Below are 370165 nucleotides of genomic sequence, written 5' to 3' on the forward strand. Positions count from 1 at the left end.
AGATCGGCGCGTCGTCAGCGATGCGCTTGACTTGCCAGCCGGTCTTGGCCTTGGCCGGTGCGCCGGATTCTTGCGCGGCAGCCGGTTGTGCGCCATAGCCGGTCGTGTCGGCAGCGGCAACGTTCTGTTGCGGGTTCAGGCGGGCTTCAGCGGCCTGAATGCTTTCCGGGTAGTTCGTACGGTCGCTGCCCAGCTTGTAGCCGGCCTGCTGGACGGCGACCAGATCGGCCTTCACCTGTGCACGGGTGACGGGCGCATTCTGTTGGGCGAACGAGACGGCGGGAACGGCGAGAACGGCAGCTGCGGCGAACGTTGCGATCAGCGATTTCATGATTACCTCCGGGATTTTTTTGCTCCGCCGCACACACCATGTCTGCAGCGATGGAACAGAGTTTAGTCCCGGGAACACCTAGGGAAAACCATGAAAGAACGAAAACACTGTTTCCCGGGAGCCAACAATGTCGGCATCCGGGATAGAAAAACCCTATTCAAAGAATAGATTTTCGCAACAATGCCGCCCCCTGCCAGCCGGTCAGGACCAGTTCGCGTGGAAGCTGCCCGGCTTGTCGGTACGCTCGAACGTGTGCGCGCCGAAGAAGTCTCGCTGCGCCTGCACGAGGTTCGCCGGCAGCCGCTCGGAACGATAGCTGTCGAAGTACGCGACGGCCGACGCGAACGCCGGGACCGGCACGCCGGCCTTCACCGCGGCCACCACGACGTCGCGCAGCGCGGTCTGATAGTTCGCGGCGATGTCCTTGAAGTACGGGTCGAGCAGCAGGTTCGCGAGCGCCGGATCCTTCGCATACGCGTCCGTGATCTTCTGCAGGAAGCGCGCGCGGATGATGCAGCCCGCGCGGAAGATCTTCGCGATCGTCCCGAGATCGAGGTTCCAGCCGTACTCTTCGGATGCCGTGCGCAGTTGCGCGAAGCCCTGCGCGTACGAGATCACCTTGCTCAGGTACAGCGCGCGGCGCACCGCTTCGACGAACGCGGCGCGATCGCCGTCGAACGGCGCGGCGGCCGGGCCCGACAGGATCTTGCTGGCCGCGACACGCTCGGTCTTCAGCGACGACAGCACGCGCGCGAACACCGACTCGGTGATGAGCGGCAGCGGCACGCCGAGATCCAGCGCGTTCTGGCTCGTCCACTTGCCGGTGCCCTTCTGCGCGGCGCGATCGAGGATCACGTCGACGAGGTGCTTGCCGGTCTCTTCGTCCTTCTTGCCGAAGATCTTCGACGTGATCTCGATCAGGTAGCTGTCGAGTTCGCCCTGGTTCCATTCGGTGTACACCGCGCCGAGTTCGTCGTTGGTCAGGCCCGCGACGTCCTTCAGCACCGAGTAGCTTTCGGCGATCAGTTGCATGTCGCCGTATTCGATGCCGTTGTGAACCATCTTCACGTAATGGCCCGCACCGTCCGGGCCCATGTAGGCGACGCACGGCTCGCCGTCCGACGGCGCCTTCGCGGCGATCTGCTTGAGGATCGGCTCGACGAGATCGTACGCGTCACGCTGGCCGCCAGGCATGATCGACGGGCCGCGCAGCGCGCCCTCTTCGCCGCCCGACACGCCGGTGCCGATGAAATGCAGGCCCGATTGCGCGAGCTCCTGGTTGCGGCGGATCGTGTCGGTGAAATGCGTGTTGCCGCCGTCGATCAGCACATCGCCCTTCTCGAGCAGCGGCTTGAGCGATGCGATCGTCGCATCGGTCGCTTCGCCGGCCTTCACCATCATCAGGATCCGGCGCGGCGTTTCGAGCGACGCGACGAATTCCTCGAGCGTATAGGTCGGCACCAGGTTGCGGCCGGGGAATTCGGCGATCAGTTCGTCGGTTTTCTCGCGGCTGCGGTTGTACACAGACACCGCGTAACCGCGGCTCTCGATATTGAGTGCGAGATTGCGGCCCATCACCGCGAGCCCGATCACACCGATTGCTTGTTTGCCCATTAGTCAATTCTCCGGAAAAAACGGGGCGCGACCCGAACCGGGTCGCGCGCACAGGCGAAAGGATAGTGGAAACCCGGCGGCGATGCGCGCTTGCGTGTCACTGCTCCGCGTGCGGCAGCCGCCGGAACACGACGCTCAGGTTGTTCGCCGGCATCTCGACCACCTCGATGCAGTCGAGCACGCGATCGAGGCCGAGCGCGACGACGGTTTCGAGATCGCGCACGCCCCACGACGGGTCGCGGCTGCGCAGCTGCAGGTCGAATGCCTCGTTCGACGGCGCCGTGTGCCGGCCCTCGCGGCGATACGGCCCGTACAGGAACAGCACGCCGCCCGGCCGCAGCAGGCGCGACGCGCCCGCGAACAGCGCGTCGGTGCAGGCCCAGGGCGAGATATGGATCATGTTGATGCAGACGATCGCGTCGAGCGCGTCGACCGGCCACGACGCGTCGCGCACGTCGAACGCCAGCGGCCCGGCAACGTTCGCGAGGCCCGCATGGGCAACCCACGCGGCGATCGAGCGGCGCGCCTGCGCATCGGGATCGCTCGGTTGCCAGTGCAGGCCCGGCAGCGCCTGTGCGAAGTGGACGACGTGCTGGCCCGTGCCGCTCGCGATTTCGAGCACGCGGCCGCTCGCCGGCAACACGCGGCGCAAGACGTCGAGGATCGGCCCGCGATTGCGTTCGGCTGCCGGCGCCGACAGCCGCGCGGACGGATTGGGCGAAGCGGTCGAATCGGTCACGATGCGTGCTCCGGTGCGTGGCCCGCGAGGCCCAGCCGCGCGGTGAGCGCATCGAGCGCGGGTGCGCAGCGCGCCTCGACCTTCAGCGTCAGGATCGGATCGGCGCGCGTATGGCCGAGATTGAGCGCGGCGACCGGCTTGTGCTGCGCCTGCGCCCACACGCAGAAGCGGTAGCCGGAATACACCATCAGCGACGAGCCGACGACGAGCAGCGCATCGGCCGCATCGAGCGCCTGCGACGCGAGCGCCACGCGCTCGCGCGGCACGTTTTCGCCGAAGAACACGACTGCCGGCTTCAGCAGCCCGCCGCACGCGGGGCACGCCGGGATGCGGAACGTGTCGAGCGCCGCCCATTCGAGATGCGCGTCGCCGTCCGCGGCAGGCTCGGCCTGCGCGCCCAGCAGCTCGGGATTGTCGGCCTCGAGCATGACCTGGATCGTCGCGCGCGCATGATGCGCGCCGCAATCGAGACACGTGACGCCGTCGATGCCGCCGTGCAGCTCGATCACGTCGCCGCTGCCCGCGCGCTGGTGCAAACCGTCGACGTTCTGCGTGACGAGACGCTCGATCCGCCCCGCGCTGCCGAGCCGCGCGAGCGCGACGTGCGACCCGTTCGGCTGGGCGCGGCCGACGACGGGCCAGCCGATCATGCTGCGCGCCCAGTAACGCCGCCGCGCGGCATCGGAGCCGAGGAATTCATGGAGCTGAATCGGCGGCGAGCGCATCCACTGGCCGTTGCGGTCGCGATAGCCGGGAATGCCGGAGTCGGTACTGATGCCCGCGCCGGTCAGTACCAGCAGGCGCGGATGACGTTCGACGAACGTCTGCAGCGCATCGAGTGCGGCCGGATCGATGCCGGCGGTTGAGGGGTCGTGCAGGGCTGTGTCGTTCATGTTGGCAACGCGTGATCGGGTGCGCCGGCAAGCCGTGCGCCCGCACGGGCAGCCAGGCACGCCAGCACATGATACAGAACGCCGCGCGATCGGGCCGATGGCCCGCGTCGCAAACCGGCGCACAAAAAAAGACGCCCATCCGCCACTCGGCGATGGGCGCTTCAACAATTGATCCATCGGGGTAGTGGATCAACTGACAGCACAATTTCGCGGCGCCCGCCATGCCGCGGCCGGCGAACGCTTCCCCTGGACTGCATGTATTCCGCGGTGCCGGACACATCGATGCACTGCCTGCTTTCCGGTGCGACCCGGTGCGTTCCGGTTCGGGCCCGTCGCGCCGACGCGATACGCGGCGCACGAACACCTGCGCCGCGCGACGACTCGCGTTGCGCGCGCCAGCATGACGATCCGGGTTCCGGGCCGGGCCATCCACGGATATTCGAAGTTCGTCCCCGACGGCCGACCGGCACCAGTCGGCCTCGTGCGTCACACCTGCACGTCGTCGTTCAGAACAAACCCGATTGCTCGGATGGAACGGAAAGCCGCGCGCTCACGTCGCCTCGATCAACGGCGAAGCGAATACCCAGGCAGGTCGGCGATTCATGTTTGCAACACGGCATGTTGCGATTCGGTCTGTTTTCATTCTCTTGTCCCCGTCTCCGATACGTCCGACCCACTGAAGCGATCGCCGGACCGACTGCGTCCGCGACCGCGCTCACGGCACGTACAGATATGCAAGGAGCGCACCATGCTTCATGCCGCAAGGCCGCGCGGGCCGGAGCGGGGCCATCGCGGCGAATCGCGCACCGGCAAGCAGCGCGAACGTTTCGAAACTGAAACGCGTGCCGGATCGGCGACCGTCGGCCGGGCATGCCGCGATGTCGTCATGCCGCGCCGGCACGGTCCGCGCCGATGCCGCGTCGTTGCATCCGCGCCGGCACGGTCCGCGCCGATGCCGCGTCGTTGCATCCGCGCGCGATTGCCGACCGGCTTACAATCGCCCCACAGTGCCGCATACGCACGAACGGACGCGCGGGCCCGCCCCGGCCTGCTTCGCGCAACCCGCCGCCACCTGACGGGAGCCACCTGCCCGACCTATGCCTGACACACACGACTGGCTGGATATCGACTACCGGACGCTGTTCCGGCTGCATCCGGATCGCCGGATCGAACGCGAGAACGATCCCGACTGCTCGCCCGGGCCCCGCTTCTGGCTCGGCAGAGGCGCAAAACGCAACCTGGCGGGCGTACGCGCCGACGTGCCCGTTCCTGTCGCAGAAAAACTGGCGCGCCTGGCCGACAGCGAAACGCCGTCGGCGGACTGCACCCAGCCCGCGCATCTCGAACGCTATCTGTCGCTGCTCGCCCCCGTTCCGCACTGGAACATCGGCCTCGTCTACGCGCTGCCGCACGCACTCGGTTTCGACGCCGACGCACACGTCGAGCTGATCGACGGCGACAGCGACGCGGGCCGGCATCTGCTGCACGCGCTGTCGACGCGCGGGATGCCCGAAGGCCTGTTCTCGATGGGGTTTCAAGGCGCCGCCGATCTGTGGGCGCCGTGGTGCGCGGCCGTCGTCGACGGAGAAGTCGCCTCGGTCGCATTCGCCGCGCGGCTATCCGAAGTCGGTGCCGAACTCGGTCTCGCGACGGCCCCTGCATTCCGGGGGCGCGGCCTCGCGGCAGCCGTGACCGCCGCGTGGTCGCGGCTGCCGTCGCTTCGAACCCGCACGCTGTTCTACAGCACCGATAGCGACAACCGCGCGTCACAACGCGTGGCGGCGCGCCTCGGCCTCACGCTGCGCGGCACGACGCTGCGCGTGGCATAGCGCCGGGGCCTGCGCGACACCTCAACGAAAGACCTCGATGACCTTGACACGACGCTCGGTCTCGCCGACGAAGCAACTGTCAACCTCCACGAGCCCGAGCGTACCGCCTGCATCGGGCTGCCGCGATTCGGCGCAGGCAGCATCCCGCGCCTTGAGCCAGCGGCGCTCGTCGTCGCGCAACCTCGCCTTGCCCTGTGCATCCAGGCTCGCCATCTTCGTCTTGTAGACGGCATTCAACCGTCGGTCGGCCTCGTCGTATTCCAGCCGCAGGCAATTGCGGATGTCCGCCGTGTAGCCCGTTTCCTCGGCGGTCTTGCAGATAGCGGTACGCTGCGCATCGTCCGCGCGCGCGTCGGACGCAACCGTGAAAAGCATCGCGCTCGCCGCCAGACCGATCACCGCGTGTAGAAGCGCATTCATCCGGATTCGCTGTTCTCGATGATTGAAGGCACCGATTATGCCCGGCCCGCTGCCCGCATGGCTCCCGTTACCTCGACGTCACCGGTCACGCCCGATCGGGCGCTGCGCATGCCGTGCCGCGCAGCCGGCGCACAAACACGCTAGCATTCGGACACGCAACGTCGCGCGCCCGCTTTGCCCCGCCTCCAAGGACCCGACATGACCACGCCCGCCCCTGCCCGTCCCGACGTCGCGCATCGCGTCTTTTCGGCCGGGCAGCTGTCGATCGGCCTCACGTTGCCGCTGCTTCGCACCGGCCATGTCGTCGCCGACTTCGACGAGCAACTCGAACTCGCGGCGCTGGCCGACACGCTCGGCTTTCGCGCGCTGTGGATTCGCGACGTGCCGCTGAACAGCGCCGACTATCCCGACCCGGTCGGCCACCTCGACCCGTGGGTCCTGCTCGGCGCACTGGCGTCACGCACGCGCCGGATTGCACTCGCCAGCGGCGCGATCGTGCTGCCGCTGCGTCATCCGCTGCATATCGCGAAAGGCGCGCTGTCGGTCGCGACGCTGTCGGGCGGACGCTTCATCCTCGGGCTCGGCTCCGGCGACCGGCCGCCCGAATATGCGGCGTTCGGCGTCGACGCGGAAACGCGCCGCGACCGGTACCGCGCGCACTGGGACGTCGTCGCGGCCGCGCTCGGCGTGCCATCGCGCGTGCTGCCCGACGAAGCGCCGCCCGATGCGCCCGACTTCACGCTGCTGCCTCGCGGCGCCGACGCGGTGCCGATGCTGGCGGTCGGCTCGGGCGGTCAAAGCGTCGACTGGATCGCGCGTCACTCGATCGGCTGGATGACGTACCACCGCGATCCGGACATGCAGCGCGCACGGTATTCGATGTGGCGCGCGGCGGTTGAAAGGCTCGCGTCGCCGGCCTTTCGCGCGTTCGGCGTGTCGATGCGACTCGACCTCGTCGCGGATCCCGATGCGCCGGCCACCGCATTGCCGCTCGGCTATGCAACCGGACGCCGCGCATTGATCGACATCCTGCGGAACATGCGCGCGGCAGGCACGCATCACGTCACGCTGAATCCGGGCTCGGACCGGCCCGTGCGCGACGTCATCGAAGAAATCGCGGAACACGTCCTGCCGGTTTTTCACGACGGGGAAGCGTGATTTGGCAGGATTCCGGATGAATTCGGCGCGATGCGCGCGGCGCTCGCCGTTGCCCGCAAGCGGGCATTACGCGAGCCTTACACGCCGGCAATCGAGTCGCCTCCCCCCCTGCGTCAGCCACATGACCGCGGAAACGCGCCGCAAACGGCCGCGCCGCGTCGTGCATGCCCGATTCGAATGATCGTCGACGGAACTATTCGGTTCCGGGCGCGATCATGTTAACTTCCCGTCCATCGTTCAGCCCGGCGGGCCGCGCGCCGATGCGCGCCCGCATGCCCACTCCATGCGACATATCCTCCTCGGCTGGCTGCTTGCCGCCGTCGTCACGGCCGCTCACGCGGCCGCTCCCGCCCCGGCCGCCGCGTCGGCCGCTTCCGGCACCGCGCCCGCGCTGACGCCGCAACAGGCTCAGCAGGCACTCAACGTGCTCGAAAATCCACGCGATCGCGCGCAGGTCGAAACGACGCTGCGTGCGATCGCGGCCGTCGGCGCGCTGAGCGCACCCGCGGTCGTTGCCAGCGATGCGGCGGCGGCCAGCGGCGCTTCGGCGGCCGCGGCCCCGGGCGCGCTCACGTCGAACGGGCTCGCGTCGATGCTCGTCCGGCAGGGATCGCGCTGGGCCACCGAAATCGGCAGCGCGCTGAAGGAGTCGCTGCACTCGCTGCTCGATGTCGGCTCGGTCGGAAGCTGGTGGCACGACAGGCTGGTGCGAGCCGACGAGCGCGCGGATCTCGCGCACGCATTCTGGATCATCGTCGCCGTGCTCGTGCCCGCGCTCTTCGTCGAATGGTTGGCAAAGCGGTTGTTGCGACGCGCGCTGGCCGCAGTGGCCGCACGGCGTGCCGACACGTCGCCCCGCACCGCGCCGGACTCCGCCTCGCCCGATGACGACGACGCGCCGCCGGACACCCTCGCCAAACCCGACGCCGCCGATCCCGCCGATGCCCCTGACACCGCCCCCGCATCGTCACAAGGCCGAGGCCACGCGCGCCGCCACACCACGCTGCTGCACCGGATGCCGCGCGCGCTCGTCAGCCTCGCGTTGCGGGCCGTGCCGCTGCTCGTGTTCGTCGGTGTCGCGAGCCTGACGATGTCGGCGATCGGAGAGACGGGTACCCCGGTCGAATCCGCGCTCGAAGCGCTGATCGACATCTACGTGATCTGCCGGCTCGTCACGATCGTCAGCCGGCTGTTCTTCCAGCCCGATGCGCGGCAATTGCGGTTGCTGCACATCAGCGATGCGTGGGCCGATTTCGCGCAACGCTCGATCGCGCGGATCGTGATCGTGGTCGGCGCCTGCACGGCCGCTGTCGAGATCGCCGCGAGCTTCGGGCTCAGCGAGGCCGGTCATGTCGCCCTGCTGAAAGCCGTCGCGCTCGTCGGGCACCTGATGGTGTCGGCGCTGATCCTGCGGAGCCGCCAGCCGGTCGCCGCGCGGATCCGCGCGGCCGGCGACGACCGTGCGTCCTTCGAGATGGTCGCGAATGCGCTCGCGGACGCGTGGGCTCCCGTGTCGGTATTCATCGTGATGGCGCTGTGGTTCGTGTGGGCGCTCGACGTCCACAACGGCTATCGCGTGCTGATCACGCTCGGCGGCCGCTCGATCGCCGTGATGATCGGCATGCGGATGGTCTCGATCGTCGTGTTCGGCGCGCTCGCGCGGCTGTTCCAGGGCCGCGACGAAGACCGCACGCTCGTCCACCTGCACGCGTACCGCTACTACCCGCTGCTGCGCCAGATCGTGTCGGGCGCGATCGGCATCGTGACCGTCGTGTTGCTGCTGCAGATCTGGGGGGTGCCGATCTTCCGCGCGTTCGAAACCGGCACCATCGGCCACCGGCTCGCGTCGGCATTGGTGACGATCGCGATCGCGGCCATCGTCGCGCTCCTCGTGTGGGAAGCCGCGAACATCGCGATCGAGCGCCGCCTGCAGCGGTGGACGCGCGAAGGCAATCTCGTGCGCGCGGCGCGACTGCGCACGTTGCTGCCGATGTTGCGCTCGCTGCTGTTCGTGATGATCGCGCTCGTCGTCGTGCTGACGGGCCTCAGCCAGCTCGGCGTGAACGTCGGCCCGCTGCTTGCCGGCGCGAGCATCTTCGGTGTCGCGCTCGGCTTCGGCTCGCAGAAGCTCGTGCAGGATTTCATCACCGGGATCTTCCTGCTGATGGAAAACGCGATGCAGGTCGGCGACTGGGTCACGCTCGCCGGCGTGTCGGGTACGGTCGAGTACCTGTCGATCCGCACCGTGCGACTGCGCGCAGGCGACGGGTCGCTGTACACGATCCCGTTCAGCTCGGTGACGACCGTCAACAACACGAACCGCGGGCTCGGCAACGCCGCCGTCAAGATCAGTATTGCCTACGGCGAGGATATCGATCGCGCGATCGCGACGCTGAAGGAGATCGGCGCGGCGTTGCGCGACGATCCGAAATACCGCGACGGTATCCTGTCGGACTTCAGCTACTGGGGGATCGACCAGGTCGACGGCGCGGCACTCGCGCTGGCCGGGCAGATGCAATGCACGGACGCGACGCGCTGGAGCGTGCAGCGTGAATTCAACCGGCGGATCGCGGAGACGTTCCGCGAACGCGGCATCCGGATCGCCAATCCGCAGCGCAGCGTCGTCGCCTATGCGGACGGATCGCGGCCTGTCGTCGAAGGCGAAAACGGCGGCAATGGCAGCGACGGTGGCAACAGCGGCAACGACCATGCTGCAGAACCGGCGGCCCGGCCGCCGTCGCCCGCCGAACCGGAGCGCAAGCCGGGTTGACCGGCCGGGGGCGATGCCGCGCCGCGCTCAACGCGCGGCGGGCTTGTTCACGCGCCGCGTGCTTTTCGCGCCGGGCGCCGATGCCCCCGCCTTCGCCTTGACCGCACGTTTCGCCGCCGCGCCCTGCCCGCGCTTCGCGCCGGCTTCCGGATCGGCAGCCGATGCGTCGTGCTGCGCATGCCATTGCTCGAGCAGCAGGCGTGTCTGGTCGGCGATCGTGTCGACCAGCAATGCCGCGCGCTCGCCCTCGAACGCCTCCCATTCGAGCAACTGCAGCGCCGAACGCTGCGCGATGTGGAACACCGTGATCTGCCCGAACAGGCTCAGCGCACGCAATCGGGTGACGGGATCGTTGGCCGGCCGGCCCGAGATACGGCCGATCAGTTCGGCGCTCACGTCGTTGAGCGGCTTGCGCATGCGCTTCATCAGGATCTCGCTCGCGCTCGCCGGCTCCTGGCCGCCTTGCTCGCGTGCAAAGAACATCCGCTGGTTCATCGTCTTCGGCGCGGTGAACATCCGGTCCGACAGCGCGCGCAGCAGCCCGATGAACGCGTCGATCAGCACGTCGACGTCCGCGTCCGCATCGAGCATCGCCCTCGCATGGCCGACCGACGGTGCGAACACTTCCCTGCCATTCTCCGCGATCGCCTCGACGCACGCGCGGTACACGCCCTCCTTGTTCTCGAAGTAGTACTGGAGCGCCGGCGCGTTCACGCCGGCCATCGCGGCGATCTCGCGTGTCGATGCACCCGCGAACCCGCGCTCGCCGAACAGTTCGATCGCCGCCTCGATGATCCGCTGGCGCGTTTCGTCGCCGCGGGCGTAGCCGCCCGCCGACGTCCGGCGCAGCTTCTTCGCTTCGTTCATGCCTTCCCCGTCATTCGATCGATCGATATTCTACTTGACACAATTCTATCAACTGGAATAATTCTTCCACTTGGAATAAATTGGACACCGGAATGTCGACGCCGCAAGACCCTCCACAGCAAGCAGATCGTCAGGAAAACGGAACAACACCGCGAAACGGAAGCAAATCCGGAAACGGATCGAAACGGCGCATCCTGCTCGTCGTCGCCGTGCTCGCGGCGATCGGCGGTGCCGTCTGGCTCGGCCGCTGGTGGACGGTCGGCCGTTTCATCGAAAGTACCAACGACGCGTACCTGCAGGCGGACAGCATGACTGCCGCGCCGAAGGTCGCCGGCTACGTGACCGATGTGTATGTCCGCGACAACCAGGCCGTGAAGGCCGGCGATCCGCTCGTGCGACTCGACGTCCGCCAGTACCAGGTTGCGCTCGCGCAATCGCTTGCGACCGTCGATGCACGCCGCGCGGATATCGCACGCGCCGAGGCCGACATCAGCCAGCAGCGTGCGAATCTCGAACAGGCCGACGCGCAGGCGAAGGTGTCGCGGATCAATGCGCAGCACGCCGGCGACGAATACGCGCGTTATGCGCCGCTCGCGGCGACCGGTGCGGAGACGCACGAACGCGTGGCAGACCTGAAGAGCACGCGCGATCAGGCGGTCGCGACGCTCGCCGCGAACAATGCGTCGATCGCGGCCGCACGCACGCAGATCGCGTCGTTCACCGCCCAGCTCCAGCAGGCGCGCGCGCAGCTCGAAGCCGCGCAGGCCAGTGCCGCGCAGGCGCAGCTCGACCTCGACAACACGATCGTGCGCAGCACCCTCGCCGGCCGCGTCGGCGATCGCACGGTGCGCGTCGGTCAATACGTGCAGCCCGGCACGCGCCTGCTGACCGTGGTGCCCGTCGATTCGATCTACCTCGTCGCGAACTTCAAGGAAACGCAGATCGGCAACATGCGAATCGGCCAGCCGGTCGAACTGCATGTCGACGCCTTGCCGGACGGTGCGCTGTCCGGCGTCGTCGACAGCTTCGCACCCGGCACCGGCGCGCAGTTCGCCCTCCTGCCGCCCGAGAATGCGACCGGCAACTTCACGAAGATCGTCCAGCGCGTGCCGGTGCGCATCCGCCTCGCCGCGAACGCCCGCGCGCAGCGCATGCTGCTGCCGGGGCTGTCGGTGACGGTCGACGTCGATACGCGCTCGGCCCGCGACGAGACGCATCATGGCTGAACCGTCCGCCACGATGCCCGTGCCGCCGCACGAAGGCCGCGCGAGCGTGACCGACTGGATCGCGGTCGCGGCCGGCGCGCTCGGCGCGCTGATGGCGACGCTCGACATCTCGATCACGAATTCCGCGCTGCCGCAGATCCAGGGTGAAATCGGCGCGACCGGCACCGAAGGCACGTGGATCTCGACCGGCTACCTGATGTCGGAGATCGTGATGATCCCGCTCGCCGCGTGGCTCACGCGCGTGTTCGGGCTGCGCAATTTCCTGCTGACGAACTCCGCGCTGTTCATCGCGTTCTCGATGATGTGCGGCTGGTCGCATTCGCTGCCGATGATGATCGCCGGCCGGATCGGCCAGGGCTTCACCGGCGGCGCGCTGATCCCGACCGCGCAGACCATCATCCGCACGCGGCTGCCGCTGTCTCAGTTGCCGGTCGGCATGACGCTGTTCGGCCTGATCGTGCTGCTCGGGCCGCTGTTCGGCCCGGTGCTCGGCGGCTGGCTCGCGGAAAACGTGAACTGGAGCTGGTGCTTTTTCCTGAACCTGCCGGTGTGCCTGCTGTTGATGGGGCTGCTGTGGTTCGGGCTGCCGTCCGACCGTCCGCAATGGAGCACGTTCTTCAACGCGGACTGGCTCGGGATCGCCGGCCTCGCGATCGGGCTGAGCTCGCTCACCGTCGTGCTCGAGGAAGGCCAGCGCGAACGCTGGTTCGAATCGCAAATGATCGTCACATTGAGCCTGGTGTCGCTCGCCGGGATGATCCTGATCGCGCTGTCGCAACGCTTCGCGAAGCGGCCGATCGTGCGGCTGTCGCTGATGCGCAATCCGCGCTACGCGAGCGTGATCGTGATCGTGTCCGCGGTCGGTGCCGGCCTGTACGGCGTGTCCTACCTGCTGCCGCAGTTCCTCGCGATCGTCGCCGGCTACAACGCGGAACAGGCGGGCGCAATCATGCTGCTGTCGGGGCTGCCGGCCTTTCTCGTGATGCCGATCCTGCCGCGCCTGCTCGGCAAGGTCGATTTCCGCATCCTCGTGATCTCCGGGCTGCTGCTGTTCTGCCTGAGCTGCATGCTCGACATCAGCCTGACCGCGCAGAGCGTCGGCCACGACTTCGTCTGGTCGCAACTGATTCGCGGCGTCGCGCAGATGCTCGCGATGATGCCGCTCAACCAGGCATCGATGGCGGCCGTCGCACGCGAAGACTCCGGCGATGCAGCCGGGCTCTACAACATGGCACGCAACCTCGGCGGCTCGATCGGGCTCGCGATCATCGGCACCGTGATCGACCGGCGCACGACCTTCCACACGGCCGCGCTGCGCGAATCGGTGACGGCGAACTCGCTGATCGGGCAGGACCGGCTGTCGGCCTACGCGGCCAACTGGTTCGCACACACCGGCGATCTCGCGTATTCGAACATGCGCGCGCTCGGACAGCTGGCGCAGCAGATCCAGGTCCAGGCCGTCGTGATGACCTATTCCGAAACCTTCTATCTGCTGGGCCTTGCACTGCTCGCCTGCGTGCCGCTCGCGCTGCTGCTGAGAACGCCGCGCGGGCCGCAGCCGATCTCGTCCGGCCACTGAACCGTCTTACGCGATGAAACCCTTCTCCCTGCCCCGCCGCCCCGTGCTCACGCTGTGTGCGGCCGCGAGCCTGCTCGCCGGCTGCACGGTCGGCCCCGACTACCGCGGCGCGCCCGCAGCACCGGATGCGCCGGTCTTCGTGCGCGCGCCGGCCTCCGGTGTCGACACCGCCGCACCCGCGCCAAGCGCGTGGTGGCACGCGCTCGACGATCGCCAGCTCGACGACCTGATCACTGCGGCGCTCGCGTACAACCCCGATCTGCACGCTGCGCAGGCACGCTTGCGCGCATCGCGCGCGCAGCTCTCGCAACAGCGCGCGGCGCAGTTGCCGAAATCGTCCGCCACCGTCGCCGCCATCCGCATGCGCGAGCCGGACGTCAGCGCGCTCGGTTCGCTGCTGCCGTCGAACGGCTCGAACCAGTCGGGCGGTGCATCGCCGTCGCTGGGCGGCTCGGGTCCGCTGCAGCTCTATTCGGCAGGCTTCGACGCAACCTGGGAAATCGACCTGTTCGGCGGCACGCGCCGGGCGGTCGAAGCCGCGTCCGCTCAAGCGGAAGCAGTCGACGCCGATCTCGCCGACACGCAGGTGTCGATCGCGGCAGAAGTCGCGAACGCGTATGTCGACCTCCGCGACCAGCAGCAGCGGCTTGCGCTGTCGCGACGCACCGCCGAGTTGCAGCAGAAGATGCTTGAACTCACGCAGCAGCGCCGCGCGCGCGGCGTCGCGGCCGATGCCGACATCGAACGCCTGACGACACAGGTCGAGAACACGCGAGCCTCGCTGATCCCGCTCGACGCGCAGGTGACGGAATCGCTCGACCGGCTCGCGATCCTGACGGGGCGCGCGCCGGGTGCGCTCGACGCGACGCTGACGACACCGGCCGCGCCGCTGCCGACGCTGCCCGGCAGCGTCGCGATCGGCGATCCGGCCACGCTGCTGAAACAGCGCCCCGACATTCGCGCGGCCGAGCGCCGGCTCGCATCGAGCAATGCGCAGATCGGCGAGCATGTCGCCGATTACTTCCCGAAGGTGACGCTGCTCGGCGATCTCGGCTTCAGCGCGGCGGACCCGGGCCACCTGCTCCGCAAGCAGAACTTCACGTGGGTCGGCGCGCCGTATCTGCAATGGAACATTCTCGACTTCGGGCGCACGCGTGGCGCGGTGCGCGCGGCCGAAGCATCGCGCGACGAAGCGGAAGCGAACTATCAGAAGGCGGTGCTCGGTGCGTTGCAGGACGCCAACACGGCATTGCAGCGCTACGGACACCAGCGCGAGCACGTCGTTGCGCTCACCAAGGTTCAAACCTCCGCCGTGCATTCGCGATCGCTGATGGATGAACGCTATCGCGCGGGCGTCGCATCGATGATCGACCTGCTCGATACGCAACGCGAAGCACTTTCCGCACAGCAGAACGTGATCGCCGGGCAGGCCGAACTGATCAAGGACTACGTGTCGGTGCAGAAGAGCCTCGGGCTCGGGTGGCAGGCGGGTGCGGGTTGACGGTGAGTCGAGCGATGCCGTGCGGCCGGGTTCGTCGCGGCTGCAACGCATCGACAACAGCAATGCGCGGGACAGAAAAACGTTTCGCGCGCCGCCCGTGACCACCCGATAAATCAGAAAAACTCGTCGAGCAACCGGTAGAAAGCGATCCGGCCCGGATCGGGCTGCTCGATTCCGTACCGGTCGAAGAAAGGCGCGACCCATTCACTGACGAGATCGGCTTCGATATCTCGCACCGGCGATTCGAGTCGCGCCTCGAACACGATCGGGCAGTCGCGCCAATTACGCATCGAACCGGAAACGATCGGCGAACCGCATTCAGCATTACTTTCTTCGTTGGCGTCGAATATTACAAATTACTGCCAATATTTTCAAAAACATTGCATTTATTCGCTTTAAATTTGTTTCATATAACCAAAAAAAGTTTGACACCCCGCTTTCGTTCTTGATACCGTCCGATGCAAGCAATCTGACAAATTGCTCACTGCGCAATCGCTTCCGCTCCACGTTTTTTTCGCTTCCGCCGCACCGAAGTGCCAGCCGCCGGCCGTATCGTTCGCGCGCCGGCCATGCAACATCCCGATGCATTTCATTGGACGACTGCCATCCGGCAGCGGGCCGAAGGATCGAATCAAATGAGCAGGACAACGAAACTGTTGCTCTAGCAATCCCGCCCGCGCCCAGTTCGCGCGACTGCGCCGTATCGCGACGCAGCCCTCTCGCTACCGCATTTTCAGAATTTCGCCCCCGGAGAAAAAACACCTGTCCGGATCGGGCGAAAGGCCCTGTCGCGTCCGCGCCATCCGCACGCATGCGACAGAAATCGGCGGTGCACGATCCGCACCGCTGTTGACCGTTGTTGTTCGTGCCGTTCGATGTTCAACCGGAGGGGTAATTCAAATGAATCAGGTTGCAGACAAGAATCAAAAGCACAATCGCTTCATCAAGCTCGCCTTCGCCGCCGCGGCAGCCGCATCGTTCGGCATCGCGACCGTCCACGCCGCGCCCGCGGCCGGCTGGACGGAAACGCGCACCAAGGGCTTCCTGCCGCTCGTGCAGCAGAACGAAGCCGGTACGGCCGGCGCGCCTGCCGCAAGCACGGCCGCCGCTGCCACGGCAGCCATCGAGATGGCACCCGGCGAATCGGTAGACATCGTGCTCGGGCTGAACCTGCGCAACGAAGCACAGCTCGACCAATACCTGCACGACCTGCATACGCCCGGCTCGCCGCACTACCGGCAATTCCTCACGCCGGCGCAGTTCGCCGCGCAATATGCGCCGACCGACCAGCAGGTCGCCTCGGTCGTCGCACACCTGCGCAAGGAAGGCTTCGTGAACATCGTGGTCGCACCGAACCGCCTGCTGGTATCCGCGTCCGGCACCGCGGCGACCATCAAGTCCGCGTTCCGCACGACGCTCAAGCGCTTCACGCGCAACGGCCGCAGCGTCTATGCGAATACCGACGCCGCGCAAGTGCCGAACGCGATCGGCGGCGTCGTGGGCGCGGTGCTGGGCCTGCAGAACGTCGAACTGATGCACACGGGCGCGGGCAGCAAGCCGCAAGGCAACACCAGCAACCTGACGATTCCGGCCGGCGCATCGGCGGTGCCGCACAACCCGACCGAGTTCTCGTCGATCTACGGCGGCAACGGTACGCCGACGGCCTCGCAGACCACCGTCGGCATCATCTCCGAAGGCGACCTGTCGCAGACGGTGAGCGACCTCAACACGTTCGCCGCAAACAACAGCCTCGGCACGATCAGCAGCAGCATCGTGAAGACGGGCCCGTCCGGCAGCTCGTACACCGACACCGACGGCACCGTCGAATGGAACCTCGACAGCCAGTCGATCGTCGGCGCGGCCGGCGGCAGCGTGAAGCAGGTCGTGTTCTACGTCGCACCGTCGATGACGCTCACGGCGATCACCGCCGCATACAACAAGGCCGTGACCGACAACGTCGCGAAGGTAATCAACGTGTCGCTCGGCGTGTGCGAATCGTCCGCGAACAGCACCGGCTCGCAGGCAACCGACGACACCATCTTCAAGCAGGCGATCGCGCAGGGGCAAACCTTCTCGGTATCCGCCGGCGACCACGGTGCATACGAATGCGCGGGTGGCACGCCGTCGCGCTCGACCTACACGGTGAGCGAGCCGGCAACGTCGCCGTACGTGATCGCAGTGGGCGGCACGACGCTGTTCACCAATACGTCGACCAATGCTTACAACAGCGAGATCGTCTGGAACGATCCGAGCTGGCAGCCGGGCACCGTGTGGTCGACGGGCGGCGGGTACAGCAAGTACGAAGCCGCGCCGTCGTGGCAATCGTCGAGCCTCACGGGATCGACCAAGCGCGCACTGCCCGACGTCGGCTTCGATGCCGACCTGCGCACCGGCGCGATTCTCGTCGTGAATGGCCAGACGTCCGACACGCTGTGGGGCTCGGGCTACCTGAACAACGAAGGCGGCACGAGCCTCGCCGCGCCGATCTTCACGGGCATCTGGGCGCGGCTGCAGTCCGCGAACAACAATGCGCTCGGGTTCCCCGCGTCGAGCCTCTACAAGTACTTCCCGAGCAACGCGGCGCTGCTGCACGATGTCACGTCCGGCAACAACGGCAGCGGCACCTACGGCTACAAGGCGAAGGCCGGCTGGGACGCGACGACGGGCTTCGGCAGCGTGAACATCTCGAAGCTGAACGCGTTCATCCAGAGCACGCCGGATTTCGCACGCTGATGGACCGATGACTGCGCCGGTTCCGCGTGTGCTCCGAGGCGCACGCAGGGAACCGGATGCGGTCGTTCAAATCACCCGAGATAACCGCCAGGCCGTCGCGGGTTTTTTTGCGTTCCGCGCAATCTCGCGGGGCAGCAGCCGGTGCGACGACGCACCCGGCGGCCTTTCAATCGTTGCGCAAGCGACTTTAACGTCCAATACCCGGGCACGAACATCGCACCGAGTGAAACGCACCCCGTCACGGCAGCGCGGTATTCGCGCTGCCTGCCGACGAAACGCGCGTCGTGCCGCCATGCGGCGCGAGCACGCCCCAAACGTCGTACCCCGCCGTCTTCCGCGAAGCCGCGCGGCCTTGCCGCACAACTCACTCGGCCCAGTTCCGGACGTAGTCCGGCACCGGCATGTTGCCGTCGGCATGAACCGGTGCGCCACGCGTCGTCTTCAGCGGCAGGATCCCCGTCCAGACAGCAAGCGCAAGATCTTCATCCTTGTCGGAAGGCAGCGAATCGCTGACTTTCACCGCCGCTTCCGCAAGGGCAATCCGCAGCACGCTGGTCGCATTGATTTCCTTCTCGTTGCCGGGCCGCGCGTCATGCTTGCGACCGGGTGCGATCTTGTCCATCAACGCATCCAGCGCCGCCAGCTTGTCGTCACGGCCCTCCACGACGTCGAACCGCCCGTAGATCACCGCGGATCGATAATTCATCGAATGGTTGAAGGCCGACCTGGCCAGCACGAGCCCGTCCAGCAACGTAATCGCGACGGAGGCCGGCGCGCCCGCCGACAGCGCCTTGATCATCCGGCTACCGTTGGACCCGTGAATATAGAGGTCATCGCCCCGTCTCCAGTGCGCGGTCGGGATACAGTGCGTGTTCTCGCCTGCAGCGAACGCGATGTGGCAGACGTACGCTTCGTCCACGATGCGATGAAGCATCGTGCGATCGCGATTCGCCAATTCCGGCAGGCGGCGAATGGTGGTGCGGGGTGTGGAAGCGATGACGGTCTGGTCTTTCATGTTTCGTTTTCCTGTTCGCGCGCCCTTGCGCACATCGAGCGACCCGCGTTCCGGCAGGGCTCAATGATCCGCCCGGAATATATTTGTACTGCGAATTTAATCGAATTGAATACGTGCGACTTCCACGCCTGAACGACCGATCGATCGCCCCATCGACAGCCGCGCTTCAAATCGATCAAAATATGCGCGTGCCGCAATCGGGGACGATCGCCGGAAGGCCCCGCGCACCGGCCGGCACCGCGAGAACTGAACGATACGATGCGCGCCGAATCTTCAAAAGAACCAGCTCACCGAAAAATTCTGGAACCAGCCCATGGATCTCGCGCTGCTCATCTCGTCGCTTTCCAGACAGGAGGGCACGACACGCCACAGCCAGCAGGAGGCCCTCTACCGGAGCCTGCGCAACATGCTGCTGGACGGGCGCATCCCGTCCGGCACACGGCTCGTGTCGACCCGCGTGCTCGCGGCGGAATTGGGCATCGCGCGCAATTCGGCCGTCTATGCGTACGAGCGACTTGCCGAGGAAGGCTTCGTGGCGGCCACGCGCAACGGTACGATCACGCGCTGGGACGGATGCGGCCGTTCGAGCACCGGGCTCGAGAGCGGGCCGGCCACGGTTCGCTTGTCCGAGCGCGTGCACGGGCTGGAGAACGCCGATCCCGAACCCGAACGCATGCTGCCGTTCGTCCCCGGTCTTCCGTCGCTCGATGAATTCCCGGTTGCCCAATGGCGCCGTTGCATCGAGCGCGCATGGAAAGTCATCAAGCCCGCGCAGCTCGCATACGGTCCGGTCGAAGGGCTGCCCGAATTGCGGCGTGCCGTGGCGGCCTACATCCGCGTCTCGCGAGGCGTGCGCTGCGAAACAGGCCAGGTATTCATCACCGACGGCACGCAAGGCAGCCTCGAACTGTGCGCGCGCATGCTGGCGAATCCCGGCGAACCCGGCTGGCTCGAGAACCCCTGCTACAACGGCGCCCGTACCGCATTCCGCTCGACCGGCCTCGATATCGTGCCAATCGAGGTCGACCGCGAAGGAATGGCGCCCACCGACGAACAGTGGCGCTCCCGGCCACCCCGGCTGATCTATACGACGCCATCGCATCAATACCCGCTCGGCGCGCTGATGAGCCCCCGGCGGCGAGCGGCGCTCGTCGAGCACGCACGTGCGTGCGGCGCGTGGATCATCGAGGACGACTACGACAGCGAGTTCCGCCACGACGGCGAGCCGCTGCCCGCGATCCAGGGCCTGCATGCCGACGCACCGGTCTGCTATCTCGGCACCTTCAGCAAGACGATGTTTCCCGCCCTTCGGCTCGGCTTCATGGTGGTTCCGCCGGTTCTGGTCGAACGCTTCACCCGAACGCTGCGCGAACTCGTTCATCGCGGCCACTCGGCCGATCAACTCGCGATGGCCCAGTTCATCGACACCGGCCTCTTTGCGCGGCACCTGCGCAGGATGAGGACGCTGTATGCCGAGCGGCGGAACAACCTGGAAACGGCACTCGCCCGCCACCTCGGCACAGCGCTGAGCGTTCGGGAAAGCCCGGGCGGCATGCATCTGTCGGCGGACCTCGCGCTCCCGCTGCGCGATACCGACGTCGCCCGCGCCGCAGCCGCGCGTGGCCTGCTGCTTCAGCCGCTGAGCAGCTACCGGGTCGGCGACGGCCGGCCGTACAACGGCTTCGTGCTGGGATACTCCGGGCTGAGCGATGCGACGATCGAGACCGCGACGATGCAGCTCGCGGCGGTCATCGACGCGCAGGGCCGCACGCGCGGCTGAGCGTCACACGCGGCATCGTCGCTTACAGTTGCGACTCCAGCGGAAACAGCCCGAGAAACCAGACTTCCATCCGCCGCCCGGCCGACACTTCCGGTTCGTGATCGAGCTCGGTGACCTTCCCGTTCGAATCGGTCTGAATCCACTTGAGCTGCCCCTTGCCCGCCGCATCGGTCCTCGGCTCGACGCGCCACGCGATTAGATCGAGCCGCGCTTCCAGATCGTTCGCCACCTGCGACGCAATCGCCGGGCTCTCGCAGTAAACGCCGATCTCCGTATTGAGGTTCAGCGAACGCGGATCGAGATTCATCGATCCGATGAAAATGCTCTTGTGGTCGAACACGTAGGTCTTCGCATGCAGCGACGCACGCGACGATCCGATGATGACCTGCTTCGAGATGCTCTTGTCGCCTGACGGCCGCCGTTCGTAAAGCCGCACGCCGGCTGCCACGAGATCGCTCCGGTAATGCCGGTAGCCCGCATGCACGGCCGCCACGTCGGTCGACGCGAGCGAGTTGGTCAGCACCGTGACGCGCACGCCGCGCGCCGTGAGCGCGCGCAGCCGCTCGACGACATCCTTGCCCGGCACGAAATACGGCGACACGATCAGCAGGTCATGTTCGGGCTGCAACGCGAGCGCCCGCAATTGCGGCATCAAATGCCCGTCGCTGTCCTTCGGCGCGTGCGCGATCTTCGACGGATCGTCGTACAGCACCGTTGCGCGGCCCCACGACAGTTCCGTGCCCTGCCCGTGAACGATCCGGTCGAGTCGCTGCCTGGCCTCGAGCACGTACGGATTGTCCTCCATGGCCCTCAGGTAGTCCCGCAACCGTTCACGCTCGCGGTCCAGCCCGCCCGGTGCCGCCTCGTGCCCGACCAGCGCGCTGATCGGATACGCGTACGGGGAATTCCAGAACGTGTCGAATTCGGTCGAGATGTCCTTCACGACCGGGCCGTGGACGACGACATCGAGATCGCCGAACTCCAGCATCGACGATGCGCCGAAATACTCGTCGCCGATATTGCGGCCGCCGATGATCGCCGCCTGATTGTCCGCGATCATCGCCTTGTTGTGCATGCGCCGGTTGACGCGCGCGAACTCGAACACCGTGCCGATCTTCTTGAACCGCCGCGTGGCGACCGGATTGAACAGCCGGATCTCGATGTTCGGGTGCGAACTGATCTCGAGCAGCTTGCGGTCGTCCGCGTTCGTGCCGAGATCGTCGAGCAGCGCACGGACGCGGACGCCGCGATCCGCCGCGCGAATGATTGCGTCGGCGAGTTCGTGGCCGGTCAGGTCGTCGTGCCAGATGTAGTACTGAAGGTCCAGCGAGCGATCGGCGCGGTCGGCGAGCAACACGCGCGCATCCAGCGCGTCGACCGGATCGGTCAGCAGGTGAAACGCGTCCTGCCCGGGATGGGCGCTGGCTTGCTGCCGGAACGCCACGCCCAGCCGCGTGTTGTCCGTATCGGTGTACGCGTGCGTCGGCGCGCGATCGGCCTGCGGCGGCAGGCTCGCGCATGCGACGAGCGCCAGCAACGAAAGAATCGCACCCCACGAACGCAGCATGGTCATGATTGCCGTCCCGCTCCCGGCCGAAGTCTGTTTGTTCTCGCCGCCGGATGGATCGCGGGGCTGCCTGGTTTTCGTTCGGCCGTACCCGGTGTCGCGTGTGGAACGGCCGCGCTACAGCATACTTCGATTGACAGCGGCGCGGCACCCTCTCGGTACTTTCCTGATCGCGGCACGCGTCCATACAAAGAAAAACCCGCGATGCATGAAGCCATCGCGGGTTCTCGGCATGCGGCGCGAGCGCGCGCATGAAATCTGGTGGGCCCGGCGGGGTTCGAACCCGCGACCAATCGATTATGAGTCGACTGCTCTAACCGCTGAGCTACAAGCCCTGAAAAGAATCGAAGCGTGTCACACGCTGCCCCGGCAAAGAAGCCGGGCCGGCATTGTAACAACAAAGGAGACAAACGCCACCGGCATCACGCGGATACCGGCGGCGTTCGCAGGAGAGACGCTGGAAATCAGTTCCCTTCGAGGAACGACTTCAGCTTGTCGGAACGGCTCGGGTGACGCAGCTTGCGCAGCGCCTTGGCCTCGATCTGACGGATCCGTTCACGCGTGACGTCGAACTGCTTGCCGACTTCCTCGAGCGTGTGATCGGTGCTCATCTCGATACCGAAGCGCATCCGCAGCACCTTCGCCTCGCGCGGCGTCAGCGAATCGAGCACGTCCTTCACGACGTCGCGCATGCTCGCATGCAGCGCGGCATCGGCCGGCGCGACCGTGTTGGTGTCCTCGATGAAGTCGCCGAGATGGGAATCGTCGTCGTCACCGATCGGCGTTTCCATCGAGATCGGCTCCTTCGCGATCTTCATGATCTTGCGGATCTTGTCTTCCGGCATCTCCATCTTCTCGGCGAGCGTTGCCGGATCCGGCTCGAGACCGGTTTCCTGCAGGATCTGCCGCGAGATGCGGTTCATCTTGTTGATCGTCTCGATCATGTGAACCGGAATACGGATCGTGCGCGCCTGGTCCGCGATCGAGCGCGTGATAGCCTGGCGGATCCACCACGTCGCATAGGTCGAGAACTTGTAGCCGCGACGGTATTCGAACTTGTCCACCGCCTTCATCAGGCCGATGTTGCCTTCCTGGATCAGGTCGAGGAACTGCAGGCCGCGGTTCGTGTACTTCTTCGCGATCGAGATCACGAGACGCAGGTTGGCCTCGGTCATTTCACGCTTCGCCTGGCGCGCCTTCAGTTCGCCGGCCGCCATCTGGCGGTTGGTTTCCTTCAGGTCCTTCAGCGGCAGCACGACACGCGCCTGCAGGTCGAGCAGGCGCTGCTGCTGTTCGCGGATCGCCGGAACGTTACGCGACAGCACCGCGCTGTACGAATGGCCTTCGGCCATGATCTTCTCGGCCCAGTCGAGGTCGGTTTCGCTGCCCGGGAAGCGCGCGATGAATTCCGAACGCGGCATGCCGCACTTGTCGACGACGATGTGCAGGATCTGGCGTTCGACCTGACGCACTTCGTCCACCTGCGCACGCAGCGTGTCGCACAGGCGTTCAACGGTACGCGCGGTGAAGCGGATCGTCATCAGTTCGGTCTGGATCGTTTCCTGCGCCTTCAGGTAGGCCTTCGACTTGTAGCCTTCCTTTTCGAACGCGCGGCGCATCTTGTCGAACCACTCGCTGATCTGCGAGAACTTCTCGAGCGACGCACGCTTGAGGGCTTCGAGCTGGGCGGCGTTGGCCGATGCCTGTGCGGCACCGTCGTCTTCCTCCTCTTCCTCTTCTTCCTCTTCCTCTTCGGCTTCCTCGTCCTCGTTCTCGATGGCCTCCGCTTCCTTCGCGGAGAAGCCGTCGGTATCGGCGGAGTCCGAAGCATTCGGATCGAGCAGGCCGTCGACGAGCTCGTCGACGCGGATCTCTTCGTTCGCGACGCGTTCGGCCATCGCGAGGATGTCGGCGATCGTCGTCGGGCACGCGGAGATGGCCATCACCATGTGGCGCAGGCCGTCCTCGATCCGCTTCGCGATCTCGATTTCGCCTTCACGCGTGAGCAGCTCGACCGTGCCCATTTCGCGCATGTACATCCGGACCGGATCGGTCGTGCGGCCGAATTCCGAATCGACGGTGGACAGCGCGACTTCCGCTTCCTCTTCGACTTCATCGTCCGACGACGCGGCGGGCGCGTTGTCGTTCAGGAGCAGCGTTTCCGCGTCCGGCGCCTGCTCGTAGACCGCCACGCCCATGTCGTTGAACGTGCCGATGATGCCTTCGAGGGCTTCGGTCTCGGTGAAGTTGTCCGGCAGGTGGTCGTTGATTTCGGCGTACGTGAGGAAGCCGCGCTCCTTGCCGAGCTTGATCAGCGCGCGCAGCTTCACGCGGCGCTCTTCGAGCTCCTCGGCCGTACCCGGCGTGCTCGTCGCGAACGCTTCCTTCAGCAGCGCCTTTTCCTTGGCGCGACGGTCGCGCACCTTGGATTTGCCCGGTGCAGCCGCTGCTGCTGCTGCGGGCTGCTCGTCGCTCTGATTTGCGTCGTCTTCGACGGATACTTCGTTCAGCTTTTTGGTCATGGAGTTCGCCGTACCGGCTATATCGACTCGCGGCTGCTGGACGACAGCCGGTTGAACCGTGGGTGCATGAGTAGTACGTACTGCCGTTTCGTCCGCAGCGGCAGTCGTGTCCCTTGCGCTTTTCGCACTTGCCCGCTTCGCCGCCGGCTTGGCCGGCCCGGAGTCGGGTCTGGCGGCAGCCCGTGTTCTGGCTGCCGGCGCCGGCGCAGCCTGAGCAGTGCCGGCCGCGGTTTTTTTCCCTGCTGGGGCTGACGTGGCTGAAGACGTTGTCCTGGTGGAAGAAGCAGACTTGGCCGCTGTGACCTTCTTGGTCGGCTCCGTCGAGCCCTTGCCTGCTGCTTTCTTTCCGCCTGTCGTCTTTGCCATCGCGATTCTCGCCTCTGCTTAGAAAACAAACCGCTGGAAACCTTATATTATAGCACGCTGGGGAACCCTCTCTAAGCTCCCCGGCCGCCTACAGCCCGAGCCGACGCTTCATGTCGGTTCGCTGCTGGTTCAATTCCGTCAATTCGGCCAATTCCTCGGGTGTGAAGGTGGATTGCCGCGCCAGCCTGTCAAGCCGGTCGCAGCAAGCGTCGTAACGCATCTTGAGCACCGCGGCCTGCAACTCCTCCCCCGCGATCCGTTCCTGCTCACGCTGCCGCTCGGGCACCGTCTCGTCTTCCGGATTCTGTAACAGCAAATCGCGGACGTTTTCATCATAGTCCAGAATTTCGCGGAAGATTTCCTCGTAAGTCGCTCCATTCGAGGACGTCCGCAGGACATCGGAAAGCAGCCGGAACTCCGCGCCATCGCCCAGCGCGCGGGCATGATCGACGACCTCCGCGAACAGTTCGCCGATGCGCGGCAACGCACGCAGGGTCGCAAGCTGTTCATCGTCGAGCTCCGACGCGATGCGCGGATGCATCACCAGCGTGCGCAACGCACGCTTTTCGCTGTCCGTCACGCGGCGCCGCTCGCTGCGTGCAGGCGCCTGGCGCGGCGGTGCCGCGATCCGCGTATCGACATCGGACAGCCCCGCAACCTCCTCGAACGGGATATCGAGGCGGTCGGCGAACATGTGCATGATCTGCGCGCGCAACGCGTTCGCGGGCAGCGCCTGCAACATCGGCTTCGCATCGAACAGCGCCTTCGCACGGCCTTCCGGCTGATCGAGCGCCTTGCCGGCAATTGCTTCGTTCAGCAAAAATTGCGACAGCGGCATCGCGCGCTCAACCTGTTCGGAGAACGCATCCGCGCCGAATTCGCGCACGTAGCTGTCCGGATCGTGCTCGGCCGGCAAAAATAGGAACCGGATCGTACGGTTGTCGCCGGCATGCGGCAGGCATGCCTCGAGCGCGCGCCGGGCCGCCCGCCGTCCTGCCGAATCGCCGTCGAAACTGAAAATGACCGTATCGGTCTGGCGCAGCAGCTTCTGCACGTGAATCGGCGTACACGCTGTGCCGAGTGTCGCGACCGCGTTCGGGAACCCGAGCTGCGCGAGCGCGACGACGTCCATGTAGCCTTCGACGACCAGCACGTACTTGCGCTCGCGAATCGCGAGCCGCGCCTCGAACAGGCCGTACAACTCGCTCCCTTTGTTGAACAACGGGGTTTCAGGCGAGTTCAGGTACTTCGGCTCGCCGCTGCCGAGCACGCGGCCGCCGAAGCCGATCACCTGCCCCTTCACATTGCGGATCGGGAACATGATCCGCTCGCGGAACCGGTCGTAGCGGCGCGCGACGCCCTGCGCATCGGTCTTCTCGCTGACGATCACGAGCCCCGACTCGACGAGCGACTCGTCGCGATAGTCGGGGAACGCAGCTTCGAGGTTCTGCCAGCCGTCCGGCGCATAGCCGAGCCCGAAGCGCGCGGCGATCTCGCCGGTCAGGCCCCGGTTTTTCAGGTACTGGATCGCGACGGTCGCGCCACGCAACTGCTTGCGGTAGTAGTCGCACGCGGCGGTCATTGCATCGGACAGCGCGGTCGCAACCGATTTCGACACCGGCGCCGGATAGTCGCCGCCACCGCCTCCACCCCCACCGCCGCCACGCATCGACGGCTCGTGCGGCACGGTCAGGCCGACCGACTGCGCGAGTTCCTGCACGGCTTCCGGGAACGTGAGCCCCGCGTGTTCCATCAGGAAGCCGATCGCCGTGCCGTGGGCGCCGCAGCCGAAGCAGTGATAGAACTGCTTGGTCGGGCTGACCGTAAACGACGGGCTTTTCTCGTTATGGAACGGGCACAGCCCCATGAAGTTGGCGCCGCCCTTCTTGAGCTGCACGTACCGGCCCACCACGTCGACGATATCGACGCGGTTCAGCAAATCCTGCAGGAACGAATGCGGAATCACCGTGGGATCGAGCGAAAAAAGACAATACGACACCCCGGCGCACGCACCGCGCGCACCGGGGAAACGGGTGTTACTTCGAGAGCGCGGCCTTGACCAGTGCGGAAATGGCCGTCATGTCGGCACGGCCGGCGAGCTTGCCCTTCAGGACGCCCATCACCTTGCCCATGTCCTGCGGGCCCGCGGCGCCCGTCTGCGCGACCGCGGCCTGGACTTCGGCGGCCACCTCGGCCTCCGACAGCTGCTCGGGCATGTAGCCGCTCAGCACGACCAGCTCCGCCTGCTCCTTCGCGACGAGGTCGTCACGGCCGGCGGCCTGGAACTGGCTGATCGAATCCTTGCGCTGCTTGATCATCTTGTCGATCACGGCCGTGATGCCCGCGTCGTCGAGGGTGATCTGATCGTCGACTTCGCGCTGCTTGATCGCGGCCATCAGCAAGCGAATCGTTGCCAGGCGCTCGCTTTCCTTCGCGCGCATCGCGGCCTTCATGTCTTCGCTGATCTGCTCTTTCAAACTCATCTTTCACCCGGGAAGGAAACGTGAATCCGACGCCCGCCATACGGGCGTCAACACAAAAACCCGCTTGGGACTGTGTCTCAAGCGGGTTGCTCGAATCCGGCATCGGCGGCTCGCCTGATCGGTCGCACGATCATGCTCGATCTTCCGCGATCGCCCGATCGCACGGAGTCGCCGGTGCGCCGCTCAGCGAACCGCGCGGCGCCCAATCGTTCAGTACAGCTTCTTCGGCAGCGTCTGGCTGCGGATACGCTTGTAATGACGCTTCACCGCTGCCGCCTTCTTGCGCTTGCGCTCCGCGGTCGGCTTCTCGTAAAACTCGCGCGCGCGAAGTTCGGTCAACAGCCCGTTCTTCTCGATCGTGCGCTTGAAGCGACGCATTGCAACTTCGAACGGCTCGTTCTCTTTAACGCGAATGATCGTCATGATCCGACACGAATAAAGGTTTGCAGGGAAAGACTACCGAGTATAGCAGAGCGATTGCCCAAAGGCACGGGGCCTGGTCCCGCCAAAACGGCGTCGGCCCGGCATGTCAGGCGCCACGCGAATACTCCGCGGCAGCCTGCCCGGCTGCCGTGCCGGACGCCCACGCCCACTGGAAGTTGTAGCCGCCGAGCCAGCCCGTCACGTCCACCGCCTCGCCGACGAAGAACAGCCCCGGCACACGCGTGCTCATCATCGTCGCCGACGACAGGTCGCGCGTATCGACCCCGCCCTTCGTCACTTCGGCTTTCTTGTAGCCCTCGGTGCCGTTCGGCGTCAGCGTCCAGCCGGACAGCGCGTCGCCGATCTGGCGCAGTGTCTTGTCGGGCAGGTCCGCGAGCCGCGCGTCGGCTGCAACGCGATGCGTGTCGAGCCACGCATGCGCGAGGCGCGACGGCACCCAGTCCGCGAGCAGCGAACCGATCTGGCGCTTCGACGTGCGCTTCGCGTCGAGCAGGTCGGCTACCGTATCGCGTTGCGGCAACAGGTCGACGCGGATCGGGTCGCCCGGCTGCCAGTAACTCGAAATCTGCAGGATCCCTGGCCCGGACAGGCCGCGATGGGTCAGCAACAGGTCCTCGACGAATTCTCCGCCGCGCTTCTTGTCGCCGGTCGATACGCGCACTTCGAGCGATACACCGGACAACGCCGCGAACGGCTCCCAGTCCTGCTGCGCGAACGTCAGCGGCACGAGCGCGGGCCGCGTGTCGATCAGCTTGTGGCCGAACTGCTTGGCGAGCCGGTAACCGAAGTCGGTCGCGCCGATTTTCGGAATCGACAGGCCGCCGGTCGCGATGATCAGTGCACGCGCGCCGATCGTCCCCGCCTGCTGCGTGTCGAGCGCGAAGCCGTCGGCCGGCGCGTGGCGCACCGTGTCGACGACGACGGGCCTGCGCCACGCGATGCCGCCCGCGTCGCACTCGTGCTTCAGCACGTCGATGATCGCGTCGCTGCCGTGGTCGCAAAAGAGCTGGCCCTTGTGCTTTTCGTGCCAGGTCACATGATGGCGCTTGAGCAGCCCGAGGAAGTCGCGCGGCGTATAGCGCGCCAGCGCCGAGCGCGCGAAATGCGGATTCGCCGACAGATAGTTGTCGGGGCCTGCGTAAAGATTCGTGAAGTTGCAGCGGCCGCCGCCCGAGATGCGGATCTTCTCGGCGAGCCGCGGCGCGTGGTCGATCAGCACGACGCGGCGGCCGAGCTGCCCGGCAACCGCGGCGCTCATCATCCCGGCGGCGCCCGCGCCGATCACGGCGATGTCATAGGTTTCCATGGCGCGGATTGTACCCGCCCGGCCTCCGGCCCGGGCTGCCTGCGGCGGCGACCTGCCCCCGCCTGCTATAATTTCCGGTTACGTTGACCTTCCCGCGGCGCGCTCGATACGGCGCGCCCTGCCCGCACCCATGCTCGTTCTCGGCATCGAAAGCTCCTGTGACGAAACCGGCCTCGCGCTCTACGACACGCAGCGCGGCCTGCTCGCGCATGCGCTCCATTCGCAGATCGCGATGCACCGCGAGTACGGCGGCGTCGTGCCCGAACTCGCGTCACGCGACCACATCCGCCGTGCGCTGCCGCTACTCGAGGAAGTGATGGCGCAAAGCGGCACGCGCCGCGACGACATCGACGCGATCGCGTTCACCCAGGGCCCCGGCCTCGCCGGCGCGCTGCTGGTCGGCGCGAGCATCGCGAATGCGCTCGCGCTTGCATGGAACAAGCCGACCGTCGGCATCCATCACCTCGAAGGCCACCTGCTGTCGCCGCTGCTCGTCGACGAGCCGCCGCCGTTCCCGTTCGTCGCACTGCTGGTGTCCGGCGGCCACACGCAACTGATGCGCGTGACCGACGTCGGCGTGTACGAGACGCTCGGCGAAACGCTCGACGACGCGGCCGGCGAAGCATTCGACAAGACGGCCAAGCTGATCGGCCTCGGCTACCCGGGCGGCCCGGAAGTCTCGAAGCTCGCCGAAACCGGCACGCCGGGTGCGGTCGTGCTGCCGCGCCCGATGCTGCATTCGGGCGATCTCGACTTCAGTTTCAGCGGCCTGAAGACGGCCGTGCTCACGCAGATGAAGAAATTCGAAGCGGCGAAACTGGAGGGCGAAGCGCTCGAACGCGCGAAGGCCGACCTCGCGCGCGGCTTCGTCGACGCGGCCGTCGACGTGCTCGTCGCGAAGTCGCTCGCCGCGCTGAAGAAGACGAAGCTCAAGCGCCTCGTGGTCGCGGGCGGCGTCGGCGCGAACCGCCAGTTGCGCGCCGCGCTGTCGGCCGCCGCGACCAAGCGCGGTTTCGACGTGCATTACCCCGACCTCGCGCTCTGCACCGACAACGGCGCGATGATCGCGCTCGCGGGCGCCTTGCGGCTCGACCGCTGGCCCGAGCAGGCGAATGCCGACTATGCCTTCACGGTGAAGCCACGCTGGGATCTCGCGTCGCTCGCACGCTGAGCGACGCCCCGCGACACAACGCCACACCGACAAACGAAAAGGCCGCTCATACGAGCGGCCTTTTTCATCGGCGCGGCAAAACGACGCAGCGTTATGCAGCCTGCCGCTTGTCGCGTTCGATCAATGCATACGCGCTGTGATTGTGGATCGACTCGAAGTTCTCGGCTTCGAGCACATACGCGACCACGCGCTCGTCCGCGTCGAGACGCTGCGCGACGTCGCGCACGAGATCCTCGACGAACTTCGGGTTCTCGTATGCGCGCTCGGTGACGAACTTCTCGTCCGGACGCTTCAACAGGCCCCACAGCTCGCACGACGCCTCTTCCTCCGCGATGCGGATCAGCGCCTCGACCGGCAGGTCGGCCGCGAGCTCCGCGTCGATCGTCACGTGCGAGCGCTGGTTGTGCGCGCCGTATTGCGAGATCTTCTTCGAGCACGGGCACAGGCTCGTCACCGGCACGAGCACCTTGAGGAATAGGCGCGTGTCGCCGTTGCGGCTTTCGCCCGCGAGCGTCACTTCATAGTCGAGCAGGCTCTGCACACCCGACACCGGCGCCGTCTTGTTCACGAAGTACGGGAACGTGACCTCGATGCGGCCTGCCTCGGCTTCCAGCTTCTCGAGCATCGACGCGAGCATCGCGCGAAAACGCTCGACCGTCAGCGGCGCACGGTTCTCTTCGAGCAGCGCGACGAAGCGCGACATGTGCGTACCCTTCTGGTCGGCCGGCAGGCGGACGTCGAGATTCCAGACGCCGACGGTCGGCTGCACGTCGCCGCCTTCGGTACACACCGTCAACGGATGCCGGACCGCCTTCACGCCCACGCGCTGAATCGGAATCTGGCGGGTATCCACCGTGCTCTGCACGTCGGGCATCACGAAGGCGGGATTCATCTGGTTCATCTTGTTCAATCCTTGTAAGCCGCGCGTTCGATGACGCGCACGCCGCGTCATGCGGCAGCCGGAAAAGCAACATGGGCCCGCAGGCCCATGTTTTCCGCATCAATGAAGACCGGTCGCGCCAGTCGCACCGGCACCGCCCGCGGGCGGCGCCAGCTTATGCGACGCGCTTCGCCTGACCGGCGACATCGGCCGCCGGATTCAGAAAGCGTTCGCGAATCGATTTCGCGATACCCGCGCCGTCGAGGCCGCATTGCGACAGCAGCTTCGCGGGGTCGCCGTGATCGATGAACAGGTCAGGGAGGCCCAATTGTAGTACGGGTCGGATAACCCCACTCTCCATCAGGGCTTCCACGCAGGCCGAGCCCGCGCCGCCCATCACACAACCTTCCTCGACCGTGACGAGGTAGTCGTGCGTCTCGGCGAGTTCACGCACGAGCGCAGCGTCGACCGGCTTCACGAAACGCATGTTCGCGACGGTTGCATCGAGTTCCTCGGCGGCGGCAAGCGACGGTGCGACCATCGTGCCGAACGCAAGGATCGCGACGCGCTTGCCTTCCGGCTGCGACGTGTGGCGACGCACTTCACCCTTGCCGAGCGGGATCTCGGTGAACTCCTTCACCGTCGCCACGCCCGTACCCGCGCCGCGCGGATAACGCACCGCGGTCGGGTTCGGCTGTTGCAGCGCCGTGTGCAGCATCTGGCGGCATTCGTTCTCGTCGGATGCAGCCATGATCGTCATGTTCGGAATGCAGCGCATGAACGCGAGATCGTACGCGCCCGCATGCGTCGCGCCGTCCGCGCCGACGAGGCCCGCGCGGTCGATCGCGAACACGACCGGCAGGTTCTGCAGCGCAACGTCGTGGATCAGCTGATCGTACGCACGTTGCAGGAACGTCGAGTAGATCGCGACGACCGGCTTGAGCCCTTCGGTCGCGAGGCCGCCCGCGAACGTCACCGCGTGCTGCTCGGCGATGCCGACGTCGTAGTAGCGATCCTTGAAGCGCTTCTCGAATTCGACCATGCCCGAGCCTTCGCGCATCGCCGGCGTGATGCCGACCACGCGCGTGTCGCGCTCGGCTTCATCGCACAGCCACTCGCCGAACACTTGCGTGTACGTCTTCTTCGCGGGCGTGGCGGACGGCTTGATGCCTTCGGCCGGATTGAACTTGCCCGGGCCGTGGTAGAGCACGGGATCGGCTTCGGCGAGCTTGTAGCCCTGGCCCTTCTTCGTCACCACGTGGAGGAACTGCGGGCCGCGCAGTTCGCGGATGTTCTGCAGCGTCGGGATCAGCGAATCGAGATCGTGACCGTCGATCGGGCCGATGTAGTTGAAGCCGAACTCTTCGAACAGCGTGGCCGGCACGACCATGCCCTTCGCGTGCTCCTCGAGCTTGCGTGCGAGTTCGAGCACCGGCGGTGCAACGCTCAGCACGCGCTCGACGCCCGCGCGCGCAGCCGCATAGAAACGGCCCGACATCAGGCGTGCGAGATGGCGATTCAGCGCACCGACCGGCGGCGAGATCGACATGTCGTTGTCGTTGAGGATCACGAGCACTTTCGCGTCTTCCGACACGCCCGCGTTGTTCATCGCCTCGAACGCCATGCCGGCCGTCATCGCGCCGTCGCCGATCACGGCGATCGAGAAGCGGTCGTCGCCGTTCAGCTGGCTGCCGATCGCCATGCCGAGCGCGGCCGAGATCGACGTGCTCGAGTGCGCGGTGCCGAACGTGTCGTATTCCGACTCCGAACGGCGCGGGAAACCCGAGATGCCGTCCTGCTGACGCAGCGAATGCATCTGGTCGCGACGCCCCGTCAGGATCTTGTGCGGGTAGGTCTGGTGCCCCACGTCCCAGACGATGCGATCGTTCGGCGTGTTGAACACGTAGTGCAACGCGATCGTCAGCTCGACCGTCCCGAGATTGGACGACAAATGGCCGCCCGTCTTCGACACACTGTCGAGCACGAACGCGCGCAGTTCATCCGCGAGCGGTTGAAGTTGGCGACGATCGAGGCGGCGCAAGTCCGCCGGGTCGTCGATGGTTTTCAGCAAGTCGTACATCGTCGTTCCATTGTAGGAAATCAAACGCGCCCGCATTCTGTTGCACGCACCGTAGCATGTGCGCGGCGGCGGGCTTTCGCGTCAGCTGACCCGGTTCACTACCAGGTCGGCAAGTTCGGCGAGACGCTGAGCGCGTGCGCCGAACGGTTTCAGCGCGTCGTGCGCTTCGGCGCGCAGTTGTGCTGCGAGCTCGCGCGACGCCTCGAGGCCGAGGATCGATACATAGGTCGGCTTGTCGTTCGCCGCATCCTTGCCGGCCGTCTTGCCGAGCGTCGCCGAATCGGTCGTGACGTCGAGAATGTCGTCGACGACCTGGAAGGCCAGACCCACGGCCCCTGCGTACACATCGAGCGCCGCCATCGTTTCCGCCGACGGCGTCTCGCCGGCCAGCGCACCCATCCGCACGGCCGCGCGCAACAGTGCGCCCGTCTTCATCCGGTGCATCGTCTCGAGCTGCTCGCGCGTCAGCTTGAGGCCGACGCTCGCCAGGTCGATCGCCTGCCCGCCGGCCATGCCGATCGAGCCGCTCGCCAGCGCCAGCTCGCGCACGAGCGCGGCCTGCTGCACCGGCGACAGCGCAGCGGCGTCGGTCAGCGCAACGAACGCCTGCGACTGCAGCGCGTCGCCGACCAGCAGTGCCGTCGGCTCGTCGTACTGCACGTGCACGGTCGGCTTGCCGCGACGCAATGCATCGTCGTCCATGCACGGCATGTCGTCGTGCACGAGCGAGTAGACATGGATCATCTCCAGTGCCGCCGCCGCCGCATTGCGCGCCGCTTCCGTCGCGCCGGTCAGTTCGCCTGCTGCATGGCACAGCAGCGGGCGAACGCGTTTGCCGCCGCCGAGGACCGCGTAGCGCATCGCCTCGTGGAGTTTCGCCGGCACCGCGGTTTCAGCGGGCAAATAGTGGCCGAGTGCGTCCTCGACACGGTCAAGCACGGACCGCATCCATTGTTCGAATGTCATAGATCGTCGTCTTCGCCGTCCGTGGCGGCCGTTCCGGACAAAAGCGGCTTCAGCGTCGCGCCGTCGAGCACGCGAACCTGCTGTTCCACTTTCTCAAGCTGCTGTTGGCAAAACGCAACGAGGGTCGCACCGCGGCGATACGCCGTCAGCGAATCCTCGAGGCTCAACGCGCCGCCTTCCATCCGGGCAACCAGCGTCTCGAGCTCCGCGAGCGCCGTCTCGTAATTGTCCGGCAACGGTTCGGTGCCATTGCCGGGCGGCGTGGCGCCTGGGGATGCGGTTTTCGCCATGGACGAGGGTGTCAAATTTCAAAACAAGTCGGACATTCTACGGCAAAAGAGAATTTTCCGACCTGCCGTCTTGGGCACCCGGCTACATATTCCGGCCCCACCTTCGACGCACATTGTGCGCCTTCCGATTCCCGCCCGACAAAAAATTGACACAAATCAGGCACTTAATCCTGGCCTTGCGAGGCGAACCGGGTATAATTCCGCGTTTCCCTAAATCGATTTTTCGATGGTTGGGTTGTTCACTGCTTTCACGCTAACACCGGGAGTGGGAATGTCCAATCTGAGCGATGCGCTTCAGTTGAAGTCGGCCCACAGCCAGCTTCCAGTCACTGCATACTTCGATGAGGCGCTACTCGAGCGCGAGATCGAAACCCTCTTCAAGAAAGGACCTCGTTACGTCGGGCACGAGTTGATGGTGCCCGAGGCGGGGGATTATTTTGCGCTGCCGTCCGAGAAGGAAGGTCGCGTGCTGGTCCGCAACCCCGCGAACCAGATCGAACTGCTGTCGAACGTCTGCCGTCACCGGCAGGCGATCATGCTCAACGGGCGCGGCCACACGCAGAACATCGTGTGCCCGCTGCACCGCTGGACGTACGACCTGGACGGCCAGTTGCTCGGCGCGCCGCACTTCCCCGACAAGCCGTGCCTGAACCTCGGCAAGAGCCCGCTGCAGAACTGGCAGGGGCTGCTGTTCGAAGCCGAAGGCCGGAACGTCGCGCGCGATCTCGCCCATCTCGGCACGAAGCATCACTTCGACTTCTCCGAATACCACTTCGATCACGTCGAAGTGCACGAGTGCGATTACAACTGGAAGACGTTCATCGAGGTCTACCTCGAGGATTACCATGTCGTCCCGTTCCACCCGGGCCTCGGCAGCTTCGTGTCGTGCGACGACCTCAAGTGGGAGTTCGGCGACTGGTACAGCGTGCAGACGGTCGGCGTGCACAACGCCCTCGCGAAACCGGGTAGCGCGACTTACCAGAAATGGCACGAGCAGGTGCTCAAGTTCCGCAACGGCGTGCCGCCGGAGTTCGGCGCGATCTGGATGGTCTACTACCCGGGCCTGATGATCGAGTGGTATCCGCACGTGCTCGTCGTGTCGTGGCTGATCCCGCGCGGCCCGCAAAAGACGACCAACATCGTCGAGTTCTATTACCCCGAGGAAATCGCGCTGTTCGAACGCGAATTCGTCGAGGCGGAACGCGCCGCCTATATGGAAACGGCCGTCGAGGACGACGAAATCGCGATGCGGATGGACGCAGGTCGCCGTGCGCTGATGGCACGCGGCGAGTCGCAGGTCGGCCCGTACCAGAGCCCGATGGAAGACGGCATGCAGCACTTCCACGAGTTCCTGCGCCGCCACCTCGGCGACATCTGAAAGCCGGTGCGGCGCTTTGACGCCGCACGGCATCCGGCAGACGAAAAGACGGGCTTCGGCCCGTCTTTTTTTGTTTAGACTTGGAGTGTCAGGCCATTCGCACTCCAGGGAGCCGTCATGCCACACACCCACTACACCACACTCATTTCCGCCGCCAATCTCGCCGAGCGCCTGGCGGCGGCGCCCGGCAGCGTCGCACTGTTCGATTGTCGCTTCGATCTCGTCGATCCCGCCGCCGGCGAAGCCGCGTATGCGGCCGGTCACATCCCCGGCGCACAGTATCTTCATCTCGACCGCGACCTGTCCGGCCGCAAGACGGGCACCAACGGCCGCCATCCGCTGCCGACCCGCGACGCACTCGCCACGCTGCTCGCGAGCCGAGGCCTCAAGCAGGGCCAGCAAGTCGTCGCGTACGACGCACAGGGCGGCGCCTATGCGGCTCGCCTGTGGTGGCTGCTGCGCTGGCTCGGCCACGATTCGGTCGCCGTGCTCGACGGCGGCCTGCAGGCCTGGGAAGCAGCCGGCCAGCCTCTGGCGACCGACGTGCCGCACCCGGCCGCCGGCGATTTCCGCGCGGCTGCGCCGCTCGAATCGACGGTCGACGCGGCAGCCGTGCTCGCCAACGTGAGCACACCCACGCGCGTCGTGATCGATGCACGCGCACCCGACCGCTACCGCGGCGAAAACGAAACGATCGATCGTGTGGGCGGCCACATCCCCGGCGCGCGCAACCGCTTCTTCAAGGACAATCTCGCCGCGGACGGCCGCTTCAAGACCGGCCATGAACTGCGCGAAGCGTTTTCCGCGGTGCTGGCGGGCACCGAGCCGAACCGCGTGATCCTGCAATGCGGCTCCGGCGTCACCGCCTGCCACAATGCGCTTGCACTGGAGGTGGCGGGCCTGCACGGCGCGTCGCTGTATCCGGGCTCGTGGAGCGAATGGAGCGCCGATCCGTCGCGACCGATCGCAACCGGCCCGACACCGTAAGCGCGGTCGCAACGCAGCGGCGGCATGTGCCGCCGCTTGCCGGTTACATCACGCCGTACTTGTGGAACCACGCGATCGCGCGCTTCCAACTCTCCTCCGCATCGGCCTTCACATAGCTCGGCCGGTAATCGGCAAAGAACGCGTGGCCGGCATCCGGATACACGACGATCTCCGATTCGCGCGCGAGCTTCGAATCGCTCGCCTGGATCGCCTTGCGCATGTCGGCGAGCGATGCCTGCGTGATGTTCGCGTCCTTCTCGCCGTAGAGCCCGAGCACGGGCACCTTCAGCAACGATGCATGATCGACCGGGTTGAACGGCGTCATCTCGTCGGTCTTGCCTTCGACGAACCCGTACCATGCAACGGCCGCACGCACGTGCGGGTTGTGCTCGGCATACAGCCAGCTCTGACGGCCGCCCCAGCAGAACCCGACCACGCCGAGACGCGACAGGTCGCCGCCGTTCTTGCCGGCCCACGTGACGGTCGCATCGAGATCCTCGGTCACCTGCCGGTCAGGCACCTTGCTGATGATGTGCTCGGACAGGTCCTTGATCGTCGGATACTTCGCCGCATTGCCCTGCCGTACGAACAGGTCGGGCGCGATGGCGAGATAACCGAGCTTCGCGAAGCGGCGGCAGACGTCGGCGATGTGCGCGTGCACGCCGAAGATCTCGTGAATCACGATGACGACCGGCAGGTTCGTCTTGTCCTTCGGCTGCGCGCGATACGCGGGCACGCTCGCGTCTCCCGAGCGGATCTCGACGGTGTCGACGTCCAGCCCTTCGCTGTCGGTCGTGACCGTCTGCGCCGACACGGGCAGCACCGCCGCTGCGAAGGCACCGCCCAGCGCGGCCTGCATGAACTTGCGGCGCGAGAACGGAACGTGGGGGACCAGGCTGTCGACTTCGGGTTTCAACATGAATGCACTCCTCGATTGGGCGCCGCCGTCACGATCGCGGATACGGCATGACGTGGCATCGCGCCGGTATGCGGCGCGGATGTCGCGGCGGTTGGCACCCCGCCGCAAACGGAAACCCGGACAAGATGCCCAATAATCCGTTGTCACGTCAACTGTCGGATATGTAAGACTCGATTACGGCGTGTTGCTTCGACACGCCGATCGCCGCGCAAAAACCGCAGGCGCCCCATCGAATCGCGATGCAACAAGCCGCATGTCGATCGCCGTCGAGCGATCGGATGCTGGCGAATTGAAACGAAAAACACGCGGTCGATGTTGCCCGTCACACGCCGGCACGGCAGCCCGCAAAGAACGACGGGCAGGGACTACGCACGACGTGCGCTCCCCGCCCGCTTCCCGCGCGAACTCGCGCTCAGTGCAACTTGACGCGCGGCAGCGTCGTGCGCCGCAGCCAGTGCGCAACCGTGTCGAGCATCATGCGCGGATAGCCGTGCAGCGCGGCGATGTGCATCCGGTACAGCGACATGTACATGAAGCGCGCGAATAGCCCTTCGATCAGCATGTTGCCGCCGATCAGCCCGCCCATCAGGTTGCCGACCGCGCTGAAATGGCCGAGCGACACGAGCGAGCCGAGGTCGCGATAGGTGAATTCGGGCAGCGGGCGCCCGTCGAGCCGACAGCCGATTGCCTTCAGCAGGAAGCTCGCCTGCTGGTGCGCAGCCTGCGCGCGCGGCGGCACGTTGCGCTCGTTGCCGGGCCATGCGCATGCCGCACAATCGCCTAGCGCGAACACGTTGTCGTCGGTAAAGGTCTGCAGCGTGCGGCGCACGTCAAGCTGGCCGAGCTTGTTGACCTGGAGGCCATCGAGATTGGCGAGCACGGACGGCGCCTTGATGCCTGCGGCCCAGACCGTCAGGTCGGCACGCACCGTCTTGCCGCTCGCCGTATGAACGGCCCCGGGCGCCACCTCGGTCACGCGCTCGGCAAGCATCAGCCGCACGCCGATCTTTTCGAGCAGTTCGGCCGTCGCCGACGACACGCGCTCCGGCAACGCCGGGAGAATTCGCGGCCCCGATTCGATCAGCACGATGCCGACGTCGTGCCGCGGGTCGAGCTTGTGCAGCCCGTAGGCCGACAACACCTGCGCGGTGTTGCGCAACTCGGCGGACAACTCGACGCCCGTCGCGCCGCCACCGACGATCACGACCTGGATGCGCGGCTCGGCCGCCTCGCCCGGCGCGGTCGGCGCCGGCGCCTGATGTTCCGCACGCATGCACGCGGCGATCAGCCGCTTGCGGAAACGCTCGGCCTCGCCGACCGTATCGAGCGCGATCGCGTTTTCCGATGCGCCCTGCACGCCGAAGAAGTGGGTCGTGCTGCCGATCGCGATCACGAGCGTGTCGTATTCCAGCTCGCGCGCCGGCAGCAGTTCCTCGCCGTCGCTGTCGTTGATGGGCGACAGCGTCAAGCGTTTCGCCGCACGGTCGAGCCCGGTCAGTTCGCCCTGCTGGAATTCGAAGCCATGCCAGCGCGCCTGCGCCGCATATTCGAGCTCCTGCGTGAACGGATCCATGCTGCCGGCCGCGACCTCATGCAGCAGCGGTTTCCAGATGTGGGTCGGATTGCGGTCGACGAGCGTGACAAGCGCACGCGCGGGACGATTGCCGCGCGCGCCGTAACGGTCGCCGAGCCGCGTCGCCAGTTCCAGGCCGCCCGCGCCTCCGCCTACGATGATGATCCGATGCATCTGTTCCCCCTTTGCGATTCGAAACTGCTGCCGCCGGACAGTGCGAACGCGATGCATTCGCGCCACCCGTTGGATTAACCGGTTCGGACATCATCGATGTGCAGTTCGAAGCACTTCGATGCGACCGCCCCGGGAACGCGGGGCGCGCAAGCCCCCGTGTCCATGACATGCATTGTCCGGGAGCTTGCGCGTTGACCACAAGCAAACCATCTCGATATTCAGCATCCCTGCAACAATATGCCGCAGGAATCGGGAACCGCGTGGCGGTGCGTCAGTGTGCCTCTTCCCAGTTCGCGCCGGCACCCACTTCGGCGACGAGCGGCACCTTGAGCTTCGCCACGCCGCACATCATTTCCGGCAGTTTCTCGCGCACCAGCGACAGCTCGCCGTCGGGTACCTCGAGCACCAGTTCATCGTGCACCTGCATGATCATCCGCGACGCAAGCTTGTCGCGCGTGAGCCAGTCGTCCACCGCGATCATCGACAGCTTGATCAGGTCGGCCGCCGTGCCCTGCATCGGCGCATTGATCGCCGCGCGTTCGGCTGCCTGGCGGCGCGGCCCGTTGCCGCCGTTGATCTCGGGCAGCCACAGGCGGCGACCGAAAACGGTTTCGACGTAGCCCTTCTCCTTCGCCACCGAGCGCGTGTCTTCCATGTACTGCGCGACGCCCGGATAACGGGCGAAATACCGGTCGATATAGAGCTTCGCCGCATCACGCGTAATGCCGAGGTTCGACGCGAGCCCGAACGCGCTCATCCCGTAGATGAGCCCGAAGTTGATCACCTTCGCGATCCGGCGCTGGTCGGAATTGACCTCCAGCGGCGTCACGCCGAACACCTCGGCGGCCGTTGCACGGTGAATGTCCTCGCCCTGCGAGAACGCGCGCAGCAGCGACGCATCGCCCGAAATATGCGCCATGATCCGCAGTTCGATCTGCGAATAATCGGCCGACACGATCCGGTGGCCCGGCGAGGCGATGAACGCCTCGCGGATCCGCCGGCCCTCGGCCGTGCGCACCGGAATGTTCTGAAGATTGGGATCGTTCGACGCGAGACGGCCCGTGACCGCGACGGCCTGCGCGTAATTCGTGTGCACGCGGCCCGTGGACGGGTTCACCATGCGCGGCAGCTTGTCGGTATAGGTCGACTTCAGCTTCGACAGCCCGCGATGCTCGAGCAGCAGCTTCGGCAGCGGGTAGTCCTCGGCCAGTTTCTGCAGCACTTCCTCGTCGGTCGACGGCGCGCCGCTCGGCGTCTTTTTCACGACCGGCAGTTGCAGCTTCTCGAAGAAGATCTGCCCGATCTGTTTCGGCGAGCCGAGATTGAATTCGCCGCCGGCCAGTTCGTACGCCTGCCCTTCGAGCTCGATCAGGCGCGTTGCGATTTCGGTGCTCTGCGCCTGCAGGCGCGCATCGTCGATCAGCACGCCCGTGCGTTCCATCTTGCGCAGCACGAGCGACACGGGCATTTCGATCTCGCGATACACGCGCTCGAGGCCCGGTTCGCGTGCAACCTGCGGATACAGCGCGTGATGCAGCTGCAGCGTGATGTCCGCATCTTCGGCCGCGTATGCGGCGGCCTCCGCAAGCGCCACTTCGTCGAAACCGATCTGCTTCGCGCCCTTGCCGGCCACGTCTTCGTACTTGATCGTCTTGACGCCCAGATGACGCAGCGCGAGGCTGTCCATGTCGTGCGTGCGGTGCGATTCGACGACGTACGATTCGAGCAGCGTGTCGTGCTCGATGCCGTTCAGTTCGATGTCGTAGTTCGCGAGTACCTGCGCGTCGTATTTCAGGTGCTGGCCGACCTTCTTGCGATCGGCCGATTCGAGCCACGGCTTCAGGCGCGCGAGCACTTCGTCGAGCGGAAGCTGTTCGGGCATGTCGGGGCCGCGGTGCGCAACCGGCAGGTATGCCGCCTTGCCCGGCTCGATCGAGAACGACAGGCCGACGAGCCGCGCGAGCATCGGGTCGAGCGAAGTCGTCTCGGTGTCGAACGCGGTCAGCGCAGCCGTGTCGATCTTGGCGAACCACGCGTCGAACTGCTCCCAGGTCTGGATCGTGTCGTATTCGCGGACGATGTCGGCTGCCACCACTGGCGCCGGCTCGCCTTCCGGCGCATCGGCGCCGCCGCCTTCGGCCGGCGCGCTGTCGACTTCGCGCAGCCAGGTCTTGAAGCCGTAACGCGCGAAGATGTCGCGCATCATGTCGCGGGCTTCGCCGTCCGTCTTCAACGACGCCTCGATCGATTCGAGGTGCGGCGCGAGATCGCAGGCCGTCTCGACGGTCACGAGCTTGCGGCCGAGCGGCAGGAAGTCGAGCGCGCGACGCAGGTTGTCGCCGACCACGCCCTTGATGTCGCCCGCATGCTCGATCACGCCGTCGAGGCTGTCGTATTGGGCCAGCCATTTCACGGCCGTCTTCGGCCCGCACTTCTCGACGCCCGGCACGTTGTCGACGGTGTCGCCGATCAGCGCGAGGTAATCGATGATGCGCTCGGGCGGCACGCCGAACTTCGCGATCACGCCGTCGCGATCGAGCGTCTCGTTGGTCATCGTGTTGACGAGCGTGACGCGGTCGGTCACGAGCTGTGCGAGATCCTTGTCGCCCGTCGACACGATCACGTTCATCCCGTGCCGCTCGGCTTCGCGCGCGAGCGTGCCGATCACGTCGTCGGCCTCGACGCCTTCGACCATCAGCAGCGGCCAGCCGAGCGCACGCACGGCGCCGTGGATCGGCTCGACCTGCAACGCAAGATCGGGCGGCATCGACGGACGGTTTGCCTTATAGTCGGCATAAAGGTCGTCACGGAACGTCTTGCCCTTTGCATCGAACACGCAAGCGCTATACTCTGCACTGACTTCCTTGCGCATACGGCGCAGCATGTTGATGATTCCGTAGAGCGCTCCGGTCGGCTCCCCGCCAGGGCCACGCAAATCAGGCATCGCATGGTAAGCCCGATACAGATAGCTCGAACCGTCAACCAATAGCAGGGTCTTACCTTCCAGATTTCGTTCTTCAGGCATTATGAACAAGAGAAAAGTGATTCCGAGTCTGCGTTCGCTCGCAGATCAAGAACGCGCGACGGCCAAGAAGGCGCGCGCATCGTGGCAGATGTTCACGATTATGGCAGAGTTTATCGAGGCGACCGAGTACCTGTCGGAGATCCGCCCGGCCGTCAGCATCTACGGTTCTGCCCGCCTCAAGCCCGACACGCCGCACTACAAGCTCGCCGTGCAGATCGCACGCAAGCTGTCCGACGCCGGCTTCGCCGTGATCTCCGGCGGCGGCCCCGGCATCATGGAGGCCGCGAACAAGGGCGCGCACGCCGGCAAGGCGCCGTCGGTCGGCCTGAACATCGAGCTGCCGCACGAACAGGCCGGCAACCACTACCAGGACATCTCGCTGCGCTTCCGCCACTTCTTCACGCGCAAGGTCACGTTCGTGAAGAATTCGGATGCGGTGATCGTGATGCCGGGCGGCTTCGGCACGCTCGACGAGCTGTCGGAAGTGCTCACGCTGATCCAGACGAAGAAGTCGCGCCTCGTGCCGATCATCCTCGTCGGCAGCGAGTTCTGGAAGGGGCTGCTGCAATGGTTCCGCGACCAGTTGATCCCGATGGGCCTCATCAATCCGGAAGACATGAACCTGATGCAGGTGATCGACGATCCCGACCAGGTGCTCGACGCCGTGCTCGCGTTCTACGAGGACAGCGGCGAGGAAGAAGGTTCGGACGACGATGGCCATCCGCCGCGCCCCGAAGAAGACCGGATGTTCTACCTGTAACCGGTCGATGAAGACCGCCGGCCCGAGGGCCGGCTTCCCGCTTTCTGCGCGGCAGGCGTGGCGATCCCGCCACCTGCCGTGTGTCACTTTGTAACGCGCCATTAATCGCGCCTGGCGTGCCATACGCCGTCGAATGTCAAATTCGCAAGGCCGGTGCCGTGCGACGCGCGCAATCATCCGCAAACGCGGGCCGCCATTGTCAAATGACGCGACCCGACGCCCGTACCCTGCGCCTGCCGGCCGCCAATCCGCCGTAACAAACCCGCCTCGCGTTTTCCGTCGCGCACCAGCACACTGCATGTGTCGGTGCGGCGTTTCCCCCGGTGGAACGATCCCCCCTCGCTTCCATCGCGTCGCGCCGGCCTTTTACAACGACATCACGGAAAAGAACATGCAACGCTCGCTGATCGCCCTTGCCTTCGCCGGCCTCGGCCTTTCGCTGTCCGGCCTCGCCCACGCCGTCAACGTCGACGTCAACATCGGCACGCCCGCACCGGTCGTCGTCGCGCCCGCGCCCGTCGTGGTCGCCCCGGCGCCCGCGGTCATCGTCGGCTGGCACGGCGACCGCTACTGGGACGGCCACCGCTACTGGGAACGCCGCGAATGGGAAGATCACCAGCGTTATCGCGGCCGCGAACATGGCCCGGATCGCCGCGGCTATCACTGCCCGCCGGGGCACGCGAAGAAGGGCGAGTGCTGAGCGACAGCGCAATCGCCTGACCGGCAAGGCCGCCCGTGCGCTTCAGCGCCGGGCGGCCTTGTCGCTTTCAGCGGCGCGCTCCGCGCCATCCCTGCTCCCCACCGGCGATGCGAGCGGCAAGCCCGACTGCCGCGCACGCCGCGGGCCGGTGCAGCGCGTGCCTGCAACCGCCCGCACGACCGTGGGAACCAATGGTAGGATCGGCCCTGTCCATGGCCATTCCCGCCACCCATGCCACTCATCCGGATCTGGGCTGTCGACCATGCCCTTGCGTCTGGCATCGCCGCGCCGACCGACATCTTCACGGCAGCCAATCATCTCGCCCCGTCATTGCGTATCGGCCGGCCGCAAGCCCCGTTTCGCTGGCGCATCGAATCGATCGACGGCAAGCCGGTACGCACGGCTTCCGGCCAGGCCGCCGCGGTCGACGGCACGATCGACGGTCACGGCACCGCCGATGCGATCTGGCTCACCGCTCCGTTCGTCGCCGATCTCGAGCGGCTGCTCGCCCGGCCGGCGTCACTCGCGCCGCTGTTCGACGCGCTGCGCCGGCAACATGCGCGCGGCACACTGATCGCGACATACTGCACGGGCGCGTTCCTGCTCGCGGAAGCCGGGCTGCTCGACGGCCGCGTCGCCACGACGCACTGGTCGAAAGCATCGAGCTTCCGCGTACGCTATCCGGACGTGGCATTGCGCGCGTCGGACGTCCTGACCGAACAGGACGGCATATTGTGCGGCGGCGCCGTCACGTCGTATCAGAATCTCGCGTTGCGGGTCGTCGACAAACTGGCGAACGCGCGCCTTGCCGCGGCCGTCGCCAAGGTCATGCTGATCGACGTGAACCGCGTGTCGCAGGATTCATTCATCGATCTCGGCCGGATGGGGCATGACGGGCACGACGATGCGGCCATCGCACGCGCCCAACGCTGGATGGAAAAGCACCTGCGCGAGCCGTTCAGCCTCGCCCGGCTGAGCGATCACGTCGCGATGAGCGAACGCACGCTCCATCGCCGCTTCAGGGACGCCGTGGGCGCGCCGCCGCTCAGGTATCTGCAGACGCTCCGGATCGAAGTCGCGAAGCGGCTGCTCGCGGAAACGACGCTCGCGATCGACACCGTCTGCGAACGCGTCGGCTATGCGGACATCAGCGGCTTCCGGCAACTGTTCAAGCGCGAGACCGGCATTTCCCCCGGCGAGTATCGCCGTCGCTTCACGCGATAAGCGCGCGCAACCGTCGTCGGCTGCAGTGTCGGAAATGGCATCGTCGAATGGCAGTTTCGCCACTCCGCGTGGCGGCATGCGGTTCGTACACTGGATTCACGTCGCCCGGCATCGGAGCGACGCCATCCTCACCGAACCAGGACACCATCATGCCGATGATCGACGTCTACATTCCCGAAGGTGCGCTCGCACCGCAGGCCGAAGCCCAACTGATGGAAGAACTGACCGGAACGCTGATCCGTCACGAGGGACTCGATCCCGACGATCCGCGCACGCGGGACGTGACCTGGATCTTCGTCCATCGGCCGGCAGCCGTGTATCGCGCAGGGGCTGTCGCGCCTGCGCCGATCTACCGGATCGTGCCGACCGTGCCGGAAGGTCAGTACACGGATGCCGCGCGTGCCGGGCTGATCGCGGACGTGACCGCTGCCGTCGCGCGCGCGGAGGGCCTGCCGGTCGATGCCGTCGCGACGCGCGTGTGGGTCTTTCCAACGGAAATCGACGACGGCTGCTGGGGTAGCCGCGGCGTCGTGCGCCGCCTGCCGGACATCATGGAATATTTCGGTGGTGCCGAACTGCGGGCGCTCGGGGAATGGCGGCTGGCGATCAAGCGACAGGCGGATGCGGGTCGGGTCGTCGATGCGGTGCGAGATTCGATGTTGGAAACGGCTCGGAGTGGATCGCACGAACCGGCCGCCAAAGCCGCGCGCTGACCCCGGCGCGCAGCTGCTTGTCCGACACGCACAGCAGCGTGCCGGACGGCACGAAAAAGCAATACGCGGACGAGATGCGCCCAAGGGCGAGCGCACCTGTTCAATCGCTTATTCGGTCAATAGCACGGACACTTTTTGACAGGGCCGGGACCAATCACCGCGACGGGTTTGCAGGGGTTGGACGGACCGATTACTGCGACGGGTGCACAAGGATTGGACGGGCCGATCACCGCGGTTGCGGCCATTGCCGACAGAGATGTGGTGAACATCAGGGAAGCCAGCAAGAGATTGATTTTCATCAGGTATGCCCTCTTTCATTTTGATAGGAATCGATCGGATCGACTGTTCGCCGTTCCTTCGTACGGGCGTCGAATAACGCCGCGCAGGAGAGCATATTCTCGATGACAGGGGCAACCAATAGGACAACTTCCAAATTGCAGAAAATGATCGAGTTCCAGTACTAAGGCCGCGACGCGCGCCACCGCGAGTGGCTACGCACGGCCAGACGGAGCGGTACAAGTGCACGCCTGCCGCCTTGAAGCCCGTCATGCCCCGGGTCGCGATTGCGCCTGACATCGCGACGCACACCGCACCCGGGGCCGCCGTTCACATCACTGGAACGCCACTTCCGCAAAGCTCCGCAGCTTCCGGCTATGCAGCTTGTCGAGCCCGTTCGTGCGCAGGATCTCCATCGCCTTCACGCCGATCTGCAGATGCTGGTCGACCTGCCCGCGATAGAACGTATCGGCCATGCCCGGCAACTTGAGCTCGCCGTGCAGCGGCTTGTCCGACACGCAGAGCAGCGTGCCGTACGGCACGCGGAAGCGGAAGCCGTTCGCGGCGATCGTCGCGCTTTCCATGTCGAGCGCGATCGCGCGGCTCTGCGACAGGCGCTGCACGGGTTCGCGATGATCGCGCAGCTCCCAGTTGCGGTTGTCGACGCTCGCGACGGTGCCCGTGCGCATCACGCGCTTCAGTTCGACGCCATCGAGCCGCGTGACGTCGGCCACCCCGCGCTCGAGCGCGAGCTGCACTTCGGCGAGCGCCGGAATCGGCACCCACAGCGGCAGGTCGGCATCCAGCACGTGATCCTCGCGCACGTAGCCGTGTGCGAGCACGTAGTCGCCGAGACGCTGCGTATTGCGCAGCCCCGCGCAGTGACCGAGCATCACCCATGCGTGCGGACGCAGCACCGCGATGTGATCGGTGATCGTCTTCGCGTTCGACGGACCGACGCCGATGTTGACCATCGTGATCCCGCTGCCGTCCGCGCGCTTCAGGTGATACGCGGGCATCTGCGGCAGGCGCGGCGGCGCAGCGCCCTCGGCCGGCTCGCTGCCGAGGTTCGCGTTGTAAGTCACGACATCGCCCGGCTCGACGAACGAGCTGTACTGGCTGCGATATGCGCGCACCTCGGGATCGTCGCTCTCCGTCATCACCGTGCGGCCCAGCTTCACGAACTCGTCGATGTAGAACTGGTAGTTCGTGTAGAGCACGTAGTTCTGGAAATGCGTGGGCGACGTCGCCGTGTAGTGGCGCAACCGGTGCAGCGAGAAGTCGACGCGCGCGGCCGTGAACAGCGCGAGCGGATGCGGCTCGCCCGGCGCCGGCTCGAACGTGCCGTTGACGATGCGATCGTCGAGATACGACAGGTCGGGCGTATCGAAGATGTCGCGCATCGCGAGCAGGCGGTCGCGGTCGAGCTCGCCCTCGAGATGGATGCCTTCGGGAAACGCGAAATGGATCGGAATCGGCTGCGACGACACGCCGATCTCGATCTTTACATGGTGGTTCTTCGCCAGCAGGCGCAGTTGCTCGCGATAGTAGTTCGCGAAGAGGTCGGGGCGCGTGACCGTCGTCTCGAACACGCCGGGGCCCGCGACGAAACCGTACGAGCGGCGCGAATCGACGTGCGTGTTGACATCGGTGCGGATCCGCACGAACGGGTAGCATGCTCGCACGTGCTCGGTGATCGGTTCGTGGCGGCGATAGCGCGCGAACGCGTCACGCAGGAAACCCGTGTTCGTGTCGTAAATGGCGGACAGCCGCGCGACGGCGGCGACCGGATCGTCGAAAGCCTCGACCGACGGGCTCTCGGGCGTCAGCACACGGTGCCGGCGGCTCAAATCGTTCTTCATTTTCATCACCTCGTCTGATCCGACGACATTACCACGGAACCCGGTCGCCCTTGTGGCTGCCCCCACGCACGCGAGGGCCGGATGGTGCGCAGTATTTGCTAAAATCGGTGGGTTCACTGGAGACTCATCATGAAGCCGCTCATTCTCGTCGTCGCTGCCGCCGCGTTTGCCGCCGCCAGCGCCGCTTACGCCGCCGGCGGCACGCCTGACGCCGACGCGCAGGCACGGGCCGAGGCCAACGAGGCCGCCGGCCTGCCCGATCTCCGCAAGATCAACCGGCCGGGCGCCGAAGTCACGTCGAAAGTCGACTTCGCCGACATCCGCCGCACGCCGAGCTTCCACGAAAAGAGCAAGAACGGCACCGAAGTCACCGAGTACCGCGATCGCGGCAAGCCGGTCGAGATCGACGTGAAGTCGAACTTCGGCACGCGCTACCAGATGAGCTCGACGCCCGACACGTCGCCGAAGCCGCACGACGCGGGCATCCCGATCACGCGCCTGCCGTCGCTGAACCTGCGCTACTGATTCCGTGGCGCGCCGCACCGAACGCCGCGCGCCGCTTCCCTTCACCTGCTGTCGCGACGCACGCCGCCCGCGTGCCGACACCCTGACCTGACGCATCCCGCATGGCCGTTTTCACAGCTGTTTCCGACTCCGATCTCGCGCAATGGATGCGCCACTACGAACTGGGCGACGTGCTTGCGTTCCGCGGCATTCCGTCCGGTATCGAAAACAGCAATTTCTTCCTGACGACGACGCGCGGCGAATACGTCCTCACGATCTTCGAAAACCTGACGGCGCAGCAACTGCCGTTCTACCTCGACCTGATGCGCCATCTGGCCGGCCACGGCGTACCGGTGCCGGATCCGATCCCGCGTGACGACGGCGCGCTGTTCGGCGAGCTGCACGGCAAGCCGGCCGCGATCGTCACGAAGCTCGACGGCTCCGCCGAACTCGCGCCGGGGGTCGAACACTGTATCGAGGTCGGGCAGATGCTCGCGCGCATGCACCTCGCCGGCCGCGACTATCCGCGCAACCAGCCGAACCTGCGCAGCCTGCCGTGGTGGCAGGAGAACGCACCGGCGATCTCCCCGTTCATCACCGACGCGCAGCGCGCGCTGCTGGAAAGCGAACTCGCGCATCAGGCCAGCTTCTTCGCGTCGGACGATTACGCGGCGCTGCCGGCCGGACCGTGCCATTGCGACCTGTTCCGCGACAACGTGCTGTTCGCGCACGCGGCGCCCGGCACCGGCCATGACGTGCGGCTCGGCGGCTTCTTCGACTTCTATTTCGCGGGCTGCGACAAGTGGCTGTTCGACGTCGCGGTCACGGTCAACGACTGGTGCGTCGACCTCGCGACCGGCGTGCTCGACGTCGCGCGCGCCGATGCGCTGCTGCGCGCGTACCAGACCGTGCGGCCGTTCACGGCCGAGGAGCGCCGCCACTGGAGCGACATGCTGCGCGCGGGTGCGTACCGCTTCTGGGTATCGCGCCTGTACGACTTCTACCTGCCGCGCGCGGCCGAGATGCTCAAGCCGCACGACCCCGGCCATTTCGAACGCATCCTGCGCGAGCGTATCGCGCATACGCCCGCGCTTCCCGAGATCCAAACCGCATGCAACTGATCGAAGTGCCCGCGAAAACGGGCTATGTCTGGTTCCGCCAAGGCATCTGGCTGTTCCGCCGGAACCCGCTCGCGTTCATCACGCTGTTCTTCACATACCTGCTGGCGATCACGCTGGTGTCGCAGGTGCCCGTGATCGGCTCCGCGCTGCCGCTGGTGTTCATTCCCGGCATCGCGGTCGGCTTCATGGCCGCATGCCGCGACACGGTGGCCGGGAAGCCCGTGATGCCGACGATCCTCATCGACGGCTTCCGCTCGTACGGCACCGTCGCGACCCAGCGGCTGCTCGTGCTCGGCGTGATCTACGTCGCGTCGATGGTGCTCGTGTTCGCTGCCTCGTCGTTCGTGGACGGCGGCGCGCTGTTCCACGTGATGATGGGCGCGGCCGACGAAGCGAGCGCGACGCCGGAAACGCTCGCCGCGCAAGGCACGTTCGGCGCGCTGATGTTCGCGACGCTGCTCTACCTGCCGGTCGCGATGCTGTTCTGGTTCGCGCCGGTGCTGGTCGCGTGGCATGACGTGCCGCCCGCCAAGGCGCTGTTCTTCAGCGTCGTCAGCTGCTGGCGCAATCGCGGCGCGTTCGTCGTGTACGGCGCGCTGTGGTTCGGCGTCGCGCTCGGCACGTCGCTCGCCCTGTCGCTGCTGCTGCAGGCGCTCGGCGCCGGCGCCTATGCGCTGACGATCATGATGCCGGTGACGATCGTCATCGTCACGATGCTGTACTGCTCGTTCTACGCGACCTATCGCGGCTGCTTCGGCATCCAGGAGCCGGGCGCGACGACCACCACGTCGGGTCGCTGAAATCTCCCCGGCCGGCGCGTGTCGCCGGCCCGCCGCGCTCGCGCCGGGTTACCGCCCGGCGCCTCCTCCGTTCCCCCGCCTCCGCCGGCCACCGCCCCGCGCCGGCCGCCCCCTGTTCATCCCGATCTTTTGCGCGCAAAATGATTTGCGTACAAATTGTTCGCGCGTTCGACGCGCCGCCCGAATGATGGACCGCCCGCCCCCGCTGCCCCAGACGCTCGACGAGCAACTCTGCTTCGCCCTCTACTCGACTTCGCACGCGATGACGAAGGCGTACAAGCCGCTGCTCGACAAGCTGTCGCTGACCTATCCCCAATATCTCGCGATGCTCGTTCTGTGGGAGCGCGACGACATCGCCGTGAAGGACATCGCCGCGCGGCTAGACCTCGACCCGGCCACGGTCACGCCACTGCTGAAGCGGCTGGAAGCGCTCGGTTACGTCGAGCGCGTGCGCAGCGCAGCCGATGAACGCGTCGTGAACGTGCGCGTGACACAGGAAGGCCGTGCACTGAAGGAGCGCGCGCGCTCGGTACCCGCCGATCTGTTCTGCGCGATGCAGCAGTCCCCCGAGTTCCTGGTCAGGCTGCGCGCCGATCTCCACCAGTTGCGCGACGCGCTGTCGGCCGCCAACGAACGCTGACGGGAAAAGCATCGACGAACCGGCCCGGCACCGTCGGGCCTTTTCTTCAAAATTTCATTTGCACACTAATCATTTGTGTTCTATATTTTTCTCGTGGCCGGCGACACCCCGTTCGACCGGGCCGCTTTTCCTCCCTTTTCCCGACAGGAGCTGCACGATGAACATTCTGTACAAGACCAGTGCCACGAGCACGGGCGGCCGCGACGGCCGCGCGGTATCCGCCGACAACAAGCTGGAAGTGAAGCTGGCCGCGCCGCGCGAACTCGGCGGCACGGGCGCGGAAGGCACGAATCCGGAGCAGCTGTTTGCCGCAGGTTACTCGGCCTGTTTCCTGAGCGCGATGAAATTCGTCGCCGGCCAGGACAAGAAGGCGCTGCCGGCGGACACGCAGGTCACGGCGGAAGTGGGCATCGGGCCGAACGACGCAGGCGGCTTCGGGCTCGACATCGAGCTGCGCGTGTCGCTACCGGGGCTCGACAAGGCCGACGCGCAAGCGCTGGTCGAAAAGGCGCACCACGTGTGCCCGTATTCGAACGCGACGCGCAACAACGTATCGGTGCGCCTGACGGTCATCTGACGCGACGCACCGCCACGCATGCAAAAAGGGCGCGTGCGGCATGTAGCCGCACGCGCCCTTTTCTGCTGCGTGACTCGCCGGAATGGCGGACCGGCCGGCCCGCCCTGCGCTGCTTAGCGCGCGCCGAACGAATACGGGCGGTTCATCGCCGATTCGCGATCGATCTTGCGCATGCGGAATTCGAGATCGTAGATATCGGTGGCTTCGGACAGGTACGCCTCGGCGCGCTCTTTACGGGCCGTTTCAGCGTTCTTGGTCAGCATCAGGAAGAGGTGGCTCAGCAGGTACATGGTCGATCTCGCAATCCAAGGGTTCTTTGACTAGGGTTTTCCCGGATTATAGGGAAAACCCTAGTTCTTGGCCAGCGTCGATCAGACGATGCGTCGTTCGGTCGCCACAGTGCGCCGCTGTGCCTCGAAAAAGGCCCAGATCATCGCGCTCGCATCGGGGCCGACCGCCGCATGAAACGGCACGGCTTCATCGCCGCCGGCCCACGCATGATCGAGCCCTTTCACATGACAGAGCCGCACGACAGGCTGGCCGTCGCGGCAGACATCGGTGATCTGCGCGCCCGCGTCGCGCGTCTCGACCCGCTCGCCGCCGCGCAGTGCGCCGCGGCTGTCGGCAAGCCCGTTCAAGCGCATGAATTGAACCGTCAGCTGGTCGGCATTCTTCGGGGCGACCACGTGGTCGCCGTCGCCCTGGACGATCAGCGCGGGCATGCCCGGATACGCGGCGGCATCGACCAGCGCATCGACGGCTGCAGCCGGGTTTTGCCGCACGCCGCGCCGCATCACATCCATCGCGGTAATGCCGGAATTCGCCTCGCCGAGCGCGGGGCCCGAGTGCAGCGCCACCGCCGCGAAGCGGTCGGGATGATGCAGTGCAAGAAGCGACGCAAGGCCCGCGCCGGCCGACAGTCCCGCGACATAGACACGCGATGCGTCGAAACCGTGTTCGTCGACGAGCGCGTCGACGAGCGACGCCACCGCGTTCGCCTCGCCGCGGCCCGCGCGGTCGGTATCTTCATACCAGTGCCAGCAGCCATGTGCATGCGCGCGCAGCGACTGCTCCGGATACAGCACCGCGAAACCATGCTTGTCGGCCAGCAGGTTCATCCGCGTGCCTTGCGCGAATTCGTCGACGGACTGCTGGCAGCCGTGCAGCATCACGACGAGCGGCATCGCGCCGCGCCGGCGGCCGGGCGGCACGTAGAGCCCGTAAGCGAGATGCTGGACGAGGCGCCCGAGCGCGGGTGCCATCGGATGTTCGCCACGCGTCCATTCGCCTGCCGCCCATGCGGCCGCGCGCGGGCGCACGCGCGATTCGCGCGGCGGGGACAGATCGGATACGGCGGGAGACGCCGCTGCCTCGAGTGCGTCGCGTGTGATGCGCTGCGCATCGCGCGCCGCGCGTTTGGCGGCCGGAGACAGCATGCGTTTCATGCCGCCCAGCCACACCTTGGTCAGACTTTTGGTCATCGATCGGGCTCGCAGTCAGGAAAAATAGGGGCACCACAGCGGATGCAGCGTTCGACTTTGTGCAATGCACCATAACATTGTTTCCGGGATTTTTCCTGCACGCGGATATTTCCCGGCCGCGCAAAAAACGGGGCTCGGGCGCACGCGGCGCTATACTGGGGCTTCGCCGCTTGTATCCGTTGTAGTCGTTCTTTCCGGCTCGCGCGTTGATTTAAGCATCTTCCCCGCCTTCGTTCGTCCCCTTCCCGATGTTCGACCTGTCGTCTCACCTGTGGATCATGATCACCGCGTTCGGCGGCGCCGGCCTGACCTTGCCGCTCGCGATCACGATCGCCGTCTGGCTCGCGCTCGGCTACTCGTGGCAGCGCGCGGCCGCATGGCTCGGCGTGCTCGCGGCCGCGATCGGCGTGGTCGCGCTGACGAAGATCGCGTTCCTCGGCTGGGGCATCGGCATCCGCAAGTGGGATTTCACCGGGTTCAGCGGCCATGCGATGCTGTCGACGTCGGTTTATCCGGTCGCGATTTTCCTGGCGCTGATCCGCACACGCACGCCGATGCGGCTCGCCGGCATCGCGCTCGGGCTCGCCGCCGGCGTCGCGGTCGGCGTGTCGCGCGTCGCGCTCGACGCGCATTCGCCGTCCGAATCGATCACCGGCTGTATCGTCGGCGCGATCGCCGCGCTCGCGTTCATCGCGGGTTCGTGGCGCGCGGTGCCGCACCGCTGGTCGGTGCCCGCGGTCGTCGCGAGCCTCGCGCTCGTCACCGTGGCGCTGCACGGCATCACGGTGCCGTCGCATCGCTGGGTCACCAAGGTGGCGCTGCAGTTGTCGGGCCACGAGCGCCCGTTCGTCCGCGCGCGCTGGAAGGCCAACCCGAACTACCGCCCCGCATCGCAGCCGTCGTCGCTGCAGCGCACCCAGTCGTCGTCGCAGACGCTCCGTACGTGACCGGCCACCCGGCCGGCCCTCCTTTTCACGTCTGACCATTACATGCGCGCCGTCGCATGTGCGGTATGTCGAGCGTTATAACCCGCCCTATATTACGATTACGGTTTCCACCCATTTGAACGAACTCGCCATGCGCTCAACCGTCCGTCCGCTTCGTCGCACCCTGCTTCGCCTGCTGCCGATCGCCACGCTTGCCGCCGGAGTCGCGTTCAGCGCGCCCGCTTCCGCCGCCGATGAACTCGTCGTGTCGGCCGCCGCCAGCCTGACGAACGCGTTCAAGGCCGTCGGCGATGCGTACGAGAAGCAGCATCCGGATACCAAGGTGCTGTTCAACTTCGGCGCGTCGGACGTGCTGATGCAGCAGATCGCCAAGGGCGCGCCGGCCGACGTGTTCGCGTCGGCCGACCAGAAGGCGATGGATCGTGCGGCCAACGAAAAGGTGATCGTGCCCGGCACGCGTCGCGATTTCGCGGCGAACTCGCTCGTGCTGATCGTGCCGGCGGACAGCCACGCGGCCGCGCCGACGTCGCTGAACGACCTGACCACCCCCGGCGTGAAGCGCATCGCGTACGGCGACCCGGCGTCGGTGCCGGTCGGCCGCTACACCGAAGGCGCGCTGCGCGCGGCCGGTGTGTGGGACGCCGTCAGCGCGAAGGGCGTGCTGGCCGCCAACGTGCGCCAGAGCCTCGATTACGTCGCACGCGGCGAAGTCGACGCAGGCTTCGTGTTCGGCACCGACGCGGCAATCATGCCGGGCCGCGTGAAGGTCGCACTGACGGTGCCGACCAAGACCGCCATCACCTACCCGATCGCCGTGGTCAAGGACAGCCGCCACGCCACGCAGGCGCAGTCGTTCATCGACTTCGTCGCGTCGCCGCAAGGTCAGGCCGTGCTGTCGACGTTCGGCTTCAAGCCCGCGAGCAAGTGAGCGTAACGCGATGCAAGACGCCTGGGTCCCGCTGCTGCTGTCACTGAAGGTTGCCGGCTGGGCGACCGCGCTCGACATCGTGCTCGGCGTCGCAGCCGCGTTCATGCTCGCGCGCTGGCGCTCGCCGCTGCGCGACGTCGTCGATTCCGTGCTGACGCTGCCGCTCGTGCTGCCGCCGACGGTGCTCGGGTATTACCTGCTCGTGCTGCTCGGCCGGCGCGGCGTGTTCGGCGCATGGCTCGACAGGCTCGGCATCGAGCTCGTCTTCACGTGGCAAGGCGCGGTGATCGCGTCGATGGTCGTCGCGTTTCCGTTGATCCTGAAATCGGCGCGGGCGGCGTTCGAAGGCGTCGATCCGCATCTCGAACGCGCCGCGCGCACGCTCGGGCTCGGCGAAGCGGCGGTGTTCTTCCGCGTGACGCTGCCGCTCGCCACGCGCGGCATTCTCGCGGGCGCGCTGCTCGCGTTCGCACGCGCGCTCGGCGAGTTCGGCGCGACGCTGATGATCGCGGGCAACCTGCCCGGCCGCACGCAGACGCTGTCGGTCGCGATCTACGCGGCCGTGCAGGCCGGCGACGACAGCACGGCCAACTTCCTCGTGCTGGTGACGTCGATCACCTGCGTGCTCGTACTGCTCGCGACCGGCTGGCTCGTGCCGTCGCGTGCCCGGCGGAGCCAGCTGACATGACGCGCCTGCCTCGCCCATCGTCTTGCGTGGCCGGCCGGCTTCCGCGGAGGCCCGCATGAGCCTCGTCGTCGACATCCGCAAGACCTACGCGAATGCCGAGCGCCGCTTCACGCTCGACATGTCGTTCACCGCGACGATGCAGCGCGTCGTGCTGTTCGGGCCGTCCGGCGCGGGCAAGAGCATGACGCTGCAGGCGATCGCCGGCCTGTTGTCGCCCGACGAAGGCACGATCGTGCTGAACGGCGAACCGCTGTTCGACGCCGCGCGCCGCATCGACGTGCCGACCCGCGAACGCCGCGTCGCATACCTGTTCCAGGACTACGCGCTGTTTCCGCATCTGAACGTGCGCCAGAACATCGCGTTCGGGCTCACGCCGGGGCTGCGCAACCCGCGCGCAAAAGCAGTGCCGCCGGAAGTCGCGTACTGGCTCCAAGCGTTCGATCTCGAGGCGCTCGCAGGGCAGTATCCGTCTCAGCTGTCCGGCGGACAGAAACAGCGCGTCGCCCTCGCGCGCGCACTGGTCGCGCAGCCGCGAATCCTGCTGCTCGACGAACCGTTCGCCGCACTGGACGGCGCGATGCGCCAGCGCATGCGTCACGAGCTCGCCGAGCTGCAGGCGCGGCTCGACATCCCGATGGTGCTGATCTCGCACGATCCCGACGACGTCGCCGCGTTCGGCGACCAGGTCGTGCAGTTGAGCGAAGGACGCGTGCAGGCGGCGACGCCGCACGCCGAGTGGCCGACGCGCGTCGCTTGAGCACGCGAGGCCGTGGCCATGGTCGTCGTGGCAAGCACGTTGGAGCCTGAGAGAAGCCGCCAGCAGCGGCACAAGCGGAAAGCGGAAACGAAGCCGGCGCCGTACGGATACAGCGGCGACGCCGGCTTCGCTCCGTCCGTCACACGGCAGCCGAAGCGCGCCGGTACGCCGCCGCTCAGCCCGTCACCGCAAGAATCACGCTCGACGCCTTGAACAGCGCGATCGCGCGCCGGCCGGCACCGAGCTGCAGCGCATCGACGCTGTCGTTGGTCACGACGGCCGTCAGCGTCCCGCCGCCGTCGAGCGCCAGTGTCACCTCGCTGTTCACCGCGCCCGCTGCGACGGTTTCCACGTGGCCGCGCAGCTGGTTCCGCGCGGACACCTTCAACGCGTGCTCGCCATCGTCGGCCGCGAGCACGACCCAGGACGCCTTCACGAGCGCGCAGGCATCCGCGCCAACCTGCAGGCCGAGCGCATCGGCGCTCTCGTGCGTCAGCACGGCAACGACCGGCTGTCCGCCGGGCAGCGTGAGCGTGACCTCGTCGTTGACGGTGCCGCGCACGATCGCCGCGACCTTGCCGAACAACTGGTTGCGCGCGCTGGTCTTCATCCCGATCCTGCCGAGCAGCGCCCAGTCGACGTCGAACCCGGCCACGGCCGCGCTCGCGGCCTCGATGAACCGGCGATGCTCGCGCTCGATCGTGCGGAACGCGGCGATCAGCGACGTCGCGCGCGGCGTCAGCGTCGTGCCGCCGCCGCCCTTGCCGCCCGTCGAACGCGCGACGAGCGGTTCGCCCGCGAGATTGTTCATCGTATCGACGGCATCCCACGCAGCCTTGTAGCTGAGGCCGACGGCCTTCGCCGCGCGCGTGATCGACCCGGTGTCGCCGATCGCCGCGAGCAGCGCGATGCGCGTGGCGCCGCCGAGCGTCTGCTCGCCGGCGCGCAGCCACAGCTCGCCGCCCAGTTCGAGCGGTTCGGCGGACGGGGAAGAATGCGGTGCGTCGGTCATCGGGATACGTGCGGGAATTGGACCGGAGCCGGAATCGGGCCGGAATCAGGCGGCCATTATAGTCGGCGCGTGCCGCTCAACCCGGCTTGCCGTCGAGCTTCGGCGGCCGCAGGCTGGCAAGCAGCGTCTCGGCGTCGCGCGCCGCGCGCTGCTCGAGCGCCGCGCCGTAGCCGCGCACGAAACCGAGCTGATACGGCGGCGCCGCCAGTTTCTCGAGATGATGCAGCGCGACTATCGTGTCGTTGGCTTCGCCGAGCACGCTCTGCACGCGCGCGAGCGTCTTGACCGTCTCGGTGCGCGTGCGGCGCGACGCCAGCGACGCGAAGAACTCGAGCGCATAGCGCAGCCGCTTCGCATCGATCCGCACCTGGTGGCGCGCAGCCGTGTCGAGCGACGTGAGCGATGGCGACGCGTACAGATGGCCGAACAGCCGCCGCACGCGCTTCGTCGCGTGGCGCCGCAGCGAGGGTGCGTCGCCGTCTTCGGCGTGCGGCAGCGCAAGCGAGCCCAGCCATTCGAGCCAGCCGAGCGTCAGCCGCGCGTAGCGGGCCGAATGCAGCGCCTGCCGCAGCTCGCCCCGTGCCGCGACACACTGCGCGCGCGCGGCGTCGAGCGTGCCGTTCCATTCGCCGTCGCCGCCGTCGGCTGCGATCAGCGCGGGCAGGCTCTCGGTCGCGAACACGTCCCAGTCGCGCACCGTGCCGAGCAGCGCGGCAAGCCAGTGCATGTCCACGCCGAGCGTGTCCCGCCACTGGCGGTCGGCAAAGCGCGGGAAGAAGCGCATCAGCGTACGCAGGCGGCGCAGCGCGACCCGCATCTGGTGCACGAATTCGGGATCGTCGTACTCGAGCACGCCGCCCTCGTTGCCGAGCCATTGCGCGGTGATGTCGCCGGACAACGCGAACAGCGCAGCGCGCTGCGTGCGCACGCCGGTCAGGTCGACGGGCTGCGCCTTGACGGGCCCGCTGGCGGCCGGCTCGTCCGCACATGCGCGATCGATCACGCTCGTCAGCTGGACGAATGCGGGCCACGCGCCGCTCAGTTCGCGCGCCGCGGCAAACAACGCGTGCAGCGCGGCCGTGCGCGCGGCCCGGGTTTCCCAGTCCGGCGCGGCAAGACGCAGTTCGACATAGCGGCGCGGCGGCTCGCCGCCGCGATGCAACGTGACGTCGTCGAGCGTCATCTCGACCACGACGCCGCTGTCGTCGGCCCACCGCCCGCGCCGCCGCTCGCTGACGAGGCGCAGCGCCGACGATTCCGGCTGCATGCCGGCCTCTGCGCGCCCGGTCGTATCCGGCGCGACGCCGTCGACTTCGCCTGCCGCCTCGGGTACAGGCAACGGCATCGCGACGACGATGCCCGCATGCTCCGCGTCGAATAGTTCGCGCGTCGTGACCCCCGGCGCAAACACCTTCGTGCGCGACGCGACGACCCGCCTTCCATGCGCATTCGACTCGACCCACGTCCACCAGCTTGCGCCGGGGCTCGGCTCGGCCTCCTCGATCTGGCACGGCTCGATCGTCACGCGCTCATGGCCGCGGCGCATCCGGACCTGCGGGCAGATCCGCCACGCGCGCACGAGTTCGGCACCGAAATCACGCTGCGTGCCGCGGGCGCGACCCGCAGCCTTGGCCGGCCACCCTTCCAGCGACAGCGACAACACGATTTCCAGCACACGCGACATGGAGGCTCCTGCACATGAAGAAGCGCCGGCGGGTCTTCCGATCGCGCCGGCGTCGTCCGTGAAGCTGCTTCCATAGTACACGCCGCAAAAACGGGCAGGCAACGATCTGGCCCTGTCGCCCTGTCACAGGTCAAACGGCGTACTGCGCGAGGCCGTTGCCGAACGACCAGTTCTCCTTCAGCACCTCGACGAGACTGATGAAGACGTCCTGCTGCCGCACGCCGGGCTGCTGCGCGAGGTTGTCCGCGATCGCCCGGTACAGCGCGCGCTTCTGCTCGAGCGTGCGCGTGTTGTTCGCGGTGATCTGGATCATCACGAGATCGTCGCTGCGTTCGATGTCGAGGTAGTGGCGGCCGTACACGAAGTTCTCGGCCGCATGCTCGGTGACGACCATGAAGATGTCGTCCTCGGGCACGTTGAACGTGTGCATCAGCGCGCGATGCACGCCGTCGACGAGCGCCGCGCGGTACGCGGCCGGTTTGCCTTCGCGGACTGCGATACGGGTGAATGGCATGATCCTGCTCCTGTCGGTGAAGTTGACGTTGACGAACGGAAACACAGCGTCAGGTTAGGCGTGCCGAACTATAATGAACAGTCATTGATGAATATTTCATCCATTTACATCGAAAATGAAAGTCCTCGACCTCGATGCCGTACGCGCGTTCGTGCTGGTCGCCGATCTCGCCAGCTTCACGCGCGCCGCCGATGCGCTCGGCACCACGCAGTCGGCCGTGAGCCTGAAGCTGAAACGGCTGGAAGCGCACCTCGGCAAGCCGCTGCTCGCGCGCACGCCGCGCGTGGTCAAGCTGGCCGCCGACGGCGAGAATTTCCTGCCGGCCGCCCGTGCGCTGCTCGACGCGCACGACCACGCGCTCGGCGCGATCTCGGCCGGCACGCACCGGCTCGCGCTCGGCGTCAGCGAGCATGTCGCCGTGCCCGACCTGCCGGCCGTGCTCACGAGCCTGCATCGGCAGGACCCGGGGCTGTCGCTCGAAATGCATCTCGGAACGTCGACGAACCTGCTCGCGCAATACGACGAACGCCGGTTCGATGCGGTGATCGTGCGGCACGAGCCGGGCGAGGACCCGCCGCGCGAAGACGGCACGTTGCTGTTTTCCGAGCCGCTGGCCTGGCTCGCCGCGCCGGACTGGGCACCGCGTGCAGGCGAGCCGCTGCCGCTCGCGGTGCTGGCCGGCCCGTGCGGCGTGCGTGCGGCCGCGCTGCGCGCCCTCGATCACGCGGGGCAGCCGTGGCGAGAACGCTTTACGGGAGGGGGTGTCGCGGCGGTCACGGCCGCCGCTGCCGCGGGGCTTGCCGTCTGCCCGCTCGCGCGGCGTGTCGCGCCGCGCACGCTGGTCGACGTCGGTGCGAAATTCGGGCTGCCGCCGCTGCCGCTGTCGCAGGTCGTGCTCTACTCGCGCGTGCGCGACCCACGCGCGGCCGCCGCGCTGCGCAGGTTTGCCGACAGCCTTGCAATCTCGGCGTAAACTGACGGGTTTCGCCGCCAGCAATCTTCAGAAGAATTCCAATGAAGCCCGAAGCCCGCAAGCACCTCCGTGCCAACCTGCTGATGCTCGCCGCCGCCGCGATCTGGGGTTCGGCTTTCGTCGCGCAACGCCTGAGCCTCGACGTGATCGGGCCGTTCCTGTTCACGGGGCTGCGCTTCCTGCTCGGCGCGCTGGTGCTGGTGCCGCTGCTGACGCTGAACACGGCGTCGCGCGCGCAGTTCGCGGCGATCCGCCGTGCGCCGGCGCTGCTGCTGCCGGGCCTCGCGCTCGGCGGGCTGCTGGCGGTATCGATATCGCTGCAGCAGATCGGCCTGCAGTACACGCGCATCGCCAACGCGGGGTTCATCAGCTCGCTGTACGTCGTGATCGTGCCGCTGATGGGCGTGTTCGCCCGTCACCGGATCGGCGCGGGCACGTGGTTCGGCGCGCTGCTCGCGGCGATCGGCCTGTATTTCCTCAGTATCGACGAGCACTTCTCGGTGCTGTACGGCGACTGGTTCCAGCTCGCCGGCGCCGTGATCATCGCCGCGCACGTGATGGCCGTCGGCCATTTCGCCCGGCGCCACGATCCGCTCGTGCTCGCGTTCCTGCAATTCCTCGTGTGCGGCGTGGCGTGTCTCGCGGTCGGTCTCGCCGTCGAGCCGGTCAGCGGCGCCGTGCTGCGCGGCGCACTGCCGACGCTGCTGTACGGCGGCCTGTTGTCGGTGGGCGTCGGCTATACGCTGCAGGTCGTCGCGCAACGCGACGCCGCGCCCGCGCATGCAGCCGTGATCTTCAGCATGGAAGGCGTGTTCGCGGCGCTCGCCGGCTGGGCCGCGCTCGGCGAAACGCTGACGCTGCGCGCGCTCGTCGGCTGCGCGCTGATGCTGGCCGGCCTGCTCGCGTGCCAGTTGCTGCCGACCGGCGACGCCCGGAAAAAGGACGAGGACGCACTGCCGGCGTGACACGCACCGTCCCTATAATGGCGGTTCGCGTGATAACCACGCCAACCGCTTCCGACAGGCCCGCTCCGTGACGTCCACTTCCGTCGATCCCGCCGCCGACCTGCTGCGCGAACGCGCAGCGCACTACGCCACCCAGGCGGCGCTGTTCCTGCGCGACCAGGCGCTCTCCACCGCGTCGCACGACCTGCGCAGCCCGCTGAATGCCATGCATAGCTGGGCATACGTGCTCGAGCGCCAGCTCGCCAACGCCGATCCGAACCTGCAGCGCGCGCTCGCGGGCATCCGCACCGGGATCGACCAGCAGGTCGCGCTGATCGACGACGTGCTCGATGCGCCGCGCGCGGAAACACGCACGCTCGCACTCGCGCCGCAGCCGTTCGCGCTGCGCGCGCTGCTCGACGACACGCTCGCACTCGTCCGTTTCGCGCTCGCCGACGCACGACAGGTCACGCTCGACGCGACGCTGCCGGACGGCGAACCGTCGCTGACCGCCGACCGCGAACGCATCGCACAGGCGCTCTGGACGATGCTGACGGTCGCGGTCGAAGCCAGCGCCGCCGGCGGCCGCGTGACGTTCGCGTGCGCGCGCGACGGCGTGCAGTTCACCGCGCGCGCCACATGCACCGTCAACGCCGACACGCTCGCCGATCCCGCGCAGCCGCACGCGTTCGAATCGTTCGCACGACGCGAGCTGCTGCGCGAGCGCGACGCGAAGCGCGTCGCGTGGGCGCTTGCGCTCTGCCAACGCGTCGCGCTCGCACACGGCGGCACGTTCTCGCACGACGCGTTCGCCGATGGCGCAACCGCCACCGTCACGTTCTCCGTCCCCGGCGAGGCGCCGGTGTAAGCCAGCGACCGCCCGATACATTACGAATTCCTTTCTGGCTCTATACTGACGAGCCTGTCATAACCGGAGTGATTCTTTGTTACAGATCTTCGCGCTCATCGGCGCGTTGTTCCTGGTGGCCCTGAACGGGTTCTTCGTCGCGGCCGAATTCGGCCTGGTCAAACTGCGCGCCACGCGCGTCAAGACACTGGCCCGCAAGCACGGCCTGCGCGGCCGCATCCTCGGCATCGTGCACGGCCGGCTCGACGCGTATCTTTCCGCGTGCCAGCTCGGCATCACGCTCGCGTCGCTCGGCCTCGGCTGGGTCGGCGAACCGGCGTTCGCGCAACTGCTCACCCCGCTGCTCGACCTGATCGGCGTGCAGTCGGAGCGCGTCGTGCACCTGATCTCGCTGGTGTTCGCGTTCTCGCTGATCTCGTTCCTGCACATCGTCGTCGGCGAACTGGCGCCGAAGTCGATGGCGATCCGCCAGTCGGAGAAGGTCGGCCTGTGGGTCGCGCTGCCGCTCTATGCGTTCTACTGGGCGATGTACCCGGCAATCTGGGTGCTCAACAACAGCGCCAACGCGGTGCTGCGGCTCGCCGGGCTGTCGGCCGACCATGGCGGCGACGCGCACTACTCGACCGACGAATTGAAGCTGATCCTGCGCAGCCGGCGCAGCACGGCCGGCAACACCGCGCAGCCGGCGCGCGGCACGTACAGCGACGACGAGTGGAACACGCTCGCGCATTCGCTCGATTTTTCGTCGATGACCGTATCGGACCTGATGCGGCCGGCCCATGAAATGATCGGCCTGCGCCGCGACCTGCCGCTGCCCGACAACATGGAGATCGTCGCGCGGCACCGCTTCAGCCGCTATCCGCTGTTCGAGGATGCGTCGCGTGAACAGGTGAGCGGGCTGATCCACCTGAAGGACCTGCTGCTCGCGCGTCACGCGGGCGCCGCGCTCGAAGACCTGTCCGACTACGTGCGCCCCGTGCAGTACGTGAAGCCCGACACGCCGGCCCTCGACCTGTTCCGCCGTTTCCGCAAGGGCGCACCGCACTTCGCGCTGGTCGGCAACAAGGGCGAGAAGCCGATCGGCTTCCTGACGCTCGACAACCTGCTCGGCGCGCTGGTCGGCCAGATCCACGACGAGTTCCGCCAGGGCGACGCCGACTGGAGCCGCCTCGACGACGGCACGCTGATGGGCAAGGGCAGCCTGCCCGTCGTGTCGCTCGAACAGGCGCTCGGCATCGACATCGACGAAGGCCGCGCGGAATCGGTCGGCGGCCTCGTGATCCAGGCGCTCAGCGACCTGCCGACCGAAGGGCAGCGCGTGTCGTTCGACCGCTTCGACGTCGTCGTGAAGAAGATGAACGGGCCGCGCATCGTGCTCGTGCGCGTCTACCCGAAGATAGCGAAAGAGGCCGACGAATGACGGCCGCGCGTGGCTGCCGCCGGCGCACGCGATGAACGCGACGCTGCCGCGCTGCTGCGTGATCACGCCCGAGCCGGCGTCCGCGTCGGCCGCCGATTGCGCGGCGTTTCTCGACCGGCTGTCGGCCGTGCTCGCGCGCGGCGAGACGCTCGTGCAACTGCGCGTGAAATCGCTCGACGCAGCCGCGTTTGCGCGGCTCGCCGCCGCGGCGCTCGCACGCTGCGACGCGGCCGGCGCACACCTGATGCTGAACGGCCCGATCGATGCGGCCGGCGTGATGCGCCTCGACGGCGCCGGCTGGCATCTCGACGGCCCCGCGTTGCGCGCCGCCACGCAGCGGCCGTTGCCGGCCGGAAGATGGGTGTCCGCGGCCTGCCACACGCGTGACGACCTGCTGCTGGCCGCGCGCGCCGGCGCGGATTTCGTCACGCTGTCGCCCGTGTTGCCGACGCTCAGCCATCCCGGTGCGCCGACGCTCGGCTGGACGCAGTTCGGCGCGCTGGCCGCCGAGGCCGCGATGCCCGTCTTCGCGCTCGGCGGCATGAAACGCTCCCACCTCGACGATGCACGCCGCCACGGCGCGCACGGCATCGCGGGCATTCGCGGGTTCTGGTAGTCCGGGGATTTCCTGCAACGCAACCGGGCGCAGATGCGCCCGGCCGTTCAGACATTACCGCCTCACGTCGTCATGCGTTCAGGTTCGGGCGCCTTCCGCGCCACGCGCCGTCGTCGATGCGACGCGCATCGTGCGTGAGCGCATACCGGTTGACGTCACCCGTCAGCCACGCGACGAGCGAGTACGGCGGCAACTCCCCTTCATCGACCCGGTCGCGCGCACGCGCCGGCGTCTCGAACACGACCCGCCCTCTCGGCGCATCGAACGGCACCGTCTCGGGCGACAGGTTCAACGCGATCGTCAACGTTTCGTCGTCGGCGAGCCGCCATGACGCAAGCAGCGCGTCGGCATCGCCGTCGCCGTCCGACTTCAGCGCACGCGCATCCTGCGGCCGGCAATCGGACAACCTCGGTGCAATCAGCTTCGCGCGCACCGCCAGCGCCGACTGCACGAAATGCGCGCGATCGGCGTCGCGCGCGGTTTCGTCGAAGATCAACGGGATCTGCGGCGTGAGCAGCGACAGCGCAAGCGCGGCCAGACCGGCCTCCTGCCCGTGGTCGCCCTGCCCGCTGTCGCGCCACGCGCCGTCGGACAGCACCAGCGACGTCAACGACAGCCCGCTGTCAGCAGCCATGCCCTCGCCCGACCCGGCCGGCTGGAATGCGGCCCCGGCCGCGGTCAGCGCGCGGGCGAGCGTGTGGATCGACTGATGCGCGGAAATGCCTTCATGAGCCGACGTGTCGCGGCCCGTCAGCCGGTGCAGCGCGCGTTCGCCGCACCCGTTCCACTGCGCATCGAAATGGGTATCGGCAAGATGCGCGGGATGCCGCTCGCTGCCGAGTACGAGATGGATGAGCCGGTCGGCCGGCACCGCCGCGCGCACGCGGTCCGCGATCTCGCGCAGCCATGACACGCCGATCCGGTCGGCTTCGCGCAGGCGCAGACCGTCGCAACGGTACTCGTCGATCCAGTACAGCGCGTTGTCGCAGAAGAAATCGCAGACTTCCGGATGATCGAGCGCGAGCGGCGACGCCTGCAGCGGATCGTCGCGCGTATGGAAGAACGGCGCCGCGTAGTGGCGCAGCGCATCGGTGCCGCTGCCGAAGCGCGCGTAGTCGAGTTCCAGCAGCACCGCGAGACCGTAGCCGTGCGCATCGTCGATCAGCGCCTTCAGCGCGTCGGGGCCGCCTTCGGCCGCGAGCGGCGCGAACGGCAGGCTGTCGTGCGGCGACGCGAGCAGCTCCAGCGCGGTCACACCCAGGCGCGCGAGTTGCGGCAAGCGCCGGCGCACGCCGCCGAAGCCGCCCACCGCGTGCGGGCGAATCGCATAGAGCGAGATGTCTTCCCATGCGCGCCCGCGCCAGAACGTGTTGCGCCACGTGAACGCGCGCGGATCGACGACCTCGCTCGGGCCGTTGAGCCCCTCGGGTTGCGAGCGCGATGCGGGATCGGGAATCGATACCGTATCGTCGAGGCGATAGCGGTAAAGCGCACCCGCGCCGCAATCGGCAAAGACTTCGAACCAGTGCGTGCCGGCGGCCGTCATCGGAACGAGCAACGGGCCGAAACCGGTATCGAGTTCGAGCTGGACCTGCGTGCTGCCCGGTGCCCACACGCGAAAATGCGTGCGCGGCGTCGCGCAGAGCGCGCCACAGGGCTGTGCGCCGAACGGCAGGCAGTGAATGTAGTGCTGCGCATACGGGTCGTGCGGACAATCGGACATCATGCGCTCCTCGTGCGTACCGAGCGGCATGGCCGCGCCAGCGGCGCGGCACATCGGGGCCCGGCATGCGACGGCCAGGCGGGGGGAGAAACGAGTATGCGCCGGATTCGCCATCGCGATGCAACGTCCCCGGACATTATTAAATGCGAATCGACCCCTGGAAAACCCGCGGTCCGGCAAGCGCCGGCGAGGCAGGTAGCCCGCATACCGGAATGCCTGGTCGCCTTGTTGCACCGGCCGTGCACGCTTACGCTCTGCGCGATGCTCGTGGACACACCGTCCGCGCCCGACCCGAGGAACCCGTCATGTCGCTTCCCGCCAGCGCCGCCAAATTCGATCCGGCACGCGCACACGAATACGCCGAGCAATCCCGCATCGCACTCGCCGGCTACGATGCCTGCCACGAACTCACCGCGTGCATGCTCGCGTCGGCAATCGCCGCACCCGATGCACGGATCCTCGTCGCGGGCGCGGGCGGCACGGGGCAGGAAATCTGCGTGGCGGCCGCGCTCGAGCCGGGCTGGCGGTTCACGGCCGTCGACCCGTCCGGGCCGATGCTCGCGCTCGCGCGCTCGAACGTCGAGGCCGCGGGCTGCGGCGCGCGCACGGCGTTCGTCGAGGACGGTGTCGATGCGTTACCCGACACGCCCGCGTTCGACGGCGCGACGCTGATCGGCGTGCTGCATCACGTCCCGAGCGACGAAGCGAAGGCGGCGCTGCTGCAGGCGATCGCGCAACGCCTGAAACCCGGCGCGCCGCTCGTGCTCGCCGGCAATCATCGCCGCTACGCGGACCACCCTCGCCTGCTCGACGCATGGCAGCAACGCTGGCGCATGAAAGGCGCGACGCCCGACGCGGTGCGCGCGCAACTCGCGAAGATCCTGCAGGGCGCCGATCCGCCCGCGTCCGAGGAAGCCGTGTTCGCCCTGCTGCGCGATGCGGGCTTCGATGCACCGCTGCGCTTTTTCTCGAGCCTGTTCTGGGGCGCGTGGATCGCCGTCCGGCGCGCGTGATGGATCGGGGCGGTCGGCCAGACGCGGTCGGCCAGACGCGTCGCGCCACGTCGCGCGACGCGTTTCGCTTGTGCGCCACCCGCGCTGGGTATGATGTCGTTCCCGCCCCCACTTCCGGCGTCGACATGCTCACCGTCCATCACCTGAACAACTCGCGCTCGCAGCGCGTGCTCTGGCTGCTCGAAGAACTGGAGGTGCCGTACGAGATCGTGCGCTACGCGCGCGACCCGAAGACGATGCTCGCACCGCCCGCGTTGCGCGCAATCCATCCGCTCGGCAAGTCGCCGGTCGTCACCGACGAGGGCCGCACGTACGCCGAATCGGGCGCGATCATCGAATACCTGGTCGAACGCTACGGCAACGGGCGCCTGGCGCCGCCGCCCGGCACGCCCGAGCGGCACGACTACACGTACTGGCTGCACTACGCGGAAGGATCTGCGATGCCGCCGCTGCTGCTCAAGCTCGTCGCGCTGCGGATCGCGCACGCGCCGATGCCGTTCTTCGCGCGACCGATCGCGCGCAAGATCGCCGAGACGCTGCAGTCGGGCTTCGTCGATCCGCAGATCGCGCTGCATCTCGGCCATGTCGACGGTGTGCTGCAGCGCACCGGCTGGTTCGTCGGCGACAGCTTCAGCGCGGCCGACATCCAGATGAGCTTTCCGCTCGAGGCCGCGACCGCGCGCGGCGGAGACGGCCGGCATCCCGCGATCGCGCGCTTTCTCGACGCGATCCACGCGCGGCCGGCATACCGGCGCGCGCTGGAGCGCGGCGGCCCGTACGAGCTGCTCAAATGACGCGGCGCACGACCGCGGCCCGCGTCAGCTCAGCAGGCCGGCTGCCACGTTGATCGACAGCCCGAGCACGGCCATGTTGAAGTAGAACGACAGGATCGACTGCGCGAGCACCGAGCGCCGCGCGGAGCGGCTTGCCAGCGACACGTCGGCCGTCTGCGACGCGACCGCGAGCGTGAACGCGAAATACAGGAAATCCCAGTAATCGGGTTCGGGATTGCGGTCGGGGAAGCGCAGCGCGCGGTCGTTGGATGGCGAGCCGTAATAGAGGCGCGCATAGTGCAGCGTGAAGATCGTCGGGATCAGGAACCACGCGCCGAACAGCGTCGCGCCCGTAATCGCGTAGTGGCTGAGCCCCGCGCTGAAGCCCACGCTCTTGGCGGTCGCGAGTTCGATCGCGATCGCAGCCACGCTCGCCACGGTCGCGAAGCACACGACGGTCAGCACGGTCGTCGCGTTTTCGTCTTCGCGGATCGCGACTTCGCGCACCTTGTGATGATGCGCGGTGACCATGCGCACCCACATCAGCACGAGATACAGCCAGACCGCGCAATCCCAGCCGATCAGCGCCCGCGCGGCCGGACGCAGCGGAAACGGCAGCAGCACCGCGCACAGCACGCCGGCGATGAACGCCGCGACCATGCGCGGCCGGTTGCGTAATACCTGGGGATAGAACGTCATCGTGTGATTCCGAAAGCAGATGGAAAGGGTTCGGCCGACGCGCGGGACGCCCCGCCGCGCCGCACCGGCGGGTAGCGCCCCGATTATCGTCATTCCGTCGTGACGTGGCGATGGGCGCGAGCGCCTAAGATAATGGGATGACTGCCACCGCCCCCCTCTGCCACCATCCCGCGAATACGGCCGGCCGTGACTTCGTCGTCGGCGACCTGCACGGCTGCGTGGATGTGCTGCGCGCGCTGTTGCACGACATCCGCTTCGATCCGGCTCGCGACCGCCTGTTCTCGGTCGGCGACCTCGTCGACCGCGGCCCTGCATCCGAAACCACGCTCGACCTGCTCGACCGCCCGTGGTGCCACGTCGTGCGCGGCAATCACGAGGAAGTGTTGAGCCTCGTGGCGCGCGGCAAGCTGTCGCCCGACGCGTGGCGCGGAATCGGCGGCGACTGGGGCGCCGACCTGCCGGCGGAACGGCTGCACGCGCACGCGGCGCGCGTCGACGCGCTGCCGCTGGTGCGCGTGATCGGCGACGGCCCCGGGCGCTTCAACGTGCTGCATGCGGAATTCTTCGGCTCGGACGCCGATCTCGACACGGGCAACTATTCGCACGACGTGCGCGAACGGCTGATCTGGGGCCGCGATCTCGTCCAGGGGCTCGCCGATCCGGCGCGGCAGGCCGGGCTGTCGCTGACCTGCACCGGGCACACGCCGGTGCGCACACCGCAGCGGATCGGCGCGCAGTGGTTCATCGACACCGGTGCGTTCGCACCGGCCGGGCGGCTCACGCTCGTCGAGCCGCGCACCGGGCGCACCTGGTCGATGACGCAGGCCGAGGCGCGCGAACGCCACGCGTGCGACTGGCCGCTGCCCTGATGCCCGCGAGCGCCCACTAGCCGACCTGGTTCAGTTCGAACACCGCATCGACGGCCGAGCCGTTCCAGTTGTATTCGAGGTAGGCCGCGTGATGGCAATCGCGCAGCAGCGCGGTGCGGAACGCCGCCAGGCACTCGCCGCGCGGGTCGCGCACCGACGGATAGACGATCCCCGCACCGCCGGCATTGCGCACCGCGCGGCCGAGCGCCTGCCCGGCGCTGTAATCGAGCGGGTGCAGCAACGCCGGATCGCGTTTCGGCCACATGCGCACGTCAGCCACGTCGCCTTGCGCGATCACCGTATAGAGCCGCATCTGCTGGCGCATCGGCGGCTCCTTCGTCGCCGCCAGGAACAGCGCGCTGTGATAACGCGTTTCGGCGATCGCCGTATCGCGCGAGCGCGCGCAGTAGAACACGCCGTAGCTGCCATCGGAAAAACGGCTGCCCTGCGGATTCAGGTGCGTGAACGCGGCCATGATCGGCCCCCAGCCCTGCCCGTAGCGACGTTCGGCGGGCGGGACGAGGTCGAGCGTGCCGACTTCGTTGCGAATGCGGTCGTTGGTCAGCGATTCGAGCGCGTACAGCGCGTCGAAATCGTCCGCCGACGCAACGCGGTCGAACAGGTTGATTGCCGGAAAACGGGTGGGAATCACGCGATAGGCAGGCGCCCAGTCGACCGCGGTCGTGGGCCATTGTTGTGCTTGGATCGGCATCGTCACGCCCAGCCACCTCGCATCGCGTCGAGATATTGGCGGACGGCGACCAGATCGCCGACGTTGCCGGCGAGCATCCGGTCGAGTGCGCGCTTGCCGCCAAACGGCGCCGCGTCGTTGGGCCGCTTGACCCACGCATCGGCTGCGGCCGGCTGCGGCAGCAGGATCTGCAACGCCTTGTAGATGCCGAGCAGCAGCGATAGCCGCTCGAGCGTATCGCGCGGCAGCCGCGCCGATTCCGGCGTGGCCTTCCACTTGAAGAACGTCGAACGGCCGGGCGACCCGAGCAGCACGATCTGTTCGTCGATCGTCAGCTCCCAGTCGCGCGCGATGTTGAAAAACGCACGCAGGCCGGCCGCCGACATCTGCGCGACCGAGGCCTGCGGCGGGGAGGAATGCGATTCGTAGGCGGGTTGTGACATGATCGTTAGTCTCGAAACGAATTTACTAACAAGATTAGTCCATTTTCGTATTTTTGCAAGGGTCGGCACCCGGCGACCGATTCACGCATCCGGCAAAACGATATTTTTTGTCCATTCTGGACTCTGATTTTATTTTCTGCGTTAATGGCCGTGCGGACACCGCGCGCAGATGCGGCTCGGGTCCGTGAAACCGTGTCGCACAGAACCGGAAGCACCCCGCCAAGGAACGCACCATGAAGAGACTGATTGCCGCTGTTTCGATCGCCCTGCTCGCGGTATCCGCAGGCCCCGCCGTCGCGAAGGACTGGACCACCATCCGCTTCGGCACCGACGCCAGCTACGCGCCGTTCGAGTCGAAGGCGCCCGACGGCAAGCTCGTCGGCTTCGACATCGACCTCGGCAACGAGATCTGCGCGCGCCTGAAGGCGAAGTGCGTGTGGCTCGAGAACGATTTCGACGGGATGATTCCGGCGCTGAAGGCGAAGAAGTTCGACGCGGTGCTGTCGTCGATGTCGATCACGCCGCAGCGTGCGCAGCAGATCGGCTTCACGACGAAGATCTACAACCAGCCGACGCGGCTCGTCGTGAAGAAGGGCTCGCCGCTGCAGCCGACGGCCGAATCGCTGAAGGGCAAATCGATCGGCGTCGAGCAGGGCACGACGCAGGAAACGTACGCAAAGGCGTACTGGGGCAAGCAAGGCGCGAACGTCGTGTCGTACCAGAACCAGGACGGCGTGTACGCGGACCTGACCTCGGGCCGCCTCGACGCGGCGCTGCAGGATGAAGTACAGGCCGCGATCGGCTTCCTGAAATCGTCGCGCGGCGCGAACTACACGTTCGTCGGCCCGGAGCTCGTCGACGAGAAGGTGCTCGGCATCGGCGCCGGCATCGGGCTGCGCAAGGAAGACACCGACCTGAAGGCGAAGATCGACGGCGCAATCCTCGACATGGTCAAGGACGGCACCTACAAGCGGCTCGCGTCGAAGTACTTCGACTTCGACATCTACGGCGGCTGAAACGGCGTCGCGCGCGTACGGGCGCCACTCCCGTCGCGCGCGTCCGACCGCCCCTCCCCTCACCACCGGACGGCAACGGCGTGACGCCGTTTGCCGTCGCATCGAATGCATCATCCGTCGCGCGCGCGGCAAGACCCTCGCGCCTCATTCGGATTGCAGATCAATCGTTCGCGGCGACGATGCCCGGCGCGAACGGATATCGTGCGGCTTCGGTCAATAGGCGAAGACCGGGCGTCGAGGTACCGGCGCCCGAGCGCACATGCCCTTGCGAATCGGGTTCGCGTGCAGGAAAGTACCGACCCGGCGCGGATGACCGGCAATCAGCCGGATCCGCCTCGCACCGGGCGCGGAGAGATGGCCTGTCGATGCATGCCGGCCGGCCGAGAGAACGACATGCGACCGGCGATGCTCCGCATCACTGCGATCGCGGCCTGCCGGCCGCGGCGTGTGGCGATCGATCATTTTTCTACCCCGTATCAGTCTGATGGTTGTTCCGGCAACCGGACGAGGCCGGTGCCCCGACGATCAGGCGACGACGCTCCGTGCTCGCCGGAACGCGGCTGTTGCGCCGCGCTCCGCCGCCGCATCCCCGCGGACCGTGTCCTGGCCGGTACTGACAGGGTTCGCTGCCGAACCGGACGGACCGTGCATCGTCGACCTTCGCACGCCCACTTTCGCAAGGAGCGGGCCAGCTTCGCGCGAGCCTGTCCGGACAAGGGGCCAGCCGGGCAGCGTGGCGGCCGGAACGGGTGCCGAATGCGGGAAGTTACGAAACTGAAACACGCGGCGCGCGGCACGCGCGGACCACGTGGCGGCCCTGGCTTGCCGGATAAGGCTGAACAATGAAGCACGGCATTTTTACCGATGGACGGCCGGCCGTTCACGCCGATTCACCACGCAAATTCGCATGGCCGCCGACGCGAAATGTTTCATGCGCTTTACATGCCGCAGGCAGCACGCGGGCCGCGGGTTGCCCGCGCGATCCATCCGCCGGGCCGGGCCGGGCCGGCCGGGCGCACGGCTATACTGCGAAACCGGCGTGCGTCGTGTTCGCATCGGCGCCTCCGGCCGGCGGATGCCGTACCGCACGACGCCGCCACACACGCCGCCCCACCGCCCGAACGATCGCCCCGCCGATGATCCGTACCCTCTATATCGCCGAACGCGCCAGACTGATTCGCTTCGGTGTGTCGGGCCTCGGTTCGACCGCGCTGCATGCGTTGATCGCGGCCGCGATGTTCGCGCTGTTCGACGCGACGCCCGTGACCGCGAACGCGGTCGCGTTCGCCTGCTCGACCGCGTTCTCGTATCTCGCCAACACGCTGTGGAGTTTTTCGTCGCCCGTGACGTGGGGCAACTTCATGCGCTTTCTCGCCGTCGCGATGGTCGGCCTCGCCGTGACGATGCTGCTTGCGCACGGCGCCGTGACGCTCGGGCTGGCACGCGCATGGAGCGTCGCCGCGGTCGTGCTGTGCGTGCCGCCCGTCACGTTCGTGCTGCACCGGCTCTGGACCTATCGCTGAACCGGCTCACGCGTTACGCGTGCGCCGGTTCAGCCGACCCGCTGATGCCCCGCGTCGCCCGACGGCGCGCCGTCGTGCCCGCCGTTGTCGCCGTTGTTGTCGTGGTCGTTCAGCCCGTGCTCGATCATCATCCGGTAGAGCGTCACCCGCGAAATGCCGAGTTCGGCAGCGGCCTTGTTGATGCGGTGATCGTTGCGCAGCAGCGCATTCTCGATCGCGGTGCGCTCGGCGAGCGCCCGCGCCTGTTCGAGCGTCACGGGTTCGGTTTCGCCCGGCGTATCGAGCCCGAGATCGTGCGGCGTCAGCAGCCGGCTCTCGGCCATCACGATCGCGCGCCGCACGCGGTTGATCAGCTCGCGCACGTTGCCGGGCCACTCGTAGCGCCGCATCGCATCGAGCGCGGCCGACGTGAAGCCGCTGATCTTGCGGCCGCTATCGGCCTTGTACTTCTGCAGCACGTAGTGCGCGAGGATGTCGATGTCCTTGCCGCGCGCGCGCAGCGGCGGCTCGTGGATGCGCAGCACGCACAGGCGGTGATACAGGTCGGCGCGAAAGCGCCCGGCCTCGACCGCGCCGTCGAGATCCACGTGGGTGGCCGAGATGATCCGTACGTCGACCGGAATCGATTCCTGCCCGCCGAGCCGCTCGATCTTCCCTTCCTGCAGGAAGCGCAGCAGGCTCGCCTGGCTTTCGACCGGCATGTCGCCGATTTCGTCGAGAAACAGCGTGCCGCCGTTCGCCGATTCGATCCGGCCCGCGCGACGCTGGTTCGCGCCGGTGAACGCGCCGCGCTCGTAGCCGAACAGTTCCGACTGCAGCAGGTGATGCGGAATCGCGCCGCAATTGATCGCGATGAACGGCCCCTTGCCGCGGCCGGAACGCTCGTGAATCGCGAGCGCCGTCAGCTCCTTGCCGGTGCCCGACTCGCCCGAGATGAACACGCTCGCGTCCGTCTTCGCGACCTTGCGGATCGTGCTGAACAGCTGCTGCATCGCCTCGCAGTTGCCGATCATCCCGTGTTCGCCGATCGACGCCGCGTAGGCCGCGCCATCGACGCGATCGAGCGCGGCCATCCCGCGCGCGTGGCCGAGCACGTGCGAAATCCACTCGTACGGTAACGGAAGGGTCACGTAGTCGAAGCAGTAGCTGCGGATCAGCTCGCGCACGGCCGGGCCGATCGTGACACCGGCCTGGGCGATGGAAATCCAGCCGATCGACGGCTGGCTCAGGCACGCCTTCAGCGCGGGATACTCGCGCGACGTGAACCCGGAGAAATCGACCAGCCCGGCAGCGACGCTCACGCCGGACGTCATGTTCTGCGCGGCGCCGGCTGTCTTCGCGACGGAGACTTCCCAGCCCAGCCCGCGCAGTTGCGCAAGCAACGGCTCGTCGGGCGAACGCATGATCACGAACAGCTTGCGTCCATCCTCGGGCGCGGTGACGGACACATGCGTCATCTCGGGCACCGTGTGCCCGTTTGCGTCAGGTGACCTAGCAACCATCGTTGTTCCCCGCTTGGCATTGGTATCGCGCGCCCGGCTCGCCGCCGCGTGCGACGAACCTCGATCGAACCGACATATTGGCCGCATTTCCGTCCGAATAAAATCCCCCCGTGCATGAATCGCGCGTGAGGTGGACAGCGTCATCAACGGTATATCGATGTGGCCGGCGCGCGACTAGATGGGTGTTATCCCGGTGGCGTGCGCGGCGCGGGCGGTCCACGGGTGGCCGCGCGACGCGCAAAGCCGCGCCGGTGCTGGCGCACGGAGTTCGCGGGCGATGCGGCACCGACAGGATCGGCCCGGCCGCGCATGCGTGCGCGGCCGGTCGACCGGCCGCCGGGATGCCCGCCCGGCCGGTTCGAATTGATTTCGGTCAATCGTCAGAGGAAGCCGGCTGATGCAGGAACGCAACATGCTCGGCCCGATGCCGCGCACGTCGGCGCAGCGGAGGGGTCAACGGCCCGATGCGAGCGGCGCAGGCGCGTTCGCACGGCCACGGCCGGCCGGGGTGCCGCCGTGTTCGCCGTAGGCGGCGGCAAGCGCGTCGACGCGCGCGAGATGGTGATGATTGTCGTGATCCCACGGATGGAAGCCCGGCCGGAAGAAACTCAGCCATTCGCCCGCGATGCGCGGGAACAGCCCGCGGCGCGGCCCGTACAGGAACGCGATCATCCGCAGCATGCCGCGCACGTGATGGCCGGCGCCGCGATCGCGCCACAGCAGCGTCGCGTGCATCAGGAACACGGTCGGCCAGAACGTCAGCGTCGTCAGCAGATACACGCCGATGCGGATCAGGTAACGACGCAGCCCCGGCGCCATCACGGTGTTCCACACGTCGAACGACACGGCCTTGTGCTCGGTTTCCTCGAGCGCGTGCCAGATCCACATCTGACGGTAGCCCTCGACCGAGCCTTCCAGGCGCGTCGGGTCGCGCAGCAGCCAGTCGGCAAGCATTGCCGTGTAGTGCTCCGCCGCGACCGTGTGCGCGAGCTGCACCGAATGCGGCAGCTTGCGCTTCATGTAGCCGAGCACCGCCCACACGCGCTTGTCGAGCTTGCGCGCGGGCAGGTGGTTCGCCTGCATCAGCTCGTTGTACTCGACGTGCTCGCGCGTGTGCATCGCCTCCTGGCCGATGAAGCCGAGCACCTGCTGCTTCAGTACGGGATCGTCGATCCGGTCGCGATAGTTGCGCACCGAATCCATGAAGAAGCGCTCGCCGGCCGGGAACAGCAGCGACAGCGCGTTGAAGAAATGGGTCACGTGCGACCCGAGGCCATGCCAGTCCTTCGCGCGTTCGACCGGCAGGTCGAAGCGCAGGTCGCGGCGCACCGGCATGATCCCGGCTGCGGTGGCGGAAGCGGCTGACTTCATGTTCATCGTTCTCCTGGTTCCGGAGCGGCCCGGCGCGTCGTCCGACGCGGCCGGCGCGGGCCCGGGCGGCGCATCGCGCACCGCCAAAATCTTGACATCGACAGCTGTAAAGATAGGCCGCCCGCGGCGGCGCGCGCAAGCCGCGCGGTAGATGCGCGCTTCCAAACAGGGCACGGTCGAAAAGGCGGAAAAAACGGCGTTCGAACGGCGTCCGGACACGGCGGGATTCGAACGCACGTGACCGCACGCGAGCCATTCGCGGCAGTCGGCACCGCATCGCAGCGGTGGCCCGGAAGCCCCGCGTGGCGGGCATTTCACGGAATCCGGCAACCCGGCGCGGCATGCGGCCGAGCACCCCGGTAGCACCGATTCATACGCGCGTCGCACTCGCGCGGTGCAACCTCGGTCGCGGGGCGGGCCGGAAATTCAAACGCGCGTTCCATTTGCGTTCCGCGCGATCGCGGCCGCGACGGCCCGCCGCCGTCCGCGATACGCGTGCGACCGGCCGAAAGCCACGAGCGGCGGCCCGCAGCGCGCTCGCCTACAATAGCGGTTTTACCCATCCTTTTTCAGGAGAAGTCATGTCTGTCATCACGACCGAATCGGGCCTCAAATACGAAGACCTGACCGAAGGCACCGGCGATGTAGCGCAAGCCGGCCAGACCGTCAGCGTCCACTACACGGGCTGGCTGACCGACGGTCAGAAATTCGATTCGAGCAAGGATCGCAACGACCCGTTCGCGTTCGTGCTCGGCGGCGGCATGGTCATCAAGGGCTGGGACGAAGGCGTGCAGGGCATGAAGGTCGGCGGCGTGCGTCGCCTGACGATCCCGCCGCAACTCGGTTACGGCCCGCGCGGCGCAGGCGGCGTGATTCCGCCGAATGCGACGCTCGTGTTCGAAGTCGAACTGCTCGCCATCTGACACGGCACACGCCCCCCCGGCTGACGCCCCGCCCCATGGCACACCTTCCGTCCCCCACCGTCGAGCTGCAACGCTACGACGCGCTCGAAGCGTCGGACGTGCACGACTTTCACCAGATCGTGCTCGGCATCGACGGCGCGATGGTGATGGCGGTGAACGGCGTCAGCCAGCGCCTCGACCGGCACCGCGCCTGGCTGGTTCCAGCCGGCGCGCGCCACGATTACGCGGGCCTCGGCGAGAATCGCCAGCTCGTGCTCAATCTTCCCCTCGCGTCACTCGCGGTGCCGCAGCGGCTGTTCGACAGCGCGCGCGCCGTGGCAATCGATCCGGCCCTGACGTCGCTGGTCGCGCAGATCGCGGCGGCGGCCTCGCAATTCGAAGCGCCTGCCACCGACGCGCCGCACGCGGCCGCACACCGTTTCCAGTGGCAGGCCGCCGCCCGGCTGTGCGGCGCACTGCTCGACGAACGCGACATCGCCGCGCCCGCATCGGGTCTCGATTTCGCGCGCATCGACCGCTGGCTGCGCGCGCGGCTCGCCGAGCCGCTGCGCATCGCCGATCTCGCCGCGCACTGCGGCTACGGGATGCGCCGCTTTCATCAACTGTTCGTCGATGCGTTCGGCGAAACGCCGCATCGCTACCTGCAGCGGCTCAGGCTCGACGCGGCCGTGATCCTGCTCGCGGATGGCCGGTATCCGCTCGTCGATATCGCCGGGATGGTCGGCTTCGCGGATCAAAGCACGTTTACGCATGCGTTCACGAAGCGCTTCGGCGTTGCGCCGGGTCGCTGGCGCGGCGAGCGCCATTGAGCGCAACCAAGGTTCCGCGCTGAGCGCGCGTCGACACGGGTCGTAGCGGCACGGTCGGGCACACGGCGCTCGCGTCGGCCCGCGCGCAGCATTCTTCGCTCCTGCTTCGTCCCCGCTTCGTCCCGCTCGCCGCCCGGCTCCTTCGTCCCCGGCGCTTCGACGCTTCACGTCCCGCTGAAACATCGCCGGCCGGCCGCGCCCTACGATTGGCGCATGGACACGACCATCCCCTCCTCCGCCTTCCCGCCCGCGCTCGCCCGCGTCGTCGCGACCGTCAGCACCGGTTTCGTCGTCACGCAGCTCGACGTGACGATCGTCAACATCGCGCTCGCGCATCTCGCCGGCGACCTGCGCTTGCCCGTCGCCGGCCTGCAGTGGGTCGTCGATGCGTACACGCTCGCGTTCGCGGTACTGATGCTGTCGGGCGGCGCGCTCGGCGACCGCTTCGGCCCGCGCCGCCTGTACATCGCCGGCCTCGTGCTGTTCGCGCTTGCGTCGCTCGCGTGCGGCGCCGCGAGCGCGCCCGCGATGCTGATCGCGGCGCGCGCACTGCAAGGCGTCGGCGCCGCGGCGATGCTGCCCAATTCGCTTGCGCTGCTCAACGACGCGTGCCGGCACGACCCGCACCTGCGCGCGCGGGCCGTCGGCTGGTGGACGGCAGCCGGGTCGATTTCGATCGCGGCCGGCCCGGTCGTCGGTGGCCTGCTGATCGCGGCGTGGGGCTGGCGCGGCATCTTCCTCGTGAACCTGCCGCTGTGTGCGGCCGGGCTGGCGGCCGCCTTTGCATGGATACCTGCGTGCCGTGCGGCGGCAACGCCGGCCGCGCCATCCCGCTCCGTCCGCGCACTCGACCTGCGCGGCCAGTTCATCGCGATCGCGATGCTGACCGCGTTGACCGGCGCCGTGATCGAATGGCGTCCGCTCGGCTTCACGCATCCGGTCGTCGCCGGCGGTTTCGCGCTGGCGGCGCTCGCCGCGCTCGCATTCGTCGCAGTGGAAACGCGGACGGCCACGCCGATGCTGCCGCTGTCGTTGTTCCGCCATCGCACGTTCAGCGCGGCCGTGCTGTTCGGGATCTGCGTGAACCTCACGTACTACGGCACCGTGTTCGTGCTCGCGCTGTACCTGCAGCGCGCACGCGGCGAATCGGCGTTGCAGGCCGGCCTCGCGTTCCTGCCGCTGACGGGCGGCTTCCTGCTGTCGAACCTCGCGAGCGGCCGCGTCGTGGCGCGTCACGGCCCGCGCGCGCCGATGCTGGCGGGCGCGCTTGTCGCCGCGCTCGGCTACGGATCGCTGCACTTCATCGACGCGTCGACGCCGCTGGCCGTCCTGCTCGTGCCGTTCCTGCTGATTCCGTCGGGCATGGGTTTCGCGGTGCCGGCGATGACGACCGCCGTGCTCGCGTCGGTCGCGCCCGAACGGGCCGGCATCGCGTCGGCCGTGCTGAATACCGCGCGGCAGGCCGGCGGCGCGATGGGCGTGGCCGCGTTCGGCGCACTCGCCGGCGGCGGCGGCGCGGCGCAGGTCGTGGACGGGTTGCGGATCGAAACGGCCGTGTCGGTCGCGCTGCTGGTCGCCGCCGCGCTGCTCGCGACGCTGGTGCGGCCCGATGCGCATCGCGGCGCATCGTCCGTGCGTCAGGCCGTGCCGGCGGCCGATTGAACGGATGCGGTCATGCGTCGCCGGGGTCCCGCTGGATCAGGTGACACCACGGAAACACGTTGTCCTTGAAGTGACTCACGTAACCGCCGCTGCCGGCCTGGATCACCATGAACGACAGCCGCGGATGCAGCGCCTGCAGCGCTTCGAGCGCTTCCCGGTCGAGACAGGTGTTTCTCAGCGTCAGCGTGCGGAGCCGCTGGCCGGCGCGACTCTTCAGCAGGCGCTCGTAGGCGTCGAACGACGTCACGCTGCCGGCGGCGCGCTCGCGTTTCCACGTCGAATGCAAGGCGGTCGACTCGGAGAAATCGAGCCAGCCGAGCGACGGCAGGTTGTCGCAGTCCGCCAGATGGTCGATGAACTGCTGCGTGTCGTCTCCGCCGCCGATGCGCAGCCGCTCGAGATGCGCAAGCGGCACATCGAAGAAGCGCGCATCGGGCGCGTTCGGCACCGTCAGCTCGGCGAGAAACGGCGCCTTCGCGGCAAAGCGGGCAATCTCGCCGCCCTCCTGCATGATCAGGTCGCGACGCACGATCATCGACTGGTTGTGATCGGCCGGCTCGGTCGGCCGCACGTACAGCGAGCGCAGCATCGGGAAGCGCGCGTCCGAATCGAGCAGCGGCCCGAAATCCCATTCGCGCGTGCCGTTCGCCCCTTCGTCGATGCCGCTGAACGCGAGGTCGGTCACGAGATCCGCGACGTCCCGCAACGCCAGACACTGCAGCGTCCAGTCGAACGGTTCCTCCCAGGCGCCACCGAAGTACCGGACGTGCAGCCCCGCCCGCATCGGCGCGACGGTGACATGGTTGAAATCGGTCTGCCACAGCGGCTCCGCGGGATCGGCATGGTCGCGCCCGTACTCGGCGCCCTCGCGCTCGCAGAAGTCGTGAATGCGCCGCTGCAGGTCGAGCAACAGCCGATAAGCGGCGGAATCCAGCGGATGGGACATGGCGATGCAGTTCCGGTCGGCAACGATCGCGACAGTCTATCCGACCGTGCAGCCGTCGCGCACGACGCTCATCGCCGCCGTGCGCCCGTTTCGTCGCCGACCTTCTTCACGACCGTCTCGCCCGCCTTCACCGGCCGGCCGTCGTCGTGGCGCAGCGCGAGCTTGCGGATCGCGCGCCCGGTCTGGCGGTCGACCAGCACCGAATGCGGCTCGCCTCGCGCGAACAGGTTCGCCTCGCCCCACTGCCGCAGCATCACGATCACCGGGAACAGCCCTTCGCCCTTCCTGGTCAGCACGTACTCCTGATACGCGCTGCCGTCCGACGCCGGCACGACGTCGAACACGCCCGCATCCACGAGCATCCTGAGCCGGTCGGACAGGATATTGCTCGCGACGCCGAGGCTCGCGCGGAAATCGCCGAACCGGCGCACCCCGTCGAACGCATCGCGCACGATCAACAATGCCCAGCGATCGCCGACGATATCGGTCGCCCGTGCCACCGGGCACGGCGAATCCGCAAGACTTTTCTGCCTGGCCATGTGCCTCTCCGCAATCGTGCCGGCCGCCTTCGCGGCAACGCCGGCCATCCGTGCACGGACGTCTCGCCCGCCGCACAACAGGTTGCATTTTAAAACCACTTTTCCTACACTCACATCAGTTTCAATTTGCAACTACTTTGCGCGAGGAAATCCATGGCGTCTTCCTGTCGTTCCGGCACCGTTGCACCGAACGCATCCGCGCCCGCCGCGCATCCGGCCGCAGTCGGCACCCTGTCCACGGCGCGCGTCGCGACGTTGGCCGTCTGCTGCTCGGCCAGCGTCGCGAATGTCTACTACGCGCAGCCGCTGCTCGATTCGATCGCGCAGGATTTCGGCGTGTCGCAGGCGGCCGTCGGCGGCGTCATCACCGCGACGCAGCTCGGTTGTGCGCTCGCGCTGCTGTTCGTCGTGCCCCTCGGCGACCTGCTGAACCGCAAGCGCCTGATCGCCGTGCAGCTTCTGCTGCTGACGGCGGCCTGCATCGGCGTCGCCGCATCGTCGACGCGCATCGCGCTGCTGGCAGGGATGGTCGCGGTCGGGCTGCTCGGCACCGCGATGACACAAGGGCTGATCGCCTGCTCGGCCGCGCTCGCGGGCGCCGGCGAACGCGGGCGCGTGGTGGGTGCCGCGCAAGGCGGTGTCGTGGTCGGGCTGCTGGCCGCACGCTCGCTGGCCGGCGTCGTCACCGACATCGCGGGCTGGCGGGCCGTCTATCTGGTATCCGGCGCGCTCGCGATCGCCATGCTCGTCGTGCTGTCGCGACTGTTGCCGGACGAGAACGGGCCGCGCGAGCGCATCGGCTACGCGGCGCTGCTGCGATCGATGGTGTCGCTGCTGCGCGACGAACGCGTGCTGCGCGTGCGCGGCGCGATCGCGCTGCTGATGTTCGCGGCATTCAGCATCTTCTGGAGCGCACTGGTGCTGCCGCTGAGCGCACCGCCGCACGCGATGTCGCATACGCAGATCGGCGCCTTCGGCCTCGTCGGCGCACTGGGCGCGGCGGCCGCCGCCCGCGCGGGCCGGCTCGCGGATCGCGGGCGCGGCGAAGCGACGACCGGCGCCGCGCTCGCGCTGCTCACGTGCTCGTGGCTGCCGCTCGCGTTCGGCGATTCGTCGATTGCATGGCTGATCGTCGGCATCGTGCTGCTCGACGTCGGCGGGCAGGCCGTCCACGTCGTCAACCAGAGCATGATCCTCGGCACGCGGCCCGATGCGCACGCGCGCCTCGTCGGCTGCTACATGCTGTTCTATTCGGCCGGCAGCGGGCTCGGCGCGATTGCATCGACGATGATGTATGCGCGCGCCGGATGGGCGGGCGTCTGCGTGCTCGGCGCGGTCGTGAGCATGGCGGCGCTCGGCGTCTGGGCCGCGACGCTCAGGCGCGCCGCGTGAGACGTGCCGGCGTCGCGCATCGGATGGGGGGATCAGCCGGCCCTGCGCAGGCGGCCGGCACGCGAACCGGCCGCGCATGCGCACCGGTTCGGCTTCCCGTTCGGCGCGCAGATCGCGCGCCACGGGCGCTCAACCTGCCGCCCGGATCGCCTCTTCGTACACGCCGGCCACGCGCCGCGCGATCACCGCGTTGTCGAAATGATCGCGTGCATAGCGCTTGCACGCGGCCTCGTCGGGCAGCGTGATCGCGCCCGACAGCGCGGCACCGAGCCCTTCCGCGATCGCGTCCGCGCCGGTGGACGGCAGCACGAGATCGTCGGACAGCCCGGCCACCGCCTCCGGCAGCCCGCCGACCGGCGTGACCAGCACGGGCGTGCCGGACGCAAGCGATTCGACGGTGATCAGCCCGAAGCCTTCGAGCGCGACCGTCGGCACGACGCTGACCGTCGCCGCGCGGTACAGCGCGGCGAGATGGTTGTCCGGCACGAAGCCGAGCAGCTTCACGTTGTCCTGCAGGCCTGCCGCATCGATGCGCTGCTGCAGTTCCTCGCCGATCTTGCCCTTGCCGGCGATCAGCAGCAGCACGTCCGGGTGACGGTGCTTGAGGAGGCCGATCGCGTCGATCAGGTCCTCCAGCCCCATGCGCCGCACGAGCCGGCGCACGGCCAGCACGATCGGCCGGTCCTGCGGCAGTTGCAGCTTGTGCCGCGCCTCGGCGGGCGTCAGCGGCGTGTCGAACTGCGCGGTGTCGACGCAACCGGGAATCACGCGCACACGCGACGGATCGATCCCGTAGCGGTTCGTCAGGATCTGGCCGAACGCCTGCGACAGCACGATCAGCCGCGACGAACGCGTATAGACGGCCTGCTCGAGATAACGCTTCGCGCGCTGGCCGAGCGACGCGGCGCCCTCGACCTGGCTTTCGTCGGCCCACGGCCCCTGGAAGTGCGACACCTGCGGAATCCCGCGCGTGACGTCGAGGCCCGGAAACGTGTACAGCGCGAAGTGCGACGAGATCACGTCCGGCCGCTCGCTGCGGATCTCCTCGCGCAGCGCGCGCCGCGCGGCGAGCATGCGGCGCGCGAGCGGCTCCGATGCGGGGCCGAAGCCCTGGATCGCGCCGCCCGTGTCGTCGGCGACCTTCTGCGAGCCGGCGACGAGCCCGCGCACCTCGACGCCCGCGCCCGGCAGCGCGCCGACGAGCGAGTAGTACATCCGGTCGAGGCCGCCCGCGCGTTCGGGGAACCAGTGCATGCCGATCTGCAACGATTTGATCGGCCGGGAAGAGTGGGACATTACGATTGCTCCTGCGTCACTGCATGCTCGACCCGCTCGAAGGCGGACGGCTGCGTGGGTTGGCCGATGCGCCGGTAGAGCGCGACATACTGGGCGCCCATGTGCGCCCAGCCGAAACGGGTCATCAATTCGCGTGCCGCGTCGCCCATCGCGCGGCACGTGTCGCGCGACGCCGCGAGCGAGCCGATCGCCTGCGCGAGCGCGGCCGGATCGTCCGGGTCCTCCAGCACGATCCCGCATTCGCGCGTGATGATTTCGGCGCCGCCCGCCGTACGCGCGGTGACGACCGGCAGCCCGGCCGCCATCGCCTCCAGCAGCGACAGGCTCATCGCTTCGTAGCGCGACGGGAATACGTAGGCGTCGACCGAGCGCATCAGCGTCGGCATGTTTTTCACGAGGCCGAGGAAATGCACGCGCGCATCGATGCCGAGCGCGCGCGCCTCTTCCGGATACGGGCTGCCGGGCAGATAACCGGCCACCGCCAGGTGCACGTTCGCGGGCAGCTTCGTCAGCGCCTTCAGCACCGTGCCGAGGTTCTTGCGCGGCGTGCGCAGGTCGCCGACGAACAGCAGCAGGAACGCGTCGTCCGGCAGCTTGAACGCCGCGCGGTCGGCCTGCGCACCGGCGAACGCGCTGCCGTCGACGCCGTTGTAGATCACGCTGATCTTGCGGCTGTCGATGCCGAGCCCGGCGATCTCGTCGGCCACCTTCTGCGACACGGCGGTGATCGCGCGCGACCGCTTGTACGCCCAGCGCTCGAGCGTGGTGTTCACGCGCGTATAGACGTACTGATAGGCCGACCACAGCCCCTTCGTCGGCCCGAACGGATAGTACGGACTCTTGAACCAGCCGCCGTGCACGAAGTGCGCGGTATTCACGTCGGCCTTGATCCACGAGATGAAGCCGTTCACGTGCAGCACGTCGTATTCGCTGCGGTGCGCGCGCAGCCAGGCCGCGCTCTTCAGCGCGAACACCTGCTGCTTGACGAGATTCGACGGCCAGAAGCCGCCGACCTTCACCGGCACCCAGCGCACGCGCGGGTCGGCCAGCAGCTCGGGCGCGACGTGCGACGCGACCAGCGTGACCTCGTAGTTCTCGGCCAGCGCCGCGCGCGCGATTTCGTAATTGACGCGGCCCTGGCCGTCGTTATGTCGCACGACGTGCGTGACGATCGCGATTCTCAATGGTCGCCTCCCCGTGAATGCGCGGCGGCCAGCAGGCGTTGTGCCTTTTGCCAGTGCGCCGCGGCTAGTATCGAAAAAATGGCTGTGAACATCAGCAGGCCGCCCGTGCCGATCAGCGAATTCGTGAACACGAGCATCGCGAAGGTCGACAGGCACAGGCTCAGGCACGCGCCGACGAACTTGTCGTTGCGCAGCTTGAATGCCGCACGCAGCGTGCGGCCGAACAGCATCACGACGCCCGAGAGATACAGCAGCGTGCCGGGCCAGCCGAGCACGAACGGCACGTTCATCACGCCGCTGTCGAAGCTGCCGTACTTGCCGAGCTCGCCGCTGTCGCTCGACAGCTTCGTGGATGCCCCCGTCGCGCCCATCCCCTCGCCGGCGACGTCGGTGAACGCCGTCTGCGCGAAGGTGGCGTAGAACTTGTTGCGGTCGTCGTAGCTGCGGTCGTCCTTCAGGTTCGTGATCGACTGCAGACGCGCGCCGAGACGGTCGGCCACCGGCCCGACGGTCAGGAGCGGCACGCACAGCCCGACCAGCACGACGCCGCTGATCAGGATCCGCATCCGCACGCGGTTGCTCGACTGCACGAGCTGGATCGCGAGCGCGATCACCCAGCCGCCCCAGGTCGAGCGCACGAGACACAGCGCGAACGACACGAAGCCGGCCGCGCCCGCGAACCAGCGGATCTTCTGCGGCGCGGCGAACACGAACACCAGCGCGCCCATGATCGCGAACGCGAACGGCCCCGACGAGTTCATCGTGCTGAACACGCGCACGCCGTACGGCACCGGCTCGCCCTGCGAACCCATGTCGGAGCCGATCATCCACAGCACGTCCCACTGCGGCATCACGAAGTACTGCACGACGCCGTACAGGCCCATCACGAGCATGCCCCACATGAACGTGGACAGCAGCACGTCGCGGTATTCGGGATAGTCGCGGGCGTTGACCATGATGTGAAAGCCGATCAGCACCGGGTACACCCAGTTCGCGAGGTCGTAGGTCGCGGCCATCACGCCGCTCGATACGATCCCGACGAGGTACGCGTACGCGAGCCCGAACAGCATCAGCAGGATCGGGATTCCGCGCCGCTGCGCGAGCACGCGGTAATGCCGGATCAAACCCAGGCCGGCGATCATCGTCACCGCGAGCGGCGCGACCTGGATCAGGCTCGTCGGCGTGAACGCGCCCTTCGACCAGTCGGCGAGACGCCGCACTTCCGGGCTCAGGAACCACACCCACCACATGAAGCCGACGTAGCGCGCCGGACTCTTGAAATACAGCCAGATGCCGACCGCGATGGCCAGCACCGGAAACGCGAGCGTCAGCACCTTGCCCTGGTGAATGGCGATCAGCGCGGCGGTGAAGGACCACAGCCCGGCCTGCCCGACCCAGTGCTTCCGCTCGGGCAGCCAGTTGCGGCGGCGCGACGGTGCGCGTTCGGCGGCAATCGTACTCATCGATCCGCTCTCACCGCGACGACGGGCGCGAATCCGCGAGCGGCATCGCCAGGCCCGCCGCCGCCGGCGTCCGGCGCCGGCGCAGCATGTCGCGCGTGATCCGCACGTGCTGCTCGGCGAACGCCTGCGTGGTCAGGTCGCGCTCGCGCAGGCACGCGGCGGCGGCCCGCGCGCAGCCCAGCGCCGCGACCGGATCGGCCGCGAAGCGATCGGCGGCCTGGCGCATCGCCTGTGCGTCGAAGGCCGGCACGTAGGCGGCCGTATCGTGCGGGAAGTAGTCGCTGAGCCCGCCGACGTCGGACACGATCATCGGCTTGCCGACCGCGGCCGCCTCGAGCATCACGGTGATGCCCGACGCGTGGAAATTCGGCCGCAGCGGCACGACGATCACGTCGGCCCATGCGTACAGTTCGTGCTGCTTCGCGAGCCCCGACGCCGAGCCGATCTTCACGTTCGGCGCATGCCACTCGCGCGGCACGCGGCGCCGGGTCGCCAGCCGCACGTCGTAGCGCGCGTCGCCGCCGAACGCGGCGAGGAACGTGCGCCAGTCGCGGTCGCGGTCGTTGCCGATCGCCGCGATCCGCAGCGGCCGGTTCGGTTGCCATTGCTGCGGCTCGACGATCGGGAAATCCTGCGTGTTCAGCCCGTAGTAGACGAACTCGGCTTCGCGGCCGAGATAACGGCGGCACAGGTCGGCGTTGTCGCGGGCCAGCGTGGTCAGCGCGTCGGCGCGCGCGATCAGCTTGCGGTACAGCCAGCGGCGCGGGCCGCCGAAGCTGCCCCACTTGTCGAACAGCCACACGCTCTGCGCGAGCAGCAGCGGACGTTTGCCCTGCTCGCCGGCCAGCTTCAGGATCAGCGACGCCGCAAGGTGCTCCTGCTCCGTGTGCGTCCAGATCACGTCGGTGTTCAGCAGCGCGGCACGGTTGCGCCATGCATGCACGACGTCGAAGCCGAGCGCCGCCTTCAGCGCGCGGCGCACGAGGCTGGCGACGCGGCTCTCGCCGCCGTCCTGCGAATAGGTCAGCCGGAATTCGTCGGATTCGGCGTGGTGATAGCCGTACAGGCAGCCGATGTTCTCGCCTTTCCGGTAGGTACGCGGATCGGCGCCGTGGAACAGATGGACATGGACCTTGGTTGCAGTCATTCGAGCCCTTCTCCGGGTTCGGCCGCGCGGCGTTGCGCGCGCGGCTCGTTCAAGACGTCACCGGCGGCATCGCCGCACGGTGGGGGGCAAGGTTCGCGCGGCGGGCATCGCGCGCGCCGCGGCGCACCGCGCGCCAGTGCTCGCGGATCCGCTCGCGCTTCGCCGTATGCAGCGACAGCAGCACGTGCGCGAGGCCCGGGTAGACGCGCGTACCGACCAGCGTCCACCACCACCACGCGATTTCGCGCCGCACGGGCGGCAGGTGCTCACGCAGGATCAGGTGCAGGTTGTATGCGCCGTTGCTGATCGCATTCAGCGACGCGGCATCGCGCCGGTCGTCGTCGAAGCGTTCCGCCGGAAAATGATCGACCGCGATCGCCGGGTCGTAGACGAGCTTCCAGCCGTTGCGCTGCACGTGCATGCTGAAACCCATGTCGTTGTGCACCTGCGCACCGGCGCCGCGCAGCCGCGTGTCGAAGCGCAGCCGCTCGATCGCGGCACGGCGGTAGCTCATGTTCGCGCCTTTCAGCATGTCGACTTCGCGCATGCCGCCGACGCCCAGGTGATGGTTGCCGACGATCTTGCCGGACAGCGTGAGCTGGCCGACGAGCTCGCGCGATTCGTCGAGCACGCGGCCCTTCTCGTGCACCCAGTCGCGGCCGCCGACCGCGCCCACGCGCGGGTCGGCCTCGAACGCCGACTCGACGCGGGCGAGCCAGTCGGGATGCGGCGCCGCGTCGTCGTCGGTGATCGCGACGATGTCGCCGTTCGCCGAGTCGAGCCCCTTGTTCAGCGCGGCGACCTGGCCCGGCACATCGACCGGCACGATGCGCAGCGGCAGCGCGCCGCCGACCGCCGGATCGGCGAGCCGTTCGTGCGTGGCATCGTCCTCCGGGCGCGCGACGACGACCACCTCGTCGGGCAGCCGCTGCTGCCGCTGCAGCGCCAGCAGGCAGCGCGCGAGGTCGGCGGGGCGCCGATAGGTCGGAACGAGCACGGAAATTTTCATCGTTGGTTCTCCTGTCGGCCGGGCAGGCGGCACGCGCGGCCCGCCCGGTTACGTGCGATTCGGATCAGGCGCTCAGGTATTCATGCACGGCCGCATAACCGCGGCCGTAGCCGCGCGCCTTCGGCGGCACGCCGTTGAAGATCCCGCCTTCCAGATCGACGCCCGCGGTACGCAGGCGCTTGATCGCGTCGGCGATCTCGCCTTCGGTATGCATGCCCGAGCGCAGCACGAGGAACGTCGAGCCGGCCATGCGGCCGATGATGGTCGCGTCGGTCACCGCCAGCACCGGCGGCGAATCGATCAGCACGACGTCGTAGCGCTTGCCGAGCCCCTCGAGGTATTGCGGCAGGCGCGTCGACATCAGCAGCTCCGACGGGTTCGGCGGGCGCGTGCCGGCCGAGATGAACGACAGGCCCTGCACCGGCGTCTCGCGCACGGCGTCCTCGAGCGCCGACTGGTCGCTCAGCAGCTCGGACAGGCCCGGCTGCGAGGTGAGGCCGAAGTAGCGGTCGAGCAGGCCGCGGCGCATGTCGGCGTCGATCAGCAGCACGCGTTTGCCCGAATGCGCGAGCAGCACCGCGAGGTTGACCGTCAGGAAGCTCTTGCCGATGCCGGGCGTCGGGCCCGTCAGCACGATCACGCGGTTCTTCGCGTCCATCATCGCGAACTGCATCGCGGTGCGCAGGCTGCGCAGGCTCTCGACGCTCAGATCCTTCGGACGCAGGCTCGCGAGGATCGGCCGCGTGCGGCTGCCGCTCTTCTCGGCCGCCGCGTCGAGCTTCACCTGCTCGGCGCTTTGCGGCACCAGCCCGTACAGCGGCAGGTTGAACGTGCGCTCGATGCGGTCGGGGTCCTCGATGCCCTGGAACAGGTTGCGGCGCAGGAACACGACGCCGGTGCCGAGGATCAGCCCGAGGAACACCGCGGCCGACAGGATCAGCACCTTCTTCGGCTTGACCGGGGCGCCCGGACGCAGCGCGGAGTCGACGAGGTGGATGTTGCCGCCCGTGCCGGCCTTCTGCACCGACAGCTCCTGCACGCGGTTCAGCAGCAGCACGTAGATGTCCTCGGCGACCTTCGCGTCGCGCTGCAGCTGGACGGCCTTCACTTCGGTGGCCGGCAGGCTGCGGAAGCGGTTGCTGAACTTGTCCTTCTCGCCCTGCAGCTCGGCGAGCTGCTGCTTCGCGGCGATCACCATCGGGTGCGAATCGGTGAAGCGCTGCGCGAGCGACGCGAGCTGCAGGCGCTGCGCGGCGATCTGCTGCTCGTACTGCACGCTGCCCTCGAGGTAGACCTTCGCCTCGTCGCTCGCGTTGATCGAGCCCGACGTGCGCTGGTACTGCGTCAGCGCGGCTTCCGCCCGTTCGAGGTCGGCCTTCAGGCGCGGTTCCTCGCCCTTCAGGAAGTCGAGCATCTTGGTCGCTTCGGCCTGCTTCGCGACCACGTGCTGGTTCAGGTACGACTGCGCGAGCGCGTTCGCGATCGCGGCGGTCTGGTCCGGGTCCTTGCCTTCGAGCGAGATCTGCACGACGCCCGTCTGCTTGCCCTGCTCGGTCACCTGGATGCCGGCCTGGAAGCCGCTGATCGCGTCGAGATCGTTGTAGCGGACCACCGTGAACTGCGTGCCGGGGCGCGCGACGAGCTTCGACACGAGCAGCGTCACGCCGCCGCCCTGCGTCGATTCGCCGACCTGGCCCGACAGCAGCCGCGTGCCGTTCTGGTCGACGAGCGAATAGGTGCCGTTCGGGCCGGCCGTCAGCGTCAGCTTCTTGCCTTCGAGCGCGGGCACGACGCTGATCGAATCGACGTCGGCGACTTCACCGCCCCATGCATACGATTGCAGGCCGAGCCACGGCCGCGACGGCGTGCCCGGCGTCGCGACACGCGCGGCGAGGCTGCCGATCAGCGGCAGCGTCTTCGGCACGACCGAGAAATTCAGCTTGAACTGGTCGACCACCGGCGCGACGACGCCGCGGCTCTTGATGATCTCGATTTCCGCGTCGGTCTGCGCCTGCTGCGGACCGGAGTTGATCGTCGCGCCGGTCTGCGTCTGCGTGAGCGCCTGCGACGTGTTGTCGTTGCTCTCGACCCGCACGTGCACGTCGGCCTGGTACACCGGCTTCGCGACGTAGCAGTAGAGACCGGCGAGCGCGACGACCGTCACCGCGATGCCGAGCAGCAGCCAGATGTCGTCCATGATCACCTGGAGCAACTGGCCGAGGACGACGTCCTCTTCCTCGGTTTTCACGGACAGATCCGCGTAGGAGTGTTTCGCTTGCGTGTTCACCATTCGTTCCCGCTTGAGTGGTGCCGGGGCGGAGGTGCCGCCCCGGCGGGCTATCAGCGCGTGATTTGCCGCATGTAGAAGATCGTCTGGATCGTCGGCAACACCTGCTGCAGCACTCGGTTGAACTGCACCGAGCTGGCCGTGCTGACGTAGACCACATCGAGCGGCTGAAGCGGGAAGCGGCTCGACAGCATCAGCGCATCGGGCTGCGTCATGTCGAGACGGAACACTTCAGGCTTCGTCGGGTTGTCGCGCATGCCGCGCATCACGTAGATCTTGCGCGGGTTCGCGTCGGTGTCGAGGATGCCGCCGCCGGCCGTCAACGCGTCGGCGATGGTCAGCTTGCCCTTGAGCATCGGCACCGTGACCGGCGTCTTGACCTCGCCCATGATGAACACGCGGCTGTCGCTGCGGTCCGGCACGTTGATGATGTCGCCCTGCTGCAGCATCACGTTCTGCCGCACTTCGCCGCGGTCGAGCACGCCGTTCGCGTCGAGCGTGTAGAGCTTGCCGTCGCGCGTCAGGCGCACGCGCTGCAGATCGGCGTCGGTGGTCGAGCCGCCCGAACGCGAGATCGCGTCGACCAACGTCAGCGGCACGTCGCTCATCGCGAGCGGGCCCGGGGTCTTCACCTCGCCGGTCACCTGCACCTTCTGGCTGCGGAACGACAGCACGCGCACGTCGAGCTGCGGATTCTTCACGTAACGCGCGAGTCGCGTGGCCAGCTCGTCACGGGTCTGCGCGATCGTCTTGCCCGCCACGTGGATGCGGCCGACGAACGGGAAGAAGATCGTGCCGTCGGCGGCCACCGTCTGGCCATAAGGATCGGCCTGGCCCGGCAGCGACGACGAATAGGGTTGCTGCAGCGCGCCCGCGATCGTCTGCGTCGTGTTGCCGCCGCTCGAGAACGACTGGCCCTGCGGCGTCGTCAGCTCCGGGTGGTCCCAGACGGTGACGCCGAGGATGTCCTGCGGCCCGATGCGGTACACGTATTGCGACGGATCGGTATAGCGTCCGGGCGGCAGCGGATGGTCGACCTGCGCTTTCTGCAGTTGGTCCATCACCACTTTGGCGTCGATGTAATGAACCGGATAGGTCTCGGCCGCTTGCTGGCGGCCTTCGTCCTTCAGGTTCGACGAGTCGAGGTAGTTGCCGGGCGCGGTTGCACAGGCTGACAGGAAGGTCGTCAGCGCGACGGCAAGCGCCACCGGGCGCATCGGGCGTTTCAGCATAATTTCTGTAGCCATCCTTGAACCAGACGTTCGATCAGTGAGTAGCTCTCGCGGTAATCGGCCTCGGGGCCGCCGTGCGGGTCGGCAATCTCGGCCCCTTCCCACTTGCCGAGCAGGTGGACCTTGCCGCGCGCGAACGGATCGACCTTTTCGACGGCCGCGATCTGTCCGCGCTCGCTGACGAGAATCAGGTCGGCGTCGCGCACGATCCGGCGCGACAGCCGCCGCGAGCGGTGGGTCGTCGCATCGACGCCCCGCTCGGCGAGCAGCTGCCGCATCACCGGATCGATGCCGTCGCCGTCGTTCGCATGCACGCCGGCCGAATGGAACGTCGGGCGCGGGCCGCCGCGCGACGCGGCGTGCGACTTGAACAGCATTTCCGCTGCCGGGCTGCGGCAGACGTTCGCGTGACAGACGATCAGGATGTTCCGGAACATGGCGTCTCGTAACGAGTGACGGGAAACGGGTTACGCGCTCGCGGGCGCGGTGCCCGGCACACGCGCGGCGACGGCCTGGCGCGAGCCCGGCCGGCCGATCGGGTGGTATTCGATGCCCTGCTCGGTCATCGTCTCCGGCTCGTACAGGTTGCGGCCGTCGAAGATCACCGGCGCTTTCCACAGGCGGCCGAGCGCGATGAAGTCGGGGCTCTTGAAGATCTTCCATTCGGTGACGATCACGAGCGCGTCGGCGTCGCGCGCGGCCTGCGCCTCGTCGTCGACGAAGGAGAGGCGCTCGAGCCAGCTCGGGTGATCGGCGAGATCGAGCGCGATCACGCGGCGCGCCTCCTGCTGCGCGACCGGGTCGTACGCGGCGATGCGCGCCCCGCGCGACAGCAGCTCGGCGATCAGCTCGCGGCTCGGCGCTTCGCGCATGTCGTCGGTGTTCGGCTTGAACGCGAGGCCCCAGATCGCGAACGTGCGGCCGGTCAGGTCCTCGCCGAAGCGGGCGACGATCTTCTCGGCGAGCACGCGCTTTTGCGTGGCGTTGACCGACGACACGGCCTTCAGGATCTGCAGTGCCTGCCCGTGCTCGTCGGCCGTGCGGATCAGCGCCTCGACGTCCTTCGGGAAGCACGAGCCGCCGTAGCCGCAGCCGGCATACAGGAAGTGATAGCCGATGCGCGGATCGGAGCCGATCCCGCGGCGCACGGCCTCGATGTCCGCGCCGAAGCGGTCGGCGAGGTTCGCCAGCTCGTTCATGAACGAGATGCGGGTCGCGAGCATCGCGTTCGCCGCGTATTTCGTGAACTCGGCCGAGCGCACGTCCATGTACAGCGTGCGTTCGTGGTTGCGGTTGAACGGCGCATAGAGCTTCTTCATCAGCTCGCGCGCGCGCTCGCCCGGCACGTCGTCGTCGCAGCCGATCACGATGCGGTCCGGCCGCGTGAAATCGTCGACCGCCGCGCCTTCCTTCAGGAATTCCGGATTCGACACGACCGAGAACATCTGGTCGCCGCCGCGCTTCGCGAGCTCCTCGGCCACCGCCGCGCGCACGCGCTCGGCCGTGCCGACCGGCACCGTCGACTTGTCGACGATCACCTTGAAGCCCGTCATGTAACGGCCGATGTTGCGCGCCGCCGCGAGCACGTATTGCAGGTCGGCCGAGCCGTCCTCGTCGGGCGGCGTGCCGACCGCGATGAACTGCACGTCGCCGTGCGCGACCGCGGCCTCGATATCGGTCGAGAAGCGCAGGCGGCCCGCCGAGCGGTTGCGCGCGATCACTTCCTTGAGGCCCGGCTCGTGGATCGGCACGCCGCCGTTGTTCAGGATGTCGATCTTTGCCTGGTCGACGTCGAGACAGAACACGTCGTGCCCGATGTCGGCGAGACAGGCGCCGGTGACAAGACCTACGTAACCGCTGCCGATGATAGTCAGATTCATGATGTGTCGGACCTCTTGACCAATGATTCGAAATTCGTAAAACCGCGATGCCTGCGTGGCGCGGCCTCGGTACTCAGTACGCGTTGCTGCCGGTGAAGCCTTTCCAGAGCGTCAGCACGACGATCTTGATGTCGAGCCAGAACGACCAGTTCTGCATGTAGTACAGATCGAGCTTCACGCGCCCCATCATCTTCTCGATCTGGTCGGTCTCGCCGCGAAAGCCGTTGATCTGCGCCCAGCCGGTGATGCCCGGCTTGATCCGGTAGCGGAACATGTAGCCCTTGACGAGATCCTTGTAGATGTCGTCGTGCGCGAGCGCATGCGGGCGCGGGCCGACGACCGACATCTCGCCCTTCAATACGTTGATGAACTGCGGCAGCTCGTCGAGGCTCGTGCGGCGCAGGAACCGGCCGACCGGCGTCACGCGCGAGTCGTTCTTGGTCGCCTGCGTGACCTGCCCGGCCACTTCCTGGTGCACCTTCATCGAGCGGAACTTGTAGATCTCGAACTCGTGCCCGTCGATGCCCTTGCGTTTCTGGCGGAAGAACACCGGCCCGCGCGACGTCAGCTTGATCAGGCCGGCAATCAGCACCATCACCGGCGCGAGCGCGGTGAGCGCGGCCAGCGCGAACAGCCGGTCGAACACGAACTTCGGCAGGATCCGCACGTCGGTGATCGGCGACGCCGCGAGGTTGATCGCCGGCACGCCGAGCACCTCGACCACTTCCTGGTTGAAGAACGACAGCGTGCGCACGTCCGGGATGAAACGGATGTTGACGAAGTCGTGGCGGAACACGGTCACGATCTGGTGAATCCGGCGCTCCTCCGTGATCGGCAGCGTGAGCCACAGCTCGCTGATCGCGCGGCTGCGTACCAGCCACACCAGCGATTCGAACTGCCGCTCGATGCGCACGTCGTCGAGCGCGACCTCGCCCGGCGCTTCGCTTTCGTCGTATACGCACACCGGGTTGAAACCGGCTTCCGGCCGCGCCCGCATCTGCGCGATCAGCCGCCGCGCCGCCGGCGTCCCGCCGACGATCGCGACCGCCTTCAGGTTGTAGCCGCCGCGGCGCAGCTGCCGCAGCACGACGTGCACGCAGGTTTTCGAGCCGGCGAGCAGCGCCATCGTCACGAGCGCCCAGTAACCCAGCCACAGCCGCGACAGGTCGCCCGACTGATGGAAGCTGAAGCTCATCAGGATGCCCGCGAGCTCGACCACGAGCCATGCGAACGCAACCCGGCCCACCAGCCCGACGAGACGCTTGCCGCGCCACGACTGGTAAATGCCGATGGCCGGAAAGAACACGACGACGAGCAGGCAGTCGAACAGCACCGTCGTGCGCTGCAGGTCGTTGAGCCAGATGCTGCCGTCGTGCAGTGCGGCGGCGATCAGCGCCCCCGCTACGACCATCGCGATATCGATGACTCTCGCCAGCACGCTCAACATGTCTGCTTCCTCTTTGAACAGGCGTTTGCCGAACAGCTCCTTGTGCGACCCGTGCCGCACATTCGATTCAAACGTTGCATGACGCTATTGAAGCGGTAAGAAAATTCCGCCTCAAGCGCACAAGTATTTCGAAAAATAATCGGAAATTCTTGCTGCGTAGTTTTTGAATTAAATCGGCAGCTTTTCCCGAAATGATCGCGAATCGGGAATTTTTCGGAAGCTTTACGGTTTCCGCTCACCCTTTGCGGACGGTCAACACCAGCCGATTCACCGATTTATTTTTTACTTTTTTATTTGCACCGGATGCTGGCGAGGAAAATTCTTCCCGGTGAATGTCCGGCGAATATCAGGCAATGGACCCGGTTTTATTGTCGATTTACTTCATGCTACAACGGCAGGCACTGACTTCAACCGTGGAGAGTGTCAACATGAATGCTCCGGCCGTGGCTGCCGAAACGCGCCATTCCCCTTCCGCCGCACCCGCCGCCGGCACGCGCGTCGCCGTGCAACCGGTGATTCTCGCCGGCGGCTCCGGCACGCGCCTGTGGCCGATGTCGCGCGAGCGCTTTCCGAAACAGCTGATCGGCTTGCTCGGCGAACATTCGTTGCTGCAGTCGACCGCGCTGCGCCTCGACGGCCTGGCGGGCGATCATCCGCTGACCGACGACGTGCTGATCGTATGCGGCGAGGATCACCGCTTCACGACCGCCGAACAGCTGCGCCTGACCGGCAAGTCCGCGTCGATCATGCTCGAGCCGATCGCCCGCGACACCGCGCCCGCACTGACGCTCGCCGCGCTGCGGCTCGTCGCCGACGGCAACGACGCGATCATGACCGTGATGCCGGCCGACCATGCGGTGGCCGACCTGCCGCGCTTTCACGCCGCGGTCGCGGCCGGCGTGCACTGCGCGAAGCAAGGCCGGATCGCGACGATGGGCATCGTGCCCAAGCACGCGGAAACCGGCTACGGCTACATCCGCGTCGGCGCGCCGCTCGGCGACGCCGCGACGGGCAGCCTCGACGTGCGCCGCCTCGATCGTTTCGTCGAGAAACCGCATCTCGAACTCGCTCGGCAGTACGTCGCATCGGGCGAATACTGGTGGAACAGCGGGATCTTCATCGTGCGCGCATCGGTGTGGCTGAAGGCGATCAGCCAGCTCGAACCCGCGATCTACGCGGCCTGCGAACAGGCCGTCGCCCAGGGCAAGGCCGACGGCGATTTCTTCCGCGTCGATCGCGACGCATTCGCCGCGTCGCCGTCGAACTCGATCGACTACGCGGTGATGGAGCCGCTCGCGAGCCTGCCGCAACTGTGCGAGAGCGTCGTCGTGCCGCTCGACGCGGGCTGGTCGGACGTCGGCTCGTGGGATGCGATCTGGCAGATCTCGGAGAAGGACGAAGCCGGCAACGTCGGCCGCGGTCACGTGCTGCTCGAAGACGCGGAATCGACGTTCGCGCATTCGGAAAGCCGGCTCGTCGCCTGCGTCGGCACGCAGAACCTCGTCGTCGTCGAAACCCCCGACGCCGTGCTCGTCGCGGACAAGTCGCGCGTGCAGGACGTGAAGAAAATCGTCGGGCGCATCAAGGCGCAACGCGGCGCGGAAGCGTCCGATCACCGCAAGGTGCATCGCCCGTGGGGCCACTACGACTCGGTCGACATGGGCGAACGCTTCCAGGTGAAACGCATCGTCGTGAAACCGGGGGCGCGACTGTCGCTGCAGATGCACCACCACCGCGCCGAACACTGGATCGTCGTGCGCGGCACCGCGCGCATCACGCGCGGCGACGAAACGTTCCTGCTGTCCGAAAACGAATCGACGTACATCCCGCTCGGCGTGTCGCATCGCCTCGAGAACCCGGGCAAGATGCCGCTCGAGCTGATCGAAGTGCAGTCGGGCGCGTATCTCGGCGAGGACGACATCGTCCGCTTCGACGATACCTACGGCCGCCAGTAATACACGTGCGCCCGGGGCGCCGCTTCGACGGCGGCGCCCCGGGCGATGCAGGCAGGCATGGAAAGACGAGGCTTCCGCGCGGGCGTCGTGGCACATGACGGCCCGCCCGTTTCACCGGTGCGGCGATCAGCCTACGCGGTACACGTATTCGCGACGCTCCTGCTGCACCGGATCGTTGCGGCTTTCGGACAGCGCGCCCGTGTGACGCTCGGCGATGAAGCGCTTGATGTCCGACTCCGCACGCGCGAGCGCGGACAGGCCGGCCAGCACCTCGCCTTGCGGCGCGCGTGCCGGTTCGTCGCTCGCGCCATGGCGATCGATCCACTGACGTGCCCAGTCGAGCGCGAACTGCTCGGCTTCCTCGGCATCGGTGAAGCGCGGGCCGATCAGGCCCGAACGCTCGACGCGCCGCTCGTCCTGCGAGATCTCGGCCCACGCGCGATACATCAGGTTCTGCACGGGCTGCGCGATGCCGCGGATCGTATAGCCGCGATACTCGTCGACTTGCGGTTCGGCCGCGGCGAAGCTCGCCGACGACGCACGCGCATGGCGCAACTCCACCGACCGCGCGCCCGGCACCACGAACGACGCGTCGGACGGCCGCGCTTCGGCGTCGTCCTGCATCGACGACTGCGACGCGCCCTCGCCATCCCAAACGTTTGCGTGCGCGACCGGCAATTGCCACGACTCGGGGTTTTGCCAGAACACACCGCGCAAGCGATCGTTGTCGGGCACGGGCTCGGCACGGCGTGCGGGCACGACCGGCACCGGCGGCGGCGGGATATACGCGAACGTGCGCCCGCTGAACTGGGTCAGCACGTCGATCATCTGCAGCAGCGTGCCGGACGCCAGCCATTCCTCGTAACGGCGACGGCACGTCGGCCCGGACGGATAACGACCGGGCAGCTTCGACCAGGCTTCACCGGTCGTCAGGATCCAGAGCACCGCGTTGGCGACGACGCGCGGTTCGGCACGCGGACGCCCACGACGGTTCAGCCGGATGGGTTCATCGGCGATCAGCGTTGAAAGACGAAACCACTCTTCATCGGTAAGCTCATCGAAGAACATAGTAGATCTCTCCACGCAGCCAGGCCGGGGCTGCGATTGGCGGCGCCATCGCGACACATCGCGTCGCGGGGCGGCCAGGTTGCACATTATGCTTATCCGGTGTTGTGCATGCCGGTGCGACACCGCACTTTCACGGTGCCGCCATTCCCGGCAATGGCGCACAAATCACGGTCTCACTCCAATGTGGGAATTTTTGTGCACGAAGCATACCATCCCTAGGGTTTATCTCAATATGACAATGACTTAATGTTACGCACTGAAACAACCTGCCAAGGGTGCGTAATGTATTTACGCTTGAATTTTTTTGCGGGATCTTTATGCCCGACGCTGCAAAGGCCCGTCTGGCGGGGCTCTACAGCGTATGAAGAATGCCCGCGAATGGGCATTTTCGGGTCGCTCCGACCCCTGCCGGCAACAATCCCGCGCATTGCTGCCCAACATCGGTAAATCAGGGAAAAAAGCGTAACAAGATATTCACGAATCGGTAAATCATTCAAATTTCGCCGATTTTAATTATCTCCGTGCACAATCTTTTTATTGTTTCTCTGCGAGTGATGAAAGCCCGGTGACGTGCGATGCACGTCTTTCGCTGCATGCAAGTTCGTGACGCCTGTTACATCTTCGCGGCGGCAGGCGAGCGAAACGCGCCGCGTCGCGTGTGGAGATCGCGTTTCGGGTCGGAACGGAAAAATGGAAACCGGTGCGCGGGACGCACCGGACGTGCGGCGGATGCGTCAGCGCAGATCGCCGGCCAGCGATGCGGTCACGTCCGCGTCCACGCGCTGCGCCGGCATCGTGTAGGCCGGGTGATCGCAGCCGATCGACAGCGCCGCCCCGCCCTTGAGCGCCGCGCGCATCGGCGCGTCGAGCTCGAAGCGCACGAAGTGCACGGCCGACGTCTTCTCGGCGTTGTCGCGCTCGAGATCCTCGTCGGCGATCGCGTAGATGCGCGCGTGCCCGTCGACCTGCAGGTACACGCGATCCTCGACACCGATCAGCCGCGCGAGCGCCGCGCGCCGTTCGACCTCGTGCTCGTACTCGATCTGCATCGTCGCCTTCAGGTTCGTGCCGTCGGGCACGAGCGGCAGATACGCTTCCAGCTCCCCTTCGATGCCGGCCTGGTCGAAGATCTTCTCGATGTGCAGCATCTCCTGGATCTGATAGCGGATCGTCGTCTCGTCCTCGAACAGGAAGCGCAGGTGGTTGCCGAGGGCCACCGCGCGGCGGCGCTTGTACGCAACCAGCCGCGCATGTTCGGCCTTGCGGATCTTCGCGTACGCTTCGAGCGTCAGCAGGGAGTCGCGGGTCAACGTCATGGGATGTCCTCGTGGGTCGGCCGGCGGCGGCTCAGATGCCGTACGCGCGGCGCAGCAGCGTGAGCGGATGCGCGAGCGGCGCGGACGGCAGCCCGTTGTCGTCGATGCCCTGCACGATGTGATGGCCGGCCAGCGCGCAGTCCGACGACACGAAATCCGGCTGCGGCTCGGCCATCGCCTTGAACACGGGCCCGCCGATCCGCATCGCGTCCGCATGAAACTCCTTTTTCACGCCGAACGTGCCCGCGTGGCCCGAGCAGCGCTCGACGACGTTCACGCGCGTATCGGGCACGAGCGACAGCGCGTCGGCCGTCTTGCGACCGATGTTCTGCACGCGCGCATGGCACGGCACGTGATACGACACGGTGCCGAGGCCCGTCTTGAAATCGGTCTTCAGCATCCCGTCGCGATGCCGTGCGATCACGTATTCGAACGGATCCCAGAATGCGTCGGCCACCGCGCGCACCGCGTCGTCGCCGGGGAACATCAGCGGCAGCTCGCTCTTGTACATCAGCACGCAGCTCGGAATCGCGCCGATCAATGCATAACCTTCGCGCGCATAGCGTTCGAGTACGGGCAGGTTCACGTCCTTCTTCGCGGCCACGCCGGCGAGATTGCCCTGCTCGAGCAGCGGCATCCCGCAGCAGGCTTCGCGCGTGACGAGCTCGTAAGGGATGTCGTTGTGCGCGAGGATCGCGAGCAGGTCGTGGCCGATGCCCGGTTCATTGAAATTCACGTAGCAGGTCGCGTAGATCGCGACCTTGCCGGGCGTGCGTTCGCCGTCGCGCACGGGCAAGCCGTCCGACGGTTTCGCCGCGCGCCGGAACTTGCGCGGCGCGAATTCCGGCAGCCACGCATGGCGATCGACGCCGAGCGTCGCTTCGAGCGCATGGCGCGCGGGCGGCGTACGGTTCACCGCGTTCACCGCCTGCGTGACGATCGGAATGCCAGCAAAGTGACCGAGCGCGTCGGTGTTCGACAGCACCTTGTCGCGCAACGTCGCTTCGCCGCGCTTGTAGCGCGCGGCCTTGCCGCGCAGCATCAGGTGCGGGAAGTCGACGTTCCATGCGTGCGGCGGCACGTACGGGCATTTCGTCATGTAGCAGAGGTCGCACAGGTAGCACTGGTCGACGACCTTGCCGAACGCCGCCTTCGGCACTTCCTCGATATCGCCCATCGGCGTGTCGTCGACCAGGTCGAACAACGTCGGAAACGCGCCGCACAGCGACACGCAGCGCCGGCATCCGGCACAGATGTCGAACACGCGCGTCATTTCCGCGTCGATCGCGGCCTGGTCGTAGAACGCATCGGACTGCCAGTCGAGCGGATGCCGGGTCGGGGCTTCGAGACTGCCTTCCTTGTGGGGCATGGGGCGCTCCAGCGTGGCGCGCATGCGCGCCAGCGCCGCCCGCGCGATGCGGGCAGCGATGAACGAACAGCCGGCCGTTTGCCGGTCGCACGGGCTGCCGTGCGGCCCGCGGCGGCCCGTCAGTCGACGAGACTGTCCAGCGCCTTCGTATAGCGGTTCGCGTGGCTGCGTTCGGCCTTCGCCAGCGTCTCGAACCAGTTCGCGATTTCGTCGAAGCCCTCGTCGCGCGCCGTCTTCGCCATGCCCGGATACATGTCCGTGTATTCGTGCGTTTCGCCGGCGATCGCCGATTCGAGATTCTGTCGCGATGAACCGAACGGCAAGCCCGTTGCCGGATCGCCGACGGCTTCCAGGTATTCGAGATGGCCGTGCGCATGGCCGGTTTCGCCTTCGGCGGTCGAGCGGAACAGCGCGGCGACGTCGTTCTGGCCTTCGACGTCAGCCTTCGAAGCGAAATACAGATAACGCCGGTTCGCCTGCGATTCGCCCGCGAATGCGGCCTTCAGGTTCTCTTCGGTTTTGCTGCCCTTGAGTTGAGCCATTTGCGCCTCCGTTCGAGTCGGCGCGGCCGCGTGCGAAGCCGGGCCGATCAGGTATGTGGGGAACGATGCGTGCGCCGCGGCGCGGCGCACGCATCGTGCTCTTCAATCTAGGCGCTCGCGTTCGCATCCCCCAATAGGCTTTTTCAATCCGGACGATAGTCGGCGCGTTGCGCGGCGGGGTGGTGCGCGGGGTACGGTGCGCGGCGTTCGCGTTCGCGTGTGCGTTCACGTTCGCGTGTGCGTGCTGCGTGCGCGCCGTGCGCCTCACGCGTCGGTCGCGCGCCTGAGCAGCAATTCGCGCTCGCGCTCGTTGCGGGTCAGTTCCGCCGCACGCCGGAACTCGATCTTCGCCTCGTCGGCGCGGCCGAGCTTCGCGAGCAGATCGCCGCGCACGCTCGGCAGCCAGTGATAGCGCGCAAGCGCGGGATCGTCGCGCAGCACGTCGACGAGTTCGAGCGCCGCGGCGGGCCCGAACGCCATCCCGACGGCCACCGCGCGATTCAGTTCGACGACCGGCGACGGCGCGACCTCGGCGAGCGCGTCGTACAGCGCGACGATCTGCGCCCAGTCCGTGTCCGCCGCCTGCCGCGCACGCGCATGGCATGCGGCGAGCGCAGCCTGCAACGCATACGGCCCGCGCACGCCGCCGAGCTTCGCCGCCTGCTCCAGCGCCGCGAGGCCGCGCCGGATCAAGAGCGGATCCCAGCGGCTGCGATCCTGGTCGAGCAGCAGGACGGGCCGGCCCTGCGCGTCGGTACGCGCGTGCATGCGCGACGCCTGCAGTTCCATCAGCGCGACGAGCCCGAGCACTTCGCTCTCGTCCGGCGCCAGCCCGGCCAGCACGCGGCCGAGCCGCAGCGCCTCGTCGCACAGCGCCGGGCGCGTCCAGTCGTCGCCCGCGGTCGCCGCGTGGCCTTCGTTGAACACGAGATAGATCACTTCGAGCACCGACGCGAGCCGCGCGGGCCGCGCATCGGCGGCCGGCACCTCGAACGGCACGTGCGCGGCCGCGAGCGTTCGCTTGGCGCGCACGATCCGCTGCGCGATCGTCGGCTCGGGCGTCAGGAACGCGCGCGCGATCTCGCCCGTCGTCAGCCCGCCGAGCAGCCGCAGCGTCAGCGCGACACGCGCATCGGTCGACAGCACCGGGTGGCAGGACGTGAAGATCAGCCGCAGCAGATCGTCGCCGATGTCGTCGTCGCTCGCGTCGGCGAGCGCATCCGCGATGTCGGGCACGACATGCGCTTCGAGCGCGTCCATCTCGTGGCCGAGCTGGTCGCGCTTCGCCGCGTGGAGCGACTCCTGCCGGACCCGGTCGAGCGCGCGGCGTTTCACGGCCGTCATCAGCCACGCGGCCGGGTTGTCGGGCACGCCGTCGACGGGCCAGTGCTCGAGCGCCGCGACGAGCGTGTCCTGCGCCAGCTCCTCGGCCACGCCGACGTCGCGCACCACGCGCGCGGCGCGCGCGATGATCTTGGGCGCCTCGATCCGCCAGACCGCTTCGATCGCACGGTGAGTCGCCTCGAGCGTCACGACGCCTGCCCCTGGGCGGACGCATCCAGCGGCATGGCCATCAGCTCCCATGCATGGCCGTCCGGATCGTCGAACCCGTGGCCGTACATGTTCGGATACTCGCGCGGCGCCTGCGGCGCGGACCCGCCGGCCGCGAGCGCCTTCGCGACGATCGCGTCGACCTCGGCGCGGCTGTCGCACGACAGGCACGTCAGCGCCTGCACCTGCGTCGCCGGATCGACGATGGTCTTGCCGGTGAAGGTCTGGAAAAACGGCCGCACGAGCAGCATCGCGAAAATCGTGTCGCTGATCTTGATGCAGGCGGCCTGTTCGTTGGTATAGGCCGGCACGACCTCGAAACCGAGTGCCTGGTAGAACGTCTTCGCGCGCGGCAGGTCGGCCACGGGCAGGTTGATGAAAACCATCTTGTGCATGACGGATGCTCCGGTGAACTTGGATTCGGGTGGATTCAGGCCTGGGTGCGGCCGACGTGGAGATCGCGGAACCGCTCGACCGCGTCGCTCGGGGTGAGGTCGTCGAGCTCGAACAGCGGCCGCACCTCGATCTCGCAATCCATTTCGGCGCCGAACGGCGCGGGGAACCGGCGCGTCCATTCGAGCGCCTCGTCGCGCGAACGCACCTGGATCAGCGTATAGCCGGCGATCAGCTCCTTCGTTTCGGCGAACGGGCCGTCGATCACCGTGCCCTTGCCGCCCGTGTAGCGCACGCGCCAGCCGCGCGCGCTCGGCCGCAGCCCGTTCGCGTCGAGCAGCACGCCGGCCCTGGCCAGTTCCTCGTGGTAGACGGTCATGGCTTCGACCAGCCGGTTGTCCGGCAACGCGTCGGATTCGCTGACGGCGTTCGCCCGGATCATGATCATGAATCGCATCGTTTACTCCTTGTCATCGGTGGAAGGCGGCGCTCGTTCGGCGGCGCCTTATCCGGACGACGGCCGGAAGACGCCCGGATCGACACGTTCCGCAACCAATCAGGGTAAATACCGAGTCGCGGCATTCACAGGAAGCACGGGCCGACCGCGCGCACCTCGACCGTGCACCATTGCGCGGCCGGGCACTGGCGCGCGATCTCGATCGCTTCCTCGCGGGTGTCGACGTCGACGAGGAAGAAGCCGCCGACCATCTCCTTCACCTCCGCGAACGGGCCGTCGAGCAGGCGCGTCTCGCCGTCGCGCACCTGCACGCGCGTGCCGCGCTCGGAACGCTCCAGCGACTCGACACCGCGCAGCACGCCGCGCGCCTTCAGCGTCTCGGCGAAATCGACCATCCGCGCGTACAGCGCCTGGCCTTCGTCGAGCGTGCGCTCGGCGCGCTGGTCGGTCGGCTCGACAATCAACAGCATGTAAGACATGGATTTCTCCTGTGGGAACGGGGCGCGGCAGCGTGTGCTGCGCGATCGGGATGCGCCGCCGATGCAAAAGCGTAACAGCCGCCGTGCGCCTTGCATCGTCGGCCGATCGGCACACTGGCCGGACGGCCAATTTGGCCGCTTCCTGACATTTTGCCGTCAAGATGCTTTCCCGAATCGTCGGATTTTCTTCCTGTGGACCGCCCCATGTCACGCCTGCTTTCGCCGCCTGCCGTTGCAGCGTTCGTCGTCCTCTTCGCCCTCTTCGCCCTCCTCGCCGGGCCCGCCGCGGCCGCGCCGCCGGTCAGCGCCGGCTGCGGCGGCGCAACCACGCCGATTGCCGACCTCCGCGGCGCCGGCGGCCCGTCGCCGCTGGCCGGGCAAACGACCTCGATCGAAGCGGTCGTCACCGCGGCATTCGCCGGTGCCGACGGCCTGGGCGGCTTCTTCGTCCAGCAGGCCGACGCGCAGCGACGGCACCGGCCGGGCGTCCCGGAAGGCGTGTTCGTGTACGCACCGAACGCGCGTGCAAAGGCCGGCGATCTCGTGCATCTCACGGGCCGCGTCGACGAGCGATACGGCCGGACGCAATTCACGCTGTCGGGCGGCATGACGGTCTGCGCACGCGGGCAGACCGTCACCCCGGCGACGCTCACGCTGCCGGTCGCCACGCTATCCGTGCTGGCCGCGCATGAAGGCATGCGCGTGCGCCTGCCGCAAACGCTGACGGTCAGCGATACCCACGCACTCGGCCGCTACGGCAGCGTCGTCCTCAGCCACGGCCGGCTGCGCATCCCGACCCACATCGCACCGCCGGCCGAAGCCGCCGCGCTCGCGGCAGCCAACGCACTCAACCGCATCGTGCTCGACGACGGCTCGACCCGCCGCGATCCCGCAACCGTGCGCTATCCGCCCCCCGCGCTCAGCGCCGCCAACACGCTGCGCGCGGGCTACACGGTGCGCGGCGTCGAGGGTGTGCTAGAACTGCGCTACGGCGCATGGCGGCTGCAACCGGTGGCCGGCGCGGCGCCGGTCTTCGATGCCGCCTCGAACCCGCGTACCGATGCGCCGGCCCGTCATCCCGATGCCGACGCGCGCATCGTGTCGTTCAACGTATTCAACTATTTCAATGGTGACGGGCATGGCGGCGGATTCGATGCCCCGGCCAGCCGAGGAGCGAAAACGCCCGCCGCGTTCGCGCGGCAGGAGACGAAGATCGTTGCGGCATTGCGCGCGCTGCGTGCCGACGTGATCGGGCTGATGGAAATCGCGAACAACGGCCACGGCGACGCGAGCGCCGTGCGGCGTCTCGCCGCGCAGCTTGGCGAAGGCTGGCGCGCGGTCGATCCCGGCACCGCGCGGCTCGGCCGCGATGCAATCTCGGTCGCGCTGCTGTACGACAGCCGCACGATCGAGCCGGTCGGCCGCGCCGCGACCGTCTCGCTCGGCGGCCGGCATCGCCCGCCGCTCGCGCAGACATTCCGGCGCATCGGCGGCACGCGCGCGATGACGGTCGCGGTCAATCACCTGAAATCAAAGAACTGCCCGGACGCGACCGGCGCCGATCTCGACCGGTCGGACGGCCAGGGCTGCTGGAACGCGGCGCGCACGCGGGCCGCCGTGCGCATCGCCGACTGGCTCGCCGGATCGCCGACCGGTGCCGCGGCCGATGGCGTACTGCTGGTCGGCGACCTGAACAGCTACGCGAAGGAAGATCCGGTTCGCGCGCTCGAGTCGCGCGGCTACGCGAACCTGGTGGCGCGCTTCGTCGGCGATGCTGCGTACAGCTACGTATTTCGCGGCGAGGCCGGCAGCCTCGATCACGCGCTCGCGACGCCGGCCCTGACCGCGCGCGTCAAAGCCATACACGTCTGGCACATCAACGCCGATGAGCCGTTTGCACTGCAACCCGTGCCCGATTACAAAACGGCCGCACTTCAGTCGTCCTATTACGCACCCGACGCGTATCGATCGTCGGACCATGATCCCGTCGTCGTCGACCTCGCACTGGACAACGGCTCGCGAATGCCGGTCGCAGGCACAAACCCTGCTCGCCCGTACGGCGTCGATTAGTGCATTTGCATCAGCTCATCGCCTGCAATGGCACTATTTACCTGGTACCCCGGGCGACGCCATATTTACCGGGCATTCACTTCGTATCGCTTCTTGTTGCACGCGTTTCGCCCATTTGAGAATTTTTTTCAATCTTCGCGCGGCCCCGCGTGGCGGGGCTTCCAGGCAATTCCGCCAACGAATTGAAAATTTGTCTCGAAACTCAACCGGGCCAAGCGAATCACATTAGTTGCTGGGATTCGTCTTATCTTCAAATTGGCCTTGAATCGAAGGAGGATAAACACCATGGCGCTCACTGACTCGATCGAACACAAGCTGGACCGCGGCCTGTCCGACATTCGTCGCACGGGCCGGCGCGTGGGACGCACGACGCGCTCGGCCGCCCGCGACCTGCATGCCGACGTCACCGACGATCTGCGCGGGCTGGTCGATGAACTCGAAGATCTGCTGAAAAACGACGGCGACGGCGATATCGCCGCGCTGCGCAAGCGTGTGCAATCCAGGCTCGATGAAGCACGCGGCGCGCTCGACCATGCGTCGGGCAGCGCAGCCGCCCGGCTGCGCGATTCCGCCGAACGCGTGTCGCAGGTCGTGCAAGACAACCCGTGGCAAACCGCCGGCGTCGTTGCCGGCCTCGCGTTCGTTGCGGGCCTGCTCCTTGCCCGCCGTTGAACGGAGCCGGCCGTCCCGCCGCCCGCCCCGTCCGTCATCAATCAGACAAAGAAGGAGAAACGCCATGCAGAAGACCTTTGCCATGAAAGCCGCCGCCGCCGTCCTGCTAGGCAGCCTCGCGCTCGCCGGCTGCACGACCACCCCGGACAAGCCGGAAGGCGCCGCGGCCAGCGCGTCGAAGCGCCAGTCGATCGACGCCAGCGTCAACGCGACGCTTTCGCGTCTCTATTCGACGGTGCCGGGCTCGCGTGAACTCGTCGCGAAATCGCGCGGCGTACTCGTGTTCCCGAGCGTGCTGCAGGCCGGCTTCATCGTCGGCGGCCAGTCCGGCAACGGCGCGCTGCGCGTCGGCGGCAGCACGGTCGGCTACTACAACACGTCGTCGCTGTCGGTCGGCCTGCAGGCCGGCGCGCAGTCGAAGGCGATCGTGTTCCTGTTCATGACGCAGGATGCGCTCGACTCGTTCCGCAAGTCCGAAGGCTGGTCGGCCGGCGCCGACGCGTCGGTCGCGGTCGTGAAGGTCGGCGCGAACGGCGCGGTCGACTCCAACACGGCCACCGCACCGGTCGAGGTGCTGATCCTGACCAACGCCGGCCTGATGGGCGACCTGTCGGTGAACGGCACGAAGGTCACGAAGCTCAACATCTGACGATGCGGCACGCGGCGTTGCACCGCGTTTGCTTCCCGGCAGCGCCGCGGCCCCGGCCGCGGCGTTTTCGCATGTGCCGCGCGTAGCCGCTATGATGGCGGCACCTTTGCGGGCATACTCCGGTTCGGGCCGCCCGGCGGATGGCCGCCCGCAGCGCGTTGCGCCGGGAACCCGTGACGATCGCGAACCGATCGCGCACGGGGCAACGAGATTCAATCAAACCACGCATCAATCTGCGCGAATGTCATCCATGGATAGCGGACACGACCACCAAAAATTCTTCTATTTCCTGCTGGCCGCGGTCACCGTCGGACTCTGCTGGATTCTCACGCCGTTTTCCGGCGCCGTGTTCTGGGGCACCATACTCGCGATCCTCTTCCAGCCCGTGCAGCGGTGGCTCGCCGCACGCTTCGGCAAGCGGCGCAACCTGGCCGCGCTCGTGACACTGTCGCTGATCGTGCTGATCGTGATCCTGCCGCTCGTGTTCGTCGCCGCGACGCTCGTGCAGGAAATCGCGTACGTGTACCAGGAAATCAAGACCGCGCAGCCGAACTATTCGCAGTACTTCCAGGACATCATCCACGCGCTGCCTGCGTCGATCCAGCACCTGCTGCAGAAATACGGCCTGAGCAACCTCCCGGGCATCCAGAAGAAGCTGACCGATGGCGCCGCGCAGATCAGCCAGCTCGCGGCAACCCAGGCGCTCAGCATCGGCCAGAACACCTTCCAGTTCGTCGTGAGCTTCGGCGTGATGCTGTACATGGTGTTCTTCCTGCTGCGCGACGGCGGCGAGATCGGCCGCCGCGTGCGCCGCGCGCTGCCGCTCGACGACGAGCACAAGAACCTGCTGCTGGCCAAGTTCACGACGGTCGTGCGCGCGACGGTGAAGGGCAACATCGCGGTCGCGCTCGTGCAGGGCGCGCTCGGCGGCCTGATCTTCTGGATCCTCGGGATCGAAGGCGTCGTGCTGTGGGGGGCGCTGATGGCGTTCCTGTCGCTGCTGCCCGCGATCGGCGCGAGCCTCGTATGGGTGCCGGCCGCGCTCTACTTCCTGATGATCGGCGCGGTGTGGAAATGCGCGATCCTTGTCGCGTTCTGCGTGGGCGTGATCGGCCTCGTCGACAACCTGCTGCGCCCGATCCTCGTCGGCAAGGACACGAAGATGCCCGACTGGGTCGTGCTGATCTCGACGCTCGGCGGGATGGCGCTGTTCGGCATCACCGGCTTCGTGATCGGGCCGCTCGTCGCCGCGCTGTTCATGGCGAGCTGGGACATCTACGCACGCGCCGAACAGGGCGAATGACGCAACGCGTGGCCACGTGCCACGCCCCTGCGGACATTCGCCGTCACGGATGACGAATGCGGATCACGACGGGCGCCACGGCGCCCGTCGCGTCATCCGCCGCGAGCGTCATCACGCCGCCATACGGACCCACACGATACGGGCGGCCCGATACCAGCGGCACGCTTCGATCGTCGCGCGCATCGCGCCACGTTGCGCGCACACCCGACGCGGCATCCGGTACGAACGGCGCGCCGTCGGGCCCGACCAGCGCCACATGAGCCCCCGGCAAGCGCCGGCCATGTGCATCGAACCGCAGCGTGGCCACCGCCCCGCCGCTCTCCACCTCGCGTCCCGGAACCACCACGCCCGACCGCGCGTCGAGCGTCACGTCGTAGAGATCGACGAGCGCGCCGGCAAACCGCACGATACCGCCCGGCGCGGCATGCCCGGCCGCCATTGCACTCGACATCGCAAGCGCAACACCAAGCCCGATCGCCATCCTCGGCACAGTACCGGCGCGCCGCACCGTTCGATTGCGCGTCGCCGCCGATGCCGCCCGCTTCGCGTCGTTTCGCATGTTTACGCTCCTCTTCCGTGTAACCAGAAAAAAAGGCGACGTGACGCGTCGGTCACGCCGCCATCTGCTGGCAATCACTTTAGGGAGACACGCCCCGACAATATATGAGACAAGTCCGAAACTTAGGCCCGGTTGATCGAACGCATCACGTTCGACACCCCCTCGCGGCAGCGTGCGAACGACATCGCACGCCGTGCCGCGGGCCGGTCACGCGTCCGGATCGACGCGCAGCACGAGCTTGCCGCGATGGTCGCCGTCGAACAGGCGATTCAGCACGTCGGGCGCGTTTTCGAGACCGTCGGCGACCGTCTCCTCGGCCTTGAGCCGGCCGTCGCGCAGCCAGCCCGAGAGCGTCTGCACGGCCTCGCGGCTCTTGCGATAGTCGAGGATCAGGAAGCCGCGCATCGTCAGCCGCTTCGAGATCAGCACGCCGACGTCGTCCGCCGCACGGCCGCTGTTGTAGTTCGAGATCACGCCGCACAGCGCGACGCGCCCGCCGATCACCATCCGCGACAGTACCGCGCGCATCACCTCGCCGCCGACGTTCTCGAAATTCACGTGCACGCCGTCCGGCGTCGCGGCCTTCAGCTGCTGACGGAAATCGTCGGCCTTGTAGTCGACGGCCGCATCGAAGCCGAGCGTCTCGGTCAGGTAGCGGCACTTGTCCGCGCCGCCGGCGATACCGACCACGCGCGCGCCGTGGATCTTGCCGATCTGGCCGGCGATCGAGCCGACCGACCCGGCTGCCGCCGATACGACGAGCGTCTCGCCCGGCTGCACCGGCGCGATGTCGGTCAGCCCGTAATACGCGGTCAGTCCGCTCATCCCGCACGCACCGAGCAGCGTCGGCAGCGGCAAGCCCGACTGCGCGGGCAGCTTCACGAGCTGCGCGGCCTGGTCGGCCGGCACGACCGCGTAGTCCTGCCAGCCGACGAGCCCCTGCACGAGATCGCCTTCCGCGAAACCCGCGTTGCGCGACGCCACCACGCGCCCGATGCCGAGCGCGCGCATCACCTCGCCGATCGCCACCGGCGGCAGGTACTGCGGCACATCGCTCATCCACACGCGGTTGGTCGGGTCCATCGACAGGTACAGCACACGCACGAGCACCTCGCCGTCCGCGAGCGCCGGCACGGGCGCTTCGACGAGCGAGAAATGTTCACGGCCGACCCGCCCTTCCGGGCGCGTCTTCAGCAGCAGTTGGCGGTTCACGGGTGTGGACACGATGTTCTCCTCCGGTCGTTGTTGTTCGGGATGCGCGTCAGACCGCGCACATGCCGCCGTCGATCACGAGTTCGGCGGCCGTCACGAAGCGGCTCTCGTCGGACGCAAGATAAACGGCCGCGTGCGCGACGTCGTCCGGCTCGCCGAGCCGGCGCAGTGGAATGCCGCGCGCGAGCTTGCGCGTCGCGTCGCGTTCGCCGAGCGTCTGGAACAGCGGCTCGACGATGCCCGTGCGGATGAACGCCGGGTGAATCGAGTTGCAGCGCACGTCGAGCTCGCGGCGTGCGCAGTCGATCGCGACCGACTTCGTGAGCGACGCGACGGCCGCCTTCGACGCGTTGTACGCCGTGAAATCCGGCTCGACCTTGAACGCGGCGACCGACGAGATGTTGATGATCGATGCGGGATGGCTTTCCGCCAGATACGACAGCGCATGCTTGCAGCCGAGCACGATGCTCTCGACGTTGATCGCCATCACGCGCCGCCATTCGTTCAGCTCGATTTGCGCGGGCGAGCCGATCGAGCCGACGCCCGCGTTGTTGACGAGCACCGACAGCCCGCCCATCGCGTCGACCGCCTGCGCGAGCAGCGCCTGCCAGCGCGCCTCGTCGCGCACGTCCTGCGTCGCGGCGAACGCGACCGGCGTCGCATGGCCTGCGTTGAGTTCCTGCGCGAACGCGTCGAGCACCGCCGCGTCGGCGATGTCGGTCACGAACACGCGCGCGCCCTGCTCGACCATCCGGCGCGCGATCGCGCGGCCGAGGCCGCCCGCGGCGCCCGTGATGTATGCGCACTTGCCGGCAAGGCGCGAAGAAACGACTGTCATGTGACCATCTCCTATCGTGAATCGTCGTCGCGGAACGCTGCCGCGACGGATGTTCCGTGCCGGTTCCCGCCAGCGCGGGCCGGTTGACCATGCGTCGCCATCACGAGGCGCAGCACGGTTTCCGCGAGTATATCGAGATGAGCGTGACGCGCGCCAGACACGCCGGGCAGCCTGCCCCGGTTGAACGACAGCCAGCGTACGCGAATGCCGCCGATCGATGAAATGAATATTCGTTATGCCCGGTCATAGGCTCGACTCATGACCTTCGCGTGACGTCACGCACGCGCAAGCCGGCGCGGCCGGTCACGCAGACCGGCCGGTTCGTCGAATCGTGTCATGGCGAGGGTCGCGTTCCGCGCAGGCGAGGAAGCAATCGGGAAGACGGGCGGCGAGGAATCGCGCGACCGCCGGGCGAATGCGGAAGGAAATCGGCAGGGATGCGGCAGGAAAGCGGCGCCGGCGCACCGCGGCCGGCGACCGTCAGAAACCGTCGCCCGACGGCGCGCGCACGAACGCGCAGAGTTGCGGCGAATGCGTGTCGATCATCTGCTGGAACGGCGCGCGGTGCCCGTACGCGATGCCGGACACGAGCAGCAGGCAGACGGCCGCGACGCGCGGCGAGAATGCGCGCTGCCGCACACCGTCGTAGCCGCGCAGGAACACCAGCGCGACCAGCGCGCCGAGCATCCAGCCGACGATCACTTCAGGAACGGTATGCGAATGATCGAACACGCGTGCGACGGCCGTGACCGCGCCGATGGCCAGCCCGGCCGCGATGCCGGGCACCTTGCCCGTCCGGAACGCCTGCCACAGCATCGACAGCGCGACGGTCCACACCGACGTCGACAGCATCGTATGGCCGCTGATCACGCGGAAATCGAATTGCGGAAGCTCGATGCCGCACCCGGCATACAGGATCTTCGTGGCGCCGACGACGCCCATGCCGGCGGCGAGCAGCACGCCCCAGCGGGCGGCAAGGCGCCAGTCGGTCAGCGCGAGCCAGGCCGCGCAGGTCAGCGCGATCGGCAAGGTCAGCGCGGCATCGCCGATGTTGCTGATTTCACTCCACATAACGGACTTCGGACGACGATCGAAAGGCCGCAGTTTACCGCATGCGCGCCGCGCGACTGTGTCAGCCTGTGACAGGCTGTATCAGCCCGCGACACCCGTAATCAGCAGCAGGTTCGTGCCGGTGATGACGACGAACAGCGCCCACGCGGCGGTCTGCATCCCGCGCCCGATCGTGTGCTCGCCCATCGTGCTGCGATCGCTGACCGAGCGGATCAGCGGCCACATCGCGAACGGCAGCTGCAGGCTCAGCAGCACCTGGCTCCATACCAGCAGTTTCCCGACCGAACCGTCGCCGAGCCACAGCACGCCGATCAGCGCGGGCACGAGCGCGAGCCCGCGCGTGATCAGCCGGCGCTGGTAGCACGGAATCTTCGTATGCAGGAAGCCGTCCATGATCACCTGGCCGGCGATCGTGCCGGTGAGCGTCGAACTCTGCCCCGACGCGAGCAGCGCGATGCCGAACAGCAGTGCCGCCGCGCCGCCCGCGATCGGCGTAATCAGGTTGTAGGCCTGCTCGATGTCGGTCACGTTGTGCTGGCCCGTCGCATGGAACGCCGCGCCCGCGACGATCAGGATCGCCGCGTTGACGAGCATCGCGACGAACAGCGACACGCAGGTATCGATGCGCACCAGCGCGAGCGTGTCGCGAATCACCCCGCGCGCGCCGCCGACCACCCGCCGCGTCTGCACGACCGACGAATGCAGGTACAGGTTGTGCGGCATGATCGTCGCGCCGACGATGCCGAGCGCGAGCACGATCGCGTCCTTGCGGTCGTGCCCCGGATCGCCCGGCACCAGCCCGCCGGCCACCGCGTGCCAGTCGGGCGGCGTGATCGCGACCTGCGCGACGAAGCAGAACGCCATCGTCGCGATCAGCGCGAGCACGATCGCCTCGATCTGCCGGAACCCCTTGCCCTGCAGGCCGAGCACGATCACCGTGTCGAGCGCGGTCAGCACGATCCCCCACGCGAGCGGCACGCCGAGCAGCAGCTTGAACGCGAGCGCGCAGCCGAGGACTTCCGCGATGTCGCACGCGATGATCGACACTTCGGCGGTCACCCACTGCACGATGCGGCCGAACCGCCCGTAGCGGTCGTAGCTGGCCTGCGCGAGATCCCTGCCCGCCACGAGGCCGAGCCGCGCCGCGAGCATCTGCAGGAAGATCGCCGCGAGGCTCGAGAACGCGACGACCCACAGCAGCGAATAGCCGAACTGCGAGCCGGCCTGGATGTCGGTCGCCCAGTTGCCGGGATCCATGTAGCCGATCGCGACCAGCAGGCCGGGTCCGAAGAAGCGCTTGAGCTTCTGCCAGCGCGGCGCGCCGGCATCGATCGTGATGCTGCCCTTTACTTCCGACGGGCAGAAAGGGGCGGTGGCAGTGGTGGGGAGGAAGGACATGGAAACCGGGAATCGAAATCGCGACAGGACGATTCTACGGGTATCCGTCCGGTTTTTTCCCGCGCGGCGGCGCACGGGGCGCATTGCCCCCCGGCGCCGTCGCAGGCCTCCCCGTGCGCATCGGCCGGCGGGGCGCCGCGTGCAAGGATCCTTTCACGCTCGGAAACGCGATATTCGGTCGGCGACATCAGCATGCGCTGGCGGAACAGCTTCGCGAGCCGCTCGCCGCTGCCGAACCCGGTGCGGCGCGCGACCTTGTCGGCCGGCAGCGTCGTGTGGACCAGCATGTGGCAGGCGCGCTCGAGCCGCACGTGCTGGACGAATTCGGTCGGCGTCACGCCGATCTCCTTCTTGAAGCGCCGCAGGAAATTGCGCTCGCTCATCGCGGCGGCCTGCGCGGCATTCGCGATCGAGATGCGGTTCACGCTCTGCGCGCGCAGCCGCTGCGCCGACATCCGGATCGACGGGCTCGCGCTCAGCTCGCGAAAGGCCCACATCGACTGCGCATAGCGCTGCTCGACCGGCCGCAGCATGTTGCTGGCGATCTCCTGCGCGGCGCCGTCGCCGAGATCGACGCGGAACATGTCGAGCACCGCGGCGAACACGTCGGCTTCCCCGGCCGGCAACTCGACCGTCGTGGCGACCCGGCGGCCGGCCCGGCCCGGCCGCCCTTCGATCGCCGTCGACGGTCGCTGCATGGCCGCGAGCGTCGGCAGGTCCATCGCGTCGACGATCCAGCGCGCATGGCGGCGGATGTCGGTGAGGCGACGCTGCAATGCGTCGTCCCAGTTGACGGCCGCACGGTCGCCGTGAAGATGAAAGAACGCGAGCGCGCGGCGACCGTGCTCGTCGCCGAGCGGATCGGCCGCGATGCTCACGCCGGACGACGACTGCAACAGCCCCCCGCTTTCGGATACGTACTTCAACTGATAGTCGGCACTGTGTGCGTGCAGGCGATTCGCCAGATTGAAAGCCTCGCCGATACGCGCGGCCTGGGCCAACGAAAACCCCGTACTCAAATAGATAACGACCCACCTCTGATCTGCTGCATTCACTGGCCAAGCCCCCGACTTGTTTCGACTTCTTCTAATACCGTCGAACTGTCAGGCTTATATTTGGTTTGAATGCGTGCGACAGGACGGCTATCCCGAAATATGAAGCGACGGCATCTTAGCCGAACGGGTCGCGGCTTTGGCGCGAAATGGCCGACGTGGACAGCATGATGGCGGATTACTACAGGCTGCCAGGGGTTGCCGGCGGGCCGGTGCGGAATTGCACGGGCCGATATCGCCAATTGTTACGATTGTGTGCATCGAAATCCGTGCATTTTCACGACGACGAATTGCGTCGGGTATCCGGATAAATGCACAGCCGAATATCGGCGCAAACGATATCCCCATGTATTCAATACCGTCGATCGCCACGCAGGAAAGCCCGCGTATCCGTTGCCTGCGCATCCTTTAGAATCGCTCCACCATTCACCACGCCACCCGCGCCCCGTGCCCGCCGACCATCGTCTCGACCTGAACCTGTTTCGCGTGCTCGACGCCGTCTACGTGCATGGCGGCATCGGCGCGGCCGCCCGCGCGCTGCATCTCACGCAGCCGGCCGTCACGCACGCGCTCAACCGGCTGCGCGCGCATTTCGACGATCCGCTGTTCGTGCGCCAGGGCAACCGTGTTGTCGCAACCGAACGCACGCGCTCGATCATCACCGACGTGCAACTGCACCTGAAGGGCCTGCAAGGCACCGCGCGCGCGCCGTCGGCATTCGATCCCGCGACGCTCGACCTGAGCATCGCGGTGGGCATTCGCGACGTGCTCGAATCGATCGCGCTGCCGCGGATCGTCGCGGCGTTCGCCGACGAAGCGCCGGGCCTGCGGCTCGTGAGCCGTCGCATCGCGGTAGCCGGGATCGAACGCGAACTTGCATCGGGCAATCTCGATCTCGCCGTCGATCGCCGCGTGCCGACCGGCCCGCGCATTGCCACCGAACACCTGCTCGACGATTCGCTCGTCGTCGCACTGCGACGCGATCATCCGCTTGCGCGCGAGCCGTTGCGGCGCGGCGACTATTTCGCGGCGCAGCATGTCGCGGTGTCGTCGCTCGGCGAGCCGCAATCGCTCGACGTGCTGCTCGGCAACGACGGCCGCTTTCGCGATATCCGGCTCACCTGTCAGCACTATTTCGCCGCGTGCCAGATCGCCGCGACCGGCAACCTGCTGGTCACGCTGCCGCACACCTATGCGTTGCGGATGGCCGCGATGCTGCCGATCGTCGTGCGGCCGCTGCCGTTGCGGCTCAAGCCGTTCCCGCTCCTCGCGTACTGGCACGAATCGCGCGACGCCGATCGCGCGCACCAGTGGGTACGCGAGCGCATCGCCGCGCTCGTGCGCAGCAGTGCCGGCGGCGCGGACGCGTAGCCGCATCGCGCGCGCCGTCGCCGTCGCCGTCGCCGTCGCCGTCGCCGTCGCCGTCGGGGCGGTATGCTGACGGCTGCGCGCCGCCGCGCGGCGTCCACTTTCCGCTTCCCGACTCCCTTTTTCCTTTTCCCGCTGACCGGAGACTTGCCATGTCGCTCATCCACGCCGCCGCCGTCCTCGACGCCGATGCGCCCGATTACGTCGTCCAGCTTCAGGCCGGCACCCACGCGCTGACCGGCGACGAAGCCCCACGCGAGGGCGGCCAGGATCGCGGGCCGGCGCCCTATGAATTCGTGCTGGCCGGCCTCGCGCAATGCACGGCCGCGACGCTGCGCATGTACATGCAGCGCAAGGCGTGGCCGGCCGCGCGTATCAGCGTGCGCACCGAGCTGCATGCCGATCGCGAAGGCACGCAGTACGTGCGCCGTGTCGTGACGCTCGACGGCCCGCTCGACGATGCGCAACGCCAGCGCCTCGCCGAAATCTGCGAGAAGACGCCGGTCACGCAGTTCATCAAGCGCGGCACGCGGATCGACACGACGTTGAACTGACACGCAACGCACACGACTCAAGATCACCGCGCACATCGCCGCACAAAAGGAAACGGGGGGCCGCGCACGATGCGCGGCCCCCCGTTCGTCGATACCGTCAGGCGCTTACAGTCCGAGCGCGGACAGGTCGAGCTTGCCGTTCTTCATCGGCGGGCACCAGAAATACGCGCCCGTCAGCGGCCGCGTGAAGCGGAACAGGCCGTCGACGATCCCGTCTTCCGCGCCGCTCATCCGGCGCATCTGCACGTCGAACGCGCGGAACGAGCAGCCGAACGCCACGAAGTAGAGGCCCGCGCGGCGCGCGTCCGACCACGGCGACGAACGGCGCAGCATGAACGCTTCGGGCTCGAAGCTTTCCTGCGCGGTGCGCTTCACATGCGCGAACTCGGGTGCGTCGTCGAGTTCTTCGTTGTCCGAGCGGCGGCGCCCGATGATGTTGTCCATGTCGCCCGACGGAATGCGCTCCATCTGCTCGAAGTCGTGCAGCCATTGCTGGACCGCGACGAAGCTCGCACCGTCGAGCCCCGCGCCCTGCCCGGCCACGATCGCCGCGGCCACGGCTTCGTCGCCTTCGGGGTTCTCGGTGCCGTCCTCGTAGCCGGACAGGTCGCGATCGTTCGAATAGCGGAAACCGTCGACCGCATCCTGCAACGCGAACGCCGGCGCCAGCGCGCGTTCGATCGCCCGCGCGCGCAGCACGATCTCGCCGCGATCGTCGCCGCGCAGCCAGACCCACACGTCGGCCGGCGTCGCCGGCAGCGTGCGGTCCTTCACCGCGAACGCCGGGAATCCGGTCAGGCCCGGCACCGGGTGCCCGAGGTGCGCCGCCAGCGCATGTCCGAACCCGACGACCGTGTCGCGTCCGTCGACGATCTCGCGCAGCGCGGCCAGCGCCGCCGCCACATTGCCGTCGTTCGACATCGTGAAAGTGAGGTATCGGGCCGCCGTATCGATCGGGGTCAGGATGCCTTGCTGAACGTCGCTCATCGTTTCCTCAGGAATGTATCGTGGTGAATCTGCGAGGGCCGCGGCGCGGTGCGCCGCAAACGTCGAAGTGTAATCGATGCGTGTGCCGGCCCCTGCGCTGCCGCACTGTGGAAGGCCCGCAAAAGAAGGGCCGAAGCCCTGAATACTAACCGTATCGACGCTGCAACGCCGCATTCGTCAGACGTTGCGGGGCGCGCGGCACTGCTGATAGAATCTTTCCACGTCTTTTCGGCGTCCTTTCAACCGTTCACTTCAGGGGAGGTGCAGATGTTCCGAATGCCAGCAACCTTCCCGAACGTGGTCCCACGGCGCAGCTGATCCAGCCCGCCGTCCGCGCCGGCTCCCGAGTTTTCTACTAACCCGTCAGCCGCGCCGTTTCCCGACAGCCCGTTTCGTTTCGCCGCACGGTTTCCGCGCGGCCCGGCTGTTGCGTTTTCGATGTTCGCCCAACCGGAAAGCCCCGTCGCGCGATGCGCCGGGCAACGATAAATGACCAGAAAAACCACCCTTCTGGGCGGCCAGGCATTCCAGGCCGTCTTCGGCTTCACCTTCCGTTACTGGCGCAAGCAGCCGGCCCGCACCGCCACGGTCGCGAGCCTCGCGCTGCTCGCCGCGCTCGCCGACGTGCTCACGCCGCTGTTCGCCGGCCGCCTCGTCGACGCGCTGTCGACCGGCCTGACCGACCGCGCCGCCGCGTGGCATGCGGCCCTCGTCGCGTTCGGCACACTCGCCGCGCTCGGCCTCGGCGCGACGGTGCTGCGACAAGGCGTCTACCTGAACATCATCACGCTCACGCTGAAGATGATGAGCGAGATCGCGGCCGCATCGTTCCATCGCGTGCAGCGCTTCTCGACCGACTGGCACGCGAACAGCTTCGCGGGCTCGACCGTGCGCAAGATCACGCGCGGCATCTGGGCGCTCGACCTGCTGAACGACACCGTGCTGATCGCGCTGTTGCCGTCGGTCACGATGCTCGTCGGCGCGACCGTGCTGCTCGGCACGCACTGGCCCGTGATGGGGCTCGTCGTCGGCGCGGGTTCGCTGCTGTACATCACGGTGACGGTTGCGGTGTCGCTCGGCATCGTCGCGCCGGCCGCCCAGCTCGGCAACCTGTGGGATACGCGCATGGGCGGCGCGCTCGCCGATGCCGTGAGCTGCAACGCGGTCGTGAAGGCGTTCGGCGCGGAAACGCGCGAGGAAGCGCGGCTCGCCCGCGTGATCGGCAAGTGGCGGCAACGCACGCGCCGCACGTGGGTGCGCGGCACGCTCAACGGCGGGTTGCAGGGCGCGATGCTCGTCGCGATGCAGGCCGCGATGATCGGCGTCGCGCTGCGGCTGTGGGCGAACGACGAGGCGAGCGTCGGCGACATCGCGTTCGCGCTGACGATGTTCTTCATGCTGCAGGGCTACCTGCGCGACGTCGGCATGCACATCCGCAACCTGCAGCGCTCGGTCAACGACATGGAAGAACTCGTCGCGCTCGAACGCCAGCCGCTCGGCATCGACGATCGTCCCGGCGCGCCCGCCATCCGGATCGGGCAAGGCGAGATCCGCTTCGAGCACGTGACGTTCCGCTACGGCAACCATCCGGTGCCGCTGTACGACGATTTCTCGATGCGCATCGCGCCGGGCGAGCGGGTGGGCCTCGTCGGCCACTCGGGGTCGGGCAAGACGACGTTCATCAAGCTGATCCAGCGCCTGTACGACGTGTCGGGCGGCCGCATCACGATCGACGGCCAGGACATCGCGCAGGTCCGGCAGGATTCGCTGCGCAGCCAGATCGCGATCGTCCAGCAGGAGCCCGTACTGTTCCACCGCACGCTCGCCGAGAACATCGCGTATGCACGCCCCGACGCGAGCCGGGCCGACATCGAGCGCGCCGCGCGGCTGGCCAGCGCGCACGACTTCATCGCCGCGCTGCCGGACGGCTATGACACGCTGGTCGGCGAACGCGGGATCAAGCTGTCGGGCGGCGAACGCCAGCGGGTCGCGATCGCGCGCGCGTTCCTCGCCGATGCGCCGATCCTGATCCTCGACGAAGCCACGTCGAGCCTCGACAGCGAAAGCGAGCTGCTGATCCAGCAGGCGATGGAGCGGCTGATGGTCGGCCGCACGACGCTGGTGGTCGCACACCGGCTGTCGACCGTGCGCGCGCTCGACCGGCTGCTGGTGCTCGACCGCGGCAAGGTGATCGAGGAAGGCAGCCACGACGCGCTGATCCGCATCGACGGCGGCATCTATCGCCGGCTGTTCGAGCGGCAGGCGCTGGAACTCGCGAAGGGGCTCGCCGATTCGCCGCGGCGCACGGCGGACAATCATGCCGGGCCGCTCGGCGAGCCGGCCGAGGCGTGACGCAAGAAGGGCGCGACGCGCGCCGGTGGTGCGGTCATCACCGCCGGCGCGCGTCGACAAATGGATCCGGATCGAGGCCGTGCCAGGTGCACGGCCTTTTTTTCGGCCGCGAATTCCGCCCGCCCCTCCGCAAGCCGCGCGCCGCCAGGCCGCCTCTTCCGGTATCCCTTATCATGTGGGCCAGCAAGTTTGCGACAAGGGATCGACCATGTTTACAGGAATTGTCCAGGGCGTTGCCACCATCAAGACCATCGCCGACCACGGGGAACTGAGAACCTTCAGCATCGAATTCCCGGAACGGTTTACCGACGACATCGAGATCGGCGCCAGCGTCTCGGTCGACGGGGTCTGCCTGACGGTGACGACCATCCATTCGCCGGAACTGATCGACTTCGACGTGATGCTGCCGAGCCTGAAAATCACCACGCTGGCCGACCTCACGACAGGCGCGCGGATCAACGTGGAGCGGGCCGCGAAGGACGGCGCGGAGATCGGCGGGCATCCGCTGTCCGGCCATGTCGACTTCACCGGGACCATCCGGCACATCGCATCGTCCGAGCATAACCGGATGGTGCGCATCGGCGTGCCGGACGCATTCAAGCGGTACGTGTTCGCGAAGGGCTACATCGCGATCAACGGCTGCAGCCTGACGGTGTCCGACGTCAACCGCGACGAAGGCTGGTTCGATGTCTGGCTGATTCCCGAAACGCGTCGCGCCACGACCTTCGATGCGAAGGGCGTCAACGACACGGTCAACATCGAGATCGAGCGCAGCACGCAGGTGGTCGTGGACACGATCCGGGAATCGGTCAAGGAAACGCTCGGCGAACTGAACGGTGTCGTCACGGCGTTGCTGGCCGAAAAAGGCATCGATATCGAAGAACTGCTGGCGCGCCATGTCGCGCGCCTGCCGAAGCAGTAACGGTTGCCGGCGCGCTAGGTGATCCGCTGGATCACCGAGTACCGGCCGCCGTCGCAAAACACCTCGACCCACGGCTCCGCTTCCTCGAACGTCCAGAGGACGAGATCGAGATCGACCGGTTCGTCGTCGTCGGGCCAGCGCATGTTCCACCCGCCCGCGACGGCGACCGCCCCGCCCGTGTAGAGCGAGCATTGCGCCATCCACTCACGCTCGTAGTCGTGTGCCGCGATGCCCTTGAAGTTGCCGTTGAATCCCCAGTCGCGTTGCCAGCCGTGCGCGTCGAGATAGGCGTCGATCGCGGCTGAGCCGAAGCGGAACACCGCTTCGACCGGCGGGAGCGACGTAGCGTCGGATCGGCACAGCGGGCGGTCCGACCGGACGGGTTGCGCGGCGGTTTCCGCGCGGCCCGATGTCCCGCCCTCGTCGAGATACACGTTCAGCCAGGTGCCGTCCCGCTCGACGGAGACGCACGGCGCGCCTGCTTCAACGCCATGCCAGTAGCCGGTGACGGGTTCCCCGCCACTCGCGAAGCGATATTGACGGCATGGCCTGGCGAGGCGCCGCGCTTCGATCAGAAAGTCTTCCAGCGTCATCGAATGTCGTGCTCCCGGTTTCTGGCACCGCGGGTGCCGCATGGATGCGTCGGGCCGCCGCCCGCATCATTCGGCTTCGGCCTGCGCGCCCTTGCCCACCGCCACGCGCTGCGCACGATAAATCCCCGCGTGCCCCGAGAACAGATACGCAACGACACACGCGACGATCGCATACACGCCGATATCCGCCCCGAACAGTTCGATCGCCATGATCGTCGACGCGATCGGCGTGTTGGCCGCGCCCGCGAACACCGCGACGAAGCCGAGCCCCGCGAGCACGGGCACCGGCAGCGCCAGCACCTGGCCGAGCGCGTTGCCGAGCGTCGCGCCGATGTAGAACAGCGGCGTCACTTCGCCGCCCTTGAACCCCGACGCGAGCGTGACGACGGTGAACGCGAACTTGCCCGCGAAGTCGTAGAGCGGCAACGGGCCGTGAAACGCGGCCTCGATCGTCGGGATGCCGAGGCCGAGATACTGCGGCACGTTCAACGCGGTGGCAGCCGCGGCGACCAGCAGGCCGCCGAGCGCCGGCTGCAGCGGTGCATAACGGATGACGCGGCGGAACCACGCGGTCAGCGCATGCGTCGCGAACGCGAACAGCCGCCCGACCACGCCGAACGCCACGCCCGCGACGACCGTCACGGCCAGCCCCGTCGCCGACACGGCCGGCACGAACGGAATCGCATAGGCCGTGTGATGCACGCCCCACGCGCGGCAGACGACATCCGCGACGATCGCGGATGCGACACAGGTCAGCAGCGCGTCGTACCGCACGCGCCCGATCGCCAGCACCTCGAGCCCGAACACGGCGCCCGCGAGCGGCGTGCCGAACACCGATGCGAAACCGGCCGCGATGCCGCCCATCAGCAGCACGCGGCGATGTTCGCGATCGAGACGGAACACGTGCGTGACGCGATCGGCGAGCGCGCCGCCCATCTGCACGGCCGTGCCCTCGCGGCCGGCCGAGCCGCCGAACAGGTGCGTGACGACGGTCGCGACGAGCACGAGCGGCGCCATCCGTTTCGGCACGAGCGCCTTCGGGTCGTGGATTTCGTCGATCAGCAGGTTGTTGCCGCGCGCGACGGACTGGCCGAAGCGATGGTAGATCCAGCCGGTCGCGAAACCGGCCGCCGGCAGCCCCCACAGCAGCCACGGATGTGCGACGCGCGTGCCGGTCGCCCAGTCGAGCGCGATCAGGAACAAGGCGGAAGCCGTGCCGGCCAGTGCGCCAAGCAGGGCCGAGAGCGCGAGCCAGCGGCACACGTAGCGCACAGTCGCGAGAAGATCGGCAGAAGTCGTGAAGAACATGATTTCCAGATTCGACGGAACATCAAAACCTGGGCGGCAGAATACCGCATGGACGGCCTGCGACCTCCTGACGACCCAGGAACACGCAGGCATCATCAGCCGGGCTTACCGGCGGTTGAGGGCCGCACCGTGCGCAACGCGCCGCGTACGACCGCAGGGAGGCATGCCATCTCCGCAGGCCGCCATTGTACGCGAGTGCGCGCCGCCCGCAATGCGGCCGACGGCGCAGCGGAACGGGACGGCGTCGCCGGCCCGTCGAGCGCCGTCAGTCGCGCAGCGGACGCGTGATGCGCGAGATCAGCTGGGGCGCGATCCGTTCGAGCGGCAGGATCGCCGACGCCGCCCCGATCGCGGCGGCCGCCTTCGGCATTCCGTACACGGCGCTCGTCGCTTCGTCCTGCGCGATCGTGTGGCAGCCCTTCGCGCGCATCGCCTTCAGGCCGAGCGCGCCGTCGCGCCCCATGCCCGTCAGCAGCACGCCGAACGCTTCGCCCTGCCAGCCGTCGGCGACGCTGTTGAAGAACACGTCGATCGACGGCCGGTACGGTGTCTCGACCGGATGCCGCGTATAGCCGAGCACGCCGCGCGGCGACAGGTAAAGGTGATCGTTGGTCGCCGCGAGCAGCACCTCGCCGGCCTGCGGCACGCTGCCCTGCCGCGCGACGCGCACCGGCAGCCGCGTATAGCCGTCGAGCCACTCGGCCATCCCGAGCGCGAACGCCTGGTCGACATGCTGGACGATCACGATCGCCGCCGGAAAGTCGGCCGGCAGCGCGCGCAGCAGCGCGGTCAGCGCGGTCGGCCCGCCCGCCGACGCGCCGATCGCGACGAGCGTCGGCTGACCGCGCTCGGGCGCGGGCCCCGGCGGCACGAGCGCCGCGGAACGGCTTTCGAGCAGCCGGCCGATCTGGTCGATCTTCGCGAGCAGCGCCTGCGGCGACGCGTCGGCCGACAGCCCGAGCGCGAGCGTCGGCGTGTCGACCGCATCGAGCGCACCCGCGCCCATCGCCTCGTAGACCGACGACGTGTTCGCGCTGACGCTCGCCGTCACGATCAGGATCGCGCAGGGCGCGCGCGCCATGATCCGGCGCGTCGCCGCGACCCCGTCGACCTTCGGCATCACGAGATCCATCAGCACGAGATCGGGCGGATGCGCGACGCAGAAATCCACCGCCTCGTCGCCGTCGGTGGCGACCCACAGCACGCGATGGTCGGTGCGCAGCGCGATCACGCGGCGCAGCGCCTCCACGGCCAGCGGCAAGTCGTTGACGATGCCGATGTTCATCCTCGCGCGTCCCCGATCAGGTCGTGCACGGCGTCGAGCAGCGCCTCGTCGTGGAAGCTGCTCTTCGCGAGGTAGTAGTCGGCGCCCGCATCGAGCCCGCGACGGCGATCCTCGTCGCGATCCTTGTACGACACGATCATCACCGGCACGCGCTTGAGCATCGGATCGCCCTTGATCAGCGTGACGAGTTCGATGCCGTCCATGCGCGGCATGTCGACGTCGGTGACGACGAGATCGAACGCATCGCTGCGCACCGCGTTCCAGCCCTCCATCCCGTCGACCGCGACCGTCACGTCGTAGCCGCGCTTCTCCAGCAGCTTGCGTTCGAGCTCGCGCACCGTCAGCGAATCGTCGACGACGAGCACGCGGCGCCGCCGGTCGGCCAGCGCCAGTTGCGGGTCGCGCGTGAGCCGAGCGAGCTGCCCGCCGCGCACGAGCTTGTCGACCGAGCGGATCAGGTCCTCGACGTCGACGATCAGCACCGGGTCGCCGTTCTCGAGCAGCGCGCCGGCCGCGATGTTCTGGATCTTGTGCAGGCGGCTGTCGAGCGGCTGCACGACGAGCATCCGCTCGCCGAGGAAGCGGTCGACCGCGACGCCGTACAGCTCGGGTTCCCCGCCGACGACCACGACCGCCGTGCTCGTGCGCGCGACGTCGGGCTCACCCGCGTCGAGCAGCTGATGCGCGGCGACGAGGCCCGCGCGCCGGCCGTCGAACGGGAAATGCGGCTGCCCTTCGAGCACGTCGATATCGTCGTGCGAGAGTTCGAGCGTGCGGCGCACGTGCGCGAGCGGGAACGCATACGGCTCGCCACCGACCTCGACGAGCAGGCTGCGGATCACCGACAGCGTGAGCGGCAGCTGCAGCACGAAACGCATGCCCGCGCCCGGCTCGTTGAAGATCCGCACCGCGCCGCGCACGCCGCGCACCATCTCCTGCACCGCGTCGAGGCCGACGCCGCGGCCCGACACGTCGGTCACCGCATCGCGCATCGAGAAACCCGGCAGCAGCAGGAATTCGAGCAGTTCGGGATCGGACAGCCGCGCGGCCGTCTCGTCGTCGGTCAGGCGCTGGCGCACGACGGCCGCGCGCAGCGCGTCCATGTCGACGCCCGGGCCGTCGTCGATCACGCTGACCAGCAGCGAGCCGGCACTGTGGCGCGCCTCCAGCGTCACGCTCGCCTCGGCCGGCTTGCCGCGCGCGCGCCGCGCCTCCGGCGAATCGACGCCGTGGTCGATCGCGTTGCGCAGCAGGTGGCCGAGCGGCGCGTCGAGCAGGTCGAGGATGTCGCGGTCGACCTGCGTGCCCTCGCCGACGATCGAGAAACGCACCTGCTTGCCGAGCGAGCGCGCGAGATCGCGGACGATGCGCGGATACGCACGCGTCGCGTCGCCGAACGGCCGCATCCGGCATTGCAGCGCCTCGTCGTACAGCTGCTCGGCGATATGCGTGCTGCGCCGCTCGAAGCGGTCGAATTCGTCCATGCGCTCGGCGAGCGAGCGCTGCAGGTCGTTCAGCATGTGCCGCACTTCGTTCATCGACGCGAGCATGCCCGCGTCGAGATCGTCGGCGAATTGTTCATACATCAAATCGAGCGAGCGGGCTGCGTCGCGCTGGGCGCGCTTCACGCGCAGCATCGATTCGGCGAACGGCTTGAGCCAGCGCGATTCGACCAGCGATTCGCCGGACAGGCTCAGCAGCCGGTTCAGCGTATCCGCGCGCACGCGGCGCATCGCGCCGGCGCCGGCCACGCGGCCAGCCTGGGCCGGATCGGGCACCGCGCTCGAGACCGCAAGCGGCGGCACCGCGGCACTCGCCCCGACGGGCTCGTTCGCGGCACCGTCGTGCTCGCGATACGGCACGACCGTCGGCGGCGCCTGCGGCGGGACGACGCCCGACACCTGCATCGTCTGCGCGCCGTCGGCGCCCGTGAGCGCCGCGGCGAACACGTCGATCTCCGTCTGCGTCACGGGCTGCGCCTGCGGATCGCCGACGCGCACCAGCAAATCGACGCCCGCCAGCAGCACGTCGACGTGCGTGGCCGTCAGCGCGATCGTGCCGGCCTGCGCGGCGACGAAGCACTCCTCCATCCGCCCCGCGATGTCGACGCCGAGCGGCACGCCGACGATGCGCGCGGCCCCCTTCAGCGAATGCGCGGCGCGCATGCATGCCTCGAGCGCGACGGAATCGGGCTCGCCCGATTCGAGCGCGAGCAGCCGTTCGGACAGCGCCTGGGTCTGCGTGCGCGTCTCCTCGCGATACAGCTCGAGCAGCGACAGGTGGCTCAGGTCGTCATCGCCGCTCATCGCATGCTCCGTGTGACTGCGTCGAACAGGCGGTCGTCGTCGAGCAGGCCCACCGACTTCCCGCGCCACGACAGCACGCCGCGCGACAGGCCGGCGCTCGCGCGCCCGACCGTGGCCGGCACGGGCACCCAGTCGGATGCGCCGAAGCGCAGCACGCCCTCGACTTCGTCGACCGGAAACACGACCGGCTCGCCCTGGTGCGCGGCGACCAGCAGCCGCGTGAAGCGGCCGTCGTCACCGCCCTTGCCGCCCTTGCCGACATCGAGTCCGAGCAGCGCGCCGATCGAGATCGCGATGCGCAGCGTGCCGCGGATGTTGACCACGCCGCGCACGGCTGAATTGCGGCGATGCGGCAGCGAATGGATCGGGCGCGTGCCGGCGATCTCGCGCAGCACGCCGATCGGCAGCGCGAGCCATTCGTCGGCCACGCGGAACGCCAGCGCCGCATGGCGCGTATCGGCGTCGGCGTCGCGCACGTGCGGCGTGCCGGGCGCGCTCATCCGGCGCGTGGCGTCGGCCATCTCCGCCCCGTCGAGCGGGCGCTCGAGCAGCTTCGCCGCGTGATACGCGTACACCGGGCAGTTCAGGCAGCGCAGGCACTCGTTCAGCCGCTCGCACGTGCGGTCGCCGCGCGTGCCGATCCGGTTCCAGCAATCGTCGACGTCGATCGTCGTCTCGTCAATGGCAGCGGCGGCGCGGTTCATGAATTCCTCTGGTCATCGCGGTGTCGGTCCCCAACCCGTAGTCTTGTCAGCCGGCCGAGCGCCGTGCACGCTCGAGCAGCCATTGCGCGCCCGCGCGATCGCCGCCGACGTCGAGCAGCGTCGCGAGATGGGTCAGCGCTTCGTGATGCGTGGGCCGCAGGTACAGCGCCTTCCTGTAGAAGTCGCCGGCTTCCGATGCGCGCCCGCGCGCATCCGCGATCAGCCCGTTCAGGTAGAACGCATCGGCATGCGGCCCGACGCGCGCCGAGAACTGCGCGAGCACGCGCTCGGCCTCGTCGAACGCGCCGGCATTCGCCAGCGCCTGTGCGTCTTCCAGCGTCGGCGCGGGGCCTTCGGCCACCGGTGCGACCGTTGCAACGGGCGCAACCGGTTCGGCCGCCGCTGCCGGCAGATCGGCCCGCGCGTCGAACGCGGCCGCGTGCATGGCCGGCGGCGCTGCCGCGAACGGCTCGCGTGCGTCGCCGAGCCAGGCCGGCGGCGCGACCGCCAGCACCGGGCGTGTCGCCGCGGGCGGCGCGACCGTGAAGCGCTCCGCGCGCCGGTACGGCGCCGCCGCCACGGACAGCGGCGCCGCCGGCCGGGCCGCGTAGGTATCGGGCGCCGCGCCGGCGGGCTCGCGATGAAACGCGAATGCGAGCGGCACGCGCGCCGAGCGCATCCCGTGCCGCATCGCGACCCCCGTCTCGGCCGGCCCGACAAACAGCACGCCGTCGTCGGCAAGACGCTCGCCGAGCGCGCGGATCACGCGATCCTGCGCGTCGCGATCGAAGTAGATCAGCACGTTGCGGCAGAACACGAAATCGTAGCGAAGGCCCGTGTCCGCCGCCGGTTCGACGAGGTTCGCCTGACTGAACTGCACACAGGCGCGCACGCGCTCGTCGAGCAGCCAGCCCTCGCGGGTCGGCGTGAAGTGCCGCGCGCGAAACTCCGTCGCGGTGCCGCGAAACGCGTTGCGCCCGTAACAGCCGAGCCGCGCCTGCTCGATCGCGCGCGTGCTGAGGTCGATCGCGTCGATCGTGAAACTGGCCGGGTCGAGCCCCGCGTCGAGCAGCGCCATCGCCGCCGAAAACGGTTCCTCGCCCGTCGAGCACGGCGCGCTCAGCACGCGGATCACGCGGCCGGGCAGCGCCGCGAGCCGGTCGGCCGCGAGCCGCGCGAGCGTCGCGAAGGCCTCGCGGTCGCGGAAAAACCAGGTCTCGGGCACGACGAACAGCTCGATCAGCGCACGCCGTTCGTCGGCCGACGCGTTGAGCTGCTGCCAGTAGGCGTCGAGCGCGTCCTGCGTCACGGGCGGCCGCGCCGCCGACGACAGGCGCTCGCCGTCCGCCTGCAGCGCGTGCACGCGCTCCGTCAGCGCGCGGGTCAGGAAATCGTTGCCGAGCGAATCGGGGTCGATGCCGGTCTCGCGCAGCAGCCAGCCGCGAAATCGCGATTCGGACTCTTTCATGCGGACTCTCCCCCGTGGCCCGGCAGGCCGTCGTCGAACAGATACAGGCGTGCAACGTCGTCGATCAGGTCGGCAACCGATACCTGCTGCACGACGCCGTCGGGCGTATTCGCGACGGGCCCGAGCCAGCGCGTGCGCGCGGTCGAGATGCCGCTCGCGCGAAACGCCGCGCGATCGATCCGCATCGTCTGCGTCGCACGCTCGACGATCAGCCCGATCGTGCGCTCGCCGCCCGCCTCGTGCGCCCGGTAGCGGACCATCACGAGCCGCGTCGAGCGCAGCGCATGCGCGCGGCGCCCGAGCGCCAGCATCGGCACGTCGATCACCGGCACCGGCTGGCCGCCGCGCATCAGCAGCCCGGCAATCCATTCGGGTGCGCCGGGCACGGCCTTCGTGACCGCGAGCGGCAGCACCTCGTCGATGCCGGCCGCGTCGAGCGCATAGCGTTCGCCGTCGAGCTCGAACATCAGGAACAGCGCATGCGCGCCGTTCTGCGTGTCCGCGCGCATCACGCGTCGACCTTGAAGCGCGACACGCTGGTGCGCAACTGGTTCGCGACGAGCGTCAGGTCGTCGATCGCCTGCGACGACTGGCGCAGCGACTCGGCCGTCTGCTGCGCGGCCTCCGACAGCTGCGACAGCGCCTGCGTGATCTGCTCCGCGCCGTTCGCCTGCGTCTGCATCCCTTCGTTGACCATCTGGAAGCGCGGCGAGAGCGTCTGCACCTCGGCGATGATCTGCGACAGCTGCCCGCCGACCTGCTGCACGTCGAGCATCCCCCGGCGCACTTCCTCGGAGAACTTGTCCATCCCCATCACGCCCGCCGATACCGCCGACTGGATCTCCTTCACCGTCTGCTCGATATCGTAGGTCGCGACCGCCGTCTGGTCGGCGAGGCGGCGGATCTCGGTCGCGACGACCGCGAAGCCGCGGCCGTATTCGCCGGCCTTCTCGGCCTCGATCGCGGCGTTCAGCGACAGCAGGTTGGTCTGGTCGGCCACCTTGGTGATGGTCGCGACCACCTGGTTGATGTTCAGCGCCTTCTCGTTGAGGATCGCGAGCTTCGCGTTCACCGAGCCGGCCGCGTCCATCACGCTGCGCATCGTCTCGCCCATCCGCGTGAGCCCGCTCTGGCTCACGCCCGCGAGTGTGGCCGACTGCTCCGCCACGCCGGCCACTTCGTTCATCGTGCGCACCAGGTCGCGCGACGTCGCGAAGATTTCGCGCGAGGTCGCGCCGATCTCGGTCGTCGTCGCCGCGGTTTCGTTCGCGGTCGCCTGCTGCTCGCGCGACGTCGCCGCGATCTCGGCGACCGACGTCGTCACCTGCAGCGACGACTGCTGCGCACGCGCGACGAGCTCGGTCAGTTCGTCGGCCATCCGGTTGAAGCCCGTCTCGAGCGTGCCGAATTCGTCGCGGCGGCGCAGGTCGAGGCGGCGCGTCAGGTTGCCGGTACGCATCACGTCGTGCACCTCGACGAGCCGCGCCATCGGGACGGTGACCGAACGGTACAGCATGTAGCCGAACCCGAGCGCCGACAGCAGCATGATCGCCAGTGCGGTCGCGAGCACCACCTCGGTGTCCTGCACGGATTCACGGATCAGCTTCGCCGACTGATCGGCGAACTTGCGGTTTTCCTGCACGAGAATATTCGCATTGCGCACGACCTCGGCCCATGCGGGCTGCACCTTCACATACCCGGCGACCGCGTCGTCATGCGATTGACGGTGCCGCTGCACCGCTTCGTTCAGCAGCGGCAGGTAGTGGTCGTAGGTGCCCCGGAAGGTCGCGAAGCGCTGCCGGTCGTCGTCGCGAAATATCGAGTTCTGGTACTCGACCGACAACGAATCGATGTCCTTCGCCACTTCGGCGATCTTCGCGAGATCGCGCTGGACGCTTTCGGGATCGGTCTCGACGAACGTCGCCTGCTGCAGCAGCATGAACGATTCATTCACTGCGCCGCGCAGCGACGACGCGAGGTAGACGCCGGGCAGCGAATCGCGCTCGATGCTGACGGCTTCGCTGTTGATCGCACGCAATCGCTCGTAGGACACGCCGGCTGTCACCAGCATCAGCACGAACAGCACGCCGAAGCTGAGCAGGATGCGATTGCCGAGCGTCAGCCGGGCAGCGCCGATCGTCGGATGCAGGCTTTCATTGGTCGCGCGGGGCGTCACGGTGGCCATGTTCGTTATGGGCTTTCTAATATCAGCGTTGAAAAAATCCGCGCCCGCCTGCGCGCCGGACGGCGCGCCACGAGCGCATCAGGGCTTGCAGGCGGCGCGGCGCCGGCAGGCCGCGCCGCGAAATCACCGCTCCGCTTGCGCCGGCAGCCGAAGCGCGACCATGAAGCCGCGCGCCGTATTGCGCATCAGGATCTGGCCGCGATGCCGCGCCGCCGTCGCGCGGACGAACGCGAGCCCGAGGCCGAAGCCGCCGCGCGCCGCGCCATGCGCGGTCTCGAGCTGCACGAACGACTCGGTCGCGGCCGTGCGTTGCTCCGGCGCGATTCCCGCGCCGGTATCCTCGACGCCGATCAGCCATGCACCGTCCTCGCCGCTCAGCGTGCAGTGCACGTCCGTGCCGGCCGGGCCGTACTTCAGCCCGTTGTCGATCAGGTTCGCGACCGCGCGCGTCAGCATCATGCGGTCGCCCATCGTCACGCACTCGGTATCGGGCACGTGCGCGGTGACCCGGCTGCCGAGCCCGGCCGCCTTCTCCCACAGCTGGTCGACGGCGTCGAGCACGATCTCGTTGAGGCTCACGACCTCGTGCGCGCGGCGCTCGGACCGCGCGCGGGTCAGGTGGATGAAGCCGTCGGCAAGCGCGAGCGCGCGCCGCGCATGGCCGGCAATGCGTTCCATGATCGCCGGCATCTCGCCGTGCTCGGCGCGGTAGACGTCGAGCAGCGCGAGGATCGACGTCTGCGGCGAACGCATGTCGTGCGACAGGAAGTCGAGCGCCTCGTCGCGCTGCCGGGACATCAGGTACGAATTCGAGTGATAGCGGATCCGTGCGGCCAGCTCCATCGCGTCGGGGAGCTTCACCAGATAGTCGTTCGCGCCGGCGATGAACGCCTCGCGCTTGACGATCGGCTCCTCCTTCGCGGACAGCACGATGATCGGCACGCGAGCCGTGCCGGCGTCCGCGCGCCACGCACGGACGAGATCGAGGCCGTCGATCTCCGGCATCACGAGATCCTGCAGGATGACCGTCGGCTTCACGTCGCGCGCGACCGCCATCGCCCGGTGCGCGTCGGTGCACACGTGCAGGTCGATGTCGTGTTCGCTGCGCAGCGCGCGGCGGATCACCTCGCCGACGAACGGTTGATCGTCGACGAGAAGGACCGATAACCCCGATTCAAGACAATCCGAGGCATTATCAACGCTCGATTCTTTCATAAATACAGTTTCAAACGCCGATTCTCCAATCGATTCTTTCATAGGAGTTGTTTATCAGACTTGGGACGCTATCTTAATTCGGCGGTTGAAAAAACCGCCCGATTCCGCCGATTTGGCCTGTCGGCATTGGCCTTGCAGGGCTCCGGACGCCGATTTCTCCCCGTTGGCGGCCGCATTACCTCCGCATCCTTTCTCTCAATAAACATAACCGGCTGATTCTAAATGAAATTAGAACACAGCATCTATCTCCTTCCGGTTTAGTTTTGCCAAATATGCAGAAAGAGACGGAATCAGTTAAATCAGATCATTTCCGGATTCGAAAGACGATAACGTTTGCGAGACCGGTGCCATAAGGTTTGCATGCGCTGCAAGGCTGGTCGCCCGCCTCATTTGGGGCCGGATGGAAATGCACCGAATCGGCGGGCGCGAGGAAGAAAAAAAGCGCGCCGGGCAACGATCTGCCCATGCGCGCTTCCGGTCGGCCGGCACCGGCCGCCGGATGACGGCATGACGGTGCCGTGCAGCCTTATCCGCGCGCGTGCTGCGCGGACACTTCCTGCAGGTCGAGGTCGCGTTCGAGCGCGTGCAGCATTTCGTCGTGGATGCGGCCCGAACGGTGCAGGCGCAACAATTCGGCGCGCCCGGCCCTGATCGCGGCCAGCACGACGTCGTAGTGCGCGGTGCGCACTTCCGCCGGGTACGCCGGCTCGTCCTTCGCCCGTTCGGTCAATTCCGCGCGATACGTGTACTGCTCGAGCAGGCGCGGATGGATCACGACCCCGTTCTCGTCGCGCACGAGCGGCTGGATCGCCGCGAGTTGCGCGGCCTCGACGTACGCCCACGTCTGCGGCTCGGTCAGGTGGTGCGCCGCGCGCTCTTCGCGCTGCGGCAGGCGCAGCAGCCGGATCAGCGGCCCGATCGTCGTGCCCTGCAGCAGCACGGTGACGAGGATCACCGCGAACGACGCGACCAGGATCACGTCGCGGCCGGGCATCGCCTCGGGCAGCGACAGCGCGATCGCCAGCGTGACGACGCCGCGCATCCCGGCCCAGCTCATGATCGTCGCGGCCTTCCAGTCCGGCGCCTCGCCGCGCCGCGCGATCCCGCGCACCGGCCACTTCAGCGCCTCGACCGCGTAGATCCACACGAAGCGCGACACGATCACCGCCGCCAGCACCGCGAACATCGGCGGCACCATCGTCGCGAGCACCTGCTCGAAGCCGCCGAGCCGGTGGATCGCGCCGCGCAGCGACAGCCCGATCAACACGAACACCATCGCTTCGAGCAGGAACACGATGACCTGCCAGAACGCGGTGCCGCGCGTGCGCACGGCCGCCGAGAACACCTCGTGCTGATGCCAGCCGACGATCATGCCGGCCGTGACGGTGGCGATCACGCCCGATACCTCGACCATTTCACCCGCGATATAGGCGATCCAGCCGGTGATCACCGCGACGGTGATCACGAGATAGTCGTCGTCGAGCTGCTTCAGGAACCACACGACGAGCTTGCCGACCACGAAGCCGATCGCCACGCCGCCGAGCCCGAGCTCCGCGAAGCGCACGACCGCGTGCTCGAGGCTGAACGCGCCGGTGAGCGCGGCCGCGACCGCGAAGCGGAACAGCACGAGGCCGGCCGCATCGTTCAGCAGGCTCTCGCCTTCGAGCAGCACCATCAGCCGGCGCGGCAGCGCGACGCGTTCGAGCACGGCCTTCGCCGCAACGGCGTCGGGCGGCGACACGATCGCGCCGAGCGCGAAGCACGCGGCCCACGGCAGCGACGGCGCCACCCAGTGCACGGCGAAGCCGACCGCGAACGTCGTGAACACGACCGCGCCGATCGCCAGCAGCAGGATGCCGCCGACGTTGCGCTTGAACTCCTCCCACACCGAGAAGTACGCGCCGTCCATCAGCAGCGGCGGCAGGAACACCAGCAGCACCAGTTCGGGATCGAGATCGATCGGCGGCAGGCCGGGGATGAACGCGATGCCGATGCCGCCGATCAGCAGCGCGGCTGCGGGCGGCAGCCGCAGCCGCTTGGCGACGCATTCGAGCGCGACGATCGCGAGAAATGACAACAAAACCAGCTTGAATGCCGAGACGGGAGACATGAATCGACCTCGTGAAGAATGAATTCGCGCTTTCCGGCGTCGTACCCCGGTCGGCAGTTTCGCGCGATTACATCACGAGGCGAGTCCCGTAGTCGAGCGCGTTCCGGCAGCCCGCCACGCGACGCCACGCGGGCACGATACGGGCCCGACGGGGCCCGGCGCCGGCCCGCTGCGCGCGACGCCATGAAAAACGGCACGCGGGCCGGCCTTGTCGCCCACCCGCGTGCCGTCGCGGCACCGCGCATCCCGCCCCGCGTTACCGGCGCCGCACGACCATCAGCCGCGGCTCGGTCATGTCCTCGATCGCGTAGCGGATCCCTTCGCGGCCGAGGCCCGAATCCTTCACGCCGCCGTACGGCATGTTGTCGACGCGGAACGACGGCACGTCGTTGATCACGACGCCGCCGACCTCCAGCTCGTCCCACGCGCGCTGCGCATGCGTGAGCGAATCGGTGAACACGCCGGCCTGCAGCCCGAAGTCGCTGTCGTTCACGCGGGCAAGCGCATCGTCGAACCGGTCGAACTTCTCGAGGATCGCGACAGGGCCGAACGCCTCCTTCCGGTACAGGTCCTGCTCGTGCCCGACGTTTTCCAGCAGCGTCGCTTCGAACATCGCGCCGTCGACCTTGCCGCCCGCAACGATCTTCGCGCCCGCCGCGACGGCCGCGTCCATCCATCCCGACAGCCGGCGGGATTCGGATTCGGAAATCATCGGCCCGACGAACGTCGACGGATCCTTCGGATCGCCCATCTTCAGCGAACGCGTCTTCGCGATCAGCTTCTCGCGCAGCGCGTCGTACAGATCGGCATGCACGAGAATCCGCTGCACGCCGATGCAGCTCTGGCCCGACTGGTAGTACGCGCCGAACGCGAGGCGCTCGACCACGTAGTCGAGCCGGTCGCGTTGATCCGCATCGACGATCGCGGCCGCGTTGCCGCCGAGCTCCAGCACGACTTTCTTCTTGCCGGCCTTCTCCTTCAGCGCCCAGCCGACGGCCGGCGACCCCGTGAACGACAGCAGCTTGAAACGCTCGTCGGTCGTGAACAGGTCGGCGCCGTCGCGATGCGCGGGCAGCACCGAGAATGCGCCCTTCGGCAAGTCGGTTTCGGCGAGTACCTCGCCGATGATCAGCGCGCCGACCGGCGTGCGGCTCGCGGGCTTCAGCACGAACGGACAGCCGGCCGCGAGCGCGGGCGCAACCTTGTGCGCGGCGAGGTTCAGCGGGAAGTTGAACGGCGAGATGAACGAGCACGGGCCGACCGGCACGCGCTTCGTGTAGCCCGTATAGCCCTGCGCGCGCGCGGAGATCTCGAGGTTGATGATCTCGCCGTCGATGCGCACCGACTCCTCGGACGCCACGCGGAACGTGTCGATCAGCCGCGTCACTTCGCCCTTCGAATCGTTGATCGGCTTGCCGGCCTCGATGCACAGCGCCTCGGCCAGCTCGTCGAAGCGCTCGCGAAAACGCGCGACGCAATGGTCGAGCACGGCCTGCCGCTTGTAGGCCGGCAGCTCGCGCATCGGCTTCGCGGCGTCAACCGCCGCGCCGATCGCCGCGTCGATGGCCTTCGCGTCGGCCAGCGCGACGCGCGTCGCGACCTTGCCGCTGAACTTGTCCGTCACGTCCAGATCGGTGTTCGCATAGACGGCTTCGTTGGCGAGGTAGTACGGATAGGTTTCCTTCAACATGGAACGACTCCTTCCAGTGGACGGGACATTCAGAGTTGCGCCGACAGGCGCTTGATCTCGCGGTTCAGCACGCGCTCGTTGTCCGAATAGTCGATCGGCACGTCGATCACGTGCACGCCCGGCGTCGAGAAACACTCGCGCAGCAGCGGCTCGAGATCGTCGGCCGATTCGACGCGGTGCCCGTGCGCGCCGTAGCTTTGCGCATACGACACGAAATCGGGGTTCTGCAGCGTCATCGCGAAATCGGGGAAATTCATGTTCTCCTGCTTCCAGCGGATCATCCCGAAGGCGTCGTCGCGCAGGATCATCACGACGAGGTCGAGCTTCAGCCGCACCGCCGTTTCGAGCTCCTGCGAATTCATCATGAAGCCGCCGTCGCCGCACACGGCGATCACCTTGCGCTGCGGGTGCACGATCTTCGTCGCGATCGCCGACGGCAGGCCGGCGCCCATCGACGCGAGTGCGTTGTCGAGCAGCAGGGAATTCGGCTCGTGCGCGCGCCAGTAACGCGCGAACCAGATCTTGTACATCCCGTTGTCGAGACAGACGATGCCGTCGACCGGCAGCGCGTTGTAAAGATCGTTGACGATCCGCACCGGGTACATCGGGAAGCGCGGATCGTGCTGGCCCTTCTCCAGATGGGCGTCGAAATGCGCCTTGATCATCGTGAAGCGCGAGAAATCCCAGTGCGGCTGCGGCGCGAGCGCCTCCTTCATCTGCCACACCGCGTTCGCGATGTCGCCGACCACCTCGATCTGCGGGAAGTAGACGGGATCGACCTGCGCGCCGAGGAAGTTCACGTGGATCACGGTCTTGTCGTCGGTACGCATGAAGAACGGCGGCTTCTCGATCACGTCGTGGCCGACGTTGATGATGCAGTCCGCATGCTCGATCGCGCGGTGGACGAAGTCGCCGTCGGACAGCGTCGCGTTGCCGAGCCACAGCGGGTGCGTCTCGTCGATCACGCCCTTGCCCATCTGCGTCGTGAAGAACGGGATGCCCGTCTTGTCGACGAATTCGAGCAGCATCTTGCAGGTGGTCTTGCGGTTGCCGCCCGCACCGATCATCAGCAGCGGATGGCGCGCGGCCTGGATCGCTTCGACCGCATGCGCGATCGCCTTTTCCTCCGCCACCGGCCGCCGGCTGTAGCTGCGCGGGATCGGCTTGCCGTCGCCCTCCTCGTGCGCGATGTCTTCCGGCAGCTCGAGGTGCGCGGCGCCCGGACGCTCCTCCTCCGCGCGGCGGAACGCCTCGCGCACGGCCGACGGGATGTTGCCGATCGACACGATCTGCCGCGTGAACTTCGTGAGCGGCTGCATCATGTCGACCACGTCGACGATCTGGAAGTGGCCCTGCTTGCTCGACTTGATCGGCTTCTGCCCGGTGATCATCAGCATCGGCATCCCGCCGAGCTGCGCATACGCGGCGGCCGTCACGAAGTTCGTCGCGCCAGGCCCGAGCGTGGCGATACACACGCCGGTACGGCCCGTCAGGCGGCCGTAGGTGGCGGCCATGAACCCGGCCGCCTGCTCGTGCCGGGTCAGCACGAGCTTGATCTTCGATCGCCGCAGCGATTCGAGCAGATCGAGGTTTTCTTCGCCGGGAATGCCGAACACGTACTCGACGCCTTCGGCTTCCAGCGCCTTCACGAACAGATCCGATGCTTTCATGGGGGACTCTCGGTTGATGCCGCCTGCCCGGCCTACGGACACGCAGCGTTCAGAACGCGCGCCGGCCTACGGCACGCGGACGCTTTACCTACTGGACACAAACCACGGCACTGCCCGCCGCGCAACGAGCGATGCGCGGCGGCGCCTCCGGATAGCGGAGGACAAACGGATCCGCCCGCGCGCGGCAAGCGCGCACGGGCGGCAAAGACGTGATTGATTGTAGACGGATTCGCAGAACTCCGACTTCGGCCGAACGGCCATTTGGCACGCAAACGAAGCGGGCAGCCCTAATGTAGCGGCTACCGAATAACCCGACCCGGCCCGACCCACCTGTGAACCATGGTTGACATACCGCAATCAATGCCCTACTGTGCGCCTACGTTCAGCATCCGGACCACCGACGCCTTCGACGCATGGTTTGCCGGCCTGCGCGATCGCGTCGCGAAGCGCCGCATCCAGGCACGCATCGACCGCCTGTCGATGGGCAATCCGGGCGACTGGAAATCCGCGGGCTCGCCGATCGTCGAAATGCGGATCGACCACGGCCCCGGCTATCGCGTCTACTACGTCCGGCGCGGAACGATCTGGGTCATCCTGCTCGGCGGCGGCGATAAATCGACGCAACAGGCCGACATACGCGCCGCGCACGCGATGCTCGCGCACCTCGACATGGAGTAATCGATGGACAAGATCAGCACCCGGCCGTGGGATTCGGCCGACCATCTGAAGACCGAAGACGACATGGCCGACTACTTCGAAGCGTGCCTGCAGGAAGCCGGCGACGATCCGGCCTTCATCGCGCACGCGCTCGGCGTGATCGCACGCGCACGCGGCATGTCGCAGGTCGCGCGCGACGCGGGCCTGTCGCGCGAAGGGCTGTACAAGGCGCTGTCGCACGACGGCAACCCGAGCTTCGGCACCATCCTGAAGGTCATCAAGGCGCTCGGCCTGCAACTGCACGGCGCGAAAGCGCATGCATGACGCGCGGGCGCGGCCCGTCGCACACTCCGCGCCCTCCCGCGATACCCGTGGCCGCGTCAGTGCAGCCAGCCGGCCGCCCAGCGCGGCACCAGCGACACCAGATACAACCCGAGCCCGATCAGCCCGCCGACCAGCGTGCCGTTGATGCGGATGTATTGCAGGTCCTTGCCGATGTTCAGCTCGATCTGCCGCGACATCTCGCGCGCATCCCAGTTGCGCACCGTGTCGCGGATATGGCGCATCAGGAAATCCGCGAAATCCGGCGCCATCTCGTGCACGGCCTTCTCGACATGCTCGTTCAGCGATGCACGCAATGCCGGACTCTCCGCCAGCCGCGCGCCGAGCCAGCCGCCGAGCGTCGCCGCCTGCCTGTGCAGCGCCGAATCGGGGCGCGCGAGATCGGCCTTCAGCCACGCGCGCAACTGATCCCACAAGTCGCGGACATACTCGTTGAACGCGGCGCCGTCGCGAACGTAACGCTTGATCTCCTCGCCCTTCGCGATGAACGCGGGATCGTGCTTCAACCGCTCGGTCAGCCGCACGACCGTCCGGTCGAAGCGCTGCCGCAGCTCGTGCTCGGGGTCCGCCGCCACGCCTTCCAGCACGCGGCTCACCGCGCTCGCGAGCATCCGCGCGCCGTTCTCGCCGAACCACTGCGTCGGCATGATCTTCTCGACCTTCGGGTACTGCGTCTTCAGCCATTCGACGATGAAACCCGCGATCACCTCGCGGTTTTCTTCCTTGTCGAGCACGTCGACCACCTGTTCGATCGCGTCGTCGAGCAGCACCTGGTGGCGGCCGTCCTTCGTCAGCGTGTCGAGGATCGCGCCGGCCGATTGCGACAGGTCGACCCGGTCGATCACCGCGCGAAACGCATCGTGGACGAACGACTGGATCCGCGCGTCGTCGGTCATGTCGAGCGCGAAACTCATCAGCTTCGTCACATAGCCGCCGAGCGCGTCAGTGTTTGCCGGCTCGCCGAGCCACGCGCCGAGTTTCTGCGCGGGATCGTGCTGGCGGATCTGCGCGGCGAGCGCGTCGGGGCCGAGGAACTTCTCGCGCACGAACACCGCGAGGTTGTCGGCGATCTTGTCCTTGTTCTTCGGAATGATCTCGGTATGACGCGACACGAACGGGATCGGTACACGGCGGAACAGCGCGACGACCGCGAACCAGTCGGCGAGCGCGCCGACCATCGCGGCTTCGGCCACGGCCTTGAAGCCGTCGACCCACGGGCCACGCGGCAGCAGGATCGTCGTGACGAACACCGCGACGGCGGCCAGCAGCAGCCATAGCGCGCGGCGCTTGCTGCGTTTCAGTTCGAGGGCTTTGTCTGGCGTCATGGCGGCAGGCGAATCGGCGATGCCGCTAATATCCCCGATTTCGCACCGGCCGACAAACGCGCGGCATGAAACGCGACGGCCCCGCGCGATCGCCGCCGAGCATGACGTCACCCGCCACGTCGCGCAATCGTCCGGCAAACGCGCGGCCGGCGACGTCGTCGCCGACGCCATCCGTCCACCGCGCCTGCCATACTCGCCGCGCCTGCCGCCGTTACAGGAACGTCTTCAGATTCACCGTCGGATCGGCGAGCTTCACCGGATCGGGCACCGCCCCCGCCGCGATCAGCCGGCGCGATGCGCCGATGTCGCGCCCCTGGTTCGCCGCGGCCGCCGCGACGATCCTGCCGTCGTCCCCCAGCCCGAACACGGTGAACGGCCCGTTCGCCGGATCGCCGCGCACGACGATCGTGCGTTCGCTGCCGAACAACCCGAGCATCTGCAGGTTGCAGTCGTACTGATCGGACCACAACCACGGCAGCTCCGCATAGGTTTCGTCGGCACCGAGCAGGTTCGCCGCCGCGACAGCCGGCTGGTTTTCGGCCACCTGCCACGATTCGATCCGCACGTGACGCCCGAGCAACGGATTGAAGTGCATCGTCACCTCGCCCGCCGCGAAGATCGCGGGATCGACCGTACGACAGCCCGCGTCGACACGTATCCCGTTTTCGACATCGAGCCCCGCTGCGTGCGCGAGCTCGACATTCGGCACCACCCCGATGCCGACCACGACGAGATCGGCCGGCACGTCGCCACGATCGGTCTCGACGATCGCGCCGCCACCCGGCGCGCGACGGATCGCGCGCGGCAGCGTCGCCATCCGGAAGACCACGCCGCGCGCGTCGTGCAGCCGATGCGCATACGCGCCGACGACTTCCGGCAACGCGCGCTGCAGCAGGCGCGGCGCCGGATCGATCACCGTCACGTCGCAACCGAGCTGGCGCGCCGCCGCCGCGACCTCGAGGCCGATGAAACCGCCCCCGAGCACCGCCACGCGGCGCCCCGGCGCGAGCTGCGCGCGCAACGCACGCGCATCGTCGACCGTGCGGACGTAGTGCGGCGTGACACCTTCGTCGATCTCACCGACAAACGTGCGCACCCGCGAGCCCGTCGCCAGCACGAGCCGCGCATAAGGCAGCGTCGTGCCGTCGTCGAGCCGCACGCGCAACGCATCGCGCTCGATCGCCTCGACGCGCGTGCCGAGCCGCAGCTCGATGCGCTGCGCGTCGTACCACGCGGCATCGCGCACGAACGCACGCTGCTCGCCGCCGTCGCTCAGCAGCGCATCCTTCGACAGCGCGGGCCGGTCGTACGGCAGCTCGCGTTCCGCGCCGATCATCACGATGCGCGCCGCGGCGTCGCGCTCGCGCACCGCTTCGGCCGTGCGCCGCGCCGCGTGGCCGGCGCCGACGATCACGAACGGATCAGCCGACATTGACTTCCACCTGCCCGTCGACGATCCGGATCGGATAGGTACGCACCGGCTCCGTGATCGGCGCGCATTTCGGCGCGCCGGTGCGAATGTCGATCAGCCCCTGGTGCAGCGGGCATTCGACGCAGCCGTCCTCCACATACCCCTCGGACAGCCGCGCATGGCCGTGCGTGCAGAGATCGTGCATCGCGAACAGTTCGTCGCCGATCCGGAACACGGCGATCGGCTTCTGGCCGGCGACGCGCGCCGCCGGTTCGTCTTCGGAGAATTCGTCGAAAGCGCCGAGCGGGTGCCACTCGGCGAGCGTTGCTTCAGTCATGACTGTTCCTTGCTTCCGTATCAGATCGGGGTCGCGAGCAGCGTCTGCACGCGCGACGTGTCGTAGATCACCCGCTTGGTCTTGTAGCGCAGCCCGTCCGGCGTGCGCACGACCGTGTCGTAGTACTTGCCGGCCTGGTACACGTTCGATTCGCCGTTGCTGCGCGTCTGCACGACGACGTAGTTGCTCTCGGTGTCGATCTCGCCGTCACGTTCCGCGACGATCGTCAGGCCCGACGTCATGTGCCGGTACGTATGCTCTTCGTAGATGTTCGCGTGCCGCAGCGACACCACGCGGTCGCGCAGCATCCGCTGGTTCGTGCAGTGGACGATCCCGACCGGCAGCCCGAGGTCGGCGTTTTCCTTCGGCACGATTTCGTACGTGCAGTCCTCGGTGAACATCGTCGGCCATTCCTCGAGCCGGTTGTTGTCGAGGTGCCCGATGTAGCGGTTCTGGAGCATGTAAATCTCGAACCACGTCTTCATGTCTTCCGTCAGGTTTTCCATCGTTCCGCGCTCCCGCTTCAATAGCCCATCAGCTTCTGGTAGCCGACCCAGAACTTGCGGATCAGGCTTTCGGTGATCACCGTGTCCTGCTGGTCCGGATTGCCGCGCGACATCTCGATCACCGACGTCGCGTCGCCGTCGCGCACCGTGCCGCGCTGCACGAGCTCGGTCGCCTCCGTGTCCTCCATCGAGATGTAGCCGGCCGGCCCGACGAGGTTCGCCTGCTTGATTCGCAGCGCGCGCAGCTCGGGCGTATCGTCCGCGTAGCCGAAGAAGTGGAAGATCAGCTCGAAGTTGTCGGGGCCCTTCGGCAGGATCTGGCGGGCGACCAGCGTGTTGTGGATCTGCTGGATCACGAGCTGCGGGAAGATCGGCTGGATATGGTTCGTGCAGTCCTCGTCGTATTCCGACACGAGATCGAGAATCGATTCGTCTTCCAGATGGAAACCTTCGTCGAACGAGCGAATGTTCTGCTGCTTGTACGCGGCCGACGTATCGTCGCCCGTCTTCGTCACCGTGATGATGCTGTGCAGCCCGTGGTTCGCATCCGGAATCGAGCGCGCCTTCATCCCGACGCGGAAGATGTTGAAGGTCGTATGGAACAGGTGCAGCATGCTCGCGTGATACGGGTCCTTCACGTTCTCCATGTACAGCTTCCAGTTCGACTTCGAATACTGGCGCGTGCAGCCGAGATACTCGATCGGCTTGTGGAAGATCCGGTCGATCCACGGGCGCATCTGCTCGCCGAGATAGTCGGGCAGCGGCATCACGTCGTCGCTGAAGGTGGCGAACACGAGCCCGCGATAGCTGTCGACACGCAGCTTGCGCAGCCCGTGCTGCTTCGGGTCGAAGTCGGCCGGCATCCCGGACATCCCCTTCTGGCCGCGCCGGAACGGCACACCCAGCAGGTTGCCCGAGTTGTCGAAGCTCCACTGGTGATACACGCACGTATGCGAGCTCGCGTTGCCGCGCGACTTGCGGCACACCTGCGCGCCGCGGTGCGCGCAGCGGTTCACCCACGCGGAAAGCGCGCCGTCCTCCGTGCGCGTGACGACCACCGGCGTATCGCCGACGAACGTGCTCTTGAAATCGCCGGCGTTCGGGATTTCCGCTTCCAGCGCGACGAAGTTCCACGTCGGGCCGCGAAAGATGCGTTCCTGCTCGCGTTCGTAGACGGCCTGCGAGCTGAACACCTTGTACGGCACGCGCGAGCCGTCGTCGTGCGGAAAGCTCACGTCGGACGCGTCGTCGCGCGAGGCGAACACGACGGGCGATTCTGTCTGCTCCATGTCGGACTCCTTGTGGTTCCGTTTCATTAACAAGATGGAGTCCATTTTTGAAAGGCTAATATTCCCCGTCTATCCGGAAAGTGCGATTGCGGCGGCGCAATATCCACTTTCGGCGGATTTCTGAGCTAGCATGACGGCACACACGACCCTGCGCACGATCGCGACCCATTCATCGGATCGAAGCGCGCGTCGCTCATACAAAGGCTGAGGCCCATGTCCCCAACGTCGTTCGAGCCGCTCGCGCTGCGCGCGCACCGGCTGTTCGAATCCCGCGATCTCGACGAGACGCGCGAGCGGATCTCGCGCGTGATGCAGCCGCATGCGCTGCTGCCGAACGGCCACACGCATGGCGCGTCGCACATGGATTTCGTCCGGCTCGGCGGGCTCGGGATCGGCACAATCGCATTCGGCGACGCGATGCGCGTGCAGGTCGACGCGGTCGACGGCTACTACCTGCTGATGTTCTGCCTGTCCGGCCAGGCCGAGGTGCGCGCGATGGGGCGGCAGCTCGGCGTCGACGGCCAGACCGGCGTGCTGTGCGCGCCCGGCGAGCGCTTCGACGCGGTGCTGTCGGCCGATTGCGAGCAGTTCGTGCTGCGCATCGACGCGGCCACGGTCGGCTCGCTGACGGGCGACCCGCGCGCGACGCTCGACCCGGTGCTGCATGTCAGCGACGCCGCGCTCACCGCGTGGCGCCAGCAACTGATGCTCGTCGCCCGCTCGCCCGAGCTGCTCGAGCGCGCGAACGCGAACCCGCGCGTCGCGTCGCAGCTCGAGCACCTGCTGATCGACCTGCTGATCGAAGGCCACCCGCCGTCCGTGCCGCACGCCTCGCACCGCGACCCCGCGCCGGGCTTCCTGCGGCGCGCGCAGGAGTTCGTGGACGCGCACTACGCGCAGCCGCTGCAACTCGCCGATATCGTCCAGGCCGCCAACGTGCCGGAACGGACGCTGCGCGACGCGTTCCTGCAGTTCCGGGGCATGAGCCCGATGCAATACCTGCGCGCGACGCGGCTCGACCATGCGCGCGAGCTGCTGCGCGGCGCGGCGTCCGACCGGCGGATCGCCGATGTCGCGCTCGATTGCGGGTTTACGCACCTTGGCCGGTTCGCGATCGCCTATCGGGAAAAATTCGGCGAGTCTCCGTCGGAAACGCTCGACGTGAAGCGATAGCGACGCGTTCGCTGGCGCGGCCGGTGGCATGCGGCTTGTGGCTTGTGGCCTGCGACTCGCAAAACCAGCGCGGCACTTCCATCGACGCGCGTGACATTACGACACCCCCTCTGCATCCACCGGCGCACGCCAAAACAGACCGTTAGTTGCGATGCTTGAAGGCGGCGACGCCCGTCAGGCCGACGCCCCGATCATCTCCCGCGCAATCGCGCAGAACGCGGCCGTGGCGGCGCTTTCGCCGTGCAGCCGGCGGCTCATGATGATCGGCGACGTCGCGGCCGGCTCCGGCAACCGCCGGTAGACCACGCCCTTCACGCGCACGCCCTCCACGCTCTCCGGCACCAGCGACACGCCGACCTGCGCGGCCACGAGCCCGAGCGCCGTCTGCAGCTCGCGCACCTCGTGCACGGCCGCCGGCACCAGCGCGCCGTCGCGCAGCGCGGACAGCTGCTGATCGGCGAAGCTCGGCCGCGGCGTGCTCGGATAGACGATCAGCGTCTCGTTCGCGATATCCGCGAGCGCGAGCGGCCGATCGGGATCGGCGAGCGGATGCCCGACCGGCAGCGCGGCGATCAGCTTTTCCTCGATCAGCGCCTCGCGCACCAGCTGGTCGTCGTCGAACCGCAGGCGGCCGAACCCAACGTCGATCCGCCCGCCCTTCAGCGCGCCGAGCTGTTCGAGCGTGAACATTTCGATCAGCGACAGTTCGACGTCCGGCTGCGCCTCGCGAAACGCGCGGATCACGTCCGGCAGCGCGCCGTACAGCGTCGACGGCACGAAGCCGATCACGATCCGCTCCGACAGCTGCGCGAGCCGCCGCGTCAGCGGGCCGAGCTCGTCGGCCTGGTCGACGAGGCGCTTCGCCTGCGCGTAGAACACGCGCCCCGCATCCGTCAGCTTCAGCGGCCGCGCGCCGCGTTCGAACAGCGGCAGCCCGATCTCGTCCTCGATCGCCTGGAGCTGGCGGCTCAGCGGCGGCTGCGTCATGTGCAACCGCTCGGCCGCCCGCGTGATGTTCATTTCCTCGGCGACGGCGATGAAGTAGCGGAGCTGGCGCAATTCCATTTCATGCCTCAAAGGTATGGAAGTAGTCGGAAAGAGTGTTGGACGACGCGGGGCGGGAATTCCTACCATGTGCACCAACAGGAGGAATCGCATGATAGCAACTGCCGCCACCATCGAACGCATCGAGACTTTGCTGGTCGACGTGCCGACGATCAGGCCCCACAAATTGTCGGTCGCCACGATGAATTGCCAGACCCTCGTACTGGTTCGCGTTCGATGCACGGACGGTATCGAAGGCGTCGGCGAGGCGACGACCATCGGCGGCCTCGCCTACGGCGAGGAGAGCCCCGAAAGCATCAAGGTCAACATCGACACCTACTTCGCGCCGTTGCTGCAGGGCATGGACGCGACCCGCCCGGGCGCCGCGATGGCGCGCGCCCGCAAGCTGTTCCAGGGCAACCGCTTCGCGAAGTGCGCGATCGAGACCGCGTTGTTCGACGCGCAGGCGCGCCGCCTCGGCGTGCCGCTGTCGGAACTGTTCGGCGGCCGCCGGGCCGACGCGGTGGACGTCGCATGGACGCTCGCGAGCGGCGACACGCAGCGCGACATCGCGGAAGCCGAAGCGATGCTCGATGCGCGCCGCCACCGCTCGTTCAAGCTGAAGATCGGCTCGAACGCGGTCGCCAGCGACGTCGCACACGTCGTCGCGATCAAGCGCGCGCTCGGCGAGCGCGGCGACGTGCGTGTCGACGTGAACCAGGCATGGAGCGAAACCGACGCGATCTGGGCCGGCGCACGGCTCGCGGAAGCGGGCGTGAGCCTCGTCGAGCAGCCGATCGCCGCGACCAACCGCGCGGGGCTGAAACGCCTCACGCAGCTCGCGCAGGTGCCGATCATGGCCGACGAGGCGCTGCACGGCCCCGTCGATGCGTTCGCGCTCGCGCAGGATCGCGCGGCCGACGTGTTCGCCGTGAAGATCGCGCAATCGGGCGGCCTGCAGGGCGCGGCGAGCGTCGCGTCGATCGCGGCGGCGGCCGGCATCGAGCTGTACGGCGGCACGATGCTCGAGGGCGCGGCCGGCACGATGGCGTCCGCGCAACTGTTCAGTACGTTCGACTCGCTGAAATGGGGCACCGAGCTGTTCGGCCCACTGCTGCTCACCGAGGAAATCCTCGTCGAGCCGCTGCGCTACGAGGATTTCAAGCTGCACCTGCCGGCGACGCCCGGCCTCGGCATCACCTTCGACTGGGCCCGCATCGAACGCATGAAGCGCGACGCCCGCTGATCCCCACACGACAACCGAAACCGGAGACACACATGGACAAGCAAGCCATCGACGCCCTGCTGAAGACGTTCGACGACGCCGCGGAGAAGCCCGGCAACCCGCGCGTGCGCGCGATCGTCAACCGGATCATGAAGGACCTGTGCTACACGATCGAGGATTTCGACGTGCAGCCGAGCGAATTCTGGACCGCGCTCAACTACCTGAACGAAGCGGGCAAGGAGCTCGGCCTGATCGCCGCGGGCCTCGGCCTCGAGCGCTTCCTCGACGTGCGGATGGACGAAGCCGAAGCGAAGGCCGGCATCGAGGGCGGCACGCCGCGCACGATCGAGGGGCCGCTGTACGTTGCCGGCGCGCCGGAATCGGTCGGCCACGCGCGCCTCGACGACGGCACCGATCCGGGCCAGACGCTCGTGATGCGCGGCAAGGTGATCGGCCAAGACGGCGCGCCGATCGCGAACGCGCTCGTCGAGGTGTGGCATGCGAACCATCTCGGCAACTACTCGTACTTCGACCAGTCGCAGCCCGCGTTCAACCTGCGCCGTTCGATCCGCACCGACGCGGAAGGCCGCTACAGCTTCCGCAGCGTGGTGCCGGTCGGCTACAGCGTGCCGCCGGGCGGCAAGACCGAGCAACTGCTCGACCAGCTCGGCCGCCACGGCCATCGTCCGGCGCACATTCACTTCTTCGTTTCGGCGGACGGTTATCGTAAGCTGACGACGCAGATCAACATCGAAGGCGATCCGCACCTGTGGGACGACTTCGCATTCGCAACGCGCGACGGGCTGATCCCGGCAGTGAAGCAGGCCGAAGGCGCGGAAGGCAAGCCGTACGGCGTCGACGGGCAGTTCGCGCTGATCGACTTCGATTTCTCGCTGCTCAAGGAAAAGCAGGACGTGCCGGCAAGCGAAGTCGAGCGAGCCCGCGCGCAGGCGTGAGCGGCCTTCCCGTTCGACGAATCGACAACGCAAGGAGTGCAGGATGCTGTTTCATGTGGAAATGATCGTCCGTCTGCCGACGGACATGGATCCGGTCAAGGCGGCCACGCTGAAGGCGGAAGAAAAGGCAATGTGCCAGCGGCTGATGAACGAAGGTGTCTGGCGTCATCTGTGGCGGATCGCCGGGCAGTATGCGAACGTCAGCATCTTCGACGTCGAGAGCGTGCAGCAACTGCATGACCTGCTGAGCCAGTTGCCGCTGTTCCCGTATATGGAGATGGAAGTGCGCGCGCTGTGCCGGCATCCGTCTTCGGTGCGGGAAGACGATCGGTAAGCAGGCGATCGAGTTCCGGCAAGACGGGCGGCCCGCGATTGCATCGCGGGCCGCCCGTTTCGTTTCGTCATCCGCCGGGGTGGATCGGATTGCCGCGCGGCCGGCTTCCGCGCATCCGTCGCGCCGATCTCCGGAAACGGCGCGATTCGCGCGCAGGTGCCGATATGCCCGCGCGCCGCTTTCCCGAGCGGGCCCGCCATGCGTCATCAATACGCGTGCGCCAGATGCGCGGCAAACCCCACCGTCCCCGGCACGATCTCCTCCTTCAGCGTCAACGCCGGAATCTCGTAATCGCCCGCGTTCTGTCGCCGGAACGGAATCGGCTGCGCGGTCCACAACGCATCGAGGCGCTTGCCGAGCGCCGCACGCGTTTCGTCGAAGCGCGCGTCGTTCATCTTGCCCGTCCGGTAGATCACGAACGGCGGCAGCACGTCGAACCCCGGGTAATACAAGATCCCGTGCTGGATCGGAAACAGCACGTCGTCGATCGGCCCGTTGATGCCGCGCGGGCTGTAGTGCGATTCCCACCCGCCTGCCGTGACGATCAGCATCGCCCGCTTGCCGGCCAGCGCCCCTTCGCCGTAGCGGTTGCCCCAGCGCGTCTCCGAATGCTCGCCGACGCCGTAAGCAAAACCGTACGCATACACACGCTCGACCCAGCCCTTCATGATCGCCGGCATCGAGAACCACCACAGCGGAAACTGCAGGATCACCGCGTCGGCCCACTTCAGCTTCTCCTGCTCGCGCGCGATATCTTCGCTTTGCGTGCCGGCCGCGAATGCGTGCTTCGAGTCGAGCGACGGATCGAACCGCGCGTCGGGTGCGCGACCGGTCACGTCGTTCGCGTCGAACGCCGCCTTCCAGTTCATCGCATACAGATCCGTCACCTGCACCGCGTGGCCGGCCGCTTCGAGATGCTCGACGGCAAAGTCGCGCAGCGCGCCGTTCAGCGAACGCGGTTCGGGATGGGCATAAACGATCAGCACATTCATGTTCGTCACTCCTTTGATTGAATGACTACAGGATGCCGCCGTCGAAGGTATATTTGAAATGAATTCCTGATATTCCAGGTATAGCCATGAATAATCTCAGACGACTCGACCTGAACCTGCTCGTCACGCTGGACGTGCTGCTCGCCGAGCACAACGTCACGCGCGCGGCCGAGAAACTGAACATGTCGCAGCCGTCGGTGAGCGTGCAGCTGCAAAAACTGCGCGACCTGTTCGGCGATCCGCTGCTGTTGCCGGGGCCGCGCGGGATGCGGCCGACCGCGCGCGCGGAAACGCTGCGCGAGCCGTTGCGCGATGCGCTCGAAGCCGTCGAGCGCGCGGTGGTTCCGGCCACACCGTTCGATCCGGCGACCGCGACGAACACGTGGCGCGTGGCCGCGACCGACTACGGCGAATCGACGATCGTGCTGCCCGCGCTGCACACGCTGCGCTCGGCCGCGCCCGGCACGCGGCTCGCCGTCGTCGAACTCGCGCCGCCGCGCATCGAGCAGGATGCCGAACGAAACGGCATCGACCTCGCCTTTCATACGACGGAAGGGTCGCCGGCCAGCATGCGGCGCCTGCCGCTGTTCGTCGAGCGTTATGTGCTCATCGGCCGCGCCGGGCATCCGAAGCTGAAGCGGCGCCCCACGCTCGCGCAGTTCGGCACGCTCGAACACGTGATCGTGTCGCCCGATGGCGGCGGCTTCTTCGGCGTGACGGACGAAGCGCTCGCGAAGGTCGGGGCCGTGCGGCGCGTCGTGCTGTCCGTGCCGCACTTCCTGTTCGTGATGTCGGCCGTCGCGAGCACCGATCTCGTCGCGATGCTGCCCGAGCGACTGGTGCGCGACGTGCCTGCGTTGCGTGTGGTGGACGCACCGGTCGAGGTGCCCGGCTATGAAATGTCGATGCTGTGGCACGAGCGCGTGCATCGCGATCCGGCGCACCGGTGGCTGCGGGAGACCATCGCGGCGGCGGTCTGACACGGCCCGGTTGCCGGACGGCTGCCATCTGCTGTCATCGGGGGCTTGAAAGTGCGTCGATCACTGTATATATTTACAGTGTTTCTGCGTCATTTGACCCGAATTCCGTCCCCCGAGACGGTCTTTAGTGAGGCGACCATGTTCCAGTCATCCGCATTCGATCCCGAGCAACCCGGCTTCAATCCCGTCCACTTCGAGCGCGCCGCGCGGCAGGCGGTCGTCGATCTTCAGCGTGTCGTCGGCGGCCCCGCGCAGCGGGCGCTCGGCTTGCGGCGCCGCAGCCATCCGGCCGCCGTCCGCACGATGAGCTGGCAAGCGCTGCTGAATGTCGAGGAGCTGGCGTTCTCGAACTCCGGCTTTCTGAACCGCAACGATCCGACGGTCGTCGACGCCTTCATCCGGCTGCGCGACAGCCGGATGGTCGCCGCGGACGTCGAGGAAGCCGTCGACTGGAAGCGCGACGACGACGATCTGCCCGCCGTTTATCTGATCGTCAAGGCGATGCTCGAAGCGGAAGAGCGCGAGACGCAACACGCCGAGATGGAGTGACGGCGGCGACGCGCGGCCGCACCGTTACAGCCGCGCCGCGAGGCGCGCACCCTGATCGATCGCGCGCTTCGCGTCGAGTTCGGCGGCCAGTTCCGCGCCGCCGATCAGGTGCACGGAACGCCCGGCCGCCTGCAACGGCGCGAGCAACGCGCGCTGCGGCTCCTGCCCCGTGCAGAGCACGATCGTGTCGGCTTCGATCAGCTCGTGATCGGTGCGCTGCTCGCCGTACGACACGTGCAGCCCGCGCGCATCGATCAATTCGTAGTTCACGCCGCCGATCATCTTCACCTGCTTCATCTTCAGCGTCGCGCGGTGAATCCAGCCGGTCGTCTTGCCGAGCCCCTTGCCGAGCGGCGCGGCCTTGCGCTGCAGCAGCGTCACTTCACGCGCGGGCGCCGTGACCTGCGCACGCGTCACGCCGCCACGCGTCGCGGCCGGGTCGGTCACGCCCCACTCGGCCTTCCATTCGTCCAGATCGAGTGCCGGCGACTCGCCGTCCTGCACCAGATATTCGGCGACATCGAAGCCGATTCCGCCCGCGCCCACCACCGCGACCCGCCGGCCGACCGGCTGCCTGCCCGCGAGCACATCGATGTAGCTGAGCACGTTCGGCCCGTCCTGCCCCGGAATCTTCGGGTCTCGGGGCGCGACGCCCGTTGCGAGCACGATTTCGTCGTAGCCGCCCGCGATCAGGTCGCTCGCGTCGACGCGGCGGTTCAGGTGCAGGTTCACGCCGGTCAGCTCGACCTGGCGGCCGAAGTAGCTCAGCGCTTCGTGAAACTCCTCCTTGCCCGGAATCCGCTTGGCCATGTTGAACTGGCCGCCGATCTCGGCCGCGCCGTCGAACAGGTCGACCCGATGGCCGCGCTGCGCGAGCACGGTCGAGCACGCGAGCCCGGCCGGCCCCGCGCCCACCACCGCGATGCGCTTCGGCTGCGGCGCGGGCGTGTATTTCAGCTCCGTCTCGTGGCATGCACGCGGATTCAGCAGGCACGACGCGATCTTGTTCTTGAACGCGTGATCGAGACACGCCTGGTTGCAGCCGATACAGGTGTTGATCTCGTCGGCGCGGCCCTGTGCGGCCTTGATCACGAACTCGGCATCCGCGAGCAGCGGGCGCGCCATCGACACCATGTCCGCGCAGCCGTCCGCGAGGATCTGCTCGGCCACTTCGGGGCGATTGATCCGGTTGGTGGTCACGAGCGGAATGCCGACCTCGCCCTTCATCTTCTTCGTCACCCACGCGAACGCGCCGCGCGGCACCGACGTCGCGATCGTCGGCACGCGCGCCTCGTGCCAGCCGATCCCCGTGTTGATGATGGTCGCGCCCGCGCGCTCGACGGCCTTCGCGAGCTGCACGGTTTCGCTCCAGTCGCTGCCGTCCGGAATCAGGTCGAGCATCGACAGCCGGTAGATCAGGATGAAATCGCGGCCGACCGCTTCGCGTGTGCGTTCGATGATCTCGATCGGCAGCCGGATGCGGTTCTCGTACGACCCGCCCCACTGGTCGGTGCGCTTGTTCGTATGCATCGAGATGAACTGGTTGATCAGGTAGCCTTCGGAGCCCATGATCTCGACGCCGTCGTAACCGGCTTCACGCGCGAGCTTCGCGCAACGGACGAACGCGCGGATCTGCCGCTCGACCCCGCGCGCGCTCAGTTCGTGCGGCGCGAACGGCGAAATCGGCGACTTGATCTTCGACGGCGCGACCGCGAACGGGTGATAACCGTAGCGGCCCGTATGGAGGATCTGAAGCGCGATCTTGCCGTCCTCTGCGTGCACGGCGCCGGTGATCTCGCGATGGCGCCGCGCGGCGGCCGACGTCATCAGCGTGCCGCCGAACGGCTTGGTCCAGCCGGCCACGTTCGGCGCGAAGCCGCCCGTCACGATCAGGCCCACGCCACCGCGCGCGCGTTCGGCGAAATATTCGGCGAGCCGCGGCAGCGTCTTGCGGCTGTCCTCGAGGCCCGTGTGCATCGAGCCCATCAAGACGCGGTTCTTCAGCGTCGTGAAGCCGAGATCGAGCGGCGCGAGCAGGTGGGGAAAGGGTGTCGTCATGATGATCGTGCCAGTAAGCGATGCGTGACATCGTAGGCGCGCGCCGCCTTGAACGTGAGGGGGCAAACAGCCATAATGCTTGTCATTTCCGGCCAAAACGACATGACCTCCCCTCTCGCCAAGGACCGCCTCGGGCTGCGCCGGCCGACGATTCCGGTCGCCTACACGCGCCTGCTGCTGCAGGCGCTGGCCGCGCGCGGTGTCGACCTGGCCGCCGTGCGCGCCGGCACGGGCCTGCGCGATGCGGTGCTGGCCGAACCGGACGCGCGCGTCGCGCCGTCGCAATGGGGGCGGCTCGTGCTCAATGCGATCGAGATCGGCGGCGATCCGGGCATCGGGCTCGCGTTCGGGCTGCTGCTGAAGCCGACCGTGCACGGCTTTCTCGGCTACGCGACCCTGACCGCGCGGGACATCCGCGAGGCGCTATCCGTCACGCAGCGCTACTTCCGGATGCGCAACCGCCAATATCGCCTGACCTATGAAGAAGACGAACGCGGCGCGACGCTCGAACTGCACGGCGTGCAGGCGAGCCCCGTGCTGCAGCATCACGTGATGTTCGAATTCGTGCTGACCGGGCTCGCGCAGAACATCTCGCAATGGGCCGGGCGCGCGTCGCCGCCGATCGCGCTGCAATTCGCGTGGCCGGAGCCGCCCTATTTCGCACGCTATCGCGACCAGTTGCCGCCGGTCGAATTCGGCTGCGCGGCCAACGCGCTGTGGATCGCGCGCGACGTGCTCGACTGGCCGCTGCCGCTCGCCGACGAAGTCGCGCACCGGCAGGCGCTCGTGCAGGTGGAGCGCGAGTATGCGCAGGTGCGCCAGGAGGAAGGCGATCTGGTCGAACGCGTGCGTGCGGAGCTGGCACGCGGGGCCGGCGATTACCCGGGGCCGGAGACGCTCGCCGATGCGCTGCTCGTGTCGACACGCACGCTGCGGCGCCGGCTCGAGGAAGCCGGGTCGAGCTATCGGCAGTTGCTCGACGAAGCGCGGTTTCGCGACGCGAAGCAGTTGCTCGCCGCGTCGGATCTCGACCTGAAGACGATCGCCGAGCGGCTGCAATTCACCGACCCGGCGAATTTCACGCGCGCGTTCCGGCGCTGGGCCGGGCAGACGCCGAGCGCCTATCGGGAGGCGGCTGCGGGCACGGCACGCGACTGATGCCGGGCCGCGACCGGCACGAGGTGCCGGCCCGCGATTTCATCGGTATGATCAATCCCACGCCCAAGCGGCGCCGACCGGCGCACTCTCCCGCCCCATGCCCAATCACACCACGCTGATCGAGTCGACGATCGACCGTATCGATACGAACCTCGTCCGGATCAAGGCCGACATCAGGAAGGCGCCGCTTTATCGCCTGACGATGCAGAACGCCTGCTACTTCATCGCCGCCGACGATTTCGACGCAGAGGCGTTCAAGCAGATCGATCGATTGAAGCCCGGGATGGCCGTGCGCGCGTGCATCTTCGACGATCGCGGCCGTCACCGGATCGCGTGGCTCAGAAGCAGCAACCTGGCGATCGCGCCTTACGATGCGCTCGGACAAAAGAGCCGCAACCTGACGCTGCTCACATGGGCGTCGATCGTCTTCGTGCTGAGCCTGCTGATCGGTGCCGCCGTGTTCAGATCGGGCTGGGCGTTCGTCGGCGCCCTGGCCTTGCTCGCGAGCATCATCAGCCTGCTGGGCATCCTGCTCGCGATCGCGGGGCTGTCCGATCTGGTGTTCCGGCCTCAGCGTCGCGAGGCGCAGGAAAAGTGGCGGTACGAACCCGCCGGGTTCACGATGGAACGGAGCAACGGATGACCGGTCGCACCATGCAAATCGCATCCGGCCGCGTGACGTCCGTCAGCCAGAAGACGATCACTACGCAGGTCTGGAGCAACAATCTCGGCTGGACGACGCAAGGCATCGAGGAAATCGCGCTGCAGCTCGACACGTTCGACGCGCCGCTCACGCTCGTGACCAGCGCCACGCGCAGCCTGTTCCTCGTCGCGGGCGATCGGCTGGAGGTGGCGTACGCCGAAGGCCCGGATCGCCCGGCCATCTACGGCATCCACAACGCGACCGACGCCTCGGTGTATCTGGTTCGACCCGCGAAAGTCGCCGCGGCCCGCATCGATGTGTTCGCGACGCTATTCCTGCTGGTCGCCTCCGTCTTCATTCTCGGCATCATGTCCGCGGTGTCGCGCAGCCTCGACGGAATGCTCGACACGTTCGCGTGGTTCGCCGGGGGCGCGATCGGGTTCTTCCTGCTGAGCACGATCCTGCGCACCGTGTTCGGCGTGATCGTGTGGCCCGAGATCCGGCGGCTCAGGCAGCCCGGCGGCAAGCGCGAGATGAACGCCGCAAGGCAGGCGCTGTCGCTCGCGAACGACGATACGCCGAACATCCGTTTTCTCTGACGCGATACGCGCGCGACGCGTCAGCAGCCGACGACGATCCGCGCCCCACCGTCACCCTCGCCCGCCTCGATCCGCACCTCGCCCGTCGCGGCGACGATCGCGTCGTACACGTCGTCGCTCACGCACACCACCGGCACCGCGATCGCATACAGCTCGGCCGCCACGATCGCGCCGATCGAGATGATCAGGTCGCGCTCCTTCAGCACGATCCCGACCGGCCCCGTGCCGTTGCGCACGGCTTCCGCGAGCACGCTGCTGCTCGAACTCGAGCCCTTCGCGTGCGGCATCACCATCACCTTGCCGGCGAGGCTCGCACCGGCCTGCGGATGCCCGCGATCGACGATCTTTCCCGCGCCCGAATCGTAGCCGCCCCAGAAACTGAGCGGCTTGTCGAGCACGAACGCGCGCGCGCATGCGCTGCCCGGCACGAGCGTGTCGCCCGTCAAGCCTTTGCCCGTCGTTTCAGTCATCGAATCGCACCTTTCCTTCGAACGCCGACCGCACGCATTCGCGCATGCTGCCGTACGCGACCGTCACGCCGATGTTCGCGGGCGCATACGACGCCCATTTCCCCGAATTGGTCATCACCAGCCCTGACAGTTGCTTCATCACCGGTGTGATGTACGTGCAGGTGTCGACGACGATCTGAATGCCGCGCGCGGCGAATTTTTCCGCGAGGCCGGCTTCCTCCAGCTCCCACAAGATGAAGCGGCTCGTGTTCACGTAGAAATCGCAGGCCGGCTTGCCGTCGAACGCGTCGAGCAAGGTGCCGAGCGTGCGGAATTCGGCCAGCGAGAAATGCGGCGTGCCGAGCGCCACCGCGACGAGTGCGTCGCCGGCCGCGCCGTGGTTCAGCATGCGGCGAATCTCGTCGAGGTCGGCCATCGCGACGTCGACCGTGCGTTGCGCCGCCTGCCCGTGCAACGCGGCGTCGAGCGTCGGCGCCTCGGGTGTGATGCCCACCGCATGGAACAGCGCGACGGCGCCGCTCGATGCGGCCGCCGCGCCCAGCGCCTTGAGTTCGTCTTCGGTGGTATCCGCCGGCAGCCCGACGATCGCCGGCACGACCGCGCCCGCGATCCTGCCGATCAGCAGACCGAGCGCGGCGAAATAAATGTCGCGCGACGGCAGGCGGCTGAAGTCCGGCGCGTTGAACACGATCCGCGCGGCGCGGTTCGCTTCGACGTGCAGCCCCGCATACGGCGCGCGCCCGGTGATCGCGGCAGCCAGGTCGAGAAAATCGCCATACCGGCTCGTGCGCGCGCCGAGCACCGAGTTCGCGAACACGATCGCGTTCGATTCGGCCCACGCGATCTGCTCGCCTTTCGCGGGACGGTTCTTCAGTTGATACGGCGCGCACGTGAAGCTCGATTCGCAGCCGAGTTGCAGATGCGCGTCCATCAGGCGCTGCGCGTCGCGCTGGATCGTGCGGTCGCCGTGGTACAGCTCGGGATGGATCAGGTCGAGCGACCCGACGTTCAGCGTGGTCGGCACCGCGACCTTCGCGCCGGTGTCGACGAAATATTCGACGAAGTCGAGGCTCGTCTGGCCGTGGTACAGGCAGCCGTCGATATGCGCGGACGTGATGTCGATCAGGTGCGGCGCGGACATCACCTGCGCCGTGCGTGCGACGATCCGCATCGCGCGCGCGACGCCATCGCCGTAATCCCCGCGCAGCATGGCGCTGTCGCGGTCACTCAACTGCAGCATCGGTTGCTCCTCTGACGCGTGCCGGCGGCGCCGGCCCGTGAAATCCGTCAGGGGACTCTACAACTGGAAATAAAAACTGTCCAGATCCGCGCCGATCCGGACAGTTTAAAAACCAATTTCAGCCATATAGCGTCACCGAAGTGGGCAATGGCTCGAATTCCGCTCCAGTTTGCCGCCGGTTCGTCTAGCGTTCCGCGGTCACGCTGAACAGCTCGTCGCGCAGCGCCTTCGCGCGGTCGCGTCCGAACTGCGTCTCGAATTCGTCCTGCGCAGCCTGCCACGCAACCAGCGCCCGCGCGAACGTGCGCTCGCCCGGCTTCGTGAGGCTCAACGCGTGCGCACGCGCATCGTGCTCGGACGCGGCCGTCGCGACGAAGCCGTCGCGCTGCAGCGGCTTCAGCGCGCGCAGCAGCGTCGTGCGGTCCATCACGAGGCTATCGGCGAGTTCGCTCATCAGCAGGCCGGGCCTGCGCGTCAGGTTCGACATGATCGAGAACTGGGCGGGCGTGACGCCAACCGGGGCCAGATGGCGTTCGTACAGTTGCGTGACGAAGCGCGCCGCCTGACGCAGCGCGAGACAGTTGCACGCCTGGGCAATCGAGGTGTCGTTCATGCCTCGCAATTTATATGTGCATATGCATAAAGTCAATGTACACTCCGCCGTAACCAGGCCGGCGGCCGGCCCTCGCGTCAAGGAGACGGACATGGACTACATCGACAAGCTGCGGATCTTCCGGTCGGTGGTGGAGCTGCGCAGCTTCACGCGCGCAGCCGACATGCTCGGCCTCGCCCGGCCTGTCGTGTCGCGCGCGGTCGCGGATCTCGAAGCGCGCTTCGGCAGCCGGCTGCTGCACCGGACCACGCGCCAGGTGTCGCTGACCGAAACCGCCGAGCGCATCTACGAGCGCTGCGCGGCCGTGCTGGACGAGCTCGACTCGCTCGAAGCGGAAGCGCAGTCGCCGACGCGCGAGCCCGAAGGCCTGTTGCGGCTCGTCGCGCACACGACGGCCGCGCTGAACCGGCTGGTGCCGCTGATCGCCGGCTTCAAGGCCGCGCACCCGAAGGTGCGCCTCGACGTGACGCTGACCGAGCGCCCGGTCGATCTCGTCGGCGAAGGCTACGACATCGGCATCGTCGTGCCGTACATGCTGACGAGCGAAACGACCGTCGTGCGGCTGGTCGAACGCATTCCGGTCGTGATCGTCGCGACACCCGCATACCTGCGCGCGCATTCGCATCCCCAAACACCGGCCGATCTGGCCGACCATCCGTTCGTGCCGATGTCGCCGTCGCTGCGGCGGCCCGCCTTGTCGTTCCGCATCGACGGCGACACGCTGACCGTGCCGTTCCGCTTCGACATCTCGTCGAACAGCCCCGTCTTCAACCGCGAAATGGTGATGCACGACTTCGGCATCGGCGTCGTGCCGAAAACGCTCGTCGGGGACGAACTCGCGTCGGGCGCGCTCGTGCAGCTGCTGCCGGACGCCGATCTCGTCGATGCCTTCGTCGAGATCAAGCTCGCGTACGCGAACCGCGCGCTGCTGCCCGCGAAGGTCAAGGCGTTCATCGACTACACGGCCGCCTACTGCGACCGCGAAGGCTGGATCGTTCCGGCCGCGGCCTGACCGGGCGCGCGAACGCGCCACGTTGCAGCCGATTGGTACAGCCGTGACAACAATCTGATCCCGCGCCTCCGCTCGCTTCACGCCGTATTGCCACCTAACATGTGCACATGCACAAGACAACGCTCACCGATGACGATTGCTTCGCGGTCCGGCAAGCCGCCCGCCGGATCTCGCAGTTCTACGAGCGTTACCTGTCGCGCGCGGGCGTCACGCCATCGCAATACAGCATTCTCGCGCTGCTGCGCGACCGGCCCGGCCTGACGATGGCGACCTTGTCGAGCGTGCTGGTGATCGAACGCACCGCGCTGCTGCGCGCGCTCAAGCCGCTCGTCGGCGCGGCGCTGGTGACGGGCCGGATCGAGCCGCCGTGCCGCGGCCAGACGTTCGCACTCACCGAGCACGGCGAAACCAAGGTCGCCGATGCGCACGTGCACTGGCTCGCCGCGCAGGAAGCATTCGAGCGGTGTTTCGGGTCGGCGCAGGCGGCCCGCCTCAGAGACGAATTGTTCCGGATCACGCACAACCTGCCGGAACGCTGATTGACGACTTCCCCGACGGACGGCACGCCGTCTTTCGTTTTGATACGTGCATATACATAGGTGAATCGATGGAAACGACCCAAGCCGCTGCCGCGTCACGCGAAGCAGCCACAACCGACCAACCCGCGAAGCAACAGCGCCGCGTGCCGTGGATGCGCATCGCGGTGGGTGCCGTCATCGTCGTCGTGGCCGCCGCCGCGCTCGACTGGCTGTTCGTGCTGCGCTTCCAGGAAAGCACCGACGATGCCTATGTCGGCGGCGACGTGACGGTGCTCGCGCCGAAGGTCAACGGCTTCGTCGACAAGATCCTCGTGACCGACAACCAGCGCGTGAAGGCCGGCGACGTGCTCGTGCAGCTCGATGCACGCGACTACGACGCGAAGCTCGCACAGGCCAGCGCCGAAGTCGACAGCGCGCGCTCCGCCGTGACCGAACTCGAGGCGAAGCAGCAACTGCAATATGCGGTGATCGGACAGCACGCAGCGGACAAGAACGCTTCGTCGGCCGAGCTGACGCGCGCCGCATCGGATCGTGTGCGCTACCGCGAGCTCGTGAAATCCGACGCGGTGTCGAACCAGATCGTCGAACGCGCGGACGCCGATTACTCGAAGGCCGGCGCCGCCGTCGAACGCAGCGACGCCGCGCTGCTCGCGTCGAAGCGGCAGCTCGACGTGCTCGGCGCGCAGCTCGCCGACGCGCGGGCGCGCGTGAACACCGCCCTCGCCGCGCAGCGCGTCGCCGCGCTCAACGTCGAATACACGACGATCCGCTCGCCGGTCGACGGTTACGTCGGCAATCGCACGGGCCGCGTCGGGATGCTCGCGAACGTCGGCGTGCCGCTGCTGACGATCGTGCCGGCTTCCGGACTGTGGATCGACGCGAACTTCAAGGAAGACCAGCTTCGCAAGATGCACGCGGGCGATCGCGTCGACGTGTCGCTCGATGCGTCGAGCACGCGCCTGCACGGCCGCGTCGACAGCCTCGCGCCCGCGACCGGCGCGACCTTCAGCGTGCTTCCGCCCGAGAACGCGACCGGCAACTTCACGAAGATCGTCCAGCGCGTGCCCGTGCGCGTGCATCTCGATCCGCAGCCGGGCCTCGAGCACGTGCTGCGCCCCGGCCTGTCCGCGGTCGTGACCGTGCATACCGGCCGCGCGAACTGAACGGGAGACGACGATGACCACCGCGTTTTCCGGCGACCCGGCGTCGCAACCGACGAAGCAGCGCGTCTTCGCCTTCGCGCTGATGTGCGTCGGCTTCTTCATGGCGACGCTCGACATCCAGATCGTCGCGTCGTCGCTGCGCGACATCGGCGGCGGCCTGTCCGCCAGCCAGGACGAACTGTCGTGGGTGCAGACGGCCTACCTGATCGCCGAGATCATCGTGATCCCGATGTCGGGCTGGCTGTCGAAGGTGATGTCGACGCGCTGGCTGTTCGTCGCGTCGGCCGTCGGCTTCACGATCACGAGCATGCTGTGCGGGCTCGCGTGGGACATCAACTCGATGATCCTGTTTCGCGGGCTGCAGGGCGCGCTCGGCGCCGCGATGATCCCGACCGTGTTCACCACCGCGTTCGTGCTGTTCCCGGGCCGGCAGCGGCTGATCGCGTCGACGACCATCGGCGCGCTCGCGTCGCTCGCCCCGGCCATCGGCCCCGTGATCGGCGGCTGGATCACCGATCAATGGTCGTGGCACTGGCTGTTCTACCTGAACCTCGTACCGGGCATCGCGGTCGCCGCACTCGTGCCGCGCTACGTGCATATCGACGAACCCGATCTTAGCCTCATCAAGCGCGGCGACTACCTCGGCATCGTGCTGATGTCGGGTTTCCTCGGCTGCCTCGAATACGTGCTGGAGGAAGGCCCGCGCAAGAACTGGTTCGGCGACGATGCGATCGTGATCTGCGCGTGGATCTCCGGCATCTGCGGCTTCCTGTTCCTCGTGCATGCGCTGACCGCGAAAGATCCGATCGTCGACCTGCGCGCGCTCGCCGTGCGCAACTTCGGGATCGGCAGCCTGCTGTCGTTCGTGACCGGCATCGGGATCTTCGTGACCGTGTTCCTGACGCCGCTGTTTCTCGCGCAGGTGCGCGCATTCAGCTCGCTGCAGATCGGCATCGCGCTGCTGTCGGTCGGTGCGTTCCAGTTGGTCGCGCTCTGCGCATATGCGTTCGCCGCGCGCTTCTTCAGCCTGCGTGCGCTGCTCGTGTTCGGGCTGATCTGTTTCGGCCTCGGCTGCTACCTGTACACGCCGATCACGCACGACTGGGGCTGGCGCGAATTGCTGCTGCCGCAGGCACTGCGCGGCGTCGGCCAGCAGTTCAGCGTGCCCCCGATCGTCACGATGGCGCTCGGCTCGCTGCCGCAGTCGCGGCTGAAATCGGCGAGCGGCCTGTTCAACCTGATGCGCAATCTCGGCGGGGCGATCGGCATCGCGGTGAGCGCGACGATGCTCAACGACCGGCTGAATTTTCACTACCTGCGGCTGAACGAGCATGTGAGCGCCGGCGAGCCGCAAATCGCGTCGCTGCTCGATCGACAGGCCGCGTACTGGGGCTCCGTCGCAGGCAATACGCTGAATACCGCGCAGGCCGGGCTCGCGAACCTGCATCGGCTGATCTATCGCGAGGCGCTGACGCTCACTTATGCGGATGCGTATTACGTGCTGTCGCTGTGTTTCGTCGTCGCGCTGTTTGCCGTCGTGTTTTCCAAACCCATTACGTTGAACGCGCCGCCGCCGGACGCGCACTGAGGCCAGGGTCATCATCATGAAAAAGCTACTCGTCGCGCTGGCTGTCAGCGCATTCGCCGCCGGGTGCGCGGTGCAGCCCGCGCAGCATCCGGCGCTGTCCGAATCCGTCCAGACGCTCGCACCCGCCGCATGGGATACCGACGTGGCGCGCGCGGACATCGACGCCGCCGCCTGGTGGGCGCAATTCCACGATCCCGTGCTCGACCGGCTGATCGCGGTTGTGCTCGACGGCAACCTCGATCTGCAGGCCGCCGCCGAACGCGTGAAGCAGGCGCAGGCGCTGACCGTGCAGAAGCGCGCGGTGCTGCTGCCCGAACTCGACGCGACCGCGCATGCGGCCGACGCACGCCAGAACACGCCACCGCCGCTCGGCTATGTGCGGCAGGCCGGCGCGGGGCTCGCGCTGAGCTGGTCGCCCGACGTGTTCGGCGGTGAACGGCTCGACCTGCTCGCCGCGCAAGCGGAACTCGTCGGCCAGAAGCATGCGGAAGATGCGATGCGGCTCGCGCTCGCAGCGGATGCGGCGTCCGCGTATGTCGATCTGCGCTGGGCACAGCAGGAACTGAAGATCCTTCAGGACAACGCGAAGATCCGCCAGCATGCGCTCGAACTCACGCGCAAGCGACAGGCGTTCGGGCTGTCGACGGAACTCGACGTCACGCGTGCGCAGAACCAGCTCGACGCGCTCGAAGCGCGGATTCCGCCGACGCAGGCGCAGATCTCGCATCAGCTCAACCTGATTGCCGTGTATTCGGGGCGCACGCCTGAATCGGTCGATCGGCTCGTGCTCGCGCAGGCCGGCGACATTCCCGCACCGCCCGCTGGCGCACCCGGTACGTTGCCTTCGCAGGCGTTGCTGCGGCGGCCCGATGTGCTGACTGCGTATGCGCAGGTCGAGCGGCGGGCGGCGCAAGTCGGCGTGGCGAAGGCCGAGCGGTATCCGAAGTTCTCATTGAACCTGACGGACGGGATTCTCGCGGCTTCCTATCTCGGGTTGCCGACGTTGACCGACAACCTGTTCAGCGCGGCGTTGAGCGCGACGAGCCCGATCTTCAATGCGGGGCGGATTACGGCCGATATCTCGCAGAGCGAAAGCCGGATGCGCGAGTCGGAACTCGGGTTGCGGCAGACGATGCTGCAGGCGTTGCGGGAAGTCGAGGATGCACGTGCGAATCTCGTCAGCGCCGATGAGGCGACGCGGCGGCTCGATAGTGCGCTCGCTGCGTCGGACAAGGCGCTCGGGCTGGCGAATCAGCTCTACAAGGGTGGCGCGACGGATTTTCTGGATGTGCTGTCGGCGCAGGAGGTGTATCTGCGGGATTCGGATTCGCTCAACCAGGTCAGGCGCGAGCATGCGCTGGCGGCGGTCGCGCTTTATCGGTCGCTTGGGGGCGGGTGGAGCAGGAACGACACGGCGGGTGGGCCGACGGTGGAGGCGGTGGCGAAGAACTGAACGTGATCATGATACGACGCCGGCTTCAACACTTGCCGGCGTCCCGCTCGTCAACCGCACGACCCAAGACATCTGACCGACGACAACGCGATCAGGTAAACCGCCAGCCACGCAATGCCCAGCCCCGCGATGACGGTGACGATACGCGTGATGAGCTTGTGCCAGAACCGGATCGCAGCGAACACTCCCGCCGCCAGCAGGAGCACGATGAGGATCGGGCCGAGCACGTTCATCGCAGCGTTATCGATCCAGCGCCAGCTTCGCGCCGAGCCCCAACAGGATCGTCCCCATCACCGCATCGATCGGCTTGCGCAGTCTCGCGTAACCCGTCTGCACGCGGTTCGTCGAGAACAGCACGGCCACCGTGCAGAACCATGTCAGCGATACGGCGACGACCACGGCCAGCGTCGCGCCATGCACCCATGCCGGCGCATGCGCGGGCAGCAGCGTGACGAACAGGCTGCCGAAGAACGCCGCGGCCTTCGGGTTGGTCAGGCCGACCAGCAGCCCTTTCCGGTATGCATGCACGCCGCCGCGAACGATCGGCTGGCTTGCCGCTTCAGCCTGCCGTGCCGACTGGCGCAGGCCCGACAGCGTCCTGATGCCCAGGTAAATCAGGTAAGCCGCACCGGCGATGCGGATCGCCTCGTACAGCCACGCGAGCTTCGCGACGATCAGCCCGAGCCCGAAAATCGCCATCGCCGCCCATACGGCATGCGACGACGCAATGCCCGACGCGGCCAGCAAACCCGCACGGCGATTGCCGAGCGCATGGGACGAAACAGCGATCAGGTCGGGGCCGGGGCTGACGCACGCCAGCAACATCACGCCGCCGACTGCGGCGAGTTGGGGAAGATAGCTCATGGCGGTTCGGGAGGATTCGGGTGAGGAGGAATGCCGGCTTACTCTAGCACGCCGATTTTGGTTGCATGCGGGACGATCTGAAACGCAGCGCGCCGGCAGCCGCATACTTTCCCTCGTGCCGCCGCCGCGGGCCTTGCAACCGCGTATTACAGGGGCGGGCGCGTCGGCAGGCTCCGCGTGGATCGATACGGCGTGTGCGACAAATTAGCCGCCGCTTGAAAGGCGATGTTCGAAGTTTTGTCTGCGCTGCGGCGGTTGGTCAGACGGCGTCGGGCCAGCGGTAACCGATCACTTCGTTCAACGGGTACGCGAGTTCGCGCACCTCTTCCAGTTGATTGCCGCCAAACAGATGTACGTGCTCGTCGTCGTGACGCAGGTAGAAACCGACATGCCCTTTCCAGCTCGCGGGATCGTCGCGCGTCAGGATCGCGATGCAGCCGTACACAGGGCGCTCCAGCGGCCGGCCCCATTCGAGCCACGAACGCGCGAGCGCGGAGCCCGTCCCGCGAATGCCGGCGTGCGTCATGCACCAGTTGACGAACGACGAGCACCAGGAAATCTTGTCGTCGTAGCCGACCAGGTTCGTCTGGTTGTTGTATTCGACGATGCGCGGATTGATGCTGCCGGGCGGATGGCGGCGGATGCCGAGTTCCGCTATCGCGACGGGCATCCAGGGCGGGTGGGCCGTGTCCGGTTTGCTCTCAGGGTTGAATGAGGTCACGTCGTTCTCGGGCGAGTGTGATGTGCGGTCAATCTTCGCACGAATGATGCGAGGCGACGAGCACCTGTACGCGTGGCCTCGCGTTGTACGAGCGCGTTCAAGTGCCTGCCGACCATGCTCGGCGACAGGCCAGCTTCGGAACCGGGAAAGCGTGGTGCGCCGATCGAATCGAAGCGTAACGAATCGATCGCGCGCGAGGGTTGGACGCGCCTTGTCGTGCGCGCCCGGGTGACTCACCTGCGTTGGGTGTCGGGTACCGCGGCGTTACCTTTAACCGCGTGTGTCGATCCAGCGACGTGCCCAGCGGGCCGAGTGCCGCAGTGCCTGCGCTTCGCTCGCGAAGTAATCGAGCGAATAGAACTGGTAGCGGCCTTCCGCGGGTGTGCTGTCGGTACGTTCGAGCACCAGGTTGGATGAAAAACTACCGTCGGGCAAACGATGCGCCGAGGGTTGGACAGCATAGCCGTTGTATTGTTGAATTCGTTTGTTTTGCATTTTTAATTTTAATCATGTTCGAGTGCGCGCATGCCGTGCGCAATATGCACGGACGCGCCGATTCAAAGCTATTGCAAGCTGAATCTGAAGCTTTCGGAAAACGAAAGTGAGGCGTTGCTGCCGGAGGGGGGAATGAAGTGCAACGAGGCGTGTGGCGCTTGGCGAGCTGCTGAATGAACAGATGCAGCTAAGAGCAATCGCGCCAACTTCAGGAGACGAAGCTCCGTGGGGGTGTCGCTGCGACCCGGCGTCCGTCGTGGGAGGCCGGGCCCTTCAAACTTTACAGCGGCGTGATGTTGGCCGCTTGCAGACCCTTCGGGCCCTGCTTCGTTTCGAAGCTCACTTTCTGGTTTTCAGCCAGCGTCTTGAAGCCGTCGGCACGAATTTCGGAGAAGTGGGCGAACAGGTCGTCACCGCCGTTATCCGGCGTGATGAAGCCAAAACCCTTGCTGTCGTTGAACCACTTGACGATACCGGTATCCATGAAGATTCCTTGAGAAAAAAATAGAGAGATTTGCGCCGTTGAAGAGCGCGTGAAGCGTCAAGGAGGGAGAGGACAACGAATACCGCTGTGGAAAGCGAGCAATTGATGAACAGCAATCGGACTTCTTGGACTTCGATGCGTACACTAACCGCCGGGCTGGCGCGCGTCAACTGCTAACTTGTAACTGTTTTACCTCGCGATCCGCCTTTCGGGCGAATCGATGTGGCCCCAACCGGCTGCGCGCCTTACCCGGCCGGGCGCGCGTTGCGCACAATCTCCGGACGAATACGCTGATCGGCAACGCCCTTCTCTCCTTGTGATTTCCGTTCGCTCAGTCCGTATCATGTCGGCAGCCCCCTCCGACTACCCGCCTGCCATGCGCATCACGCCTCTTCCGCCTCTACAGTGCCTGGTCGCGTTCGAAGCCGCCGTGCGACATGCGAGCTTCACGAAAGCCGCCGCCGAACTGCACCTGACCCAAAGCGCGATCAGCCGTCAGATTCAACAACTGGAAGAATTCCTCGGCCGCTCGCTGTTCGTCCGCGAGCATCGCTCGCTGCGGCTGACGATCGCCGGCGAGCAATACGCGGCGCAGGTCCACCATCTGCTCACCCAATGCGCGGAAGCCACGCACGACGTGATGAAACCGTACGGCGATCTCGAGCTGACGATCGCGTGCTCGTCCGGCGTTGCAGTGCTTTGGCTGACGCCGCGGCTGCCAGACTTTCGCGCCGCGTATCCGAACGTCAAGCTGCGCCTGATCGTGCGCGACGGCCTTGCGTCGATGTCGCCGGCGGAATTCGACGTCGGCGTCTACTACGTGCGCCAGCAGGCACCGGCCGAATACACCGCGCGCAAGCTCTTCGACGAGGAAGTGTTTCCCGTCTGCGCGCCGGGTTATCTGGCCGGCCGCACGCTGAACGCGGCCGACCTCGCGAACGAAACGCTGCTGCGCCTCGAAGACGGGCAGCGTCAATGGATGTCGTGGTCCGAATGGTTCGACATGAACGACGTCGACCGGCAAAAGGCGCAGCCGCAGGACATCACAATCAATTCGTATCCACAGATCGTGCAAATGACGATACTCAGCCAGGGCGTGTCGCTCGGCTGGCGCTACATGATCGACGCATGCATCGAAGCCGGGCTGCTCGTGCGCGTGACGGACGCGTCCGCAAGCCACGGCGGCGGCTATTACGTGATCTCGCCCAACGACCGCGCGCAGAACCACGCCGCCCGCCTGTTCACGCGTTGGCTGTTCGAACAGGCGGAGAAGCAGACCGCGTCCTGAGCGCAATGCATGCGTACAGCGCATGCGCGCATGCGAATCTTTCGTTTCAGAAAAAAATCCGGCTGTCCTTAGCATGAGATTCACGCGGGGCAGCCGTCCCGGCTTCTGACAAAGGAAGAGACCATGCAAGGAACGCTTTCCCCGCGCGCCGCGCCTGCCGTTGATGCGGCCGTGCAGCAACGCCGCCGCGCCATCGTCGCGACCGTGATCGGCAACGGCCTCGAATGGTTCGACTTCACCGTCTACAGCTTCTTCGCGGTGATCATCGCGAAGCTGTTCTTCCCGACCGGCAACGAACTGACGTCCGTGCTGCTGACCGTCGCGACGTTCGGCGTCGGCTTCTTCATGCGGCCGGTGGGCGGAATCGTGCTCGGCGTGTATGCGGACAAGGTCGGACGCAAGGCCGCGCTGTCGCTCACGATCCTGCTGATGGCGGCCGGCACCGCGCTCATCGGGATCGCGCCGACCTACGAACAGGCCGGCATCGCCGCGCCGATCCTGATCGTCGTCGCGCGGCTGCTGCAAGGTTTCTCGGCCGGCGGCGAGATGGGCGGTGCCACCGCGTTCCTCACCGAATACGCGCCGCCGGAGAAGCGCGCGTATTACTCCAGCTGGATCCAGTCGAGCATCGGCTTCGCGGTGCTGCTCGGCGCGGCGACCGGCACGTTCGTTACCACGTCGCTTGATACGCAGGCGCTGCACAGCTGGGGCTGGCGGCTGCCGTTCCTGCTCGGGATCATCGTCGGGCCGGTCGGTTACTTCATCCGCAGTCATATCGACGAGACGCCCGCGTTCAGCGCCGTCGAATCGCAGGCGAAGGAAAGCTCGCCGCTGAAGGAGGTGCTGTCGACCCACCCGCGCGAAACCTTCGCGAGTTTTTCGATGGTCATTCTGTGGACGGTCTGTACCTACGTGCTGCTGTTCTACATGCCGACGTATTCCGTGCGCACGCTGCATCTGCCGCAATCGACCGGCTTCGCGGCCGGCATGGTCGGCGGACTGATGATCATGTGCTGCTCGCCGATCGTCGGTCGGCTCGCCGACGTGTGGGGACGGCGCGTGTTCCTGTCCGGCTCAGCGCTCGCGATCCTCGTGCTGGCGTGGCCGATGTTCGCGTGGATCAACCATGCGCCCGGGTTCACGTCGCTGATCGTGTTCCAGGCCGTGTTCGGCGTACTGATTGCGACTTATACCGGGCCGATCCTTGCTGCGTTCGCGGAGCTGTTCCCGACCAAGGTGCTGTCGACCGGGCTTTCCGTCGCGTACAACTTCGCGGTGACGATCTTCGGCGGGTTCGCGCCGTTCCTGATCACATGGCTGATCGCCTGCACCGGCAGCAACATGGCGCCCGCGTTCTACGTGATGCTCGCGGCGGCCGTCAGTTTCGTCGGCACGCGCTTCGTGAAGGATGCGAAGCGTGCGGCCTCAACGACTCGATAAGGACATTTCTCCCATGACCATTACCGTGCTTCAAGGCGGCAACGTGCTCGACCTCGAACGAGGCGTGTTGCTCGAACATCATCATGTCGTGATCGAAGGCGAGCGGATCGTCGAAGTCACCGATCGGCCGGTGGATTTTCCGAATGCGCAGGTGATCGACGTGCGCGGCAAGACCGTGATGCCGGGGTTCATCGATTGCCATGTGCATGTGCTGGCTTCGAACGCAAACCTTGGCGCGAATGCGACGCAGCCGAATATTCTCGCGGCGATCCGGTCGCTGCCGATTCTCGATGCGATGTTGTCGCGCGGGTTTACCAGCGTGCGGGATGCGGGGGGCGCGGATTGGAGTTTGATGCAGGCGGTCGAGACGGGACTGATCCCGGGGCCGCGGATTTTTCCGTCGGGGAAGGCGTTGTCGCAAACCGGCGGACATGGGGATTTTCGTCCTCGGGGAGATTTGCTGGAGCCCTGCTCTTGCTGTTTCAGGACGGGGGCGATTGCGCGGGTTGTCGATGGGGTCGAAGGGGTACGGCTCGCCGTGCGTGAGGAGATTCAGAAAGGCGCGACGCAGATCAAGATCATGGCGTCAGGTGGCGTGGCTTCGCCGACTGATCCGATTGCGAACACGCAGTATTCGGAGGATGAGATTCGGGCGATCGTCGACGAGGCCGAGGCCGCGAATACGTATGTGATGGCGCATGCATATACGGGGCGGGCGATTGCGCGGGCGGTGCGATGCGGTGTGCGGACGATCGAGCATGGGAATCTCGTGGATGAGGCGGCCGCGAAGATAATGCACGAGCATGGGGCGTTCGTGGTGCCGACTCTCGTGACTTATGACGCGCTGGCCAAGCATGGCGCGGAGTTCGGGATGCCCGCCGACTCCGTCGCGAAGGTGGCTTCCGTGCAGCAGAAAGGACGCGAGTCGCTTGAGATCTATGCGAAGGCCGGCGTGAAGATGGGGTTCGGGTCGGATCTGCTGGGCGAGATGCACGCGTTTCAGTCCGGTGAGTTCCGGATTCGGGCGGAGGTGCTCGGGAATCTGGAAGCGCTCAGGTCAGCGACTACGGTGGCGGCGGAGATCGTGAATATGCCGGGGCAGCTTGGGGTGGTGGCCGTGGGTGCGATCGCCGACCTCGCCGTGCTCGATGGGAATCCGCTCGAGGATATCGGGGTTGTGGCCGATGAGGGAGCACGGGTCGAGTATGTATTGCAGCGGGGAACGATCGTGAAGCGGCGTGACAGCGGGCGTTGATGTGGCGCCGTGCGGCTATTTCGGCAAGCGCAGTGCAGCCTCGCGGGCCGTGCGACCGTGACAGTTCTTGAAGGTGGCAGTGGGTGTGAGGCGCGGCGTTCGCGGCTTGGCTTCGCCCTTCTCGTAACCCAAGTGGTGGATCGGTTCACCGCCCAGCGCGCTCGAAGATCGCCTTCTTGAGCGCCGCGAGCTGCTCGTTGATCGTTGCCCGATCCAGCGTTCCGGGCACCAGTTGCTTGATCAGTTCCGAGTCCAGGTTCAAGACTTTGCCCGGCTCAACCCACGGCAGCCGTCCCTCAGAAACGCTCCATTCTAAATCGCGAATCAGCCTTTATTCATCCACCTTGAAAGCCGACACGAGCCTCGTCAATTCCGCCGCCTGCTGCTTCAAACTCTCCGCCGCCGCTGCGCTTTCCTCGACCAAAGCCGCATTCTGCTGCGTCATCTGATCCAAAGACTGCACCGCATCGCCGATCTGATCGATCCCGGCGCTCTGCTCCAGGCTGGCTTCGGCGATCTCGCTCATCATCGCGCTCACGCCCTGCACCTGCGACACGACATCGCTCATCACCTTCCCCGCCTCGCTGACCAGCCGCGATCCGGCATTCACCGTGCCCGCGCTGTGCTCGATCAACGCCTTGATCTCCTTGGCCGCCTGCGCGCTGCGCTGCGCCAGATTCCGCACTTCCGAAGCGACAACAGCAAACCCGCGCCCCTGCTCCCCGGCCCGCGCCGCCTCGACGGCCGCATTCAGCGCGAGAATGTTCGTCTGGAACGAGATGCTGTCGATCATCACGATGATCTCGGAGATCCGCTGCGACGCGTCGCTGATCTGCTCCATCGTCGTCACGACCTCGCCCACCACCTGCCCGCCACGCGCCGCCGTATCCGCCGCGCCATTGATCATCTTCGCCGCGGTAGTCGCTGTCTCGGTGTTGTTGCGCACCACGGCCGTGATCTCTTCCATCGACGAAGCCGTCCGCTCCAGGTTGCTCGACTGCCCTTCGGTGCGTTCGCTGAGATCCGCATTCCCCGAAGCAATCTGCGCCGACCCGGTCGCAATCGAAGCCGAAGCCGAACGAATCCGATGAACGAGCGTCGATAACGACGACACGAACCGGTTGAACGCATCCGACAGCTGCCCGATCTCGTCCTCGTTCTCCACGGTCATGCGGCGCGTCAAATCGCCCTGACCGCTGGCGATCTCCGACAGCAGCGTAGCCGCCCGACGAATCGGAGCAGCAATCGCACGCCCCACCAGCCAGATCACGAGCAGCGCAACCCCGAGCCCCACCACCGCCGCAACCAATGCCGCGCTGCGAATCGCACGCGTCACCGGCCCGAGCAATTCGGCCTCCGGCACCTGAACAACCACATACGCATTCAGCTCCGGAATGAACGACGTCGCGATAAACCGCGCGCCGCCATCACCCTCATAGCTCAGGTACGCATACGGCTTGCCCGCAAGCAGCGTCGACGACGCATCGCCCGGCAGCCCCGGCTCATCCTTCAGAAAATGCTTGCCGTCGATCAGCGACGTATCGCGATGCATCATGATCGCGCCGTCGGGGCGCACGAGGTACGCAAACCCGGTCTCGCCAATCCGGTAAGCCGAGATCCCCTTCGCAAGCGCATCGACAGACAAGCTCATGCTCGCCGCGCCGACCGGCACGCCGTCGAGCTCGACGCGGCTGTTGATGAACATCATGTAGCCGCCGACGGTCACCTCGCGATCCATGTTCACGTCGAACGCCTTGCCGGACGACAGGAAGCCGGTCAGCCACTGATCCTTGTCGGTCACCTTCCGCTGCAGGCCGGATTCGTTGTAGTAGTTGCCGCTCTTCACGGACACCCACTGCACCGACGCGGCCTTCTGCTCGTCCTTCACGTTCTTCGCGAGCTGGATCCAGTTGCGCGTGCCGGCGTCGGGTTCGCCGTCGGCTTCCCATTGCAGCAGGAACGCGTCGCGCGCGAGAATCCGCGACGCGGCGATCGGCCCGGCCATCTGCCGCTGCACGTCGGCGCGGATGCCGTTCACGGCCGTCGGCAGCTCCTCGCGGACGACGCGATCGCGCACCGCGTTGCCGATCAGACGGATGCTGAGTCCGCTCGAGATCGCGACGAACACGAGCAGGCAACTCGTCATGCTGAGAATCAGCTTGTTCTGAATGGAAAGCTTGCGCCAGAAGTGCATGGGGAACCCTCGGTAACCGCTCGGTCTGAGCCAGTTTGGGTTATCGGCACGCACGCGCGGAACCGCATCGCGGATTTCAGATGTTCATCATGCGGGATTCGTTATGTTGTTATCAGGCGGGCATGGCCGGCCGCCTGTCGACTCGCGATCAGCGCAAATCAGTATGCGACGAAGATCGTGACACGCCGGTTTCGCGCCCGCGAAGCCGCATCGTCGCCCGCCACGAGCGGCTGCGTATCGGCTCGCCCGATCGCCGCCAGGCGATGCGGCGCCACGCCGCGCTCGGTCAGGTAGCGCACGACGCTCCCCGCACGCGCCGACGACAGCTCCCAGTTCGATTCGTATTTCGCGTTTGCGATCGGCAGGCTGTCGGTATGCCCTTCGACGAGGATGTCTCCGGTCGCGTGCTCGCTCAGCGCCTGCGCAATCTGGTTCAGCACCGGCGACGAATCAGGCAGCAAGCGCGCGTCGCCGACGTTGAACAGGATCTTCGCGTCGATGCCGATCTCGACACCATGCGGCGCCTTCACCAGCGAAATCCGGCCGTTCGACTTCAACGAATCGAGCAACGCGAGCCACGGCGGCGCACGATCGGGCGTAGCCGCATCGGCAGCGCTCGCGGCACCACCAGCCTGCCGCGCAAGCGTCTGGTACCGCGCGTCGAGCGCGTTGTATTTCGCGAGCTGGAGCACGTACAACGCGAGGAACAGCACCATCAGCGTCGTGATGAGATCCGCGTACGAAATCAGCCAGCGGCCGGACTGCGCGCCTTCGACTTCGTGGTCGTCGCGATCGGCGGCGGAGGCACCGTCAGTTCGAGCAGTCATGCGATTGGAAATCCCGGTTGGTCGTCCGACACACGCTCGTCACGCAAGCGATTCCACCGCGCGCCCGCGCACGTCGCCGGTCAGGCGCGTTTCGATCGTATGCGGCGATTCCTTGCGCGATATCGCCAGGAAACCGTCGAGATACAGCTTGCGAAACCGCAGCTCGCTGTCGATCTGCGCACGCAGCTTGCCGTAAAGCGGCAGGAACACGAGGTTCGCGAACGCCAGCCCGTACAGCGTCGCGATGAACGCGACCGCGATGCCCGGCCCGAGCTGCGCCGGTTCGAGCATGTGGCTCGTCACCTGCACGAGCCCGAGCACCGACCCGAGAATGCCGAACGTCGGCGCATATCCGCCCGCCTGCTGCCACACGCGCGCGGCCGCCAGGCGGCTGCGTTCGTACGCATCGAGTTCGCGCTGCAACGCGTCCTCGAGCACGGCGGTCGACACGCCGTTCGCCAGCAGTTCGAGCCCGCGGCGCGCGAACGGATGGATGCCGCTCACGTCCATCGATTCGAACGCGAGCAGCCCGTCGAGCTTCGCGCGGTCGCCCCATTCGAGCAGGTCGGACAGGTTCTTGCGATCGACCTCGCGCGCCCGCACGAACGCGAGCCGCAACTGTTTCACCGCGTCGAAGAAGCGTGCCCAGGTGTTCTGGATCATCACCGCGCCGAGCGTGCCGCCGAGCACGATGACGAGCGCCTCGAACTGGAACAGCATCGGGAAATGCCCGCCCTCGAGCGCGAAGCCGAACACGATCGCCGCGCCGCCCAGCACCACACCCGCCAGGGTCAACAGATCCATGCGCGCCCCCTTGGTCATGCATCCGATGCCGATGCGACGGGCGCGGTGCCCGCCGCCGGCGCCTTCGCCGCGCGAACGGCATCCAGCACGCGCCGCTCGATGTCCTCGATCTCGACCGGATCGAGCTTGAGCTCGCGACGCATCACCCAAGACACCTCGTTGCGCCGTGCCTCGGTCATCACGGAGAACAGCTTGTCGGCCACCGCGCGATCGTCGAGATTCGCGATCAGCTTCGCGAGATCGTAGGTGTCGAACGCGCTGATGACGTCGAACAGCGTGCGCTGGTCGATCCACACGAGATCCTCCAGCGCGCGCACGTCGCCGCCGCGACGCGCGTTGCGCCGCGAGAAGTACGCGACGCCCTTCTGCTCGACGTAACTGAGCACCTTCGATTTGCGGAACGCGAACACCTCGTCGGCAATCTCGCCGTTCGACAGCTTGTTGAGCAGCATCGTCTTCTCGACGCCGATCAGCGATTCGAGATCGGCGAGCTCGATGAGCTCGAGTTCGCTGTTGATCGACAGGTCGAGGTCATGATCGGCCACCTGTTGCGCGCGATCGATCACGCGCGCGGCGTCGAACGTGACGACCTGGCGCGCATCCGACGACGCCGCGTAATCGGCCGCCCCGCCGGCGTGGTCCGCCTGCGCTGCTTCGATCGTGACGAGATTGAGCTTCTCCATGCGTCGCAGCATCGCGAGCACGTGCGGCCGCGAGTGGCCGGCGATCGCGCGGCATTTGCGGATCACTTCGGCGAGCGGCACCGACGTTTCGGCCGCATGCGCCTGCATCGGCCGGCGCGTCCACGCGTCGCCGGCTTCGCGCGCATCGGCGCCCGCCATCAGCGCCAGCACATGCGCATACGACAGCACGCCCGGCATGAAGTCGGCATGCGTATAGGTCGCGAGCTGGTCGTCCTTGCGCTTCACGCGGCGGATCATCGTGCGCACGATATGACGCAGCAGCGCCGACACACGCTCGATTTCCTCGTCGAGCATGCCGGCCGGCACGACCGTCAGCTGACAGAATGAAAGCGCCTTCGCGGTATGGGCACGCGGCTCGGCCGCGAGCAACGCCGATTCACCGAAGAACTCGCCCCGACCGAGCGTCGCGACGACCACACGCTTGTCGTCGCATCGCGTGGACAGTTCGACCTTGCCGTCGGTGATCAGAAAGATGACGGGCTCGCCCGCAAAACCCTCGGAATAAATGATTTCCCCGGGCGCCGCCGTACGCGTCCACGATTGCTGACGATTCAAGTCGATTCCCCTGCTGCGCTGATTGTTGCGGACTGCGCGTCGCACGTCGGAAGCATGCGATCGCGAGTCGTCCCCGTGACTCGTTTACGTCATCGCGCTCAACATCCTTTAGGGCATTCGTCCTCGCGTCGAACCGAAATCAAGGTAAAACGTTTGCGCGTTACGCCGCCGGATCGAAACGTTCGTTTCGATGCCGGTGCGTGTAGTGCAATTGAAAGCGACGTGCGATCCCGCGCGTCAGAACTCCATGTCGAGTTCGTCGATGTCTTCGTGCTCCGCCTTCGCCGCATCGATCCACTCCGTCACGAACGGATGCGCGAGCACCTGCATGCAGTACTCGGCGATATCGGGCTCCAGCTTCACGTCGTAGGTCAGGAAGCGCGTGACGACCGGCGCATACATCGCGTCGGCGATCCCGATCTCCGCGCCGAACAACCAGGGGCCGCCGTACGCAGCCAGGCACTCGCGCCAGATCGTCACGATCCGCTCGATGTCGTGCTGCGCGCGCGACCAGATCCGGAAGCCGGGGAAATGCGCGCGCAGGTTCATCGGCAACGCGGATCGCAACGCGCTGAAACCGGAATGCATCTCGCCGCAGATCGACCGGCAATGCGCGCGCGCTCGCCGGTCTTCGGGCAGCAGCCGCGCCTGCGGCCGGATCTCGTTCAGGTATTCGGCGATCGCGAGCGTGTCCCACACCGTGTTGCCGTCGTGCGTCAGGCACGGCACGAGAATCGACGGCGACAGCAGCAGCAACTCCGCGCGCGACGTGGCATCGATCGGCACGCTGACCGTCTCGAACACGAGCCCGCTCAGCTTCGCGAGCAGCCAGCCGCGCATCGACCACGACGAGTAATTGCGGCTGCTGATGGTCAGCGTCGTCTGTCCGGTGACTTCCATGTCGCTCCCCTGTCCAAAACCGTTCGTGCCCCTGCACCGAAAACGGACGCCACGCGGCTCACCCGCACCATGCCGGTGCCGCGGATTCGCCGAACCGGCGCGGCAACGCACGCTGTCGCGGCGCCAGACCGGCGCCGCAACGCATCGCACGCGCCTGCCGGTTCTCGCGTGCCGCCTGCGGCGCCGCGCTTCCGAACCGCGTGCAACGCGCGTGCCAGCCGCGGGCTGGCACATGGCTTGCCTCGTTCGATGCAACGCGGCACAACGAGCAACGGCCATGAATCTGCTTGCCTATCCGTTCTATCAATGGTCTGCCGAATGCGTGCGCCCGGCGCGCGCATGGGCCGCGGCCGCCCGCGCGACGATGTCGCTGTGGCCACCCTCCACCGCGACGCCGACCGGCCGCATGCTCGACGCGCTGTGCGAACTGCTCGAATGCTGCGCGTTCTCGCACCGGCGTCCGCCGTTCGGCATCGCGTCGATCGTCGTCGACGGCAAAACGGTGCCGATCGTCGAGGAAGCCGCCGCAGCCAGCCCGTTCGGCACGCTGCTGCATTTCCGCAAGGCGCTGCCGGTCGCGCCCCAGCCGCGCGTGCTGATCGTCGCGCCGATGTCCGGGCATTTCGCGACGCTGCTGCGCGGCACGGTGCGCACGATGCTGGCCGATCACGACGTGTACATCACCGACTGGCACAACCCGCGCGACATCCCGCTGACGGCCGGGCGCTTCGGCTTCGACGAATACGTCATGCACGTGATCGACTTCATCCGCCAGATCGGCCCGGACGCGCACGTGCTCGCGATCTGCCAGCCGACCGTCGCCGCGCTCGCGGCGGTCGCACTGATGGCCGCCGGCGGCGATCCGGCGCAGCCCGCGAGCCTGACGCTGATGGCGGGGCCGATCGACTGCCGCGTGAATCCGACCAAGGTCAACGCGCTCGCGACGAGCCAGCCGATCGAATGGTTCGCGCGGAACCTGATCAGCGTCGTGCCGGCGGGCTTCGTCGGCGCGCAGCGATGCGTGTATCCGGGTTTCGTGCAGGTCGGCGCGTTCATGTCGATGAATCCCGATCGCCACGCGGCGTCGTTTGCCGACCTGTATTACGAGCGCGCGAAAGGCGACCCGGCGAAAGCCGACACGCTGCGGCACTTCTACGACGAATACTTCGCCACCGCCGATCTCACCGCGGAGTTCTATCTGGAAACGGTCGAGAAGGTGTTCCAGCAATACGCGCTCGCGCGCGGCGAGCTGACGGTCGGCGACCGGCTCGTCGAGCCGGCGGCGATTCATCGCACCGCGCTGTTGACGATCGAAGGCGAGAAGGACGATATCTGCGCGGTCGGCCAGACGGTCGCCGCGCAGGAGCTGTGTTCGGGATTGCCGTCGTACCTGAAGACGCACCACGTGCAGACCGGGGCGGGCCACTACGGCGTGTTCAACGGCAGCCGCTGGGAAACGCAGATCTATCCGATCGTGCGCGCGACGATCCATGACAACGAGCCGTACGATCGCACCGCGGGCGCGGAAGGCGACGCGGACGGCACGCACTACGTGACGCTGCGGGCGCTGCTCGATGCACGCGCAGCGGCGCACGATGGCGCGACCGATACGACCGCCGCGGCGTCGGATCAAGCCCGCTGAAACCGGACGGCGCTGAAAACGAATCGCCCCGCCGGGGTTGGCGGGGCGTGAGTGGCCGCAGCGTGCGGACGACGCGCGAGGAAGCGGGCTCGCGCGTCGGCCTGCGTTACGAACAGGCCTTGCCGTGCGACGCGTGGTAGCCCTTCGCCTTCGCATCGGCTTCCGACATGTAGCTGCCGTGCTTCGTCTTGCCGTAATACTTGTCGGTCGAGCAGTGATAGACCTTCGTGCTGTCGTTGACCCACACCTTGCCCGGGCCGCCGCCCGGCGCTGCCGCCGCGGTCGTCGCGGCCGCGCTCTTCGCCGGCGCGATGCCGGATGCGGCGGCAGCGGAGGCCGCCGTTGCCGGCGCCGCGGCCGGTGCGCTCGCGGCTGCCGCCGACGAGGCGCCGTACCAGGTCTTCACGCCCTTATGGCCCGCGCATGCGCCCTTCTTCGACGCGCCCGAGTAGAACGAGCCGTCCTTGCACAGACCGGTCGTGCCGGCCGGCGCGCTGGCCGGCACCTGCGCGTACGCACCGATCGACAACCCCATGCCGGCGACCAGCGCGGCGATCAACATCGTTTTTTTCATGGTCCTCTCCTGATTTGCCTGACTGAAGAATGCGTTCCGGGTCGCCCCGGAAAATCCGCGCTTACCGCACCCAGCGGCACACGCGATGGTGGTGATGATCGACGTGGCACACACGATGCGAATGCGCTTCGGCAAGCGCCGGAACAAGAACCGCACATGCCGCTGCGGTAGCCGTCAGGATCTTCGCGATGCGCTTCATGAAACTCTCCCGGGTAGGTCAACCGGCGATCCGGCTGGTACCTCCTTAACGCCGGTCGTCGGCAGGCCGTGCACCGCCGCCCCGCGCAATTGACGATCTTTGACATCGCGGCGCGGCCAGCGCGTCGAAGCTGACGAATGTCTTTCTTTTCTTTCCGGATCTTCAGCTTCCCGACCGTTCGGAATTCGAAAGAACGTTGCCGGGGAAGGGGAAACGTGCCGCAGGCGTGATCGGTACGCACGGAAGCTTCCAGGCAGCGCGCAACGAAAAAACCGCCCGAAGGCGGTCTGATGCAAGCGTGCGCGTGATGCGCGCCCAGGGGGCAACCGGGCAGCTACGCGCCCGCCTCCCCCCACGGTGTCGGCGGCGGCACGGCGCACGGCCCGTCGACGTCGATCGACTTGAAATCGGCGGGCCCGACGATCTCCAGGTATTCCATGTCAGGCGAGTAGTCGAACAGATAGTGGACGATCCCCGGCGCCTGATGCACGCAGTCGCCGGCCGCCACCAGCGTCTCCCGTTCGCCGTACATGAAGCGCGCCCAGCCCTTCAGCATGATCACGATATGGAACTCGGCCTCGTGACGGTGCCAGCCGGTGCCCGCCTCCGGTGCATGATTCGCCCTGACGAGTTGCGCGACGACCTTGCCGTTCGTCGCGGCCGCGATGCCGAGATCGCGATACAGGAAGAAGTCGCGCAGGCCTTCGCCGCGATACGCGGTGTCCTGCGGCTTCACATGGGAAAAAGCGGTGGTGGTCTGCTCGCTCATCGCAGTGCTCCTTCATCGAAAGGATCCCGCGTGACAAGCATTTAGCGTTCCACCCTGCACCACCGCCCGCCTGCTTACTTCAGCCGCCCCGACAGGAACTGCCCGAGCCGTTCGCTTTTCGGATTCACGAGAATCTCCTGCGGATTCCCTTCCTCCTCGATCTTTCCCTGATGCAGGAAGATCACATGATTCGACACGTTGCGCGCGAAGCCCATCTCGTGCGTGACGACGACCATCGTGCGGCCTTCCTCGGCGAGCTTCTGCATCACCTTCAGCACTTCGCCCACCAGCTCCGGATCGAGCGCCGACGTCGGCTCGTCGAACAGCATCACTTCCGGCTCCATCGCGAGCGCGCGTGCAATGGCCACGCGCTGCTGCTGGCCGCCCGACAGGTGCGACGGATACATGCCCTCGACGCGCGGCGCGAGGCCGACCTTCTCCAGGTACTTGCGCGCCCGCGCGATCGCCTCGTCCCTGCTCACCCCGAGCACGGCCATCGGCGCTTCGATCACGTTCTCGAGCACCGTCATGTGCGCCCACAGGTTGAAGTGCTGGAACACCATCGACAGCTTGGTGCGCATCCGCTGCAGCTGCTTCTGGTCGGCCACGCGCAGCGAGCCGTTGCGGTCGCGCGTGGTCTCGATCGGCTCGCTGCCGATCGTGATCTGCCCCGAGCACGGCTGCTCGAGGAAGTTGATGCAGCGCAGGAACGTGCTCTTGCCGGAGCCGCTCGAGCCGATGATGCTGATCACGTCGCCGGCCTTCGCCTTCATCGACACGCCCTTCAACACCTCGTTGTCGCCGAACTTCTTGTGCAGGTTGTCAACGGTAAGCTTGTACATGCTGGGTCCTTCCTTGCGAATCTTGCGAATGCGTTAATGGCCGCGCGGCGAGAGGTACGCGAGCCAGCGCGTCTCGAGCTTGCGGAACGCCCAGATGAGCGTGAACACGACGACGGCGTACAGCACGGCCGCGATGCCGTAGGCCTGGAACGACATGTACGTCGCCGAATTGACGTCGCGCGTGACCTTCAGGATGTCGGGCACGGTCGCGGTGAACGCGAGCGTCGTCGCGTGCAGCATCAGGATCACTTCGTTGCTGTAGCTCGGCAGCGAGCGGCGCAGCGCGGACGGCAGGATGATCCGCGTATAGAGCTTGAAGCGCGACATCCCGTAGGCCATGCCGGCCTCGATCTCGCCGGCCGACGTCGCCTTGATCGCGCCCGCGAAGATCTCCGTCGCATACGCGCATTCGTTCAGCACGAACGCGAGCAGCGTGCAGTTCATCGCGTTGCGGAAGAACGTGTCGAGCAGCACGTGGTTGTGCACGACCTGCAGGCTGTAGATGCCCGTGTAGCACATCAGCAGCTGCACGTAGAGCGGCGTGCCGCGAAACACGTACGTATAGAGCCACACCGGGCCCGAGATCCAGCGGTTCGACGACGCGCGCGCGATCGCGAGCGGCACGGCGAGCGCGAAGCCCAGCGCAATCGACACGACCAGCAACCACAGCGTGATCGCGAGGCCGCTGAAGCGGTAGCCGTCGGTGTAGAGATAGCTTTGCCAGTACTGGCTGACGAGTTCGATCACAGTGCGAGCCTCCGGACGCCGACGGAATAACGCTTCTCGAGGTGATGCAGCACGACGTTGGACACCGTCGTGATCGCGAGGTAGATCGCGCCTGCCGCAAGCGTGAAGAAGAAGAAATCGAGCGTGCTCTTGCCCGCGTCCTGCGACGCCTTGACGACGTCGGCGAGGCCGATGATCGACACGAGCGCGGTGGCCTTCACGAGCACCTGCCAGTTGTTGCCGATGCCCGGCAGCGCGAAGCGCATCATCTGCGGGAACAGGATGCGGCGGAACACGCGCCAGCCGCTCATCCCGTACGCGAAGCCCGCTTCGAGCTGGCCGCGCGGCACCGACAGGAACGCACCGCGGAACGTCTCGGTGAAGTACGCGCCGTAGATGAAGCCGAGCGTGATGACGCCCGCCACGAACGGGTCGATGTCGATCTGGTCCCAGCCGAGCATGTCGGTGAAGTTGTTCAGCAGGATCTGGATCCCGTAGAACAGCAGCAGCATCAGCACGAGATCCGGCACCGCGCGGATCAGCGTCGTGTAGAAGGTGCCGATCGACTTGAGCACGCGGTTCGTCGACAGCTTGGCGCTCGCACCGATGAGGCCCAGAACGAGCGACGCGGCCAGCGACAGCACCGCGAGCTTCACGGTCTCGACCGTGCCGGCCCACAGAAGCGGGCCAAATCCTTGGAAGATCATAGAAGGGATCCAGAACGAAGTGGCTGGATTGTCAATAGCCATTAACCGCGCATCAAACGATATCTGCGCACTACCTGATGCGACCCGCTCATCAAGCCGGACGCATCCCGTGAAGCGGATTGCACCCGGCACCGGATGCGGCGCGCGCCGCAGGCGATGCGCGCCGCACGGACGGTCAGCCGCCGTAGACGTCGAATGCGAAGTACTTCTTCTCGAGCTTCTTGTACGTGCCGTCCTTGATGATGTCGGCGATCGCGTGGTCGATCTTCGCCTTCAGGTCGGCGTCGTCCTTGCGCAGCCCGATGCCGGCGCCGTTGCCGAGCGTCTTCGGATCGTCGATGTCCTTGCCGGCGAAGTCGAAGCTCGCGCCGCGCGGCGTCTTCAGGAAACCGATGTCGGCCTGCACCGCGTCCTGCAGCGCCGCGTCGAGGCGGCCCGACATCAGGTCCTGGTACACGCCGTCCTGGTTCTGGTAAGGCACGACCCGCACGCCCTTCGGCGCCCAGTACGTCTTCGCGTAGGTTTCCTGGATGGTGCCCTGCTCGACGCCGACCGACTTGCCCTTCAGCGATTCGGCCGTCGGCTGCAGGTTCGCGCCCTTCTTCGCGACGAGGCGCGTCGGCGTGTTGAACAGCTTGTCGGAGAACGCGATCTGCTCGGCACGCGCCGGCGTCATCGACATCGACGACAGCACGCCATCGAACTTCTTCGCCTTCAGCGCGGGAATCATCCCGTCGAAGTCGTTCTCGATCCACACGCACTTCGCCTTCAGGCGGGCGCAGATCTCGTTGCCGAGATCGACGTCGAAGCCGACGACCTTGCCGCTTGTGTCCTTCGATTCGAACGGCGGATAGCTGGCGTCGACGCCGAACCGGATCGTCGACCAATCCTTGGCGTGGGCACCGACCGCGATGCAGGCGAGGGCAATACTGAGCGCGAGTTTCTTCATGACGTTCCTGTCGTGGACGAACTGGGCAAGGGTCCCGTCGGACAGCCCGCACCGGCGCGGCCGGCACGGCGCCCCGCCGTGAACCCTTCCAACCCGGGCATCGCCTCGTCCGGCGACCGCCCAAGTTGTACATACAACTTTGCCCGCGCAGGCGCACCACCAGCAATCCGTGTTTATCTCTAATTGTCGGCGGATTATGGCCGTGGGTCGTAAATTCCCTTCAATTTCAATTAATTACGAATTACATCGAGCTAAACGACAGCTTTCTCCGCGTGCAGGCTGGTGGCCGGGAGCGGGTTTTCACCTGTCTAGACCTGCCGACGCCGCATCACGCTGCCCGTCCGTCATGCCGACCGTTTCCAGACCGACCAGCCGGTAGCCGAACTGCAGTTCCGTCAACAGGTGCCGCGGGTGTGCCGGCACCGGTTCGAGCTTCTGCCGCAGGTTCGTCATGTACACGCGCACGTAGTGCGCGCGTTCCGCGTCGTGGATCCCCCACACCTCGGCCAGCAATTGCCGCGCGGCGACCACGCCGCCGCGCGCGCGAATCAGCGCGGCGAGCAGCCGGAATTCGAGGCGCGTCAGATGAACCGGTTCGCCGCCGCGGGCGACTTCGTGCTTGCCGAGATCGACGGTCACGTCGCCGAAGCGCACGATCGACGACGATTGCCCGTCCGCCGACACGAACGCCGCGCGCCGCAACTGCGCGCGCGCCCGCGCGAGCAGTTCGGGCACGCCGAACGGCTTCGGCAGGTAATCGTCCGCGCCCGCGTCGAGCGCCGCGACCTTCTCCACCTCCTGCTGCCGCGCCGACAGCACGATCACCGGCACCGTCGACCATTCGCGCAGTTCGCGGATGAACGTCTTGCCGTCGTCGTCCGGCAGCCCGAGATCGACGATCACGAGATCGGGCTTGCTGCTCGACGCGTACATCCGCGCCTCGCGGGCCGTCGACGCCTCGCAGGTGTCGAGCCCCTCCTGTTCCAGTGCCATCCGCACGAAACGGCGGATGTCCGATTCGTCCTCGACGATAAGTACGCGCGATCTGATCATGTCCGGCTCTCGTGTTCGATGTCGGGTGGCGCACCCAGTGGCAGGCGAATCTCGAACCGCGCGCCGTGCGGATCGAGCGGCACCGCGCGGATCGAGCCGCCGTGCGCGTTGACGATGCTGCGGCACAGCGCGAGCCCGAGCCCCACGCCGCTGATCGACGATTCCTTGCGCTCGCGCTCGAACGGCTCGAACAGCGGCTCGGTGTTGCGCGCGACGAAGCCGGGCCCGTCGTCCTCGACGAACACGTACAGCGTTTCGCCGAACACGCGTGCGCGCACCGCCACGGCCGCATCCGCGCCCGCGTACTTCGCCGCGTTGTCGAGCAGGTTCATCAGCACGCGCTCGATCAGCAGCGCGTCGACGTCGATCAGCGGCAGGTCGGCCGGCAGGTCGGCACTCACGTCGCGGCCGGCCAGCACGCCGGCCGAATGCGCGAGCGCGCTGCCGACGATCTCGTCGAGCATGTGCCACTCGCGATTCAGCCGCACGCCCTCGCTCTGCATGCGCGCGAGATCGAGCAGGTTCACGACGAGCCCGTGCAGCGCCTCGGCCTGGTTGCGGATGCCGTGCGCGAGCGCGGCCGGCTGCCCGTCGGCCAGCCGCTCGGGCCGCTCCAGCGTTTCTGCGAGCCCGCGGATCGCGGTCAGCGGCGTCTTCAGGTCGTGCGACACGGCGGCGAGCAGCGCGTTGCGCAGCCGCTCGCCCTCGATCCGGACGAGCGTGTGCTGCGCGACGCCGACGTAGTGCACGCGTTCGAGCGCCATCGCGATCGACGAACACAGCGCGTCGATCAGGCGGCGATCGTCAGGGTCCGTGGATACCGGCTGCGCGTCGCCGAACAGCACGAGCACGCCGCGCACGCGCATCGGCGCCTTCAGCGGCAGGTATTGCGCGGCCGCGCGCTCGAACGGCGGCAGCCCGCACCCGGCGCCGCGCGCGCGCTCGTAGGCCCAGCGCGCGATCGGCGCTTCGACGAACGCGGCGTGCGGCGCCGGCATCAGACGGTCGTCCGCGTCGGGCAGCACGAGCGCGACGCGCACGCCGAGCAGCGGCGCGATCGTGCCGGTGCAGATCGACGCGATCTGTTCGGTTCCGATCGCCGCCGACAGATCATGCGCGACACGCGCGAGCGCGGCCGAGCGCTTCTCGTTCGCGCGCGCGGCCCGCGCCTCCGCGCGCAAGCGTGCCGCGAGCTGGCCGATCGCGAGCGCGACGGCGAGCATCAGTGCGAACGTGAACACGTACTGCGTATCGGACACCGCGAACGACAGCCTCGGCTCGACGAAGAAGAAGTCGAAGCAGCCGACGCAGACGAACGCGGCCCACGCGCCGGCCAGCCGGCCGAGCCGCAGCGCGATCAGCACGACGGTCATCAGGAACAGCATCACGACGTTCGACAGGTCGAACACGCGCAGCAGCGCGCTCGCCGCCAGCGTCGCAAGCGCGCACACGAGCGTGGCGAGCAGCAGCGGCACCGCGTACTGCGACATCCACACGTGCGTACGCGGGTGCGCCTCACGCACGGCCAGCGCCGGCCGCGTATCGGGCCCCGCGCCCGCGATGCGGTCGGCCAGCGCCGCGCACGCGCGCAGCACGGCTCGCCAGCGGTCGCGGCGCGCGCCGGCCCCGCTGCGGCGGGCAGCGATGTCCCGCCGCCCCGTTGCCCGTCGATTCGCATCCTTCACGTTCACATTCACATCCATGATCGCTTCCGGCAATTGAAACGCCGAACGGCCCCGCGCACGCCGCGAAGGCGTGAGCGGGGCCGCGACGGCGCGTTCGGTCAGATAAACGGCGTCAACAGCATGTCGATCAGCTTGATGCCGATGAACGGTGCGACGATTCCGCCCACGCCGTAGATCAGCAGGTTGCGCCCCAGCAGCTTCCCGGCAGGTTCCGCGCGATACTTCACGCCCTTCAGCGCGAGCGGGATCAGCGCGACGATGATCAGCGCATTGAAGATCACCGCCGACAGGATCGCCGACGTCGGGCTGTGCAGGCCCATCACGTTCAGCGCGCCGAGCGCCGGATAGGTCGCGACGAACGCGGCCGGGATGATCGCGAAATACTTCGCGAGATCGTTGGCGACGCTGAACGTGGTCAGCGCGCCGCGCGTCATGATCATCTGCTTGCCGACCTCGACCACCTGCATCAGCTTCGTCGGGTTGCTGTCGAGGTCGACCATGTTGGCCGCCTCCTTCGCCGCCTGCGTGCCGCTGTGCATCGCGACGGCCACGTCGGCCTGCGCGAGTGCGGGCGCGTCGTTGGTGCCGTCGCCCGTCATCGCGACGAGATGGCCCTTCGCCTGGTGCTCGCGGATCAGCCGCAGCTTGTCCTCGGGCGTCGCTTCGGCCAGGTAGTCGTCGACGCCGGCTTCCGCCGCGATCGCGGCCGCGGTGAGCCGGTTGTCGCCGGTGATCATCACGGTCTTCACGCCGACCTTGCGCAACTCGGCGAAGCGCGCGGCGATCCCGTGCTTGACGATGTCCTTCAGCTCGATCGCGCCGAGCACGCGGGCGCCGTCGGCGACGACGAGCGGCGTGCCGCCGCGCCGCGCGATTTCGTTGACGGCCGTCTCGACCGCCTGCGGAAACACACCGCCGAGCGCATCGACGTGCGCGCGAATCGCCGACGCCGCGCCCTTGCGCACCTGCCGCCCGCCGATATCGAGGCCGCTCATCCGCGTGCGTGCGCTGAACGGCACGGCAAAACCGCCGTCGATCGTCTTGCCTTCCAGCGAGAACCGCTGTTTCGCGAGCGCGACGATCGAACGCCCTTCGGGCGTCTCGTCGGCAAGCGACGACAGCTGCGCGGCCTCGGCCAGCGCACGCTCGTCCACGCCCGGCGCCGGCCGGAACTGCACGGCCTCGCGGTTGCCGAGCGTGATCGTGCCGGTCTTGTCGAGCAGCAGCACGTCGACGTCGCCGGCCGCCTCGATCGCGCGGCCCGACGTCGCGAGCACGTTCGCGCGCATCATGCGGCTCATCCCCGCGATGCCGATCGCCGACAGCAGGGCGCCGATCGTCGTCGGGATCAGGCAGACGAGCAGCGCGATCAGCACGGTCAGGCTCACCGCTGAACCCGACGCGTTCAGCAGCACGCTGAACTGCGAGAACGGCAGCAGCGTCGCGCACACGAGCAGGAAGATGATCGTCAGCGCGACGAGCAGGATCGTCAGCGCGACTTCGTTCGGCGTCTTGCCGCGCTTCGCGCCCTCGACCATCGCGATCATCCGGTCGAGAAAGGCCTCGCCCGGCTGCGCGGTGATCTTCACGACGATCCAGTCGGACAGCACACGCGTGCCGCCCGTCACCGACGAAAAATCGCCGCCCGACTCGCGGATCACGGGCGCGGATTCGCCGGTAATCGCCGATTCGTCGACCGACGCGACGCCGTCAATCACTTCGCCGTCGGCGGGAATCGTGTCGCCGGCCTCGACGAGCACGATGCTGCCGGCCGCGAGTTCGTCGCTCGGCACGCGATGGCTGGTGCTGCCGTACCGCTTCGGCTCGTCGAGCACCTTCGCATACACGCGCTTGCGCGCCGCGCGCAGCGCGTCGGCCTGCGCCTTGCCGCGCCCTTCGGCCAGCGCCTCGGCCGCGTTCGCGAACAGCACGGTGAACCACAGCCAGCACGCGACCGCGAAGATGAAGCCGGCCGGCGCATCGCCCGCGCCGGTCAGCGCCTGCAGCCACAGCACGGTCGTGACGATGCTGCCGAGATAGACGACGAACATCACGGGATTCTTCAACTGCACGCGCGGCGCGAGCTTGCGGAAGGCCTCGCGCAGCACGGCCGTCCGGCGCATCGGCGGCACGGCGCCGACCGGGAGCGCCGCCGGATTGATCGGGGTTTCGATATGGGACATGAGTGACTCCGTGGTTCCTGCCATTACTTCGCGCCGGCCGCCTGGCCGAATGCGCGATCCAGCGCGAGGTTCAGGTCGAGCACGCGCACGCGCGGTTCGCCGAGCACGCCGAGCTGGCGCGGCGATGCGATGCGTTCGACCAGCGCCGCGACCTGTGCGGCATCGACGCCGCGTGCCTGCGCGACGCGTGCCGCCTGCAGCCGCGCGTTCGCCACCGAGATCTCGGGATCGAGCCCCGATGCCGACGCGGTCACGGCATCCGCCGGCACCGGCGTGCCGGCGGCGAGCGCGTTCTCCTGCCGGTACGCGCGTACCCGCTGCGCGATATCCGCGAGGAGCTTCCTGCTGGTTGCCCCCTGGTTGCTGGCGCCGCTGCCGGCCGCGTTGTACGGCTGTTCGACCGTCTTCGACGGATCGGCCGGATCGGTGCCGGTCGTCGCGCTTGGCCGCCCGTGGAAGTAGCCCGCGCGCGTGAAGGACTGCCCGATCACCGTCGAGCCGATCGTCGTGCCGTTGCGCTCCACGAGACTGCCGCGCGCCTGCGACGGGAACAGCACGTTCGCGACGCCCGTGGTGAGCAGCGGATACGCGATGCCCGTGACGAGCATGAACAGCACCGACGATGCGATCACGGGCCGCACGAGGCCGCGCGTCGCCGCGCCGAACGAAGAACCGGGTGCCGGCGCGGCGGCGGCCGCTGCCCGGCGATTGCCTTGCATCATGATGTTTTCCTCAGAACAGTTGGCCGCCCGACATCAGCAGGTGCTCGACGACCGGGCCGAGCGCGAGCGCGGGCAGGAACGTGAGGCCGCCGACGACCAGGATCACGAAGACCAGCAGGCCGGCGAACAGGCCCGTCGACGTCGACAGCGTGCCCGCGCTTTCCGGCACGCTCTTCTTCGCGGCGAGGCTGCCCGCGACCGCGAGCATCGGCAGCAGCGTCAGGTAGCGGCCGATCAGCATCGCGAAGCCGATCGTCGTGTTGAAGAACGGCGTGTTCGCGTTCAGGCCCGCGAACGCGGAGCCGTTGTTGGCGGTGCCCGACGTGTACGCGTACAGCACCTCGCTGAAGCCGTGCGGGCCGAGGTTCGCGAGGCTGTCCATCGTCGAGTGCAGCATCGCGGCCAGCGCGGTGAAGCCGAGGATGCTGAACGGATGCGCGAGCACCGCGAGCATCACGAGCTTCATCTCGCGCGCCTCGATCTTCTTGCCGAGGAATTCCGGCGTGCGCCCGATCATCATCCCGACCAGGAACACCGTGAGGATCGCGAACGTGAACAGGTTGATCAGCCCGACGCCGTCGCCGCCGAACACGTTGTTCAGCATCATCTGCGCGATCGGCACGAGGCCGCCGAGCGGCGTCAGCGAGTCGTGCATCGCGTCGACCGAGCCGGTGGTCGCGGCGGTCGTGACGGTGGCGAACAGGCTCGTCTGCGCGATGCCGAAGCGCATCTCCTTGCCTTCCATGTTGCCGCCCGGCTGCGCGGCGCTCATCTGCTGGTCGACGCCGAGCCCGGCCACGAGCGGATTGCCGTGCTGCTCGGCCGAATAGATCACGGCCAGGAAGCCGACGAACATCACGACGAACGCGCCGAGGATCACCCAGCCCTGGCGGCGCCGGCCGATCATCGTGCCGAGCGTGTACGTCAGCGCGGACGGAATCAGCAGCATCGACAGCATGTGCAGCGTGTTGGTGAGCGGCGTCGGGTTCTCGAACGGATGCGCGGCGTTCATGCTGAAGAAGCCGCCGCCGTTCGTGCCGATGTGCTTGATCGATTCGAGGCTGGCAACGGGCCCCGTCACGATCTGCTGGCGCGCGCCTTCGAGCGTGGTCGCCCATGCATCGGATGCGAGCGTCTGCGGCATGCCCTGCCACACGTACACGAGCGCCATCGCGAAGCTGAGCGGCAGCAGCACGCGATAGGTCACGCGCGTGAAGTCGACCCAGTAGTTGCCGATGTCCGCCGCGCTCTTGCGGCTCAGCCCGCGGATGAAGCCGCCCGCGGCCGCGATGCCGGTCGCCGCGCTGGCCACCATCAGGAACGTGATGACGGCCATCTGCGAGAAGTTCGACAGGCTGCTCTCGCCCGCATACGCCTGCCAGTTCGTGTTCGTGATGAACGACGCGGCGGTGTTGAACGCGAGGTCCGGGCTTTGCGCGGCGCGCTGCAGTGCATCGAACGGCAGCGTGTCCTGGATGCGCAGCAGCAGATAGCCGAGCAGCATCATCCCGGCATTGCTGAGCAGCAGCACCATGCCGTAGCGCTGCCACGACATCGCTTCGTCGGGATTCACGCCGAGCAGCGCATAGGTACGGCGTTCGACCCACGCGTGGCGCGGGCTCGTAAAGGCGTGCGCGAGCCATTTCCCGACGACGGGCACCAGCGCCAGCATGATCGCGAGAACGATCGCGAATTGAATGAGATTGTTGAACATGTCGACGCTCGCTCAGATCCGGTCAAGGCCGGTGATGAAACCGGCCGTCAAGGCAAAGAACGCGAGCGTGAACAGAATGAAAAGCAGATCGCTCATGACATCCACCGATATTTTTCGAATTCCTGTTGAATCGCGCCGATCAATACCGCTCGGGTTTGATCAAGGCATGAAACAGATAGATAAAGAGCGCGAGCGACAGCGCGCCGGTGATCCACAACATGGCTTTCCCCTTTTTTCATATGCGCGGCGACACCGCGCGCTCGTCGGCGTGGCGAGCCTTGCCTTGCCGGCGCAGGCCCGTTTGACGCCCCCATGCTCGTCTGGCGAATGGGATGCGACAGTGTAGAAATCCGCGTATCAAAGCGGTGTTCAATTTCTTTACAAGGAATAAAAAAGCCGTAAAGACGAAAGCCGGCCGACGGGGCATTTTTATGCGTTCTTTTCAGGGCCCGCGCGAGTCTATACACCGTATCGTCACCGCGATTCCTAGAATGGGCGGCATGTCAAAGACGAGATCTCCGCGGTGCGGAGCACGATGCGACCGGGGTGCCAGCATGAAACCGACCAGAACCGAAACCGCTGCTTCACGCGCTCTGCCGCCCGTTCGTTCGCGGCGCCGGTACCCCGCCGACGAGCGCGTGCTGCTGTCGATCCGCGTCGAATCCGACAACCTCGCCGTCGTGCGGCGCCTGCTGCACCAGGCGGTCGGCGCCGCGCTCAATTTCTACACGGCCGCGATCGACAAGCGCACCGGGCGCGCCTGCATCGAGCTCGAGGTCGCACGGTCGCAGGCATCGCCGGCCGTCCTGTCGATCCTCCGCCTGCTGCCGGCCGCCGAGTTCGGCACGATCCGCCTGTTGCAGCACTAGCGGCGTTCGCCGCGGCCGCGCGTGACACGCGTCACGCGCCGCCTCTCCTTTTCAACGATTCATCGATTCGAACGCGTGTTCCGGCGCGAACGCGCGACGAATCGTCGTTCCCGTCGCGACGGGCCTTTCCAGGAAGCACTCGCAATGAAAAAAGCAGTCGTCGGTACCCTTTCCCTCGTGTTCTTCGGCGCCGCCGCGCATGCGCAAAGCAGCGTCACGCTCTACGGGATGCTGGATGCGGGCATCGCCTATACGAACAACCAGTCGGGCAAAAGCGCGTGGCAGCAAGGCAGCGGCCTGCTGTCGAATACGGTCTTCGGCCTGAGCGGCAACGAGGATCTCGGCGGCGGCCTGCATGCGCTGTTCCGCCTCGAGAACGGCTTCAACCTGAACAACGGCACGCAGTCCTACCGGAACACGATGTTCGGCCGCCGCGCGTACGTCGGCCTGCAGAGCGACCGGTACGGCGCGGTGACGCTCGGCCGCCAATACGATGCCGTGGTCGACTACCTCGGCCCGCTCGCGATGGCGAACAACGGCGACGGCAACAATCTCGCGTCGCATCCGTTCGACAACGACAACATCGACGATTCGTTCTACATCGACAACGCGGTGAAATACACGAGCCCGACGCTCGCCGGCTGGCAGTTCGGCGGCCTGTACGGGTTCAGCAACGCGGCCGGCGGCTTCGCGAACAACCGCGCGTACAGCGCGGGCGTGTCGTATGCGAACGGGCCGGTCAGCCTCGGCGCCGCGTACCTGCAGCTCAACCGCGGCGGGCTGACGGCCGGCGGCGCGCTGTCGACGAACGACGGCCCGAACTTCCCGGCCGTGCGCCAGCGCGTGATGGGCGCGGGCGGCAGCTACGCCTTCGACCGGCTGACGGTCGGCGCGCTGTGGACGCACTCGATGTTCGACGAAACGGCCGCGTCGTCGCTGCCCGGCGCGCTGAACGCGCTGCGCTTCGACAACTTCGAGGTCAACGCGCGCTACACGCTGACGCCGGCCGTCTCGTTCGCGGGCGCCTATACGTTCACCGACGGCCGCTACGACGACGCCACCGGCAGCCACCGGCCGAAATGGCACCAGGTGACGCTGATGGCCGACTACGCGCTGAGCAAGCGCACCGACGTGTATGCGGAGACGGTCTACCAGCACCAGTTCGGCGTGCCGTCGGGCGCGACGCTCGGCTTCGCGAACGTGACGGGGCTCGCAGCTTCGTCGACCAACACGCAGGTGGTCGCAACGGTCGGCATCCGGCATCGGTTCTGACCGCGCGCGGACTGCCGCGGGCCGGCCGCTCTGTGCAATCCCGCATGGACGCGCGCCGGCCGAACAGGGATCATTCGGGAAATCCGGGCCCGCACGCCCGCGAAACCGGTACACTCGGCGCCGGGCGCGCGCCGGATCGGCATTCGGCGGCGGGCCGCCGCCGACTCTGGAATCGTGATCCCATGACCACACCGATCTATCAGGAAATCAAGGACTTCATCCTCGCGCGCATTCATGCCGGCGAATGGGCGGAAGGCGACCAGGTGCCGTCGGAGAACGAACTCGCGCGCGAATTCAACGTCGCGCGGATGACCGTGAACCGCGCACTGCGCGAACTGACCGCCGAGCAGGTGCTCACGCGCACGCGCGGCTCCGGCACGTACGTCGCGTCGCCGAAGTATGAATCGACGCTCGTCGCGATCCGCAGCATCTCGGACGAAGTCGCCGCGCGCGGCCACGGCTATCGCGCGCAGGTGCTGCTGGTCGGCGCGGCCGTTGCCGACGCGAAGCTCGCCGACGAACTGCAGCTCGACACCGGCAGCCCGATCTTCCATTCGCGCGTGCTGCACTTCGAGAACGACACGCCCGTGCAACTCGAGGAACGCTGGGTCAATCCGGCCTGCGCGCCCGAATACGCGTTGCAGGACTTCACGACGACGACGCCGAACCAGTACCTGACGCGCGTCGCGCCGCTGCAGCGCGTCGAATACCGGATCGAGGCCGCGATGCCCGACGCCGAAACACGCCGCCACCTGACGATGGACGACCGCGAGCCGTGCCTGCTGCTGCATCGGCGCACGTGGTCGCAAGGGATGGTCGCGTCGGTCGCCAACCTGTGGCACCCGGGCAGCCGCTATCGCTTCACCGGGCATTTCTGACGTCGACGCGCGGGCTCACCGCGCGCCCGGCCGTCCCCAGCGCTCGATCGCACTGACGGCCAGCGTCAGGCCGTCGTCCTGCGCGATGCGCGCGCCGAGTTCCGTTGCGCGCGCCTTCGTGTCGCCGCGCTCCGCGAACGCGATGGCCCCCGCAAGCGCGGCGGCGTCCACGCGCCGCCCCGCGACCGGCGCATCGGCGACGCCGAGCCGCTGCAGCCGGTTCGCCCAGAAGAACTGATCGCCCGCGAACGGCACGACGACGGACGGAATGCCGGCCCGCGCAGCCGAATGCGTGGTGCCCGACCCGCCATGATGGATCGCCATCGACACACGCGGGAACAGCCGGTCATGCGGCGTATCGCCGATCACATGAACGTGCGCGGGCAGCATCGACGCGTCGATACCGCTCCAGCCCGGATGGAACAGCGCACGCCGGCCGGCGAGCGCACGCACGAGTGCATCGGCCATCCCGGCACGATCGAAGCCGGCCATGCTGCCGAAACCGATGTACACGGGAGGATCGCCCGCATCGAGAAACGCCGCGAGATCAGGCGGCGGTTCCCATGCACGTGCATCGATTCGCCACTGGCCGCAGGCCAGCGCCTGCGACGGCCAGTCGGCCGGGCCCGACAGCAGTGCCGGCGACACGCCGTACAGCATCGGATGATCGGTCCACACCCGCCTGCGCGGCGGCAACCCGCACACGCTCGCGCGCGCCGCGTTCGTCGACTTCCTGAACGCCTGCCACAGCAGCGCGTTCACGAACCGGTGGCTCGCGCGGTTCAGCCAGCGCGGCACCTTCCCCGGCGGCAGGAACGGCGATGCGAATGCCGCGGTGGGCGTAATCGGGATCATGCCGGCGCCGATCGCCGGCACGCCGCGATACTCGGCAACCGACAAGCCGACGAACGATACGAGCCCCGACACGAGGATCGCGTCGCACCCGGCCGACGCATCCGCGACCTGCCGCATCCACGCGGCCGTGTTCGCATTGGCGATCGCCGCGAGCGCCTTCGACGTGTCGTTGAAGCCGCCGCGCCCGCGCACCGCATCGGCCAATGCGCCCTCCGGCGCAATCGCGCGGCGGATATCGCCGGACAACGCCGCCGACGGCACGCCGAGCATGGCGGCCGAGCCGAGCGTCGCCGCGTCGGCCAGCAGCCGGACGTCATGGCCGGCATCGATCAGCGCACGACCGAGCGCCGCGAGCGGGCGCGTGTCGCCTTCGGTGCCGTAGGTGGCGATGACGAGTTTCATGCGTGACTCCTTGCACCCGACGGCGGCAGGTGGATTCATAAAAGTGCACGTCGTATACTAATGCAATTCGTACACTTTTATCCGCTCCCTCGCCATGCCGACTCCGACCGACGATCCGGGCCGCCGCGCGCGCAAGCGCATCCAGATGCTCGCGCACCTCGCCGCCACCGGCGCACGCCTGTTCGACGCGCACGGTTACGATGCCGTCACGATGGAGCAGATCGCCGCGCAGGCCGATGTCGCGAAGCGCACGCTGTACAACCACTTTGCGACGAAGGAAGCCGTGCTTGCGCACTGGCTCGAAGGCGAGCTCGCGCGCGATCTCGCCCATCTGCAGCGCGATGTCGCGCGGCGCAAGACGTTCGTGTCGCGCATCGGCTGCGTGCTCGATGCATCGGCCGCGTGGTGCGAGCAGCATCCCGCGTACCTGCTCGCGTATCTGCGCCATCGCTTCCTGAGCATCGGCGTGGCCGAACCGGAAAGCGACAACGAGAACGGCAGCGATATCGCGCTCGTGTGGCAGCAACTGATCGCAGCCGGGCAGCAATCAGGCGAACTGAACGGCACGCTGCGGGCCGACCAGCTCGCGACGTGGTTCCATCACCTGTATCTCGCGGCGATGCTGCGCTGGCTGACCGTGCCGGGCCTGTCGCTGAAACGGGAATTCCAGGCGGTCGCGAAGCTGTTTGTCGAAGGCGCGGAAGCGAAACGCTGAACGGCGCCGGTGATGCATCGAGCGACGCAGAACCGGCCAGCGCAGCGCCTCCGGTGAATACGGTGCGATAGCCGCGTCGCGCGGCGCATACGCATTTTTACGACGAACGCATGCATCGCATGCCAAATTTCCCGCGCGGCAGTATGCTGGCGACGTACGGCTGCGCACGACGCTTCGGGTAATCCCTGTATCGGCACATCGTCGCGCGGCCGTCGCGACCGCAATCATGCGTTGCAAGGAGGGATTCGTGATGGCAACCACGCATCAGCACTTCCACCTCGAACTACGGCACGCCACCGCGCCGACCTATTTCATCAGCTACCTGTTTCCCGCCTTGCTGTTCGTCTACGAACTGCTGCGCGTCGGCCAATGGATCCGCGATCACGGGATGCAGTTCGCCGCGTTCAAGCAGATGGGTTACGAGTATCTGCTGATGCTGCTGTTCGTCGGACTGCAGATTCTCGTCGAGGCGATCTTCCTGCTCGGCGCCGCGATGCGCCGCGACAATCGCGACTTCGAGCACCGGCTGCCGAACGTGATCCTCGGTATCGGCTGTTCGATCGCGCTGCTCGCGATCGACCTCGCGATCCAGCTCGCCTTCTGACGGCCGGCGGGCCCGCGCCCGCCGACGGCAGCCGCGCTCAGGCGAGCGCGTCGCGCAGGAACGTCGCGATGGCGGCCAGCACGTCGTCGGTCCGCTCGCGGTGCGGCATGTGCCCGCATCGGCCGAGCAACAGATACGACGACGGCCCCGCGACGCGCGCGGCGATCCGCTTCGGATGCACGTCGGATCCGTATTCGTCGTCTTCGCCGTGAATCGCGAGCGTCGCGCATTGCACGCGCGGCAGATCGTCGTCGAGACTCCAGTGGCGAAACGCCGGCGACAGCCACGTGTCGACCCACGCGCGCAGCACCCATTCGGCCTTGTCGCCGTGATAGCGCGCGAGCCGGTCGAGCTGGCCCGGCTCGTCGAACTGCTGCCCCGCGTCGCGAATGCCGGCCAGCGTGCGATCCTCGACGAACGCCTGCGCGGCGATCGTCACGAGCGCACGGCAACGCGCCGGATAGGCGGCGGCACACCCGACCGCCATCCCGCCGCCTACGCTGTGCCCCAACGCGACGAACGCATCGATATCGAGTTGGTCGAGCAATGCCGCGAACGCATGATCGGCCTCGTCGCGCACGAACGTCGTGCCGAGCTTCCCCGGATGCCGATCCGAACGGCCGAAACCGAGGCGGTCGTAGGCGATCACGTCGCGCTGCGTGGCGCTCGCGAGCTGCGCGGGGAAGTCGCGCCACAGGTCGACGCAGCCGAGCGAATCGTGCAGCAGCACGATCGGTGCGGCCGGCTTAGGCGCGGCCGGCTCGCCCGTACCCGCTGCCCGTTGCGCCGGGCCGCCGCGCCAGCGTTTCGCAAAGAGGCGCCCTTGCGGCGTCTCGACGGTTGCCTCCTCGATCGGAATGTCGGTCATGTGCCTGTCGTCTGCATGAAAGCGGCCGCACCTCGGCGGCCTTGTCGGATCCGGCGATGTTGGCCCGCGCCCGCGCCCAGCGTCAAGCAAGCCCCCACCGCCCGCGCGTTCATTCGGGCTGCGGCGGCAGATACTCCATCTGCGCCTCGTCGTACAGCCGGTAGATCAGCGCCTGCATCGCGCGGATGTCCTCCGATTCGTCGAGCATCCGCATGCTCATGATGATCGGCGACACGAGGTTCGGATCGTCGAGCGGCTTGTAGCTGATGTCGTCGCGCTTCAGCCCGTACACGCTGTGCGGCACCACCGACACACCCTCGCCCATCGCGACGAGACCGAGCGCGATCTGCAGTTCGCGCGTCTCGTAGATCTTGCGCGGCTGCAGCGCGCGATCGTGAAAGGCCGCGAGCACCTGGTCCGCATAGCTCGGGCGCGGCGCCTTCGGAAAGATGATCAGCGTGTCGTTCACGAGATCGTGCAGCGACAGCACGGGCTTCGCGCTGTCGAGCACATGGCCGACCGGCAACGCGACGATCATCCGCTCCTCGCGCAGCACGACGCGTCGCACGCTCGGGTCCTCGTGACGGATGCGCCCGAACCCGACGTCGATGCGCCCTTCCTTCAGCGCCTTGATCTGGTCCATCGTCGACATCTCGTGCAGGCTCAGCTCGACGGCCGGATACTCGCTGCGAAAGCGCCGGATGATCTTCGGCAGCATCCCGTACAGCGTCGAGCCGACGAAGCCGACCGACATGCTGCGTTCGATCTTGCCGACCCGCTTCGTCATCGATTCGAGCTCGGTCGTCTGTGCGAGCAGCTGCACCGCGTGCGAATAGAAGAAGCGCCCCGCGTCGGTCAGCTTCAGCGGCCGCGCGTTGCGCTCGAACAGCGGCACGCCGAGCGCTTCCTCGAGCTGCTGGATCTGCCGGCTCAGCGGCGGCTGCGCGATATGCAGCCGTTCGGCCGCCCGCGTGAAATTCCGCTCTTCGGCAACCGCGACGAAGTAGCGGAGGTGTCTCAACTCCATGTTCGATGTCTCCCGGACAGCGATCCGGCGGTCAACCCTGGCCGGACGATGTCGTCACGATACCGCAGGCGGCGCAATCCGCCACGCGCGGCCCCGGCGCCGTGCCGCCCAAAGCAAAACGGGAAGCCCGCGAGCTTCCCGTTGCCTGATCGACGCCGCGGCACGGCGGCGTCACGCGCCGTCCGTCACACCTCGGTCGCGTAGAGCGCGTCGCGCTGCGCGTCGCTCAGCGAGTCGAGCGGCACGTCCGGCAGCTGGTAGCAGATCATCGTGCCGTACAGCTCCGCGAGGCAATTGCTGCCGGCGTCGAGCGCGTAGCCGTCCTCGCCGTCAGGCGCCGGCGGGTACACTTCGCGCCACGCGTTGATCGCGGCTTCGATTCGCACGATGGAAACGGGTCCGGCCTTCCGCTCGGCGGGTGATGCGCTCATGAATTCCTCTGGGTTGCGCGCTCCGCGGGCCGTATCGGCCCGGACGGAACGATGAAAACGCCGGGCATCTCGCCGGCCGCCGCACCGCGCGCGCGCCGGATGCCGATCCGCGCTGCGCGCCTCGCGCCGGCCGGGCCGTGGCCCGGTAGGGTCGGGCAATATAACCGGCTTTGACCCCGTGCAGGCAAAAGCCGGGCAAAAAAACGGGAAGCGCGCGGCTTCCCGTTTCATCGCATGCCGCGCGGCTGTACGCCGCGCCCGCGTCAGCCCGCGGTTTCGCGGTTCGCCACCGGCTGCCGCTGCGCGCCGCGGCTCGCGGCGACCCACGGCGCGATTTCCATGTCCTCGTAGCGCACGAAACGGCTCTTCTTCAGGAACCGGAAGCCGAGCCACACGACGAGGAACAACGGAATGCCGATATAGGTCGCGGCCACGCCGGCCCAGTCGATCCGGTTCGCGAGGAACGCCTGATAGTCCTGCCCGAGCGCGATCACGAGGCACAGCACGAATGCGAACAGCGGGCCGAACGGGAACCACTTCGACTGGTACGGCAGCTGGTCGAGCGCGTAGCCCTGCTTCACGTACCCCTTGCGGAACCGGTAGTGGCTGACCGCGATGCCGAGCCATGCGATGAAGCCCGTCATCCCCGACGTGTTCAGCAGCCACAGGTACACGGTCTTGTCGCCGTACAGCGACGTGAAGAAGCACAGCGCGCCGACGGCCGTCGTCGCGTACAGCGCGTTGCGCGGCACGCCGCCGCGCGACAGCTTCGCGAAGATCCTCGGCGCACGGCCTTCGGTCGCGAGGTTGTAGAGCATCCGCGTGGACGCGTACATGCCCGAGTTGCCGGCCGACAGCACGGCCGTCAGGATCACCGCGTTCATCACGCCGGCCGCGAATGCGAGGCCCGCGTGGCGGAACACGAGCGTGAATGGGCTCACGCCGATGTCGGTCACGTCCGTCTTCAGCAGGTTCGGGTCGGTATAGGGAATCAGCACGCCGATCACGAAGATCGCGAACACGTAGAACAGCAGGATCCGCCAGAACACCTGGCGCACCGCGCGCGGGATCGTCGTGCGCGGGTTTTCCGATTCGCCGGCCGCAACGCCGATCAGCTCGGTGCCCTGGAACGAGAAGCCGGCGATCATCGCGACGCCCATCAACGCCGGCAGGCCGCCCGCGAACGGCGCGTCGCCGATCGTCAGGTTGCCCCAGCCATTGCTCGGCGCGCCCTTCAGAATGCCGAAGATCATCAGCAGGCCGACGCCGATGAACGCGACCACCGTGACGACCTTGATCAGCGCGAACCAGTATTCGGCCTCGCCGAAGCCGCGCACGGTCAGCGCGTTGAGCAGGAACATCACGCCGAGGAACGCCGCGCTCCACCACACGCCCGGGACGTCCGGAAACCAGTAATGCATCACGAGCTGCGCGGCGACGAGTTCCACCGCGATCGTCACGGCCCAGTTGTACCAGTAGTTCCAGCCGAGCGCGAAACCGAAGCCCTCGTCCACGTATTTCGCGCCGTAGGTCGCGAACGAGCCCGACACCGGCATGAACGCGGCCATTTCGCCGAGGCTCGTCATCAGGAAGTAGACCATCAGGCCGATCAGCATGTACGCGACCATCGCGCCGCCGGGGCCGGCCTGCGAGATCGACGCGCCGGACGCGACGAACAGGCCCGTGCCGATCGAGCCGCCGATGGCGATCATCGTCAGGTGGCGCGCCTTCAGCGCGCGATGAAGCTTGGGTGGGTTCGCGGACGAACCGGGTTGGTCGGATTTCGGAAGTGCGGACATAAACGAGACGAACGTTGAGCGGGCCGGCATCCGTAGCCGGCGCATGCGGAATCGGAGCGCGGGGCGCGTCCTGCGATGCATTCGATGCGGCCCCGATACGCGTTGCGCGGCGGGCGCCTGCGGCGAAGCGCGGATTCTACCTGATTCGTCACGGGGACAGCTCGGGTGCCGCCGCCCGCGGCCGCTCCGGAGATTTCGCAGAATCAAGGGGTTGGCCGCGTCGCGACCGGGTCAGGCCGGGCCGGCCGGGCCGTCGCCGCGCTCCGATGCAAAAACCATGCACTCCGGGCGGTCATCCCGTTTTCCTCTCCCAGGTGTTTCTCCACTGCCTTGTCGCAATCCGCCAGCTACCACGCCGGCAGACATAATCGCCGGGTAATTACGGGATTATTCAGACAAAATGACCGATATCGGCAATTGATTCAAATCAAATCACCCGCACCTAAAGCGGTAACGATGCGTAACCGTTTTGAATCACCGCCCCGGCATGCATGTTTTGCATGCGCACACGAATGTCTGGAATTCGCGAGATAATGCGGCCCGATTCGAAATCAACAGCGAGCGGAATCGCCAACGACGCGAAATCCGCCGCCCGCCACCCTCGAGGATGAAGTCATTCACGCTGCCCGCCACGCTGCGCCGCCATACGGCGTCGATCGTGGCACGCATTCTGTCGCCCCGCGGCGTACTCGTTGCGGGGATTTTGCTGCTGATGTTCAGCTGGGGGCTTTCCACGGCGCTTTTAATCGAGGCGCGGCGCGACGCATATGAGCATGCGGTCGAAAATGCACGCAACCTGATGCTGCTGATCGAACGCGATATCGCGCGCAATATCGAGCTCTACGATTTGTCGCTGCAGAACGTCCTCGACGGCGTGGCCGATCCGGAACTGACGACATTACCGCCCCGCCAGCGCCATCGGCTGCTGTTCGACCGCGCCGCCACCGGCGAATATCTCGGGTCGCTGTTCGTGATGGATGCGCACGGCAATATCGTGATCGATTCGAGCGCGTCGCCCGCGCGGCAAGGCAACTTTGCGGATCGCGACTATTTCACCGTGCACCGCAACGATGTCGCGCAGGGCCTCTACATCAGCCGGCCGTACGCATCCCGGCTGCGCGGCGGCGCGCTGACGATCGCGCTCAGCCGCCGGATCACGCTGCCCGACGGCTCGTTCGGCGGCATCGTCGTCGGCACGCTCAGCATCGACTACTTCCGCGCGCTGCTCGACGGCCTCGCGGTCGGCAAGCACGGCAGCGCGGCAATCGCCGAGCTCAACGGCACGCTCGTGAGCCGCCTGCCCTACGACGCGCGCGTGGTCGGCATCGACCTGCGCAGGTCGCCGCTGTTCATCGAGGCGCTGCGCAGGCGGGAAGGCGTGCTGTCGGGCGTCGGCAGCATCGACGGCGTGCGGCGCGTCTATGTTTACAAGCATCTCGCCGGCCTGCCGCTGATCGTCGACGTCGCGCCCGCCGAGGTCGACATCTACGCGTCGTGGCGCCACCGCGCGATCTGGACCGTCGTGCTGATGTGCCTGTTCACCGGGTTCATCGCGTGGGGATCGCTGGCGCTGTCGCGCGAACTGACGCGCCGGCAGGTCGCCGAATCGAAGTTGTACCGGCTCGCGCACACCGATGCGCTGACGGGCCTCGACAACCGCGGCACGTTCGACACGGTGCTCGCGAAGGAGGCGCAGCGGGCGTCACGCAGCGGCCGCCCGCTGTCGGTGCTGTTCGTCGACGTCGATCACTTCAAGGCGTTCAACGACTACTACGGCCACCCGGCCGGCGACGACGTGCTGCGGCGCGTCGCGCAAACCGCGTCGCGCTGCCTGCGTCGCGACGGCGATCACGTCGCGCGCTACGGCGGCGAAGAATTCGTCGTCACGCTGCCCGACACCGATGCGCAAGGCGCGGTGACCGTCGCCGAAGGCATCCGGCGCGCGATCGCGGAGCTCGGCATCGAGCACGTGAAAAGCCCGTACGGGCGTGTCACGGCGAGCATCGGCGCGGCGACCGCCGCCGACGGCCGCCTGAACGCCGCGACGCTGCTGCGGCGTGCCGACGAGGCGCTGTACCGCGCGAAGTCCGGCGGACGCAACCGCGTGCTGGAAGCGCAGCCGGGCACCGCGGACGCATGACATCGCGCTGACGTGACGCGAAACCGCGCGGCGGCCGGCCCCGCTGGACGACCGCGCCGTGGACAGCCCTGCCGCGTTCGGCTAGCGTTACGTCTGCTGCGCACGCGGCGCGGCGCCGGCCCGCGCAGGCCGCGATGCGCGTTCCGGCCACTCCAGCTCCGCCATGACCACCCCGTTCCCTGCCCGGCTGCCGCCGCTCCTGCGCAACGCGCTCCGCCCGCTGCTCGACCCGTACCGCCGCTACCGGCACGCGAAGCTGATCCATGCGGCGCGCGTCGCGCTCGCGATTCTCGTGTCGATCGCGCTGTCCACCGGCCTGAACGTGCCGCACGGCGAGTGGTCGACGATTACCGTGCTGATCGTCGTCGGCGGGCTGCAGCATCACGGCAACATCCGCAAGAAGGCAGCCGAGCGCGCGCTCGGCACGTCGATCGGCGCGCTCGCGGGGCTCGGGCTGATCCTGCTGTATTCCGCCGCGCACGCACCGATCGCGATCTACCTGCTGATGGCGCTCGCGTGCGGCATCTGCGCGTATCACGCGATCGGCAAGGCCGGCTATATCGCGCTGCTGTCGGCGATCACGATGGTGATCGTCGCCGGGCACGGCGACAACGAGATCGTCGACGGCCTGTGGCGCGCGGTGAACGTGCTGATCGGCATCGCGATCGCGCTGGCGTTCTCGTTCGCGCTGCCGCTCTATGCGACCTACTCGTGGCGCTACAAGCTCGCCGACGCGCTGCGCGCGTGCGCGGCCGTGCATGCGCGGGTCGCGGGCGACCGCCAGGTGAGCGACGACGCGCACCTGAAGGAAATGGCCGCGCTGAGCGCGCTGCTCGTGCAGCTGCGTTCGCTGATGCCGTCGGTGTCGAAGGAATGCGAGACGTCGATGACGCAGCTCGAGGCGATCCAGCGCAGCCTGCGCCTGTGCATCGGCTATCTGGAGATCCTGTCGAGCGCGGTGCCGGCCCGCGACGACGTCGCGGCCCGCGAATACATGCGCGTCGACATGAAGGCCGTGAACCGGCGCATCCGCGATACGCTGGTCGGCGCGAGCCGCGCGCTCAAGTTCGGCACGCCGAGCCGGCTCGCGCCGCGCCGCCGGCCGGCCGACCCACCGCACGGCGCACCGCCGCCGCAGCTGTCGGGCTACGTGTCGATCACGGCCAAGCTGGCCGTGGAAGTCGACCAGTTGCGCGAGAAGCTGCTCGACACCGCGCAGTCGTGGAACATCTGACGCTCGCGGGCATCCGGGCGTCACGCCCTACCTTTCATATTCCTTTCGGATCGGCGCACCGGCATCCTGACCGCTGCAGCCCCGCCATTCGGCCGATCCGGCCCCGGAAACACGGCCGGCGTCCGGGCTCATCGGCGCCTGATTTGCCGTGATTTCGCGCCGCCCCGGGCGGCGTTCTCTACCCGGTTAACCGCCCGTCAGGCCCGCCGCGACAGGCCCGGCGACGGTTCCGGATGAAAATCAACCCTTGCCCCAACCTCCCGGACAGCCGATACTCGCATATTCCGCGAAATACGATCCCACCGGCTTCAATCCACGGTAATTCCTATGAGCACGATTCTCGAAAGCCTCCCGACCGGCCAGAAGGTCGGTATCGCCTTCTCCGGCGGCCTGGACACCAGCGCAGCGCTGCACTGGATGAAACTCAAGGGCGCCGTCCCGTACGCATACACGGCGAACCTCGGCCAGCCCGACGAAGACGATTACGACGCGATCCCGAAACGCGCGATCGAATACGGCGCAGCCGGCGCCCGCCTGATCGACTGCCGCGCGCAGCTCGTCGCAGAAGGCATCGCGGCGCTGCAAAGCGGCGCGTTCCACATCACGACGGCCGGCGTCACGTACTTCAACACCACGCCGATCGGCCGCGCCGTGACGGGCACGATGCTCGTCGCCGCGATGAAGGAAGACGGCGTCAACATCTGGGGCGACGGCAGCACGTACAAGGGCAACGACATCGAGCGCTTCTACCGCTACGGCCTGCTCGTGAACCCGGATCTGAAGATCTACAAGCCGTGGCTCGACCAGACGTTCATCGACGAGCTCGGCGGTCGTGCCGAAATGTCCGAATTCATGAACCAGGCCGGCTTCGCGTACAAGATGTCGGCCGAGAAGGCCTACTCGACCGATTCGAACCTGCTCGGCGCGACGCACGAAGCGAAGGATCTCGAAAGCCTCGAGAGCGGCATCAAGATCGTGAACCCGATCATGGGCGTCGCGTTCTGGCGCGACGACGTGAAGATCGCCGCGGAAGAAGTGACGGTGCGCTTCGAAGCCGGCCAGCCGGTCGCGCTGAACGGCGTCGAGTTCACCGACCCGGTCGAGCTGCTGCTGGAAGCGAACCGCATCGGCGGCCGTCACGGCCTCGGCATGAGCGACCAGATCGAAAACCGGATCATCGAGGCGAAGAGCCGCGGCATCTACGAAGCCCCGGGCCTCGCGCTGCTGTACATCGCGTACGAGCGTCTCGTCACCGGCATCCACAACGAAGACACGATCGAGCAGTATCGCGAGAACGGCCGCCGTCTCGGCCGCCTGCTGTACCAGGGCCGCTGGTTCGACCCGCAGGCGATCATGCTGCGTGAAACGGCCCAGCGCTGGGTCGCGCGCGCGATCACCGGCGAAGTGAAGATCGAACTGCGCCGCGGCAACGACTACTCGATCCTGAGCACGAAGTCGCCGAACCTCACGTACCAGCCGGAACGCCTGTCGATGGAGAAGGTGGCATCGACGTTCTCGCCGCGCGACCGGATCGGCCAGCTGACGATGCGCAACCTCGACATCACCGATACGCGCGACAAGCTGCGCGTGTATTCGCAAGTCGGGCTGCTGACGCCGGGCGAAGCATCGGCGCTGCCGCAGATCAAGGGCGACGACAAGTAAGTCGCCTGACGCCGCTCGCGGGCCGGTCGATTTCCGACACACCCGTGAGCGGCCGGCTTGGTCACCGGTCAGACGCTCTGCTCCGGGTTCGGCTGTACCCGTTTGACCGGCAACGGCGCGAGAACATCCCACGCCCGAGGGATCGCGCTCTCCAGATACCATCGCCAATACGATCGGCGACTTGCATCACCTCCCTTCTCCTCCCACACGGCACTGCCGGAAAGCGCCAGCGTCCCGTAATAGCCGACATCCCAATCGTCCGGAAACACGCTTTTTTCGTTTTCGCCGACCACATCGAAATTCGTGTCGTACAAGATCGTATTGATCGCCGCGAAAACGGTCATGTCGGCATAAACCGGGACAAACGCCGCTTCGCCATGCCCAAACAGATCGATGACCTGGGTGTGGTACGCGCCATTGTCTCTTTCCAGACAGACCAGGTCATACTTTCCGGCCAGCGCGTCAGCGCCGTTCGCCAACATGGCCCGTGCTGCCGTCAGCACGCTCGCGTACGGATTCAGCCAGTCGATCGCCTCTTCGGCGCACAGCATCGCCAACCGCGCGCGGCGCAAGTATCCGGCGTCGACATGTTCGTCAGACGACAATGCCTCGATCAACCGAAGCAGTTCCCTTCGCACAGCTGCCGGCAGCTCCCCGTCGGGCGTAATTGCCGACAGGGCCGTCGACAACGCATCTGTCAACGCTTGCGGAATATTCGTCATCTACTCAGATTCACAATAAGGACAATACGGCGCACGTCACTTTCGGCACGCCCGCCTTGAGCGACACGCGTGCGAATTCCCGCACGCGGCCCACCCAGCGCGACACGCATCTTACTGACCAAACGCGCGCCGATCCATCGCGATCACTGGCGCCGTTCGGCACTGCACTGCACCGCCGCGCCAGTCATGGCAAGCTGCGAGTCGTTCGATTTCTTCGTTGACCCATGACCACCCTGACCGTCATCCACCTGAACGGCCCGATCAACAGCGGCAAGACGACGATCGGTCTCGCGCTGGCTCGCGTGCTGCCCGACGCGCGCTTCATCGACGGCGACGATCACGATGCGCCCGAAGACGCACCGTTCGACGTGCAGTGGGCAATTGCGCTCGAGCGTCTCGTCACGCAGATCGCGAACGCGCGCGAGCGTCATCTGGTCATCGCCTATCCGATCGGCGACACGGAATTCGGGCGGCTGCGCGCCGCCTGCGAGGCGCGCGATGCACGGTTGTTCGTCGTGACGCTTGCGCCGCCCGAAGCGATCGCGTCGTCGAATCGCGGCTCGCGCGCGCTGACGGACTGGGAGCGGAGCCGGATCGCCGAGATGTATCGCGAAGGCTATGCGTCGCGGCCATTCAGCCAGATGGTGCTCGATACGTCGGACGCGGCGCCCGACGCCTGTGCGGCGCGTATCGCGCGGCGCATCGCAGCGACGGAGTCGTAGAACGGCACGACCAGGAGCTTCACGATGGATTCGAGCTTCGACGGCGAGCGCTTCTACTTCAAGGCTGGCGACTACGACCAGACGGCCGTGTCCGGCACGCCGCTGACGACGCCCGGCACGGTTGTGAAGTTCCATGCGCCGACGCTCACGCACAGCTGATCGTGCCTCTCGATGCATGAAGCCATGTTGCGCAACGCGCAACATGAAGCCGGGCGTGCTCGCGATACGCGCCTGCCCGGTGTCCCGGCCCACCGGCCGCGCCTACGAGTGATGCCGCACGCCCGGCACGGCCGCTTCCCTCGCACCCTTGCGGCTCAGCATCAGCGTGACGACCGCCGACACCGCGAGCGTGCCCGCCACCACGTAGAGCCCTGCGGCATAGCCGCCCGTCACGTGCTTCAGCCAGCCGATCGCGAACGGCCCGACGAACCCGCCGAGGTTGCCGATCGAGTTGATCATCGCGATGCCGGCCGCCGCGCCGGCGCCCGACAGGAATGCGCTCGGCATCGCCCACAGCGGCGCCTTCGCGGCACTGATCCCGATGTTGACGACGACCAGCGCGAGCACGGTGAGCAGCGCGGTGCCCGCCTGCCCCGCAAACACGAAGCCGATGCACGCGAGCACGCACGGAATCACGACGTGCCAGGTGCGCTCGCCGCCGCGATCCGAATGCCGCGCCCAGGCGATCATCGCGACGACCGCGGCGATGCTCGGAATGCCGGTGAGCAGGCCCGTCTGCAGCGCGGTGAAGCCGAACTGCTTGACCATCAACGGCGCCCACAGGCCGAGCGTGTACAGCCCCGCCGACGTGCCGAAATAGATCAGCGCAAGCGCCAGCACACGCGGATCGCGCAGCGCCTGCCACGCGCCGGCGGTATGCCCGGCATGCGTGTGGCGTGCATCGGCTTCGGCTTTCAGCTTCGCGACCAGCCAGTCGCGCTCGTCCGCCCGCAGCCATGCGGCCTTCGACGGCGAATCGGTCAGGCACCTGAGCACGACGAAGCCGAGCACGACCGCCGGCAGCGCTTCGACGATGTACAGCATCTGCCAGTCGGCGAGCCCGAACATCGGCGGCATCTGCATGATCGCGCCCGACAGCGGCGAACCGATCGCGGTCGAGATCGGCGCGGCCGCCATGAACCACGCGGCGGCCACCGCGCGCTGCTTCGCGGGAAACCACAGGCTCAGGTACAGGATGATGCCGGGGAAGAATCCGGCCTCGGCCATGCCGAGCAGGAAGCGCAGCACGTAGAAGCTCGTCGGCCCGGCCGCGAATGCGGACACCGCCGACACGATCCCCCACGTGATCATCACGCGTGCGATCCAGATGCGCGCGCCGACGCGATGCAGAATCAGGTTGGACGGCACTTCGAACAGGAAGTAGCCGATGAAGAACAGGCCGCCGCCGAACCCGAACGCGGTCGGCGACAGGCCGATCGCCTTGTTCATCGTCATCGCGGCAAAGCCGACGTTGACGCGATCGAGAAAGCTGACGAAATAAAGCAGCATCACGAACGGAATGATGCGCCACATCAGTTTCCGCGCGACGCGGGTTTCCAGATCCGCTTGCATGTGTCTCCTCCTTCGAGGTCGAGCCGTGCGCTGTCCGTGAATGCTCGCCGGCGCCGCCGCGAAACGGGCGCCGGGGCGCCCGGGTGCCCGGCTCGCGTCGGATGCGCGAGTCGCGGGCAGGAAAACGGGGGAACGATGAACGGGAGACAGCCGGTGACCGGTTGCGCACGCGCGCCGCCGCTACGTCGCGGCCCGCCCGCCCATCGCCGCCCGTGTCATCAGGCGGTGATCGCCGCGTTCGCGACACGCTCGCAGACAGCCGCCGTCACCTGCGCGGTCGTCGCGCTGCCGCCGAGATCGCGCGTGTGCAGCGACGGGTCGGACGTCACCGCCTCGATCGCCCGCATCACGCTTGCGGCGGCCTCCGCTTCGCCGAGGTGGTCGAGCAGCATCACGACCGACCAGAACGTGCCGACCGGATTCGCGAGCCCCTTGCCCATGATGTCGAACGCGGAGCCATGGATCGGCTCGAACATCGACGGATAACGGCGCTCGGGATCGATGTTGCCGGTCGGCGCGATGCCGAGGCTGCCGGCGAGCGCGGCCGCGAGATCGCTGAGGATGTCCGCGTGCAGGTTGGTCGCGACGATCGTGTCGAGCGACGCCGGCCGGTTGACCATGCGCGCGGTCGCCGCGTCGACAAGCTCCTTGTCCCACGTCACGTCGGGAAACTCCTGCGCGACCTGCTTCGCGATCTCGTCCCACATCACCATCGCGTGCCGCTGCGCGTTGCTCTTCGTGATCACGGTCAGCAGCTTGCGCGGACGCGACTGCGCGAGCCGGAACGCGAAGCGCATGATGCGTTCGACGCCGGCGCGCGTGAGGATCGACACGTCGGTCGCGGCCTCGATCGGATGGCCCTGGTGCACGCGGCCGCCGACGCCCGCATATTCGCCCTCGGAGTTCTCGCGGACGATCACCCAGTTCAGGTCGCCGGGCCCGCAGCGCTTCAGCGGCGCGTCGATACCGGGCAGGATGCGCGTCGGTCGCACGTTCGCATACTGGTCGAAGCCCTGGCAGATCTTCAGGCGCAGCCCCCACAGCGTCACGTGATCGGGCACGTCGGGGTCACCCGCCGAGCCGAACAGGATCGCGTCCTTGCCGCGCAGCGCGTCGAGGCCGTCGACCGGCATCATCGCGCCGTGCTCGCGGTAATAATCGGCGCCCCAGTCGAAATCCTCGAACTCGAACGCGAAGCGGTCGCTGCCGCGGGCCAGCGCCTCCAGCACCTGCTTGCCGGCCGGCACCACTTCCTTGCCGATCCCGTCGCCGGGAATCGTTGCGATTCGGTAGGTCTTCATGCGCACATCCTCGATTGATCGTCAGCGTGGAGGCACTTTACCGAACCAGGAGTGCAGGAACCGGTGCTAGACTCAAAGCATCTTTAACTTGAATTCATGAATCCCGTCATGGCGGATACCGTCCAGCCGGCCGATCTCGGCTTCTTCTCGACGCTCGCCGCCTCCGGCAGCCTCAGCGCGGCCGCGCGCGAACTCGGGCTGACCGCGGCGGCCGTCAGCAAGCGGCTCACGCAGATGGAACGGCGCGCGGGCGTCACGCTGGTGAACCGCACGACGCGGCGGATGATGCTGACACCGGAAGGCGACGTGTATCTCGACTACGCGCGCCGGATCCTCGACCAGATGGACGAACTCGGCGAGTTGCTCGGCAGCGCGAAGCAGCGCCCGAAGGGGTTGCTGCGCGTGAATGCGACGCTCGGTTTCGGCCGCAGCCACGTCGGCCCGGCGATTTCACGCTTCGTCGCGCGGTATCCGGAAGTGTCGGTGCAACTGCAGTTGTCGGTGATGCCGCCGCCGCTCACCGACGACGCGTTCGACGTGTGCATCCGCTTCGGCGAGCCGCCCGATTCGCGCGTCGTCGCGCGGCGGCTCGCGCCGAACCGCCGACTGCTGTGCGCGGCGCCCGCGTATCTCGCGCGGCACGGCACCCCGGGCACGCCGCACGACCTGACGCGGCACAACTGCATCGGCATCCGCCAGGGGGACGAGGGTTACGGCGTCTGGCGCCTGACGAGCGGGCGCGGCACGGCGCGTTATACGGAAGCCGTGCGGATCAACGGCAACCTGACGACGAACGACGGCGAGATCGCCGTGAAGTGGGCGCTCGACGGGCACGGGATCCTGATGCGCGCGGAATGGGATCTGCGCGACTACCTCGCCGACGGGCGTCTGGTCGTCGTGCTGCCCGATCACGAAACGCCGGGCGCCGACATTTATGCGGTGTATGCGCAGCGTCACCAGATGTCCGCGCGGATTCGGGCGTTCGTGGATTTTCTGGCGGAGGAGCTGGGGCGGTTGAGGACGGTGCAGGAAAAACCGTAAGGCCGAATCGCCCCGCACGTGGCCCCGGTTCGCTCCGCATGCGCACGGGCTTGTCTCGCCAGGGTGGGCATCAAAAGGCAAATATTCTGGCGAAACACGGCGCACGATCGCCAGAATATTTGCATCTCGATGCACCGCCCTCACCCTGCGACGCGGCTCGCGCTGCGCGCCCCTGAGCAGGCGCACATGGCCGCCGCGTTTCGCCTCGCGCACGATTGACCGCCCTTCGTTCAGCGCTCCCCGTTCACGCCACTGCGACCTGACTCCCCTCGCGATCGTTCATCTCGACGACTTCCGGCACCAGCTGTCGTGCCATGGCCCCCGCGACGGCCACGCCCTCCCGATCCCGTTCAAACCGCTCGACGATCCAGTCGACGAACGCGCGCACGCCGGGCGACACATGCGGGCGCTTCACGTACACGGCCGACACCGCGATCGCACCCGGCCGCCAGCGCGGCAGCACTTCCCGCAACCGCCCCGCGTCGATCAGCGGCTGCGCGGCGACGCGCGGCGGCTGGATCAGCCCGAGGCCATGCACGCCGCACGCCAGGTACGCCTGCTCGTCCTCCACACTGACGATCCCGTCGAGCCGCACCTTGCGCACCGCGCCATCGACGAGGAAATCGAGTTCGGCCGTACGCTGCCCCGGAACCGACGACGTGCCGACCGCACGATGCACGGCCAGATCGTCGAGCGTGCGCGGTGCGCCGTGGCGGTCGAGATACGCGGGGCTCGCGCATGTCACGCGCTCGAGCGTGCCGAGCCGGCGCGCAACGAGCGACGAATCGGGCAGTTCGCCAAGCTGGACGCTGCAGTCGATCGCGTCGCCGATGCGATCGGCCGGGCGCCCGGATACGCCCAGCGTCAGCGCCAGATCGGGGTGCCGTGCATGGAACTCGCCGAGCGCCGGCAGCACGATCGCGTCCGCGACCGCCGCCGGCAGCTCGACGCGCAGCGGCCCGCTCGGGTGCAGGGCGGCGCCGCGAATGCTGGCCTCGAGCTCGTCGACGTCGGCCGTGATGCGCACGCAGCGCCGGTAATACGCGTCGCCTTCGGGCGTCGCCCGCAGCGCGCGCGTCGTACGCACCAGCAACGGCATGCCGAGCGCCGTTTCGAGTTCCTGCACGGTCCGCGTCGCGGTGGCGCGCGAAATGCCGAGCGCCTGCGCCGCGCGCGTAAAGCTGTTCATTTCGACGATGCGCGTGAAGATGCGCATCGCGCGGATCGGATTGTCCACCGGACACCCCTGCATGTTTGCCGCATGCCGCGGCGCACGCTTGCGCGCCCGCCGTGCATGCGTATCGAGGAACGCCGCGCCGCCGGCGCGGCAGACGGTTCAGCCGTTCGCCGCCGCGGCGCCGCGCGCCGGGTCGTCGAGCAGCCGTTGCGCCAGCGCGAGTGCGTCGTCGCGGGTGGCGGCCGCGTTCAGCGGATAACCCCAGACCTTCTCGAACGCGCCCGAGAACGCGTCGAGCGCCGCGCGCCGCGCGGCGTCGGGCTCGATCGCGATCATCGCGGGGATCCATTCGTGCGACTGCGCGCGGTTGGCCTTGCTCCACTTCGCGAGCTGCTTGCGCAACTCGTGATCGTCGGCGCCGCGTTCATTGCCGGACGGCGCATCGTCGGTCAGAAGAACGAACGGTTCGCGACGCGCGAGCAATGCGTCGAGTTCGGCGATCAGGCGGGCGGGGTCGGTGTGCGTCGAACCGGTGTAACGCAACCAGACAAACGGGAATTCGGTCGTGGTGATGTGCATGTCGGCCTCCAGATGAGAACGATTCTCATTTTATGGATCGAGGCCCACGGCGTCATTTATCGTCCCGGCCAACCGCTTGCTCGATCCGGCCAATCGCGCCCGAATGGCGCGAGTCGCGCGGTTCAGCGTTGCCGGTCGGTCAGGAATTGCGTCGGCGACTTGCCGGTCGCCTTGCGGAACATCGTCACGAAGCTGCTCGCGCTCTCGTAGCCGAGATCGATCGCGATCTGGTGCACGCGGCGGCCGGTCGTCAGCATCCGCAGCGACAGCGCGACGTGCAGCCGCCGGCGCCAGTCGCCGAGGCTCATCCCGAGCTCCTTCGCCGCGAGCCGCGTCAGGCTGCGCTCGCTGATGCCCGCGCGCCGCGCGAGCTCGGCCAGCGGCGACTTGTCGGCCGGATCGGCGAGCAGATGGTCGATCAGCTTGCGCAGCCGGCGATCGGCGGGCATCGGCAGGTACAGGTCCTCGACCGGTGCGGCGACGAGTTCGTCGAGCAGCGTCGCCATCAGCCGCCCCTGCGGCCCGTCGACGTCGTACAGGTTCGGAAAGCTCGCCGCCTTCAGCAGCAGTTCGCGCAGCAGCGGCGACACCGACAGCGTGCAGCAGCGCGCGGGGAGGTCGAGGGCGGCATCCGGTTCGACCAGCACCGCGTAGAACGTCGCGCCGGCCGAGCCGCGCGCCGCGTGCGGAACGTCGCCCGGAATCCATACCGTGCATTGCGGCGGCGCGCTCCACACGCCGCCGTCGATCTCGCAATAGATGACGCCGCTCAACGTGTAGAGCAACTGCGCCTGCGGATGGCTGTGCCGCTCGAGCCGCCATTCGGGCTCGACGACCGAGCCGCCGAACACGACGAGCGGACGCGGCACGTGGAAGACTTCGTCATCCGCTGCGGGATCGGTGGTCGGAGGAAGCTGGCGCATGAACCGGTGGACGATGGAGGAAGCCGGACGCCCTGCCCGCGCGCCCTTTCGTGCTTATACCAGAAAGGCGCCGGCGCGGCCCTGCCGCCCGGACGGGTGCCCGTGCGGGGCCCGCGCGGCGTCTGCAGCCGCCTGCCGATGCGAATACAATGCCTCGATCCCCGCCGCCGCCGCACCCACCTGCCGGAGCCGTCATGTTCGACCTGACCACGCTGACCACCTTCACGGCCGTCGTCCTGGGCCTGTTCCTGATTCCCGGCCCCGCCGTGCTGCTCGTGCTGAGCCGCACCGTGCAGGGCGGCCGCAAGACCGGCATCCTGACCGGCCTCGGCGTCGCCAGCGGCGACTTCGTGCATACGCTGTTCGCGGCCGTCGGTCTGTCGGCGCTGCTGATGACGTCGGCGCTCGCGTTCAATGTCGTGAAGGTGATCGGCGCCGCGTACCTGATCTATCTCGGCGTGCGTGCGCTGCTGGAGAAGCCGTCCGATCCGTCGCTGCCGAGCGTATCGCCCGTCACCCCGCTCAAGGCGTACCTGCAGGCGATTCCCGCCGAGGTGCTGAATCCGAAGACCGCGCTGTTCTTCCTCGCGTTCATGCCGCAATTCGTGCATCCGGAACGCGGCTCGACGTTCGTGCAGTTCGCGGTGCTCGGGCTGATCTTCGTCGTGCTCAGCTCGCTCTACACGACGCTGATCGCCTGCTCGATCCGTCCGCTCGGCCGCATCGTGAAGCGGCTCACGTGGCTCACGCGCTGGCAGGGGAAGATCATCGGCTCGATCTTCATCGCGCTCGGGCTGCGCGTGGCCGTGCAGCAGCGCTGACACGCGCGGCCGCATGACGTCCGCCGCCACGCCCGCCGGCGAAGCGCTCTACACCGACCCGCGCCTCGTCGCGGTCTACGACCTGTTCAACGCGGGCGATCGGGATTTCGCGTTCTACGCGTCCGTGATCGGCGCCGCACGCCGACGCATCCTCGACCTCGGCTGCGGCACCGGCACGTTCGCGCGCCGGCTCGCGGCAGCCGGGCACGACGTCGTGGCGATCGATCCCGCACCGGCGATGATCGAATACGCCCGACGCCAGCCGGGCGCCGACGCGGTCCACTGGCTTGCGTGCGGGCTGGACGGCCTGCCGCCCGACGCGCCGCCGTTCGACGCGGTCGTGATGACCGGGCATGCGTTCCAGTGCCTGCTGACCGACGCCGAAATCGATACGACGCTGCGCGGCGCGCGGCGCGTGCTCGCCGACGGCGGCCGCTTCCTGTTCGAGACCCGCAATCCGCGCATCGCGCCGTGGCGTGCATGGACGCCGGCACATTCGGCACGCAGCGTCGAATCGCGCGAATCGGGCATCGTCGACCTGCATCATGCGGTGCGCTCCGTGGACGGCGCGATCGTCACGTTCGACACGCACTACCGCTTCCGCCGCGACGACACGGTGCTGACGAACACGAGCCGGCTGCGCTTCATCACTCAACCCGACTTGCGGGAGCGCGTGATCGCGGCCGGATTCTCGTCGGCCGAGTGGTACGGCGACTGGCAGCACGCACCGTTCGACGCTGCGACCAGCGCGGAGATCATCGCGATCTGCCGCGCGTGAGTGCGCGTTCCCGGTCGCGTCAGCCCGCCACCGGCAGCGTGTCCACCGCATACACATGCCGCAGCGTGCGGCCCAGCACCGGATCGTCCAGCTCGACCTCGAACCGCTCGGCCGGCCGGATGCCGCCGATCGCCGCCAGCGTGCCGCACAGCATCGCGGTGCCGTCGACGAAGCGGCCGTCGTGGCGCGCGAACTGCGCGAGCAGGTCGTCCGGTGCGCGCATCGTGCTCACCTTGCCTTCCTGGTACAGCACGCGCTCGCCGTCGATCGTCGCGTAGGCGCGCAGCACGAGCTGATCCCAGTGCCCGGCCACGTCGTCGAGCTTCCACAGCGTGTTCGCGCACGGCTTGCCGCACATCTGCTTCGACACCGTGATCCCGTACGTCTCGACCTCCCGGTCGGTGTGGTCGGACGCGATGCCGACGAACGTCTCGCCGCCGTCGCGCACCAGCACGAATTCCGCTTCGCCGCTGCTCTGCCCGCCCGACACCTGGATTGCGGGCGACGGATCGAGGCGGTCGGCCGCGACGCGGTAGAACACGGGCGTCGTCGCCGGGCGCTTGACGCCCAGTTCCTCCAGCTCGCGGATGTGCTTCTCCATGGCAGCCGTGTCGCGGCCGGTCCAGCCCGCGATCACGAGCGTGTCGATCGCGATCGCGCGCTCGGTGCGGCCGTCGCGACCGTCGATCGCAAACGTGATGGTTTTCATCGAATGCTCCTCGTAGCGGGCAGCGCACGCGCGATGCGGCGCCGCCCGCGATGTGTCGTGAATGGCCGGGCTCAGGCCGGGTCGTAATAGTGGATCTCCAGCAGCACGCAGCCGCCGTTCGACTTGAACGGGCCGTGCCATGCGCCGGGCGGGCGCACCGCATACGTGTAGCCCTTGAACGGCGTGCCGCCGTTACCGTGTTCGTCGTTGCCGACGGTCAGGTCGCCTTCGACGAGAAACACCTCTTCCCAGTAGTCGTGCACGAACGGCTTCTTCGTATGCAGCCCGGCCGGCAGGCGCAGCAAGCGCGTGCGGCTGCCGCGCTTCCGCTCGGTGTCGAGCGCGCCGGACAGGATCAGTTCCTGCGCGCCGGAGGCCGGGTCATAGCCTTCCGGCAGTTGCCAGTCGCGCTGCATGTCCAGCGTATGGAATTCGTCGTGAAGCTTGTTGATGGCCATCTGTCTCTCCTGTGGCGATAGCGGATGAGTCGAACGCGACGCGGCGCGTCAGGCGGCGTGCGGCGTCGACAGCTCCTGGTTCAGCGAATAGCTGCCGAGCATCGAATCGACGAGATGCGACGCACGCTGCCAGTCGTACGTGCGATACGCATGCCCTTTCGTGACGAACGACGCGCCGGCGTAGAACAGTTCGTACTGGTTGTGGCGCGACGCGAATTCGGAGCCGACCGCATCCCACGCGAGCTTGAAGAACTTCACGCGCTCCTCGGACGAGCACACCGGCGACTTCTGCGTCTTCTCGATGATGCGCAGCAGGTCGGGGTTCTCGAAATCGCGCACGCTGGACGGCAGCATGATCATTCCGCCGCCGGCGAGCTCGCGCAGCGTGTTGAGCACCTTCGAATAGAGCTGCTGCGTGACGACCTGCGAGCCGTACAGCATGTTGCGATCGGGCACGTAGAAGCCGTTGACGACGGTGCCCTTCGCTTCCATCCCGTAGACCCACGCCTCGACCATCGACGCTTCGGCCGCGAGCTGGCCCAGCGTTTCGCGCACCTGCGGGAACGCATTCGTGCCGTTGACCTCGGAGATCTTCAGGCCGAGCCCGACGAGGAAGCGCAGCTTCGTCATCAGGCGCACCTGGCATTGGTAGTTCTGGTACACGTGCGCGGGCGTCGCGTGGAATTGCTTCGCGCACATCGCCGTGTTGCCGGCAACGAAGATCCGTTCCCACGGCACCTTCACGTCGTCGAAATACAGCACCGCGTCGTTCTCGTCGAAGCGGCTCGACAGCGGGTTGTCGAACACCGATGTCGCGTTCTCCTCGTACGACTTGCGCGACAGGATCTTCATCCCCTTCGCGTTCATCGGCACCGCGAACGACAGCGCATACATCTCGTCGCCCTCGCGCAGCGGCTGGATGCAGCTGCAGAACACCTCGTTCGCCATGATTCCGCTCGTCGCGAGCATCTTCGCGCCGCGCACCGTGATGCCTTCGGCATCCTGATCGACGATGCCGACCGCGAGGTACTTGTCCTCCTGCTCGTGCGCGGCCTTCGACTGGTTCGCCTGCGGATTCACGATCACGTAGGTCAGGAACAGGTCGTTGTCGCGTGCGTAACGGTAGTAGTCGCGCAGCGCGCCCGCCCGAGCCGGATCGTATTGCTCGAACACGTCGGCGCCCATCACCATGCCGGCAAGACAGGACGCGACGTGATCCGGCGAGCGGCCCATGAAGCCGTAATGCAGTTCCGACCATGCTTCCAGCGCGGCACGGCGTTCGACGAGTTCGTCGTAAGAGGTCGGCAGTTGCCAGATCCGGCTGACGCGGTTGCCCGAGTCGGGCGACACGAACGTCATCTTCTCGACGTTCTCGTCACGCGCCTGGTAGTCGTACAGGCTCGCGTAGCTGCGGATCGAATTGCGGAATGCCGCATGCGCGGTCACGTCGCCGACCGGCTGGCCGTTCAGGTAGACCTGCCGCCCGTCGCGCAGCGACGCGATGTGCTGGGTTCCGTTCTTGATCATGATGTCCTCCTGGGTGGAATGAAACGTGGATTGCATTCAGGCAGACGGCGCGTGCATGCCGTCGAGCGTGCGATAGCGGCCGCCGAAGAAGATCAGCGGGCGCCCTTCCGAGCGCGCGCGGTGCCGCGTCACGCGGCCGACGAAGATCACGTGATCGCCGCCGTCGTACTGCGCGTAGGGCTCGCATTCGAACGTCGCGAGCGCGTCGGGCAGCAGCACCGCGCCGTCGTCATCGGCCGCGCCGGCACGCCAGCCCCATTTGTCGCCGTTCGCTTTCGCGAAGCAGTTCGACAGGTGCTGTTGCGTCTCGTCGAGCACGTTGACCGCATAGCCGCCCGCGCCGGCCAGGTCGCCGAGGCTCAGGCTCCGACGGTCGACCGAAAACAGGATCAGCGGCGGGTCCAGCGACACCGAATTGAACGACGCGACCGTGATACCGATCGGCGCCCCCTCCTTGCGGGGGGCGGTAATCACCGCGACGCCCGTCGCGAACATCGACAGCGCGGCGCGAAAGCGCCGCTGCGCGTCGCCCCCCGCACCGGTTCCGGCATGGTTCTCGCTCATCTCGTCCTCCTTGGGTTGCATCGCCGGATTCCGCAGCGGAATCCGGCCCAACAAAGCACCGTTACTTAGCTTTGTTATTTAGCTTTTATTAAATGTAAACACAGAGGCGGGTTCAAGTTGTCGTAAACCCTGACCTAGAAAGCTTTGTTTGAAAGACAACCCTACTGGCGGGATGGGTGTTGCGCGGCGCCCGCGAATGTCCACGTACACTGCGGCTACCCTGTTCCGCGGTGCTTTCGCGCACCGCGGGAGACACCGCTTTCCGGAGCCGCATCGATGCAATCCCGTCCGATCTACATGGACTACAGCGCGACGACGCCCGTCGATCCGCGCGTGGTCGACAAAATGGTGCCGTTCCTGCACGAGCAGTTCGGCAACCCGGCTTCACGCAGCCACAGCTACGGCTGGGATGCCGAGCAGGCGGTCGAGGAAGCGCGCGCGCACGTCGCCGCGCTGCTCGGCGCCGATCCGCGCGAAATCGTGTGGACCTCCGGCGCGACCGAGGGCAACAACCTCGCGATCAAGGGCGCCGCGCACTTCTACCAGGGCAAGGGCAGGCATCTCGTCACGGTGAAGACCGAGCACAAGGCCGTGCTCGATACGTGCCGCGAGCTCGAACGCCAGGGCTTCGACGTCACGTACCTCGACGTGCGGGAAGACGGCCTGCTCGATCTCGACACGGTGCGGCAGGCGCTGCGCGCCGACACGATCCTGGTGTCGGTGATGCTCGCGAACAATGAAACGGGCGTGATCCAGCCGGTGACGGAGATCGGCGCGCTGTGCCGCGCGCGCGGCATCGTGTTCCACTGCGACGCCGTGCAGGCGGCCGGCAAGATCCCGGTCGACGTGAATGCGTTGAACGTCGACCTGCTGACGGTGACCGCGCACAAGGTCTACGGCCCGAAGGGGATCGGCGCGCTGTACGTGCGCCGCAAGCCGCGCGTGCGGATCGAAGCGCAGATGCACGGCGGCGGCCATGAGCGCGGGATGCGCTCGGGCACGCTGCCCACCCACCAGATCGTCGGGATGGGCGAGGCGTTCCGGCTCGCGAAGGAGGAGATGGCGGAGGAAAGCCGCCGCGTCGGCGCATTGCGCGACCGGTTGCTGGCCGGCCTGTCGACGCTCGACGAGGTTTACGTGAACGGCGATCTCGCCCGCCGGATTCCGCACAACCTGAACGTCAGCTTCAACTTCGTCGAAGGCGAATCGCTGATCATGGGGATCAAGGGTGTCGCGGTATCGTCAGGCTCCGCGTGCACGTCGGCATCGCTGGAGCCGTCGTACGTGCTGCGCGCGCTGGGCCGTAGCGACGAGCTCGCGCACAGCTCGATCCGCTTCACGCTCGGCCGCTTCACGACCGAAGCCGAAGTGGACAGCGTGATTGCGCAGGTGCGCGACACGGTCGGCAAGCTGCGCGCGCTGAGCCCGCTGTGGGACATGCATCTCGAAGGGGTCGACCTGAATACGATCGAGTGGGCCGCGCACTGAGTGCGGTCGAAGCGTCAGCCTTTTTCCTGGCGCGCGATCAGGTGCGCGAGATCGAGCGTCGCGCGGTCGCCGTTGGTGACGAGGCGGTCGATCACCGAGCAGAGCGCCTTGAATTCGGTCTTCGTCACGCCCTCGAACAGCACGTTGTTGATGCGCTGCTGCGTATCGGTGAGCGCCTTCAGCAGCTTCGAGCCGGCCGGCGTGACCGTGAGACGCATCTTGCGCTTGTCGTCGGGGTCCGGGCGCTTGTCGATCAGGCCGAGCTTCTTCAGCTTGCCCGTCTCGATCGTGACGAATGCGCCGCTCAGGTGCAGGTGATCGGCGAGGCGGTTGACGGTCACGACGTCGTCGTGCGAAAGATGCGAAACCGATACGAGCAGCGAATACTGGATGCCGGTGAGGCCGATCAGCGAGCCGAAGCCGTCGCGTACCGACAGCAGGCGGGCCGCAAACGGCAGCAGCCCGTTGATCAGGTGGCGAAATTCCGTGTCCGTGCCGTCGATCAGGCAGGACGGGTTGGTGATGGTCAGAACGGACTCCTCTTGCTGCTTGGCCATGACTTCGACGCTCCGTACGGTCATGCGAATTTAGCTTTGAAACGAAATTATACGGCAAAGGCACATGCGCCCCTGGCCAGGTCGGGCCGGTGCGCGTGGCCCCATTTCCCGCTACAGGAGGCTCGTCCATGCCCTTCCCGCTTCATCCCGCGTCGGTTCGCGCGCTGCTCGAATGCTATCTGCGCGCAAAGGACCTGAACCGGCCCGCGCTGATCGCCGACTGCTTCGCGGCCGATGCCGAGCTGAGCTTTTCGCTCGCGAACGACGACATCGATTTTCCGCCGCGCGTGACAGGCGCGGCCGCGATCGCACGCACCCTGGTCGAGGAATTCGGCGAGCGGTTCGAGCGGTGCCGGACCTATTACGTTTGCACGGAGCCCGAAGTCGACCCACATGGCGTCAGCAGGATGTCGTGGCTCGTCGTGATGCGGCAGAAGGACAACGGCGCGTTGCGGATCGGGCACGGCACGTATCGCTGGCAGTTCACACCCGACAGCGAAGGCGGTGCGCGGATCGCCGCGCTGCACATTTACATCGCGCGCATGGATACGATCGACGATCCGAAGTCGACGAAACTCGACGCGCTGCATGCGGCGTTCGGGTATCCGTGGCTGCCAGCGCACGCGTTCGCGCGCGGGCTGGCGGATGTCGCGGCCGCGCAGCCGGAATGGGCATTCCTGGCGTCGTTTCACGAGGCGGCGGCTGCGACGGCCGGTTGAAACACGGCCGAAGCGCGTCGCCGCATCACGTGCGGGCAAGGAGCTGACGGACCGTCATCACGCGCGGATCGTCGATCGTCAGAACCTCGCCGTAATGGGCAATCGTTGCACGGCGGTCGAGCAACAGCGGAATCGAGACGCGCCCGAGCAGCGTCCGCTCGACCGCTTCGCCGAACGTGAATCCACACAGATACACACCGTCGACCACGCAATTGGTCGAGAACACTCGGCCCTGCGCATCGACATAAAACTCGGCGTACCCGAGATCGTCTTCGGCGAAGCCGATCATCGTCGTCCCGAGCGCCTGTTCCCACGCGTCGATCTGGTGATCCTTGCGCGCCAGCGCATGAAAGACGAGCCCCATTCGCGCGCAGGTTTGCCCGCTGGCAGAGGCGCCCACGATCAGCCCGCCGAATTCGCGCAGGATCGCATCTCCCGGATGCTCGCCGTCGCCGGACGACACACGGCAACCGGAATCGCCACGCCACCCCGAATCGGCAAACAGCGCTTTGACCGACGAAGGAATCACGACCACCACCACCCTCCCGACGTTTGCGTGCACGATACCGCACGCGCTATCCGCCATGCGCGACGCAGGGAATGCATCGCGCATGCCCGTCACCTCGACGCATCGAGCGCGCCCCTCACCCCCTCCCAATCCAGCCCGAACCGCGCGAGATACTTGCGCAGCCTGTCCGCATCGTTCGGCTGCTTCTTGCTCTGCCGCGACACCGCGAACAGCGTGCGCCCCGCTTCCGACAGGCTTGCCGACACGCGGCACACGTCGAGCACGCGTTCGAGCTGCGCACGGTCGAACAGGTCGAGTTCCGCCGCACGCGCGCCGAACACCGCTTCGACGCATGCCTCGGACGATCCCGCGCCGCCCGGCTGCGACCACGTGCGCGTCAGCCGTTCGACTTCCTGTTCGGCAAGCGCTTCGGTAATCCGTCCCGCGTCGGCCAGCGTCGCCATCCGCGTGACCGACGCGGACAGCTCGCGGAAGTTGCCGGCCCACGCCGCACGCGGCGACGCGGCGAACGCGAGGTAGCGCCGCTTCGCCTCGACGTTGAAACGCACCTGCTCGCCCTGCTCGCGGCCGAACCGGTCGAGTTCGAATTCGAGGTTCGGCTCGATGTCCTCGCGGCGCTCGGCCAGCCCCGGCAGTTCGTACGTCCACAGGTTGATCCGCGCATAGAGATCCTCGCGGAAGGTGCCGGCCGCCACCATCTGCCGCAGGTCGCGGTGCGTGCCCGCGATCAGTTCGAAATCGCTGGTCGCCTCGACGTCCGCGCCGACCGGCAGGAAACGCTTCTCCTCGATCGCCTTCAGCAGCATCGCCTGTTCGTCGAGCCCGAGTTCGCCGATCTCGTCGAGAAACAGCAGGCCGCCGTCCGCCGCGCGCAGCAGCCCGGCCCGCGCCGACTGCGCGCCCGTGAACGCGCCCTTCACGTGGCCGAACAGCGTCGACATCGCCGCGTCGCCGCGCAGCGTCGCGCAGTTGATCTCGATGAACGGCCCCGCGAGCCGATGGCGGCCGCGCTTCAGCTCGTACACGCGCTTCGCGAGAAACGACTTGCCGGCGCCCGTCGGCCCGACCAGCAGCATCGGTGCGCGCGACCGCACGGCCACGCGCTCCAGTTGCTCGATCAGCGCATTGAAGCGCGCGTTGCGCGTCGCGATGCCCGCCTTCAGGAACGACACCGTCTCGTCGCGCTCGCGCGTGAAGCGCTGCGCGATCCGGTTGTAGCGCGACAGGTCGAGATCGATCACGGACATCGTGCCGGGCCCGCTCAACCCCTCGTCGGTCTTCTGCGGCGGTGCCGTCTGGGCAAGACGCGCCGGCAGGTAGCGCGCCTCCGCCAGCAGGAACCAGCAGATCTGCGCGACGTGCGTGCCGGTGGTGATGTGGATCAGGTAGTCCTCGCGGTCGAGATCGAACGGGTAGGCACGCGCGAAATCGTGCAGCGCCGCGTAGACCTCCTCGAAATCCCACGGATCGCGAATCTCCATCGGAACGAGCCGCACGTCGGTGTGCGGCGACACGCGCTCCAGGTCCTGCTTCACGCGGTTCGCGAGACGCGCGTAGTTCGGCGCGTGCAGCAGTTCGAGCCGGTCGACCGGCATGTCGCGCTGCTCGCACAGCGAAATCGTCGGCCGCCAGTTGCGCCAGCGACGCTGCGAGCCGCCGCCCTGGTCGAGCACGGTACCGAGAAAACCGATCGCGACGGTCTTGCGCATGTTTATCCCACAAGATAAGAGGCGATCCGATTGTATCGAATATTCGGATCGAGCGACGATCGGATTTTCATGCGCCGCCCGTCACGACAAATAATTTCCCCTTCTATTTCAACGACTTGGAATTTATTTCGCGCATCACGCCGGCCGCTGGCACGCTCCTCGCTAAATAGAAAGCGCCGGATGTCCCGCTGGCCCGCGAGCCAGGGTTCACAAAGCCCTGCTGGTGCGCCGCCGCCGAACCTGGTTCGTCGCGGTCGCGCATGCCGCCATGGGCAGACGAAGGCAAACGGGCGCGTACTGGAACTTCGCCCGGGTTCGAATCCCGGGGCGCCCTCCGTTCGGTAGCTCATTCGGGTAGAGCAGCCGGCGCAAGCCGGTGTGTAGCGGGTTCGAATCCCGCTCGAACGCTGTCCGCAAGGACAGCCTTGTAATGAAAGCAGTACCCGCCGGTGCGGGCCGCAAGGCCCGCCGCGCGTCGGACCGGTTGCGGTTCCGCGCGATCGGCCGGACGGCCGCACGGCCCGCGCGAAGGCGCACGACGACGCGAAGCAGGATGCGTCGCCGCACACTTCGGCGCCGGGCCTGCGCGCCGCCCGCCCGGTTGCGTCGCCCCGCGATCCGCACGATGCGCGTCACCCGGCGGTCATCGAAGAAAAGGACAAGAATATGTGGATGCGACATGTAGTGAAAAAGAACGAACGCGCGCTGCTGATGAACGAGGGCGATTTCGTGAAGGTGCTCGAACCGGGCGTGTTCAAGGCCTTCGATCCGTTCAAGCGCCTGTCGGTGCAGACCGCGCGTCTCGACGCGCCGCTTGCCGACGCGGCACTGGCCGATTACCTGCGTCACGACGCACAGGACGTGCTCGCCCGGCACTTCGTCGCGATGGATCTCGCCGACGACGAAGCCGGCCTGCGCTACGAAGACGACGTGCTCGTCGAGATCCTGGCGCCGGGCACGCGCCGGCTGTACTGGCGCGGCCTGACCGCCCACCGTCTCGAGCGCGTCGATCTCGCGCAGGACAGCATGCTGCCGGCCGCGCTCGTGAAGCGCATCGCGCAACCGGCGCTGCGGGCGCGCGGTGTGGCGGGCCTGGCGGGCGTACTGCTGGCGCAGGTGCCGGCGTACCACGTCGGCGTGCTGAAGATCGACGGCAAGATCGAGCGGCTGCTGGACGCGGGCGTCTCGGCGTTCTGGCGCTTCAACCGCGACATCGCGGTCGAACTCGTCGACCTGCGCGTGCAGGCGCTCGAAGTCGGCGGACAGGAAATCCTGACGCGCGACAAGGTCGCGCTGCGGTTGAACCTGTCGGCGACGTGGTGTTATGCGGACGTGCTGCATGCGTTCGGCCAGCTGCAAAAGCCGGTCGAGCACCTGTATCGCGAGCTGCAGTTCGCCCTGCGCTCGGCCGTCGGCACACGCTCGCTCGACGAACTGCTGGAAGACAAGCAGTCGATCGACGACGTCGTGATCACGCAGGTGCGTGCACGCCTCGGCAACTCGGGCGTGGACGTGCGCAGCGTCGGCGTGAAGGATATCGTGCTGCCGGGCGACATGAAGACGATCCTCGCGCAGGTGGTCGAGGCGGAGAAGTCCGCGCAGGCGAACGTGATTCGCCGCCGCGAGGAAACGGCGGCCACGCGTTCGCTGCTGAACACCGCGAAGGTGATGGAAGAAAACCCGACCGCGCTGCGGCTCAAGGAGCTGGAAACGCTCGAGCGCGTCGCGGAACGGATCGACCGCATCTCGGTGTTCGGCGGTCTCGACCAGGTGCTGAACGGACTCGTCAGCATCAAGGGCGCCTGACGGGCGCAACGGCGCGGCGCAAGTGTGCCGCGCCGCATGAATGAAGGAATCAGGTGAAGCAAATGAGTGCAATGGATTACCAGGTGATGGAACTGGCGAACGGCAAGCCGGTGAAGATGTGGACGCAAGGCGTCGCCGTCGAGGACGAAGCGCGCGCACAGCTGCGCAACACCGCGCAGATGCCGTTCATCTTCAGCCACGTCGCGGTGATGCCGGACGTCCACCTCGGCAAGGGCTCGACGATCGGCAGCGTGATCCCGACGAAGGGCGCGATCATTCCGGCCGCGGTCGGCGTCGACATCGGCTGCGGGATGATGGCCGCGCGCACGACGCTGACGGCAGCCGACCTGCCGGATTCGCTCGCGGGCCTGCGCAGTGCGATCGAACGCGCGGTGCCGCACGGCCGCGCGCCGGGCCGCCGCGATCCGGGCGCGTGGGGCGACCGCACGCCGGCCGCCGTGACCGAATCGTGGAAGTCGCTGCAACCGGGCTTCCAGCGGATCGTCGACAAGTATCCGAAGCTGGAAAAGACGAACCACTACGCGCATCTCGGCACGCTCGGCACCGGCAACCACTTCATCGAAGTGTGCGTCGACGAAGCGGACCACGTGTGGTTCATGCTGCACAGCGGCTCGCGCGGCGTCGGCAATGCGATCGGCAGCCTGTTCATCGAACTCGCGCAGGCCGACATGCGGCAGCACATCGCGAACCTGCCGGATCGCAACCTCGCGTATTTCACCGAGGGCAGCCGCCACTTCGACGACTACGTCGAGGCGGTCGGCTGGGCGCAGGACTACGCGCGGCGCAACCGGCAGGCGATGATGGATGCGGTGATCGGCGCGGCGCGCGGCGTGATCGCGAAGCCGTTCTCGGTCGACGAACACGCGGTGAACTGCCACCACAACTACGTGCAGCGCGAACGCCATTTCGGCGAAGACGTGCTCGTGACGCGCAAGGGTGCGGTGTCCGCGCAGAAGGGGCAGCTCGGGATCATTCCGGGCTCGATGGGTGCGAAAAGCTTCATCGTGCGCGGGCTCGGCAACCCGGAAAGCTTCTGCTCGTGCAGCCACGGCGCGGGCCGGACGATGAGCCGCACCGAAGCGAAGCGCCGCTTCACGGTCGACGACCAGGTGAAGGCGACCCAGGGCGTCGAATGCCGGAAGGATTCGGGCGTCGTCGACGAAATCCCGATGGCCTACAAGGACATCGACGCGGTGATGGCGGCCCAGCGCAGCCTCGTCGAAGTGGTGCATACGCTGCGCCAGGTGGTGTGCGTGAAAGGATAGCGCGGTGCGCGGCCGATGGCCGGCGGCCGCGCGCAACGAGAGAGAAACGACAATCATGAAAACGGAACAACTGACTGCCGTGCGCAGTGCGCACCCGGTCGACCCGGCCGTGCGGGCGCGCGTGATGGCTGAGCTCGCGGAAGTCGAACGCCGCCACGACGTGAGCGTGCTGTTCGCGTGCGAATCGGGCAGCCGCGGCTGGGGGTTCGCCTCGCCGGACAGCGACTACGACGTGCGCTTCGTGTATGCGCACCGGCGCGACTGGTTCCTGAGCGTCGAAGCGCAACGCGACGTGATCGAGCGGCCGCTCGACGACGAGCTGGACGTCAGCGGCTGGGAACTGCGCAAGGCGCTGCAACTGCTGCGCCGCTCGAACCCGACGCTGCTCGAATGGCTCGACTCGCCCGTCGTGTATCGCGAAGACGCGCGCTGGGCGCCGCGGCTCAGGTCGCTGGCGTCGGCATTCTTCTCGCCGGTGCGCGGGCGTCATCACTACCTCGCGATGGCGAAGAAGAACTTTCGCGGCTATCTGCAAGGCGACACGGTGCGTTACAAGAAATACCTGTACGTGCTGCGGCCGCTGCTCGCGGTGCGGTGGATCGACGCGGGGCTCGGAATGCCGCCGATGCGTTTCGCGGCGCTCGTCGACGGCACCGTGCACGAGCCGTCGGTGCGCGCGGAGCTCGACGCGCTGCTCGCGCTGAAGATGAGCGCGAACGAAAGCGAATACGGGCCGCGCCGGCCGGCGATCCACGCGCTCGTCGAGACGATGCTCGCCGATGCCGAACACGATCGCGAATACAAGCGGCCGTGGGGCGACGTGGCGACGCTCGACGCGTTCCTGCGCGACGTGGTCGACGCACGATGAAAAGCGAACGGCGCGGTGCCTGCTGGCATCGCGCCGTTTGCGCATCCGTGCACGTGCGCCCCGTGCCGGCCAGCAACGTACGTGCCCGCACACGACGCGCCGCCGCCGCGATCGGCGCCCATTGCGGCGGTATACTCGAAACCGTTCCGCAAAGCGCGCCCCTGCATGCGCCGCTGCCTTCGACCGCCCCGCTTGCTGACGATGCGCTTGCAGTCCGACGTCTTGCGCCCGCCCATCCACAGTCGATACGAACCGTCATGTCGCACCGCCTTTCGCTCGCCATCGCCGCCCTCCTCGCCGTTTCCCCGATCGTTGCCCTGGCCCGTCCGCTCACGCGGCCGCCGGTCGAGCGCGACTTCAAGAACTGGTCGGTCGTCTGCGACAACGTCAATCGTTGCATTGCCGAAAGCCATGCCGACGACATCGACGACTCGCGCACCAGCCTCATCCTGCGCGTGACGCGCGATGCCGGCCCGGACGCGCAAGCCTCGCTCGCCCTCTATGCGTCGGCGCCGCTGGACCTGCGCACCGCACGCGCGGACGGCCGCCCGTTCGATGCGATGGCGGCCCAGTGGCATGCGTTCGGCGGCAAACCGGACGACGACGAAGCACACCCGTTCCGGATCCGCACCGACGATCCGGCAACGGTTGCCGCATGGCTCACCGCGGCGCGCAACGCGCAACTGCTGAGCTTCGGCGATCCGGCGTCGGCGCAAACCGCCCGGACGCCGTTGACGGGGTTGAACGCCGCGCTGCTGCTGATCGACGACACGCAGGGCCGGGTCGGCACGACGACGGCGCTGCTGCGCCCCGGCAACCGGCCCGCGTCGTCGGTGCCGGCCGCGCCGGCACTGCCGCCCGCCGTCGTGCCGGCGCCGGCCGTCGCGGACCTGCCGGCCGGCGGGCAGCGCCCGCTCGTCGACGCGGTGCTCGCGAAGTTCGGCGACGACATCAAGCAATGCGCGGCCGACGTCGAAGACGAAATGTCGGCCAGCGACCGCCGGAAGGCGTCGCGCGCCGTGGCGATCTCCGCCGACGAGGCGCTCGTCGCGATACCGTGCCAGACCAGCAGCATGTATAACCGCACCGACCTGTGGTATCGCGTGCGAAGGACGGCACCGTTCACGCCGACGGCGATGAATTTCGGCGAGAACGCGAACGCGGGGCTCGACTCGGCGTCGTTCGCGAACGAACTGACGGAGGCGGGCTACGACCGCACCCACGCGACGCTGTCGAGCAAGGTCAGGCTGCGCAGCGCCGGCGATTGCGGCTCGACTGCGTCGTGGATCTTCGACGGCCGGCGCTTCCTGCTCAGCGACATCGCCACGCACGGCACGTGCAACGGCCTGTTCGACGATCAATGGCCACGCCTGTATCGACGCGCCGATGCGCCAGGAAACCGCTGACGCGTGCATCGCACCGCAACACGCCGGCAGTCACACCCATAACAAACCGAGGGGCCGACCCATGCATCTCCCGTTCATCGACGCGTCGCGCAATGCGATCGCGACGCGGCGCACGCGCGGCTGGCGCGGCGCAATTGCGTTCGCACTGCTCGCCGTCACCGCGTTCGCCTTTTCGCCAATGAGTGCGGCGAGTGCGGCGAGTGCGGCGAGTGCGGCAAGCACCGACGATACGGTCGAGATCCCGTTCTGGTCGCGCGACTGGGTCGGCACGATCGGCAACCGGCATGTCGAAGTCTCGCTGTCGCGCGTGGCGGGCACGGTATCGGGCTCGTACTGCTACGCGCCCTGCACGTCCGACAAACGCTACCGGCTCGCGCTGAAGGGGACGCTCGACGCGCACGGCGCCACGCTGTCGGAACGCGACAGCGGCGCGAAAGCCGACGCCGATCGCGTAACGGGCACGTGGCGCGTGGCATCGCTCGACAATGCGGTGGCCGGCACGTGGGCGTCGCCGGACGGCAAACGCACGCTGCCCGTCTCGCTCGCAATGAAACAGGACGGCAGGCCGTTCCCTTACGAGATCCGCCTCGTCGCGGACAAGCTGCCGGACGACGACGGTTCATGCAACGACCCGCCGCACGTCACCGCGATCCGCCTGTACGATCGCGGCCGCCTCGTGCAGACGCTGCAGACCGATTCACGCGGCACCTGCGGCCTGTTCACGCCCGATTTCGCCGACGTGAATTTCGACGGCTGGCCCGACCTGATGCTCGCGCAATCGATGGGCGCGGGCCCGAACATTCCGTACCAGACGTGGATCTTCGACCCGAAGACGCGGCGCTTCGTCGACGCGCCGCAGGGGCTGCAGGGCATCACGTCGCCGGAGTTCGATGCCGTGCACCGGATCATCTGGACGAGCTGGCGCGCGAGCTGCTGCGAGCACGGCGTGACGACCTACCGCTGGCAGGGCAACGACGTGAAGGAGGCCGACTCCGCCAGCAGCTACCTGCTGCCGGTGCTCGACGGGAACACGCGCCGCTATTGCTACGTCATGCCCGGCTACGGCGACGGCTACATCGAGTTTCCGCAGCGCATCGAGCACGCCGGCACGGGGCTGCGCTCGACGCTGGGCGCGCTGAAAGACTGCGAGGTGGACGCGTCACCGTGGATGGCGCGCGTGTACATCGACATCTGGAAGCCGGGCGCGCCCGGCCACGCGCCGACGCTCGTCCGCACCGAAAAGGTCGCGTGGAAGCGCACGTCGACCCGCGCCGGCATGAAATTCTGCCCCGACGTGCCGTTCTACGACAACGGCCGCATCCGCCGCATCGTGCTGCGCGACGATCCCGAGCAGTGCAACGACAGGAATCCCGACCAGAACTAGCGCGCGGGTCGACCGCACGCGCGTGCCGCCCTCACGTCACGCGCCGACGATCGAGATCGAGAACCCGTCCCAGCCCTTCTGCCCGACCGTCTGCACGGCCGTCGTGGTGACGTGCGGCGCGGCCGCGAGACGCGCGAACCCGTCGCGCACGCCGGCCACGTCGGGCTCACGATTGTCGGGATCGGCCACCCGCCCGCCGCGCACGACGTTGTCGACGACGATCACCGTGCCGGGCCGCGACAGCTTCAGCGCCGCGTCGAGATAGACCGGGTTGTTGTCCTTGTCGGCATCGATGAAGATGAAATCGAACGGCGCTTCGCCCGCGTCGACGAGCCGCGCGAGGCTGTCCTTCGCGCTGCCGACCACCACCGTCACGACCTCCGCGAACCCGGCACGCGCGATGTTCCGCGTCGCGACCTTCGCATGTTCGGGGTTCAGCTCGAGCGTCACGAGCGTGCCGCCCGGCGGCAATGCGCGCGCGAGCCAGATCGTGCTGTAGCCGCCGAGCGTGCCGACCTCGAGGATCCGCCGCGCGCCGCGAATCGTCGCGAGCAGTTGCAGCAGCTTGCCCTGGTTCGGCGCGACGTTGATCGCGGGCAGCCCGGCCGCGTGGCTCGCTGCCAGCGCGGCGTCGAGCGCGTCGTCGGACGGCACGAGCGTCGCGGAGAAATACGCATCCACCTGGTTCCAGTGATCCTGATTCATCGCGCACCCCTTGTTTGCGGAAAGGGCATTCTATGCGCCGCACCGCCATAAGCAACAAACCATTCGTTCTAAGGGCCGCCGCGCACGTGCTCCTATAATCGCTCGACCACCACAACAACAGACGGAGCACCCATGACCGATCAGGCCTCTTCGAACTGGCGCCTCGAAACCATCGCCGTGCACGGCGGTTATCGTCCCGACCCGACCACGCGCGCGGTCGCCGTGCCGATCTACCAGACCGTTGCGTACGCATTCGACGACACGCAGCACGGCGCCGACCTGTTCGACCTGAAGGTGCAGGGGAACATCTACACGCGGATCATGAACCCGACGACGGACGTACTCGAGCAGCGTATCGCCGCGCTCGAGGGCGGCATCGGCGCGCTCGCGCTCGCATCGGGACAATCGGCCGTCACGTACGCGATCCAGACGATCGCCGAGGCCGGCGACAACATCGTGTCCGCGAGTTCGCTGTACGGCGGCACCTACAACCTGTTCGCGCATACGCTGCCGCAATACGGGATCACGACGCGCTTCGCCGATCCGCGCGACCCCGCGTCGTTCGAGCCGCTGATCGACGCGCGCACGAAGGCGATCTTCGCGGAATCGGTCGGCAACCCCCTCGGCAACGTCACCGACATCGCCGCGCTCGCGGAAGTCGCGCATCGCCACGGCATCCCGCTGATCGTCGACAACACGGTGCCGTCGCCGTATCTGCTGCGCCCGTTCGAGCACGGCGCGGACATCGTCGTGCATTCGCTGACGAAGTATCTCGGCGGGCACGGCACGAGCCTGGGCGGCGCGATCGTCGATTCGGGCAAGTTCCCGTGGGCCGAGCATGCGGACCGCTTCAAGCGGCTGAACGAGCCCGACGTCAGCTATCACGGCGTCGTCTACACGGAAGCGTTCGGGCCGGCCGCCTATATCGGCCGCGCGCGCGTGGTGCCGCTGCGCAACATGGGCGCGGCCATCTCGCCGTTCAATGCCTTCCAGATCCTGCAGGGCATCGAAACGCTGGCGCTGCGCGTCGAACGGATCAGCGACAACGCGCTGAAGATCGCGCAGCATCTCGCGCGTCACGAGCAGGTCGAATGGGTGAACTATGCGGGCCTGCCCGACCACCCCGACCATCCGCTGGTCGCGCGCTACCTGTCGGGCCGTGCGCCGGGCATCCTGACGTTCGGCGTGAAGGGCGGCCGCGACGGCGGCGCGAAGTTCCAGGACGCGCTGAAGCTGTTCACGCGGCTCGTCAACATCGGCGACACGAAATCGCTCGCAACGCATCCGGCATCGACGACGCACCGGCAACTGTCGCCGGCCGAACTCGCGAAGGCCGGCGTGAAGGAAGAAACGGTGCGGCTGTCGATCGGCATCGAACATATCGACGACCTGCTCGCCGATCTCGACCAGGCGCTCGCGCAGGTGTGACCGGCACGGGCGCGCCGGCTTGCCGGTGCGCCCTGCATCGAATGTGTTGACCTTGAAGCGGCTTCAGGGTGTTCAATCCCCGGTTGATGCCGGGGCAGCGCCCGGCGTGCATGAACCGTACCCTGCGGCCGGGCAGCCGGACGCCGAGCCCGCTGCGGTACGCCAACCGTTCGAGAGGCCTCATGACACCGACCGCGAAGCTTGCGCTACTGACGTTACCGCCCGTGCTGGCGGCCTGTTTCGGCGCACTCTCCGCCGCGTGGCGCGCCCCCGGCCCGACCACGTCGAGCGTCATCCAGCATTTCACCGGCGGCATCGTGTTCGCGGCCGCGGCGCTCGAACTGCTTCCGCAAGATCGCGCGCATGCGCTGTTTCCGGTCGTCGTCGGCTTCGTGCTCGGCATCGCGCTGATGCTCGCGATCCGTGCGCTGTCCGGCGCGATCGAGACGCGCTTCGAGGACGCGCGGCTGCCCGTGAGCCTCGTCATCGTCACCGCGATCGACCTCGTCATCGACGGCCTCGTGCTCGGCATCGCCTTCTCCGCGAGCACCGAAAGCGGCATCATCCTGACCGTCGCGCTGACGCTCGAGGTGCTGTTCCTCGCGCTGTCGGTCAGCGCCGCGCTCGCGGCCGCCGGCATTGCCCGCATGCTGTCGATCGTCGTGCCGGTCGGGCTCGCGGCACTGCTGAGCGTCGCAGCCGTTGCCGGCAACGCGGCGTTCGCAGGGCTTCCCGCCAATATCTACGCGGCGCTGCTCGGGCTCGGCACCGTCGCGCTGCTGTACCTCGTCACCGAGGAGCTGCTGGTCGAAGCGCACGAGGTACCCGAAACGCCGTTTGCGACGGCCGCGTTCTTCATCGGCTTCATCGTGTTCTTCCTGATCGAAGGATCGGTGAAGGCCGGATAAGCCGGCCGCGCGCCGATTACCACGTCGTCGCGCCCGTCGGATACGTGTCGACGATGCGCGTGCCGTTGACCGGCGTCACGCCTTCGTTGCGCAGCGCGGCCCACAGGTCGATCGCGTGTTCGCGCGACTTGCGGCTGCCGTCGTCGGTCAGCACGTTCAGCGCGATCACCTCGTCGCGGGTCGTCAGTTGCAGCTGCTCCTTCAGCTTGCGTGACTGATGCGACGCGGTGCGGATATCGCCGAGCAGAATCCGCTTCTCCGCAACGTCCTGCCCGCCGCCTGCATCGGCCGGCACGAACGTCAGCCGTCCGCTTCCGACCTCGCATTGCCCGCGCGTGAACGTCGCGCTCCACTCGCCGGCCGGCACGGTCGCGAGTTCGCAGCGCATCCGCTCGTTCGCGCGGCGGCCGACCTCGTGCGCCGGCGCGTGCGACAGCGCGCGTTCCGGCCAGCCGGCCGCCATCGCAGCCGTCGACATCAGGCACGCCGCGAGCACGATTCCTTTCGCGAAATGGCGCATGGCACTCTCCTCTTCGTGTGGGGTGCGGCCGGCGGGCACCGTGCCGGCCGGCCGCGCATGAACGATCAACGAACCGCAAGACGGTTGTCGTGCGCATCGACCAGCGGCGCCGCCTCGCCGCGATGTACCGTCGCGCGATGGATTTCCTGGTTGCGCGCGACAGTGGCCGGGCTCGCCGGGTAGTCGTGGTTCGGGCTCGGGATCACGCCGTCGTGGCGGGCACGCACCAGTTCCTGACGGACTTCCTGACGGGTCTTCTGCTGCGCGGCTGCTGCCTGCGAGACGGCCGTAATCGACAGGACGGCAGCGGCGACGACGATCATCGGTCGCGGAATGTTCATGTGGCTCGCTCCTTGCTGGAAAGATGTGACAGGAGCCTTCACTTTGATCCGGCGGCGGTGCGCAATCGTGATCGCAGCATGACGGTTTCGTCACTGCCCCGGCCTCTCCTGTATCGCACTCCCAATGAAAACGGGTCGCAAGTTCCCAGGTCGATGACGCGGCGATGACATTTTTCTCATTTGTCCCTCACCTTCACGATCCGAACGCTTTCCAGAATCGGCAGCGCGATTGCGACATTCCGCGCCTGCCGCACCAACGCGCGGCGCCGGAATCGACCGATGCACGGATCGATCCTCTTGAACCTCAGGGACACACCATGAAAACTCCAGTTCGGCTCGCGATGATGTCGGGTGCGATGCTCACGGCCGCCCACGCGGCACACGCGTCGGAAGTCACGCTGTACGGCCTGTTCGATACGTCGTTGACCTACGTGTGGAATGCCGACGCGAACGGCAGGAATCTCGTCGGCCTCGGCAACGGCAACCTGCTCGGCAACCGCTTCGGCGTGAAGGGCGCGGAAGATCTCGGCGGCGGGCTGAAAGCGGTCTTCACCCTCGAAAACGGCTTCAACCCGAACACCGGCGCGCTCGGGCAAGGCAACCGGATGTTCGGCCGGCAGGCTTTCGTGGGCCTCGAAAGCGCGCGCTGGGGCACGCTGACGCTCGGCCGCCAGTACGACGCGCTCGCGGATGTCGCGTGGCCGGTCACCGGCGATTTCTACTTCGGCAGCGTCTATGCGACACCTGGCGACGTCGACAACTACGACACGTCGTCGCGTACCGACAACGCGGTGAAATACACGTCGCCACTGATCAACGGATTCCAGTTCGTCGGCATGTACGCGCTCGGCGGCGTGGCCGGCAAGAGCGGCGCCGGGCAAACATGGTCGGCCGGCCTGTCGTACAGCAACGGCCCGGTCGACGTGGCCGGCGGCTACTACTACGCGGCCAATCGTTCATCGCTCGCCAACGGCATCCGCACCGGTTGGAACAGCACCTCCGACGGCACGTTCGACGGGTCGCTGGTCAACGGCGGCTACCTCTCCGCGAAATCGATCGGCATCGCGCGCGGCGCGGTGCGCTACAGCTTCGCGCCGTTCGCGGTCGGCATCGACTACAGCAACGCGCAGTACAAGGCCGATGCGATGTCCGCATTTCGGAGCACGCAGAAGTACGACACCGCGCGCGGCTTCTTCAACTACCAGGCGACACCCAGCCTGCTCGTCGGCGTCGGCTACAGCTACACGCGCGCCCGCGGCGATACGGGCGCGACCTATCATCAGGTGTCCGCCGGCGCCGATTACGTGCTGTCGAAGCGCACCGATCTCTACGCGGTCGGTGCATGGCAGCGCGCGAACGGCGAACAGCGCACGCTCGACGGCGGCACGCAAACGGCGCAGGCGTCGATCGGCTCCTATGGTTATGGCGGTACGCGCACGCAGGGCATCGTCAATCTCGGGATGCGCCACCGGTTCTGATCGCGGCGGCAATACGCGCGCCGCGTGACGAAAATTTCATGTCCCGATCAGGTTCGCGAAGCGTCGCTTCGCTACGATCGCAAACGTGACGGGCAGCGCCCGTTCCAGACCACGCAAGCGGGTCGCTGCCGCACGGCACGTCACGCGTTAGGCCCGGACTCGTCGAGTGCCGGGCTTCTTTTTTGCTCGTCGTGGATCGACACCCTGCGTGCTCGGCGACGAACCCGCGACCGACCGCGCGGTATCCCGGACGACTCCCGCCGCATACGCGGCAACCTGAGAGCGCGCAGTCGCGTGCCGTGCGATCGCGGTCAACGCGTGCCGCTGCGCTGCGGGAACAGGCACACGTGTGTCTTGACGTACAGGTTCGGATTGCCGCAGCGATGCCCGGCATAGTCGATCTGCTCGCCGGGCATGAGGTCGGCCGGTACCGGCTTGCGCGCGGCGGCCGGCGCGGTCGATGTGGTCGATGTGGCCGACCCAGCGGGCGTTCGGCCGGAACGCGTCGACGTGCAGCCCGCGAACAACGGGACGATCAGGACTGCGATCAAGGCGAGGCGAATGGCGGGACGATACACTTTTCGGTCCGGGGTAAAAGTCGGAAAGGGCCGCCCGCATTCCGTGCTGCTGTCGCGGACGGCGTGAATGCCGTCGGCCAAGTCGACCATCGGCAGACTTCATGTTCCGCTTCCCGCTCATCGCGCCCATGACGCGAACATGACGATTGCATCATGTCGGCCGCGGTCGAACGGCACATCCCGGCATCACGCAATCTGACGCATTTTTCATCTCGCGATCACGATCACGCACGGCTGCTTTCGCATACTGGGTCCACGGTTCGCCACCCGGCGGCCCTGATCAAGGAGAGCACTCAATGAAAACCGCACAACTCGCAGCACTGTTCGTTACCGCCACGCTGTCGCTCGGCATGGCCACGCAGGCCGCGTTCGCGCAGACGCAAATGCAGGGCAAGACCCGGACGCAGGTCGTCAATGAACTGAAGCAGGCGCAGCATGACGGCGTCGTGCCGACGAGCAAGACGCAGTACCCGCCGAGCAGCGAGCTCATCGCGCGCAACAAGGAGCTTCACGGGATTTCGGTGCATGGCGGCGAGACGAAGCCGCAGACCGACAACCACGACGAACTGACCGCGCGGCAATGACGCCCGGCCGCACGACCGCGGGCAGCGCGCCACGCGCGGCCGCCTCATGGCGAACGCGCGGGCGTGCCCGCCGGCGGTGTCAGGCGCCGGCAGCCGCCAGCCGCTTCGGCTCGGCCGGCTGGTGCGGAAAGCGCAGCCAGAACGTCGTGCGCCGGCCCGGGTCGCTGTCGACGCCGCATTCGCCGCCGTGATTGTCCATGATCGACCGGACGATCGCGAGGCCCAGCCCGGTACCCGACGCCGAATTGTGCCGCGACGGATCGACGCGATAGAAGCGCTCGAAAATCCGCCCGACATGCTCGGCGGCAATGCCGGGCCCCGTGTCCGACACGGCAATCGTCGTCGCACCGCCCTGCTCCACGCAGTCGATCGTCACGACGCTGCCGCGCGGCGCGTACCTCAGCGCATTGGACAGCAGGTTGCTCAGCGCGCGCTGGTACAGCGTCAGGTCCGCATCGACCCACGTGTGACCGTCGACCTTCACCTGCACGCCCGCATCCTCCGCGAGCGCCTCGTAGTAGCCGGCCACGCGCCCGGCCTCCTCCGCCGCATTCAATCGCCGCACGTCGATCGACGTGCCGGCCTGTTCCGAGCGCGCGAGAAACAGCATGTCCTCGATCATCCGCGACAGCCGCTGGTATTCGTCGATGCTCGACTCGATCACGTTCCGGTATTCATCCGCGCTGCGCGGCTGCGACAGCACGACCTGTGCGGCCGCCTGCAGGTTCGTGAGCGGCGTGCGCATGTCGTGCGCGAGATTCGACGAGAACTGGCTCAGCCGCGTGAACGATTCGTTCAGCCGCCCGAGCATCCCGTTGAACGCGTGTTCGAGCTCCTTCAGCTCGCCCGCGGTATCGAGTTCCGGCAGCGGATGGGCGAGCCGGCTCGTCGACATCTGCTCGGCGCGCGCCGCGAACCGCCTCAGCGGGCTCAAGCCCAGCGCCGCGATGCCGTACGCGATCGCGGCCGCGAGCACCACGCCGAACACCTCGATCACGACGATCGTATAAGCGTGCGTGCGCAGCAGCAGCACGTCGGCGCTGCGGTCGTACTGCACCGCCACGCGTACCACCGGTGCGCCTGCGCCGGCGAGCGGCACGGTCGTCACGAGATACTGCTGCCGCGTGCCGGGCGGCGCGACGCCGACCGGCACGCGCCCCGCGTCGAGCGTCAGCAGCGGTGCAACCAGGCGGAATCCGGGCGTGCCGACGAGGCGCGTGCCCGCCGCGTCGTAGATCGCGAGATCCATGTTCGGATGTCCGTGCAACTGGTCGATCCAGATATCGACGTTGCGCGCGACGTCCGCCGTCGAGCGCGCTTCGGCCAGGTGCGCGCCCAGCGCGGCGGAAATCCCGGCCATCTGCTCGGCGGCCGTCGTTTCGACGCGATTGCCGAGCGCCTCGTAAAGCGCGACCCCGCTCGACGCGAGGATCACCGACGTCGACAGGATGATCAGCGCGGTCAGGCGTCCGCGCAGCGTGCGCGGCAGCAGTCGCGCGATCATGCGGCCGCGCCGCCGCGCGCTTCGAGCACGTAGCCCATCCCGCGCACGGTGTGGATCAGCTTCGGGTCGTACGCATCGTCGATCTTCGAGCGCAGGCGCCGGATCGCCGAATCGACGACGTTCGTGTCGCTGTTGAAATTCATGTCCCACACCTGCGACGCGATCGTCGCGCGCGGCAGGATTTCGCCTTCGCGGCGCATCAGCAGCCACAGCAGCGCGAATTCCTTCGCGGTCAGCAGGATCGTGTCGCCCTGCCGCGTGGCCTTGCGGCGCGTCAGGTCGAGTTCGAGGTCGGCCACGCGCAGCGTGTTCGAATCGCGCGGCTGGCCGCGCCGCAGGATCGACTTGATGCGCGCGGTCAGCTCGACGAAGTCGAACGGCTTCGCGAGATAGTCGTCGGCACCGAGCTCGAGCCCCTTCACGCGATCGCCGACATCGTCGCGCGCGGTCAGGAACAGGACGGGCGTCGACTTGCTGCGCCGCAGGTTCTGCAGCAGCGTCCAGCCGTCCTGCCCGGGCAGCATCACGTCGAGCACGAGCAGGTCGTATTCCTCGGTCTCGGCCTGGTGCTGGCCCGTGATACCGTCCTCGACCCAGTCGACGACATAACCCGCTTCCGTCAGGCCCTTGCGCAGATATGCGCCCGTCTTCGGTTCATCTTCGACAATCAGAATTCGCATCACGCATTACCCTTGAAGAAACCCAGCCGGCGCAGCACGCCCGACACGAAGCCGCCGCCGAAGCCGCCCGCCAGCGCGGCACGCCACGACACCGCATGGCTGACGCGGTACAGCACGGGCAGCACCAGCAGCGTCAGCGCCGTGGACGACAGGATACCGCCGATCACGACCGTCGCGAGCGGGCGCTGCACCTCGGCGCCGGTGCCGGTGGCGAACGCCATCGGCAGGAAACCGAGCGACGCGACGAGCGCCGTCATCAGCACCGGCCGCAGCCGCGTGAGCGCGCCTTCGCGCACGGCGGCCTCGAGCGGCGTCCCGTCGTCGCGCAGGTTGCGGATAAACGAGATCATCACGAGCCCGTTGAGCACGGCCACGCCCGACAGCGCGATGAAGCCGACCGCCGCCGTGATCGACAGCGGAATCCCGCGCAGCCACAGCGACACGACGCCGCCGCTCAACGCGAACGGAATGCCGGTGAACACGAGCAGCCCGTCCTTCACGTTGTTGAACATCACGAACAGCAGCACGAACACCATGAACAGCGCGAGCGGCACGACGAGCTTCAGGCGCTCGCTCGCACTCTGCAGCTGCTCGAACTGCCCGCCCCACGACACCCAGTAGCCGGCCGGCACGCGCACGTCCTGCTGAAGCTGCTCGCGCGCGTCGGCGACGAACGAGCCGACGTCGCGCCCGCGCACGTTCGCGCTGACGACCACCCGCCGTTTGCCGTCCTCGCGGCTGATCTGGTTCGGGCCGGGTGCGACGTCGATCGTCGCGAGCTCCGCGAGCGGCACGTATGGCGCCGCCGCGAGCGGCGCGCTGGCGCCGGCCGCCGGCGCGGGCAATGCGATCGGCAGCCGCTTGATCGCCTCGATGTCCGAGCGCAGCTCGTCGGGCAGCCGCACGACGATGTCGAAACGGCGGTCGCCCTGGAACAGCGTGCCGGCCTTCTGCCCGCCGACGGCCGCGGCCACCGTATCCTGCAGGTCGGCCACGCTCACGCCGTAGCGCGCGAGTTTGTCGCGGTCGAGATTGACGGTCAGCACGGGCAGCCCCGTGGTCTGCTCGACCTTCACTTCGGACGCGCCCGGCACCTTCTGCAATGCCGCCGCGATCTGCTCGCCGGTCTGGTTCAGCACGGCCATGTCGTCGCCGAAGATCTTCACGGCGACGTCGCTGCGCACGCCCGAGATCAGTTCGTTGAAGCGCAGCTGGATCGGCTGCGAGAACTCGTACGCGTTGCCCGGCAGCTCGGCGAGCGCTTCCTCGATCTCCCGCACGAGCCGGTCGCGCGGCTTCTTCGGGTCGGGCCACCGGTCGGCGGGCTTCAGCATGATGTAGCCGTCCGACAGGTTCGGCGGCATCGGGTCGGCCGCGATCTCGGCCGTGCCGGTGCGCGCGAACACGCGCTCGATCTCGGGGAAGCGCGCCTTCAGTGTCTTCTCGATCGACTTCTGCATCTCGACCGACTGCGACAGGCTCGTGCCGGGAATCCGCAGCGCGGCGACCGCCAGGTCGCCTTCGTTCAGGCTCGGGATGAACTCGCTGCCGAGCCGCGTGGCAAGCCCGAGCGTGACGAGCACGATCGCGCCCGCGCCGAGCATCACGCGCACCGGTCGCGTCATGAATGCCGCGAGGACCGGCTCGTATGCGCGCCGCGCCCAGCCCATCAGCCGGTTCTCCTTCTCCTCGACGCGCTCGCCGATGAACAGCGCGACGGCCGCCGGAATGAACGTGACGGTCAGCACCATCGCGGCTGCGAGCGCCATCACGACGGTGATGGCCATCGGATGGAACATCTTGCCTTCGACACCCGTCAGCGCAAAGATCGGCAGGTACACGACCATGATGATCAGTTGCCCGAAGATCAGCGCGCGCCGCGCTTCCTGCGACGCGCCGAATACTTCCGCGAAGCGCTCGTCGCGCGTGAGCGGCCGGCCGGCGGCAGCCTGCGCATGCGCGAGCCGCCGCACGCAGTTCTCGACGATCACCACCGCGCCGTCGACGATGATCCCGAAGTCGAGCGCGCCGAGGCTCATCAGGTTCGCACTCACCTTCGCGTTGACCATCCCGGTGAAGGTCATCAGCATCGACAGCGGGATCACGAGCGCGGTGATCAGCGCCGCGCGCATGTTGCCGAGGAACAGGAACAGCACGGCGATCACGAGGATCGCGCCTTCGAGCAGGTTCTTCTTCACCGTCGCGACGGCCTTCTCGACAAGCACCGTGCGGTCGTACACGGGAATCGCCTTCACGCCGGACGGCAGCGTGCGGTTCACATCCGCCATCTTCGCGGCGACGGCCTTCGCGACCGTGCGGCTGTTCTCGCCCATCAGCATGAAGACCGTGCCGAGCACGACTTCCTCGCCGTTCGACGTCGCGGCGCCGGTACGCAGTTCGCGGCCGATGTCGACCACGCCGACGTCCTTCATCCGCACCGGCACGCCGCCGACGTTGGTCAGCACGATGTTCGCGATGTCGTCGACCGTGCGCGCCTGGCCCGGCACGCGCACGAGATACTGCTCGCCGCGTTTCTCGATGTAGCCGGCGCCGACGTTGTCGTTGTTGCGTTCGAGCGCGCGCACGACGTCGGCGAGCGTCAGCCCGTACGACATCAGCTTCGCCGGATTCGGCGCGACACGGTATTCCTTCACGTAGCCGCCGATCGAGTTGACCTCGGTCACGCCGCGCACGTTCCGGAGCTGCGGCCGCACGACCCAGTCCTGCAGTTCGCGCAGGTCGGCCGCCGTATAACGCGTGCCGTCGGGCTTGCGCGCGGCGGCATCGGCCTCGACGGTCCACAGGTAGATCTCGCCGAGGCCCGTCGACGTCGGCCCCATCGCGGGCGCGATGCCGGGCGGCAGCTTGTCCTTCGCTTCCTGGATGCGCTCGTTGACGAGTTGCCGCGCGAAGTAGATGTCGGTGCCGTCCTTGAAGATCACGGTGACCTGCGACAGCCCGTAGCGCGAGATCGAGCGCGTCTGCTCGAGGCCCGGCAGCCCGGCCATCACGGTCTCGACCGGATAGGTGATGCGCTGCTCGGCCTCGAGCGGCGAATAGCCGGGCGCGGCCGTGTTGATCTGGACCTGCACGTTGGTGATGTCGGGCACCGCGTCGATCGGCAGCTTCTGGTAGCTGAACACGCCCAGCGCGGCCACGGCCGCGATCGCCAGCATCACGAGCCAGCGGTGCGCAATCGCAAAGCGGATCAGGCGTTCAAACATGGCGAGGTTCCTTGAAGCGGGGCACGGTCACCCTCGACGGACGGGCCGCCCGGCCGGCCACCCGGCGGGCCGGGAATCTGGCCGCGAACCGGGCCGCAGACTGGGTCGCAAACCGGGCCGTGATTAGCACGACGGCGCACACGTGACGCTCATTCATGTTCCGCGCTCCCCTTGCCGAGTTCGGCCTTCAGCACGAAGCTGTTCGACGCCGCGTATTCCTGGCCCGGCTTCAGCCCCTTCAGCACTTCGGTCGCACGTTCGTCGCGCCGCCCCGTCTCGACGGCCTGCGCGACGAAGCCCTTCGGTGAACGCACGAAGACGGACGGGGCGCCATCGACGTCCTGCAGCGCGTCGCTCGCGACCGCGAGCGGCACGCCCTGCCTGCCCGCGTCGACCGACACGTTCACGAACATCCCGGGCCGCCACACGCCGTCCGGGTTCGGCAGCACGACGCGCGCGGGCGCGGTGCGCGTCTGTTCGCCGAGCAGCGAACCCACGTACGCGATCGGGCCGCTCGAACGCGATTCGAACGCGGTCGCGACGACCGTCGCGTCGCGGCCCACCCGCACGTCGTTGAGCCGCTGCGCCGGCACGGCCATCTCGGCCCATACCGTCGACAGGTCGGAGATCACGAACATGCTGGCATCGGCGGCGATCGCTTCGCCGGGCGTCGCATGCTTCTCGACGATCGTGCCCGCGAACGGCGCACGCAGTTCGTAGCGGTTCAGCGCGCCCGCGCCGGCGGGCGCATTCAGCGCGGCGAGCTTCTGCCGCGCGTTCTGCACGGCGATCTCGGCTTCGCGCAACTGCACCTGCGCCTGCTGGTAGTCCTGCTCGGCCGAAATGCGCTCCTGCCACAGCGTGCGTTCGCGCTCGTAGGTCGCGCGTGCGCCCGACAACCGGCGTTCGGCCGTCAGCAGCTCGCTGCGCCGGTCGGCGAGATCGGTGCTCGCGATCACGGCCAGCACCTGCCCCTTCGCGACGTTCTGCCCGAGCGACACCGACACCTGCTCGACGATGCCGGCCACGCGCGGCACCACGTGCGCGGTGCGATCCTCGTTGAACTTGATCTCGCCAGGGAGCTGGAACGGTGTCGCGATCTGCGCGGGGCCGGCCTTCGCGAGTGCGATCTTCGAGGTCGCCAGCTGCGCGTCGGTCAACACGATCGCGCCGTCGGCGCGTGCGAACGGGAACGAGGCGGCGTCATTGCCCGCCTTCACGTCGATCGTCGCATCGAACACGTGCGGCTTGGCGATCGACTGCGCAGACACGAACTTCCGGCCGGCCGCGTCGAAACGCAACGGCTCGTGCGTGCGGTCGTAACGGACCAGCGTGCCGGACACGGTGACGCCCTTGCCGGCCGGCTTGCCGTCGACGAACGGATAGACGACGAGGCGCGCGTCGCCGGGCTTCTCCGTCATCACGATTTCGACGGACAGCTTGCCGCGCCTGAGCACGACACCGCCGCGCTCGCCGGCGGCTTCGGCGGATGAAGCGGCTTCGGGCGCCGCCGACACGGAGGTGGCGCCGCCGCCATTGCGCGTGACGCCGAGTGCGCCGAGGACGATCCCGGCGCTGCCGAGCACGACCGCCGCGATGATCAGGATTCTGCTGCGTGACATGATGATCCTTCAGGTAATGGAGGCGTCTGTGGCGCTATTGCGTGACAGGTGCGAACGGTGCAAGCGGCGTACCGACGAGCCGGCCGATGTCGGCACGCGCGGTATGGGCGTCGGCGAGCGCGCGCACGTATTGCGACTGGCCCTGGAACAGCGTGCGCTGCGCGTCGAGCACGTCGAGGAAGCTGAACTTCCCGAGTTCGTAGCCGCGCGACATCGCGTCGAGCGCGACGCGCGCGGCCGGCAGGATGTCGTCCTTCAGCCGCTGCGCTTCCTGCGCGGCGGCTTCGAAATTCGCGTAGGCCTGCGTGAGCTCCAGCCGCAGGCGTGTGCGTTCGCGATCGAGATCGGCGTTCGCCCGAGCGGCCTTGTGCGTCGCCTCGAGCAGCGCGCCCTTGTTCGTGTTGAACAGCGGAATCGGGATCGACACGCCGACCACGGCCTGGTTGTCCGGCACGCCGCCCGTGGTCACGCGCTTCACGCCCGCGCTGATCGTCACGTCCGGAATGCGCCGCGCGCGTTCGAGCGATACGGCCGCGTTCGAGCGCAGCATCTCGGCGCGCGCGATCCGCGCGAGCGGCGCGTCGTCGAGCTGCGCGGTGAGCGCGGGCAGCGACTCGACCGGCGGCACGGCTTCGAGGTCGCCGAGCACCACCAGCCGGCCGTCGCGCGCCTCGCCCATCACCGCGTTCAGCTTCTCGCGTGCGACCTCGACGCGGCCGCGCGCCGTCACGACTTCGATCTGCACGCCGGCCGCCGCCACGTGCGCCTTGGTCGCCTCGACCGGCGACACCTTGCCGGCCTGTGCACGACGGCTCGCGAGATCCGCGGAGCGCGCGGCGATCGCGGCCGATTCCTCGGTGACCTGAAGCTGGCGCTGCGCGGCGAGCAGCCCGTAGAACGCGGCGATCACGTCGGCGCGCACGACGGCGCCCTGTTCGTCGAGAGACGCATTGGCCGCTTCCCTGCCGTACGATGCGACGTCGAGCCGCGCGCCGCGTTTGTCGCCGAGTTCGATCGTCTGGTTGATCAGCGCGGTCGACGTGCGTTCGGCGCGACGGAAGCCTTCCTGCAGGAACGACACTTCCGGATTGGGGCGCGCACCGGCCTGCATCAGCGCGCCGGCCGACGCATCGACGTCCGCGCGCGCGCCGCGCAGCGCCGGATTGTTCCGGGCCGCGACCGCGAGCGCATCGGCGAGCGTCAACGAGGTGGAAGGGCGTGCGTCGGGTGGCGGTGCGCCGATCGGCGCGGCGCCGCCGGAGATAGCCGGAGCCGGCCCCGGCGACAGCGACAGCTGCGCATGGGCCGTCGCGGCCATCGCGAAGACGACGGCCGCGGCGAGGTTGAGCTTGAGCATGTTCGGTTCTGCGGTAACGGTTTGCGACCGATGCTACGGTCCGGCCGCAGTGCGAACATGAGGCGAAGATGACATTTCCGTCATCTTGGGTGTGGCCGCGCGCAAGCGTGCGGTGCCCTGCGGGAATGGCATCCCGCGTGGACGATCAGGAAGATTGGGTGAACGTGCAGCGCGACGGCTGCGAGGAAAACTGCGGAGGGTCGGAGGATCGGGGAATCGGCGCGCGTGCGCCGAAACCCCGGCACGCGAATCAGGCTGTCCCTTGCTTCGCGCGCCGGCGCTGCACGAGCCAGTCGAGCAACTGCCGCCCGTCGCGTTCGCCGAACCACCGCGCGTGCCCGATCAGATACCCGTCGTACGCGATATCGACGATGGCCGGCGCATCGATGATGCAGCCGAAATACGCCACTTCCGACAGCGCGAACTCCGTATGCACGATCGGCAGCATCGCGACCAGCGCCGCATAGGCTTCGTCGCCCAGCGGTTCGAGTGACTCATACCCGTCGAGCAGCGCGTCGATCTGTGCGTACTCGACGCGGCGCGCCTCGGCCGGCGCCATCCAGTCGACCGTATTGCGCTCGATCGCGAGCGCGAGGTCCATGACGGCGCACGTGCGATCCGACAGCCCGAAATCGAGCACCGTCCGCACCTGCGCGCCGGGCCCCGCCTCGGTCCACAGCAGGTTCGACGCGTGCCAGTCGCCGTGCGTCCACAGCGGCGGCAGCGCGGCCAGCAGCGGCACGAGGCGCGCGTGATACGGGCCGATCGCGTCGGCCACGTCGCCGCGCCAGTCGCGCGCGCCGAGTGCGCGCACGAGCAGCGGCTGCGCCTCGACCCAGCGTTCGAGCGCGCCCGCCAGATCGTCGGACGACAGCACGCGGAAGCTCGACAGCAGCGTGCGCACGGGCCGTGCCGGCGCATCGTAGCCGGCCGACGCGCGATGCAGCTCGGCCAGCGCGCGACCGGCCGCGTAAGCGTGCGACGCATGCGTGAACGGCTGCCACGACATCACGCCGCGATACGGGTCGACGCCGGGCGCGAGCACATGCACTTCGTAGGTCCAGTCGCCGGACGCGAATGCGGTCGCACCGTTGCGATCCGCGAGCACGTCGACCACCGGCATGCCGCGTTCGCGCAGGTGCGCGATGAAGCGATGCTCTTCCTCGAGCCCCGCGACATCGCGCAGGCTCGCGTGATGACGCTTGACGAACAGCCCGCGCCCGTCCGCCATCCGCACGAGCACGGCCGCCGCGAACTGTCGCGGGCTGTGCCACGTGAGCCGCTCGGGCTCGCCGGCGCCGTCGATGCGCGCGAGCACCGCCGCCACCTCGTCGTGCGTCATCAGCGGCCAGTCGCGTTCGGCCTGCTCGCCGTCGACACCGAATTGCGGCGGCGCGACGTCACGCGGCAGGGCGCCGTCCGGCTCGAGTGGGAATGACATGAACGACGTTGCTCCGTAGTTGAATCGGCGCGTGAATCAGCGCGCGCCGCCGCCCGTTGCCAGCGCACCGCCGGCCGCCGCGCGCAGCGCCGCGGCCGTGCGGCTCCAGTCGCGCCAGCCGACGACGGCCAGCCCGATGAACAGCGCGTAGAGGCCGGCCGTCAGATACAGTTCCTTGAACACGAACATCCCGACGTACACGACGTTCACGACGATCCACAGCCCCCACGATGCAATGTAGCGCCGCGCGGTCCAGTATTGCGCGACGAGGCTGAACGCGGTCAGCGAGGCATCGACGAACGGCAGCGCCGCATCGGTCCAGCGCGCCATCATGCCGCCGAGCAGCGCGCTGCCGACGACGGCCGCGATCAGGTCGGGCAGCATCTGCATCGGCCGCACGCCCGTGACGGGCGCGACATCGCCTGCCGGCGCCGCATTGCCGTCGGCCTCGCTCGCGCGCTGCGCGAGCCAGCGTTGCCAGCCGTACACCTGCAGCACCGCGAACGCGCCTTGCAGCAGCATGTCCGAATACAGCTTCGCGTCGAAGAAGATCCAGCCGTACAACGCAACCGACACGAGCCCGACCGGCCAGCACAGCATGCGCCGCTTCGCGGTCAGCCAGATCGCGAGCGCGCTGACGATCACGCCGGCGATTTCGAGTGGGGACATCGTCTGTGCTCTCCAGGTTAGCTGCCGGGGCCGCGCGTCACGCGGCCGGTTCCGGACGGTCAGAAATCATAGGTCAACGACACGCGGGCGGTGCGCGGCGCCCCCGGGAACAGGTACGCATCGCCCTGCTGCTCGCCCGCGTCGCGCCAGTAGAACTTGTTGAACAGGTTGTCCACCGACACGCGCAACACCGTGCGATGGCCGCCGATCTTCGTCGTATAACGCGCGCCGAGATTGAACACGAACCACGCCGGCACCTGCGCGGTGCCCTCCTCGTTCGCGTTGCGGGCCGCGCTGTACTCGACGCCGCCCAGCACGTTCAGCCCCGCGACGCCCGGCACCGCGTAGTCCGCATACAGCGATGCGCGCAGCGCGGGCACGTTGATGATCTGGTGGCCTTCGTACGCCGGCGAACCCGAATCGTACGCCCGCGCGCGAATCGCCGCGACGCTGGCCGTCAGCCCCAGACGCTCGGTCACGCGCCCGGCCGCGCCGAGCTCGATCCCCTGGTGCCGCTGCGTGCCGCGCTGCACGAACGTGTAGCGCTCGCCCGATGCGTCCGGATCGGCGAACTGGAACGGCTTGCTGATCGAGAACACGGCGGCCGTGAGGCTCAGCCGGTCGAGCCAGTCGTATTTCGCGCCGACTTCGATCTGGTGCGATTCGACGGGCGGCAGGAACGCATACGCGTTGGTCGCGCGCACGGGCGCCTGGTCGCCGAGCGACAGTGCCTTGCTGTACGACGCGTACAGCGACAGCACGTTCACCGGCTTGTAGACGAGCGCGACCTGCGGCAGGAACACCGAGCGGTCGGTGTGCGTCGCGTCGCCGTCGACGCTGCTCCAGCTGCGCTGGCGCAGCAGCACCTCCTTGCCGCCCGCGAGCACCTGCCAGTGTTCGCCGATGCTGATGCGGTCGAGCCCGAACACGCCGTATTGCCACGCATCGAGGCGCGGGTACGACGGCCCGGGCGAATTCGACGACGGCGAGAAGGTCGTGTCGGGCCCGTAGATGTTCTCGCTGCCGACGTAGTCGTACACGGCATCGGCCATGTGCACGACGCGGCGCTGCACGCTCACGCCGAGCGTCAGCTCGTGCCGCAGCGGCCCCGTCGCGAACTTGCCGGTCGTGACGGCACGCAGGTCGTCGTTGCGCCGGTATTCGCCGGGGCTGCGGAAGTCGTACACGTCGTAGTCGCCGTTCGCGCCGAAGAAGAACGGCGAGGTCCCTCCAACCTTGCAGTTGGCCGACGGCGAGCAACCGTAAGCGAACGCGCTGTTGTCGTCGATCATCGTGCGGCTGCGGCCGGCGGCGATATACGCCTTCCAGTCGTCGTTGAACTGGTAGTCGAAGCGCGCGTTCAGGTTCAGCGCGTCGGTCGTCACCGGCTTCGCCCACGGCTGCGTGCCGAGCGCCTTCGACGTCGTCTTGACCGACGGCACGACGGTGCCGCCGAGCAGCTGGTAGCCGGGGGCGGAACGCTGGATCCACTGCTGGAATTCGGCGTTGAGCTGCAGGCTCGCGCGCGGGCTGATGTCCCAGTCGGCAGCGATCGAGCCGAACGTGCGCCGTCCGTTCGTGCCGTCGATGTAGGAGTGCATGTTCTCCTTCGCGGCATTGATCCGGAAGCCGAACTGATTGTCGGGGCCGAAGCGGCGGCCGAGATCGACGGCCGCCGACGTCGAGCCGCGGCTGTCGACGCCACCCGTCACGCTCGCGACGTTCGCCGAGCGCTTGGTCACGAAGTTGATCACCCCGCCGGGCGCGACGACGCCGCTGTCGATGCCGGCAAGCCCCTTCAGGATCTCGACGCGTTCCTTGTTCTCGAGCGGCACATTCTGCTCGCCGGACACCGTCAGCCCGTCGATGCGGATCGCGCTCGCAAGATCGACCGGAAAACCTCGGATCGCGAAGCCTTCGAAATAACCGACCGGCGCATAGTCGTTGACGACCGACGCGTCGTTGCGCACGACGTCGCTCAGCCGCTTCGCCTGCTGGTCGTCGAGCTGCGCGCGCGTGACGACGCTCACCGACGCCGGCGTGTCGCGCAGCGGTGCGTCGTCGAGCCCCGCGACGGATGCCGTGCGTGCGCGCAGCGCGTTGCCGCGCTCGCCGCTCACCGTGATCGTCGGCAGCGTCGCGCTGGCGACCGCCCCGGCGTCCGGCGCCGGCGTGTCGCCCTGCACCGCGGCGGCCTGGGCCGCGAAAAGCGTGATGCCGAAGCCGACACCAAGCCCGACCTTCGCGCGCCGCCGCCGTGCGGGCGACGCTGTTGTTCTATTCACCGTCATTGCTCTGGATGGAAAACTCGCCACTCGACCCTGTCGAAACCCGTTACGAAGCTGCGAAGCGTGCCCGCGACCGGATCTGCCTCCGCCGGACGCACGCGCCGGCACGACATTCGTCAGACGAACCGGGCGAACCAGACGATCCGGCACGCAAGCGGGCCGCTCGGTCGGGAAGACGCAGGATGGGACATCGGATTCAGGTGACGCACCGGGAACCGACGCTGCCGTCGACCGGTTCGTCGGGGCGTGTCGGGCGGCCGGCTGCATCGCGCGGTCTTGTCATGCGGGGGGACGCTTCGAACGCCCCGGTACGGGCGCGACGGTCTGGCGCGCGCCGTTCGCTGGAACGGCGGCATGCCCGTCGCGCACGACATCGCGGCGCGGCGCGCATTTTACCCCGGGCGGGGCGAGCTGCCCTGGAATCGGGCGAATCGGGAGAATCGGGTGGGTGGGGAAAGCGGGAACGGGAACCGCGCGCTTCGTGCGGCACGGCGACGGTGCCAATGTGCGCATGACTGGCGTCGTGCGCGGCCACCTCGATGACCGGCATCGTCATGCGCCGGTCAAGCGGCCGGAAACCGGAGCGGGAACGTTCGCCCGCTCGCGATTCGGCGGCCGGTCAGAATCCCTGCATCGTCGCGGTCGGGTCGACGACCAGGTGCACGACGCCGTAGATCACCGCGCCGACGAGCAGCGCGAGCACGATCGCCACGAACGGCAGCAACGTGTAGTTGACGTTCGCGAGATCGGCCGCGTGCGCCTTGCTGTTGCGTACGCCGAAGAAACTCCACAGGACCAGCTTGATCATGCCGAGCAGTTTCATGGTTGTGCTCCTTTCATCGAATCGGTTGACGCTATCGTCGATCCGACCGGCATCCGAAAAAAGAAGCAGTTGCGCGCGCTTTTCGCGCAGCAGGCCGTCTGCGGCCGCATGTCGCAGGGTGCGTCAGCGGTCGAGCACGAGCGGCTCCGACCCTTGCGCGGGCCGCGCGACGCACAGCAGCGCGCAGCCGGGTTCGACCGGCGCATCGGGCGCCTGCTCGTAGCCGACCGCGCCTGACAGCACGCGCGTCGCGCACGTGCCGCACGACCCGGAGCGGCATTCGGACGGCACGGCCACGCGCTGCCCTTCCGCGAATTCCAGCAACGTGCCGTCGGCGGGCGTCCACGCGGCATCGCGGCCCGTGCGCCGGAATACCACCGGCACGCCCGCCGCCGGCGCCCCGGTCGTGCGGGTCGCGCTGCGCGCCACGCTCGACGGCCCGAACGCCTCGAAGCGGATGCGTTCGTCCGGCACGTTCAGCGCGCGCAGCCCGTCATACAGGTCGCGCATGAACGCCGACGGCCCGCACAGGTAGAAGTCGTAATCGTCGAACGTCAGGAGCCGCTTCAGTCGCGCGATGTCGATGCGGCCTGCGTGCGCCGCCGACCCGTCGTGAGGATGGCTGTCGAACCAGTGGAGCGACAGCCGTGCGTCGGCGGCCGCGATGCGCGCCAGCTCCGCCGCGAACGGCCGGTCGGCCGCGTCGCGCGCGCCATGCACGAACACCACGCGGCGCGATGGCCGATCGTCCGCCAGCGCGCGGCGCAGCATCGCGGTCATCGGCGTGATGCCGATGCCGGCCGACACGAGCACGGCCGGGCGCGGGCTCGCGAGATCGAACGTGAAGCGCCCGCGCGGCATCTGCGCGTCGAGCGCCATGCCCGCCTGCGCGTGATCGTGCAGCCACGCCGACACGCGCCCTTCGCGCTTCACGGTGATCCGGTAATGCGTGCCGCCCGGCGCATCGGAGAGCGTGTAGCTGCGGAGCGACGGCGCGTCGCTTCCCGGCAGCGCGATGCGCAGCGTCAGGTGCTGCCCGGCTTCGTAGGCGGGCAATGCACCGCCGTCCGCCGGTTCGAAATGGAACGAGCGAATCGCGCGCGCTTCGTCGACGATCTTCGCGATGCGCAGCGGCCGCCATGCGGGTGCCGATGCCGATGCCGATGCCGATGCCGATGCCGATGCCGATGCCGATGCCGATGCCGATGCCGATAGTGATTCTGATGCGGGTGCGGTGACCGACGCGGTTGAAGTCTGCACCAACCCGCCCGCCGCCATCGCCGCGAACTGCGGCGCACGTTCGACCGCCGACCACCGGAACGGCAGCACCGCGCGCATGCGCCGCACTTCCCGCACATGGAACCGCACGACCCGCTGCGCGCCGTCGAACGATGCGACGAGCGGCCCGTCCCACACGATCTCGGCGCGCGCGGCCACATACAGCAGGTCGCCGTTGTCGAAATCGACGAACAGCAGCCCCGCACGCGGATCGTGCTGCAGGTTGCCGAGCGTGTTGAAGAAGCGGTTGCCGCTGAAATCCGGCGTCGTCAGCGTGTGCGCATCGTCGACGCGCACGAAGCCCGGCATCCCGCCGCGATGCGACACATCCGCGCCACGCGCAGCGCCCGCGTCGGTCGACGTGTTCGCGCTCGCGACGAAGAACGTATCGGCCTGCGCAAGCAGCGCTCGATCGGCCTCGTTCAACGCGTCCGATACGTCGGGCCCGGCGAACGCGCCGGCTTCCCGGGCGACGAACGTCGGCTTGCGTCCCTGGATGTACTTCGCGCAGTTGCCGAAGCTCTGCTCGACCGCGATCGTCAGCGCATCGCCGTCGACCGCGCGCACGACGCCGTTGACACGATTGCGCCGCCGCGTATCGAATTCGATCCCGAGGCCGCCGAGCGGCGCGCCCGGCTGCCACGCGCCGTCCAGCGGATCGCCCGGCAACGCGCGCGCCGCGATGCGCAGCGTACGCGGGCCCGGCGACGTCACGAACCCCGGCGCGCCGGCGCGCAGCGTCGCCCACGGCTGGCCGTTCGCATCGACGCCGCCAAGCACGAAGAATGGCAGTTGCGCGAAAAACGTCCGGTGCTGGTCCGGCATGAAACGCCGGATCCCGCGCCGGCCGGCCGAACCCGCGGCCGCCGTCACGCCCGCGCGCTGCTGCACGGCAAGCTCTCCCGCGTGAAACGGCGCGGTATCGAGTTCCCAGCCCGGTACGACGGTGGTCGGGGTGTTCATCGCGTTCTCCGTGGGCAGGCGCGGCGTCGGTGGGCGTTACGCGGCAAGCAGGCCGGCGCGCGTCGTCGGCATCGCAACGAAGCCCGGCAGTGCCTCGACGCGTGCCAGCCACGCACGCACGTGCGGATACGGTTCGAGCGACACGCCGCCTTCCGGCGCGTGCGCGATGTACGAGTAGGCGGCGACGTCCGCAATCGTCGGCTGCGCACCGGCCGCGAACGGCTTGCCGGCCAGCTCGCGATCGATCACGTCGAGCACTTTCGCGGCCGTACGCTTGGCCGCTTCGTGGTCGAGCTTCGCGCCGAACACGGTCACGAGCCGCGCGGCGGCCGGCCCCGATGCGATCGGCCCGGCCGCATACGAGAGCCAGCGCTGCACGACGGCCGCGCTGGCCGGGTCGTCGGGCAGCCAGTGCGCGTCGCCGTAGCGCTTCGCGAGGTACACGAGGATCGCATTCGAATCGGCGATCACCGTGCCGCCGTCGTCGATCACGGGCACCTGCCCGAGCGGATTGAGCGCGAGGAACGCCGGTTCGCGCTGTGCGCCGGCCGCGAGATCGACGTCGACGGTCTCCGAAGGCAGGCCGAGCAGCGACAGGAACAACCGGACGCGATGCGCATGCCCGGAGAGCAGGAACGAGTAGACGCGAATCGGCGAAGCAGGCTTGCGGACGGCAGACATGGAAAACACTCCGGAATCTCGCGCCGCCGGGAATCGGCGACGAACACCTGCAGCGTAGCGCTCGCCGTTCGTCTCCAGAAGATGGATAATCGCGGAAACATTATCCGCTCCCATAGGACAATCGACGATGGCCGATCTGCGCGACGTGAACCTGAACCGGCTGGCGGTCTTCGTCGCGGTGGTCGACGCCGGCTCGCTGACGGCCGCGGCCGAGCGGCTCGGCCTGGCGAAGACGGTCGTCAGCACGCACATGCAGCGCCTCGAATCCGAGGTCGGCGCGAACCTGCTGGTGCGCACCACGCGGCGGCTGAGCGTGACCGACGCGGGGCGGGCGTTCTACGACGCGTGCCGCGACATCGTGCGCGCCGCGGAAAGCGCGCTCGACGCGGTGTCGTCCGACGCGGGGCCGCTGCGCGGCACGCTGCGCGTGAGCGTGCCGATCGACTACGGCGCGCTGGTCGTCGCGCCTGCCGTCGTCGCGTTGCGCGACCGGCATCCGGGCCTCGACGTCGAACTCGTCGCGAACGACCGCGTCGTCGATCTCGTCGCGGACAACCTCGACGTCGCGATCCGCATCGGCCGCCTCGCCGATTCGAACTATCGCGCGGTGCAGCTCGGCACCTACGAGAAATGGCTGGTCGCGAGCCCCGCGTTCGTCGCGCGCCACGGGCGGCCGCAGGATACCGATGCGCTCGCCGCGCTGCCGTTCGTGATGCTGTCGACGCTGCCGCGCCCGCATACGCTCGAACTCGAAGACGCGAACGGCGGCACCGCTTCGGTGCGCTGTGTCGCGCACGTCGTGTCGAACACCGCCACCGCGTGCCGCGCGATCGTGCTCGCGGGCGGCGGCTTCGGGCTGCTGACGGACTTTTCGACCGCCGACGACCTCACGGCCGGCCGGCTCGTGCGGCTGCTGCCCGCGTGGCGCTCGGCGCCGGCCGGGATCCATGCGGTGTATCCGTCGACGCGGCTGCCTTCGCCGAAGGTGCGGGCGTTTATTGATGCGATGAAGCAGAGGATCGACGACACGCGGCCGGCACGCAAGACGAAACGCGAACGCTAGCGCACGCCGAATTCCGTTGCGGCTGCGCGCCGCGCCGTTGCCGGCCCGCGCATTCCATTCCTCCGATGTATCGCGACATCCTCGCGACCACGCATCGCCATGCAAGGCGCTCATGCGCGGCATGAAAACTAATCGATTGTTGGCGCCCCGGATCGACGCCGACAATCCGCTGCATGCCCCCTCGTTTGCGGTACGGGCCACTCCCCCTCCCAATCGGCACGTCACGATCCATGAACCATCCAGTCCCCCTCTCCTGCATCGCCGAGGCCCGCACGGCCGCGCCGGCACCGTTCCTTGCCCGTCCCCGCACCTGCGGCGAAGCACTCGTCGACCTGCTCGAACGTTATGGCGTCGAATGCGTGTTCGGCATTCCCGGCGTGCATACCGTCGAGCTGTATCGCGGGCTCGCAGAGTCGTCGATCCGCCATGTGACGCCGCGCCACGAACAGGGGGCCGGCTTCATGGCCGACGGCTACGCGCGCGTCACGGGCCGGCCGGGCGTCTGCTTCATCATCACCGGGCCGGGCATGACCAATATCGCGACCGCGATGGCACAGGCCTACGCGGATTCGATCCCGATGCTGGTGATCTCGAGCGTCAACGCACGGCGCGAGCTCGGCAGCGGCGACGGCCGCCTGCACGAGCTGCCGTCGCAGCGTGAAGTCTTCGCGGGACTCACCGCGTTCTCGCACACGCTGCTCGACGCGGCCGACCTGCCGCAGGTGCTCGCGCGCGCGTTCGCGGTCTTCGAAAGCGCACGGCCGCGGCCCGTGCACATCGAGATTCCGCTCGACGTGATCGTGATGCCGGCGCCCGCGCTGCCCGCCGCGCCACCCGTGCTGCCCGCCCGCCCCGCACCGGACGCCGGCGCGCTCGCGGCGGCCGCGGACCTGCTCGCCCATGCGTGCCGGCCGCTGATCCTGGCGGGCGGCGGCGCCGTGCATGCGGCGGCCGAATTGCGCGAGCTCGCCGAACGCCTGCACGCGCCGGTCGCGCTGACGATCAACGCGAAGGGTCTGCTGCCGGCCGGCCATCCGTTGCTGATCGGCTCCACGCAATCGCTGCCCGCCACCCGCGCGACGATCCGCGACGCCGACGTGGTGCTCGCCGTCGGCACCGAGCTCGGCGAAACGGATTACGACGTCACGTTCGACGGCGGCTTCGCGATCGATGGCCGGCTGATTCGCATCGACATCGACGCGCAGCAGCTGATGCGCAATGCCCGCGCGGAGATCGCCATCGCCGGCGATTCGCGGCTGGCGCTCGGCGCGCTGTCGACCCGCCTGCACGAAAAACCGACGACGCCCCCCGAAGCCGGCTGGGGCGCGCCGCGCGTGGCCGCCGTGCGCGCCGCGATCGCGTCGGGCCACGACGGCCCGGCGCGCGCGCAGGCGCGGCTGATCGACACGATCGTCGCGGCGCTGCCTGGCGTAATCGTCGCCGGCGATTCGACGAGCCCCGTGTACGTCGGTAATTTCACCCACGACGCGCACGCACCGCGCAGCTGGTTCAACTCGTCTACCGGCTACGGCACGCTCGGCTACGGGCTGCCCGCCGCGATCGGCGCGAAACTCGCCGCGCCCGCACGCCCCGTCGTCTGCCTGATCGGCGACGGCGGCCTGCAGTTCACGTTGCCGGAGCTCGCGAGCGCGGTCGAGGCCCGCGTGCCGGTGATCGTGATCATCTGGAACAACCGCGGCTACGGCGAGATCCGCAAATACATGGTCGCGCGCGACATCACGCCGATCGGCGTCGATCCGTACACGCCCGATTTCCTGGCGCTCGCGCGCGGCTTCGGCTGCGCGGCGCACGCGGCCGCGACGCCCGACGCACTGGCTGCCACGTTGCGCGACGCCGTCGCGCGCGCGATCCCGACCGTGATCGAGATCGACGAAGCGACATGGTTCGAGCAGGTGCAGCAATGAGTCAGGTCCCCGATTTCCATTTTGATCCGCCGCTGCGTACCGGGCTTTTCATCGCCGGCGCGTGGGGGTCCGGCGCCGACGGCGCCACGTTGCCGATCGTCGATCCGTCGACTGAAGCGGTCCTCGCGCATGTGGCTGCCGGCGGCAGCGCGGACGTCGAGCGCGCCGTCCAGGCCGCGGCCCGCGCGTTTCCCGGCTGGAAACGCACGACGGGTGCCGCGCGCGCGGCCCTGCTCCGCGCGATCGCGCGCGGCGTCGACACGCACCGCACACGGCTCGCGACGCTGCAGTCGTTCAATAACGGCAAGCCGTTCGCCGAAGCGGAGATCGACGTCGCCGACGTGATCGCCACGTTCGACTACTACGCCAGCCTCGCGGAACGCGTCGACACCGACGGCGAAACCGAGGTCGCGCTGCCCGGCGACGACCACCGCGCATGGATCCGGCGCGAACCGGCCGGCGTCGCCGCGCTGATCGTGCCGTGGAATTTCCCGATGGTGACGACCGCGTGGAAGCTCGCGCCGGCGCTCGCGGCCGGCTGTACCGTCGTGCTGAAGCCGTCCGAGATCACGCCGCTGCCGGAACTCGAACTCGTCGCGATCGCCGCCGCAGCGGGCCTGCCGCCAGGCGTGCTGAACGTCGTGACGGGCACCGGCCCCGACGTCGGTGCCCGGCTGTGCGCGCATCCGCTCGTCGCGAAGGTGTCGTTTACCGGCAGCACGGCGGTCGGCGCGCAGGTCATGAAAACGGCCGCGGACACGATCAAGGGCGTCGGCCTCGAACTCGGCGGCAAGTCGTCGATCGTCGTGTTCGACGACGCCGATCCCGACCACGCGGTCGAGCTGATCGCGGGCGGCGGCCTGTTCAACGCGGGGCAGATGTGTTCGGCGACCTCGCGCGTGCTCGTCGCCGCGCCGCTCGCCGACGACCTGATCGCACGCCTCGCGCGGCGGATCGACGCGACCGTCGTCGGCCCGCCGTTCGCGCCCGGCGTGCAGATGGGCCCGCTGACGAACCGCGCGCAATACGAACGCGTGAAGCGCCACATCGCGCAAGGCCGCGCCGACGGCGCGCGGCTCGTGACGGGCGGCGACGTGCCCGCCGGCCCCGGTTATTTCATCCGGCCCGCGCTGTTCGCCGACGTGCCGGCCGACAGCCCGCTATGGCGCGACGAAATCTTCGGGCCGGTGCTGTGCGTCCGCACGTTCGATACCGAGTACGACGCGATCGCTGCCGCCAACGATACCGAATACGGGCTCGTCGCGACCGTCGTCACGCGCGACGCGGCACGCGGCAAGCGGGTCGCCGACGCGCTCGAAGCAGGCGTCGTGTGGATCAACACGCCGCAACTGATCTATCCGCAAACCTCATGGGGCGGCTACAAGCGCAGCAGCGTCGGACGCGAGCTCGGCCCGTTCGGGCTGGCCGCATTCCAGGAGATCAAGCAGGTCATGATGCCGGCCCGCTGAGGCCGTCCGGGCCATGCGTTTATCTCATGCCGCGCATGCGGATATTTCGTTTGTTGCGGAAATTTGACGTCCCTACAGTGCATCCACACCCCGCGCCGCCATTCGGCGACCGGCATCGAACCACCCGGCATCGTTCATCAGGAGACGGCCATGCAACACTTCAAGGCGGGCAGAAGGCAGGTGATCAAAACCCTCGGCACGGCACTCGCCGCATCCGCCCTTCCGATGCCGTTCATCAGTACTGCGAAGGCACAGACGAGCAGCTTCGCGGGCAAGACGCTGCGCATCCTCACGTGGTCTGACGATACCGGTGCGGCCGCGCTCCGCAATATCGCGGAAACGTTCAGCAAGCAGACCGGCGCACGCGTGATCGCCGACCGCGCGGACGGCACGTCGGGCATGGTCGCGAAGGTCAAGGCCGCCGGCGAGCGGCCGACCTACGACGTGATCACGCTGGCCGGCGTCGGTGCGGCCGGCCTCGCCGATGCAGGCCTGCTCGCGAAGCCTGACCTGAACCGGCTGCCGAACCTGAAGGACGTCGCGCCGCAGTACCGCACGGGCGCAAACGGGTTCGGTGTCGGCTACCTGCTGTGGTCGGACGGGCTGATCTACAACACGTCGACCATCAAGACCGCACCGGCGAGCTACGAAGCGCTGTGGGATCCGAAATATGCGGGGCGCCTGTTTCTTCCGCCGCCGGAGTGGGCCGAGGCGGTCGATCTCGCGATCGTCGCCGCGAAGCTGGCCGGCGGTTCGCAGCAGAACATCGAACCGGGCTTCCGCAAGCTCGCGGCGCTCAAGGATCGTGTGATGACGCTCGGCGAAAACCCGAACCAGGTCGCCGACCTGTTCCGCACCGGCTCGCTCGACATCGGCGGCATCTATTCGCCCGCGTTCTTCCCGGACCAGATCCGCAAGCCCGACTACAAGATGGGCGTGACGTACGGGATGAAGGAAGGCTTCGCGACGCAACTGATGTTCACGGTGATTCCGAAAGCGCACCCGGGCGACCTCGACCTGATCCATGCGTTCATCAACCACACGCTCGACGCGGGCGTGCAGGGCCGGATGGCGGCGGACGTGCTGAACGGGCCGGTGAATTCGAAGGCCGTGATCCCGGCGGAAAGCCGCGCATTCGTGCCGTCGCCGCAGCAGATCGCGGAAAAGGCCATCCTCCACGACGACAAGGCGCTCGCCGCCGTTCAGCCGGCGTGGATCAAGCGCTATACCAGCCTCTTCGCGGCCTGACGACATGGCCTCGCTGCCTTCCTCCCGTCACGCGGAACCCGTCGCCGCCGGCCCGGCCGGCGGCGCTTCGGCCGCCGCTGCCGCGCGGCCCGGCGTGCCGCCGTGGCTGCTGCTTGCGCCGATCCTCGCATTCCTCGCGGTGCTCGCGGCGGCGACGCTCACCGTGCTGCGGATGAGCGTCGGTACGCCGGGCGACGAATGGCGCACGTTCACGCTGCAGAACTACGCCGATCTCGCCGACCCGTACTTCATGCACTCGCTGTGGCTCACGCTGCGCCTCGCGTTCCAGAGCATGGTATGCGCGGTGCTGCTCGCGATCCCGGTCGCGCTGGCGATGGCGCGCGCCGAATCGCGGCTCGCGCGGCGACTCATGCTTGCCGGCGTGCTGCTGCCGCTGCTCGTCAACCTGCTGCTGCAGGGTTACGGCTGGCTCGTGATGCTCGGCCCGGCGGGCCTGCTCAACCGCTCGCTGCTGGCGGCCGGCGTCATCGAACGGCCACTGCAGCTGCTGTACCGCGAACACGGCGTGCTGCTCGGGCTGATCCAGACCGCATTCCCGCTCGCCGTGCTGCCGCTGTCGAGCGCGCTGCGTGCCGTGTCCCGCGCGTACGACGAAGCCGCCGCGACGCTCGGCGCGACGCGCTGGCAGACGCTGCGGCACGTGACGCTGCCGCTCGCGATGCCGGGGCTCGTATCGGGTGCGCTGCTCGTGTTCGCCTACAACGCGAGTGCATTCGCGGTGCCGCTGCTGCTCGGCGGCCGGCGCGTGCCGATGCTCGCGGTGCTCGTGCATGACCAGGTCGCGCCGCTGCTGAACTGGCCGGCCGCGTCGGCCTCGGGTGTCGTGCTGATGGGCGCGACGCTCGTCGTGATGGCGGTTTCCCAGCGCCTCGTGCGCGCGCTGCAACGTGACGAGGTGAACCGATGAATGCCCTTCTGCCGCGAGCACCGCTGCCCGGCCGTCTGAGCCGCGCGACCGGCACCCTCGCGACGCTCGTGCTGTGCCTCGCCGCACTGCCGATCGTGACGATGATCACGATGTCGTTCGGCTCGTCGGGCACGCTCGAATTCCCGCCGCGCGATTTCAGCCTGCACTGGTACCGCGCCGCCTGGCAGACCTTCGTGACCGCCGATGCCGGCAGTGCGCAATCGATGGGTGCCGCGCTGACGACGAGCCTCGTCGTCGCGATCGCGACGATGCTGGTCGCGACTGCGGTTTCGGTACCCGCCGCCTACGCGCTGTCGCGTTATCGCTTCCGCGGCAAGACGTTCGTCGAGCAGCTCGTCGCGCTGCCGATCGTCTATCCGCTCGTCATGCTCGGCCTCGCGCTGCTGCTCGTGTTCAACGCGCTGCCGGTCGAACTCGGGCTCGTGCGGCTCGTCGTCGCGCACGTGATCCTGACGCTGCCGTTTACCGTGAAGAACTGCGCGGCATCGGTCGCGTCGATCGGCCCGGAATTCGAGGAAGCCGCGTGCCTGATGGGCGCGAGCCCGCGCCGCGCGTTCGTCGATGTCGTCCTGCCGCTGATGCGGCCGGGCGTCCTCGCCGGCATGCTGTTCGCGTTCATCGTGTCGTTCAACGAGTTCACGGTGACGTTCTTCCTGTACAGCGTCGACACGATGACGCTGCCGGTCTGGCTCTACAGCCGCACCGTGTCGTCGCTCGACCCGACCGTGTTCTGTTTCGCGGTGTTCACCGTCGCGATCGATTTCGCGCTGATCTGGATGCTCGAAAAACTCGTCGGCGACAAGGGCGTTGCGCTCTGATACGCGCACGACTCCGCCCTCGCCCATCCAAGGACTCCCCATGACCCAGCTCACCCTTCAGAGCGTGACGAAGCGCTTCCAGCACGCGTATGCCGTGGATCACGTCGACCTGTCCGTGCCGGACGGCAAGCTCGTCTGCTTTCTCGGCCCGTCGGGCTGCGGCAAGACCACGCTGATGCGGATCATCGCCGGCCTCGAGACGCCGACGTCGGGCACGATCACGTTCGCCGGCCGCGACCTCACGCACGTGCCGGCCAACCGGCGCGACTTCGGCATGGTGTTCCAGTCGCTCGCGCTGTTCCCGCACATGACGGTCGCGCAAAACATCGCGTATCCGCTGCGGCTGCGCAAGACGGCCAGGACGGCTCAAACGCAGCGTGTCGCGGAGCTGCTGGAACTCATCCAGCTTCCGCACCTGGCCGACCGGCTCGTCACGCAACTGTCGGGCGGGCAGCGCCAGCGCGTCGCGATCGCACGCGCGATCGCTTCGTCTCCGCGTCTGCTGCTGCTCGACGAGCCGCTGTCGGCGCTCGACGCGAAGCTGCGCGAGGCGATGCAGGTCGAGATCCGGCTGCTCCAGCAACGGCTCGGCATCACGACGATCATGGTCACGCACGACCAGCGCGAAGCGATGACGATGGCCGACGAGATCGTCGTAATGGAGAAAGGCCGCATCCAGCAGGTCGGCCGGCCGCTCGACATCTATCGCGATCCGGTCAACGAATTCGTCGCGGATTTCATCGGCCTCGGCAACATCCTGCCGGTCGCGTGCGACGGCGACGACGCGATCGTGCTGCCGGGCGGACAACGGCTCGCGATCCGGCGCGCGCCCGACGCGCCGCGCGCGGACGACGCCGTGCGCCTGCTGATTCGCCCCGAGGACGTGTGCGTGCGCGCGGCCTCGGGCTCGCCGTCCGCGCCGAACACGCTCGCCGGCACGGTCACGTTCGTGCGCGACGTCGGCGCGTCGATCGAGGCGACGATCGATTGCCGCGGCTTCACGCTGACGGCAGCGACGACGCCGCGCGAAACGCCCGACCTGCACGTCGGCATGCCGGTCGCCGCCGAGCTACCCGCGCATGCATGCAAGCTGATCGCCGCACGCGGCGCCTGATTTCCGGTTCTTTCCCCAGCGCAGCAACAAGGACTCCATCATGAACGCATCGACCCAAGCCCACCGTCTCGTGCGACGCCTGCTCGCCCGCACCGCCCTCGTCTGCACCTGCGCGGCGGATCTCGCCGCCATCGCGCCGCTCGCACATGCCGACGCACTCGACACGATCGCGAAATCCGGCGTCGTGCGCATCGGCGTGTTCGAGGACTACCCGCCGTTCGGCTCGATCGGCCCCGACATGAAGCCGCAAGGTTACGACATCGACATGGCGGCGCTGATCGGCAAGGCGCTCAACGCGAAGGTCGAGCTCGTGCAGGTCACCGGCGACAACCGAATGGCGTATCTCGCCGACCGCAAGACCGACATGCTGCTGTCGGTCGGCCAGACGCCGGAGCGCGCGAAGGTGATCGATTTCTCGAACGCGTATGCGCCGTACTATCTCGCGGTATTCGGCCCGAAATCGCTCGCCGTGAAAGGCACCGCCGATCTCGCCGGCAAGTCGGTCGCGGTCGCGCGCGGCACGCTCGAGGACCTGAGCGTGAGCAAGGTCGCGCCGCCGAACGCGACGATCAAGCGCTTCGACGATCCGAACGGCGCGATCGCGGCGTTCCTGTCGGGGCAGGCGCAACTGCTCGTGATCGGCAACGACGTCGGCGCGACGATCATCGCGCGCCATCCGTCGATCGATCCGGAGCAGAAGTTCTCGCTGTTCAGCTCGCCCGATCACGTCGGCCTGAACAAGAACGAGCCGCGCCTGATGCAGAAGGTCAATGACGCGATCGCCGGCGCGAAGAAAAGCGGCACGCTGAACACCCTGTCGCAGAAGTGGCTGCACGCGGCACTGCCGGCCGACCTGTGATGCGCGTCGCGCCCGCCCCGCATTCACGACGGAAGGTATCGTTATGACCTACGTGTTCGACTTCAGCGATTTCGGCCTCTACGCCGGCATGCTCGCGCGCGGGATCGGCGTGACGCTCGGCCTCACCGCGGCCTCCACCGCGCTCGGCGGCCTGATCGGCACCGCCGGCGCGTGGGCCGCGCTCGCCGGCCCGCGCTGGGCACGCACGCTGGTCGCGGCCTATGTCGAGCTGATCCGCAATACGCCGTTCCTGGTCCAGCTGTTCTTCATCTTCTTCGGGCTGCCCGGGATCGGCGTGCACATCGACGAAGCGCAGGCGGCCGTGCTGGCGATGACGGTCAACCTGGGCGCGTATGCGGTCGAGATCCTGCGGGCCGGCATCGAATCGGTTCCGCACGGGCAAACGCAGGCCGCACGTGCGCTCGGGCTGCACGGCCGGCAGGTGTTCGGTCAGGTCGTGCTGCCGCAGGCGCTCGCGAACGTGTACCCCGCGCTGCTCGGGCAGGTGCTGATCGTGATGCTCGGTTCGGCCGTCGTGTCGCAGATCTCGGTGCCCGACCTGACCTATGCGGCGAACTTCATCCAGTCGCGCAATTTCCGTGCGTTCGAGATCTACATCGTCGTGACTGCGATCTACCTACTGCTGTCGATCGCGCTGCGCATGCTGCTCAATCGCGTCGGCCGCCGTCTGTTCGCGGGCCGCGCGCCGCACGGTGCGGCCGCCGCACCGCGCCGCTCGTGCGTTGCCCGCTTTACATGGCGCGCGCGCTCCCCTGAAACCGGCCTCCCGACGGAGCGTGCCCGATGATCGAATTCACCTTCCAGGATATTGCGTGGAACCTGCTACTGGCCGCGCGCTGGACCATGCTGCTGTCGCTGATCACGTTCGTCGGCGGCAGCGTCGCCGGGTTTGCGCTGCTCGCGATGCGCATCTCGCCGGTGCCGGCGCTGCGCCGCTTCGTGAGCCTGTACGTCGAGCTGTTTCAGGGCACGCCGTTGCTGATGCAGCTGTTCCTCGGTTTCTTCGGGCTGCCGCTGATCGGCATCGACGTGACGCCGTGGACCGCCGCATCGGTCGTATTGACGTTGAACGCGAGCGCATACCTGGCCGACATCTGGCGCGGCTGCGTCGACGCCGTGCCGCGCGGCCAGTGGAGTGCGGCGGCCAGCCTCGGCATGACGTGGACGCAACAACTCCGTTACGCGGTGTGGCCGCAGGCATGGAAAATCGCGCTGCCGCCGACCGTCGGCTTTCTCGTGCAGGCGGTGAAGAGCACGGCGCTGACGTCGATCATCGGGCTGACCGAACTCACGAAGACCGGCAACATCATCACCAATGCGGTGTTCAAGCCGTTTCCGATCTACGCGATGGTCGCGCTGCTCTACTTCGCGATGTGCTTCCCGTTGACGTGGTACGCCCGCGTGCTCGAACGCCGCTACCGCGTCGCGAAGGCACGCTGAACCGGCGCCGCGCGCGCCTCATTACGATGCAGGTATCCCCCATGATTTCCATCAGCAACGTTTCGAAGTGGTACGGCCCGTTTCAGGTCCTCACCGATTGCACGACCGAGGTCAGGAAAGGCGAAGTGGTCGTCGTGTGCGGCCCGTCGGGCTCGGGCAAGTCGACGCTGATCAAGACCGTCAACGGCCTCGAGCCGTTCCAGCAGGGCGAGATCCTCGTGAACGGCCAGTCGGTCGGCGACAAGAAGACGAACCTGTCGAAGCTGCGCTCGAAGGTCGGGATGGTGTTCCAGCATTTCGAGCTGTTCCCGCACCTGTCGATCACCGAGAACCTGACGCTCGCGCAGATCAAGGTGCTCGGCCGCGGCAAGGACGAGGCGAACGAGAAGGGCCTGAAGCTGCTCGATCGGGTCGGCCTGAAGGCGCATGCGCACAAGTTCCCGGGCCAGCTGTCGGGCGGCCAGCAGCAGCGTGTCGCGATCGCGCGCGCGCTGTCGATGGATCCGATCGCGATGCTGTTCGACGAGCCGACGTCCGCGCTCGACCCCGAGATGATCAACGAAGTGCTCGACGTGATGGTCGAACTCGCGCAGGAGGGGATGACGATGATGGTCGTCACGCACGAGATGGGCTTCGCGAAGAAGGTCGCGCATCGCGTGATCTTCATGGACAAGGGCGCGATCGTCGAGGACGACCGCAAGGACGATTTCTTCTCGCATCCGAAATCGGAACGCGCGAAGGACTTCCTCGCGAAGATCCTGCACTGAACGCTGCCGCGACGCGACGCGACGCGCCGCACCCGCCCCTTCCGATCGCCCGTTCCATGCCGGCCTTTCCGATGAAACGACTGCCTTCCCTCAACGCGCTGCAGATCTTCGACATCGTCGCCCGCCACGGCAGCTTCACGCGCGCCGCCGAGCAGCTGTGCCTGACGCAGGGTGCGGTGAGCCGGCAGGTCCTCGCGCTGGAGGCGTTCTACCAGTTCCCGCTATTCAAGCGCACGCCAAAGGGACTGACGCTGACGGCGGAAGGCGAGCTGCTGTTACCGACGGTGCGCGAGAGCTTTGCGCGCATCGAAGAGGTATCGATGCGCCTGTCGCGCCGGCGCACCGAGCTCGCGCTGAAGGTGCCGACCTGCATGATGCAGTGGATGTTGCCGCGGATCATGCGGTTTCAGTCCGAGCACCCGGAACTCCAGGTGCAGATCACGACGACCTGGGGCCATCACGTCGATTTCCGCATGGAGCCGTTCGACGCCGCGGTGATCTACGCCCCCGGCGCCGGCCCCGACATGCATGCGATCCCGCTGTTCGAAGAGCGGCTCACGCCGGTATGCTCGCCGGACCTGCTGAACCGGCATCCGCTCGCAAGCGTCGACGACCTGGCCGACCATACGCTGCTGCATCCGACCCGCGATCACCGCGACTGGAAACGGTGGCTCGACCATGCGGGCGCACCGCACGTCGACTCGACGCGCGGATTGAGCTTCGAGACGCTCGACCTCGCCACCCACGCGGCGATCGACGGCTACGGCATCGCGATCGGCGACCGGACGCTCGTCGACGAAAGCGTGGCGGCGCACCGGCTCGTGACGCCGTTCGACGTGTCGATGCCGACCGGGATGGGCTATTACTTCGTGTATCCGGGCGGCGCCGAGCAGCAGCAGAAGATCCAGCTGTTCGGCGACTGGATCACGGGCGAACGCGAGCGCCAGACCTCCGTTTTCAATCGGCGCGCGTGAGCCGGCTCATCGGCACGGCACGCAAGCGCTTGCGTGCCGCATACGGCCGCCCGGCGCGCCCGACCGGACCCGGCCCGCGCAATGCCGGCAGGCGGCGATTTCCCCTCGCTTCCAGTTCGCTTTCGAACCGCTCCGCAACCGTGAATAAACGAGATTATTGAATCCAAAAAATTCGATATTTTATTTTCGGCTTATCCACTAAACTTTTTCATGGCAATTCATTGACCTGCGTTTGCCGAAGCACTTCAATTCTCCGACTCATTAAATCAATCAAGGAGTTTGAAATGTAAGCTGCCGCAATTTCATCGGGAACCACACCGTCGATTCGTGTCGACGCGGCCAACGGCAACCGGATCACCGAGCACTGCTGCTACGGCCAGGGCCGGCACACGGGCGCGTTCAGCCGGGCAGGCGGCAACGTGTCGGCGACGTGCCGGCGGGTCGGCAGCGCCGGCCAGACCAGTGGCGGCACGACGACCGCGTATCGCCGGGACGGTGAAGGCCGAACCGGGGGGATACACGGGTTCCTGATCGAGGTGCCTGGGCGCTGAGGGTTTCGCGCCATGAACGGCGCAATGCGAACTGCCTTTTTGCATTGCGCCGCCTTTTTAATTTGATCCGGATTGTTTTAACCCACTCATCGTCACACGCAAACCGAATCAAATCAAAAAAGAGACAACCCGACGTGCCGTGCGCCGTGTATTAGCTTCTTTATTTTGACTTTGAACCTGCAATTTGCCGGCGGACATGCCGGGAACAACGCGACACCATCCGGTCAGCTTGTCTCCCGCAACGTCCCCAGCAGCACCTTCCTGCAACTCGCGACCATCTGCGCTTCCGGATCGCGATATTCCGTGAGCAGCCACGCCGCGCCGACGTTCGTCATCGCGCCGACGAGCGCGAGCCCGATCAGCCGCTGCTCGGTGCGTTCCGCGGGCGTCGCCGCTTCGCGCGGCGCGCCGATCGCCATGATCAGCTTGCCGAAGTCGATCAGCATGCGCTGGTAGGTCATGTCGGTGTCCGCGCTCACGCCCATCACCTCGAGCAGCAGCACGCGCGCCGCGCACGGGTCGCGCAGGAACGCGAAGAACGCGGCGAGCCCGGCATCGATGCTCTCGCGCAGATCGCCGCCGCGCTCGGCCACTGCCCGCTCGACTGCCTCGTGCAACTGCTGCGCGTGATGCAGGTAGGTGCAGCGCAGCAAATCCTCGGTGCTGTCGAACGCCGCATAAAAATAGCGATCGTTCAGCTTCGCTTCCTGGCAGATCGACCGTACCGTCGCCTTGCGGAACCCGACCGTGCCGAACACACGCGTCGCCGCGCGGATCAGCGCGTCGCGCCGCTCGGCGGCCCGCACCTCGGGCGCCACGCCGCCATACGAGCGGCCCCGTTTTTCCGTTTCGAGTGCTTTCTCCATTCCGCTATTTGACATCAGGACACCCGAAAACTAAAGTGGTGACGACTAACACCACATTAGACGCGCCGCCGGCACGGGGCAAGCGGAACGGGAGGAGCAACGGATGAACGGGTTTTCCGGCAAGGTCGCCGCGATCACGGGCGCCGGTTCGGGCATGGGCCGCAGCCTCGCGGTCGAGCTTGCGCGGCGTGGCTGCGAGGTCGCGCTCGCCGACGTCAACGAAACCGGGCTCGCCGGCACGGCGGCCGCCTGCGCTCAGCATGGCGTGCGCGTGAGCACGCGGCGGCTCGACGTCGCCGACCGCGATGCGGTGTTCGCGTGGGCCGATTTCGTGCGCGCCGGGCATGGCAAGGTCAACCTGATCTTCAACAACGCGGGCGTGTCGCTGGCCGCCAGCGCCGAGACCGCGGACATCGCCGATCTCGAATGGATCGTCGGCATCAACTTCTGGGGCGTCGTGCACGGCACGCAGGCATTCCTGCCGCACCTGCGCGCGTCGGGCGACGGTCACGTCGTCAATACGTCGAGCCTGTTCGGGCTCGTCGCGATGCCCACACAAAGCGCTTACAACGCGACCAAGTTCGCGGTGCGCGGCTTTACCGAGGCGCTGCGGATGGAGCTCGAACTCGACGGCGCACCGGTGAGCGCGACCTGCGTGCATCCGGGCGGCGTCGCGACGAACATCGTCGACGCGGGCCGCGTCGATACCAGCATCCACGCACTCACGGGCCAGGACGAAGCGACCCATCGCCGCCAGGCGAACCGGCTGATCAACGCGACGACGGCCGACGAGGCCGCGCGGCAAATCCTCGCGGGTGTCGAGCGCAATGCGCGCCGCGTGCTCGTCGGCGCCGACGCACGCCGGCTCGACAGGATCGCGCGCCTGCTCGGCGCGGGTTACCAGTGGCTGATGCTGCGCCACGTGCGCCGCGCCCGGGCCCGCAACCTCCGCCCGAAGGAAGCCCCGGCCGCGCTCCCGACCACGCCCACCAAGGACCCGGCATGACCTCGACGACAACCGACCGGCGCGACGCGCCGCCCGCCCCCGGCGACAGCCGCGACCTCGACGTGCTGATCGTCGGTGCCGGCCTGTCCGGCATCGGCGCGGCGTATCACCTGAAGCAGCGCTGCCCGTATGCAAGCGTGGCCATCGTCGAGGCGCGCGACGCGATCGGCGGTACCTGGGACCTGTTCCGCTATCCGGGCGTCCGTTCGGATTCCGACATGTTCACGCTCGGCTACAGCTTCCGCCCGTGGCACAGCGACAAGGCGATCTCCGACGGCCAGACGATCCTCGACTACATCCGCGACACCGCGCGCACCTACGGCATCGACAAGACGATCCGTTACGGCCAGAAAGTCGTCGCGGCCGACTGGGATTCGAACCGCGCGCGCTGGACGGTGCGCATCGAGCGCACGCAGGGCGGCAAGACCGACACGCTCGTCTACACCTGCCGCTTCCTGTTCATGTGCAGCGGCTACTACGACTACGACGCCGGCTACCTGCCCGACTGGGCCGGGATGGACACGTTCGAAGGCAAGCTCGTGCATCCGCAGCACTGGCCGAAGGACCTGTCGTACGCGAACCGGCGCGTCGTCGTGATCGGCAGCGGCGCGACGGCCGTCACGCTCGTGCCGTCGATGGCGGCCGACGCGCAGCACGTGACGATGCTGCAGCGCTCGCCGACCTACATCGTGTCGCTGCCCGCGCGCGACAAGATCGCGAATGCGTTGCGACGCGTGCTGCCGTCCCGGCTCGCGCACCGGCTCGTGCGCGTGAAGAACGTGCTGCTGACGATTTACCTGTACAACGTGTCGCGCCGCAAGCCCGACCAGACGAAGAAGTTCATCATCCGCGCGGCCAGCAAGCAGCTCGGCCCCGACTTCGACGTCGCGAAGCACCTGACGCCGCGCTACATGCCGTGGGACCAGCGCGTGTGCCTCGTGCCGAACGGCGACCTGTTCAAGTCGATCCGCGCGGGCCGCGCGTCGATCGTCACCGACGAGATCGAGCGCTTCACGCCGACCGGCCTCAAGCTGAAGAGCGGCCAGCAGCTCGACGCGGACGTGATCGTCACCGCGACCGGGCTGAAGGTGAAGATGCTCGGCGGCGCGCGCGTCACGGTCGACGGCCGCGCGGTCGACCTGCCGGAGACCGTGTCGTACAAGGGAATGATGTACAGCGACGTGCCGAACCTCGCGTCGTCGTTCGGCTACACGAACGCGTCGTGGACGCTGAAGGCCGAGCTGATCGCGCGCTACGTGTGCCGGCTGCTCAACCACATGCGCGCGAACGACTACGACACGTGCGTGCCGCGGCTCGGCGCCGGCGAGCTCGGCGACGTGCCGGCCGTCAACCTGAGCTCGGGCTACATCCAGCGCGCGGCCGGCATCCTGCCGAAGCAGGGCCATCGCAAGCCGTGGAAATTCCACCAGAACTACGTGCGCGATCTCGCGTCGCTGAAGTTCAGCGCGCTCGCCGATTCGGCGATGCATTTCGAACGCCGCGCGAAAGCCGGCGCGGCCGCCGCGGCGCCGGTTGCCGAACCCGCACTCGAACCCCGTTGAGGCCGACATGACCCCTACGCTCCATCTGATTCAGAACGTATTGTTCGGCGTCGTCGCGGCGCTCGCCGCGCTCGCGCTGTTTACCGGTTATGTGGCCCGTCGCGTGACGCGTGCGTTTCCGCCCGAAGGCCGCTTCGTCGACGTCGGCGGCGACCGCATCCACTACGTCGAATACGGTAACGGCCCGCCGATCGTGTTCGTCCACGGGCTCGCCGGGCAACTGCGCAATTTCGCGTACCTGCCGCTCGCACGGCTCGCGCAGCGGCATCGCGTGATCCTCATCGACCGCCCGGGCGCCGGCCGCTCGCTGCGCGGCGCGGCTTCGCAGGCGAACGTGTTCGCGCAGGCCCGCACGGTCGCCGCGTTCATCGACGCGCTGCGGCTCGACAAGCCCGTGCTGGTCGGCCACTCGCTCGGCGGCGCGATCGCGCTTGCCGTCGGCCTCAACCATGCGGACCGCGTGAGCCGGCTCGCGCTGATCGCGCCGCTGTCGCACCAGCAGACCGAGCCGCCGGCGCCGTTCAAGCCGCTGATGCTGCCCTCGCCGCTCGTGCGCCGCTTCGTGTCGTGGACCTTCGCGATCCCGCTGACGATCCTGACCGGCCGCAAGGCCGTGCGCCAGGTGTTCGCGCCGGAAGACGTGCCGCGCGACTTCCCGGTCAAGGGCGGCGGCCTGCTCGGGATGCGCCCGCACGTGTTCTACGCGACGGCGACCGACCTGCTGTCGGCACCCGTCGACCTGCCCGCGATGGAACGCCGCTACGCGGATCTCGCGCTGCCGGTCGACGTGCTGTACGGCCGCGCCGATCCGATCCTGAACTGGCGCGAGCACGGCGACGCGCTCGCGAAGAAATCGGCGCGCGTGCGGCTGAAGGTCGTCGAGGGCGGGCACATGCTGCCGGTCACGATTCCGGAGGCCACCGCCGACTGGCTGCTCGAAGTCGCCGCCGCGCCGGCCGAGGCGGCACCGCAGGCAGCGCGCGTCGCGCACTGAGCCTGGAACCAGAGAAACCAGCGAAACCAGCGAAACCGCGCCTGATTCCGCGCCCGCCGTGCAGCCGAAGCGGCGGCGGAATCAGGCTTCGTCGTCGGGCACCGACAGCCCGAGATCCGAGATCACCTCCCGCGCGCTGCGGAATGCCTCGACCGCGGCCGGCGCGCCCGCGTACAGCGCGCTGTGCAGCAACACCTCGCGGATCTCGACGAGGCTCGCGCCGTTGTTGAGCGCGCCGCGAATGTGACCCTTCAGTTCCGTGCCGCGGCCGAGCGCCGCCAGCATCGCGCACGTGCACAGGCTGCGCGTCTTCAGGTCGATCCCGTCGCGCTGCCACGTGCTGCCCCACGCGTGCTCGTTCAGCCAGTTCTGCAGCGGGCGCGAAAAACCGTCGAGGTCGCGCATCGCACGCTCGACGAACGCCTCGCCCATCACGTCGATTCGTCGCGCCTTGCCGTTTTCCCTGTCCTGTTCGCTCATGTCCGGTTCCTGTATGGAGTCGTGGCCGCTTCGGCATCGTCGGCAGCCGGGGATTTCGCGCCATGTTCATCGGGCCGGCGCGTTTCGTCAAAGATGCGGCCCTCGGTTCGTGGCCATCCGCGCAACGCGATATCGAACGCTACGTAACATCGCGCCGCGCGTTACGGCGGCTTACGGGAACATCGCAACCGCCGCGCCCGCGCACCGAGCATGCCCGTCGCGCGAAAGCGCCGTTACTCCGTTTAAATCGCGCCGATCTTCCCGATTCCTGCAATAAAGCGCGACACCGTTTCGCGAATGCTGTCGTGGCGCGGAATTTGCAGAGGAGGCTTGGACACACTTCCAATGTCGAGGCCAACATGCACACACTCTTCAAGAAGACGACGGTAACGATGGCCGTCTCGTCGCTGCTCGCACTATATGGTTGCGGCTCGGTCGATGGACCGACGACCCCGCCGACGATCAAACCGAGCACGTCAGGGACGGGCGGCAGCTCGGGGACTTCGGGTACGTCGGGCGGTGGGACTTCGGGTGGCGGGACTTCGGGTAGTTCGGGGACTTCGGGGACTTCGGGGACTTCGGGGACTTCCGGTACGTCGGGCACTTCCGGTACGTCGGGTACTTCCGGCACCTCGGGCACTTCCGGTACCTCGGGTACTTCCGGTACGTCGGGCACTTCCGGCACCTCGGGTACCTCCGGCACGTCGGGTACTTCCGGCACCTCGGGCACTTCCGGCACCTCGGGCACCTCCGGTACGTCGGGCACTTCCGGTACGTCGGGTACTTCCGGTACGTCGGGTACTTCCGGTACGTCGGGTACTTCCGGTACGTCGGGTACCTCCGGCACGTCGGGCACTTCCGGTACGTCGGGTACCTCCGGCACGTCGGGTACCTCCGGCACGTCGGGCACTTCCGGTACGTCGGGTACTTCCGGTACGTCAGGCACCTCCGGTACGTCGGGCACTTCCGGTACGTCGGGCACTTCCGGCACCTCGGGTACCTCCGGCACGTCGGGTACTTCCGGCACCTCGGGCACTTCCGGCACCTCGGGCACCTCCGGTACGTCGGGCACTTCCGGTACGTCGGGCACTTCCGGTACGTCGGGTACTTCCGGTACGTCGGGTACTTCCGGTACGTCGGGTACTTCCGGTACGTCGGGTACTTCCGGTACCTCAGGTACTTCCGGTACGTCGGGTACCTCCGGTACGTCGGGCACTTCCGGCACCTCGGGTACCTCCGGCACGTCGGGTACTTCCGGCACCTCGGGTACCTCCGGCACGTCGGGAACTTCCGGCACCTCGGGCACCTCCGGTACGTCGGGCACTTCCGGTACGTCGGGTACGTCCGGTACCTCGGGTACGTCGGGCACCTCGGGCACTTCCGGCACCTCCGGCACCGGCGTCACCCCGCTCGGCAATGTCCTCCAGAAATCCGGCAACCTCGTGACGGCAGTCGGTACGACGGTCGCGAACGGCGGCGGCGTGATCGGCGGCGTGCAGATCCCCGGCACGAACCCGACGACGGCCAACAGCGTCGGCAACGCGGTCACGAGCCTCGGCAACGGCGTGCAGGCGCTCGGCAACGGCGTCGCGGCCGGCCTCGGCTCGATCGGCGTGTCGGCGAACCCGCTCGGGCCGACGCTGACGTCGACCACCGGCCTGCTGACCGGCGCCGGCGGCGCGGTCAACAACCTCGGCAACGCGGTGAAGAGCCTCGGCTCCGGCCCGCTGTCGCCGCTGTCGCCGGTCACGACGCTCGTCGGCGATCTCGTCAACACCGTGGGCGGCACCGTCAACTCGACCGCGTCGGGCCTCAACACGGCGCTGAACAGCTCGCCGGTCCAGCAGCTCGAGACGCAGGTCGGCAAGGTGATCAACCCGATCACGAACACGCTGACCGGCGGTGTCACGACGCCGGGCGCCACGCAGACGCTCGGCGGCGTCACGCTGCTCGGCACGCCGCTCAACGGCCTGCTGAGCGCGCTCGGCAACGGCCTCGCCCTCGCCGGCACGAAGGTCGGCGGCGCAACCGGCAACCCGGTCGGCACCGGCCTCGGCGGCGTCGTGGCACAGCTCGGCAACACGGTGACGTCCACCGGCGGCCTCGTCCACGACAACAACGCGGGCAGCTCCAGCAGCGGCACGGGCGGCAGCAACCCGCTCGCCCCGATCACGGGCCTGCTCGGCACGCTGACGGGCGGCCTGGGCGGCGGCAGCTCGAGCGGTTCGGGCGGCACGAGCGGCACGAGCAGCGGCGGCCCGCTCGGACCGGTCACGGGCCTGCTCGGCTCGCTGACGGGTGCGCTCGGCGGCCTCGGTTCGAGCGGCACGAGCGGCACCGGCGGAACGAGTGGCACCAGCGGCACCGGTGGCGCGGGTGTCGGCGGCCTGCTGGCGCCGGTCACCAACCTCGTCAATTCGCTGACGCCGCTCGGCGCCAGCCTTACGGGCACGGTCACGACGCCGGGCGGCAACGTGACGGGCACGCTCGGCGGCCTGCTGTCGAGCGGCCCGGTCGGCACGGTGACGGGTGCGCTGACGACGCCGGCAGGCGCCGCGGGCGCCATCGGCACCGCGAGCCCGGGCGGCGCGGCCGGCACGGCCACGACGCCTGCCGGCGGCGGCTCCGTGGCGGCCGGCCTGACCGGCAGCTCGAACGGCGGTGCTGCGGGCGGCGCCGGCAACCTGCTGTCGCCGGTGACGAACCTCCTCGGCGGTCTGCTGGGCGGCGGCACCAAGAAGTAACGCTTTACCTATCAGAACCACAGGCCAATGGCCGGGCGCGCATCCATACAAAGCCCGGCCGACGGCCGGCGTCACCCGCCAAGCGGGGGCACCGGCCTTCACCCGTACGAGGATCCGCTCATGAACTCCACGCTTGACGGCATCGCCGCGGTCCAGGACCGCCCGCCCCGTTCCGCCACGCCCCTGCGCGCCGGCCTGCTCGGCATCGCCGCCGGACTGTTCGCGCTGTGGATCACGCGCGGCCAGCCGACTTTCGATGCGGCCACGCGCGCGGTCATCGCCAGCCTCGCGATCATCGGCACGATCGCGCTGCACGAAATCTTCATCTCGCGCGTCTACCTGCGTCCGAGCGCGGGCCTGTCGCGGCAGGCCGTCCGCCCGCTCGGCATCGCGCGCGTCGCGACGCGGCTCGGCGCGCTGGCGTCGATCTATGCGGGCATCGGCGCGATCTACTGGCTGCTGCCCGAATACCACGGCGCGTTCTACCGGCCGTTCTGGTCGCTGCTGCGCTCGCTCGCGCCGTACGTGATCGTCGCCGCGCCGTTCTACTTCGCGTGGATGGACCGCCACCAGCGCGAGACCGACGATGCCTACCTGCTGTGGGGCCGCTTCCTGTTCCGCCGCGAGCAGCCCGCGAGCTGGAAGCCGGTGCGCGAAATGCTGGCCGGCTGGGGCGTGAAGGCGTTCTTCCTGCCGCTGATGACCGTCTACCTGTCGAAGGACGCCGATCACCTGACCGCGTCGCTCGCGAACGCGATGCACGCGCCGGCGACGATCGCGACCTTCATGTTCATGTACGACCTGTCGTTCACGATGGACCTGATGTTCGGCACCGTCGGCTACCTGTGCACGTTCCGCATCCTCGACAGCCACGTGCGCACCGTCGAGCCGACGACGCTCGGCTGGGTAGCCGCGCTGATGTGCTACCAGCCGTTCTGGTCGCTGTTCTCGAACAACTACATCCGCTACGAAGGCACGTTGTTCTGGGACAACTGGCTGCTGTCGGCCCCGACGCTGCGCGTGATCTGGGGCGCGGTGATCATCCTGCTGCTGCTGACCTACGCGCTGTGCACGATCTCGTTCGGGCTGCGTTTCTCGAACCTCACCAACCGCGGGATCATCACGTCGGGCCCGTACCGCTTCACGAAGCATCCGGCGTACATCACGAAGAACCTGTCGTACTGGATGGTGTCGGTACCGTTCGTCGAGCCGCTCGGCTGGCAGGTCGGGCTCATGCACTGCGCGGGGCTCGTCGCGGTCAACCTGATCTACTACACGCGGGCGAAGACCGAGGAACGGCACCTGATGCGCGACCCCGACTATCGCGCGTATGCCGAATGGATCGCGCAGCACGGGTTGTTCGCGCGGATGAGGCAGGCGTTCGGGCAGCGCGCGCCGGCCTGACACGGCGGCACAAGGCGGGGCCTGCTGGCCCGCCCATGGTTGACGGCACCGGCCGCGCGCCCGCGACTCCGCCGGAGCGCCGCGCCGCCGGAAATCGCCGTGCTTCGCCGCGCGCGCTCAGTCGAAACCGACGCCACGAGCGCGCCCGTCATGCAGATGGCCGGTCGCACGCGTCAGCCTCCTGATCGAGACGAAGCTCGCGAAGCCCATGCCGAAGCAGCAAGCCGCCAGCGGCCACGCGGTAGCCCCGTCGAACACCAGCGTCGCAAGCGTGCCCACGCCGGTGACGATCACGCTCTGCACCGCGTAATAAAGCGCCACTGCCTTGCCGGCGACATCGCCGAAATCGCGCAGCGCACCGTTTGCCGTCACCGCCGACATCAGCACGATGCCGACCGCAACCAGCCACATCGGCATCACGAACGTCGCAAACGACGGCTTCGTCAGGATCGTGCCGAGCGCCAGCACGATCGCGCCCGCCATCATCGCGACCGCGCCTCGCGCCACGCAGCCCGCCTCGCCCCACTTCGACACGAACCTCCCGGCGAAGCGCGAGACGACGACCATGACGATCGCGACAGTCGCAAAGGCCACGCTGAACGACACGCGCGAGTAACCGGCCGCACCGACCAGCACGCGCGGCGCGGTCGAGAAGAACACGAAGAACGCGCCCATCGAGGCCGCAAACGCGAGCGTGTGAACCCGGAACGGCCGGCTGCCGAGAATCGATGCGACGGACGGCCCCTGCCGGTTTGCCGTCCGCGGACGCGTTTCGTGCCAGCGCGGCCACGCGCGCCCGCATGCCAGCAGCCCCAGCACGCCGAGCATCGCGAAGATCGCGCGCCATCCGCAGGCCGTCGCGATGGCCGCGCCCAGCAGCGGGCCCAACGCCGGCACGAACGCCAGCATCGCGCCGAACTGGCTGTAGATGATGCGGCCTTCGGGGCGGTCGGCATAGACATCGCGAACGGTCGCGAACGTGGCGACGAGCGCCGCCGCGGCGCCCAGCGCCTGCAGCACGCGCAACACGACGAACGGGACGCCGCCGGTGGTGACCGCAAGCGCCAGGGAAGCCGCCGAAAAACACAGCGCGCCGCCCAGCATCACCGGCCGTCTGCCGATGCGATCCGACAACGGGCCGAAGATCATCTGGCCCAGGCCGAGGACGACCATGTAGACGCTCAGCGTCAACTGGACGACGGCCGGCGACGTGCCGAGCGCGGACGGCATGTCCGGGATCACCGGCAGGTACACGTCCATCGCCAGCGAAGCGAGGAGATCGAAAGGGGCCATCAGCAGGAGCGCCGACGGCAACGAATGGGCCCACACGGGCGTGGATTGTTCAGGCATGACAAGGCATCCGCTCAGAAAGGGAAATCTGGCGGCGATCTGCCTGGTCAGCGATGGACAACGGGAGATCGCCGCAACGACCGGTTGACGAAGGTCGTTGCGGCTCAGCGATCCGTGGACGGGCCAGCTCCCATGGAGGAATCCTTGCGTGGTGCGTTTTGCGTTGACCGTGCAGTGTAGTCGGTTCGCCAGGCCGGCACCAGCCGGGCGCGCGGTGCACGGCAGCGACTGTCCAGCCGGCCCGCCGCTCAGGCTACGGCGCGCTCCCATGCGGCCAATTGTCGCGAAACGATGCGATTCTCCGCGTTTCGTCACTTTTCTCCACCGATACGATTGCCCGCTCCCGGCGCCTCGCGTATGGTGCTGGCCGTCCGCGCCCGATCGGTCGCCCGGACACCCGACCGTCGTCGCGCACGACGGCCGCGCGGGCCGTGCCCGCCGTCACCGTCTCCGCGGCACCGCCCTTCGGCGCCGCGCATTCATGAGGAGAGAGACGTGATTCACAAAGTCCTGATCCTGTTCGCACTCTGCATCGCGGGCCTCGCCGCGATCGCCGCCGGTTTCCAGCACATCCCCAGCTGATTCGCGGCCCCGGCTCGCTTCGCCGGGCCCGGGGGCCGCACCCATTCCTCTCCCCTCTTGCGATGAACCACTTTCTCGGACCGCCCGGGACGGGCGCCTTTTGCCATGCGCATCGACGTACAGCATTCCCAGCACGACATCGACGATGAACTCGACTCGCTCTACGCACGCCTGCACCAGCCGGGCCATCGCCTGCACGGCCTGCCGGCCGTCGCGCTCGGCCGCTCCGGCCTGATCGTCCGCCACCGCGAGGCCGACGGCGAATACTTCCTGTACGTCGAGGATCCGGCCGCGCGCCAGCTCGCCGGCTATACGGTGTTCAACCGCCTGCCCGAAATCCCGCGTCGCGCCGACCGCTACCTGCGCGCGCCGCACACGCGGCTGCGCGGATCCGCGCAACGCAAGGGCCTCGCGACGACGCTGTATCGCTGGGGACTCGACGCCGGCCTGTGCCTGATCAGCGGCGCACGTCAGTCGATCGGCGCGGCGCAGCTGTGGACCGCGCTGGCCCATGACTATCGACACGGCTTCGTCGACATCGAAGGCCGCGCGCTGCGCTATCTCGGCGAAGCCGTTGCCGACGACGTGCACGGCGCGCTGCATACGCGTCGTCTGCTGCTCGGCAACGGGTGGGAAATCGGCGCATTCGCGCGCGCGGCCGGGATGGCCGACGTCGTTGCCGCAGAATGTCGCCACCCGGGATTTCCGCGGGAAAGGCGCGAACCGCACCGCTTGCACGGGGGCGCCCAAGCGCGTCACTCCGCCCGTGCACCGATGCGATAATCCGTCGGGCCGGCGCGCCCCTATCGCGCAAACCACCCAACGACACGCTCCTCGATGGCTACCGAACTCCAACCCGATTCCGAGCGCCGCATCGACCTCGTCGCGTTATGCGGCAGCCTGCGTGCGCAGTCGTATAACGCGGCGCTGCTGGATGCGGCGGCACGCGTCGCGCCGCCCGGGACGCACATCACGCGCTTCGATCGCCTCGGCGAATTTCCGCTGTTCAACCCCGACGCGGAATATCCGTCGCCCGCCGCGGTGCGCGACCTGATCGATCGCCTGAACGCCGCCGACGGCGTGCTGATCGCGAGCCCGGAATACGCGCACGGCGTGACCGGCGTGATGAAGAACGCGCTCGACTGGGTCGTGGGATGCGAAGCGTTCGTGTACAAGCCGGTCGCGGTGCTGAACGCATCGCCGCGCGCGACGCATGCGGACGCGGCGCTGCGGGAAACGCTGTCGGTGATGTCGGCGCGCATCGTCGAGCGCGCGTCGATCTCGCTCCCGATCCTCGGCAGCCAGCTCGACGCGGCCGGCATCGCCGCGCATCCGCCGTTCGCGGCGGCGCTGGTCGAGGCGTTGCACGCGCTCGGCGCGGAGATCGCCGAAGGCACGCCAGCACGCTGATGTTGCGTAACCGGAAGTCCATCGCAGTCCGGATTAATCGGACGCCGCGCCCGTCGACGGGCGCAACGTCCGGCACGGATCATCGTCCGCGATAGATCGGTCTGTCGGCCGCCATCGAACCCGATTCGCTCGCGGCCGGTGCTGCCATTCCGTATCCGCTGGTATCGGCCGCCGACGTGCCGGTCGAACCGACCTTCTTCAACGCCTCCGCCAGCCGCGCCGGATAGTACGGGTCTTCGCCGTTCTGGCGGTAGCCGGCCGCACGCAGGGCGGCCAGTTCGGCCTTCACCTCCGCGCGTGTCACGGTGGACTGCGGCGCGGCCCACGCGGACACGGAAACGGAAACGGAAACGGTCGCGGCAACCGTCGCGAGAACATACAGAGCAAGCTTGTTCATCTGATCTCTCCTGAGCATCGACGATGTTGTCGACGGAGAGTGAGTCGCGCCGCGTGCGCAAAGATGACACTCGCCGAAGAAGAAATCCGGCGTCGCGTCACGGTGCAGGTCCCACGCGGCACGCCGGCAGGAACGGCCTGTAACGGCGTGTTGAACGAAAACCCGATCGGCTGTCAGATTCCGCCGGCCCGCGCGACTACCGGCATGTGGCCCGGCGCCACCCTCCGTTTTCGTTCAAAGGGTCCGACATGAAAACCAGAATCTGGATACTGATCGCGTCGCATCTCGCGACGGGGCTCGCGGCGTTCGCCGCGGGCATCTACGTGCTGCCGATCCTCACGGCGACGGAAGGCGCAAGCGCCGTCGAACTGCAAGTGGCCGCGGAAAACGCGCGCCATACCGGCCGCTTCGAACGCAACCTGCCGGGCAGCGACGCGCTGCACTGGGCGGACGGCAAGCTGACCGTCACCGATTCGTCGATCGCGTTCGAGGGCGACATCGCACCGGGCCCCGACTACAAGCTCTATCTCGTGCCGGCCTTCGTCGACACGCGAGCGTCGTTCCTCGCGATCAAGGCGCGCGCCGTACGCGTGGGCGACCTGAAGACATTCGGCAATTTCGTCATGGCGCTTCCTGACGACGTGAATCCCGCGCAATACACGTCGGTCGTGATCTGGTGCGAACGCTTCTCGAAATTCATCAGCGCGGCCCGCTATCAAAGCGCGCCGGCGTCGGGCCTGACGTCGATGTGACCGGCGCGCGGCGGCAACGGTGCGTGCTCGCGCGCTACCGGGTCTTGGCGCGCGCGCTCTTCTTCACGGTCTTCGCGCGCGGTGCTTCCTTCTCGGGCTGCGCGCCGCCGCCGGCGAGATCCTCGAGCCACGCGAGCGCATCGACGTACGACAGGAACTGCTGCAGATATTCCGGCGACAGCTCGCGCATCGTCGCGAGCGACCGGTGCACGAGACTGTTCGAATTGAGCGGCCCCGCGTTGCGCGGCACCTGGTCGAGCGACTGGCGGTACTGCTGTTCGGTGCGGACCTTCGACCACATCGTGCGGAAGTAGTCGACCAGCTCCGGATCGAGCCCGCGCCGGTCGGCCTGCGCATCGCGGCCGAGCCGCTCGACGAGCGCCGCCAGCGACGGGCCGCGTCCGGCCGCACCATCGGCGGCTTGCGCGGTGTCGCCCGCGGCGGCCTTCGCTTCGTCGGCCCGCGCGACGACCGCCGCGAAGCCTTCGATCAGCGTGGCGAGCCGCGCGTCGAGCAGCCCGCGCGCGTTGCCTTCGAGCGCAGCCGCACGCCGCTCGAGCGCGTCGATCCGGAGAAAGCGCACGGGGTCGAGCCGGTCGGCGCCCTGCTCGCGCCATGCGTCGAGTGTCGCGCGAACATGCGTCGCGTCGTCGGTCACTTCGCGTTCCCTCCGTTCGATGCCGACTTGCGCGGCACCGGCGCGATCTCCACGCGACGGTTCTTCGCGCGGCCTTCATCGTCCGCATTCGAGCTGACCGGCTGTTCCGAGCCGAACGCGGCCGCGAACACCGACGACGCCGGCACGCCGGCGTCGATCATCGCGCGCGTGACCGTCAACGCGCGCTTGGCCGACAGTTCCCAGTTGTCCGCGAACTGGCGGTTGCCGGCATGCACCTGCTGGTCGTCAGCGAAGCCGCTGATCATCAGGATCTCGTCGCGTGTCTTCAGGTAGGCGGCGAGCGGTGCGGCCAGCGTCTTCAGCAGGTCGCGGCCGGCGGGCTGCAACTGGTCGGAGTTCAGCGCGAACAGCACGTTGCCGCTGATGCCGATGCGTCCGTTCACGAGCGTCACGCGGCCGGCCGCGAGCGGCCCGGCGAGCGCCTGCTCGAGCGACTTGCGCTGCTGCGCTTCCTGCTGGCGCGCGCGCACGGCTTCCTCGAGCTTCGACGTGAGCTGCAACTGCATGCCGATCACGCCGACGAGGATCAGCACGAACGCGCCGAGCAGCACCGACATCAGGTCGGCGAACGCGGGCCACACCGGCGCGGAGGACGCGCCGCCGTCGATTTCGTCGTGCATGCGTTACGCTCCGACGGACGCCCGCCGACCGGCGAGCTGCTGCAGGTCTTCGACGATCTGCTTCTGCGACATCATGCTCAGGTCGATCACCTCGCGCGCCTGCGCGACGTAGTACTCGAGCTGCTCGTCGCTGCGCGCGAGCGACTTCTCGAGCGCGGCCTCGATGCGTTGCAGATGGGTCAGCAGCTTGTCGTTCGACTCGCCGAATACCTGCACGGCCATCCCGAACGCATCGCCGAGGCTCGCGACTTCGACCGCGCCCGCCGTGACTTGCGCGGCCACCGAGTCGAGCTTGCGCGTTTCGGCGTCGACGGTGTCGTTGAAGCGCGCCCCGACGCGGTCGAGCAGGTCGGCCGACGTGCTGACGAGCGCGTCGATCGCGGTGCGCTGTTCGGTCGACGCGTGATTGACCGCGCCGAGCAGCGTTTCGAGCGTCGCGAGCAGGCGGCTGCGTTCCTCGAGCATCGCGGTGTCGTGCACCAGGCTGTCGGACAGGCGCTGGCGCAGTTCGGCGACGACGTCGGCCGCGGCCTTCGGCGCCTCCGACGCAGCCTGCACGAGGCGCGCGATCTCGTTGATCGTGTCGCTCGCATGCACCTGCGCCTGCGCGGTGATGTCGTTCGCGGTGCGGGCCAGCGTGTCGCAGATGTCCTGCTGGCGCGTCGCGGCCTGCGCGCTCGTGTGCGCCCATTCGTCGCGCAGCGCGGCCGCCATCGCGGCGAGCGAGTCGTTCCACGCGGCGAGGCGTTGTTCGTCGCGGGCGGCCAGTTGCGTCTGCAAGCCCGTGTGCGACTCGCGGATCGTCGACAGCAGGTCGTTCGAGCGTTGTTCGAACGTTGCAGCCTGTGCGGTCAGGTCGCGCGTCGTTTGCGCGAGTGCGTCGCAGATTTCCTGCTGACGGCCTGCGCTGTGCACGCCTGCACGCTGCCATTCGTCGCCGAGCTTCGCGGCCATCGCGGCCAGCGATTCGTTCCACGCGGTGAGGCGTTCTTCGTCGCGCGCGGCCAGTTGCGTCTGCAGGCCCGTGTGCGAATCGCGGATCGTCGACAGCAGGTCGTTCGAGCGTTGTTCGAACGTTGCAGCCTGTGCGGTCAGGTCGCGTGTCGTTTGCGCGAGTGCATCGCAGATTTCCTCCTGACGGCCCGCGCTGTGTACACCCGCACGCTGCCATTCGTCGCCGAGCTTCGCGGCCATCGCGGCCAGCGATTCGTTCCACGCGGTGAGGCGTTGTTCGTCGCGGGCGGCCAGTTGTGTCTGCAAACCCGTGTGCGACTCGCGAATCGTCGACAGCAGGTCGTTCGAGCGCTGTTCGAAAGCCGAAGCCTGTGCAGTCAGGTCGCGCGTCGTTTGCGCGAGTGCATCGCAGATTTCCTGCTGACGGCCCGCGCTGTGCTCGCCTGCGCGTTGCCATTCGTCGCCGAGCTTCGCGGCCATCGCGGCCAGCGATTCGTTCCACGCGGTGAGGCGCCGTTCGTCGCGCGCGGCCAGCTCGGTCTGTAGCCCCGCGTGCGACTCGCGCATCGCGGCAAGCGTCGCGCCCGAATGGCGTTCGAACGTCGCGGCGGCCTCGCCCAGCGCACGCGCATGCTGGCCGGCCAGCGTCTCGCCGACCTGCTCCTGGCGCGCCAGCGCATCGCGCCAGGCATCCGACAGGCGGCTTTCGGTCGATTCGAGGCGCGTCGCGACGCCGTCGAGCAGGTCCGTCGAACGCTGCGCGAAGGTCTCGGTGAACTGGCCGAGCGTCGTCTGCAACTGCTGCGCGACGGCATCGCCCGCACGGCGCTGTTCGTCGAGCGCGCGGCTCCAGACGGCCGTCACGTTGCCGGTGGTCTTCTCGAAGCCGTCCGTCAGCCCGTCGAGCTGACGCTGCACGGCGCCCGTCACGGTGTCGCGCAGCGCGGCCATCTCCTGCGCGAGCCCCGTCATCGTCGCGGCGACGACCGGCTGCAGCGCGGCACCGGCCACGCGCGCGCTTTCGGCGGCGCTTTCCTTCAGCGCGTCCCCGACATTCGACGCGAGGCCCGCATACGCGCGCTCGGTCCGATCGAAGAACGCTTGCTGGCTTTCGATCTGGCGATCGTGCAGCGCGACGCTGCGCGCCTCGAGCGACGTCATCATCGTCTGCAGGCGGTCGACCAGCGCCGGCATCACGTCGGCCTGGCGCTGCAGCAGCCGGAACGATTCGTCGCGCTGGTGCGCGGACGAGTGCACACGCAGCGTCGTCGCGATCTTCGCGTCGAGCTGCTGGGCCGCGTCGATCCGCTCGCGGCGCACGAGCGCGGACAGCAGGCCGAGCATCGCGGACGCCGCGACGCCGGCAATCGACGTGCCGAATGCGAAGCCGAGGCCCTTCACCGGCGCGATCAGCGACGCGCGGATCGCGTCGAGATCGGTCGCGCTTTCGAGCGCGGCGCCCGTGCCCTTCAGCGTGACGACCATCCCGAGCAGCGTGCCGAGCATGCCGAGCAGCACGAGCAGGCCGACGAGATAAGGCGTGAGCGACGGGCCCGGCAGCGCGACGCGCGCGCCTTCGACCCGCGCGCGCACGGCGCCGCGCAGGCCCGGGTGCAGCGTGTCGAGCCACGTGTCGAGCTTCGCGGGCGGCTCGGTCAGGCCGGCGACCGCGTGCGACAGCGTGGCGGTGGCCTGCCGGTAGCGCAGCAGTTCCCATGCGCCGGCGACGTAGCACGCGGCGATCAGCAGCGTGACGGCCGACGCCAGCGGGTTCGACGCGACATAGCCGACGCCGATCCAGCCCACAGCGAGCAGACCGGCGACGAAGACAACGAGATCAAGGCGAATTCTGGACATAGCGTGTTGATTAGCAGGTGCGAAGGGCCGCGAGCAGCCCGTCTACCGTTTGAAACCGGACTTCGAGTTCGGCAAGCAGGATGCTTTGCATCTCGTCGCGAAACGTATCGAGCCATGCGCCGGGCACGATCGCCGCGACGGCCGGGCTGTTGACGATCGCCGCGCCGTCATCGGCGGGATCAACCGCGGCCGCGGATTCCGCTGCGGCTGCGGCTGCCGATTCGGCATCGGCCAGCGCCTGCCGCTCCGCGTCGCGCAGCCGCCCGAAGCGCGCACCGAGCAGCGCGGGCACGGCCGACAGCAGGCTGCGCTCGCGCGCGCCGAGCACGCGCTCCATGATCGCGTCGAGCGTCGCGAGCCGCGCCATCCCGGACGAGCACGCGGCGAGCGCGACCCGCAGGCGGCCACGCAACTGGCCGATCGCCGTTTCCATGTCCTGCTGCAGGGACAGGTAACGCTGGCGGAAGTCCGCGAAATCGGCCGTGTCGGCGGCCGGCGGCGGCGGATCGCCGGGCCGGCGCCGCGCACGCGGCCGGTTGGCGGCCGTGATCGCCTGCGCGAGCTCGTGGCGCACGCGTGCGCAGTCGCGCTCGGCGTCGTAGCCGCGCACGCCGGCCGCGACGCCGGGCGGGCTCGCATTCAGCGCGGACGACAGCGTGATCGCGTCGGTCCAGCCGAGCCACTGGCTCAGCCGGTCGGACAGCGTCTGCCGGGATTCCGCGACGTCGGCGTCGGCCAGGCGCGCGAGCAGCCGGACGAGCGCCGGGCCGCTCAGCGCCGGGCGCGGAGGTGCTTGCACCATGCTGCAAACCGTCAAAAAAGGCAGCAGTTTACACGTCGCCGGGAGGTCGACCGCCAGAATCGGGGAAGCGCCACCGCCCGGTGGCGCGTGCGGCACTCGCGAACGCCCGCCACACAAGGCTTGGCAGGCAGCCGAGGGCTGCTGCCGCGACGGTTCTGCCGCCCTTGCCCGCCGCCGCATCGCCCGCCGGTTGCGAATTCGGGCCGCCGAGACCCGCCGCGTTGCGCTACCATCGCAGCACCCGTCGGGCCACGCGTGCCGGCCGCGGGCTGCGCCCCCGAGACCGGGTGCCACCGACCCACAACGAACAACAAACGGGCCCGGCCCGACCGCACACGATGCTTGCCAACCTCGTCACGCGCCTGCGCGACCGTTTCGGCAAACCGCCGACCCCGCAGGCCTTCGCCGAACGCCTGATCGCCACGCTCCGCGCATCGGGCGACACGCGCACCTGGCGCCACGAGGACGAGAAAGGCTGTCTCGTCCAGTCGGATGCTCCGTCGACCATCATCAACCTGCACAACCTGTTCCGCGACTACGCGGCCGCGAAGCCGTCCGAGCGCGACACCGTGCTGAAACGGCAGGCGAACGCGATGATGCAGCACGAGATCCCCGAGGATTTCGCAGCCGCACGCGCGCAGCTGCGGCCCATAATCCGCAGCGCGACCGAGCGCGGCGTGACCGCGCTGCAACTGGCCGGGCAGCCCGGCGTAACGGAACTCGCATTCCGGCCGCTGTGCGAGAACATCGAAATCGGCATCGCGTACGACGGCGAGTTCAACATCGCGCGCCTGCCGACCTCGACGCTCGACAAATGGGGCGTCTCGTTCGACGACGCATGCGAGATCGCGATCGACAACCTGCGGGCCGAATCGTCGGCGCCGTGGGCCGCGCTGCCGAACGGGGTGTTCCTGTCGCAATTCAACGATTACTACGACGCGGCGCGGCTGCTGCTGACCGACCTGCTCCACCGGCAGCCGATCGCCGGCGCGCCGGTCGTGATGGCACCGAACCGCGCGGTGCTGCTGCTCACCGGCGACCGCAATCCGGCCGGGCTCGCCGCCATGGTCGACCTCGCCGAACAGGCGCAGGCGCAGCCGCGCCCGCTGCCGCCGCTGATGCTGCGCTGGGACGGCACCGCGTGGCGGCGTTTCGTGCCGGAAGGGCTCGACACGAAGCTGGCCGCGCTGCGCATCGGCGAGCTCGCGGGCGACTACCAGGATCAGCGGATGCTCCTCGACGACGCGCATGAACGCGACGGCACCGACGTTTTCGTGGCGACCTACTCGGTGTACAAGCGCCAGGACGGCAGCCTGTTCAGCGTCGGCGTATGGAGCGACGGCGTGCACACGCTGCTGCCCGAGACGGATATCGTCGCGCTCCATCGCGAGTCGACCGGACAGTCGGCCTACGTGCCGATGGCCGAGCTGCTGAACACGTGCGGCGACCTGATGACGGCCACCGGGCATCGCCCGGTGCGTTATGAAGTGAAGGTGTTTCCCGACGACGCGCGGTTCGCGGCGCTGCTGGAGCGGTTCAGCGAAGCCTGATGCCGACGCGCGGTGCGCGCCGGCGGCCGGCCGCTGGAATGGCCGGCCGCCGTGCGATGCAGATCAGGAATGGAAGCGCTCAGATTCCTGCTTTCGGCGCGGTCAGGATCAGCCGCAGCCCGAGCAGCGTGATCGCGCCGGCCGCGACGCGGTCGACCCACTTCTTCGCGCGCAGGTAGAGCTCGCGCGGCCGACGCGTGGAGAAACACAGCGCGACGATCGTGTACCAGCCGAACTCGACGCCGAACACGAGCGGCGGCAGCGCCAGATAGCACCACAGCGGCGGATGCTGCGGGAGCAGCGCCGCGAAGATGCTGCCGTACCAGATCGCCGTCTTCGGGTTGCTGAGCTGGGTCGTGAGGCCCGTCCAGAACGACTTGCGCGCGCTGCCGCCGCCCATCGCCCGCGGATCGTCCATCGCGATCGGCCGGTCGGCGCCGCGCCAGATCTTCGACGCCATGTAGATCAGGTACGCGCCGCCCGCCACCTTGAGGCCCACGTACAGCCATTCGACGGCCTGCAGCAGCGTATAGAGCCCGGCCAGCGCGACGCCGCCGAACACGATGCCGCCGATGCCCATGCCGAGCGCGGTGGCCAGCCCGTCGCGGCGCGACAGCCCGATCGCATTGCGGGCAACCAGCACGAAGCTCGGGCCCGGAATCATCGCGCCGAGAAACAGCGCAGCCAGGATGGCGAGTACGGCAGCCGATGCGGTCATCGAAATCTCCTTGGTGAGCGACGCCGAAGCGCCGGCGCCTGCGTGTCGTGTCCGACGGTCGAGCCGCCGATTCTGGCACGCCTCGCGCATGGCCGAAAGCCGCCTTGCGCTGCTATGCTGGCCCTCTTTCCCGTCAGTCGCGCCGCCCGCCATGATCGAGATCCGCGCCGCCCGTCGCGTTCAATCCGGTGCCGGGCACCGCGTTGCGCGGGCGGGAGTTGTCGCCCCGCGCGATCGGCCACCCTCTTCCTCTTTTCGACCGGACACCCCGTCATGCGCGTTTTCCACCTGCCCATCGTGCTCGCCCCGCTGCTCGCCGCGCTTTCGCCCGGCGCCCGCGCCGGCGACCTGCCGAAGTCGATCGCCGCGCAGTTGCCGGCCGGCTACCAGCCGCTGCTCGCGCAAGCCGGGCCGGATCTCGACAACGGACGGCACAGCTTCCTCGTCGTCGTGCACCGGGCGGTCGATACGCGCGAGCAGCCGTCGCCGCGCCCGCTGCTGATCTTCGAGGAGCAGGCCGACCACGCGTTCCGGCTCGCCGCGCGCAATGACCAGGTCGTGCTGCGCGCGAACGAAGGCGGCCAGTGCGATCCGTTCGATCCCGACGATGCCGCCGACAACGGCTTCGCGGTGAAAGGCCGCTACTTCACCGTGCAGAACTTCGTCGCGTGCGGACAGCACTGGACCGACTACGTGACGTTCCGCTACGACCCGCACACGCATGGCTGGGTGTTTTCGAACCGGATCGTCACCGAATCGTTTCCGCTCGACGACCAGCCCGATCACGTCACCGTCACGCGCGCCGACGCGCACCGGCCGGTGTCGTTCGGTCAGTGGCAACGCAAGGACTGACGCGGCCGGCGCAACGCGTCGCGACCGCTTGCATCGCACACTGGCCGGCGCGGGTACGGCCGGGCCCGGGCACGCGTCGCCGCCTCCGCCCCGCCGGCGCTCGCGAGCGCACGCCAACAGGACTACCATAGGCGCTCGCCGTCGCGCGACCGTGCGCCGGCCTCGCACGCGGCTCGCCCGCACGCGTTCCCTCGCTGCACCCGCACAGGAGGACGTCATGACGCAACACTTCGACGCGATCGTCATCGGCACCGGGCAAGCCGGGCCGCCACTCGCCGCGCGGCTGTCCGCCGCCGGAATGAAGGTCGCGATCATCGAGCGCGGCCGCTTCGGCGGCACCTGCGTGAACACCGGCTGCATCCCGACCAAGACGCTGATCGCGAGCGCGTACGCCGCGCACCTCGCGCGGCGGGCCGGCGAATACGGCGTGTCGGTCGGCGGCCCCGTCACCGTCGACATGAAAGCCGTGAAGGCGCGCAAGGACCAGATCTCCGGCCGCTCGAACCACGGCGTCGAGCAATGGGTGCGCGGACTCGCGAACACCACCGTGTTTCAGGGTCACGCCCGCTTCGAGCGCGCCGATGCGGTGCGCGTGGGCGACGCGCTGCTCGAGGCGGAACGCATCTTCATCAACGTCGGCGGGCGCGCGCAGGTGCCCGCGATGCCGGGCCTCGACACGGTGCCGTACCTGACCAACTCGACGATGATGGACGTCGACTTCCTGCCCGCGCACCTCGTGATCGTCGGCGGCAGCTACGTCGGGCTCGAATTCGGCCAGATGTATCGCCGCTTCGGGTCGCGGGTCACGATCGTCGAGAAGGGCCCGCGCCTGATCCGCCGCGAGGACGAGGACGTGTCGCAGGCCGTGCGCGAGATCCTCGAAGGCGAAGGGATCGACGTGCAGCTCGATGCGACCTGCCTGAGCGCACGGCGCGACGGCGACGGCATCGCGGTCGGCCTCGACTGCGCGGGCGGCGGCCGCGAGGTCGCGGGCTCGCACCTGCTGCTCGCGGTCGGACGCGTGCCGAATACCGACGATCTCGGGCTCGACCGTGCCGGTGTCGCGACCGACGCGCGCGGCTACATCGAGGTCGACGAGCAGTTGCGCACGAACGTGCCCGGCATCTGGGCGCTCGGCGACTGCAACGGGCGCGGCGCGTTCACGCATACCGCTTACAACGACTACGAGATCGTCGCGGCCAACCTGCTCGATAACGATCCGCGCAAGGTGTCCGACCGCATCACGGCGTACGCGATGTATGTCGATCCGCCGCTCGGCCGCGTCGGCATGACGCTCGCGGAAGCGAAGCAGACGGGCCGCCGGCTGCTCGTCGGCACGCGCCCGATGACACGTGTCGGCCGCGCGGTGGAAAAAGGCGAAAGCCTGGGGTTCATGAAGGTGATCGTCGACGCGGACAACCATGCGATCCTCGGCGCGACGATCCTCGGCGTGACGGGCGATGAAGTCGTGCACGGGATGCTCGACGTGATGGCCGCGGGTGCGCCGTACACGACGATCAGCCGCGCGATGCACATCCATCCGACCGTGTCGGAGCTCGTGCCGACGCTGCTTCAGGATCTGCGTCCGGTCGAATGACGCGCGACCCGGCGGGCGGCCGCGCACGCTGAAGCCGCTGATCGATTGCACATGCGCGTTCGACGACATCGTGCACGCGCATCGATACAGGGAAGCCGGCGCGCAGGTCGGGAAGATCGTCGTCGCGGTCTGAAAGGGGTCACGCGGGCGGCGGGCGCGGCCGTTGCAAGCGGCCGCACGACCGCCGCCGGCTCAGCCTTCGAAATACTGCGGCCGGTCGATATCGGCCAGCAGCCCCGGCTGCGTCGGCGCCCAGCCGAGCGATGCGCGCGTGCGCTCACTCGTTGCCGGCGCATCCATCCCCGCGAACATCGCGAACCAGCCGAAGTGCTCGCCGGCTTCGGCCGCCGTTTTCGCGACGACCGGCACGTCGAGCCGCCGGCCGATCACGTCCGCGATGTCGCGGAACGGCACGCCCGTATCGTCGACCGCGTGATAACGCGCGCCGGCCGCGCCGCGTTCGACCGCGAGCCGGTACACGCGCGCCGCATCGAGCCGGTGCACGGCAGGCCAGCGGTTGCCGCCATCGCCGACGAAGGCCGATACCCCCTTCTCCCTCGCGAACGCGATCAGGCGCGGCACGAAGGCGTGATCGCCGTCGCCGTGCACCGACGGCGGCAGACGCACGACCGATGCGTGCACGCCGCTCGCCTCCAGGGCGACCGCTGCCGCTTCCGACGCACGCGGATAGACCGACGACACCGGCACGTGCGGATCGTCTTCCGTCGCCGCACGCCCTGGCGCGACGAGCGCGAGGCCCGACGTGACGACCAGCGGCCGCGCCGAGCCCGCGAGTGCCGCGCCGATCGTCTCGATCGCGCGACGGTCGAGTTCGCAGTTCTGCGCGAAGCGCGAGAAGTCGTGATTGAATCCCGTGTGGATCACCGCATCGGCGGCTTCGGCGCCGCGCGTGAGGCTGTCGAGATCCTCCAGCGACCCGCGATGGACGTCGGCCCCCGCCGCCGCAACCGACGCGGCGGCCGCGTCGGACCGCGCGAGGCCGAGCACCGAGTGCCCGGCGGCCACGAGTTCGGCAACCACGGCAGAGCCGACGAATCCCGACGCTCCAGTAACAAAGACACGCATGTTCAGTACCTCCGGATGGCATGGAGGCTTACTATCTGTCGACGGCCGCTCGCGGTGAAGTCGTGACGGTTTACCGGTAAACGAACTAACAGGATATGGCTGACGCCCCCGACAACCTGCTCGGCGCGTACCTGCGGGACCGCCGCGAGAAACTCGACCCCGCCGCGCTCGGGCTGCCAGCCACGCGGCGCCGCACGCCGGGCCTGCGGCGCGAGGAAGTCGCGCAGCGCGCGCATGTGAGTGCCGCGTGGTACACGTGGCTCGAACAGGGGCGCGGCGGCGCGCCGTCGGCCGACGTGCTCGACCGGCTCGCCCGCGCGCTGCTGCTGAACGATGCCGAACGCGAGCACCTGTTCCTGATCGGTGTCGGCCATCCGCCCGAGGTGCGCTATCACGCGACCGACCACGTGTCGCCGCGCGTGCAGCACGTGCTCGATTCGCTCGACGCGAGCCCCGCGATCGTGCGCTCGGCGACGTGGGACGTCGTCGCGTGGAACAACGCGGCGGCCGCGACGCTGACCGACTACGCGACGCTATCGCCGGAACGGCGCAACATCCTGCGGCTCATCTTCGTCGATCCGCACGTGCGCGGCGTGCAAGCGAATTGGGCACGCGTCGCGCAGTTCGCGGTGGGCGCGTTTCGCGCCGACGTCGCGCGCGGCGGCGCGACGCAGGCCGTGCAGGCATTCGTGGACGAAATGCGCGCGACGAGCGCCGAGTTCGACGCGCTGTGGCGCGACCACGATATCCGCTCGCACGAGGAAGGGACCAAGGAGATCCACCATCCTGCCGTCGGGCGAATCGCACTCGAATACTCGGCGTTCGCCGTGAGCGGCCGGCCCGACCAGACGCTCGTGATCTTTACGCCGGAGACGGCGGACGATCGCGCGCGCATTCGGGCGCTTGTCGCGGCCCGCGAGAAATACGAAATTTAGCGATTCGCGTAACAATCGCCCTCTTCAACAAACGACGAATCTCCTTGATTGTGCGACGCGCCGTCACTATCGGCGCGTCGATTGTCAGCCTCGGGGCAGCGATCCCGGGTTCTGACGGGCAACACCTCCAACGCCAAAGCCAATCGAGCCTCGATGACCGACGGCAAGCCCACTCCGCCTGGCCATCGCATTCCGCACTGATTCCCAGTCGAATATTTAATTTTCACCTGGCGTAGCGCGCGCTTACCCTTTCGGCATCGCATCACAGGGCCACCGGCCCCTCCCTGGAGCATCCCGATGTCCGACCCCGGCACTGCGCAAGCTGTCCGCCGCCCGCATGCGGCTTCCGTGTCCTATGGCGCACTCGCGCTGCTGGTGCTGGCCGGCCTCAACCTGCGTCCGCTCCTGACCGCGTTCGGCCCCGTGCTCGACGTCGTGCGCGCCGACACCGGCCTCGGCTTTCGCGCGGCCGCGCTGCTGACCACGCTGCCGTTCGTGCTGATGGGTATCGTCGCCGGAGTCGGTGTCGGGCTCGCGCGACGCGTCGGCGAGCAGCGTGCGCTGACCGTCGCGCTGGCGCTGATCGCGGCAGGCTGCACGGCGCGCCTGTGGACGGGCGGCAGCGCCGGCCTGATCGCGACCGCCATCGTCGCGGGCGCCGGCGTCGCGGTGGTCCAGGCGCTCGTGCCCGGCCTCGCGAAGCGCTGGTTCGCCGGCCGGCTGCCGCTCGCGATGGGCCTCTATTCGGCCGCGCTGGTCGGCGGCGGCGCCTTCGGCGCGGTCGCGAGCCCGTGGCTCGCCGCGCACGGCGGCTGGCATCTCGCGCTCGCCGTGTGGGCCGTGCCCGCGCTCGTCACGCTCGCGCTGTGGCGCGCGAAGGCACCGCCCGACGCCGCGCACGCGACGGCCGCGACAGCGCCGCTCGCCGCGTTCGCCCGCATTCCGCGCGCGTGGCAGCTCGCGCTGTTCTTCGGGCTCAGCAACAGCGGCTACGCCAGCCTCGTCGCATGGCTGCCCGCGTTCTACCGCAGCATCGGCATGAGCCCGCAAGCGAGCGGCAACCTGCTCGCGTGGATGGCGCTGTTCCAGGCGACCGGCGCGCTCGCGATGCCGCTGCTCGCCAAAGGTTCGCCCGACCGCCGCGCCGTGCTGTGGCTCACGCTCGCGCTGCAGGCGGCCGGCTTCGCCGGGTTCGCGACGCTGCCGGCGTTCGCGCCGTGGTTCTGGGTCGCATGCGTCGGCCTCGGTCTCGGGGGCTTCTTCTCGATGAGCCTGATCGTCACGCTCGACCACCTGCCCGATGCGCGGCTCGCGGGCGCGCTCGCCGCGTTCGTGCAGGGCATCGGCTTCCTGACCGTCGCGGCGAGCCCCTGGCTGATCGGCTGGCTGCGCGACGCGGGCGGCGGCTTCGCGACCGCCTGGTGGATGCATCTCGGCGTGATCGCCGCGATGGCCGCGCTGAACGCCGTGTTCTCGCCCGCCGGCTACCGGCACAGCATGGCGCGCCTCACCGGCGCCGCCCGCTAAAGCCCCCTTTCGAATCCGGACGCTTCGCCGGCCGCTTCCGGCAAAGCGTCCAGCCGCCCCCGCGCGTGGCCGGGCGCGGGCAGTCACGCCTGTCGGCCGCCAGTTCGCTTCACCACATACAACATCGACCGGTATTGGAGACAATCATGAAAAAGCTCGTTCTCGCCATTGCGCTCGCGCTGACGGCAGGCGCCGCCGCCGCGAAGGACCCGGCAGTCCTGCGCCTCGGCGTCGACCCCAGTTATGCGCCGTTCGAATCGCTCGCGCCCGACGGCAAGCTCGTCGGTTTCGACATCGATCTCGGCAATGCGATCTGCGAACGGATGAAGGTGCGCTGCGTGTGGGTCGAGAACGCGTTCGACGGGATGATCCCGGCGCTGAAGGCGCGCAAGTTCGACGGCGTGCTGTCGTCGATGAGCGTGACCGAGAAGCGCCTCGCGCAGATCGCATTCACCGACAAGATCAACAACGTTCCGCCCCGGCTCGTCGCGCGGCGCGGCTCGAACCTGCAGCCGACGCCCGAATCGCTGCGGGGCAAGAGCGTCGGCGTCGAGCAGGGTTCGACGCAGGAGACTTACGCGCGCACGTACTGGGAGCCGAAGGGCGTGATCGTCCGCACGTACCAGACGCAGGATCTCGTCTACCAGGACCTGCTGTCGGGACGGCTCGATGCATCGCTGCAATCGTCGGTGCAGGCCGACCTCGGTTTCCTGAAAACCGCGAAGGGCGCGAACTTCGAATTCGCGGGGCCGCCGCTGCACGACCCGAAGACGCTCGGCGTGGGTTCGGCGATCGGCGTGCGCAAGGATGACGACGCGCTGCGTACGCAGATCAACCAGGCGCTTGCGAGCCTGATCCAGGACGGGACGTACCAGCGGATCGCGAAGAAGTATTTCTCGTTCGATATCTACAACTGACGGACGCGTAGCGGACAACACGAAGAGGCGTCACGCATGAATGCGCACGCCTCTTCTTCGTTAACCGAACGATATCGACTACGCCGCTCGCTGCAGTAGGTCGGTCGCGAAAGACCTCGCATGCTCGACGGCTTCCTGCGCGTCGCCGAACACACCGAGCTGATCCCAGTGTTCCTCGGCCGCATACGTCCCCTTCACGGCAAGCGCCCGCTGAACGCTCAGCTGCGCTGCGTACTTGCCGTCCTCCAGCGGTCGAGCCGTCGCCACCACCTTGTGCGGCGGGCTCGCGCGCTCCGGCTGAATCAGTTCGACAGCACCGCCGGCCGTGTCGACGTACATCAACTCGTTCCTGGCTTTGCAGTCCGGGCAGTAGAAGCACCAGCCCGCGTCCTCCTGATGGGGCCTGACCTGCCCGCGAGCGAGTACGGCGCGGCATTCAACGTTTTCGCAGATGAACGGCATGGCAGTCTCCGAGGTTGTTTGCGGAAAATCCTAGCATGTCCGCCGAAGGTCAACCACCGTCTTCGTCATCGACATGGCCACGGAGCGTGTGGTGCGGATCGCCGAGACGGTCAGGCTCCCCCCAACCTTTCACACGCCGTACACGCGGGTCGACCGGATGCGCGCGAGCCCGACTTCACCCGGGCTAAACTGTCTGCCCGACCAACGAACCGAGCCATCCTTCATGTTGATCCGCGTTGCAACCCTGTCCGATGCCATCCCGCTTGCCGAATTGAAACGCGACACGTTTCGCGAAACCTTTCTTCAGGACGGATTCGGCATCGACTACCCGCCGAACGACCTGGCTGCGTACGAGGCTCGAACCTACTCGGTAGAAACGATCACGGACCAGCTCAACGATCCCGAATGCCGCACATGGGTCGCTGAAAGCGACGACGGCACGCTGGTGGGCTATGCGCACGCGGGGCCGTGCAAGCTCCCGCACCCGGACGTCGCAGAAGGTTCGGGCGAGATCCATCAGATCTACCTTCGGCGCGGTACGCAAGGAACCGGCGCCGGGCGAGCCCTGTTCGACTCCGCACTGGACTATCTGGCAACGGAGCGGCCCGGCCCGGTATGGCTTGGCGTGTGGTCCGGCAACGCGAAGGCGATTGCCTTCTATGAGAAGGCAGGGTTCACGCGTGTCGGTACGTACGATTTCAAGGTCGGGGAATCGACCGATCTGGAATTCATCTATCGGCGCTGAGGCGGTGGATCGAGACGCGGTGCGATTGACGCGCCTTCAGTAACCGCGCGGATAAGGCGCCGGCGTCATTCGCGGATCGTCGATAGGCATGTCGACATTCAGCAAGGACAGAAGCTGCCGATCAAGGCAATGCTGCGGAAAGAAGTGATTGAAATAGGAAACGTCCTCGCGTCGGTCCGCCCTCTGGAACATCGCTTCGATCGGCCCCCAGTAGTATTGCCAGGACAACCTGTCCATCTCGCATTGTCGATCGCCCGGAAGTGCATCGATCGCAATCGTGCGCAGCCCGTCATGCGTGAATTGATAGACACGCCAGAGCCGGTCGCTCAGGAAATTCGGCGCACTCGGCGAGAACGCGACATAGTCCGCATCGGCTTCGTCCCGATACCCAGCAATGCGGGTGAATGCCTGAAAGGATGGAACGCCGGCCATGCTGTCCGGATCGCGTAATTCGAGCTGGTAGAAATAGAACAGCGTCGCCGTGTCCGCGTCATACCGGATGACCAGCTTGTTGCCGGGATGGTGATACCACCCGGTTGCCGGATCCACGAATCCGCCCTGACTGTCCGGCTGCAGCCCCGGCTTGATGCCCAGGATGCATCGAACATCGTCGATCAGCGCATCGCCCCAGTCGGCATAGAATCGGCTCAACTGTGTCCTGCCAATCGATACAGAAGCATAGATACCTACCGGCTCCATGTGTTTGCTCCGTCAGGGTTGCTCCGATTCACCACCACGCATGTTACAACCGGCCCCGGCGCGGGCATGCCGGCGCGTTGCAATCAATCGAACAGTATCCGGGGTTTGCGACGCAACCGGAACGAAAAATGGTCAGGCGCACGTGTGTAAAACGATTCGACCTTTGCGTCGACTCAGGCAGCACCACTCCGGGATGCTTTCATTTCCGGCGCATCGCTTGCGTTACGATTCACGTCATCCTCAACTCCGTGGAAGCACATGAAGACTCGCGCCATTGCGGTGGGCACGGCGCTCGTCGCGCTTTTCGCCACCGCGGCCATGCCGCTCGCCGCCAGCGCAGCGCCTGCCCAGGCACCCGGCGCGCCCAGCTACGACACCTACAAGTCATGGCTGGTCGCCTGCGACAACGGTTTGACCTGCGAGGCGAAGGGTCTCGCGAACGATGGCGAGACCGGCGCAGACTTGCGCTTCATTCGCTCAGCCGGGCCGAACGGCGCGCTCACGGTACGGCTGAGCGTCGCCACCAACACCAGCATCAATCTCGATGACCTGCGCGTCGACGACGCGCCGCTGCGGCTGGACGACTCGGCCTGGAGCGAGAAATTCGACGACGGGATAGCGACTTTGTCGACCACGCGACCGGCGGCCGTGGCGGCCTTCGTCTCACGGCTTCGCAACGGCACGAAGCTTCAGTTCGGCGAGGATGCAGACGCTTATGTTCCGCTCGATGGCATGGTCGCCGCGCTGCTGCGTATCGATGACCGGCAAGGGCGCATCGGGGGAACTACCGCGTTGATCCGCAAGGGGCCTGCCCCTGCGTCGCAGGTCACACCTGCTCCGTCACTGCCCGTCGTACCGAAGCGGAAGATCACGTCGCAGTTGTCCGATCAAGAAGAAGAACACCTGATCGCGCGCGCGAAACGAATCCGGGATGCCAGCAGTTGCGAGGAGAATGCGTCGCGCTATCTCCATGAAGCAGCGTATGCACTCGACAAGCACAACGCGCTCGTGTTTCTTCCATGCATCATGGGCGCCTACCAGGGTTCGTCGGATGTGTTCATCGCCCCGCGTATCGGCGGCGGAAAACCGGAGCCCGTCAAGCTGCCGATTCCTGAAGGGAGCTTTTCAGACCCTTCACTGGTCGAACCGGACTTCGACCCGGCTACCGGCACGCTGTCCACCTTCGGCAAGGGACGCGGGCTGGCCGATTGCGGCTTTCAGGCCAGCTGGATCTGGGACGGCCATGCGTTCCGGATGTCGACTGTGTCGCAGCAGAAAACGTGTGGCGGCGTTCAAGGAGGCGACTGGCCGACGCTCTATCGGTCGCGAACGAAGTAGGCCAACGATCGCTCTCGATGGCACAGATTCCATGCGGTCGTTATTCCGGCCACACTGGAGTCGGCAGACCGGAGCATCACCAACGATTCGGCGGCGTTGCCGAACGAACAGGCCGGCCACGCCAACCCGCCACCGCACGACAACGTCCACCCGCCCGCTCAATAGCGGCTGCGCCCCCACAGCGTCTTCGGCTCGTCGAGCAAATGACGCAACCCGCTGCGCTCGATCGTGATTGCCGCGACTTCGTTGACCCGTTCGAGCACCGCGCTCTCGTCGACCGACAACACGCGCCGATCCTCCATCAGCACCCGTCCGCCCACCATCGTCATGCACACGTCGGCCGCGTTCGCGAAGCACGTCACGCGATACACGGGCATGTTCATCGGCATCATGTGCGGCCGGAACAGGTCGACGAGGATGATGTCGGCGAGCTTGCCGGCTTCGAGCGAACCGGCCTCGTGATCGATCGACAGCGCCTTCGCCGCGTCGATCGTCACCATCTCCAGCACCTTGCCGTGCGGCAGCACGTCCGGGTCGCGGAAATGCCGGCGGTGGTAATGCATGCACTGCCACATGTGGCGGAACATGTCGTAGCCGCGATCGGGCGCCGCACCGTCCGACGCGATCGCCACCGTCACGCCCGCATCGATCAGCTCGGGCACCGGGCAGCGCCCGATGATCGACATGATCGCGCTCGGGTTGTGGACGATCGCGGTGCCCGTCTCGACGCACGCCGCGATGTCGTCGTCGGTCAGGTCGATGCTGTGCGACATGAACGACGTCGGGCCGAGCAAGCCGAGCTCGCGATGCGCGAACGCGAGCGTGCCCGCGCGGTGGCCGTCCTGCGTGAACGTCAGCCCGCGCTCGCGTGCGAGCGCGCCGTAGCGTGCGGCCTGGTCGCGAAAGTCGTGCTCGTACCGCGCAAGCTCGGGATCGTGTTCGGGCCCGTATACGGGCAGCGTGAGCGCGATGCGGATCCGGCCGTCGGCATCGCCGTGGCATTCGTCGACGATGCGCTCGCATACGTCGAACATCGTGTCGAAACCGATGTCGCGCGTGTCGCTGCCCTCCGGCGTGTGGCGCGTATAGGCACGCGGCGCGGGCGGCCGCGACGGGCCGACCGCGACGATCGAGCGCGTACCGGTGCGCACGACCGCGTCGCAATGGCGCCGCGCGTAGACCGGATCGTCGACGCGCATGATCGAATTGCCGCCGCCGAGCAGCGACACGCCGGTCGTCACGCCGGCCTTCAGGCGCTCGAGCGCGGCGAGATGCGATTCGGCCTCCCAGAACGCCTCGTCGGACGCGCGCGTGTAGATCGTCTCGGCCGCTGCCGACCACGCATCGCCGTCCGCGCCGCCGATCGTGCGCAGCATCGCGTGGCCCGCGTGCGCATGCGCATCGATCAGGCCCGGCAGCACTGCCTTGCGGCGCGCATCGATCGTGCGCGCGGCACGGTAACGCGCCTGCAGTTCATCGGTGCCGCCCACGGCGACGATGCGCTCGCCCTTGACCGCGACCGCGCCGTTCTCGATCACGCGCCGCTGCGGGTCCATCGTGATCACGCAGCCGTTCGCGATCAGCGTGTCGATCGCTTCGCGGTCGTCCTCTCGCGTGCCCCCTCGCTTGTCCTCGGTAGTCATTGTTCCGTGTCCTGTTGTGGTTCGATTGGCCTTGCTGCCATCCAGTGGCCGAGAGTGGCCGAGCGGCCGGGCCGCCGCGCGAAACCCCGGCGGCCCGGCGACGGCGTCATGCCCGAAAAACCGTCACGCCGAACCGACCGGCGCGGCGACCCGCGCCTTCAGCTTGCGCTGCACCGCGCTGATCACGACGAACACCAGCGCGTTCACCGCGAGCGCGACGAGCCCCGGGTTGATCGACGTCAGCGTGTTCGACGCGCCCGGGAACAGCGACGCGAGCGTCACGCCATAGTAGTTCGTCATCGCGATCACGATCGCGCCGGCGACGATGCCCGCGAACGCGCCTTCGCGCGTGCCGAACGGCCGCTTCAGGAAGCTCGAGGCGAGCATCGGCACGAGCTGCGTGAGCAGGCTCGACGAGAAGATCGCGAGCGTGACGAAGGTCGCGCCGCCGCGCAGCACGAAGTAGACGACCACCAGCGTGAAGATCGGCAGCGCGATGCGCGCGACGCGTGTCACCTCGCGGTCGGTCGCGTTCGGCGCGAAGCCTTCGCGGTAGATGTTGCGCGCGATCGTCGTCGATGCGTTCAGCATGATCAGCGACCCCGGCACCAGTGCGGTGAGCAGCCCCGTGCCGCCGACGATGCCGACGAACCACGCAGGGAACGTCTGCTTCACGAGCCGCAGCAAAGCGAGATCGGTCTGTGCGCCTTCGAGCCCGTGCACGGTCATCACGGCCGCGAAGCCGACGAGGAACAGGAACGCGATCAGCACCTGGTACAGCGGCATCAGGATCACGTTGCGGCGCAGCGCGCGCTCGTCCTTCGCGACGTAGATCGCGGTGAAGCCGTGCGGATACAGGTAGTAGCCGAGCGACGTGAGCAGGATCGTCGAGTTGTACCAGCTCAGGTTGAAGCCGTGCTCCGGCATGCGCAGCAGTTCGGGATGCGCGGCGTCGATCTTCGCGAACATCTCGCCGAGCCCGCCGTAGTAGTGCATCGGCAGGTACAGGCCGAGGAAGATCGCGATCGCGAGGATCAGCACGTCCTTGAAGATCGCGATGCTCGCCGAGCCGTGGATGCCCGACACGACCATGTACACGGCCATCAGCGTCGCGGCGATCCAGATCGCAGCCGCCTGCGGAATCAGCCCGTACGACATCTCCGACACGATCACGCCGAGCCCGCGCAACTGGATCATCAGCAGCGACACCATCGCGAACACCGCGACGATCGACACCAGCACGCCGATCGCGCGGCTGTCGTACTTCGACGCGAAGTAGTCGGCGAACGACACGAGCCCGTGCGCCTTCGCGTAACGCCAGATCGCCGGCAACATCCAGTAGCCGATCACGAACGCGAGGCAGCCGTACGACAGGATGTAGAACGCGGGCACGCCCTTGCTGTAGGTCCAGCCGCTCGCGCCGAGGAACGAGAACGTCGAGAACGCCTCGCCGGCCATCAGCAGGAACGTGAGCAGCGAGCCGAAGCCGCGCCCGCCGACCGCCCACTGCTCGAGCGTGAGCTTGCGGCCGCGGCGCGCCATCACGCCGATGGCGAGCGCGAACACGGCGAACGCCGCGATGATGACGATCGACGCGTTCATCGCGCGTCTCCCGAGCGGCCGGCGCGGGCCGCGTCGCGCGCGTCTCGCTCATCGCGCTCGTCGAGATGGAACAGGATTGCGAGAATCGCGGCCGTGGCCGCCATCCAGACCAGGTTCCAGACGAGCAGGAACGGCAGCCCGAACAGCAGCGGACGCGCCTCGGCGAGCGAGCCGCCCGCATACATCCCGACGAACGGCAACGCCGCCAGCAACAGTTTCAGTTTCATGAGTGCCTCCTCCGGAAGACGCGCGTGTGCGTCAGAACATCAGAACTTCTGGCGGATGGCGACCACCACCGCCACCTGCGACGTCGTCGTCGACGCGCTGTCGGTGCCGTCGATCCATGCCTGGCCGACACCCGACGACGCCTTCTGGTAGAAGCCGTTCACGTACACGTCGGTGCGCTTGGACAGCAGGTACTGCACGCCGGCCGATACCTGGTGGTAATGGCCGCTTTCGCCGGCGCGCGCGACCTGCGTATAGGTGTAGCCGGCCGCCGCCATCAGCGCGGGCGTGACCATGTAGCGCAGGCTGCCTTCGTAGTTGTTGAAACGCAGCGCGCCGCCCGTCGCCTGGCCGAAGTTCGAGCCCGTGTACAGCAGGCCGAGCGTTGCCGGCCCGATCGCGTAGCTGCCGCCCGCCCCCCAGATCTGCTGGCGGATCGCGCTCCCGAGGCGCGCACCGAACACCGACGCCGACGACGGATAGTAGTTATCCGAAGCAACTGCGCCGCTCGCGCTGACCGCCGGATGGTTCACGCGCGCATACGCGGCACCCGCGTTGAGCGGCCCGTTCACGTACGTGACGCCCGCGCTCCAGCTGTTGTCGTTCGCGAAACCGGTCGAGTTCGAGAAGCCGTATACGAGGTTCGCCTGCAGGCCCGCGATCGTCGGCGACACGTACTTCACCGCGTTGTTGAGACGGAACGTGTTGTTGATGTCGTCGTTGTCGAACGGGTGCGTCGAGTACTGCGCGAGGAAGCTGCTCATCTGCAGCGAGCCGAGGATGTCCTGCGTCGAGTTGTACTGGCGGCCGAGCGTCACCGCGCCCCAGTTCGCGCCGCTCAGGCCGACCCACGCCGAGCGCCCGAACATCCGGCCGCCCTGCCCGAGCGCGCCGTTCGCGACGTTGAAGCCGTTCTCGAGGCGGAAGTTCGCCTTCAGGCCGCCGCCGAGATCCTCGGAGCCGATCAAGCCCCAGCGCGGCCCCGATTCGTTGCCGCCCGTGAACTGCCACAGCGAATGGCCCTTCGCGTTGTTCGTGTAGGTCACCCCCGCGTCGACGATCCCGTACAGCGTCACCGTCGACTGCGCGTGCGCGGCGCCGGCAAACAACATAGCGATCGCGGCGCCCGTCTTCCCACCCTTCATTCGCACCATCTCCATCATCTCCTCTCCAAACCTGCTCATCGATGTTGTGTTTTGTTGGTCCTGCCCATGCATCCCGACCGGGTTGTATAGACAGTCGCTGGATGGTATCCAGCCGCAATCACATCAAGAAATGAAATGTTCAACTGGCCGGCAGTTGAAAATCGAATGAGAGGCGATGGAGGGAAAATGAGCGGGGGTCGCGCGACCCCGCAAGGGAAACGAAAGCACGCAGGCCCGCTGGACGCGGTACGTTTTGATCGGACGTGAATGGCTTGCGTAAGCAAGCTGACGAAACGGCGACGCGCGAGGCGGTTATACGGTTTTCCCTGACAGCCCGTGCATCGGCCGCCGCAACGCGGCATCGAACGGATTGGTACGTGGCCCGATCGCGTCGGCCTGGCGCCGCAGCAGTTCGACGACCATCGGCATCCGGTCGTCACCGAGGCGTGACGCGAGCGTGCCGACGCTCAACGCGCCGACCGGATAGCCAGTGCGATCGAGGATCGGCACCGCGACACCGGCCATCCCGTCGAGCACGCCGCTGTTGCGGCCCGCGTAGCCGAGCTGCCGCACGCGTTCGATCTCGGTACGCAGGTACACCTCGTCGAGCACGCCGTAGCCGCGAATGCGCGGCACGTTGAAGCGGATCACTTCCTCGCGTTCGGCTTCCGGCAGGAACGCGAGGATCGCAAGGCTGCCTTGTCCGACACCGAGCGCGATGCGGCCGCCGATGTCGCCGGTAAACGAACGGATCGGAAACGGCCCTTCGCACAGGTCGAGACACACGGCGTCGAAGCCGCTCTTCACGAGCAGGAAGATGGTCTCGCCGAGGCTTGCGCACAGCCTCAGCAGCGCGGGACGGCACAACGTGCGCATGCTGCTCGGGTTGCCGGCCTGCGCGGCGAGCGCGAAGAAATCGACACTCAGGCGGTACAGCTTCGACTGCTCGTCCTGTTCGACCATCCCTTCCGCGATCAGCGATTGCAGGATCCGGTGCGCGGTGCCCTGCGTGAGGCCGACGGCCTTTGCCAGATGCGTGACGCGCACGCCGTCCTGCTGCATGCCGGCCAGCGCGCGCAGGATCGCGAACGCGCGCTGCAGCATGCCGGTGCCCGGTGCGCCGGCCGCATCGACGGCGTCCTCGTCCGGGCGCGGCGCGCGTGCGGCCGGCGACGTTCCGGTCGAATGGGGTTCCTGCATGCCGGCTCTCCTCGATGATTTCATTGAACGGAATACGGTAGCCTCCATTGTCGTCCCGCCGAAATTCCACGGGCATCCGGGTGTGCACGGGATTGACGCGTGCATTTCGCGGCTCGGCCACGCCTCATTCAACGGAACGATCCGCCCGCGATTTCGCCAACCGTTCCGGTCAATGGAATTTTTCCGAAATTCCTCCCGTTCATCAGAATTCGAAATTGACGCGCCGAAATATGGCTGGCTAGAGTCCGCCACATCGGTACACCGGCCACGCGGTGTGCGAACCCGGAGCTTCCCATGTCGTTTCTCACGCTTACGGATCTGACGAAAACCTTCGGCGAGCTCACCGCCGTCGCCGACGTCAACCTGTCGGTCGAACAAGGCGAATTCGTGTCGCTGCTCGGGCCGTCCGGCTGCGGCAAGACCACCACGCTGCAGATGATCGCGGGCTTCGTCGACGTCACGCGCGGCCGCATCGCGCTCGACGGGCAGGACATCACGCACCTGAAGCCGAACCGGCGCGGGCTCGGCATCGTGTTCCAGAGCTATGCGCTGTTTCCGCACATGAGCGTCGCCGAGAACGTCGGCTTCGGCCTCGACATGCGCGGCGTCGACAAGGCCGAGCGCGCCGAGCGCATCCGCGCGGCCCTCGCGCTCGTGCGTCTCGACGCGCTCGCGCACCGCTTCCCGCGCGAGCTGTCGGGCGGCCAGCGGCAGCGCGTCGCGATCGCGCGCGCGGTCGTGATCGAGCCGCCGGTGCTGCTGCTCGACGAACCGATGTCGAACCTCGACGCGAAGCTGCGCGAGGACATGCAGTTCGAGCTGCGCGCGATCCAGCGCAAGATCGGCACGACGACGATCATGGTCACGCACGATCAGTCGGAAGCGCTGTCGATCAGCGATCGCGTGGTCGTGATGGAAGCCGGCCGCATCACGCAGACCGATACGCCGTACCGCGCGTACGAACGCCCGGAGAACCGTTTCGTGTCGCAGTTCATCGGCAAGGCGAACCTGCTGCCCGGCACGATCGTCGCGCACGACGGCGACGCGATCCGCATCGACCTCGGTCACGATCTCGCCGAGACCGGCCGCACCGCGCATCTGCCGCCGCGCGAGCGCGACGTGCGCGTGGGCGATGCGGTGTCGGTCTGCATCCGCCCGGAGAAGCTGCGGCTGTGCTCGCCCGACGCGGGCCGCTTCGCCGCGACCGTCACGAGCCGCTTCTTCCTCGGCAGCCAGTGGCTGTACCGCGTCGACAGCGCGCTCGGCGAAGTGCTCGTGTGCTGCCAGAACGAAGGGGCGGAGCCGCTCGCGGAAGGCGCGCCGGTCGGGATCGACTGGCACAGCGACGCGGTTCGCGTGATGCGCCGGGAGGCCTGAATGGGACAGCCTACCCGTCCGCTCCCGACCGACGGCGCGCCGGCCGCGCTCGCCCGCCCGGTCGCGGTTTCCGCCGACGCCGCACCGGCACGCGCCGCCGCCGCGCACACGATGCGCGCGACGTGGCGCGCGCATGCGCCGCTGTGGCTGATGTGCGCGCCCGCGTTCGCGCTGTTTGCCGCGCTCGTGCTCGTGCCGCTCGCGATGACGTTCATGCTGACGTTCTACCGCTTCGATCCGGCCACCGGCCCGATCGCCGCGTTCCAGTTCGGCAACTACGCGGAAGTGCTCGGCTCGTCGTACTTCCACACGATCTTCGCGCGCACGTTCGGCATCGCCGCGCTGACCACCGCGATCTGCGTCGCGATCGGCACGCCGGAGGCGTACGTGCTGTCGAAAATGCGCGACCCGTGGCGCTCGCTGTTCCTGCTCGCGATCCTCGCGCCGCTGCTGGTGTCGGTCGTCGTGCGCGCGTTCGGTTGGAGCATGTTGCTGAACACGAGCGGGCTCGTGAACCAGGCGCTCGGGCTCGTCGGCCTCGGGCCGTACAAGCTCGAATACACGACCTTCGCGATCGTGATCGCGCTGGTGCACGTGATGCTGCCGTTCATGGTGATCCCGGTGTGGACCGCGCTGCAGCGGCTCGATCCGCAGACCGAGCATGCGGCGCTGTCGCTCGGCGCATCGCCGTTCACGACGCTGCGCCGCATCGTGCTGCCGCAGCTGATGCCGGGCGTGCTGTCGGGCAGCCTGATGGTGTTCGGGCTGTCGGCGAGCGCGTTCGCGATTCCGGGCCTGCTCGGCGGACGCCGGCTGAAGGTCGCGGCCACGGCCGTCTACGACGAATTCCTCGGCTCGCTGAACTGGCCGCTCGGCGCGACGATCGCCGTGCTGCTGCTGGTCGCGAACCTCGTCGTGATGCTCACTTACTACCGCGTGCTCGAACGCCGCTACGCGCGCAGCCTCGGAGGCGCATCGCGATGAGAAAGAACGGCCCCTTTGCCCTCGCCTTCCACACGCTCGTGATCCTGTTCGTGCTCGCGCCGCTCGTGATCGTCGTGCTCGTCGCGTTCACGCCCGACGAGACGCTGACACTGCCGACACACGGGTTGTCGCTGCGCTGGTTCCGCGCGATCCTCGACTATCCCGACTTCGTCACCGCGTTCTTCAACAGCGTGAAGCTCGCGTTCGCGTCGGCGACGCTGTCGCTCGCGATCGCGCTGCCGGCGGGCCTCGCCATCGGCCGCGCGACGTTTCCCGGCCGCGCGTTCCTGAACGGGCTGCTGCTGTCGCCGCTCGTGATTCCCGGCCTCGTGCTCGGCATCGCGCTGCTGCGCTTCTTCGCGCTGATCGGCGCGACCGGCTCGTTCGCATGGCTCGTGCTCGCGCACATGGTCGTCATCACGCCGTTCGTGATGCGGCTCGTGCTCGCGTCCGTCGCGGGCCTCGACCGCAGCATCGAGCAAGCCGCATGCTCGCTCGGCGCGGACCCGTGGACGACCTTTCGCCGCATCACGCTGCCGATGATCGTGCCCGGCATCACCGGCGGCTGGCTGCTCGCGTTCATCAACAGCTTCGACGAACTGACGATGTCGATCTTCGTCACGTCGCCGCAGACGGTCACGCTGCCGGTGCGCATGTACATGTATGCGACCGAGTCGATCGACCCGATGATGGCGTCGGTGTCCGCGCTCGTCATCTTCATCACCGCCGGCGCGATGCTGCTGCTCGATCGCGTATACGGCCTGAACCGCATCCTGATCGGCCAACACTGATGACGACTTCCGTTTCCCGTTCCACCGGCATCCCGGACGACGGTGCGCAGTTCGTGCGCGTCGCCGAACGCGAACGTGCCGCCGTCGCGTTCACGCTGGACGGCCGCCCCGCGCTCGCGCTCGCCGGCGACACCGTGCTCACCGCGATCCTCGTTGCGCAGCGCCGCGTGCGCGTGAGCGAATTCAGCGGCCAGCCGCGCGCGGGCTTCTGCCTGATCGGCGCGTGCCAGGACTGCTGGGTGCGCACCGAAACCGGTGCGCGCGTGCGCGCATGCTCGACGCCGATCGCCGAAGGCATGCGGATTCTCACGTCCGCCCGGCCGGCCGCGACCGGAGACGCATCGTGACCGCCGCACTGCAACCGGTGATCGTCGGCGCGGGGCCGGCCGGCGTACGCGCGGCCGAAGCGCTGGTCGACGCGGGGCTGCGCCCGGTCGTGATCGACGAGAACGCGCGCTGGGGCGGACAGATCTACCGGCAGCCGCCGGCCGACGGCGCCTTCGCGCGCGGCAAGCGCACGCTGTACGGCTTCGAGGCCACGAAGGCCGACGCCGTGCACCGGACGATGGCCGCGCTGCTGCCGCATGTCGACTACCGGCCGAATACGCTTGCCTGGTCATGCGGTGCGGGCCGCGTCGACACGCTGCAGGATGGCCGCGAAGTGACGGTGCCCTACTCGCACCTGATCATTGCGAGCGGCGCGACCGACCGCCTGTTGCCCGTGCCGGGCTGGACGCTCGCGGGCGTCTATACGCTCGGCGGCGCGCAAGTGGCGCTGAAGGCGCAGGGCTGCGCGATCGGCCGGCACATCGTGTTCGCGGGCACGGGCCCGCTGCTTTACCTCGTCGCTTACCAGTATGCGAAGGCCGGCGCGCAGGTCGCGGCCGTGCTCGACACGAGCCCGCTGCGCCGCCAGGCCGCTGCCGCGCCCGCGCTGCTGCGCATGCCGTCGACCTTCGCGAAGGGGCTCTATTACATCGGCTGGCTGCGCGCGCACGGCGTCGCGATCGAAACGGGCGTCACGCTCGAGCGCGTGCTCGGCGACCCGCACGTGACGGGAATCGCATGGCGCGCCGCCGGTGACGGCGCACCGCCGCGCCTGCTCGACTGCGACGCGCTCGGTCTCGGCTTCGGCCTGCGCTCCGAAACGCAGCTCGCCGATCTCGCCGGCTGCCGGTTCGGGTTCGACCCGCTCAACCGCGCATGGCTGCCCGAGCGCGACGCGGCCGGCCGTACGTCGGTGCGCGGCCTCTACGTCGCCGGCGACGGCGCGGGCATCGCGGGCGCCGACGCGGCCGAGGCATCGGGCCGGCGCGCGGCACTCGCGTTGCTCGACGACGCCGGCATCGCGTCGCCCGCGCCCGCCGGCAAACCCGACGGGGCGACGCTCGAACGCACGCTCGCGCGCGTCGGCGCATTCCGGGCGGGCCTCGAAGCGGCGTTCGCGCCGCCGGTCGAGCAGGCCGCACGCTGCGCGGACGACACGATCGTGTGCCGTTGCGAGGAGGTCGATGCAGGGACGCTGCGCCGCTGCGTCCGCGACGGCGCGGCAACCGAACTGAACCGGCTGAAGGCGCTGACGCGCGTCGGAATGGGCCGCTGCCAGGGCCGCATGTGCGGCGACGCGGCCGCGCTCTTGCTGGCCGCCGAAACCGGTCGCCCGCTCGCCGACGTCGGCCGGTTGCGTGCGCAACCGCCCGTGAAGCCGTTCCCGATCTCGGCCGCGCTGGCGGGCGACGATGTCGCGGCGATTCCCGACGAGGCACGCGATGAATGAGACCCGGCATTACGACGTCGCGATCGTCGGCGGCGGCCTCGTCGGCGCGTCGGCCGCACTCGCGCTGACGCGACGCGGCTTGCGCACCGGGCTGTTCGAGCGGCGCGATTGCGGTGCGCAGGCGAGCGGCGTGAACTACGGTGGCGTGCGCTGCCAGGGCCGGCCCGCCGAACAGCTGCCGCTCGCGCTGCGTGCGCGGCGAATCTGGGATCGCCTGCCCGAACTGATCGGCATCGACGGCGAATTCGTCGTGTCGGGTCACCTGCGGCTCGCGCGCAGCGACGCCGATCTCGACGCGCTCGATGCCTACGCGACGCTCGCCGGCGAATACGGCCTGCCGCTGCAGGTGATGCGCGGCGATGCGTTCCGGCGCCGCTACCCGTGGCTCGGCCGTGCGGCGCTCGGCGGCTCGCTGTGCGAGACCGACGGTCACGCCAACCCGCGCCTCGTGTCGCCCGCGTTCGCGCGCGCGGCCCGCGCGGCGGGCGCGGACGTGTTCGAGCACACCCCCGTCGACGACGTTCACCACGACGGCACGCGCTTTCACTTTCAGGCAGGCGGCCGCGCCTGCACCGCGACGTGGCTGATCAACTCGGCCGGCGCGTGGGCGAACACGATCGCCGAACGCTTCGGCGAAGCCGTGCCGATGGAGCCGATCTACCCGAACATGTGGGTGACCGAACCGCTGCCGCCGTTCATCACGCACAACCTCGGCGTGTACGGCGGCGGCGTGTATGCGCGGCAAGTCGCGCGCGGCAACTGCGTGATCGGCGGCGGGCGCGGCCGCGGCGACGGCGAATTCGGCCAGCCGTCGGTCGATACGACGCGCGCGGTGATGCGCGATGCCTGCGCGCTGCTGCCTGCGCTGCGTGACGCACTGCTGATCCGCACGTGGAGCGGCGTCGAAGGCTGCACGCCCGACCACAACCCGATCATCGGCGCGAGCCGCACGACGCCGCGCCTGCTTCATGCGTTCGGCTTTTCCGGCGGCGGCTTCCTGCTCGCGCCGGGCGTCGGCGACGTGCTCGCCGATCTCGTCACGACCGGCGAAACCGCCACCCCGCTCGATGCATTCTCGATCGGCCGCTTCTTCCGCGAAGCCGAGCCGACCGCCCCTTTCCGTCAAGAGGAGACCCACAAATGAAACTGCCCGGAACGATCGCGGCGGCCGCCGCCCTCTGCATCGCAGGTGCCGGTGCGCCCGCGTTCGCGCAAACGAAGACGATCTACGTCGGCATGAATGGCGGCCCGATGGAGAAGGCCTACACGAGCCAGGTGCTGCCCGACTTCGAGAAGGCGAACAACGTGAAGGTCGTCGTCGTGCCCGGCACGTCGTCGGACTTGCTCGCGAAACTGCTCGCGAACCGCAACAAGCCGCAGATCCACGTCGCGTTCCTCGACGACGGCGTGATGGCGCGCGCGGTCAGCCTCGGCGTGTGCCAGAAGCTCGACGATTCGCCGGTGCTGAAGGAGTTGTATCCGTTCGCGCGGATGAAGGACGACGTCGGCGCGGGCGTGCAGCTCGGGATGACCGGCATCGCGTACAACAAGAAGCTGTTCGCCGAGAAAGGCTGGACGCCGCCGACGTCGTGGATGGATTTCGCCGATCCGAAATACAAGGGCAAGGTCGTGTTCCAGTCGGCATCCAGCAGCACGTTCGGGCTGCACGGCTTCCTCGCGATCAACCGGCTGCTCGGCGGCAACGAGCAGAACGTCGAGCCCGGCTTCAGCAAGTGGGCAAGCACGGTCGGGCCGAACGTCGTCGAGTACATCCCGAACTCGGCGAAGATCTCGGAGATGGTGCAGACCGGCGAAGCCGGCCTGTTCCCGCTCACGCCGACCGGCGTCGGCGACCTGCAGGACAAGGGCATCCCCGTCGCCTACGCGAACCCGAAGGAGGGCCCCGTGCTGCTGCTCGTCGACCTGTGCGTGGTCGCGAACAATCCCGATCCGCAGCTCGCGCAGAAGCTCGCGCAGTTCCTGCTGTCCGCGCCCGCGCAGACGAAGGCGGCCGAGGCCGGCAAGCAGATTCCGACCAACCGTCTCGCGAAGATGCCCGCCGCGATGCAACAGAGCCTCGGCAATGTCGACGATCTCGTGCGCAAGGTGACCGTGGTCGACTGGACCGCGATCAACGCGCGCCGCGCGCAGTGGGATACGCGCTGGAACCGGCAGATCGAGCGGTGACGGCATGCCGGGCGCGCGGGCACGGCCGCGCGCCGCATGACCATCATTTGCGGGAGTGATGACACTCCCCTTTTTCTGCGGATTTGACCGGGGACACGGGGCCGACAACACTAGCCCGCAGTGCCGCAAAGACGGCACGCGCCCGCCCCCCCTTCAGAGTCCGCCATGTACCCGACCGACACCGTGCAATCCCCGAGCGCCGCCCGGCCGCTCGCCGACCGGCAGCTGCGCCGGATCGTCATCGCCTCCGTCGCCGGCAACGCGATGGAGTGGTACGACTTCTTCGTGTACGGTACGGCCGCGGCGCTCGTGTTCGGCCACGTGTTCTTTCCGCCCGGCGCGTCGCCGCTCGCGGGCAGCCTCGCCGCGTTCGCGGCATTCGCGCTCGGCTTCGTCGCGCGGCCGCTCGGCGGGATCGTGTTCGGCCACGTCGGCGACCGCTACGGGCGCAAGGCGTCGCTCGTGTGGACGCTGCTGATCATGGGCGCGTCGACCTTCGCGATCGGCCTGCTGCCGACCTATGCGCAGGTCGGCCTGTGGGCACCGGCGGCGCTCGTCGTGCTGCGCCTGCTGCAAGGCATCGCGTCCGGCGGCGAATGGGGCGGCGGCGTGCTGATGATCAGCGAGAACGCGCCGCCCGAGCAGCGCGGCTACTACGCGGCGTGGAGCCAGCTCGGCGTGGGCGGCGGCTTCGTGCTGTCGTCGGCCGCGTTTCTCGCCGCACAGGCGCTGCCGGACGACGCGTTCCGCACCTGGGGCTGGCGGCTGCCGTTCCTCGCGAGCATCGCGATCTTCGCGATCGGCATCTATATCCGCCGTCATCTGCCCGAAAGCCGCGACTTCGAGCAGGCCGGCCGGCGCGGCGCGCACACGCATCTGCCGATCGTCGAGTGCATCCGCCGCCATCCGAAGGAAATCCTGCTCGCGATGGGGCTGCGCGTGGCCGAGAACGGCGGCGCCTACATCTTTCTCGCGTTCTCGCTCGTCTACGGCAAATACGTCGGCATCCCGAACGGCGTGATGCTGACCGGCGTGATGATCGCGATGATCGTCGAGATGGGCGCGATGCTCGCGTGGGGCCGGCTGTCCGACCGGATCGGCCGCAAGCCCGTGTACCTGATCGGCGCGCTGAGCCTCGTCGCGTGCGCATTCCCGTTCTTCTGGCTGCTCGACACGCGCGCGACGCCGCTCGTCTGGCTCGCGCTGACGGTCGGCACGGCGGTCAGCCACGGCGCGATGATCGGCACACTGCCCGCGCTCGTCGGCGAGCTGTTCAGCACCGAGGTGCGCTACTCCGGCGTCGCGCTCGGGCATGAAGTCGCGTCGATCTTCGCCGGCGGGATGTCGCCGCTGATCGCCACCGCGCTGCTCGCGCGCTATCACGCATCGTGGCCCGTGTCGCTGTTTCTCGTCGCGCTCGGCCTCGTCACCGTCGCGACGCTGTGCGTGATGCGCGAAACGCGGATCGTGAGGGCCGCTTCCGCTGCTCCCGCCGCTCCCGCTACCGGCACGCGCGGCGACACGGCGTGACCACGACGCTGCGATCCGCGCAAGCGGGCCGATCCGCACCGGCAGGCGGCGAACACGGCGGCGGCCGGCGCGGCCGTTCCGGGCGCGTGCCACCGGCCGCGCCCGCCAACCCGGCGCGCCGCCTAGTTGCCGCCCTCCCGCCGCGCGCCGTCGAACGCCGGCGCCAGCCCCAGGTGATCGAGCAGCCGCGCGAATTCGCCGAGCCGCTGCCGCATGTACGCGGGCACGTCGACCGCCGCGTAGTCGTGGAAGCCCGCGCCCGTGCGCACGCCGTCGCGCCCGGCTTCCATGTTGCGCACGACGCTCGCGGCCGGCGCGAAACGCGGGCCGATCTCGCCGGCCAGGTACCGCGACGCGTAGTACAGGATGTCGCAGCCGCCCCAGTCGATGAATTCGAGCAGCCCGAGCACCGCGAAGCGCGGGCCGAAACCGGTGCGGATCGCCGTGTCGATGTCCGCCGCGCTCGCGACGCCCTCCTCGACCATCCGCGCGGCTTCGTTCATCGCGAGCGCCTGGATGCGCGGCACGATATAACCGGGCGCCGGCCCGCAGATCACCGGCTTCTTGCCGACACGTTCGAGCAACGCGGAAAGCGACTCGACGACGGCCGGATCGGTCGCATCGCTGCGGCTGATCTCGACGAGCGGCATCAGCAGCGCGGGGTTCAGCCAGTGCGCATTCAGCATCCGCGCCGGATGCGCGACGTGGCGCTGCAGCTCGGTGACGACGAACGTCGACGTCGTCGACGCGATCGTTGCATGCGCACCGACATGCGCGCCGAGCCAGCGCAGCGCGTCGGCCTTGGCATCGAGCACTTCGGGCAACGCCTCGAACACGATGCTGGCCTGCCGCACCGCATCGGCCGCACCGTCCCGTGCGACCAGCGCGATGCGCGCGACTACGGTTTCGGCCTGCGCGGCGTCGATGCGGCCGAGCGCGACCTGCGCGTGCAGCGGCCTCTCGATCTCGTCGCGCGTGCGTGCCTCGAAGGCACGCCATCCGGCCGCGTCGCGCGGCTTGAAGTCGATCAGCGTCACGTCGAGCCCCGCGAACGCGAACACGAGCGCGATCCCCTGCCCCATGCGCCCCGCGCCGAGCACGTGGACGCGCGTCACATCGGCGCCCGCCTTCATGCCGCGTACCCCGCGTCGAGCAGCGCGCGCATCGCGTCCTTCGACAGCGCGGCGAGCCCGAGCCGCTCCAGCGTGCGGCCTTCCGCATACAGGTCGCGCACCGCGACCGCGCTCGCAATGCTCAGCAGCCCCTGCGCGACAGGCGTCGGCACACCGGCCCGGCGCCCGCACGACACGATGAACGACAGCCCGAGCCGGGTGTCTTCGAGCATGTAGCGATGCGTGCGCAGATCGATCTTCTCGCGCCAGTCGCCGCTATCGGTCAGCTTGCCGTGCGCGCCGCGCCCGTACATCCATTCGTCGCCGTCGGTCGCGTAGTGATCGGCGAGCGGGAAATGCGGCGCCGGGTAACCGAGCGCTTCGCGCACCGCGATGCGTTCGGCGTCGAGCGCGTTCGTCACGCGGCGGATCGACGGCTGCGTGCCTTCGTTGTGGATGTCCCATGCGTCGAAGTGTTCGAGCGGCCCGGCGTTCATCAGGATCAGCGGCGGATGGATCACGGGGCCCGCGTTCATCAACGCGCCGGACAACGCGTCCTCGACCGGTTCGACCGACGGATAACCCGCGCGCAGCACGTCGAACGCCCAGCCGGCCGCATTCGCCGGAAATACGCCGGTCGGCAGCCGCGTCGCGTACGCGCTGATCACGACGTCGTTGTCGCCGTGCCTGCGCACGAGATACGGCAGCGTGCCCGTCTCGGCGAAGGCGACCCGCGAACGGTTGCCGGCATCGGCCGCCGCGCGCGCGAACACGATGCTGCCGAACGTGCCGGGCGGCAGGAACACGACCTGGCCGTCCTCCAGCAGCGGCGCGACCTGCGCGGCGAGCGCGTCGTGCGAGGTGGCCGGCAGCGGCACCACGACGAGCCGCGCGCCGTGCAGCGCGGCCGCGAGATCGTCGGTCAGGCGGATCGCGCCGGGCGCGTCGCCGAGCGGCACCGTCCGCTTGCCGCGATAGTCGGTCACGTTCAGCACGCCAAGCTCGCGCAGCCGCGCGTGCGGCTCGCGGTCGCGCCGCCACCACGTCACGTCGTGGCCCTTCTCGAACAGGTCGATGGCCGCCGCATGGCAGCCGTGGCCGCCGCCCAGAACACATACCTTCATCGTCTTCTCCCGGTGAATGAGTGCTTCCGAGACTACGCGTCCGCCCCCGCCGCGTCGCTTCAAAACGCGCAACGGCACGCCCGTTCGCGCAACGCAATCGGGGCGGCACGCACGAAACCGCGCCCCTGCATCCGATACGAGGTCCGTGAATGGATATCGCCCTTTCCCGCCATGCGCCGAACCGGCTCGGCACGCTGCATGCCCCCGACGAAGTCGAACGCGCGGTCGCGCACCGGCTCGGGCCGCACCGGATGGCCGCGCGCGGCCGCGATCCGTTTCATGCGGAGCTGTACGAAGTGCCGCTGCATCACGGCGCGCTGCTCGAACTCTGCTACGGCCGCGAAACGCGCATCGATTTCGGCGACGATGCCGGTCACTTCCTGTTCAGGCTGACGCTCGCCGGCGCCTGCGAACTGCAGGCCGGCAGCGTCGTCGCGCGCGCCGGCCCGGGCGAGCTGACCGTATCGTCGCCCGCGCTCGCCAGCCGCCTGAGCACGAGCCCCGATTGCCGCAACCTCGTGCTGCGGCTCGAACGCGGCGCGCTCGAACGCAAGCTGCAGCACATGCTGCGGGCAACGCTCACGCGGCCGTTGCAATTCGACCTCGCGGCCGGCGGCACCGGCACGGGCGCCGCGCTCGTGCTGCCGACCTTCGAATACCTGTGCAAGCTCGGCGCACAACCGCGCATCGGCACGGCGTCGCCCCTCTTCGGCGCCGATCTCACCGCATGGCTGATGTCGCTGCTGCTCACGCACCTGCCGCACTCGTACAGCGACGCGCTCGCGCGCGGCACGCAGCCGTTGCCGGCGCATGTGCGCCGCGCGTGCGATCACGTCGACGCGCACCTCGGCGAGCCGCTTGCGCTCGCCGCGCTGGCGGCCGTCGCGGGCGTCGCGCCCCGCACGCTGCAGCACGCGTTTCGCGCGTTCCTGCACACCACGCCGGCCGCCTACGTGCGCGAGCGCCGGCTCGCCGCCGTGCACGCGGCGCTGCAACGCGGCGACACGTGCAGCGTGACCGACGTGCTGATCGCGCACGGCATCCATGGCTTCGGCCATTTCGCGAAGGCGTATGCGCGGCGTTACGGCCATGCGCCTTCCGTCACCGCGAGGCAATCCCGATGACGCACGCCGCAACCGGCCGCCCGGCGGCCCCGACCCGCGCCGATTCCGCGCCGCACGACAGCGACCTGTCCGAACTGCGCGTGCAGGATCTCGACCTCAACCTGCTGAAGACGTTTCGCGCGGTCTACGAGGAGCGGCATGTCGGTCGCGCGGCGCTGCGGCTCGGCGTCACGCAGCCTTCCGTCAGCCATGCGCTCGGCCGGCTGCGGCTGATGTTCCGCGACGCGCTGTTCGTGCGCACCGGCACCGGCGTCGAGCCGACGCCGCGCGCGCAGCGGCTGGCGATCTCGGTCGACAAGGCGCTCGCGATCCTGCAGGACGTGCTCGACGAAGGGTCGCGCTTCACGCCCGACAGTACGCAGCGCGTGTTCCGCCTGCACATGAGCGATTTCGCCGCGAGCGCGTTCCTGCCGACGCTGCTCGCCGCGTTCGACCGCCGCGCGCCGGGCGCGGTGATCGAGACGCTGCACGTCGACGAATGCCAGCTCAACGTCGCGCTCGAATCGGGACGCATCGACTTCGCGCTCGGGCATTTCGCCGACGCGTCGAGCCACTTCCAGCGCACCGCGCTGCTGCACGAGCGCTGCGTGCTGCTGATGCCGCGCCGCACCGCGCAGCGCGTCGCGCTCCCCGACGATTACGTGCTCGACGGCACGGCGCCCGACACATTGCGCTTCGTCGCGGTCACGTCGCATCCGCAATCGATGCAGCTGCTGGAGCGGCACGGGCTGATGCCGCGCGTGCGCGCGGCGCTACCCGATTTCATGGTGGTGCCCGCGCTGCTGCGGGACGGCGACTATGCGCTGATCCTGCCGGAGACGATCGCGATCACGTTTGCGGCGCGTCAGCCGTGCGCCCTGTACGAGATCGCCGGTGCCGGCGAATGGGCCGTCAACGCGTACTGGCACCGGCGCTTCGACGCGGACCCCGGCCATCGCTGGTTGCGCGCGCTGCTGCTCGAGCTGTTCAACATCGGCGAGCTGGCGCCGTTCGACGCATGGCTCGCGCCGCAACCGCCCGCCTGCGCATGACGATGCGAGCGGCGCAAGCGGGCAGCGGCGCGCGCCGCTCAGAACGACGTGAGGATGCCCGCGACGATCGAACTCGCCGTTGCGCCCGGCCGGGCGACCGCGACGCCGCCGCCCGCCGCGCCGTTGACGACGAAGCGCGCATGCGCGCCGTTGCGCACCATCGCGGCGCCCGTGTACAGCACCGTGCGCTTCGACAGCGGATAGTCGAAGCGGATGCCGTACGAATCGGCGTTGCCGTCGCTGTCCGCGACCTTGCGGTAATGGCCGACGCTCAGCAGCAGCGACGCACGCCCGATCGGCACCGTCGCGCTCAGCTCCATGATGTCGCTGTGCGGATACGCGCTCTGGCTGTCGATCGCGGTCGCGATGTCGGGGCCGCCGCGATGGCGCAGGTACAGCGCGGCGACCTTCACGACATTGAAGTCGTACGAAATCGCGCCGAGCGTGTAGTTGCCGTTCGCGGCCGGGCTCGTGTCGCCGAGCGCGGCCGCTGCCACCGGGCTGAACTTCTGCTGCATGTAGTCGATGTCGACCGACAGGCCGCCGCGCACGTAGTTGAGCCCCGCGCCGTACGTATCGCCGAGCGTCGCCGGCTGCCCGGCCGCGCCGTTGGTACCGCGCGCGGCCATCGCGCGCAACATGAGGCCCGCATAGCGCGGCGACGTATAGCGCATCGAGTTGCGCACGCGCAGGAACGCGGGCCCGACGAAGTTGTTCGTCGCGTTGCCCCACGCGAGCCCCGCGCCGAGTCCGGGCAGGCTGTACGTGACGAGTGTCGTGTGCAGGATCGTGTAAAGCTCGCCGAACTGCACGCCGCCGAACGGCCCCGTGATGCCGACCCACGCCTCGCGGCCGAAAAGCGCACTGCTGTTCGACAGCGCGCCGCTGGCCGCGTTGAAGCCGTCCTCCAGCTTGAAGATCGTCGCGTAGCCGCCGCCGAGATCCTCGACGCCCTTCAGCCCCCATTGCGACGCGAACAGGTTGCCGCTGCCCATGCGCGTCACGTGGTTCGGCCCGGCGTTCGCGTATTCGATCGCGGTGTCGACGCGGCCGTAGAGCGTCACGCTCGATTGCGCGAATGCGGGCAGCGCCGCGCAGGCCAGCAGCGCGGCAAGCGGTACGGCAAGCCGGTCGGCCCGCCCGTTCGGTTGAGTCATCGTCGTCGTCCCGTAGAGGTTCCGGCGCCTGTCGGTATCGCGCCGGCTGGTGTGAAGCGCGTTCGCCGCGAAGGGCCAACGCAGCCGATCAAAAACGGGCCGAGTCTAGGAACGACAATTTCGGACGTCGACGCAATGCGCTCTATAACGCTTATAGATGCGCCGCATGATGCGCGCGCGCCCCGCTGCAAGCGCGCCGCGCGGCGGCCGGCGCGCGTCACCCTGGTGTTTTCTTTATCCGGGTCGGTAGATGCCCGTGTGGCGCGGCTGTCACTCCGGCTATGGCGGCCGGATTTGGCCGACTACGCTGCGTCTCCGACACGTGCCCCCCCGCACGCTTTCGCGCCGCGACGGCGCCCGGCCCGCCAGGCCGCTGCCGCGCATCCCCACCGCCCGCTCCTGGAGAATCCGCATGTCCGCATCCACGGCCCGCGCTGCCGACGGCAAGCGCTATACGTACGAATGGTATGTCGTCGTCATCTGCATGCTCGCGTACGTCTTTTCGTTCGTCGACCGCCAGGTCCTCGTGCTGATGATCGAGCCGATCAAGCGCGACCTGCATCTGTCCGACACGCAGTTCAGCCTGCTCAACGGCTTCGCGTTCTCGCTGTTCTATGCGGTGATGGGGCTGCCGGTCGCGTATCTCGCCGATCGCTACGCGCGCCCGCGGATCATCTCGCTCGGCATCGCGCTGTGGAGCGTCGCGACCGCCGCGTGCGGGCTCAGCCAGCATTTCGCGCAGATGTTCATCGCGCGCATGGGCGTGGGCGTCGGCGAGGCCGCGCTGTCGCCCGGCGCGTATTCGATGCTCGCCGACTACTTCCCGAAGGAGAAGCTCGGGCGCGCGATCGCCGTGTATTCGCTCGGTTCGTTCATCGGCGGCGGCGTCGCGTTCCTGATCGGCGGTTACGTGATCGCGCTGCTCAAGCATGCGAGCGCGTTCACGCTGCCGGTGGTCGGGCAGGTGCATGCGTGGCAGGTCACGTTCCTGATCGTCGGGCTGCCGGGGCTGCTGGTCGCGCTGCTGTTTGCGGCGACGGTGCGCGACCCGCAGCGCAAGGGGCTCGCGCAGGATCGCTCGGGCGCCGTGCGGCGCGTGTCGATGCGCGATTCGCTGCGCTTCGTCGGCACGCATCGCGCGACCTTCGCGTGCCACTACCTCGGCTTCTCGTTCTACGCGATGACGCTGTACTGCCTGCTGAGCTGGACGCCCGCGTTCTATATCCGCCGCTTCGGGATGACGGCCGTCGAAGCCGGCTACACGCTCGGCATCGTGCTGCTGGTCGCGAACACGGCCGGCGTGTTCTGCGGCGGCTGGCTCAACGACTGGATGCTGCGGCGCGGCCGCAGCGATGCGCCGATGCGCGCCGGCGCGATCGGCGCCGCGTGCATGGTGATTCCCGCGACGCTGTTCACGCAACTCGACTCGCTGCCCGCTTCGCTCGCGATGCTCGTCGTCGCGATGTTCTTCGCGTCGTTCCCGATGCCGACGTCGACCGCCGCGATGCAGACGCTCGCGCCGAACCAGATGCGCGCGCAGATCTCCGCGCTGTTCCTGCTCGTGTCGAACCTGATCGCGCTCGGGATCGGTACGACCGTCGTCGCGCTGTTCACCGATCGCGTGTTCGGCGCGCCGGCGGCGGTCGGCCATTCGATGTCGATCGTCAATGTCGCGGCGGCCACGCTCGCCGCGCTGCTGCTCGCCGCCGGCTGCCGGCACTATCGCCGCAGCCTCGATCGCGAGCGCGGCCATGCGTCGGCAGCGGCACCGCAGGCGGCCGAGGCGGGCAACGCAATCGCCGCACGCTGAACGACGGGCGCGCTCCGTCGCCGACCATCATCCGCCCCACTGATTCAGGTATCGCTTTTTAATCGATTTGATTTATGCGATGCCCGTCCCTATTCTCGATCGCATGACGGCGCGGTGTCTGCCGCGCCGCTTTCCTCGTACCCCACGGAATTTCCCATGCAAGCGAACCGCCACCAGGTCCGGATCGACGCGCTGATCGACGCGGCGCAGGACATCCGCTGTTTCCGGGTTTCGCGCATCGACGGCCAGCCGTTCGACGCGTACGAACCCGGCGCCCATATCGACGTCACCGCGCCGTCCGGCGTCACGCGGCAATACTCGCTGTGCGGCAACCCCGACGAACGCGGCAGCTACCTGTTCGCGGTGAAGAAGGAGGCGCAGTCGCGCGGCGGCTCGCGTTCGCTGCACGACGATGTGCAGGTCGGCGCCGAGCTGTCGATCGGCGCGCCGCGCAACCTGTTTCGTCTGACGGACGACGCGAGCGAGCACGTGCTGATCGCGGCCGGCATCGGCATCACGCCGCTGCTGTCGATGGCGTATGCGCTGCACCGGCGCGGCGCCCGCTACCGGTTGCATTACTTCGCGCGCAGCCGCGAGCACGCGGCCTTCGTCGACGAACTGTCGGCCGAGCCGTTCGCGTCGCACGTGACGTTCCACTACGGCGTCGAGCCCGACGCGCTCGCGGCCGCGCTGGGCCGCTGCGTCGAATCGGTCGACGCACACGCGCACGTCTACACGTGCGGCCCGGGGCCGTTCATGGAGGCGGTCGTCGCGGCAGCCGCGACGCGCTTGCCCGAAGACTCGATCCATCTCGAACGGTTCGCGGCGGAACCGGTCGCCGCCGATGCCGCCCCCACCCCTGCCGATGGATTCGAAGTGCGTCTGCAACGCAGCGGGCAATCGGTACGCGTCACGCCCGACACGTCGATCGTCGACGCGCTCGCGCGCATCGGCGTCGAGGTCGACACGTCGTGCGGCGAAGGCGTGTGCGGCACCTGCATGGTGCCCGTCGTCGACGGCGAGCCCGATCATCGCGACCACTGTCTCAGCAAGGCCGAGCGCGCGAGCAACACGGTGATCTGCTGCTGCGTGTCGCGCGCGCGCTCGGCGGTGCTGGTGCTCGATCTCTGACGCATCCGGCACGCGCCGGCCGCCGTCACGCGTTGTCGAACCCCTCGACAAGCTCGGCCAGCAGCGTGCGCATCCACGCGTTGCCTTCGTCTTCATGGAAATGCTCGTGCCAGTGCATCGTTACCGGCGCGGGCGGCAGCGTGACGGGCAGGTCGTACAGGCGGAACGCGTTGTCGCGGTTCAGGATCCGCGCGAGCCGCTTCGGCAGCGTCGCGTAGAGATCCGTGACCGACAGCACGCTCGGCAGCGCGACGAAGTGCGGCACCTCGAGCGCGATGTTGCGGCCCACACCCTGCGCGCGCAACGCGTCGTCGAGCGCGTGGTGGCTGTGCTCGACCGATTTCACATTGACGTGCGCGGCGCGCACGAATTGCTCGAGGCTCAGCGCGCCGCCGCTCGGCAACCCGCGCCGGCGGCCCGTCATGCACACATACGTTTCCTCGAACAGCACCTGGTGGCGCGTACGCGGCATCAGTTCCGGCAGGTTGCCGATCGCGAAATCGAGCCGGCTCGCGCGCAGCGCTTCCTCGATCTCTTCCACCGGCAGCGGCTGCACGCTCAGCGTCACGCGCGGCGCGCGCTCGCGCAGCGCCTGGCAGATCGCCGGCAGGTACGCCATCTCGCCGGCATCCGACAACGACAGCCGGAACGTGCGCGTGCTCGTGGCCGGATCGAAGCGCTCCGCGTAGCGCAGCGCCACGCGCACCATGTCGAGCGCCTTGCCGACGATGCCCGCGAGTTCGAGCGCGACCGGCGTCGGCTGCATGCCCGAACGCGTGCGCACGAACAGCGGATCGTCGAACAGCGTGCGCAGCCGGCCGAGCGAATAGCTGACGGCCGGCTGCGACAACGCGAGCCGCTCGCCGGCCTTCGTCAGGCTGCGTTCCTCGACGATCGCCTGGAATACGCGCAACAGGTTCAGATCGAGATGATCGACCGACGTCATCGTAGCCTCCATCATTTGCCGTATTTATTGAGTTGCCAATTTTAGATCAATTTGACGGATATGTAGCAGGAGACGAGACTGGGTACTCGATACCGTGCGCTGCGCGGCCCGATTTCGCGACTCTTCCCCACGACAACGATGAGCGACATTCCCTATCAGACGATCGACACCCGTGCGTTGCACGGCCTCGCGCAACCCGACCGCATCGCGCCGGCGATGTATCACGATCCCGCGCTGTTCGAAGCCGAGCTCGACCGCATCTTCTACCGCACCTGGATCTGGGTCGCGCATGAGAGCGAGCTGCCGAATCCGGGCGACTTCATCACGACGACGATCGGCCGCCAGCCGGTGATCGTCGTGCGCGACAAGACCGGCGCAATCAACGTGCTGCAGAACCGCTGCCGTCATCGCGGCGCGACCGTCTGCGAATCGCACAAGGGCAACGCAAAGGGCTTCACGTGCCCGTATCACAGCTGGTCGTACGCGCTCGACGGCACGTTGCGCGCGCTGCCGTACGGCGACGGCTACGAAGGCGTGTGCGAGAAGGGCGACCTGCCGCTCGTGAAGCTGCGCGTCGGCGTGTACCAGGGGCTGGTTTTCGCGAGCTTCAACGACACGATCGAGCCGCTCGAGGATTTCCTCGGCGGTGCGAAGCCGTGGATCGACCTGTTCATGAAGCAGGGCGCCGGCTACCCGATCAAGGCGAACGGCGAGCACAAGTTCAAGTTCAAGGGCAACTGGAAGATCCAGCTCGAGAACACGACCGACCTCTATCACTTCCCGGTCGTGCACAAGTCGTGGATGAAGTCGATCGACGACGAGACGGCCGCCGCGATCACGAGCTTCATGACGAGCGAGGACGCGTTCTGCCGCGGGCTCGGCAACGGCCACAGCCTCGCGGTGCTGATGCCCGAGCTGATCGATCTCGACGAAGACGACGGCGCACCGCTGCCCGAGCGCTTCGCGCCGCTCGCGGCGAAGCTCGCCGAGCGCCACTCGCCGGACGAAGTGCGTCGCATCGTACGCTCGCTGATGGGTGTCGGCTTCAACCTGAACCTGTTCCCGAACCTCGCGCTGTCGATGGCGTTCTTCCGCGTGCTGCGGCCGATCGCGGCGAACGAGACCGAGATCCGCCACGTCGCGCTCGCAATGGACGGCGGCCCCGACGAAGCGAACCGCGAGCGGCTGCGCATTCACGAGCACTTCCAGGGCCCGTTCGGTTTCGGGAGCCCCGACGACGCGGAAGCGTGGGAGCGCGTGCAGCGCGGCGCGCACGCGGGCCCCGACGTGCCGATTCTCGTGAATCGCGGGCTGAACCGCGAGACGACCGCCGCGAACGGCGAAAAGACCGCCCATGCGACCGACGAAACCGGGATGCGCGAGGCCTACCAGCAATGGCGCAAGATGATGGAGCAGCAATGATGGACGACCGCAACGCCCTCTTTTCCGAGCAGACCTTCGCCCGCGCGGTCGAATTCGTGTGGCGCGAAGCCGAGATGCTCGACCGCCGCGACTATCGCGCATGGCTCGACCTGTGGGATCCGGCCGGCCATTACGTGGTGCCGATCGATCCCGACACGACCGATTTCGCCGCGACGCTGAACTACGTGTTCGACGACCAGGACATGCGCGAGAAGCGCGTGCAGCGGATGGTGTCCGGCTACTCGGCGTCGGCCGCCGACGCGGCGCGCACGGTGCGCACCGTGTCGCGCTTCACGCTGGAAAGCGGCAGCGCCGGCACCGTCGAGCTGAAATCGGCGCAGGTCGTCGTCGCGTACAAGCGCGGCGTCGCGACGCTGTTCGCGGCCGACGTCACGCACACGCTGCACGTCGATGCCGACGGCGAGATGCGGATTGCCGAGAAGGTCGTGCGCCTGATCGACTCGACCGAAGCGCTCAGCGCGATCGGCTTCCTGCTGTGAGCCGTGGCCGGTTCGCCGCTGCAAGCGCAAAGGTGAGCCGGCAACCTTCACCTTTCCGGACGACCATGCCCACACTCGAAGTATTCCTGCCCGCCGGCCATGACGATGCACGCAAGGCCGAACTGATCGCGCGGCTCAGCGGTGCGACCGTCGACGCGATCGGTGCACCGCTCGAATCGGTGCGCGTGTTGCTCACCGAATTGCCCGCCACGCATATCGGCCTTGGCGGGCGCACCGCCGCCGACGGCGCGCCGCCGTCGTTGCCCGTGATCGTCGCGATCCTGATCGCCGGCCGCACCGATGAACAAAAGCGCGCGCTGATCGCCGCGTTGTCCGACGCGGGCGCGAACGTGCTCGATGCACCGCTGCAGGCCACGCGCGTGATCATCAAGGACATCCCGAACACCGACTTCGGCATCGGCGGCCGGACCGCGCGGGCGCTGGGGCGCTGACCATGGGCCGGGCGTCGCTCCATCATGCGCCGCGGGCGCGCCGTGATGTCCATTGCAGCCTTAACGCGATGCAGCGACTACGGCTACGCGCCCGCGAGCGGCAGCGTCACGCGGCAGTCGAGCCCGCCGCCCTCGGCCGGGCTCGCGCCGATCCGGCCGCCGTGACGCGTCACGATGCTCTTGCACAGCGACAGTCCGATCCCGTTGCCGCCGGCCTTCGACGACGAGAAGCCGTCGAACAGCCGGCCGTGCGCGCCGGCCGCGATGCCCGGGCCGTTGTCGATCGCGCGCAGCTCGGCGTGCCCGGCCACGTTCGCGGTGCCGAGCGTCAGCATGCGCGGCACGCGATCGCAACCGGCAAACGCCTCGATCGCATTGAACGCGAGATTCAGGATCACCTGCCCGATCAGCACGCGCTCGCAACGGATCGGCAGCGGCGCATCGGCCTGCACGATCGCGACCGTCACGCCGGCCTCCTTCGCACGCAGCTCGATGAAATACGCGACATCCGCGAGGATGTCGCGCAGGTCGGCGAGCGCGACGACCGGCTCGCGCTTCACGATGAATTCGCGCACGCTCTTGATGATCAGCGCCGCGTGCTCGGCCTGGCGGTCCGCGCTGCGCAGCCCCCAGATCGCGTCGTCGATGGCGCCACGCCCGTTCAGCCGCTGCACCGCCCCTTCGATGAAATTGCGTACGGCCGCGAGCGGCTGGCTCAGCTCGTGCGCGATCACGCTCGCCATCTCGCCCATCGCGTTGTAGCGGCCCGCGTGTTCGAGCATGCGCGCTTCGGCGCGGCGCGCGTCCTCGATCGCGACTTCGTCGCTCACGTCGCGAAACTGCACGAGCAGCCCGTCGAGGTCGCCCTCGATCTCGACCTGCCGGCACAGGATGCGCAGCCAGCACGGCGAGCCGTCGCGCCGCACGATCCGGTAGCGCTGCGGCGCCGACGGGCACGCGGACGGCGCATCGTGCAATTGCGCGACGAGCCGGTCGCGATCGGCCTCGGAGCAGTAGTCAAGCACCTCGCCGAGCGCTTCGTCGGGCGCGAGCCCGAGCACGCGGCGGCCCGACTCGCTGATGAACTGCACGCCGCCGCGCGGCGTGACGACCGCGATACCTTCGTCGAGATCCTGCATGAATTCGCGCAGCCGCGCCTCGTAGCGGCGCAGCTGCCGGCGCACCGCCTCTTCCGCGCTGATGTCGCGGAACTGCACCATCACGACGTCGCGCCCGCGCAGCGGCACGTAGGTGGCGGTCGCCTCGGACAGCATGTCGACGCCCGTGCGCGACCGGTAGCACCATTCGTACACCTGCGGCCCGTCGACGAGCGCGCGATCCCACGCGCTCACGGCGATCTCGCGCTGGTATTTCGGCTCGGGACGCGTCATGTCCGGCGCCTTCAGCGGCAGCAGTTCCTCGACGGAAAAACCGAGCGCGATGCACGCGGCGCGGTTCGCCCACACGATCGCCTTCGTCGGCGCGTCGTGCAGCAGCACGCAGGTGGTCAGCGCGTCGAGCAGCCGGTGGAAATCGTCTTCGTCAGGGAAACTCATGATCGGCTTCGGATGAAGGCGCGCGGCGTCGCGCGGCCGGAAAGCCAACATAGCACCGGCGCGCGCCGATCGCATCTGAAGATTTCTTTAGGCCGGCACGGAACCTCACCAGTCGCGCGGCCCAACGCACCAATTGCTGCGTGTTTTCGGCGTTTCTAGACTGGTCGCATCGTCGTGTTGGCACCCGAGACAGCACGCATGCCGCCCCGCATCCGAACCCCTATCCGTCCAGGAGACCACCATGCCGCAAGCCGCCCTCGCCATCGAACCCGCGCCGTCCTCCCAGCCCGTGGCAGGCACCGCGGCCGCGCCGTTGTCGCCGCTCGACGCCGTGATCGAAACCGTCGCCGCGCGCCGCGACGAATTCGATCGCCTGTCGCACGTGCCGCGTGACGTGATCGCGCTGTTCAGGCAGGCCGGCATCTATCGCGCGGGCACGCCGCGCCGCTTCGGCGGCGACGCGCTCGCGCCGACCGCCTTCCTCGACATGGTCGAACGGATCGCGACCGCCGACGGCTCGGCCGCCTGGGTCGCGAGCTTCGGCTCCGCGAACGTCTATCTCGCCGCGCTGCCGCTCGAGACCCAGGCCGAGCTGTACGCGAGCGGCCCCGACCAGGTGTTCGCGGGCGGCCTGTTCCCGGTGCAGCCGGCGCAGGCGGCGCCGGGCGGCTGGCGCGTGAACGGCACGTGGAAATTCGCGAGCGGCTGCAAGGGTGCCGACTGGCTCGGCGTCGGCATCGCCGTGCCCGGCGCGCAGGACGCCGCGCCGAACAAGCCGCGCACGGCCGTGTTCCGCGCGGCCGACGTCGAGATCGTCGAGAACTGGAGCGTGGTCGGCATGCAGGGCACCGGCAGCCATGACCTGCGCGTCGACGACCGCTTCGTGCCCGAAGCGTGGACCTTCGTGCGCGGCGGTGAGCCGACCGTCGACGAGCCGCTGTACCGCTACCCGACCGTCGCGTATGCGGCGCAGGTGCTGGCCGTCGTCAATCTCGGCCTCGCGCGCGCGGCGCTCGACGTCGCGAACCGCATGTCGGGCGGCCGGCAGACGACGACCGGCGCGCCGCGCCTCGCCGATCGCGCGTATTTCCGCATCGAGCTCGCGAAGGCCGAAGCGCAACTGCGCTCGGCACGCGCGTTTTTCTACGACGCAACCGACACGGTGTGGCAATCGATCCTCGCGGGCAATCCCGTGACGCCCGACCAGGTCAGCCTGCTGCGGCTCGCGGCCACGCATGTCGCACGCGAAGGCGCGAGCGTCGTCGAACGCGCGTACCGCCTCGGCGGCACGGCGGCGATCTATCGCACGCATCCGCTTCAGCGGCTGCTGCGCGACGCGATGGTCGTCACGCAGCACGCGTTTCTCGCGGAAGGCAACTTCGACGGCGCGGGCGCGGTGTTCACCGGCGTCACGCCGTTTCCCGGCTACCTGTAACCCGCGCAACCCGCGCCCGGGCGGCGCTGTTTCCCGAACGTGCATGGCGCCGATGCCGAAGCACCGCTACCGGCCGGCGCATGCGCCCAACCGTTTCCCCTGGAGAACCCGAGATGTCCGATTCGAATCCGCTGCCGCTGCGTGTCCTGTTCTGCTGCGGCGTGTCGCAGAACTTCTTCGACCTACCGCGCGAGAAGATCGGCGAAGTGTGGCAGGCGTACGGCGCGATGCTCGCCGCCGTCGAGGCGATGCCCGGCGTGCGCGTGCTCGGCGTGATGGACGACGACCGCCTCGTGGTCGGCCAGGCCGACGGCGCGCCGTGGACCTTCTACATCATGGCCGACGTCGCCGATTTCGACACGACGGTCGCCGTGTGCAACCTGTATCGCACGACGCCGGTCGGCGAATACAACCTGTGGCGCTACGGCAAGATCGAAGCGCGGGTCGGCCGCGCGCTGACCGTGCCGCCCGCCGCGAAACCCGCGTCGTGAGGCGCGCGATGAACGACCTGTCTCCCGGCTCGTCCCCCGGCCCGATCGACGCACTCGCGCAGCGCGTGGCGGCGCTCGACGCCGAGCGCACGGTGCGCGCGACGATGACGCGCTACATGGCGCTGTGCGACGTGCCCGAGGATGCCGGCGACGGCCCGTCGCTCGCCGGCCTGTTCACACCCGACGCCGTGTGGGAAGGCATCGGCCCGCAATACGCGCAGAAGTTCGGCCGCCTCGAAGGCACGGCCGCGATCGTCGCGATGCTGGGCCGCTACCTGCCGCCCGATCCGCATTTCTCGGCGAACCTGCACTTCCTGACGTCGGAGTCGATCGAGATCGGCGCCGGCAACACGAGCGCGCGCGGCCGCTGGATCATGCTGCAGGCGTCGCGCTACGCGAACGGCACGGCCGAGCTGATCGCCGCGCGGCTGACCGTCGATTTCACGCCGGCCGGCGACGGGGCGACCTGGTTGATCCGGCACTTTCGCACCGAACGCGTGCTCGACGGCCCGTGGCCGCTCGCCGCCGCGCCACGGCCCTGATGCTCTCCACCGCTTCCGCACGATACCGACCATGACAGGCTTCATCGACACCTTCACGCTAGGCGGCCCGGGCCCCACGATCGCGATCAAGGACACGATCGACATCGCGGGCCATCCGACCCGCGCGGCGAGCCGCGCGCTCGCCGATGCACCGCCGGCCGCGCAACATGCGGACGTCGTCCGCCTGCTGCTCGACGCGGGCTGGCAGATCGCCGGCAAGGCGAACATGCACGAGCTCGCGTTCGGCATGACCGGCATCAACGACTACACGGGCACGCCCGTCAATCCGCAGGACGCGACGCGCATCCCGGGCGGCTCGTCGAGCGGTTCCGCTTCGCTCGTCGGGCTGGGCGCGGTCGACGCGGCGCTCGGCACCGACACCGGCGGCTCGATTCGCGGGCCGGCCGCGTGCTGCGGCGTGGCCGCGCTGAAGCCGACGTTCGGCCGCGTGTCGCGGCGCGGCGTCGCGCCGGCCGATACCACGCTCGATTGCGTCGGGCCGTTCGCTCGCGATATCCGCACGCTGGCCGCGGTGATGGCCGCGATCGCGCCGGGCTTCGATCGTGCGCAAGCGGTGGCCCCCGTGGCAGGCTGCACGATCGCGCAGATCCGCGTCGAAGCCGATCCGGCGATCGCCGCCGCACTCGATGCGGCCGTGCACGCGTCGGGTCTGCGTTCGCACGCGCTCGTGCTCGACGAAATGCCGGCGTCGTTCGCGGCGGGGCTCACCGTGATCAACGCGGAAACGTCGCGCGCATTCGGCCATCTGGTCGACACCGGCAAGCTCGGCGCCGATCTCGACGCGCGACTGCGCACCGCCGCGACGACGACACCCGCCGCCCTCGCGGAAGCCGAAGCCGTACGCGCACGCTTCACCGCGCAGGTCGACGCCGCGCTCGAACTCGCGGACGTGCTCGTGCTGCCGACGCTGCCCGCGTTGCCGATCACGCTGCAGCAGGCGCGCGACGGTGTATCGGTGATCGCGATGTCGTCGCTGATCCGGCCGTTCAACCTGAGCGGCCATCCGGCGCTCAGCCTGCCGCTGCCGCTGGCCGGTTCGCCGCTGAAGGCGGGCCTGCAGATCGTCGGGCGCAAGGGCGCGGACGAGCGGGTCTGCGCGATCGCGGCACACTTCGAAGCGGCCCTCGCCGCATGAACCACGAAGCGGGCGCGGCTTCACCCTTCACGCGCCCGCGAACCAGGGAATCACGCACCATGTCAGACCGAGTCGTCCTCGTTACCGGCGCCGCACGCGGGCTCGGCGCCGTCATCGCCGACCGTTTCCATGCGGCCGGCTATCGCGTCGCGCTGGCCGACATCGCCGCCGACGCCATTCATGCGCATGCGCGCGAACTCGACCCGGGCGGCGAACGCGCGATCGCGCTGCCGCTCGACGTCACGTCGAAACGCGATTTCGAAGCGGCGCGCGATGCGCTCGTCGCGCGCTGGGGCACGATCGACGTGCTCGTGAACAACGCGGGCGCGTCGAAGGTCGTGCCCGCGATGGAGATCACGGCCGAGCAGTTCGACCAGGTGATCGACGTGAACCTGCGCAGCGTGCTGTTCGGCTGCCAGGTGTTCGGCCAGTATTTCGCGGAACGTGGCGCGGGCCGGATCGTCAACATCGCATCGCTCGCCGGCCAGAACGGCGGCTCGGCGACGGGCGCGCACTACGCGGCCGCGAAGGGCGGCACGCTGACGCTGACCAAGGTGTTCGCACGCGATCTCGCCGCGCGGGGCGTGACCGTCAACGCGATCTCGCCGGGCCCGCTCGACCTGCCGATCGTGCATGAAAGCGTCGCACCGGAGAAGCTGCGCCAGGTGCTCGCGAGCCTGCCGGGCGGCAAGCTCGGGTCGGCCGGTTTCGTGGCGGATGCGGCCGTGCTGCTCGCGTCGGGCGACGCGCACTTCGCGAACGGCGCGTGCTGGGACATCAACGGCGGGTTGTACATGCGCTGAGCGGCGGGCTGCATCGCTTGCGCTGTCGACCGGTGCAGCGCGCAGGACTTGTGCGGGCAAGCGAACGCCGGCGTGCCTGCGGCCCCCCCTATCGCGACGACTCCCCGTCGTCGCCCCACACGACCATCACGTCCCGCACGAGCGCGGCGATCGACGTCGCGCCGAGCTTCTCCTTGATGCTCGCGCGATGCACGTCGACGGTCTTCACGCTGATCGACAGATCCGACGCGATCTGCTTGCTGCCCTTGCCGTCCACCACGCCGCGCAGCACTTCCTTCTCGCGCGCGGTCAGCGCATCGAGCCGCTGGCGCAGCTCGCGGTGGCGCTGACTCACCGCGTGCCGCTGCTGCGCGAGCCGCAGTGCGCGCTGCACGCGCTCGAGCATCTGCTGCGAGTTGTACGGCTTCTCGACGAAATCGATCGCGCCGTTCTGCAGCGCACGCACGGACATCGGGATATCGCCGTGCCCGCTGACGAAGATCACCGGCAGCGTCGCGCCCCGCGCGTTCAGTTCGGCCTGCACGTCGAAGCCGCTCTTCTCCGGCATCCGCACGTCGAGCACCAGGCACGCGGGCAGGTTCACGTCGAAGCGCGCGAGAAAATCCGCCGCGTTCGCGAACCCCTCGGACGCGATGCCGACCGATTCGAGCAGCCAGGCGAGCGATGTCCGCATGCCGCCGTCGTCGTCGACGATGTATACGATCGGTGCGGGTGACGTCATCGCGGGGGTCTCGCTGAATATCGGTATGGGTATCGCACGCGCCGCATACGGGGCCGGTTGCCGGCGCGTCGCGCACGTCGTTCGCTGGGGATGTGCGGCACATCATAACGAGCCGAAAACCCGCTGAAAACCCCTTCACGTGCCGCACGAACGCACATTCCCGGTTTTTTTCGCGCGTCGCGCCGCGTACCTAGGTAGAACCTTTAGACGCGTTGGCGAGAACGCCATCTCCATCGTCAATCGTGCGAATGGTCGTCCGCCTTTTCGCGACGTACGCTTGGGTCATCGTCGGCGATCAGGCGCCGCACCCGCAGCGCCGCACGATCGCCGCTCTCGTCCAACCAGGAGCGCCCATGTCTTCCACGACCGATATCCAGCGACCGGCACGCGTCGAGCCGACCGACGCGCAGAAGGCCTTCCGGCAAGCGATGGCCCACCTCGGCGCGGCCGTCAACGTGATCACCACCGCCGGGCCGCACGGCCGCTGCGGGATCACCGCGAGCGCCGTGTGCTCCGTCACCGACACGCCGCCGACGCTGCTCGTGTGCCTCAACCGGTCGAGCGCGATGCATGCGACGTTCGAACGCAATCGCCACGTCTGCATCAACGTGCTGCCGGCCGAACACGAACAGCTCGCGCGGCACTTCGCGGGGCTCACCGAGCTGCCGATGGACCGGCGTTTCGAACTGCCCGGGTGGGATCGCGGCGAGCAGGACGTGCCCGTGCTGCGCGACGCGCTCGCGAGCCTGCAGGGCACGATCGCCGACATGAAGGAAGTCGGCTCGCATTCGGTGATGTTCATCGAGGCGACGTCGATCCGCGTGCGCGACGACGGCGACAGCCTGATCTACTTCGGCCGTGCGTTTCATCGCGTATCGCGCACGGCGTGCGTGCGGTGAACCGCGCGTGACTACGCGGCGGCCCGCAACGCGCGCTGCCCGGCCGCGAGCGCGGCACCCGCGAACAGCGTCAGCGCCGAATACACGAGCCCGCGCGCGAGCCCCGCGCTGTCCGACACCCAGCCGATCGCGACCGGCCCGGCGATCTGCCCGAATGCAAAGACCGTCGTGAACGCGCTGATCCCTTTCGCCCAGCCGTCGGGCGGCAGGTTGTGGCGCACGAAGGCCGTCGTCGACGCGACGGCCGACAGGAACGTCGCGCCGAACAGCACGCCCGACGCGAACGCGGCAACCGGATGCACGAACATCGCCGGCATCAGCGTCGCGATGCCGAGCAGCGCATTGAGCACGGCCAGCGCCTGGCCGCCGCGCATCCGGTCGAGCAGCCCCGACCACAGCCGTGCCGAGACGACGGTCGCGACGCCGAGCATCACGTAGAACGCGGCGACCACCGTGCCGCTCATTCCCGCGCCGCGCAGCAGCGCGACGATGAACGTCATGTAGCCGATGTAGCCGACGCCGAACAGGCCGTAGCCGGCCAGCGCGAGGGCGAATCGCACGGGGCTCGCGGTCGCGGCCGGCACCGCACCGTCGCGCGGCGCGGCGGGTGCCGCGTGCACGCGCTCGATGCGGCGCGCGGCCGACACGGCCACCGCCGAGAACAGCACGCATGCGAACGCGAGCCCGAACCACGCGGGCTGCCAGCCGTGTACGCCCTGCGCGAGCGTCGCCGGCACGAGCAGCGACGATGCGACGATGCCCCATCCGGTACCGCCGTAGTAGAGGCCGAGCAGCAGGCCCGCATCGCGCGGCGACGCCGACGCGAGCCGCGCGGCCAGCACGCCGCCGCTGATGAAGATCAGCGCGCTGCCGACGCCGGTCGCGAGCCGCTGCGCGAGCAGCGCGTGCATGCCGGACGTGAACCCGCACGCCGCCATCAGCAATGCGGTCAGCACGCACCCGGCCGCGAGCAGCGTGCCCGCGCGCCAGCGCCGCGACAGCAACGGAAACACGAGCGCACCGATCAGGTAGCCGGCCGCGTTCGCCGTGTTCAGCGCGCCGGCCTGCGCGAAGGTCCAGCCGAGATCGGCCTTCATCGGCGGCAGCAGCAGCGCATACGAAAAGCGCGCAAGACCAAGCGCGATCGCGCTGCCGAGCGACAGGCCGATCGCGAGCCGCCACGCGGCCATGCGATCGGGGTCATGTTCGGGGGTGTGGCGGGTCGCGCCGGTGTCCGGCTGCGACGGGCCGGCAGGCTCCGGTTGCGGCGCTGCGCGCATCGCGTGTCTCCTTTGTCGTTCGAAGCCGAGGGGGAGCGGCGCGACGGAACCGGCGTTTCGCACGCACCGGTCCCGACTGTCCGTCGAGGCTTCCGATTCTGTCGACCGATCATACTTGAGCCGTCACGGCCAGGCACGCGCCGGCAGGCGGCACGTGCGGAACGACGGCAGCCGCTTGCCGGCGCTACCGCTGCAATCCGGCCACGAAGGCCGTCAGCAACGCACGCCCCTCCGGCCATTGCGCCAATCCCGCTTCCGCATTCAGGTGACCGCGCGGGCCGAGCCGCAGCGGCGTCGCGCCACGTTCGCTCGCCCATGCGATGCCGCGCCCGGACGGGTCGTACCCGTCGTCCGAACTGGCGATCGCCAGCACCGGCAAACCGCCGAAATCGCCGCCCGGCACGTTCGCGAACGCACGCGCCGCGGCCGGAAAACGCGGGCCGCCCGGATCGGGCACCGCAACGAGCCATGCGCCGCGCACGACGCGCGCCGACGCCGCGCGCCAGTGCGCGAACAACAGGCACCCCAGCGAATGGCAGATCAACACCGGCGGCGCCGCGGCTTGCGCGACGGCTTCATCCAGCGCCGCCATCCAGTCACGCAGGTCGGGGGCATCCCATGACGCAGGCGCCATGCGGATGGCGCCCGGAATCGCGGCCTCCCAGTGGCTCTGCCAATGATCCGGTCCCGAGTTGCCGATCCCCGGCACGATCACGATCGTTTGGTCCATCTCCATCTCCGTCTCCATGAACAGGCGAGCGCTCAGTCTGGTCTGCCGGAAACCGGCCGGGAATGGCAAGTCATCGGTTATTGAGACAATATGCCGATGAATTAACGGAGCGGGAGAACGGACATGTCGAATGGAGAGCTCGATCGCCTGGATCTTTCGATCCTCGAGGCACTACAGGAAAACGCGCGGATGCCGCTGTCCGAAGTGGGCCGGCGCATCGGGCTGTCGCAGCCTGCGACGTCGGAGCGCGTCAAGCGGCTGGAAGAACGCGGCATCATCGCCGGCTACGGTGCGCGCATCGACCCGGCGGCGCTGGGGTTGGGGATGATGGCCATCATCCGGCTGAAGACGACGCACGAACACATCAAGCCCGCGCTGCGCGCATTCGCCGAGATGCCGCACGTCATCGAGGTTCACCGGATGACCGGCGAGGATTGCTTCTTGCTGAAGGTACTCGTGCCGACACCGGGACAACTGGAAACCATCATCGACGCGATTGCCCGTTTCGGCGCGGTCACGACGTCGCTGGTGCTCCGCTCCGAGCCGGTCAAACCGCTCGGCAAGGCGCTGCTCGGCTGACACGGCATCGGGCCGCCGCCACGCCCGCGCCGAGCGGCGATGCATTCGCATGCATCGCTGCCGCGAACGACGTCGGTCGCCATGATCGAGGCCATCGAATTCCAGATAAAAATTCGCCGAATGCAATGCATCGATTCCGATTCATTTCATTGAAAAAATGACCTGGAATCCGTCACTCCATTTACCCGCGTTTTACCGCACGCGCCTCGTCAATCCCCGTTGTTTAGCACGCCGAGGCTAAAATTCTTGCAACGCATTGCATTCGTAAATTCGTCAGACTAATATCAACGCCACTCATCCGGCATTCACGAAATGCCTGATGAGGAGTGGCAACTTTTTAGCCGCGCTTTCATGTTGAAACACTCATGTTCACCACAGGAGAATTGACATGCAGGACACCCAGCAGATCGAATTGCTTGACTGGATGCAGGAAGACACGCACCCCGAGGCCATCGACATGATGGTCGAGGACGCCGTGGTGCCGTTCGGCACCGCGCTCTGGCCGGTCTGAGCGGGCCACCCGTTCTCGCGGAAGGGCCGCGGCCCTTCCGCCGCTTCCGGAGACACGCATGCTGAACCTGCACCGCGCACTCGGCTTCCACCCCGCGCTGCGCGACAAACTGGCGCGCGGCGAATCGGGAAAACTGCTGGTCGGCCACGACAGCCGCAACCGCGACATCGCGTTGCGCGCATTTGCCGCCCTGCCCGATTCACTCGACGCCACGACCCTCAGCCTCGAAAGCACCCCGCCCGCCGATATCACCGCCGCACTCGATGAAGCCGACCTGTTCGTGCTGCTGTACGACTCGTCGTGCCTGCCGACACCGTCGCCGAGCGGGCCGCCGTTCCTCGCCGCGATCCGCCCGGCGATCGTCGAGCACTGGAGCAAGTCGGTGCTGTTCAAGGATTACGGCCCGCATCTCGACGAGGCGTTCGCCGAATCGCTCGACGACATCGCGGCACGCAACGGCCGGCTGATCGACGCGGCCGCGCGCGCATCGCAGATCCGCTTCATCGACGAAGCCGGGAACACGCTGACGGGCTCGCTCGCGCCGGACCAGAAATGGACGAGCGTGGACGGAATGGGCAACCTCGACGTCGTGCCCGGCGAGATCGCGACGCACGTGACCGACCTCAACGGCACGATCGTCTTCAGCGGCACGTTTCTCGGCACCGTGCCGTTCGCGATCAAGTACAAGGTGGCCGAGCGGCTCGCGACGCTGCAGGTCGAGAACAGCACGATCGTCGGTTTCAATACCGACGACACGGGCTTCCGGCGCGATTTCTCGGCCTATCTCGACCGGCATCCGAATCACCGGCGGATCGAGGAATTCGGCATCGGCACGAACCTCGGCATTCGCGGGCTGTACGGCCGCAATGCGGGGTTCGAGGAACGTCATCCGGGCCTGCACCTCGGGCTCGGCGGCGGCGAAAACGGCAGCCACCATCTCGATCTGATCTTCGCGCGCGGCACGCTCGCGCTCGACGACCGGATCGTGTTCGACGGCGCGTTCGCCGTCTGATTCGCCAGTTGCGCGCTCAAGCTCCGGCGGCAGGTGTGTCGCCGAGCCACTTGAACATCACGAGGCAATCGACGAACCCGAGCCGCGCGTGACGATACGCACGCGGCAGGCGCCCGACGATTTCAAATCCCAGCTTCTGCCACAGCGCGACCGCCACCTCGTTCGTCGAGACGACCGAGTTGAACTGCATCGCGAGGAAACCGCGCTCGCGCGCAACCTGCTGCGAGTGCTCGCACATCAGGCGCGCGACGCCACGACCGCGCGCGGCCTCGCTCACCATGTAGCCGCAATTGCACACGTGATTGCCGGGGCCGGCCGCGTTCGCCTTCAGGTAGTACGAGCCCAGTACCACGCCGTCCTCCTCGGCGATCCACGTGCAGAGCGGCGCATCGAGCCATAACGCGCGCGCCGCTTCGGGTGTCGCATCGGAATCGAATGCATAGGTTTCCCGAGCAGCGACGATGGCGCGATAGGTCGGCCAGAAGCGCGGGAAATCGTCGTCGGTCATCGGGCGAATCGTGATCATGCGGGTTCTCTCTTGATTGGAATGCCGGCAGGACAGCCGGCGATCGTGGCGTGATTCAGGAACGGCCGCCGTCCCGTTGCGCCGCGCTGCGATACGCGCCCGGCGGCACGCCGTACCAGCGCTTGAACGCCTGCGAGAAACTCGACAGGTCGCTGAAGCCGAGCCGCTCGGCCACTTCCGCGAGCGACAGGCGTGCGTCGCCGAGCAACGTCTCGGCCATCGCGCCGCGCGCCTGCGCGAGCAGCGCCCGGAACGTCGTGCCCTCCTCCTGCAGCCGGCGCTTGAGCGTACGCGGGCTCGTGTTCAGCAGCCGCGCCATGTCCTCGAGCGAGAACGGCGCGGGGCCGGGCGTCGCGCCCAGGTACTGGCGCACCATCTCCGACGTGCCCACCCGCGCGCGCCGCGCTTCGAGCAGCTGGCCGCACATCTGCTCGCACATCGACACCGTCAGCGGATTCGCGTGCGGCAGCGGCCGGTCGAGCAACGCGCGGTCGAACGCGAGGCTGTTCGCGCGCGCCGAAAAAACCGGCTCGACGCCGGCGATGCGCGGCACCGGCACGGACGGCGCGCGCGTCGCCTGCACCGTGAAGCACGACAGCTCGAATGCGTCGCCGCCGATTTCCCGCAGCAATACGGCCGCCGCCGTCATGTCGCGCTCGACGAGGAACCGGCTCAGTGCACCATCGAGTTCCGGCGCGCCGAAACTGAGCACGCACGTGCTGCCCTCTTCACGATACGTGATCACGGTGAACGCATAGGTGAGCGGCAGGAAGCGCATCGCCAGCGCGAGTGCGTCGCGCGCGGTCGCGCTCGCGATCAGCCCGTAGCCCCACACGCCGTACGCGGAGAAGTGGTAGCGCAGGCCGACCTCGAACCCGAGGCCCGGCGCCCGCCCGAGCGCGCGCAGCAGGTTGCCGGTCAGCCGCAGTTCCTGCGCGGCCGTCACCTCGACCTTCGGATCGTCGAGCTGAGCGTTGGCGAGCCCCGTGCCGGCCAGCAGCGTCGCGTGCGGCACGCCGCGTTCGTCGCCGAAATCGACCAGCAGCCGGGCGCTGGCCGGACTCCGGGTGAAGTCCCAGAAGCTCATGCGGAGAAACCCTCGAAGCGCCGATTTGGCCCAAATACTAAAACAATTGTCCCGAAGCAGCATTGGTGTTTTCCCATGCGGCCAGCACCATCGGCGTCATCCAGTCGTCGCCCGAACGACGCCAACGCCCCCGGGAGGAGACACCATGCGACGCAGTCGCCCAACCGATCCCGCAGCCCGCTTCGCACGCCGGCGCGCCGTGCCTGCACGAACCCCTGCCCCTGCCCGGCCAAGCGCCGGCCGCCCGTGCGCGCTGCCGCGCCCCGCCTGATCCATCGACCATCGGAGGATGAACCCATGAGCAGGACTTTCGACTACATCGTCGTCGGCGGCGGGTCGGGCGGCTGCGTCGTCGCCGGGCGGCTGACCGAGGACCCGGCCGTGACCGTCTGCGTGCTCGAGGCCGGCGGCCGCGGCGACGGCACGCTCGTCAACGTGCCGACCGGCGCGGTCGCGATGATGCCGACCCGCGTGAACAACTGGGCCTTCGACACGGTGCCGCAGCGCGGCCTCGGCGGGCGCATCGGCTACCAGCCGCGCGGCAAGGCGCTGGGCGGTTCGTCGGCCATCAACGCGATGGTCTATATCCGCGGCCATCGCATCGACTACGACGGCTGGGCCGCGCTCGGCAACGAAGGCTGGGCCTACGACGACGTGCTGCCGTACTTCCGCCTGAGCGAGCACAACGAGCGCTTCGACGATGCGTGGCACGGCCGCGACGGCCCGCTGTGGGTGAGCGACCTGCGCACCGGCAACCCGTTCCATGCGCGCTACCTGGAAGCGGCGCGACAGGCCGACCTGCCGCTCACCGACGATTTCAACGGCGCGCAGCAGGAAGGCATCGGCATCTACCAGGTCACGCAGAAGCACGGCGAACGGTGGAGCGCGGCGCGCGCGTACCTCTTGCCGCACATCGGCCGCCGCGACAACCTGACGGTCGAGACCCACGCGCAGGTGCTGCGCATCCTGTTCGACGGCACGCGCGCGACCGGCGTCGAAGTCCGTCAGCACGGCGAGGTCCGCACGCTGCGCGCCCGGCGTGAAGTCGTGCTCGCGGCCGGCGCGCTGCAAACGCCGCAACTGCTGATGCTGTCGGGCGTCGGCCCGGGCAGCGAGCTCCGGCAACGGGGCATCGCGGTGCACGCCGACCTGCCCGGCGTCGGCCGCAACCTGCAGGATCATCCGGATTTCATCTTCGGCTACCGCACGCGCAGCGTCGACACGATGGGCGTATCCGCGCGCGGCGGCGTGCGCATGCTGCGCGAGCTCGCGCGCTTTCGCCGCGAACGGCGCGGCATGCTGACGTCGAATTTCGCGGAAGGCGGCGGTTTCCTGAAGACCCGCGCGGACCTCGACGCACCGGACATCCAGCTGCACTTCGTCGTCGCGCTCGTCGACGATCACGCGCGCAAGCTGCACGCCGGCCACGGGCTGTCGTGCCACGTGTGCCTGCTGCGGCCGCGCAGCCGCGGCTCGGTCACGCTCGACAGCGCCGATCCGCTCGCGGCACCGCGCATCGACCCCGCGTTCTTCGACGATCCGCGCGACCTCGACGACATGGTCGCGGGCTTCCGGCTCACGCGACGGCTGATGGAAGCGCCGGCGCTCGCCGGCTGGACCACGCGCGACCTGTTCACCGCGAACGTCGACACCGACGATGAAATCCGCGACGTGCTGCGGCGGCGTACCGACACCGTGTACCACCCGGTCGGCACGTGCCGGATGGGGCACGATGCGCTCGCCGTCGTCGATCCGCAGCTGCGCGTGCGCGGCCTGCAGGGGCTGCGCATCGTCGATGCGTCGGTCATGCCGACGCTCGTCGGCGGCAACACCAACGCACCGACGATCATGATCGCCGAGAAGGCCGTCGACCTGATCCGCGGCGTGCGCCGCACGCCCGCGCGGCCGCAGCGCGAAACCGTCAGGACAGCGACGGATTCCGTTCCCGCTTCGCGCGCCGCGCACGAAGCCGTCCAGCCTGAGGAGACCCGCCATGTCGTCGCGTGACGCTGCCCACCTGACCGAATCCGCCGCACCGCTTGCGGCGATCATCATCGGCGCCGGCTTCGCCGGCATCGGCATGGCCATTGCGCTGCAACGTGCCGGCATCCACGATTTCGCGATCGTCGAACGCTCGCACGACGTCGGCGGCGTGTGGCGCGACAACAGCTACCCGGGCGCCGCGTGCGACGTGCCCTCGCACCTGTACTCGTTTTCGTTCGAGCCCAATCCGGCCTGGTCGCGCGTGTTCGCACCGCAGCCCGAAATCCATGCGTACCTCCAGCATTGCGCGCGCAAATATGGCCTCGCGCGCTACCTGCGCTTCGGCGCCGACGTCGCGCATGCGCGTTACGACGAAGCCGCCGCGCTGTGGCGCGTCACGCTCGCCGACGGCACGACGCTCAGCGCCGCCGTGCTCGTCAGCGGCACCGGGCAGCTGAGCCGCCCCGCGATGCCCGACCTGCCCGGCATCGACACCTTCCGCGGCCGCGCATTCCACTCCGCGCACTGGGATCACGACTATGCGCTCGCCGGCAAGCGCGTGGCGGTGGTCGGCACCGGTGCGTCGGCGATCCAGTTCGTCCCCGCGATCGCCGGCGACGTGCAGCGCCTGACCGTATTCCAGCGTTCGCCGGCCTATGTGATGCCGCGCCCCGACCGTGCGTACCGCCCGTGGGAGAAGGCGCTGTTCCGCACGCTTCCGTGGGCGATGAAGCTGCATCGCGCATCGATCTACCTGCGCTACGAATCGCGCGCGATCGCGTTCACGCGCCTGCACCGGTTGATGAAGGTTGCGGTGGGCCGGCCGTTCCGCAAGCTGCTCGCGCGCGACGTGCCGGACGCCGCGTTGCGCGCACGGCTCACGCCCGACTACCCGATCGGCTGCAAGCGCATCCTGCTGTCGAGCGACTACCTGGCCGCGATGAGCCGCGACAACGTCGAACTCGTCACGCAGCGGATCCGGCGCGTGACGGAGCGCGGCATCGAGACCGTCGACGGCGTGCATCATCCGGTCGATGCCATCGTCTACGGCACGGGGTTCGCGGCGACCGAGTTCCTGTCGCCGATGCGCATCACGGGCCGCGACGGGCTCGACCTGAACGACGCATGGCGGCGCGGCGCGCAGGCGTATCTCGGGCTTACCGTGCCCGGTTTTCCGAACTTCTTCATGCTGTACGGCCCGAACACCAATCTCGGCCACAACTCGATCGTCTACATGCTCGAAAGCCAGATCGCGCACGTGATGCGCTGCCTGCACGCGATGCGGCGCAACGGCGCGCGCGAGATCGACGTCGACGCGCGCCGCTACCGGCGCTTCAACGCGCATGTGCAGCAGCGGCTCGAAGGATCGGTGTGGAACAGTTGCAAGAGCTGGTATGTCGATGCATCGGGACACAACAGCACGAACTGGCCGGGCTTCACGCTGACCTACCGGTGGATCACCCGCTTCACCGGGATGTCCGCCTACCGTTTCACGCATCCGGCGCCCGAATCGGTCGCCCCGACGCGCGACGTCGTGGTCGCGCCGCCCGCCGGCCCGCTGGAGGCACTCACGGCCGCCTCGCTGCGCGGTTTCCTGCGCGTGGCGTTCCGGCCGCTGATCGGGCCGCCGTTCGGCGCACGCATGCAACGCCGCGTCGTCGCGCTGCTGTCGCCGCTGATGCCCGGCACGGGCGGCACGCTGCGCTACCGTACGCACGCGCACCGCGTGCCGGTCGAAGTGGTTGCGCCGAAACGCGGCGACACGGGCGGCGCGATCCTCTATCTGCACGGCGGCGCATTCTGCCTCGGCGGGCCGCATACGCATCGCGGCGTGACGACGCGGCTCGCGAACGACGCCGGCCTGCCGGTGTGGGTGCCCGATTACCGGCTGGCCCCCGAGCATCCGGGCCCGGCCGCGCTCGACGATGCGCTGGCCGTCTACGACGCGATGCGCGCGCAGGGTCACGCTCCGCACCGGATCGCGATCGCGGGCGATTCGGCCGGCGGTGCGCTGGCGCTGGCACTGGCCATCGCGCTGCGCGAGCGCGGCGAGCCGGCCGCCGCCGCGTTGCTGCTGATCTCGCCCGTGACCGATCCCGCGCTCGGCGGCGCGACGCTGGCTTCGCGCCGCCACGACGATCCGATGATCCGCCGCGGCTGGCTCGAGCAAGGGCTGCGCTGGTATCACGGCGCCGGATCGGCGGCGGCCCGCGGCCCGCTCGATACCGACCTGCGCGGCCTGCCGCCGATGCTCGTCCAGGCCGGCGACCAGGAAGTGCTGCTGTCGGACGCGCAGCGGCTGGCCAGTCACGCGCAGGCCTGCGGCGTGCCGTGCCGGCTGGAGATTCATGCGGCGCGCTGGCATGTGTTTCATCTGCAGTCGTTTTACCTGCGCTCGGCGCGGGACGCGTTGCGCACACTGGCGGAGTTTGCGGCGGCACGCGTTGCCGCGACGGCATGACGATGCAACGGTAACGCACGAGGATTTTCCGGCGGGCGCGCCGCGCGACGCGCCCGCCGTCAGACTGTTCGCGCACTTGCTTCACGTCCCACTCATGGCGCGTGCCCTCGGCACGCGCCATCGACACCGGCCATTCGGCCGAATCGCCACGCCAGGTACCGGATGAAAGAATGATCTTCGTCCGGGAAGCCGGTTTCGCTGCCTGCACTGCAACTGCCCCGCATGCGGCGTCGTGTGTCGTCCCGACTCGCCAATGCGCGCACGCCCCTGCGCACACCACCCGGCAGCTCGCACGACCGCCTCCTTTCTCATTCACCCTTTTTGTAGCTTATAAGTTACAATGCTCTCCAAGTTCGAACTTCTTCGCTACCAGCGCGACGATGGTCGCGAGCCCTTCACCGAATGGTTGAACGCCGTGCGCGACAAGCTTGCACAGGCCCGGATTCGCGAACGCCTGCGCCGCGTGCAGACGGGCAACTTCGGCGATTGCGAGCCTGTCGGCGAAGGCGTGATCGAACTGCGCGTCCACGTCGGCGCCGGCTATCGCGTGTATTTCGGGCGGTACGGCGGCGCACTGGTGCTGCTGCTGTCGGGCGGCGACAAAAGCAGCCAACCCGACGACATCAGGCGCGCCAAGGAACACTGGTCGAACTGGAAACGGAGGCAAACATGACCAAGCTCAAAGGTGCGGTATCGCACCACGACGCGGAAGTCGCCGAACTCGGCGCCGACCGCGAACTCGCAGTGGCCTATCTGCGCGTCGCGATGGAGTCGCTCGACGATCCCGACAACCGCGCGGCCGGCCTGCTCGCGCTGCGCACCGTCGCGGAAGCGTACGGCGGGCTCGGCGCGGTCGCGGCCGAAGCCGGCATCAGCCGCGAATCGCTGTATCGCACGCTGTCCCCCAACGGCAACCCGACGCTGAAAACGCTGCTCGCGGTGCTCAAGACCGTCGGCTTGCGCCTGTCCGTCGTCCCCGCGCAGCCGGCGCACGCGTAAGCGGCGCACGGCCCGCTCACGGCCTGACCATCCATACCAGCAGCATCTCGGCCGGCGCGGCCGTGGTCCCCGTCGGCGGATGCCCGATCGTCGGCTCGACCGCCAGCGCCTTCGCAATCGACGCCACATCGTCGATCGTCGTCGAGCGCACGATCGTCATCAGCCGCGCCGGCCGATGCAGCGTCTCGCGATACAGCGCGCCGTACCACAGCGGCCGCATGCCGAGCGCGTCCTGCAACACGTACGGATAACGCCACAGCCGCAGCACGAGGCGGCTTTCCGGCTGGCCCGGATCGACGCGCACGAACACGCGGCGCGTGCTTTCGCCGTGCGTGTAACGCGGCAGCACCGGCAGCGCCTCGGCCGGCGCCTGCGGCAGCAGCCAGCGCAGCGCGGTGGCGGGCGACCAAGGCGTCGCGCGCTGCCAGCCGGCCTGCGCGAGATGCCGGTCGAGCGTGTCCGATGTCGCGCTCCATTGCAGCGGCAGATATTCCTCGCGGTCGCCGCCGATCTCGGTGCGCCGCACCGGCACGCGCTGCCACCCGCCGCGCAGCCACTGGTCGACGGTCATCGCGACCACGTCGCCGACATGCGGGCGCGCCGCGCGGTCGAGCTGCCATTGCGCGGGAACCGTCCATACGCCGGCCGTCGCGAGCACCACGGTCACCGCGACGAGCGCGCCCCTCGGCTGCACATGCTCGCGCACGCGCCAGTACGCATAGGCGCCGGCCAGCAACGCGAACCAGGCCAGCCCGAGGCTCCAGCCGCCCAGCAGGCCCGACAGCCACGTGTCTCCGACATACAGCCGCGCGAAGCCGCCGAGCACGATCCACAGCACCACCGCGGTCACGACCGGAATCCGCCACGGCGCGGGCCGGTCACGCGTCAGCACCCAGCCGAGGCCACTGCTTGCGAGAATCGCGAACGCGGCTTCGGCATCGGGCAGCGGTACGTGCAGCGCGCCGGGCGGCAGGCTCGCGGGCGTCGCGCCGGGTACGCCCGCACCGAACGCCGGCACGAGCAAGACGGCGACGCCGACGGTCGCGAGCCACCACGCGGCGGTCAGCCAGCAGCGATGGATCATCAGCCAGACGAGAAACGCGGCCGCGACGATCAGCCCCGTATCGTGCCCGTGCAACACCGCAAGCGCGCGCATCACGGCGTCCACCGGCGGCGTGCGCAGGTTCTGCAGGAACGCGTACAGCGCGATGTCCGCGTGCGTCAGCGGATCGTTCGCGACGACATCCTGCACGAGGCCCGCGAACAGCCACACGCAGCCGACGAACAGCAGCGCGAGCGCGGGCACCGCGCCCGGCAGGCCGCGTACGTATGCGATCGCGTCGTGCAGCCGCGCGCCGACCCGCGGCCAGCGGTGCGCGCATGCGTGCCCCCCTTCGGCGAGCGCACGACGCAACAGCGGCCAACCGCGCCGCAGCGCGACGCGCACGCCGATCCACACGAGTGCGACCAGCGCCGCGACGACCAGCAGGATCACGGCGACCCGCACGCTGATCGCCGCGGCCAGCGCGGCCGACGCGCCGAACACGATGCCCGGCGCGACGTGCACGGGCGCCCAGACGAGTGCCGAGACGACGTTGACCGGATAGAACGACCGGCGCGGCAGCGTCGCGCAACCGACGACGACCGGCACGACCGCGCGCACCGGCGCAAGAAAACGTGCGAGCACGATGCTCTTCACGCCGTGGCGCAGCACGAACTCCTCGCCGCGCCCGTAGGCGTTCGCATAACCGAAGCGCGCCCATGCGTTGCGGATCATCCCGCGGTAGTGCCGCCCGAGCTCGTAGCTGATGCCGTCGCCGATCACGGCGCCGACTGCCGCGACGCCGATCGTCGTCCAGCCGTCGAGCGCGCCCGCGCCGATCAGCGCACCGGCCGCGAACATCACGGCGCCGGCCGGCACGACCGTGCCGATCAGCGCGATCGCCTCGGCGCACGCGGTCACGAACACGACCGCGAGCACGAGCAGCGGATGCGCGCCGATCGCGCCGATCCACGCGTGGATCGTGTCGCTCATTGCACGCTCCATGGCGAAGCGACCCGGCGTGAGAACACCGGGCCGGCGATGGCATGGGGAGCGTTCATCGGGCGGTGCGCGCGGTCGCGCCGGCGTGGCGGCTCAATCGAACTCGTGCTGCCGCGCGTCGGCCTCGAGCGGCGCGTCGTGGTAGCCGACCGTCGCGATCTCCTGCAGATAGCGCGCGAGAAACGCGCCGATCGATCCGGCGGCCTCGTACTGATGCACGTGGCGAAATTCATGGGTCAGCAGGCGGCGCGTGTCCTGCCCGCGCAGCACGTACACCGCATGACCGAGCGTGAGCCCGATCGTCCCCGGCGACAACAGCCCCGTGTCGCGGGCGATCGCGGCGAGCGTCGGCGTCTCCGGAAACGGCATGCGCTCGACGATCACCACGCGGATCCGCTCCGGCTGGGCGACACCCACCTTGCGCGCGTCGTCGGCCTGCGCCGGCGTCAGCGGCGCACCCTGCGCGATCCCGCGCGCCGCCTCCGCTTCGGCCCACGCGACGGCGGCAGGCAGTGCGGACGGCAGGATATCGGCAAGATCGATCATCACGGGGCTCCTCGTTAGTGTCGTGGCATCGGGCACCAGTTTAGTCCCGAATCCGGGCGGTTCGCGGAGCGGCTGGCGACCCGCCGCGCCGCCCGCTTCCCGCCGCCGCGACCACCCGGGAATACCCTGATTCGCGCCCGCCCCGCCGCGTATGTTTTCTCGGGAATTATTTCGTTTCAGTGCACATTCGCCGAAAACCTGTCTCGAAAATTTACCGGATGAGTATCGTTTTCGGATTCGGCGGAATATATTGGTCAGAAGAACGGCCGCGGCGACCACCGGACAGCAGGGCGCGGCGTCATCCCGAAGAGGATCGCTAGATGATCAGGGTAATTCTGGCTGACGATCACGCAGTCATGCGAGACGGACTGCGTCACATCCTGGAAACGGCCGGCGGTTTCGAAATCGTCGGTGAGGCGAGCGACGGCTCGGCCACGCTCGCGCTGGTCGAGCGCGGCACCGCCGACGTGCTGCTGCTCGACCTGTCGATGCCCGCGCCGACCGGGATCGAGCTGATCCGGCTGGTGAAGCATCACGCGCCGTCGCTGCGCATGCTCGTGCTGACGATGCACGCGGAGGCGCAATACGCGGCGCGCGCGTTCAAGGCCGGCGCAACCGGCTACCTGACGAAGGACAGCGCGACCGCCGAGCTCGTGGAGGCGGTCGGCAAGGTCGCGGCGGGCGGCGTCTACGTGAGCCCGTCGGCGGCCGAAAGCCTCGCGCTCACGCTGCGCGCGCCGGCCGCGGCACTGCCGCACGAACGGCTGTCCGCGCGCGAGCTCGACGTGATGCGCCGCATCGTCGCCGGCCAGACCGTCACGCAGATCGCGACCGAACTCGCGCTGAGCGCGAAGACGGTCAGCACGTACAAGACACGGATCCTCGAGAAGATGGAACTGCCGCACGAAGCCGCGCTGGTCCGCTACGCGGTGCGCCACGACCTCGACCCCGGCGGCGACGCATGAGGGCCGCCTTCCACCTTCCGCCCTCGCCCCCGGACGACGACACCGCCGACGCGTCGCGCCTGTTCATGTCGTCGCTGCCGCCGGGCCGGCGCGAACGGCGGCTCGCGCTCGCGACCGTGCTCGTGTCCGCGGTGATCTTCGCCGCGCTTGCGCCCTTCGCGGGCCGGCCGCTTGCGCCGGGCTGGGCGTTCATCCCCGTCTACCAGTCGGCGATCGTCGTCAACGACATGGTGACGGCCGGCCTGCTGCTCGGCCAGTACGCGATCCTTCGCGAGAAGCCACTGCTCGTGCTCGCGGGCGGCTACCTGTTCACGGGCTTCATGGCCGGCACCCACATGCTGACCTTTCCCGGGCTGTTCGCGCCGACCGGCCTGCTCGGCGCCGGCGACCAGACCACCGCCTGGCTCTACCTGTTCTGGCACGGCGGCTTCCCGCTGACGGTCGCCGCGTACGCGCTGCTGCGCGCGGCATCGCCTGCCGCGGGCCCGATCCCGGCCCCGCAACGCCGCGCGGCGATTCCCGTGGTGCTGTGCATCGCGGCCGCGCTCGGTGCGACGACCGCGCTCGCGCTGCTTGCGACGGCCGGCCACGACCTGCTGCCGCGCATCATGAACGGCAACCGGATGGCCGCGACGATGACGAACGCGATCACGATCGTCTGGGGGCTGAACCTGGTGGCGCTGATGCTGATGTGGCAGCGGCGGCGGCGGCATTCCGTGCTCGACCTGTGGGTGATGACGGTGCTCGTCGCGTGGCTGTTCGACATCGCGCTGTCGGCGATGCTGAATCACGGGCGCTACGATCTCGGCTTCTACGCGGGGCGCGCGTACGGTCTGGTCGCGTCCGGCGTCGTGCTGTTCGCGATGCTGTTCGAAAACGGCCGGCTGCATGCGCAGACGGTGCGCGCGCTGGCCGGCGCGCGCTACCAGCATCTGCTCGTCGTGCAGAAGAGCGCGCAGCTGAACGACGCGAACGAGCGGCTCGAACAGCGCGTTGCCGCACGCACCGCGCAACTGAGCGCGTCGAACCGCGACCTGCGGCGCGAAGTCGAGGAACGCGTACGCGCCGAGCGTGCGCTGCAGGCGTCGCGCGAGGAGCTGCGCGAGATCGCCGCGATCAGCGCGAGCGCACGCGAAGCCGAGCAGCGCCGCATCGCACGCGAGCTGCACGACGAACTCGCGCAGACACTCGCGACGCTGAAGAACGATCTGGAATGGCTGATCGATCGCGTGCCGCAGGACGACGCACTGCTGGCGCGCAAGATCGCGGCGATGCACACGCTGGCGCGCGGCGCGGTGGCCGCGACACGCCGCATCGCGTCCGACCTGCGCCCGCTGATGCTCGACGATCTCGGCTTCGCCGCCGCGATGCAATGGCTCGTGGAGGATTTCCGGCACCGCCACGGCATCGACTGTGCGCTGCATGTCGACCCGCCCGAACTGCAACTCGACGAGCCTTACGCGACGGCGGTATTCCGCATCGCCCAGGAAGCGCTCGCGAACGTCGCACGGCACGCGGCCGCGTCGCATGCGAACGTCGCGCTCGTGCAGGCGAACCAGGCGATCGAGCTGACGATTCGCGACGACGGCGCGGGATTCGATCCCGGCGTGCCGCGCAAGTCGGGATCGTTCGGGCTGGTCGGGTTACGCGAGCGTGCGTATCTCGTTGGCGGCACGCTGCGGATCGCGACGACGCTCGGCGAGGGGACGACGGTCGAGGTGGAGATTCCGCTGTCGCCTGCGCCTGCTGCGGTCGCGCATGGCGGGAATGGGGGGTCGAGGATCGATCGCTGATCGAAGCGGCAATATCGGCAAATACCGGCCGCCGCGTCGATCATGCGTCAGTGGTAGTCGTCTTCCCGTTGATGTCGCACGGCCAGAATCGTGACTTGCTCGGCCGCTTCAATCTCGAACAGCAGGACATAGCCCGACGTGCCGAAAGACACGATCAGCTCGCGCAGAAACGGATTCCCGTCGTCGATCTTGCGGCATGTGAACGGAAACATTCGGAGCATGGCGATACCTTGTTCGATCGCGTCCGCAGCCCGCGCCGCTGCATCGATATCGCGTTCGAGCAGGTATCGATACATCCGCACCAGGTCCTCACGGGCCGCACTTGTATATCGGACCCGATAGATCAATCAGCCGCCTTCGCTGCTTTCGCAGCCTTCAGCATGCCCTCGAGTTCGGCCTGCACGTCGGCAGCGTCGACGTATTCGCCGGTACGGCGCGCTTCGTCACGCGATGCAAGGCCACGGGTGACAAACTCGCGCTGCAGGCGACGACGTGCGATACCATCGCGAAGCGCCGACTCCATGAACGCAGACAACGTCTCGTTTTCCTCAAGGACCGACTCTGCCGCCTCCCGCAATTGCGGATCGACACGCAGCGCCGGCATGGTCGCAGTTTTCATTGCACACTCCATGCATTACACATGTAATGCATGGTAGCACACCCTCTTTTACACGTGCAGTCGGCCATTTGGCCTAACCAACGTGTCCGGGACCACAATCCGGCCGCGCCGCACACCTCACGCCCGCATCGCCACCATCCCCCGCTCCGAGCGAGTCCACGCGACCAGCGCGCCGATTCCGAGCAGCGCGAGACACACGATCGGCACGATCATCGGCCCGAACGCGGTGCCCGTCACCTTGCCGGCAAACGGCATCAGGTTCTGGCTGAAGAAGCCGCCGAGGTTGCCGATCGAGTTGATCGCCGCGACGCTCGCCGCCGCCCGCGCGCCGGTGAAGTAGCGCGGCGGCATCGACCAGAAGCACGGGTACAGCAGCGGGATGCATGCGCCGCCGAGCACCAGCGCGATGAAGCGCAGCGGCGTCGACGGCAGCACGAGGCTCAGCAGGAAGCCGAGCGCGCCAAGCGCCGCGACGATCGCGATCGTGCGCAGGATGCTCTTCGCGCGGCGCAGTTTCCCCGGCAGCCACACCAGCAGCAGCACGGCAAGCGCCCACGGCAGCATGCTCAGGAAGCCGTTCGTCGTGCTCGACACGCCGAACGATTTCACGAGCGTCGGCAGCCAGTACGTCACGCCGTACAGCGACGTCGACATCAGCATGTAGGTCGCCGCGAACAGCATCACGCGCGGGTCGAGCAGCGCTTTCCACGGCTTGCCGTGCTCGGCCTGCGCGGGTTTCTCGCGTTCGAGCGCGGCCTCGACGATCTGCTTCTCGCGGTCGTCCAGGAAACGGGCGTCGCGCACCGACGCGGGCAGCACGCGGAACACGACGATCGCGACGATCACCGCCGGGATGCCCGTCGCCACGAACACCCACTGCCAGCCCGCGAGCCCCCACACGCCGTTCAGGCTCAGCAACACGCCGCCGACCAGCGAGCCGAGCATGTTCGCGAGCGCGCTGCCGAGCGTGAAGATGCCGAGCACCTTCGCGCGATAGCTCTGGGGAAACCACAACGTCAGGTAATAGATCACGCCCGGATAAAAGCCGGCCTCGGCGATGCCGAGCACGAAGCGCAGCGCGCAGAAAGCGGGCATCGACGTCGTGAAGCCCATCAGCACCGTGATCAGCCCCCACGTCAGCATGATCCGCGCGAGCCACACGCGCGCGCCGTAGCGATGCAGCGCGAGCGTGCTCGGCACCTCGAACAGCAGGTAGCCGATGAAGAACAGCGACGACGCGAGCCCGAACGCGGCTTCCGTCATCCCGAGGCTGTGCACCATCTGCAGTTTCGCGAAGCCGACGTTCTGCCGGTCGATGAACGCGATCAGGAACATCACGACGAGGATGGGCAGCAGGCGCCGCGCCATCTTCGACATGATGCGCTGTTCTTCGGCGGACGCGGGGTCCAGGGTGTCGGTAGCATTCACTTCAGGCTCCTTGCGTGAATCGGTTGCACAGCGGTTGCATGTCGTTTGAATCGGCGCCGCGCGCGACGATCGCGCGGGTGCGGGGCATGTCGGGGAAAGGAAGCGGCGGCATCAGCGCGACCGGTAGTCGTCGAGCATCGGCGCGAACATCTCGTGCCACGCACGCGGCTTCGCCTTGATCGTGCCGGCCAGGTACAGGAATTCGACGTAGTCCATCAGCTGGTTCGGCAGCACCGAGAAACGCGTGTCGGGCGCGGCGAGCATCCGCATCACGTCATCGTGCGACACGCCGACGCCTGACGACGCCGCGTACAGCGCGGCCGCCGCGCGCGGATCCTGCGCGATCAGGCGGTTCGCTTCGTCGAGCGCGCCGAGAAACGCGACGGCCAGCGCGGGGTCCGTATCGACGAGCCGCTTCGGCGCGAATACGACGTCGAGCGTCAGCGGGCCGAGCACGTCGACCGAATTCACGACGCGGTGAATGCCCGGCTGCCGCAGCTCGAGCGTCGAGAACGGCGGCGACGTGAAGTGCGCGGTCACGCCGTTCTCGCGCCGGATCAGCGCCTGCATCGCCTGCGGATGCGGGAGGTTCACGGTGATCGAATCGAGCTGCGCGAAATGCTTCGCGCCGAGCTGCCGGCTCGCGACCATCTGCAGCACGACCGCCGACAGCGACGTGCGGATGCCCGGCACCGCGATCCGGTCGGACGGCGTGAAGTCGCGCAGCGACACGAGGCCCGCGCGGTTCGCGTTCAGCGACAGCGACGTGGTGGACAGCCCGCTGATGCCGATCACCTCGACGTTCGGAATGCCGCGCGCCCGTGCCCACAGCTCGATGAAACCCGGTGCGCCGGCGCCCGCGAAATCGAGCGTGCCGGCCATCATCGCGTCGTTGACGGAATTGCCGCCGTCGAGCAGCACCCAGTCGACCGCGACGTCGCGCACGCCGTGGCGCGCCGCGTGCCGCTCGAACAGCCGCTGCTTCTCCATCACGAGCAGCGGCAGGTACAGCACCCCGAAGCCTTTCGAGATCCGGACGGTGCGCGGCTTCGCGCGCACGAGCGGCGGCGCGGCCAGCATGCCGATGCCGGCGGCGATCAACGCGCGGCGGCGCGGCGACGTCGTCATGCGCGGGCCGCCGTGCGACGGACGGCAAACGGCCACGCGACAGCCCGCGTCGCGCTGCGCCGCGCATTCGTCGTGCCCGTGACATGCTGCATGTTGCCGTCTCCTTGAATATTTCTGGTATTAATGCCGTCCTTGCGTGCTGCATCCGGCTCGACACAGGTTATCGACCGAGTCTGAGAAAATGCTGACATCCCGGCCCCGGGAAAACCCCTAACCCACCCATCTGCGAAACGGCACCATGCGTATTCTCGTCGTGGAGGACGATGCCGAAATCGGCGCGGCGATCCGCAGCCGCCTGGCGCGGCTCGGCCATGCCGTCGATCTCGAAACCGACGGCGCGACCGCGAACGGGCTGCTGCGCGTCGAGCGCTTCGACCTCGTCGTGCTCGACGCGAACCTGCCCGGCATGGACGGCTTCACCGTGCTGCGACACCTGCGCGCGTCGGGCAGCACGACACCCGTGCTGCTCGTCACCGCACGCTCGGCGATCGACGACCGCGTGAGCGGCCTCGGCCTCGGCGCCGACGACTACCTGGTGAAGCCGTTCGACTACCGCGAGCTCGACGCGCGCGTGCAGGCGCTCCTGCGCCGCAACAGCGGCCACGCGAACGACGTGCTGACGCTCGGCGGCCTCGTGATCGACCGCAGCAGCCGCCTGGCGGAACTCGACGGCCAGCCGTTGTCGCTGTCGCGCCAGGAATTCGCGCTGCTCGAAATCCTCGCGAGCCGCCCGCAACGCATCTTCTCGAAGGACGAACTGCTGAACCAGTTGTTCAGCTTCGGCAACGAGCCGACCGCGAATGCGGTCGAGCAGTACGTGACACGCGTGCGCAGGAAGCTGCAGGGCAGCTCGGTCGAGATCCGTACCGCGCGCGGGATGGGGTACCAGATTGCGGCGCACTGACTGGTTCCCGAAGACGCTGTTCGGGCGCACGCTGCTCTTCATCGCGCTCGTCGTCGCGTCCGGCGCGCTCGCGCTCGCGGCGATCGCGCGCTACTACGCGGGCGTCGCGGCCGAACGCGCGTACGACCAGCTGCTTGCCGGCGCGTCGATCCAGGTCGCGGAAAACCTCTACGTGCAGGGCGGCGTGCTCGCGCTGAATCCGCCGGTGGCCGCGCTGTCGACGCTGTCGCGCTACGACCTCGTCTACTACAAGGTCGTCGATTCGCGCGGCATCGTCGTGGCCGGCTACAACGATCTCGCGAGCCCCGTGACGCTCGCCGCCGCGAAACAGGGCCCGGCGTTCGCGAACGGCCTGTACCAGGGGCACCGGATCCGCACCGCGACCATCGCGCGTTACATGCCCGAGGAAAGCACGCCGGGCTGGGCGCTCGTGACCGTCGCGCAAACCACCAACGCGCGCCAGCAGCTCACGAACGACATGAGCCTCAAGGTGTGGACGCTGATCCTGCTGATGAGCGTGCTCGCGATCGGCGCGAGCGGCCTCGCGATCCGGCGCGGCCTGCGCCCGCTCGCGCAGATCGGCACGATCATCGCCGCGCGCGACCCGGCCGACCTGCGGCCGGTGGCCGTCGACACGCCGAGCGAGATCGACGCGATCATCGGGTCGATCAACGGATTGATACACCGCCTGGCCGAACGCATCAACGCGATGCAGCGCTTCATCGCCGACGCGGCGCACCAGATGCGCACGCCGCTCGCGCGGCTCGACGCGCAGATCGAGCTGCTCGAAGGCGAATCGGACCCAGCGCGTCACGCGGCGCGGCTCGACGCGCTACGCGCGACCTCTTCGGACGTCGGCCGGCTCACCGGCCAGTTGCTCAATCACGCGATGGTGATCCATCGCACCGAAGCCGTACCGCTGCAGCCGGTCGACCTCGTCGCGCTCGCGAAGGACGTGCTCGGCCGCGCGATTCCGCTCGCGGGCGAGCGCGATGTCGCCGTCGCATTCGCGAGCGACGCGCCGCTCGCCTGGATCGACGGCGACGCGATCAGCCTGCAGGAAGCGTTGTCGAACGTGCTGCACAACGCGCTGCTGCACGGGCATGCGGACGACATCGTCGTGTCGGTCGCGACGAAGGGCGACGCAGGCGATACCGTGACGCTGACCGTCACCGACAACGGCCGCGGCATTCCACGCGAGCATTGGGATGCCGCGCTGCAGCCGTTCGTGCGAATCGCACCGGACGGCAGCGAGCGGCGCACGGGGTCGGGCCTCGGGCTCGCGATCGTGCAGGAAGTGATGAAGGCGCACGGCGGGCGCATCGGGTTTGCGTTTCCCGATGCGGGCGGGTTCGCGGTCGTGCTGACGTTTCCGCGTGCGGCGGGGATCGGCGCCGCGCAGGCATGAAGGGACGGACCGGTGCCGGATCGGGCGCGGCAGGCGCTCAGTCGTTGTCGTCGAAGCGGTTCCGCTCCGCATGCCGCGCGACCAACTGGTCCAGCTCGTCATACCGACGATCGCAGAACAGCCGGCACAATGTGTCGACTTCCGCGCGCGTGTCGACGTCGATCGTGTCGACATGCTGCTCCAGCTTGCCTTTGCCGATCCCGAACAGCCCCTTCTTCATCCGCATCGAAACGGCATTCAACTGGAAGCCGTCCGCATGCGCGTCGCTCAGCGCGGTCACCCACAATTCGCGCTGATCGTCGGCGTGCTGCAGCACGAGCGCGGGCAACGGCCCTTCCTGCGTGTCGTCCCATTCGGCGTGCTGCGCCGCCCACGGGAACGTGTCGAAGGCACGCGTGAACGACGCGTAGTCGGTCGCGCCCTGAGGGTCGAGTTGAGTGTAGTCGTAGCCGGTTTTCTGAATGGCGTAGGTCAACATGGCGCGGCGCTCCCGGTGGCGGTAATGGCGACTGCGCGTAATCTACCTGACAATTCGGTGTACCTCGCAGTTTTTCGCGAGGCCGGATCCGGGCACCGCCATCGGCCACGCACGCTACGCCGCCACCGCCTCGCCACCGAGATACGCATCGCGCACGCGCTCGTCGTCGAGCAGCGCCTTGGCCTGCCCTTCGAGCACGACGCGCCCCGTTTGCAGCACATACCCGTAATGCGCGATCTCCAGTGCGAGGCTCGCGTTCTGCTCGACCATGAACACGGTCACGCCCTGCTTGTTGATCGCGTCGATCAGTTCGAGCACCTTGTCGACATAAAGCGGTGACAGCCCCATCGTCGGCTCGTCCATGCAGATCAGCTTCGGCCGCGCCATCAATGCCCGCGCCATCGCCAGCATCTGCTGCTCGCCGCCCGACAGCGTGCCCGCGCGCTGCGTCAGCCGCTCGCGCACCCGGGGAAACAGGTCGAGCACGCGTTCGTAGTCCTCGGCCACCGCCGCGCGGTCGCCGCGCGTGTACGCGCCCATCAGCAGGTTCTCGCGCACGCTCATGTCGCCGAACAGCCGCCGCGCCTCGGGCACGGCCGCGATCCCGCGCCGCACGCGCTGCGGCGTCGCGAGCGCCGTCACGTCGTCGCCGTCGAAGCGCACGACGCCGCGCTTCGGCCGCATCAACCCGAGAATCAGCTTCATCGTGGTCGACTTGCCGCTCGCATTGCCGCCGAGCAGGCTGACGATCTGCCCTCGGCCGACTTCGAAGTTCACGTCGAAATGCACCTGCACCGGCCCGTAGAACGTGTCGAGGTGTTCGAGTTTCAGCAGCGCATCGGTCATGGTCGTTTGCAATCCGGAAGAAGTGGCGCTCATGCGGCTGCCTGCGCTGCACGGTCGGCCGGCGTGCCCCCCGCATGGCGGCGGCCGAGGTACGCCTCGATCACGCGAGGATCGTGCCGCACGTCGCGCGGCGCGCCTTCGGCGATCTTCACGCCGTTGTCGAGCACCATCACGCGGTCGGACACGCGCATCACGAGTTCGAGCTTGTGCTCGATCAGCAGGATCGTCAGGCCGCGCGCCTTCAGCGACTGGATCAGTTGCAGCATCTCGGCCGTCTCCGTCTCGTTCATCCCGGCCGTCGGTTCGTCGAGCAGCAGCAGGCGCGGATGCAGCGCCAGCGCGCGGCCGATCTCCACGCGCCGCCGGTTCGCATACGACAGGCTGTGCGCCGGATGATCGATGCGCGGGGTGAGCCGTTCGCCGAACCCGGCGATGATGTCGCGCGCCTCGTCGCGCAGCGCGGCTTCCTCGCGTCGCACCGACGCGGGCCGCACGAGCGCGCGCCACACCTCGGCCGCCGCGCCGAGCGCAGGCCAGCCCGGCCGCGCCGCACGCAGCCGCGCATGCGCGCCGATCAGCACGTTGTCGAGCACGCTCAGGTTGCCGAACACGCGGCCGTGCTGGAACGTGCGCGCGATGCCGAGCGCCGCGAGGCGTTCGGGCGCGGTGCCCGTGATGTCGCGGCCGTCGAACGTCACGCGGCCGGCGTCGGGCCGGTCGGCGCCCGCGATCAGGTTGAACAGCGTCGACTTGCCCGCGCCGTTCGGGCCGATCACGCTCAACAGTTCGCCGTCGGCGAGCGTCAGGCTCGCGCCGTCGAGCGCGGTCACGCCGTCGAAGCGGCGCGTCAGGCCCTGCACGTCGAGCAAGGGTCGATTGGTGGTCATCGCATGCCTCCTCACACCGTACCCAGCAGGCCCTGCGGCCGGAACCGGACGAGCAGCAGCAGCACGAGGCCGTAGATCAGCATCCGGTAATCGGCCGCCCAGCGGAACAGCTCGGGCAGCCCGATCAGCGCGATCGCGCCGACGATGCCGCCGAGCACGTTGCCGAGCCCGCCGAGGATCACCATCGTCAATGCGAGGATCGACACCTGCGAATCGAAGGTCTGGTGATTGATGTAGCTGTACAGGTGCGCGGCGATCCCGCCGCTCACACCAGCCGCGACGCCGCCGACCGCGAACGCGATCGCCTTGTAGCGGTTCGGCGCGATGCCATGCGCACGCGCGGCGACGTCGTCCTCGCGCACCGCGCGCAGCGTGCGGCCGAGATGCGAGCGCAGCAGCCGCACCTGCACGAGCGCGAACCCGACGAGCACCGCGAACGTGAACCAGTACGCGGCGCGCGCAGTGCTCGCCCACGGCAGCGGCGCGATGCCGGTGACGCCGAGCGGGCCGCGCGTGAGGCTGTCCCAGTTCAGGATCACGAGGCTTACCACTTCACCGATGCCGAGCGTCGCGATCGACACGTAGTGCCCGCGCAGCCGGAACGCCGGGTAGACGAGCAGCGTGCCGAGCACGGCCGTGATCGCGCCCGCGCACGGGATCGTCACGGCCGGCGACCAGCCGAGATCCGACGACAGCAGCGCCGACGCATACGCACCGATCACGAGCAGCGCCGCGTGGCCGAGCGAGATCTGCCCGACCGTGCCCGCGACGAGCGTGAGGCTCAGCGCGAGCAGCCCGTACAGCCACGCGTTGGTCAGCGTCTGCAGCACGTACGGCGACGCGCCGAGCCACGGCAGCACGGCGGCCAATGCAATCAGCGCGATGAGCACCGGACGCGGCACGCGCACGGCCTTCGCGGCCGCGAGGAAGGTGCCCGTCATCGGTTCGGGCGGCAGCGCGCGGTTCGCGCTGAACAGGCCGTTCGGCCGCCACACGAGGAACACGATCAGCAGCCCGAACGCGAACAGGTCGCGGTAGCTCGTGCCGAACAGCGCGACGCCGTAGCTCTCGACGAGGCCGAGCAGCAGGCTGCCGGCGATCGCGCCCGGCACGTTGCCGAGCCCGCCGATCAGAAGCGCGACGACGCCCTTCAGCGTCGCCTGGAAGCCCATCGCCGGATCGATGCTGTTGTAGTACATGCCGACCAGCAGCCCGCTCACGCCGCCGAGCGCGCACGCGATCGCGAACACGGTCTGGTTCACGCGGTCGACGTCCACGCCCATCTGCAGCGCCGCGTCGCGATCCTGCGCGGTCGCGCGCACGGCCCAGCCGAGCCGCGTGAAGCGCAGGAAGCCGTACAGCAGCGCGGCCGCCGCGATGCCGATGCCCGCGATCAGCAGGTCGAGCGAGCCCAACGTCGCGCCGGCAATGCGCAGATGCCAGTCCGGCAGCGGCGTCGGCACCGCGCGCGGGTCCGCGCCGAAGGCGAGCTGCGCGAGCTGGTCGAGGATGAAGCTGATGCCGATCGTCGCGAGCAGCGGCGCGATGCGCGCCGCGTGGCGCAGCGGCCGCAGCCCGATCCGCTCGATCGCGACGCCGAGCGCGCCGCAGCCGACGACGACCGCCGCGAGCGCGACCGGCAGCGGCAGCCCGAAGCGCGTCAGGCACAGCCAGCCGATGAATGCGCCGACCATGTACACCGAGCCATGCGCGAAGTTGATCAGGTGCGACACGCCGAAGATCAACGCGAGCCCGACCGCGAGCAACGCGTAGATGTTGCCGACGATGAGGCCGTTGAGCGTGTAGTCGAGCCAGGAAGCCATCACGATGCGTCCGTCACGTGCATGCGGTTCAGGGTCAGCGCGCGGCGAGCTGCGGTTTCGCGCCGTCCCACAGCGCCCACTGCCCCTGCTTCACGACGAGATACACGGTGCGCGCGCCCGCGACGCGGCGCGTCTGCGGATCGAAGCGCACCTTGCCGAAGATCACGCTCGGCACGTCGCTGATTTTCGCGAAGCCGTCGTGCGCGGCCTGGCGCGTCGTGCCGTAGCGGCGCAGCACTTCCGCCGACAGGATCAGCGCGTCGTATGCGCGCGCGACGAACGAATCGGGATCGGCATGGAATTTCGCGCGATAGCGCTGCACGAACGCCTGCACCTCGGGGCGCGGCTCGGCCGGGAAGAAGTTCGATTCGGTATACACGCCATCGACGGCCGCACCGCCCAGCTCGAGGAATTTCGGCGAATACACGGAGCCGACCGCCGCGATCGGCAGCGTGACGCCCGACGTGCGCGCCTGCCGCACGATCTGCGCGCCGTCCGCGTAGTACGAGATCAGCACGATCGAATCGGGCTTCGATTCGCCGATGCGCACGAGCGTCGAACGGAAATCCTTCTCCGCCGGCTGATAGCCTTCGGCCGCGACGACCTGCGCGCCGAGGCCGGCCGCCGCCTTCGCGAAGATGTCCTTGCTGGTGCGGCCCCAGTCGGTGTTCAGGTACAGCACCGCGATCCGCTTGAAGCCGAGCTCCTTCACCGCGTAGCGCGCGAGCAGCGGCTGCTCCTCGGCCTGGCTCAGCGCGGTGCTCCACAGATAGTCGCCGCCTTTCGTGAAGTCTGGATGCGAGTTCGTGAAGCCGAACTGGATCAGTTGTCCGCGCTGGTAGATCGGCGATGCGGCCATCGACGTCGCGCTGGAAAAATCGCCCAGCTCGATCGCGATGCGCGGATCGGCGACGAACTTCTGCGCGATCGCGACGGCCTGGCGCGGGTCGCTGCGGCTGTCCTGGAAGTCGATCGCGAGCGGCCGGCCATGGATGCCGCCGCTGCCGTTGATTTCGTCGAGCGCGAGATCGAAGCCGCGCTTCCATTGTTCGCCGTATTGCGCGTCCTGGCCCGTGAGCGGGCCGCTCACGCCGACCACCACCGGCTCGCCCGATACGCCCGCGGCGAGCGCGCCGCCCGTCGACAAGCCCCATGCGGCAGCGAGCGCCGCCACCGTGCCCAGCACGCGCCGCCATGCGCCGCGTACGTCGTTCCCCGAAACGTTCATGCGTCCCCCAGCTTCAGTCAGTCGAAAAGAGTGAGGGCATGTAACCATCCGGTTCAGGACGATCCAACGAAGTTTTGCGTATATCGATATCGGGCGCGGCGCGAAGCCGGCGACGCCCGCGAACGGCCACCCACACGCGCTGCCGCGCGCGATGAGCCGGCATGCATCGCATCGCGTTGATTCGATTGGCGTTTCCTGTACGTCACGCGTCGCCACCGGCGCGCCCGCGCGCCCCTCCGGCCATCGCGACGATCGTGCGCTTCGCAGTTTTCGCGCTGTCGATAGCAAAATTCATTATATGAATCACGCATGCTCATACTCCTACAATGCGCAAATCGCATCATCGGAAGGTGTCATGGAGCTGCATCAACTCGAAGCGTTTTCCGCGGTCATGTCGGCCGGCAGCGTGACCGGCGCGGGCGAACTGCTCGGCCGCTCGCAGCCGGCCGTCACGCGGCAGATCCAGGAGCTCGAAGCCGATCTCGGCTACGCGCTGTTCGACCGGCACGGCCCGCGCGTCACGCCGACGCGGCGCGCCTTCCTGCTCTACGAGGAAGTCGAGCGCTCGCTGGTCGGCCTGCGTGCGATCGAGGCGCGCGCACGGGCGCTCGGCGACGAAACCGCCGAACCCGTGCGCATCGCGGCGACGCCTTCGCTCGCGGCGACGCTCGTGCCGGCCGCGCTCGCCGCGCTGCCCGACGGCGCGCAGGCGCCGCACTACCAGTTGCGCAGCGAATCGGCCGAGCATGTCGTGCACGAGGTGCTGGCCGGCACGGCCGACATCGGCGTCGTCACGCTGCCGATGGCGCATGCGGGGCTCGACGTGCACTGGATCGCGCAGACGCCCTGCGTCGCCGTGCTGCCCGCGGACGACCCGCTCGCGGCGCAGCCGCGCATCGCGCTGCGCGATCTCGCGCGCCGCCGCATCGTGACGGTCGCGAACCGGCACCGGCTGCGCCAGCGGATCGATGCGGCATTCGCGGCCGCGCGGGTCGACGCACGCGTCTTCATCGAAACCAATGCGTCGCTGAATGCGGTGATGGCCGCGCGTGCCGGCATCGGGATCGGCATCGTCGATCCGGCCACCGGTGTCGCACTGCCGGTGGACGGCGTCGTCGCCCGCCCGCTCGACGTCGACATCCCGTTCGCGTTCGGCGTCGCGACGCCGGCCGGCAAGGCGCGCACGGCGGCCGTCGATGCGCTGCTCGACGCGCTGCACCGGACGACGCGCACACTGCTCAACGACGTGATCTTTCACGACGCCGCCGCGCACGATGCACTGCTGCGCGGCGACCGGCTGCGTGCCGGGCGCCCGTCACGTCCTTCAAGTCCTTCAAGTCCTTCAAATCCTTCAAATCCTTCAAGTCCTGCAAGCCCTTCCAGCCCGCCACGCACGGCACGATCGCGCCGCACGCGCCCGGAGGCCGCATGACGATGCCCGCCGATGCACTCCACGCACTCGAAACCCGGCTCGCTCAAGACCTGCGCTGGCTCGACCTGCCCGCGCCGTCGTGGGTGCCGCCGCGCGAGGCCGACGGCACACGCGTGCTCGACGTCGCGATCGTCGGCGGCGGCATGGCCGGGCTCGCGGCTGCCGCCGAACTGCGCCTGCTCGGCATCGACAACCAGTGCGCGATCGACCGCGCGCCGGCGGGTTACGAAGGGCCATGGGTCACGTTCGCGCGGATGGACACGCTGCGCTCGCCGAAGCAGCTCGCGGGCCCTGCGCTCGGCTTGCCCGCGCTGACGTTCCGCGCCTGGTTCGAAGCGCAATACGGCCGTGACGCATGGGACGCGCTCTACAAGATTCCGCGCACGCAATGGATGGACTACCTGCGCTGGTACCGGCACGTGCTCGACCTGCCGGTGCGCAACGACACCACGCTCGTCGCGCTGCGCCCGCGCGACGACGGCCTGCTCGCGCTCGACGTGCGCGGCAACGGCGAAGCGCAGACGCTGCTCGCGCGGCACGTCGTGCTCGCGACCGGCCGCGACGGGCTCGGCGGCCCGTACGTGCCGCCCGTCGCGTACCGCGCGCCGCGCGCGCGTTGGGCCCATTCGTCCGAGCCGATCGACTTCGCGGCGCTCGCGGGCAAGCGCATCGGCGTGGTCGGCGCGGGCGCGTCCGCGTTCGACAATGCGGGTACCGCGCTCGAAGCCGGCGCCGCGCGCGTCGACCTGTTCTTCCGCCGCGCGGACATTCCGCGCATCAACAAGCTGACGGGCATCGGCAGCCCGGGGCTCGTGCACGGCTACGCGGATCTCGACGACGCGACGAAGTGGCGCTTCATGCACTACGCGCTGACGTCGCAGACGCCGCCGCCGCGCGACAGCGTGCTGCGCGTGTCGCGTCACGAGCATGCGCATTTTCATGCGGGCAGCCCGATCGAGACGCTCGCCGAACATGCGGACGGCCTCGACGTGACGACGCCGCGCGGGCGCTACACCGTCGATTTCCTGATCTTCGCGACGGGCTTTCATTCGGACTGGACGACGCGCGCGGAATTCGCGTCGTTCGGCTCGCACGTGCGGCGCTGGAAGGATCGTTATCGACCGGCGCCGGATTTGTGGCTCGACGAACTCGCGGAATCGCCCGATCTCGGCCCCGCATTCTCGTTCCAGGAACGCGAGCCCGGTGCATGCCCGGCCGTCACGCGAATCCATTGCTTCAACCATGCGGCGAGCCTGAGCCACGGCAAGCTGTCCGGCGATATCCCGGCGATCAGCGCGGGCGCCGAGCGGCTCGCGCGCGGCATCGCGAGCCGGCTGTTCGACGCGGATCGCGATCGCCACTACGACGCGCTCGTCGCATACGCGAACGCGGAACTGCAAGGCGACGAATGGCGCGACGCCGATGCATGAGCGCGCGTCCATCGACCCCATAGACGACCAAGGAATCCCGAACAATGACTGAATCCATCACGCCGGCCGATGCGCCGGACACGATCGATGCGGCGGCCGGCCTGCGCGACGGCGACGCGATCGCCGCACTGCGCCGCGCGCGCGAAAAGGTGCTGCTTCATACGCGGCTGAGCGAGGCTGCCCTGTTCGATCCCGCGCTGCCCGATCTTTCGTTGATCGAAAGACTGCACACGGCCCGGTATGTCGCGCACAAGTCGAAGGCGCCGGCATTGACCGACACCTATCGTGCACGGCTGATCGACGCGGGCGGCACGCTCGACGATATCGCACGCGCGGACGCCGATGCGTTCGACGCACTGCCTCGACGCATCGGCGCGATCCTTGCACATGCACGCCTGCTGACGCTCGCCCCTGTCGATGCGCGCCCGTCCGATCTCGACGCGCTGAAGTCGGCCGGGCTCACGACGCCCGCGATCGTCGCGCTGTCGCAGCTCGTGGCGTTCGTCGCGTACCAGTTGCGCGTCGCCGTCGCCGCGCAGGCGCTTCAGGCACGTACTGCAACGGAGGCCGCATGACGACGACCGCTCACGGCTTCACGTCCGACACGCTCGGCTGGCGCGCCTGGCTCGACACCGTTTCGCTCGATGCCGCGACGCCCGAGCAACTGGCCGTGCTCGACGCGAGCCACCCGCAAGCGAAGACATCCGACTATTACCTGCTGCTCGTCCATCTGCCCGAGATCCTGCGGCAACGCTCGGGTGTGTTCAACGCGATCATGTACGGCCCCGGCGGGCTGTCGCGCGCCGAGCGCGAACTGGCCAGCACGGCCGTGTCGCGCGTGAACGGCTGCGTATATTGCGCATCCGTGCATGCGCAGCGCTTCGCGCAGCTCGCGAAACGCACCGACGCGATCGAGCAGGTATTCGACGATCCGGCGACGGCCGGCACGACGGCGCGCGAACGCTCGATCGTCCGTTATGCGATCGCGCTAACGGAGCGGCCCGAAACGGTCGACGCGAGCGATGTCGCCGCGCTGGAAGCCGAAGGGCTGACGCATGAGGAGATTCTCGACCTGTCGCACGCAGTCGCGATCTTCGCGTGGGCGAACCGGTTGATGCTGACGCTGGGCGAGCCGGTGTTTCCGGAACCGGCGTCACTCGCCTGACGCCTCGCGCCTGACGCCCGACCCAACCCGAACACGGGCTGACGCAGGCGCCGCCCGCGTCACGCCTTGTGCGTCGACAGCAAGATACTCGTCTCGGTATTCGCGATCCCGTCGATCAACCGGATCGCGCCGAGCACGCGATCGAAGTGCTCGAGAGAATCGGCATGCAGCTCGGCGACGAGATCCCAGCGCCCGTTCGTGCTGTGGATCGACGTCACGTTCGGATGCCCGCGCAGCACCTTCACCACTTCCGCGCCGCGGTTGCCCTGCACGGCGATCGACATCAGCGCGCGGATCCGGTGGCGTTCCGCCGCCGGCTTGAGCCGCACCGTATAACCGACGATCACGCCGTTTTTCTCCAGCCGCGTCAGCCGGTTCTGCACGGTCGCGCGCGCGACGCGCAATGCCTTCGCCAGCGCGACGACGGGCAGTCGCGCGTTGTCGCGCAGCAGCGCGATGAGCTGCCGGTCGACATCGTCGAGCGTGATCATGGGTGGACCTTCCTGTTGAACGTGAACCGGCCCCCAGCGTGCCGGAGGCTGCGCATTCCGCGCCAGCGAAACTTGCCAAATTGCCGGATATGGCTGGCATTCTGCCAAGTCTATCGATAAATCTGCCACTTTTGCTGTCTATTTGTTGGCTCGACTCGCGGAAATAATGACGTATCGACCGGCCGGACACGCCGCGCCGCCGCTTTCCGGCAAGCCCGAGCCGCGCCGAAGCACCGCCGGGTCGACCTGAACGCCAGGGACATCCGTACCGGCACTGAGAACATGGAGACAGACGCATGACCCGCTTCCTCGACGTTCCCGCCACCGCCCGACTGATCGCCAGCACCGGCGTCACGACGTTCCTGCGCGAACTCGTCGACACGCTGCGCGCCGATTACCTGCACTGGGCCGACTTCGACAAGTCGCCGCGCGTCGCGTGCCACTCGCGCGACGGCGTGATCGAACTGATGCCCGTCGCGAACGCATCGCTATTCGCGTTCAAGTACGTGAACGGCCACCCCGTCAACGCCGCGCGCGGGATGCACACGGTGATGGCGTTCGGCGCGCTCGCCGAAGTCGACACCGGCTACCCGCTGCTGCTCGCCGAACTCACGCTCACCACCGCGCTGCGCACGGCCGCCACGTCGGTGCTCGCCGCACAGGTACTCGCCCGCCCCGACGCGCGCACGATGGCGCTGATCGGCAACGGCGCGCAGAGCGAATTCCAGGCGATCGCGTTCCACACGCTGCTCGGCATCGACGAAATCCGCGTGTTCGACGTCGATCCGCGCGCGACCGACAAGCTCGTGCGGAACCTCGCCGCGTACCCGGCACTGCGCGTCGTGCGTGCCGCGTCGACCGCCGATGCCGTGCGCGGCGCCGACATTGTGACGACCGTCACCGCCGACAAGGCATACGCGACGATCGTCACGGCCGACATGATCGAGCCCGGCATGCACCTGAACGCCGTGGGCGGCGATTGCCCGGGCAAGACCGAGCTCGAAGCGGGCGTGCTGCATGCGGGCCGCGTGTTCGTCGAATTCGAGCCGCAGTCGCGCATCGAGGGCGAGATTCAGCAGATGCCGGCCGACTTCCCCGTCACCGAGCTGTGGCGCGTGCTGCAACGCGAGACGACCGGCCGCGAACGCGCGGACGAAGTCACGGTGTTCGACTCGGTCGGCTTCGCGCTCGAGGATTATTCGGCGCTGCGCTACCTGTATGCGCTCGCGCAGCAGCACAACGCGGGCGTCGAGATCGCGCTGATTCCGCCGGCCGTCGACCCGAAGAACCTGTTCGCGCTGATCGACGATCCGGCCGCGATCGCGCAGGGTCACGCGGCATACGTGACCGAAGCCGTCGCCGCGTTCGCGCGCTGACCGCGATGCCCGGGCGGCCGGTGCGCCGCCCGTTTTCCTGCCCTTCGTTCCTGCCTGTCATGAATCTCGTATCGATCCAGGCGCCGGCCGCCGTCGTGATGATCCGGCCGCACCGCTTCCTGCCGAACCCGCAGACCGCGGCCGACAACGCCTTCCAGCGCACGGCCGGCAACGGCGCGCCCGACCTGCCGTCGGTATCGGCCGCCGCACGCGACGAAGTCACGGCCGCCGCGCAGACGCTCGCCGATGCGGGCGTGCGCGTGCATGTATTCGACGACCACGGCGAGCGCGACACGCCTGATTCCGTGTTCCCGAACAACTGGTTCTCGACGCACCCGGGCGGCCATATCGCGCTGTATCCGATGTACAGCCCGAACCGCCGCCGCGAGCGACGCGCGGACGTGATCGAGATGCTGAAGGCCGAATATCGCGTGCAGGACGTGATCGACTACTCGGGCCTCGAATACGACGACGTGTTCCTCGAAGGCACCGGCGCGATGGTGCTCGACCACGTCGCGCGGGTCGCGTACACCGCGCGCTCGCGCCGCGCCGATCCGGTCGCGCTCGAACGCTTCTGCACGCATTTCAATTTCGAGCCGATCTGCTTCGACACGGCCGACGCCGACGGGCGCGCGATCTATCACACGAACGTGATGATGAGCGTCGCGACCGAGTTCGCGATGGTGGGCCTCGACCTGATCGCCGACAGCCGGCGTCGCGGCGAAATCGCGCAACGCCTGACCGAAACGGGGCGCGCGGTGATCGCGCTCGATCCATCGCAGATCGCGAATTTCGCGGGCAATACGCTGGAATTGTCGGGCAAGGACGGGCGTGTGCTCGCGCTGTCGCGGCGCGCGCTCGATTGCCTCACGCGCGACCAGCGCACCGTAATCGAGCGCTCCGCGCGGCTGCTGCCGCTCGACGTGCCGACGATCGAGCTGGCCGGCGGGTCGGTACGCTGCATGCTCGCGGGGATTCATCTCGCGCGGCGCGCCGTTGCGCCGGATGTGATCGCAATGGAGTCGGCCGCAGCGTTGCGTGAGGCGATGCCGCAGGTCTGACCGGCGCACGACCCGTGCAAACGAAAACGGCTGCCGATGCATCGGCAGCCGTTTTTTCAAGATCGTCGAATCCGTGAGCATCGACGGCACGCTCAGGCATCCGGACGATACCGTCGCCCCACCGCGCCGCTCACCCCGCCAGCAACTTCAACCCGGCCGGCAGCGTCTCGCCGAACACGCGCACCGTGTCGGCTTCGTCGAACGCGATCGCTTCACGCACCATGTCGATCCACGCCGACGATGCATTCGCAGCCGACAGGCGCTTGATTACCGCGTCGCGCGTCACGTCCGGCAAATCGCGCGAACGATCTCCGGTCATCCGCGCAATCTGCGCAGCGGCAAACGCGGCCGGCTCGACCTGCTTCCAGTCGAGCGCGAACAGCGCATCGAGCCAGCCACCGGCGACTTCCGCCGGCACGACGCTGTGCGCACTGCCGTAAAACGGCCGGCGCGCACCGATGCGCCCGAGCGCCCACGCGCACAGCGCACGCTCGGCAGGCTTCTGCATTTGCGCGATCAGGCGTTCGGCCAGTTCGACCTTGCGCTCGACGGGCAGCCGTTCGAGCGACGCGGACAGCCGCGTCATGTCGGCCGGGCCGACCTTGCCCGGATCGAACGGCAGCTTGCGCCGCTTGTCGTCGGACGGTTCGAGGAACGCGATCGCGTCGCGCACCTGCGTCTGCGCATCGTCGTCGAGGCCGCCGGCCACGCGCCGCCACAGCGTCCACCACTCCGACCACACCTGCCCGTCGGTCACGTACTGGATCCCGTCGTCGAACAGCGGCCACAGCTGCTCGATGCGCCAGGCATCGAGCGGATGACCGAAACCCGGACGCAGGCAATAACCGGCAAGGTTCAGCCACGCACGCTCGTGATCGGCCGAACGGCGGCGGCGGCGTGCGCGCGCGAGCAGCGCGTCGAACAGCTCGCGCGCGAGCGCGACGTCCCACGCTTCACGCGCGCCGAGCAGTTGTTCGAGTTGTGCGCGCAACCGGCGCGTGTCTTTCGGCGTGACACCTGCTGCCTTGCTGCCGAACGAGCGCTCGATCAGCTCGATCGCCTGATCGAGCCGCGGATGTCGCGCGGGCGCGGCGTCGTCGCCGTGCACCGGCGCATCGCCGCGCAACTGGAATTCGAGCTTCCAGCGGCGCGCCGCATCGTCGGTCGCGATGCAATGCATCTCGAGCGTGCCGACCTCGGTCAGCGACGCGGTGAGCTTCACCGGCGTTTCGCGTGCGTCGCCGCCCGCCTTCGCGTCGACGACCGTCGCGATCGGCGGCAGCCGCACGAAATCGCCGCCGTCGAGATCGACGAGATCGCCGGGCCGGTACGGGGTCTCGGCCACGGTCGACATCAAGTGAAAACGCACCGGCTGCCCGAGCTGCAACGCGAACGTGCGATCGTCGAGCCGGATCTCGTGGCCCTCTTCCGCACCGCGCGGCAGCAGGCAGACGCCGCGCGCGGCGGAATCGGCCGCGCCGTCGTCGAGCACGAGGAAATAGCTGCGCGCGGACCCGCCGCCGATGCGCGGCGCATGCCCGGCGCGCGCGAGCCCGTACGCGACGGCGCCACGTGCGACGGCCACGTCCGGATGCGCGTTGTGCAGCACGTCGAGCGGCGCGCCGCGCCATGCGCCGAGCGTCTGCGCGAGACGGCCAGCGAGCGCGCCCGCGCGGAACACGCCGCCGTTGAGCAGCAGCGTGTCGGGTAGCGGGCCGTCCGCATGGCGGTGCAGGAACGCGGCGACATGCCGCGTGACGGCCGCGTCGCTCGCATACGGCAGACCGAATTCGACGATTGCGGCGCGCGCACGGCGCGGCAGCTCGCCGGCTTCGACCTGCGGAAAGAACCCGTCGACGACGATCTGCTCGACTTCCTGCCGCGTCAGCTCGGCCGAACGCGCACCGCCGACGAGCCTGCTGCCCGCGCCGAGCAGCGTGACGGTGACCGACGCCGGCGCATCGTCGCCGAGCAGCCGCTCCTTCGCCGCGCGGCAGCGCTCGACGAGCTGCGACAGGCTCGCGGCCGACAGCCGCGTGCCGGGCTCGGTCAGCCGCGTCTCGACCAGGCGCGCGAGCGCGAGGTCCATGTTGTCGCCGCCGAGCATCAGGTGGTTGCCGACGCCGACACGCGTGAAGGTGGGCTCGCCGTCGTCGCCCGGCGCGACATCGACGAGCGTGAGGTCGGTCGTGCCGCCGCCGACGTCGCAGATCAGCACGCGCCGCGCGGCGGCGAACGTGTCGCGCAGCGTGTCGCGCTGGCCGTACAGCCAGTCGTAGAACGCGGCCTGCGGCTCTTCCAGCAGCCGCAGCGCGGGCAGCTTCGCGCGTCGCGCGGCCTCGACCGTCAGTGCGCGCGCGCCGTCGTCGAACGACGCGGGCACCGTCAGGATCACGTCCTGCTTCGCGAGCGGCGCATCGGGAAAGCGCGCGTCCCACGCATCGCGCACGTGCGCGAGATAACTCGCGCTCGCGTCGACCGGCGACACCTTCTCGACGCCATCGGCCGCGCCCCACGGCAGGATCGCCGCGAGCCGGTCGACCGACGCGTGCGACAGCCAGCTCTTCGCGCTCGTGACGAGCCGGCCCGGCACCTGCGCGCCGAGCGTGCGCGCGTAGCGGCCGATCACGGCCGGCGGATCGGCGGCCGCGTTCGCGTTTGCTTTCGCGGCGACCGTCCACGGCAGCCGCAACGTGTCCGGCGGCAGCTCGCCCGCCGCCGGGTGATAGCGCACCGACGGCAGCAGCGGCTGCGCGGCCACCGCGCCGGGGCCGACCAGCTGCTCGACGTCGAACACGCGGATCGCGTCGGAACCGGCCTCGACGTAAGCGACGACCGTATTGCTCGTGCCGAGGTCGATCCCGACCGTATAGCGCTTCATCGCGCTCAGGCGGCGCCGCGCACGTCGAACTCGACCTTCCAGCGCTCGTTCGTGCCGCTCGGGATCGCCTCGAGTTCGAGCGTGCCGGCTTCGGTCACGCGTGCATGCAGCTTCACGGGCACGACCTCGCCGACGGTGCGCCCTTCTGCCGGCAGCGTCGCCTGGATTTCCTCGAGCTCCTGCAGCTCTTCCGGCGACCAGTAGTCGAGCAGCGTGCCGACCTGGTCCTGGCGGCGCACCGACGAACCGAAGAAGCGGAACTGCACCGGTTCGCCGACGACGAGGCCGAACTCCTGCGGCGGCAGCGCCGCGTCCGAGCCTTCCTCCATGCCGAACGGCGCGACGCACAGCGCCTGCACCGGCGGCTCGAGCCCCGGCACCGCGGGCATCGCCGATTCGATCGCGACGTAGTACGCACGCGCCGTGCCGCCGCGAATGCGCACGCCACGGCCGCGCTTCACGTAGCCGTAGTACGCGGCGCCGCGCGCGACCGCGAGATCGAGATCCGCGCCTTCGAGCAGGCGGGCGGGCGGCGCGCCTTCGGCGGCGAGCCAGTTGTTGAGCGTATCGAGCACGCGCTGCGTGAGCAGCGTCGACTTGAACACGCCGCCGTTGAACAGCACGGCAGTCGGGTGCAGGAACGTCGCGCCCTGCGGCAGCGTGCGCTGCACGCCCTCGAGCGAGTCGAGCGCCGCGACCTGGCGGCCGAGGAACGCCGCGAGATGGCGCGTGATGCCCGCATCCTGCGCATACGGCAGGCCGAGCTGCGTCAGGCCGACCCGTGCGCGGCTTACCGGACGCGCGGCTGCGTCGACCTGCGGGAAGAAGCCTTCGAGGATCGTCTGCGTGAGTTCCGCGCGCGTGAGCTCCGTGCGGATCGACCCGCCGATCAGCTTCGAGCCGCGGCTCGGCACGACGAGCGGCACCGCGTCGGTCGACGGATCGGACAGCAGCGTTTCCTTCGCGGAACGGCATGCGTACGTGAGCGCCCGCAGTTGCCACGGATCGGCCTGCGTGCCCTGCTGCGCGAGCTTGCGCGCGACGACGTGCGCGAGCGCGAGGTCCATGTTGTCGCCGCCGAGCAGGATGTGCTCGCCGACCGCCACGCGATGCAGCTCGAGATTGCCGTCGCGCTCGACCACCGCGATCAGCGACAGGTCGGTCGTGCCGCCGCCGACGTCGACGCACAGGATCAGGTCGCCGACCTGCACCTGCTTGCGCCAGCCGCCCTGGCTCTTCTGGATCCAGCTGTACAGCGCGGCCTGCGGCTCCTCGAGCAGCGTCATCCGCGAGTAGCCGGCGGCACGGGCGGCCTCGGCCGTCAGCTCGCGCGCGGCCGGGTCGAACGACGCGGGGATCGTGACCGTCACGTCCTGGTCGGCGAACGGCGCGTCGGGATGCGTGTGGTCCCACGCTTCGCGCAGGTGCGTCAGGTAGCGGATCGAGCTTTCCAGCGGCGACACGCGCGACACTTCCGGCGGCGCATCGCTCGGCAGGATCGCCGCGCGGCGATCGACGCCCGGGTGGCACAGCCAGCTCTTCGCGCTCGACACGAGGCGGATCGGCGTGCCCGCGCCGCGCGTGCGCGCCATCTCGCCGACGGCGAAGCCGCGCGAGGCCGTCCACGGCAGCGTCAGGTCGCCCTGCGTGAGTTCGCTTTCATGCGGCAGGTAGAGGAACGACGGCAGCAGGTCGCGCGACTCCAGCGCGCCGGGCGCGGTGAGCTGCGCGATCGGCAGCACCTGCTGCGTGATGGTTTCGCCGTCGCTCGCGGCGCTGTCGACATACGACAGCGCGCAGTGGGTCGTACCGAGATCGATACCGATCGAATAGCGCGGATCGCTCACAGTTCCACCTCCGCCGGTGCGACGACCGAGGCGTCGTGGCTGCCCGTCAGCTTCGGCAGGCGCACGTCGGCCACCCGCCAGCCGCGATGGCTGACCGTACCCGTGAACGGCGCCGAGCCGACCACGTTGCCGGTCACGCGCACGGCCGTCGCGTCGAAACCGGCCGGCAGCGTCACGCGGCTGCCTTCGGCTTCGTCGCGCACCGGCACGATCGTGAAGTGCTCGCGCAGCGCGGCGCGGCAGCCGTCGTGCACGAGGCGCGCGGCCGCGCCGATCTCGGCGTCCGCATAGCCGGCGATGTCTTCCTCGACGAAGTCGATGAAGCGCGCGTCGCGCTGCAGCAGGCCGAGCAGTTGCAGTGCGGACTGCGGGCTCGCTTCGCGCAGCTCGGGGGCCGGCGCCTTCACGGGTGCGGGGGCCGGCGCAACGGGCGCGGCAGCCGGGGCCGGGGTCGGCGCGACCGGTGCCGGGGCGCCGTCGCGCACGCGCAGCACGCCGGCCGCGAACTCGCGGTTGCCGAGCACGGAGAAGAACGTGCCGACGGCAAGCGATAGCCGGCCGAAGAAGGACAGGTTGGATTCGGGCATGAGGTCTGGACTCCTGTGGGCTCGCGACACGGCGAGCGATCTTGCCTGGGCGCCGGGCGGCGGCGCAGCGTGCCCGATTCGTACACCGTTTCCTGCGTTTCCGGGTTCACGACGTCCGCAACCGCAACGCGGCCGAGGATACG

338 protein-coding genes, 2 tRNA genes, 2 pseudogenes and 1 riboswitch (1 of these 343 only partly in view) are annotated in these 370165 nt (G+C 68.0%); of the genes and pseudogenes, 160 read left to right on the forward strand and 182 right to left on the reverse strand.

Annotation, left to right across the window (positions count from 1 at the left end):
• From ACTJLD_RS06600 to ACTJLD_RS06615, 4 genes are all read right to left on the reverse strand, one after another.
• Window positions 1–331, reverse strand: partial view of a DUF4148 domain-containing protein gene (locus ACTJLD_RS06600; protein ID WP_021160880.1) — the 5' portion only. Its footprint begins 14 nt before the window's first position; only the first 331 of its 345 coding nucleotides appear in the window; its start codon is at window positions 329–331; its stop codon lies off the left edge, out of view.
• A 201-nt stretch (window positions 332–532) separates the two neighbouring features.
• Entirely contained in the window at window positions 533–1945 is a 1413-nt protein-coding gene (gene gndA / locus ACTJLD_RS06605) for an NADP-dependent phosphogluconate dehydrogenase (RefSeq protein WP_027791098.1), read from the reverse strand.
• Window positions 1946–2042: 97 nt separating this feature from the next.
• On the reverse strand, window positions 2043–2684 hold the full coding sequence (locus ACTJLD_RS06610) for a DUF938 domain-containing protein (RefSeq protein ID WP_440658371.1): 642 nt from the start codon (window positions 2682–2684) through the stop codon (window positions 2043–2045).
• Window positions 2681–3577, reverse strand: a complete 897-nt coding sequence (locus ACTJLD_RS06615) for an NAD-dependent protein deacetylase (protein ID WP_027791096.1) — start codon at window positions 3575–3577, stop codon at window positions 2681–2683. Before ACTJLD_RS06615 ends, ACTJLD_RS06610 begins: the two co-directional genes overlap by 4 nt.
• Window positions 3578–4674: 1097 nt before the next feature.
• On the opposite strand from ACTJLD_RS06615, the gene ACTJLD_RS06620 reads away from it, so the two are divergent.
• Window positions 4675–5406, forward strand: a complete 732-nt coding sequence (locus tag ACTJLD_RS06620; RefSeq protein ID WP_440658373.1) for a GNAT family N-acetyltransferase — start codon at window positions 4675–4677, stop codon at window positions 5404–5406.
• Between the two features lie 21 nt (window positions 5407–5427).
• Here ACTJLD_RS06620 and ACTJLD_RS06625 read toward each other — a convergent pair whose 3' ends face one another.
• Window positions 5428–5805, reverse strand: coding sequence for a lysozyme inhibitor LprI family protein (locus ACTJLD_RS06625; protein WP_185737784.1), 378 nt, complete (start codon window positions 5803–5805; stop codon window positions 5428–5430).
• A 219-nt stretch (window positions 5806–6024) separates the two neighbouring features.
• Between ACTJLD_RS06625 and ACTJLD_RS06630 the strand changes: the two genes are divergently transcribed.
• On the forward strand, window positions 6025–6984 hold the full coding sequence (locus ACTJLD_RS06630; RefSeq protein WP_440658374.1) for an LLM class oxidoreductase: 960 nt from the start codon (window positions 6025–6027) through the stop codon (window positions 6982–6984).
• A gap of 283 nt (window positions 6985–7267) precedes the next feature.
• On the forward strand, window positions 7268–9754 hold the full coding sequence (locus tag ACTJLD_RS06635; RefSeq protein WP_440658375.1) for a mechanosensitive ion channel family protein: 2487 nt from the start codon (window positions 7268–7270) through the stop codon (window positions 9752–9754).
• 27 nt (window positions 9755–9781) lie between these two features.
• Here the strand turns inward: ACTJLD_RS06635 and ACTJLD_RS06640 are convergent, their stop codons facing one another.
• Window positions 9782–10621, reverse strand: coding sequence for a CerR family C-terminal domain-containing protein (locus ACTJLD_RS06640; protein ID WP_060357563.1), 840 nt, complete (start codon window positions 10619–10621; stop codon window positions 9782–9784).
• 92 nt (window positions 10622–10713) lie between these two features.
• Here ACTJLD_RS06640 and ACTJLD_RS06645 point away from each other — a divergent pair, with 92 nt between their 5' ends.
• The 3 genes from ACTJLD_RS06645 to ACTJLD_RS06655 are packed head-to-tail and all read left to right on the forward strand — an operon-like array spanning window position 10714 to window position 14927.
• Window positions 10714–11847, forward strand: coding sequence for an HlyD family secretion protein (locus ACTJLD_RS06645; RefSeq protein WP_060083415.1), 1134 nt, complete (start codon window positions 10714–10716; stop codon window positions 11845–11847).
• The gene (locus tag ACTJLD_RS06650; RefSeq protein WP_334006350.1) at window positions 11840–13426 is read left to right on the forward strand and encodes an MDR family MFS transporter; all 1587 of its coding nucleotides are present in this window, start codon (window positions 11840–11842) and stop codon (window positions 13424–13426) included. The genes ACTJLD_RS06645 and ACTJLD_RS06650 overlap by 8 nt, the downstream gene beginning before the upstream one ends.
• Before the next feature lie 13 nt (window positions 13427–13439).
• The gene (locus tag ACTJLD_RS06655; protein ID WP_440658377.1) at window positions 13440–14927 is read left to right on the forward strand and encodes an efflux transporter outer membrane subunit; all 1488 of its coding nucleotides are present in this window, start codon (window positions 13440–13442) and stop codon (window positions 14925–14927) included.
• Window positions 14928–15040: 113 nt separating this feature from the next.
• Here ACTJLD_RS06655 and ACTJLD_RS06660 read toward each other — a convergent pair.
• Window positions 15041–15160, reverse strand: a pseudogene (locus tag ACTJLD_RS06660) (APH(3') family aminoglycoside O-phosphotransferase); the annotation flags it as partial.
• A gap of 667 nt (window positions 15161–15827) precedes the next feature.
• Here ACTJLD_RS06660 and ACTJLD_RS06665 point away from each other — a divergent pair.
• Window positions 15828–17660: a S53 family peptidase gene (locus ACTJLD_RS06665; protein ID WP_059693972.1), complete on the forward strand. Its 1833-nt coding sequence runs from the start codon at window positions 15828–15830 to the stop codon at window positions 17658–17660.
• A gap of 364 nt (window positions 17661–18024) precedes the next feature.
• Here the strand turns inward: ACTJLD_RS06665 and ACTJLD_RS06670 are convergent, their stop codons facing one another.
• Window positions 18025–18675 (reverse strand): pyridoxamine 5'-phosphate oxidase family protein, encoded by a 651-nt coding sequence (locus ACTJLD_RS06670; RefSeq protein ID WP_027791087.1) that lies wholly within the window; start codon window positions 18673–18675, stop codon window positions 18025–18027.
• A 313-nt stretch (window positions 18676–18988) separates the two neighbouring features.
• On the opposite strand from ACTJLD_RS06670, the gene pdxR reads away from it, so the two are divergent.
• Complete coding sequence (pdxR, locus tag ACTJLD_RS06675; RefSeq protein ID WP_440658378.1) at window positions 18989–20455, forward strand: MocR-like pyridoxine biosynthesis transcription factor PdxR; 1467 nt, start codon at window positions 18989–18991, stop codon at window positions 20453–20455.
• Between the two features lie 22 nt (window positions 20456–20477).
• On the opposite strand, the gene ACTJLD_RS06680 is transcribed toward pdxR, so the two are convergent.
• From ACTJLD_RS06680 to ACTJLD_RS06710, 7 genes are all read right to left on the reverse strand, one after another.
• Window positions 20478–22028, reverse strand: a complete 1551-nt coding sequence (locus ACTJLD_RS06680) for a phospholipase D family protein (RefSeq protein ID WP_059693970.1) — start codon at window positions 22026–22028, stop codon at window positions 20478–20480.
• Window positions 22029–22281: 253 nt separating this feature from the next.
• Window positions 22282–22357, reverse strand: a tRNA-Ile gene (locus ACTJLD_RS06685).
• A gap of 129 nt (window positions 22358–22486) precedes the next feature.
• Complete coding sequence (gene rpoD, locus ACTJLD_RS06690) at window positions 22487–24910, reverse strand: RNA polymerase sigma factor RpoD (RefSeq protein WP_440658379.1); 2424 nt, start codon at window positions 24908–24910, stop codon at window positions 22487–22489.
• A gap of 88 nt (window positions 24911–24998) precedes the next feature.
• On the reverse strand, window positions 24999–26876 hold the full coding sequence (gene dnaG / locus ACTJLD_RS06695) for a DNA primase (RefSeq protein ID WP_440658381.1): 1878 nt from the start codon (window positions 26874–26876) through the stop codon (window positions 24999–25001).
• A gap of 70 nt (window positions 26877–26946) precedes the next feature.
• Window positions 26947–27393 (reverse strand): GatB/YqeY domain-containing protein, encoded by a 447-nt coding sequence (locus ACTJLD_RS06700; RefSeq protein ID WP_021160855.1) that lies wholly within the window; start codon window positions 27391–27393, stop codon window positions 26947–26949.
• A gap of 210 nt (window positions 27394–27603) precedes the next feature.
• Window positions 27604–27816 carry a 30S ribosomal protein S21 gene (rpsU, locus tag ACTJLD_RS06705; protein WP_006479415.1) on the reverse strand — a complete coding sequence of 71 codons (213 nt, stop codon included), beginning with the start codon at window positions 27814–27816 and terminating at the stop codon, window positions 27604–27606.
• 106 nt (window positions 27817–27922) lie between these two features.
• Window positions 27923–29152 (reverse strand): NAD(P)/FAD-dependent oxidoreductase, encoded by a 1230-nt coding sequence (locus ACTJLD_RS06710; protein WP_440658520.1) that lies wholly within the window; start codon window positions 29150–29152, stop codon window positions 27923–27925.
• A 121-nt stretch (window positions 29153–29273) separates the two neighbouring features.
• On the opposite strand from ACTJLD_RS06710, the gene tsaD reads away from it, so the two are divergent.
• Entirely contained in the window at window positions 29274–30314 is a 1041-nt protein-coding gene (gene tsaD / locus ACTJLD_RS06715) for a tRNA (adenosine(37)-N6)-threonylcarbamoyltransferase complex transferase subunit TsaD (RefSeq protein WP_440658383.1), read from the forward strand.
• A gap of 91 nt (window positions 30315–30405) precedes the next feature.
• Here tsaD and folE2 read toward each other — a convergent pair whose 3' ends face one another.
• The 4 genes from folE2 to ACTJLD_RS06735 all read right to left on the reverse strand — a co-directional run bounded on the left by folE2 (window position 30406) and on the right by ACTJLD_RS06735 (window position 34530).
• Window positions 30406–31215 carry a GTP cyclohydrolase FolE2 gene (gene folE2, locus ACTJLD_RS06720; protein ID WP_021160853.1) on the reverse strand — a complete coding sequence of 270 codons (810 nt, stop codon included), beginning with the start codon at window positions 31213–31215 and terminating at the stop codon, window positions 30406–30408.
• A 154-nt stretch (window positions 31216–31369) separates the two neighbouring features.
• The gene (gene dxs, locus ACTJLD_RS06725; protein WP_021160852.1) at window positions 31370–33274 is read right to left on the reverse strand and encodes a 1-deoxy-D-xylulose-5-phosphate synthase; all 1905 of its coding nucleotides are present in this window, start codon (window positions 33272–33274) and stop codon (window positions 31370–31372) included.
• 81 nt (window positions 33275–33355) lie between these two features.
• Window positions 33356–34240 (reverse strand): polyprenyl synthetase family protein, encoded by an 885-nt coding sequence (locus ACTJLD_RS06730; RefSeq protein ID WP_027791080.1) that lies wholly within the window; start codon window positions 34238–34240, stop codon window positions 33356–33358.
• Window positions 34237–34530: an exodeoxyribonuclease VII small subunit gene (locus ACTJLD_RS06735; protein ID WP_440658384.1), complete on the reverse strand. Its 294-nt coding sequence runs from the start codon at window positions 34528–34530 to the stop codon at window positions 34237–34239. Before ACTJLD_RS06735 ends, ACTJLD_RS06730 begins: the two co-directional genes overlap by 4 nt.
• A gap of 271 nt (window positions 34531–34801) precedes the next feature.
• Here ACTJLD_RS06735 and ACTJLD_RS06740 point away from each other — a divergent pair, with 271 nt between their 5' ends.
• Entirely contained in the window at window positions 34802–35908 is a 1107-nt protein-coding gene (locus ACTJLD_RS06740; RefSeq protein ID WP_027791078.1) for an aromatic ring-hydroxylating oxygenase subunit alpha, read from the forward strand.
• A gap of 117 nt (window positions 35909–36025) precedes the next feature.
• Window positions 36026–36895, forward strand: coding sequence for a sulfurtransferase (locus ACTJLD_RS06745; RefSeq protein ID WP_059693931.1), 870 nt, complete (start codon window positions 36026–36028; stop codon window positions 36893–36895).
• A 43-nt stretch (window positions 36896–36938) separates the two neighbouring features.
• Here the strand turns inward: ACTJLD_RS06745 and ACTJLD_RS06750 are convergent, their stop codons facing one another.
• The 3 genes from ACTJLD_RS06750 to polA form a co-directional block, all read right to left on the reverse strand.
• A complete protein-coding gene (locus ACTJLD_RS06750) occupies window positions 36939–37814 on the reverse strand; it encodes a dienelactone hydrolase family protein (protein WP_060314232.1) in 876 nt (291 codons plus the stop codon).
• A 412-nt stretch (window positions 37815–38226) separates the two neighbouring features.
• Window positions 38227–39561, reverse strand: coding sequence for an NAD(P)/FAD-dependent oxidoreductase (locus tag ACTJLD_RS06755; protein ID WP_042975832.1), 1335 nt, complete (start codon window positions 39559–39561; stop codon window positions 38227–38229).
• 271 nt (window positions 39562–39832) lie between these two features.
• Entirely contained in the window at window positions 39833–42586 is a 2754-nt protein-coding gene (gene polA, locus ACTJLD_RS06760; protein ID WP_124544185.1) for a DNA polymerase I, read from the reverse strand.
• Window position 42587: 1 nt separating this feature from the next.
• Here polA and ACTJLD_RS06765 point away from each other — a divergent pair, with 1 nt between their 5' ends.
• The 4 genes from ACTJLD_RS06765 (at window position 42588) to ACTJLD_RS06780 (ending at window position 45983) form a co-directional block, all read left to right on the forward strand.
• The gene (locus tag ACTJLD_RS06765) at window positions 42588–43346 is read left to right on the forward strand and encodes a TIGR00730 family Rossman fold protein (RefSeq protein WP_027791073.1); all 759 of its coding nucleotides are present in this window, start codon (window positions 42588–42590) and stop codon (window positions 43344–43346) included.
• Window positions 43347–43737: 391 nt separating this feature from the next.
• A complete protein-coding gene (locus tag ACTJLD_RS06770) occupies window positions 43738–44046 on the forward strand; it encodes a hypothetical protein (RefSeq protein ID WP_027791072.1) in 309 nt (102 codons plus the stop codon).
• A gap of 231 nt (window positions 44047–44277) precedes the next feature.
• Window positions 44278–45270, forward strand: coding sequence for a GlxA family transcriptional regulator (locus ACTJLD_RS06775; protein WP_027791071.1), 993 nt, complete (start codon window positions 44278–44280; stop codon window positions 45268–45270).
• 149 nt (window positions 45271–45419) lie between these two features.
• Window positions 45420–45983: a tautomerase family protein gene (locus ACTJLD_RS06780; RefSeq protein WP_059693927.1), complete on the forward strand. Its 564-nt coding sequence runs from the start codon at window positions 45420–45422 to the stop codon at window positions 45981–45983.
• A 611-nt stretch (window positions 45984–46594) separates the two neighbouring features.
• Here the strand turns inward: ACTJLD_RS06780 and ACTJLD_RS06785 are convergent.
• A complete protein-coding gene (locus ACTJLD_RS06785; RefSeq protein ID WP_027791069.1) occupies window positions 46595–48121 on the reverse strand; it encodes an AMP nucleosidase in 1527 nt (508 codons plus the stop codon).
• A gap of 129 nt (window positions 48122–48250) precedes the next feature.
• Here ACTJLD_RS06785 and ACTJLD_RS06790 point away from each other — a divergent pair, with 129 nt between their 5' ends.
• The 5 genes from ACTJLD_RS06790 (at window position 48251) to ACTJLD_RS06810 (ending at window position 51763) form a co-directional block, all read left to right on the forward strand.
• Window positions 48251–48646: a hypothetical protein gene (locus ACTJLD_RS06790; protein WP_021160838.1), complete on the forward strand. Its 396-nt coding sequence runs from the start codon at window positions 48251–48253 to the stop codon at window positions 48644–48646.
• A gap of 101 nt (window positions 48647–48747) precedes the next feature.
• Complete coding sequence (locus ACTJLD_RS06795) at window positions 48748–49746, forward strand: homoserine kinase (RefSeq protein WP_060173132.1); 999 nt, start codon at window positions 48748–48750, stop codon at window positions 49744–49746.
• Window positions 49737–50546, forward strand: a complete 810-nt coding sequence (locus tag ACTJLD_RS06800) for a BPSS1780 family membrane protein (protein WP_027791067.1) — start codon at window positions 49737–49739, stop codon at window positions 50544–50546. The genes ACTJLD_RS06795 and ACTJLD_RS06800 overlap by 10 nt, the downstream gene beginning before the upstream one ends.
• 187 nt (window positions 50547–50733) lie before the next feature.
• Window positions 50734–51186: a MarR family winged helix-turn-helix transcriptional regulator gene (locus ACTJLD_RS06805; protein WP_027791066.1), complete on the forward strand. Its 453-nt coding sequence runs from the start codon at window positions 50734–50736 to the stop codon at window positions 51184–51186.
• Between the two features lie 157 nt (window positions 51187–51343).
• Complete coding sequence (locus ACTJLD_RS06810) at window positions 51344–51763, forward strand: organic hydroperoxide resistance protein (protein ID WP_440658388.1); 420 nt, start codon at window positions 51344–51346, stop codon at window positions 51761–51763.
• A gap of 113 nt (window positions 51764–51876) precedes the next feature.
• Here ACTJLD_RS06810 and ACTJLD_RS06815 read toward each other — a convergent pair whose 3' ends face one another.
• Window positions 51877–52053 (reverse strand): DUF3563 family protein, encoded by a 177-nt coding sequence (locus ACTJLD_RS06815; RefSeq protein ID WP_021156289.1) that lies wholly within the window; start codon window positions 52051–52053, stop codon window positions 51877–51879.
• A gap of 81 nt (window positions 52054–52134) precedes the next feature.
• Window positions 52135–53244 (reverse strand): extracellular catalytic domain type 1 short-chain-length polyhydroxyalkanoate depolymerase, encoded by a 1110-nt coding sequence (locus tag ACTJLD_RS06820; RefSeq protein WP_027791064.1) that lies wholly within the window; start codon window positions 53242–53244, stop codon window positions 52135–52137.
• Between the two features lie 248 nt (window positions 53245–53492).
• On the opposite strand from ACTJLD_RS06820, the gene ACTJLD_RS06825 reads away from it, so the two are divergent.
• From ACTJLD_RS06825 to ACTJLD_RS06840, 4 genes are all read left to right on the forward strand, one after another.
• Window positions 53493–54191, forward strand: a complete 699-nt coding sequence (locus ACTJLD_RS06825; RefSeq protein WP_322073658.1) for a phosphatase PAP2 family protein — start codon at window positions 53493–53495, stop codon at window positions 54189–54191.
• A gap of 130 nt (window positions 54192–54321) precedes the next feature.
• Window positions 54322–55119, forward strand: coding sequence for a molybdate ABC transporter substrate-binding protein (gene modA, locus ACTJLD_RS06830; RefSeq protein ID WP_440658391.1), 798 nt, complete (start codon window positions 54322–54324; stop codon window positions 55117–55119).
• A 10-nt stretch (window positions 55120–55129) separates the two neighbouring features.
• Window positions 55130–55807, forward strand: a complete 678-nt coding sequence (gene modB, locus ACTJLD_RS06835) for a molybdate ABC transporter permease subunit (RefSeq protein WP_021156293.1) — start codon at window positions 55130–55132, stop codon at window positions 55805–55807.
• A 55-nt stretch (window positions 55808–55862) separates the two neighbouring features.
• Window positions 55863–56564: a sulfate/molybdate ABC transporter ATP-binding protein gene (locus ACTJLD_RS06840; protein ID WP_027791060.1), complete on the forward strand. Its 702-nt coding sequence runs from the start codon at window positions 55863–55865 to the stop codon at window positions 56562–56564.
• Window positions 56565–56739: 175 nt separating this feature from the next.
• Here ACTJLD_RS06840 and ACTJLD_RS06845 read toward each other — a convergent pair whose 3' ends face one another.
• The 3 genes from ACTJLD_RS06845 to ACTJLD_RS06855 form a co-directional block, all read right to left on the reverse strand.
• Window positions 56740–57576, reverse strand: coding sequence for a TOBE domain-containing protein (locus tag ACTJLD_RS06845; protein ID WP_440658392.1), 837 nt, complete (start codon window positions 57574–57576; stop codon window positions 56740–56742).
• Between the two features lie 76 nt (window positions 57577–57652).
• A complete protein-coding gene (locus tag ACTJLD_RS06850) occupies window positions 57653–59260 on the reverse strand; it encodes a CHAD domain-containing protein (protein WP_226253002.1) in 1608 nt (535 codons plus the stop codon).
• A gap of 130 nt (window positions 59261–59390) precedes the next feature.
• The gene (locus ACTJLD_RS06855) at window positions 59391–59774 is read right to left on the reverse strand and encodes a tautomerase family protein (protein WP_059649181.1); all 384 of its coding nucleotides are present in this window, start codon (window positions 59772–59774) and stop codon (window positions 59391–59393) included.
• Between the two features lie 115 nt (window positions 59775–59889).
• On the opposite strand from ACTJLD_RS06855, the gene ACTJLD_RS06860 reads away from it, so the two are divergent.
• The 5 genes from ACTJLD_RS06860 (at window position 59890) to ACTJLD_RS06880 (ending at window position 64595) form a co-directional block, all read left to right on the forward strand.
• On the forward strand, window positions 59890–60747 hold the full coding sequence (locus ACTJLD_RS06860; protein WP_060173127.1) for a LysR family transcriptional regulator: 858 nt from the start codon (window positions 59890–59892) through the stop codon (window positions 60745–60747).
• Window positions 60748–60788: 41 nt separating this feature from the next.
• A complete protein-coding gene (locus ACTJLD_RS06865) occupies window positions 60789–61712 on the forward strand; it encodes a DMT family transporter (protein WP_440658393.1) in 924 nt (307 codons plus the stop codon).
• A 67-nt stretch (window positions 61713–61779) separates the two neighbouring features.
• Window positions 61780–62559, forward strand: coding sequence for a sensor histidine kinase (locus ACTJLD_RS06870; protein ID WP_021156300.1), 780 nt, complete (start codon window positions 61780–61782; stop codon window positions 62557–62559).
• Between the two features lie 76 nt (window positions 62560–62635).
• Window positions 62636–63979: a hemolysin family protein gene (locus ACTJLD_RS06875; RefSeq protein ID WP_060083403.1), complete on the forward strand. Its 1344-nt coding sequence runs from the start codon at window positions 62636–62638 to the stop codon at window positions 63977–63979.
• A gap of 31 nt (window positions 63980–64010) precedes the next feature.
• Window positions 64011–64595, forward strand: a complete 585-nt coding sequence (locus ACTJLD_RS06880; RefSeq protein ID WP_124672915.1) for a thiamine phosphate synthase — start codon at window positions 64011–64013, stop codon at window positions 64593–64595.
• 70 nt (window positions 64596–64665) lie between these two features.
• On the opposite strand, the gene ACTJLD_RS06885 is transcribed toward ACTJLD_RS06880, so the two are convergent.
• On the reverse strand, window positions 64666–66318 hold the full coding sequence (locus ACTJLD_RS06885) for a DUF3459 domain-containing protein (protein WP_175757522.1): 1653 nt from the start codon (window positions 66316–66318) through the stop codon (window positions 64666–64668).
• A 305-nt stretch (window positions 66319–66623) separates the two neighbouring features.
• Here ACTJLD_RS06885 and ACTJLD_RS06890 point away from each other — a divergent pair, with 305 nt between their 5' ends.
• Together ACTJLD_RS06890 and ACTJLD_RS06895 are read left to right on the forward strand one after the other, a co-directional pair.
• Window positions 66624–67331 carry a class I SAM-dependent methyltransferase gene (locus ACTJLD_RS06890; protein WP_440658394.1) on the forward strand — a complete coding sequence of 236 codons (708 nt, stop codon included), beginning with the start codon at window positions 66624–66626 and terminating at the stop codon, window positions 67329–67331.
• Window positions 67332–67456: 125 nt separating this feature from the next.
• Window positions 67457–68125 carry a glutathione S-transferase gene (locus ACTJLD_RS06895; RefSeq protein WP_059693916.1) on the forward strand — a complete coding sequence of 223 codons (669 nt, stop codon included), beginning with the start codon at window positions 67457–67459 and terminating at the stop codon, window positions 68123–68125.
• Between the two features lie 24 nt (window positions 68126–68149).
• Here ACTJLD_RS06895 and ACTJLD_RS06900 read toward each other — a convergent pair whose 3' ends face one another.
• Complete coding sequence (locus tag ACTJLD_RS06900; RefSeq protein WP_027791048.1) at window positions 68150–68803, reverse strand: DUF1345 domain-containing protein; 654 nt, start codon at window positions 68801–68803, stop codon at window positions 68150–68152.
• Window positions 68804–68940: 137 nt separating this feature from the next.
• On the opposite strand from ACTJLD_RS06900, the gene ACTJLD_RS06905 reads away from it, so the two are divergent.
• Complete coding sequence (locus ACTJLD_RS06905; protein WP_272546679.1) at window positions 68941–69672, forward strand: metallophosphoesterase; 732 nt, start codon at window positions 68941–68943, stop codon at window positions 69670–69672.
• A 16-nt stretch (window positions 69673–69688) separates the two neighbouring features.
• Here the strand turns inward: ACTJLD_RS06905 and ACTJLD_RS06910 are convergent, their stop codons facing one another.
• Window positions 69689–70384 carry an RES family NAD+ phosphorylase gene (locus ACTJLD_RS06910; protein ID WP_048022260.1) on the reverse strand — a complete coding sequence of 232 codons (696 nt, stop codon included), beginning with the start codon at window positions 70382–70384 and terminating at the stop codon, window positions 69689–69691.
• Window positions 70385–70386: 2 nt separating this feature from the next.
• The gene (locus tag ACTJLD_RS06915) at window positions 70387–70806 is read right to left on the reverse strand and encodes an MbcA/ParS/Xre antitoxin family protein (RefSeq protein ID WP_042972651.1); all 420 of its coding nucleotides are present in this window, start codon (window positions 70804–70806) and stop codon (window positions 70387–70389) included.
• 233 nt (window positions 70807–71039) lie between these two features.
• On the opposite strand from ACTJLD_RS06915, the gene ACTJLD_RS06920 reads away from it, so the two are divergent.
• Both ACTJLD_RS06920 and ACTJLD_RS06925 read left to right on the forward strand, forming a co-directional pair.
• Window positions 71040–71822 (forward strand): ABC transporter substrate-binding protein, encoded by a 783-nt coding sequence (locus tag ACTJLD_RS06920; protein WP_059693914.1) that lies wholly within the window; start codon window positions 71040–71042, stop codon window positions 71820–71822.
• 1136 nt (window positions 71823–72958) lie between these two features.
• Window positions 72959–73345: a GtrA family protein gene (locus ACTJLD_RS06925; RefSeq protein ID WP_440658395.1), complete on the forward strand. Its 387-nt coding sequence runs from the start codon at window positions 72959–72961 to the stop codon at window positions 73343–73345.
• 29 nt (window positions 73346–73374) lie between these two features.
• Here ACTJLD_RS06925 and ACTJLD_RS06930 read toward each other — a convergent pair whose 3' ends face one another.
• Complete coding sequence (locus ACTJLD_RS06930; protein ID WP_124544195.1) at window positions 73375–74847, reverse strand: sigma-54 dependent transcriptional regulator; 1473 nt, start codon at window positions 74845–74847, stop codon at window positions 73375–73377.
• A gap of 453 nt (window positions 74848–75300) precedes the next feature.
• Window positions 75301–76218 (reverse strand): metal-dependent hydrolase, encoded by a 918-nt coding sequence (locus ACTJLD_RS06935; RefSeq protein ID WP_060173227.1) that lies wholly within the window; start codon window positions 76216–76218, stop codon window positions 75301–75303.
• 581 nt (window positions 76219–76799) lie between these two features.
• Between ACTJLD_RS06935 and ACTJLD_RS06940 the strand changes: the two genes are divergently transcribed.
• From ACTJLD_RS06940 to ACTJLD_RS06950, 3 genes are all read left to right on the forward strand, one after another.
• Window positions 76800–77141: an FKBP-type peptidyl-prolyl cis-trans isomerase gene (locus ACTJLD_RS06940; RefSeq protein WP_027791040.1), complete on the forward strand. Its 342-nt coding sequence runs from the start codon at window positions 76800–76802 to the stop codon at window positions 77139–77141.
• A 35-nt stretch (window positions 77142–77176) separates the two neighbouring features.
• Window positions 77177–77950, forward strand: coding sequence for a helix-turn-helix transcriptional regulator (locus ACTJLD_RS06945; protein ID WP_226154716.1), 774 nt, complete (start codon window positions 77177–77179; stop codon window positions 77948–77950).
• Window positions 77951–78163: 213 nt separating this feature from the next.
• Window positions 78164–79612 (forward strand): MFS transporter, encoded by a 1449-nt coding sequence (locus ACTJLD_RS06950; protein WP_440658398.1) that lies wholly within the window; start codon window positions 78164–78166, stop codon window positions 79610–79612.
• A gap of 10 nt (window positions 79613–79622) precedes the next feature.
• Here the strand turns inward: ACTJLD_RS06950 and ACTJLD_RS06955 are convergent, their stop codons facing one another.
• Together ACTJLD_RS06955 and ACTJLD_RS06960 are read right to left on the reverse strand one after the other, a co-directional pair.
• Window positions 79623–80558: a hypothetical protein gene (locus ACTJLD_RS06955; RefSeq protein ID WP_440658399.1), complete on the reverse strand. Its 936-nt coding sequence runs from the start codon at window positions 80556–80558 to the stop codon at window positions 79623–79625.
• Window positions 80559–80626: 68 nt separating this feature from the next.
• The gene (locus ACTJLD_RS06960; protein ID WP_027791036.1) at window positions 80627–81097 is read right to left on the reverse strand and encodes a winged helix-turn-helix transcriptional regulator; all 471 of its coding nucleotides are present in this window, start codon (window positions 81095–81097) and stop codon (window positions 80627–80629) included.
• Between the two features lie 153 nt (window positions 81098–81250).
• On the opposite strand from ACTJLD_RS06960, the gene ACTJLD_RS06965 reads away from it, so the two are divergent.
• A complete protein-coding gene (locus tag ACTJLD_RS06965; protein ID WP_226149831.1) occupies window positions 81251–82489 on the forward strand; it encodes an MFS transporter in 1239 nt (412 codons plus the stop codon).
• Between the two features lie 129 nt (window positions 82490–82618).
• Here ACTJLD_RS06965 and ACTJLD_RS06970 read toward each other — a convergent pair whose 3' ends face one another.
• The 10 genes from ACTJLD_RS06970 to ACTJLD_RS07015 all read right to left on the reverse strand — a co-directional run bounded on the left by ACTJLD_RS06970 (window position 82619) and on the right by ACTJLD_RS07015 (window position 95434).
• On the reverse strand, window positions 82619–83785 hold the full coding sequence (locus ACTJLD_RS06970) for a glycosyltransferase family 4 protein (RefSeq protein ID WP_027791034.1): 1167 nt from the start codon (window positions 83783–83785) through the stop codon (window positions 82619–82621).
• Entirely contained in the window at window positions 83785–84969 is a 1185-nt protein-coding gene (locus ACTJLD_RS06975) for a glycosyltransferase family 4 protein (RefSeq protein ID WP_048022243.1), read from the reverse strand. Before ACTJLD_RS06975 ends, ACTJLD_RS06970 begins: the two co-directional genes overlap by 1 nt.
• On the reverse strand, window positions 84966–86432 hold the full coding sequence (locus tag ACTJLD_RS06980) for an O-antigen ligase family protein (RefSeq protein WP_440658400.1): 1467 nt from the start codon (window positions 86430–86432) through the stop codon (window positions 84966–84968). The genes ACTJLD_RS06975 and ACTJLD_RS06980 overlap by 4 nt, the downstream gene beginning before the upstream one ends.
• 10 nt (window positions 86433–86442) lie before the next feature.
• Window positions 86443–87579 (reverse strand): glycosyltransferase family 4 protein, encoded by a 1137-nt coding sequence (locus ACTJLD_RS06985; RefSeq protein ID WP_059693904.1) that lies wholly within the window; start codon window positions 87577–87579, stop codon window positions 86443–86445.
• Between the two features lie 49 nt (window positions 87580–87628).
• The gene (locus ACTJLD_RS06990) at window positions 87629–88588 is read right to left on the reverse strand and encodes a glycosyltransferase family 2 protein (protein ID WP_440658402.1); all 960 of its coding nucleotides are present in this window, start codon (window positions 88586–88588) and stop codon (window positions 87629–87631) included.
• Window positions 88589–88652: 64 nt separating this feature from the next.
• The gene (locus ACTJLD_RS06995) at window positions 88653–90878 is read right to left on the reverse strand and encodes a polysaccharide biosynthesis tyrosine autokinase (RefSeq protein ID WP_059693903.1); all 2226 of its coding nucleotides are present in this window, start codon (window positions 90876–90878) and stop codon (window positions 88653–88655) included.
• A gap of 50 nt (window positions 90879–90928) precedes the next feature.
• A complete protein-coding gene (locus tag ACTJLD_RS07000) occupies window positions 90929–92107 on the reverse strand; it encodes a polysaccharide biosynthesis/export family protein (RefSeq protein WP_027791028.1) in 1179 nt (392 codons plus the stop codon).
• A complete protein-coding gene (locus tag ACTJLD_RS07005) occupies window positions 92101–92544 on the reverse strand; it encodes a low molecular weight protein-tyrosine-phosphatase (protein ID WP_027791027.1) in 444 nt (147 codons plus the stop codon). Before ACTJLD_RS07005 ends, ACTJLD_RS07000 begins: the two co-directional genes overlap by 7 nt.
• A gap of 30 nt (window positions 92545–92574) precedes the next feature.
• The gene (locus tag ACTJLD_RS07010) at window positions 92575–93987 is read right to left on the reverse strand and encodes a UDP-glucose dehydrogenase family protein (protein ID WP_440658403.1); all 1413 of its coding nucleotides are present in this window, start codon (window positions 93985–93987) and stop codon (window positions 92575–92577) included.
• A gap of 73 nt (window positions 93988–94060) precedes the next feature.
• The gene (locus tag ACTJLD_RS07015; protein WP_027791025.1) at window positions 94061–95434 is read right to left on the reverse strand and encodes an undecaprenyl-phosphate glucose phosphotransferase; all 1374 of its coding nucleotides are present in this window, start codon (window positions 95432–95434) and stop codon (window positions 94061–94063) included.
• Between the two features lie 428 nt (window positions 95435–95862).
• Between ACTJLD_RS07015 and ACTJLD_RS07020 the strand changes: the two genes are divergently transcribed.
• Window positions 95863–97389, forward strand: a complete 1527-nt coding sequence (locus ACTJLD_RS07020) for a mannose-1-phosphate guanylyltransferase/mannose-6-phosphate isomerase (protein WP_027791024.1) — start codon at window positions 95863–95865, stop codon at window positions 97387–97389.
• A 126-nt stretch (window positions 97390–97515) separates the two neighbouring features.
• Here the strand turns inward: ACTJLD_RS07020 and ACTJLD_RS07025 are convergent, their stop codons facing one another.
• From ACTJLD_RS07025 to ACTJLD_RS07060, 8 genes are all read right to left on the reverse strand, one after another.
• Window positions 97516–98457: a transposase gene (locus tag ACTJLD_RS07025; protein ID WP_027791023.1), complete on the reverse strand. Its 942-nt coding sequence runs from the start codon at window positions 98455–98457 to the stop codon at window positions 97516–97518.
• Window positions 98458–99191: 734 nt separating this feature from the next.
• Window positions 99192–99773, reverse strand: a complete 582-nt coding sequence (locus ACTJLD_RS07030) for a DUF3501 family protein (protein ID WP_059684477.1) — start codon at window positions 99771–99773, stop codon at window positions 99192–99194.
• A gap of 31 nt (window positions 99774–99804) precedes the next feature.
• The gene (locus ACTJLD_RS07035) at window positions 99805–101142 is read right to left on the reverse strand and encodes a heterodisulfide reductase-related iron-sulfur binding cluster (protein WP_440658404.1); all 1338 of its coding nucleotides are present in this window, start codon (window positions 101140–101142) and stop codon (window positions 99805–99807) included.
• Between the two features lie 119 nt (window positions 101143–101261).
• Complete coding sequence (locus ACTJLD_RS07040) at window positions 101262–101684, reverse strand: rubrerythrin family protein (RefSeq protein WP_027791020.1); 423 nt, start codon at window positions 101682–101684, stop codon at window positions 101262–101264.
• 264 nt (window positions 101685–101948) lie between these two features.
• Complete coding sequence (locus ACTJLD_RS07045) at window positions 101949–103217, reverse strand: RNA polymerase sigma factor (protein WP_027791019.1); 1269 nt, start codon at window positions 103215–103217, stop codon at window positions 101949–101951.
• A complete protein-coding gene (locus ACTJLD_RS07050; protein ID WP_021164038.1) occupies window positions 103214–103630 on the reverse strand; it encodes a VOC family protein in 417 nt (138 codons plus the stop codon). Before ACTJLD_RS07050 ends, ACTJLD_RS07045 begins: the two co-directional genes overlap by 4 nt.
• A gap of 35 nt (window positions 103631–103665) precedes the next feature.
• Window positions 103666–104085, reverse strand: coding sequence for a YciI family protein (locus ACTJLD_RS07055; RefSeq protein WP_021164039.1), 420 nt, complete (start codon window positions 104083–104085; stop codon window positions 103666–103668).
• Window positions 104086–104210: 125 nt separating this feature from the next.
• Entirely contained in the window at window positions 104211–104564 is a 354-nt protein-coding gene (locus ACTJLD_RS07060; protein WP_021164040.1) for a YciI family protein, read from the reverse strand.
• A gap of 204 nt (window positions 104565–104768) precedes the next feature.
• On the opposite strand from ACTJLD_RS07060, the gene ACTJLD_RS07065 reads away from it, so the two are divergent.
• The 4 genes from ACTJLD_RS07065 (at window position 104769) to ACTJLD_RS07080 (ending at window position 109258) form a co-directional block, all read left to right on the forward strand.
• On the forward strand, window positions 104769–106634 hold the full coding sequence (locus tag ACTJLD_RS07065; RefSeq protein WP_440658405.1) for an ExeM/NucH family extracellular endonuclease: 1866 nt from the start codon (window positions 104769–104771) through the stop codon (window positions 106632–106634).
• Between the two features lie 285 nt (window positions 106635–106919).
• A complete protein-coding gene (locus ACTJLD_RS07070; protein WP_021157600.1) occupies window positions 106920–107306 on the forward strand; it encodes a DUF883 family protein in 387 nt (128 codons plus the stop codon).
• Between the two features lie 64 nt (window positions 107307–107370).
• The gene (locus tag ACTJLD_RS07075) at window positions 107371–107955 is read left to right on the forward strand and encodes a BPSL1445 family SYLF domain-containing lipoprotein (protein WP_027791015.1); all 585 of its coding nucleotides are present in this window, start codon (window positions 107371–107373) and stop codon (window positions 107953–107955) included.
• 250 nt (window positions 107956–108205) lie between these two features.
• Window positions 108206–109258, forward strand: coding sequence for an AI-2E family transporter (locus ACTJLD_RS07080; protein WP_440658406.1), 1053 nt, complete (start codon window positions 108206–108208; stop codon window positions 109256–109258).
• A 43-nt stretch (window positions 109259–109301) separates the two neighbouring features.
• Here ACTJLD_RS07080 and ACTJLD_RS07085 read toward each other — a convergent pair whose 3' ends face one another.
• The 6 genes from ACTJLD_RS07085 to ACTJLD_RS07110 form a co-directional block, all read right to left on the reverse strand.
• Window positions 109302–109817, reverse strand: coding sequence for a hypothetical protein (locus tag ACTJLD_RS07085; protein ID WP_059693897.1), 516 nt, complete (start codon window positions 109815–109817; stop codon window positions 109302–109304).
• Window positions 109818–110024: 207 nt separating this feature from the next.
• Window positions 110025–111041, reverse strand: coding sequence for an NADP-dependent oxidoreductase (locus tag ACTJLD_RS07090; protein WP_021157603.1), 1017 nt, complete (start codon window positions 111039–111041; stop codon window positions 110025–110027).
• Between the two features lie 37 nt (window positions 111042–111078).
• Window positions 111079–111867 carry an SDR family oxidoreductase gene (locus ACTJLD_RS07095; RefSeq protein ID WP_027791012.1) on the reverse strand — a complete coding sequence of 263 codons (789 nt, stop codon included), beginning with the start codon at window positions 111865–111867 and terminating at the stop codon, window positions 111079–111081.
• A 480-nt stretch (window positions 111868–112347) separates the two neighbouring features.
• Window positions 112348–112938, reverse strand: coding sequence for a phosphatase PAP2 family protein (locus tag ACTJLD_RS07100; protein WP_060207947.1), 591 nt, complete (start codon window positions 112936–112938; stop codon window positions 112348–112350).
• An 81-nt stretch (window positions 112939–113019) separates the two neighbouring features.
• Entirely contained in the window at window positions 113020–114336 is a 1317-nt protein-coding gene (locus ACTJLD_RS07105) for an Nramp family divalent metal transporter (protein WP_174393253.1), read from the reverse strand.
• Complete coding sequence (locus ACTJLD_RS07110; protein WP_060373369.1) at window positions 114285–115337, reverse strand: helix-turn-helix domain-containing protein; 1053 nt, start codon at window positions 115335–115337, stop codon at window positions 114285–114287. The genes ACTJLD_RS07105 and ACTJLD_RS07110 overlap by 52 nt, the downstream gene beginning before the upstream one ends.
• Before the next feature lie 498 nt (window positions 115338–115835).
• Here ACTJLD_RS07110 and ACTJLD_RS07115 point away from each other — a divergent pair, with 498 nt between their 5' ends.
• A complete protein-coding gene (locus ACTJLD_RS07115; protein ID WP_048022219.1) occupies window positions 115836–116759 on the forward strand; it encodes a LysR family transcriptional regulator in 924 nt (307 codons plus the stop codon).
• 149 nt (window positions 116760–116908) lie between these two features.
• Window positions 116909–117310, forward strand: coding sequence for an OsmC family protein (locus tag ACTJLD_RS07120; RefSeq protein ID WP_060083387.1), 402 nt, complete (start codon window positions 116909–116911; stop codon window positions 117308–117310).
• 105 nt (window positions 117311–117415) lie between these two features.
• On the opposite strand, the gene ACTJLD_RS07125 is transcribed toward ACTJLD_RS07120, so the two are convergent.
• Window positions 117416–118297, reverse strand: coding sequence for a Dyp-type peroxidase (locus tag ACTJLD_RS07125; protein WP_440658407.1), 882 nt, complete (start codon window positions 118295–118297; stop codon window positions 117416–117418).
• Between the two features lie 489 nt (window positions 118298–118786).
• Between ACTJLD_RS07125 and ACTJLD_RS07130 the strand changes: the two genes are divergently transcribed.
• Both ACTJLD_RS07130 and ACTJLD_RS07135 read left to right on the forward strand, forming a co-directional pair.
• The gene (locus ACTJLD_RS07130) at window positions 118787–120649 is read left to right on the forward strand and encodes an ABC transporter ATP-binding protein (RefSeq protein WP_440658408.1); all 1863 of its coding nucleotides are present in this window, start codon (window positions 118787–118789) and stop codon (window positions 120647–120649) included.
• Window positions 120650–120857: 208 nt separating this feature from the next.
• A complete protein-coding gene (locus ACTJLD_RS07135; RefSeq protein WP_027791004.1) occupies window positions 120858–121571 on the forward strand; it encodes a riboflavin synthase in 714 nt (237 codons plus the stop codon).
• Window positions 121572–121585: 14 nt separating this feature from the next.
• Here the strand turns inward: ACTJLD_RS07135 and ACTJLD_RS07140 are convergent, their stop codons facing one another.
• The 12 genes from ACTJLD_RS07140 to ACTJLD_RS07195 form a co-directional block, all read right to left on the reverse strand.
• A complete protein-coding gene (locus ACTJLD_RS07140) occupies window positions 121586–122164 on the reverse strand; it encodes a hypothetical protein (protein WP_440658409.1) in 579 nt (192 codons plus the stop codon).
• Window positions 122165–122230: 66 nt separating this feature from the next.
• Window positions 122231–123472, reverse strand: coding sequence for a voltage-gated chloride channel family protein (locus ACTJLD_RS07145; RefSeq protein ID WP_174393251.1), 1242 nt, complete (start codon window positions 123470–123472; stop codon window positions 122231–122233).
• A 79-nt stretch (window positions 123473–123551) separates the two neighbouring features.
• Window positions 123552–123655: riboswitch (Fluoride riboswitch) on the reverse strand.
• Between the two features lie 82 nt (window positions 123656–123737).
• Window positions 123738–124757, reverse strand: a complete 1020-nt coding sequence (locus tag ACTJLD_RS07150) for a chemotaxis response regulator protein-glutamate methylesterase (protein ID WP_027791001.1) — start codon at window positions 124755–124757, stop codon at window positions 123738–123740.
• Window positions 124754–127063 carry a hybrid sensor histidine kinase/response regulator gene (locus ACTJLD_RS07155; RefSeq protein ID WP_027791000.1) on the reverse strand — a complete coding sequence of 770 codons (2310 nt, stop codon included), beginning with the start codon at window positions 127061–127063 and terminating at the stop codon, window positions 124754–124756. Before ACTJLD_RS07155 ends, ACTJLD_RS07150 begins: the two co-directional genes overlap by 4 nt.
• The gene (locus ACTJLD_RS07160; protein ID WP_027790999.1) at window positions 127060–127767 is read right to left on the reverse strand and encodes a chemotaxis protein CheW; all 708 of its coding nucleotides are present in this window, start codon (window positions 127765–127767) and stop codon (window positions 127060–127062) included. The genes ACTJLD_RS07155 and ACTJLD_RS07160 overlap by 4 nt, the downstream gene beginning before the upstream one ends.
• Window positions 127768–127813: 46 nt before the next feature.
• On the reverse strand, window positions 127814–129235 hold the full coding sequence (locus tag ACTJLD_RS07165; RefSeq protein ID WP_321878146.1) for a CheR family methyltransferase: 1422 nt from the start codon (window positions 129233–129235) through the stop codon (window positions 127814–127816).
• On the reverse strand, window positions 129232–129744 hold the full coding sequence (locus tag ACTJLD_RS07170; RefSeq protein WP_217445240.1) for a chemotaxis protein CheW: 513 nt from the start codon (window positions 129742–129744) through the stop codon (window positions 129232–129234). Before ACTJLD_RS07170 ends, ACTJLD_RS07165 begins: the two co-directional genes overlap by 4 nt.
• Window positions 129744–131420, reverse strand: a complete 1677-nt coding sequence (locus ACTJLD_RS07175; RefSeq protein ID WP_060194941.1) for a methyl-accepting chemotaxis protein — start codon at window positions 131418–131420, stop codon at window positions 129744–129746. The genes ACTJLD_RS07170 and ACTJLD_RS07175 overlap by 1 nt, the downstream gene beginning before the upstream one ends.
• A 123-nt stretch (window positions 131421–131543) precedes the next feature.
• Window positions 131544–132677: a hybrid sensor histidine kinase/response regulator gene (locus ACTJLD_RS07180; protein WP_027790995.1), complete on the reverse strand. Its 1134-nt coding sequence runs from the start codon at window positions 132675–132677 to the stop codon at window positions 131544–131546.
• A 484-nt stretch (window positions 132678–133161) separates the two neighbouring features.
• The gene (locus ACTJLD_RS07185) at window positions 133162–134745 is read right to left on the reverse strand and encodes a Na+/H+ antiporter (protein ID WP_027790994.1); all 1584 of its coding nucleotides are present in this window, start codon (window positions 134743–134745) and stop codon (window positions 133162–133164) included.
• 256 nt (window positions 134746–135001) lie between these two features.
• Window positions 135002–136435, reverse strand: coding sequence for an aldehyde dehydrogenase family protein (locus ACTJLD_RS07190; RefSeq protein ID WP_091920091.1), 1434 nt, complete (start codon window positions 136433–136435; stop codon window positions 135002–135004).
• 29 nt (window positions 136436–136464) lie between these two features.
• Complete coding sequence (locus ACTJLD_RS07195; RefSeq protein WP_440658410.1) at window positions 136465–138105, reverse strand: acetolactate synthase large subunit; 1641 nt, start codon at window positions 138103–138105, stop codon at window positions 136465–136467.
• Window positions 138106–138465: 360 nt separating this feature from the next.
• On the opposite strand from ACTJLD_RS07195, the gene ACTJLD_RS07200 reads away from it, so the two are divergent.
• Both ACTJLD_RS07200 and ACTJLD_RS07205 read left to right on the forward strand, forming a co-directional pair.
• Window positions 138466–138783 carry a type II toxin-antitoxin system RelE/ParE family toxin gene (locus ACTJLD_RS07200; RefSeq protein ID WP_440658411.1) on the forward strand — a complete coding sequence of 106 codons (318 nt, stop codon included), beginning with the start codon at window positions 138466–138468 and terminating at the stop codon, window positions 138781–138783.
• A 3-nt stretch (window positions 138784–138786) separates the two neighbouring features.
• On the forward strand, window positions 138787–139086 hold the full coding sequence (locus ACTJLD_RS07205; RefSeq protein ID WP_021157290.1) for an addiction module antidote protein: 300 nt from the start codon (window positions 138787–138789) through the stop codon (window positions 139084–139086).
• A gap of 56 nt (window positions 139087–139142) precedes the next feature.
• Here the strand turns inward: ACTJLD_RS07205 and ACTJLD_RS07210 are convergent, their stop codons facing one another.
• From ACTJLD_RS07210 to andAc, 5 genes are all read right to left on the reverse strand, one after another.
• On the reverse strand, window positions 139143–140429 hold the full coding sequence (locus ACTJLD_RS07210) for a DUF445 domain-containing protein (protein WP_059684715.1): 1287 nt from the start codon (window positions 140427–140429) through the stop codon (window positions 139143–139145).
• Window positions 140430–140640: 211 nt separating this feature from the next.
• A complete protein-coding gene (gene andAa, locus ACTJLD_RS07215; RefSeq protein ID WP_440658412.1) occupies window positions 140641–141861 on the reverse strand; it encodes an anthranilate 1,2-dioxygenase system ferredoxin--NAD(+) reductase in 1221 nt (406 codons plus the stop codon).
• Window positions 141851–142177, reverse strand: a complete 327-nt coding sequence (gene andAb, locus ACTJLD_RS07220; protein WP_006479527.1) for an anthranilate 1,2-dioxygenase ferredoxin subunit AndAb — start codon at window positions 142175–142177, stop codon at window positions 141851–141853. Before andAb ends, andAa begins: the two co-directional genes overlap by 11 nt.
• Window positions 142178–142197: 20 nt before the next feature.
• Complete coding sequence (gene andAd, locus ACTJLD_RS07225) at window positions 142198–142683, reverse strand: anthranilate 1,2-dioxygenase small subunit AndAd (RefSeq protein ID WP_034196026.1); 486 nt, start codon at window positions 142681–142683, stop codon at window positions 142198–142200.
• A gap of 17 nt (window positions 142684–142700) precedes the next feature.
• On the reverse strand, window positions 142701–143972 hold the full coding sequence (andAc, locus tag ACTJLD_RS07230) for an anthranilate 1,2-dioxygenase large subunit AndAc (RefSeq protein WP_440658413.1): 1272 nt from the start codon (window positions 143970–143972) through the stop codon (window positions 142701–142703).
• Between the two features lie 213 nt (window positions 143973–144185).
• On the opposite strand from andAc, the gene andR reads away from it, so the two are divergent.
• The gene (andR, locus tag ACTJLD_RS07235; protein WP_440658414.1) at window positions 144186–145145 is read left to right on the forward strand and encodes an anthranilate 1,2-dioxygenase regulatory protein AndR; all 960 of its coding nucleotides are present in this window, start codon (window positions 144186–144188) and stop codon (window positions 145143–145145) included.
• 174 nt (window positions 145146–145319) lie between these two features.
• On the opposite strand, the gene ACTJLD_RS07240 is transcribed toward andR, so the two are convergent.
• Complete coding sequence (locus ACTJLD_RS07240; RefSeq protein ID WP_021157296.1) at window positions 145320–146210, reverse strand: LysR family transcriptional regulator; 891 nt, start codon at window positions 146208–146210, stop codon at window positions 145320–145322.
• A gap of 91 nt (window positions 146211–146301) precedes the next feature.
• On the opposite strand from ACTJLD_RS07240, the gene ACTJLD_RS07245 reads away from it, so the two are divergent.
• Genes ACTJLD_RS07245 through catC form a run of 3 tightly spaced genes read left to right on the forward strand, consistent with a single transcriptional unit; the run spans window position 146302 to window position 148704 of the window.
• Complete coding sequence (locus ACTJLD_RS07245) at window positions 146302–147435, forward strand: muconate/chloromuconate family cycloisomerase (RefSeq protein WP_440658416.1); 1134 nt, start codon at window positions 146302–146304, stop codon at window positions 147433–147435.
• Between the two features lie 32 nt (window positions 147436–147467).
• Window positions 147468–148370 carry a catechol 1,2-dioxygenase gene (gene catA, locus ACTJLD_RS07250; RefSeq protein WP_060373380.1) on the forward strand — a complete coding sequence of 301 codons (903 nt, stop codon included), beginning with the start codon at window positions 147468–147470 and terminating at the stop codon, window positions 148368–148370.
• Between the two features lie 43 nt (window positions 148371–148413).
• A complete protein-coding gene (catC, locus tag ACTJLD_RS07255; protein ID WP_440658418.1) occupies window positions 148414–148704 on the forward strand; it encodes a muconolactone Delta-isomerase in 291 nt (96 codons plus the stop codon).
• 206 nt (window positions 148705–148910) lie between these two features.
• On the opposite strand, the gene ACTJLD_RS07260 is transcribed toward catC, so the two are convergent.
• On the reverse strand, window positions 148911–149696 hold the full coding sequence (locus tag ACTJLD_RS07260; protein ID WP_027790982.1) for an NAD(P)H-dependent oxidoreductase: 786 nt from the start codon (window positions 149694–149696) through the stop codon (window positions 148911–148913).
• An 86-nt stretch (window positions 149697–149782) separates the two neighbouring features.
• Between ACTJLD_RS07260 and ACTJLD_RS07265 the strand changes: the two genes are divergently transcribed.
• The gene (locus ACTJLD_RS07265; protein WP_226185337.1) at window positions 149783–150676 is read left to right on the forward strand and encodes a LysR family transcriptional regulator; all 894 of its coding nucleotides are present in this window, start codon (window positions 149783–149785) and stop codon (window positions 150674–150676) included.
• Window positions 150677–150814: 138 nt separating this feature from the next.
• The gene (locus ACTJLD_RS07270) at window positions 150815–151225 is read left to right on the forward strand and encodes a DUF2471 family protein (RefSeq protein ID WP_027790981.1); all 411 of its coding nucleotides are present in this window, start codon (window positions 150815–150817) and stop codon (window positions 151223–151225) included.
• Between the two features lie 24 nt (window positions 151226–151249).
• Here the strand turns inward: ACTJLD_RS07270 and ACTJLD_RS07275 are convergent, their stop codons facing one another.
• On the reverse strand, window positions 151250–153283 hold the full coding sequence (locus ACTJLD_RS07275) for an NADPH-dependent 2,4-dienoyl-CoA reductase (protein ID WP_134256641.1): 2034 nt from the start codon (window positions 153281–153283) through the stop codon (window positions 151250–151252).
• Window positions 153284–153358: 75 nt separating this feature from the next.
• Between ACTJLD_RS07275 and ACTJLD_RS07280 the strand changes: the two genes are divergently transcribed.
• The 3 genes from ACTJLD_RS07280 (at window position 153359) to ACTJLD_RS07290 (ending at window position 155683) form a co-directional block, all read left to right on the forward strand.
• Window positions 153359–154441, forward strand: a complete 1083-nt coding sequence (locus tag ACTJLD_RS07280) for an AraC family transcriptional regulator (protein ID WP_091920101.1) — start codon at window positions 153359–153361, stop codon at window positions 154439–154441.
• Window positions 154442–154538: 97 nt separating this feature from the next.
• Complete coding sequence (locus ACTJLD_RS07285; protein ID WP_440658419.1) at window positions 154539–155084, forward strand: hypothetical protein; 546 nt, start codon at window positions 154539–154541, stop codon at window positions 155082–155084.
• On the forward strand, window positions 155081–155683 hold the full coding sequence (locus ACTJLD_RS07290; protein WP_081078937.1) for a hypothetical protein: 603 nt from the start codon (window positions 155081–155083) through the stop codon (window positions 155681–155683). Before ACTJLD_RS07285 ends, ACTJLD_RS07290 begins: the two co-directional genes overlap by 4 nt.
• Before the next feature lie 20 nt (window positions 155684–155703).
• Here the strand turns inward: ACTJLD_RS07290 and ACTJLD_RS07295 are convergent, their stop codons facing one another.
• The 3 genes from ACTJLD_RS07295 to ACTJLD_RS07305 form a co-directional block, all read right to left on the reverse strand.
• Entirely contained in the window at window positions 155704–156153 is a 450-nt protein-coding gene (locus ACTJLD_RS07295; protein WP_440658420.1) for an aconitase X swivel domain-containing protein, read from the reverse strand.
• Window positions 156146–157393: an aconitase X gene (locus ACTJLD_RS07300; protein ID WP_440658421.1), complete on the reverse strand. Its 1248-nt coding sequence runs from the start codon at window positions 157391–157393 to the stop codon at window positions 156146–156148. Before ACTJLD_RS07300 ends, ACTJLD_RS07295 begins: the two co-directional genes overlap by 8 nt.
• 184 nt (window positions 157394–157577) lie before the next feature.
• On the reverse strand, window positions 157578–158006 hold the full coding sequence (locus tag ACTJLD_RS07305; protein ID WP_027790974.1) for a MarR family winged helix-turn-helix transcriptional regulator: 429 nt from the start codon (window positions 158004–158006) through the stop codon (window positions 157578–157580).
• Between the two features lie 91 nt (window positions 158007–158097).
• Here ACTJLD_RS07305 and ACTJLD_RS07310 point away from each other — a divergent pair, with 91 nt between their 5' ends.
• The 5 genes from ACTJLD_RS07310 to ACTJLD_RS07330 all read left to right on the forward strand — a co-directional run bounded on the left by ACTJLD_RS07310 (window position 158098) and on the right by ACTJLD_RS07330 (window position 163761).
• Window positions 158098–159018, forward strand: coding sequence for a LysR family transcriptional regulator (locus ACTJLD_RS07310; protein WP_060173088.1), 921 nt, complete (start codon window positions 158098–158100; stop codon window positions 159016–159018).
• Between the two features lie 107 nt (window positions 159019–159125).
• Window positions 159126–159557 (forward strand): MarR family winged helix-turn-helix transcriptional regulator, encoded by a 432-nt coding sequence (locus ACTJLD_RS07315; protein ID WP_134256639.1) that lies wholly within the window; start codon window positions 159126–159128, stop codon window positions 159555–159557.
• A 68-nt stretch (window positions 159558–159625) separates the two neighbouring features.
• Window positions 159626–160720, forward strand: coding sequence for an HlyD family secretion protein (locus ACTJLD_RS07320; RefSeq protein WP_059693878.1), 1095 nt, complete (start codon window positions 159626–159628; stop codon window positions 160718–160720).
• 13 nt (window positions 160721–160733) lie between these two features.
• Window positions 160734–162308 (forward strand): DHA2 family efflux MFS transporter permease subunit, encoded by a 1575-nt coding sequence (locus tag ACTJLD_RS07325; protein WP_440658422.1) that lies wholly within the window; start codon window positions 160734–160736, stop codon window positions 162306–162308.
• 16 nt (window positions 162309–162324) lie between these two features.
• Complete coding sequence (locus tag ACTJLD_RS07330) at window positions 162325–163761, forward strand: efflux transporter outer membrane subunit (RefSeq protein WP_440658423.1); 1437 nt, start codon at window positions 162325–162327, stop codon at window positions 163759–163761.
• A 50-nt stretch (window positions 163762–163811) separates the two neighbouring features.
• Here ACTJLD_RS07330 and ACTJLD_RS07335 read toward each other — a convergent pair whose 3' ends face one another.
• The 5 genes from ACTJLD_RS07335 to ACTJLD_RS07355 all read right to left on the reverse strand — a co-directional run bounded on the left by ACTJLD_RS07335 (window position 163812) and on the right by ACTJLD_RS07355 (window position 166325).
• Window positions 163812–163994: a hypothetical protein gene (locus ACTJLD_RS07335; RefSeq protein ID WP_060194967.1), complete on the reverse strand. Its 183-nt coding sequence runs from the start codon at window positions 163992–163994 to the stop codon at window positions 163812–163814.
• 7 nt (window positions 163995–164001) lie between these two features.
• On the reverse strand, window positions 164002–164625 hold the full coding sequence (locus ACTJLD_RS07340; protein WP_027790967.1) for a LysE family transporter: 624 nt from the start codon (window positions 164623–164625) through the stop codon (window positions 164002–164004).
• A gap of 259 nt (window positions 164626–164884) precedes the next feature.
• On the reverse strand, window positions 164885–165295 hold the full coding sequence (locus ACTJLD_RS07345; protein ID WP_334009090.1) for a TIGR02594 family protein: 411 nt from the start codon (window positions 165293–165295) through the stop codon (window positions 164885–164887).
• A 321-nt stretch (window positions 165296–165616) separates the two neighbouring features.
• The gene (locus ACTJLD_RS07350; protein WP_021157316.1) at window positions 165617–165841 is read right to left on the reverse strand and encodes a hypothetical protein; all 225 of its coding nucleotides are present in this window, start codon (window positions 165839–165841) and stop codon (window positions 165617–165619) included.
• 280 nt (window positions 165842–166121) lie between these two features.
• Window positions 166122–166325, reverse strand: coding sequence for a cold-shock protein (locus ACTJLD_RS07355; RefSeq protein ID WP_027790965.1), 204 nt, complete (start codon window positions 166323–166325; stop codon window positions 166122–166124).
• A 376-nt stretch (window positions 166326–166701) separates the two neighbouring features.
• Here ACTJLD_RS07355 and ACTJLD_RS07360 point away from each other — a divergent pair, with 376 nt between their 5' ends.
• The 3 genes from ACTJLD_RS07360 (at window position 166702) to ACTJLD_RS07370 (ending at window position 170308) form a co-directional block, all read left to right on the forward strand.
• Window positions 166702–167613, forward strand: coding sequence for a LysR substrate-binding domain-containing protein (locus tag ACTJLD_RS07360; RefSeq protein ID WP_027790964.1), 912 nt, complete (start codon window positions 166702–166704; stop codon window positions 167611–167613).
• A 123-nt stretch (window positions 167614–167736) separates the two neighbouring features.
• Window positions 167737–169053, forward strand: a complete 1317-nt coding sequence (locus ACTJLD_RS07365; protein ID WP_440658426.1) for an MFS transporter — start codon at window positions 167737–167739, stop codon at window positions 169051–169053.
• A gap of 13 nt (window positions 169054–169066) precedes the next feature.
• Complete coding sequence (locus ACTJLD_RS07370) at window positions 169067–170308, forward strand: metal-dependent hydrolase family protein (RefSeq protein ID WP_124674224.1); 1242 nt, start codon at window positions 169067–169069, stop codon at window positions 170306–170308.
• A gap of 102 nt (window positions 170309–170410) precedes the next feature.
• Here the strand turns inward: ACTJLD_RS07370 and ACTJLD_RS07375 are convergent.
• The 6 genes and pseudogenes from ACTJLD_RS07375 to ACTJLD_RS07400 form a co-directional block, all read right to left on the reverse strand.
• A pseudogene (locus ACTJLD_RS07375) lies at window positions 170411–170597 on the reverse strand (IS256 family transposase); the annotation flags it as partial.
• A 42-nt stretch (window positions 170598–170639) separates the two neighbouring features.
• The gene (locus tag ACTJLD_RS07380; RefSeq protein WP_440658427.1) at window positions 170640–172502 is read right to left on the reverse strand and encodes a methyl-accepting chemotaxis protein; all 1863 of its coding nucleotides are present in this window, start codon (window positions 172500–172502) and stop codon (window positions 170640–170642) included.
• A 158-nt stretch (window positions 172503–172660) separates the two neighbouring features.
• Window positions 172661–173329 (reverse strand): OmpA/MotB family protein, encoded by a 669-nt coding sequence (locus ACTJLD_RS07385; RefSeq protein ID WP_059693872.1) that lies wholly within the window; start codon window positions 173327–173329, stop codon window positions 172661–172663.
• A 39-nt stretch (window positions 173330–173368) separates the two neighbouring features.
• Complete coding sequence (locus tag ACTJLD_RS07390; RefSeq protein WP_027790960.1) at window positions 173369–174133, reverse strand: flagellar motor protein; 765 nt, start codon at window positions 174131–174133, stop codon at window positions 173369–173371.
• Between the two features lie 14 nt (window positions 174134–174147).
• Window positions 174148–175392 carry a Crp/Fnr family transcriptional regulator gene (locus ACTJLD_RS07395; protein ID WP_060194978.1) on the reverse strand — a complete coding sequence of 415 codons (1245 nt, stop codon included), beginning with the start codon at window positions 175390–175392 and terminating at the stop codon, window positions 174148–174150.
• Window positions 175393–175629: 237 nt separating this feature from the next.
• On the reverse strand, window positions 175630–176292 hold the full coding sequence (locus ACTJLD_RS07400) for a glutathione S-transferase family protein (protein ID WP_060194980.1): 663 nt from the start codon (window positions 176290–176292) through the stop codon (window positions 175630–175632).
• 277 nt (window positions 176293–176569) lie between these two features.
• Between ACTJLD_RS07400 and ACTJLD_RS07405 the strand changes: the two genes are divergently transcribed.
• Complete coding sequence (locus tag ACTJLD_RS07405; protein WP_440658428.1) at window positions 176570–177934, forward strand: polyhydroxyalkanoate depolymerase; 1365 nt, start codon at window positions 176570–176572, stop codon at window positions 177932–177934.
• A gap of 106 nt (window positions 177935–178040) precedes the next feature.
• Here the strand turns inward: ACTJLD_RS07405 and ACTJLD_RS07410 are convergent, their stop codons facing one another.
• The 12 genes from ACTJLD_RS07410 to kdpA form a co-directional block, all read right to left on the reverse strand.
• Window positions 178041–178508 (reverse strand): DUF3761 domain-containing protein, encoded by a 468-nt coding sequence (locus ACTJLD_RS07410; protein ID WP_440658429.1) that lies wholly within the window; start codon window positions 178506–178508, stop codon window positions 178041–178043.
• A gap of 61 nt (window positions 178509–178569) precedes the next feature.
• A complete protein-coding gene (locus ACTJLD_RS07415; RefSeq protein WP_185625755.1) occupies window positions 178570–178707 on the reverse strand; it encodes an HHHH-motif protein in 138 nt (45 codons plus the stop codon).
• Between the two features lie 334 nt (window positions 178708–179041).
• A complete protein-coding gene (locus tag ACTJLD_RS07420; protein WP_060083365.1) occupies window positions 179042–179476 on the reverse strand; it encodes a cupin domain-containing protein in 435 nt (144 codons plus the stop codon).
• A gap of 74 nt (window positions 179477–179550) precedes the next feature.
• Complete coding sequence (locus ACTJLD_RS07425) at window positions 179551–180318, reverse strand: ABC transporter ATP-binding protein (RefSeq protein ID WP_027790954.1); 768 nt, start codon at window positions 180316–180318, stop codon at window positions 179551–179553.
• Window positions 180319–180351: 33 nt separating this feature from the next.
• Window positions 180352–181065, reverse strand: coding sequence for an ABC transporter permease (locus ACTJLD_RS07430; RefSeq protein ID WP_011355969.1), 714 nt, complete (start codon window positions 181063–181065; stop codon window positions 180352–180354).
• A complete protein-coding gene (locus ACTJLD_RS07435; RefSeq protein WP_027790953.1) occupies window positions 181062–181751 on the reverse strand; it encodes an ABC transporter permease in 690 nt (229 codons plus the stop codon). Before ACTJLD_RS07435 ends, ACTJLD_RS07430 begins: the two co-directional genes overlap by 4 nt.
• Window positions 181752–181926: 175 nt before the next feature.
• On the reverse strand, window positions 181927–182700 hold the full coding sequence (locus ACTJLD_RS07440; protein ID WP_060083363.1) for an ABC transporter substrate-binding protein: 774 nt from the start codon (window positions 182698–182700) through the stop codon (window positions 181927–181929).
• Window positions 182701–183000: 300 nt separating this feature from the next.
• Window positions 183001–183753, reverse strand: coding sequence for a response regulator (locus ACTJLD_RS07445; protein ID WP_060194983.1), 753 nt, complete (start codon window positions 183751–183753; stop codon window positions 183001–183003).
• Window positions 183750–185456 carry a DUF4118 domain-containing protein gene (locus tag ACTJLD_RS07450; protein WP_440658433.1) on the reverse strand — a complete coding sequence of 569 codons (1707 nt, stop codon included), beginning with the start codon at window positions 185454–185456 and terminating at the stop codon, window positions 183750–183752. The genes ACTJLD_RS07445 and ACTJLD_RS07450 overlap by 4 nt, the downstream gene beginning before the upstream one ends.
• A gap of 80 nt (window positions 185457–185536) precedes the next feature.
• Entirely contained in the window at window positions 185537–187561 is a 2025-nt protein-coding gene (kdpB, locus tag ACTJLD_RS07455) for a potassium-transporting ATPase subunit KdpB (RefSeq protein WP_440658524.1), read from the reverse strand.
• A gap of 83 nt (window positions 187562–187644) precedes the next feature.
• Window positions 187645–188343 (reverse strand): potassium-transporting ATPase subunit KdpC, encoded by a 699-nt coding sequence (gene kdpC, locus ACTJLD_RS07460; protein WP_440658434.1) that lies wholly within the window; start codon window positions 188341–188343, stop codon window positions 187645–187647.
• A gap of 10 nt (window positions 188344–188353) precedes the next feature.
• A complete protein-coding gene (gene kdpA / locus ACTJLD_RS07465) occupies window positions 188354–190057 on the reverse strand; it encodes a potassium-transporting ATPase subunit KdpA (protein ID WP_176316934.1) in 1704 nt (567 codons plus the stop codon).
• Between kdpA and ACTJLD_RS07470 the strand changes: the two genes are divergently transcribed.
• The 4 genes from ACTJLD_RS07470 (at window position 190056) to hutC (ending at window position 193076) form a co-directional block, all read left to right on the forward strand.
• Complete coding sequence (locus ACTJLD_RS07470; RefSeq protein WP_440658435.1) at window positions 190056–190403, forward strand: hypothetical protein; 348 nt, start codon at window positions 190056–190058, stop codon at window positions 190401–190403. The two genes, kdpA and ACTJLD_RS07470, sit on opposite strands and share 2 nt — an antisense overlap.
• A gap of 208 nt (window positions 190404–190611) precedes the next feature.
• The gene (locus ACTJLD_RS07475; protein ID WP_227893763.1) at window positions 190612–190926 is read left to right on the forward strand and encodes a hypothetical protein; all 315 of its coding nucleotides are present in this window, start codon (window positions 190612–190614) and stop codon (window positions 190924–190926) included.
• 144 nt (window positions 190927–191070) lie between these two features.
• Window positions 191071–192198: a porin gene (locus ACTJLD_RS07480; protein WP_175757135.1), complete on the forward strand. Its 1128-nt coding sequence runs from the start codon at window positions 191071–191073 to the stop codon at window positions 192196–192198.
• 182 nt (window positions 192199–192380) lie between these two features.
• A complete protein-coding gene (gene hutC, locus ACTJLD_RS07485) occupies window positions 192381–193076 on the forward strand; it encodes a histidine utilization repressor (RefSeq protein ID WP_060065241.1) in 696 nt (231 codons plus the stop codon).
• 15 nt (window positions 193077–193091) lie between these two features.
• Here hutC and ACTJLD_RS07490 read toward each other — a convergent pair whose 3' ends face one another.
• Complete coding sequence (locus tag ACTJLD_RS07490) at window positions 193092–194333, reverse strand: glycosyltransferase (RefSeq protein ID WP_440658436.1); 1242 nt, start codon at window positions 194331–194333, stop codon at window positions 193092–193094.
• A gap of 94 nt (window positions 194334–194427) precedes the next feature.
• On the opposite strand from ACTJLD_RS07490, the gene ACTJLD_RS07495 reads away from it, so the two are divergent.
• Together ACTJLD_RS07495 and ACTJLD_RS07500 are read left to right on the forward strand one after the other, a co-directional pair.
• On the forward strand, window positions 194428–195048 hold the full coding sequence (locus tag ACTJLD_RS07495) for a TetR/AcrR family transcriptional regulator (protein ID WP_060083359.1): 621 nt from the start codon (window positions 194428–194430) through the stop codon (window positions 195046–195048).
• Between the two features lie 250 nt (window positions 195049–195298).
• Entirely contained in the window at window positions 195299–195652 is a 354-nt protein-coding gene (locus ACTJLD_RS07500; RefSeq protein ID WP_136469306.1) for a hypothetical protein, read from the forward strand.
• Between the two features lie 37 nt (window positions 195653–195689).
• Here ACTJLD_RS07500 and ACTJLD_RS07505 read toward each other — a convergent pair whose 3' ends face one another.
• From ACTJLD_RS07505 to ACTJLD_RS07520, 4 genes are all read right to left on the reverse strand, one after another.
• The gene (locus ACTJLD_RS07505) at window positions 195690–196520 is read right to left on the reverse strand and encodes an alpha/beta fold hydrolase (protein ID WP_440658437.1); all 831 of its coding nucleotides are present in this window, start codon (window positions 196518–196520) and stop codon (window positions 195690–195692) included.
• 109 nt (window positions 196521–196629) lie between these two features.
• Window positions 196630–197547, reverse strand: a complete 918-nt coding sequence (locus tag ACTJLD_RS07510; RefSeq protein WP_021157347.1) for a LysR family transcriptional regulator — start codon at window positions 197545–197547, stop codon at window positions 196630–196632.
• A 185-nt stretch (window positions 197548–197732) separates the two neighbouring features.
• Window positions 197733–197978 carry a DUF3717 domain-containing protein gene (locus tag ACTJLD_RS07515; protein ID WP_042973317.1) on the reverse strand — a complete coding sequence of 82 codons (246 nt, stop codon included), beginning with the start codon at window positions 197976–197978 and terminating at the stop codon, window positions 197733–197735.
• 263 nt (window positions 197979–198241) lie between these two features.
• A complete protein-coding gene (locus ACTJLD_RS07520; RefSeq protein WP_321878207.1) occupies window positions 198242–199777 on the reverse strand; it encodes an amino acid permease in 1536 nt (511 codons plus the stop codon).
• Window positions 199778–200384: 607 nt separating this feature from the next.
• Between ACTJLD_RS07520 and ACTJLD_RS07525 the strand changes: the two genes are divergently transcribed.
• The 3 genes from ACTJLD_RS07525 to argG all read left to right on the forward strand — a co-directional run bounded on the left by ACTJLD_RS07525 (window position 200385) and on the right by argG (window position 204813).
• Window positions 200385–201917 (forward strand): sensor domain-containing diguanylate cyclase, encoded by a 1533-nt coding sequence (locus ACTJLD_RS07525; RefSeq protein ID WP_440658438.1) that lies wholly within the window; start codon window positions 200385–200387, stop codon window positions 201915–201917.
• 163 nt (window positions 201918–202080) lie between these two features.
• Window positions 202081–203151, forward strand: a complete 1071-nt coding sequence (locus ACTJLD_RS07530) for an FUSC family protein (RefSeq protein ID WP_060195005.1) — start codon at window positions 202081–202083, stop codon at window positions 203149–203151.
• A 327-nt stretch (window positions 203152–203478) separates the two neighbouring features.
• A complete protein-coding gene (gene argG, locus ACTJLD_RS07535; RefSeq protein WP_021157353.1) occupies window positions 203479–204813 on the forward strand; it encodes an argininosuccinate synthase in 1335 nt (444 codons plus the stop codon).
• 68 nt (window positions 204814–204881) lie between these two features.
• Here the strand turns inward: argG and ACTJLD_RS07540 are convergent, their stop codons facing one another.
• Window positions 204882–205535: an Imm5 family immunity protein gene (locus ACTJLD_RS07540; protein WP_440658440.1), complete on the reverse strand. Its 654-nt coding sequence runs from the start codon at window positions 205533–205535 to the stop codon at window positions 204882–204884.
• Between the two features lie 224 nt (window positions 205536–205759).
• Between ACTJLD_RS07540 and ACTJLD_RS07545 the strand changes: the two genes are divergently transcribed.
• A complete protein-coding gene (locus ACTJLD_RS07545; protein ID WP_060083354.1) occupies window positions 205760–206257 on the forward strand; it encodes a hypothetical protein in 498 nt (165 codons plus the stop codon).
• A gap of 24 nt (window positions 206258–206281) precedes the next feature.
• Entirely contained in the window at window positions 206282–206416 is a 135-nt protein-coding gene (locus ACTJLD_RS07550) for a polysaccharide lyase family 7 protein (protein WP_226161207.1), read from the forward strand.
• 102 nt (window positions 206417–206518) lie between these two features.
• Here the strand turns inward: ACTJLD_RS07550 and ACTJLD_RS07555 are convergent, their stop codons facing one another.
• Together ACTJLD_RS07555 and ACTJLD_RS07560 are read right to left on the reverse strand one after the other, a co-directional pair.
• Window positions 206519–207829 (reverse strand): MFS transporter, encoded by a 1311-nt coding sequence (locus ACTJLD_RS07555; protein ID WP_175757126.1) that lies wholly within the window; start codon window positions 207827–207829, stop codon window positions 206519–206521.
• 218 nt (window positions 207830–208047) lie between these two features.
• The gene (locus ACTJLD_RS07560; RefSeq protein WP_440658442.1) at window positions 208048–209130 is read right to left on the reverse strand and encodes a tartrate dehydrogenase; all 1083 of its coding nucleotides are present in this window, start codon (window positions 209128–209130) and stop codon (window positions 208048–208050) included.
• A 108-nt stretch (window positions 209131–209238) separates the two neighbouring features.
• On the opposite strand from ACTJLD_RS07560, the gene ACTJLD_RS07565 reads away from it, so the two are divergent.
• Window positions 209239–210171, forward strand: a complete 933-nt coding sequence (locus ACTJLD_RS07565) for a LysR substrate-binding domain-containing protein (RefSeq protein WP_027790933.1) — start codon at window positions 209239–209241, stop codon at window positions 210169–210171.
• Between the two features lie 244 nt (window positions 210172–210415).
• On the opposite strand, the gene ACTJLD_RS07570 is transcribed toward ACTJLD_RS07565, so the two are convergent.
• The 3 genes from ACTJLD_RS07570 to ACTJLD_RS07580 all read right to left on the reverse strand — a co-directional run bounded on the left by ACTJLD_RS07570 (window position 210416) and on the right by ACTJLD_RS07580 (window position 212850).
• Complete coding sequence (locus ACTJLD_RS07570; protein ID WP_027790932.1) at window positions 210416–211408, reverse strand: LysR family transcriptional regulator; 993 nt, start codon at window positions 211406–211408, stop codon at window positions 210416–210418.
• Between the two features lie 99 nt (window positions 211409–211507).
• Window positions 211508–211927: a hypothetical protein gene (locus ACTJLD_RS07575; protein ID WP_060173064.1), complete on the reverse strand. Its 420-nt coding sequence runs from the start codon at window positions 211925–211927 to the stop codon at window positions 211508–211510.
• Between the two features lie 122 nt (window positions 211928–212049).
• The gene (locus ACTJLD_RS07580) at window positions 212050–212850 is read right to left on the reverse strand and encodes an AraC family transcriptional regulator (RefSeq protein ID WP_042973320.1); all 801 of its coding nucleotides are present in this window, start codon (window positions 212848–212850) and stop codon (window positions 212050–212052) included.
• A gap of 194 nt (window positions 212851–213044) precedes the next feature.
• Here ACTJLD_RS07580 and ACTJLD_RS07585 point away from each other — a divergent pair, with 194 nt between their 5' ends.
• Together ACTJLD_RS07585 and ACTJLD_RS07590 are read left to right on the forward strand one after the other, a co-directional pair.
• A complete protein-coding gene (locus ACTJLD_RS07585) occupies window positions 213045–213671 on the forward strand; it encodes a LysE family translocator (protein WP_027790929.1) in 627 nt (208 codons plus the stop codon).
• Between the two features lie 13 nt (window positions 213672–213684).
• Window positions 213685–214449, forward strand: a complete 765-nt coding sequence (locus ACTJLD_RS07590) for a class I SAM-dependent methyltransferase (RefSeq protein WP_124534992.1) — start codon at window positions 213685–213687, stop codon at window positions 214447–214449.
• A gap of 19 nt (window positions 214450–214468) precedes the next feature.
• On the opposite strand, the gene ACTJLD_RS07595 is transcribed toward ACTJLD_RS07590, so the two are convergent.
• From ACTJLD_RS07595 to ACTJLD_RS07610, 4 genes are all read right to left on the reverse strand, one after another.
• Window positions 214469–215158 (reverse strand): DUF2848 domain-containing protein, encoded by a 690-nt coding sequence (locus tag ACTJLD_RS07595; protein WP_060083348.1) that lies wholly within the window; start codon window positions 215156–215158, stop codon window positions 214469–214471.
• Between the two features lie 71 nt (window positions 215159–215229).
• Window positions 215230–215616, reverse strand: coding sequence for a hypothetical protein (locus tag ACTJLD_RS07600; protein WP_048022440.1), 387 nt, complete (start codon window positions 215614–215616; stop codon window positions 215230–215232).
• Window positions 215617–215664: 48 nt separating this feature from the next.
• On the reverse strand, window positions 215665–217143 hold the full coding sequence (locus ACTJLD_RS07605) for a 4-hydroxyphenylacetate 3-hydroxylase family protein (RefSeq protein WP_048022441.1): 1479 nt from the start codon (window positions 217141–217143) through the stop codon (window positions 215665–215667).
• Between the two features lie 36 nt (window positions 217144–217179).
• Window positions 217180–217707 carry a flavin reductase family protein gene (locus ACTJLD_RS07610; protein WP_060208189.1) on the reverse strand — a complete coding sequence of 176 codons (528 nt, stop codon included), beginning with the start codon at window positions 217705–217707 and terminating at the stop codon, window positions 217180–217182.
• Window positions 217708–217983: 276 nt separating this feature from the next.
• Here ACTJLD_RS07610 and ACTJLD_RS07615 point away from each other — a divergent pair, with 276 nt between their 5' ends.
• Window positions 217984–219195: an IscS subfamily cysteine desulfurase gene (locus tag ACTJLD_RS07615; RefSeq protein ID WP_048022443.1), complete on the forward strand. Its 1212-nt coding sequence runs from the start codon at window positions 217984–217986 to the stop codon at window positions 219193–219195.
• Between the two features lie 14 nt (window positions 219196–219209).
• Here the strand turns inward: ACTJLD_RS07615 and ACTJLD_RS07620 are convergent, their stop codons facing one another.
• A complete protein-coding gene (locus ACTJLD_RS07620; RefSeq protein ID WP_440658445.1) occupies window positions 219210–219752 on the reverse strand; it encodes a MarR family winged helix-turn-helix transcriptional regulator in 543 nt (180 codons plus the stop codon).
• 128 nt (window positions 219753–219880) lie between these two features.
• Here ACTJLD_RS07620 and ACTJLD_RS07625 point away from each other — a divergent pair, with 128 nt between their 5' ends.
• Window positions 219881–220471 (forward strand): nuclear transport factor 2 family protein, encoded by a 591-nt coding sequence (locus ACTJLD_RS07625; RefSeq protein ID WP_440658446.1) that lies wholly within the window; start codon window positions 219881–219883, stop codon window positions 220469–220471.
• A gap of 25 nt (window positions 220472–220496) precedes the next feature.
• Here ACTJLD_RS07625 and ACTJLD_RS07630 read toward each other — a convergent pair whose 3' ends face one another.
• Both ACTJLD_RS07630 and rtcR read right to left on the reverse strand, forming a co-directional pair.
• On the reverse strand, window positions 220497–221084 hold the full coding sequence (locus tag ACTJLD_RS07630; RefSeq protein ID WP_260438184.1) for an SUKH-3 domain-containing protein: 588 nt from the start codon (window positions 221082–221084) through the stop codon (window positions 220497–220499).
• Window positions 221085–221089: 5 nt separating this feature from the next.
• A complete protein-coding gene (gene rtcR, locus ACTJLD_RS07635; RefSeq protein WP_440658447.1) occupies window positions 221090–222709 on the reverse strand; it encodes an RNA repair transcriptional activator RtcR in 1620 nt (539 codons plus the stop codon).
• A gap of 335 nt (window positions 222710–223044) precedes the next feature.
• On the opposite strand from rtcR, the gene ACTJLD_RS07640 reads away from it, so the two are divergent.
• From ACTJLD_RS07640 to ACTJLD_RS07665, 6 genes are all read left to right on the forward strand, one after another.
• Window positions 223045–223117, forward strand: a tRNA-Cys gene (locus ACTJLD_RS07640).
• Window positions 223118–223375: 258 nt separating this feature from the next.
• Entirely contained in the window at window positions 223376–224515 is a 1140-nt protein-coding gene (locus ACTJLD_RS07645) for a slipin family protein (RefSeq protein WP_027790918.1), read from the forward strand.
• 62 nt (window positions 224516–224577) lie between these two features.
• Window positions 224578–225801 carry an RtcB family protein gene (locus tag ACTJLD_RS07650; RefSeq protein ID WP_060083344.1) on the forward strand — a complete coding sequence of 408 codons (1224 nt, stop codon included), beginning with the start codon at window positions 224578–224580 and terminating at the stop codon, window positions 225799–225801.
• Between the two features lie 55 nt (window positions 225802–225856).
• The gene (locus tag ACTJLD_RS07655) at window positions 225857–226669 is read left to right on the forward strand and encodes a nucleotidyltransferase domain-containing protein (RefSeq protein ID WP_440658449.1); all 813 of its coding nucleotides are present in this window, start codon (window positions 225857–225859) and stop codon (window positions 226667–226669) included.
• Between the two features lie 257 nt (window positions 226670–226926).
• Window positions 226927–228075 carry a DUF1176 domain-containing protein gene (locus tag ACTJLD_RS07660; protein WP_440658450.1) on the forward strand — a complete coding sequence of 383 codons (1149 nt, stop codon included), beginning with the start codon at window positions 226927–226929 and terminating at the stop codon, window positions 228073–228075.
• Window positions 228076–228136: 61 nt separating this feature from the next.
• A complete protein-coding gene (locus ACTJLD_RS07665) occupies window positions 228137–229459 on the forward strand; it encodes an XAC2610-related protein (protein WP_440658451.1) in 1323 nt (440 codons plus the stop codon).
• Between the two features lie 36 nt (window positions 229460–229495).
• Here ACTJLD_RS07665 and ACTJLD_RS07670 read toward each other — a convergent pair whose 3' ends face one another.
• Complete coding sequence (locus ACTJLD_RS07670) at window positions 229496–230164, reverse strand: O-methyltransferase (RefSeq protein ID WP_091920142.1); 669 nt, start codon at window positions 230162–230164, stop codon at window positions 229496–229498.
• Between the two features lie 132 nt (window positions 230165–230296).
• On the opposite strand from ACTJLD_RS07670, the gene ACTJLD_RS07675 reads away from it, so the two are divergent.
• Window positions 230297–231592, forward strand: coding sequence for an O-acetylhomoserine aminocarboxypropyltransferase/cysteine synthase family protein (locus ACTJLD_RS07675; protein WP_021157380.1), 1296 nt, complete (start codon window positions 230297–230299; stop codon window positions 231590–231592).
• A 182-nt stretch (window positions 231593–231774) separates the two neighbouring features.
• On the forward strand, window positions 231775–232500 hold the full coding sequence (locus ACTJLD_RS07680; protein ID WP_440658453.1) for a ZIP family metal transporter: 726 nt from the start codon (window positions 231775–231777) through the stop codon (window positions 232498–232500).
• A gap of 16 nt (window positions 232501–232516) precedes the next feature.
• Here ACTJLD_RS07680 and ACTJLD_RS07685 read toward each other — a convergent pair whose 3' ends face one another.
• Window positions 232517–233020 (reverse strand): hypothetical protein, encoded by a 504-nt coding sequence (locus tag ACTJLD_RS07685; RefSeq protein WP_027790911.1) that lies wholly within the window; start codon window positions 233018–233020, stop codon window positions 232517–232519.
• A gap of 65 nt (window positions 233021–233085) precedes the next feature.
• A complete protein-coding gene (locus ACTJLD_RS07690; protein WP_440658454.1) occupies window positions 233086–233361 on the reverse strand; it encodes a DUF4148 domain-containing protein in 276 nt (91 codons plus the stop codon).
• Between the two features lie 317 nt (window positions 233362–233678).
• Between ACTJLD_RS07690 and ACTJLD_RS07695 the strand changes: the two genes are divergently transcribed.
• A complete protein-coding gene (locus tag ACTJLD_RS07695) occupies window positions 233679–234839 on the forward strand; it encodes a porin (RefSeq protein ID WP_440658455.1) in 1161 nt (386 codons plus the stop codon).
• Between the two features lie 311 nt (window positions 234840–235150).
• Here ACTJLD_RS07695 and ACTJLD_RS07700 read toward each other — a convergent pair whose 3' ends face one another.
• Entirely contained in the window at window positions 235151–235507 is a 357-nt protein-coding gene (locus ACTJLD_RS07700; protein ID WP_440658456.1) for a hypothetical protein, read from the reverse strand.
• A gap of 206 nt (window positions 235508–235713) precedes the next feature.
• On the opposite strand from ACTJLD_RS07700, the gene ACTJLD_RS07705 reads away from it, so the two are divergent.
• Window positions 235714–236001, forward strand: a complete 288-nt coding sequence (locus tag ACTJLD_RS07705) for a DUF4148 domain-containing protein (protein WP_440658457.1) — start codon at window positions 235714–235716, stop codon at window positions 235999–236001.
• Window positions 236002–236080: 79 nt separating this feature from the next.
• Here the strand turns inward: ACTJLD_RS07705 and ACTJLD_RS07710 are convergent, their stop codons facing one another.
• The 11 genes from ACTJLD_RS07710 to ACTJLD_RS07760 all read right to left on the reverse strand — a co-directional run bounded on the left by ACTJLD_RS07710 (window position 236081) and on the right by ACTJLD_RS07760 (window position 252531).
• Window positions 236081–237505, reverse strand: coding sequence for a heavy metal sensor histidine kinase (locus ACTJLD_RS07710; protein ID WP_440658459.1), 1425 nt, complete (start codon window positions 237503–237505; stop codon window positions 236081–236083).
• A complete protein-coding gene (gene irlR / locus ACTJLD_RS07715) occupies window positions 237502–238185 on the reverse strand; it encodes a heavy metal response regulator transcription factor IrlR (protein ID WP_021157388.1) in 684 nt (227 codons plus the stop codon). Before irlR ends, ACTJLD_RS07710 begins: the two co-directional genes overlap by 4 nt.
• Window positions 238185–241409 (reverse strand): efflux RND transporter permease subunit, encoded by a 3225-nt coding sequence (locus tag ACTJLD_RS07720; protein WP_176098556.1) that lies wholly within the window; start codon window positions 241407–241409, stop codon window positions 238185–238187. The genes irlR and ACTJLD_RS07720 overlap by 1 nt, the downstream gene beginning before the upstream one ends.
• Window positions 241410–241558: 149 nt before the next feature.
• Window positions 241559–243031, reverse strand: a complete 1473-nt coding sequence (locus ACTJLD_RS07725; protein WP_440658460.1) for an efflux RND transporter periplasmic adaptor subunit — start codon at window positions 243029–243031, stop codon at window positions 241559–241561.
• 34 nt (window positions 243032–243065) lie between these two features.
• Complete coding sequence (locus tag ACTJLD_RS07730) at window positions 243066–244388, reverse strand: TolC family protein (protein ID WP_440658461.1); 1323 nt, start codon at window positions 244386–244388, stop codon at window positions 243066–243068.
• Window positions 244389–244638: 250 nt separating this feature from the next.
• Entirely contained in the window at window positions 244639–245829 is a 1191-nt protein-coding gene (locus ACTJLD_RS07735) for a phosphotransferase enzyme family protein (protein WP_321908998.1), read from the reverse strand.
• A gap of 36 nt (window positions 245830–245865) precedes the next feature.
• Complete coding sequence (pnuC, locus tag ACTJLD_RS07740; protein ID WP_021157393.1) at window positions 245866–246498, reverse strand: nicotinamide riboside transporter PnuC; 633 nt, start codon at window positions 246496–246498, stop codon at window positions 245866–245868.
• A 59-nt stretch (window positions 246499–246557) separates the two neighbouring features.
• Window positions 246558–248789 carry a TonB-dependent siderophore receptor gene (locus ACTJLD_RS07745; RefSeq protein ID WP_440658464.1) on the reverse strand — a complete coding sequence of 744 codons (2232 nt, stop codon included), beginning with the start codon at window positions 248787–248789 and terminating at the stop codon, window positions 246558–246560.
• Between the two features lie 616 nt (window positions 248790–249405).
• Window positions 249406–249609 (reverse strand): DUF2970 domain-containing protein, encoded by a 204-nt coding sequence (locus ACTJLD_RS07750; protein ID WP_021164122.1) that lies wholly within the window; start codon window positions 249607–249609, stop codon window positions 249406–249408.
• Window positions 249610–249732: 123 nt separating this feature from the next.
• Entirely contained in the window at window positions 249733–251850 is a 2118-nt protein-coding gene (locus ACTJLD_RS07755) for a pyridoxamine 5'-phosphate oxidase family protein (protein ID WP_440658465.1), read from the reverse strand.
• Between the two features lie 36 nt (window positions 251851–251886).
• The gene (locus tag ACTJLD_RS07760; RefSeq protein WP_059693828.1) at window positions 251887–252531 is read right to left on the reverse strand and encodes a glutathione S-transferase family protein; all 645 of its coding nucleotides are present in this window, start codon (window positions 252529–252531) and stop codon (window positions 251887–251889) included.
• Between the two features lie 127 nt (window positions 252532–252658).
• On the opposite strand from ACTJLD_RS07760, the gene ACTJLD_RS07765 reads away from it, so the two are divergent.
• The 12 genes from ACTJLD_RS07765 (at window position 252659) to ACTJLD_RS07820 (ending at window position 265178) form a co-directional block, all read left to right on the forward strand.
• Entirely contained in the window at window positions 252659–253594 is a 936-nt protein-coding gene (locus ACTJLD_RS07765; RefSeq protein ID WP_060195077.1) for a LysR family transcriptional regulator, read from the forward strand.
• 230 nt (window positions 253595–253824) lie between these two features.
• Window positions 253825–255519, forward strand: coding sequence for a 5-guanidino-2-oxopentanoate decarboxylase (locus ACTJLD_RS07770; RefSeq protein WP_440658467.1), 1695 nt, complete (start codon window positions 253825–253827; stop codon window positions 255517–255519).
• Window positions 255516–256988, forward strand: coding sequence for an aldehyde dehydrogenase family protein (locus tag ACTJLD_RS07775; protein WP_124819516.1), 1473 nt, complete (start codon window positions 255516–255518; stop codon window positions 256986–256988). Before ACTJLD_RS07770 ends, ACTJLD_RS07775 begins: the two co-directional genes overlap by 4 nt.
• 150 nt (window positions 256989–257138) lie before the next feature.
• A complete protein-coding gene (locus tag ACTJLD_RS07780) occupies window positions 257139–258236 on the forward strand; it encodes an ABC transporter substrate-binding protein (protein WP_174394210.1) in 1098 nt (365 codons plus the stop codon).
• 4 nt (window positions 258237–258240) lie between these two features.
• Window positions 258241–259164 carry an ABC transporter permease gene (locus ACTJLD_RS07785; RefSeq protein WP_027790891.1) on the forward strand — a complete coding sequence of 308 codons (924 nt, stop codon included), beginning with the start codon at window positions 258241–258243 and terminating at the stop codon, window positions 259162–259164.
• The gene (locus tag ACTJLD_RS07790; protein ID WP_021162908.1) at window positions 259161–260003 is read left to right on the forward strand and encodes an ABC transporter permease; all 843 of its coding nucleotides are present in this window, start codon (window positions 259161–259163) and stop codon (window positions 260001–260003) included. Before ACTJLD_RS07785 ends, ACTJLD_RS07790 begins: the two co-directional genes overlap by 4 nt.
• 40 nt (window positions 260004–260043) lie before the next feature.
• Window positions 260044–261117, forward strand: coding sequence for an ABC transporter ATP-binding protein (locus ACTJLD_RS07795; protein ID WP_060207776.1), 1074 nt, complete (start codon window positions 260044–260046; stop codon window positions 261115–261117).
• A gap of 40 nt (window positions 261118–261157) precedes the next feature.
• A complete protein-coding gene (locus ACTJLD_RS07800; protein WP_440658468.1) occupies window positions 261158–261976 on the forward strand; it encodes a transporter substrate-binding domain-containing protein in 819 nt (272 codons plus the stop codon).
• 43 nt (window positions 261977–262019) lie between these two features.
• On the forward strand, window positions 262020–262784 hold the full coding sequence (locus ACTJLD_RS07805) for an amino acid ABC transporter permease (RefSeq protein WP_060313310.1): 765 nt from the start codon (window positions 262020–262022) through the stop codon (window positions 262782–262784).
• Window positions 262781–263437: an amino acid ABC transporter permease gene (locus ACTJLD_RS07810; RefSeq protein ID WP_021162904.1), complete on the forward strand. Its 657-nt coding sequence runs from the start codon at window positions 262781–262783 to the stop codon at window positions 263435–263437. The genes ACTJLD_RS07805 and ACTJLD_RS07810 overlap by 4 nt, the downstream gene beginning before the upstream one ends.
• A 41-nt stretch (window positions 263438–263478) precedes the next feature.
• The gene (locus ACTJLD_RS07815; RefSeq protein WP_059859364.1) at window positions 263479–264204 is read left to right on the forward strand and encodes an amino acid ABC transporter ATP-binding protein; all 726 of its coding nucleotides are present in this window, start codon (window positions 263479–263481) and stop codon (window positions 264202–264204) included.
• A 71-nt stretch (window positions 264205–264275) separates the two neighbouring features.
• On the forward strand, window positions 264276–265178 hold the full coding sequence (locus tag ACTJLD_RS07820) for a LysR substrate-binding domain-containing protein (protein ID WP_060196759.1): 903 nt from the start codon (window positions 264276–264278) through the stop codon (window positions 265176–265178).
• Between the two features lie 775 nt (window positions 265179–265953).
• On the opposite strand, the gene ACTJLD_RS07825 is transcribed toward ACTJLD_RS07820, so the two are convergent.
• Window positions 265954–266610 (reverse strand): TetR/AcrR family transcriptional regulator, encoded by a 657-nt coding sequence (locus ACTJLD_RS07825; RefSeq protein WP_440658469.1) that lies wholly within the window; start codon window positions 266608–266610, stop codon window positions 265954–265956.
• A gap of 88 nt (window positions 266611–266698) precedes the next feature.
• On the opposite strand from ACTJLD_RS07825, the gene ACTJLD_RS07830 reads away from it, so the two are divergent.
• From ACTJLD_RS07830 to ACTJLD_RS07840, 3 genes are read left to right on the forward strand one after another with little or no spacing between them, the layout of a single operon-like run.
• Complete coding sequence (locus tag ACTJLD_RS07830) at window positions 266699–267601, forward strand: SDR family NAD(P)-dependent oxidoreductase (RefSeq protein WP_027790883.1); 903 nt, start codon at window positions 266699–266701, stop codon at window positions 267599–267601.
• Entirely contained in the window at window positions 267598–269163 is a 1566-nt protein-coding gene (locus tag ACTJLD_RS07835; protein ID WP_440658470.1) for a flavin-containing monooxygenase, read from the forward strand. Before ACTJLD_RS07830 ends, ACTJLD_RS07835 begins: the two co-directional genes overlap by 4 nt.
• A gap of 7 nt (window positions 269164–269170) precedes the next feature.
• Complete coding sequence (locus ACTJLD_RS07840; protein WP_321839060.1) at window positions 269171–270157, forward strand: alpha/beta fold hydrolase; 987 nt, start codon at window positions 269171–269173, stop codon at window positions 270155–270157.
• Between the two features lie 81 nt (window positions 270158–270238).
• On the opposite strand, the gene ACTJLD_RS07845 is transcribed toward ACTJLD_RS07840, so the two are convergent.
• Window positions 270239–270637: a carboxymuconolactone decarboxylase family protein gene (locus ACTJLD_RS07845; protein ID WP_027790880.1), complete on the reverse strand. Its 399-nt coding sequence runs from the start codon at window positions 270635–270637 to the stop codon at window positions 270239–270241.
• A gap of 359 nt (window positions 270638–270996) precedes the next feature.
• On the opposite strand from ACTJLD_RS07845, the gene ACTJLD_RS07850 reads away from it, so the two are divergent.
• Both ACTJLD_RS07850 and ACTJLD_RS07855 read left to right on the forward strand, forming a co-directional pair.
• Window positions 270997–273381 (forward strand): collagen-like triple helix repeat-containing protein, encoded by a 2385-nt coding sequence (locus ACTJLD_RS07850; protein ID WP_440658472.1) that lies wholly within the window; start codon window positions 270997–270999, stop codon window positions 273379–273381.
• 120 nt (window positions 273382–273501) lie between these two features.
• The gene (locus ACTJLD_RS07855; RefSeq protein WP_176100623.1) at window positions 273502–274785 is read left to right on the forward strand and encodes an isoprenylcysteine carboxylmethyltransferase family protein; all 1284 of its coding nucleotides are present in this window, start codon (window positions 273502–273504) and stop codon (window positions 274783–274785) included.
• A gap of 117 nt (window positions 274786–274902) precedes the next feature.
• Here ACTJLD_RS07855 and cml read toward each other — a convergent pair whose 3' ends face one another.
• Window positions 274903–276135, reverse strand: a complete 1233-nt coding sequence (cml, locus tag ACTJLD_RS07860; RefSeq protein ID WP_440658473.1) for a CmlA/FloR family chloramphenicol efflux MFS transporter — start codon at window positions 276133–276135, stop codon at window positions 274903–274905.
• A gap of 687 nt (window positions 276136–276822) precedes the next feature.
• On the opposite strand from cml, the gene ACTJLD_RS07865 reads away from it, so the two are divergent.
• Together ACTJLD_RS07865 and ACTJLD_RS07870 are read left to right on the forward strand one after the other, a co-directional pair.
• Window positions 276823–277500: a hypothetical protein gene (locus ACTJLD_RS07865; RefSeq protein WP_060171275.1), complete on the forward strand. Its 678-nt coding sequence runs from the start codon at window positions 276823–276825 to the stop codon at window positions 277498–277500.
• A gap of 54 nt (window positions 277501–277554) precedes the next feature.
• The gene (locus ACTJLD_RS07870) at window positions 277555–278127 is read left to right on the forward strand and encodes an NADPH-dependent FMN reductase (RefSeq protein ID WP_060317116.1); all 573 of its coding nucleotides are present in this window, start codon (window positions 277555–277557) and stop codon (window positions 278125–278127) included.
• A 79-nt stretch (window positions 278128–278206) separates the two neighbouring features.
• Here ACTJLD_RS07870 and ACTJLD_RS07875 read toward each other — a convergent pair whose 3' ends face one another.
• Window positions 278207–278524 (reverse strand): DUF4148 domain-containing protein, encoded by a 318-nt coding sequence (locus ACTJLD_RS07875; RefSeq protein WP_440658475.1) that lies wholly within the window; start codon window positions 278522–278524, stop codon window positions 278207–278209.
• A gap of 248 nt (window positions 278525–278772) precedes the next feature.
• Here ACTJLD_RS07875 and ACTJLD_RS07880 point away from each other — a divergent pair, with 248 nt between their 5' ends.
• Window positions 278773–279276 (forward strand): DM13 domain-containing protein, encoded by a 504-nt coding sequence (locus tag ACTJLD_RS07880; RefSeq protein WP_124534446.1) that lies wholly within the window; start codon window positions 278773–278775, stop codon window positions 279274–279276.
• 34 nt (window positions 279277–279310) lie between these two features.
• On the opposite strand, the gene ACTJLD_RS07885 is transcribed toward ACTJLD_RS07880, so the two are convergent.
• From ACTJLD_RS07885 to ACTJLD_RS07900, 4 genes are read right to left on the reverse strand one after another with little or no spacing between them, the layout of a single operon-like run.
• Window positions 279311–279934: a DUF2894 domain-containing protein gene (locus tag ACTJLD_RS07885; RefSeq protein WP_440658476.1), complete on the reverse strand. Its 624-nt coding sequence runs from the start codon at window positions 279932–279934 to the stop codon at window positions 279311–279313.
• The gene (locus ACTJLD_RS07890) at window positions 279931–280575 is read right to left on the reverse strand and encodes an OmpA family protein (protein WP_021163899.1); all 645 of its coding nucleotides are present in this window, start codon (window positions 280573–280575) and stop codon (window positions 279931–279933) included. The genes ACTJLD_RS07885 and ACTJLD_RS07890 overlap by 4 nt, the downstream gene beginning before the upstream one ends.
• Before the next feature lie 3 nt (window positions 280576–280578).
• Window positions 280579–283386 (reverse strand): DUF802 domain-containing protein, encoded by a 2808-nt coding sequence (locus ACTJLD_RS07895; RefSeq protein WP_440658477.1) that lies wholly within the window; start codon window positions 283384–283386, stop codon window positions 280579–280581.
• Between the two features lie 10 nt (window positions 283387–283396).
• On the reverse strand, window positions 283397–284188 hold the full coding sequence (locus tag ACTJLD_RS07900) for a DUF3348 domain-containing protein (protein ID WP_440658478.1): 792 nt from the start codon (window positions 284186–284188) through the stop codon (window positions 283397–283399).
• Window positions 284189–284526: 338 nt separating this feature from the next.
• Here ACTJLD_RS07900 and ACTJLD_RS07905 point away from each other — a divergent pair, with 338 nt between their 5' ends.
• Window positions 284527–285738, forward strand: a complete 1212-nt coding sequence (locus tag ACTJLD_RS07905) for a hypothetical protein (protein ID WP_440658479.1) — start codon at window positions 284527–284529, stop codon at window positions 285736–285738.
• 79 nt (window positions 285739–285817) lie between these two features.
• On the opposite strand, the gene ACTJLD_RS07910 is transcribed toward ACTJLD_RS07905, so the two are convergent.
• Window positions 285818–286456, reverse strand: coding sequence for a LysE family translocator (locus ACTJLD_RS07910; RefSeq protein WP_440658480.1), 639 nt, complete (start codon window positions 286454–286456; stop codon window positions 285818–285820).
• A gap of 273 nt (window positions 286457–286729) precedes the next feature.
• Between ACTJLD_RS07910 and ACTJLD_RS07915 the strand changes: the two genes are divergently transcribed.
• The 3 genes from ACTJLD_RS07915 to ACTJLD_RS07925 all read left to right on the forward strand — a co-directional run bounded on the left by ACTJLD_RS07915 (window position 286730) and on the right by ACTJLD_RS07925 (window position 289038).
• Window positions 286730–287308, forward strand: a complete 579-nt coding sequence (locus ACTJLD_RS07915) for a hypothetical protein (RefSeq protein ID WP_222215119.1) — start codon at window positions 286730–286732, stop codon at window positions 287306–287308.
• Between the two features lie 217 nt (window positions 287309–287525).
• A complete protein-coding gene (locus tag ACTJLD_RS07920; protein WP_334046203.1) occupies window positions 287526–288905 on the forward strand; it encodes an FAD-containing oxidoreductase in 1380 nt (459 codons plus the stop codon).
• Complete coding sequence (locus ACTJLD_RS07925) at window positions 288808–289038, forward strand: zinc-binding dehydrogenase (protein WP_440658481.1); 231 nt, start codon at window positions 288808–288810, stop codon at window positions 289036–289038. The genes ACTJLD_RS07920 and ACTJLD_RS07925 overlap by 98 nt, the downstream gene beginning before the upstream one ends.
• Window positions 289039–289097: 59 nt before the next feature.
• Here ACTJLD_RS07925 and ACTJLD_RS07930 read toward each other — a convergent pair whose 3' ends face one another.
• Window positions 289098–289991, reverse strand: coding sequence for an SDR family oxidoreductase (locus tag ACTJLD_RS07930; protein WP_136469345.1), 894 nt, complete (start codon window positions 289989–289991; stop codon window positions 289098–289100).
• A 95-nt stretch (window positions 289992–290086) separates the two neighbouring features.
• On the opposite strand from ACTJLD_RS07930, the gene ACTJLD_RS07935 reads away from it, so the two are divergent.
• The 3 genes from ACTJLD_RS07935 to ACTJLD_RS07945 all read left to right on the forward strand — a co-directional run bounded on the left by ACTJLD_RS07935 (window position 290087) and on the right by ACTJLD_RS07945 (window position 293370).
• On the forward strand, window positions 290087–290926 hold the full coding sequence (locus ACTJLD_RS07935; protein WP_027790862.1) for a helix-turn-helix transcriptional regulator: 840 nt from the start codon (window positions 290087–290089) through the stop codon (window positions 290924–290926).
• Between the two features lie 297 nt (window positions 290927–291223).
• Entirely contained in the window at window positions 291224–292453 is a 1230-nt protein-coding gene (locus ACTJLD_RS07940) for a cyanate transporter (protein WP_440658483.1), read from the forward strand.
• A 146-nt stretch (window positions 292454–292599) separates the two neighbouring features.
• A complete protein-coding gene (locus ACTJLD_RS07945) occupies window positions 292600–293370 on the forward strand; it encodes an ABC transporter substrate-binding protein (RefSeq protein ID WP_027790860.1) in 771 nt (256 codons plus the stop codon).
• Window positions 293371–293448: 78 nt separating this feature from the next.
• Here ACTJLD_RS07945 and ACTJLD_RS07950 read toward each other — a convergent pair whose 3' ends face one another.
• Window positions 293449–293832, reverse strand: coding sequence for a hypothetical protein (locus tag ACTJLD_RS07950; RefSeq protein ID WP_059693783.1), 384 nt, complete (start codon window positions 293830–293832; stop codon window positions 293449–293451).
• A gap of 223 nt (window positions 293833–294055) precedes the next feature.
• On the opposite strand from ACTJLD_RS07950, the gene ACTJLD_RS07955 reads away from it, so the two are divergent.
• Window positions 294056–294577, forward strand: a complete 522-nt coding sequence (locus tag ACTJLD_RS07955; protein WP_027790858.1) for a GNAT family N-acetyltransferase — start codon at window positions 294056–294058, stop codon at window positions 294575–294577.
• A gap of 36 nt (window positions 294578–294613) precedes the next feature.
• Here ACTJLD_RS07955 and ACTJLD_RS07960 read toward each other — a convergent pair whose 3' ends face one another.
• The gene (locus ACTJLD_RS07960) at window positions 294614–295276 is read right to left on the reverse strand and encodes a hypothetical protein (RefSeq protein WP_440658484.1); all 663 of its coding nucleotides are present in this window, start codon (window positions 295274–295276) and stop codon (window positions 294614–294616) included.
• A gap of 258 nt (window positions 295277–295534) precedes the next feature.
• Here ACTJLD_RS07960 and ACTJLD_RS07965 point away from each other — a divergent pair, with 258 nt between their 5' ends.
• Window positions 295535–296614 carry a DUF1176 domain-containing protein gene (locus ACTJLD_RS07965; RefSeq protein WP_440658485.1) on the forward strand — a complete coding sequence of 360 codons (1080 nt, stop codon included), beginning with the start codon at window positions 295535–295537 and terminating at the stop codon, window positions 296612–296614.
• A gap of 158 nt (window positions 296615–296772) precedes the next feature.
• On the opposite strand, the gene ACTJLD_RS07970 is transcribed toward ACTJLD_RS07965, so the two are convergent.
• The 5 genes from ACTJLD_RS07970 to ACTJLD_RS07990 all read right to left on the reverse strand — a co-directional run bounded on the left by ACTJLD_RS07970 (window position 296773) and on the right by ACTJLD_RS07990 (window position 302429).
• Window positions 296773–298257, reverse strand: coding sequence for an amidohydrolase family protein (locus ACTJLD_RS07970; protein WP_440658486.1), 1485 nt, complete (start codon window positions 298255–298257; stop codon window positions 296773–296775).
• Between the two features lie 123 nt (window positions 298258–298380).
• A complete protein-coding gene (locus tag ACTJLD_RS07975; RefSeq protein ID WP_059693778.1) occupies window positions 298381–299859 on the reverse strand; it encodes a sodium:solute symporter family protein in 1479 nt (492 codons plus the stop codon).
• Complete coding sequence (locus ACTJLD_RS07980; RefSeq protein ID WP_027790853.1) at window positions 299856–300086, reverse strand: DUF3311 domain-containing protein; 231 nt, start codon at window positions 300084–300086, stop codon at window positions 299856–299858. Before ACTJLD_RS07980 ends, ACTJLD_RS07975 begins: the two co-directional genes overlap by 4 nt.
• Before the next feature lie 39 nt (window positions 300087–300125).
• On the reverse strand, window positions 300126–301229 hold the full coding sequence (locus ACTJLD_RS07985) for a porin (protein WP_440658525.1): 1104 nt from the start codon (window positions 301227–301229) through the stop codon (window positions 300126–300128).
• A gap of 312 nt (window positions 301230–301541) precedes the next feature.
• Complete coding sequence (locus ACTJLD_RS07990) at window positions 301542–302429, reverse strand: IclR family transcriptional regulator (protein WP_059653728.1); 888 nt, start codon at window positions 302427–302429, stop codon at window positions 301542–301544.
• Window positions 302430–302723: 294 nt separating this feature from the next.
• On the opposite strand from ACTJLD_RS07990, the gene ACTJLD_RS07995 reads away from it, so the two are divergent.
• From ACTJLD_RS07995 to ACTJLD_RS08030, 8 genes are all read left to right on the forward strand, one after another.
• A complete protein-coding gene (locus ACTJLD_RS07995; protein WP_059693777.1) occupies window positions 302724–303806 on the forward strand; it encodes an ABC transporter ATP-binding protein in 1083 nt (360 codons plus the stop codon).
• Window positions 303807–304790 carry an ABC transporter permease gene (locus tag ACTJLD_RS08000; RefSeq protein ID WP_027790849.1) on the forward strand — a complete coding sequence of 328 codons (984 nt, stop codon included), beginning with the start codon at window positions 303807–303809 and terminating at the stop codon, window positions 304788–304790.
• On the forward strand, window positions 304787–305581 hold the full coding sequence (locus ACTJLD_RS08005) for an ABC transporter permease (protein ID WP_027790848.1): 795 nt from the start codon (window positions 304787–304789) through the stop codon (window positions 305579–305581). The genes ACTJLD_RS08000 and ACTJLD_RS08005 overlap by 4 nt, the downstream gene beginning before the upstream one ends.
• Complete coding sequence (locus ACTJLD_RS08010) at window positions 305581–305928, forward strand: (2Fe-2S)-binding protein (protein WP_027790847.1); 348 nt, start codon at window positions 305581–305583, stop codon at window positions 305926–305928. Before ACTJLD_RS08005 ends, ACTJLD_RS08010 begins: the two co-directional genes overlap by 1 nt.
• On the forward strand, window positions 305925–307358 hold the full coding sequence (locus tag ACTJLD_RS08015; protein WP_440658488.1) for an FAD-dependent oxidoreductase: 1434 nt from the start codon (window positions 305925–305927) through the stop codon (window positions 307356–307358). The genes ACTJLD_RS08010 and ACTJLD_RS08015 overlap by 4 nt, the downstream gene beginning before the upstream one ends.
• Window positions 307351–308502 carry an NAD(P)/FAD-dependent oxidoreductase gene (locus ACTJLD_RS08020; RefSeq protein ID WP_027790845.1) on the forward strand — a complete coding sequence of 384 codons (1152 nt, stop codon included), beginning with the start codon at window positions 307351–307353 and terminating at the stop codon, window positions 308500–308502. The genes ACTJLD_RS08015 and ACTJLD_RS08020 overlap by 8 nt, the downstream gene beginning before the upstream one ends.
• Entirely contained in the window at window positions 308499–309545 is a 1047-nt protein-coding gene (locus ACTJLD_RS08025; protein ID WP_440658489.1) for an ABC transporter substrate-binding protein, read from the forward strand. The genes ACTJLD_RS08020 and ACTJLD_RS08025 overlap by 4 nt, the downstream gene beginning before the upstream one ends.
• Window positions 309546–309710: 165 nt before the next feature.
• The gene (locus ACTJLD_RS08030; protein WP_060373502.1) at window positions 309711–311075 is read left to right on the forward strand and encodes an MFS transporter; all 1365 of its coding nucleotides are present in this window, start codon (window positions 309711–309713) and stop codon (window positions 311073–311075) included.
• 122 nt (window positions 311076–311197) lie between these two features.
• Here the strand turns inward: ACTJLD_RS08030 and ACTJLD_RS08035 are convergent, their stop codons facing one another.
• Complete coding sequence (locus ACTJLD_RS08035; RefSeq protein ID WP_440658491.1) at window positions 311198–312208, reverse strand: 3-hydroxybutyryl-CoA dehydrogenase; 1011 nt, start codon at window positions 312206–312208, stop codon at window positions 311198–311200.
• The gene (locus tag ACTJLD_RS08040; RefSeq protein ID WP_440658492.1) at window positions 312205–313311 is read right to left on the reverse strand and encodes an NAD/NADP octopine/nopaline dehydrogenase family protein; all 1107 of its coding nucleotides are present in this window, start codon (window positions 313309–313311) and stop codon (window positions 312205–312207) included. Before ACTJLD_RS08040 ends, ACTJLD_RS08035 begins: the two co-directional genes overlap by 4 nt.
• 149 nt (window positions 313312–313460) lie before the next feature.
• On the opposite strand from ACTJLD_RS08040, the gene ACTJLD_RS08045 reads away from it, so the two are divergent.
• A complete protein-coding gene (locus ACTJLD_RS08045) occupies window positions 313461–314435 on the forward strand; it encodes an AraC family transcriptional regulator (protein WP_124544284.1) in 975 nt (324 codons plus the stop codon).
• On the forward strand, window positions 314432–315466 hold the full coding sequence (locus ACTJLD_RS08050) for a LysR family transcriptional regulator (protein WP_060208263.1): 1035 nt from the start codon (window positions 314432–314434) through the stop codon (window positions 315464–315466). Before ACTJLD_RS08045 ends, ACTJLD_RS08050 begins: the two co-directional genes overlap by 4 nt.
• A 38-nt stretch (window positions 315467–315504) precedes the next feature.
• Here the strand turns inward: ACTJLD_RS08050 and ACTJLD_RS08055 are convergent, their stop codons facing one another.
• Window positions 315505–316623 (reverse strand): porin, encoded by a 1119-nt coding sequence (locus ACTJLD_RS08055; RefSeq protein WP_440658494.1) that lies wholly within the window; start codon window positions 316621–316623, stop codon window positions 315505–315507.
• Between the two features lie 412 nt (window positions 316624–317035).
• On the opposite strand from ACTJLD_RS08055, the gene ACTJLD_RS08060 reads away from it, so the two are divergent.
• Window positions 317036–318433: a spinster family MFS transporter gene (locus tag ACTJLD_RS08060; protein ID WP_321883395.1), complete on the forward strand. Its 1398-nt coding sequence runs from the start codon at window positions 317036–317038 to the stop codon at window positions 318431–318433.
• A 156-nt stretch (window positions 318434–318589) separates the two neighbouring features.
• The gene (locus ACTJLD_RS08065) at window positions 318590–319564 is read left to right on the forward strand and encodes a PDR/VanB family oxidoreductase (protein ID WP_440658496.1); all 975 of its coding nucleotides are present in this window, start codon (window positions 318590–318592) and stop codon (window positions 319562–319564) included.
• A 25-nt stretch (window positions 319565–319589) separates the two neighbouring features.
• Here ACTJLD_RS08065 and ACTJLD_RS08070 read toward each other — a convergent pair whose 3' ends face one another.
• The gene (locus tag ACTJLD_RS08070) at window positions 319590–320510 is read right to left on the reverse strand and encodes a LysR family transcriptional regulator (RefSeq protein ID WP_027790835.1); all 921 of its coding nucleotides are present in this window, start codon (window positions 320508–320510) and stop codon (window positions 319590–319592) included.
• Between the two features lie 138 nt (window positions 320511–320648).
• On the opposite strand from ACTJLD_RS08070, the gene ACTJLD_RS08075 reads away from it, so the two are divergent.
• From ACTJLD_RS08075 to ACTJLD_RS08085, 3 genes are all read left to right on the forward strand, one after another.
• Window positions 320649–321932, forward strand: a complete 1284-nt coding sequence (locus ACTJLD_RS08075) for an aromatic ring-hydroxylating oxygenase subunit alpha (protein WP_226157856.1) — start codon at window positions 320649–320651, stop codon at window positions 321930–321932.
• Window positions 321929–322432 carry an aromatic-ring-hydroxylating dioxygenase subunit beta gene (locus tag ACTJLD_RS08080; RefSeq protein WP_124534405.1) on the forward strand — a complete coding sequence of 168 codons (504 nt, stop codon included), beginning with the start codon at window positions 321929–321931 and terminating at the stop codon, window positions 322430–322432. The genes ACTJLD_RS08075 and ACTJLD_RS08080 overlap by 4 nt, the downstream gene beginning before the upstream one ends.
• 65 nt (window positions 322433–322497) lie before the next feature.
• A complete protein-coding gene (locus tag ACTJLD_RS08085) occupies window positions 322498–322884 on the forward strand; it encodes a tautomerase family protein (RefSeq protein ID WP_060359744.1) in 387 nt (128 codons plus the stop codon).
• Window positions 322885–322967: 83 nt separating this feature from the next.
• Here ACTJLD_RS08085 and ACTJLD_RS08090 read toward each other — a convergent pair whose 3' ends face one another.
• Window positions 322968–324515 carry an ATP-binding protein gene (locus tag ACTJLD_RS08090; protein ID WP_440658497.1) on the reverse strand — a complete coding sequence of 516 codons (1548 nt, stop codon included), beginning with the start codon at window positions 324513–324515 and terminating at the stop codon, window positions 322968–322970.
• 166 nt (window positions 324516–324681) lie between these two features.
• Between ACTJLD_RS08090 and ACTJLD_RS08095 the strand changes: the two genes are divergently transcribed.
• From ACTJLD_RS08095 to ACTJLD_RS08115, 5 genes are all read left to right on the forward strand, one after another.
• On the forward strand, window positions 324682–325875 hold the full coding sequence (locus ACTJLD_RS08095; RefSeq protein ID WP_226180411.1) for an acyl-CoA dehydrogenase family protein: 1194 nt from the start codon (window positions 324682–324684) through the stop codon (window positions 325873–325875).
• Between the two features lie 113 nt (window positions 325876–325988).
• Window positions 325989–326366: a hypothetical protein gene (locus tag ACTJLD_RS08100; protein WP_021161073.1), complete on the forward strand. Its 378-nt coding sequence runs from the start codon at window positions 325989–325991 to the stop codon at window positions 326364–326366.
• Window positions 326367–326374: 8 nt separating this feature from the next.
• Window positions 326375–326908 carry a nuclear transport factor 2 family protein gene (locus tag ACTJLD_RS08105; protein ID WP_440658498.1) on the forward strand — a complete coding sequence of 178 codons (534 nt, stop codon included), beginning with the start codon at window positions 326375–326377 and terminating at the stop codon, window positions 326906–326908.
• A gap of 31 nt (window positions 326909–326939) precedes the next feature.
• Window positions 326940–328064 carry an amidase gene (locus ACTJLD_RS08110; RefSeq protein ID WP_440658499.1) on the forward strand — a complete coding sequence of 375 codons (1125 nt, stop codon included), beginning with the start codon at window positions 326940–326942 and terminating at the stop codon, window positions 328062–328064.
• Between the two features lie 59 nt (window positions 328065–328123).
• The gene (locus ACTJLD_RS08115; RefSeq protein ID WP_021161076.1) at window positions 328124–328867 is read left to right on the forward strand and encodes an SDR family NAD(P)-dependent oxidoreductase; all 744 of its coding nucleotides are present in this window, start codon (window positions 328124–328126) and stop codon (window positions 328865–328867) included.
• Between the two features lie 88 nt (window positions 328868–328955).
• On the opposite strand, the gene ACTJLD_RS08120 is transcribed toward ACTJLD_RS08115, so the two are convergent.
• A complete protein-coding gene (locus ACTJLD_RS08120; RefSeq protein ID WP_027790826.1) occupies window positions 328956–329588 on the reverse strand; it encodes a response regulator transcription factor in 633 nt (210 codons plus the stop codon).
• A 353-nt stretch (window positions 329589–329941) separates the two neighbouring features.
• Between ACTJLD_RS08120 and hpaC the strand changes: the two genes are divergently transcribed.
• The gene (gene hpaC / locus ACTJLD_RS08125) at window positions 329942–330487 is read left to right on the forward strand and encodes a 4-hydroxyphenylacetate 3-monooxygenase, reductase component (RefSeq protein WP_059693798.1); all 546 of its coding nucleotides are present in this window, start codon (window positions 329942–329944) and stop codon (window positions 330485–330487) included.
• Between the two features lie 11 nt (window positions 330488–330498).
• On the opposite strand, the gene ACTJLD_RS08130 is transcribed toward hpaC, so the two are convergent.
• The gene (locus ACTJLD_RS08130; protein WP_440658500.1) at window positions 330499–331767 is read right to left on the reverse strand and encodes a YbfB/YjiJ family MFS transporter; all 1269 of its coding nucleotides are present in this window, start codon (window positions 331765–331767) and stop codon (window positions 330499–330501) included.
• Window positions 331768–331951: 184 nt separating this feature from the next.
• On the reverse strand, window positions 331952–332497 hold the full coding sequence (locus tag ACTJLD_RS08135; protein ID WP_059693797.1) for an RBBP9/YdeN family alpha/beta hydrolase: 546 nt from the start codon (window positions 332495–332497) through the stop codon (window positions 331952–331954).
• Between the two features lie 123 nt (window positions 332498–332620).
• Here ACTJLD_RS08135 and ACTJLD_RS08140 point away from each other — a divergent pair, with 123 nt between their 5' ends.
• From ACTJLD_RS08140 to ACTJLD_RS08150, 3 genes are all read left to right on the forward strand, one after another.
• Window positions 332621–333076 (forward strand): Lrp/AsnC family transcriptional regulator, encoded by a 456-nt coding sequence (locus tag ACTJLD_RS08140; protein ID WP_027790822.1) that lies wholly within the window; start codon window positions 332621–332623, stop codon window positions 333074–333076.
• A 388-nt stretch (window positions 333077–333464) separates the two neighbouring features.
• Window positions 333465–333587: a hypothetical protein gene (locus tag ACTJLD_RS08145; RefSeq protein ID WP_021158412.1), complete on the forward strand. Its 123-nt coding sequence runs from the start codon at window positions 333465–333467 to the stop codon at window positions 333585–333587.
• Window positions 333588–333645: 58 nt separating this feature from the next.
• Window positions 333646–334599 (forward strand): leucyl aminopeptidase, encoded by a 954-nt coding sequence (locus ACTJLD_RS08150; RefSeq protein ID WP_440658501.1) that lies wholly within the window; start codon window positions 333646–333648, stop codon window positions 334597–334599.
• A 16-nt stretch (window positions 334600–334615) separates the two neighbouring features.
• Here the strand turns inward: ACTJLD_RS08150 and ACTJLD_RS08155 are convergent, their stop codons facing one another.
• Together ACTJLD_RS08155 and ACTJLD_RS08160 are read right to left on the reverse strand one after the other, a co-directional pair.
• Complete coding sequence (locus ACTJLD_RS08155) at window positions 334616–335125, reverse strand: GNAT family N-acetyltransferase (protein ID WP_176100582.1); 510 nt, start codon at window positions 335123–335125, stop codon at window positions 334616–334618.
• A 55-nt stretch (window positions 335126–335180) separates the two neighbouring features.
• Window positions 335181–336212 carry an AraC family transcriptional regulator gene (locus tag ACTJLD_RS08160; protein WP_440658502.1) on the reverse strand — a complete coding sequence of 344 codons (1032 nt, stop codon included), beginning with the start codon at window positions 336210–336212 and terminating at the stop codon, window positions 335181–335183.
• A gap of 297 nt (window positions 336213–336509) precedes the next feature.
• Here ACTJLD_RS08160 and ACTJLD_RS08165 point away from each other — a divergent pair, with 297 nt between their 5' ends.
• The 4 genes from ACTJLD_RS08165 to ACTJLD_RS08180 all read left to right on the forward strand — a co-directional run bounded on the left by ACTJLD_RS08165 (window position 336510) and on the right by ACTJLD_RS08180 (window position 341655).
• Window positions 336510–338219 carry a GMC family oxidoreductase gene (locus ACTJLD_RS08165; protein WP_440658503.1) on the forward strand — a complete coding sequence of 570 codons (1710 nt, stop codon included), beginning with the start codon at window positions 336510–336512 and terminating at the stop codon, window positions 338217–338219.
• Complete coding sequence (locus tag ACTJLD_RS08170; RefSeq protein ID WP_440658504.1) at window positions 338206–340656, forward strand: flavin-containing monooxygenase; 2451 nt, start codon at window positions 338206–338208, stop codon at window positions 340654–340656. Before ACTJLD_RS08165 ends, ACTJLD_RS08170 begins: the two co-directional genes overlap by 14 nt.
• A 340-nt stretch (window positions 340657–340996) precedes the next feature.
• Entirely contained in the window at window positions 340997–341329 is a 333-nt protein-coding gene (locus tag ACTJLD_RS08175) for a type II toxin-antitoxin system RelE/ParE family toxin (protein ID WP_048020341.1), read from the forward strand.
• Window positions 341326–341655 (forward strand): helix-turn-helix domain-containing transcriptional regulator, encoded by a 330-nt coding sequence (locus ACTJLD_RS08180; protein ID WP_011356110.1) that lies wholly within the window; start codon window positions 341326–341328, stop codon window positions 341653–341655. Before ACTJLD_RS08175 ends, ACTJLD_RS08180 begins: the two co-directional genes overlap by 4 nt.
• Before the next feature lie 16 nt (window positions 341656–341671).
• Here ACTJLD_RS08180 and ACTJLD_RS08185 read toward each other — a convergent pair whose 3' ends face one another.
• Window positions 341672–343690, reverse strand: a complete 2019-nt coding sequence (locus ACTJLD_RS08185; protein WP_440658505.1) for a VTT domain-containing protein — start codon at window positions 343688–343690, stop codon at window positions 341672–341674.
• Between the two features lie 102 nt (window positions 343691–343792).
• The gene (locus ACTJLD_RS08190) at window positions 343793–344245 is read right to left on the reverse strand and encodes a hypothetical protein (RefSeq protein WP_060196642.1); all 453 of its coding nucleotides are present in this window, start codon (window positions 344243–344245) and stop codon (window positions 343793–343795) included.
• A 320-nt stretch (window positions 344246–344565) separates the two neighbouring features.
• On the opposite strand from ACTJLD_RS08190, the gene ACTJLD_RS08195 reads away from it, so the two are divergent.
• On the forward strand, window positions 344566–345210 hold the full coding sequence (locus ACTJLD_RS08195; protein WP_027790813.1) for a response regulator: 645 nt from the start codon (window positions 344566–344568) through the stop codon (window positions 345208–345210).
• Window positions 345207–347003, forward strand: coding sequence for an MASE4 domain-containing protein (locus ACTJLD_RS08200; protein ID WP_440658506.1), 1797 nt, complete (start codon window positions 345207–345209; stop codon window positions 347001–347003). The genes ACTJLD_RS08195 and ACTJLD_RS08200 overlap by 4 nt, the downstream gene beginning before the upstream one ends.
• Window positions 347004–347050: 47 nt before the next feature.
• Here the strand turns inward: ACTJLD_RS08200 and ACTJLD_RS08205 are convergent, their stop codons facing one another.
• From ACTJLD_RS08205 to ACTJLD_RS08220, 4 genes are all read right to left on the reverse strand, one after another.
• Window positions 347051–347350, reverse strand: coding sequence for a type II toxin-antitoxin system RelE/ParE family toxin (locus ACTJLD_RS08205; protein WP_124840256.1), 300 nt, complete (start codon window positions 347348–347350; stop codon window positions 347051–347053).
• Window positions 347347–347622, reverse strand: coding sequence for a YlcI/YnfO family protein (locus tag ACTJLD_RS08210; RefSeq protein ID WP_124673511.1), 276 nt, complete (start codon window positions 347620–347622; stop codon window positions 347347–347349). The genes ACTJLD_RS08205 and ACTJLD_RS08210 overlap by 4 nt, the downstream gene beginning before the upstream one ends.
• 117 nt (window positions 347623–347739) lie before the next feature.
• Window positions 347740–349050 (reverse strand): MFS transporter, encoded by a 1311-nt coding sequence (locus ACTJLD_RS08215; RefSeq protein ID WP_119338747.1) that lies wholly within the window; start codon window positions 349048–349050, stop codon window positions 347740–347742.
• A gap of 111 nt (window positions 349051–349161) precedes the next feature.
• The gene (locus ACTJLD_RS08220; protein WP_027790810.1) at window positions 349162–350178 is read right to left on the reverse strand and encodes an ABC transporter substrate-binding protein; all 1017 of its coding nucleotides are present in this window, start codon (window positions 350176–350178) and stop codon (window positions 349162–349164) included.
• Window positions 350179–350416: 238 nt separating this feature from the next.
• On the opposite strand from ACTJLD_RS08220, the gene ACTJLD_RS08225 reads away from it, so the two are divergent.
• Entirely contained in the window at window positions 350417–351082 is a 666-nt protein-coding gene (locus ACTJLD_RS08225; protein ID WP_059521686.1) for a response regulator transcription factor, read from the forward strand.
• A complete protein-coding gene (locus ACTJLD_RS08230; RefSeq protein ID WP_226255827.1) occupies window positions 351069–352490 on the forward strand; it encodes a sensor histidine kinase in 1422 nt (473 codons plus the stop codon). The genes ACTJLD_RS08225 and ACTJLD_RS08230 overlap by 14 nt, the downstream gene beginning before the upstream one ends.
• Window positions 352491–352527: 37 nt before the next feature.
• On the opposite strand, the gene ACTJLD_RS08235 is transcribed toward ACTJLD_RS08230, so the two are convergent.
• From ACTJLD_RS08235 to ACTJLD_RS08255, 5 genes are all read right to left on the reverse strand, one after another.
• A complete protein-coding gene (locus ACTJLD_RS08235) occupies window positions 352528–352968 on the reverse strand; it encodes a hypothetical protein (RefSeq protein ID WP_440658509.1) in 441 nt (146 codons plus the stop codon).
• Between the two features lie 114 nt (window positions 352969–353082).
• Window positions 353083–353847, reverse strand: a complete 765-nt coding sequence (locus ACTJLD_RS08240) for an ABC transporter ATP-binding protein (RefSeq protein ID WP_060171370.1) — start codon at window positions 353845–353847, stop codon at window positions 353083–353085.
• Window positions 353844–354701, reverse strand: coding sequence for an ABC transporter ATP-binding protein (locus ACTJLD_RS08245; RefSeq protein WP_060086392.1), 858 nt, complete (start codon window positions 354699–354701; stop codon window positions 353844–353846). Before ACTJLD_RS08245 ends, ACTJLD_RS08240 begins: the two co-directional genes overlap by 4 nt.
• Window positions 354702–354712: 11 nt before the next feature.
• Entirely contained in the window at window positions 354713–356524 is a 1812-nt protein-coding gene (locus tag ACTJLD_RS08250; RefSeq protein ID WP_146252685.1) for an ABC transporter permease, read from the reverse strand.
• A 34-nt stretch (window positions 356525–356558) separates the two neighbouring features.
• Window positions 356559–357752 (reverse strand): ABC transporter substrate-binding protein, encoded by a 1194-nt coding sequence (locus tag ACTJLD_RS08255; protein ID WP_440658510.1) that lies wholly within the window; start codon window positions 357750–357752, stop codon window positions 356559–356561.
• Window positions 357753–358107: 355 nt separating this feature from the next.
• Here ACTJLD_RS08255 and ACTJLD_RS08260 point away from each other — a divergent pair, with 355 nt between their 5' ends.
• Genes ACTJLD_RS08260 through ACTJLD_RS08275 form a run of 4 tightly spaced genes read left to right on the forward strand, consistent with a single transcriptional unit; the run spans window position 358108 to window position 361779 of the window.
• Window positions 358108–359184 (forward strand): LysR substrate-binding domain-containing protein, encoded by a 1077-nt coding sequence (locus tag ACTJLD_RS08260; protein ID WP_440658511.1) that lies wholly within the window; start codon window positions 358108–358110, stop codon window positions 359182–359184.
• The gene (locus ACTJLD_RS08265; protein WP_440658512.1) at window positions 359181–360614 is read left to right on the forward strand and encodes an NAD(P)-binding domain-containing protein; all 1434 of its coding nucleotides are present in this window, start codon (window positions 359181–359183) and stop codon (window positions 360612–360614) included. Before ACTJLD_RS08260 ends, ACTJLD_RS08265 begins: the two co-directional genes overlap by 4 nt.
• Window positions 360615–360658: 44 nt before the next feature.
• Window positions 360659–361189 carry a CMD domain-containing protein gene (locus ACTJLD_RS08270; protein WP_027790801.1) on the forward strand — a complete coding sequence of 177 codons (531 nt, stop codon included), beginning with the start codon at window positions 360659–360661 and terminating at the stop codon, window positions 361187–361189.
• The gene (locus tag ACTJLD_RS08275) at window positions 361186–361779 is read left to right on the forward strand and encodes a peroxidase-related enzyme (RefSeq protein ID WP_440658514.1); all 594 of its coding nucleotides are present in this window, start codon (window positions 361186–361188) and stop codon (window positions 361777–361779) included. Before ACTJLD_RS08270 ends, ACTJLD_RS08275 begins: the two co-directional genes overlap by 4 nt.
• Window positions 361780–361838: 59 nt before the next feature.
• Here the strand turns inward: ACTJLD_RS08275 and ACTJLD_RS08280 are convergent, their stop codons facing one another.
• Window positions 361839–362270 (reverse strand): Lrp/AsnC family transcriptional regulator, encoded by a 432-nt coding sequence (locus tag ACTJLD_RS08280; RefSeq protein ID WP_027790799.1) that lies wholly within the window; start codon window positions 362268–362270, stop codon window positions 361839–361841.
• A 296-nt stretch (window positions 362271–362566) separates the two neighbouring features.
• Between ACTJLD_RS08280 and ACTJLD_RS08285 the strand changes: the two genes are divergently transcribed.
• Window positions 362567–363646, forward strand: a complete 1080-nt coding sequence (locus tag ACTJLD_RS08285; RefSeq protein WP_136469377.1) for an ornithine cyclodeaminase — start codon at window positions 362567–362569, stop codon at window positions 363644–363646.
• Between the two features lie 59 nt (window positions 363647–363705).
• Window positions 363706–364707, forward strand: a complete 1002-nt coding sequence (gene ctlX / locus ACTJLD_RS08290) for a citrulline utilization hydrolase CtlX (RefSeq protein WP_440658515.1) — start codon at window positions 363706–363708, stop codon at window positions 364705–364707.
• Window positions 364708–364837: 130 nt separating this feature from the next.
• Here ctlX and ACTJLD_RS08295 read toward each other — a convergent pair whose 3' ends face one another.
• Genes ACTJLD_RS08295 through ACTJLD_RS08305 form a run of 3 tightly spaced genes read right to left on the reverse strand, consistent with a single transcriptional unit; the run spans window position 364838 to window position 370022 of the window.
• Window positions 364838–367588 (reverse strand): Hsp70 family protein, encoded by a 2751-nt coding sequence (locus ACTJLD_RS08295; RefSeq protein WP_440658516.1) that lies wholly within the window; start codon window positions 367586–367588, stop codon window positions 364838–364840.
• Between the two features lie 5 nt (window positions 367589–367593).
• Entirely contained in the window at window positions 367594–369435 is a 1842-nt protein-coding gene (locus tag ACTJLD_RS08300; RefSeq protein WP_060208304.1) for an Hsp70 family protein, read from the reverse strand.
• On the reverse strand, window positions 369432–370022 hold the full coding sequence (locus ACTJLD_RS08305) for a DUF2760 domain-containing protein (protein ID WP_440658518.1): 591 nt from the start codon (window positions 370020–370022) through the stop codon (window positions 369432–369434). Before ACTJLD_RS08305 ends, ACTJLD_RS08300 begins: the two co-directional genes overlap by 4 nt.
• Window positions 370023–370165 lie beyond the last annotated feature (143 nt).

Origin of the sequence: Burkholderia sp. 22088 (assembly GCF_052045915.1) — a bacterium.
In the GTDB taxonomy this organism is placed as follows: Bacteria; Pseudomonadota; Gammaproteobacteria; order Burkholderiales; family Burkholderiaceae; genus Burkholderia; species Burkholderia cepacia.

Coding starts and splice junctions, on each gene's coding strand:
- ACTJLD_RS07845 (WP_027790880.1), bottom strand. CDS start 270,637: ATGAGCGAACAGGACAGGGAAAACGGCAAGGCGCGACGAATCGACGTG.
- ACTJLD_RS06970 (WP_027791034.1), bottom strand. CDS start 83,785: ATGTCCCACTCTTCCCGGCCGATCAAATCGTTGCAGATCGGCATGCAC.
- ACTJLD_RS07320 (WP_059693878.1), top strand. CDS start 159,626: ATGGAAACGACCCAAGCCGCTGCCGCGTCACGCGAAGCAGCCACAACC.
- irlR (WP_021157388.1), bottom strand. CDS start 238,185: ATGCGAATTCTGATTGTCGAAGATGAACCGAAGACGGGCGCATATCTG.
- ACTJLD_RS07585 (WP_027790929.1), top strand. CDS start 213,045: ATGTTCGACCTGACCACGCTGACCACCTTCACGGCCGTCGTCCTGGGC.
- ACTJLD_RS07195 (WP_440658410.1), bottom strand. CDS start 138,105: ATGAAAGCATCGGATCTGTTCGTGAAGGCGCTGGAAGCCGAAGGCGTC.
- ACTJLD_RS07610 (WP_060208189.1), bottom strand. CDS start 217,707: ATGAGCGAGAACCATGCCGGAACCGGTGCGGGGGGCGACGCGCAGCGG.
- ACTJLD_RS07960 (WP_440658484.1), bottom strand. CDS start 295,276: ATGGAGCCGGTAGGTATCTATGCTTCTGTATCGATTGGCAGGACACAG.
- ACTJLD_RS08150 (WP_440658501.1), top strand. CDS start 333,646: ATGCTGAACCTGCACCGCGCACTCGGCTTCCACCCCGCGCTGCGCGAC.
- ACTJLD_RS07765 (WP_060195077.1), top strand. CDS start 252,659: ATGGCCGATCTGCGCGACGTGAACCTGAACCGGCTGGCGGTCTTCGTC.
- ACTJLD_RS07340 (WP_027790967.1), bottom strand. CDS start 164,625: ATGAGCTATCTTCCCCAACTCGCCGCAGTCGGCGGCGTGATGTTGCTG.
- ACTJLD_RS07630 (WP_260438184.1), bottom strand. CDS start 221,084: ATGCGCGATGCATTCCCTGCGTCGCGCATGGCGGATAGCGCGTGCGGT.
- ACTJLD_RS07760 (WP_059693828.1), bottom strand. CDS start 252,531: ATGTCTGCCGTCCGCAAGCCTGCTTCGCCGATTCGCGTCTACTCGTTC.
- ACTJLD_RS07360 (WP_027790964.1), top strand. CDS start 166,702: ATGCGCATCACGCCTCTTCCGCCTCTACAGTGCCTGGTCGCGTTCGAA.
- ACTJLD_RS07965 (WP_440658485.1), top strand. CDS start 295,535: ATGAAGACTCGCGCCATTGCGGTGGGCACGGCGCTCGTCGCGCTTTTC.
- ACTJLD_RS06905 (WP_272546679.1), top strand. CDS start 68,941: ATGACTGCCACCGCCCCCCTCTGCCACCATCCCGCGAATACGGCCGGC.
- ACTJLD_RS07940 (WP_440658483.1), top strand. CDS start 291,224: ATGTCCGACCCCGGCACTGCGCAAGCTGTCCGCCGCCCGCATGCGGCT.
- rpoD (WP_440658379.1), bottom strand. CDS start 24,910: ATGGCAAAGACGACAGGCGGAAAGAAAGCAGCAGGCAAGGGCTCGACG.
- ACTJLD_RS07020 (WP_027791024.1), top strand. CDS start 95,863: ATGAATGCTCCGGCCGTGGCTGCCGAAACGCGCCATTCCCCTTCCGCC.
- ACTJLD_RS07245 (WP_440658416.1), top strand. CDS start 146,302: ATGATAGCAACTGCCGCCACCATCGAACGCATCGAGACTTTGCTGGTC.
- catA (WP_060373380.1), top strand. CDS start 147,468: ATGGACAAGCAAGCCATCGACGCCCTGCTGAAGACGTTCGACGACGCC.
- ACTJLD_RS08270 (WP_027790801.1), top strand. CDS start 360,659: ATGACTGAATCCATCACGCCGGCCGATGCGCCGGACACGATCGATGCG.
- ACTJLD_RS07365 (WP_440658426.1), top strand. CDS start 167,737: ATGCAAGGAACGCTTTCCCCGCGCGCCGCGCCTGCCGTTGATGCGGCC.
- ACTJLD_RS06730 (WP_027791080.1), bottom strand. CDS start 34,240: ATGACATTCGAACAATGGATGCGGTCCGTGCTTGACCGTGTCGAGGAC.
- ACTJLD_RS07550 (WP_226161207.1), top strand. CDS start 206,282: ATGGATTCGAGCTTCGACGGCGAGCGCTTCTACTTCAAGGCTGGCGAC.
- ACTJLD_RS07170 (WP_217445240.1), bottom strand. CDS start 129,744: ATGCGCGCGGACACGCAGAACGGCGCGCATGCGCTGTTCCTGATGTTC.
- ACTJLD_RS07595 (WP_060083348.1), bottom strand. CDS start 215,158: ATGAAAACCATCACGTTTGCGATCGACGGTCGCGACGGCCGCACCGAG.
- ACTJLD_RS08145 (WP_021158412.1), top strand. CDS start 333,465: ATGCAGGACACCCAGCAGATCGAATTGCTTGACTGGATGCAGGAAGAC.
- ACTJLD_RS07040 (WP_027791020.1), bottom strand. CDS start 101,684: ATGGCTCAACTCAAGGGCAGCAAAACCGAAGAGAACCTGAAGGCCGCA.
- ACTJLD_RS07790 (WP_021162908.1), top strand. CDS start 259,161: ATGAATGCCCTTCTGCCGCGAGCACCGCTGCCCGGCCGTCTGAGCCGC.
- ACTJLD_RS07785 (WP_027790891.1), top strand. CDS start 258,241: ATGGCCTCGCTGCCTTCCTCCCGTCACGCGGAACCCGTCGCCGCCGGC.
- ACTJLD_RS08065 (WP_440658496.1), top strand. CDS start 318,590: ATGCAAGCGAACCGCCACCAGGTCCGGATCGACGCGCTGATCGACGCG.
- ACTJLD_RS07755 (WP_440658465.1), bottom strand. CDS start 251,850: ATGAACACCCCGACCACCGTCGTACCGGGCTGGGAACTCGATACCGCG.
- ACTJLD_RS06825 (WP_322073658.1), top strand. CDS start 53,493: ATGTTCGACCTGTCGTCTCACCTGTGGATCATGATCACCGCGTTCGGC.
- ACTJLD_RS07600 (WP_048022440.1), bottom strand. CDS start 215,616: ATGGCCATCAACAAGCTTCACGACGAATTCCATACGCTGGACATGCAG.
- ACTJLD_RS07005 (WP_027791027.1), bottom strand. CDS start 92,544: ATGTTCCGGAACATCCTGATCGTCTGTCACGCGAACGTCTGCCGCAGC.
- ACTJLD_RS07620 (WP_440658445.1), bottom strand. CDS start 219,752: ATGGCCAAGCAGCAAGAGGAGTCCGTTCTGACCATCACCAACCCGTCC.
- kdpC (WP_440658434.1), bottom strand. CDS start 188,343: ATGATGCAAGGCAATCGCCGGGCAGCGGCCGCCGCCGCGCCGGCACCC.
- ACTJLD_RS08175 (WP_048020341.1), top strand. CDS start 340,997: ATGCTCTCCAAGTTCGAACTTCTTCGCTACCAGCGCGACGATGGTCGC.
- kdpA (WP_176316934.1), bottom strand. CDS start 190,057: ATGTTCAACAATCTCATTCAATTCGCGATCGTTCTCGCGATCATGCTG.
- ACTJLD_RS08110 (WP_440658499.1), top strand. CDS start 326,940: ATGACAGGCTTCATCGACACCTTCACGCTAGGCGGCCCGGGCCCCACG.
- ACTJLD_RS06990 (WP_440658402.1), bottom strand. CDS start 88,588: ATGAAAATTTCCGTGCTCGTTCCGACCTATCGGCGCCCCGCCGACCTC.
- ACTJLD_RS07405 (WP_440658428.1), top strand. CDS start 176,570: ATGAATCTGCTTGCCTATCCGTTCTATCAATGGTCTGCCGAATGCGTG.
- ACTJLD_RS07565 (WP_027790933.1), top strand. CDS start 209,239: ATGGCGGATACCGTCCAGCCGGCCGATCTCGGCTTCTTCTCGACGCTC.
- ACTJLD_RS07660 (WP_440658450.1), top strand. CDS start 226,927: ATGTCGCACCGCCTTTCGCTCGCCATCGCCGCCCTCCTCGCCGTTTCC.
- ACTJLD_RS08130 (WP_440658500.1), bottom strand. CDS start 331,767: ATGCGCGCAGCGCCGCAACCGGAGCCTGCCGGCCCGTCGCAGCCGGAC.
- ACTJLD_RS07200 (WP_440658411.1), top strand. CDS start 138,466: ATGCCCTACTGTGCGCCTACGTTCAGCATCCGGACCACCGACGCCTTC.
- ACTJLD_RS07700 (WP_440658456.1), bottom strand. CDS start 235,507: ATGGTCGACTTGGCCGACGGCATTCACGCCGTCCGCGACAGCAGCACG.
- ACTJLD_RS07410 (WP_440658429.1), bottom strand. CDS start 178,508: ATGAAAAAAACGATGTTGATCGCCGCGCTGGTCGCCGGCATGGGGTTG.
- ACTJLD_RS07645 (WP_027790918.1), top strand. CDS start 223,376: ATGTGGATGCGACATGTAGTGAAAAAGAACGAACGCGCGCTGCTGATG.
- ACTJLD_RS06655 (WP_440658377.1), top strand. CDS start 13,440: ATGAAACCCTTCTCCCTGCCCCGCCGCCCCGTGCTCACGCTGTGTGCG.
- ACTJLD_RS07325 (WP_440658422.1), top strand. CDS start 160,734: ATGACCACCGCGTTTTCCGGCGACCCGGCGTCGCAACCGACGAAGCAG.
- ACTJLD_RS07780 (WP_174394210.1), top strand. CDS start 257,139: ATGCAACACTTCAAGGCGGGCAGAAGGCAGGTGATCAAAACCCTCGGC.
- ACTJLD_RS06915 (WP_042972651.1), bottom strand. CDS start 70,806: ATGTCACAACCCGCCTACGAATCGCATTCCTCCCCGCCGCAGGCCTCG.
- ACTJLD_RS07380 (WP_440658427.1), bottom strand. CDS start 172,502: ATGCACTTCTGGCGCAAGCTTTCCATTCAGAACAAGCTGATTCTCAGC.
- kdpB (WP_440658524.1), bottom strand. CDS start 187,561: ATGCGCCGGACGGCCGTGCTGCGCGAGGCCTTCCGCAAGCTCGCGCCG.
- ACTJLD_RS08250 (WP_146252685.1), bottom strand. CDS start 356,524: ATGGCTTCCTGGCTCGACTACACGCTCAACGGCCTCATCGTCGGCAAC.
- ACTJLD_RS08170 (WP_440658504.1), top strand. CDS start 338,206: ATGTCGTCGCGTGACGCTGCCCACCTGACCGAATCCGCCGCACCGCTT.
- ACTJLD_RS07480 (WP_175757135.1), top strand. CDS start 191,071: ATGAAAAAAGCAGTCGTCGGTACCCTTTCCCTCGTGTTCTTCGGCGCC.
- ACTJLD_RS08005 (WP_027790848.1), top strand. CDS start 304,787: ATGAGAAAGAACGGCCCCTTTGCCCTCGCCTTCCACACGCTCGTGATC.
- andR (WP_440658414.1), top strand. CDS start 144,186: ATGTCCCCAACGTCGTTCGAGCCGCTCGCGCTGCGCGCGCACCGGCTG.
- ACTJLD_RS07355 (WP_027790965.1), bottom strand. CDS start 166,325: ATGGATACCGGTATCGTCAAGTGGTTCAACGACAGCAAGGGTTTTGGC.
- ACTJLD_RS07140 (WP_440658409.1), bottom strand. CDS start 122,164: ATGACGCTGGAAGACTTTCTGATCGAAGCGCGGCGCCTCGCCAGGCCA.
- ACTJLD_RS07350 (WP_021157316.1), bottom strand. CDS start 165,841: ATGCAAAACAAACGAATTCAACAATACAACGGCTATGCTGTCCAACCC.
- ACTJLD_RS06650 (WP_334006350.1), top strand. CDS start 11,840: ATGGCTGAACCGTCCGCCACGATGCCCGTGCCGCCGCACGAAGGCCGC.
- ACTJLD_RS07285 (WP_440658419.1), top strand. CDS start 154,539: ATGCCCAATCACACCACGCTGATCGAGTCGACGATCGACCGTATCGAT.
- ACTJLD_RS06810 (WP_440658388.1), top strand. CDS start 51,344: ATGAACATTCTGTACAAGACCAGTGCCACGAGCACGGGCGGCCGCGAC.
- ACTJLD_RS08240 (WP_060171370.1), bottom strand. CDS start 353,847: ATGAGCGCCACTTCTTCCGGATTGCAAACGACCATGACCGATGCGCTG.
- ACTJLD_RS07970 (WP_440658486.1), bottom strand. CDS start 298,257: ATGACTACCGAGGACAAGCGAGGGGGCACGCGAGAGGACGACCGCGAA.
- ACTJLD_RS07890 (WP_021163899.1), bottom strand. CDS start 280,575: ATGCACGACGAAATCGACGGCGGCGCGTCCTCCGCGCCGGTGTGGCCC.
- ACTJLD_RS07560 (WP_440658442.1), bottom strand. CDS start 209,130: ATGAAGACCTACCGAATCGCAACGATTCCCGGCGACGGGATCGGCAAG.
- ACTJLD_RS08080 (WP_124534405.1), top strand. CDS start 321,929: ATGATGGACGACCGCAACGCCCTCTTTTCCGAGCAGACCTTCGCCCGC.
- ACTJLD_RS06775 (WP_027791071.1), top strand. CDS start 44,278: ATGCCACTCATCCGGATCTGGGCTGTCGACCATGCCCTTGCGTCTGGC.
- ACTJLD_RS07840 (WP_321839060.1), top strand. CDS start 269,171: ATGACCCCTACGCTCCATCTGATTCAGAACGTATTGTTCGGCGTCGTC.
- ACTJLD_RS06790 (WP_021160838.1), top strand. CDS start 48,251: ATGAAGCCGCTCATTCTCGTCGTCGCTGCCGCCGCGTTTGCCGCCGCC.
- ACTJLD_RS08235 (WP_440658509.1), bottom strand. CDS start 352,968: ATGTTGACCTACGCCATTCAGAAAACCGGCTACGACTACACTCAACTC.
- ACTJLD_RS07425 (WP_027790954.1), bottom strand. CDS start 180,318: ATGTACAAGCTTACCGTTGACAACCTGCACAAGAAGTTCGGCGACAAC.
- ACTJLD_RS07450 (WP_440658433.1), bottom strand. CDS start 185,456: ATGGATGTGAATGTGAACGTGAAGGATGCGAATCGACGGGCAACGGGG.
- ACTJLD_RS07710 (WP_440658459.1), bottom strand. CDS start 237,505: ATGATCGCGCGACTGCTGCCGCGCACGCTGCGCGGACGCCTGACCGCG.
- ACTJLD_RS08095 (WP_226180411.1), top strand. CDS start 324,682: ATGCCGCAAGCCGCCCTCGCCATCGAACCCGCGCCGTCCTCCCAGCCC.
- ACTJLD_RS07060 (WP_021164040.1), bottom strand. CDS start 104,564: ATGTCTTACATGCTGTTGATTGTCGAGCCGACCGACCAGCGCGCCGAG.
- ACTJLD_RS06770 (WP_027791072.1), top strand. CDS start 43,738: ATGCAACGCTCGCTGATCGCCCTTGCCTTCGCCGGCCTCGGCCTTTCG.
- ACTJLD_RS08180 (WP_011356110.1), top strand. CDS start 341,326: ATGACCAAGCTCAAAGGTGCGGTATCGCACCACGACGCGGAAGTCGCC.
- ctlX (WP_440658515.1), top strand. CDS start 363,706: ATGAATCTCGTATCGATCCAGGCGCCGGCCGCCGTCGTGATGATCCGG.
- ACTJLD_RS07055 (WP_021164039.1), bottom strand. CDS start 104,085: ATGCGATTCATGATCATGATCCGGGCGAACGCCGTCAGCGAATCCGAC.
- ACTJLD_RS08265 (WP_440658512.1), top strand. CDS start 359,181: ATGACGATGCCCGCCGATGCACTCCACGCACTCGAAACCCGGCTCGCT.
- ACTJLD_RS08305 (WP_440658518.1), bottom strand. CDS start 370,022: ATGCCCGAATCCAACCTGTCCTTCTTCGGCCGGCTATCGCTTGCCGTC.
- andAc (WP_440658413.1), bottom strand. CDS start 143,972: ATGGAGCAGACAGAATCGCCCGTCGTGTTCGCCTCGCGCGACGACGCG.
- ACTJLD_RS07880 (WP_124534446.1), top strand. CDS start 278,773: ATGAAAACCAGAATCTGGATACTGATCGCGTCGCATCTCGCGACGGGG.
- ACTJLD_RS07690 (WP_440658454.1), bottom strand. CDS start 233,361: ATGAACATTCCGCGACCGATGATCGTCGTCGCCGCTGCCGTCCTGTCG.
- ACTJLD_RS08190 (WP_060196642.1), bottom strand. CDS start 344,245: ATGATCGATCTTGCCGATATCCTGCCGTCCGCACTGCCTGCCGCCGTC.
- ACTJLD_RS07160 (WP_027790999.1), bottom strand. CDS start 127,767: ATGAACCGCGCCGCCGCTGCCATTGACGAGACGACGATCGACGTCGAC.
- ACTJLD_RS07015 (WP_027791025.1), bottom strand. CDS start 95,434: ATGTTGAGCGTGCTGGCGAGAGTCATCGATATCGCGATGGTCGTAGCG.
- ACTJLD_RS08025 (WP_440658489.1), top strand. CDS start 308,499: ATGAAACTGCCCGGAACGATCGCGGCGGCCGCCGCCCTCTGCATCGCA.
- ACTJLD_RS06755 (WP_042975832.1), bottom strand. CDS start 39,561: ATGCATCGGATCATCATCGTAGGCGGAGGCGCGGGCGGCCTGGAACTG.
- ACTJLD_RS06890 (WP_440658394.1), top strand. CDS start 66,624: ATGTCGCTTCCCGCCAGCGCCGCCAAATTCGATCCGGCACGCGCACAC.
- ACTJLD_RS07870 (WP_060317116.1), top strand. CDS start 277,555: ATGGCTACCGAACTCCAACCCGATTCCGAGCGCCGCATCGACCTCGTC.
- ACTJLD_RS06745 (WP_059693931.1), top strand. CDS start 36,026: ATGCCACACACCCACTACACCACACTCATTTCCGCCGCCAATCTCGCC.
- ACTJLD_RS07270 (WP_027790981.1), top strand. CDS start 150,815: ATGTTCCAGTCATCCGCATTCGATCCCGAGCAACCCGGCTTCAATCCC.
- ACTJLD_RS07705 (WP_440658457.1), top strand. CDS start 235,714: ATGAAAACCGCACAACTCGCAGCACTGTTCGTTACCGCCACGCTGTCG.
- ACTJLD_RS07895 (WP_440658477.1), bottom strand. CDS start 283,386: ATGTCCAGAATTCGCCTTGATCTCGTTGTCTTCGTCGCCGGTCTGCTC.
- ACTJLD_RS06995 (WP_059693903.1), bottom strand. CDS start 90,878: ATGGTGAACACGCAAGCGAAACACTCCTACGCGGATCTGTCCGTGAAA.
- ACTJLD_RS08155 (WP_176100582.1), bottom strand. CDS start 335,125: ATGATCACGATTCGCCCGATGACCGACGACGATTTCCCGCGCTTCTGG.
- ACTJLD_RS06955 (WP_440658399.1), bottom strand. CDS start 80,558: ATGTCCCATCCGCTGGATTCCGCCGCTTATCGGCTGTTGCTCGACCTG.
- ACTJLD_RS07775 (WP_124819516.1), top strand. CDS start 255,516: ATGAGTCAGGTCCCCGATTTCCATTTTGATCCGCCGCTGCGTACCGGG.
- ACTJLD_RS07335 (WP_060194967.1), bottom strand. CDS start 163,994: ATGAACGTGCTCGGCCCGATCCTCATCGTGCTCCTGCTGGCGGCGGGA.
- ACTJLD_RS07315 (WP_134256639.1), top strand. CDS start 159,126: ATGCACAAGACAACGCTCACCGATGACGATTGCTTCGCGGTCCGGCAA.
- ACTJLD_RS08085 (WP_060359744.1), top strand. CDS start 322,498: ATGCCCACACTCGAAGTATTCCTGCCCGCCGGCCATGACGATGCACGC.
- folE2 (WP_021160853.1), bottom strand. CDS start 31,215: ATGAACCAGATGAATCCCGCCTTCGTGATGCCCGACGTGCAGAGCACG.
- ACTJLD_RS07540 (WP_440658440.1), bottom strand. CDS start 205,535: ATGACGAATATTCCGCAAGCGTTGACAGATGCGTTGTCGACGGCCCTG.
- ACTJLD_RS07290 (WP_081078937.1), top strand. CDS start 155,081: ATGACCGGTCGCACCATGCAAATCGCATCCGGCCGCGTGACGTCCGTC.
- ACTJLD_RS07210 (WP_059684715.1), bottom strand. CDS start 140,429: ATGACGCCAGACAAAGCCCTCGAACTGAAACGCAGCAAGCGCCGCGCG.
- ACTJLD_RS06950 (WP_440658398.1), top strand. CDS start 78,164: ATGGACACGACCATCCCCTCCTCCGCCTTCCCGCCCGCGCTCGCCCGC.
- ACTJLD_RS08225 (WP_059521686.1), top strand. CDS start 350,417: ATGCGTATTCTCGTCGTGGAGGACGATGCCGAAATCGGCGCGGCGATC.
- ACTJLD_RS08090 (WP_440658497.1), bottom strand. CDS start 324,515: ATGCGATCGGCGCGCGCCGGTGCTATGTTGGCTTTCCGGCCGCGCGAC.
- ACTJLD_RS07190 (WP_091920091.1), bottom strand. CDS start 136,435: ATGTTGAAGGAAACCTATCCGTACTACCTCGCCAACGAAGCCGTCTAT.
- ACTJLD_RS07800 (WP_440658468.1), top strand. CDS start 261,158: ATGAACGCATCGACCCAAGCCCACCGTCTCGTGCGACGCCTGCTCGCC.
- ACTJLD_RS07980 (WP_027790853.1), bottom strand. CDS start 300,086: ATGAAACTGAAACTGTTGCTGGCGGCGTTGCCGTTCGTCGGGATGTAT.
- ACTJLD_RS07420 (WP_060083365.1), bottom strand. CDS start 179,476: ATGAGCGAGCAGACCACCACCGCTTTTTCCCATGTGAAGCCGCAGGAC.
- ACTJLD_RS07125 (WP_440658407.1), bottom strand. CDS start 118,297: ATGAGCGACGTTCAGCAAGGCATCCTGACCCCGATCGATACGGCGGCC.
- ACTJLD_RS07415 (WP_185625755.1), bottom strand. CDS start 178,707: ATGAAGCGCATCGCGAAGATCCTGACGGCTACCGCAGCGGCATGTGCG.
- ACTJLD_RS07720 (WP_176098556.1), bottom strand. CDS start 241,409: ATGTTTGAACGCCTGATCCGCTTTGCGATTGCGCACCGCTGGCTCGTG.
- ACTJLD_RS07010 (WP_440658403.1), bottom strand. CDS start 93,987: ATGAATCTGACTATCATCGGCAGCGGTTACGTAGGTCTTGTCACCGGC.
- ACTJLD_RS08100 (WP_021161073.1), top strand. CDS start 325,989: ATGTCCGATTCGAATCCGCTGCCGCTGCGTGTCCTGTTCTGCTGCGGC.
- ACTJLD_RS07685 (WP_027790911.1), bottom strand. CDS start 233,020: ATGCGCCATTTCGCGAAAGGAATCGTGCTCGCGGCGTGCCTGATGTCG.
- ACTJLD_RS07825 (WP_440658469.1), bottom strand. CDS start 266,610: ATGTCAAATAGCGGAATGGAGAAAGCACTCGAAACGGAAAAACGGGGC.
- ACTJLD_RS08195 (WP_027790813.1), top strand. CDS start 344,566: ATGATCAGGGTAATTCTGGCTGACGATCACGCAGTCATGCGAGACGGA.
- ACTJLD_RS07725 (WP_440658460.1), bottom strand. CDS start 243,031: ATGTCACGCAGCAGAATCCTGATCATCGCGGCGGTCGTGCTCGGCAGC.
- ACTJLD_RS07495 (WP_060083359.1), top strand. CDS start 194,428: ATGCCGACTCCGACCGACGATCCGGGCCGCCGCGCGCGCAAGCGCATC.
- ACTJLD_RS07810 (WP_021162904.1), top strand. CDS start 262,781: ATGATCGAATTCACCTTCCAGGATATTGCGTGGAACCTGCTACTGGCC.
- ACTJLD_RS08075 (WP_226157856.1), top strand. CDS start 320,649: ATGAGCGACATTCCCTATCAGACGATCGACACCCGTGCGTTGCACGGC.
- ACTJLD_RS06945 (WP_226154716.1), top strand. CDS start 77,177: ATGGCACACCTTCCGTCCCCCACCGTCGAGCTGCAACGCTACGACGCG.
- ACTJLD_RS07530 (WP_060195005.1), top strand. CDS start 202,081: ATGACCACCCCGTTCCCTGCCCGGCTGCCGCCGCTCCTGCGCAACGCG.
- ACTJLD_RS08280 (WP_027790799.1), bottom strand. CDS start 362,270: ATGATCACGCTCGACGATGTCGACCGGCAGCTCATCGCGCTGCTGCGC.
- ACTJLD_RS07995 (WP_059693777.1), top strand. CDS start 302,724: ATGTCGTTTCTCACGCTTACGGATCTGACGAAAACCTTCGGCGAGCTC.
- ACTJLD_RS07150 (WP_027791001.1), bottom strand. CDS start 124,757: ATGAACATCGGCATCGTCAACGACTTGCCGCTGGCCGTGGAGGCGCTG.
- ACTJLD_RS07300 (WP_440658421.1), bottom strand. CDS start 157,393: ATGCTGCAGTTGAGTGACCGCGACAGCGCCATGCTGCGCGGGGATTAC.
- ACTJLD_RS06750 (WP_060314232.1), bottom strand. CDS start 37,814: ATGTTGAAACCCGAAGTCGACAGCCTGGTCCCCCACGTTCCGTTCTCG.
- ACTJLD_RS08010 (WP_027790847.1), top strand. CDS start 305,581: ATGACGACTTCCGTTTCCCGTTCCACCGGCATCCCGGACGACGGTGCG.
- ACTJLD_RS06780 (WP_059693927.1), top strand. CDS start 45,420: ATGCCGATGATCGACGTCTACATTCCCGAAGGTGCGCTCGCACCGCAG.
- ACTJLD_RS07830 (WP_027790883.1), top strand. CDS start 266,699: ATGAACGGGTTTTCCGGCAAGGTCGCCGCGATCACGGGCGCCGGTTCG.
- tsaD (WP_440658383.1), top strand. CDS start 29,274: ATGCTCGTTCTCGGCATCGAAAGCTCCTGTGACGAAACCGGCCTCGCG.
- ACTJLD_RS07155 (WP_027791000.1), bottom strand. CDS start 127,063: ATGAGCGGCGATGACGACCTGAGCCACCTGTCGCTGCTCGAGCTGTAT.
- ACTJLD_RS07520 (WP_321878207.1), bottom strand. CDS start 199,777: ATGTCCGCACTTCCGAAATCCGACCAACCCGGTTCGTCCGCGAACCCA.
- ACTJLD_RS08120 (WP_027790826.1), bottom strand. CDS start 329,588: ATGACGTCACCCGCACCGATCGTATACATCGTCGACGACGACGGCGGC.
- ACTJLD_RS07280 (WP_091920101.1), top strand. CDS start 153,359: ATGCTTGTCATTTCCGGCCAAAACGACATGACCTCCCCTCTCGCCAAG.
- ACTJLD_RS07650 (WP_060083344.1), top strand. CDS start 224,578: ATGAGTGCAATGGATTACCAGGTGATGGAACTGGCGAACGGCAAGCCG.
- ACTJLD_RS07955 (WP_027790858.1), top strand. CDS start 294,056: ATGTTGATCCGCGTTGCAACCCTGTCCGATGCCATCCCGCTTGCCGAA.
- ACTJLD_RS07000 (WP_027791028.1), bottom strand. CDS start 92,107: ATGCTGAAACGCCCGATGCGCCCGGTGGCGCTTGCCGTCGCGCTGACG.
- ACTJLD_RS06785 (WP_027791069.1), bottom strand. CDS start 48,121: ATGAAGAACGATTTGAGCCGCCGGCACCGTGTGCTGACGCCCGAGAGC.
- modB (WP_021156293.1), top strand. CDS start 55,130: ATGCAAGACGCCTGGGTCCCGCTGCTGCTGTCACTGAAGGTTGCCGGC.
- ACTJLD_RS08020 (WP_027790845.1), top strand. CDS start 307,351: ATGAATGAGACCCGGCATTACGACGTCGCGATCGTCGGCGGCGGCCTC.
- argG (WP_021157353.1), top strand. CDS start 203,479: ATGAGCACGATTCTCGAAAGCCTCCCGACCGGCCAGAAGGTCGGTATC.
- ACTJLD_RS07545 (WP_060083354.1), top strand. CDS start 205,760: ATGACCACCCTGACCGTCATCCACCTGAACGGCCCGATCAACAGCGGC.
- ACTJLD_RS07670 (WP_091920142.1), bottom strand. CDS start 230,164: ATGAATCAGGATCACTGGAACCAGGTGGATGCGTATTTCTCCGCGACG.
- ACTJLD_RS07175 (WP_060194941.1), bottom strand. CDS start 131,420: ATGGCCACCGTGACGCCCCGCGCGACCAATGAAAGCCTGCATCCGACG.
- modA (WP_440658391.1), top strand. CDS start 54,322: ATGCGCTCAACCGTCCGTCCGCTTCGTCGCACCCTGCTTCGCCTGCTG.
- ACTJLD_RS06910 (WP_048022260.1), bottom strand. CDS start 70,384: ATGCCGATCCAAGCACAACAATGGCCCACGACCGCGGTCGACTGGGCG.
- ACTJLD_RS08295 (WP_440658516.1), bottom strand. CDS start 367,588: ATGAAGCGCTATACGGTCGGGATCGACCTCGGCACGAGCAATACGGTC.
- ACTJLD_RS08035 (WP_440658491.1), bottom strand. CDS start 312,208: ATGAAGGCGGGCGCCGATGTGACGCGCGTCCACGTGCTCGGCGCGGGG.
- ACTJLD_RS06960 (WP_027791036.1), bottom strand. CDS start 81,097: ATGGCCAGGCAGAAAAGTCTTGCGGATTCGCCGTGCCCGGTGGCACGG.
- rtcR (WP_440658447.1), bottom strand. CDS start 222,709: ATGCGCAAGACCGTCGCGATCGGTTTTCTCGGTACCGTGCTCGACCAG.
- ACTJLD_RS07730 (WP_440658461.1), bottom strand. CDS start 244,388: ATGCTCAAGCTCAACCTCGCCGCGGCCGTCGTCTTCGCGATGGCCGCG.
- ACTJLD_RS07085 (WP_059693897.1), bottom strand. CDS start 109,817: ATGCGAAACGACGCGAAGCGGGCGGCATCGGCGGCGACGCGCAATCGA.
- ACTJLD_RS07855 (WP_176100623.1), top strand. CDS start 273,502: ATGAACTCCACGCTTGACGGCATCGCCGCGGTCCAGGACCGCCCGCCC.
- ACTJLD_RS07445 (WP_060194983.1), bottom strand. CDS start 183,753: ATGATCAGATCGCGCGTACTTATCGTCGAGGACGAATCGGACATCCGC.
- ACTJLD_RS07655 (WP_440658449.1), top strand. CDS start 225,857: ATGAAAACGGAACAACTGACTGCCGTGCGCAGTGCGCACCCGGTCGAC.
- ACTJLD_RS06865 (WP_440658393.1), top strand. CDS start 60,789: ATGAAGCCCGAAGCCCGCAAGCACCTCCGTGCCAACCTGCTGATGCTC.
- ACTJLD_RS07990 (WP_059653728.1), bottom strand. CDS start 302,429: ATGCAGGAACCCCATTCGACCGGAACGTCGCCGGCCGCACGCGCGCCG.
- ACTJLD_RS06665 (WP_059693972.1), top strand. CDS start 15,828: ATGAATCAGGTTGCAGACAAGAATCAAAAGCACAATCGCTTCATCAAG.
- ACTJLD_RS06800 (WP_027791067.1), top strand. CDS start 49,737: ATGCAACTGATCGAAGTGCCCGCGAAAACGGGCTATGTCTGGTTCCGC.
- ACTJLD_RS07805 (WP_060313310.1), top strand. CDS start 262,020: ATGACCTACGTGTTCGACTTCAGCGATTTCGGCCTCTACGCCGGCATG.
- ACTJLD_RS07935 (WP_027790862.1), top strand. CDS start 290,087: ATGGCTGACGCCCCCGACAACCTGCTCGGCGCGTACCTGCGGGACCGC.
- ACTJLD_RS06920 (WP_059693914.1), top strand. CDS start 71,040: ATGAAGAGACTGATTGCCGCTGTTTCGATCGCCCTGCTCGCGGTATCC.
- ACTJLD_RS08210 (WP_124673511.1), bottom strand. CDS start 347,622: ATGAAAACTGCGACCATGCCGGCGCTGCGTGTCGATCCGCAATTGCGG.
- ACTJLD_RS07745 (WP_440658464.1), bottom strand. CDS start 248,789: ATGACGGTGAATAGAACAACAGCGTCGCCCGCACGGCGGCGGCGCGCG.
- ACTJLD_RS06630 (WP_440658374.1), top strand. CDS start 6,025: ATGACCACGCCCGCCCCTGCCCGTCCCGACGTCGCGCATCGCGTCTTT.
- andAb (WP_006479527.1), bottom strand. CDS start 142,177: ATGACTGAAGCAACGCTCGCCGAGTGGCACCCGCTCGGCGCTTTCGAC.
- ACTJLD_RS08165 (WP_440658503.1), top strand. CDS start 336,510: ATGAGCAGGACTTTCGACTACATCGTCGTCGGCGGCGGGTCGGGCGGC.
- ACTJLD_RS07590 (WP_124534992.1), top strand. CDS start 213,685: ATGACGTCCGCCGCCACGCCCGCCGGCGAAGCGCTCTACACCGACCCG.
- ACTJLD_RS07665 (WP_440658451.1), top strand. CDS start 228,137: ATGCATCTCCCGTTCATCGACGCGTCGCGCAATGCGATCGCGACGCGG.
- ACTJLD_RS07875 (WP_440658475.1), bottom strand. CDS start 278,524: ATGAACAAGCTTGCTCTGTATGTTCTCGCGACGGTTGCCGCGACCGTT.
- ACTJLD_RS06645 (WP_060083415.1), top strand. CDS start 10,714: ATGTCGACGCCGCAAGACCCTCCACAGCAAGCAGATCGTCAGGAAAAC.
- ACTJLD_RS07205 (WP_021157290.1), top strand. CDS start 138,787: ATGGACAAGATCAGCACCCGGCCGTGGGATTCGGCCGACCATCTGAAG.
- rpsU (WP_006479415.1), bottom strand. CDS start 27,816: ATGACGATCATTCGCGTTAAAGAGAACGAGCCGTTCGAAGTTGCAATG.
- ACTJLD_RS07145 (WP_174393251.1), bottom strand. CDS start 123,472: ATGTTCTTCACGACTTCTGCCGATCTTCTCGCGACTGTGCGCTACGTG.
- ACTJLD_RS06855 (WP_059649181.1), bottom strand. CDS start 59,774: ATGCCATTCACCCGTATCGCAGTCCGCGAAGGCAAACCGGCCGCGTAC.
- ACTJLD_RS07095 (WP_027791012.1), bottom strand. CDS start 111,867: ATGACAGTCGTTTCTTCGCGCCTTGCCGGCAAGTGCGCATACATCACG.
- ACTJLD_RS07515 (WP_042973317.1), bottom strand. CDS start 197,978: ATGAGCGCATCACCCGCCGAGCGGAAGGCCGGACCCGTTTCCATCGTG.
- ACTJLD_RS06680 (WP_059693970.1), bottom strand. CDS start 22,028: ATGACCATGCTGCGTTCGTGGGGTGCGATTCTTTCGTTGCTGGCGCTC.
- ACTJLD_RS07130 (WP_440658408.1), top strand. CDS start 118,787: ATGACCAGAAAAACCACCCTTCTGGGCGGCCAGGCATTCCAGGCCGTC.
- ACTJLD_RS07750 (WP_021164122.1), bottom strand. CDS start 249,609: ATGAAACTGCTCGGCATGATCAAGCTGGTCCTGTGGAGTTTCTTCGGC.
- ACTJLD_RS07770 (WP_440658467.1), top strand. CDS start 253,825: ATGAACCATCCAGTCCCCCTCTCCTGCATCGCCGAGGCCCGCACGGCC.
- ACTJLD_RS07900 (WP_440658478.1), bottom strand. CDS start 284,188: ATGGTGCAAGCACCTCCGCGCCCGGCGCTGAGCGGCCCGGCGCTCGTC.
- ACTJLD_RS08135 (WP_059693797.1), bottom strand. CDS start 332,497: ATGGACCAAACGATCGTGATCGTGCCGGGGATCGGCAACTCGGGACCG.
- ACTJLD_RS07390 (WP_027790960.1), bottom strand. CDS start 174,133: ATGGATCTGTTGACCCTGGCGGGTGTGGTGCTGGGCGGCGCGGCGATC.
- ACTJLD_RS06700 (WP_021160855.1), bottom strand. CDS start 27,393: ATGAGTTTGAAAGAGCAGATCAGCGAAGACATGAAGGCCGCGATGCGC.
- ACTJLD_RS07080 (WP_440658406.1), top strand. CDS start 108,206: ATGGATAGCGGACACGACCACCAAAAATTCTTCTATTTCCTGCTGGCC.
- pdxR (WP_440658378.1), top strand. CDS start 18,989: ATGGATCTCGCGCTGCTCATCTCGTCGCTTTCCAGACAGGAGGGCACG.
- ACTJLD_RS07850 (WP_440658472.1), top strand. CDS start 270,997: ATGCACACACTCTTCAAGAAGACGACGGTAACGATGGCCGTCTCGTCG.
- cml (WP_440658473.1), bottom strand. CDS start 276,135: ATGCCTGAACAATCCACGCCCGTGTGGGCCCATTCGTTGCCGTCGGCG.
- ACTJLD_RS07525 (WP_440658438.1), top strand. CDS start 200,385: ATGAAGTCATTCACGCTGCCCGCCACGCTGCGCCGCCATACGGCGTCG.
- ACTJLD_RS07165 (WP_321878146.1), bottom strand. CDS start 129,235: ATGAAAGAGTCCGAATCGCGATTTCGCGGCTGGCTGCTGCGCGAGACC.
- ACTJLD_RS07185 (WP_027790994.1), bottom strand. CDS start 134,745: ATGTCTCCCGTCTCGGCATTCAAGCTGGTTTTGTTGTCATTTCTCGCG.
- ACTJLD_RS07050 (WP_021164038.1), bottom strand. CDS start 103,630: ATGCACAAGATGGTTTTCATCAACCTGCCCGTGGCCGACCTGCCGCGC.
- ACTJLD_RS08115 (WP_021161076.1), top strand. CDS start 328,124: ATGTCAGACCGAGTCGTCCTCGTTACCGGCGCCGCACGCGGGCTCGGC.
- ACTJLD_RS07030 (WP_059684477.1), bottom strand. CDS start 99,773: ATGACGTTGACCCGCGACTCCCTGCTGACGCTCGAAGCGTACGCGAAG.
- ACTJLD_RS06815 (WP_021156289.1), bottom strand. CDS start 52,053: ATGTACCTGCTGAGCCACCTCTTCCTGATGCTGACCAAGAACGCTGAA.
- ACTJLD_RS07605 (WP_048022441.1), bottom strand. CDS start 217,143: ATGATCAAGAACGGAACCCAGCACATCGCGTCGCTGCGCGACGGGCGG.
- ACTJLD_RS07735 (WP_321908998.1), bottom strand. CDS start 245,829: ATGTCATTCCCACTCGAGCCGGACGGCGCCCTGCCGCGTGACGTCGCG.
- ACTJLD_RS06895 (WP_059693916.1), top strand. CDS start 67,457: ATGCTCACCGTCCATCACCTGAACAACTCGCGCTCGCAGCGCGTGCTC.
- polA (WP_124544185.1), bottom strand. CDS start 42,586: ATGCCTGAAGAACGAAATCTGGAAGGTAAGACCCTGCTATTGGTTGAC.
- ACTJLD_RS07345 (WP_334009090.1), bottom strand. CDS start 165,295: ATGCCCGTCGCGATAGCGGAACTCGGCATCCGCCGCCATCCGCCCGGC.
- ACTJLD_RS07075 (WP_027791015.1), top strand. CDS start 107,371: ATGCAGAAGACCTTTGCCATGAAAGCCGCCGCCGCCGTCCTGCTAGGC.
- ACTJLD_RS07975 (WP_059693778.1), bottom strand. CDS start 299,859: ATGAACGCGTCGATCGTCATCATCGCGGCGTTCGCCGTGTTCGCGCTC.
- ACTJLD_RS07385 (WP_059693872.1), bottom strand. CDS start 173,329: ATGACTGCTCGAACTGACGGTGCCTCCGCCGCCGATCGCGACGACCAC.
- ACTJLD_RS06635 (WP_440658375.1), top strand. CDS start 7,268: ATGCGACATATCCTCCTCGGCTGGCTGCTTGCCGCCGTCGTCACGGCC.
- ACTJLD_RS06860 (WP_060173127.1), top strand. CDS start 59,890: ATGAAAGTCCTCGACCTCGATGCCGTACGCGCGTTCGTGCTGGTCGCC.
- ACTJLD_RS07100 (WP_060207947.1), bottom strand. CDS start 112,938: ATGTGGAGTGAAATCAGCAACATCGGCGATGCCGCGCTGACCTTGCCG.
- ACTJLD_RS07920 (WP_334046203.1), top strand. CDS start 287,526: ATGACGCAACACTTCGACGCGATCGTCATCGGCACCGGGCAAGCCGGG.
- ACTJLD_RS07500 (WP_136469306.1), top strand. CDS start 195,299: ATGGCAACCACGCATCAGCACTTCCACCTCGAACTACGGCACGCCACC.
- ACTJLD_RS06765 (WP_027791073.1), top strand. CDS start 42,588: ATGAACAAGAGAAAAGTGATTCCGAGTCTGCGTTCGCTCGCAGATCAA.
- ACTJLD_RS06940 (WP_027791040.1), top strand. CDS start 76,800: ATGTCTGTCATCACGACCGAATCGGGCCTCAAATACGAAGACCTGACC.
- ACTJLD_RS06900 (WP_027791048.1), bottom strand. CDS start 68,803: ATGACGTTCTATCCCCAGGTATTACGCAACCGGCCGCGCATGGTCGCG.
- ACTJLD_RS07035 (WP_440658404.1), bottom strand. CDS start 101,142: ATGCCCCACAAGGAAGGCAGTCTCGAAGCCCCGACCCGGCATCCGCTC.
- ACTJLD_RS07575 (WP_060173064.1), bottom strand. CDS start 211,927: ATGCACATCACCACGACCGAATTCCCGTTTGTCTGGTTGCGTTACACC.
- ACTJLD_RS08045 (WP_124544284.1), top strand. CDS start 313,461: ATGGATATCGCCCTTTCCCGCCATGCGCCGAACCGGCTCGGCACGCTG.
- ACTJLD_RS07510 (WP_021157347.1), bottom strand. CDS start 197,547: ATGGAGTTGAGACACCTCCGCTACTTCGTCGCGGTTGCCGAAGAGCGG.
- ACTJLD_RS08050 (WP_060208263.1), top strand. CDS start 314,432: ATGACGCACGCCGCAACCGGCCGCCCGGCGGCCCCGACCCGCGCCGAT.
- ACTJLD_RS06640 (WP_060357563.1), bottom strand. CDS start 10,621: ATGAACGAAGCGAAGAAGCTGCGCCGGACGTCGGCGGGCGGCTACGCC.
- andAa (WP_440658412.1), bottom strand. CDS start 141,861: ATGTCGGCTGATCCGTTCGTGATCGTCGGCGCCGGCCACGCGGCGCGG.
- ACTJLD_RS07820 (WP_060196759.1), top strand. CDS start 264,276: ATGAAACGACTGCCTTCCCTCAACGCGCTGCAGATCTTCGACATCGTC.
- ACTJLD_RS07240 (WP_021157296.1), bottom strand. CDS start 146,210: ATGGAATTGCGCCAGCTCCGCTACTTCATCGCCGTCGCCGAGGAAATG.
- ACTJLD_RS07675 (WP_021157380.1), top strand. CDS start 230,297: ATGACCGATCAGGCCTCTTCGAACTGGCGCCTCGAAACCATCGCCGTG.
- ACTJLD_RS07905 (WP_440658479.1), top strand. CDS start 284,527: ATGCTTGCCAACCTCGTCACGCGCCTGCGCGACCGTTTCGGCAAACCG.
- ACTJLD_RS07065 (WP_440658405.1), top strand. CDS start 104,769: ATGTCACGCCTGCTTTCGCCGCCTGCCGTTGCAGCGTTCGTCGTCCTC.
- ACTJLD_RS07025 (WP_027791023.1), bottom strand. CDS start 98,457: ATGTTCTTCGATGAGCTTACCGATGAAGAGTGGTTTCGTCTTTCAACG.
- dxs (WP_021160852.1), bottom strand. CDS start 33,274: ATGTACGACTTGCTGAAAACCATCGACGACCCGGCGGACTTGCGCCGC.
- ACTJLD_RS08140 (WP_027790822.1), top strand. CDS start 332,621: ATGTCGAATGGAGAGCTCGATCGCCTGGATCTTTCGATCCTCGAGGCA.
- ACTJLD_RS07070 (WP_021157600.1), top strand. CDS start 106,920: ATGGCGCTCACTGACTCGATCGAACACAAGCTGGACCGCGGCCTGTCC.
- ACTJLD_RS07105 (WP_174393253.1), bottom strand. CDS start 114,336: ATGTCCTTCCTCCCCACCACTGCCACCGCCCCTTTCTGCCCGTCGGAA.
- ACTJLD_RS08185 (WP_440658505.1), bottom strand. CDS start 343,690: ATGAGCGACACGATCCACGCGTGGATCGGCGCGATCGGCGCGCATCCG.
- ACTJLD_RS07580 (WP_042973320.1), bottom strand. CDS start 212,850: ATGCGCCAGCTTCCTCCGACCACCGATCCCGCAGCGGATGACGAAGTC.
- ACTJLD_RS07695 (WP_440658455.1), top strand. CDS start 233,679: ATGAAAACTCCAGTTCGGCTCGCGATGATGTCGGGTGCGATGCTCACG.
- hutC (WP_060065241.1), top strand. CDS start 192,381: ATGACCACACCGATCTATCAGGAAATCAAGGACTTCATCCTCGCGCGC.
- ACTJLD_RS06620 (WP_440658373.1), top strand. CDS start 4,675: ATGCCTGACACACACGACTGGCTGGATATCGACTACCGGACGCTGTTC.
- ACTJLD_RS06840 (WP_027791060.1), top strand. CDS start 55,863: ATGAGCCTCGTCGTCGACATCCGCAAGACCTACGCGAATGCCGAGCGC.
- ACTJLD_RS08275 (WP_440658514.1), top strand. CDS start 361,186: ATGACGACGACCGCTCACGGCTTCACGTCCGACACGCTCGGCTGGCGC.
- pnuC (WP_021157393.1), bottom strand. CDS start 246,498: ATGTCCCCACTCGAAATCGCCGGCGTGATCGTCAGCGCGCTCGCGATC.
- ACTJLD_RS07680 (WP_440658453.1), top strand. CDS start 231,775: ATGACACCGACCGCGAAGCTTGCGCTACTGACGTTACCGCCCGTGCTG.
- ACTJLD_RS06925 (WP_440658395.1), top strand. CDS start 72,959: ATGATCCGTACCCTCTATATCGCCGAACGCGCCAGACTGATTCGCTTC.
- ACTJLD_RS08260 (WP_440658511.1), top strand. CDS start 358,108: ATGGAGCTGCATCAACTCGAAGCGTTTTCCGCGGTCATGTCGGCCGGC.
- ACTJLD_RS07930 (WP_136469345.1), bottom strand. CDS start 289,991: ATGCGTGTCTTTGTTACTGGAGCGTCGGGATTCGTCGGCTCTGCCGTG.
- ACTJLD_RS07265 (WP_226185337.1), top strand. CDS start 149,783: ATGAATAATCTCAGACGACTCGACCTGAACCTGCTCGTCACGCTGGAC.
- ACTJLD_RS07985 (WP_440658525.1), bottom strand. CDS start 301,229: ATGAAGGGTGGGAAGACGGGCGCCGCGATCGCTATGTTGTTTGCCGGC.
- ACTJLD_RS07400 (WP_060194980.1), bottom strand. CDS start 176,292: ATGGAAGTCACCGGACAGACGACGCTGACCATCAGCAGCCGCAATTAC.
- ACTJLD_RS07945 (WP_027790860.1), top strand. CDS start 292,600: ATGAAAAAGCTCGTTCTCGCCATTGCGCTCGCGCTGACGGCAGGCGCC.
- ACTJLD_RS06930 (WP_124544195.1), bottom strand. CDS start 74,847: ATGGTTGCTAGGTCACCTGACGCAAACGGGCACACGGTGCCCGAGATG.
- ACTJLD_RS07475 (WP_227893763.1), top strand. CDS start 190,612: ATGAAACCGACCAGAACCGAAACCGCTGCTTCACGCGCTCTGCCGCCC.
- ACTJLD_RS07835 (WP_440658470.1), top strand. CDS start 267,598: ATGACCTCGACGACAACCGACCGGCGCGACGCGCCGCCCGCCCCCGGC.
- ACTJLD_RS08245 (WP_060086392.1), bottom strand. CDS start 354,701: ATGACCACCAATCGACCCTTGCTCGACGTGCAGGGCCTGACGCGCCGC.
- ACTJLD_RS07305 (WP_027790974.1), bottom strand. CDS start 158,006: ATGAACGACACCTCGATTGCCCAGGCGTGCAACTGTCTCGCGCTGCGT.
- ACTJLD_RS07950 (WP_059693783.1), bottom strand. CDS start 293,832: ATGCCGTTCATCTGCGAAAACGTTGAATGCCGCGCCGTACTCGCTCGC.
- gndA (WP_027791098.1), bottom strand. CDS start 1,945: ATGGGCAAACAAGCAATCGGTGTGATCGGGCTCGCGGTGATGGGCCGC.
- ACTJLD_RS06885 (WP_175757522.1), bottom strand. CDS start 66,318: ATGTCCGATTGTCCGCACGACCCGTATGCGCAGCACTACATTCACTGC.
- ACTJLD_RS07615 (WP_048022443.1), top strand. CDS start 217,984: ATGCAATCCCGTCCGATCTACATGGACTACAGCGCGACGACGCCCGTC.
- ACTJLD_RS07435 (WP_027790953.1), bottom strand. CDS start 181,751: ATGATCTTCCAAGGATTTGGCCCGCTTCTGTGGGCCGGCACGGTCGAG.
- ACTJLD_RS07440 (WP_060083363.1), bottom strand. CDS start 182,700: ATGAAGAAACTCGCGCTCAGTATTGCCCTCGCCTGCATCGCGGTCGGT.
- ACTJLD_RS08160 (WP_440658502.1), bottom strand. CDS start 336,212: ATGAGCTTCTGGGACTTCACCCGGAGTCCGGCCAGCGCCCGGCTGCTG.
- ACTJLD_RS07915 (WP_222215119.1), top strand. CDS start 286,730: ATGCGCGTTTTCCACCTGCCCATCGTGCTCGCCCCGCTGCTCGCCGCG.
- ACTJLD_RS07260 (WP_027790982.1), bottom strand. CDS start 149,696: ATGAATGTGCTGATCGTTTATGCCCATCCCGAACCGCGTTCGCTGAAC.
- ACTJLD_RS07120 (WP_060083387.1), top strand. CDS start 116,909: ATGTCGCTCATCCACGCCGCCGCCGTCCTCGACGCCGATGCGCCCGAT.
- ACTJLD_RS07815 (WP_059859364.1), top strand. CDS start 263,479: ATGATTTCCATCAGCAACGTTTCGAAGTGGTACGGCCCGTTTCAGGTC.
- ACTJLD_RS08040 (WP_440658492.1), bottom strand. CDS start 313,311: ATGAAGGTATGTGTTCTGGGCGGCGGCCACGGCTGCCATGCGGCGGCC.
- ACTJLD_RS06850 (WP_226253002.1), bottom strand. CDS start 59,260: ATGTCGCGTGTGCTGGAAATCGTGTTGTCGCTGTCGCTGGAAGGGTGG.
- ACTJLD_RS07490 (WP_440658436.1), bottom strand. CDS start 194,333: ATGAAACTCGTCATCGCCACCTACGGCACCGAAGGCGACACGCGCCCG.
- ACTJLD_RS07295 (WP_440658420.1), bottom strand. CDS start 156,153: ATGACTGAAACGACGGGCAAAGGCTTGACGGGCGACACGCTCGTGCCG.
- ACTJLD_RS08220 (WP_027790810.1), bottom strand. CDS start 350,178: ATGACGACGTCGCCGCGCCGCCGCGCGTTGATCGCCGCCGGCATCGGC.
- ACTJLD_RS07505 (WP_440658437.1), bottom strand. CDS start 196,520: ATGACCGACATTCCGATCGAGGAGGCAACCGTCGAGACGCCGCAAGGG.
- ACTJLD_RS08060 (WP_321883395.1), top strand. CDS start 317,036: ATGTCCGCATCCACGGCCCGCGCTGCCGACGGCAAGCGCTATACGTAC.
- ACTJLD_RS08200 (WP_440658506.1), top strand. CDS start 345,207: ATGAGGGCCGCCTTCCACCTTCCGCCCTCGCCCCCGGACGACGACACC.
- ACTJLD_RS06935 (WP_060173227.1), bottom strand. CDS start 76,218: ATGAAGTCAGCCGCTTCCGCCACCGCAGCCGGGATCATGCCGGTGCGC.
- ACTJLD_RS08105 (WP_440658498.1), top strand. CDS start 326,375: ATGAACGACCTGTCTCCCGGCTCGTCCCCCGGCCCGATCGACGCACTC.
- ACTJLD_RS06820 (WP_027791064.1), bottom strand. CDS start 53,244: ATGACCAAAAGTCTGACCAAGGTGTGGCTGGGCGGCATGAAACGCATG.
- ACTJLD_RS07470 (WP_440658435.1), top strand. CDS start 190,056: ATGTCGACGCTCGCTCAGATCCGGTCAAGGCCGGTGATGAAACCGGCC.
- ACTJLD_RS08070 (WP_027790835.1), bottom strand. CDS start 320,510: ATGACGTCGGTCGATCATCTCGATCTGAACCTGTTGCGCGTATTCCAG.
- ACTJLD_RS06880 (WP_124672915.1), top strand. CDS start 64,011: ATGAACGCGACGCTGCCGCGCTGCTGCGTGATCACGCCCGAGCCGGCG.
- ACTJLD_RS07135 (WP_027791004.1), top strand. CDS start 120,858: ATGTTTACAGGAATTGTCCAGGGCGTTGCCACCATCAAGACCATCGCC.
- ACTJLD_RS07310 (WP_060173088.1), top strand. CDS start 158,098: ATGGACTACATCGACAAGCTGCGGATCTTCCGGTCGGTGGTGGAGCTG.
- ACTJLD_RS07625 (WP_440658446.1), top strand. CDS start 219,881: ATGCCCTTCCCGCTTCATCCCGCGTCGGTTCGCGCGCTGCTCGAATGC.
- catC (WP_440658418.1), top strand. CDS start 148,414: ATGCTGTTTCATGTGGAAATGATCGTCCGTCTGCCGACGGACATGGAT.
- ACTJLD_RS06980 (WP_440658400.1), bottom strand. CDS start 86,432: ATGAGTACGATTGCCGCCGAACGCGCACCGTCGCGCCGCCGCAACTGG.
- ACTJLD_RS08000 (WP_027790849.1), top strand. CDS start 303,807: ATGGGACAGCCTACCCGTCCGCTCCCGACCGACGGCGCGCCGGCCGCG.
- hpaC (WP_059693798.1), top strand. CDS start 329,942: ATGTCTTCCACGACCGATATCCAGCGACCGGCACGCGTCGAGCCGACC.
- ACTJLD_RS06965 (WP_226149831.1), top strand. CDS start 81,251: ATGGCGTCTTCCTGTCGTTCCGGCACCGTTGCACCGAACGCATCCGCG.
- ACTJLD_RS07795 (WP_060207776.1), top strand. CDS start 260,044: ATGACCCAGCTCACCCTTCAGAGCGTGACGAAGCGCTTCCAGCACGCG.
- ACTJLD_RS08285 (WP_136469377.1), top strand. CDS start 362,567: ATGACCCGCTTCCTCGACGTTCCCGCCACCGCCCGACTGATCGCCAGC.
- ACTJLD_RS06670 (WP_027791087.1), bottom strand. CDS start 18,675: ATGAAAGACCAGACCGTCATCGCTTCCACACCCCGCACCACCATTCGC.
- ACTJLD_RS08255 (WP_440658510.1), bottom strand. CDS start 357,752: ATGAACGTTTCGGGGAACGACGTACGCGGCGCATGGCGGCGCGTGCTG.
- ACTJLD_RS08055 (WP_440658494.1), bottom strand. CDS start 316,623: ATGACTCAACCGAACGGGCGGGCCGACCGGCTTGCCGTACCGCTTGCC.
- ACTJLD_RS06735 (WP_440658384.1), bottom strand. CDS start 34,530: ATGGCGAAAACCGCATCCCCAGGCGCCACGCCGCCCGGCAATGGCACC.
- ACTJLD_RS06985 (WP_059693904.1), bottom strand. CDS start 87,579: ATGACTGCAACCAAGGTCCATGTCCATCTGTTCCACGGCGCCGATCCG.
- ACTJLD_RS07330 (WP_440658423.1), top strand. CDS start 162,325: ATGAAAAAGCTACTCGTCGCGCTGGCTGTCAGCGCATTCGCCGCCGGG.
- ACTJLD_RS06805 (WP_027791066.1), top strand. CDS start 50,734: ATGGACCGCCCGCCCCCGCTGCCCCAGACGCTCGACGAGCAACTCTGC.
- ACTJLD_RS07180 (WP_027790995.1), bottom strand. CDS start 132,677: ATGAAAGAATCGATTGGAGAATCGGCGTTTGAAACTGTATTTATGAAA.
- ACTJLD_RS07275 (WP_134256641.1), bottom strand. CDS start 153,283: ATGACGACACCCTTTCCCCACCTGCTCGCGCCGCTCGATCTCGGCTTC.
- andAd (WP_034196026.1), bottom strand. CDS start 142,683: ATGGAAAACCTGACGGAAGACATGAAGACGTGGTTCGAGATTTACATG.
- ACTJLD_RS07555 (WP_175757126.1), bottom strand. CDS start 207,829: ATGCAAGCGGATCTGGAAACCCGCGTCGCGCGGAAACTGATGTGGCGC.
- ACTJLD_RS08030 (WP_060373502.1), top strand. CDS start 309,711: ATGTACCCGACCGACACCGTGCAATCCCCGAGCGCCGCCCGGCCGCTC.
- ACTJLD_RS06740 (WP_027791078.1), top strand. CDS start 34,802: ATGTCCAATCTGAGCGATGCGCTTCAGTTGAAGTCGGCCCACAGCCAG.
- ACTJLD_RS06845 (WP_440658392.1), bottom strand. CDS start 57,576: ATGACCGACGCACCGCATTCTTCCCCGTCCGCCGAACCGCTCGAACTG.
- ACTJLD_RS06795 (WP_060173132.1), top strand. CDS start 48,748: ATGGCCGTTTTCACAGCTGTTTCCGACTCCGATCTCGCGCAATGGATG.
- ACTJLD_RS07865 (WP_060171275.1), top strand. CDS start 276,823: ATGCGCATCGACGTACAGCATTCCCAGCACGACATCGACGATGAACTC.
- ACTJLD_RS07370 (WP_124674224.1), top strand. CDS start 169,067: ATGACCATTACCGTGCTTCAAGGCGGCAACGTGCTCGACCTCGAACGA.
- ACTJLD_RS07910 (WP_440658480.1), bottom strand. CDS start 286,456: ATGACCGCATCGGCTGCCGTACTCGCCATCCTGGCTGCGCTGTTTCTC.
- ACTJLD_RS06615 (WP_027791096.1), bottom strand. CDS start 3,577: ATGAACGACACAGCCCTGCACGACCCCTCAACCGCCGGCATCGATCCG.